The organism is Streptomyces eurocidicus (genome assembly GCF_002891295.1).
In the GTDB taxonomy this organism is placed as follows: domain Bacteria; phylum Actinomycetota; class Actinomycetes; order Streptomycetales; family Streptomycetaceae; genus Streptomyces; species Streptomyces eurocidicus.
Genome location: NZ_LGUI01000006.1, coordinates 115344 through 543919, shown reverse-complemented (window position 1 = coordinate 543919; position 428576 = coordinate 115344). Strand labels below are relative to the sequence as shown.

351 protein-coding genes, 6 pseudogenes and 2 riboswitches (1 of these 359 only partly in view) are annotated in these 428576 nt (G+C 73.4%); of the genes and pseudogenes, 208 read left to right on the top strand and 149 right to left on the bottom strand.

Annotated features, from left to right (window positions below; translation table 11 throughout):
- The first annotated feature begins 376 nt into the window (after nucleotides 1-376).
- From AF335_RS21655 to AF335_RS21645, 3 genes and pseudogenes are all read left to right on the top strand, one after another.
- Nucleotides 377-1778, top strand: a pseudogene (locus tag AF335_RS21655) (MbnB/TglH/ChrH family RiPP precursor modification enzyme).
- Between the two features lie 3 nt (nucleotides 1779-1781).
- A complete protein-coding gene (locus tag AF335_RS21650) occupies nucleotides 1782-2840 on the top strand; it encodes a TIGR04222 domain-containing membrane protein (protein WP_102920073.1) in 1059 nt (352 codons plus the stop codon).
- A 269-nt stretch (nucleotides 2841-3109) separates the two neighbouring features.
- On the top strand, nucleotides 3110-3487 hold the full coding sequence (locus AF335_RS21645; protein ID WP_311775586.1) for a PaaI family thioesterase: 378 nt from the start codon (nucleotides 3110-3112) through the stop codon (nucleotides 3485-3487).
- A gap of 95 nt (nucleotides 3488-3582) precedes the next feature.
- On the opposite strand, the gene AF335_RS21640 is transcribed toward AF335_RS21645, so the two are convergent.
- The 5 genes from AF335_RS21640 to AF335_RS21620 all read right to left on the bottom strand — a co-directional run bounded on the left by AF335_RS21640 (nucleotide 3583) and on the right by AF335_RS21620 (nucleotide 7169).
- Complete coding sequence (locus AF335_RS21640; RefSeq protein ID WP_102920071.1) at nucleotides 3583-4410, bottom strand: AfsR/SARP family transcriptional regulator; 828 nt, start codon at nucleotides 4408-4410, stop codon at nucleotides 3583-3585.
- A gap of 260 nt (nucleotides 4411-4670) precedes the next feature.
- Nucleotides 4671-5675: an RICIN domain-containing protein gene (locus AF335_RS21635; protein ID WP_170127774.1), complete on the bottom strand. Its 1005-nt coding sequence runs from the start codon at nucleotides 5673-5675 to the stop codon at nucleotides 4671-4673.
- A 29-nt stretch (nucleotides 5676-5704) separates the two neighbouring features.
- A complete protein-coding gene (locus AF335_RS21630; RefSeq protein ID WP_102920069.1) occupies nucleotides 5705-6085 on the bottom strand; it encodes a peptidoglycan-binding domain-containing protein in 381 nt (126 codons plus the stop codon).
- 138 nt (nucleotides 6086-6223) lie between these two features.
- Nucleotides 6224-6673, bottom strand: a complete 450-nt coding sequence (locus AF335_RS21625; RefSeq protein ID WP_146045601.1) for a hypothetical protein — start codon at nucleotides 6671-6673, stop codon at nucleotides 6224-6226.
- Nucleotides 6674-6743: 70 nt separating this feature from the next.
- The gene (locus tag AF335_RS21620; RefSeq protein WP_146045600.1) at nucleotides 6744-7169 is read right to left on the bottom strand and encodes a hypothetical protein; all 426 of its coding nucleotides are present in this window, start codon (nucleotides 7167-7169) and stop codon (nucleotides 6744-6746) included.
- Nucleotides 7170-7555: 386 nt separating this feature from the next.
- On the opposite strand from AF335_RS21620, the gene AF335_RS21615 reads away from it, so the two are divergent.
- Entirely contained in the window at nucleotides 7556-8068 is a 513-nt protein-coding gene (locus tag AF335_RS21615; protein ID WP_102920066.1) for a GNAT family N-acetyltransferase, read from the top strand.
- Between the two features lie 317 nt (nucleotides 8069-8385).
- Nucleotides 8386-9048, top strand: coding sequence for a lysophospholipid acyltransferase family protein (locus AF335_RS21610; RefSeq protein ID WP_102920131.1), 663 nt, complete (start codon nucleotides 8386-8388; stop codon nucleotides 9046-9048).
- A 60-nt stretch (nucleotides 9049-9108) separates the two neighbouring features.
- Here AF335_RS21610 and AF335_RS21605 read toward each other — a convergent pair whose 3' ends face one another.
- Nucleotides 9109-9618 carry a hypothetical protein gene (locus AF335_RS21605; RefSeq protein WP_102920065.1) on the bottom strand — a complete coding sequence of 170 codons (510 nt, stop codon included), beginning with the start codon at nucleotides 9616-9618 and terminating at the stop codon, nucleotides 9109-9111.
- Between the two features lie 465 nt (nucleotides 9619-10083).
- Between AF335_RS21605 and AF335_RS21600 the strand changes: the two genes are divergently transcribed.
- From AF335_RS21600 to AF335_RS21590, 3 genes are all read left to right on the top strand, one after another.
- Nucleotides 10084-11298 (top strand): phosphatidylserine decarboxylase, encoded by a 1215-nt coding sequence (locus tag AF335_RS21600; protein ID WP_228773176.1) that lies wholly within the window; start codon nucleotides 10084-10086, stop codon nucleotides 11296-11298.
- Between the two features lie 28 nt (nucleotides 11299-11326).
- Complete coding sequence (locus tag AF335_RS21595) at nucleotides 11327-12730, top strand: S10 family serine carboxypeptidase-like protein (RefSeq protein ID WP_102920064.1); 1404 nt, start codon at nucleotides 11327-11329, stop codon at nucleotides 12728-12730.
- A gap of 288 nt (nucleotides 12731-13018) precedes the next feature.
- Nucleotides 13019-14089, top strand: a complete 1071-nt coding sequence (locus AF335_RS21590; protein ID WP_102920063.1) for an alpha/beta hydrolase — start codon at nucleotides 13019-13021, stop codon at nucleotides 14087-14089.
- A gap of 72 nt (nucleotides 14090-14161) precedes the next feature.
- On the opposite strand, the gene AF335_RS21585 is transcribed toward AF335_RS21590, so the two are convergent.
- The gene (locus tag AF335_RS21585) at nucleotides 14162-14602 is read right to left on the bottom strand and encodes a GNAT family N-acetyltransferase (RefSeq protein ID WP_102920062.1); all 441 of its coding nucleotides are present in this window, start codon (nucleotides 14600-14602) and stop codon (nucleotides 14162-14164) included.
- A 163-nt stretch (nucleotides 14603-14765) separates the two neighbouring features.
- On the opposite strand from AF335_RS21585, the gene AF335_RS21580 reads away from it, so the two are divergent.
- Together AF335_RS21580 and AF335_RS21575 are read left to right on the top strand one after the other, a co-directional pair.
- Nucleotides 14766-15509, top strand: coding sequence for a hypothetical protein (locus AF335_RS21580; RefSeq protein WP_146045599.1), 744 nt, complete (start codon nucleotides 14766-14768; stop codon nucleotides 15507-15509).
- The gene (locus AF335_RS21575) at nucleotides 15506-16801 is read left to right on the top strand and encodes a nucleotidyl transferase AbiEii/AbiGii toxin family protein (RefSeq protein ID WP_102920061.1); all 1296 of its coding nucleotides are present in this window, start codon (nucleotides 15506-15508) and stop codon (nucleotides 16799-16801) included. Before AF335_RS21580 ends, AF335_RS21575 begins: the two co-directional genes overlap by 4 nt.
- 5 nt (nucleotides 16802-16806) lie before the next feature.
- Here the strand turns inward: AF335_RS21575 and AF335_RS21570 are convergent, their stop codons facing one another.
- A complete protein-coding gene (locus AF335_RS21570) occupies nucleotides 16807-18294 on the bottom strand; it encodes a helix-turn-helix domain-containing protein (protein WP_170127773.1) in 1488 nt (495 codons plus the stop codon).
- Nucleotides 18295-18496: 202 nt separating this feature from the next.
- Here AF335_RS21570 and AF335_RS21565 point away from each other — a divergent pair, with 202 nt between their 5' ends.
- The 3 genes from AF335_RS21565 (at nucleotide 18497) to AF335_RS21555 (ending at nucleotide 21527) form a co-directional block, all read left to right on the top strand.
- Nucleotides 18497-19189: an esterase/lipase family protein gene (locus AF335_RS21565; RefSeq protein WP_102920059.1), complete on the top strand. Its 693-nt coding sequence runs from the start codon at nucleotides 18497-18499 to the stop codon at nucleotides 19187-19189.
- A 217-nt stretch (nucleotides 19190-19406) separates the two neighbouring features.
- A complete protein-coding gene (locus AF335_RS21560; protein WP_102920058.1) occupies nucleotides 19407-20093 on the top strand; it encodes a DUF4142 domain-containing protein in 687 nt (228 codons plus the stop codon).
- 6 nt (nucleotides 20094-20099) lie between these two features.
- The gene (locus AF335_RS21555) at nucleotides 20100-21527 is read left to right on the top strand and encodes a DUF1996 domain-containing protein (protein WP_102920057.1); all 1428 of its coding nucleotides are present in this window, start codon (nucleotides 20100-20102) and stop codon (nucleotides 21525-21527) included.
- A 136-nt stretch (nucleotides 21528-21663) separates the two neighbouring features.
- On the opposite strand, the gene AF335_RS21550 is transcribed toward AF335_RS21555, so the two are convergent.
- Nucleotides 21664-22890 (bottom strand): PucR family transcriptional regulator, encoded by a 1227-nt coding sequence (locus tag AF335_RS21550; protein ID WP_228773175.1) that lies wholly within the window; start codon nucleotides 22888-22890, stop codon nucleotides 21664-21666.
- Between the two features lie 737 nt (nucleotides 22891-23627).
- Between AF335_RS21550 and AF335_RS21540 the strand changes: the two genes are divergently transcribed.
- From AF335_RS21540 to AF335_RS21530, 4 genes are all read left to right on the top strand, one after another.
- Complete coding sequence (locus AF335_RS21540; protein WP_184743336.1) at nucleotides 23628-24179, top strand: hypothetical protein; 552 nt, start codon at nucleotides 23628-23630, stop codon at nucleotides 24177-24179.
- Nucleotides 24176-25564 (top strand): NADH-ubiquinone oxidoreductase-F iron-sulfur binding region domain-containing protein, encoded by a 1389-nt coding sequence (locus AF335_RS21535; protein WP_342353972.1) that lies wholly within the window; start codon nucleotides 24176-24178, stop codon nucleotides 25562-25564. Before AF335_RS21540 ends, AF335_RS21535 begins: the two co-directional genes overlap by 4 nt.
- A complete protein-coding gene (locus AF335_RS36445; RefSeq protein ID WP_342353971.1) occupies nucleotides 25459-25689 on the top strand; it encodes a ferredoxin in 231 nt (76 codons plus the stop codon). Before AF335_RS21535 ends, AF335_RS36445 begins: the two co-directional genes overlap by 106 nt.
- Before the next feature lie 182 nt (nucleotides 25690-25871).
- On the top strand, nucleotides 25872-26891 hold the full coding sequence (locus AF335_RS21530; RefSeq protein WP_102920055.1) for an SCO0930 family lipoprotein: 1020 nt from the start codon (nucleotides 25872-25874) through the stop codon (nucleotides 26889-26891).
- Between the two features lie 65 nt (nucleotides 26892-26956).
- On the opposite strand, the gene AF335_RS21525 is transcribed toward AF335_RS21530, so the two are convergent.
- The 3 genes from AF335_RS21525 to AF335_RS21515 all read right to left on the bottom strand — a co-directional run bounded on the left by AF335_RS21525 (nucleotide 26957) and on the right by AF335_RS21515 (nucleotide 29695).
- Nucleotides 26957-27577 (bottom strand): isochorismatase family protein, encoded by a 621-nt coding sequence (locus tag AF335_RS21525; RefSeq protein WP_102920054.1) that lies wholly within the window; start codon nucleotides 27575-27577, stop codon nucleotides 26957-26959.
- A gap of 188 nt (nucleotides 27578-27765) precedes the next feature.
- Nucleotides 27766-28758 carry a GlxA family transcriptional regulator gene (locus AF335_RS21520; protein WP_102920129.1) on the bottom strand — a complete coding sequence of 331 codons (993 nt, stop codon included), beginning with the start codon at nucleotides 28756-28758 and terminating at the stop codon, nucleotides 27766-27768.
- A 160-nt stretch (nucleotides 28759-28918) separates the two neighbouring features.
- Nucleotides 28919-29695: an alpha/beta fold hydrolase gene (locus AF335_RS21515; RefSeq protein ID WP_102920053.1), complete on the bottom strand. Its 777-nt coding sequence runs from the start codon at nucleotides 29693-29695 to the stop codon at nucleotides 28919-28921.
- Nucleotides 29696-29994: 299 nt separating this feature from the next.
- Between AF335_RS21515 and AF335_RS34775 the strand changes: the two genes are divergently transcribed.
- The 3 genes from AF335_RS34775 to AF335_RS21500 all read left to right on the top strand — a co-directional run bounded on the left by AF335_RS34775 (nucleotide 29995) and on the right by AF335_RS21500 (nucleotide 33338).
- Complete coding sequence (locus AF335_RS34775) at nucleotides 29995-30231, top strand: hypothetical protein (protein ID WP_170127772.1); 237 nt, start codon at nucleotides 29995-29997, stop codon at nucleotides 30229-30231.
- A 288-nt stretch (nucleotides 30232-30519) separates the two neighbouring features.
- On the top strand, nucleotides 30520-31323 hold the full coding sequence (locus AF335_RS21505; RefSeq protein ID WP_102920051.1) for a 3-hydroxybutyrate dehydrogenase: 804 nt from the start codon (nucleotides 30520-30522) through the stop codon (nucleotides 31321-31323).
- 80 nt (nucleotides 31324-31403) lie between these two features.
- Nucleotides 31404-33338, top strand: a complete 1935-nt coding sequence (locus tag AF335_RS21500) for a helix-turn-helix domain-containing protein (protein ID WP_102920050.1) — start codon at nucleotides 31404-31406, stop codon at nucleotides 33336-33338.
- Here the strand turns inward: AF335_RS21500 and AF335_RS21495 are convergent.
- Nucleotides 33318-34709: an MFS transporter gene (locus tag AF335_RS21495; RefSeq protein WP_102920049.1), complete on the bottom strand. Its 1392-nt coding sequence runs from the start codon at nucleotides 34707-34709 to the stop codon at nucleotides 33318-33320. The genes AF335_RS21500 and AF335_RS21495 overlap by 21 nt on opposite strands.
- A gap of 389 nt (nucleotides 34710-35098) precedes the next feature.
- Here AF335_RS21495 and AF335_RS21490 point away from each other — a divergent pair, with 389 nt between their 5' ends.
- Nucleotides 35099-35314: a hypothetical protein gene (locus AF335_RS21490; protein ID WP_102920048.1), complete on the top strand. Its 216-nt coding sequence runs from the start codon at nucleotides 35099-35101 to the stop codon at nucleotides 35312-35314.
- A 213-nt stretch (nucleotides 35315-35527) separates the two neighbouring features.
- Here AF335_RS21490 and AF335_RS36690 read toward each other — a convergent pair whose 3' ends face one another.
- Together AF335_RS36690 and AF335_RS34170 are read right to left on the bottom strand one after the other, a co-directional pair.
- Nucleotides 35528-36136 carry a zinc finger domain-containing protein gene (locus AF335_RS36690; RefSeq protein WP_425329125.1) on the bottom strand — a complete coding sequence of 203 codons (609 nt, stop codon included), beginning with the start codon at nucleotides 36134-36136 and terminating at the stop codon, nucleotides 35528-35530.
- Nucleotides 36072-36449: a hypothetical protein gene (locus tag AF335_RS34170; RefSeq protein ID WP_146045596.1), complete on the bottom strand. Its 378-nt coding sequence runs from the start codon at nucleotides 36447-36449 to the stop codon at nucleotides 36072-36074. The genes AF335_RS36690 and AF335_RS34170 overlap by 65 nt, the downstream gene beginning before the upstream one ends.
- Nucleotides 36450-36498: 49 nt before the next feature.
- Between AF335_RS34170 and AF335_RS21485 the strand changes: the two genes are divergently transcribed.
- Complete coding sequence (locus tag AF335_RS21485) at nucleotides 36499-36750, top strand: hypothetical protein (protein WP_102920047.1); 252 nt, start codon at nucleotides 36499-36501, stop codon at nucleotides 36748-36750.
- A gap of 10 nt (nucleotides 36751-36760) precedes the next feature.
- Here the strand turns inward: AF335_RS21485 and AF335_RS21480 are convergent, their stop codons facing one another.
- Together AF335_RS21480 and AF335_RS21475 are read right to left on the bottom strand one after the other, a co-directional pair.
- Entirely contained in the window at nucleotides 36761-37126 is a 366-nt protein-coding gene (locus AF335_RS21480; protein ID WP_102920046.1) for a hypothetical protein, read from the bottom strand.
- A gap of 440 nt (nucleotides 37127-37566) precedes the next feature.
- Nucleotides 37567-38358 carry an NAD-dependent epimerase/dehydratase family protein gene (locus tag AF335_RS21475; RefSeq protein WP_102920045.1) on the bottom strand — a complete coding sequence of 264 codons (792 nt, stop codon included), beginning with the start codon at nucleotides 38356-38358 and terminating at the stop codon, nucleotides 37567-37569.
- A gap of 2 nt (nucleotides 38359-38360) precedes the next feature.
- On the opposite strand from AF335_RS21475, the gene AF335_RS21470 reads away from it, so the two are divergent.
- Nucleotides 38361-38582 (top strand): hypothetical protein, encoded by a 222-nt coding sequence (locus AF335_RS21470; RefSeq protein ID WP_228773174.1) that lies wholly within the window; start codon nucleotides 38361-38363, stop codon nucleotides 38580-38582.
- Between the two features lie 290 nt (nucleotides 38583-38872).
- Here the strand turns inward: AF335_RS21470 and AF335_RS34770 are convergent, their stop codons facing one another.
- Nucleotides 38873-39091, bottom strand: a complete 219-nt coding sequence (locus AF335_RS34770; protein WP_170127751.1) for a hypothetical protein — start codon at nucleotides 39089-39091, stop codon at nucleotides 38873-38875.
- Between the two features lie 468 nt (nucleotides 39092-39559).
- On the opposite strand from AF335_RS34770, the gene AF335_RS21460 reads away from it, so the two are divergent.
- The 3 genes from AF335_RS21460 to AF335_RS21445 all read left to right on the top strand — a co-directional run bounded on the left by AF335_RS21460 (nucleotide 39560) and on the right by AF335_RS21445 (nucleotide 41341).
- Nucleotides 39560-39769, top strand: a complete 210-nt coding sequence (locus AF335_RS21460; protein WP_102920044.1) for a hypothetical protein — start codon at nucleotides 39560-39562, stop codon at nucleotides 39767-39769.
- A 28-nt stretch (nucleotides 39770-39797) separates the two neighbouring features.
- Nucleotides 39798-40070: a hypothetical protein gene (locus tag AF335_RS21455; protein ID WP_102920043.1), complete on the top strand. Its 273-nt coding sequence runs from the start codon at nucleotides 39798-39800 to the stop codon at nucleotides 40068-40070.
- A 341-nt stretch (nucleotides 40071-40411) separates the two neighbouring features.
- A complete protein-coding gene (locus AF335_RS21445) occupies nucleotides 40412-41341 on the top strand; it encodes a transposase (protein ID WP_228773173.1) in 930 nt (309 codons plus the stop codon).
- Here the strand turns inward: AF335_RS21445 and AF335_RS21440 are convergent.
- Nucleotides 41310-42236 carry a sensor histidine kinase gene (locus AF335_RS21440; RefSeq protein ID WP_170127771.1) on the bottom strand — a complete coding sequence of 309 codons (927 nt, stop codon included), beginning with the start codon at nucleotides 42234-42236 and terminating at the stop codon, nucleotides 41310-41312. The genes AF335_RS21445 and AF335_RS21440 overlap by 32 nt on opposite strands.
- Nucleotides 42237-42407: 171 nt before the next feature.
- Here AF335_RS21440 and AF335_RS21435 point away from each other — a divergent pair, with 171 nt between their 5' ends.
- Entirely contained in the window at nucleotides 42408-43250 is an 843-nt protein-coding gene (locus AF335_RS21435) for a COG4705 family protein (protein WP_102920041.1), read from the top strand.
- Here the strand turns inward: AF335_RS21435 and AF335_RS21430 are convergent.
- Genes AF335_RS21430 through AF335_RS21415 form a run of 4 tightly spaced genes read right to left on the bottom strand, consistent with a single transcriptional unit; the run spans nucleotide 43231 to nucleotide 46639 of the window.
- The gene (locus tag AF335_RS21430) at nucleotides 43231-44601 is read right to left on the bottom strand and encodes a sensor histidine kinase (RefSeq protein WP_102920040.1); all 1371 of its coding nucleotides are present in this window, start codon (nucleotides 44599-44601) and stop codon (nucleotides 43231-43233) included. The two genes, AF335_RS21435 and AF335_RS21430, sit on opposite strands and share 20 nt — an antisense overlap.
- The gene (locus AF335_RS21425) at nucleotides 44598-45260 is read right to left on the bottom strand and encodes a response regulator transcription factor (protein WP_102920039.1); all 663 of its coding nucleotides are present in this window, start codon (nucleotides 45258-45260) and stop codon (nucleotides 44598-44600) included. Before AF335_RS21425 ends, AF335_RS21430 begins: the two co-directional genes overlap by 4 nt.
- Nucleotides 45261-45269: 9 nt before the next feature.
- The gene (locus AF335_RS21420; protein WP_102920038.1) at nucleotides 45270-45965 is read right to left on the bottom strand and encodes a phosphatase PAP2 family protein; all 696 of its coding nucleotides are present in this window, start codon (nucleotides 45963-45965) and stop codon (nucleotides 45270-45272) included.
- On the bottom strand, nucleotides 45962-46639 hold the full coding sequence (locus tag AF335_RS21415) for a DedA family protein (protein WP_102920037.1): 678 nt from the start codon (nucleotides 46637-46639) through the stop codon (nucleotides 45962-45964). The genes AF335_RS21420 and AF335_RS21415 overlap by 4 nt, the downstream gene beginning before the upstream one ends.
- Before the next feature lie 116 nt (nucleotides 46640-46755).
- Here AF335_RS21415 and AF335_RS21410 point away from each other — a divergent pair, with 116 nt between their 5' ends.
- The 5 genes from AF335_RS21410 to AF335_RS21385 all read left to right on the top strand — a co-directional run bounded on the left by AF335_RS21410 (nucleotide 46756) and on the right by AF335_RS21385 (nucleotide 51448).
- Nucleotides 46756-47127: a BlaI/MecI/CopY family transcriptional regulator gene (locus AF335_RS21410; RefSeq protein ID WP_102920036.1), complete on the top strand. Its 372-nt coding sequence runs from the start codon at nucleotides 46756-46758 to the stop codon at nucleotides 47125-47127.
- Complete coding sequence (locus AF335_RS21405; protein ID WP_102920035.1) at nucleotides 47124-48056, top strand: M48 family metalloprotease; 933 nt, start codon at nucleotides 47124-47126, stop codon at nucleotides 48054-48056. Before AF335_RS21410 ends, AF335_RS21405 begins: the two co-directional genes overlap by 4 nt.
- Before the next feature lie 159 nt (nucleotides 48057-48215).
- Nucleotides 48216-48836 (top strand): phosphatase PAP2 family protein, encoded by a 621-nt coding sequence (locus AF335_RS21400; RefSeq protein ID WP_102920034.1) that lies wholly within the window; start codon nucleotides 48216-48218, stop codon nucleotides 48834-48836.
- Nucleotides 48837-49394: 558 nt separating this feature from the next.
- Nucleotides 49395-50078, top strand: coding sequence for a response regulator transcription factor (locus AF335_RS21390; protein ID WP_102920032.1), 684 nt, complete (start codon nucleotides 49395-49397; stop codon nucleotides 50076-50078).
- Between the two features lie 2 nt (nucleotides 50079-50080).
- Nucleotides 50081-51448, top strand: a complete 1368-nt coding sequence (locus AF335_RS21385; protein ID WP_102920031.1) for a sensor histidine kinase — start codon at nucleotides 50081-50083, stop codon at nucleotides 51446-51448.
- A gap of 25 nt (nucleotides 51449-51473) precedes the next feature.
- On the opposite strand, the gene AF335_RS21380 is transcribed toward AF335_RS21385, so the two are convergent.
- The 4 genes from AF335_RS21380 to AF335_RS21365 all read right to left on the bottom strand — a co-directional run bounded on the left by AF335_RS21380 (nucleotide 51474) and on the right by AF335_RS21365 (nucleotide 56259).
- Complete coding sequence (locus AF335_RS21380) at nucleotides 51474-54119, bottom strand: FtsX-like permease family protein (RefSeq protein WP_102920030.1); 2646 nt, start codon at nucleotides 54117-54119, stop codon at nucleotides 51474-51476.
- Nucleotides 54120-54221: 102 nt separating this feature from the next.
- Nucleotides 54222-54974, bottom strand: a complete 753-nt coding sequence (locus AF335_RS21375) for an ABC transporter ATP-binding protein (RefSeq protein WP_102920128.1) — start codon at nucleotides 54972-54974, stop codon at nucleotides 54222-54224.
- Nucleotides 54974-55648: an ABC transporter ATP-binding protein gene (locus tag AF335_RS21370; RefSeq protein WP_102920127.1), complete on the bottom strand. Its 675-nt coding sequence runs from the start codon at nucleotides 55646-55648 to the stop codon at nucleotides 54974-54976. The genes AF335_RS21375 and AF335_RS21370 overlap by 1 nt, the downstream gene beginning before the upstream one ends.
- Nucleotides 55648-56259 (bottom strand): hypothetical protein, encoded by a 612-nt coding sequence (locus AF335_RS21365; RefSeq protein ID WP_102920029.1) that lies wholly within the window; start codon nucleotides 56257-56259, stop codon nucleotides 55648-55650. The genes AF335_RS21370 and AF335_RS21365 overlap by 1 nt, the downstream gene beginning before the upstream one ends.
- 705 nt (nucleotides 56260-56964) lie before the next feature.
- Between AF335_RS21365 and AF335_RS21360 the strand changes: the two are divergent.
- Together AF335_RS21360 and AF335_RS21355 are read left to right on the top strand one after the other, a co-directional pair.
- A pseudogene (locus AF335_RS21360) lies at nucleotides 56965-57641 on the top strand (response regulator transcription factor).
- Nucleotides 57642-57645: 4 nt separating this feature from the next.
- Entirely contained in the window at nucleotides 57646-58125 is a 480-nt protein-coding gene (locus tag AF335_RS21355; protein ID WP_102920028.1) for a hypothetical protein, read from the top strand.
- A 64-nt stretch (nucleotides 58126-58189) separates the two neighbouring features.
- Here the strand turns inward: AF335_RS21355 and AF335_RS21350 are convergent, their stop codons facing one another.
- Together AF335_RS21350 and AF335_RS21345 are read right to left on the bottom strand one after the other, a co-directional pair.
- Nucleotides 58190-59824, bottom strand: coding sequence for a phytoene desaturase family protein (locus AF335_RS21350; protein ID WP_102920027.1), 1635 nt, complete (start codon nucleotides 59822-59824; stop codon nucleotides 58190-58192).
- Between the two features lie 100 nt (nucleotides 59825-59924).
- Nucleotides 59925-60824, bottom strand: coding sequence for a sulfatase-like hydrolase/transferase (locus AF335_RS21345; RefSeq protein WP_170127770.1), 900 nt, complete (start codon nucleotides 60822-60824; stop codon nucleotides 59925-59927).
- Nucleotides 60825-61195: 371 nt separating this feature from the next.
- On the opposite strand from AF335_RS21345, the gene AF335_RS21340 reads away from it, so the two are divergent.
- The 3 genes and pseudogenes from AF335_RS21340 to AF335_RS21330 all read left to right on the top strand — a co-directional run bounded on the left by AF335_RS21340 (nucleotide 61196) and on the right by AF335_RS21330 (nucleotide 65283).
- On the top strand, nucleotides 61196-61645 hold the full coding sequence (locus AF335_RS21340; protein WP_102920025.1) for a potassium-transporting ATPase subunit C: 450 nt from the start codon (nucleotides 61196-61198) through the stop codon (nucleotides 61643-61645).
- Nucleotides 61646-61936: 291 nt separating this feature from the next.
- Nucleotides 61937-62368 (top strand): annotated as a pseudogene (locus AF335_RS34165) (Na+/H+ antiporter); the annotation flags it as partial.
- A 365-nt stretch (nucleotides 62369-62733) separates the two neighbouring features.
- Nucleotides 62734-65283 carry an ATP-binding protein gene (locus AF335_RS21330; RefSeq protein WP_102920023.1) on the top strand — a complete coding sequence of 850 codons (2550 nt, stop codon included), beginning with the start codon at nucleotides 62734-62736 and terminating at the stop codon, nucleotides 65281-65283.
- Nucleotides 65284-65446: 163 nt separating this feature from the next.
- Here AF335_RS21330 and AF335_RS21325 read toward each other — a convergent pair whose 3' ends face one another.
- The 3 genes from AF335_RS21325 to AF335_RS21315 are packed head-to-tail and all read right to left on the bottom strand — an operon-like array spanning nucleotide 65447 to nucleotide 68343.
- Nucleotides 65447-66256, bottom strand: a complete 810-nt coding sequence (locus AF335_RS21325) for an SDR family NAD(P)-dependent oxidoreductase (protein WP_102920022.1) — start codon at nucleotides 66254-66256, stop codon at nucleotides 65447-65449.
- Nucleotides 66243-67760, bottom strand: coding sequence for a class I adenylate-forming enzyme family protein (locus AF335_RS21320; RefSeq protein WP_102920021.1), 1518 nt, complete (start codon nucleotides 67758-67760; stop codon nucleotides 66243-66245). The genes AF335_RS21325 and AF335_RS21320 overlap by 14 nt, the downstream gene beginning before the upstream one ends.
- 1 nt (nucleotide 67761) lies before the next feature.
- Nucleotides 67762-68343: a chorismate pyruvate-lyase family protein gene (locus AF335_RS21315; protein WP_102920020.1), complete on the bottom strand. Its 582-nt coding sequence runs from the start codon at nucleotides 68341-68343 to the stop codon at nucleotides 67762-67764.
- Between the two features lie 340 nt (nucleotides 68344-68683).
- On the opposite strand from AF335_RS21315, the gene AF335_RS21310 reads away from it, so the two are divergent.
- Nucleotides 68684-69580 (top strand): methyltransferase domain-containing protein, encoded by an 897-nt coding sequence (locus AF335_RS21310; RefSeq protein WP_102920126.1) that lies wholly within the window; start codon nucleotides 68684-68686, stop codon nucleotides 69578-69580.
- 105 nt (nucleotides 69581-69685) lie between these two features.
- Here AF335_RS21310 and AF335_RS21305 read toward each other — a convergent pair whose 3' ends face one another.
- Entirely contained in the window at nucleotides 69686-70972 is a 1287-nt protein-coding gene (locus AF335_RS21305) for a glycosyltransferase family 4 protein (RefSeq protein WP_102920019.1), read from the bottom strand.
- A gap of 293 nt (nucleotides 70973-71265) precedes the next feature.
- Here AF335_RS21305 and AF335_RS21300 point away from each other — a divergent pair, with 293 nt between their 5' ends.
- Both AF335_RS21300 and AF335_RS21295 read left to right on the top strand, forming a co-directional pair.
- A complete protein-coding gene (locus AF335_RS21300; RefSeq protein WP_102920125.1) occupies nucleotides 71266-71958 on the top strand; it encodes a response regulator transcription factor in 693 nt (230 codons plus the stop codon).
- Nucleotides 71951-73471, top strand: coding sequence for a sensor histidine kinase (locus AF335_RS21295; protein WP_102920018.1), 1521 nt, complete (start codon nucleotides 71951-71953; stop codon nucleotides 73469-73471). Before AF335_RS21300 ends, AF335_RS21295 begins: the two co-directional genes overlap by 8 nt.
- Nucleotides 73472-73544: 73 nt before the next feature.
- Here the strand turns inward: AF335_RS21295 and AF335_RS21290 are convergent, their stop codons facing one another.
- Complete coding sequence (locus AF335_RS21290) at nucleotides 73545-74612, bottom strand: LLM class flavin-dependent oxidoreductase (protein WP_102920017.1); 1068 nt, start codon at nucleotides 74610-74612, stop codon at nucleotides 73545-73547.
- 197 nt (nucleotides 74613-74809) lie between these two features.
- On the opposite strand from AF335_RS21290, the gene AF335_RS34765 reads away from it, so the two are divergent.
- A complete protein-coding gene (locus AF335_RS34765; RefSeq protein WP_170127768.1) occupies nucleotides 74810-74965 on the top strand; it encodes a hypothetical protein in 156 nt (51 codons plus the stop codon).
- A 122-nt stretch (nucleotides 74966-75087) separates the two neighbouring features.
- Here AF335_RS34765 and AF335_RS21285 read toward each other — a convergent pair whose 3' ends face one another.
- Nucleotides 75088-76350 carry an MFS transporter gene (locus tag AF335_RS21285; protein ID WP_102920016.1) on the bottom strand — a complete coding sequence of 421 codons (1263 nt, stop codon included), beginning with the start codon at nucleotides 76348-76350 and terminating at the stop codon, nucleotides 75088-75090.
- Nucleotides 76351-76514: 164 nt separating this feature from the next.
- Here AF335_RS21285 and AF335_RS21280 point away from each other — a divergent pair, with 164 nt between their 5' ends.
- Genes AF335_RS21280 through AF335_RS21255 form a run of 6 tightly spaced genes read left to right on the top strand, consistent with a single transcriptional unit; the run spans nucleotide 76515 to nucleotide 82264 of the window.
- The gene (locus AF335_RS21280; protein WP_102920015.1) at nucleotides 76515-77549 is read left to right on the top strand and encodes an ABC transporter substrate-binding protein; all 1035 of its coding nucleotides are present in this window, start codon (nucleotides 76515-76517) and stop codon (nucleotides 77547-77549) included.
- On the top strand, nucleotides 77539-78657 hold the full coding sequence (locus AF335_RS21275) for a FecCD family ABC transporter permease (RefSeq protein ID WP_102920014.1): 1119 nt from the start codon (nucleotides 77539-77541) through the stop codon (nucleotides 78655-78657). The genes AF335_RS21280 and AF335_RS21275 overlap by 11 nt, the downstream gene beginning before the upstream one ends.
- Nucleotides 78654-79427: an ABC transporter ATP-binding protein gene (locus tag AF335_RS21270; RefSeq protein WP_102920013.1), complete on the top strand. Its 774-nt coding sequence runs from the start codon at nucleotides 78654-78656 to the stop codon at nucleotides 79425-79427. The genes AF335_RS21275 and AF335_RS21270 overlap by 4 nt, the downstream gene beginning before the upstream one ends.
- A gap of 20 nt (nucleotides 79428-79447) precedes the next feature.
- On the top strand, nucleotides 79448-80284 hold the full coding sequence (locus AF335_RS21265; RefSeq protein ID WP_102920012.1) for a Rossmann-like domain-containing protein: 837 nt from the start codon (nucleotides 79448-79450) through the stop codon (nucleotides 80282-80284).
- A complete protein-coding gene (locus AF335_RS21260) occupies nucleotides 80281-81324 on the top strand; it encodes a GHMP family kinase ATP-binding protein (protein WP_102920011.1) in 1044 nt (347 codons plus the stop codon). The genes AF335_RS21265 and AF335_RS21260 overlap by 4 nt, the downstream gene beginning before the upstream one ends.
- Nucleotides 81245-82264: a pyridoxal-phosphate dependent enzyme gene (locus tag AF335_RS21255; RefSeq protein WP_102920010.1), complete on the top strand. Its 1020-nt coding sequence runs from the start codon at nucleotides 81245-81247 to the stop codon at nucleotides 82262-82264. The genes AF335_RS21260 and AF335_RS21255 overlap by 80 nt, the downstream gene beginning before the upstream one ends.
- Before the next feature lie 119 nt (nucleotides 82265-82383).
- Here AF335_RS21255 and AF335_RS21250 read toward each other — a convergent pair whose 3' ends face one another.
- Entirely contained in the window at nucleotides 82384-83049 is a 666-nt protein-coding gene (locus tag AF335_RS21250) for a maltokinase N-terminal cap-like domain-containing protein (protein ID WP_102920009.1), read from the bottom strand.
- 279 nt (nucleotides 83050-83328) lie between these two features.
- Here AF335_RS21250 and AF335_RS21245 point away from each other — a divergent pair, with 279 nt between their 5' ends.
- On the top strand, nucleotides 83329-83781 hold the full coding sequence (locus tag AF335_RS21245) for a hypothetical protein (protein WP_102920008.1): 453 nt from the start codon (nucleotides 83329-83331) through the stop codon (nucleotides 83779-83781).
- A 129-nt stretch (nucleotides 83782-83910) separates the two neighbouring features.
- Here the strand turns inward: AF335_RS21245 and AF335_RS21240 are convergent, their stop codons facing one another.
- The 6 genes from AF335_RS21240 to AF335_RS21215 all read right to left on the bottom strand — a co-directional run bounded on the left by AF335_RS21240 (nucleotide 83911) and on the right by AF335_RS21215 (nucleotide 99646).
- Nucleotides 83911-85167 (bottom strand): protein-glutamine gamma-glutamyltransferase, encoded by a 1257-nt coding sequence (locus tag AF335_RS21240; RefSeq protein ID WP_102920124.1) that lies wholly within the window; start codon nucleotides 85165-85167, stop codon nucleotides 83911-83913.
- A 209-nt stretch (nucleotides 85168-85376) separates the two neighbouring features.
- Complete coding sequence (locus AF335_RS21235) at nucleotides 85377-87434, bottom strand: alkyl/aryl-sulfatase (RefSeq protein WP_102920007.1); 2058 nt, start codon at nucleotides 87432-87434, stop codon at nucleotides 85377-85379.
- 264 nt (nucleotides 87435-87698) lie between these two features.
- Nucleotides 87699-88946 carry a hypothetical protein gene (locus tag AF335_RS21230; RefSeq protein WP_102920006.1) on the bottom strand — a complete coding sequence of 416 codons (1248 nt, stop codon included), beginning with the start codon at nucleotides 88944-88946 and terminating at the stop codon, nucleotides 87699-87701.
- A gap of 41 nt (nucleotides 88947-88987) precedes the next feature.
- Nucleotides 88988-92599 (bottom strand): hypothetical protein, encoded by a 3612-nt coding sequence (locus tag AF335_RS21225; RefSeq protein WP_102920005.1) that lies wholly within the window; start codon nucleotides 92597-92599, stop codon nucleotides 88988-88990.
- Entirely contained in the window at nucleotides 92592-94937 is a 2346-nt protein-coding gene (locus AF335_RS36260) for a hypothetical protein (protein ID WP_102920004.1), read from the bottom strand. The genes AF335_RS21225 and AF335_RS36260 overlap by 8 nt, the downstream gene beginning before the upstream one ends.
- Nucleotides 94934-99646 (bottom strand): DUF6603 domain-containing protein, encoded by a 4713-nt coding sequence (locus AF335_RS21215; protein WP_342353973.1) that lies wholly within the window; start codon nucleotides 99644-99646, stop codon nucleotides 94934-94936. Before AF335_RS21215 ends, AF335_RS36260 begins: the two co-directional genes overlap by 4 nt.
- A gap of 438 nt (nucleotides 99647-100084) precedes the next feature.
- Between AF335_RS21215 and AF335_RS21210 the strand changes: the two genes are divergently transcribed.
- From AF335_RS21210 to AF335_RS21200, 3 genes are all read left to right on the top strand, one after another.
- Nucleotides 100085-100798 carry a hypothetical protein gene (locus AF335_RS21210; RefSeq protein ID WP_102920002.1) on the top strand — a complete coding sequence of 238 codons (714 nt, stop codon included), beginning with the start codon at nucleotides 100085-100087 and terminating at the stop codon, nucleotides 100796-100798.
- A gap of 347 nt (nucleotides 100799-101145) precedes the next feature.
- A complete protein-coding gene (locus tag AF335_RS21205) occupies nucleotides 101146-102579 on the top strand; it encodes a pyridoxal phosphate-dependent decarboxylase family protein (RefSeq protein WP_102920001.1) in 1434 nt (477 codons plus the stop codon).
- A 4-nt stretch (nucleotides 102580-102583) separates the two neighbouring features.
- Entirely contained in the window at nucleotides 102584-105400 is a 2817-nt protein-coding gene (locus AF335_RS21200; RefSeq protein WP_146045593.1) for a pyridoxal-dependent decarboxylase, read from the top strand.
- Between the two features lie 55 nt (nucleotides 105401-105455).
- Here AF335_RS21200 and AF335_RS21195 read toward each other — a convergent pair whose 3' ends face one another.
- From AF335_RS21195 to AF335_RS21185, 3 genes are all read right to left on the bottom strand, one after another.
- The gene (locus tag AF335_RS21195; protein WP_146045592.1) at nucleotides 105456-105866 is read right to left on the bottom strand and encodes a hypothetical protein; all 411 of its coding nucleotides are present in this window, start codon (nucleotides 105864-105866) and stop codon (nucleotides 105456-105458) included.
- A 315-nt stretch (nucleotides 105867-106181) separates the two neighbouring features.
- Nucleotides 106182-107405: a beta-ketoacyl-[acyl-carrier-protein] synthase family protein gene (locus AF335_RS21190; RefSeq protein WP_102919998.1), complete on the bottom strand. Its 1224-nt coding sequence runs from the start codon at nucleotides 107403-107405 to the stop codon at nucleotides 106182-106184.
- Nucleotides 107392-107652, bottom strand: a complete 261-nt coding sequence (locus tag AF335_RS21185; protein ID WP_102919997.1) for an acyl carrier protein — start codon at nucleotides 107650-107652, stop codon at nucleotides 107392-107394. Before AF335_RS21185 ends, AF335_RS21190 begins: the two co-directional genes overlap by 14 nt.
- 567 nt (nucleotides 107653-108219) lie before the next feature.
- On the opposite strand from AF335_RS21185, the gene AF335_RS21180 reads away from it, so the two are divergent.
- Nucleotides 108220-109716 (top strand): condensation domain-containing protein, encoded by a 1497-nt coding sequence (locus tag AF335_RS21180; protein WP_102919996.1) that lies wholly within the window; start codon nucleotides 108220-108222, stop codon nucleotides 109714-109716.
- Nucleotides 109713-111302 (top strand): MFS transporter, encoded by a 1590-nt coding sequence (locus tag AF335_RS21175; RefSeq protein ID WP_102919995.1) that lies wholly within the window; start codon nucleotides 109713-109715, stop codon nucleotides 111300-111302. Before AF335_RS21180 ends, AF335_RS21175 begins: the two co-directional genes overlap by 4 nt.
- 93 nt (nucleotides 111303-111395) lie before the next feature.
- Here AF335_RS21175 and AF335_RS21170 read toward each other — a convergent pair whose 3' ends face one another.
- Nucleotides 111396-111818 carry a cysteine/serine endopeptidase inhibitor gene (locus AF335_RS21170; protein WP_102919994.1) on the bottom strand — a complete coding sequence of 141 codons (423 nt, stop codon included), beginning with the start codon at nucleotides 111816-111818 and terminating at the stop codon, nucleotides 111396-111398.
- Nucleotides 111819-112202: 384 nt separating this feature from the next.
- Between AF335_RS21170 and AF335_RS21165 the strand changes: the two genes are divergently transcribed.
- The 3 genes from AF335_RS21165 to AF335_RS21155 all read left to right on the top strand — a co-directional run bounded on the left by AF335_RS21165 (nucleotide 112203) and on the right by AF335_RS21155 (nucleotide 114809).
- On the top strand, nucleotides 112203-113096 hold the full coding sequence (locus AF335_RS21165; protein ID WP_184743346.1) for a glycoside hydrolase family 19 protein: 894 nt from the start codon (nucleotides 112203-112205) through the stop codon (nucleotides 113094-113096).
- A gap of 85 nt (nucleotides 113097-113181) precedes the next feature.
- Nucleotides 113182-113571 (top strand): hypothetical protein, encoded by a 390-nt coding sequence (locus AF335_RS21160; protein WP_146045591.1) that lies wholly within the window; start codon nucleotides 113182-113184, stop codon nucleotides 113569-113571.
- Nucleotides 113572-113744: 173 nt separating this feature from the next.
- Nucleotides 113745-114809 (top strand): class I SAM-dependent methyltransferase, encoded by a 1065-nt coding sequence (locus AF335_RS21155; protein ID WP_102919992.1) that lies wholly within the window; start codon nucleotides 113745-113747, stop codon nucleotides 114807-114809.
- 47 nt (nucleotides 114810-114856) lie between these two features.
- Here the strand turns inward: AF335_RS21155 and AF335_RS21150 are convergent, their stop codons facing one another.
- The 3 genes from AF335_RS21150 to AF335_RS21140 all read right to left on the bottom strand — a co-directional run bounded on the left by AF335_RS21150 (nucleotide 114857) and on the right by AF335_RS21140 (nucleotide 116814).
- Entirely contained in the window at nucleotides 114857-115729 is an 873-nt protein-coding gene (locus tag AF335_RS21150) for a lysozyme (protein ID WP_102919991.1), read from the bottom strand.
- A gap of 133 nt (nucleotides 115730-115862) precedes the next feature.
- The gene (locus AF335_RS21145) at nucleotides 115863-116303 is read right to left on the bottom strand and encodes a DJ-1/PfpI family protein (protein ID WP_244927114.1); all 441 of its coding nucleotides are present in this window, start codon (nucleotides 116301-116303) and stop codon (nucleotides 115863-115865) included.
- A 109-nt stretch (nucleotides 116304-116412) separates the two neighbouring features.
- Nucleotides 116413-116814, bottom strand: coding sequence for a hypothetical protein (locus tag AF335_RS21140; RefSeq protein WP_102919989.1), 402 nt, complete (start codon nucleotides 116812-116814; stop codon nucleotides 116413-116415).
- 453 nt (nucleotides 116815-117267) lie between these two features.
- Here AF335_RS21140 and AF335_RS21135 point away from each other — a divergent pair, with 453 nt between their 5' ends.
- Nucleotides 117268-118488, top strand: coding sequence for an FAD-dependent monooxygenase (locus AF335_RS21135; RefSeq protein WP_228773188.1), 1221 nt, complete (start codon nucleotides 117268-117270; stop codon nucleotides 118486-118488).
- Between the two features lie 254 nt (nucleotides 118489-118742).
- Nucleotides 118743-119141: a hypothetical protein gene (locus AF335_RS21130; RefSeq protein ID WP_146045590.1), complete on the top strand. Its 399-nt coding sequence runs from the start codon at nucleotides 118743-118745 to the stop codon at nucleotides 119139-119141.
- Between the two features lie 109 nt (nucleotides 119142-119250).
- Here AF335_RS21130 and AF335_RS21125 read toward each other — a convergent pair whose 3' ends face one another.
- Together AF335_RS21125 and AF335_RS21120 are read right to left on the bottom strand one after the other, a co-directional pair.
- Nucleotides 119251-120144, bottom strand: coding sequence for an alpha/beta hydrolase (locus AF335_RS21125; protein ID WP_102919986.1), 894 nt, complete (start codon nucleotides 120142-120144; stop codon nucleotides 119251-119253).
- Nucleotides 120145-120321: 177 nt separating this feature from the next.
- Nucleotides 120322-120615 (bottom strand): annotated as a pseudogene (locus AF335_RS21120) (NAD-dependent epimerase/dehydratase family protein); the annotation flags it as partial.
- A gap of 220 nt (nucleotides 120616-120835) precedes the next feature.
- Between AF335_RS21120 and AF335_RS21115 the strand changes: the two are divergent.
- Together AF335_RS21115 and AF335_RS21110 are read left to right on the top strand one after the other, a co-directional pair.
- A complete protein-coding gene (locus AF335_RS21115; RefSeq protein ID WP_102919985.1) occupies nucleotides 120836-121675 on the top strand; it encodes a maleylpyruvate isomerase N-terminal domain-containing protein in 840 nt (279 codons plus the stop codon).
- Between the two features lie 117 nt (nucleotides 121676-121792).
- Nucleotides 121793-122956 carry an AAA family ATPase gene (locus tag AF335_RS21110; RefSeq protein ID WP_102919984.1) on the top strand — a complete coding sequence of 388 codons (1164 nt, stop codon included), beginning with the start codon at nucleotides 121793-121795 and terminating at the stop codon, nucleotides 122954-122956.
- A gap of 116 nt (nucleotides 122957-123072) precedes the next feature.
- Here AF335_RS21110 and AF335_RS21105 read toward each other — a convergent pair whose 3' ends face one another.
- Nucleotides 123073-124464 (bottom strand): amidase, encoded by a 1392-nt coding sequence (locus tag AF335_RS21105; protein ID WP_102919983.1) that lies wholly within the window; start codon nucleotides 124462-124464, stop codon nucleotides 123073-123075.
- Entirely contained in the window at nucleotides 124451-124675 is a 225-nt protein-coding gene (locus AF335_RS21100; RefSeq protein ID WP_102919982.1) for a hypothetical protein, read from the bottom strand. The genes AF335_RS21105 and AF335_RS21100 overlap by 14 nt, the downstream gene beginning before the upstream one ends.
- Nucleotides 124676-124881: 206 nt before the next feature.
- On the opposite strand from AF335_RS21100, the gene AF335_RS21095 reads away from it, so the two are divergent.
- On the top strand, nucleotides 124882-125802 hold the full coding sequence (locus AF335_RS21095; RefSeq protein WP_102919981.1) for an MBL fold metallo-hydrolase: 921 nt from the start codon (nucleotides 124882-124884) through the stop codon (nucleotides 125800-125802).
- Here the strand turns inward: AF335_RS21095 and AF335_RS21090 are convergent.
- Nucleotides 125792-126349, bottom strand: coding sequence for a TetR/AcrR family transcriptional regulator (locus AF335_RS21090; protein WP_102919980.1), 558 nt, complete (start codon nucleotides 126347-126349; stop codon nucleotides 125792-125794). The genes AF335_RS21095 and AF335_RS21090 overlap by 11 nt on opposite strands.
- A gap of 107 nt (nucleotides 126350-126456) precedes the next feature.
- Nucleotides 126457-127038, bottom strand: a complete 582-nt coding sequence (locus AF335_RS21085; protein WP_170127777.1) for a TetR family transcriptional regulator — start codon at nucleotides 127036-127038, stop codon at nucleotides 126457-126459.
- A gap of 104 nt (nucleotides 127039-127142) precedes the next feature.
- Here AF335_RS21085 and AF335_RS21080 point away from each other — a divergent pair, with 104 nt between their 5' ends.
- Entirely contained in the window at nucleotides 127143-128081 is a 939-nt protein-coding gene (locus AF335_RS21080) for an oxidoreductase (protein ID WP_102919978.1), read from the top strand.
- Entirely contained in the window at nucleotides 128024-128455 is a 432-nt protein-coding gene (locus AF335_RS36435) for a LuxR C-terminal-related transcriptional regulator (protein WP_146045589.1), read from the top strand. The genes AF335_RS21080 and AF335_RS36435 overlap by 58 nt, the downstream gene beginning before the upstream one ends.
- 231 nt (nucleotides 128456-128686) lie before the next feature.
- On the opposite strand, the gene AF335_RS21070 is transcribed toward AF335_RS36435, so the two are convergent.
- Nucleotides 128687-128869, bottom strand: a complete 183-nt coding sequence (locus AF335_RS21070; protein ID WP_102919977.1) for a hypothetical protein — start codon at nucleotides 128867-128869, stop codon at nucleotides 128687-128689.
- 198 nt (nucleotides 128870-129067) lie between these two features.
- Here AF335_RS21070 and AF335_RS21065 point away from each other — a divergent pair, with 198 nt between their 5' ends.
- Nucleotides 129068-131416 (top strand): NACHT domain-containing protein, encoded by a 2349-nt coding sequence (locus AF335_RS21065; RefSeq protein WP_146045588.1) that lies wholly within the window; start codon nucleotides 129068-129070, stop codon nucleotides 131414-131416.
- Nucleotides 131417-131465: 49 nt separating this feature from the next.
- On the opposite strand, the gene AF335_RS21060 is transcribed toward AF335_RS21065, so the two are convergent.
- Nucleotides 131466-132326 carry a hypothetical protein gene (locus AF335_RS21060; protein ID WP_102919975.1) on the bottom strand — a complete coding sequence of 287 codons (861 nt, stop codon included), beginning with the start codon at nucleotides 132324-132326 and terminating at the stop codon, nucleotides 131466-131468.
- Nucleotides 132327-132693: 367 nt separating this feature from the next.
- Here AF335_RS21060 and AF335_RS21055 point away from each other — a divergent pair, with 367 nt between their 5' ends.
- The gene (locus AF335_RS21055) at nucleotides 132694-132972 is read left to right on the top strand and encodes a DUF1540 domain-containing protein (RefSeq protein WP_221505288.1); all 279 of its coding nucleotides are present in this window, start codon (nucleotides 132694-132696) and stop codon (nucleotides 132970-132972) included.
- Nucleotides 132973-133082: 110 nt separating this feature from the next.
- Here AF335_RS21055 and AF335_RS21050 read toward each other — a convergent pair whose 3' ends face one another.
- The gene (locus AF335_RS21050) at nucleotides 133083-133652 is read right to left on the bottom strand and encodes a hypothetical protein (protein ID WP_146045587.1); all 570 of its coding nucleotides are present in this window, start codon (nucleotides 133650-133652) and stop codon (nucleotides 133083-133085) included.
- Between the two features lie 465 nt (nucleotides 133653-134117).
- Here AF335_RS21050 and AF335_RS21045 point away from each other — a divergent pair, with 465 nt between their 5' ends.
- Complete coding sequence (locus AF335_RS21045) at nucleotides 134118-135311, top strand: saccharopine dehydrogenase family protein (RefSeq protein ID WP_102919972.1); 1194 nt, start codon at nucleotides 134118-134120, stop codon at nucleotides 135309-135311.
- 57 nt (nucleotides 135312-135368) lie between these two features.
- Here the strand turns inward: AF335_RS21045 and AF335_RS36815 are convergent, their stop codons facing one another.
- The 3 genes from AF335_RS36815 to AF335_RS34760 form a co-directional block, all read right to left on the bottom strand.
- A complete protein-coding gene (locus AF335_RS36815; protein WP_467343482.1) occupies nucleotides 135369-135443 on the bottom strand; it encodes a hypothetical protein in 75 nt (24 codons plus the stop codon).
- A 157-nt stretch (nucleotides 135444-135600) separates the two neighbouring features.
- Nucleotides 135601-136647: a lytic polysaccharide monooxygenase auxiliary activity family 9 protein gene (locus AF335_RS21040; RefSeq protein ID WP_102919971.1), complete on the bottom strand. Its 1047-nt coding sequence runs from the start codon at nucleotides 136645-136647 to the stop codon at nucleotides 135601-135603.
- 150 nt (nucleotides 136648-136797) lie between these two features.
- The gene (locus AF335_RS34760) at nucleotides 136798-136962 is read right to left on the bottom strand and encodes a hypothetical protein (protein WP_170127767.1); all 165 of its coding nucleotides are present in this window, start codon (nucleotides 136960-136962) and stop codon (nucleotides 136798-136800) included.
- 211 nt (nucleotides 136963-137173) lie between these two features.
- Here AF335_RS34760 and AF335_RS21035 point away from each other — a divergent pair, with 211 nt between their 5' ends.
- From AF335_RS21035 to AF335_RS34160, 6 genes are all read left to right on the top strand, one after another.
- Nucleotides 137174-137491 (top strand): hypothetical protein, encoded by a 318-nt coding sequence (locus AF335_RS21035; RefSeq protein ID WP_146045586.1) that lies wholly within the window; start codon nucleotides 137174-137176, stop codon nucleotides 137489-137491.
- A 105-nt stretch (nucleotides 137492-137596) separates the two neighbouring features.
- Complete coding sequence (locus AF335_RS21030; protein WP_102919969.1) at nucleotides 137597-138145, top strand: nitrobindin family protein; 549 nt, start codon at nucleotides 137597-137599, stop codon at nucleotides 138143-138145.
- Nucleotides 138146-138692: 547 nt separating this feature from the next.
- Nucleotides 138693-139505, top strand: a complete 813-nt coding sequence (locus AF335_RS21025; RefSeq protein ID WP_102919968.1) for an SDR family NAD(P)-dependent oxidoreductase — start codon at nucleotides 138693-138695, stop codon at nucleotides 139503-139505.
- 44 nt (nucleotides 139506-139549) lie between these two features.
- On the top strand, nucleotides 139550-139624 hold the full coding sequence (locus AF335_RS36685) for a 50S ribosomal protein bL37 (RefSeq protein WP_376697808.1): 75 nt from the start codon (nucleotides 139550-139552) through the stop codon (nucleotides 139622-139624).
- Nucleotides 139625-139712: 88 nt separating this feature from the next.
- Complete coding sequence (locus AF335_RS21020; protein WP_244927113.1) at nucleotides 139713-140519, top strand: GNAT family N-acetyltransferase; 807 nt, start codon at nucleotides 139713-139715, stop codon at nucleotides 140517-140519.
- 201 nt (nucleotides 140520-140720) lie between these two features.
- Nucleotides 140721-141074 (top strand): hypothetical protein, encoded by a 354-nt coding sequence (locus AF335_RS34160; protein WP_146045585.1) that lies wholly within the window; start codon nucleotides 140721-140723, stop codon nucleotides 141072-141074.
- A 20-nt stretch (nucleotides 141075-141094) separates the two neighbouring features.
- On the opposite strand, the gene AF335_RS21015 is transcribed toward AF335_RS34160, so the two are convergent.
- The 5 genes from AF335_RS21015 to AF335_RS20995 all read right to left on the bottom strand — a co-directional run bounded on the left by AF335_RS21015 (nucleotide 141095) and on the right by AF335_RS20995 (nucleotide 148825).
- Nucleotides 141095-142195, bottom strand: coding sequence for a substrate-binding domain-containing protein (locus AF335_RS21015; protein ID WP_102920120.1), 1101 nt, complete (start codon nucleotides 142193-142195; stop codon nucleotides 141095-141097).
- A gap of 47 nt (nucleotides 142196-142242) precedes the next feature.
- Complete coding sequence (locus AF335_RS21010) at nucleotides 142243-143283, bottom strand: ABC transporter permease (RefSeq protein WP_102919967.1); 1041 nt, start codon at nucleotides 143281-143283, stop codon at nucleotides 142243-142245.
- A complete protein-coding gene (locus AF335_RS21005; protein ID WP_102919966.1) occupies nucleotides 143280-144794 on the bottom strand; it encodes a sugar ABC transporter ATP-binding protein in 1515 nt (504 codons plus the stop codon). Before AF335_RS21005 ends, AF335_RS21010 begins: the two co-directional genes overlap by 4 nt.
- 37 nt (nucleotides 144795-144831) lie before the next feature.
- Nucleotides 144832-147696, bottom strand: coding sequence for a SpoIIE family protein phosphatase (locus AF335_RS21000; RefSeq protein WP_102919965.1), 2865 nt, complete (start codon nucleotides 147694-147696; stop codon nucleotides 144832-144834).
- Nucleotides 147697-147856: 160 nt separating this feature from the next.
- Entirely contained in the window at nucleotides 147857-148825 is a 969-nt protein-coding gene (locus AF335_RS20995) for a cyclase family protein (protein ID WP_102919964.1), read from the bottom strand.
- Between the two features lie 246 nt (nucleotides 148826-149071).
- Between AF335_RS20995 and AF335_RS20990 the strand changes: the two genes are divergently transcribed.
- Nucleotides 149072-149719 carry a DUF5701 family protein gene (locus tag AF335_RS20990; protein WP_102919963.1) on the top strand — a complete coding sequence of 216 codons (648 nt, stop codon included), beginning with the start codon at nucleotides 149072-149074 and terminating at the stop codon, nucleotides 149717-149719.
- Here AF335_RS20990 and AF335_RS20985 read toward each other — a convergent pair.
- Entirely contained in the window at nucleotides 149713-150069 is a 357-nt protein-coding gene (locus AF335_RS20985) for a DUF805 domain-containing protein (RefSeq protein WP_102919962.1), read from the bottom strand. The two genes, AF335_RS20990 and AF335_RS20985, sit on opposite strands and share 7 nt — an antisense overlap.
- 379 nt (nucleotides 150070-150448) lie before the next feature.
- On the opposite strand from AF335_RS20985, the gene AF335_RS20980 reads away from it, so the two are divergent.
- Nucleotides 150449-151744, top strand: coding sequence for an MFS transporter (locus AF335_RS20980; RefSeq protein WP_102919961.1), 1296 nt, complete (start codon nucleotides 150449-150451; stop codon nucleotides 151742-151744).
- A 293-nt stretch (nucleotides 151745-152037) separates the two neighbouring features.
- The gene (locus tag AF335_RS20975; protein WP_102919960.1) at nucleotides 152038-153072 is read left to right on the top strand and encodes a sulfotransferase; all 1035 of its coding nucleotides are present in this window, start codon (nucleotides 152038-152040) and stop codon (nucleotides 153070-153072) included.
- 141 nt (nucleotides 153073-153213) lie between these two features.
- Here the strand turns inward: AF335_RS20975 and AF335_RS20970 are convergent, their stop codons facing one another.
- Nucleotides 153214-153873, bottom strand: coding sequence for an NADPH-dependent F420 reductase (locus tag AF335_RS20970; RefSeq protein WP_102919959.1), 660 nt, complete (start codon nucleotides 153871-153873; stop codon nucleotides 153214-153216).
- Nucleotides 153874-154358: 485 nt separating this feature from the next.
- Here AF335_RS20970 and AF335_RS20965 point away from each other — a divergent pair, with 485 nt between their 5' ends.
- Nucleotides 154359-154562, top strand: coding sequence for a cold-shock protein (locus tag AF335_RS20965; protein WP_031482971.1), 204 nt, complete (start codon nucleotides 154359-154361; stop codon nucleotides 154560-154562).
- 298 nt (nucleotides 154563-154860) lie between these two features.
- On the opposite strand, the gene AF335_RS20960 is transcribed toward AF335_RS20965, so the two are convergent.
- The gene (locus AF335_RS20960) at nucleotides 154861-155235 is read right to left on the bottom strand and encodes a DUF4345 domain-containing protein (RefSeq protein ID WP_102920119.1); all 375 of its coding nucleotides are present in this window, start codon (nucleotides 155233-155235) and stop codon (nucleotides 154861-154863) included.
- Nucleotides 155236-155357: 122 nt separating this feature from the next.
- Here AF335_RS20960 and AF335_RS20955 point away from each other — a divergent pair, with 122 nt between their 5' ends.
- Nucleotides 155358-156017, top strand: coding sequence for a TetR/AcrR family transcriptional regulator (locus AF335_RS20955; protein ID WP_102919958.1), 660 nt, complete (start codon nucleotides 155358-155360; stop codon nucleotides 156015-156017).
- A gap of 155 nt (nucleotides 156018-156172) precedes the next feature.
- Complete coding sequence (locus AF335_RS20950; RefSeq protein ID WP_102919957.1) at nucleotides 156173-159130, top strand: NACHT domain-containing protein; 2958 nt, start codon at nucleotides 156173-156175, stop codon at nucleotides 159128-159130.
- Nucleotides 159131-159339: 209 nt separating this feature from the next.
- Here AF335_RS20950 and AF335_RS20945 read toward each other — a convergent pair whose 3' ends face one another.
- Entirely contained in the window at nucleotides 159340-160020 is a 681-nt protein-coding gene (locus AF335_RS20945; protein ID WP_228773169.1) for a YoaK family protein, read from the bottom strand.
- 235 nt (nucleotides 160021-160255) lie between these two features.
- Here AF335_RS20945 and AF335_RS20935 point away from each other — a divergent pair, with 235 nt between their 5' ends.
- The 6 genes from AF335_RS20935 to AF335_RS20910 all read left to right on the top strand — a co-directional run bounded on the left by AF335_RS20935 (nucleotide 160256) and on the right by AF335_RS20910 (nucleotide 167404).
- A complete protein-coding gene (locus AF335_RS20935) occupies nucleotides 160256-161149 on the top strand; it encodes a hypothetical protein (protein ID WP_102919954.1) in 894 nt (297 codons plus the stop codon).
- Between the two features lie 477 nt (nucleotides 161150-161626).
- The gene (locus AF335_RS20930) at nucleotides 161627-162442 is read left to right on the top strand and encodes a TRADD-N-associated membrane domain-containing protein (RefSeq protein ID WP_102919953.1); all 816 of its coding nucleotides are present in this window, start codon (nucleotides 161627-161629) and stop codon (nucleotides 162440-162442) included.
- A 170-nt stretch (nucleotides 162443-162612) separates the two neighbouring features.
- Nucleotides 162613-163713: a calcium:cation antiporter gene (locus AF335_RS20925; RefSeq protein WP_102919952.1), complete on the top strand. Its 1101-nt coding sequence runs from the start codon at nucleotides 162613-162615 to the stop codon at nucleotides 163711-163713.
- A gap of 66 nt (nucleotides 163714-163779) precedes the next feature.
- A complete protein-coding gene (locus AF335_RS20920) occupies nucleotides 163780-164151 on the top strand; it encodes an arsenate reductase family protein (RefSeq protein WP_102919951.1) in 372 nt (123 codons plus the stop codon).
- A 478-nt stretch (nucleotides 164152-164629) separates the two neighbouring features.
- The gene (locus tag AF335_RS20915; protein ID WP_102919950.1) at nucleotides 164630-166294 is read left to right on the top strand and encodes an APC family permease; all 1665 of its coding nucleotides are present in this window, start codon (nucleotides 164630-164632) and stop codon (nucleotides 166292-166294) included.
- 315 nt (nucleotides 166295-166609) lie between these two features.
- Complete coding sequence (locus AF335_RS20910) at nucleotides 166610-167404, top strand: maleylpyruvate isomerase family mycothiol-dependent enzyme (RefSeq protein ID WP_102919949.1); 795 nt, start codon at nucleotides 166610-166612, stop codon at nucleotides 167402-167404.
- 22 nt (nucleotides 167405-167426) lie between these two features.
- On the opposite strand, the gene AF335_RS20905 is transcribed toward AF335_RS20910, so the two are convergent.
- From AF335_RS20905 to AF335_RS20885, 5 genes are read right to left on the bottom strand one after another with little or no spacing between them, the layout of a single operon-like run.
- Nucleotides 167427-168758: a hypothetical protein gene (locus tag AF335_RS20905; protein ID WP_102919948.1), complete on the bottom strand. Its 1332-nt coding sequence runs from the start codon at nucleotides 168756-168758 to the stop codon at nucleotides 167427-167429.
- Between the two features lie 28 nt (nucleotides 168759-168786).
- Nucleotides 168787-169896 (bottom strand): GNAT family N-acetyltransferase, encoded by a 1110-nt coding sequence (locus tag AF335_RS20900; protein ID WP_102919947.1) that lies wholly within the window; start codon nucleotides 169894-169896, stop codon nucleotides 168787-168789.
- The gene (locus tag AF335_RS20895) at nucleotides 169893-170675 is read right to left on the bottom strand and encodes a class I SAM-dependent methyltransferase (RefSeq protein ID WP_170127766.1); all 783 of its coding nucleotides are present in this window, start codon (nucleotides 170673-170675) and stop codon (nucleotides 169893-169895) included. The genes AF335_RS20900 and AF335_RS20895 overlap by 4 nt, the downstream gene beginning before the upstream one ends.
- Nucleotides 170676-170725: 50 nt before the next feature.
- A complete protein-coding gene (locus tag AF335_RS20890) occupies nucleotides 170726-171637 on the bottom strand; it encodes an LLM class flavin-dependent oxidoreductase (protein ID WP_102919946.1) in 912 nt (303 codons plus the stop codon).
- Between the two features lie 10 nt (nucleotides 171638-171647).
- Nucleotides 171648-173003: a DUF6002 family protein gene (locus AF335_RS20885; protein ID WP_184743349.1), complete on the bottom strand. Its 1356-nt coding sequence runs from the start codon at nucleotides 173001-173003 to the stop codon at nucleotides 171648-171650.
- 191 nt (nucleotides 173004-173194) lie between these two features.
- On the opposite strand from AF335_RS20885, the gene AF335_RS20880 reads away from it, so the two are divergent.
- Nucleotides 173195-174475: an MFS transporter gene (locus AF335_RS20880; protein WP_211304129.1), complete on the top strand. Its 1281-nt coding sequence runs from the start codon at nucleotides 173195-173197 to the stop codon at nucleotides 174473-174475.
- Nucleotides 174476-174521: 46 nt separating this feature from the next.
- Entirely contained in the window at nucleotides 174522-175067 is a 546-nt protein-coding gene (locus tag AF335_RS20875; protein WP_102919943.1) for a YbaK/EbsC family protein, read from the top strand.
- A 76-nt stretch (nucleotides 175068-175143) separates the two neighbouring features.
- Here AF335_RS20875 and AF335_RS20870 read toward each other — a convergent pair whose 3' ends face one another.
- The gene (locus AF335_RS20870) at nucleotides 175144-176547 is read right to left on the bottom strand and encodes an amino acid permease (RefSeq protein WP_102919942.1); all 1404 of its coding nucleotides are present in this window, start codon (nucleotides 176545-176547) and stop codon (nucleotides 175144-175146) included.
- Between the two features lie 549 nt (nucleotides 176548-177096).
- On the opposite strand from AF335_RS20870, the gene AF335_RS20865 reads away from it, so the two are divergent.
- From AF335_RS20865 to AF335_RS20835, 7 genes are all read left to right on the top strand, one after another.
- Nucleotides 177097-177948 (top strand): SAM-dependent methyltransferase, encoded by an 852-nt coding sequence (locus AF335_RS20865; protein WP_102919941.1) that lies wholly within the window; start codon nucleotides 177097-177099, stop codon nucleotides 177946-177948.
- Nucleotides 177949-178255: 307 nt separating this feature from the next.
- On the top strand, nucleotides 178256-179284 hold the full coding sequence (locus AF335_RS20860) for an SIS domain-containing protein (RefSeq protein ID WP_102919940.1): 1029 nt from the start codon (nucleotides 178256-178258) through the stop codon (nucleotides 179282-179284).
- 135 nt (nucleotides 179285-179419) lie between these two features.
- A complete protein-coding gene (locus AF335_RS20855) occupies nucleotides 179420-180037 on the top strand; it encodes a GNAT family N-acetyltransferase (RefSeq protein WP_170127765.1) in 618 nt (205 codons plus the stop codon).
- 320 nt (nucleotides 180038-180357) lie between these two features.
- Nucleotides 180358-182373, top strand: coding sequence for a M6 family metalloprotease domain-containing protein (locus tag AF335_RS20850; RefSeq protein ID WP_102919938.1), 2016 nt, complete (start codon nucleotides 180358-180360; stop codon nucleotides 182371-182373).
- Nucleotides 182374-182666: 293 nt separating this feature from the next.
- Nucleotides 182667-183416 (top strand): HNH endonuclease family protein, encoded by a 750-nt coding sequence (locus AF335_RS20845; protein WP_228773168.1) that lies wholly within the window; start codon nucleotides 182667-182669, stop codon nucleotides 183414-183416.
- 184 nt (nucleotides 183417-183600) lie between these two features.
- The gene (locus AF335_RS20840; RefSeq protein WP_102919936.1) at nucleotides 183601-184707 is read left to right on the top strand and encodes a PP2C family protein-serine/threonine phosphatase; all 1107 of its coding nucleotides are present in this window, start codon (nucleotides 183601-183603) and stop codon (nucleotides 184705-184707) included.
- 142 nt (nucleotides 184708-184849) lie between these two features.
- Complete coding sequence (locus AF335_RS20835) at nucleotides 184850-185902, top strand: chitinase (RefSeq protein WP_102919935.1); 1053 nt, start codon at nucleotides 184850-184852, stop codon at nucleotides 185900-185902.
- A 148-nt stretch (nucleotides 185903-186050) separates the two neighbouring features.
- Here the strand turns inward: AF335_RS20835 and AF335_RS20830 are convergent, their stop codons facing one another.
- The 5 genes from AF335_RS20830 to AF335_RS33840 form a co-directional block, all read right to left on the bottom strand.
- Nucleotides 186051-187070, bottom strand: a complete 1020-nt coding sequence (locus tag AF335_RS20830) for a protein-L-isoaspartate O-methyltransferase family protein (protein ID WP_102919934.1) — start codon at nucleotides 187068-187070, stop codon at nucleotides 186051-186053.
- A 93-nt stretch (nucleotides 187071-187163) separates the two neighbouring features.
- Entirely contained in the window at nucleotides 187164-187577 is a 414-nt protein-coding gene (locus AF335_RS20825; RefSeq protein ID WP_107503491.1) for a lasso peptide biosynthesis B2 protein, read from the bottom strand.
- A gap of 5 nt (nucleotides 187578-187582) precedes the next feature.
- Complete coding sequence (locus tag AF335_RS20820; RefSeq protein ID WP_102919933.1) at nucleotides 187583-187873, bottom strand: PqqD family peptide modification chaperone; 291 nt, start codon at nucleotides 187871-187873, stop codon at nucleotides 187583-187585.
- Nucleotides 187857-189686, bottom strand: coding sequence for an albusnodin/ikarugamycin family macrolactam cyclase (locus AF335_RS20815; RefSeq protein ID WP_260421973.1), 1830 nt, complete (start codon nucleotides 189684-189686; stop codon nucleotides 187857-187859). The genes AF335_RS20820 and AF335_RS20815 overlap by 17 nt, the downstream gene beginning before the upstream one ends.
- A gap of 98 nt (nucleotides 189687-189784) precedes the next feature.
- On the bottom strand, nucleotides 189785-189913 hold the full coding sequence (locus AF335_RS33840; protein WP_107503490.1) for a lasso RiPP family leader peptide-containing protein: 129 nt from the start codon (nucleotides 189911-189913) through the stop codon (nucleotides 189785-189787).
- Nucleotides 189914-190102: 189 nt separating this feature from the next.
- Here AF335_RS33840 and AF335_RS20810 point away from each other — a divergent pair, with 189 nt between their 5' ends.
- The 3 genes from AF335_RS20810 (at nucleotide 190103) to AF335_RS20800 (ending at nucleotide 193563) form a co-directional block, all read left to right on the top strand.
- The gene (locus AF335_RS20810) at nucleotides 190103-191476 is read left to right on the top strand and encodes an NsdA family TPR-like regulatory protein (RefSeq protein WP_102919931.1); all 1374 of its coding nucleotides are present in this window, start codon (nucleotides 190103-190105) and stop codon (nucleotides 191474-191476) included.
- A gap of 399 nt (nucleotides 191477-191875) precedes the next feature.
- Nucleotides 191876-192817, top strand: coding sequence for a helix-turn-helix domain-containing protein (locus tag AF335_RS20805; protein ID WP_102919930.1), 942 nt, complete (start codon nucleotides 191876-191878; stop codon nucleotides 192815-192817).
- A gap of 38 nt (nucleotides 192818-192855) precedes the next feature.
- Nucleotides 192856-193563, top strand: a complete 708-nt coding sequence (locus AF335_RS20800) for a dioxygenase family protein (RefSeq protein ID WP_102919929.1) — start codon at nucleotides 192856-192858, stop codon at nucleotides 193561-193563.
- Nucleotides 193564-193602: 39 nt separating this feature from the next.
- Here AF335_RS20800 and AF335_RS20795 read toward each other — a convergent pair whose 3' ends face one another.
- Nucleotides 193603-194586: a GntR family transcriptional regulator gene (locus AF335_RS20795; protein ID WP_102919928.1), complete on the bottom strand. Its 984-nt coding sequence runs from the start codon at nucleotides 194584-194586 to the stop codon at nucleotides 193603-193605.
- Between the two features lie 144 nt (nucleotides 194587-194730).
- Here AF335_RS20795 and AF335_RS20790 point away from each other — a divergent pair, with 144 nt between their 5' ends.
- The 10 genes from AF335_RS20790 (at nucleotide 194731) to AF335_RS20745 (ending at nucleotide 207981) form a co-directional block, all read left to right on the top strand.
- Complete coding sequence (locus AF335_RS20790; RefSeq protein ID WP_102920116.1) at nucleotides 194731-195177, top strand: nitroreductase family deazaflavin-dependent oxidoreductase; 447 nt, start codon at nucleotides 194731-194733, stop codon at nucleotides 195175-195177.
- A gap of 134 nt (nucleotides 195178-195311) precedes the next feature.
- Nucleotides 195312-196259, top strand: coding sequence for a MurR/RpiR family transcriptional regulator (locus AF335_RS20785; protein WP_102919927.1), 948 nt, complete (start codon nucleotides 195312-195314; stop codon nucleotides 196257-196259).
- A 336-nt stretch (nucleotides 196260-196595) separates the two neighbouring features.
- The gene (locus AF335_RS20780; protein ID WP_102919926.1) at nucleotides 196596-199865 is read left to right on the top strand and encodes a DUF3376 domain-containing protein; all 3270 of its coding nucleotides are present in this window, start codon (nucleotides 196596-196598) and stop codon (nucleotides 199863-199865) included.
- Nucleotides 199866-200102: 237 nt separating this feature from the next.
- The gene (locus AF335_RS20775; protein ID WP_102919925.1) at nucleotides 200103-200747 is read left to right on the top strand and encodes a DUF4360 domain-containing protein; all 645 of its coding nucleotides are present in this window, start codon (nucleotides 200103-200105) and stop codon (nucleotides 200745-200747) included.
- 301 nt (nucleotides 200748-201048) lie between these two features.
- Nucleotides 201049-201651, top strand: a complete 603-nt coding sequence (locus AF335_RS20770; RefSeq protein ID WP_102920115.1) for a DUF4360 domain-containing protein — start codon at nucleotides 201049-201051, stop codon at nucleotides 201649-201651.
- Between the two features lie 459 nt (nucleotides 201652-202110).
- On the top strand, nucleotides 202111-202863 hold the full coding sequence (uppS, locus tag AF335_RS20765; RefSeq protein WP_102919924.1) for a polyprenyl diphosphate synthase: 753 nt from the start codon (nucleotides 202111-202113) through the stop codon (nucleotides 202861-202863).
- 112 nt (nucleotides 202864-202975) lie between these two features.
- The gene (locus AF335_RS20760) at nucleotides 202976-204025 is read left to right on the top strand and encodes a terpene synthase family protein (protein ID WP_102919923.1); all 1050 of its coding nucleotides are present in this window, start codon (nucleotides 202976-202978) and stop codon (nucleotides 204023-204025) included.
- 101 nt (nucleotides 204026-204126) lie between these two features.
- On the top strand, nucleotides 204127-205182 hold the full coding sequence (locus tag AF335_RS20755) for a Rieske 2Fe-2S domain-containing protein (protein WP_102919922.1): 1056 nt from the start codon (nucleotides 204127-204129) through the stop codon (nucleotides 205180-205182).
- A 62-nt stretch (nucleotides 205183-205244) separates the two neighbouring features.
- Complete coding sequence (argJ, locus tag AF335_RS20750) at nucleotides 205245-206396, top strand: bifunctional glutamate N-acetyltransferase/amino-acid acetyltransferase ArgJ (protein WP_102919921.1); 1152 nt, start codon at nucleotides 205245-205247, stop codon at nucleotides 206394-206396.
- Nucleotides 206397-206613: 217 nt separating this feature from the next.
- The gene (locus AF335_RS20745; protein ID WP_102919920.1) at nucleotides 206614-207981 is read left to right on the top strand and encodes a lysine N(6)-hydroxylase/L-ornithine N(5)-oxygenase family protein; all 1368 of its coding nucleotides are present in this window, start codon (nucleotides 206614-206616) and stop codon (nucleotides 207979-207981) included.
- A gap of 194 nt (nucleotides 207982-208175) precedes the next feature.
- Here AF335_RS20745 and AF335_RS20740 read toward each other — a convergent pair whose 3' ends face one another.
- The 3 genes from AF335_RS20740 to AF335_RS20730 all read right to left on the bottom strand — a co-directional run bounded on the left by AF335_RS20740 (nucleotide 208176) and on the right by AF335_RS20730 (nucleotide 210130).
- Nucleotides 208176-208757 carry a GNAT family N-acetyltransferase gene (locus tag AF335_RS20740; protein ID WP_244927111.1) on the bottom strand — a complete coding sequence of 194 codons (582 nt, stop codon included), beginning with the start codon at nucleotides 208755-208757 and terminating at the stop codon, nucleotides 208176-208178.
- Nucleotides 208758-208857: 100 nt separating this feature from the next.
- Nucleotides 208858-209079: a hypothetical protein gene (locus tag AF335_RS20735; protein WP_102919919.1), complete on the bottom strand. Its 222-nt coding sequence runs from the start codon at nucleotides 209077-209079 to the stop codon at nucleotides 208858-208860.
- A 103-nt stretch (nucleotides 209080-209182) separates the two neighbouring features.
- The gene (locus AF335_RS20730; protein ID WP_102919918.1) at nucleotides 209183-210130 is read right to left on the bottom strand and encodes a methionyl-tRNA formyltransferase; all 948 of its coding nucleotides are present in this window, start codon (nucleotides 210128-210130) and stop codon (nucleotides 209183-209185) included.
- A 278-nt stretch (nucleotides 210131-210408) separates the two neighbouring features.
- Between AF335_RS20730 and AF335_RS20725 the strand changes: the two genes are divergently transcribed.
- The 3 genes from AF335_RS20725 to AF335_RS20715 all read left to right on the top strand — a co-directional run bounded on the left by AF335_RS20725 (nucleotide 210409) and on the right by AF335_RS20715 (nucleotide 226133).
- Nucleotides 210409-211458 carry an iron-siderophore ABC transporter substrate-binding protein gene (locus tag AF335_RS20725; protein ID WP_244927110.1) on the top strand — a complete coding sequence of 350 codons (1050 nt, stop codon included), beginning with the start codon at nucleotides 210409-210411 and terminating at the stop codon, nucleotides 211456-211458.
- Between the two features lie 42 nt (nucleotides 211459-211500).
- Nucleotides 211501-225732: a non-ribosomal peptide synthetase gene (locus tag AF335_RS20720; protein ID WP_102919917.1), complete on the top strand. Its 14232-nt coding sequence runs from the start codon at nucleotides 211501-211503 to the stop codon at nucleotides 225730-225732.
- Nucleotides 225733-225929: 197 nt separating this feature from the next.
- The gene (locus AF335_RS20715) at nucleotides 225930-226133 is read left to right on the top strand and encodes a cold-shock protein (RefSeq protein ID WP_102919916.1); all 204 of its coding nucleotides are present in this window, start codon (nucleotides 225930-225932) and stop codon (nucleotides 226131-226133) included.
- Between the two features lie 285 nt (nucleotides 226134-226418).
- On the opposite strand, the gene AF335_RS20710 is transcribed toward AF335_RS20715, so the two are convergent.
- The gene (locus AF335_RS20710) at nucleotides 226419-228263 is read right to left on the bottom strand and encodes an ABC transporter ATP-binding protein (RefSeq protein WP_376697889.1); all 1845 of its coding nucleotides are present in this window, start codon (nucleotides 228261-228263) and stop codon (nucleotides 226419-226421) included.
- Entirely contained in the window at nucleotides 228260-229957 is a 1698-nt protein-coding gene (locus tag AF335_RS20705; RefSeq protein ID WP_102919914.1) for an ABC transporter ATP-binding protein, read from the bottom strand. The genes AF335_RS20710 and AF335_RS20705 overlap by 4 nt, the downstream gene beginning before the upstream one ends.
- Nucleotides 229958-230166: 209 nt before the next feature.
- Between AF335_RS20705 and AF335_RS20700 the strand changes: the two genes are divergently transcribed.
- The 3 genes from AF335_RS20700 to AF335_RS20690 are packed head-to-tail and all read left to right on the top strand — an operon-like array spanning nucleotide 230167 to nucleotide 232534.
- Nucleotides 230167-231237 (top strand): FecCD family ABC transporter permease, encoded by a 1071-nt coding sequence (locus AF335_RS20700; protein WP_102919913.1) that lies wholly within the window; start codon nucleotides 230167-230169, stop codon nucleotides 231235-231237.
- 44 nt (nucleotides 231238-231281) lie between these two features.
- Nucleotides 231282-232310, top strand: a complete 1029-nt coding sequence (locus AF335_RS20695) for a FecCD family ABC transporter permease (RefSeq protein WP_244927109.1) — start codon at nucleotides 231282-231284, stop codon at nucleotides 232308-232310.
- Nucleotides 232307-232534, top strand: coding sequence for a hypothetical protein (locus tag AF335_RS20690; protein ID WP_102919912.1), 228 nt, complete (start codon nucleotides 232307-232309; stop codon nucleotides 232532-232534). Before AF335_RS20695 ends, AF335_RS20690 begins: the two co-directional genes overlap by 4 nt.
- Before the next feature lie 52 nt (nucleotides 232535-232586).
- Here AF335_RS20690 and AF335_RS20685 read toward each other — a convergent pair whose 3' ends face one another.
- The 4 genes from AF335_RS20685 to AF335_RS20670 all read right to left on the bottom strand — a co-directional run bounded on the left by AF335_RS20685 (nucleotide 232587) and on the right by AF335_RS20670 (nucleotide 236843).
- On the bottom strand, nucleotides 232587-232940 hold the full coding sequence (locus AF335_RS20685) for a VOC family protein (RefSeq protein ID WP_211304128.1): 354 nt from the start codon (nucleotides 232938-232940) through the stop codon (nucleotides 232587-232589).
- A 337-nt stretch (nucleotides 232941-233277) separates the two neighbouring features.
- On the bottom strand, nucleotides 233278-234135 hold the full coding sequence (locus AF335_RS20680) for a GNAT family N-acetyltransferase (RefSeq protein ID WP_102919910.1): 858 nt from the start codon (nucleotides 234133-234135) through the stop codon (nucleotides 233278-233280).
- A 96-nt stretch (nucleotides 234136-234231) separates the two neighbouring features.
- Nucleotides 234232-235683: an amino acid permease gene (locus AF335_RS20675; protein WP_102920111.1), complete on the bottom strand. Its 1452-nt coding sequence runs from the start codon at nucleotides 235681-235683 to the stop codon at nucleotides 234232-234234.
- Nucleotides 235684-235886: 203 nt separating this feature from the next.
- Complete coding sequence (locus AF335_RS20670; RefSeq protein ID WP_184744008.1) at nucleotides 235887-236843, bottom strand: hypothetical protein; 957 nt, start codon at nucleotides 236841-236843, stop codon at nucleotides 235887-235889.
- 380 nt (nucleotides 236844-237223) lie between these two features.
- Here AF335_RS20670 and AF335_RS20665 point away from each other — a divergent pair, with 380 nt between their 5' ends.
- The 11 genes from AF335_RS20665 to AF335_RS20610 all read left to right on the top strand — a co-directional run bounded on the left by AF335_RS20665 (nucleotide 237224) and on the right by AF335_RS20610 (nucleotide 247480).
- Nucleotides 237224-237439, top strand: a complete 216-nt coding sequence (locus tag AF335_RS20665) for a type II toxin-antitoxin system VapB family antitoxin (RefSeq protein ID WP_102919909.1) — start codon at nucleotides 237224-237226, stop codon at nucleotides 237437-237439.
- A gap of 61 nt (nucleotides 237440-237500) precedes the next feature.
- Nucleotides 237501-238472, top strand: a complete 972-nt coding sequence (locus tag AF335_RS20660; protein WP_102920109.1) for an endonuclease/exonuclease/phosphatase family protein — start codon at nucleotides 237501-237503, stop codon at nucleotides 238470-238472.
- A gap of 843 nt (nucleotides 238473-239315) precedes the next feature.
- A complete protein-coding gene (locus AF335_RS20650; RefSeq protein WP_102919907.1) occupies nucleotides 239316-239513 on the top strand; it encodes a hypothetical protein in 198 nt (65 codons plus the stop codon).
- Nucleotides 239514-239728: 215 nt separating this feature from the next.
- Entirely contained in the window at nucleotides 239729-240295 is a 567-nt protein-coding gene (locus AF335_RS20645) for a MauE/DoxX family redox-associated membrane protein (protein ID WP_102919906.1), read from the top strand.
- 77 nt (nucleotides 240296-240372) lie between these two features.
- A complete protein-coding gene (locus AF335_RS20640; protein ID WP_102919905.1) occupies nucleotides 240373-240924 on the top strand; it encodes a TlpA disulfide reductase family protein in 552 nt (183 codons plus the stop codon).
- The gene (locus AF335_RS20635; protein ID WP_102919904.1) at nucleotides 240921-242873 is read left to right on the top strand and encodes an ABC transporter ATP-binding protein; all 1953 of its coding nucleotides are present in this window, start codon (nucleotides 240921-240923) and stop codon (nucleotides 242871-242873) included. Before AF335_RS20640 ends, AF335_RS20635 begins: the two co-directional genes overlap by 4 nt.
- The gene (locus AF335_RS20630; protein WP_211304127.1) at nucleotides 242870-243421 is read left to right on the top strand and encodes a S26 family signal peptidase; all 552 of its coding nucleotides are present in this window, start codon (nucleotides 242870-242872) and stop codon (nucleotides 243419-243421) included. The genes AF335_RS20635 and AF335_RS20630 overlap by 4 nt, the downstream gene beginning before the upstream one ends.
- A gap of 95 nt (nucleotides 243422-243516) precedes the next feature.
- Nucleotides 243517-244278 (top strand): class I SAM-dependent methyltransferase, encoded by a 762-nt coding sequence (locus AF335_RS20625; RefSeq protein WP_102919903.1) that lies wholly within the window; start codon nucleotides 243517-243519, stop codon nucleotides 244276-244278.
- Between the two features lie 124 nt (nucleotides 244279-244402).
- Nucleotides 244403-245215: a hypothetical protein gene (locus AF335_RS20620; protein ID WP_102919902.1), complete on the top strand. Its 813-nt coding sequence runs from the start codon at nucleotides 244403-244405 to the stop codon at nucleotides 245213-245215.
- A gap of 27 nt (nucleotides 245216-245242) precedes the next feature.
- Nucleotides 245243-247078 carry a hypothetical protein gene (locus AF335_RS20615; protein ID WP_146045584.1) on the top strand — a complete coding sequence of 612 codons (1836 nt, stop codon included), beginning with the start codon at nucleotides 245243-245245 and terminating at the stop codon, nucleotides 247076-247078.
- Between the two features lie 6 nt (nucleotides 247079-247084).
- Nucleotides 247085-247480 (top strand): DUF5955 family protein, encoded by a 396-nt coding sequence (locus AF335_RS20610; protein WP_102919900.1) that lies wholly within the window; start codon nucleotides 247085-247087, stop codon nucleotides 247478-247480.
- Between the two features lie 650 nt (nucleotides 247481-248130).
- On the opposite strand, the gene AF335_RS20600 is transcribed toward AF335_RS20610, so the two are convergent.
- Nucleotides 248131-248947, bottom strand: a protein-coding gene (locus tag AF335_RS20600) for an IS5 family transposase (RefSeq protein ID WP_425329124.1) whose coding sequence is annotated in 2 segments (ribosomal slippage) — nucleotides 248131-248602 and nucleotides 248601-248947 — 819 coding nt in all. Because the reading frame shifts where the segments join, the coding sequence is not laid out codon by codon here.
- A 108-nt stretch (nucleotides 248948-249055) separates the two neighbouring features.
- Between AF335_RS20600 and AF335_RS36255 the strand changes: the two genes are divergently transcribed.
- Complete coding sequence (locus tag AF335_RS36255) at nucleotides 249056-249226, top strand: GntR family transcriptional regulator (protein ID WP_102919898.1); 171 nt, start codon at nucleotides 249056-249058, stop codon at nucleotides 249224-249226.
- 320 nt (nucleotides 249227-249546) lie between these two features.
- Here AF335_RS36255 and AF335_RS20590 read toward each other — a convergent pair whose 3' ends face one another.
- Both AF335_RS20590 and AF335_RS34755 read right to left on the bottom strand, forming a co-directional pair.
- On the bottom strand, nucleotides 249547-249762 hold the full coding sequence (locus AF335_RS20590) for a hypothetical protein (RefSeq protein WP_102919897.1): 216 nt from the start codon (nucleotides 249760-249762) through the stop codon (nucleotides 249547-249549).
- 225 nt (nucleotides 249763-249987) lie between these two features.
- Nucleotides 249988-250158 (bottom strand): hypothetical protein, encoded by a 171-nt coding sequence (locus tag AF335_RS34755; RefSeq protein WP_170127762.1) that lies wholly within the window; start codon nucleotides 250156-250158, stop codon nucleotides 249988-249990.
- Between the two features lie 571 nt (nucleotides 250159-250729).
- Here AF335_RS34755 and AF335_RS20580 point away from each other — a divergent pair.
- A complete protein-coding gene (locus tag AF335_RS20580) occupies nucleotides 250730-251662 on the top strand; it encodes a helix-turn-helix domain-containing protein (RefSeq protein WP_244927108.1) in 933 nt (310 codons plus the stop codon).
- Nucleotides 251574-251759 (top strand): DUF397 domain-containing protein, encoded by a 186-nt coding sequence (locus tag AF335_RS20575; protein ID WP_244927107.1) that lies wholly within the window; start codon nucleotides 251574-251576, stop codon nucleotides 251757-251759. The genes AF335_RS20580 and AF335_RS20575 overlap by 89 nt, the downstream gene beginning before the upstream one ends.
- 1104 nt (nucleotides 251760-252863) lie before the next feature.
- Here the strand turns inward: AF335_RS20575 and metE are convergent.
- From metE to aceA, 4 genes are all read right to left on the bottom strand, one after another.
- Nucleotides 252864-255185: a 5-methyltetrahydropteroyltriglutamate--homocysteine S-methyltransferase gene (gene metE, locus AF335_RS20565; protein ID WP_102919894.1), complete on the bottom strand. Its 2322-nt coding sequence runs from the start codon at nucleotides 255183-255185 to the stop codon at nucleotides 252864-252866.
- A 176-nt stretch (nucleotides 255186-255361) separates the two neighbouring features.
- A riboswitch (cobalamin riboswitch) is annotated at nucleotides 255362-255546 on the bottom strand.
- Between the two features lie 177 nt (nucleotides 255547-255723).
- Nucleotides 255724-256593, bottom strand: a complete 870-nt coding sequence (locus AF335_RS20560) for a 3-hydroxybutyryl-CoA dehydrogenase (RefSeq protein WP_102919893.1) — start codon at nucleotides 256591-256593, stop codon at nucleotides 255724-255726.
- Nucleotides 256590-258176, bottom strand: coding sequence for a malate synthase A (gene aceB, locus AF335_RS20555; protein WP_102919892.1), 1587 nt, complete (start codon nucleotides 258174-258176; stop codon nucleotides 256590-256592). The genes AF335_RS20560 and aceB overlap by 4 nt, the downstream gene beginning before the upstream one ends.
- Before the next feature lie 483 nt (nucleotides 258177-258659).
- Nucleotides 258660-259943 (bottom strand): isocitrate lyase, encoded by a 1284-nt coding sequence (aceA, locus tag AF335_RS20550; RefSeq protein WP_102919891.1) that lies wholly within the window; start codon nucleotides 259941-259943, stop codon nucleotides 258660-258662.
- Nucleotides 259944-260186: 243 nt separating this feature from the next.
- Nucleotides 260187-260359: riboswitch (cobalamin riboswitch) on the top strand.
- 202 nt (nucleotides 260360-260561) lie between these two features.
- Here aceA and AF335_RS20545 point away from each other — a divergent pair.
- The 5 genes from AF335_RS20545 to AF335_RS20525 are packed head-to-tail and all read left to right on the top strand — an operon-like array spanning nucleotide 260562 to nucleotide 266026.
- On the top strand, nucleotides 260562-262061 hold the full coding sequence (locus AF335_RS20545) for a CoA-acylating methylmalonate-semialdehyde dehydrogenase (protein ID WP_102919890.1): 1500 nt from the start codon (nucleotides 260562-260564) through the stop codon (nucleotides 262059-262061).
- A complete protein-coding gene (locus AF335_RS20540) occupies nucleotides 262058-263212 on the top strand; it encodes an acyl-CoA dehydrogenase family protein (RefSeq protein WP_102919889.1) in 1155 nt (384 codons plus the stop codon). The genes AF335_RS20545 and AF335_RS20540 overlap by 4 nt, the downstream gene beginning before the upstream one ends.
- On the top strand, nucleotides 263209-264318 hold the full coding sequence (locus tag AF335_RS20535; protein WP_228773532.1) for an enoyl-CoA hydratase/isomerase family protein: 1110 nt from the start codon (nucleotides 263209-263211) through the stop codon (nucleotides 264316-264318). Before AF335_RS20540 ends, AF335_RS20535 begins: the two co-directional genes overlap by 4 nt.
- On the top strand, nucleotides 264315-265256 hold the full coding sequence (mmsB, locus tag AF335_RS20530; protein WP_107503488.1) for a 3-hydroxyisobutyrate dehydrogenase: 942 nt from the start codon (nucleotides 264315-264317) through the stop codon (nucleotides 265254-265256). The genes AF335_RS20535 and mmsB overlap by 4 nt, the downstream gene beginning before the upstream one ends.
- On the top strand, nucleotides 265253-266026 hold the full coding sequence (locus AF335_RS20525; protein ID WP_102919888.1) for an enoyl-CoA hydratase: 774 nt from the start codon (nucleotides 265253-265255) through the stop codon (nucleotides 266024-266026). The genes mmsB and AF335_RS20525 overlap by 4 nt, the downstream gene beginning before the upstream one ends.
- 188 nt (nucleotides 266027-266214) lie before the next feature.
- Here the strand turns inward: AF335_RS20525 and AF335_RS20520 are convergent, their stop codons facing one another.
- A complete protein-coding gene (locus tag AF335_RS20520; protein WP_102919887.1) occupies nucleotides 266215-267651 on the bottom strand; it encodes a short-chain fatty acyl-CoA regulator family protein in 1437 nt (478 codons plus the stop codon).
- Between the two features lie 198 nt (nucleotides 267652-267849).
- Here AF335_RS20520 and AF335_RS20515 point away from each other — a divergent pair, with 198 nt between their 5' ends.
- From AF335_RS20515 to AF335_RS20505, 3 genes are read left to right on the top strand one after another with little or no spacing between them, the layout of a single operon-like run.
- A complete protein-coding gene (locus AF335_RS20515) occupies nucleotides 267850-269364 on the top strand; it encodes an MmgE/PrpD family protein (protein ID WP_102919886.1) in 1515 nt (504 codons plus the stop codon).
- Nucleotides 269364-270269 carry a methylisocitrate lyase gene (prpB, locus tag AF335_RS20510; RefSeq protein WP_102919885.1) on the top strand — a complete coding sequence of 302 codons (906 nt, stop codon included), beginning with the start codon at nucleotides 269364-269366 and terminating at the stop codon, nucleotides 270267-270269. Before AF335_RS20515 ends, prpB begins: the two co-directional genes overlap by 1 nt.
- Nucleotides 270270-270287: 18 nt before the next feature.
- On the top strand, nucleotides 270288-271424 hold the full coding sequence (locus tag AF335_RS20505; RefSeq protein ID WP_102919884.1) for a bifunctional 2-methylcitrate synthase/citrate synthase: 1137 nt from the start codon (nucleotides 270288-270290) through the stop codon (nucleotides 271422-271424).
- A 17-nt stretch (nucleotides 271425-271441) separates the two neighbouring features.
- Here the strand turns inward: AF335_RS20505 and AF335_RS36680 are convergent, their stop codons facing one another.
- From AF335_RS36680 to AF335_RS20490, 4 genes are all read right to left on the bottom strand, one after another.
- On the bottom strand, nucleotides 271442-271555 hold the full coding sequence (locus AF335_RS36680) for an MFS transporter small subunit (RefSeq protein ID WP_425329123.1): 114 nt from the start codon (nucleotides 271553-271555) through the stop codon (nucleotides 271442-271444).
- On the bottom strand, nucleotides 271552-272892 hold the full coding sequence (locus AF335_RS20500) for an OFA family MFS transporter (protein ID WP_102919883.1): 1341 nt from the start codon (nucleotides 272890-272892) through the stop codon (nucleotides 271552-271554). Before AF335_RS20500 ends, AF335_RS36680 begins: the two co-directional genes overlap by 4 nt.
- A gap of 119 nt (nucleotides 272893-273011) precedes the next feature.
- A complete protein-coding gene (locus AF335_RS20495; RefSeq protein ID WP_102919882.1) occupies nucleotides 273012-275261 on the bottom strand; it encodes a HelD family protein in 2250 nt (749 codons plus the stop codon).
- A gap of 186 nt (nucleotides 275262-275447) precedes the next feature.
- Nucleotides 275448-276755, bottom strand: coding sequence for a hypothetical protein (locus tag AF335_RS20490; RefSeq protein WP_102919881.1), 1308 nt, complete (start codon nucleotides 276753-276755; stop codon nucleotides 275448-275450).
- Nucleotides 276756-277289: 534 nt separating this feature from the next.
- On the opposite strand from AF335_RS20490, the gene AF335_RS20485 reads away from it, so the two are divergent.
- From AF335_RS20485 to AF335_RS20460, 6 genes are all read left to right on the top strand, one after another.
- Nucleotides 277290-277973 carry a 4Fe-4S single cluster domain-containing protein gene (locus AF335_RS20485; protein ID WP_244927106.1) on the top strand — a complete coding sequence of 228 codons (684 nt, stop codon included), beginning with the start codon at nucleotides 277290-277292 and terminating at the stop codon, nucleotides 277971-277973.
- Nucleotides 277970-279349, top strand: coding sequence for a coiled-coil domain-containing protein (locus AF335_RS20480; RefSeq protein ID WP_102919879.1), 1380 nt, complete (start codon nucleotides 277970-277972; stop codon nucleotides 279347-279349). Before AF335_RS20485 ends, AF335_RS20480 begins: the two co-directional genes overlap by 4 nt.
- 17 nt (nucleotides 279350-279366) lie before the next feature.
- A complete protein-coding gene (locus tag AF335_RS36250) occupies nucleotides 279367-281928 on the top strand; it encodes an AAA family ATPase (protein ID WP_102919878.1) in 2562 nt (853 codons plus the stop codon).
- A 132-nt stretch (nucleotides 281929-282060) separates the two neighbouring features.
- Nucleotides 282061-283770, top strand: coding sequence for a WD40 repeat domain-containing protein (locus tag AF335_RS34750; protein WP_170127761.1), 1710 nt, complete (start codon nucleotides 282061-282063; stop codon nucleotides 283768-283770).
- Between the two features lie 57 nt (nucleotides 283771-283827).
- A complete protein-coding gene (locus AF335_RS20465; protein WP_102919877.1) occupies nucleotides 283828-284640 on the top strand; it encodes a hypothetical protein in 813 nt (270 codons plus the stop codon).
- A complete protein-coding gene (locus AF335_RS20460) occupies nucleotides 284633-286582 on the top strand; it encodes an Hsp70 family protein (protein ID WP_146045583.1) in 1950 nt (649 codons plus the stop codon). The genes AF335_RS20465 and AF335_RS20460 overlap by 8 nt, the downstream gene beginning before the upstream one ends.
- Before the next feature lie 338 nt (nucleotides 286583-286920).
- Here the strand turns inward: AF335_RS20460 and AF335_RS20455 are convergent, their stop codons facing one another.
- Together AF335_RS20455 and AF335_RS20450 are read right to left on the bottom strand one after the other, a co-directional pair.
- A complete protein-coding gene (locus tag AF335_RS20455; protein ID WP_102919875.1) occupies nucleotides 286921-287778 on the bottom strand; it encodes a coiled-coil domain-containing protein in 858 nt (285 codons plus the stop codon).
- A gap of 422 nt (nucleotides 287779-288200) precedes the next feature.
- Nucleotides 288201-289460, bottom strand: coding sequence for a hypothetical protein (locus AF335_RS20450; RefSeq protein ID WP_102919874.1), 1260 nt, complete (start codon nucleotides 289458-289460; stop codon nucleotides 288201-288203).
- Nucleotides 289461-289591: 131 nt separating this feature from the next.
- Between AF335_RS20450 and AF335_RS20445 the strand changes: the two genes are divergently transcribed.
- From AF335_RS20445 to AF335_RS20430, 4 genes are all read left to right on the top strand, one after another.
- Nucleotides 289592-289915 (top strand): CU044_2847 family protein, encoded by a 324-nt coding sequence (locus tag AF335_RS20445; RefSeq protein WP_102919873.1) that lies wholly within the window; start codon nucleotides 289592-289594, stop codon nucleotides 289913-289915.
- Between the two features lie 6 nt (nucleotides 289916-289921).
- Complete coding sequence (locus AF335_RS20440; protein ID WP_102919872.1) at nucleotides 289922-294454, top strand: serine protease; 4533 nt, start codon at nucleotides 289922-289924, stop codon at nucleotides 294452-294454.
- A 32-nt stretch (nucleotides 294455-294486) separates the two neighbouring features.
- Nucleotides 294487-295341, top strand: a complete 855-nt coding sequence (locus AF335_RS34155; protein WP_146045582.1) for a coiled-coil domain-containing protein — start codon at nucleotides 294487-294489, stop codon at nucleotides 295339-295341.
- A 193-nt stretch (nucleotides 295342-295534) separates the two neighbouring features.
- Nucleotides 295535-297454: an ABC transporter ATP-binding protein gene (locus AF335_RS20430; RefSeq protein WP_228773530.1), complete on the top strand. Its 1920-nt coding sequence runs from the start codon at nucleotides 295535-295537 to the stop codon at nucleotides 297452-297454.
- A gap of 65 nt (nucleotides 297455-297519) precedes the next feature.
- Here the strand turns inward: AF335_RS20430 and AF335_RS20425 are convergent, their stop codons facing one another.
- The 4 genes from AF335_RS20425 to AF335_RS20410 all read right to left on the bottom strand — a co-directional run bounded on the left by AF335_RS20425 (nucleotide 297520) and on the right by AF335_RS20410 (nucleotide 299782).
- Nucleotides 297520-297894, bottom strand: coding sequence for a hypothetical protein (locus tag AF335_RS20425; protein WP_102919870.1), 375 nt, complete (start codon nucleotides 297892-297894; stop codon nucleotides 297520-297522).
- A 151-nt stretch (nucleotides 297895-298045) separates the two neighbouring features.
- Nucleotides 298046-298438 (bottom strand): roadblock/LC7 domain-containing protein, encoded by a 393-nt coding sequence (locus tag AF335_RS20420; protein ID WP_228773529.1) that lies wholly within the window; start codon nucleotides 298436-298438, stop codon nucleotides 298046-298048.
- 91 nt (nucleotides 298439-298529) lie between these two features.
- Nucleotides 298530-299402 (bottom strand): transcriptional regulator, encoded by an 873-nt coding sequence (locus AF335_RS20415; protein ID WP_228773528.1) that lies wholly within the window; start codon nucleotides 299400-299402, stop codon nucleotides 298530-298532.
- Nucleotides 299399-299782, bottom strand: a complete 384-nt coding sequence (locus AF335_RS20410; protein ID WP_102919869.1) for a hypothetical protein — start codon at nucleotides 299780-299782, stop codon at nucleotides 299399-299401. Before AF335_RS20410 ends, AF335_RS20415 begins: the two co-directional genes overlap by 4 nt.
- 352 nt (nucleotides 299783-300134) lie before the next feature.
- On the opposite strand from AF335_RS20410, the gene AF335_RS20405 reads away from it, so the two are divergent.
- Together AF335_RS20405 and AF335_RS20400 are read left to right on the top strand one after the other, a co-directional pair.
- Nucleotides 300135-300854, top strand: coding sequence for an oxygen-binding di-iron domain-containing protein (locus AF335_RS20405; RefSeq protein WP_102919868.1), 720 nt, complete (start codon nucleotides 300135-300137; stop codon nucleotides 300852-300854).
- Nucleotides 300855-300861: 7 nt separating this feature from the next.
- Nucleotides 300862-301827 (top strand): isopenicillin N synthase family dioxygenase, encoded by a 966-nt coding sequence (locus tag AF335_RS20400; protein WP_102919867.1) that lies wholly within the window; start codon nucleotides 300862-300864, stop codon nucleotides 301825-301827.
- Between the two features lie 27 nt (nucleotides 301828-301854).
- Here AF335_RS20400 and AF335_RS20395 read toward each other — a convergent pair whose 3' ends face one another.
- Complete coding sequence (locus AF335_RS20395) at nucleotides 301855-303147, bottom strand: wax ester/triacylglycerol synthase domain-containing protein (protein ID WP_102919866.1); 1293 nt, start codon at nucleotides 303145-303147, stop codon at nucleotides 301855-301857.
- A gap of 241 nt (nucleotides 303148-303388) precedes the next feature.
- Nucleotides 303389-304048, bottom strand: coding sequence for a TetR/AcrR family transcriptional regulator (locus tag AF335_RS20390; RefSeq protein ID WP_102919865.1), 660 nt, complete (start codon nucleotides 304046-304048; stop codon nucleotides 303389-303391).
- 137 nt (nucleotides 304049-304185) lie between these two features.
- On the opposite strand from AF335_RS20390, the gene AF335_RS20385 reads away from it, so the two are divergent.
- The 3 genes from AF335_RS20385 (at nucleotide 304186) to AF335_RS20375 (ending at nucleotide 306962) form a co-directional block, all read left to right on the top strand.
- On the top strand, nucleotides 304186-305643 hold the full coding sequence (locus AF335_RS20385; RefSeq protein ID WP_244927105.1) for an MFS transporter: 1458 nt from the start codon (nucleotides 304186-304188) through the stop codon (nucleotides 305641-305643).
- The gene (locus AF335_RS20380; RefSeq protein ID WP_102919864.1) at nucleotides 305640-306299 is read left to right on the top strand and encodes an NAD(P)H-dependent oxidoreductase; all 660 of its coding nucleotides are present in this window, start codon (nucleotides 305640-305642) and stop codon (nucleotides 306297-306299) included. Before AF335_RS20385 ends, AF335_RS20380 begins: the two co-directional genes overlap by 4 nt.
- A gap of 300 nt (nucleotides 306300-306599) precedes the next feature.
- Nucleotides 306600-306962 carry a DUF6233 domain-containing protein gene (locus tag AF335_RS20375; protein ID WP_102919863.1) on the top strand — a complete coding sequence of 121 codons (363 nt, stop codon included), beginning with the start codon at nucleotides 306600-306602 and terminating at the stop codon, nucleotides 306960-306962.
- A gap of 110 nt (nucleotides 306963-307072) precedes the next feature.
- Here the strand turns inward: AF335_RS20375 and AF335_RS20370 are convergent, their stop codons facing one another.
- On the bottom strand, nucleotides 307073-310963 hold the full coding sequence (locus AF335_RS20370; RefSeq protein WP_102919862.1) for a type I polyketide synthase: 3891 nt from the start codon (nucleotides 310961-310963) through the stop codon (nucleotides 307073-307075).
- Nucleotides 310964-311622: 659 nt separating this feature from the next.
- On the opposite strand from AF335_RS20370, the gene AF335_RS20365 reads away from it, so the two are divergent.
- From AF335_RS20365 to AF335_RS20345, 5 genes are read left to right on the top strand one after another with little or no spacing between them, the layout of a single operon-like run.
- The gene (locus tag AF335_RS20365; protein WP_102919861.1) at nucleotides 311623-312894 is read left to right on the top strand and encodes a phenylacetate--CoA ligase family protein; all 1272 of its coding nucleotides are present in this window, start codon (nucleotides 311623-311625) and stop codon (nucleotides 312892-312894) included.
- Nucleotides 312891-314183: an MFS transporter gene (locus tag AF335_RS20360; RefSeq protein WP_102919860.1), complete on the top strand. Its 1293-nt coding sequence runs from the start codon at nucleotides 312891-312893 to the stop codon at nucleotides 314181-314183. Before AF335_RS20365 ends, AF335_RS20360 begins: the two co-directional genes overlap by 4 nt.
- The gene (locus AF335_RS20355; RefSeq protein ID WP_102919859.1) at nucleotides 314180-315316 is read left to right on the top strand and encodes a GNAT family N-acetyltransferase; all 1137 of its coding nucleotides are present in this window, start codon (nucleotides 314180-314182) and stop codon (nucleotides 315314-315316) included. Before AF335_RS20360 ends, AF335_RS20355 begins: the two co-directional genes overlap by 4 nt.
- On the top strand, nucleotides 315313-316470 hold the full coding sequence (locus tag AF335_RS20350) for a LuxE/PaaK family acyltransferase (protein ID WP_102919858.1): 1158 nt from the start codon (nucleotides 315313-315315) through the stop codon (nucleotides 316468-316470). Before AF335_RS20355 ends, AF335_RS20350 begins: the two co-directional genes overlap by 4 nt.
- Nucleotides 316467-318977 carry an aldehyde dehydrogenase family protein gene (locus AF335_RS20345; RefSeq protein WP_102919857.1) on the top strand — a complete coding sequence of 837 codons (2511 nt, stop codon included), beginning with the start codon at nucleotides 316467-316469 and terminating at the stop codon, nucleotides 318975-318977. Before AF335_RS20350 ends, AF335_RS20345 begins: the two co-directional genes overlap by 4 nt.
- Before the next feature lie 63 nt (nucleotides 318978-319040).
- On the opposite strand, the gene AF335_RS20340 is transcribed toward AF335_RS20345, so the two are convergent.
- Nucleotides 319041-319967 (bottom strand): phosphotriesterase family protein, encoded by a 927-nt coding sequence (locus AF335_RS20340; protein WP_102919856.1) that lies wholly within the window; start codon nucleotides 319965-319967, stop codon nucleotides 319041-319043.
- 98 nt (nucleotides 319968-320065) lie between these two features.
- Here AF335_RS20340 and AF335_RS20335 point away from each other — a divergent pair, with 98 nt between their 5' ends.
- Nucleotides 320066-320668, top strand: a complete 603-nt coding sequence (locus tag AF335_RS20335; RefSeq protein WP_102919855.1) for a CGNR zinc finger domain-containing protein — start codon at nucleotides 320066-320068, stop codon at nucleotides 320666-320668.
- 3 nt (nucleotides 320669-320671) lie between these two features.
- On the opposite strand, the gene AF335_RS20330 is transcribed toward AF335_RS20335, so the two are convergent.
- A complete protein-coding gene (locus tag AF335_RS20330; protein WP_170127760.1) occupies nucleotides 320672-321559 on the bottom strand; it encodes a helix-turn-helix domain-containing protein in 888 nt (295 codons plus the stop codon).
- A 344-nt stretch (nucleotides 321560-321903) separates the two neighbouring features.
- Between AF335_RS20330 and AF335_RS20325 the strand changes: the two genes are divergently transcribed.
- Together AF335_RS20325 and AF335_RS34150 are read left to right on the top strand one after the other, a co-directional pair.
- The gene (locus AF335_RS20325; RefSeq protein ID WP_102919853.1) at nucleotides 321904-322092 is read left to right on the top strand and encodes a hypothetical protein; all 189 of its coding nucleotides are present in this window, start codon (nucleotides 321904-321906) and stop codon (nucleotides 322090-322092) included.
- A complete protein-coding gene (locus AF335_RS34150) occupies nucleotides 322089-322274 on the top strand; it encodes a hypothetical protein (protein ID WP_146045581.1) in 186 nt (61 codons plus the stop codon). Before AF335_RS20325 ends, AF335_RS34150 begins: the two co-directional genes overlap by 4 nt.
- Before the next feature lie 123 nt (nucleotides 322275-322397).
- On the opposite strand, the gene AF335_RS20320 is transcribed toward AF335_RS34150, so the two are convergent.
- Nucleotides 322398-323495, bottom strand: a complete 1098-nt coding sequence (locus AF335_RS20320; protein ID WP_102919852.1) for a DNA polymerase III subunit beta family protein — start codon at nucleotides 323493-323495, stop codon at nucleotides 322398-322400.
- 79 nt (nucleotides 323496-323574) lie between these two features.
- A complete protein-coding gene (locus AF335_RS20315) occupies nucleotides 323575-325845 on the bottom strand; it encodes a terpene synthase family protein (RefSeq protein WP_102919851.1) in 2271 nt (756 codons plus the stop codon).
- Nucleotides 325846-326050: 205 nt separating this feature from the next.
- Here AF335_RS20315 and AF335_RS20310 point away from each other — a divergent pair, with 205 nt between their 5' ends.
- The 4 genes from AF335_RS20310 (at nucleotide 326051) to AF335_RS20295 (ending at nucleotide 329848) form a co-directional block, all read left to right on the top strand.
- The gene (locus tag AF335_RS20310) at nucleotides 326051-326413 is read left to right on the top strand and encodes a DUF937 domain-containing protein (protein WP_102919850.1); all 363 of its coding nucleotides are present in this window, start codon (nucleotides 326051-326053) and stop codon (nucleotides 326411-326413) included.
- Between the two features lie 423 nt (nucleotides 326414-326836).
- Nucleotides 326837-327424 (top strand): hypothetical protein, encoded by a 588-nt coding sequence (locus AF335_RS20305; RefSeq protein ID WP_146045580.1) that lies wholly within the window; start codon nucleotides 326837-326839, stop codon nucleotides 327422-327424.
- The gene (locus AF335_RS20300; RefSeq protein WP_102919848.1) at nucleotides 327421-328704 is read left to right on the top strand and encodes a sensor histidine kinase; all 1284 of its coding nucleotides are present in this window, start codon (nucleotides 327421-327423) and stop codon (nucleotides 328702-328704) included. Before AF335_RS20305 ends, AF335_RS20300 begins: the two co-directional genes overlap by 4 nt.
- Nucleotides 328705-328813: 109 nt before the next feature.
- Nucleotides 328814-329848 carry a hypothetical protein gene (locus AF335_RS20295; protein WP_102919847.1) on the top strand — a complete coding sequence of 345 codons (1035 nt, stop codon included), beginning with the start codon at nucleotides 328814-328816 and terminating at the stop codon, nucleotides 329846-329848.
- Nucleotides 329849-330177: 329 nt separating this feature from the next.
- On the opposite strand, the gene AF335_RS20290 is transcribed toward AF335_RS20295, so the two are convergent.
- A complete protein-coding gene (locus AF335_RS20290; RefSeq protein ID WP_102919846.1) occupies nucleotides 330178-330630 on the bottom strand; it encodes a winged helix-turn-helix transcriptional regulator in 453 nt (150 codons plus the stop codon).
- Between the two features lie 145 nt (nucleotides 330631-330775).
- Here AF335_RS20290 and AF335_RS20285 point away from each other — a divergent pair, with 145 nt between their 5' ends.
- The 3 genes from AF335_RS20285 to AF335_RS20275 all read left to right on the top strand — a co-directional run bounded on the left by AF335_RS20285 (nucleotide 330776) and on the right by AF335_RS20275 (nucleotide 335450).
- Entirely contained in the window at nucleotides 330776-332236 is a 1461-nt protein-coding gene (locus AF335_RS20285; protein ID WP_102919845.1) for an MFS transporter, read from the top strand.
- An 87-nt stretch (nucleotides 332237-332323) separates the two neighbouring features.
- Nucleotides 332324-333772, top strand: coding sequence for an MFS transporter (locus AF335_RS20280; RefSeq protein ID WP_102919844.1), 1449 nt, complete (start codon nucleotides 332324-332326; stop codon nucleotides 333770-333772).
- 22 nt (nucleotides 333773-333794) lie between these two features.
- Nucleotides 333795-335450, top strand: a complete 1656-nt coding sequence (locus tag AF335_RS20275; protein WP_102919843.1) for an alpha/beta hydrolase — start codon at nucleotides 333795-333797, stop codon at nucleotides 335448-335450.
- 17 nt (nucleotides 335451-335467) lie between these two features.
- Here AF335_RS20275 and AF335_RS36810 read toward each other — a convergent pair.
- A pseudogene (locus AF335_RS36810) lies at nucleotides 335468-337947 on the bottom strand (SpoIIE family protein phosphatase).
- A 198-nt stretch (nucleotides 337948-338145) separates the two neighbouring features.
- Nucleotides 338146-338634 carry a glutathione peroxidase gene (locus tag AF335_RS20265; RefSeq protein ID WP_102919842.1) on the bottom strand — a complete coding sequence of 163 codons (489 nt, stop codon included), beginning with the start codon at nucleotides 338632-338634 and terminating at the stop codon, nucleotides 338146-338148.
- 310 nt (nucleotides 338635-338944) lie between these two features.
- Between AF335_RS20265 and AF335_RS20260 the strand changes: the two genes are divergently transcribed.
- Entirely contained in the window at nucleotides 338945-339871 is a 927-nt protein-coding gene (locus tag AF335_RS20260) for an ATP-grasp domain-containing protein (RefSeq protein ID WP_102919841.1), read from the top strand.
- Nucleotides 339868-340701: an ATP-grasp domain-containing protein gene (locus AF335_RS20255; RefSeq protein WP_102919840.1), complete on the top strand. Its 834-nt coding sequence runs from the start codon at nucleotides 339868-339870 to the stop codon at nucleotides 340699-340701. Before AF335_RS20260 ends, AF335_RS20255 begins: the two co-directional genes overlap by 4 nt.
- A gap of 5 nt (nucleotides 340702-340706) precedes the next feature.
- Here AF335_RS20255 and AF335_RS20250 read toward each other — a convergent pair whose 3' ends face one another.
- Nucleotides 340707-341153 carry a nucleoside deaminase gene (locus AF335_RS20250; RefSeq protein ID WP_102919839.1) on the bottom strand — a complete coding sequence of 149 codons (447 nt, stop codon included), beginning with the start codon at nucleotides 341151-341153 and terminating at the stop codon, nucleotides 340707-340709.
- 342 nt (nucleotides 341154-341495) lie between these two features.
- Between AF335_RS20250 and AF335_RS20245 the strand changes: the two genes are divergently transcribed.
- The 6 genes from AF335_RS20245 (at nucleotide 341496) to AF335_RS20220 (ending at nucleotide 349355) form a co-directional block, all read left to right on the top strand.
- Nucleotides 341496-341978, top strand: coding sequence for an NADH-quinone oxidoreductase subunit B family protein (locus AF335_RS20245; RefSeq protein WP_102919838.1), 483 nt, complete (start codon nucleotides 341496-341498; stop codon nucleotides 341976-341978).
- A 22-nt stretch (nucleotides 341979-342000) separates the two neighbouring features.
- Nucleotides 342001-344034, top strand: a complete 2034-nt coding sequence (locus AF335_RS20240) for a proton-conducting transporter transmembrane domain-containing protein (RefSeq protein ID WP_102919837.1) — start codon at nucleotides 342001-342003, stop codon at nucleotides 344032-344034.
- A gap of 106 nt (nucleotides 344035-344140) precedes the next feature.
- Nucleotides 344141-345094, top strand: a complete 954-nt coding sequence (locus tag AF335_RS20235; protein WP_102919836.1) for a respiratory chain complex I subunit 1 family protein — start codon at nucleotides 344141-344143, stop codon at nucleotides 345092-345094.
- Nucleotides 345095-345098: 4 nt separating this feature from the next.
- The gene (locus AF335_RS20230) at nucleotides 345099-345800 is read left to right on the top strand and encodes a hypothetical protein (protein WP_102919835.1); all 702 of its coding nucleotides are present in this window, start codon (nucleotides 345099-345101) and stop codon (nucleotides 345798-345800) included.
- Between the two features lie 238 nt (nucleotides 345801-346038).
- Complete coding sequence (locus tag AF335_RS20225; RefSeq protein WP_244927102.1) at nucleotides 346039-347853, top strand: proton-conducting transporter transmembrane domain-containing protein; 1815 nt, start codon at nucleotides 346039-346041, stop codon at nucleotides 347851-347853.
- A 2-nt stretch (nucleotides 347854-347855) separates the two neighbouring features.
- On the top strand, nucleotides 347856-349355 hold the full coding sequence (locus AF335_RS20220) for a hydrogenase large subunit (protein ID WP_102919834.1): 1500 nt from the start codon (nucleotides 347856-347858) through the stop codon (nucleotides 349353-349355).
- A 24-nt stretch (nucleotides 349356-349379) separates the two neighbouring features.
- On the opposite strand, the gene AF335_RS20215 is transcribed toward AF335_RS20220, so the two are convergent.
- The 4 genes from AF335_RS20215 to AF335_RS20200 all read right to left on the bottom strand — a co-directional run bounded on the left by AF335_RS20215 (nucleotide 349380) and on the right by AF335_RS20200 (nucleotide 351817).
- Nucleotides 349380-349595: a hypothetical protein gene (locus AF335_RS20215; protein ID WP_102919833.1), complete on the bottom strand. Its 216-nt coding sequence runs from the start codon at nucleotides 349593-349595 to the stop codon at nucleotides 349380-349382.
- Nucleotides 349596-349766: 171 nt separating this feature from the next.
- Complete coding sequence (locus tag AF335_RS20210; protein WP_102919832.1) at nucleotides 349767-350216, bottom strand: winged helix-turn-helix transcriptional regulator; 450 nt, start codon at nucleotides 350214-350216, stop codon at nucleotides 349767-349769.
- Nucleotides 350217-350301: 85 nt separating this feature from the next.
- Complete coding sequence (locus AF335_RS20205; RefSeq protein WP_102920100.1) at nucleotides 350302-351111, bottom strand: 3-keto-5-aminohexanoate cleavage protein; 810 nt, start codon at nucleotides 351109-351111, stop codon at nucleotides 350302-350304.
- Nucleotides 351112-351181: 70 nt separating this feature from the next.
- Nucleotides 351182-351817 carry a TetR/AcrR family transcriptional regulator gene (locus tag AF335_RS20200; RefSeq protein ID WP_102919831.1) on the bottom strand — a complete coding sequence of 212 codons (636 nt, stop codon included), beginning with the start codon at nucleotides 351815-351817 and terminating at the stop codon, nucleotides 351182-351184.
- Nucleotides 351818-351991: 174 nt separating this feature from the next.
- Here AF335_RS20200 and AF335_RS20195 point away from each other — a divergent pair, with 174 nt between their 5' ends.
- The 3 genes from AF335_RS20195 to AF335_RS20185 all read left to right on the top strand — a co-directional run bounded on the left by AF335_RS20195 (nucleotide 351992) and on the right by AF335_RS20185 (nucleotide 357943).
- On the top strand, nucleotides 351992-352933 hold the full coding sequence (locus AF335_RS20195) for a serine/threonine dehydratase (RefSeq protein WP_184743675.1): 942 nt from the start codon (nucleotides 351992-351994) through the stop codon (nucleotides 352931-352933).
- A 154-nt stretch (nucleotides 352934-353087) separates the two neighbouring features.
- Nucleotides 353088-356558: a class III lanthionine synthetase LanKC N-terminal domain-containing protein gene (locus AF335_RS35815; RefSeq protein ID WP_244927101.1), complete on the top strand. Its 3471-nt coding sequence runs from the start codon at nucleotides 353088-353090 to the stop codon at nucleotides 356556-356558.
- 158 nt (nucleotides 356559-356716) lie between these two features.
- Nucleotides 356717-357943 carry a lanthionine synthetase C family protein gene (locus tag AF335_RS20185; RefSeq protein WP_102919830.1) on the top strand — a complete coding sequence of 409 codons (1227 nt, stop codon included), beginning with the start codon at nucleotides 356717-356719 and terminating at the stop codon, nucleotides 357941-357943.
- A gap of 34 nt (nucleotides 357944-357977) precedes the next feature.
- On the opposite strand, the gene AF335_RS20180 is transcribed toward AF335_RS20185, so the two are convergent.
- Nucleotides 357978-359471, bottom strand: coding sequence for an FAD-dependent monooxygenase (locus AF335_RS20180; RefSeq protein WP_102920097.1), 1494 nt, complete (start codon nucleotides 359469-359471; stop codon nucleotides 357978-357980).
- 308 nt (nucleotides 359472-359779) lie between these two features.
- Here AF335_RS20180 and AF335_RS20175 point away from each other — a divergent pair, with 308 nt between their 5' ends.
- From AF335_RS20175 to AF335_RS20155, 5 genes are all read left to right on the top strand, one after another.
- Nucleotides 359780-360811 (top strand): DUF1611 domain-containing protein, encoded by a 1032-nt coding sequence (locus AF335_RS20175; protein WP_102919829.1) that lies wholly within the window; start codon nucleotides 359780-359782, stop codon nucleotides 360809-360811.
- Nucleotides 360808-361950 (top strand): hypothetical protein, encoded by a 1143-nt coding sequence (locus tag AF335_RS20170; RefSeq protein WP_102919828.1) that lies wholly within the window; start codon nucleotides 360808-360810, stop codon nucleotides 361948-361950. Before AF335_RS20175 ends, AF335_RS20170 begins: the two co-directional genes overlap by 4 nt.
- Complete coding sequence (locus AF335_RS20165) at nucleotides 361947-363725, top strand: ABC transporter ATP-binding protein (RefSeq protein WP_102919827.1); 1779 nt, start codon at nucleotides 361947-361949, stop codon at nucleotides 363723-363725. The genes AF335_RS20170 and AF335_RS20165 overlap by 4 nt, the downstream gene beginning before the upstream one ends.
- A gap of 91 nt (nucleotides 363726-363816) precedes the next feature.
- Nucleotides 363817-365040 (top strand): cytochrome P450, encoded by a 1224-nt coding sequence (locus tag AF335_RS20160; protein ID WP_102919826.1) that lies wholly within the window; start codon nucleotides 363817-363819, stop codon nucleotides 365038-365040.
- A gap of 191 nt (nucleotides 365041-365231) precedes the next feature.
- A complete protein-coding gene (locus tag AF335_RS20155) occupies nucleotides 365232-366272 on the top strand; it encodes a TolB-like translocation protein (RefSeq protein WP_102919825.1) in 1041 nt (346 codons plus the stop codon).
- A 7-nt stretch (nucleotides 366273-366279) separates the two neighbouring features.
- On the opposite strand, the gene AF335_RS20150 is transcribed toward AF335_RS20155, so the two are convergent.
- Nucleotides 366280-368370: a type 1 glutamine amidotransferase family protein gene (locus tag AF335_RS20150; RefSeq protein WP_244927100.1), complete on the bottom strand. Its 2091-nt coding sequence runs from the start codon at nucleotides 368368-368370 to the stop codon at nucleotides 366280-366282.
- A 358-nt stretch (nucleotides 368371-368728) separates the two neighbouring features.
- Between AF335_RS20150 and AF335_RS20140 the strand changes: the two genes are divergently transcribed.
- Nucleotides 368729-369211 carry a hypothetical protein gene (locus tag AF335_RS20140; RefSeq protein ID WP_102919823.1) on the top strand — a complete coding sequence of 161 codons (483 nt, stop codon included), beginning with the start codon at nucleotides 368729-368731 and terminating at the stop codon, nucleotides 369209-369211.
- Nucleotides 369212-369261: 50 nt separating this feature from the next.
- On the top strand, nucleotides 369262-369888 hold the full coding sequence (locus AF335_RS20135; protein WP_102919822.1) for a 50S ribosomal protein L25/general stress protein Ctc: 627 nt from the start codon (nucleotides 369262-369264) through the stop codon (nucleotides 369886-369888).
- A 47-nt stretch (nucleotides 369889-369935) separates the two neighbouring features.
- Here AF335_RS20135 and AF335_RS20130 read toward each other — a convergent pair whose 3' ends face one another.
- Nucleotides 369936-370715: a VOC family protein gene (locus AF335_RS20130; protein WP_102919821.1), complete on the bottom strand. Its 780-nt coding sequence runs from the start codon at nucleotides 370713-370715 to the stop codon at nucleotides 369936-369938.
- A gap of 240 nt (nucleotides 370716-370955) precedes the next feature.
- Nucleotides 370956-372011: an NAD(P)-dependent alcohol dehydrogenase gene (locus AF335_RS20125; protein ID WP_102919820.1), complete on the bottom strand. Its 1056-nt coding sequence runs from the start codon at nucleotides 372009-372011 to the stop codon at nucleotides 370956-370958.
- Nucleotides 372012-372144: 133 nt separating this feature from the next.
- Here AF335_RS20125 and AF335_RS20120 point away from each other — a divergent pair, with 133 nt between their 5' ends.
- Complete coding sequence (locus AF335_RS20120) at nucleotides 372145-373020, top strand: helix-turn-helix transcriptional regulator (protein ID WP_102919819.1); 876 nt, start codon at nucleotides 372145-372147, stop codon at nucleotides 373018-373020.
- Between the two features lie 17 nt (nucleotides 373021-373037).
- Here the strand turns inward: AF335_RS20120 and AF335_RS20115 are convergent, their stop codons facing one another.
- Nucleotides 373038-373898 carry an SCO6745 family protein gene (locus tag AF335_RS20115; protein ID WP_102919818.1) on the bottom strand — a complete coding sequence of 287 codons (861 nt, stop codon included), beginning with the start codon at nucleotides 373896-373898 and terminating at the stop codon, nucleotides 373038-373040.
- Nucleotides 373899-374092: 194 nt separating this feature from the next.
- On the opposite strand from AF335_RS20115, the gene AF335_RS20110 reads away from it, so the two are divergent.
- Nucleotides 374093-375571, top strand: coding sequence for an aminotransferase-like domain-containing protein (locus AF335_RS20110; protein ID WP_102919817.1), 1479 nt, complete (start codon nucleotides 374093-374095; stop codon nucleotides 375569-375571).
- A gap of 132 nt (nucleotides 375572-375703) precedes the next feature.
- Here AF335_RS20110 and AF335_RS20105 read toward each other — a convergent pair whose 3' ends face one another.
- Together AF335_RS20105 and AF335_RS20100 are read right to left on the bottom strand one after the other, a co-directional pair.
- Nucleotides 375704-377449, bottom strand: coding sequence for a M4 family metallopeptidase (locus AF335_RS20105; RefSeq protein WP_102920095.1), 1746 nt, complete (start codon nucleotides 377447-377449; stop codon nucleotides 375704-375706).
- Between the two features lie 564 nt (nucleotides 377450-378013).
- The gene (locus AF335_RS20100) at nucleotides 378014-378433 is read right to left on the bottom strand and encodes a gamma-glutamylcyclotransferase family protein (protein WP_184743672.1); all 420 of its coding nucleotides are present in this window, start codon (nucleotides 378431-378433) and stop codon (nucleotides 378014-378016) included.
- An 87-nt stretch (nucleotides 378434-378520) separates the two neighbouring features.
- Here AF335_RS20100 and AF335_RS20095 point away from each other — a divergent pair, with 87 nt between their 5' ends.
- From AF335_RS20095 to AF335_RS20085, 3 genes are read left to right on the top strand one after another with little or no spacing between them, the layout of a single operon-like run.
- The gene (locus AF335_RS20095; RefSeq protein WP_102919816.1) at nucleotides 378521-380863 is read left to right on the top strand and encodes an ABC transporter ATP-binding protein/permease; all 2343 of its coding nucleotides are present in this window, start codon (nucleotides 378521-378523) and stop codon (nucleotides 380861-380863) included.
- A 13-nt stretch (nucleotides 380864-380876) separates the two neighbouring features.
- On the top strand, nucleotides 380877-381392 hold the full coding sequence (locus AF335_RS20090) for an SH3 domain-containing protein (protein ID WP_102919815.1): 516 nt from the start codon (nucleotides 380877-380879) through the stop codon (nucleotides 381390-381392).
- Complete coding sequence (locus AF335_RS20085; protein ID WP_102919814.1) at nucleotides 381389-382417, top strand: serine/threonine-protein kinase; 1029 nt, start codon at nucleotides 381389-381391, stop codon at nucleotides 382415-382417. The genes AF335_RS20090 and AF335_RS20085 overlap by 4 nt, the downstream gene beginning before the upstream one ends.
- Before the next feature lie 41 nt (nucleotides 382418-382458).
- Here AF335_RS20085 and AF335_RS20080 read toward each other — a convergent pair whose 3' ends face one another.
- A complete protein-coding gene (locus AF335_RS20080; protein ID WP_244927099.1) occupies nucleotides 382459-383784 on the bottom strand; it encodes a streptophobe family protein in 1326 nt (441 codons plus the stop codon).
- Between the two features lie 680 nt (nucleotides 383785-384464).
- Here AF335_RS20080 and AF335_RS20070 point away from each other — a divergent pair.
- Both AF335_RS20070 and AF335_RS20065 read left to right on the top strand, forming a co-directional pair.
- Nucleotides 384465-385325, top strand: coding sequence for a DUF6777 domain-containing protein (locus AF335_RS20070; RefSeq protein ID WP_146045578.1), 861 nt, complete (start codon nucleotides 384465-384467; stop codon nucleotides 385323-385325).
- A gap of 177 nt (nucleotides 385326-385502) precedes the next feature.
- The gene (locus AF335_RS20065; protein ID WP_244927098.1) at nucleotides 385503-386108 is read left to right on the top strand and encodes a DUF998 domain-containing protein; all 606 of its coding nucleotides are present in this window, start codon (nucleotides 385503-385505) and stop codon (nucleotides 386106-386108) included.
- A 25-nt stretch (nucleotides 386109-386133) separates the two neighbouring features.
- Here AF335_RS20065 and AF335_RS20060 read toward each other — a convergent pair whose 3' ends face one another.
- Entirely contained in the window at nucleotides 386134-386796 is a 663-nt protein-coding gene (locus AF335_RS20060) for an IclR family transcriptional regulator (protein WP_228773525.1), read from the bottom strand.
- A 598-nt stretch (nucleotides 386797-387394) separates the two neighbouring features.
- Here AF335_RS20060 and AF335_RS20055 point away from each other — a divergent pair.
- The 3 genes from AF335_RS20055 to AF335_RS20040 all read left to right on the top strand — a co-directional run bounded on the left by AF335_RS20055 (nucleotide 387395) and on the right by AF335_RS20040 (nucleotide 391451).
- On the top strand, nucleotides 387395-388777 hold the full coding sequence (locus AF335_RS20055) for a family 2B encapsulin nanocompartment shell protein (RefSeq protein ID WP_102919810.1): 1383 nt from the start codon (nucleotides 387395-387397) through the stop codon (nucleotides 388775-388777).
- Nucleotides 388764-390026, top strand: coding sequence for a SufS family cysteine desulfurase (locus AF335_RS20050; protein WP_102919809.1), 1263 nt, complete (start codon nucleotides 388764-388766; stop codon nucleotides 390024-390026). Before AF335_RS20055 ends, AF335_RS20050 begins: the two co-directional genes overlap by 14 nt.
- 324 nt (nucleotides 390027-390350) lie before the next feature.
- Nucleotides 390351-391451, top strand: a complete 1101-nt coding sequence (locus AF335_RS20040; protein WP_170127758.1) for a COG1361 family protein — start codon at nucleotides 390351-390353, stop codon at nucleotides 391449-391451.
- A gap of 130 nt (nucleotides 391452-391581) precedes the next feature.
- Here AF335_RS20040 and AF335_RS20035 read toward each other — a convergent pair whose 3' ends face one another.
- From AF335_RS20035 to AF335_RS20025, 3 genes are all read right to left on the bottom strand, one after another.
- The gene (locus tag AF335_RS20035; RefSeq protein WP_102919808.1) at nucleotides 391582-392517 is read right to left on the bottom strand and encodes an MBL fold metallo-hydrolase; all 936 of its coding nucleotides are present in this window, start codon (nucleotides 392515-392517) and stop codon (nucleotides 391582-391584) included.
- A 385-nt stretch (nucleotides 392518-392902) separates the two neighbouring features.
- Nucleotides 392903-393907: a MerR family transcriptional regulator gene (locus AF335_RS20030; RefSeq protein WP_102919807.1), complete on the bottom strand. Its 1005-nt coding sequence runs from the start codon at nucleotides 393905-393907 to the stop codon at nucleotides 392903-392905.
- Nucleotides 393908-393913: 6 nt separating this feature from the next.
- The gene (locus tag AF335_RS20025; protein ID WP_102920090.1) at nucleotides 393914-394576 is read right to left on the bottom strand and encodes a HEAT repeat domain-containing protein; all 663 of its coding nucleotides are present in this window, start codon (nucleotides 394574-394576) and stop codon (nucleotides 393914-393916) included.
- A 264-nt stretch (nucleotides 394577-394840) separates the two neighbouring features.
- Between AF335_RS20025 and AF335_RS36245 the strand changes: the two genes are divergently transcribed.
- Both AF335_RS36245 and AF335_RS20020 read left to right on the top strand, forming a co-directional pair.
- Entirely contained in the window at nucleotides 394841-394975 is a 135-nt protein-coding gene (locus AF335_RS36245) for a hypothetical protein (protein WP_260423786.1), read from the top strand.
- 66 nt (nucleotides 394976-395041) lie between these two features.
- Nucleotides 395042-396370 (top strand): lanthionine synthetase C family protein, encoded by a 1329-nt coding sequence (locus AF335_RS20020; protein ID WP_102919806.1) that lies wholly within the window; start codon nucleotides 395042-395044, stop codon nucleotides 396368-396370.
- 18 nt (nucleotides 396371-396388) lie between these two features.
- Here AF335_RS20020 and AF335_RS20015 read toward each other — a convergent pair whose 3' ends face one another.
- The gene (locus AF335_RS20015) at nucleotides 396389-397483 is read right to left on the bottom strand and encodes a PP2C family protein-serine/threonine phosphatase (protein WP_102919805.1); all 1095 of its coding nucleotides are present in this window, start codon (nucleotides 397481-397483) and stop codon (nucleotides 396389-396391) included.
- Nucleotides 397484-398078: 595 nt separating this feature from the next.
- Between AF335_RS20015 and AF335_RS20010 the strand changes: the two genes are divergently transcribed.
- On the top strand, nucleotides 398079-399563 hold the full coding sequence (locus AF335_RS20010) for an amino acid permease (protein ID WP_102919804.1): 1485 nt from the start codon (nucleotides 398079-398081) through the stop codon (nucleotides 399561-399563).
- Nucleotides 399564-399641: 78 nt separating this feature from the next.
- Here AF335_RS20010 and AF335_RS20005 read toward each other — a convergent pair whose 3' ends face one another.
- Nucleotides 399642-400601 (bottom strand): 2OG-Fe(II) oxygenase, encoded by a 960-nt coding sequence (locus AF335_RS20005; RefSeq protein WP_102919803.1) that lies wholly within the window; start codon nucleotides 400599-400601, stop codon nucleotides 399642-399644.
- A 263-nt stretch (nucleotides 400602-400864) separates the two neighbouring features.
- On the opposite strand from AF335_RS20005, the gene AF335_RS20000 reads away from it, so the two are divergent.
- Together AF335_RS20000 and AF335_RS19995 are read left to right on the top strand one after the other, a co-directional pair.
- Nucleotides 400865-402181 (top strand): alpha/beta hydrolase, encoded by a 1317-nt coding sequence (locus AF335_RS20000; protein ID WP_211304125.1) that lies wholly within the window; start codon nucleotides 400865-400867, stop codon nucleotides 402179-402181.
- Nucleotides 402178-404703: a bifunctional lysylphosphatidylglycerol flippase/synthetase MprF gene (locus tag AF335_RS19995; RefSeq protein WP_102919802.1), complete on the top strand. Its 2526-nt coding sequence runs from the start codon at nucleotides 402178-402180 to the stop codon at nucleotides 404701-404703. Before AF335_RS20000 ends, AF335_RS19995 begins: the two co-directional genes overlap by 4 nt.
- 74 nt (nucleotides 404704-404777) lie before the next feature.
- Here the strand turns inward: AF335_RS19995 and map are convergent, their stop codons facing one another.
- Nucleotides 404778-405545, bottom strand: a complete 768-nt coding sequence (gene map / locus AF335_RS19990) for a type I methionyl aminopeptidase (RefSeq protein WP_102919801.1) — start codon at nucleotides 405543-405545, stop codon at nucleotides 404778-404780.
- Between the two features lie 89 nt (nucleotides 405546-405634).
- On the opposite strand from map, the gene AF335_RS19985 reads away from it, so the two are divergent.
- Entirely contained in the window at nucleotides 405635-405913 is a 279-nt protein-coding gene (locus AF335_RS19985; RefSeq protein ID WP_102919800.1) for a helix-turn-helix domain-containing protein, read from the top strand.
- A gap of 373 nt (nucleotides 405914-406286) precedes the next feature.
- Here the strand turns inward: AF335_RS19985 and AF335_RS19980 are convergent, their stop codons facing one another.
- Nucleotides 406287-407099 (bottom strand): NAD(P)H-binding protein, encoded by an 813-nt coding sequence (locus AF335_RS19980; RefSeq protein WP_102919799.1) that lies wholly within the window; start codon nucleotides 407097-407099, stop codon nucleotides 406287-406289.
- Between the two features lie 196 nt (nucleotides 407100-407295).
- Between AF335_RS19980 and AF335_RS19975 the strand changes: the two genes are divergently transcribed.
- Nucleotides 407296-407751 (top strand): YidB family protein, encoded by a 456-nt coding sequence (locus AF335_RS19975; RefSeq protein ID WP_280524638.1) that lies wholly within the window; start codon nucleotides 407296-407298, stop codon nucleotides 407749-407751.
- Between the two features lie 214 nt (nucleotides 407752-407965).
- Here AF335_RS19975 and AF335_RS19970 read toward each other — a convergent pair whose 3' ends face one another.
- The 4 genes from AF335_RS19970 to AF335_RS19950 form a co-directional block, all read right to left on the bottom strand.
- Nucleotides 407966-408430: a hypothetical protein gene (locus AF335_RS19970; protein WP_102919797.1), complete on the bottom strand. Its 465-nt coding sequence runs from the start codon at nucleotides 408428-408430 to the stop codon at nucleotides 407966-407968.
- Between the two features lie 29 nt (nucleotides 408431-408459).
- Nucleotides 408460-408795 carry a winged helix-turn-helix transcriptional regulator gene (locus AF335_RS19965; RefSeq protein ID WP_228773534.1) on the bottom strand — a complete coding sequence of 112 codons (336 nt, stop codon included), beginning with the start codon at nucleotides 408793-408795 and terminating at the stop codon, nucleotides 408460-408462.
- 484 nt (nucleotides 408796-409279) lie between these two features.
- Nucleotides 409280-410764, bottom strand: coding sequence for a hypothetical protein (locus tag AF335_RS19960; RefSeq protein ID WP_102919795.1), 1485 nt, complete (start codon nucleotides 410762-410764; stop codon nucleotides 409280-409282).
- 322 nt (nucleotides 410765-411086) lie between these two features.
- A complete protein-coding gene (locus tag AF335_RS19950) occupies nucleotides 411087-412247 on the bottom strand; it encodes a methyltransferase (protein WP_102919793.1) in 1161 nt (386 codons plus the stop codon).
- A gap of 141 nt (nucleotides 412248-412388) precedes the next feature.
- Here AF335_RS19950 and AF335_RS19945 point away from each other — a divergent pair, with 141 nt between their 5' ends.
- From AF335_RS19945 to AF335_RS19930, 4 genes and pseudogenes are all read left to right on the top strand, one after another.
- Nucleotides 412389-413234 carry a hypothetical protein gene (locus AF335_RS19945; RefSeq protein WP_146045577.1) on the top strand — a complete coding sequence of 282 codons (846 nt, stop codon included), beginning with the start codon at nucleotides 412389-412391 and terminating at the stop codon, nucleotides 413232-413234.
- A 560-nt stretch (nucleotides 413235-413794) separates the two neighbouring features.
- A complete protein-coding gene (locus tag AF335_RS19940) occupies nucleotides 413795-414463 on the top strand; it encodes a TMEM175 family protein (protein ID WP_102919791.1) in 669 nt (222 codons plus the stop codon).
- Between the two features lie 603 nt (nucleotides 414464-415066).
- Nucleotides 415067-415381, top strand: a pseudogene (locus AF335_RS19935) (TROVE domain-containing protein); the annotation flags it as partial.
- 246 nt (nucleotides 415382-415627) lie between these two features.
- Nucleotides 415628-415996, top strand: a complete 369-nt coding sequence (locus AF335_RS19930) for a DUF6355 family natural product biosynthesis protein (RefSeq protein WP_102919789.1) — start codon at nucleotides 415628-415630, stop codon at nucleotides 415994-415996.
- Nucleotides 415997-416091: 95 nt separating this feature from the next.
- Here AF335_RS19930 and AF335_RS19925 read toward each other — a convergent pair whose 3' ends face one another.
- On the bottom strand, nucleotides 416092-416565 hold the full coding sequence (locus AF335_RS19925) for a carboxymuconolactone decarboxylase family protein (RefSeq protein ID WP_102919788.1): 474 nt from the start codon (nucleotides 416563-416565) through the stop codon (nucleotides 416092-416094).
- A gap of 204 nt (nucleotides 416566-416769) precedes the next feature.
- Between AF335_RS19925 and AF335_RS19920 the strand changes: the two genes are divergently transcribed.
- Nucleotides 416770-416997 carry a DUF1737 domain-containing protein gene (locus AF335_RS19920; RefSeq protein ID WP_102919787.1) on the top strand — a complete coding sequence of 76 codons (228 nt, stop codon included), beginning with the start codon at nucleotides 416770-416772 and terminating at the stop codon, nucleotides 416995-416997.
- 78 nt (nucleotides 416998-417075) lie between these two features.
- Here AF335_RS19920 and AF335_RS19915 read toward each other — a convergent pair whose 3' ends face one another.
- Complete coding sequence (locus AF335_RS19915; protein WP_228773524.1) at nucleotides 417076-418245, bottom strand: agmatine deiminase family protein; 1170 nt, start codon at nucleotides 418243-418245, stop codon at nucleotides 417076-417078.
- A gap of 218 nt (nucleotides 418246-418463) precedes the next feature.
- Between AF335_RS19915 and AF335_RS19910 the strand changes: the two genes are divergently transcribed.
- Entirely contained in the window at nucleotides 418464-419042 is a 579-nt protein-coding gene (locus AF335_RS19910) for a TetR/AcrR family transcriptional regulator (RefSeq protein WP_102919786.1), read from the top strand.
- 253 nt (nucleotides 419043-419295) lie between these two features.
- Here the strand turns inward: AF335_RS19910 and AF335_RS19905 are convergent, their stop codons facing one another.
- The gene (locus AF335_RS19905) at nucleotides 419296-420810 is read right to left on the bottom strand and encodes a carboxylesterase/lipase family protein (RefSeq protein WP_102919785.1); all 1515 of its coding nucleotides are present in this window, start codon (nucleotides 420808-420810) and stop codon (nucleotides 419296-419298) included.
- Between the two features lie 150 nt (nucleotides 420811-420960).
- The gene (locus AF335_RS19900) at nucleotides 420961-422502 is read right to left on the bottom strand and encodes an AMP-binding protein (RefSeq protein ID WP_102919784.1); all 1542 of its coding nucleotides are present in this window, start codon (nucleotides 422500-422502) and stop codon (nucleotides 420961-420963) included.
- A 416-nt stretch (nucleotides 422503-422918) separates the two neighbouring features.
- Between AF335_RS19900 and AF335_RS19895 the strand changes: the two genes are divergently transcribed.
- Nucleotides 422919-424718 carry a glycosyltransferase family 2 protein gene (locus tag AF335_RS19895; protein WP_102920087.1) on the top strand — a complete coding sequence of 600 codons (1800 nt, stop codon included), beginning with the start codon at nucleotides 422919-422921 and terminating at the stop codon, nucleotides 424716-424718.
- 186 nt (nucleotides 424719-424904) lie between these two features.
- Here AF335_RS19895 and AF335_RS19885 read toward each other — a convergent pair whose 3' ends face one another.
- Complete coding sequence (locus AF335_RS19885) at nucleotides 424905-426074, bottom strand: glycoside hydrolase family 6 protein (RefSeq protein WP_244927097.1); 1170 nt, start codon at nucleotides 426072-426074, stop codon at nucleotides 424905-424907.
- Between the two features lie 319 nt (nucleotides 426075-426393).
- Here AF335_RS19885 and AF335_RS19880 point away from each other — a divergent pair, with 319 nt between their 5' ends.
- Both AF335_RS19880 and AF335_RS19875 read left to right on the top strand, forming a co-directional pair.
- Nucleotides 426394-427401 (top strand): trypsin-like serine peptidase, encoded by a 1008-nt coding sequence (locus tag AF335_RS19880; protein ID WP_102919782.1) that lies wholly within the window; start codon nucleotides 426394-426396, stop codon nucleotides 427399-427401.
- A gap of 207 nt (nucleotides 427402-427608) precedes the next feature.
- On the top strand, nucleotides 427609-428576 hold the 5' portion of the coding sequence (locus tag AF335_RS19875) for a methyltransferase (RefSeq protein WP_102919781.1). It continues 49 nt past the right edge of the window; 968 of the gene's 1017 nt are visible here — the first part of the coding sequence; the start codon lies at nucleotides 427609-427611; the stop codon falls past the right edge of the window.

Sequence of the window (428576 nt, the reverse complement as noted above, 5' to 3'; positions counted from 1 at the left end):
ACCCCCCCCCCCCCCCCCCCCCCGGCGCCGGCCGGGGCGGCCGGGGGGGGGGGGGGGCCCGGGTGGGGGCTGAGGGGGGGGGCGGCGGCGCCCGCCCCCGCCCCCCCCCCCCCGCCGGGGGGGGGGGGGGGGGGGGGGGGGGGGGGGGGGGGGGGGGGCGGCCCGGGGCCCCGCCGCCCGCCGGTCGTTCCCGCTGCCGGGCTCCGGCTCCCGCTTCGGCGCCGGGAGGCCCTCGGACCGACCTCGGGACGGCTCCGGGGAAAGGCTGGCTCGGGAAAACCCTCGGCATGGCCTCACCGCCCATCTCTTTATAGGGTGCCCGGAGGGAATTACCTTCACATTGGTGAGGTAATACATGGGGTACGGGGGGTTGGTCATGAGTGTGCCATTGGGGACGGGTATCGGCTGGCGACCGCAGATCGCCGAGGACATCGCCCGCCTGCCCGGCGTGGACTGGGTCGAGGTCGTCGCGGAGAACATCCGCGCCGACGACCCGCCCGAGGCCCTCCGGCGGCTGCGCGAGCGGGGTACGACCGTCGTCCCGCACGGCGTCTCGCTCGGCCTCGGGGGCGCGGACCGTCCCGACCTGGGTCGGCTCGTCGCGCTCGCGGAACTGGCGGAGGCGCTCGACGCCCCGCTCGTCAGCGAGCACATAGCGTTCGTACGGGCAGGAGGGCCGCGCACCGGGTCGGCGCGGATCGAGGCCGGGCACCTGCTGCCGGTGCCCCGCACCCGGGATGCGCTGGACGTCCTCTGCGCCAACGTCCGCCTGGCACAGGCCGCGCTGCCCGTACCGCTCGCGCTGGAGAACATCGCGGCGCTCATGACCTGGCCCGGCGAGGAGCTCACCGAAGGGCGGTTCCTCACCGAGCTGGTCGAGCGGACAGGGGTGCGGCTGCTCGTCGACGTCGCCAACCTCCACACCAACCACGTCAACCGCGGCGAGGACCCGGCGACCGTGCTGGACGAACTTCCCCTGGAGGCCCTCGCCTACGTGCATGTGGCGGGCGGCTTCGAACGGGACGGCCTGTGGTACGACAGCCACGCCCACCCGGTGACCCGGCCCGTCCTGGACGTCCTGGCCGAGCTGTACGACCGCGTCGCACCGCCCGGCGTCCTGCTGGAACGGGACGACGACTTCCCGGAGGCCGAGGGACTGGCGGCCGAGCTGACCGCCGTACGCGCCGTGACCGGGCGGGCGCGTGCCCGTGTCTGACGTGAGGGAGGCGCCGGGCGGCCCCGGACCGGGCGCCGAGGAGGCCGTGGGGAACGCGAAGGCCCCGGAGAGTACGGAGGCGGCGGCGGAGACCGGAGAGGCCGGAGAGCTGGACGCGGCCCGGAAGCGGCTCGCGCGCGCCCAGCTCGCCCTGCTCTCCACCCTCGTCGCGGGCGGCCCCGCGCCGGACGGTTTCGATCCGGGGCGGCTGGAGGCCCAGCGCCGGGCCCTGCTCGACAAGCGCGCGCACGTCATCGCCAAGGTGGCGCCCGAGTTGCGCGACGCCCTGGGATCCCGCTTCCACGAGCTGTTCCTCGGCTACGCCCGGGGGCGGCAGATGGCCGGCGGCCATCACCGGGACGCGCTCGGCTTCGCCCGTGAACTCCTGCGCACGGGCGCCCTGGAAGCGGATCCGGAGCGGCACCGGCGGCTGGCCGACTGGGTGGCCCGCCGTACCGCCCGTACCTCCCCTTCCCGTTCCACGGGGCGGCCGCCGCTCCACCGCCGCCTCGCCGCGGCCCTTCGTGCCAGGCGCGCCGAGCGCCCGCGGAAAGGCAACTGACTGATGATCGTCATCGCTGTCGTCGTCGCCCTGCTGTGCCTGCTGCTCCCGTCCGCGTGGTTGCTGCGGCTGCGGCGGAGCGCGCGCGGGCCGCTGGGCACGGACGTCGCGGGCAGCCGCCCGGACCTGCTGGGCGTGGCCTATCTGCTCGGTGGCGCACCACAGGTCGTGGACACGGTCGTCCTCCGGATGTACGAGGACCGGCGCATCACGCTGCGGAAGGGCCGGGTCACCGTGGTCCACCCCGCCTCCCACCACGCGATGGAGCGCGCGCTGCTGAAGCGGTGCAGCACCGACTGGAGCAATTCCCTGCGCAACCTGCGCCGGGAGATGCGCAAGGATCCGGCTCTGGAGGAGATCGAGCGCTCGCTGGTGGAGCAGGGGTTCCTCATGACACCGGCGACCCGGCGCGGGTGGCCGCGGGCCGCGCTGGTCCAGAGGGCGGGGCTGGCCGTCGCGGCGGTCGTCACCGCGGTGCTGCTGTTCCGCCCCGACTCCTACCCGCTGCCGTTCGTTTTGCTCGCGCCGGCCGTCCTCGGCGCGGCCGTCGTGGCAGGCCGGTGCAAGCCGCCCAAGTGGGCGATTCCCCGCACCGATCACGGCGAGAACGTCGCACGGCACCTCAGGTACCGGGGGCCGTGGAGCGTCCGGACCCCCGAACTCCACCCGGAGGGCCTCGCGGGGGTGGTCGCGGTGCTGGGGCCGGGAGCCCTGGCGGACGACGAGCTGCGCGCACGGTTCGGGCAGCCGGTGAGTGCGCCGCCCCGGACCCGTTCCACCACGGTCCGCCGACGTCCGGCAGCCTCGTCGTCCACGCGGTCGTACGCGTCCTCCTCCGCTGTCTCCGGGGCTTCCGGGGCTTCCGGTACCACCGCGTCCTCCTCGGGGTCGTCCTCGGGGTCGTCCTCGGCGATCGTCGTGGGTGCCTCTTGCGACACCGGAGGCTCCGGTGACACGAGCGGCTCCGGTGACACGGGGAGCTCCGCAAGCTGTTCGAGCGGCTACAGCGGCTGCTCCTCCGGCAGTTCGTGCTCCAGCTGCGGCAGCAGCAGCTGCTCCTGAGGGAGGGCGCCGGCCGCACGTGACGGCTCCCCTGGCAGGCGGCGGGGACGAGGGACGCGTTCAGGACTTCGTCGAGGTGCTCCCGCCACAGCCGTGGCGGAGCCCTGGTGGTCGCCGCCGGGCGCCGACAGACTGACGTCCGGCAGCGTCCTCGTCCCGAAAGGCGTCCCCTCATGCCCGATTCCGTGTCCGATGCCGTGTCCGGTGCTGTTTCCGGTGCCGCGTCCGGTGCCACGCCCGCGCCCGGCCTCGCCGACCTCCTGGCCGCCATGCCGCTCGCGTCGCATCTGGGGGTGACCCTCGACGAGGCGACACCGGAGGCCACGCGCGGCAGTCTCGCCTGGTCCGCCGAGCTGTGCACCGTCGGAGGCGTCCTGCACGGTGGGGCCCTGATGACCTTGGCCGACGCGGTCGGAGCCGTGTGCGCCTACCTCAACCTGCCGGCGGGAGCGGGCACGTCGACGGTGGAGTCCAAGACCAACTTCCTCCGGGCGGTCCGCTCGGGTGGCGTGCACGCCACCGCCCGGCCGCTGCACGTCGGCGGGACCGTCGTGGTGGTGCAGACCGACTTGCGGGACGACGAGAGCCGGCTCGTGGGGCAGACCACCCAGACCCAGCTCGTCCTCACTCCGAAGGACCGGTCCTGACCGGAGCCGGACGAGGAGGGGGACCCGGGCGGGGCACCGCCCATGGCATCCGGAGCGCCCCGGCCCGCCCCGACCGCCCGTTGCGTCAGCTCACTTCACGAGAGCACCGGGCATCTCGCCCAGGGCGCCGGCGGAGCCGAGGAGGCCGGCGGTGCGCCCGGGCGGTCCAGGGACGGGTCGTGCGCGAGTATCGCCTGTTCCGCGCGCTGGAGCCGCGGCGAGGGCTGAACGCCCAATTCGTCCGCGAGATGGCGCCACATCCGCCGGTAGGTCTCCAGGGCATCGGCCTGTCGGCCGGAGCGATAGAAGGCGATCATCAGTAGTTCGCAATAGCGCTCGTGCAAAGGATGCGCCAGATGCGTCTCGTGCAACTCGGCCAGCACCATGGCGTGGTTGCCATTCTCCAGTTCGGCGGCGAAAAGGAGCTCCAGGGCGCGTAGCCGGTACGCCTCGTAACGTGCGGCTGCCCTTCTGCAGGCCGGGGTCTTCGCGGCATCGCCGAACGCCGGGCCGCGCCACATGGCGAGCGCTTCCCGTAACAGCCGCACCGAATCCCTCGGGGAATTCCTTTCCCCCGCCTCGACGCCATGGATCTTCTTGACGAATTCGGCGGCGTCGAGCTCCCCTTCGCCGAGCGCCAGCCGGTAGCCGGACGGATGGACGGTCAGCCGCGGCTCCGTGCGCTCCGGCTCCAGCGCCCTGAGCCTGCGCCGGAGCCTGCTGATGTGGGCGTACAGGGTGTTGGGCTGGACGTCCCACATCGACTCGCCCCACATCCGCCGCATCAGCGCCTCGCTGGACACGCTTTCCCCCTCACCGACGAGCAAGGTCTGGAGGAGTGTCCGCTGGAGTTCCCCGGAAATCTCGATCTTCTTCCCCGGGACATTTATTTCCAGTGCGCCCAATACGGAGAATATCAGCACAGCGATTCCTGCTCTCTGTGACGATGATAGGGAGGTGCGAGCCGCCCGGCGGCCGATGGCGCAGGAGAGCGTCGGGGCGGTCGGCCCGGCCATCGAGCCACCAGGACGAAGTATATGGGCCGTTGCCGCCAAGCGGACTGCCCCCGTCGCCGAATGCCTGTTCGCAACTCAGGTACTCGTAAGGGAGCGGCGCACCCGGGAGGCAAGTTAATTACCTGCGTTCCCGTCATGCCGCTTCCTTCCCACTCGTCAGAGCAGAATCACATCATTTCCTTCACCACTCGGACCGCTGAGGGAACCATCTGCCACAGCTGGTCCCTGGTACCGGAGTCGGTCCACTGATCCGTCTCCGCGCCCTCCTCCGAGCTCACGGACTTGATGCCGAGGAACTTCGCGCTGTTCACATTGACGAGGGCGTGGAACCCGGTGCCCTGCGGCCGTGCCAGCCAGCCCTGTTCGGGGGTGCCGGCACAGGTCGTCTGGACGCCGAGGGCCCCGTTCTCGGTGCTGGCGCCCTCGATGGACAGACACTTCCCCGTGGACACGTTGGTCAGCGTCACGGCTCCGCTCGCGGTGGCTCCCACCTGCCACTTCTGGTCCAGGGCGGCGCCGGAGCAAGTCAGTTGGACGACCTTCGCGCCGTCGGCCGGGCCGTGCCCCTCGATCCCCAGGCACTTGCCGCTGTTGACGTTGACGAGCGTCGTCTCCCGCACCGGGTCGGACCGCTGGACGAACTCGGCGCCGGGCTGCCGCGCGCAGTCCCACTGCCGCAGCGGTACCCCGTCCTCCAGGGCGGAGCCGGTGACCTCGACGCATTTGCGCGGGGAAGCGGTCGACGGCTGGAGCCAGGCGTTGTCCCCGGCGTCCACCAGGGCGAAGTCGGCCCCCGGCCTGCCCGTACAGTCGCCCTGCCGGACCGCGGCGCCGTTCGCCGGGCTGGAGTTCTCCACCTCCAGGCACTTACCGCTGTAGGCGTTGACGATGTTGACGGTTCCGCCGCCGGCCTCGGAGGCCCGTAGATACCAGAGGGCCCGGGGGCTGCCGACGCAACGCTGCTGCCGCACCGGCTCGCCCACCGCCGCGGAGGCGACCTCCAGGCACTTCCCGCTGTGCGCGGCCAGGATATTGACCTCCTGCTGCGGGGCGGCCCGCGCCGGAGCGCGGTACCCCGGCCCGAGAACGAGCAGCGCCATGGCGGCCAGGAGCACGACGAGCGCGCGCGACCGGACGCCGGGCCGCGACGAGGAGAGCGACGGTGACGGCATGACAGGCCCCCTGCTCGACGGGAGAGGATTCACGGGTGCAGGGCGGTCCATGTGGCGGCGTCGACGACACCGGTGCCGGCGAGGCCGAACTGCCTCTGGAGCGTCTTCACGGACGCCTCGGTGACCTCTTCGAACACGCCGTTCACCGTGACGTTCTGGAAGCGGTACACCTCGTTGAGGATGCACTGGAGATGCCGCACGGCCTCGCCGGCGCCGCCCTTCCGTAACGAGGGGTGGCCGCCCAGGAACATGCACAGGCGCCACTCGGTGACGGTCGTGGCGGTGGGGACGGCGTGGGCCGTTGCGGGGGTGGTGGCCGTGACGGTGACGGCGGCGATCAGGGCGGTGGCCGCCAGGGTCGCTGCCGCGGTGCGGCGGCGGGGCGGTCTTGGCGGGGGTGTCGCTGTCATGGGTCTTCCCTTCCGATGTCGGCTGTCCGCATGCCGAGGGTTTTCCCTGTACCCGGGCCGGCTTTCGCCGTGCCGGGAGCGGCCTTCTCCTCGTGCCGGGCGACGGCGCGGCCCGTCCGGCGCGGCGCCCGCCCCTCCCTACACCCACGGGCAATTGGGCAACCCCGGAGGCGGATGCGCCGGCACTCGCACCACCTCCCCCGGCACCGTCCCCCACCCTTTGACCTTGGGCAGGTCACCGACCTGATCTCCCTGCACGTAGTACCAGACGCTGTTCCCCTTGGTGTCCTTCGGACCGAAGGTGTAGCAGGTGAACCATGACGGGGACAGCTTGAGCCAGCCGGTGATCACGGCGCCGAAGTCCGCCTTGCCGTAGACGTCCGACGGCTCGTTTTCGCAGTACAGCGCCTTGTTGAAGACATTGCCGATGGCGTCCCGCAGGACGATCCCCTCGCGGATCCCGCACGTTCCCGCTGCCGCCGCCGGTGGCGCGGGGCCGAGCAGCGCCGACCCGGACACCAGCGCACCGGCCACAGCCGTGCCCACCCCGCCCCGGAGTGCCCGGGCGGTCGACGAGTGCCGTCTCAAGCGAAGCTCCTCACGGGAATCGTGCACGGGGTGCGGGCGCGCTGCCCACCGGGGGGGGGCGGAGCGCAGGTCAGGAAGGTGCCGGGAGCGAAGAGCCGTCGGTCCAAGGGCACTCGGTCATGCCCGCGACCGGGTGCTTCGGCGCCTTGACGGCGACCGCGGGCAGATAGCCCCACGCCTTCGACCCGGGGCTCGCCAGCACCCGGTCGCCCTGCGTGTAGTACCAGCGGTTGTCACCGAGGTAGTCGCTGCCTTGCTTCCAGCACACGATCCAGGTCGGGGAGAACTCCATGCGCCCGATCACCGAGCTGGTCGAGCGCGACTGGACGCGTACCCACCCGGGCTCCACCTCGCACCAGAAGTCTCCGGTGAAGAGCCGCCCGGTCCAGTCCACATGCGTCTCGCCCGGACGCGCCCGGCACGGCACCGGCTCGGCCGCCGACGCCGACGCCTCCGACGACGAAGGCACGGTCAAGGTCAGGGCGGCAGTGGTCACGGCCACAGGGACCGCGCACCGGCGCAGCCGGCGTCCGAAGCCTCCGGGCAATGCCCTCACTCCCCCTGTCGGAACCGCCGGGCGCGCACATGTGCCCGGGCCGGCACGGGGCCGGCCGGTGCGTCGGAGTATCGGGCCGCTCCCGGCGGCACGTTAAGCGATTTTCGGCCGCGTGCCGCCACGGCGCCCCGATGTGCCGTCGTCCTCCCAGGTCGCCCGCGCCCGGGGAATCTCGTCACGTGAGGAAATGACCGAGTCCCGCGCCCTCCCCCGCCGCCCGCGCCCCGGCATGGCCGGAGACCGGTGTCACGGATTCCGCCCCCTCCCGGTGTGCGGGGACGGCTCGGTGCCGCCGGGCTTGCACCACCGGCCGTGCCGGGATGACGATGCACACCGTGATCCGTCAAGCCAGAAGAGAAGAGATCCCGCGTCTGCGGGACATCGAGCGGGCCGCCGGAAGACTGTTCGCCGACATCGACATGACAGCGGTGGCCGAGGACGAGCCGCCGTCCCCGGAGGTGCTCCGGCAGTACATCGACGCCGATCGCGCCTGGGTCCACACGGACGACCGGGACGTTCCCGTCGGCTACGTCGTCGTCGACCTCGTCGACGGCTGCGCGCACATCGAGCAGATCTCGGTGGACCCCGCGCACGGCCGCCGACGCATCGGCGCGGGCCTCATCGAACACGTCGGCGGCTGGGCCAAGGAGCGGGGCGCCCCGGCGCTCACGCTGACCACCTTCACCGAGGTGGCGTGGAACGGCCCGTACTACGAGCGGTGCGGCTTCCACCCCGTCCCGGACGCCGAGCTCACCCCGGGCCTCCGTGAGATCCGCGAGGCGGAGGCGTCCCACGGCCTGGACCGCTGGCCCCGCGTCTGCATGCGCCGCGCGCTGTAGCCCGTACGGCATCCCGCACGCACCGGGGGCGCCGGATGCGGCCGGTCGTGTGGCCGGGGGTGCGCCTGCGGCGGGCTTTCCCCAGCCCGCCCCTTCCCGGATGTCCTCAAACGCAGGACGGGCTGATCTCAGCCCGCCCGGCGCTTGAGGACACCGCGCGTCAGCGCGGAAAAGGGGGCCCGGGGGCGAAGCCCCCGCCACGTGGCGGAGCCGCACATCGGATGCAGCGGGAAGGGCCGGGGCACAGGAACAGGCCCCCACCCCCGCCCCCCGGTGCGACGATGAAGCCCACCGAACCCGTACCGGAGGACCCGTACATGCTCAGCCGCCTCGCCCGAACCCTCCTCCCCGCCTTCGCCCGGCTGACCGTCACCACCGACCCCGGCGCCGACCTCACCCCCGGCAGCATCATCGCCGCGAACCACAGCTCGCTCGCGGACCCCGCGGTCGTGCTCGCGGCCCTGCACCGGCTCGGCGTCGAACCGGTCGTCCTGGCGGCCGCGGGGCTGTGGCGGATACCGGGGCTCGGGCGGGCCCTGACGCGGGAAGGGTTCGTGCCCGTGCACCGTGGCGGGCCGCAGGCGGTGGCCGCCCTGGGCGGGGCCGAGGCCGCCCTCGCGGCGGGCCGGAGCGTCCTCATCTACGCGGAGGGCGGCATTCCGCCGCGCGCGGACTCCGGTGAGGCCGCGCCCGCCGCCTTCCGCGGCGGAATCTCCCTGCTCGCCCGGCGCACCGGCGCCCCCGTCGTCCCCCTCGGCCAGGCCGGCGCCCGCCGGATCGCCTCCGGACACTGGACCAAACAGCTCGCCGGAGTGGCCACCGCCCCGCTGCGCCGGCCGAACCTGCACGTCCACGTGGGCGCGCCGGTGACGCTGACGGGGGACAGGGGCGCGGCCACCGACCAGGCGCACCGGTCGGTGACTCTCGCCTGGCGGACCGCCGCCCGGCACCTCGGCGCGCCGGCCGCCCTCGCCGCCTGAACGGCCCCGGACGCACGGAAGGCCGCGCGGGATCACCCGCGCGGCCTCCTTGGCGCTCCGTCACGCCGCGAGTTCGTACGTCTCCAGCCGCTTGATCAGACGGCGGAGGATCAGCAGGGGTATGACCCCGAAGACACCGAACGACATGTCGACCAGCTGCCAGTAGAACGGAATTCCCCGGATCGAGCCGCAGATCAGAGCCAGCGGAACGATTCCGGCGCATGCGATCACGCCGAACTCGATGACCCAGATGTTGCGCACGGGGTCCCGGTACGGGCCGTAGAACGCGACCGCGATGACCAGATGCGCGAAGGCCAGCCAGTCCGTGCCGTACAGCACGAACGGATACTTCGCGTCGGTCGCGTCCAGGCCCTCCCGGACCCTGACCACCCAGTCCATCAGCCCCGGCAGGTGCTCGGGGACCGGGGAGGCGTCGGATCCCAGCACCTCCTCCATCCACCGCACTTCGGTGACCAGCGGAAACGCCGTCAGCCCGCTCAGTACGAGGCCGACGATGAAGACGACCAGCCAGATTCGAATACGGCGCTTCAGTGCGCTACGCCCGTCCATGATCGGAGCGTACGCCCGCCCTCTCGGCCTCTCGGCACCGGGCCCGACCAGGGCTGACGCGGCCGGCGCCCGGTCCGGTGGGGGAGTGCGGCCGAGCCGGCGCGCCCATGGTCGGCGCCCGGCCGGAAGACGTCGCTGTCATGGGGCAGATGAGTGTCAGAGAGGCTCTTGATTTTTCTGGTGTGCATGCGGTCCGGTGGCCATTTCGCGTGCTCGCGCCCGACCCCGGAGCGCGACAGATTGGGCTGCGGCGCACGGAGCGGGCCCGCCACAGGCAGGGCTCCGCTCCGCCGTGCGCCGGTTCGGAAACGACGCCGGAACATATGACGGTCCCATTCACTCACTCACCGCACGGCCGGAATTCAACCCCGGCGCACCCACGACGACTTCCTCGTCCCGCGTCGCGCCACCGCGCCCGGCCGAGCGGTGACGGAGCGGTGTCCCCCTACAGGAGGAGACGGAAGAATGACGCGGAACGGCGAACCCTTTTCCAAGGACCTCGGCGAGTTCCTCAAGAAGATCACCATGTGGTACGAAACCGACCACGAGGGCTTCCGGACCATGTACGACGCGGCGGTCGCGAACGTGGTCCCGTACCCGGACGACACCCCGGAGGAAGTGCGCTGCGACTGGAAGAACAAGGACATCCGGTTCCTGTGCGACTTCTTCGAGGAGTGGTACAAGTGGCGGTCGGGTGTCAATGACGGTCTGGACTACATCGAGAAGTTCAGCTGGATCAACTACGAGAACAACTACGGCATGGTGTTCGTGACCTCCGGTCCCGGATACAAGATGACGGCCGACTTCACGAATCTGCAGGGCAAGCAGATGGACGAGAAGGGGCCGCGGGCGAAGAAGCTCATCGAGAAGTGGGTCAAGGAGCTCGGTGAGAAGCGCATGGCCGAGTACAAGAAGGAGGACTGGGAGACCTTCAACGACTTCTTCGTCCGGCAGCTCAAGGAACCCAGGCGGGTCGACGCCGAGGGCGACGACAGTGTGGTGGTGGCCCCCGCCGACTGCGTCATCAACATGATCGTCGACGATCTGGCCGAGGACACACCCATCCCGGTCAAGACGGTGACGATGAACGTCGCCCAGCTGCTCGGCAATTCCAGCTACGCCGAGAGGTTCATCGGCGGTACGGCGGTGTCGTGCATCCTGATGCCCGACAGCTACCACTGGTACCACGCCCCGGTCACGGGCGAGGTCGTGGAGGCGTGCGAGAACCTCCCCGGCGCGTACTACGGGATGCGGGACTTCCCCGGACTGCTCGACAAGGGGAACGTCGGCTACGGCTACGACTACTCGATGTTCGACGAGTTCCGCCGGGGATACCTCGTCATCAGGACCAAGTACCTGGATTCCACCGGAAAACTGGACGGCGAGGGCTACGTCGGACTGGTCCCCGTCGGCCTCAACTCGATCGCCTCCGTGAACTTCCGGAAGAAGTTCAGGGGCCCGATCGAGGAGCCCGTCCCGGTGAAGAAGGGGGACCAGATCGGGAACTTCAAGTACGGCGGGTCACTGAACATCCTGCTGTTCGAGAAGGGCCGGTTCCCCGCGGTGCAGCTCCTCCAGGGACAGCGCATCGGAATCCTGGAGGATCCGCAACGGACGGCGGGGCTGTTCAACCACTCCTATCTGACCAGGTCCCAGCGCCGCCGCCCGCTCGCCCCCTGACCCCGCTGCCGAAACGGATGGGTGGACCATGTCCCACGACGACCTCGTCACCTCGATACCGGCGAACATCCTCAACACCCAGAGCATCGACTTCCACACCAAGGACACCAAGAAGGTGCGCTCCTACTCCGGGTACGCGCACCTCGACAGCACGGAGAACCCGGGGACGCAGAACCACCTCTTCTACTGGTTCTTCGAGAGCCAGACCTGCAACCCCCACGTCGCGGTCGCGGACCAGCAGGAGCTGATCAGCGGCACACCGCTGCTGATCTGGCTCAACGGCGGACCCGGTGCCTCCTCGCTGCTGGGCCTGTTCCTGGAGAACGGGCCGTTGTCCATCGGCGACGACGCCGCCGGGACGGTGTCGGTGACCTCCAACACCTGGAACCAGGAAGCGCACGTCGTCTACTGGGACCAGCCCCTCGGCACCGGATACAGCTGTTCCGACGCCGGGGAACTGGTCAAGGACGAGAAGGCCCTCGCCCGGATGTTCTGGGAGGCCCTCCAGAAGTTCTTCGACAAGCACCCGGAGTACGCGCGCTGTCCGCTGTACGTCTGCGGGGAGAGCTATGCCGGCAAGTACGTGCCGGCGATCGCCCTGGAGATCGACGAGCGGAACCGCCTGCACGAGGGGCAGCACCTCGACCTCCGGGGGATCTCCGTCGGCAACGGCTGGATCAAGCCCGAGCTCTCGCTCCGCGTCCTCATCGACTACGCCTACACGACGGGTTTCCTCGGCATCGGCCAGAAGGAATCCCTGTACGAGGACTACGCCGTCTTCCAGGCCGCCCTCGCCGAGCGGAGGATGAAGAGGGCCACCCGGCTCGGCAACGACCTGGTGGCCAGGGTCCTGGCCTGCGGGGGGAACTTCGACCTCTACGACGTGCGGCGCTGGGACGACCTGCCCATGGGGGCGCTGCGCGCCTACCTGGACGGCGAGGCCGTGAAGCAGGCCCTGCACGTGCCCACCGACGTGCCCTGGCAGTGCGCCGACAACGCCGGCCCGGTGGCCGAGGCGCTGGTCAAGGACAACATGGCGGACGCCTCCGGCCTGTACGCCGAGATCGTCGACAAGGGCTACAAGACCCTGCTGTACACCGGGAACTTCGACACCGCCTGCGGTTACCAGAGCACCGAGGAGATCCTGGACGACCTGATGCGGCGGAAGGGCGCGCAGGAGCACGCGGAGTGGCGGCACGCTCCCCGGCTGATCTGGACGCGGGCGCAGGGGAACCCGAAGGGGTTCGTCCGCCGCCACGGGCGGCTGACGCAGGTCAGCGTGCCGGACTCCGGGCACCAGGTGCCGGCGTTCCAGCCGCAGGTCTGCCGGGAGATGCTCTACAACTGGCTCTTCGACCGCCCCTTCCCGGGCTACGACCCGCAGCAGCAGCTCAAGCCGGCCGACGGCGCCGCGGGATCCAGGAAGAGCTGAGCGCGCGCACGAGGTACGTGGGAACAGGCCGGGCGACCGTCACCGGCTGACGGGTCCGGTCCGTGCGGGGACGCCTCCGCACGGACCGGACCCGTTCGCGTGGGGCACGAGCGGGGCACGCGCGGGCCCCGTCCCGGCCCCGCGCGGGCGTCTCCGGCACCGGCCGAGCAAATATGAGCGTTCCATGACAGAAGGAACTCCCCGCGGCACGCTCCTCTCCCTAGAGGCAGACCGTCCCGCTCAGACCGGCGCGCCCCGCGCCGTTCGGCAACACCCTGGAGTTCCGCCATGTCCCACCCGTCCCGCAGGACCTACCGGGCGCGCCGCGCCGGCCGTACGTCGCGGGCGAGGAAGTGGTCCCTCGCGCTGATCGCCGCGGTGGTCCTGGGCGTGGCCTCCTGGCCGGTCCTGAACTACTTCGACGTCTTCTCCGACAAGGGCGACCCCATCAGCTTCGAGGACGGCAAGGACACCACCGCCCGGCCCGCGAACGCCGGGACGCTCATGCCGACCGGTCCCACGGCCGATCTGCGGGTCGAGACCACGCTGGCCGACGGCACCAAGATCGCCAAGACCACACTGCACGGCGCGAAGTCGGGGTTCACCGGCAAGGTGTGGGTGTGGGCGCCCAAGGAGTACAAGGATCCGAAGTACGCCAAGAGCGGCTTCCCGGTGCTGATCGCGCTCCCCGGCGGCGAGGGGGCCCAGCAGAACTACTGGATGGGCACCGACCTCAAGCTCCAGTCGAGCATCGCCAAGTGGGCCGAGGAGGGCAAGAGCCTGCCCTTCATCGTGGTGATGCCCGCGCTCAACCCGGACAAGAAGTTCTACCGCGACGGCAGTGACATCCCGGGTCACGAGAAGATGGGCACCTGGCTGACGGAGGACGTCCCGGACCTGGTCAAGGCCAACTTCCGCACGATCAAGTCCCGTGACGGCTGGGCCTTCATGGGCTCCTCCTCCGGCGGCTTCGCCGGTATGAAGGCCGTTCTGAAGCACCCCGACAAGTTCAAGGCCGCCATCGCCTCGGGCCCCGACATCGTGCCGGACTCCCCGCTCTGGGCCGGTCACGAGCAGGAGAAGCAGGACAACAACCCCCAGGTCCTGGCCAAGCGGCTGGCCGCCGTCGGCAAGCCGGACGTCTACCTCGCGTTCCAGGTCGGCACCGCCGAACCGGCATCCGTGATGAGCCAGGTCAAGCAGTTCCGCACGCAGTACGGGAAGGGGCCCGTGCACACGATGCTGCACGAGATACCCGGCGGGCAGCACGACGCGCACACCTACGTACCGAACATGGAGCAGGGCGGTCTGATCCAGTGGATCAGCAAGCACATGCAGGGCCCGACGCCCGCGTCCTGACGGCGGTGTCCCGACAGCGGCGGACGGCGGCCGGGCGGGCGAAGGACGCCCCCGCCCGGCCGGCGGCCCGGCTCAGCTCTCGGGCTCGAGGTCCTTGGTGAAGTGGAAGGCCGAGATGGCCATCCGCTCACGCAGGTAGAAGCGGTGGGCGTCGGTGCGGTGGGTGCCGGAGTCCAGGACGAACACACGGGCACCGGCCTCGCGGGCGTGCTCCTGCAGATGGGCGAGCAGCCCGTGCCCGACACCCGTCGAGCGCGTGCCGGAGTCGGTCACCAGGTCGTCCACGTACAGCGAGCGCAGCGTGCTCGTGTTGACGACGACGCGCCAGCCGGCCGCGCCGACGCAGCGGCCGTCGTCGGTGTAAGCGGCCGAGAACCTCAGTCCCTGGGCGTGGCCCTCCCCGTACACGTCGCGGAGGAGGTCCTCGGTGAGGTGGGGGCGGAGCTGGTGGAGAACGGGGAACAGGTCGGATATGAGCCGGGGGTCACCGGGCTCCAAGTCGATGATCTTCACATGGGCACTCTAGGGGGAGCCGGGGCCTTTCCCCATCCCCGATTTCTTCCCGTTACCGTCCACCCTTTCCCACGACCGCTCGCCCCCCGCCCTCGGCCGGGGTCGTGCGGGCCCCGGCGGAAACAAAGCGAACCCGTCCCCGGCGGCCTGCGATCATGTGCCGGTGATACCGAGCACCACCGCACCCCCGCCCGCCCCGGCACCGGCCTTCGCCGGTGACTTCGAGGCCCATCTCACCGTCCGGCCCGCCGCGACCGCCGAGGACGACCGGGCCCTCCAGCGGTACGCGGCGGCCCACGGCATGAAGTTCACCGACATCCTGCTGGACCGGGGCCGCACCCCCAGCCAGCCGATGCTCACGCTGCGCGCCTCCGGCCCGCTGCCCGAGGTGCGGCAGGCGGTGGACGCCGCGGCCCGGAGGCTGGCGGGCGCCGGGTTCGCGGTCGTACGGACGAAGATCGAGGCGGCCCCGTGGGCCGCCGGGGTGCCGGAGACCGACGCCGAGGCGGCGGCCCTCGGGGCGCGCTACTACTTCGAGCACCACCTCAAACTGCTGCTCACCCCGGACACGGACCTCGCGGCCCTGGCCGGTCTCACCGCCGCCCACCGGGCGCACCTGTCGCGCAACGCCCGCCGGGTGCGCGCGGACGGCCGCGTCGAGCGGTTCGTCACCCAGCGCTGCCGTACGGTCGGCCGCCGTACGGCCGGGGCCCGGCTGGCCGCCCTGGTCGCGGCCGTGCGGGCCGGCGGGCACACCCTCGTGTCCGAGGAGCGGGAGTTCGTCGTCCACGACAGCGACGAGACGCTCGACGCGGGCTGGATCGACGAGGACCACGGCACCGGCCGTACCGGCGAGACCTACGGCGCCGGCCGTACCGGCGAGGACGAAGAGGGGACGGGCGCATGACGACGACACCGTGGGAGCGCTTCCAGTACGGGCCGTGGGACGCCGGGGCGATCGTCCCCCGGCTGCCACCGGACGAGGAGACCCGGGCCCGGCGGGACCTGCCCCGGACGCTCCTCCCGGTCCCCGGCGAAGGGGTGGTCCAGCACCCGGTGTACGACCCGGCGGCCAACCACCACGCGATGGGCATGCGGCTGAGCGAGCCCGAGTTCGCCGACCCGGCGACGGGCGGCGCCTGGTACGCCGCCCGGCGCCGCGCCCTCGGCCTCACCCTCGCGGCCGTCGCGGGCTCCGCATGGGCCGAACACCTGGTGCTGCGGGGGAGCGTGCTGCTCAAGGCGTGGTTCGGGGACGCCGCCCGGGAGCCGGGCGACCTGGACTTCGTCGTCGTCCCCGCCACCTGGGAGCTCGGCGACCCCCGCACCGACGCGATGCTGGAAGAGATCGCCCGGGCCGCCGAGGAGCGCTCGCGGGAGGCCGGGAGCCCGGTCCGGATCGACGCGGCTGCCGCGGTGAGCGACGAGATCTGGACGTACGACCGGGTGCCGGGCCGCCGCCTCGTCCTGCCCTGGACGGCCGTCGAGGACGGTGTGCCGCCCGGCACGGTCCAGCTCGACTTCGTCTTCAACGAGGACCTGCCCGCCCCGCCCGAACGGACCGAGGTGCTGCCCGGTGTGGCGATGCCGGCGGCGAGCGCGGGCCTCTCGCTGGTGTGGAAGCTCCTGTGGCTGGTCACCGACATGCACCCCGAGGCCAAGGACCTCTACGACGCCGTGCTGCTCGCGGAGCACGTCCGCGTCCCGTACGCGCTCCTGGAACGGGTGCTGACGGAAGCGGGCGAGACCGCCGACCTCGGCTCCGTCCTCCACCAGGCGACCGAGGCCGACTGGGACGAGTTCGCCAAGGACCATCCGGAGTTCGCCGTGGACGCGGAGAGCCTGCTCACCCGCCTGATCGTCGCCCTCGCCCCGGGCTTCCACCCGGAGGAGGACGGCGTCTACGCACAGTTGGCCGCGGCCTTCGCCCCCACCACGGACGTCCTCCGGGGCGAGCGCGAGGCGGGCGGGACGGAGGCCGTCGAGGAGTGGCTCGCCGTACGCTCGCCGCACTGCCTCAAGGCGCTCGTGGTCGTCCGTGAACTCCTCGGCCGCGAGGAACACACCCTCGACGAGGCCGCGGAGGCGCTCGCGTCCTTCCGTGACACGCGCCCCGGCGGCTGGAGCCACCCCTACCGGAACGGCCGGCGCGGCGACGCCTTCCGGACGGCCGCCCGGCTGGGCGCCGCCTGCGGCTGACCGCCTCAGGCGCCCGGCGGATCGCCGCCGGGCGCCAGGGCGTGCACCAGCTGGACGCGGGAGCGGATGCCGAGCGCCGCGAAGACGTTGCGCAGGTGGTGGTCGACGGTCCGGTGGCTGAGGGTGAGCAGCGCGGCGACCTCCCTGTTGGTGCGGCCCTCGGCGACGTGCCGGGCCACCCTGAGCTGCTGCGGGGTGAGCGAGGCCAGCGCGCGCGGCCGGGTGTCCGGCTCCGCGCGCCCGGCCGCCCGCATCTCGTCCCTGGCCCGTTCCACCCATACGTCCGCACCGCACGCCTCGAAACGGAGCATGGCGCCCCGCAGATGGGCGCAGGCGTCGCCCGGTCGGCGGCGCCGCCGGAGGGACATGCCGGCCAGCAGGCTGGTACGTGCCTGTGCGAACTCGCTGCCCGCGCCCTCCATGAGGGCGAGGGCCCGGTCGAAGGCCGGGTCCGCGCCGCCCGGTGCCGCGAGGAGGGCGCGGCAGCGCAGCGCCGTGGCACGGGCCTGCCGGTCGGCACTCGCCTCCGCCCACTCCTCGAAACAGCGCAGCGTCGCCCGCGCCTGGCGGACGGCCCGCTGCCGGCCCGCCGCCGGCAGGGCGGGGGCGGCCAGGGCGACGGCCTCGACGAAGTACGGGATCACACGCTGCCGCCAGGCGAAATGGTGCACCGAGGACGTGCCGAGGACGAGCGGCCGCAGCCGTTCCACCGCCTCCACCGGCAGATTGCGGGCGAGGTCGAGCAGCCCCGGGCTCCAGGTCGCCAGGACGGCCGGGACCATCAGACCGTGGGCCCGCGCCGTCGCGAGCGCCGCCCGCGCGTGGGACCGGCAGCCGCTCTCGTCCCCGCGGACCGACGCGGCCATCGCGAGGACGCCCCGCAGATGCGCCGCCAGGTCGGGACGGCCGGCGGCGAGCGCGGCGTCCAGGCCCCGCAGGGCGTGCGACTCGGCGCGCGCGTACTGGTCGGCGACGAGCTCGACCAGGGCGAGGTGCGTGAGGAGCCTCGGCACGGCGGCGGGGTGCCGGCCGGCCCGGGCCAGGGCCGAGGTCGCCAGCGCCCGCGCCTGCGGCAGCCTGCCGAGCGCCATCGCGGAGCGGGAGGCGTACAGGAGCGCCCGCGCGTCGTCCTCGGGCGCGGCCCGGCAGCCCGTACGGAGCAGGACGGCCGACAGCGGCCCGTCGCCGCCCATCGCCGCCGCGACACCGCGGTGGTAGTCCCGGATGGGACCCGACACCCCGCCGTGCGCGCCGAGGCGCCGCGCCGCGGTGAGGAACCCCGCCCGGTCGCCCGCCGCCCAGGCCGCCTCGGCGGACCGCAGGAGGGCGAGCGCGTCCAGGGCCGTGGCCCGTCCCGGCAGCCCGGCGCGCCGGGCGTGGCGCGCGGCCGACGCCAGCCGGGCCGTGTGCGTGGGCTGGTCCTCGGCGCGCTCCGCGGCCCGGGTGAGCGCCACGGAGCAGCGGAGGTGCATCCGGCGTGTGGGATCGCGCATTTGTTCCTCCTCGCCCGGACGGGGCGCCGGCCCAGGGATTGCCCACAAGTTACCTGTTGGTAAACCCGCTTGGGGAGTGGGCGGCCCCGCGTGCGACCTACCGCCGGGAACACCCTGGCGATTTCGCCGATTCGCCGGCCGGGTCCACGGCCGCATGCTCCCCGCAGTCGATTTCCCATCCGATCGTCCGACGGAGGCACACATGCGAAGGACCACGAGAGCGCTGGTGGCGACAGCGGCGGTGACGGGCTTCCTGCTGGCCGGACAGGCCGGGCGGCCCGCGACCGCCGGGGCGGCGACGCCCCGCGAGCCCGTCGTGTTCGTCCACGGCTACCTCGGCAGCGGCGCCGTCTGGGAGCCCGCCCGGTCGGCATTCGAGAAGGCCGGGTACGACAAGTCCCGGCTGTTCACGTACTCCTACGACTTCAACGTCTCGAACCGTACGACCGCGCGGGGCCTGGCCGACTTCGTCGACAAAGTGAAGCGCGACACCGGGGCGGAGAAGGTCGACATCGTCAACCACTCCATGGGCGGCATGGTCACCATGTGGTACATCAAGCAACTGGGCGGGGCGGCGAGCGTCGGGCGGGTGGCCTCGCTCGCGGGCGCCCACCACGGCACCAAGGTCTCCGGCCTCTGCACCGTGGTGTCCCCGTCGTGCAAGGAGATGACCCCCGGCTCGGAGTTCCTCACCACCCTCACGGCGGGCGACGAGACCCCCGGGCCCGTCGCCTACCGCACCTGGTACTCGCCCTGCGACGAGATCATCAACCCCTTCACGAGCACCGTGCTCGACGGCGCCGTCAACACCTTCCTGCCCTGCGAGGAGCACCTCGCCTACCTGGTCGACGGCCCGCTGCTGGCTCAGGTCGCCGCGTTCGTCAAGGGGGCCTGACGGCTGAGGGGGACGGCGCCCGTCACGACTCCGCCTCCGGCGGGCGGACCGGTGCCGGGACGGGTGGCGCCGCACGGTAGCAGCGTCCGGCAGGGGGCGGCACCGCTTCGGCCGAGGTTTCCCGGAGGTTTGTCAGAGGCCGCGAACGCTCGTCCGCCCCGCTGTGCCGGGGGCTAGCGTCCGGGGGCATTCCGGCAGGGCGACCGAAGAAGGTGTCATGCGATCCGTTCGTTTCCCCCGTTACGCGCGCTCCCCGGGTCTGCCGCGCCCGTTCTCGCAGCGGGCCCTCGGCACCGGGCTCGTCGTCCTCTCCCTGGCGGCGACGCTCCTGGCGCTGCTGATCCCGGTCCACCTCTTCGGCGGCGCCGGACCCGCCGCGGCCGCCGCCCGTACCACCTGGAGCGACGACGGCGAGGGGACCACGGCGACGCCCTTCGGGCCGCTGACGCCGCTGGACCGGGACTTCGTCCGCAGGGTCCGGCTCGCCGGACTGTGGGAGAAGCCCGCGGGGCGGCTCGCCCAGGAGCGCGGCACCAAGGACGCGGTGCGGATGGCCGGCGAACACCTCGTCGACGGTCACACCGAACTGGACCGGCGCTCCGTCGAGGTGGGCCGGGCCCTGGACGTGACCCTGCCGGAGCGGCCCGGTGCCGACCAGCGGGGCTGGCTCGACCAGCTGAACGCCGCTCGGGGGAGCACCTTCGAGCGGCTGTTCGCCAACCTTGTGCGCACCGCGCACGGGAAGGTGTTCGCGCTGGTGGCGCTCGTCCGCGACCGCACCGCCAACGCCTTGGTCCGGGAGCTGGCGACCCGCGCCAACACGGTCGTCCTCGACCACATCACGGTCCTGGAGAACACCGGACTCGTCGACTTCCCCCACCCAGGCAACGACGAAAAGAAGTGACCCCACATGATGCGACAGGCCCACAAACGCTCGCAGTTGAGGACCCGGGCGGTGGTGGCCGCCGCGGCGCTGCTGCTCGGCGGCGGCGGAACGGCGGTGATCGCCCAGCACGCCTCCGCAGGCGCCTCCCACGGCGGCGGACGGGACGCCGGGCACGGCTCCCATGACGCGGGCGGCGGCTCGGGCGGTGGCTCCGCCGCCGGGGCGAGGACCCTCGCGTGCCCCGACGTCGGCGACCGGCTGCGCGACGTACCGGCACCGGCGCGGACCGAGGTCTCCAGGGGTCTCTCTCAGCTGGACGCCCAAGTGGCCCAGGCTTACGAGCGGATGACGTCACATCAGGGTGGCGAGGACACTGTGCTCGACGAGCTGAAGGCGAAGCGCGCCGAGACCATAGGCCGGATCAACGACTCCCTCACGGCGGACGGCGCGGGCCCGGCCCCCGCCACCGTGGCGGCGGCGTCACTCAGCGGCTGCCGGACCGAACAGGTCAGCACCGCCGCCGCGGACGACTCCTCCCGCGACCTGGCCCCCCGGCTGGGCGCACGGGGCATGCCGGGCGGCCCCTCCCGCGCCGACTTCGCCGACATCAGGACCGCCCCGCTGCGAAACGGACCGCGCGCCCGGCCCGGCGGCTCCACCGGCACCTTCACCTCCGTATGCGGTCGCAACGAGAACGGGCACTTCAACCCCGACAACGTCATCGTCACCCCGGGGGTGCGCAACGGCGCCCACCACATGCACGACTATGTGGGCAACAAATCCACGGACGCCTTCTCCACCGACGCGAGTCTCGCGGCCGCGGGAACGACCTGCGCCAACGGGGACAAGTCCAGCCACTACTGGCCCGTACTGCGCGTCCTGGACGGAAAAGCGGCACCGGACGCGAACGCCCCGGGCGGCGGACACGACGGGAACATGGGAACCGTGCTCCGGCCCGCTTCCGTCACCCTGCAATTCAGGGGCAGTCCGGTCTCGAAGGTGACGGCCATGCCGCGCTTCCTCCGCATCATCACCGGGGACGCCAAGGCGCTGACCAACGGAGTGGCCAACGCCAATGCCTCATGGAGCTGCGAGGGCTTCGAGAACCGGCAGCTCAAGGACAAATACCCGATCTGCCCGAAGGGCGCCGACGTCGTCCGCACCTTCGCCTTCCAGAACTGCTGGGACGGACGGAACACCGACAGCGCCAACCACCGCACCCACGTCGCCTTCGCCCGCCCGGACGGTTCGTGCCCGCGCGGCTTCCGGGCCGTCCCGCAACTGGTGCAGCGCATCACCTACGACGTGCCGGCGGGCGTGCCGTTCGCCGTCGACAGCTTCCCCGAGCAGTTGCACAAGCCGGTCACGGACCACGGCGACTTCATCAACGTGATGTCCGACCGCCTGATGGCGAAGGCGGCGTCCTGCGTCAACGACGGCCGCACCTGCTGACGGAAGACCGCGTCCGCCTCCTGTGACGCCGGTCCCGCGAACCCCGGCCCCGGGTGCTCCCCCCACTCATGCCACCCGGCGCCGGGAAGGCGGCGGCCCCCGACAGCCGGGTCGGGGGCCGCCGTGCCATGTGCCCTCACAGCCCGTTGACGCGGGCCCTTCCGGCCGGTCCCGGCGGATGGACCGCCGCGCCGAGGGCCCGCGCGGTCCCCGGTGCCCGTGACCGCAGCTGCCGGGTACGGGCCAGCAGGCGCCGGCCGCGCAGCGCCAGCTCCAGCTCGAAGCGCGTGTGCGGCTCGCGCATCGCGGGCCCGAAGAGCTTCTCGATCTGCCGGAGCCGGTAGCGCACCGTCTGGGGGTGCACCTTCAGCGTCCGGGCCGCCTCCGGCGCGCCGCCGCTCTCCAGCCAGGCCAGCAGCGTCACCTCCAGCCGCTCGCTCTGCCGCGGCGTCAGGTCGTCCAGCGGGCGCAGCCACCGCGCGGAGAGCGCGCGCGCCAAGGACTCGTCCTGAAGCATCAGCAGGTCGGAGAGGTGGTCATCGACGCACACGACCCGTTCCGCCGGACCGCCCAGGGCCGCGGCGACGGTCAGCAGCCGGCGCGCCCAGCGCAGCGAGGCGGCGGCTTCCGCGACCGGCACCGAGTGGCCGACGGCGGCCGTCCGGCCGCCCAGCGCCGACTCCAGCACCGCGTGCCCCGGCAGCCCCGGGTCCGGGACCAGCAGGCACAGGTCTCCCTCGACGGCGCCGGGCAGGCCGTGACCCAGGGCCGCCGCGAGCGGGGGCGTCAACGGGGGTGCCGGCTGCGGTGCCGGCTGAGCGGCCGGGTGGGACACCGGGTGCGGCACCGGGTGGGACACCGCATGCGGCAGCGGATGCGGGAGCGAGTGGGGCGACGGACGGGACGAAGGATGGGGTGACGGGTGAGGAGGGAACGCCTCGTTGGGGCTGCCGAGGACGACGGCGCGCACCCGGCGGGGGAGCGGCCAGCCGGCCTGGCCCGCCAGCTCGGCCAGGACCTCGCCCGGTATGTGCCGGTCGTCGGCGAGCGCGGCGAACAGGGCCTGCCGGGCCCGCGTGGCGGGCATGGCGGTGACCACCTGCGCGGGTTTTCGCCGCGGCCGGAGGCCCGTCCCCGGCGGTATGCGCTCCGGCCCCGTACCGGGTGCCAGCCCCAGGGTCAGCAGCAGCGCCTGTTCCACGGCGGCCCGTGCCGCCTCCGTGCCGATGCGCCGTGACACCGCCGAGAACGCGGGCGTACCGCGCTCCAGCTCCGCCACCACCGTGGCGGCGACCGCCGGAAGTTCCTTTCTCAGGACCGGGATCCACTCACCGCGCGGCCGTGACCAGATGCGGTTCAGCATTTCGCACATCGTCTACCTCCGGACTTCCGTACCGGGCGGGAGGGCCGGGAAAGCCGTCGGCGGCCTCTCGCCTGAGTGGGCATCATCCGCAGCCGACCACTGCCGTGGGGACAGCCGGGCGTGAATTTGTCACAGCGCGATAAACCTTATGGAGTTCCGGTGAAGTTGGGCGATGCTTCTGCACATTCAGCCGCCGGGCCATGGGTGTCCGGCCGGTCACATCGAGTGAATTCGATGATCGCCCTGCCGTCGGGAAACGCCGATGCGAGGGATTTCCGGATTTCTCAGGAACACGGACGGTCGCCGGAACCCCGGCCGGCCGCCCGTCGGAGACCCAGATGTATAAGTCGCGAACGCAAACACTTCTCTCCCGCCCGCGAACCGGCCACCGGATGCGTACCGGAATCCGTCGCCGGGCCGTGGGGCCGCGGCCGTCGACCGGTCTGTCGGCCGACCCGTCGACCGGTCCGTCGACCGGCCCGTCACCCCGGTCTGCGCCCGGCCCCGCGTCCCGGCCGCCGTCCCGAGCGCCGTTCCCGCCGTCCTTCCGACCGTCCTTCCGGGCGTCTCTCCTGGCATCTTTCGAGGAGTGGCCCGGCACATGGCGCAAGGCGTCGTCCAGGAGGCCGGCCGGGCCCTCGCCCCGGCCGAGGGCCCGGCCGCAGGCGCGGCCCTCCGCGCGTCCCGCCCTCCCGGCGGCGATCCTGCTGTTCCTCGCCGTCGCCGCCCGTTCCGGCGTGGCCGAACGGGCCCGGGAATTCCTCGACTTCGGCGCGGGCGTACTCGCGCTCGTCTCGCTCACCTCCACCGTGCTGTGGGGGCTGGCCGCGACCGACCGACGGCTGCTGGGCTCGGCCCACCGGCTCCTCGCCCAGGGCGTGCACCGCGGACTGGCCGTGGCCGGGCTCGGATTTCTCGCCCTGCACGTGTGGGTGAAGATTGCCGAGGACCGTACCAGTGCGACGGCCGCCGCCGTCCCTTTCGCCGACTCCGGCCACCCCTTGCTCATCGGACTCGGTACGCTCGCCGGTTACCTGTTCGTCGCCGTCGCGGTCACCGGCGCCGTGCGCAGCGCCTTCTCCGGCCTCGGGCGCTCCGGCCGGTGGCGGGCCCTGCACATGGCGGCCTATCCGGCCTGGGGCGCCGCCCTGGTGCACGGACTCCACACGGGCCGGCCCGCCGCCGGCTGGGCGACGGCGGGGTACGCGCTGTGCGTGAGCGGAGTCGGCGCCGCCCTGACCCTGCGATGGCGGTCCCGGCTGCGCGAGGCGCGCGGAGCACGGCGGTGAACCGGGCCGTCCCCACCCTCGCCACCGTAGGACCGCCCCGGCTGCTGGCCGGGCTCGACGAGACGGCGTGGATGGACCTCGGGGCGCACCTGGCCGTGCACGGGCCCGCCCCGGACCTGGGCCCGCACGAACTCGCCGGGCTCGCCGAGGACATCGGCCTGCGCGGCCGGGGCGGCGCGGGCTTCCTCTTCGCCCGCAAACTGCGGGCGGTCGCCGACGCCCAGCGCCACCGGAGCCCCGGCGCGGCCGTCGTCGTCAACGGCAGCGAGGGCGAGCCGGGCTGTCTCAAGGACACCGCGCTGCTGCTCTACGCGCCGCACCTGGTCCTCGACGGCGCCGAGCTCGCGGCCAGGGCCCTCGGCGCGCACCGGGTGGCCGTGGGCGTCACCCGGCCGGACGTCGAACGGTCCGTGGCCCGGGCGATCGCCGAACGCGGCCCGGCTGGAACCGCCGGCCCGGCCGTCGGCGTCACCCTGCTGCCCGAACGCTTCGTCACCGGCGAGAGCAGCGCGCTCGTACGCGGCATCGACGGCGGCCCCGCGCTGCCGTCCGGCCGCCGCGTCCGCACCAGCGAAAGCGGTCTGGGCGGTCTGCCCACACTGCTGTCCAACACCGAGACCTTCGCCCAGCTCGCCCTCGCCGCACGGCTCGGAGCGGCGGGCTACGGCGCGTCCGGGCTGCCCACCGAGCCCGGCACCGTGATGCTGACCGTCGCGGGCACCCACGCCGTGGAGACGCCGACCGGGGTCCCGCTGCCGTACGTCCTGGAGCTCTGCGGCACCGCGCCGGGGCAGGGCGTGCTGATCGGCGGCTACCACGGCGGCTGGCTGCCGCCCGAGGCGGTACGGGCCGCCACCGTCTCCCGCGACTCGCTCGCGGCGGCCGGCGGCGTCCTCGGCGCCGGCGCCGTGCTGCCGCTGCCGGAGACCACCTGCCCGGTCGGCGAGACCGTCCGGGTGACCCGCTGGCTGGCCGGCCAGTCGGCGGGCCAGTGCGGCCCCTGCGCCCTCGGCCTGCCGGCGCTCGCCGACGCGCTCGCCGACGCCGCGGCGGGCGGCGGACAGGCCGCCCTGGACGCCGCGCGCGCCCGGATGTCCGCCGTGGAGCGGCGCGGGGCGTGCGGACACCCCGACGGCAGCACCCGGTTCGTCTCCTCGGCCCTCGAGGTCTTCGGCGAGGAGTTCGCCGCCCATGCCCTGGGTCACGGCTGCGGACGCCGGACCCTCGGCACGCTGCCGCTGCCCGCGGGCGAAGGGCGGCCGGCGCCCGGCCCGCTCCCGTGCGCGGCGTCGGCGCCGCGCGGGCCCCGGCGGAACGACTGCTCGTCGACTGGACCCTGTGCAGGGGGCACGGGCTGTGCGCGGACCTCCTGCCCGGCCTGCTGAGACTGGGCGCGGACGGCTACCCGGAGCGGGCCGTCATGCCCGTACCCGCGCGGATGCGCCAGCGGGCCCTGCGGGCGGTACGGCGCTGCCCGGCCCTGGCCCTGCGCGTCGAGGCCGGCGGCTGAGCGGCGGCGGGGCCGCTCCCGCCCCGGGTTCCCCGCCGCACGTCCCGCAGCGGCCCCCGCCCGCCCCTTCGGTTTCTGTCATCCGGTGACAAATTCCCGGGTCCGTTGAGCGTGTGACGGACCCGTCCCGTAATCCCACGGCAACGGCGGACCACCGCCGGGCCACGAGCAAAGGACAGTCCATGAACAAGCGTCACGTCTCCCTCGCCTCGGCGGCGATCGCGGTCATGCTGCTGACGGCGGCCTGCGAGGGCGGGGGCGGCTCGTCCGCGACGGACGACTACGGCAAGGCACCCGCCGGGAGCAGCTCGAAGATCGACGACGGGTACGGTTCGGGCGGGTCCTCGGCGTCCGGCCCCTCCGCACCCGCCTCCGAGGGGGCGGGGAGCGCCAAGGCCGGGCGGCTCGCCGTGCGCGACGCCCCCGGCATCGGCGCCGTCGTCGCGGACGCCAAGGGCCGGACCCTCTACCGCTTCGACAAGGACACGGCCGGTCCGTCGGCCTCCCGCTGCGACGGCGACTGCGCGAAGGCGTGGCCGCCCGTCCCCGCCGACGACGCGAGCGTCGCCTCCGGCATCGGCGCCGCGCTCGGAGAGGTCGAACGCACCGACGGCACCAAGCAGTTGACCCTCGCGGGCTGGCCCGTCTACCGCTACGCCAAGGACACCTCCGCCGGAGACACCAAGGGCCAGGGGGTCGGCGGGACGTGGAACGCGTTCGCCCCCGACGGCAAGAAGGCGGGCGGGAAGCCGGCGGGCGGACAGGACACCCCGGAACCCGGCGGCGCCTCGTATCCCGCCGGCTCCCCGGCACCCGCCGACGAGACGAAGCCGGCCGCCGAGGGCGTCTCCGTCAACGACGACCGGACCCTCGGCAAGATCCTCGTCGACGGGAAGGGACGTACGCTCTACCGCTTCGACAAGGACAGCGCCTGGCCCATGAAGTTCGCCTGCACCGGCGCCTGCCTGGACACCTGGAAGCCCGCGAAGCCGGTGGAGAAGAGCGCGGTGCGCGGCGTACCGGAGAAGCTGATCACCACCGTGACGCGCCCGGACGGTACGAAGCAACTGGCGATCGACTGCTGGCCGGTCTACTGGTTCACCGGTGACAAGAAGCCCGGAGACGTACAGGGCCAGGGCAAGCAGGGCCTCTGGTTCGCCGTCGACGACCGGGGCGGGAAGGTCACCACCCCGGCGGGCTGAGGCCGGTGGCGCTCCGGGCGGCGGGGCCTTCGGGGGAGACCGGTGACCCCGCCGCCCGGCCGGGCTCAGGCCGGAAGGGCGTCGACCGCGGGCGCGACCGTGCCGAAGAGATCGGTGATCGTCGTCAGCGCGCCGGCCTTGAGGGCGGCGGAGGAGACGACGGTGCCGTCCGGGGCGGCGAGGGAGCGGGTGGCCGTGGCCTCGGCGACGACCGTGGGCCGGTAGCCGAGGTTGAAGGCGCCCTCAGCGGTGAACGTGACGCACATATGGGTCATGAAGCCGGCCAGGACGAGGTCGTCGCCCGCGCCGACGCCGAGCTCCGTCAGCGTCTTGACCAGGTCGGTGTCGTGGAAGGAGTTGGGGAAGCGCTTCACGACGACGGCCTCGCCCGCCACCGGCGCGACCTCGTCGCAGATGCGGCCGATCTCGGCCCGGATGTCGTACGGCGAGCCCTCGCCGCCGTCGTGGAGGATGTGGACGACCGGCGTCCCCGCGGCCCGGGCCCGCGCCAGCAACCGGGCGCCGGCGGCCAGCGCGGCCTCGGCGCCGTCGAGGGCCATCACGCCGGAGCGGTAGGTGTTCTGGAAGTCGATCATGATCAGCGTCGACTCGCTCAGCCGGGCCGGGCGGCTGTCGAGGCCGGAGACGTCGCGGAGGGTGGTGGAGGGCGTGGAGGTGGTGGTCATGAGAGGTTCCTTTCGGATCATAAGTGCAGATAAGGGGTGGTGAAGGGAAGGGCCGACGGCCCGGCCGGTGCCGGCGACCGGGAAGCCGGGCACGGCGAAGCCGCCCCGCCGACCGTTGCCCGTACGGGTGCCGCGTCCGCCGCGGCGGGTGACCGGGGGACGTCCGCGAACCGATCGGACCGGCCGGGTCAGGCGGGCGTCGTCCGGAAGCGCCGGCGGTAGGCGGCGGGCGTGGTCGCGAGCTGCCGCCGGAACGCCCGGTGCAGGGTCTCGACCGAGCCGAGCCCGGCGCCCGCGGCGACCTGGTCGAGCGGCTGGTCGGTGCCCTCCAGCAGACGGCGCGCCGCCTCGACCCGGGCGGCTTCGACATAGGCGGCCGGGCTGGTCCCGGTCTCCTGGGCGAAGATCCGCGCGAAGTGCCGTTCGCTCAGGCACATCCGGCCGGCCAGCGCCCCGGCCGAGAGGTCCTCGCGGAGGTGGTCGGCGATCCACAGGCGCAGCTCGTCGATGTCCCGCCGGGAGGTGGCCGGGCCGGCCAGCGGTACGGAGAACTGGCTCTGCCCGCCCTGCCGCTTGAGGTACATCACCAGCTGCCGGGCGACCGCGAGCGCCACCCCCTCACCGTGGTCCTCGGCCACCAGGGCCAGGGAGAGGTCCAGGCAGGCGCTGATCCCGGCGCCGGTCCAGAGCCTGCCCCGGTCCGCGCGGACGAAGATGGGATCGGGGTCGACCGTGACGGCCGGATGGTCGGCGGCGAGCTGGGCGGCGGTCGACCAGTGCGTGGTCGCCGTCCTCCCGTCCAGCAGGCCGGCCGCCGCCAGCACATGGGCGCCCACGCACACCGAGGCGACCCGGCGGGCGTGCTGCGCGGTGGCCCGTACCCACTCCACGACCTCCGGGTCGACGCGGGCCACCGGGCCGAAGTCGCCCCGGTCGACCGCGCCCGGCACCAGGAGGGTGTCCACCCGCGCGCCGACCTCCGCGAACGACAGGTCGGCGCACAGCCGCACCCCGGCCGAGGTCCGGACCTCGCCGGCCGTCGGCGCGGCGAGCCGGACGTCGTAGCGGGCGCGGCCCCCGGTCTCCCGGTCGGCGAGGGCGAACACCTCGGCCGGGCCGGTGACGTCGAGGAGGTCGACCTCGGGGAAGACCGCGATGACGACACGGTGCGTAGTGGGCATGCGTCCATCGTCGGGGAGGACGGTCACGGCCGCAATGACGGTTTCCTGTCACATCCGGACATGGGGTGGGAGTGCCACGGACAAGGGGCGGACCCGGGCCACGGGAGGCGCGGGCCCGCCTCGTACGCCCCCGCTCGCCGGATCCCTCGCGCCCGTCGCTTCACCGCACCCCGTCGCACACCTCCAGTACCAGCTCGGCGACCGTCTCCGGGGCGCGCAGCATCGGCAGATGGTCGCAGCCGGGCAGCCGGACCAGCCGGCAGTCCGGGATGCGGGCGGCCATCTCCTCGTTGCAGCGGACGACCTCGGGCTGGTCCAGCTCCCCGAGCACCAGGAGGCAGGGCGTGTCGAGCTCGCCGAGCCGGTCGAAGGACGGCGGGTCGGGCACCTGGTGGGGGTAGTTGGAGAACCACGCGGGGACGGCCGCCCGCACCTGCGCGGCGGCTTCGGGGTCGTCGCCCGTGCCCGCCGCGGCCCAGGTGCGCAGCGTCAGGGTCACCAGGCCGTCCACGTCCCCCGCCTCGGCCAGCTTCTCGATCTCGGTCATGAGCTCGGGCGAGGTGAGCCCCGGATAGCCGGTGACGCCGGGACACAGCAGCGCGAGGGCGGCGACCCGCTCGGGCCGGCCGAGCGCGAGGCTCACCGCGGCGACGCCGCCCATGCTGGAGCCGACCAGGGCCGCCCGGCGCACCCCGAAGTGGTCGAGGACCGCGATCAGGTCCTCGACCAGGGAGTACGGGGCCGTGGCCGCCGGGGACCGCCCGTAGCCCCGGACGTCGTAGCGGATCACGCGGTGCCGCCGTGCGAGGCGCGGCACGACCGGGTCCCAGGCGGTGGAGTCACCGATTCCGGGATGGAGCAGGACCAGTGGCGGACCGTCCCCTCCGGAGTCGTCCGCCCATACCTCGCCGCCCTTGACCGCCACCATGAGTTCCATGGCGCCAAGTCTGCTCGCGGCGTCCCTCGGACCACCAGGGCGGCCGCGGGACGCGTCCGGCTCGCGCCGGTTCCCGAGCCCCGGCGGGCGTTGACGCACGCACCAACACCGGCTGTCATCGCCTTGCATTTGAAGGAAAGTCAACGGGATGAATTGTAAACATCAAGTGGGAATCGGTCCTTCACCCGTGGATTCCGGCCGTCACTGAGGCGCATGGGCTCCGGGGTGCGGAAGGGCCCCTAGCCATCGGTCGGACCTCCCGGGAACTTCTCGGGAGCATGTGTCAGGGAGGCATTCCTGTGCGCACCATGAAGGCAATCGCCGCACTCGCCCCGGTCGTCCTGGGCGCGATCCTCGCCGTTCCCGGCGGCGTCCTCGCCGCCGGCCGGGACCACTCAACGGACCAAGCCGCGTCCCGGGCCGGCGCGGCGGCGTTCGGCAACTTCATCCTGCAAACCGGTACGGCGCTCCACGAGACCGACGACACCTTCGCCACCACCACCACCGCCGACTGGGCCAGGACCTCGTGGCGGTGAAGAAGAGCTGGACCGGCACCAACAGCACCGAGGTCCACATCCTCGGCTGACCGCTGACCGCTGACCGCTGACCGCTGACCGCTGACCGCTGACCGCTGACCGCTGACCGCTGACCGCGGCGGCCGGCACACCTCGGCTCTTCCCGCGGCCCTTCCCGGTCTCCCCGCCGCAGGGAGAGCCGCTCGGACCGTACCGGGCGACACATGTCCGTATCCCCCATGCGTCCGGCCCGTCCTATGGGGCGAGGACCCATCGGCCCGCCGCGGTCCGCGCGCCTAGGGTGCGGGCATGACCACCCCGCCACCGCTCACCCCCACGCCCGCCTGCCCCTCCCCGGGCCTCCAGGGCCGTACCGCCCTCGTCACCGGCGCCGCCGGCGGCATCGGCGCGGCCTGCGCCCTCCGGCTCGCCGCCGCCGGAGCCCGCGTCCGGGCCCTGGACCGCGACGCCCCCGGACTCACGGAAGTCGTGGCGCGGGCGGAACGCCTGGCCGGCACCGTCGAACCCGTCGTCCTCGACCTCACCGACCTCGACGCGACCGAACGGGCCGCGACCGGCACCGACATCCTCGTCAACAACGCCGGCATCCAGTGCGTACGCCCCATCGAGGACTTCCCGCCCGACGTCTTCCACACCGTCCTCACCCTCATGCTGGAGGCGCCCTTCCGCCTGCTCAGGGGCGCTCTGCCGCACATGTACGAGCGGGGCTGGGGTCGCGTCGTCAACATCTCCTCCGTGCACGGGCTGCGCGCCTCGCCCTACAAGTCCGCCTACGTCGCGGCGAAGCACGGCCTCGAAGGGCTGTCCAAGACCGCCGCCCTCGAAGGCGCCACCCACGGGGTCACCTCCAACTGCGTGAGCCCGGGGTACGTACGTACGCCCCTGGTCGAGCGGCAGCTCGCGGAGCAGGCGGCCGCCCACTCGCTGCCCGTGGAACGCGTGCTGACCGAGGTCCTGCTGGCCGACTCGGCGCAGAAGCGCCTCATCGAACCGGAAGAGGTCGCGGAGGCCGTCGCCTACCTCTGCGGACCGCACGCCTCCTTCATCACCGGCACCAGCCTCGTCATCGACGGCGGCTGGACCGCGCACTGAGCCGTCCCCTCCCCGCGAGACCCCACGAACTCCCGGGAAAGTATGTGGAACCAGCACCCGGTGACCTGGATCCTGTGCCCATGCCCACACCTCCGCCCGCCCCCGGCGGCCACCCCGACGGCGGCCCCTCCGCCGCCTACCTCGCGCTCCTCGCGCACGGCGCGCCCGCCGAGGCGTACGAGCGTCCCGTGCTGCGCGCCCGCGCCGAGGGCGCCTCGCCGGACCGCCTCGCCGAGGTGGAGCACGCCAAGCTCCTCGCCCTGCGCGTCCGGGCCGAACTGGAGGACCGCAGACGGCGCGAGGCGGAGCTGTCCGCCCTCTTCGCCACCGCGCACGACCTCGCGGGGCTGCGTGACCTGGACGCGGTCCTCCTCGCCATCGTGCGGCGCGCCCGCTCGCTGCTGGGCGCCGACGCCGCGTACCTCACCCTCAACGACCCGGTCGCGGGCGACACCTACATGCGCGTCACCGACGGCTCGGTCTCCGCCCGTTTCCAGCAGCTGCGGCTCGGCATGGGGGAGGGGCTGGGCGGGCTCGTGGCCCAGACGGCCCGCCCGTACGTCACCGAGAGCTACCTCGACGACCTCCGCTTCCAGCACACCGGGACCATCGACTCCGGAGTGCGGGACGAGGGGCTCGTCGCGATCCTCGGCGTCCCGCTGGAGCTCGGCAGCGGCGTCATCGGGGTCCTGTTCGCCGCCGACCGGCGGGCCAGGGTGTTCGACCGGCAGCAGATCGCCCTGCTCGCCTCCTTCGCGGCTCACGCCGCCGTCGCCCTCGACACGGCCAACCTCCTCGCCGAGACGCGCTCCGCCCTCGCCGAGCTGGAGACGGCCAACGCGACCGTCCGCGACCGCAGCGCCACGATCGAACGCGCCGCCGGCATCCACGACAGGCTCACCGAACTCGTCCTGCGGGGCGGGGGCGTCCACGACGTGGCCCGGGCGGTCACCGAGGTCCTCGCCGGGCACGTCGAGTTCCTGGAGACCGAGGACTGCCCGGCCCCGGCCGTGGAACGCTCCCGCGCGGACGGCCGCGCCGTCCGCCACGGCGACGGCTGGATCGCCGCCGTGTCCGCGGGCGACGAACTCCTCGGAGCCCTCCGGCTGCACGGCCAGCCCGGACTCGACCCGGTGGACCGGCGCACCCTCGAACGGGCCGCCATGGTCACCTCGCTGCTGCGGCTCGCCTTCCGCTCGGCGGACGAGGCCGAGCAGCGCGTCCGCGGCGAACTCCTGGACGACCTGATCGACTCCCCCGACCGCGACCCCCGCCTCCTGCGGCAACGCGCCGCCCGCCTGCGCGCCGCGCTCGACACCCCGCACCTCGTCCTCGCCGCCCGCACCGCGGACGAGCACGCCGGCGCCCCGGCCGGCCGCCGGCGCCTGTGGTCCGCCGCCTCCCACCTGGCCGCCACCCGGCACGGCCTGGCCGCGGCGCGCGACGGCGGCACCGTACTGCTGCTGCCCCACGGCCCGTACGACGACGCGACCCGCACGGCACGCCACCTCGCGCAGCGCCTCGGCGCGGCCGTCCACGCCCCCGTCACGGTCGGCGCCGCCGGGCCCGTACCCGCGCCCGACAGCCACCCCGGAGCCGTCGCCGCCGCCTACGCCGAGGCCCGCCGCTGCCTCGACGCCCTGCACCTCCTCGGGCGCGGCGGCGACGGCGCGGCAGCCGACGACTTCGGCTTCCTGGGGCTGCTCCTCACCGGCGGCGCGCACGGTCACGACGGCGCGCGCGTGGGGGAGTTCATCAACCGGACGATAGGCCCGGTCGTCGCCTACGACACCCGGCGCGGCACCGCGCTCGTCCGTACCCTCGACGCCTACTTCGCCGGCGGGATGAGCCCCGCGCGCACCAAGGACGCCCTGCACGTGCACGTCAACACGGTCGCGCAGCGGCTGGACCGGGTGGGCCGCCTGCTGGGCCCGGACTGGCAGACGCCCGCCCGGGCCCTGGAGATCCAGCTGGCGCTACGGCTGCACGGCCTGTCAGCGGCGCTCGGTGACTGACGGCCCGCCGCCGGTACGCGCGGCCGCCCGGTCGGCGGCGCCGTCGGCCGGCTCGCCGAGGTCCCGGTGCCGCGTCTCCCGGGCACAGGCCACGGCGACCAGCGTCAGCACCACGGCGGCCATGACGTACAGGGCGACCGGTGTGCCGCTGCCGTACTCGGCCAGCAGCGCCGTGGCGATCAGCGGGGCCGGGGCGCCGGCGGCCACGGACGCGAACTGCGCCCCGATCGAAGCCCCCGAGTAACGCATCCGGGTGGCGAACATCTCGGAGAAGAACGCGGCCTGTGGTGCGTACATGGCCCCATGGCAGACCAGACCGACCGTCACCGCCACGACCAGCGCCCGGAAGCTCCCGGTGTCCACGAGCGCGAAGAACGGGAACGCCCAGATCCCGACCCCGGCGGCGCCCAGCAGATAGACGGGGCGGCGGCCGACCCGGTCCGACAGCGCGCCCCACGCCGGGATGACGGCGAAGTGCACGGCGGAGCCGATCAGCACGGCGTTGAGCGCGGTCTGCTTGGGGAGGTGCGTCCGTTCGGTCGCGTAGACGAGGATGAAGGCGGTGATCACGTAGTAGCTGATGTTCTCGGCCATCCGGGCGCCCATGGCGACGAGCACGTCGCGCCAGTGGTCACGCAGCACGGCGACGAGCGGTGGCCGCTCGGCGACGCCCTCCTCTTCCTCGCGCGCCTCGGCCCGGGCGAGCGCGGCCTTGAACACGGGTGACTCGTCCACGGACATCCGTATCCACAGCCCCACCATCACCAGCACCCCGGACAACAGGAACGGCACCCGCCACCCCCACGCCTCGAAGGCCCCGTCCGGCAGCGTCCCCGTCAGCACGGACAGCACCCCGGTGGCGAGCAACTGCCCGGCGGGCGCCCCGGTCTGCGGCCATGCGGCCCAGAACCCCCGCCGCCGCGCGTCCCCGTGCTCGGCCACCAGCAACACGGCCCCGCCCCACTCACCCCCGAGCGCGAACCCCTGCACGAGCCGGAGCGCGGTCAGCAGCACGGGCGCCCACATCCCCACGGTGGCGTGGGTGGGCAACATCCCGATGCCACACGTGGCACCTCCCATCATCAGCAGGCTCACCACCAGCAGCTTCTTCCGCCCGAGCCGGTCCCCGAAGTGCCCGAACACCAACGCCCCGACGGGCCGCGCGACAAAACCGACGGCATAGGTCAGGAACGACAGCAAGGTGCCGACGAGCGGATCGGAGCCGGGAAAGAAGAGCTTGTTGAAGACGAGGGCGGCGGCGGAGCCGTAGAGGAAGAAGTCGTACCACTCGATGGTGGTGCCGATGAGGCTCGCGACGACGATTCTGGGGAGGGAGTTGGGAGTTGGAGTGTGTGGGGAGGGGGTGGTCATGTCGTCACTTCCGGGTGGGCGAGGGGCGCGTCATTGCGTCGCCACACCGTAGGAAGGCGCAGGTCGGGGGCCTATGTGGTGAGGAACCACACTTCGGGGGCGGGGTGTGAGGGAAGTGCCCATGAGGGGGTGCTGCGGGTCCTGCGGATCGCTCAACTCGATTTTGGAATTCGGTTCGGAGTAATGTCGCGATTGAGGTGATCTGGCGCTCGGGTGCTGACTCCGGTGCTGACTAAAATCCCACGTCAGCACCCCTGGTCACCCCTCCCGTGCTGACTTGGTGCTGACTACGGAGCGTTGAACTCCGGCATTCGGGTGCGGATCGGGCTGCTGCACGAGTCTGGTGATCGCTCGCCACGGTTGCGTTTGGAGGTCGTCGCACGACGAACGTGTGGGAGGCGAGGTCGCTCTTCCTGCAGTTCACGATCAGGCGCGACAAGCTCGACGAGCGGCTCTTCGGCGTCGGCACCAGGACCTCCGTGCTGAAGGAGGGCGAGGTCGCCATCGGCGAGAACGAGGTCTACGAGGTCGTCTGGGACTTGGGCACGGGCCGTATGGGCGGCCGTCACCGCGTGGTGTGCGTGGGCAAGAAGCAGAACCCGTAGCCGCAGCCGCTCCAGTATCGGACCGGTGACCTCGGGAACGTACCTGTCCTGGTCGTTGGCCCCATGCTCGGTACCACATGGCACAGGTAGGCGGAAGCGTCTTCTGGCGGCGCCGGTGCTCGCGGATGGCGTGCATGTCCTTGACGCGGACGTTCCGCTTAGGTGTTTCACTGTCGCCCTTCGGCCTGCCCATGACCATTGAATGCCCTCGGACTACCTGGCGCCCGTCCCAAGGATCTCCTCGCGCAGGGTCTCCTCTGGCCGGTGACGGTGATGCCGTCGATACGGTTCCACGTCTCGGTGAACGCCTCCGGCAGCTCCACTAGGGGCTCGGGGAAGGCGACCCACACGGGGGAGTCGACACCGGACAGACCGGGGGCGTGCTTGGCCAGGTAGGGCGGGCAAGAGGCGGTCCGGCTTGCCGTTCACGCCATGGATCACCTTCACCGGCCTGTCGGCGGGGGCGGGAATCTCCAGTTCCTCGCGGAGCGCGGGGACGAGGGCGGAGCGCGGGGTGTGGTACTTCGCGGCGGTCTTCCCGCCCCGGGTGCGGCAGGTTCTTCCGGCGGGCGCGTCACAGTTCGGGCGGTTGTGATGTTCTATCGCCAATGCTGCCTGATCGGGTGTGAGATCCGCGTTTCGCACGATGTGCGTCTTTATTCGCAGAGGCGGTGAAGGGTGGGTGTCGTGACGATCGTGCCGGGAATGCTCGGCGGGGCCTCCGGGCGATCGGCACCGCTGCGCTCGCGTCGACTCGTCAAATCGGTTCGCGGGCCAGTCGTCTGAGCGCAACGATCTGGCTGCCCGCGAAAGCAGCGACATCAATCGCGACCGCCACAAGGGTGAGCAGGACGAGTACGCTTGCTGCAACAACAGACACTGCCGCCAGCACACATGCCGCGAGTGCGTTCGCTGCAAGTACGAGGCGCAGACTCCCTGTCAGAGGGCGAAGGCTGAGCCACCACACGACGCCGGCCCACAGCACGACAGCCCCACCGATACTGACGACGACGAGTGCCGGCAACTGGACCGTAGTCGCCGTCAGGGGCGCAGTCGAAGCGATCAGCAGCCCGACGAGCAGGCAATAGAGTGCATCAACGCGGAGGCTCAACAGACCGAGCCGGCTCCCAGACATGCACAGAGGCTAACTCTCGCCCAAGGTGGTCGTACAGCCCCCGAGATCTTTGTCTGCGAACACGTCGTTCACTGGGCAGCGCGATCAGATCGCGGTCGACATCATCCAGGAAGAAGAACCGCTCCAGCTCGGGCCGGGCTCCCCACGGCGACGGTACTGCGCGCGGCCGTGCCTGTGCCGGGACCGGGCGTACCGCGACCGGCGCCCGGCGAAGGCCGCGATGCCCGAGCGTCTGGCGCTCGCCCGCGCCGGCCAACGCCTCGACCAGGCCGTCCTGCCCGCCGGATCCGCTGAAGGGTAGAGCAGGCAGTTCAAGGCTTGAACGAGGCGAAGGGATGGGTCCTGTCATTCCAGGAGGCTCCTGCGGCAAGCTGCCCCGTGGCGGTGCCTGAGCAGTCGGAGTTTGGCCAGAGTTTGACCGTGCGGTTGGTGTGGTTGGTTCCGCCGACGGCGCCGGGGGACATGTCGTAGCAGCGGCCGATCTCGGGGTTGAGCTCGACGTTCCGCGCGCCGTTGATGTCGGTCCAGTCGAAGGAGCAGGTCCCGCCGCCGGGTGGCGGGCACGCCGGCGCCAGAGCGCGGGCCTCCGCCGGAGGTCCCGTCAGAGTGGCGCTGACGGCCGCCAGGGCCGTGGCGCAGGCGAGCGCAAAGCGCAGAGTGGTCGTCTTATGCGACATAGGTCCCCTCAGGTTCGCACGCACACAGGTTCGGTTGCCCGGCTGTCCGAGATTCCCGGATATCACTCTCATAGTCACGGTATTAGTGTGAAGCCGTCTATCACTCACAAGGGCGACATGCGGACCCGGGCGCTTCGTAACGGCTGAAGTCTGAACACTTCCACCCGCCGACGGTCGGGCCGAGGGGTGCCGTTACCGGTCTACAGACGGTGCGCAGCCTCGCGGCGGTCGTACGGGACCGTGGTCCGCCGCAAGGCTCTGAGACGCCCCTGGCCGGATGCTCAGCGGCGGATGCGGATGGTGATCTGAATGCCTCCGACGGCTGCTGATTCCAGGCCCCGACCTCTCCGGTCGGGGCCGCTACCTCGCCGGCCGTTCGTGGCACCAGCGCGCCACATGGGCCTTGGCCTAAGCGGGAGCTCGGAAGCGGCTCGGGCGAATCAAGAGGTCACCACACGGCGGGCTCGCACCACGAAGATCAACGAGCGAGCAGAGCAGTAGGTGGTGGCAGCCGCGAGAACGCCGGACGCTGCCGATCTACACAGAGGCATCGAGGGCCGGGCAGCTACTAGGCATCCGCCCGGCGCCCACGCGACCGCCACCACCACGAGTGGTGAGGATCGCCCGCACGGTCTAACCAGAGGCTTCGCGATGATTTCATCCGTGGTGAGGATGGTGTCGCGCTTTTCGTACCAGCGCAGGGAGTCGCGGATGCCGTCGGCGATGGTGAGCTGCGGCTCCCAGCCCAGCAGGTTCTTGGCCCGGGTGCCGCGGCTGTAGGCGCCGACCGCGTCCCCGGGGCGCCGCGGAGTCTCCACGACCGGCAGGGGCGTCCCCGTGGCCTCAGAGAAGGTGTCCACGAGTTCGCGGACGGCCGTCGCCTTCCTACCGCCCAGGATGATGACCTGGTGATTGTCGGTGCCGTCGGCGGGCAGGACGGTCTCGAAGCGGCGCAGGGCGCGGACGTGGGCGAGGGCGAGGTCCCAGACGTGGACGTAGTCGCGGACACAGGTGCCGTCGGGGGTCGGCCAGTCGGTGCCGGTGATGGTGAACGCCTGGCCGCTGTGGTGAGCGTCGATCATCCGCCCGACCGCGTGCGTGGGCTGGAGGACCTGCAGACCGGTCCGCAGCTGGGGGTCCGCCCCGAGGGGGTTGAAGTAGCGCAGCGACAGCGCCCGCGGGCCACCGGCGTCCCCTCCCTGCGCACGTGGAGCGACCGGCCGGTGCGGCATCCGTGCTCGCTTTCGCCGCGCTCCAAGTGGTGGAGGCGGCGCTGCCGGAGTACCGCAGCAGCGCGCTGGGCCGGCTGGGCCGGACCGAGGAAGCCGAAGCGGAGGCTCGCCGGGCGTACAAGACCGAGCAGGGACGGCGCTGGTTCCAGCACAACCCGCACGGCGCGGACGTCGTCGCCGCCGCGACGAAGGCCGCCGACACGGCGAGGGAGCGCACCGCGTAGTACCTGCTGGCGGCGCGGCTGGAGCAGCTGCGCGAGCAGGCCGCCGCCCGCACCGAGCAGGCCAAGGCCCCGACTATCACGACATTCACCAGGGCCTCACGGGGTAGCGGTCCCGGCCGGCCGGCTCACAAGCCCGGGGCCACAAGTCCCCATTCTCGAGGTACCTATTCGACCTTTCGCGTGATCGACCGCATACGTCACAGTCAAGATCACTCTGGCGCACAAGCTCCCCTGCTGACCGCGCCAGGGCCTTTGGCAAGCCACCTGCGAAGGGTCTTCATGAACCACCGTCAGCGCATAGCCGACACCATCGTCGCCACCATCAGCGCGGCCGCACTCGCCCTCGGGGCCGCCCCCGCCGCCTTCGCCAGCGACACCCCCTCCCCAGCCGAGCGGACCGCGGCCGTGATCGAGAAGGCCACCGGCACCACCGACATCGCCACCGCCCCCACCCCGGGCACCACGATCCCCCAGCGCTCCACCGGGAACGCACAGGCCGGCACCGCCATGGGCGACACCGTATCCATCACACTCCCCGGCACCCAGAACGTCACCGGCACCAAGGCCGGCAAGAACACCACCGTCTACCTCGGCGCGGCCAAGGCCACCGACCTCGCCGTCCAGCCCACCACCGACGGCGGCATCCGCACCCTTGCCGTCCTCAAGGACGCCACCGCCCCCCCCGCGAACAGCGCTACGCCATCGGCCTGCCCGACGGCGCCCGCCTGGTCAAACTGGACAACGGCGCGGTCACCGCCATCGCCGAGAACGGCACGCTCCTCGGCGGTTTCGACACCCCCTGGGCCAAGGACGCCCACGGCAACCCCGTACCCACCAACTACCGGCTGGAGGGCAGCACCCTCATCCAATCGGTACGAACCGCGGACTCCACGGCATTCCCTGTCGTCGCCGACCCCAAGTGGTGGGACAAGACCAAAGAGATCGCGGGCGGCGTCGTCAACGACACCTGGAGTTCCATGAAGTGCGGTGGCGCGCTGGGCGCGGCGGCCATTCCCGGATCGGCCGCCTACAAGGCGATCAAGAACGCAGGCGGCGTCGCAAAGGTCGTGTCCACACTCGCCGGAGTGGACTCGGTGAAGGGCGCACTGGCCGCGCTGGGGTCCGGTGGCACCACGCTGTTCGGGATCAAGTCCGTCAAGAAGGCATGCTTCGACGATCTGAAGTAAGCATCCTGCCGACCGCGGAGACACTGTTGTGAACACCCCGGGCTCCGGCCACCGCAGCGACCGGACACCGCCCTTGCAGGGTGCGGCGATGCTCGCCCTCGGTTACGTCGTCTTCTACGCCCCCCTCGCCTACGCCATCAGCCATCCCATCCGCTTCCACTGGCTGGTGTGGCCCGCGCTCACGGTGGCATGCGTGACGTTCGCCGCATGTCACATGGGCTTCGGCGACCGGCCTTGGTTTGTACGGACGATGACCCTGCTCATCGCCGCGGTCGCGGTCACGGGCGCGATCATGACCTGACACCACGCTGGACCACACGCAGAGCAAGGCAGGCCGTGCCGGGCTCCTCACGGAACCGGCACGGCCTTCTCCGTCCACTCGCCTGGCCGACCTGAGCTCCACCAGTTTGAGCGCCGTCGGTAGCCGGGCGGCTGAAGGGGGCGGTGGTCCTGTGGCCGACGCCGGAGGGCCGGGCGCGCCGTCCAGGCGTACCGGGACTCACGCCGCGCGGAGCAGGCCCGCCATCAGGAGTGGGAGGGCACCTGGCAGGCCCCGCGCAGCGAGTCCGTCCGCCGCCCGGTCGCCGAAGCCTTCGCCTTCCGTCCGCCGCAGCCGTACGAGGACGGTCGTACCGTCCGGTTATGGACGACAGCGGCCTGGATGCGGGCCCGCGCTGCCTGTGGTGCGGTGAGCCGCTCGGTGAGGGCTCCCCACGGCACCCCTACTGCGCGCGGCCGTGCCTGTGCCGGGACCGGGCGTACCGCGACCGGCGCCCGGCGAAGGCCGCGATGCCCGGGCGTCTGGCGCTCGCCCGCGCGAACGCGGCGCGAGCCGTCTTGAGTGGGCGGGTCCGCGCCCGGGCGAAAGCGGGCGACGGGCCGGTGCAGATCGCGAGAATGCACAAACTCACGAAGGCGTCGGCCCTCAAAGCCCGCACCCAGGCTATCAACCAGCTCAAGTCCGTCCTCGTCACTGCTGACCCTGCCTTGCGGGAAGAGCTCGCCGGACTGGGCAATGCCGAACTCTTCCGTACCTGTGCGCGATTCGCCGATATGAGCGGTCACGAGGAGGGCGGCGAGGAGCCGGTGCTGCGGGCGACTCGGATCACGCTGGGTCTGCTGGCCCAGCGGATCGGCCGGCTCTCCGAGCAGATCCGGAATGTGGACGCTCGTCTGACCCGGCTCGTGGAATGTCATGCCCCGCAGCTGCTCGACGTGGTGGGCATCGGTCCGGACACGGCCGTCGCCTTGCTGATCACGGTGGGGGACAATCCGGAACGACTGGACAGTGAGGCGTCCTTCGCCGCGCTGTGCGGGGTCAGCCCTGTCGAGCGTTCCTCGGGACGCCGGCAGTTCCGTCGCCTCAACCGTGGTGGCGACCGGCAGGCGAATGCCGTGCTCCACCGCATCGTGTTCACCCGTCTGCGGGTCGACCCGCGCACCCGGGACTACTACGAGCGCCGGATCAAGGAAGGCAAGACCCGTCGCGAAATCGTCCGCTGCCTCAAGCGCTATGCGGCCCGGGAGGTCTTCCACCTGGTCAGACAGCTACAGCCAGGACCCCGCTCATAGGGGCTGTGATACCGCGTGAGAGGCGAGGAACCCCTGTCGGCTTGCTCCGGCGGGGGTTTCTGCGTTCAAACGTTCTCTTTACAGGCCCCCCGGATCCGAGTTCGGCGCGGACAGTGAGACCGCCCTCGGGGTTGGGGTGGACGTGGCCGCCGGGGTGGTTGTGGCGGACGGCGTTGGCGAGGAGGTTGAGGGCGAGTTGGGCGAGGAGGGCGGGGTCGCCGGTGACGGGCGCCGGGTTCAGTTGGGTGCGTACGTGGATGTCGCGTTCGGTGATCTCCGTGCGCAGGTCGGCGAGGGCCGTGCGGGCGGTGTCGGCGAGGTCGGTGGGGCGGGCGGTGGCCAGGCCGCTTTCGCCGCGGGCCAGGGTGAGGAGGGCGGCGAGGAGGTTCTCGCTGCGGGTGGTGGCGTCGAGCGCGGTGCGCAGGGCGGGTTCCAGGTCGGCGGGGACGCGGCCCTGGGAGAGGGGGATCTCCAGGGCGGTGCGCTGGATGGTGAGGGGGGTGCGCAGTTCGTGGGATGCCTGAGCGGTGAAGCGACGCTGGGCGGTGAAGCTCTGTTCCAGGCGTTCGAGCATGGCGTCGACGGTGTCGCCGAGTCGGCCCACCTCGTCGTGGGGGCCGGTCAGGGCGAGCCGTTCGCCGAGGTGGTTGCCGTTGTTGATGCGGGCGGTGGCCTCGGCGACGTGGCCGAGGCGGCGCAGGGAGCGGCGGCTGAACCACCAGGCGAGCAGGGCGGCCAGGGCGGTGAAGGCGGCCAGCAGGATGAGGGAGTGGGTGAACAGGTCGGTCAGGACGGAGCGTTTGAAGTCGTCGAAACTGTGGGCGGCAGTGGCCTCGGAGCGGACGGTGCCCGGCGGCGGGTGGGCGGAGCCGGTCGGTGCGGGGGAGGGGATCACCGGTGCCGAGGCCGGGTGGGGGGACGATGACGGGGCGGGGCGGATGCGGGATGGTGGCGGAGATCCGTCATGGCGCATGGCCGTCATGTCCCTGTGCTCCGAGGCCGGTGCGTGGGCAGAACCGCGCTGTGGTCAGGATGCGTTCAGGTTGGAGGTGGCACGGTCGGGCCCATGACCCGTGAGATCTCCGAAACCGCCGGGGCACCGGCGACGCGCGTTGTCGCCGCTACGGCCACCGAACCCGGCCTCCGATGGAACAAGGTCCCCGAAGTCACCGTGTACTTCTGGGCGATCAAGGTGTTGTGCACGACGGTCGGCGAGACCGCGGCCGACCTGCTGAACGGCAGGCTCGGCCTGGGCCTGTCCGGCGTGTCGCTGCTGATGGGCGCGCTGCTGGTGGCCGCGCTCGTGGCGCAGGTCCGTGCCCCGGCCTACCGGCCCGCTCTGTACTGGCTCGTCGTTGCCCTCGTCAGCGTCGTCGGCACGCTGATCACCGACAACCTGACCGACAATATGAGCGTGCCGCTCCAGGTCAGTACCGCGGCGTTCGCCACCGCGCTGGTGGGAGTGTTCGCCGTCTGGTACCGCAGCGAGCGGACCCTGTCCATCCATCACGTGGACTCCGTGCGCCGGGAGGCCTTCTACTGGCTGGCGGTCCTGTGCACCTTCGCCCTCGGCACCGCCGCCGGTGATCTGGTCGCCGAGCGCATGGCCCTGGGCTACTGGCTCTCCGCATGCCTGTTCGCCCTGGCCATCGCCGCCGTCGCGGTGGCGCGCCTCACCCGGGGCCTGGACGCCGTATGGAGCTTCTGGATCGTGTACGTCCTGACCCGGCCGCTCGGCGCCTCGGTCGGCGACTACCTCTCCCAGCCGGTCGCCGACGGAGGACTGGGGCTGGGTACGGTCGGAACCAGTGGGCTGTTCCTTGCCGTGATCACAGGGCTGGTGGTGTTCTTGACGGTGACGCGGCGGGATGTGACCGAGCCGGACCGCCTCACGCCGTCGGCAGGCTGACCACGAAGGCCGCGCCCGGCGTGCGCCGGGCCGCATGGCATACGTCACCTCCGGCGGAGCGGGCCAGGCGCCGTGCGAGCGGCAGGCCGAGGCCCGCTCCGCCGTGCCCGTCGCGGGGAGCCGCGCGCCGGCCCGGTTGGAACAGGTGCGCGGCGAAGGAGTCCGGAACGCCCGGGCCGTCGTCGGCGACCTCCACGAGTACGCCGCCGGGGTGGTGCGCGGCGCTGATGAGGACGCGGGAGCGCGCGTAGCGCAGCGCGTTGTCGAGCAGGGGACTGACGATCCGTTCGAGGAGAGCCATGGGCACTCCCACCGTCAGTCCCTCGGGGCAGGCGACGGTCACCTCGGTCCTTCCGTCCTGGTGGAGCCTGTCCACGAGGCCCCGCAGGACGGGCAGGACACCGGCGGTGCCGGGGACGGTCCGGGCGCTGTCGCGCGCATCGTGGAGGAGGGTGTCGCAGATCGTCCGCATGCACTGGGCCGCGTCCGCGAGCCTGGCGTGCGTGGCGCGGGTTTCGGCCGCCGAACGGGGGCGGGTCTGCCACCAGTCCAGCTCGGCGGTGATGCGCGCGAGAGGGGTGCGCAGCTCATGGGACAGTTCCTGGGTGAGCTGCTGTTCATGCCGGAGCACCGCGCGGATGCGGTCCAGCAGCCCGTCCAGGGAAGCACCCAGCCGCGAGAGTTCCAGGGGGCGGGCGGCGACGCCGAAGCGCTCGTCGGAAGCGACGGCACTCCACCGGGTGGCCTGGTCGGTCATGACGTACACCGGATGCAGGGCATGCCCCACCGCGAGACGGGTGAGGACATAGGCGCAGGCGAGGACGGCCGTTCCCAGGGCGAGAGAGGCGATCAGCATGGTGTCGGCCGAGGCGCGGTAGGGGGACAGGTCCAGGGCGGTGACGACGACGGCGCGCGGCACGGCTCCGGGAAGGACGTCTCCGACGGGCCGACCGCACAGGCGTACGGGGCCGTCGCCCTCGAAAGTGGCGCACCGCCCGCTCCCGTGCACGGCGAGCCGTGCCGCGGTTCCGGTGAGACCGCTGTCGTCCGGGGCAGAGGCAGGGTGTTCGAGCAGCCGCGTTCCGGCATAGATCCATACGTTGGTGTCGAGCAGCGCGTCGTCCGCTGTTTCCCGTACCCGCACCGGGCCGCTGCCAGTGTCCACGGTCGTGGCCACCGTGGCGGCACGGGTGCGCAGTTCGTCGTCGGCCTGCCTCGCGAGGTGGTCCCGGACGACGGCGTTGAACGCCAGGATGAGAGCCACCATCACCAAGGACGCCGTCGCGACCGCCACGAGCGAGAGACGGCCGCGCAAGCTGCGGGGCCAGGCGGCCCGGAGGAACGTCATCATGACAACCGGTGCCCGATTCCCCGGGTGGTACGGACCGTCAGATCGCTGCCTGCTTCCCGCAGTTTGCGCCGCAACCGGCTCAGGTACTGGTCCAAGGTGTTGTCGCTGACCTGCGCCCCTTCGGGCCAGCCGGCCCGGACCAGCGCACGTCTGGACACGACGTCCCCGCACGAGGCCATGAACGCGGCCAGCAGCCGGAACTCCGTCGGCGTGAGCGCGACCTCGCAGCCGCGCACGGTGAAGCCGTACCGCACCGGGTCCAGCACCAGGTCTCCCGTGGAGGCCGGCGCCGGCCGGCCCGCGCGCTTGAGCGCTGCCCGCAGCCGGGCCGCGAGCTCCGCGAGATGAAAGGGTTTGGGCAGGTAGTCGTCACCGCCGGCGGCGAATCCGCCGAGACGGTCCGCGAGCCGGTGGTGAGCGGTCAGGAAGACGACCGGTGAGAGGAACCCGTTGGCCCGCATCGCCTGGCACACGTCGCGTCCGTCCGCGTCGGGCAGGCCGACGTCCAGGACCACCGCGTCGATGGAGTCACCGGCCAGGCGCAGGGCGTCGGCGCCGTTCTGCGCGGGCACGGTCGCGAATCCCTCGTCGCGCAGACCGCGCAGCAGCACGTCCCGCAGGGCGTGGTCGTCTTCGACGACCAGGATGACGTGCCGCACGCTCTCTCCTCATGGGCCGGTGGGCCGGACCCGCTCGCACCGGCGGTCGGGATCCTTCACACGCAGGGGAACAGCAGCCGGGGGAAGCCACCGGGCAGCCGCCCAGAGGCACGCCGTGAACCAGGCGAGGGCGAAGAGCCAGCCGCCGACGACATCGCTGAACCAGTGAACTCCGAGGTAGACACGCGTCAGCCCCACCGCGACGCCCCAGCAGCCGATCACGCCGACGATGACACAGCGGCCGCGCGGCGAGCGCAGCATCACCGCGGTGATGAGCAGCGCGGCCGTGAGGGCCGCCGTGGTGGCGTGGCCGGAGGGGAAGGACCACCCCGACGCGTGTGCCACCCGGTCCGGTGCCGGCGGGCGTGAGCGGGCCATCAGATGCAGTACGGCCTGCCGCAGAGCCTGCCCCGCCCCCAGGCAGAGCACACTCGCGGCCGCCGCTAGGAGCCTGTGCCGTGTTGTGCGCCCGGCGACGACACCCGCCAGGGCGGCCAGCAGGTACGGGAGCGCATCCGTGCCGGTGCTGGTCACATCCCGTGCCGAGGTCACCGCCGTGGCCGGGCGGTGCCCGACGGCCCACGAGAGCAGGGAGGCGTCCGCCGGAAGCGGGGTGCCGCCCCGCAGGACGACGGCCGTGGTCAGCAGCGCGAAGCAGACCAGGGCCGTAAGACTGACGAGGCCCGCGCGACCGGGTGCCTTCACCCACCCGCCCCGTTCCTCCGCGCAGCCGCGGCGCGGCGCGACCGGTGGAGCTCGGCCGCGAGCGGAAGCAGCGAGACGGCGACGATCAGCGCGACGATGGGCAGGAGGTAGCGGTCGACGTTCGGGACGGACGACCCCAGCGCGTAGCCGCCCAAGGTCAGGCCCACCGTCCACAGCAGCCCACCGGACACCTGCCAGAGGGTGAAGGAGCGCACGGGCACGCCCAGGGCTCCGGCCACGGGGTTGAGCACCGTGCGGACGACGGGCACGAACCGGGCCAGCACGATCGCCTTCGCGAAGCCGTACCGCTCGAGGAGGACCTCGGCCCGCTGGGCTCCCTCGTGCAGGCGTGCCGAGCGGCTGCGGGCGAGCAGGGCGCCGCCGGCCCTCCGGCCGATGAGGTAGCCGCACTGCGAGCCCGCCAAGGTGCCCGCGACGGCCGCGATCAGCAGGGGCGCCAGTGACAGGTGCACACCCGCGGCCGAGGAACCTGTGCACAGCAGGCCGGCGGTGAACAGCAGGGAGTCGCCGGGCAGGAAGAATCCGACCAGGAGTCCCGTCTCCGCGAACAGGACGATGCCGACCCCGAGGACGCCGAAGGCCGCGAGGAGCGACTGCGCGTCGAGGACATTGACGGCGAGTGGTGAACCCGTCGCGAACAAGAGTCCGGACATCGTCGCGGTCCCCTTTCATAATGGACAAGCGGGCGGCCGGCACGGCACCCCGACTGACTACAAGCATATAGACGGTCTACTGTGTTGTAGACGACGACGGGGTGAGGAACGTTCCCATGGCGAACGCGAAGGACGAGCGCCGGTCGGCGGGCGAGCTGGAGGCCGGTGTCCTGGCCACCCTCTGGGCCGCGGACCGCCCCCTCACACCGGCCGAGGTGCAAGCGGGCCTCGCCCATGACCCGGCCCGCACCACGGTGACCACGACCCTGACCCGCCTGTACGAGAAGGGCATAGTCGACCGCCGGCGGCAAGGGCGTGGCTACGCCTACTTCCCCGTGCAGGACGCCCCCGGGCTGAGGGCCCTGCGCATGCACAGCGAGCTCGACCAGGACGCGGACCGCGAGACGGTTCTCGCCCGGTTCGTCGAAGGGCTCGGCCCCGACGACGAGCGGCTGCTGAGGGGCCTGCTGGAATCAGAGGAGCGATGACCGTCCTGCTGCTGTTCCCTCTGCTGCTCCCCTTCGTCGTGCCGCCGCTGGCGAGGCGTGCGGAGCGGTGCCTCGCCCCTGCCGCCGCGCTGTGGGTTCTGACCCTCGCCGCGGTCGCGCTGGCCGGCGGCTCGCTGACGGCGCTGGGCGCCCTCGTTCTCACGGGCTTGCTCAAGCTGCCCGTTCTCGCGGCCTTCGGTGAGCTGATCCACCCCCTGCGCACGCCGTGGGACGCCGTGGCGGTGCCTTCGGCCGCTGCCTCCGTCGGTCTGCTCGTCGTCGGCGCGTGGACGCTGACCCGTTCCGCCCTCCGGCAGGCCAGGGCGGTGCGCGCGGCGCACGCGGAGGCCGCTCGCCGGCCGGTCGCGGGTGACCTGTGCGTCATCGACTCCCCGTACCCGGACGCCTTCGCCCTTCCCGGACGCCCTGCCCGTGTCGTGGTCACCACCGCGATGATCCGCAGCCTCGGTCCCACCGAACGCGAGGTCCTCTTCGCCCACGAACGCGCCCACAACGCCGGCCGCCACCACTACTTCCTCGCCACGGCCGAGCTGGCCGCGCACTGTCATCCCGCACTGCGCGCCGTTCGCACATCTATTCGGTTCGCTGCTGAGCGGGCGGCGGATGAAGCCGCCGCCGCGGCTGTCGGTGACCGCCGTCTCGCCGCCCGCGCCATCGCCCGCGCGGCGCTGGCCGTCGGCGCCCGCCGTCCCGAGCGACCGGTCGTCGCCCCGGCGGCCACGACCGGCCCCGTCCCGCGCCGCGTCGCCGCCCTCCTCGCCGGCCCCCCGCCCCGGGCGCACCGGGCGGCTCCTTGGATCGCCGCACTCCTCGCCCTGTGTGCCACCGCTGCCGCCGGCGCCTCGGTGACGGGCCTCGTCGCCTTCCACCACGACGTGGAAGTCGCCCAGGGCGAAGCCGCCCACTGATCACCGGCGCCCGCCCGTAGGTGTGGAACCGTCGGGCCGCCGCTATCGTCTACCGGTGTGTAGACGCTCGCCGGGTCTCGCCTCCCGGCGCCCGCCTCGCGCAGCGGCTTCCAGCAGTCCCACGGGACCACACCTCCGCACGACGGGAACCTGTAGACGATGAGTACCGCTTCCGGCCCCGACGGCCTCGACGGGGCCGCGATAGACGGCGGCCTGTACACCGACGTCACCGACTTCGCGCACCGGACGCACTGGCTGAACGGACCAGTGGCCGCCTACACGACGTACGGCATCGCGTTGTTCGGAGCGCTCCTGCTCGCCGGCTGGTGGCTGGCCCGCCGCCGCGACGCCCGCACCATGGCCGCCGCGCTGATCACCCCGGTCGCCGTCGTCATCGCCTACCTGGTCAACGACGGCGTCAAGGCCGTCTTCCAGGAGTCGCGGCCCTGCCGGGCCCTGCCCCACGACTTCCTCATAGAGGCGTGCCCGCCCGCCAACGACTACGCCTTCCCCAGCAACCACACCACCGTCGCCTTCGCCGTGGCGGCCGGACTGCTCCTGGTGAACCGGCGCCTGGCCGCCCTCGCGATGCCGGCGGCGGTACTGATGGCCGCCTCGCGCGTCTACGTCGGCGCCCACTACCCCCACGACGTTCTCGTAGGGGCCGTCGTCGGGATCGGCGTCGGCGTCGCCGTCGTGGCGATCGCGAGTCGCCTGGCCGCCCCGGCCGTCTCCAGGCTGCGCAACGGGCCGGCCCGATCGCTGCTCCTCGCCGTCTGACCACGTGTGCGAGCGGCGGTCACCGAGGCCGGCCCCTCGGTGGTGCGCACCTGGTCCACCTGCTCCCTGAGGATCGGGCAACGACCCGGGCGAGCCGACCGTCGGGCACGTGCTCGCCGCCACGGCCTCGTCCACATCGCGCTGGCTGTCCGCCGGTGCAACCGTCGGGCGTCGTGATCACCATGGGCTGCGGTGACGCCTGCCCCGTCTTCCCCGGAAAGCGCTACCTGGGCTGGAAGCCCCGAGGACCCACCCTCCGTGCCTCCGGCGATCCGGGTATGCAGACCGGGTATGCCGAAAGGAGTCCGCTCGCTGGGCACAAGCGATGCCCGGTGTGCCGTAGCACCGGCTCGGCCGGGCGGGGCTTCTTTGCGCCGTCCGTCCGGTGTCGCCGAAGATCTCGAAGACCTTGGCGGTCAGGGAGTGGACGGTGCCCACCGGCGGGCCCACCAGGGACCGGAACGGTGCCTCGTCCTCCGGGCCCGCGCCACGGCGGCGAGGGGCGTGGGCGCAGCGCGGCCACCACGCTGCTGCCCGTTACCTTGTTAGCGTGATGACGTGGCACGGATTGTGATCGTCGAGGACGACGACGCCATCGGAGGCAGGCTCGCGGCGACGCTGCGCGCCCAGGGTCACGACAGCGAGTGGTGCCCGGACGGTGCTGCGGCGCTGGAGCGGGCCGCCCGAGGGCCCGCCGAGCTGGTGCTGCTGGATCTCGGCCTGCCGGACGCGGACGGGTTCGAGCTGTGCCGGAGTCTGAGGGAGCGTCTGCCGGGGGCAGTGCTCGTGGTGCTGACGGCGCGTACGGGCGAGATGGACGTGATCCAGGCGTTGGAGTCGGGCGCCGACGACTATCTGACCAAGCCGTTCCGGCTGGCCGAGCTGCAGGCGCGGATCGCCGCCCATCTGCGGCGTGCCTCGCCCGGCCGGGACGGCGGCGCGGACCGTATCCGCCACGGCGCCCTGTTGATCGACCGCACCGCGCGGCGCTGCTTCACCCCGGCCGCGGAGGTGGAGCTGCGGCCCAAAGAGTTCGACCTGCTGGTCCGGCTGACCGTGTCCGCCGGCCGGGCGGTGAGCCGGGAGGACCTGATGAGCGACGTGTGGGACGAGAACTGGTTCGGTTCCACCAAGACGCTCGACGTCCATGTGGCCGCGCTGCGCCGCAAGCTGGGTGACCGGGTGCGGATCACGACCCTGCGGCACTTCGGCTACCGGCTCGAACCTCCCGGGGAGCGCTGACCGTGCGCCGCCGTATCCTGCGGGCCGTGATCGTCGCCGTGGTGTGCGCGGTGCTGCTGTTCGCCGTACCCCTGGCGGTGGCCGCACTCCGGCTGTACCGGCAGGACGAGGTACGCGAGCTGCAGCAGCTGGCCGACCGGGTGGCCGTGACCGTGCCGGCGGACGTTCACCATCCACATGATCCGATGGAGCTGCCGCGCGTCGAGGCCGGCACCTGGCTGGGGGTGTACGACGAGGGGGCACGCCTGGTCACCGGCGCGGGGCCCGCGCGCGGGGACGGCCCGGTGCGCGAGGCGCTGGCGGGCCGGGCCTCGTCGCGCCTGCTGGGCGACTGGCTGGTGGCAGCGGTGCCGGTGGGTTCGGGCGAGCGGGTGCGGGCGGTGGTGCGTGCCGGTGCACCGGCCGATGGGCCGTTGCGCAGGGCAGCGCTGACGTGGGCGGGCATGCTCGCGCTGGCGGCGTTGGTGGTGGGCGTGGGTGCCGTGCTGGGGGTCCGGTCCAGCAGACGCCTTGCTCACCCCTTGGAGGCATTGGCCGCGACGGCGGGCCGGCTGGAGAGCGGAGATCTCGCGGCCCGGGCCGCACCGTCGGGCCTTCCGGAGGCCGATGAAGTCGCGGCCGCGCTCAACCGCGCCGCCGCACGCATCGAGGGACTGCTGCGCCGCGAACGGGCCTTCAGTGCGGACGCCTCTCACCAGCTGCGCACCGCGCTGACCCGGGCGCGGCTGGAACTGGAGAGTGCTCTCGCCACGGAGCAGGGGGGTAGGGGCCCGCATACCCCGGGCCCGACGGGCGTGGAAGCACCCGCGGACCCCCGCGACGCGATGCGGGCCGCCCTGGAGGCGCTGGCACGCATGGAGACCACACTGGACGACCTCCTGGCCCTGGCCCGGGACCTGCCGGAGCAGGCACCCCTGGACGTGGCGGGGCTGCTCGCGGATGCCGAGCGGCGCTGGCACGGCGAGCCGGCGGCCGTGGGCCGGCCTTTGCGGGTCGTCGTCGAGGAGCAGCTTCCGGAGGCGGCAGGCTCGGCGCGCGCCGCCCGGCAGATCCTTGACGTGCTGCTCGCCAACGCGCTCGCCCACGGCAGCGGCATGGTGACCGTCACCGCGAGGGAGGCGGCGGGGGTGCTCGCCGTGGACGTGGAGGACGAGGGGCCCGGGCCGCCCGAGGGGGAGGATGTCTTCGCCCGGCGGCGCGGCGCCGGTGGCCCCGCCGACGGCGCCGGGGACGGCGGTCACGGGATCGGGCTGGCGCTCGCCCGCTCCCTGGTGGAGGCGGAGGGCGGGCGGCTCATGCTCTCCCGGAGAGCCCCGCACCCGCGTTTCACCTGGCTGGTCGCCGGTGGAAGGGACGGGCCCGCCCTGTGACAGGTTGTCGCCGGGGCGGGTGCTGTCACAGCTCCCGCAGCTCCGTCAGCGGTGGCCGCTTGGCGTGACGTACCGCTGTCCAGGCCGCCCCGGCCAGCGCCGCCGCGACCGCTGCGGCGAGTGCGCCGAGGTAGGCCCACGGCACGGCGAGGGCCGCCGGGGGCGGGTCGAACACTCCGGACAGGACCTTCACGAGCATGTGGGACAGGGCCCAGCCGAGGAGGACGCCGCCGACGGCGCCCGCCACCGCGACCAGTCCGGCCTCGCTCCACACGAACCCGGACAGCTGCCGTCCCCGGGCGCCCAGCACGGACGCCAGCGCCAGGGTGCGCCGCCGCTCGGTGAGACCGAGGGCGAGCACCAGGCCGCCTGCTGCGGCCCCGATGACCAGGGCGAAACCGAGTTCGACCCGGGTGAGTCCGCTCAGGTCGACGGCGGTAAGGCTGGAGCCGGCCACCGTGCGGGCGGACGGCAGGTCGGTGACGTGGGCGGCGGGGCCGAGCGCGGACCGGACGTGCCGGGCCACTGCCTGCCGGCCGGTGCCTCCGGTGTCGACCAGCAGCGTGCCGATCGCGCCGTTGCCGGTCGTACGGGCCACGTAGGAGGCGTTGGCCACCAGGAAGCTGTCCTTGGGAGCGGTAGGGAACTCCTTGACGACGCCCACGAAGTGGAACGCGACAGGGCGTAGCTGGTGGGTGCGGCTGTCCGGGAGCCGAAGCCGGACCTGGTCACCGGGACGGAGCTGGAAGTCCTTGGCGGTCTCGGCGCTGACGAGGAGCCCGTCCGGCTGGTGCCGCAGGCGGTCCATGAGCTGCCGCGCGGTTCCGCCGGAGAAGTACGCGTCCTGGAGCCGGCCCGCCCCGACGACAGTGGAGGGCCGCACCCCGTACAGGTCCTGCAGGTCGGGCCCGACGTACGCGAAGCGATGCTGCAGCGGTTCTACGCTGCGCACGCCGGGCAGGGCCGCCACCTTGGCCGCGTCGGCCGTGCCCGTGGTGGTGCCGGGGGACTCGGTGACGGTGACGTCGGCGCCGTTGGTGAGGACCGCGTCGACTCCGGCCTGCTGACGGTAGGTGGAGTTGAAGACGGCGGTCGAGGCGGCGAAGGCAACCGCCAGGGCGAGCAGTACCACGGCCCGGAGCACGGTGCCCCGCTGCCGGGACAGGCCGGCCGCGACCGTGCCGGACAGGGGCCCGGTCACCGGCCGCAGCAGCCGGGCCAGCACCGGCCGGCCCCGCCGCAGGACCAGGTCCACCAGCAGCCAGGCCAGCAGTGCCCCGCCCGTCCACAGCAGGGCGGGGCCGGCGAACGCCCAGTAGTTCACCGACAGGGTGGGCGTGCCCTCGGGCGCCAGGATCAAGGCGTAGTTGGTGCGGCTGGTGATACGGAAGACCGCCAGCGACCCGGCCAGCAGCCCGGCCGCCAGGATCCACCGAGCGGCACGTGGCACCTGGCGCCGTTCCACCGTCGCCCGCCCGGCGACAATGGTGGCGGCCTTGATGTCCCGGCGCGCGGGCAGCAGCACGGTGCCGCCGGCGATGACCGCGCCGACGGCGAGTGCGGCCAGCGCCCATCCGATGGTGAAGGTGCCCGTCGTGCCGAAGGCAGTGTGTCCCAGCAGCGCCGCGACGCCCAGTCCGGCCGCGCCGCCGGCGACGGCGACGATCCCGGCCTCCACGGCCGCCAGCGCGAGCAGGCGCCCGGCAGTGGCGCCGCGTGTGCGCAGCAGGGACTGTTCCCTGCGCCTGCGTGTGGCGCCCGCTGCGGCGACCGCCGTGGTCAGCGCCCCGGCCAGCACCGCGCCGGGCACGCCGAGGAAGAGGAACAGCATCTGGGCGTACAGGGCGTCGGAGCGGGCCGCGTCCAGGACCGCGCCGAGGTTGTCGCCGACCACTCCGGTCCCGGCCAGTCGCACCTCCGTGTGGTGAGCACTGCCGGTCGCCGTCGTGTAGGCGGCGGCCGGGTCGTGCGGCAGGGCGTGACTGCGCCGTGCGTGGATCTGGTCGTGGACGAGATCGGGGCGGTTCTCGGCCAGCGGGTCGAAGGCCGTGTGCCAGCGCGCCTGCGGCAGCAGCACGACGTTGTCCGGGGGCGCCGTCGGCTGTGCTTGTGGCGGGGCACCGACCTTCTGGAACAGCGAGTCGGCGTGCCGGAGGTCCGCCACCCCGTCGACACGTACCGTGACCGGCGGCAGCCCGGTCCGCCCGACGGTCACCGTGTCGCCGGGGGCCGCGTGCAGGTTGGCGGCAGTCTGCTGGGCCAGCAGCACACCGTCCGGGCTCCCCGCCAGCACCCGGATCTCGCCCGGGAACGTCGTGCGGTAGTCGGCCGGGAGGCCGAGCACCGCGCCGGGGCCGGTGGTCTGGTGGGTGCGGCCGACGATGGCGCTCAGGCCGCTGGTGTCGGCGTATCCGACGGGAAGCGCCGCCCGCGTGCCCGGAGTCCCCCGCACCGTGGCCAGCACGGAGCGGGCGTCGGCGCCGCTCGCCACCTGCACCTGCCAGTCGGTGACGACCCCGCGCACGGACTGCGCGGTCATCGTCGCCCGGGTGGCACCGAGGAAGCCACCCAGCGCCGCCAGCAGCGCCACCGCCGTGGCCACCCCGGCCGCCACGCCGAGCAGTCGTCCGCCCCGCCGCCGCAGCAGGCCGGCCAGCCAAATCCTGATCATCGCCGTTCTCCTCCTCGGCGTCACCGGAGCGCGGCCCACAGGGGCCTCCGACCGCCTGACGCGGCGGGTGCGCAGCCGGGGCCGATGCCCGCCGGTCCGTGTTCATGGCGCGGCCCGTCCACCCGGATGAGGGTCCGGGCCCGCCTCCGCATCCGGCTGGACCAGGCGGCCGTCCACCATGTACCAGCGCACGTCCAACTCGCGGGCCATCCGCGGATCGTGTGTCGTCACCAGCACCGCCGCTCCCAGCTCCTGGGCCGCGGCCAGGAGCACCGACAGCACCTGACGGCCCGTGGCATGGTCCAGCTGCCCGGTCGGCTCGTCGGCCAGGACGAGGCGGGGCCGACGCGCCAGCACCCGCGCCACGGCGACCCGCTGGGCCTGGCCGGCCGACAGCTCGTCGGGCAGCCGGGGCGCCAGCGCCTGAAGGCCGAGGCTCTCCAGCGCGGCGTACGCCCGGGTGTCCGCCTCGTCCTCCGGTACGCCGTCGATCCGCAGCGGCAGCGCGACGTTCTCGGCGACGGTGAGCGGGGGGAGCAGGCTCGGACCCTGGAAGACGACCCCGATGTGCCGGGCCAGCCCCTCGGCGTGTTCGCCGCCGAGGCCGGGGTGGCTCACCCGACCCGCCGTTGGACGGTCCAGGCCCGCCATCAGATGCAGCAGGGTGGACTTGCCCGAGCCGGACGGGCCGACCACACAGACCCGGGTGCCGGGCCCGACCGCGCAGGTCAGGCCGTGCACGGCGACGACGGCGCCCGGACCCTTGCCGTAGGTGCGGGCCGCGCTCTCGCACCGGACCAGCGGCGTGCCGGTGTCGCCCGCCCGCCTCGGGTTCACGGTGCCCGGGGCGGCCATCACGCCCACCTCCCGTCCCTCAGACGCAGTACCCGGTCCGCGGCCCCCGCCACGGCACGGCTGTGGGTGACCACGACGACCGCGGTCCCGGCGGCAGCGCGCTCGCGCAGCAGCGCCAGCAGCCGCCGTTCGGTTTCCGCGTCCACCTCGCCGGTGGGTTCGTCGGCGAGCAGTACGTCGGGCGCGTTCGCGAGGGCGACGGCCAGGCCCGCCCGGGCGGCCTCCCCTCCGGACAACTGTCCGGGCAAGGCCCCGGCACGCCGGCCGATGCCGACGCGGTCCAGGAGTTCCTGCGGCGCCATGCGGGCCCTGGCCGGCGCCAGCCGCTGCACGAGCGCGACGTTGTCCCGCACGGTGAGGTGATCCAGCAGATTGCCCGTTTGGAACAGCACCCCGATGTGCCGGGCCCGGATGGCTCCCCTCTCGCGTTCGGCACGGTGGCTGAGCCGCTCGCCGACGACCCGCACGGTGCCACCGTCCGGCTCGTCGAGACCGGCCAGGCAGTTCAGCAGCGTGGTCTTGCCCGACCCGGACGGCCCGGTGACGGCCACGGTCTCGCCGCGCCGGACATCCAGCCCGACGCCCTGGAGCGCGAACGTCTCCTCCTCCCCGGCCCGGAAGAACCGGTACAGGGAACGGGCGCTGAGCACGGCCCCGGTCACTGCGGCCGCCATCACGACCACCGGAAGGAGTCCGTGACAGTCCGCCAGGGATCGACATTGTCGGCCCCCACCGCACCGGACAGCGTCACCACAGCCTCACCCTTGTCCGGCTTGTAGAACACATATCGCTGCACGTCGAGGGCGACGCGCTTGCCGGTCACCTGGTCGGGAGGGGAGTCGGCCCGGTATTCGGCCAGTACCGCCTTGCCGCCCGAACGCCGGACATCGGTCACCTTGACCAGCGAGAAGTGGTTACTCGCAGCGCGGATCCCCGGAAGGTCCTTCGTATGTACCGAGTTCACGGTCGGCGCCGCCGTGGCGGGGACGCGCTCGATGCGTACGCTGTCGAACTTGTCGGTGAACACCGTCACCGCCCCCTGGGCGGTCCGGGCCCACCCCTCCGGCACCTTCACCGTGAACCCGCCGCCGGGCGGCGACCACGGCACGAACATCTGTGTGTCAGGAATGTCACCGGGCGGATTCGACTCGGCGGGAGCCGGAGCCGAAGAGGACGGCGCGGGCGTGCCGGACGAGTGCGGTGATGAGGACGAGGAACAGGCCGCGGCCCCGGCCCCGGCAACGAGCATCAGGCCGGCCGTGGCGGCAGCGAACGGACGATGCATGGTCGACACCTCCCAGCGAGGGCGGCGGCCGGTTCACCGCCGCGGTCTTCGCCTTTGTTCTCGACGCTAGAAGCCCTAAGGCCAGGGCCCGCACTGCGCCCGGTTAGCGCCCGGTTAACACGCGGCCCCGTGTGCAGGGATCGCGGGCACATCCGTCGCGCCCGCGGCCCCTGCGCCGCCGGTCACTCCTCCCCGGTGAACCGGCGATCGACCGTGCCGGAGGGATCGGCGTGCCCGCCGGAACCGTCGGAGACCCCGTTTTCCGGAGCCCTCACCCCGGCGTTCCTGCTCCTGCCCCGCCTGACCGGTGTCGGGAGCGGTCTGGTCGCCCTGCTGGACGTTGTCCCGGTCCGGTCCGGTGTTGTCCTCACCCGGATAGGCCGGGTCCGAAGCCCTGGGCGCGGGCATGGTGTGCGTGACGGGCGCGGACGGAGCCGCCGCGTGGGGCATGGCCAGTGCGGCGCCCGTGGCCCCGGCTCCCCCTGGCCAGGAGCGCGATCCTGCGTCGGAGGTGTGTCATGTGCTTCTCCCCTCGATCGAAGGGACGCGCGGTCTGCGTTCCCGGAACGGCTCCAGTTTGTGCCGCAGGTGCTGAGAGAACGCCGAGGACCCGACCGGGCCGTCCTCCCCGCGCTCGGCTCTCAGCCTCCTCTCATGTGACCAGCTCTACGGTGGCGGCGTCGTAAAGTGGCAGGTGAGGCGGCCCTGCGCGTGCTGGTGATCGAGGACGAACGCGGGCTCGCCGCGGCGGTCGCGCGCGGGCTCGGCCAGGAGGGTTTCACCGTCGACGTCGTCCATGACGGCGCGGACGGTCTGTGGAACGCGGTGAACGAGCCGTACGACGCCGTCGTGCTCGACATCCTGCTGCCCGGGCTCTCCGGATACGAAGTGATCAGGCGGCTGCGGGCGGCGCGGGTGTGGACGCCGGTGCTGATGCTGACCGCGAAGGACGGTGAGTACGACGAGGCCGACGCGCTCGATCTGGGAGCCGACGACTATCTGCGCAAGCCGTGCTCGTACATCGTCCTGGTCGCCTGCCTCCGGGCGCTGCTGCGACGCGGCACTCCGGCCGCCCGGCCGTCCTGGCCGCCGGTGACCTCACCCTCGACCCGGCACGCCGCCGGTGTGAGCGTGCCGACCAGGAAATACACCTGACCGCAAGGGAGTTCGCATTGCTGGAGTTCCTGATGCGGCACCGGGACGAGGTGGTCGGCAAGACCGACATCCTCACCCACGTCTGGGACGAGAACTTCGACGGCGACACCAACATCGTCGAGGGCTACGTCGGGTACCTGCGCCGCAAGACCGACGCCCCGTTCGGCCGCCGGACGATCGAGACCGTACGGGGTGCCGGCTACCGGCTGCTCAGCACGGGGGAGTGATCCGATGGGCAGGTCGTTCGCGCGCTGGTGGGCCGGACGCTCGCCGCGCCTGCGCCTGACCGCGGCCGCCGCGCTGGTGATCGCCGCGGGTCTGGCCGGTGTCGCGGTGCTGCTGGTCGCCTGGCTGCACGCCGGCCTCATCCGTCAGCTCGACCAGACGGCCGCCCAGCGCGCCTCGGCCGTCGCCGCCGCACTGACCTCGGGGAAGCCCTCCGGCTCCCTCCCCGGGTCGGAAGATGGGAGCACCCCTATCCAAGCGGTCGACAACCACGGGCGGGTACAGGCGAGTTCGGCGAACCTCGAGGGCGAGCCGCGCCTGTTCTCCTTCCCCGCGAGCGGGTCCGGTGAGCCTCGCGCCCGCAGCGTGCACGGTCTGCCCCTCGGACAGGAAGCGACATGGCGTGCCGTGGCCCTGCCCGCCGGGCCGGGGCGCGGCCCCCTCACCGCGGTGAGGGCGGCAGCCATGCCGGGGTGTGAGGAGTGACGTCAGGAGCCCAATTCGATACTTCTACAGGTCGGGCGGCGCGGGTCAGGGCGGTCCGGCGAGGTCAGCGGCCCAGCACGGCCATGGCCGCGTTGTGGCCGGGGATGCCGCTGACCAGGCCGCCGCGTGCCGCGCCCGAACCACACAGGAGGATGTCGGGGTGGGCGGTCTCCACGCCCCACCGGGCAGCCGCCGAGACCTCGTCACCGTTGTCCGTGCCGTCCCTGTAGGGGAATTCGAGTGTGGAGTGGAAGATGTTGCCGCCCGGCAGCCCCAGTTCCCGCTCGAGGTCCAGGGGGCTCTTGGCCTCGACGCACGGGCGGCCGTCGCTGTCGACCGCCAGACAACCGGCGAGCGGCTCGGCGAGGTGGGAGTCCAACTGTTCCAGCGTGGCCCGGAGCAGTCGCTCCCGGGTGGCGTCGTGATCGGTGGTGAACAACCGGGCCGGCGCGTGGAGCCCGAAAAGGGTGAGGGTGTGGTAGCCCTCGCGGGCCGGTGCGGGGCCGAGGACGGAGGGGTCCGTGAGGGAATGGCAGTAGATCTCCGCGGGCGGGGCGGACGGGATCCGGCCGGTGGACGCCTCCCGGTAGGCGGTCTCCAGCTCCTCGTAACCCTCGCTGATGTGAAAGGTTCCCGAGAAGGCGGTGCGCGGGTCGACGGCGGTGTCGCGCAGCTTCGGCAGGCGCCGCAGCAGCATGTTGACCTTGAGCTGGGAGCCCTCGGCCGGCGGTGGGGGCCGCTCGCCCAGGAGCCGGGCCAGTTCGTGCGGGGAGGCGTTGACCAGGACGTGCCGCGCCGCGAACGTACCCCGTGCGGAAGCCACCTCGGCAGTCCGGCCGTCCGTGGCGATATGTGTCACCTCGCACTCCGTGAGGATGCGCGCGCCGGCGGAGCGGGCCGCGTCGGCGAGGGCGTCGGTCAGCGCTCCCATGCCGCCCACGGGGACGTTCCAGTCGCCCGTGCCGCCGCCGATGACGTGGTACAGGAAGCAGCGGTTCTGGCGCAGCGTGGTGTCCCGGGCGTGGGTGAAGGTGCCCACGAGAGCGTCGGTGAGCACCATGCCGCGCACGAGGTCGTCGTCGAAAGCGGCCTCGACGGTCTCACCGAGGGGTCGCTCGAAAAGGGCTTCCCAGGCGGACCGGTCGTCGATACGGGCGCGGAGTTCGGCGCGGGTGGGAAGCGGTTCGGTGAGGGTGGGGAAGACCCGCTCGGCCACGTGCCGGGTCAGGCCGTGGAACCGCTGCCAGGAGTCGAATTCCTTGTCCGAGCCCGTGAGCCGGGCGAACGACGCGCGAGTACGGGCCTGATCGCGCTCCACCAGAAGCCCGGTGGGACGTCCGGCACGCACGGTGGGGGAGTAGGAGGAGACCGCGCGCCCGCGGACGGCGAAGCGCAGTCCGAGGTCCTTCACGATCTTCCGGGGCAGTAGGCCGACGAGGTAGGCGTAGCGTGAGACCCGGGCGTCGAAGCCGGGGAAGAGGCGTGTGGAGACGGCCGCACCACCGGTTCGGCCGAGGCGTTCCAGGAGGAGCACGCGGCGTCCGGCGCGGGCCAGATAGGCGGCGGCGACCAGACCGTTGTGACCACCGCCGACGATCACCGCGTCGTACGCCCTGACGGCCTGCCCGGCCCGTGGGCGGGCCTCCGTCCGGTGAGCGGCGCCCGGGATCGTCCCGGGCTTGTCCCTCGATGTCGCCATGCCTCTTCGTAGCACGCGTCGATCGGCGCGACCAGACCCCGGCGAAGCGAGTCCGGGCCCTCCGGAGCGCGGGCTCACGGCCGTCTGCGCAGACGGCTCGCTACCTGTTGATGTGCCCGGCCCACAGGGGCACGTGGAGAACTTCGGGTGACGTGTTGCCGTGTCCGACCAAGCGCTGTTCGCCGAACGACTCACCGTGGTCCGCGCACACGACCACAAGAGTGCCGCGGGCCGCACCGGACAGTGCCGTGAACATGGGCCCGAGGTGCCTGTCCACCCACTCCAGGGCCCGCACCTGGAGCTTGTGCACATTTTGCAGACGGTCTTCCTTCCACAGCGCACTGTCCTCGCCAAGCGCTGCTCTCCGGTAAATGTGCCCACCTATCTCGCGCAGGGCGTCCACCGTGTGGTCGTCGAGCGTTCCGGCGCCGGGCGTGCAATACGGAAAGTGGGTCTCGGGGAAGTTCACGAAACCGAAGAACGGTTCGTTGCGCAGGAGCTGTTCCGTGAACTTTCCGAGCCGCTCGGTGGGGAGCGGCCGGCGCGTGGGCAGGTCGGCGTCGATGGCGGTCGTGGGAGCTCCTGCCCGTTCTCCCCGGTAGCGGAAGGAAGGGAAGAGAGCCGGGAGAATGCTGGAGGGAATGGCCGGGTCGAAGAAGGGGACGCCGCCGAGTCCGATGGTGAAGTAGCCCGAACGCACATGGTGTTCGACGATCGTCGGGGTCTCGAACACGGTGTAGGTGCTGCGCTTCCAGGCGCGGCAGTCGTGCGACCACAGCTGCTCGTAGCGGCCGAGAAAATGCTCACCGTTCCGCGGTTTGGGAAGGAACCCGGAGAAGAACGCCCAGTGTGCCGGAAGCGTGAACGTGCCGGCGGTCTCCGCGACGACGAGAGGTCCGAGACGGTCCAGCGCCGGCGTTACGGCCCTGACCGCCGTGTCGACACGGCATGAGTCGATCGTGATGAAGAGCGTGTTCTCCCCGGCCGCCGTCGACGCCACAGCCTCTCCGTCCCTCCAGCAGAACACCGTGAAATGGCCATGCCGAGCATGGAGCCGTTCGGGCGAGGCCGAACGATCCGGCCCGAAGGGTCCCGGCATACCGCTGCTCCGTCAACCCCCTCCGCCGCTCTCGCGTGCGGAAGAGAATGCGAAGGCGGGCCAGCAGGGCAGCCGGGGGGCAAGGGCTACGTGGCCATCACGTACTGACCGGTACGACCATGCCGGCCGATGTCCTCCGCGCAACGCTCGCGAGGCAATCGGCCGAGCGCACGGCCTTGCCTCCGCCTCAATACCCTTTACTCCGACCTGATGGGCCATGAGCGAGGAGCTGACCGAACACTGAGTATGGAAGTGCCCCGGGAGTTGGCAAGGTGGTTGAACAGCTCCGCCCCGACCCCAAGTGGTTCCAACCCCGTCCGTCGGCCGCGGACGCCGGCAAGGGAGCAGGCCCGTACGACCCCACCTACTCCAGCGCATCCAACCTCGGTCCCGACAACCCCGATCTGATCAAGACCGTGGAAGAACGCCGCGCCGCCGTGGCGGCCTTCGACGGCGTCGACCCCGGGACGGTGCCCGCCGACGCCCTGACCGCCAGCGGCTCCGGCCTCGACCCCCACATCTCCCCGGCCTACGCCTACGAGCAGGCCGGACGAGTGGCCAGGGCACGCCACCTGTCCCCGGAACGGGTCCGCGCCCTCGTTTCCAGGCATGTCCGCGGCCGGGACCTCGGCTTCCTGGGGCAGGAACGGGTCAATGTCGTCGAGCTCGATCACGACCTGTCCCTGCTGAAGCCGAGCAGCCTCGACATCGTCCCGAACTGATCGTCGGCGCGCCGCCCGCAGGCCCTGCTGCACGCCGCCACTGACGTTGGTCCAGGGCTCACGGCAGCTCGGGCTCCCGAGCATGTGCACCGACTCGGCCTCTGACGGCAGGAAGCCACCGGACGGGGCCGTCTCACCGGCCATACACGGGTACATGCGGCGGATCCCGCGAACACCCGGCGGAGGCGGCCGCCGGGGACGGAGTGGCGAAGGGCGCGGTGGCCAAGATGATCACCGATGTCGGTACCTACGAGGCGTCCTCGCCGTCTCGGGACTCGCCGTCCTGGGCGTCTCACGACCGGTGTCGTCGCGCTCACTCTCGTCGTTCAAGGCTTCACCCTGGCACCCCTGGTCCGTCGATCCGGCATCGCCCTGGAGCCTGAGCACACCGCACGCGAAGAGGCTCGCGCTCGCGGAAGCCTGGCCCATGCGGCTCTGCTCCACCTCGACAAGCTCATCGATCTCGAGGCGGTCCCCACCGCGGTGGCCGACCAGCTGCGCCGCGACCTGGAGAATCGCCTCGGCGCCGAAGACGGCGCGGGCGCGGGCGAAACCGCAGGTATGCGCTTCGCCGTCGCCGACCACCGGGCCATGCGGCGCGCTCTGATCGGTGTCGAGTCCGAAGAACTGCAACGCCTCTACGAGACCCATGAGATCAGTGACACCACCAGACGCCGCATCCAACGGTCGTTGGACCTGGAAGACCTCGGCCTCGCGGACTGAGGAGTCATCCCAGCGGGGCGGCCCGGTCGGGTTCCGGCATCAGAACAAGGCATCGAATGCCATAAAAGGAGCGTAAAAGTAGTGGGATGACGCGTCAGGATTTCATCAAGAACCCCTGCCGGCCGGGCTGTTCGCGCTTTGCTACGAAGCCCGCGCAGCCCACGCTCATCCGCCAGGGACGGGCGAACTTGTCCTCTCGCTTCCCTACTCGACGGGTGTTCCGCTCATGGCGATCCGCACCCCTCGGCGTCACCTGTGTCCGGACTCCACCACGCCCTCACCACCCTGACAGGACGACATCCCCATGACACCGCCCGGCCGCCCGAGCTCCGGCTCGCGTGCCGCCTCTTGAGAGGGACCGAACCATGGCGCAGCACAGCGCTTCGACCGGTGGTCCGGGCACACGTCCGGGCAGGCTCAAGGTCTTCCTCGGGGCGGCACCCGGGGTCGGCAAGACCTACCGGATGCTCGACGAAGGACGGCGGCGCACGGCCCGGGGCAAGGAAGTGGTGGTGGCCTTCGCCGAGGGCCACCACCGTCCGCGCACCGACGCGCTGCTCGAAGGGCTCGACATCATGCCCCGTACGACACGCACCTACCGGGGCCTGGCCCTCACCGAACTCGATCTCGACGCGGTGCTGACGCGCCGCCCCGAGGTCGTGCTCGTCGACGAGCTCGCGCACACCAACGTCCCCGGTGGCCGCAACGCCAAGCGCTGGCAGGACATCGAGGAACTGCTCGCCGCCGGGATCGATGTGGTCACCACCGTCAACATCCAGCACCTGGAGTCCCTCAACGACGTCGTCGAGAAGATCACGGGAGTCCAGCAGCGCGAGACCGTGCCCGACGAATTCGTGCGCAGGGCTCATGAGATCGAACTGGTCGACATGCCGCCCGAAGGTCTGAGGCGGCGCATGGCACACGGCAACATCTACCCGCCCGAGAAGATCGACGCGGCACTCTCGCACTACTTCCGGATCGGGAACCTCACGGCACTGCGGGAGCTGGCCCTGCTGTGGGTGGCGGGCAGGGTCGACGAGGCCCTGCAGAGCTACCGGTACGAGCACGGGATCGGCGGCGTCTGGGAGACCCGCGAACGCGTCGTGGTCGCCATCACCGGCGGCCCCGAGAGCGAGGCCCTCATCCGCCGTGCCGCCCGCATCGCGGCCCGTTCCTCCGGCGGCGACCTGCTCGCCGTCCACATCGCCCGGAGCGACGGCCTGGTCGACGCCTCACCCGCCGCCCTGGCCAGGCAGCGACAGCTGATGGAGAGTCTCGGCGGCACCTTCCACTCGGTCGTCGGGGACCATGTGCCCACCGCACTGATGGAGTTCGCCCGTGCCGAGAACGCCACCCAGCTGGTCATCGGAACCCGTGTCCGCGGCTGGCTGCTCGGCTCGCTGACCGTCCGCGGCGCGGGCGAGACCATCGTCGAGCTCTCCGGCGACATCGACGTGCACATGGTCACCCACGAGCGCGCCAAGCGGAGGCGCGTGCCGGCCAATCCTCCCAACCGCCTGCCACTCACCCGCCGCGTGGCAGGTCCCGTGGCCGGTCTCGCTCTGCCCGTGCTTCTGACGGTGCTTTTGCGCGGCTTCTCCGGCCGCCTCGGCCTCAACCTCACCAGCGACACCCTGCTCTTCCTGCTGACCGCACTGGGGGTCGCCTGTATCGGCGGCGTCGTCTCCGCGCTGCTCGCCGCGGTGACGGCCTCCCTGTTGATGAATTACTACTTCATCCCACCCACCGACCGGTTCACCATCGACGACGCCGACAACGTCCTCGCGCTGATCGTTTTTGTGACCGTGGCCGTTACCGTCGCCGTTATCGTGGACCGCTCTTTGCGTCTGGGACGCCGCGCCGCCGGCGCGGCCGCGGAGGCAGAGACCCTTTCGTCGCTCGCGAGCAGCATCTTGCGCGGTGACAGGGCCGTGCCCGCGCTGCTGGAACGCACCCGCGAAACGTTCGGAATGGAGAGCGTCGAACTTACCCGCGGCAAGGGTGAAACGGGGCGCAGGGCAATGGCCGACGGAGAGGCGGACACGTCCTACGAGACCAGGATCCCGATCGGTTCGGACAGTGTGCTGGTGTTGCGCGGCCGCCGATTGCCCGCTTCCGAGCACCGGGTGCTCACCGCCTTCGCCGCCCATCTCACCGCCGCCGTCGAGCGCGCCCGGCTGGCCGAGGTCGCGGCCGAGGTCGAACCGGTCAAGGCCGCCGACCGGATGCGCACGGCGCTCCTCGCCGCCGTCAGCCACGACCTCCGCACGCCACTGGCCGGCTGCTGGGCCGCCGTCAGCTCGCTGCGCAGCCGGGACGTCGACTTCTCGCGGGAGGACCGCGACGCGCTCCTCGCCACCGCGGAGGAGTCCCTTGCCAAGCTCAGCCGCCTCGTGGACAACCTGCTCGACATGAGCAGGCTTCAGGCGGGTGCGCTGACCCTCCGCTTGGAGCCCACAGCGCTCGCCGAAGTGCTGCCACTCGCGCTCGACACCTTGCCCGAACCGACGGTACCTGTGATCACCCAGGACCTGGAAAGCACTCCCCAGGTCCTCGCGGACCCGCCGCTGCTGGAACGTGTCATCGCCAACCTCGTGGCCAACGCGGTACGCAACGCGCCTCCCGGGCACCCGGTGACCGTGAGTGCCAGCACCCTGGCCCCGTACGTGGAAGTGCGGGTCATCGACCGTGGCCCGGGGCTTCAACCAGCCGACAAAGAACGTGCGTTCCTTCCCTTCCAACGTCTCGGTGACACCGACAACACCACCGGTCTCGGACTTGGGCTCGCCCTCTCCCGCGGTCTCACCGAAGCCATGGGCGGGACGCTCACTCCCGAGGACACCCCCGGAGGCGGACTCACCATGGTCGTCTCCCTGCCCGCCGCTCCGGCCTCCGCCAGGGATCCGGGTAACTGAGATTCATGCCGGTCCGGTGTCCGGGCTGATTCGGTCGCTGTAGGGCACGGTTCCACCCGCGGGGGTCGCTGTGCCTGCGGCCTTTGCATGGCTCTGCACGGCAGTCGTAGCGACGACGGCTATGGCAGCCCCGTTTCTCCGCTGCGGCACCCCCTGAAGCCGGCTACCGAGACAAGGCGATGTCCTCGACAGTCAGGTAGCGGCCGGACAGGTCTGCCGCTGGACCCGTGGCCAGTTCGAGGACGGCGCTGACCGCTCGGGGGAGTGGAACGCTCCGCCCTGCTTCGATCTGTTCGCGGAGCCAGAGGGCGCGGCGTCGGCGCCAGGGGTCGGTGGAGTCGGTCTCGCCCAGTGCGCTCGTGGTGAGTCCGGTCGTCACGATCCCGGGATGCAGACTGAAGGCCAGGACTCCGTAGGGACGGGATTCGCTGGCGATGTTCTCGATGAACATGATGCCGGCGGCCTTGGCGACGGAGTAGGAGGACAAGGTGGGCCAGCGGCGCCGTCCCGCAGCGCTGCTGATGCTGATGACGCGGCCACCGCCATGACGGGCCATCAGCGGAATCACGGCGTGCACGGTGGCGACGGTGCTCAGCGTGTTGACGCGCACCGCCTCCCACCATTGTTCGACGGGGATCTCCCAGGTGAGGCCGATCGGGCCTTCCACACCGGCGTTGTCGATGAGGACATCGATGCGGCCGAAGTCGGCATAGATCTTCTGCATGGCGGTGGCAGCGGCCGCCATGTCACTGACATCGGCGCACACCGTCGAGGCCGGACCGCCGGGCTGCGCGGGCAGCGCCGCAGCGAGGTGTTCGAGCGCCGAGCGGGTGCGCGCGACAAGAGCCAGCCGGAATCCCCGTTCGGCACAGGCGGCGGCGATGGCCGCACCGAGTCCGCCGGTGGCACCGGTGATCACGGCAACAGGCGGATCACCGGCGACACTCTCATAGGTCCCGTCATCCGACGACATGGGGCGTGTCCTCCCGCTCGGGTGCGCCGTAGCGGCCGCGCAGTGCGGCACGGTCGAGTTTTCCGGTGGCCGAAAGGGGCAGCCGCTCGGCGAAGTCGATGGAGCGGGGCACCTTGTACCGGGCGAGCAGGCCGCGGCAGTGGCTGAGCAGTTCCTCGGCGTCCGGTCGGCTGTGGTGCCGGGGAACGACCACGGCGTGGGGGGCTTCGCCACGCCGGCGGTCGGCACGGGCGATCACGGCGGCGTCCTCGACCCCGGGATGAGTGCGCAGTGCGTCCTCGATCTCGGCGGGCTGCACACTGTACCCGCCGGTCATGATGGTGTCCTTGGACCGTCCGACGACGCGGACGCACTCGTGCGCGTCGCGGACCACCAGATCGCCGGTGCGCAGCCAGCCGTCGTCGTCGGTGACGGAGGCCAGCTGTCCGGAGCTCGTACGGTAGCCGGGGGTGACCTGGGAGCCCCGCACCCACAGTTCGCCGACCGTACCGGCCGGCACGGGGCGTCCGGGGGCCTGGGGGTCGATGACGCGGACTTCCAGGCCCGGCACCGGGATGCCGGCGCTGTCCCGGCAGGAATCAGCGGTGGGGCTCAGCCCCGCGCCGGTGAGTTCGGTCATCCCCCAGCTCTGCAGCAACTCCACGCCGGTGCGCCGGTGCCAGTCGCGGCGCAGATCGGCGGGCGTCTGCTGCCCCGCACTCAGGCAGCGCCGCAAAGCGGCCGGCCGCCACCGCCGACCGGCGGTCTCCAGCAGCCCGCGGTAGACGGTCGGCACCGCCTCGATGACGGTGACGTCGCGAGCGACCAGCTGCTCCAGCCACCAGGCCGGCTCGAAGGCGCGGGAGGAGGTCAGCAGCGTCGCCCCGGCCAGCAGTGTGGAGATCGCCGCGAGATGGCCGTACGTGTGCGCGAGGGGAATGGGGACGGCCACCACATCATCGGGATCGCGGTGCCGGCCGCGCCAGAAGCCGGCCGCGAGGTGGAGTGCCCGTTCCGTCTGGACCACGGGACGGCAGACGCCCGTCGATCCCGATGTATGCATGATCATGCAAGGGGTGTCCGCCCGCGTCTTCGCGGTCCCTGCCGCTCCGCGTGGACCGCGTACGACATGCCTTCCCGGCGCCACCACGATCACGTCCACACACAGCCGTCGCCCGGCGCACAGTTCCTTGATGTCATCCGACCGTTCCGGGCCGGTCAGCAGCGCCCGGGGGCGGACGTGCTCCAGCACGCGGACGATCTCGTGCTCGGTGAGCACGGCGTTCATCGGTGCCACCGCCGTGCCCGCCTTGTGGGCGGCGAGGTACGCGGCGAGCCAGGAACCACCGTTGGGCAGGAGGAGCGCGGCGCAGTCCTCCGGGGTCCGCACCAGTGGGCGGAGCGTGTCAGCCAGCGAGGAGGACCAGGCATCCAACTCGGCGTAGGAGTAGGCCGCGGTCTCGTCGAGGACGGCGACGCGGGCGCCGTCCGCGGCGAGGGCGTTGATCAGAGCGTCACGGAACATCTCAAGCACGCTCCCCGGCTGCCGCCGCCTCGGTCCGCATCCCGGGTGGAACGATCCGAGGACTGAACAGTTCGCGGATATACGTCCACGGCCTGTCGTCGGCGTTCAGGGTGTATGCCTTGAAGGCACAAGGCATGTCCGGGTCCTGAGGCCAGCTTGTCAGGCCGACTCGGCTGATCTGGCGGTTCATCGGCAAGCCCGCCGCGGCGAACGCGAACCCGATGGGGCGCGTACGATCCCGCATCGCCGTATCGATCCGTGCGTCCTGCCCGGCCCGCGCCGTCACGATGTTCACCGACACCACCTCACCGGTACGGCTGACCAACCGGGTACGGCGCACCAGGCACACATCGCCCGTCGCCAGGCGCAGCAGTCCGCGCGCGGTCGCCTCCACATGCTGCCCCGGCGCCATCTCGATGCCGTCCACCTCTGGTGTGAGGGCTGATTGTGTGAGCGCCTGGAGCAGGACGGTGGTCAGACCGTCACTGGCGAGCAGTATGCGGGTGACAGGCGACCGGAACCCCGAGAGGTCACCGGCGGGGAACCCATCGCGGGTGTCTGCAGGAGCAGTTGGGGGGCGCATCGTGTGCTCTCCGGAAAACGTCACTTGCACGGTGGCAGTTCTCCCATCGGAGAGTCGCTATCGGCTCCGTGCGAAGCCCGGTCCAGGAATAACGGCTCGATCCGCGCCCACTGCGCGTCAGTCAACGGCACAGCCAGCCCAACGACTGACTGATCCAAACGAAACTGCCGGATCCGCCGGACCCGGCTTTACGTCGTGATCGAAGGCGTTCGGTACGAGGTCGCGGCCGTAGCCGACAGTCCGGTCAGCGTGCTGTCCCACGCCTGGTGCGCCGGCTGTGTGAGACATCCCTCTCCCGTCGTCGTGGCGCTGGTGGCCCGGGGAGGTTGACCATGTGGTCATGACCTCCTCGCCCCGCCCGCCGCACGTCGTCGGCCGACCGGATCCGACCGGCGGGACTGCCGCGCTCGGTGGCGAGTCCGCTCCCGCCCGCGGGTACCTGCTGGACAACGCGCGCGCCGAGGCCGGTGAGCGATTCGTCTGGCTGGCCGAGCTGTTCGACGGTGTGACGCGCGGGCACTTCGATCGGCTGGGGGTCGGGGCCGGCTCGCGCTGCTGGGAAGTGGGGGCCGGTGGCCCCGGTATCCCGGAGGCGCTCGCGGCGGCCGTCGGTCCGACCGGGCACGTGCTGGCCACGGACATCGACCCGTCGTGGCTGAAGACAGGCGACGGGTACGAGGTGCGCCGGCACGACGTCGCCGCTGATCCGCCCCCGGAGCCGGGGACGTTCGATCTGGTGCACGCCCGGCTCGTGCTGGTCCATGTGCCCGACCGGGCCCGGGCGTTGGCCACGATGGCGGCAGCGCTCCGGCCCGGCGGCCGGCTGCTGATCGAGGACGCCGATACCGCTCTGCAGCCACTGGCCTGCCTGGACGACAGCGGCCCCGCGCAGCGGCGGGCCAACCGGCTGCGTGACGCGGTCCGGGAGCTGCTGGCGCGCCGCGGCGCGGACCTGCGCTACGGCCGGACGCTGCCGCGGGCATTGCGTGAGGCCGGCTTGGTGGATGTCGCCGCGGCGGGCTCTTTCCCGGTCGGCGGGCCGGCCTGCGACCGGCTGGAGGCGGCGACCATCCGGCACGTGCGCGGCGAGCTGCTCGCGGCCGGCCTGGCCGACGACGCCGAGATCGACGCGCACCTGGCCGCCCTCCACGCGGGCGGACTCGACCTGACACTCGCGCCGCTGATCTCGGCCTGGGGACGCCGTCCGGCCGAGCACCCTCCGGCACTCGGTCACTGACCTTGCGGGCGGCCTGGGCGCCGCGTCGCGGCCCGCAAGGTCAGTAGCGGGTCCGTCATGCGCCGGACGTGGCCGTCCGAACCGCCCGCGCCGACGAATGGACCCTCATCCCGCCGACGCTCGGCGCCTCTTCAGCACATCGCGGGCAGTGGAGCGCAGGGCGTGTGCTGTGTCGATCGTGCTGGTACGCGCTCGGTGTGCGATTTCCCCCACGGGACCGAGCGAGCGTCGTCCGGGGCCGAGACGAAGCAGGTCCTGGTAGAGACTCAGGTGACGCTCCGCTATACGCGCCGGGTCGAAGCGGGCCGAGTTCTTCAGGGCCGCCTCGCCCATGCGCTGCCGTAGCTTGTCGTTACCCACCAGTTCGAGTAGCGCGGCCGCGATGTCGCCGGGGTCACCGGGGCGGACGAGGCGTCCGTCGACTCGGTCCTTGATGATTTCGCGCGGTCCGGCGGGACAATCCGTGGAGACGACGGGGAGACCGCAGCGCATCGCCTCGACGATGGTCATGCCGAACGATTCATGGTCAGAGGTGGAAGCGGCGATGGAACCTTTCGCCCACTCCGCTTCCATCGGATTGGCCCTACCCATGAGCCGGACGCTGCGGCTCAGCCCGAGTTCACCGATCAGGGCGGCCAGGTTGTCCTTTTCGTTGCCGGTGGCGTCGCCACCGCCGAAAATTCGCAGCTGCCAGTCCGGGTAGGCGGCGACGACCTCGGAGAAAGCCCGGATGAGCAGGTCGTATCGCTTCACCGGATTGAGCCGTCCTGCCGCCACGACCACCTTGCCGGCGCCGTCGGCCGGTTCGACGCGGGCGGCGGGGACACTGTTCGGTATCGCCTCCACCCTCACCCCCGGCAGGCCGAGCCGCCGGTAGGCGCGCGCGTCGGCCTCGGTGACGGTGGTGAGGGCGTCCAGCAGCTGATAGCGGTGGCGTATCTCGTGCCGCATACGAAAGCCATGGCCCGAAAGGGTCAGGTGCTCCTGCCCCACTCTGATGGCCGAACCGTGCGCTTGGCGGGCGATGTGGACGTTCAGTCCCGGTCGGGTCCCGACGATCACATGGGCATCCAGCCCGGACAGGTACCGGCCGATACGTTCGTCCGTGAGGCTGCTGTACTGCTTGTGCCGCCCGTCGGCGCGGGGGAAGACCCTGGCGGGCCGCGCGTGGCGGGGATCCTCACCGTCGTAGTCCGCGGAGCCCGTGCGCATGTCGACCAGCGGGGTCAGGCGCACCTTGGGGGGTGCGCCCATGACCGGCACGTCACGGTGGCGGAGCACCGAGATGATCTCCACTTCGTTGTGCTCCGCCAGTGCCGCGGCCAGGTTGAACGTCGACCTGATCGTGCCGCCGATGCCGTAGGCGTTGTGGAGCAGGAAGGAAATGCGCATATGGCGGCACGCCTTTCGGTAGTGCAAAGGGTCTTCGATGAAAGGGCGTCGAAATGCGTGTACCTCGCTCGGCTTCAACGGCCCGGCGGAAGGTGCTTCCCCGATGCGGGATACGGGGCACCGATCCGCACTCAGCGGGAGGGACCGGCCGCGCCCTTTCCCGAATACGTTGATCACCTTGATCGGCCGGCCGGACCGCTGGTACATCACTATGCGCAGGTCATCCTTAACCGTTTCTGAAGCCTGCTGTGTGAGCTGCGGGGCGGGCGCCTTCGCGGTGCCATGCTGGCGTGGTGGACATTCTGGTGGTGGAGGACGATCCGGTGATCGCGACCGCTGTGCGGGACGGCTTGGAAGCCGAGGGGTACACCGTCACTCACACGGCGGACGGCTTGTCCGCGGTGGAGCTCGGTGGCACGGGCGGGTTCGCGGCCATCGTCCTGGACGTCATGCTGCCGTCGCTGAACGGATTCGCCGTATGCGCACGGCTCAGAGCGCTGGGTGTCGACACCCCGGTGCTGATGCTGACGGCAATGGACGAAGAGCTCGACGAGGCCCATGGCCTGGACACCGGCGCGGACGACTATCTGACGAAGCCGTTCTCCCTGGTCGTCCTCACCGCGCACCTGCGGGCCCTGATCCGCCGCAGTACCCGTACCGCCGCGGGCTCGGACCAGCAGGACGTGCTGCGCGCCGGTGATCTGTGGCTGGATGCGCAGGGGCGAACCTGCGGGCGTGGCGATGAGCGCATCGAGGTCACCGGCCAGGAGTTCGCGGTACTGGAAGTCCTGATGCGCGAGCCGGGCCGGGTGCTGTCGAAGGAGACCATCCTCGGTGAGGCATGGGACATCGCCTACCGGGGCGGGACGAGCATCGTCGAGGTGTACATCAGCCTCCTGCGCCGCAAGATCGACCACCCGTACGGCACCCGGAGCATCGTGACCGTCCGGGGGCACGGCTACCGCCTGGACGCCTCGCATGCCTGACCCCGCGCTCCGGATTCCCGGCCGGACGCTCCTGTGGTGGATGCGGCTGCCCACCCGGGCCCGTACCGCTTGTGCCGCGGGCGCTGCCGCCCTGGTCCTCGCCGGCGCCGGCGCGTGGTGGCTGCACCACGACGTCTACGCCACACAGATGACCGCTGCCCGCGGCCGCGCGTTGGCACAGTCCCGCGCGGTCTCGGCGGAGTTCGCCCGCATCCAGGCCAGGGACCGGGAAGCCACCAGCGACATCATCGACCTGTGGCCCGTGGTGATCATCGGCCCGAGTGGTCCATTCGAATCCTGGTTCCCCCAGGCGTTCCCCGACGCGGTCAGAACACTCCCGCCCGCGCCCGCGTCGGCGCGACCCGGTTGGGGGACCTTCGTGCCGGTCCACCTCGGCACGCCGGCCTCTTCCTGCCGGCAGAACCCCTCTCGCACCACGTCCGGGCAGCCGGTCACCGACTGCCTCTCCAAAGCCGAGGACCTGGCCGGACAGACCCTGGACATGGCCGTCACCAGCGTCGAGATCCACACCCCCGACGTCCCCAGCCCCTCGGCAGCCCCCGCCGGCCGTTACACCGTCTACGTCGCCGTCACCCGGACCGAGGCGGCCCAAGCGGCCGACGCGCTCATCCCGGCCCTGGCCGGCGCGGTCCCGCTGGCCGCTCTGATCGTCGCCCTCAGCGCCTGGGTGGCGACCACCCGCGCCCTGCGCCCCATCGAAGCCATCCGCACCCGCCTGGCCACCGTCGACCAGCCGGGCGCGGGCACCCGCGTCCCCGTCCCCGCGGCCGAGGACGAGATCACCCGCCTGGCCCGTACCACCAACGACACCCTCGACATCCTCGATGCCCACGCCCACCGGCAACGCCGTTTCATCGCGGATGCCGCCCACGAACTACGCAGCCCCGTCACCGGCCTGCGTGCCACCCTCGAAGTCGCCCTCACCCACCCCCGACGGCCTGGCGCCCTTACCAACGCCCTTCAGGCCGCGACCAGACTGCAGCACCTTGTCGAGGACCTCCTCACCCTCGCCCGCCTCGACAACACCCCCACGCCACCAGCGACCAGGACACGGGTAGACCTCACCGACCTCGTCCGAGAACTCCTCCTCGAAATTCCTCACACCCGACCCGGAGCCACCCCCCACCTCACCCTCCACGCTCCTGACGCCCCCCTCGACGTCCCTGGCGACCGCGACCAGCTACGCCGCCTGCTGCGTAACCTCCTCGACAACGCGGCCCGCCACGCCCGCACCCAGGTCACCGTCACTCTCGACTCCCGGCCTGGATGGGTGGAATGCACGGTGCACAACGACGGCGACCCCATCCCTGAAGCAGACCGTGAACGCATCTTCGAGCGCTTCACCCGCCTCGACGAAGCACGCACCCGCGACACCGGCGGCAGCGGCCTCGGTCTTGCCATCGCCCGGGACATCACTCACCACCACCGAGGAACCCTGACCGCCACGCCGACCGGTCGAGGCGCGGCCTTCCTCCTCCGACTCCCCGGCTAGGCCGTTCTTTCGGCTCAGTGTGCTGACCAGAGGGAGCCGCCTGCGAGGCGTGGAGTCCGGCGAGGTGGACGGCTCAGGTGAGGAGTTTCGCGAGCCGGGCCATCTCGGTGGGTGGGTCGATCACCGGCTGGATGAGGAGTTCGTCGACGCCGGCCTGTTCCAGGGTGGTGATGCGGGTGAGGAGGTCGTCGCGGGTGCCGACCAGGGCCAGGGTGTTCATCAGCGAGGGCAGGACCAGGTCCCGGTCCTGCGGTGCGATGCGTCCGAGGTAGTTGGGGTAGAGCTTGGTGTGCCGGTCCGGCGCGGTGGCGGTGGTGCCGCGCCGGTCGAGGAGCCGCCGCACCGCCTCGCGTTCCTCGGGGCCGAGCTGTTCGGCGAAGGCGGGTGTGTCGGCGGCCGTGTCGGCGGCGAAGGCCAGCAGTGACAGGACGAGGTGGCCCGTCGCGTCCCGGGCCGCGTCGCCGTGGGGGTCCTCGTCCTCGTCGAGCAGGTGGAGCGCGGTGACCACGTAGGAGCCCGTGTGGGAGCCGGGGTCGCGGGGTGTGCCCTGGGCGGCGTGGCGGCGGGTGTCGTGCATCGCGTGCCAGGCGGTGGGGTCCAGCAGTCCGAAGGAGATGAGGCCGGTGCCACGGCGGCCGGCGACGGCGGCGGCCTTCGGTCCGAGCAGCGCGGCCACGACGAACTCGATCGGGTCGGTGGTGTTCACGTGCGCCCCGGCGTGCAGGAACCGGATGTCGCGGACCCGGTCACCTTCGCGGTACTCGGTCGGACGTCCGGCGCACAGGTCCTGCAGTGCGGCGGTGAAGTCCTCCAGCCTGGCCGCCGTGGTCGGCCGCATGCCCAGGGTGCGCCGGGCGGTGTTTCCGGTGCCGACCGCGCAGACGATCCGGCCCGGTGCCAGGGCGTTGAGGCTGGCGAGCCCGCTCGCGGCGGCCGGGGCCGAGCGCAGCGCCGGTGAGGTCACGCCGATGCCGAGCCTGATACGGCTGGTGGCCTTCGCGCACAGGCTCAAGGCGACGAAGGGGTCGCCGTGGACCATCGGGGTGTCGTTGACCCAGAAGCTGTGCAGGCCCAACTCCTCGGCCCGCGCGGCGAGGTCCTCCACACCGGGCTCCGCGGCGACAACGACGCCTGCGCGCATCAAGACCTCCAAGGTGTGAGGGTCGAATCGAACCCGCTCAGCATGGCAGGTCCCGGCGCAGGCCGCTGCGGCCCCGCAGATCACTCTGGCCCGGCCGGGTACCCGGGGCGCCGGCGCCTTCGCGGTGCGTACCGCAGTCCCCGCCGCTGCACGACACCACGGTCTTCCGGCTGGAGGCGGCACTGGCCGACGGGGCCGTGTCGACCACGCTCACCACACAGGTCGGCGTCATCCGCCCGCACCTGAGCCTCGACGACCTCGTCGCGCGCGGCGGCGTCCACCTCCTCGGAACGTCCGAGGACACGCTGAGCCTGACCTGGATACCGATGGGAGGCGGCCGGCTGAGCTCGTAACGGGGTCCGGGACCCGCGGTGGTCCGGTGCTGACTTCGGGCCTCAAGATGAGGAAAACCGCTGGTCCTGGCCCTGGGGAGGGCCCCGGCGGGGCCCTCGCGTGCCCCGCCGTGCCCCCCGCGTCAGTCCGTCGCCGCCGGGGCCGTACGCGCGAAGTGGCGGGCGGTGGGCACCAGCGCCGCCGCGGCCGGTACGAGGAAGCAGGCGGCGGCGCACACGGCGAGGACGGGGGTGACCCCGAACGCGTCGATGGCCGGGGCGATCAGGGCCAGGCCGACCGGCGCCAGGCCGTAGGAGACCAGGAAGTCCAGCGAGGAGACGCGGGCCAGCTTCTCCGGGGCGACCTCGCGCTGGGTGGCCGTGAACCAGGGCACGTTGAACAACTCGATGCCGATCCCGGCGACGGCGTACGCGGCGACGACCACGACCGGGTGCACGGGCAGCACCAGGCTCAGCGGCGCGACGCCGTACGCGGCCAGCCCGGCGAAGGCCGCCCAGCCCTGGGAGCGCGGCCGTAGGCGGGCGATGACCAGGGCCCCGCCGAGCGCGCCCACGGTGTACGCGGTCATGGCCGCGGCCAGCACCCACTCGGTGTCGTAGCGGTCCCGGCTGATCAGGGGCAGGGCGACGCTGGTGGCGGAGTAGCCGAGGGCGATGACGGCGACGAGGGCGGCGAGCCCGGCGAGGAACCAGGGGTGGCGGCGCGCCTCGCGTATCCCCTCGAGGAATTCGGCGCGGAAGCCGGCGCGCGGGGCGGGCTCCGCGGCGGGGTTCGCGGTGGCGTCCCCCCTGCCCGGGACGAGCGCGGCGACCAGCCAGAGCAGGCCGATGCCGAGCAGGAGCGTCGGGACGTCGAGGAAGGCCGCGAGCAGCGCGGTCAGGGCGGGTCCGGTGAGCGTGGCGCTGCGTACCGCCATGGTCATGGCGGCGTTGGCCTGCTGGCGGCGCTCGGGGGCGACGGTCTCGGCGGTGAGCGCCTGGAACGCCGGACGGCAGGCGCCCTGGCCGGCGCCCGCGAGGGCGGCGGCGGCCGCCATCAGCACGAGCGAGCGGCCGAGGCCGGCGGCGAGGAGGGGCGCGGCGACCGCGGCCGCGAGGGCCGACCAGAGGACGACCGCGCGGCGGGAGTGCCGGTCGGCCAGCACACCGCCGACGGCGACGGCGACGAGGAAGCCGGCGGTGCGTGCGGCGAGGACCAGGCCGAGGCCGGCGGCGCCGAGGTCGCGGTGGAGGACGGCGAGTCCGAGGACGAAGGGCAGGGCCCAGGTCGCGAGGCCGGAGGCGGTGGTGCCCGCCCACAGGCGCAGGAACGCGGTGTCGCGGAGGACCGAACGCGGGGGCGGGGCATCGGTCTTGGCCGCGGTCGGCGCGGGTGTGGTCGGCACGGTGTGGTTGCTCCTCGGGGGTGGGGTGGCGGTGCGGCGGACCGCACCCGGATTCATTAATGAAAATGAATACCATTACAGTACCCTTCGAACGCGGCACTCCTGCCCGGTGCACGACAACACCCACGCCTTCCTCCCGCCTCCCCCCCCAGACCGGAGAACCCATGCGCCACCCAGCCCGCCTCGGCATCGCCCTGACCATCGCCCTCGCCACCGCGGGCTGCTCCACGGCAGCCGGCGACGGCTCCAGGACGGACGCCGGGCCCGGCGCCCGGGCCTCCGCCCCGGCGGCCTCCGTCACCAGCTGCGGCCGCCAGGTGTCCGTCGCGGGGCCCCCGAAGCGGGCCGTCGCCCTGGACCAGACCTCGACCGAGACCCTGCTCGAACTCGGGCTCCAGGACCGGATGGCGGGAACGGCCAACCTCAAGACGAAGATCCCCGCCCAGTACGAGGCCGCGTACGCCAAGGTCCCGGTCATCGCCCCGAAGATCGCCACCGGCGAGCAACTGCGCGCCGCCGGACCCGACTTCGTCGTCGCCGGCTCCACGGACCTCTACACCAAGGACCGCGCCGGCACCCGCGAGGAGCTGGCCTCCCTCAAGGTCCCCACCTTCGTCAGCGCCGTCGACTGCCCGCAGCGGAACCCGGCCGGCAAGACCCCCTTCGAGCTGCTCTTCTCCGACTACGAGAACCTGGGCAAGGTCTTCGGCACCGAGCAGCGGGCCCGTAAACTCGCCGCCGACCAGCGCGCGGCGGTCGCCGAGGCCGGGGAGAACGCCGCCAAGGTTCCCCGGGGCGACGACCGGCCCACCGTGGTCTACCTCTACTCCGTCTTCAACGGCATGCCGTACGTGGCGGGCAAGAGCGGCCTGCCCAGCGAGATGAGCCGGATCATCGGCGCGAAGAACGCCTTCGACGACGTGAACGAGGACTGGCCGGAGGTCTCCTGGGAAGAAGTCGCCGAGCGCGACCCCGACTTCATCGTGATAGGCGACCTGTCCGAGCGCGGACGGCCGGGCGACAGCGCCGCCGAGAAGCGCGCCGCGATGACCGGGCACCCGGTGGTGTCCAAGCTCGCGGCGGTCCGTGACAACAAGATCCTTGAGGTGCCGGGCATCGAGCTGGACCCGTCCGTGCGCTCGGTGCACGCCCTGGGACTGCTGGCCAAGGGGATGAAGGACCTCGGCTATGCCCGCTGAGCCGGTAGCCCGGGCGGGGGCGGTGGACCTCCTGCTTCCGGCGGCCCGCGGGCGGGTGGTGACGGAGGGCCCCGCCACCACCCCGCGGTCCGGCCGGTCCGCCGCGACCCGGGCGGTCCTCTTCCTCCTCGCCGCGCTCGCCCTGGCGGGCTCGGTCACGGCGGCCGTACGCATCGGCACCGCCGACGTGGGCTGGACCGACCTCGCCCGCGTCCTCGGCACCCGTCTCGGCCTGGACGTGGAGCCGTTGCCCCCATTGGTGGACTCCCTCATCTGGGACCTCCGGCTGCCGCGCGTGCTGATGGCCGCCCTCGTCGGCGCCTCGCTCGCCGTGTGCGGCACGGTGCTCCAGGCGGTCACCCGCAACGCGCTCGCCGACCCCTACCTGCTCGGCGTCTCCTCGGGCGCCTCCACCGGAGCCGTCGCCGTGATCGTCCTCGGCGTGGGCGCGAGCGCGCTCGGGGTCACCGGCGGCGCGCTCGCCGGGGCGCTGCTCTCCTTCGGGCTGCTGCTGGCGCTGCTGCGGCGCACCGGTCTGGACTCGGCCCGTATCGTCCTCACCGGCGTGGTCGTCGGCCAGCTCTTCACCGCGCTGACCTCGCTCGTCCTGATGGCCTCGGCGGACGCGGACACCACGAGGGCCGTCACCCACTGGCTGCTGGGCTCGATGGCGCCGGCACGCTGGAACACCGTCGTGGTCTGCGCGATCGTCACCCCGCTGGGGCTGCTGGCCGCGTGGCTCCGCTCGAACGCCCTCGACGGGCTCGCGTTCGGCACCGACACCGCCGCGTCCCTCGGGATCGGCGTCCGGCGCACACGGATGCTGCTGCTCGTGGTCACGGCCACACTGACCGCGGTGGCGGTGGCCACCGTCGGCGCCATCGGTTTCGTCGGGCTGATCGTCCCCCACGGCGTGCGGTTCCTCGTCGGGCCGCCGCACCGGGTGCTGCTGCCGTACGCGGCGCTCGCGGGCGCGGTGTTCCTGGTGTGGACGGACGCGCTGGCGCGGATCGCCTTCGCGCCCCGCGAGGTCCCCGTGGGCGTGCTCACCGCGCTGCTCGGCGTGCCGCTCTTCCTCCTCGTCCTGCGCAAGAGAGGTGAACTGTGAGGATCACCGCCGAAGAGCTGAGCTGGTCGGTGGCGGGCACCCCGGTCGTACGCGACGTCAGCGCGGACATCGCCCCCGGCGAGACGGTCGGACTGCTCGGCCCCAACGGCTCGGGCAAGTCCTCGCTGCTGCGCTGCCTGGCCGGCCTGCGGACCCCCGACACGGGCACGGTCCGCTACGACGGCGAGCCCGTACGGGACTGGAGTGCCCGCCGGATCGCCCGCCGTGTCGCCTTCGTCGAACAGGACTCGGGCGCGGACAGCGATCTGCGGGTCGCCGACGTCGTCGGGCTGGGGCGGACCCCGTTCCGGGACCGCTGGCGCGGACCGGACGCCACCGACCGGGCGGTGGTCGCCGCCGCGCTGGAACGCGTCGGACTCACCGCGCTCGCCGACCGCTCCTGGAAGGCCCTGTCGGGCGGCGAACGGCAGCGCGCCCACATCGCCCGCGCGCTGGCCCAGCAGCCGTACGGACTCCTGCTCGACGAGCCCACCAACCACCTCGACGTGAAACACCAGCTGGAACTGATGCGACTGCTGACCGGTACCGGGCAGACGGTCCTGGTCGCGCTGCACGACCTGTCGCTCGCCGCCCGCTACTGCGACCGGCTGCTGCTCCTGCACCACGGCCGCCTGATCGCCTCCGGCACCCCCGCCGCGGTCCTGACCGCCGAGCGGCTCGCCGAGGTCTTCGAGGTGGACGCCGAACTCACCACCGACGCCTTGGGGCACCCCGTGGTCACATACCGCGGACCGCTCGACGCCCCGTAAGCCCTAGGAAAAGGAACCCCATGACCCGGACGACCCCCACCCCGACCGTCGACGCGCTCGTCGAAGCCGTCCTCGCGGGCGAACACGGCCCGCTCCCCTCCGGACTCGTCGCGACCAGCGTGTTCTGGATCCACCACGGCACCCGCCTGGCCGGCGGCGACACCACCTACCTCAACCAGTACGTCCTGGTCCGCCTCGGCGGCTCCTTCGGCGGCTGTGCCTTCGAGGCCGGCGAGATCGACCCGTCGATCTGCCGCGACTCCTCCGGCACCCCGCTCGACGTCCTGCTGCGCGAGGCCCCGCGCCCGCTGCGGATCGCCGCCCTCGACGCCTACCTCTCCGAGACCCGCCCCCACCGCGCGGCCGCCGAGGCGGGCGACGCCGAGCCCGTCACCCTGCCCGCCGGTACCCCGGAGGTCCGTGCGAAGGCCCGCGACGCGGCCATCGCCGGCCTGCTGGACATCGAGGAGGGCGCGAAGGTCGGCCTCATCGGCGTCGTCAACCCGCTGATCGCGGCGATACGCGAGCGCGGCGGCCGGCCGCTGCCCTGCGACCTCAACCTCAAGGCCACCCAGTGGGGCGACCCCGTCACCGACGACATGCACGAGGTGCTGGACCGTGCCGAGGCCGTCGTCGCCACCGGGATGACCCTGAGCAACGGCTCGTTCGACACCATCCTGGAGCGCTGCCGGTCCCGGGACATCCCGCTGATCGTCTACGCGCAGACCGGCAGCGCCGTCGCCCGCGCCTTCCTCGGCTCGGGTGTCACCGCCCTGTCCGCGGAACCCTTCCCCTTCTCCCAGTTCAGCGCCGAGGAGACGGGCCTGTACCGCTACCGCACGGTGGGCGGCGCGTGATTCCCACCGCCCGTACGGCCGTACCCGGTGCCGGTGGGGAGGTCACCGGCACCGGGCACGCCCCCTGCCACCACGGCGAGATCCTCCAGGGCGTCTTCGCCGACGACGAAGGGCGCCGGTGCGCGGGCCTGGTCACCCTGCCGATGGCCGGGCCGGGCAGCGGCGCCGAGTTCGTCCGCCGGCCCGGCACGGCGCCCGAGGCGCTCACCGTCGTACCCGCCGACCGTACGAAGGCCGCGCGCGCCGCGGCCCTCGCGGTGGCGGAGTGCGCGGAGCGGACCGGCCGGCCGCCCTGCGGCGGGGAGTTGCGGCTCACCGGTGACGTACCGGTGGGCCTGGGCATGGGCAGCTCCACCAGCGATGTGATCGCCACCGTGCGCGCGGTCGCGGACTCGTACGGGTTGCGGCCGGCCCCCGGCACGGTCGCCCGGCTGGCCGTGCGCGCGGAGTCGGCCTGCGACCCGCTGATGCTGGACGGCCGCCCGGTGCTGTTCGCCCAGCGGGAGGGCCGGGTCCTGGAGGTCCTCGGCCCCGCCCTGCCGCCGCTGGTCGTGGTGGGCTGCGCCCTCGGCGGGGGCGCGCCCGTGGACACCCTGTCCCTGCCCGTACGCGAACCCGGCGACAGCGACCTACGGGCCTGGGAGCGGATGCGCGCGCGGCTGCGCCGGGCGGTGGCGACCGGCGACGTACGGCTGCTCGGCCAGGTCGCCACCGCCAGCGCCCGCCGCGGCCAGCGAGTGCTCGGCCACCCGGAGTTCGACGCACTGACCGGAATCGCCCGCCGGGTCGGGGCGGCGGGTGTCCAGATCGCGCACAGCGGCGCCGTGGCGGGCGTGCTGTTCGACCCGGCCGCGCCGGGCCTGCGACACCGCGTCCGCGGCTGCCTGCGCGCCCTGGACGCCCACGCCATCCCCGCCACCCGGACCTTCACGACGTTCACCACCACCAAGGAGCTCCCGGATGGATCAGCACATCGCGGAGTCGATCGGCCGCCCGGACCTGATACGTCTCGACGACCGACTCGTCTGCCTGCGCTTTGAGACGATGAAGGTGGTCTCCGCCCTCGCCGCGGTACGCCACCTGCTGGACACCGGGACGGTGCGCCGCGGGGACACCCTGCTGGACAGCTCCAGCGGCATCTACGCGTACGCCCTCGCCCTGGCCTGCCACCGGCACGGCATGCGCTGCCACATCGTCGGCTCGACGACCGTGGACCACACGCTGCGCACCCAGCTCGCCGTATTCGGAGCGACGCTGGAGCAGATGGAACCGTGCAGCGACCTCAAGCTCGACCAGAAGCGGCGCGTCGAGCGGATCCACGAGATTCTCGCCGAACACCCCGAGTACCACTGGATGCGGCAGTACCACGACGACATCCACTACCTCGGCTACCGTGCGATCGCCGACCGGATCCGGGAGGCGACCGGAGCGGACGGGCTGACCGTCGTCGGCGGGGTCGGATCAGGGGCCTCGACAGGGGCCCTGGCCCGCTACCTGCGCGCGACCCAGGGGGGACCGGCGGACGTCGAACTGGCCGGCGTCCAGCCGTACGGCAGCGTCACCTTCGGCGCGGAGCACGTCTCCGATCCGGAGATCATCATCGCCGGGATCGGCAGCTCCATCCCCTTCGGCAACGTCTCGCACGACCTGTACGACACCCTGCACTGGATCTCGTTCGACGCCGCACTGGCCGGAAGCGTCGACCTGCTGCGGCGACACGCGGTCTTCGCGGGCCTGTCGACCGGCGCGGGCTATCTGGCCGCCCGTCATGAACGCGACCGTTCCCCCGAACGAACGGTCCTCTTCATCGCCGCCGACACCGGTCACCGCTACGTCGACACCGTCTACGCCCGCCACCGCGAGGCCATCCCGATCGAGGACCTCGCCCCGCGAGAGGTGCCCGACCAGAGCCGGCTGGCTCTGCCCTGGTCCCGGATGCGCTGGAACCGCGCCCCGGCGGCTCCGGCCATGGCGTCGTGACGTGCTGTCACGAGATGCGTCAGGGCCTTCCGCCGAGGCGGCACGGCCGGCCGTAATTGCCGCTTCTCCGTGAACGCGCAGGCCATCTTCACCAGGCGGTGCGGGTCGTGGCACATGCTTCAGGCCCGGTAGTTCGCTTGCAGGACGGCGAACAGCCCCCGGGCCCGAGTGCCGTCCAGCATGTGCCAGGAACCGGAGACGTGGCCGGTCGCTCCCTGCGGAAGGAACGGCGGCTCGTCTTGGGCGGGCCGCAGGACTCGGTGCAGGCGGAGGGTCGCGCCATGCGGGACGGCCAGCGCGGTACCGTCCTGATCATCGGTAGCAGTGGTGGCGAAGGCCACGGAGGCTGAGCCTTCACCGGTGTAGGAGCAGGTGACTTCCCGGTCGGGGCTGTCGCTGGTGTTCTGGTCCTGGGCCTGGACCCGGCCCTCGAGCAGGGCGAGCAACTGGGTGACCAGCACGGGGTCGTGACAGCCGTCGTAGACCCAGCGACGCCCCAGCACCCCGTGCTCCATGGTGCCGACGAGGGCGTGCTCCGCGCCGTCGAGCGGGGCACCGCGATAGGTGAGCGGCACCAGGTAGGTGGTCGGGTGAGGGCCGGAGGTGTCGGTGACCACGATGAACTCGATCCCCACTTCGCCTTGCGGATCGTCCAGCCGGAAGCCGCCGGACGTGGCCAACTCCGGTTCGCCTGCGCGGCTGTGGTACCACGGGCGGGAGGGGAGCCAGACGGTGAGCAGCTCCAGCTTGTTCGGTTTAAGGGTGGTGTGGTGGATGACGGCCATGCCGAAAGCTCTCTTCCGTTGGGTGAATGCGGCCCTACCTGCAGTTGTTATCACACGGTGGGCCGGGTTGCGGATCGTGGGCGGGTGCGGCGAAATCCGCGACTTGCCCCCGTGTCCTGCCCTGAGGCGCTTTATTCGCCATTGTGATCGATCGATCTCCGCCGTAATGGGCTTGGCGATATACCGACCTTTGCAGCCGGTGAACCTGCCGCGAAGGTGGAGGCCATGTGCCGGTGGGTCCGCCGCCGGTAGCGGAACGTGAGAGAGGACGTGCCACGCATGGCCCCGATTCCGGTCAAGCCCGGCAAGTACAAGATCCACGCTCACATCATCGGACCGACCTCCCTCCTGACGGCCACCGAGTACGCCGTCAAGCACGGCGCTCCTGTCATCACCGACCGCTTCAACCCCCTGCCGATCGAGCAGGAGTGGATCGTCGACGCCGCCGATCACGAGGTCGTCGGGTCGCCCTACGTGATCCACCTCGCCTACCACCCGGCCGCGGGTCTCGTGGTCCCCGAGGACAAGCTCTTCGTGAACAGCGTTCCGCGTGCCGAATGGGCGAAGTTCACGTTCGAGCGGGTCATCGGCGGAGTCAAGATCCTTTCCGACAAGGGTCTCGCCCTGCGCGCCGGACACCGTGGTGCGCAGATCGAGCTCGTGGCGCCCCAGCCGGAGTTCCAGGAGACGTGGACCCTGGAGTACGCGGGTCCGATCCCGTCCGAGGAGTAGTAGAGGGGTAGTAGGGGCGAGGAAGCGGGGCGACCGGTAGCCGTCGTGGCCCGGTCGCCCCGGCGTTCCGCCGGGACGACAGAAGCTGTCGAGCAGGGTCGGGAGCCCCGGCCCTGCTACCCGGTTCCGTCACGGCCAGCCTTGCTCCACCTTGGCGGGGGCGGTGTTCCAGCTCTTGGGTATGAACGTGACCACGTAGGTTCCGCGGTCGAAGTCCGCGTACCCGGCGGACCAGTTCCGGAACTTGCTCTCGTGTACGTGCATGGGGCCCAGGCCGCTGCTGGGCGCGTGATAGTGGTCGCCGTGGGTCCATATGGTTTTATCGGCGTCCGATTCCGCTTGAGCCCCGAACCAGCCGTAGTCGAAGTTGACCCAGCCTTCGCCGGGGCCGGCGGGACTGCGCGGAATGTTTCTGTCGTTCGCCATGTCGACCAGGCCCGTACCCTGGTCGGGGCGGAAGGCGTCCGGGTCGCCGTACTTCCTCTTGTCGGCGGAGCTCCGCCGGTCCTGCCCGCTCCAGAAGTGCTTCGAGTAGATCACTGCCTTCATCTTGGACGGGTCGTAGTTGCCTCCCTCTCTTTCCTTGAAGGACGGTGTGTTTCTCAGCGCCGAGTAGAAGTTCGAGCGGCCGTCCTCGTGGAGCAGGGCGTCACTCTTGTTCGTGAGCTCTGTCTTGAGGTTGCCGAGGTAGGTCCGCTCGTCGTGGGCGTTTTCCAGGGCCTTGTTCATGGTGGCCGCCACATCACGCGCCCGCTGGAAGCCCTTTGCCTCGTCGAAGCTTTCCTTGGCGATGCGGCCCTCGAACTCCGCCCGTGTCTCATCGGGCCGGGGGCTGGTGTTCTTGAGCCTGGTCCTGTATTTGTTCTCGTCGAAGGACGCGAACGCTAATTTGTTCGTCGGGTAGGGCCCCGAATTGACCCAGGTGACGCCGACGCAACCGTAGGACAGCTTTTCTCGCTGCTCTTCGGTCATCTGCTGCTTCTTGCCGTCGCGTTGGCTGTAGACCTGCTGCCACTTGCGTATGTAGTTGTTGACGACCGTAGTGGCCCTGCCTCCGTAGGCCCGGTATGCGTCAGGTGCCCTGTCGAGCGCTTCGGCGGGAGGGGTCTCCCTGTCGTCGACGAAGGCGGGGGCCGGGGAGAACGTGCCGGCGCTCGAAGGGAATTCCTCCGGAGAATCGCCGAGCCGGCCCAGAGTCAGGGCTCTTTCGTTGAGCGCGTTGATGTTCTTGACGTCATCCGCCGTCAGACCGTGCGTCTCGGCGTAGGACCCCTTCTTTTCCCCGTCGCCGCTACCGGCGGCCTGGCTGACCGACGGCATGAATCCAGCGGTGCACATGACCGTACCCACGGTGGCGAACGCGAGAACTCTCCGGCGTTTGTGCATGAAGATCAACAGCTCCCTTGGTGAAAACGCGTGAAATGAGGGCATGCGAGAGCGCGGCGCGAAGGAGGGGTTTACGGTGCGGGCTGCCGCTCAGGGCTTGCCTCGGCCGCGTGGTCCCGGGGCGCCGCACCGGCGGTGGGGAGGCCGCCGCGCCGGGCGGGCCGGTGCCGGTGGCCGGGCGCGGGGCCCGGTCACCGGCACCGTGGCCGTCAGGTGCCGCTGACGCCGGGGGCGACGAGCGGGAACTTCGGGTCCGGGCCGGTCAGGTAGGAGAACACCGTGTCGGCGGCGCTCTGCCGACCGTCCACGATCTCGATCTCCTTGTGCTGGACGGCCTGGTCGAAGTTCTGCGGGAAGTTCGGGCCGGCCAGGATGAGGCGGTTGAGCGCCTCGTGGGAGAGCCTGAGGGTGACGTCCGGGGTGCCCGCGAAGAGGTCCTTGCCCGGTACGTAGACCAGGACGCCGTTGCGCAGGGTCGTGGTGCACGCCTGGTCGGTCGCGCCGGTGATCTGCCACTGGAGAGTGATCGGCGCGAGCTGCTCGGCCCCGGCCCTGGGGCCGTCGACGCTGCGTGCCAGGGCGGCGAAGTACTGCTCCAGAGTGAGGCTGTTGACGAGGTCGCCCGCCTCCTGGTTGGCCCTGGCCTCCACACCGTGGGCCAGCTCGTGGGCACCGGTGAGGTAGAAATCGCGCCAGGTGCCGTTCTCGGCGCCGTAGCCGAGCTGGGTCAGCGCCTGGTACTGGAGCCGCTTGGCCGGCTCGCTCTCGGCGGGATAGCCGAAGATGACGTGGTTGAGGAGTTCGGCGGTCCAGCGGTAGTCACCGCTGTCGTACGCCGCCTGGGCCTTGGCCACCACGTCGGTGACCGTGCCGATCGCGTCCACGTACCGCTTGCCCGCCTCCGACTGCGGGTAGGTCCAGAGATGGGCCGGGTTGCCGTCGAACCAGCCCATGTAGCGCTGGTACACGGCCTTGAGGTCATGGCTGACCGAGCCGTAGTAGCCGCGGGTGTACCAGTGGTCGGCCAGCGACTTGGGCAGCTGGAGTTCCTCGGCGATCTCCAGACCGTTCCTGCCCGCGTTGATCAGGCGCAGCGCCTGGTCGTTGAGGTAGCCGTACACATCGCGCTGGATGCTGAGGTAATCGACGATGCGCCGCTTGCCCTCCTCGCTCGACGCGTCGTTCCACAGCGGCCAGTGGTGGGAGGCGAATTCGACGTCGGTGTGCGCGCCGAAGGTTTGGACGGCCTCGGTGAGGTACTTGGACCAGGCATGGGCGTCGCGCACCTGGGCGCCGCGCAGGGTGATGAGGTTGTGCAGGGTGTGCGTGGCGTTCTCGGCCGCGCACAGGGTGCGGTGTTCGGGGAAGTAGAGGTTCATCTCCGCCGGGGCCTCGGTGCCCGGCGTGAGCTGAATGATCATCCGGACGCCGTCCACGATCTGGCGGTACAGCCCGGGCCGCCAGGGGATCACATCGTCCTTGGACCACTGCGCGCGCGGGACGGGGCCGTTGCCGGCGTCGCCGATGCTGACGGTCGGCGGGATCAGGGTGACCTCGCCGGTGGAGATGGTCAGGCCGAGGCCCGAACCGACCTGCCCGACCGGGCTCTTGTCCAGTTTGGCGGCGTACATGTACTCGGCGCGGCGGCCCATGGCCGGGCCAGCGTAGACGTTCTCGCTGACGGCGTGCTCCAGGAAGCCGTCGGGCGCGATGATCGGGATGTCGGGGACGACGTCGTTCTTCTCGGCGAACAGCCCACGCACCCCGCCGAAGTGGTCGACGTGGCTGTGGGTGTAGATGATGCCGACGATCGGCCGGTCACCGACGTGCTCGCGGTAGAGCTTCAGTGCCCACTGCGCGGTCTCGTAGCAGGCCAGCGGGTCGAGAACGATGATGCCCGAATCGGTCTCGATGATCGTCATATTGGAGAGGTCGTAGCCGCGGACCTGGTAGATGGCGCCGCGCGGGCCGGAGGTGACCTGGAACAGCCCGGCGACGGCGGTGAGCTGCCCCTGGCGCCACAGGCTCGCGTTGACCTCCGCCGGGGGCGTCTCGTCCCCGGCGCGCAGGAAGTCGTAGCCGGCGAAGTCCCAGACCGGCTCGTCCCCCTTGGTGCGGGCCGGGATGAAGGGAACGGGCGGCATGGCTATCTGCCCCCGCGTGGCGTTCTCGAAGTCCTCGGAGCTCGAAGGGATGGTCTCGATCACCTTGCGATTCGCCTCGGCGATGGCCGGTGCCACCTCGACGTGCTCCCACTCGTTCGACATGTCGCAACCTCCGTGGAGCCGTGCGGAGTTCACCGCACGGCCCGGGATCGATTGGAATACTTGCTACGTGTGGTGCACGGGTGACGCTATGCAATTGATGCGACGGGAGCAAGCGGGCGCTACCTCATCAAAAGCCGCCTACCGGGCTTAAGGTGTGAACGGTGATCGCTATCGCGTCAACATGAAAAGACCGAAAGCCTCCGCAAGGCCGGCTCGTACGAGGTCCGGCGCTGCGGGAACACGACGCGGGGGGGCATGACTGCCTCAGGTGGTATGGACCGTCCAGTACGACCGACCGTTACCTGTTTCGCCGTCGTGCACTGTTGCGTAGTCGTCGTCCTTCCCCTTGTACGCCCAGAGGTACCCACCGCTGACGTACCCGTTCTCAAGGTGGATCGAAGTCCCGTCGTGTACGACTGTTTTGCCGTCGACGGAGATGCCCTGCACCCCATCCGTCGTGAACTTGACCTTGCCGCCCCATGAGACGGTGATGTCGCTGTTCGCCTTGAGGATCCCTCCGACGGTGAGGGTTTCGCCCACGGTCGCTGTCTGGTTCACCGAGAGCGTTGCCTTGGCATCGAGGGCTCCGTGCACCGTGAGCCCCTGGAGATCGGCAGAGCCGCTCACGGTGAGAGCCTGCTTCGCGGTGAGGTCCTTGTGCACCGTCAGTTTCTGCTGCGCCGTCAGGTCCTTGCCCACCGTCAGCCCCTCGACCGTGGTGGAGCCGTTGGTTACCGTCACGTCACCGTTCACCGTCAGCCCCGTCAGCTTCGGGTTCTTCACCGTGACCGTGGTTGTGAGGTAATGCGTGGTCTTGAGCTCGCCGGTTTCGTACGAGAGCTGGAAGGTCGTGTCTCGGTCGATCGTCGTGCTGTACGAGTGGTTCTTGCCCACCGGGTGCGAGTCGCCGCCGTGCGAGACCGTGTAGTCGAGGGTCGACGGGCCGGTCCACGTGAGGCGGACCGGGGCGCCGCTCGTTACCTCCAGCGTGTCCGCCGTGAAGTCGGAGACCGCCAGGGCCGGGATCCTCGGCGCCGGGAACTTCGTGATCTCCAGCTTCTTGAAGCGCGGGCTGCTGGGCCACTTGTCCGTGTTCGTGGTGGCGACCTCACGGACTTCGATCCTCGCCGTGCCGGGCAACGGGCTGATCTTGAGGTTCTCCAGGGTGATGACGATGCCGGAGACGTCGACGGCCGAGTCCGCCTTGTTCGGCTTGGCCAGGAAGTGGGCGTAGTCACCCGGCGGCAGGATGGTCTGCGTGCCCGGCTCGATGCGAGCCACCGTCCAGTCCGGGGCCTGACCGTCGCCCGCGTCCTGCGCGACCAGGCTCTGGGCGAGGTCCCCCGCCGGCAGGGAGAAGACGATCTCCCGGCAGTAGACGGTGTCGCCGCCGCCGTTCGAGACCACGAGGTGCAGGGCCGTGGCGGGGTCGTCGGTGCCGGTCGTCGCGTACAGCGGGAACGGCTCGCTGATGATGGCGTAGTCCAGCAGAGTGGGGTCCGGCTCGCTCACGGAGTCGGCTCCTTTCGGGGTCGGGTACGGGTGCTGGGAGGTCACTTGGTGTCGATGCCGCCGGACAGGCGCAGGAAGCCGGTGCGTACGGTCGGGCCGTTCTCGTCCAGCCGGGCCTTCTGGTCGATCTGCACGACCGGCTCGTGGTTCCACCGCGGCGCGGTGTCGGCGCCGGCGGGCGCGTCCGGGACGACCAGCTCGGCCCAGTCCCACGTGCCCTGCGGGGACGTCGGGTGCGGCACGGCGAGGGCGTTGACGAAGGCGGACGACGCGTCACCTACGCCCACGTCCTTGCCCGGGACCTTCCGTATCGTGGTCAGCACCGGGCTGAGCCGCAGCGCCACCCGCATCGCCGCCAGGGCGGTCCGCGTGAAGCGCGACGGGAGCTGAAGCCCCGTCACGGGGAGGATGTCCGTGGTCGCGTGGACGGTGGCGAGCGGGTCGAGCAGCAGCGTGAGGTGCGTCCGGTCCGTCGAGTCCGCCCGCAGCTCCGGCCAGTTGGCGTCGGAGATCGGCGCCACGTAGTCCGTGTGCGGGTGGTCGCCCGGCGTGGCCACCGAATAGAACGTGCCGTAGTCGGCCTCGGAGAAGTAGCCGATCAGACCGTCGCCCTTCTGCCCGGCGTTGCCGAGCCGGACGGGCCACCGGTAGTCGAGGTGGGCCATCTCGGCCGGTGCCGTGTCGCCCTGACGCGTGGCCCACGCCTCCTGCGTCTTCCAGTCCAGCGCGTACTGCCAGCCCCCGTCGGCGACGGGAAGGCCGTCCAGCTCGAAGCCGAGCCGGGCGCGGACCAGCGCGAGCGGGCGCCCGAGCAGCGCGCCGAGCACCTCGTCGCCGTACGGGTTGCCCGGGTCGATGCCTGCGAGCGCGTGGTCGACGGCGGCCAGCAGGTCGGCGAAGGCGTCCGGTCCCTTCGCGGCCAGCTCGCGGGCGAACGCGTAGAGCTGCGGCCGGGTCTCCCGCAGGGCGTCGATCGTGTTCACCCGGGAGTCCGGCAGGGGTCCCCAGGCGACCGCGGTCGTCACGTCGCCGCCCTCGCCCTCGCGGAGTTCGAGGCGCAGCTCGCCGAGCGGCTCACCGGTCGGCGCGTAGCACAGCAGCGAGCGGTCGACGTAGTTGGGCACGATCCACGCGCCCACCGGTGTCGTGTTCGCGGTGAGGTCGACGAGCCGCGCGTCGTCGTGCTCGGCGACGAAGTCGAACCGCAGCCGGGCGGCCTGGAGCAGGCGCGGCGGCAGCTGGACGAACCGCCCCGTGTCCGTGGGCTGGACGAACTTGTCGTGGGTGTGCAGGCTGTCGCCCACCTTGGGGACGAACGTGGGCGCGTCGCCGGGCAGCAGGACGTCGAGGCTCTGGCCGAATTCGTCGACGACGCTCAGCTTGCTCACCGCGAACTGCCCGGCCCGGATCTGGGCGAAGCCGGAGTCCTGCCAGCCCTTGAACGGCTCGGGCAGCATGCCCGGGTCGGGCAGGTGGCGGAAGGCGTCGCCTATGAGCTTGCCGATCTCGCCGGGCGGGCTGACACCGGGCGCGGGGTCGCGCAGGGCGAAGGCGTCGGTGAGCCCGTCCAGGCGCTGCGAGAGCAGGTCCAGGTCCTTGATCTGCGCCGCCGCTGCCGTGAGCGCCTCGGCCACCGCCGGGTCGGGGTGGTCGGCGGCGTGCTGTTCGAGCCCGCCGCCCACCGTGTGCTGCGGCAGGGGTACGAGGAAGCGGCGGCCGGTCACCTCGATGGCGTCGGTGGCGGGGGAGCCGTTCGTCCACTGGTAGGTGCTGCCGTCGAACGTCCAGTTGGGGCTGTTCGGGGTGCCGTAGGGCACCTGCCAGTGCTCGACCCGCCACTGGAACAGCAGCGGCTTCCACGGCTGCCGCCAGGCATCCGGGGCGATGTCGGGCGGGTACTTCCCCGCGTTCTTCGGGTCGAGCACGCACGCGAACTCGATCAACAGGGCCGACGCGACCGACGGCAGCCCGCTGAGCTGGAGCGAGGTGAAGGGGTTCGCCCGCCCGTCGTCGACGATCTGCGAGGGGATGCGGCAGACGAGCTCCCCGTCCCGCGTCAGGGGCTTGTGCGCCGTGTGGCTCTTCGCGCCGGCCAGCACCATCGTCGGGTCGGTGACCTGGTAGAAGGGCGGCAGGGTCTCCTTGCGCAGTTCGTAGCCCTTGGGCAGCGGGCGGCCGTTGACGCAGTCGGTGACGGCCTTCAGCTTCTTCTTCAGGTCGTCCTGCGCGGCGGCCACGCGGGCGGCCAGGCCGTCCGCGTTCGCCGGGTCGATCTCGGCGTACAGCCGCTCGCGGCGGTACTGCGGCGGGATGAGCGGCAGACTGTGCATCCACCACAGCCCGTACAACCGCTGCTGCAACGCGGTGAGCTCGCGCTCCGCCCGGTCGTACGCGCTCTGGTAGCCGTTGAGCTCCGCCAGCCACGCCTCGTGCTCGGGCGCGACGCCGGACCACGTGACCGACTTCGGGTCGCCGGAGACATTGCCCTTGTCGGCGGTGTCGGCCAGCCGCCACACATAGCCGCCCGGCACCTGCTGGAACCAGCCCTTGTGCAGGGCCTGGGCCGTGAGGACGTCGCCGTCGGGCTCGTCGAGGGTGTTCAGCAGGCCCTTGCCGAGGACGTGCAGGAGGGCGGGGTCGGTGGTGTGATCGAGGGCGTTGCCGGAGTTTGCGGGCAGGGCAGCGCGGGCCTTGGCGACCAGTGCGGCATGCGCCTCGTCCGCGCTGCTCCCGACGGCGATCCGGTCACGGACGTCCGTCTTCTCCGGGCGGTCCGAGTCCGGAGCGTCGCCGTCGCGGCTCCACCGCACCTGGAGGGCGCGTCCGCAGTAGGTGGTGCTGTCGGGCGTCCAGGTGCCCGGCAGGTCGGCGACCGTCCAGCCGAGCCCGGCCAGGACGGACGCGACCGTCGCGCCCTCGCCGTCGAGTCGGCGGCGCAGCTCCTCCTGGGCGGGGTCCGAATACCAGCCCACGACCTGGTAGTTCACGACTCCGGAGTCGATGCCGTCCAGCGGGTCGTGCAGCGAGAAGACGTTCTCGTGGTACGGCTGGTAGACGTGGAAGGTCATGATGCCGGGGCCGACCGCGGTGAGGAACAGCTCCTTGCGCGAGGCGTCCGTCGGCTCGCTCCATGTGCCACCGCTGACGCTCTGCTTCCTGCCGATCTGCGTCGTGATGATCGTCGAGCGGTACGGCGTGGTCGCCGGATCCCCGGCGCCGGGCCGCACCGGGTGCATAAAGCGCGAGGTGCCGTCCTCCGGGTCGAGGAAGTCGCTCTCCACCACCCAGCCGGCGGTCAGGTCGTCCCTGCCCTGCACCTGCCGGACGACGAGCCAGCGGTTGGGTACGAGCGGAAATTCCGTACGCCCGCCCTCGGCCCGCGCGGCACCCTGGCGCAGCGCGTCGGGCAGCTCCCAGCGCACGTAGACGCCGTCGTACCGCTTGTACTTCTCGTCGGTCTCATGCTCCTGGGTGGCGTTCCAAGGGTCCTCGTTGGTGAACGGGGCCACCTCGGGGCTGAGGCTGTGGCGCAGCAGGTTGAAGTTGGGGCGCCAGCGCCGGAAGCCCTGGCCGTCGCGCTGACGCAGGTCTTGGTTGACCACCAGGGCGTCCACGTTCACCGGGACGATGAGGGTGTCGTCGCGGTCAGCCATTGGGGTGGTCTCCTGTCGTGAAGGGGGTGTGCGCGGTGGAAGCGGTGGTGAAGGTGCGGCGCTGCGCGGCGTTGATCATCTGGATGGCGAACTCGCTGGGGGTCAGCGGACGGTCCTTGATCTTCAGGGCGTTTCCCAGCCCGTCGGCGAGCTTCTTCACGTTCAGCACGGCATCCGCCGGTGTCCGCAGGTAGTCGCTCAGCTTGTCGGGTGCCACGGGGAACGGATACTGCCGCGGGTCCAGTTCCTTCCCGATGGCGTCCCCCGACAGGGCTCGCAGCCGGATGATGCCGTCGACGATCGGGTCGTCACTGCCGCCTTCCTCCGGCTCGTCGATGCCGAAGTGGACGCCCTGCTGCGGCTCGGCGAGCTCGACCCGGCCCGGCACACCCTCGACCAGGACGAGCAGGACGTCGTCGGCGAGCGCCTCGCGGCGCAGCACCGGCAGAGTCGGTTCACCTTCGGCGGCCTGGGGGTTCGCGTACGGGCGGACTTCCAGCGCGGGCCAGCCGCTGACCAGCTCGGATCGCAGCAGCAGGCCCGTGACCGGGGCGGCCAGGGGCGGCAGCGGGGCCACGCCCGTGGGGCCGAAGACCAGGTCGTCCGAGGTGAGGTCGAAGGTGTGGGCGAGCCCCACGCTCAGGGCGCCGTCGAGCAGCATGGCGGTCCAGTCGGCGTCCACGTAGAAGAAGCGCAGGCTCTCCGCGGGCAGCATCCGGGAGTCGGGCACGAGGTGCGCGAACGGCACGCCCGTCAGGTTCCGCAGGCCGAGCAGCCGGTTCCGGACGAGGACGAGGTCGTCGTCGTCCGGGTCCACCAGAGGTTTGTCGTCCGACGTGAGCCGCGCGCGCAGGGCCGCGTCGGTGCGCAGGCGCTCCGGGCCGAGCCCGGCGGTGGCGGGCAGTTCGGTCGCGGCGGGTACGGGGGTGACGCCGGGGCGCCGCGCGGGAGCGTCGACGGCCTGCCTGGTACGGGCCGGCGTGGTCAGGACCTCGCCGAGGTGGCCGGCGAGGCCGTTCGCCACCAGGTGTTCGACACGGGCCCGGGCTCCGGTGGTCGCCGTCGTACGGCTCTTCTTCTCCGCCGCTCGTTGCACCTTGCCGCGCAGCCGCAGCAGCGCCGCGCCGAACTGGTGGTCGGCGAGGGCGACGCCCCGGCCCGCGGTGAACGCGGTGGCGAGGCTGACGTCGAAGACGCCGTACCGGTCCAGGTGGATCAGCGCCTCCGCCGCGCAGCGGCGCCGTGCGCGGTCGGTCTCCGGCGTGACGTACTGGGCGGTGAACGGTCCCCGGTACCAGCCGAACGTGGAGCGCCCGGACTCGGTGCGGCACGAGACCGGCAGATAGCCCCGGCCGAGCCGGTCGGCGACCTCCTGCTGGTCCTTCCCGGACAGCGGCCGGTCGGGCAGCGGCACACGAAGCAGCAGGTCGGAGCCGTCCGCGCCCTCGGTGTCGACGAAGTGCCCGGTCAGCGCGGCGAATCCGGGGAAGTGGTCGGGGATCGTCTCGAACGCCCACGACCACAGGGAGATCAGGCGTACCGCCTGACCGGGGTCCTTCGCCTCGTCGGCGCCACCGGGCAGGTACGACAGCCAGCCCTCCAGGGACACCAGGTGCGCGACGTAGCGGCCGCCCTTCGCGCTGGGCAGGCGGTTGCCGACCACGACCGCGTAGTCGCCCACCTGGATCAGGTCGTCGCCGGGCGCCATGCGCTGGTGCCGCTCATCGACCCGGCGGACGTGGGTCAGGAAGGGCAGTTCTTCCTGGGTGGGGGCGACGGCGCGGAAGACGGACCTGGGCACCAGGACGGTGCGGCACACCTGCTGCTTGTCGTCGTCGGTGACGGGGTCCGCGTCCCGGTCGAACGGGGGCAGGACGACGCCGCTCTCGGAACCGGTCAGGTCGGCCACCGTCTTCGCGTCCGTCCGCCCGAGGCAGTGCGGGTCGGTGCCGGGCAGCTCGCCCTCGGCGAAGACGAGGAGGGCCAGCCACGGCAGGCGCGTGCCGTCGTGCGCTTTCGCCTCGCGCTCCCACGGCAGAGTGGCCCGGTCGAGCGTGACATGCGGCAGCACGTCGTCGTACAGGCCGCCGGCGCCCGGAGTCGGGTACGCGCCGTGGATCCACTCCGGCTGCACGGTGAAGCGTGGCGCGCGGACCTCCACTTCCTGCGTCGCCGGGGCGTCCAGGTAGTTGTCCGTGTCGACCCGGTCGCCGCCCTTGGTGAGGGTCTGGTGCGCGGTGAGCGTGTACCGCCCCGCGGTGAGCGTGGGCACCAGCGAGTCGACGAACTGCACGTTCAGCGACGGGTCGGGGTCCAGGGCGTACTCGGGATGGCTCATGCCGCACCGCCTTCGGTGATTCGGGTGACGCTGGGGGTTGCCGGGATGCCGGTGACGGTGACGGTCGGCGGGACGGTGACGGCGAGCGCCACCGGGTCGTCCTCAAGGGGGACGGTGACGGGCAGCAGGACCGGCTGGTCCGACGCGACGTCCACGACCCGGACCTGCCGGACCTTCTCCCGGGCGACGTAGAGCCGGTCGCCCTCGGCGGACACCGCGAGCGCGATCGGTCCCGCTCCCACCCACACGGGCTCGGCCGCTTCCCGTGGCAGGTCGCCGCTGGTGTCGAACACGGAGACCGTGCCGGTCACGGCGTTCGCCACGTAGAGCCGCTCGCCGTCGGCGGAGGCGGCCAGGGCGCTGGGGTCCGTACCCGTGCGCAGGGTGGTGGCGATCGACTTGGCGGCGACGTCGATGACGGTCACCGTCGACCTGGCCGGGTTGAGCGCGTAGACCCAGCGGCCCCGCGGGTCCACGGCGAGGCGGGTGGGGGAGGGGCCGGCGGGGAAGTACGCCTGGGCGGTGGGGTTGTCCATGTTGCCGACGTCCACCTTCGCCACGGTGTCGTCCTGCGGTAGCGCGATGTAGACGGTCTTGTCCCACGGCAGGGCGGGGACCACATCGGCCGGTTCGGTGATCGTCACCCGGTCCGATGCCAGCGTGCCGTACGTGTGGCCCGCCACCGGAGCGCCGTTCCGGAACGTGAGGAGCACCATCTGGTCCGGCTGCGCGTAGGTGGCGTAGGCGTGGTCCCAGCCCGCGTCCGGCGAGAACGCCAGGCCCCGTGTGTTCTGCGGCAACCAGGCGGGGGACGCGCCGTTCAGGTCGACGGCCGCGCCGGGCGGGTTGGCCGTGGTGTCGAAGGACTCGACATGCTGCGAGCTCAGGGCGGCGGTGACCAGGCGGGTTCCGTCGGGGCGGACGGAGAGGTACGCCGAGCCCGCGTTCTTCAGCGTGATGGGGTCGTACACCGTCAGGCTCTGCGCGTCGACCGGCGTCACCGAGGCCGCGCCCAGCACGTACAACCGCTCGCTCGCGGTCGGCGTGCCCGGGACCGGGGGCGCGGGCTTCACGTCGACGTCGCCCGCGACCAGTCCGTCCGTGGCGGTGAGCCGCTCGTTGGTGCCGGGGCTCACGTCCAGGTAGTCCATCGCGGCGAAGAGCCGGTCGCGGGACTGGTCGACCAGGGCGCCGGTCCGGCCGGCGGTGACGGCGGCCGTGCTCGCGCGGACCTCCGGTGCCGGTGCGGTCCCGGCGACGAGCCCGACGGTGACCGGCCGCGGGGCCTCGACCCGTACGGGGGCGGACTCCACGGCGGTGACGGCCCGTACGACGCCCGGTCGCGTCAGCGGCAGCTTGCCGTTCGGCGTCCGGTCGTCGTGCGCGATCGTCCCGGCCTTGACGGGGCCGGGTGTGCTGCCCGGCGTGGGCCGCGGCAGCCGCAGGTCGACACCCGTCAGTTGGCCGTCCACGCGCTGCGCGCTGCCCGTGGTCAGCTTGCCGTCGTACTTCCCCCACAGTGCCGCGGGCAGGCTCGCCACGTTCGGTGCGGCGGTCCAGGTGCTCAGGTCCTGCGCGGTGGATCCCTTGGTGAGGGTGACGGTGAGCGTCGAGTCGAGCTGCTCGCCGCCGGCGCGGAGAGGGCGGATGTCGACGTCGGTGCCGTCGATCGTGTGCCGCTCGTCGCCGAGACGGAGCTTGCCGACCGGGACGGCCGTGCGTACCGCGAAGGAGAAGACGCCGGTGCTGACGGTCCACAGCTCCGGCTCGTCCTTGGAGTCCACCGGCGTCAGCCCGTCCATGGGCACCAGCCGGACGGCGTCCTGGGCAGCGGGGAGCTGCTTGACGACATCGCTCCACGGCGCGGCCTTGTCGCCGCTCGCGCTGCCGTCACCGAAGCCGATGGTGAAGGAGATGAACCAGAGGTGGACGGTGACCTCGCCGCCCGTCGGCGGGCCCCAGAGATGGAGGGAAGCGCCGACCTCGACGCTGATCGTCTCGCGCACCAGCCACAGGTCGAGTACGAAGCTGACCCCGATGCTCACGTCGATCTCGGCGTCGAAGTGGAAGGGCGCCCACTCGATGAGGATGTTGGCGTGCGCCGTCAGCCAGGCGTGCAGGTCGCCGGAGCGGAAGTTCACGTCCAGTGCGCCACCGGCCATGACCGCGCCGGGCGTGAGCGCGAAGTACGAGCCGCCGCTGAGGGTCAGCTCCGAGGTGACCGGCCAGTTGAAGCCCAGCCGCGGGACCTGCGGGTAGTGGCCGGGCACCGGGTAGCCCGGGTAGTAGCCGCCCAGGGTGAGGACGAAGTCACCGGCGTGCGCGCCGTCGAACCAGGTGTACAGCGCGAACCCACCGGTCAGCACGCAGTCCTCGGACAGCAGGAACGAGCCGGGGGCGAGCTGCGCGGTCAGCTTCAGCACGCCTTCGCTGGCCCGGTACTTGGCGGACAGCCCCAGCCGTACCTTCGCGTACGCGGGCAGGGACGGCTCCTTGGGGAACCGCGCCTCCGCCGTGCCGAGCACCGCGACGGCGAAGTCGTCGCCGACCTCCAGCACCAGCAGCGCCTGACCGGTGACGAACTCGAAGACCTTGAACTCCAGGCCCGCCGCGAACCACAGCTGCCCGGACGCGGGGCGCACCCAGGCGTCCTGGCCACCCATCAGATTGCCCAGGACCACCAGCGGGTCGGTCTCGGACGAGGACATGTCCGCGAGGAACGGGAAGTCCAGCACCTGGTCGCCCTCGGGCAGCCGCAGGTCGGTGTTGAGGCCGAAGCCGGCCATGATGCCGGTGATCTGCACGGGCGGCGGGCCGCCGAACTCGCCGTTCACCTTGCCGAAGAGGAACAGCGACGGCTGGTCGGGGTGCTGCTTCGTCCGTGCGTACGCGCCCAGCGCGGTCAGGCCGAACTCCTCCGCCGTGACCGACAGGGCCCCTTCGATCAGGGTGCTGTACGTGTCGTCCGGAGGCCGGTTGGCCAGGGCGCCCTTGATCGACAGCGGCGGGCGGGAGTAGCCGACGCTCAGCCCGTCCAGCCGGAACTCCGGCGGTACGGGGTGGGACAGGGGGATCCCGATCCCCAGCCCGTCGACGCCGACAGTGAGTCCGGCCATGCCGAGGGAGGCGTCGAACAGCACCCACACGGTGTCGTCGGCGAATCCCACGCCGACGCGGCCCAGGTGCAGCGGGCCGATGTCGCGCTGGACCTTGAGCCAGGCGACCAGGGGGAGGCCGGTGGGGCCGGCCGCCGTGTTCCCGGTGACGCCCCCGGCGACCGGGGTGCCGTCCTGGGTGATCAGCCGTGGCCGCGCGGGGGCTTCGGCGGCAGCCCTGGTCTTCTCGCCGTCGCCCCGGACGACGACCGAGGTGTTCTCCGAGTGACCCGGCAGCCGGAGGTCGACAGTGAAGGCCGGCCCCTTGCCCAGACCGTCGGCGGGCAGCAGGGGAAGCGCCCCGTCGCTCGCCGCGAGGGCCTTGTTGAGCTCGGTGATCCGGTCGGCCGTCAGCTCGTCGGAGGTGAGCAGTACGCCCAGCCCGCACACGCCGAGGTCCTGGCCTTCGGGTATCTGCCCCTGGAGCAACGGCAGGTCCGAGAGCTTGGCGTCCAGCCCGACGCCGGCGCGCACGACATACGCACGGGTGCCGTCCTTCGGCCGGTCCGAGACGACGACGAGCGAGCCGCCGTTCTCCTCCTTCGCGGCGAGCACGATGGACCTGCGGGCGGACGCGTACCCGACCGTGAGGCCGGAGATGACCAGATCGGTCAGGAACTCCGGCGGTTCCGCCACGCCCAGCAGTCCGGCGAGGTCCGCGAACGACACGCCCTTGGAATCCTCGCAGGTCGCGCTGAACTCGGCGTGCTGGGCGTCCTTGATGTCGAACGTCAGCGTGCGGACGGTGTCGTCACCACCACCCTGGGCGGGGACGCCGAGGACCAGCCGTGCCTCGTACTCTTGGTCGTACGTCCGGCTCCCGCCGGACTTGGCCAGCGCCACCTTGACGTCGAGGCCCGCGGCGAGGCCGCCCAGCGGGAAGTCGGCGTCCACCTCGACGCGGAACCCGGTGGAGTCCTGACCGTGGTCGTAGGCCAGCACGAGGCGCTTGAGGGCGATGCCCGCGAGGACGGGCGGCGGAGCGACGCCGAAGAGCCCGAAGAGCGCCTCGGCGACATGCCATTCCCCGCCGGCCTCGGGCTCCACGACGAACTCGTAGCCGGTCTGCCGCGCCTCGAAGTCGAGGGCGCAGGTGATGAGGAGCGGGTCGCCGCCGGTGGTGAGCTTCGCCTGCGCGGAGAGCCCGTGGACGGCGGCGCCGTCCAGGACGCGGATCTCGTAGGCGAGGATGAGGTCCTGTAACCCGAGGGCGCTGAAGACGGACATCACGGGGTGGCTCTTCAGTGACAGGCCGAACTGGACGCCGGTGACGGTGGCGCCGTCGGGGTCGCCTTCCTCGTCACTGAAGAACCAGAGGGAGAGGTTCGGGGATTCCGTGGCGATGATTCCGGTGACGCAGAGGTTGTCCGGGTCCGGGACGAGCGTGGTGAGAGCGGTCCCCATGGTGAACCAGTCCGAAAGGGCGCCGGGGTTCACCGCGTTCTTGAGGGCGCCCTGGTCGCCCAGGTTGTCGGGGAGCCCGTCGGGGAGCAGCAGCTCCTGAGTGGGGGGTGAAAGGGTCTTCAACCATTCCTTGAGTTCGCCGACGGTCATCGCGGTCACCGCCACAACGCATTCCCTCCTGACCGATGGACCGCGCGGAGCACGGACCGCCGTGAGTGTGTGGACATGGGATTCCGGCGCACGCTAACAGCGGGTTGCCGGGTGACTGCGGTGATCAGGCCAGGTGGCCGGGGAGGAGCTGCGGCGCTTTCGTCGGTTTCCGCGACAGAATCCGGCTGTTGACCGTTTTGTCGGTGCGTAAGGCGTTCGATCATGATCGTTCCCAGAGAATCGATCATGCTCCGGGGGGAGCGGGCTCCGGGCGGGCCGAAAGCGGGCCGGACGGTGGCTTCCGCAGGGTGACGGCATCGCGACGAGGTGTCACCCGATCACGTCCAAAACTGGTCGCTGCCGCCTGGAGCGGAGTCGGCGACAGAGCTGTGACGTGCTAATTTCCCCGCTCCACGGACCGCTGACGGAAGGCCGAGCATGCCGAAGACCAAGCCCAGCAAGCCGGACACGGACGTCAACCTTCGGCATGGCGGCCGCGCCACGGACACCTGCCCGAGGTGTCACTACGTCAGGAACAAGAAGGAAAGCGAAAAGGGAAAGCTGCTCCACGGCATTCCGGAACTGACCGACAGCGCGAAGCTGCGCGGCGTCGTGGGGCAGATCAAGGACAACCTGATGCGGGACAAGAGCCTGGTCGGCGACCCGGCGGCCGTCTTCATGATGGGCGTGCTCGAAGCGAAGATCAACGGGGGCGAGTACTACTTCTATGCCTCCAGCGGACGTACCGCGGAGCCATGGATCAAGCCCAAGCACCTCGACGGGATCACCTACCACCAGGGGAAGTGGACGCTGGCGAACCCCACTCTTCCCATGAACAACAAGGGCTGGCTGACCGTCCGGGGCGAGAAGGTGAACCTGGACGAGGACATACAGGGCGTCACCCGGCCGTGCTCCGCCGTCAAACTCCTGGTCGCACTGGGAGAGAAGCACCTCGACTGGAATTCCGTCGATTACGTGCGCATGAGCGAGATGGTCTACGTCGGCCCCAAGGCGGAGGACGCCCGGTACATGCGGGCGTGGCACGGCCAGGGCGCCACGAACTCCTGGACCGCCGGCTCCTGCGACGCGTGCCAGGCCCGCATCCCGTACCTGATCTGCGACGTCTCTCGCGGCTGGCTGGTGAACCCCTGACCGGTCTCCGGCGGCGGGCCGGCGGGGCCGGGCCCGTCCTCCACCCGGCGGGGGCGCGGTCGGTTGTGGTGATCCGCGCCGGTGTGCCGAGTGGGACTCCCTCGCCATGGCCCGGGAGGAAGGCGGCCTGCGGCCGGGCGCCGGGCCCTGCTCCTGTCCTTCGGCGTCGGCTTCTCCTGCGGGGCCATCGCCGCCGTCCTGTGACGCCGCGTGCCCCCACCGGCGCGCAGGATTCGGTCGCGCACGCCCCGTGTGACCCCTTCGGGTGATTGTCACCGATTGTCGGGATGAGGTTATTTCCTGACGCTACGGTGATCGGGCCGATGGGGCCGGGGTCGGGGGTGGGCATGGAGCTGGGGTACTGGCTCGGGCGGGGAGTCGAAGCCTTCCGGGAATGGGCGGGCACGTACGGCGAGTTCGCGGCGCATACCGCGACGGCCGTCGACGAAGCGGCCTGTGCGGCGGCGTTCGAGGAACTGACCGCCCGGCTGCGCGGCAGTTACCCCTTCTTCCACCCCTGTTACGCGGGGCAGATGCTCAAGCCGCCGCACCCGGTGGCGGTCGCCGGCTACGCGGCCGCCATGCTGGTCAACTCCAACAACCACGCGCTGGACGGCGGTCCGGCGACCTCCGCCATGGAGGAGGAGGTGGTGGAGCAGCTCGCGGGGATGGCCGGGTTCGCGGCCCACCTGGGGCACCTGACCAGCAGCGGCACTCAGGCGAACCTCGAAGCCCTGTTCGTCGCCCGGGAGAGCCGTCCCGGCACGGGGGTGGCCGTCAGCGCCGAGGCGCACTACACACACGCCCGGATGTGCCATCTGCTGGGCGTCCCCGTGTTCACGGTGCCGGTGGACGACCGTGGGCGCATGGACACGGGCGAGCTGGACCGGCTGCTGTCCACCGGGGTCGCCGGGACGGTCGTCGTCACCACGGGCACGACGGCGCTGGGTGCCGTCGATCCGCTGCACCGTATCGTCCCGCTGGCGCGCCGGTACGGGGTGCGCGTCCACGCCGACGCCGCTTACGGCGGCTTCTTCCGGTTGCTGGCCGACGAGAAGGCCGACGGGGAAGGGGCGCCCGTCGCGCCGGAGACCGGCGACGCCCTGCGGGCGCTCGCGCGGTGCGATTCGGTGGCGATCGATCCGCACAAGCACGGTCTGCAGCCGTACGGCTGTGGAGCGGTGCTGTTCGGGGACCCGGACGTCGCCCGGTTCTTCCGGCACGACTCGCCCTACACCTACTTCACCTCCCACCGGCCCCACCTGGGGGAGATCAGCCTCGAATGCTCCCGCTCCGGTGCGGCCGCCGCCGCTCTGTGGCTGACCCTGAAACTGCTGCCGCTCACCCCTGACGGGCTCGGGGCGGTGCTCGCCGCCGGGCGCCGGGCCGCCGTCCGCTGGGCCGAGCTGATCAGCGCCTCTCCGTACCTGGAGCCGTACCAGCCTCCCGAGCTCGACATCGTGACGTACTACCCGGCCGCTCCGGGGAGTCCGCCACCACGCCTGTCCCATGTCGGCGCGGCGAGCAAGGAGGTGCTCCACCGGGGGATGAACGCCAAGGAGGACCCCGTCTTCCTCAGCGTCGCCCGTGTCACCGCCGACGCGTTCACCGCCCGCCGCGCCGATGCCGTCGCGGACGGCGACGACACCCACGTACTGCGCAGCGTGCTGATGAAACCGGAGAGCGAGCCGTATCTGGAGCGCCTGCACCAGCGGGTGGAACAGCTCGCCAAGGCATCGTGGCCCGCTCCTCGGGCGAGTGGCAGTGCGACAGGTGAGTGAGCGAGTGAGCCCCGCCCCGCGGACCGCGGGGGACATCGAGGGCGTCGATGTACGGACCGGTCTGCGGCTCCTGGCCGGACTGGTCGACGAGGTCGTGTGGCTCGACCACTGCCCCGCCGTGAGCGCCTCGTTCGTGCCGGCGCCCGCCTGGCTCCGGCACGAACCGGTCTCCGCCTGGCAGCCCTTGCCGGAACCCCCGCCCGGCCGGCGGCCGGGCCCGCCCGCTCCACGCCGTGTCTGCGTGTCCTTCGCTCCCGAGCACGGGGACAACGCCCGTACCTGGGCCCGTACGCACGGCTGTCGGTTGCTGGCCCCGGACGCCGGCGTCACGGCGTGGGCCGCCGACAAGATCAGCGCCACCCGGCTGTTCGCCGAAGCCGGCGTCCCCGTCCCGCCCTTCCTGGTGATTCCCGCGACGGGCCGCGAGCCGGCGGAGGCGTACTGGAACGGCCGGTGGCCGCGTGCCGTCGCCCAGCGGGCGGCGAACAACCTCATCGGGCGCGGGACCGCCCTCGTCGACGGGGTGCCGGGCCTGCGGGCGTGCCTGGAAGCCTGGCCGGACGAACCCGTCAAGCTCAGCCGTTTCGCTCCCGGGATCTCCCTGACCGTCACCGCGTGCGCCGGGCCCGATCGGACCGTCGTCTCGGCGGTCTCCCACCAGCTCGTCGGGCTGCCCGAGCTGGGCGCCTCCTGGGGCGCGCACTGCGGCAACCAGCTCGTCGGCCCGGACGACCTGCCCGAGGGGCTGCACGGACAGGCCCGAGCGGCCGCGTACCACGTGGGCGAGGTCCTGCGGGGGCGCGGCTTCCGCGGTGTCTTCGGCCTGGACCTGGTGGAGGAGGGCGGCCGGCTGTGCGCGGTCGAGGTCAATCCGCGCTTCCAGACGGTGGTGTCCCTGGTCCAGGCCGCCGAGAGCGCGGCAGGCCTGCTGCCGAGCCTGGGCCTGCACGTCCTGTCCTTCCTCCTGCCCGCCCTGCCCCCTCCGGTGGCCGGACCGCCGCCGCCCGGCCCGCGCCACAGTCAGCTCGTGGTGCATGCCCGTACGGACACCGTGGTGCGCCACCCGCGCCCGACGGGGCGCTACCGCAGGGACGGACACGCGGTGACGGGGCCGCTTCCCGGGCCGCCCGTGGTGTCCCGGCTGGCCGACGACGAGGCCCTGTGGTGGGCCGTCGCCCGCTCCGGGCCGGTCACCGCGGGCCAGGAGCTGGCGCTCGTCCAGTTCCCGCGGCCGGTCGCGGAGCCGCTGCCCCGCCCGCGGCTGCGGCCCGGCGCCTCGGCCTGGATCGGCGCCCTCGCCGTAGGCGCCGAAGACGCCGTAGACGCCGAGGAGGACGACCGGAACACCGAGCGGGAAGACGACCGGCGCGCCGGTGCCGAGCCGCCCCCACTGCGGCTGGACGAGCGGCGGATGCGCGAGGCGGGACACCACGCCGTCGAACTCGTCATCGACCGGATGACCACCCCCGGCTCCCGGCCGCCCTGCCACGCCCCCTCACCCGGCGCTCTCCGGGCCGCCCTCGACGAGCCCCTCCCCGAGCACGGCACCCGTGACCTGCCCGGCCTCCTCGACCAGGTCACCGAGCGGGCACTCGCCGAGGCGACCCGGCTGGACCACCCGCGCTGCTTCGCCTTCGTGCCCTCCACCGGCAACTTCCCGGCCGTCCTCGCCGACGCGCTGGCCTCCGCGTACCTCTCCGTCCCCGGCGCCTGGCTCGTCGGGGCGGGCCCCACCCAGATCGAACTGACCACCCTGCGCTGGCTCAAGGCGTTCCTGGGCCTCCCGGACGGCCATGGCGGACTGTTCGTCAGCGGCGGGTCCATGGCCAACCTCACCTGCCTGGCCGTCGCCCGCGACCACCGGCTCGACGGCCTCCCGCGGCCACCCGCCCGGCTGTACTGCTCCTCCCAGGCCCACCCCTCCGTCGCCCAGGCGGCGCACCTCCTGGGCCTCGCCCGCGAACAGCTCACCGTCCTGCCCCCGGACGCCGACCTGCGCCTGGACACCGCCGCCCTGGCCGAACGCGTCGGCCGCGACCGCCGTGCGGGGCTGCGCCCCTTCGCCGTCGTCGCCACGCTGGGCACCACCGGCACCGGGGCCGTCGACCCGCTCGACCGCGTGGCCGACCTGTGCCAGGAGGAAGACATGTGGCTGCACATCGACGGCGCCCACGGCGCGGCCGTCACCGCCACCCCACGCGGCCGGCACCTGCGGAACGCCCTCGGCCGGGCCGACTCCCTCACCGTCGACCCGCACAAATGGCTGTTCCAGCCCTACGAGATCGGCTGTGTCCTGCTACGGAGGCCCGAACTGCTCCCGGAGACCTTCGGCGTGGCGCGCCACTCCCTGGACCAGGGGTATCTCCGGCCGGCCCATCCGGCCGCCCCGGCGAGCGAGGAGGTCAACCTCTCCGACTACGGTCCGCAGCAGAGCCGCGGTCTGCGCGCCCTGAAGCTCTGGCTCTCCCTGAAGACCTTCGGCGCCGGGGCCTTTCGCCGGGCCATCGAGCGGGGAGCGGACCTCGCCGAGTACGCCGCCGGACTCGTCGAGGCCCACCCCGAGCTGGAGCTGGTCACACCACCCGGCCTCGCCATCCTCACCTTCCGCTACCGGCACCGGGACGCGCCCGCGACATGGGACGCCGGCACGGCGCAGGCGTACATCAGCCGGAGGGTGTGCGCCGACGGCGGCGCCGTCCTCCTCACCACCACGGTGCGCGGAGCCACCGTGCTGCGCATGTGCACTATCAATCCCACCAGCACCCGTGCCGATGTCGCGTACGTGCTGGAGCTGGTCACCCGCTACGGCCGCGACACCTGACACGACGTCTGCCGCGACGGCCGGCCCGGCGCCGCCCCTCAGCACGGCCTCGCGGTCAGAGGATCACCAGCGTCGACGGTCCGGTGATCAGCTCCACTCCGCGCTTCGACGCGCACCTCAGCGGATCGAGCGTGACCTGAAGCCCCGGGGAGGCGACCGTACGTCCCTCGAACCTCCCCTCCACCACCCGGCCCATGACCAGGACGACCGCCTGCCCGGCCACCTGCTGTACGTTCCCCAAGTGGTACACGACCGTCGTCCGCTCCCCGGTGTTCCACGTGACCCGCTCGACGGTGGTCGCGTCGGAGAAGAAACAGCCGTTCCGCCCGCCGCCGTCGATCGAGGACGTCCCCGACCGCAGCGCCGGGTCCGTGGAAAGGCATGTGTACGCACCACTGCCGCCGATCAGCGTCCGCCGCGCCGCCAGTGACAGACCGGGCGAGAACGAAACGGTGTTGCTCCCCACGCAGTTCACGGCAGCGCGCGACTCATGTGCCGACTCATGTGCCGACGCGTCAGGTGCCATGTGCACCAGCGCGGCCAGCGACGCCGCCACCACGCACCCGAGCCTTCTGCCCCACGAGAACCTTCCACCCATGCCTGTCCGACCCCTCCCACAAGACCACCCCGCACCGACGGCGACATCCTCCCGCCCCGGCCCGGGCCATGTCCCGTGGCACGGCACGGAATCCGGCGACCGACGGCAGCACGGTGTCACGCGCGGGCGCGGGGAGCCGCCGACGCGCCCGGCACCACCGCGCCCTGATGGACGGGCCGATGCTCAGGGAGCCGTGAGCAGCAGGACCGCGTTCTGCCCGCCGAAACCGAAGGAGAAGCTCAGGGCGGTGTCCGAGTGGACGGGGCGTGGGTCTCCGGCGACGATGTCGAGCTTGTGATCCGTGTCCTGGTCCTGGAAGTTCGCCACCGGAGGCACCGTCCGGTGGCGGAGCGCGAGGACGGTGTAGGCGGCCTCGATCGCCCCGGCCGCACCGAGGGAATGACCGATGACGCCCTTGGGGGCGGTGACCGGTGGCATGAGGTCCCCGAAGACCCGGGAGAGGGCCGCCGCCTCCAGCGCGTCGTTCCTGGGGGTGGAGGTGCCGTGCGCGTTGATGTGCCCGATGTCCTTCGGCCGGCACCCGGCGTCCTCGAGAGCGGCGGCGATGGCTTGCAGTACGCCCCGGCCCTCGGGGTGCGGGGAGATGGGGTGGTGCGCGTCGGCACTGGCCCCGTAGCCGCGCAGCAGGGCCTGCACCGGTGCCCGGCGGGCCCGCGCGGTGGACAGCCGTTCCAGTACGAGGACGGCGGCGCCCTCGCCGAGGACGAAACCGTCACGCGCCGCGTCGAACGGCCGGCTGGCGAGGTCCGGTCGGTCCCGGCGCCGGGACAGCGCCCGCATCCGCGCGAAGCACGCGGAGGCGATGCGGGTCCGTGCCCCCTCGGCGCCGCCCGTCAGCACGATGTCGCACACGCCCGAGCGCAGCAGGTCCCGCGCGACCCCGATCGCGGTGGCGCCCGAGGCGCATGCCGTGGAGACGGTGAAATTCGGTCCCTGTGCCCCCAGGTCGAGCGCCACCTCCCCCGCCGCCATGTTGGGCAGGCTGCGCGGCAGCGCGAGCGGGGAGACACGCTCCGGCTCTCCCGCGTGGAGGTGCCGGAAGACGGATTCGTACGTACTCATGCTGGTGCTGCCGACGCCCAGCACGACCCCGACCCGCTCCCCTCGCCAGGTGCGCGGCTCGAGGCCGGCGTCGGTGATCGCCTGCCGGGCGGCGACCACGGCGAACTGTGCGAAGGGGTCCAGGCGTTGTGCGAGCCGGCCGAGCTCCGCCTCGGCGTCGAAGTCCACGACCCGGCAGGAGAAGTCGACGGGCAGCCCTGCCAGGAGGGGGTCGGTGGCGGCCGTCGAGCGGCCCCGGCACAAGGTCGCCCAGTTCGCCTCGGTGGTGTGCCCTGCCGGAGTCACCAGGCCCAGCCCGGTGATCGCGACGTCAGGTCGCCTCATCGAACACCTTCGCCGCCTCGCCGAGGGTGGTGGACGGGGTGAGGTCCAGGGCGTCGTCGGGCAGGACGACCCCGAACACCTCCTCGGCCGCCACCATGAGTTCCATCAAGGCCAGTGAGTCGATGTCGAGGCTCTCCAGGGTCGTCGCGGCCGAGAGCCCGTCGGGAGGTACCGGAATTCTCAGGTGGTCGGTCAGCAGGGAGACGAAATTCTCGGGAAGCGCGGACTGGTCCAAGGGACTCGTCATGCCAACAGCTCCTGTTCTCTCACGGGGACGGAGGGAGGCCCTTGCTCGTGTTCATCCGTGCGTACAGGGCACGGGGCCGGTGCGTTCCTGATCCTGTCCGCCGGCCGGGCCGGGCAGCACCGTCGGGCACTCGAAGTGGCGACTGGGCGGGGTGTCCTCGGTGAAGAGGCCGACGACCAGCGCGTCCCGCACGGTCCCGGGCCGGCCCGGCAAGAGCTCGAAACCAGGCTCAGCACACCTGTCGTGCTATCGCTTTGTGTTTCATGCGCAACGCAAGTATGTCGCTGAGGGAACGTCTGTATGCGTCCTGCCGACGGGAGTTGGGGCGCGGGAAGGAGCGGCCGGAGGCGCGGACGCGGTTACGGGAACGCCCGCGCGCCGCCAGGAGGGTCTTGTGGTTGCCGTTCGGGATATGCATGTGCGCGGCCCGGGCGGCAGACCGCGTCCGCCGCCCTTGAGGGGCCGGCCATGTCCCTCGTTCGGGTGGTTACACGCGGATATGTAGACCACACGGCGTAACCCGGAGGGCGACGGGGAGGCTCGTCCGAAGCCCCATGGGAGGTGCCGATGCCCGGTTCCAGAGGTGTGACTCCATACGCTCCCGGCCCGAAGGACGGCCCCGGCGACGAAGGCCGCACAGCGCGCACCGGCCCGCGCGTACTGCCGCTGACCGCGGCGCAACGCAAGATATGGCTCGCCGAGCGGGACGCGTCCGGTGCCCACGAGGCGTACCGGATCAGCCAGTGCGTGCACATACACGGACCGGTCGACACAGGGCTGTTCGAAGCGGCGATGAGACAGGTCCTCGCCGAGGCCGACACGCTGCGCGTGCGCATCGTCGACACCCCGGACGGTCCCGTGCAGGAGATACACCCGGCGGCCGACGGCGCTTGGGCGTGTGTCGATGTCAGCGGTGACCCCGACCCGCACGGCGCGGCGCGTCACTGGATCGCGGCGGACATGGCCGCACCGGTCGACCCGGCACGCGGACCGCTCTTCCGGTGCGCACTGATCGGGCTGCGGGCGGACCACTGGCTGTGCTACCTCAGCGCCCACCACATGGTGGCGGACGGCCTCAGCCTCTTCCTGATCACGCGCCGGTTCACACAGGTGTACACGCTGCTGGCGGCCGGCGAGCCGGTGGGCGCGTCCCCGTTCGGATCGCTGGCGGACCTGGTGAAAGCCGACCTGGACTACCGGTCCTCACCGCAGTACGCCGCCGATGGCGCCTATTGGAAGCGGACGTTCGGCGATCCGCCGGACCCGGCACCGCTGCCCGTCCGCCCGGCCGTCGCAGACGTGCGGGAAGACGACGCGCGGGAGGAGGCGGACAGCGGGTACCTGGCCCAGCAGGCCCTGTGTGTGAGCGGGGAGCGTCCACTCGCATGCCCGGAGACCCTCCACAAGGCGGCCCGCCTCGCCGGGGTCGCGCGGTCACGGTTCGTCTACGCCGCGGCGGCGGTGTACGCGCACCGGCTGACGGAGGCACCGGAGGTGGTGCTCGGCCTGGCCGTCGCCGGCCGCCCGCGGCGCCGGCTCCTGACCACCCCGGGCGTGCTCCACAACATCGTGCCCTTGCGCCTCAGGGTCCGCTCGGGCATGCCGCTGGCCGAACTGCTCACCCAGGTCGACCGCACGATGAACCAGGCGGTGGCCCATCAGCGCTACCCCGGTGAGGATCTGGCCCGTGACCTGGGCCTGCCCGGCAGCATCGCCTCCTGGTTCTCGCTGGTCGTCAACGTCATGCCGGTCGGTCGCCCCCTCAGCATGGCCGGTAGCCCCTGCACCGTTTCCGGCGTCCACCTCGCCGCCGGCCGGCCGGCCCGCCTGAAGCTTCTCGTTCTGGACCGGCGCGACGGCGCCGGGCCACGGCTGGACGTACAGGGCGCCCGCGAGCGGTACTCCCGAGCCGGCCTGATGAGCCATCAACAACAGTTGCTGCTCCTGATCGACGCCATGACCGCCGCCGATCCGGGCCGGTGCGTCGGCTCCTTCGGCCCGCCGGCGGTAGGTGGGCGAACGCGGTCGCCGGAAGCCGGTGCCGGAGACCGGGCGCGGCCGTGACCGCCGGCCACGCCGCCGGAACCGTCCCGGAGGAAAGGGCGACGAGCCCCGGGCGCGGCAACGTCACCCTGGCGGTGGTCTCCACCGCCGCGTTCATGGCCATGCTGGACAACCTGGCCGTCACCAACGCGCTGCCCGGCATGGGGGAGAACCTCGGCCTGGGTATCAGCGGACTCCAGTGGGTCGTGGCGTCGTACACCCTCGTCCTCGCCGCGACCCTGTTGTCCGCGGGGGCGGTCGGAGACCGGCTGGGGCAGCGCTGGGCCTTCCTCTCCGGGCTGCTCGGCTTTATGGCGGGCTCCGCCCTCAGTTCCCTGGCGACCACCCTGGCCGCGATGGTGACCGGGCGCATCGTGCAGGGGCTGGGCGCCGCCGTGCTGCTGCCGGCCGGTACGGCACTGCTGCGCCACACCTACCCCGACGCCTCCGCACGGGCCCGCGCCCTCGGCGTACGGGGTGCGGTCGGTGGGCTCGGGGTGGCGCTGGGCCCGGCGTTCGGCGGTCTGCTGACGCAGGCCCTGGGCTGGCGCAGCGTGATGTGGATCAACTTGCCCATCGGCGCGGTGGCGCTGGTGGCCGCCTGGCGGGTGCTGCCGTGCCCGCCCACCGCACCCGCGCGGTGGGATCCCGCCGGGCAGGCGCTGGCGGTCACCGGGCTCGGCAGCCTTGTGTACGGTCTGATGCAGGGGCCCGTCGACGGCTGGAGCGCACCGGGCACGGCGGCCGCCCTCACGGTGGCGGCCCTGGCGCTGCCCGCCTTCGCGCTCGTGGAGACGCGTGTGCCCCGGCCCCTGCTGGACCCCGGGCTCTTCCGCGACCGGGAGTGCCGTGCCGTCACCTGGTCCTGCTTCTCCTCCAGCGCGGGGCTCTTCGGCGGCATCTTCTTCCTGAGCCTCTTCCTGCAGAACGTCCTGGGCTGGTCGCCCGCCGGGGCCGGGGTGGTGTTCCTGTCGGCCTCGGCGTTCATCGTGCTCGCTTCGCCCGTCGCCGCGGCGCTCACGGTCCGCTTCGGCGTGGGCGTCCCGCTGTCACTGGGCCTGGCGCTCGATGCCCTGGCACTGGCCGGGCTGAGCTGCTTCGGCCGACATGCCTCCTTCGCGGACTACTGGTGGCTGCTGCCCGTCCTCGGCGCCGGAACGGGGCTGCTCTTCGTGCCGGCCACCATCACGCTGGTCGACCGCGCCCCTCCGGCCCATGCCGGCGCGGCCTCGGCGGTGGTCGACACCCTGCGGGAGGTGGGCGGCGTCGTCGGTGTGGCCGCGCTCGGCGCCGTGCTGACCGCACATATGCGTGGCGCTCTCCGTGACCGGGTCGTACGAGCCGGTTTCCCGCGGGACGCGACGGAACACCTGGTACGGAACGCCGTCGCCGACGGCCCGGCGCACCGGCTTCCAGGTGCCGGCGCTTCCCGGATCACCGTCTGGGCCCAGGAGTCCTTCGCCGACGGCCTCCATCTGGCCCTGCGCTGCGGGGCTCTGATCCTGACCGGCACGCTCGTGCTCGTCCTGGTCCTGCTGAGCCGCCGGCATGGATGCCGGACCCGGCGCGAGGTGCCACGAACGACCATCGGCCGACCGGATGGATGAGATGCGGTCGGGCATGCGGGAAGAGGTGCCCTGTGGATCGTGAACCCACGGGGCACAGGGCTGGGCGGTCCCCAGGGTCGGCGTACGAAGGGGTCAGCGCACGAACTTCCAGGTGATGCCGTTGACCACGCCCCGGTCGAGCGGTGCCAGTTTCTGGAAGGCCGGCCGGCCGAGGTCGATGTGGGTGCGGTCGCACGAGAGACACTTGTCCCTGACCGGCACCCTGATGGTCTTGCCGTTGTAGCTGACCTCGATCGATATGCCCTTGCAGAGCGGGTCGTTGTTGGGATTGGCGGACGTCCACCACGAGGGCGAGACCGCGACCAGGTCCTGGGAGTCCGCGTCGATGGGCGTCCCGCAGGCGCCGTATCCCTTGTCGGTGTAATACGTCATCTTTCCGTTCATCGGCTGGCCGATCGGAACGTCGGCGGCCGCCGGTCCCGCGGCGACGGCGATTCCGGTGGCCGCGGCGGCCAGGACGACGGCCATGGAGCGCGCAGCTCTGTTTCCACGCATGGTTTCTCCTCGTTCATGGGGTAATGGCGGGCGGGCGGATACTCCACGGGTCCATGGAGCGCACCCGCCCCGGAAACCGGCGGCACGGAGCCGTCACGGCTCGCCGGTCAGGAAGTCGAAGGACAGCGGCATTTCTTCGGCACGCGTCCGGCTTTCGGTCCATGAGTGCCATGCGGGACGAAGCCGACGCAAGCCCCCTCAGCCACAGTTGTCCGGAATCGGTTGCCAAATGCGCCGGGTTTGGCCGCCCATGGGGTATGTCGTTGACAACTAAGTTGAAGGGTTATTCACTGCGCAAGGACGACGGCCGGGATCTTCCCGCCGGCCCGTCGCGCTTTCAGCGAGCGAGTATCACCTCAGTGTTCCGACCCGACAGGAGCCGCCGTGAGAAGAAATCGCTTCGTCACCCTGCTGCCGGCCGTACTGGCTCTGGTCGGTGCGGCCGTCCTCGTACCGTCCGGCACGGCGACGGCCGCCGGCCCGTGCGACAGCGCGGCCGGCTGGACGGCCGGCACCTGGTATCCGGCGGGCACGGTCGTCCGGTACACGGACGGCAAGTATTACGTCGCCGAGCACGACAATCCCGGCTACGACCCGCTCATCAGCACGTGGTACTGGGACCCGTACACCTGTCAGGGCGGCGGGGACCCGGGGACCGGAAGGTTCCCCGTGACGGAGGCCCAGTTCCAGCAGATGTTCCCGGGCCGGAACCCCTTCTACACGTACAACGGGCTGATCGCGGCGCTGGCCGCGTACCCGGGATTCGCCAACACCGGCAGCGACCAGGTGAAGCGGCAGGAGGCCGCGGCCTTCCTGGCCAATGTCGACCACGAGACCGGTGGCCTGGTCCACATCGTGGAGCAGAACACGGCCAACTATCCCCACTACTGCGACCGGAACCAGCCCTACGGTTGCCCGGCCGGTCAGGCCGCCTATTACGGCCGGGGCCCGCTCCAGCTCAGCTGGAACTTCAATTACAAGGCGGCGGGCGACGCCCTCGGGATCAACCTGCTGAACAATCCTTCGCTCGTCCAGACCGACGCGGCCGTCTCCTGGAAGACCGCCCTGTGGTACTGGAACACCCAGCGCGGCCCCGGCACCATGACGCCGCACGACGCGATGGTCAACGGCCGTGGATTCGGGGAGACCATCCGCAGCATCAACGGCGCCGCGGAGTGCGCCGGCCGCAACCCCGCCCAGGTGCAGAGCCGGGTGAACAGCTACCAGCGATTCGCTCAGATGGTGGGCGCGGCGCCGGGCGGCAACCTCTACTGCTGAGACCCGGAGCCTCCGGGCGTCTTCCCGATTGAGTCTAACTCCCCGTCAGCGGCTAGGCTTTGGCTGTTCTTGGGAAGGGGCGCCGGTGGGCACCAGATTTACTGAAGTGGACGAATCGCGGCAAGGTGAGCCGGGTGTACGGAAGGGAGGTCGAACATTGACGGTGGGAGACCAGTCCGTCACCCAGGCGACATGGGTCAAGGTCGAAGCCTACGACGACCTCGATCCGACCGTGACCGAGGACGTCCATCCGCACACGTTCGCGGTCCCCGGTATGGAAGTGCGGGCCGGGGCCGCGAAGGACGACGAGGACGGCAGCAGCGAATTCGAAACCAGGCTTATCCCATCTGTCCAGTATTACCGGATCGAGCTCGGGCCCGACTCGCTGAACAAGCTTCATGACGCGCTCAAGCCCTTCATCGCGGCCGCGCAGGAATGCGAGCCGCCGAAGGGCCGTAAGTCACGCGCCAAGTAGCCCGTAATGCCCCCTCCCGCGAGGGGGCATTGCCGTATTGCGGACGGCGGGGCCCGCAGCCGCCTGTCACGGCAGGCCGTACGCCTTCCGGTACCCCGGCCGGGAAGCCGGCACACGACTCCGCACCTCGAAGAAGTCACCGCCACCACACGACAGGGAGAACCTGGAACACCATGAACCGGACCCAGCAGGTCGCCCGGCTCCGCGGTGACTACCAGCGCGAACTCGCCCTCGGAACGGAACGCTTCCACGCGCCGAGACGCACCACGTGCCCCTGGTGCGGCTCCTCCCGGCTCCGCACCCGGCTCCGCACCGTCGACCTGCTCCAGCACAAGCCCGGCGCCTTCGTGCTCGACCAGTGCCGCGACTGCGCCCACTCCTTCCAGAACCCCCGGCTCACTCCCGAAGGGCTGGCCTTCTACTACCGGGACTACTACGACGGCCTGGGAGCCGAAAAAGCGGAATGGTTCTTCAAGCTCCAGGGCAACCGCCGGCGGTACCTGGCCAGTGCCCGCGCCCTCCGCCCGTTCGGCACCCCCCGCCGCTGGCTGGACGTCGGCACCGGGCACGGGCACTTCCCCGAGGCGGCCAGGAAGGTCCATACCACCACCGTCTTCGACGGCATCGACATCAGCGAAGGCGTGACGGAGGCCAAGCGCCGCGGCCGGATCGACGAGGCGCACCGCGGCCTCCTCCCCGACCTCGCCCCCGGGCTGGCGGGCAGGTACGACGCGGTGAGCCTGTTCCACTGCCTGGAGCACACCCCCGATCCGCGCGCGGAGCTGACCGCCGCGAAGAGCGTCCTCGCCCCCGGCGGCCACCTGATCATCGAGGTCCCGGACCCCGAGAGCCGGATGAGCGGGCTCCTGGGCCGCTGGTGGCTGCCGTACTTACAGCCCCAGCACCTGCACTTCATCCCGTTCGCCAACCTCCGCCGCGAACTGGAATCCCTCGGCTGCACCGTCGTCGCCGTCGAACGGCACGAACCGCACCACCCGGTCGACCTCGTCGCCGCGGCCGTCCTCATGGTCGGCCACGCGCTGCCGCCCGCCGACGAGCCCTGGCACGCCGGGCCGCCCAGCGGTCTCCAGCGAATGGCCCGCACGGCCCTGTTCGGGGCGTCGCTCCCCCTGCTGGCCGGTGCGTACGGCCTGGACGAGCTGCTCGCGCCCGTCCTCAGCCGCACCGGGTTCTCCAACGCCTACCGGATCGTGGCGCGCAACGGAAGCGCGGCCTGACCCCGGTCGTCGTCCACCGCGCGGCGTGCGGGCGGGACGCGGTCCGGTCAGCCGTAGGCGAGGGACTCCAGCCTGTTGTAGGAGCCGTTGAACCGGTCGTGGTCGCCCACGGTGGGCCCCTTGTCCGTGTGCTGCCAGAAGGTGTAGAAGCCCCAGCCGTTCGGGAGCTCACCGGAGGAGGAGCCGTAGCGCGGCAGCCACAGCGGGTTGTACCTGCCGAATCCGCCGTAGTTGCCGGTGCACTTCTTCCACCACGTGGTCGAGGTGTAGATCACCGCGTCGCGGTCGGTGTGGTCCCGGTAGGCGTCGAGGAAGTCCTCGATCCAGTCGATCATCCGGCCCGTGCTCAGCCCGTAGCAGGTGCTGCCGTACGGGTTGTACTCCATGTCGAGCACGCCCGGCAGCGTCCAGCCGTCGTCCGTCCAGCCACCGCCGTGGCGGACGAAGTAGTCGGCCTGCGCACCGCCGCTGGAACTGCCCGGCAGCGCGAAGTGGTACGCGCCCCGGATCATGCCCGCGTCGTACGAGCCGTTGTACTGCTGGGCGAAGTAGGGGTTGGTGTAGCCGGTGCCCTCGGTCGCCTTGGCGTAGGCGAACCTGACGCCGCTGTTCCGGAGCCTGGACCAGGAGACGTTGCCGTTGTGACTGCTGACGTCCACGCCTGAGACCGAGGAGCCCGCCAGGGCGGCGTCGGGCAGTGAGGGGCCCCTGGCGGCCGGGTCGCGTTCGCCTTCGTGGGCGAGGACGGTCGAGCCCATCCAGTCCCGCTCGGGATGGGCCGGACGGCTGTGGTCCCCGTCTATCGCGGCGGCGGTTCCGGGGAGGGCGACCAGCAGGGTGAGCGCGGTCAGCAGGGAGAGCAGAACGGCCGCCGTGGTGGGGGGATGCGGGCGGGCGGGGCCGTAGTGGTGCTGGGGCATGAGGTGCCTCCGAGGCCATGGTGGGGGTGCCGGCGGAATCCAACGGTCACCGCACGGCACGGGGCCCCACGCTGTACTGCCACGCTCACACCTGGGCCCCGGCAGCGCACGAGGTGGCGGGCAGCCGGATGACCTATGGGGGTGAACCCGTACCGGTACGGAGCCGGTGCGGTGCTTCAGGGGGCGTGACGGCCGGTCGTGGCGACCGAAGCCCACGGTTCCCCCGCGGTCCTCCGGCGCGACGGCCCCACCGGGTACCGCGGACGGCCCCGCCCGTGGTGCGGTACCCGTGACTCCGCCCTAGTGTCGGACCCGGTGCCGCTCTCCCGGCCGTCGCGCTGATTCCGGCGGCGGACAGGAGCTGGGCGCCGGTGCACACAGAGGCGATCGTCAGCCCCGGTCGCACGGCGTCGGTCAGCGCCTTGGGCAGCGCGCCGCGACGGATCTCCTCCTGTACGCCGTCGTGACCGCCGGGTACGAGGAGGACGTCGGCCGACTCCGGTGACCACCCGCGATCCACCACGATCTTCGAGCCGTGGGCGGCCCTGACGGTCCGAGGCCCTTCGAGCGCCACGTATGCCGTGTCGGCGAAGCCCGGGCGCCGGACCCCCGCCAGCCCGAAGACCTCGTACGGGCCCGGACGACGAAGCCCCTCTCCTGCCGACAGGAGAGGGGCGCGAGAGCTACTTCTTCCGGCGCTTGCGGGGCGCGGGCACGGTCGGCGCCTCCGTCTCACGGCCGGCGGCGAAGAAGGGCGCCATCATCTCTTCGTACTGCTTCAGGGATTCGGCGCCCAGGTCGACCTCGAGCCACTTGGGCACCTGGATCTCCTTGAGCTCCGTGACCGGGGAGCCGTCCTCGTCGACCTCGCCCGTCAGGTCCTCCATCTCCTCGGCCACCGTCACGGCGAACTTGACCGTGGTCAGGTTCTCGGTCACCTCGGGGGCGAGGTCGTCGAAGTCGATCCGCTGGACGAAAATCGGCGTCGTCATCGTCTGACCGCCGACCTCGATCGTCTTTACCCCTTCTTCCACGCCGGGCTGGCCCTTGCGGGATTCGTCTACCTCAATGAATTTGGTGCCCATGGACGGCGCCTCTCCTTTTTGCTTGGTGTGTGCGTAAAGTCTAGGGCAGCAAGGGGTGTTGACGCCAATTCAGATATGGGTTCGGCGCGGGGGAAACGAATCGCCTTAAGTCGGTCGCTTTTCTCGATAAGCGTGCGGATGCTCACCCTTTGGTGAAATCGCGCGTCAGTGCAGGGTGCGCCGAAGGGGAGCCGACGAGACGGATCGCAGGTCATCGCCGTGCGCCTGTGCGTCGTCCGGCCACGGGGGAACGACGAAGGCGAGGAGCCAAGCCGCTCCTCGCCACTCTCAACTTATAGCGCACCAGGGGGCTTGCGGCAAGGCCCCGGCCGTGCGGCAGAATCCCCGGCCATGGCCGGAACCCGACACCCGGTGCGACGGTGCGGGGCTGCGCTCCGCCGTACCGCGCGGAGCGGCCGGACGAAATTCAGTCTCGTTTGAATGGGCGTTTTGATGATTGACGTGGTCGTGGTCGGCCCCGTCGGCTTGAGGCCGGAGCGGGTGGACACCGCGCACCCGTACGGCCTCGCCATCCCGCAGGCGGTCACCGAGCGGCTGCTCACCGAGCGCGCCGTCGAGCTCGGCGCCGAGATCCGGCGCGGCGCCGAACTGGTCGGGCTGAGCCAGGACGAGGACGGGGTGACCGCCGAGCCGGCCGACGGCACCCGGCTGCGCTCGCGCTACCTCGTCGGCTGCGACGGCGGCCGCAGCCCGGTGCGCAAACTGCTCGGCGTCGGCTTCGCCGGTGACCCGGCCAGGACCGAGACGCTGCTGGGCGAGGTCGAGGTGACCGTGTCCCCGACGGCCCTGGCCGCCGTGACGGCCGGGATCCGTGAGACCCGCGTACGGTTCGGTGCCATACCCATGGGGGACGGGGTGTACCGCGTCATCGTGCCCGCCGAAGGGGTGTCCGAGGACCGCGCGACCGCGCCGACGCTCGACGAGTTCAAGCGGCGGCTGAGGGAGTTCGCCGGCACCGACTTCGGCGCGCACTCGCCGCGCTGGCTGTCCCGGGTCGGTGACGCCAACCGGCAGGCCGAGCGCTACCGCGTCGGCCGGGTGCTGCTGGCCGGCGACGCGGCGCACATCCACCCGCCGACCGCCGGGCAGGGGCTCGACCTCGGCGTCCAGGACGCGTTCAACCTCGGCTGGAAACTGGCCGCCGAGGTCAACGGCTGGGCGCCCGAAGGGCTGCTGGACAGCTACCACACCGAGCGTCACCCGGAGGGCGCGCGGGTGCTCGCCGGCACCCGCGCGCAGGGCGTGCTGCTCGCCGACGACCCGGGTGCGAAGGCGTTACGGGAGCTGTTCTCGAAGCTGCTGGACTTCGAGGAGGTGAACCGCTACGTGACCGAGATGATCACCGCGGCCGGGGTCCGCTACGACCTCGGCGAGGGCCATGAACTGCTCGGCCGGCGGCTGCGGGACGTACGGCTGAGGCAGGGGCGCCTCTACGAGCGGATGCACGGCGTCCGCGGGCTGTTGCTGGACCGGACCGGCCGGCTCTCGGTGACGGGCTGGGCGGACCGCGTCGACCACGTCGTCGACGGCGGCGAGGAACTGGGCGTACCCGCGGTGCTGCTACGCCCGGACGGCCATGTGGCGTGGGTCGGCGAGGACCAGGACGACCTGCTCGGCCGGATGCGACGGTGGTTCGGCGCCCCCGCCGTCTGAGCACGCGGCCGGGGCCCGGACGGGGAACGCCCCGGCGGTACGGGTGTTCCCCGGCTCCCGGCCGCCTCCCTCGTCCTGTGCGGACGGGGCCCTGTCCGGCGGTCGGTCGTCGTGGTCGCCGGCCGGCGGGCGCCACCCACAAGGGGGGTCTTCCCGCTGAACCCGCCCGCCTCCCGGATGCCGGGGGGAGGCTGGTGCGGTCCGTCCCCGCCCGGCACGCGGTACGGGGAGGCTGGAGCACAGAGGGGTAATCGGTGAAAGCAGTCAGGTGTCTTGTCGCTCCGCTCGCCGCGGCGATGGTGCTGACGACGGGGTACGGCTCCGTCGCGGTGCCCGCCAAGCGCGTCACGCTCACGAACCCCGACAGCGGGAGATCCGTCGAGGCGTCCGTCGGTGACTCCATCGAGGTGCGCCTGACCGGTTACCGCGACGGCGTGCGCGTGTACACGTGGGACGTCCCGCAGCCCAGCGACTCCGCGGTGCTCCGGCGGACGGCGGGCGGCACGACGCCGAGCGGCGGCGCCTCCGCGGTGTTCCACGTGCAGCGCAGCGGTGTCGCGAGGATCAACGTCGTCCGCAAGTGCCACCCCGACCCCGGGCACATCTGCCCCCTGATCATCGTGCCGTGGAAGGCCACGATCGGAGTGAAGTGAGCCGCCGCCCCCGGCGCATCACCGCCGGGGGCACCGGCCGCGCCGGGCTCAGTGGCCGACGAAGGTGAGGCTGGTCGCGTCGCGCTCCATGTCAATCGAGTGCGATCCGTCAGCACCCGGGGGAGCCGTCGACCGGGGCGCCGAGCAGGCGTTCCGTCTCGGTGACGATGATGCCGGGCTCGGTCGTGGGGACCATGTGGTCGGCCCGCGGCGCGGGGACGTGCCGTCCGCGCGGCGACTGCCGTGCCCGGTGGGCGTGGGACGCGTTCACGGACTTCCGGGCTTCCGCGCTCATGCCGGGGGTGGGCAGGGTCGCGGAGATGACCGTGAGGGGGATGTCGCCGAGTGCCGGCGGGTGGTCGAGCAGGGCGCGCAGATCGGCCTCGACGTGGGCCTGTTCCGCGCCCATGGTGCGCACCGCCGCGACGGTGAACGCCTCCGCGCGCATGTCGGCGGCGGCGTCGGCCGGCAGGGCGGCGGTCACCTTGCGGAAGAGGAGGCCGAACAGGCCGAGGCGGGCCAGCAGCAGGGCCGCCCGGTAGCGGACCTTCTCCAGCCTGCGGATGGAGCGGTCGAAGAGCAGGTCGCAGTCCTCGTCCGTGGGGTCGACCAGGACGAGGCCCGCGATCCGCCCGGGCCGGGCCGCCGCGGCGAGGCGGACGACCGGGCCGCCCCAGCTGTGCCCCACCAGCACGAAGGGGCCCGGTCCGAGGTGGTCGAGCAGGTCGTTCAAGTCGTCGGCGAGCCGGGGGAGGCGGCGCCGGCCGGACGGGTCGGGGGCGCTGCGGCCGAGCCCGCTGCGGTCGTAGACCACCGTACGGGCCGAGCCGGACACGGCCTGCTGGACGAGTGCCCAGTACGAGCGGGGGGAGCCCAGACCTCCCTCGAACACCACGGTCGCCCGCGCGCCCCCGGCGGGCCCCGGCCGTTCCATGAAGAACAGCTCGCGACCGTCCCGCGTCCGGGCGGTGCCGGGGGTTCCCTGGCTGTGCTGTCGCTGCATGATGACCGTCCTCAGAAGCGGATCCGGCAGGCCGTTTGACCGAAGTAGACTTAGGGTAGCCTAAGTTTGGCTGGTCGGTGCGGTCGGTCGGACCCGGGCCCGTGACGGTCGCGACGCCGGGCCCGGGAGGGTGGCCCTACCTCCGGGTCCTACCTCCGTGGTGACCGCCAGCTCGCACGCCGCCCGCTCGCGCCACCAGTCCACCGTCGCCGCGATCTGCTCGTCGACGGGGGTGGCCCGTACCGTGAACTCGGCCTCGTAGGCGCCGGAGTCCATGACGAACGGGCGGTCGAACTGGTAGCGGATCTCCTTCAGTTCGCGGATCAGCGGGGAGAAGACCGCCGCCACCGCCAGCGCGGCCGACGGCAGCGCGCGCACCGCGACCGGCCCCGTGCCCGACCGGGCGGCGAGGCGGCCGACCATCTCCCGGGTGGACAGCGCGGGCTCCGTCGGGACGTGCCAGGCCCGACCTGGTGACGACCCGTACCGTATGACCCCGCCCGGCCGGCAGCCGGGCGGTGGCCGCCCCGGCGGGACCGAATCCCACCACCACATAAAGACTCACGCGCGCACACTGGCGCGAGTGCGCGGTGCCCTTGTGACGGGTAGTCGCAGGTCAACGGCGTACGATCGCCGGTCCGGCCGGTCGGCCGCCCGCTTCGGGACACGCCCCCTCGCTACCTTGGTCGCCATGAACCCTTCGAGCCCCGGAAGCGTACGTGACCGTTACGAGCGCCACTGCGCCGAAGTCGTCCACCAGACCGGCCTGTTGAGGCGGCACCTCTCCGGCGCGGACCCGGCGTCGCCCGTGCCCTCCTGCCCGGGCTGGGACCTCGGCCGGCTGCTGCGGCACCTCGGCGCCACCCACCGCTGGGCCGGGACCGTCGTACGGACTCGCGCCACGCGGCCCGTACCCGACACCGAGGTCGACCACCCGCCGGAGCGCCCCGGCGAGGGCGCCGCCGAGCTCGGTGCCTGGCTCGCCGAGGGTGCCGAGCGGCTCGCCGGAGCGCTGCGCACGGCGGGGCCCGACGCTCCGATGTGGACCGCCGGACCGGGCGGGACGTCCGGCTTCTGGGCCCGCCGCATGGCGTACGAGACGGTCGTGCACCGCGCCGACGCGGCCCTGACCGTGGGCGCGGAGTTCACCGTCGGCGCGGAGGTCGCGCTGGACGCGCTCGACGAGTGGATGGAGTTCGGCGTGCTGCCGGAGGCCGTGGACCCGGGGTCCGGGAAGCCCGGACTGCGGGCGCCCGGCCGCGTCCTCCGCTTCCACGCCACGGACGCCCCGGCCCACACGCCGGGGGAGTGGCTGATCGACCTCACCGGAGCCGCCGCGACCTGGCGCCGCACGGCCCGCCCCGCCGGGGCCGGGGCGGACGCCGTGGCGTCCGCGCGCGGCCCGCTGGCCGACCTGCTCCTGTTCGTGTACCGGCGGCCCGTCCCCGCCGGGCGCGTCGAGGTCACCGGCGACGCGCCGCTGCTCGACCGCTGGCGGCGGCGGGCGGGCTTCTGGCTGGAGGCGGATTGAGCCCCGGGCGACCCCGTACCCCGGGCGCGGGCAGTCGGCGGCCTCGCCCGGGGTGCGATGTCAGACCCTCTTGGCAGACTGGCGGGAAGATCCACCGCAAGGTACCGAGAGGCCCGGATGCTCACCACCCTCGCCGTCGAGAACTACCGATCCCTGCGCCACCTGGTCGTTCCGCTCGGCCGGCTCAACGTCGTCACCGGCGCCAACGGCACCGGCAAGTCCAGTCTCTACCGGGCGCTGCGGCTGCTCGCCGACTCGGCCCGGGGCGGCGCCGTCGCGGCGCTGGCCCGCGAGGGCGGGCTGCCCTCGACGCTGTGGGCCGGTGAGCGGAAGGGTTCGGGCCGTGCGGCGCCCGTCGGCCTCCGCCTCGGCTTCGCCGGCGACGAGTTCGGCTACGCGGTCGACTTCGGGCATCCGGTCCCGACCGCCGGTGACTCGGGGGCGCCGTCCATGTTCAACCTCGACCCGGAGATCAAGCGGGAGTGCACCTGGGCCGGGCCCGTGCTCCGGCCGGCCGCCCTGCTCTCCGACCGCTCCGGCCCCGCCGTGCGCACCCGCACCGCGAGCGGCACCTGGCACAGCACCGTGAACAACGTCCGGCCCTACGACAGCATGCTCGGCGAGCTCGCCGACCCGCAGCTCGCCCCCGACCTGCTGCGGCTGCGCGAGCACCTGCGGTCCTGGCGGTTCTACGACCATGTGCGCACCGACGCGCGGGCACCCGCCCGCGGCGCCCGGATCGGCACCCGCACCCCCGTGCTCGCCCACGACGGCGCGGACCTCGCGGCCGCGCTCCAGACGATCCGCGAGATCGGCGACCACGACGCCCTGGACGCGGCCGTGGACGCGGCGTTCCCCGGCAGCAGGGTGGAGATCGTCAGCGAGGGCGGCCGGTTCGAGCTGCGGTTGCGTCAGCAGGGGCTGCTGCGTCCGCTCGGCGCGGCCGAGCTCTCCGACGGCACGCTGCGCTATCTGCTGTGGACGGCGGCGCTGCTCACCCCGCGCCCGCCCGCGCTCCTCGTCCTCAACGAACCGGAGTCCAGCCTCCACCCGGACCTGCTGCTCCCGCTGGCCGAGCTCGTCCTCACCGCGAACCGGGACACCCAGATCGTCGTGGTCACGCACGCGCCGGAGCTGGCCGCCGCCCTCGCCCGCGGGGCCCGGCACCACCGGCTCGACGTCAACTCCATAACGCTGGTCAAGGACGGCTCCGGACAGACCGAGGTGGCGGGCCGCGAGAGCCTTCTGGACGAGCCGCTGTGGTACTGGCCCAAGCGCTGACATGACGGGCGGGCCGGCCCTCTTCGGCGCTCCTCGGCGCTCTTCGCCGGACGGAGGGCCGCCGCGCCGGGGCCGTGACGGCTCCGGCCGGGCCCGGGGCGGTAGGAGGGTGTCCGCTACGCGGCCGGGGCCATGGCGCCCGCGGTGCCGGCCAGCTCGTAGGCGTGCCCCGCGCGCAGCACCGTGGCCTCGCCGAACGGCCGTCCCATGAGCTGCATGCCGATCGGCATCCCCGCCGAGTCCCGGCCGACCGGGACGGTCAGCGCGGGCACACCCGTGATGTCGGCCGGTGCCGACAGCCGTACGTACGCGTCGGAGACGCTCTCCACCTCGCCGTCGGCCCAGGTCACGGTGGGCCGACCGGCCTTCACGGCGGTGAGCGGAGTGGTCGGTGCGGCGATCACGTCGACCGTGTCCAGCATCTCCCGCCACGCCTGCCGCATGAGGGTGCGGGCGCGCTGGGCCCTGATGTAGTCCCCGGCGGACATCAGCTCGCCCGCCTCCAGGAGGACGCGGACGTCCGCCCCGTACAGATCGGGCACCGCGCGCAGCGTCCGCTCGTGATAGGCGGTGGCCTCGGGAACCATCAGGCCCCACTGCGTCGCCTGGACGTAGCGCGCCATCGGGATCTCGACCTCGACGAGGCGGGCGCCGAGCTCCTCCAGCCGCTCGATCGCCCGGCGGACGGCGGCCTCGACCTCGGGGTCCACCCGGTCGAAGTAGTAGTTGCCCGGTACGCCGACCCGAAGCCCCGTCAGATCCGTGCCGGGGGCCGGCCGGTAGTCCACGGCCGGGGCCGCGACGGACGCGGGATCGCGCGGGTCGTGCCCGACCAGGGCGGCCAGCACCAGCGCCGAGTCCTCCACCGTGCGGGTGAGCGGGCCCACGTGGTCCAGCGACCAGGCCAGCGAGGTCACGCCGTACCGGGGCACCAGTCCGTACGTCGGCTTCAGCCCGACGACCCCGTTGAGCGCGGCGGGCACCCGGATCGACCCGCCGGTGTCGGTCCCCAGCGCGAAGGCGGCCGCTCCCGCGGCCACGGCGACGGCCGAACCGCCGCTGGAGCCGCCGGCCACCCGCTCCACGTCCCAGGCGTTGCCCGTCTGCGGGGTGGTCAGGCCGTAGGCGAACTCGTGCGTGTGGGTCTTGCCGACGAACGCGACGCCGGCGGCGGCGAGCCGCGCGGCGACCGTGCTGTCCGTCCGCGCGCGATGGCCCGCCCGTACCCGGGAGCTCGCCGTGGTGGCCATGCCGGCCACGTCGATAAGGTCCTTGAGCCCGGCGGGTATGCCGTGCAGGGGCCCCCGGAGCGCGCCGCGGGCGATCTCGGCCTCGGCCTTTCGCGCGGCCCGTCGCGCGGGGCCCGCCGTCACCGCGGCGAAGGCCCGCAGGCGCGGTTCGACCCGCTCGACGCGCTCCAGCACCGAGTCCACCAGCTCGACCGGTGAGAGACGCCGGGTGCGCACGGCCTCGGCCGCGTCGGCCACGGTCAGTTCATAGGGCCGCATCGTGCTGCTCCCCTCCCGCGCGGTACGCGGCGGACGGCGGTGTGTCGCCGAAGTCCAGCTCGCGCAGGAGCGAGACGACGGAATGGATGTGGCCGGCGGTCGTCGCCACTTCCGTGTGGCGGTCCTCGGCCAGCGGCAGCCCGGATCGCGCGGCCCAGCGGGCGGCTTCGGACGGGGTGAGGTCTGACGGTGTGAGGTCTGCGGCGGACATGTACTGCCCTTCCTTCCGCGTTAAAGCTAACGGCTTGCGTTAGTCCGACGGTAGGGCCTATCGTCGCTTAAAGCAAACCAGTTGCTTTTGGTGTGAAGTCCGGCCTCGCCCGCGTCTCTTCGGACGCGGACGGCGGTCCGGGCGCCGCCCCGCTCCCGTGGCGTTCCGCGTGGGCGACGCCCCCGGCAGACGAAGGAAGTACGCCCATGTGCACGCCGCAGCCCACCGGCCCGGCCCCGGCCGGCCCCGCCCGCTGGACCGTCGGGGACATCACCGTCCACCGCGTCGACGAGATTCCGCTGCCGCCCGCCACCGGCCCGTGGCTGCTGCCGGCCGCCACCGCCGACGTGGTCGGCGGACACGACTGGCTGCGGCCCGACTTCGCCGACCCGGAGGGTGTCCTGCGCATCGACAGCCACAGCTTCGCGCTGGTCGTGGACGGGCTGCGGGTCCTGGTCGACACCGGGGTCGGCAACGGCAAGACGCGGGCGAACCCGGCGTGGCACGGCCTCCGCACCGACTACCTCGCGCGCCTCGCGGACGCCGGGTTCACGCCCGGGAACGTCGATCTGGTGGTGCTCACCCATCTGCACGCGGACCACGTCGGATGGAACACCCGGGAGGTCGACGGCGTGTGGGTGCCCACCTTCCCGAACGCGCGCTACCTCACGGCGAGGGCGGAGTACGACTTCTGGGCCGCGTACGACATGGACGAGGCGCGGCGCGGCATGTTCCTCGACTCCGTCGTCCCGGTCGTGGAGGCGGGCCTGCTCGATCTGGTCGACGTGCCGGAGGAGGGCGTCGACGTGGCCGCCGGCCTGCGGCTGGTGCCCGCGCCGGGCCACACCCCCGGGCAGGTCGCCGTCCAGCTGCGCAGCGCGGGCGCGGTGGCCCTGATCACGGGTGATTCCGTCCACCACCCCGTGCAGCTGGCGCGGCCGGGCATCGGCAGCTGCGTGGACATCGACCCCGCGCGGGCCGAGGCGACCCGCCGCGCGCTGCTCGCCCGGCTCGCCGGTACCGGCGGGCTCGTCCTCGGTACGCACTTCCCGGCGCCGACCGCCGGGCGCGTGGTCGCCGAGGGCGACGGCTACCGGCTCGAACCCGTGCCCGGCGTCAGCGAGTGAGCGCCTCCTCCGCGAGGCGGCGCGCGTAGGCGCCGGTGAGGCCGTCGGGGCGGAACAGGATGCGGTACATCACCGGCGCCACGACGCGGTCGATGACGGTCTCGACGTCCGGCACCTCCTCGCCGCGCCCGGCGGCACGGGCGAGCATGGTGCCCACCTGCTCCGCCGCGTAGGCCGAGCACAGTCCCGCGTTGTCGCCCTCGGGGTCGCCCAGCAGGGCGTCGCGCATATAAGCCCGCCCCGTGGGGGAGGCCATCTCCTCCAGGAACTGCTCGGCCCAGTTCCGCAGATCGTCCAGGAGCCGGCCGTGGTCCTCCGGCGGGGCCTCCGGGCGCAGGTGCTCGACGGCCACGTCCGAGAGCAGTTCCTGCAGGTCACCCCAGCGACGGTAGATCGTCGAGGGGGTGACGCCGGCGCGGGCCGCGACCATGGGAACCGTCAGCTCCGGACGCCCGACCTCGGCCTGGAGCTCGCGTACGGCGGTGTGCACCGCCTGCTGCACCCGGGTGCTGCGGCCACCGGGGCGGACCATCGGTCTACGGCTCATAAGGGCCACCTTAAAGCAAATTTCTTGCGTCATGCCCGGGTGGCCGTCGAGCCGCGGCCCGCCGTGACGCCCGTGGACACGGGGCTCCGGCGCCCGGGCCTCCGGCGTCAGGCCGCGTCGAGCGCCGGGGCGATGACGGTGAAGGCGCGGTCGATCAGCCCGGTGGGGTCCTCGGCCCCGTCGCTGCCGCTCCACCGGTGCAGCACGGCGTCGAAGGCGTTCAGCGCCATGCCGGCGGCCAGCCGCGGATACAGGTCGGAGCCGGGGTCGAGCCCCAGGCGCCCGGCCAGCTCCGCCGCCAGGTCGTCGCGCCACCGCGCCTGGTGCTCCAGGAAGCGTGCGTGCAGGGCGGGGGTGCGCAGGATCAGCCGGACCACCCTGAGTGCCCGTTCGGAGTGGGCGGTGCAGGTGGCGAGGGGGACCCCGACCGCGTACCGCAGCGCCGCGGAGGGGCGCTCCTCCGGGGGGCGGGCCGCCAGCTCCGTGCGGATGTCGACGCCCATGCCGGCCAGGAACTGGACGACGACGTCCTCCTTGGAGGCGAAGTAGCGGAAGAACGTCCGCTTGGACACACCGGCGGCCGTCGCGATCTCGTCGATGGTGACCGCGTCGAACCCCTTCGTCGCCAGGAGTTGCAGCGCTGCTTCGGTCAGCTCGTTCGAGACCAGCTGACGTTTGCGCTCGGCCATGCTCACTTCGGGTCGGGAACTCACCCGACGATGGTAACGCCATGCCTTCCATGGCACCAGGTAGCGTCTTGACACCGAGTGACACGAGCGGCAAGGTGTGCCGCATGACGCAGCGACAGCGATGGACCGCCGAGCAGATCCCCGACCAGACCGACCGGGTGTTCCTCGTGACCGGAGCCAACAGCGGCCTCGGACTGGCGACCGCCCGGGCGCTCGCCCGCCGGGGCGGACACGTGATCCTCGCGGTGCGCGACGAGGAGAAGGGCCGCCGGGCGATCGCCGACATCACCGCCGGACAGCCGGACGCCAGGCTCGAAGCGCGCCACCTCGACCTCTCCGACCTCGACTCCGTCCGGGCCTTCGCCGACCGGCTGTACGTCGACCTGCCCCGGCTGGACGTGCTCGTCAACAACGCCGGTGTGATGGCGCCGCCCCGGTCGCTGAGCGCACAGGGCCACGAGCTGCAGTTCGCCTGCAACCACCTCGGCCACTTCGCGCTCACCGGGCTGCTGCTCGACCTGCTGACCGCCGGGCACGACCCCCGCGTGGTCACGGTGAGCTCGGTCAACCACCGCAAGGCGAGCCTCCGCTTCGACGACCTCGCCGGTGAGCGCGGCTACTCGCCCATGGGCTTCTACAACCAGTCGAAGTTCGCCAACGCCGTCTTCGGGCACGAACTCCACCTGCGGCTGACCCGGGCCGGCAGCCCGGTCCGCAGCCTGCTCGCCCACCCCGGCTACACCGCCACCAACCTCCAGATGAAGGAGACGACCGGCCTGTTGCGGTTCGTCCTCGGCCGGATCGGCAACCCGCTCCTCGCCCAGCTCCCGGCCCGGGGCGCGCTGCCGCAGCTGTACGCGGCGACCGCCCCGGACGCGGCGGGCGGCGGGTTCTACGGACCGGACGGCACGGCCGAACTGCGCGGCGCCCCCACGCGGGTGGCACTCGCCCCCGCCGCGGCCGACCGGGAGACCGGCCGTCGTCTGTGGGAGCTGTCGGAGCGCATGACCGGCGTCCGGTTCGCGCTTCCGGCCCTCGCCTGACCGGGGCCGGCCGCCGGGCTCGGCCCCAGGGGCCGGGACGACCTGTGCGAGGCCCATGCCCTGGTCGCCCGGCTACCGGCGGCGAACCCGGCCGGGGCGGCGAACCCGTCACCGGCCGCCTCGTCCGGGAGGCGCGGCGGGCGCCGGTCGCCGCAGGTGCCCGCCGAGTCCCGCAGCCCCGGACCGGCCGGGCCGCGCTGACCGCGGCGGAACGGCGCGTGGTCGACCTCGCGGTCGAGGGGCACTCCAACGCCGAGACAGACGCGGTGCTCCACCTGGCCCGCCGTACCGTGGAGACCCATCTCGCCAGCGCCTACCGCAAGCTCGCGGCGATCCTGAGCAGAGGTCTCCTCGACGCGACGTCAAGTCGCTGACACGGCGGGCCGTGGTGCCGGACACATGATCCTGGGCGAGCGTCCCGCAGGCCGGCAGCGGACCGGACCGGTCCGGGTGGCGCCCGCGGCCCCGGCCCGGGCCCCGCGGCGGAACGGAACGGGCGGACGGGCGCCCCGTACGCAAAATCCCGGTGATGTGACGGACGAGAACCGGACACCCCCGGCATCATCCCGGTATGAGGCGAAGGCTGCCGGGGCGCTCCCCGAGGGTCACTTCCTGCCCCAGAAGGCACGTACCACCCCCGCCAGCGCGTGGACCACCTCGGACAGCGCCTTCAGGACGTGGGCCCGGTCACGCGCGGCGCTGCCCTTCAGCGCGATGTGGGCGACCAGTACCACCGTGCACGCCACGATCAGCAGGCCCGTCACCACGGGCCAGGCTGTGTCGGCCATGTGCCGACTCCCTTCCGACGAAGCTCGTTCCCCGGCCGGACGGCCGTGGACGGGGCAACCTTCTCCGGGCGCGCGGGGCGTGTCACGGAATCCCGGACCGAGCCGGATCGGAAGTCCGAATTCGCAGGTCACGACGGTATGTCCCGGGTTCGGGGGCGGATTTCCCCGGAGTGCGCGGGGCACCAAGAGGGAGGGAACATGACGGGGGACGACGGAACGGGCACGAGTGCCGGGCGGTTACTCCTGGGGAGGGAACTGCGCAGGCTGCTGCGGGAGTCGGGGGTGGACCAGAAGCAGGCACGCACGAGAGCCAACCTCCTGCTCCCCGAGAAGGCGGCCGAGCTGACCGCGCAGCGGGTCAGCGAACGCTTGTCCGGAGACCCCGGATCCGACTTCTCGCAGCTGTGGGCGCTGGCCGAGGCTCTGCTCATCGAGAGCGGGAAGCTGAGTGCCCCGGGCCGGGACCGGTTGAGGCGGTCCGCGGTCGACAGGGACAGGGCACGCGCCTTCTGGCACGGCCTGTGGGAGCTGGCCCGCACCGAGCCGCCCCTGGCGCCCGACCCCCGGCTGGCCGCCTACCTGCAGGCCGCGGCGCGTTTCGCCCGCAGCCACCCGTACCCGGGCCTCCCCGGTACCCCGCTGCCGCCGCCGCTGCCCGAGGGCTGCGTCGCCCGGCAGGTGCTCCCCCTGCCCCCGCCGGATCGTGAGCCGCACGCGTCGACCGGGTGTGCCGGGGCCGCCGGAGAGCCGCGGCCCGCGACCGACGCCTTCACGTCGGAGAGCCCGGTCACCGTGCTGATCGGCGCCCCCGGAAGCGGCAAGTCCACGCTCCTGCGCGTCCATCTCCTCGACTCGGTGGACGGCGGGCCGGACGGCAGGCGCAAGCGGCCCGGGACCGTCCCGGTCCTGGTGCCCGCCATCGCCCTGACCGGTACCGCCTCCCTGGCCCAGGCGCTGGCCTCGGCCGTCACCGCGCTCCTGGGGCGGTATCTGCCGCCCGGGACCGCCCTCGCCGGGGACTTCTTCGGCCGGCGCCCCCGCCCGAAGGGGACCTGGCTCGTCCTGGTCGACGGCCTCGACGAGGTCGCCGACCGGGAGGCGCGCGCCGGCCTGCTGGACAGACTGGCCGACGAGGCGGCGACCGACGGGACGCCCTACCGGTTCGTGGTCGCCACCCGCCCCCTGCCCGCGGGCGAACTCGACGTCCTGGGCCCGGACACGGCCCGCTTCGAGCTGCTCCTCTTCACCCCGGACGACCTGCGCCGCTACGCCCGCGAACAGTTCCGTGACCTCGATGACCCGGACCGGAGCACCGAGCTCTTCACCGCCTCGGTCGCCGGCACCGGGCTCGGCTCCCTGGTCCGCGGCCCGCTCATGGCCTCCATGCTGTGCGGGCTGTACGCGATCGCCCCCGGCGAGCTCCTCCCCGGGGGGCGCACCGAGGTCTACAGCCGGTTCATCGACCGGATCCACCGACACAACAGCCACAAGCGCATCGCCGAGACCCAGCAGGGGGCCATCGACGCCCTGGAGGAGCCCTTCCAGCACCTCCCGGACAGACTCGCCGTGCGCGCCGCCGCGGAGCGCACGCGGCTCGCTCTCCCCGAGCTCGTCGACTCGCTCGCCCACCGGATGTTCTTCGACGACGCCCCCGCCACCCTCGACGTGTTCGCCGCACACCCGTCGGCGCTCCGGCCCGAGCAGGTGCCCGGGCCGGACTGGCACCGGTTCCTGGGCGACCTGCTGCGTCCCACCGGCCTGTTGTCCGTCCAGGACGGCGAACCGGCCTTCCCGCACCGGACGTTCCTCGAATACCATGCCGCCCGCCACGCGACCCGTGACCCGAAGGCGAGCGCCTGGGCGGTCCGTGGCCTGCTCGACCACGGCTGGTTCAAGCCGCCCGCCATCTGGCCGTTCGGCAAGTGCTGGAGCAGGCCGGCCGGCCGGGCCCTGTCCCGTCCCCCTCTCGGGGAGGAGGAGGCGCGCATGCGCGAACGCGGCGACATGTCCTACGCCGGATTCGTGTTCGACCTCGCGGAGAGCGCCGGAGCCGCCCCGGGGAAGAAGCTCCTCCAGGTCGCCAGGAAGGGCGGCGCCGAAGGCGGTACGTTCATCGCCCTTCAGGCGGCACTGGGCACGCGCATCAGCCCGGAGACCGCGGCGGCCGCGCGCGAGACCCTCGTCCGGGCGGCCCTCGGGCCCCGCCGGATCCCCGGCAGGGAACGGGTCCTCGCCGCCGAGACGCTGGCCGGACTGGGCGACGAACGGGGCCTCGACGCCTTCCGGGCCATGGCGGACGACCCCCGCAGGCTCGACACCCTGGATCCGTGGCACATGCCCCTGACGGACTTCACCAGGGCGGCGCCCCCTTCCCCGTACGAGATGGACGAGACGCGGCGCCGTACCCGCCGGGACACGGTGGCCCGGCTCGACGCCGTGATCCGCGCCGCCGCCCCGGGCGCCGCCACCCGCCTGTACGCGTCCCGCGCGCGATCGTCCTTCGGGCGGTTGCTGGGCGAGGGCGCCGGGACGCGCGCGGGGTCCTGAGGGCCCTCCGGGCCCCGCCGGTCGGCGGGGCCCGGACGGGCGGCGTCGGCTATTCGAGGATCCGCTCGTCGAAGGGGACCGGCACCCACTTGTCCTCGGTGAGGCCGGGGTCGGCGATGTCGTTCGCGTACAGCAGCTTCCACGCGACCCGCCGGTATCCGGCCGAGGGGATGGTCCGGAACGGCAGATCGCCCTTGTCGAGCCACGGCGTCGTGTGCGCCTCGCCGTCCTTCGCCCAGACGATCTCGGGCACCCAGGTGCAGTCGCAGTGCTTCGTGGCCACGGTCAGGTCCACCGCCAGCGTCCTGCCGCCCGTGATCTCCAGGGGGAACGCCGTCTTCCCGGTGGGGACGACCCGGGCGTACGGTCCGCCGCCGTCCAGGTCGGCGCGGGCCGTGACCGTCTCCTCGGCCCCTCCGCACCCCGCCGTCTGCAACCCCAGTACCGTCGCCTCGCCCTGGGCGGGTACGGGAGCGCGCGCGACCACCTTGATCCGTATCTCCCTGACTACCAAAGGCCGGTTCCCCTCGGGCTGGATGTACAGGGTGATCGTGGTCCGGTCGGGGTCCCCGGCGTTGCGGGACGAGACCCGGGAGCTGTCCAGGGCGCGGCCGCGGACCGGCGGTGCCACGAGCTTGCCGGGCGGGGTCTTCACCACGCGGGCGTCCCACGGGCACAGGTACAGGGGCCGCTGGAGGTCGAGGCCCTTGCCGCGGGCGAGGTCCTCGGAGGCGGCGGGGGCCTTCGACTCGACGGCCCGGGGTGACCGCTCCCCCGACACATAGACGGGCGGTGGCCCGTCGTCCCCCTTGACCGCGTCGGCCACCCAGGAGAACCCACCGGTGACGGCCAGCCCGGTCACCGCCCCGGCGACCGCCACCACGACCGGCCCGATGACGACCGTCGCCATGAAACTGCGGTCCCGGAAAGGGAAGTAGCCCCGGCCACGGCGCGGGGCGGGCGGAGGCGGGGTGCCCGGTGGAGGCCCGGGTGGTCCCGGTGGTTCGGGCGGTTCGTCGGGGCGTCCGGGCTCAGGATCAGGTGAGTTGTGCGTCATTTCTCTCCCCCTTGGGCCGCACAGGGTAATGAGAGGGGGAGGGCCGGGGGAGGGGGTGTGCGCCTAGGGAGAACCGTCGTTCCGGAACCGGTCCCGGCATCCGGGTGAAGACGCCCGGTCACCGGTGTCGCCGGCCGGTGCCCGAGGAAGGCGTCGGGGGAACGGGCCGTGCCGGTGGGCGGTCCGGCCTGGACGTGGTGCCGAGGAGAACGCCGTGGAAATGCCGCAGGTGAGCGTGTGTCAGGTGGACGAGTGCGCGTACAACCAGGAGAGTGCCTGCCACGCCCTCGCCATCACCGTGGGCGACTCGACCCACGCCCACTGCGACACGTTCTTCGTGTTCCCGGCCAAGGGCGGTGACTCCTCCGCCGTCGGCCGGGTCGGCGCCTGCAAGATGGCCGGGTGCCTGCACAACACGGGCCTCGAATGCCAGGCTCCCGGCATCACCGTCGCCTCGCTCGGGGCGTCCCCGGACTGTCTGACGTACACGGCCAGGTAGTAGGGGAGCGCCCCGCCCGGCCTCCCCGCGTCCGCGCCCGCCGCGGACGACGACCCCGGTGCCTTCCACCCGAGGGGAGAGGCACCGGGGCCCTGCCCTGCCCCGGGGGTCTAGTGCGTTATCGACCACTTCAGCTGCGCGGGCGCCGCCGGGGGTTCACCGGTGTACTTCGTGGTGTACGCGGAAGACGCCGACGCGGCCTTGGAACCGGAGTAGTCGTCGCCGCCCTTGTCGCCCTTGTCGGCCGCCGCGCCGAGGTACCAGCCGTTCGACTCGTTCTTGACGAGCTTCGTGGCGGCGTCGTAGGACCACTTCAGCTGCGGGGGAGCGGCCGCGGGCTCGCCCGTGTACTTGGTGGTGTACGCGGGGGCCTTGGCGTCGGAGGAGTCGCCGCTGCCGAGGTACCAGCCCTTGGCCTCGTTCTTGATCAGTTTGGTGGCGGGGTCGTAGGACCACTTCAGGTTGCCGGGCGCCGCCGCGGGTTCGCCCGTGTACTTCGAGGTGTGCGCGGGCGCCTTGGCCGAGGTGTCACTGCCGCTGTCGAGGTACCACCCCGCCTCCTCGTTCTTGATCAGTCCTGCTGACGGGGCATCGGCCTGGCCCACTCCGGGGGCCAGGACCACCAGTGTGGTGGCGGCGACGAGGGTCGCGAGCCGCCGGGCGAGCGGGAGCACTGGCATGGTCGTCCTGCCGTTTCTGCGTGGGTTTCGAGGAGGCGAACGGTTCGCCTCGGCACCGCACTGTCCGCAATGAGCATGAACCGGCGCCCGTCGCGCACCCACCGGAACCGTCGCCCACCACCGGATCGTGCATGGGCATACGGCTCGACCGGCGGGGTGGCGGCCGTGCCGCGCGTTCGGAGGCGCCCGGCGCGCGGGTCCGGCGGGCCTTCCCGTACACCACCGCGGAACGGCGCTTCCCCGGCCGCCGCCAGCGCACAGGACCCGAACCGGAACCGCGCCGTGGGAGCGTTCCGGAAGCACGTCATCCAGGGTTCGCCCGGGCGCGATCGCCGTTCTCCGGGTCCTCGGACCGAGGCCGCCGCGCATCCCGCTGTGGCCTCCTCCCTTCTCCCGTGTAACGTCCGGCACGTACGGACCCCGGAAACGCCCCCGTCACTTCGACCCCCAGCAGCCGGAGGCTCCATGAACAGGCAGTCAGGCCCGGAACGCCCCTACGACGTCGTGCTCTTCGGGGCCACGGGGTTCGTCGGGCGGCTCGCCGCGGAGTATCTGCTGGCGCACGCGCCGAAGGGTCTCCGCTGGGCCGTCGCCGGGCGCAGCCGGACGAAACTGGAGGCACTGAGGCGGCGACTGGCCGTGCTGAACCCCGTGCGGGCCGACGAGGTGCCCCTGGTGGTCGCGGACGCGGGCGACCGGGGCGCGATGCGCGCGCTCGCCGGGTCCGCCCATGTCGTCGCGTCGACCGTCGGTCCCTACATCTGGTACGGGGAGAAGCTGGTGGCCGCCTGCGCGGAGGCCGGTACCGACTACACGGACCTCACCGGGGAGCCGGAGTTCGTGGACCTCGCCTACGTACGCCACGACGCGCGGGCCCGTGAGACCGGCGCGCGGCTCGTGCACGCCTGCGGCTTCGACTCGATGCCGCACGACCTCCTCGCGTACTTCACCGTCCAGCAGCTGCCGGAAGGGGTGCCGCTCACCGTCGACGGGTTCGTCCGGGCCTCCGGGCTCGCCTCCGGCGGGACGCTGGCCTCGGCCCTGACGATCATCGCGCGGCAGCGTCAGGCGCGCGAGGCGGCCCGGGAGCGGCGGCGGTACGAGCCGGCGCCGGCCGGGCGCCGGGTCGGGGCACCGCCGCCGGCCCCGCGGTTCAGCAAGGAGACGGGCACGTGGGCGCTGCCGCTGCCCACCCTCGACCCCCAGGTCGTACGCCGCTCGGCCGCCGCGCTGGACCGGTACGGCCCGGACTTCCGCTACCGCCACTACGCGTCCGTGAAGACGCTGCCCATGGCGCTGGCGGCGACGGCGGGCGTGGGCGCGCTGGCGGCCGTCGCCCAGGTGCCGCCCGCCCGGTCCTGGCTGATGAACCGCTACGAACCGGGGCGCGGCCCGGGGCCGGAGCAGCGGGCCCGGGCCTGGTTCCAGGTGCGGGCCGTGGGCGAGGGCGGCGGCCGGCGGGTGTTCACGGAGGTCTCGGGCGGCGACCCGGGCTACGGCGAGACCGCGAAGATGCTGGCCGAGGCGTCGATGTGCCTGGCCCTGGACGATCTGCCCGCCACGTCGGGGCAGGTCACGACGGCCACGGCGATGGGTGACGCGCTGATCGGGCGGCTGCGGGCGGCCGGGATCCCGTTCCGTGTGCGCCACACCCGCTGAGGCGGGGCCTCCCCGGGTGCCGGGACGTGCCGGTGCCCGGGTCTCAGGCCCGGGTGCTCAGCACTGAGGGCGCTTGCCGTGGTTGGCCGCCTTGCGGCGAGCCCTCTTCTTGCGGCGTCGCTTCGAGGACATGTCGGCTCCTCTCCTGCCTCTCCTGGTAATTTTCGTCCAATTTATACCCTTCGGTGGTGATGTGCCTGGAGGCCCGGCCCGCCCGTGCCGTGGGGGCCGGGCCTCCAGAGGGGCGGCGTACGGTCGTACGCCGCCCCCGGCGCGCGTCCGGTGACCGTCAGGCGCGGTCCCGCGCGGCGCGCCGCCGCATGGTCAGGAACAGGGTGGCGGAGCCCGCCGCCAGGACCGCCGCGCCGCCGGCGGTCAGCACCGTCGTGCCGCTGTCGCCGCCGGTCTCGGCGAGGCGCCCGCCCTGGGTGGCCGGGGCGTTGGCGGTGTTCACCGCGTAGTGCGCGCGGTGCGCGTCGCCGCCGTCGGCGGTCTTCCCGGCTTCGGTCCCGCCGGCTTCCGCGGCTCCGTGCCCGGTGCCGCCGCCGTTCGCGGCCGTGCCGTGCCCGCCCGTGCCGTGCCCGCCCGTGCCGGGGCCGTCACCGCCGTGGCCGCCGTGGTCGACCGTCGACCTGCCGGCCTCCGCGGCGATCTGCCGCTCGCTGGGCGCCGAAGCCTTCGTCGCGGGCGCCTGCCCGCCCAGGTCGACGTCCGAACAGGTGTAGAAGGCTTCGGGGCTGTCCGAGCGCTGCCAGATGCTGTAGATCAGGTGACGGCCGGACCGCTTCGGGACGGTGCCGTCGATGACGTAGCTCCCGTCCTTCAGCGTGGGGTTCGTGACCTCGGCGAAGGGCTTCTCCTCCAGGTCCGACCACTTCAGCGGCTTGCTCGGGTCGTAGCCGTCCTTCGTGACGTAGAGCTGGAACGTGCCCCGGTGCGGGGCCGTCGCCCGGTACCGGAAGGTGTGCGCGCCCGAGTCCAGCCGCGTCGCCGGCCAGTCGGTGCGGGCCATGTCCAGCCCCTTGTACTTGTCGCGTCCGGCGCTGCACAGCTTGCCGTCCGGGATGATCTGACGGTGCCGCCCGGCGGCGTCGCCGATGTTCACCTCGTTCCAGTCGTAGAGCGGCTGGGTGCCACCGGCCTCGACCAGCGCCTTGCAGGCGGCCGAGTCCGGGCTCTCCGGGCCCTCCGCGAAGCAGGCGGACACCCGGCTGACGGGGTCCGTCATGGTGCCGTGCGCGGCGGCCGGTCCGGCGGCCAGCGTGGCGAGGGTGAGGGAGGCGAGCGGGGTGAGGGAGAGCAGGGATATCCGTACGGTCCGGCGGAGCGGGTGCATGGGGATCTCCTAGGTGGGTGAGGGACGGCCCCGCACGCACGGCCGTTGTGTGGGAGGTGCCGTGCGTGCGGGGCGACTGTGGGGGGTGTTGCGTGGGGGGCATTATGGGGGAACTGGGGGCGTGGGGGCGAGAGATGACGTGAGAGAGTGTCAGCTCCGGGCCGCGGCGAACGCCTTGGCGAAGGCCGGCTCGTTCCGCGGGATCGAGCCGCGCGTCGCGGAGGCGGAGTTCCGCGCACCGCCCGGGTACGGCTTGTCGCGCGTCGCGGACCACATCGAGAACCCGCCGAGCCCCTTGGACCGGGCGAACCGCACCAGCCGGTCCGCGTCGCCGGCCTCGAAGACCTCCGTGGCGCCTGCTTCGCCTTGCGGCTCACGCGTCGGCGGTGTGCGGAGGAACCCATGGCGTACCTGCCTGTCATGTGTCGGGGGGTGACGCGGCAGCACGCTAGCGGGGACGAATCGGATGAACGGCCCAATGCCGGTACGGGGGCCGGGATTTATGGTCGCCTTAAGAAACACATGGGTGACGGTTAAAGAACCGGCGCCTGCCGGGGAGCGGCGGGCCGACGACCCGCGCGGCACCGGCTCACGCGGAGCGTCGGCCCGCCCCGGTGCCGCCGGTGAGGTGAAGAGCTTTCGGGTCCGGGGCGGACGGGCGGTCTTCGGCCCGGGCGGGAGCACGGCGGCCCTCGTGTCGGCGACGCCGGACGAGGGCCGGCAGATGCGGGTGTGGAAGCAGACCGCCTGGATCCGGGTGGACTTCGTGGCGGGGACGAGGACCAGCTCGGTGTTCGTCACCTGGAACGGGCACCCGCCGCACGTCCGGACGGTGGAGAGCTGACACCGCCCGGCGGCCCGGCGGAACGCGCGCTCCGCCGCCCCGGCGCCGGGGGAGCGACACCCTAGGCTGCCACCTGGAACCGGCACCGACCCAGGAGCGCACATCATGTTCGAGCCCGCCCCGAAGCACCCGTATCCCGACGCCTTCCGGCCGGACGCGGCGCCCGCGCCGCACGCACTGCTCGCACCGGTGCTCGCCCTCCTGGGCACCTGGGAAGGCCGGGGCCGTGGCGAGTACCCCACGCTCGCCGAGGAGTTCACCTACGCGCAGGAGGTCACCTTCAGCCACGACGGGCGCCCCTTCCTGCACTACGAGGCGCGCGCCTGGCTGCTCGACGGGGACGGGGCGCCGCTGCGGCCTTCCGCGCGGGAGAGCGGATGGTGGCGGTTGCAGCCGGAGGGGCGGGTGGAGGCGCTGATCACGCAGCCCACGGGGGTCGCGGAGATCTCGGTCGGGCGGGCCGCCGACGGCACCGTCGATCTCACCACGCACGAGGTCGCCCTCGCCCCCACGGCGAAGAAGGTCGACGCCACCCGCCGCCGGTACACGCTGACCGGCGAGGACACGCTCGACTTCGTACACGACCTCGCGGCGGTCGGACAGCCGCTGCGGCACCACCTCTCGGTACGGCTCCGGCGCACGGACGGGAGCTGAGCGCTCCGCGCAAAGTCCGGTGCGCCGTCTTCGGGTGCGTCGTGGCTGGTCGCGCGGTTCCCCGCGCCCCTTCGGGCGCTGCCGAACCGCACCGGACTTCACCAAGCCCGCTCAGACCGCACCCTCCGTACGGTCAGCCGCCACCCGGGGGCGCGCAGGTGGCTCGCCTCACCGGGCGCCGGCCGTGGCACGGGCACGTCCTGTACGGAGGACTCACCGGTGGAGCCCGTATCAGGGCGACGTAAGGAATGGGGCGCGGCGGTTGAACCCGGGTCCGCCGTCCCTTTGGATAGATGACGTGAACAGCCCTCTGCGCCACGACGACCGGCCGCCTCATACGGCGTGCCGAGTCCTGCGCGCTGTTCCGCCTCCGGCGCCGTAACGCGCCGGAAGTCTTCGCCGCGGCTCCCCGACTCCGGAAGCCGCGGCATCTCCGCACATCCCGTCACCAGCGCTCACTGAGCCGGTGACCGGAGCATTCGTTCATACGACGGTCCCGCCGATCGGCGGTCGCCGTCGCCTTTCCCCTATCCCGGAGTGGATCATTATGTCTTCTGCGCTCTCGCCTGCCGCCCGGACGGTGCTGGTCACCGGTGCCACCTCGGGCATCGGCTGGGAGACCGCGCGGTTGCTCGCGGAGCGCGGTGACGCGGTCATCGTGCACGCGCCGGACCAGGCATCGGGCCAGGACGCGATCGGACGCCTGGTGGCGTCCGGCAGCGATGCCGGGCGGCTGGAGCTCGCCGTCGCGGACTTCTCACGTCTGGACGAGGTGCGCGCCATGGCCGCCCGCGTCGCCGACCAACACCCGGTGCTGGACGTGCTGGTCAACAACGCGGCCGTGGTCGCCCCCGAACGCCGCACCATGACGAACGACGGCAACGAGCTGTCCCTCCAGGTCAACTTCCTGGCCGCCTACCTGCTCACCCACGAGCTCTCCGGCCCGCTCAGCGCCCGCCCCGGCAGCCGCGTCGTCAACGTGTCCTCCGCCATGCACCGCACCGCGTCCATCTCCTGGAACGACCCCCACCGCGCGCGCCGCTACTCCCGCCTCGCCGCCTACGCGCAGTCCCAGCTCGCCCTGACGATCTTCGCGCGGGAGAGCGCCCCGTGGATGTCCGTCAGTGTGCATCCCGGCGTCTGCGACACCGCCCTGCTCCCGCTCTACGCCCACGAGGGCGACTCGGCGGCCGAAGGCGCCGCGCGCGTGGCCCGCCTGTGCGACCCGGCGACCGAGGTGGAGCCGGGTGCCTACTACGACCGCACCGCGCTCTCCCCGGCCGCGCCGGTGGCGCTGGAGGAGCGCACGGTCCGCCGCCTGTGCAAGCTCGCCGACCAGCTGGTCGCCCGGAGCGCCTGACCTTCCGCCCCACCGAACCCCGAATACCGGAAGAGGGACGACCGATGTCGAAGCGCGCCCGCAAGAAGCGAGCCCGGCGCAAGAAGAGCGCCAACCACGGCAAGAAGGCATGCACCTGACGGCCGTACATCTCTGACCGGCGGGCGGTGCGGAACCAGGGGGATGGTTTCGCACCGCCCGCCTCGTACGGGTGGGGAATGGAGTCCTGTGTTCGAGGAGATCGCGCGCCGGAGGATGACGCCCGGCGCGGGGGAGTGGGCGTCGTGGTTCCCGCCGGGCATGCCCGGCCTGGGAGCGATGCCCGACCATATGCGGTTCGCCCGGACCGGGCGATGGTGGGCCGACCGGCCGTCGGAGCCCCGGGCGGCGGCGCTCACCTGCGCGGGGTACACCCTGATGGGCGGCGACCCGCACGCTGTGCCCCCGGAGGCGCTGGCGCCGCTGGCGTACGGCTACTTCGCGGTTCCGGACCGGTTTCTGCCCCTGCTGGGAGAGGCGTTCGAACGGATCGTGCCCTGGGAACGCATGCTCTGGGTGCGCCGCGACAACGTGCCGGCGACCCGGCCGGTGACGGGCATGAAGGTCACCGTCCGACGGATGACGGGCGCGGACGCCGCGGCGGTCCACGGGCTCGGCCCGGAGCTGAGCTGGATCGCGGGCACCTGGGACGGACCGCGCCGGCTCGCCGCGTCGGGCCGCTGCTGGGGCGCCTTCCACGACGGACGGCTGCTCTCCCTGGCCTGCACCTATTTCCGGGGCAGCCTGTACGAGGACATCGCCGTCGCCACCCGTCCCGAGGAACGCGGCCGAGGACTCGCCGCCGCTTGTGTACGCGGGCTGTGCGCGGACATCACCGCCCGGGGCACTCTGCCGACCTGGACGTGCTCGCGCCACAACGAACCCAGCCGCCGGCTCGCGGCCACCGCCGGATTTCGGCTGTACCGCGAGTACGTGCACTACGCGGTGGGTGCCTCGGCGGTGCGTACCGGGCGGCAGGCTGCCGCCCTGGCCTGACCGGCCGGTCGGCTTCCTCCGCCCTCGTGGCGAGCGCACACCGCGCTCGATGCCCGGGCGCAGCTTCCGTGAGAGCCGGTCAGGGATGCGTATGGGACGGCGGCTGACGCGGGTGACCGGGCAAGGGCCCGGCTAGCATCGGGAGTTCGCGGTCATCTGACGGCTGTCGACCACGGTGGCTTTGGACGGGGGAGCGGGAACGTGTCGTTCGAGAAGGAATGGGCTCAGCGTAAAACCGATGCCGGTACGCGACTCGGCAGTGCTTCGGCCGGTTCCGGAGGCGGTGGGGCGGCCGGTCCGGTCGTGCGCACCGGCGACCCGGGTGCCGTCGGGCACGCGGCGCGGCGCGGTCGTTCCCGCCGGGGCCGGGCAGGAGGGTTCCTCGACCACCGTCTGATGGTGCTGGGCGTATGCGTGGCGGTCGGCGGATTCGCCGGCGCTGTCAGGGGATTGGCGGACGGAGCGGACGCGCTGCGGATTCTGGCACCGGCGGGAGCGGCGATCCTCGGGACGGTCCTCGCGGCGGCATGCGTCGTGGGATACGCGAGGCGATGACCGCTCGGCCCCCGCCCTTTTCACGTGCCCCAGATCCTCCGGTACGCCGCCCGGTAGCCCCGTGGGTCCCAGGACGTGACGCTCGCGCTGTTGGCGGACGTGGCGATGTGGACGGGGGCCACGTAACCGCTGGCGGGGGCGCCGGCGAAGGCGCGGTTGAACTCGTCGACGATCTGCCAGCCCTGCTCGGTGAGCGCCTCGGGGACGGTGGCCGTCTGGAACTGGCCGCCGTTGACGCGCTGGAAGGCCGAGGGGTCACCGTCGCCCGCCCCGATGGCGAAGGGCGGGCCCGCGCCCTTCCTGCGGGCGGCGCGCAGGGCGGGGGCGGCGTCGGCGAAGTACACGTCGTTGATGGCGACGGAGTACGTCCAGCCGTCCCCGAAGCGGGCGAGGAGCGCGGAGACCTCCTGCGGCGTCCTGCTGCTGGTGTCGGAGACCGGGATGTTCTCCTCCGCCAGCAGCCGCACGCCGGAGCAGGTGGCGAGCTCCTTCTTGATCAGCTCGGACTTGGTCCGGGCGAACGGGATCGAGGCGTCGGTGAACAGCACCACACCGGCGTGGCCCCGGGAGTGCGTGATGATCCAGTCCGCGCTGATCCGCGCGACGTCGCCGACCCGGGTGGTGATGTTGGTGAAGAGCGCGGGGTCCCGGCCGGGGCCGGGGGTGTCGAGCGCGTGCCAGCCGACGAGCGGGACGTGGTCCGCGTGGGCCTTGGCGACCTGCTGGGACGTCAGGCGAGGGTCGAAGCCGCCGATGACGACGCCCGACGGCCGGAGGGCGAGGGCCTGGCCGAACGCCGCCTGGATCCCGGCGGGAGTGCCCTGGCCGTCGAGCACGCGGACGCTCCAGCCGATGGCCTCGGCGGCCTCCCGCACGCCCGTGGCGGTGCCCGCGACGCCCGGGTTGGTCATGGTCTGCGCGACGTAGACGAGGCTCTTCCCGGGAACCGCCCGGGGGCCCCGGGTGGGGCCGTCCCACGCGGCGTCGGTCCGCTGGGCCCGGTGGACGGCGGCTTCGGCCCCGGCCAGGGCGGTGGGGCAGCCGGGCGGGCCCGTGGCGGGGGGCACGGCGCCGCCGGCCGAGGTACCGCGCGCGCAGCCGGTGAGGCAGACCGCCGCCAGGACGACGGCGGCCCCCAGGGCGGCTCCACGGAATACGGGTACGGGGGTCACGGGGTGACCCCGGGCGGGCCGTGGGGGGTGCGGCGGGGGTCCGTGCGCCGCCGGCGCAGCTGCCGGCGGGCGGCGTACCCGGCCAGGCCGACGGCGACGAGCAGGGTGCCGCCGTTGAACAGCGGGGTGACCCAGAAGGCGGCGCCGAGCTGGCCGATGCCCGCGAGGCCGACGGCGAGGACGGTGACGGCCACGAGGGTGCCCAGGGCGTTGGCGCGGCCGGGCCTGACGGCGGTGGAGCCGAGCAGCGCGCCGACGAAGGCGGGCAGCAGGTAGTCCATGCCGACGCTGGGGTTGCCGATCTGCTGCTGCGAGGCGAGCAGGACCCCGGCGACGCCGACCACCAGACCCGATCCGGTGAAGGCGTGGACGACATGGCGGCGGGAGCGGATGCCCACCAGGTCGGCGGCGCGCCGGTTGGACCCGATGACGTACAGGTACCGGCCCAGCGGCAGCCGTTCCAGGACCACCCACAGGACGGCGGTGAGGGCGAGGACGTAGAACGCGGAGACGGGCAGCCCGAGGAAGCGGGAGTCGTAGAGGGCGGTGAAACCGGCCGGCAGGCCGTGCGGGCCGGGGACGACGCGGGCCCCGCCGGTGAGCCAGCCGGTACAGGCGTACATGACGCTGCCGGTGCCGAGGGTGGCGATGAAGGAGTCGATCCTGGCGAATTCGACGACCAGGCCGTTGACGGCGCCGACGGCCGCCCCGCCGAGGACCACCGCGAGGCAGGCGAGCGGCCAGGGCCACCCTTCGGTGACGACGAGCCGCATCGTCATGACGTGCGCGAGGCCGAGGCCGTAGCCGAGGGACAGGTCGAACTTCCCGGCGGCGACGGGGACGGTCGCGCCGAGCGCCAGGAGCGCGGGGACCGACTGGTTGGACAGGACGGCCGAGATGTTGTCCAGGGTGGGGAAGGTGTCCGGCAGGGCGAGGGAGAAGGCCAGGAACAGCACGGCGGTGAGGGCCAGGAGGCCGTAGGCGCCGACGAGGTGTCCGAGCCGGTGGCCCGTACGCGGGCGGGGCGCGGGGGTCACCGCCCCGGTGTCCCGGTGAGGGCGGTCATGTCCGAGGCGGCGTGGGCCAGCGCGGTGACGGTGAGGGCGTCGCCGCTCAGCTCCGTCGTCACCGTCCCCCGGACGAACACCAGGGCCCGGTGGCTCGCGCCCGCGACCTCCTCGAAGTCCGTGGAGACGAGCAGGACGGCCAGACCGCCGGCCAGTGCCTCCCGGAGCAGGCGGTGGATCGCGGCCTTGGCGCCGACGTCCACCCCGGCGGTCGGCTCCTCCAGGATCAGCAGGCGGCGGCGCAGCCCGAGCCACCGGCCGATCATGACCTTCTGCTGGTTCCCGCCGGACAGCGTGGCGATCGGGACCTCGGTGTCCCGGGGGCGCACCGAGAACCGGTCGATCAGGGCGGCGGCCCGGGCGCGCTCCTGCCCGGGGCCGAGCCAGCGCGTGCCCGGCGGGCCGCCCGCCCGGGGGTTGGCCAGGAAGTTCTCCCGCACGGTCAGCTCCGGTGCGCAGCCCTCCTCCTGACGGTCGCTGGTCACGAAGCCGACGCCCGCCGCGACGGCGTCGGCGACCGTCTCCGGCCGGTACGGGCGGCCGTCGAGCAGCGCGCGTCCGCCGAGGAGCGGCCGGGCCCCGGCGAGGGCGCGGCCGAGCTCCAGGTGGCCGGCGCCGGTGAGGCCCACCGCGCCGAGGACCTCCCCGGCGCGCAGCCGCAGGCCGACCGGGCCCGCGCCGTCGGTCCGTACGCCGTCGAGGGTCAGGACGTCCGGGCCCACGGCGGGCGCGGCGAGCCGGTGCGCGGGTGGTTCCCGGCCCACGATGTCGCGCACCAGCCGGGCGGGGCCGTAGCCGGCGAGCGGGCCGTGGGCGACGAGGCGGCCGTCGCGCAGGACGGCGAAGGCGTCGGCGACCTTGTGCACCTCGTCGAGCCGGTGGGTGACGAAGACGACGGCGTGGCCGCGGTCGCGCAGGGTGTGCAGGACGTCGAAGAGCCGGTCGCAGTCGGCGGCCGGGAGGCTGGCCGTGGGCTCGTCCAGGACGATGAGCCCGGCCCGGGTGCACAGCGCGCGGGCGAGGGCCACCAGGGAGCGCTCGGCCCGGGTGAGGCCGGCGACGGCGGTGTCCGGGTCGAGGTGGGCGGCGACGACGCCGAGGGCCTCGGCGCACCGGTCCCGGGTCCGCCGCCAGGAGACCAGGCCCGCGCGGCGCGGGTACCCGGTGCCCAGGGCGATGTTCTCGGCGACCGTCATCCACCCGACCAGCCCCAGGTCCTGGTGGATGAAGGACATGGCGTGGGAGGCGGCCTCGGTGCCGAGCGGGTGCCCGGCGACGGTCACCTCGCCCTCGTCCGCGTGGTGGACGCCCGCGAGCACCTTGATGAGGGTGGACTTCCCGGCGCCGTTGGGGCCGAGGAGGGCCAGCACGGTGCCGGGGGCGATGTCGAGGTCGACGGAGTCCAGCGCGACGGTGCCGCCGAACCTTTTGCCGAGGCCGCGGATGCGGACGAGAGGCTGTGGGTACCGCACGTTCGTCATGCTACGGCCCCTTTTCTCCCGTGTGCCGGATGGGCCGTCAGATGGCGGGGATGTCGTCGAGGCTCAGCCCGGCCAGGGGCGGCGCGGCCGCACCGGGGCGCCCGCCGGGGACGTCCAGGGCGAACTCGGCCCAGATGACCTTGCCGTCGGCGGTGTAGCGGGTGCCCCAGGACTGGGCGAGCTGGGCGACGAGGAACAGACCGCGGCCGCCCTCGTCGGTGGTGGCCGCGTGGCGCAGGTGCGGGGCGGTGCTGCTGGTGTCGGAGACCTCGCAGGTCAGCGTGCGGTCGTAGAGCAGCCGCACCCCGATGGGGCCGGTGCCGTACCGGATCGCGTTGGTGACCAGCTCGCTGAGGAGCAGCTCGGCGGCGAAGCCGACCTCCTCCAGCCCCCAGTCGGCCAGCCGGCGGGTGACGGAGCCGCGCACGGTCGAGACGAGCGCCGGGTCGGCGGGCAGCTCCCAGGTGGCGATCCGCTGCGGGGACAGGGCGTGGGTGCGGGCGACGAGCAGGGCGATGTCGTCGGCGGGGTGGTCGGGCACCACCGCCCGGACGACCGCCCGGCAGGTCTCCTCGGGCGGGCGGTTGGGGTGGGCCAGGGCCCGGCGCAGCTGCTCCAGGGCCGTGTCGAAGTCGCGGTGGCGGTCCTCGATGAGCCCGTCGGTGTAGAGGACCAGCTGGCTGCCCTCGGCGAGGGGGAACTCGGCCGTCTCGAAGGGGAGGCCGCCCAGCCCCAGGGGCGGGCCGGCGGGCAGGTCGGGGAAGGTGACGGTGCCGTCCGGGCGTACGAGCGCGGGCGGCGGGTGACCGGCCCGGGCCATGGCGCACCGCTGGGAGGTGGGGTCGTAGATGGCGTACAGGCAGGTGGCGCCGATGATGCCGGTGTTGCCGGCGGCGGGGTCGTCGCCGCACTCCTCCCGGTCCAGGCGGCCCACGAGGTTGTCGAGGTGGGTGAGCACCTCGTCCGGAGGGAGGTCCAGCTCGGCGAAGTTCCGCGCGGCGGTGCGCAGCCGGCCCATGGTGGCGGCGGCGTGCAGCCCGTGGCCGACGACGTCCCCGACGACGAGGGCGACGCGGGTGCCGGAGAGCGGGATGACGTCGAACCAGTCGCCGCCGACGCCGGACTCGGCCGGCATGTAGCGGTGCGCCACCTCGACGGCGTTCTGATCGGGGAAGCCGTGCGGCAGCAGGCTGTGCTGGAGGGCGAGGACCATGCTGTGCTCGCGGGTGTACCGGCGGGCGTTGTCGACGCAGATGGCGGCGCGGGTGGTGAGCTCGCGAGCCAGCGAGCGGTCGTCGTCGCCGAAGGGGGCGGGGTCCCGGGCGCGATAGAAGCTCGCTATGCCGAGGACGATGCCCCGGGCGAGGAGCGGGACGGTGATGAGGGAGTGGAGGTCGTGCGCGAGCAGCCGCCGGGCCCGCTCGGGGTCCTGGGAGATCCAGCCCGTGGCGGAGCGCAGGTCGGGCTCCAGCACGGTCTCGCCGCCGGTCAGACAGCGGAGCTGGGGCGTGGCCGGCTTGAGGCCGACCCGCTCGCCCTCGGGGTAGAAGGGGCAGTCCTCACGGATGCCGTGGACGACCGTGCGCCGGAGGTCCTTGCACGGGTCGGTCGGTTCGTCGCCGCGCAGCACCGCTTCGGGCAGGTCGATGGTGACGTAGTCGGCCAGGCGCGGGACGGCCGTCTCGGCGAGCTCCCGGGCGGTCCGGCCCACGTCCAGGGTGGTGCCGATACGGGTGCTGGCCTCGGACAGCAGCTCCAGGCGGCGCCGGGCGGCGACGGCGTACTTCCCCACGCCGGGCTCGCCCACCAGCACCAGGCCGCTGGTCGCGGCGTCGGGCGCGGTGATGGAGGGCGCCGCGGGCGGCGGGGCAGGGACGCCGGGGGCGCCGGGGACGCCGGTGAGGAAGTCCTGCCGGGCCGGGAGCCCGGCGGCCGCGTCGGTTCCGGTGGGCACGGCGAGGGGCTGCCGCAGCGACGGCAGGAGCGCCTCGACGGCGACACCCTCCACCCCGGTGGAGCTCGTGACCGGACGGCTCAGCAGGGTGACCCGCCGCCCACCGGGCAGCGACACCTCGACCGCCGCCCGCTGCGCCGAGGAGATCAGCTCGGTGGCCTTCTCCTTGAGGATCATCTGGTCACGCCAGTCCAGCCCGCTCGCGCCCAGGTCGTCCGGCCGGCCGCCGCCCGTACCGCCGACGGCGACGCCGCTCGCGCCGTCGGCAGGAACACCGGCCGGCGCGCGGCTCCGGACGTCGAGGTACGCGCGCAGCAGGGCGCGCTCCCGGGCCGAGCTCTGCTCCAGCAACCGCCGTTCGATGACCCCGGCCGCCCGGCGGATCACGGCGTCCAGCGCGCCGTCCGCGTCGGTGTACGGGAAGCCGAAGCAGAGCACTCCCTCGATGCGCCCGTTGAGCAGGTCCCGGACGGGGATCGCCGAGCAGGCGTTCGTCTGGGAGCGCTCGGCGAAGTGCTCGGCGCCGTAGATGCCGACCAGGCGCCGCTCGGCGAGGGCCAGGCCGATGCCGTTGGTCCCGCCGTACCGCTCGGCGAAGACGAAGCCCGGGACGCTCTGGATCGGGGCCAGCCGCCGGGCCATGGCGGCGTCGCCGAAACGGCGTTGCAGCACCGCGCCGTGCTCGTCGGCGAGGCAGATGTTCATCTTCCGGCCCGCGAACATGGCCTCCAGCCGGTCCATCACGGGCCCGGCCGCGCGGACGAGGGGCCCTTCCAGGTCGAGTTCCCGGGTGTAGGGGAGCTCGCACCCGTCGGGCGAGAGGCCCAGGGCGCGGCACCGCTGCCACGAGCTGAGAATAGGGCTGCGCACGGCCCCCTCGGCCGATCCGCCGCCGAGGAAGCGCTCCCGGGCGAGCGCGGGGCCGATGTCCTCCGCCACGAGCCCCATCCGGACCACTTCCCTCGTCGGTACGCGCCCCCCTGGCCCGCACGCCGGGGCGGCTGCACGGTTGTTCCATTTTAGAGCTTTGTGGTGATATGCCCTGGATGGTCGCGGAAAGGAGCCGGGGCGGCACCGTCCGTGACGCCCCGGACGCCGGGGCCGGCCGTCACAGGACCGCGACCGGGTTGACGGGCGAACCCGTACCGCCGGGGACGTTCAGCGGGGCGACGACGAGGAGGAACTCGTGGCGGCCCGCCCCGGCGCAGGCGGTGGCGAGCGCTTCGAGATCGAGGTTGTCCAGCAGCGGTACCCCCATCGCGGCGATGGCCAGGGTGTGGACCGGGGAGTGCAGGCCCGCGACCGGCGAGGGGCGTACGTCGCCGTCGCCGTCGCCGCCGAGCAGGGCGACGCCGCGCTCGGCCAGCAGGGGCACGGCGTCCACGTGGAGGCCCGCGCTCGCCGCGCCGAGGTCCCAGGCGCCCAGCTCCCGGCGGCGGCGGAACCGGCCGACCCGCACCAGCACCGCGTCGCCCTCGCCGATCCGCACGCCGAGCGCCTTCTCCGCGGCCACCAGGTCCACGCCGTGCACGGCCTGTCCGGGCTCCAGCCAGGGGCTCCCCAGGACGCCGGGGAGATCGAGCAGCACCCCCCTGGTGGCCAGGGGGCCGAGCGCCGCGACGGAGCCGAAGCGGGCGCCGTCGGCACCCGTGAGCTCCCGTGCCGTACCGCCGCCGTAGAACCGTCCGCGGTAGGCGATGTGGGACAGCGCGTCGAGGTGGCTGACGCCCTTGCCGTGGTAGTCGGCGCCCAGGAAATCCTTGTAGGCGGAGGGTTCCGGGGCCTCCCTGTCGCCCAGGTCGGACATGTAGTGCAGGGCGGGCCCGGGGTTGTCCGGGGCGGGCGCGGTGTCCCACGGCCGCGCCATCGGGACGACGGTCCCGGACCGTACGAGGGCGGTGGCCCGCCGTACGTGGTCCGCCGTCACCCGGTTCCAGGCCCCGCGGTCGGCGGGCTCCCAGTGGCCCCACGCGCGGACCCGCTCGAAGAGCGCGTCGAACTCCCGGCGGGAGACGGCCGGCCCGTTACGGGCGCCGGCGGGCGGAGGGGGCGGCGCGCCGCCGGGGTCGTCGTTCATCCGCCGCTCCGGGCTCCGGGGGGTCTGTCCATGGTGCCGATGATGCGCCGTCGGCGGCCGGCCGGGCGGGAGGAGTGCGGGCGCGTGAGAGGGGCTGCCCGGATGGCGGACGCGCTTCCGGGGCATATGGGGTGTGGACGTAAATTTACGCTCGTGCTACTTTTTCTCGTCGGTCCCGAAGTCTCGTCGGTCCCGGAGGGTACGGAGGGACCGGCCCGCTCCAGCCGTACAGCAGGAAGGCCGCACATGACGGATTTCGACGCCGGTACCGAGTTCGACCGCCAGGTCCGGACGCTGGTCGACCTCGCGTACCCGGCGCTCGCGGGCATGACGGAGGCCGCCTTCCGCGGCCTCCTCGAACCGCTGCGCGAGCCCGTGCTCGCCCGCGCGACGGCCATGGAGCCGCCGGCCGAGGGCCGTGTCCCGTTCCTGATCGTCGTCACCCGGGCGCTCGTGCCCCTCGCGGAGGCGGTGCCGCTCACCAGGCTCGCCGGCAGGAGCAAGCCCGGTGTCATCGAGCGCTTCTACGCGCCCGGCGAACTGGAGAGGTTCGTCCCGCTCCAGGAGCTCGCACTGCCGGACGGCGCCGCGTACGTCGTCTTCGACGTGGAGCGCGGTGAGGAGTTCTGCGGCGCCGTTCCGCTGAACGCCCTGATGACGGTCGCGGAGCGGAACCGCACCCCGCTCACGATCGAGGAGGGTCTCGCCCTCGTCGGCCAGTACCCGGAGGCGCTGGCCAAGAACAAGTGCTTCTCCCTCGCGGGCAGCCGTTCCGGCGACCGGCGCGTCCCCGCCCTCTGGATCAGCAAGGGCGCCCCGAAGCTCGGCTGGTGCTGGGAGGGCAACCCGCACACCTGGCTGGGCATGGCCTCGGCCGGCGCCCGGGGTCAGTGAGCCGGCACCTCCTGCGGAGTCGGGCCGTACGCGTTCGCGTGCGGCTTGCCGGCGCTCGCCCAGAAGATCACCAGGACGATGAAGCCCACGATCGGGATCAGGCTGATCAGCAACCACCAGCCCGACCGGTCGGTGTCGTGCAGCCTGCGGGCGCCGACGGCGAGGCTGGGAAGGAGCACGGCCAGGCTGTACACCGTGCCGAGAAGCGGGTCCGTGCCGAGCACCATGTCGAGAACGGCCAGAACGATGCTGATGACGACGCTGATCAGAGTGAACATCCAGAATTCCGGGCGGCCCGCCCGCCCGCTGAACGTCGCGTATTTCTTGAGCACATCCACATACCAGTGCACCTGCGCCCCCAAGAACCACGGCGGGGCCGGACCTCGTGGACCGGGCCCTCATGGGGAAATTAGGTGACCTGTGAGGGTCGGTCAACCGTTGCCCGGGAACGCTCGGCGGCGCCCGGGCGGTGTCCTGGCCGCCGGTGCGCGCCGGGCCTTCGCACCCGGGCCGACCGGCGCCCACCATGGGTTCCTGACAAACCCTTACCAAGAATTGTCATACGAACTGATCAGTTGTAGTAGCCATGTTCTAGGGTTGCGGACATGACAGGCGAACCACTCCCGGCCGCTCCGGGGCGGCCGCCCCGGGCGGGCCGCGGCACCGGCGGCGCCCGGTAACTCCGCCGCGTCACCGAGGAGATGCCGCCCGAACCCTGGAGACCTTCCCGTGCCCGATGCCGTGCCCGATACGTCCGACGTGGCCGCCCCACCCGACCCCGCCCGGCGGCCCCGCTACCTGGCCGACATCACACCTCTCCGCAGTTCCGTGGACTTCCGCCGGCTGTGGGTCGGGCAGACCGTCTCCTGGATCGGCCAGCAGATGACCGCCCTCGCGGTCTCCCTCCAGGTCTACGCGATCACCGGATCCACCTTCTCCGTGGGGCTGGTGGGACTCTGCTCGCTCGTCCCCCTGGTCGTCTTCGGCCTGTACGGCGGCGCCGTCGCCGACACCGTCGACCGCCGGGCCCTGGGCCTGGTCAGCGCGACGGGCGCGACCCTGCTGTCCGTCGCGCTGGCCACGGCGGCCCTGCTGGACTTCCGCCAGGTGTGGCTGCTCTACACGGTCGTCGCCCTGCAGGCGGTGTGCTTCGCCATGAACAGCCCCGCCCGCAGCTCGATGGTGCCGAGGCTGCTGCCCAAGGAACAGCTGCCCGCGGCCAACGCCCTGTCCTCCCTGACCACCAACCTGGGCCTCATGGGCGGTCCCATGCTGGGCGGCGCGATCGTCGGACTCTGGGGCTACCAGGCCGCCTACCTGATCGACGTGGCCGCGTTCTCGGCCTCCCTTTACGCGATGTGGCGCCTCCCCCCGATGCGCCCCGAGACCGCGGACGGGGGCAAGGCGCCGGGCCGCGCCTCCGTCAGGGGCGGCCTCCGGTTCCTCGCCACCCGGCCCAACCTGCGCGTCACATTCCTCGCCGACCTCGCGGCCATGGTGTTCGCCCAGCCCCGCGCCCTCTTCCCGGCCGTCGCGGGACTCTGGTACGGCGGCGACACCAAGACCGTCGGCCTGCTCGTCGCGGCGCCCGCCGTGGGCGCGGTCCTGGGCGGGCTGTTCTCCGGCTGGCTCGGCCGGATACACCGGCACGGACTCGCCGTCCTCCTCTCCGTCGTCGCCTGGGGCACGGCCATCGCCGTGTTCGGCCTCACCCGCGACCTGTGGCTCGGCCTGCTCTTCCTCGCGGCCGCCGGGTGCGCCGACTCCATATCCGCGGTCTTCCGCACCACCATGCTCCAGTCGGCCACACCCGACGACATGCGCGGCCGCCTCCAGGGCGTCTTCATCGTCGTGGTCGCGGGCGGCCCCCGGCTCGGCGACTTCCTCGCGGGATCGGTCGCCGACCTCGCCTCCCCGGTCTGGGCGGTCTTCGGCGGGGGCGTCGCGTGCGTCGTGACGGTCGCGCTCATCGCGCTGAGGTGGCGCGGTTTCGCACGGTACGACGCGCGGGCGCCGCAGCCGTGAGCGGGCGGGCAGGGCCGGGTCGCCCCCGGCGGGCGTGAGCCTCCTTACGGGTCGTCCCCGGCGGGTGTGAGCCTTCCTACGGGCCGCCCGGGCGGGGCGTACGCGCCCGGCGCGTACGGATGGCCCCGACCCGCCGCTCACCCGGTCCCGAAGCGCCGGGCGGCCCCGATTCCGCGGCCGCCCGGGCGCTCGCCGTTTGCCGTCGGCGCGGAGGGGAAGGCTGGTCCGGCCCGCCCGGGCACCGGGAAGCGGCGCCGCTCAGGCCGCCGCCCCGGCCAGGAAAGGAGCCGGCCGTGCGCACCTTGACCTTCGTCGTCGGTACGGGCCGCAGCGGTTCCACCGCGCTGTCCCGGATCCTCAACGTCCATCCGGACGTGCTCAGCCTCAACGAATACATGGCCTCCGTCGGGGACACCGTGTTCCCCGAAGGCGACCTGACCGGTGCGGAGTTCTGGCGGGCGCTCACCCTGCCCGCACGGTGGTTCGACGCGATGATCCGCAGCGGCGTACCGATGCCGGAGTTCCTCTACCCCCGGAACCCGGGGCGGTACGCGGCCGACACCACCGGCATCCCCGCGCTCTCCCTCATGGTGCTGCCCCACCTCACCGACGACCCGGACGGCCTCCTCGACGAGCTCCGGGAGACGATCGTCCGATGTCCGGAGCGGAGCGCGCCCCGGCACCACCGCGCCCTGATGGACGCGCTGTGCGCGCGGTTCGGACGCGACGCCGTCGTGGAGCGGTCCGGGTACTCGGCGCACTGGGTGCCGAGGCTGCGGGCCGCTTTCCCGGAGGCCCGGTTCGTGCACCTGTTCAGGGACGGGCCGGACTGCGCGCTGTCCATGAGCCGCCACCCCGGCTACCGGATGATCTTCCTCATGCGGCAGATCAAGGAACGGGTGGGCGTCGAGCACTTCACGGACCTCACCGCGGCGCACGCGAAGTCGCTGCCGCCGGACCTCGCGCCACTGCTCGGCGAGCGTTTCGACCCGGCGCTGGTGCGCGACCGGGACCTGCCGCTCCCGGAGTTCGGCACGCTGTGGTCGGAGATCGTCACCGGGGCGACCGGATGTCTCGCCGCCCTGCCCGAGGCGGACCGCACCACCCTCGCCTACGAGGACCTCCTCGACGCGCCCCGCGAGGAGCTGACACGGCTCGCCGCGTTCGTCGGCGTCGAACCGCTGCCGAGCTGGCTGGACAGTGGATGCGAGCTGCTCGACGGCAGTAGGCGCGGCGCCGCGCGACGGCTGCCGGACCACGAACTCGCCGAACTGAGGGAGCGGTGCGCGCCGGGCACGCGCGTCCTGGAGGAAGCGCGGGCGCGGTGACGGAGCCGTCCGGTCAGGGCGGCTCCGGGCCCTTCCCGCGCGCCGCCCCCGGCCTCCGGTGAGCCGCCCCGCGCTTCGCCGCCGCCCGGGCGGGCCGGGACACCGTCCTCGCCGTCCCGCCCGCGCCCGTGACCCCGCCGCCTACGCCCGGAACGTCTGCGGCCGCTCCGGGGACGCCTCGGCGAGTGCCTTGGTGACCCCTTCGACGCCGGCGCGGAGGCCGTAGACCGGGGTGCCGGGCTGCTGGCGCCAGGAGTCGTCGATGCCGCCGGCGTCGACGGTGTCGAAGCCGAGCTCGTCGACCAGCTCGCGGACGGTGCGCTTGGCGGCCTCGTCGTCGCCCGCCACCGGTACGGCGAGCCGCGCCGGGTCGCCCCCGGGCAGCGGCCTGTCGAGGAGGTCCTGGGCGTAGGTGCCGTTGAACACCTTGACGACGGGGTGCCCGAGGTGCTGCTCGGTCCAGCGGCTCTCCGGCAGACCGGCCTCGACGGCGGCGATCAGACCGTCCCGCTCCTTGGGGTAGTAGTTGTTGGTGTCGATCACCGCGACGCCCTCCGCGGCCTCGTCGAACAACCCGGACGGCAGGTCCGGCACGGCCTTGAGGGGGACGGTGACCACGACGACCGAGGCGCCGCGTGCCGCCTCCGCCGCGGTGACGGGCGTGGCGCCGGTCTCCTCGGCGAGCGCGGTGAGGGTGTGCGGGCCACGGGAGTTGGCGACGGAGACGTCGTGCCCCAGTGCCGTGAGCCGCCGGGTGAGGTTGCCGCCGATGTTCCCGGCGCCGATGATGCCGATCTTCATGGGGATCCTTCCGCAGGGGGTGCCTGTGTGTCGTGCCAGCCCACAACCCCGTGGGCGCGGACGCTATTCCGGCCCCTGCGGCTCCCGGCCCCCGGCTCCCGGTCCTCGGGGCCCGCACGGCGATGTCCGGGCTTCCGCACCCCTGGCCTCCGGGCCCGGGGAACGCCGTCGTGCACCGTCCTGAGCCCCTCGCGGAGGAAGCGCCGGGGGATGCAGAAAATCGGTGCGATGTACAGGGGGAATTTTTTTTACGGATCGGCGAGTCGGGGTGAAATTTCTTACCCGCCAGGCGGCCCGTACCGTGCTAGTGTGGATGTCAGTTGCAGTTGTGGTTTCCCAAGGACTTCAAATGCGCTTCCTGGCCCTGAGAGGGCCGGTGAGTGCACTTTTTGTTTTTCCGGTGCTTTTCCGACCGGGGCAATCATCGCGGCGACGCGAGGCGTGCACAGTGTGCGCCTCGGGCACTGCCCCGAAGGAGATATGACATGGCCAGCGGCACCGTGAAGTGGTTCAACGCGGAAAAGGGCTTCGGCTTCATCGAGCAGGAGGGTGGCGGCCCCGACGTCTTCGCCCACTACTCGAACATCGCCACCCAGGGCTTCCGTGAGCTCCAGGAAGGCCAGAAGGTCACCTTCGACGTCACGCAGGGCCAGAAGGGCCCGCAGGCCGAGAACATCGTTCCCGCCTGACGTCCACGGCGTAGCCGGGGCCCGCACCTTGGGTGCGGGCCCCGGCTCGTTTCATTTTCCGGCCCGGCCGGGCCGGGCTTCCTCCGGCGCCGTCCCACGGCCGTGACCCGGCCCGGGCCCGGTGCGGGTTTTCATGCGGCGCCGCGCAAATTTTCCATTTCCGCCATGTGCTGGAAATCCGCCCGTAAACCGGGCGTCGCTTTCTTTTTTCCGCCTCGTTCTCGTCACCCTGTGCGCGCTCACCGCTGCCGGGAATTCCTCCCCCGTGTCCGGCCCGGTGGAGAAGGGTGAGGCGGTGTCAGCGGGTGGCCGCCGGACGTCCGCGTGCCGCTGCCTTCTCGTCGGCTCCCGACAGCCAGAGGTACAACGGCGGCAGGACGAGCTCGGTGGCCGTCAGGAAGAGCTGGAACCCCTGGGGACGGCCGTGGACGGCCAGGGACAGCAGCCGGCCGGCTCCGCCGAGCAGCAGGACGCCCGCGAGCAGGCGCACCGCCGTCGCGGGGACGGGCGACCGCCGGCCCGCCAGGAGCCAGGCGAGACCGTAGCCGAGGAACACCGCCCCGTAGAACCGCTCCCGGCTGTCGACGGTCGCGCCGGCCGAGCCCTCGCCCGGCACCGAGGCGATGCCGAGGGCGAGATGGAAGACGCCGATCCCGACGCAGAGCGTCCCCATGGACAGTACGAGCCACTTGAGGAGCCGGTTCGCGGTCAAGGCCACCACCCCCGCTTGTAGACGTGTGTCTACTAACGGAAGGTAGGACCGCCGCCCGAGACCCGTCAAGTAGCCTGGCGCGCGTGACCGCACGCCGCAGACTCAGCCCCGACGAGCGGCGCGAGGAGCTGCTCGACGCAGGCGCCCGGCTGTTCGCGGCGAAGCCGTACGAAGAAGTGCTCATGGAGGACGTCGCCGAACGGGCGGGCATCTCCCGCGCCTTGCTGTACCGCTACTTCCCGGGCAAGCGCGACCTGTTCGCCGCGATCTACCGGCAGGCCGCCGACCGGCTGCTCGCCCGGACCGCGTTCGACGCCTCCGCCCCGCTGGCCGAGCAGCTGGCCGCCGGGCTCGACACCCACATCGACTACTTCGCCGCCAACAAGCACACGGTGCTCGCCGCCAACCGGGAGCTCGCCGGGGACCAGGTGATCCAGACGATCATCTCCGACGAACTGGCCGTGCTGCGAGGGCGGGTGCTCGACGCCACCGGCCTGGGGGAGGGGCCCGGGGAGCTGGTGTCGGCCGTGCTGATGAGCTGGCTGGTGTTCGTCCGCACCCTGACCGTGGACTGGCTGGCGAACGGGACGTGCTCGCGCGCCGAACTGCGGGACGTCTGCGTCGGAGCCCTGCTGGGCGCGCTGGCGCCGGTGCTCGGACCGGGCGGTGAGCGGGCCCCGGCTCCGGCCGCCGCGCAGGTGGTGGAGCCGGACCCCCGCCCGGCGGGAGCCGCGGGCCGGTGACGGCGGCGCCCGTACGGATACTATTCGGCGATTTGTCAGCCTTACCGCTGTTTCGTGACGGAGTCGCACCGACCGTCGTTGACTGATCGAGCAAGGGTGCGGCGCGCATCGCCCACCCGTTCGGTCGGGCAGGGGTGCGGAAGGCGGTACGGCGGATGAACCGGCGGCAGTGGTGGTGGGCGGGGGCCGTCGCCGCGACGGGGGCGCTGCTCGCCGCCGTGGTGGCCGCGCGCGGCCTCGAACTCGGCAACCAGGCGGCCTCGATCCTCGCCCTGCTGGTCTCCTTGGCGGGGCTCGGCCGGGAGACCGTCCGCGGCGCGGCGGACGAGGAGTCGGTGCACGGCCGCGCCGAGCACCTCGACCGGACCGCCCGCGACCTGGCCGAGGCGGTGGGCGAACAGTGGCGGGCCGAGGCCCGGCTGCGCCGCCTTCAGGACCCGGAACCCCTGCCGGTGCGGTGGACCCCGGCGGAGCCGCACCTCTCGGACCACTGGGCCAATGTCACCGCGGGCGCCGCCGGACCGCCCGACGGACCCTCGGCGCTCGCGGGCCACCTCGGCCACGTGGCCGGTACGTACGCCCTGGTGCCCTCCCGGCGCCTCGTGGTGCTGGGGGAGCCCGGCGCGGGGAAGACGGTCCTGCTCCTCCAGCTCGCCCTCGACCTGCTGGCCGGGCGCGGACCGGACGACCCGGTCCCGGTGATCTTCGGACTCGCCACCTGGGACCCGCGCACCCGGAGCCTGCCCGACTGGCTGGAGGAGCGGCTGATCGCGGGCTACCCGGCCACGGCCGCCCGGGACCCCGCGGGCGTCACCCGGGCCCGCCGGCTGCTCGAACTCGGCAGGGTGCTGCCCCTCCTCGACGGCCTGGACGAACTCCCGGAACCGGTGCGCCCGGAGGCCGTCCACGCCCTCAACCGCGACCTCGGCCGGGGCGATCCGATGGTGCTCACCTGCCGGGCGCGCGACTACGCGGACCTCGTGGCGGCCGCCGACGTGATCACCTCCGCCGCCGTGGTCGAACTGCGCCCGCTGTCCTGGGAGACCGTCGGCGGGTATCTCACCCGCACCGCGCCGCCGCGCCCGGGGTGTACGGCGGAGACCGCGTGGGCGCCCGTCCTGCGCGAGGTGGAGCAGGACCCCAGGGACGCGGTCTGCCGCACGCTGCGCACGGTGCTCGGCAGCCCGCTGATGGCCGGACTGGCACGCACCGTCCACAGCGGCACGCCGAACGACCCCCGGACGCTCCTGGAGCGCCGGTTCGCCGACCCGGCCGTACTGGAGGCGCACCTCCTCGACGGGTTCGTGCCCGCCGCCTACGGCGACCTCCCCGACGCCCCGGAGGCCCACGGCCCGGACGGGGCGATCGCGCGCCTCGCCTTCCTCGCCCACCACATGCAGCGGCGCGGCACCCGCGACCTGGCCTGGTGGGAGCTGCCGCCCGGGACACCGCGCGGCCTCGGCACCCTGACGAGGATCCTGCTGATCCTGCCCGTGGCCCTGTTCGCCTCCTACCTGGTGGCCCCCGACGCCGGCGCCCCGCTGCTCTGGCTGGAGGCGGCCGCCTTCGTCACCGGCATGGGCGGCGCCCACCAGCTGCTCTCCTACGTGACGGCGCCCGGCGCCGCCGGGGACCTCCGGCGGCTGGCGCCACGCGTCCTGGCCTGCCTCGCCACGCTCGCCGGACTCGGTGCCCTCACCGGGGCGTTCCGCCCGCTCGTCCACGAATCGGGGGAGTCCGGCTACTGGGACCCCCGGACGCACCCGACGAACCTCGTCCTGCAACTGGTGCTGCTCGGCGTCGCCAGCGCGGCGCTCGTCCGGGCCATGGACATGTCGCACACCCCGACCGCCCTGTCCCGCGCGTTCCGGGCCTCCCGCCGGACCGCGGCCGCACAGCTGCGGCGGCTGCTGCGGACCGTCCCGGTGGCGCTCGCGGCCGGTCTCGCGGCCGGTCTGGCGACCGGCGCCGTGTTCGGCGCCGCCCAGGCCGCGGTGACGGTCGCCAGGGCCTCGGCGCACCACGGCCTGCCCGCCGGAGGCACCCACCACGTCGCCCCCGACGGCTCCCGCTACACCGAGACACCGGACGGCTGGCGCTACGGGCAGCGCCGGGACGGCGCCCGGTACGTCGAGCTCCCCCGGCCGGTCCGGGGCGCGCTGACGCGCGACGCCGGCGGCCTGCCGCGCCTGTGGGACGGGACGAGGCTCCGGGGCGGCGCCGAGCGCTGGGAGGCGCTGCTGCGCACCAAGGCCGTGGACTGCCCCCGCTCCCCGGCCCCCTGCACCGGGTACGCGGGCCGCATCAGGCTCATGCTCTCCTCGAAGGGGTTCCGCGACGGCCGGGTGACCCGGGCGGCCGGTACGGGCGTGCGGGAGTCCCCGGCGGTCGAGTGGTACCTCGACCTGCCGGCCGTACGGAAGGCGGGCGGGCCCGTGGCGGAGGATCCGGACGCGCCGCCCGGCGAGCTCGCCCCGACGCCCGTGCGCTTCGCCCCGGGCGGTCCCGTCCTGGAGTGGCAGGCACGCGCGCCGCGCCGGGTGCTCGCGGCCCACGCCCTGGACAACTCCATCTCCGGCCAGCTGACGGTCGGTCTGGTCGTGGGGCTGGCGGCCGGCCTCCGCCGGTGGCTGTCCGCGCCGGCCGACGCCACCCGGGCCACCAGCCCGGCGGGGAGCCTGCACGGCGACCGCAGAGCGGCGCTGATCCGCAGCCTCGTCGTCGCGGCGCTGACCGCCGTGTTCCTGATCTGGCACATCTGGCGGTACGGAAGGGTTCAGTCCGGCTATGTGCCGCTGGCGTTCGGCGTCTTCGACCCGGGCGTCGCCTTCGCCATAGCCCTCCCCGCCGGTCCGATCTGCCTCTACGTGACCGCGTGGGGCCGCTCGATGACGGCGCGGGCCTGGCTGGCGGTGACCGGGCGGCTGCCCTGGCGGCTGATGGGCTTCCTGGCCGAGGCACACGCGAGGGGCGTGCTGCGGCAGGTGGGGGCGGTGTACCAGTTCCGGCACGCGCGGCTGCAGGAGCGGCTGGCGGCCGGGGGCGGGGTGCGGGACATCCCGGGGGCGCGGGACGGCAGTGCGGGGGAGCGGCGGCCGAGCGCGGTGGGGTGAGCGCGGGTTTGGCCGGGCGCGGTGGGCCGGGCGCGCTGGGACCGGCGGCGGGGCTCCGGCGTTCCCAGGCTGCCACCGGGCGGACGTGAAGCGGCCGCCCGGGGCCTTTCGGCGGACGGGATCCGGCCCGTCCCGGTGTCCGAGGGCGGCGTGGGCGGCGTGGGCGTCGCGTGGCGGGCCGGGGATCCCGGCGTCCGGCCGTGCCGGCCTCACGTGGCCGCCGCCACGCAGATCAGCAGGGCCACGACCGGTACCAGGGCCGCCCCGGGGCCCGGGCCGAGCTGGAGGAGAGTGCCGCACAGCGCGCCGGTGAGCATCGCCGCGAGGGACACGAGCCGGCGCGTGGTGGCGGGGCCCGGCGGGTCGGCGGCGAGTCCGGTGAGGGTCCTGGTGAGGACCGTGGTGGTGAAGTCCGGGACGGCGAGCCTGAGGACGACGGCGTTCTGCATGCCCATCCCGAGGGCGAGCAGGGCGGTGAGCACCGCCCGCGCGCCGGTCGACCGGTGGCCCGCGACGAGCGCCACGGCCAGCGCGGCCACGGCGAGCACGGCGTGGGCGGCGGTGACGGCCGTGAACAGCCGCCCGGAGTCCGGGACGCGCCGCGCCAGCCGGCCGGTCGTCCACGCCCCGGCCGTGAAGGCGCCGATGGCCAGCAGGGAGGCCCAGGCCGACAGGTTCGCGGCACCGGCCAGGGCGAACCCCAGGAAGACGACGTTCCCCGTCATGTTGGCGACGAAGACGTGGTTCAGGCCGAGATAGCTGACGGCGTCCACGATGCCGGTGACGACCGTCAGCAGGACGAAAGCGGCCGGCAGCGCGCCGTACTGGTTGGTGCCGCCGGGGAAGAGCCTGCCGGAGGCCCGGTGCAGGGTGCCGTGCATGTGGTTCATACCTTCTCTTCGGCGGGTGCCCGGCGCGGCACGAGCCGGACGGAGCGGGCGTATACCACCGGGGCGGGGGAGACGGGGGAGGAGCCGGAGGACGCGTGCCCCGCGACATCGTCCGCATCCGGTCCGTGTCGTGTACCGGGACGGTAACCGGCTGAGGACTTCGCGGAGCCGGCTCCGTACAGGGGGACGACGGCGCCGGTCCGGTCCGGGGCCACCACGACAGGGGGGATCTCACATGTTCCGCAAGCACACCGTGGCGATCGTGACGTCGGCCGCCGCCTGCGCCCTGCTGCTCACCGCCTGCGGCGGTGGCGACGACAAGGACTCCTCGGCGCCGGCCGCCGCGACCTCGGCGGCGGGCGCCGGGCAGTCCGCCGGGCAGGACCTGAACCTCCTCAGCGGCACCGCGAAGAAGAACAACGCCCCCGCCGGGACCGGCGACTGGGCCAACGAGCCCGGGAAGCCCGCGGTGAAGCCCGAGGCGACCCGCTGGGTGCAGCTCTCCGCGGCCAAGGCCGGAGCGCTCGACCCCGTGGTCGTCAACGGCGCGGGCTTCACCCTCTACCGCTTCGACAAGGACACGGCGAACCCGTCGAAGTCCACGTGCAACGGCGAGTGCGCGGTCACCTGGCCGCCGGTCGTCGTCGCGCCCGGCGGCAAGATCTTCCTCGACGGGGTCGACAAGTCGAAGGTCGGCGTGGTCAAGCGGGACGACGGCACCCGCCAGGTCACGGTCGGCGGCTGGCCGGTCTACCGCTTCGCCAAGGACACCCGGCCCGGCGACACCAAGGGGCAGGGCGTCGGGGGCACCTGGTTCGGCGTCACCCCGGACGGCAAGAAGGCCGGCACGGGGTCCGGGGACACCGGCACCGGTTCCCGGCCCGGACCCGCCGCCAGCGTCGTCCTCTTCGACGAGCGGAACTTCGGCGATCCCTCCCAGGGCCTGGCCGGGAAGGGCTGCCAGAACGTCGCGCGCGACGACGTGGCGTCCTCCCTCCAGGCCCGGGGCAGCCTCAAGATCTGGTCCGGGCGCGACTGCACCGGCAAGTCCAAGGTGGTCGACGGAGACGTCGCCGACCTCGCCGCGATCGGCTTCGACAACACCGTCTCCTCCGTCTTCTTCGGCTGACCACCGGCCCCTTGACCACACGGAAGCGGGCCCGCCCGGGTACGAGGTACCCGGGCGGGCCCGCCGCGCGGCGGCCGGTCCGGCCGGTCCTTCGGGCGAGGCGGTGAGGCGCCCGGTACGTCTGACGGCCGGCCCCCGCCCCGGCCGGCTGCCGGCCGCGGACCTGCCCGTCATCGCCCTGCCCGGCACCCGGGACGGGAGCCCCTGGGAGGCGGCCCTAGGAGGCGGTCCGAGGGAACCGGAGGGGCCCCGCCGGAGGGCGTCGCGATCGCGGGATCCGGCCGGACGGACGAGAATGGTGGGACCTACCCTCCTGCACGGCCAGGGGAAGGGAGGGCCGTGATGGGCATGTTCAGGTCGCCGGGACGGCGAAGGGACCTCCCGCCGGCCGGGGCCGCCGAAGACACCGGGACCGGGAACCTCCCGGACGGGTCCGGGGCGGCCGCACCCCCGAAGGACCCGGAGCTGCACGCCTGGGTGTCCGAGCACCTGGAGCTCCTCGACGCACGTCGCGCGGGGCTCAAGGACAGACGCTCCCGCAGGCTCATCGTCGGCGTCGCCCTGGTGGCCGTGGGATGCCTGGCCGCCGTCGGCATGGTCATCCTGTATGTGAAGCTCGACAAGGACACCCGCCCCCTCACCGTTCCGATCGCGCTGTACAGCCTGCTGGTCACGGCGCTGGGCGGCTTCATGCTGTCCGCCGCGGGCGAGGTGACGGTGGACATACAGAACATCGACGACGAGAAGGACCTCGTCGACTTCGAGCACCAGCCCGTGGACCTGTTCGCGTACAAGCTCTTCAGGCTGAACCAGCTACAGGTGAAACGGCATCAGAGCCAGACGCTGTCGCAAGGGCGCATCATCTTCCTGTTCGGCCTGTTCTGCATCCTGTCGGGCTTCGTCATCATCGGGTACAGCCTCAAACAGGTCAGCGGATCCGGCGAGGCCGACACCTCGGCAAAACTGATCACCGGCGGGGTGGGCGCGGTCGCCGGCATCCTGACGAATTTCGTGGCGTACATCTTCCTGCGGATGTTCCAGGAGACCTCGAAGCGGCTGACGGCGCAGCAGGACCGGCTGGTGACCACCCATTACCTCCATTTCGGCAATTATCTCGCCGCCAGAATCTCCAGGGACGACGACCTGCGCAACGAGACCCTGAGCTCCATGGCCAAGTCCCTGGCCGGTTCGTGCAGGAACAGGGAAGGCGCCGGAGCGGAGCCGCCGGGCGGTGACCTGAAGCCGGGCCCCGCCCACCCGGTCGTGTCCGGGCGGCCGGGCGACGTGGGGTGACGGGAGGTCCGGCCCCGTCCGCCGCCCCCGCCTCGGCCGGGCGATGGGGCCGGCTCGTCCGAAAGTACGGTCGTGGAGTCGTCAAGCATGCCGTAGGGCCACCAGGCATGCCGTAGGGCCGTCAAGTGTGCTGAATCGGTCTTCATGGGGCAATCTGCGAAGATCGCCCCATGAACCTTCGGCCCCGCTCGCTGTCCCGGCACTGGCCCACCCTCGCACCGGTCCTGGCGGCCGTCGTGCTCGCCCTGACCTGGGGGCGCGCCCTGCCCACCGGAATGGTGGTGCTGGTCAGCTGCTGTCTGGCCGCCGCGGTGCTGTCCGCCGTGCACCACGCGGAGGTGATCGCGCACCGGGTCGGCGAACCCTTCGGGTCGCTGGTGCTGGCCATCGCGGTGACCATCATCGAAGTGGCCCTCATCGTGACGCTGATGGCCGACGGAGGTGACAAGAGCAGCACACTGGCCCGGGACACGGTCTTCGCCGCGGTGATGATCACCTGTAATGGCATCGTCGGTCTGTCACTGCTGGTGGGAGCGCTCAAGCGCCGGGTCGCGGTGTTCAACGCCGAGGGCACGGGAGCGGCCTTCGGCACGGTGGCCACGCTCGCCGGCCTGAGCCTGGTCCTGCCGACCTTCACCACCAGCACCCCGGGGCCGCGGTTCTCCCCGGCCCAGCTGGTCTTCGCGGCCGTCGCCGCGCTGATCCTCTACGGGCTGTTCGTGGCCACCCAGACCATCCGGCACCGCGACTACTTCCTGCCCGTGACCGCCGAGGGCGAGGTCATCGACACCGACGACCACGCCGACCCGCCCTCGGCCCGCGCCGCGCTGACCAGCCTGGGCCTCCTCGCCGTCGCGCTGATCGCGGTCGTCGGCCTGGCCAAGGGGGTCTCGCCCACCATCGAGTCCGGGGTGGCCGCCGCCGGGCTGCCCGCCTCCGTCGTCGGTGTCGTCATCGCGCTGCTGGTCCTGCTGCCCGAGACGATCGCGGCCGTGCGCGCCGCCCGCCGCGACCGGGTCCAGACCAGCCTCAACCTCGGCCTCGGCTCGGCCATGGCCAGCATCGGCCTGACCATCCCCGCCGTCGCGGTGGCCTCCGTCTGGCTGGAGGGGCCGCTCGTCCTCGGCCTGGGCGCGACCCACATGGTGCTGCTGGCCCTCACCGTCGCCGTCGGCACCCTCACGGTGATCCCGGGGCGCGCCACCCCGCTCCAGGGCGGGGTGCACCTCTCCCTCCTGGCGGCCTATATCGTCCTCGCCGTCAGTCCCTGAGCCGTCGGGCCCTTCGCGCCATCGGTCCTCGGGGAGCCCCGGCGGCTCCGCGATACCGTGTGCGCCATGGAGATCTGGATCAATCCCGCCTGCTCGAAGTGCCGCGGCGCGGTCGGCCTGCTGGACGCGGAGGGTGCCGCGTACACCGTGCGCCGCTACCTGGAGGACGTACCGGACGAGGACGAGATCCGCGCCGTCCTCGGCCGGCTCGGGCTGGAGCCGTGGGACATCACGCGCACCCAGGAGCCGGAGGCCAAGGAACTCGGTCTCAAGGACTGGCCGCGCGACGAACCGGCGCGAGACCGCTGGGTCGCCGCCCTGGCCGCCCACCCCCGGCTGATCCAGCGCCCCCTCATCACCGCGGACGACGGCTCGGCCGTGGTCGGCCGCACGGAGGAGGCGGTGCGCGAGGCCCTGGCCAGGTCCGCGCGCGGCTGACCCGGACCACCCGCCGGCGGTACGGGACGGACGCCGGACCACCCCGTTCGTCCGTACCGCACCGGGCCTCAGGTTCAGCGCGGTACGGAGCGGGCCTGACCGGCGGTAATGGCCTGGTCACGGCCCTAATGGAGCGCCCCGTCGCGTTTGGATCCGCTCCTCGAATTACCGTACGATGACGGCCGTCGCTATTGCGTCCTCGGCGATCTCGTCGCCGACGGACGGGGAAATCGCTGTGCGAATTTCCCCGCCCCGTCACGCAAATCCCGGTGTGTTGCTCCCGGGGGCCCGATGTCGGCAAAGCCGACGGGGCCGGAATTCAGCGCGAGTGGCGGAACTCACTCCGTGCGCACTCGATCCGGAAAATGGCGCCGTCGGTCGGCGCGAGCCAATGCAGCAGGTATGGCAGCCGCACGACCGGAGAGTCGCTCAAGGCTGCCTCCAGATCTTGTCTCCCGGCAGAACGGAAAAGCACGTCGTGGACCTGAGCGCGGCCAATCGAAAGGGCCTGAGCCTCTTCGCCCTGATCATGATCGGGCTGGGGTCGATCTTCGGCTCCGGCTGGCTCTTCGGGGCCGGTCAGGCGGCGCAGGTCGCGGGGCCCGCCGCCCTGGTCGCCTGGGTGATCGGCGCCATCTTCATCGGCATGATCGCCATGTCGTACGCCGAGGTGGGCGCCGCCTATCCGCTGCCGGGGGCCATGGCCAGGTTCGGCTCCCTCTCGCACGGCCCGGTGCTGGGCTTCATCACCGGCTGGGCGGTGTGGATAGCGACCGCCTCGCTGATCCCGATCGAGGCCATCGCGGGCACCCAGTACATGTCCTCGTGGAGCTTCGGCTGGGCCCGCGGGCTGGTCGCCGACGGCAGCCTCTCCGGCACCGGCATCGCGATGGCCCTGTTCCTGACCGTCGCCCTGTGGCTGGCCTGCTACTGGTCGGTCGAGCTGCTGGCACGGGCCAACAACCTGCTGACCCTGGTCAAGTTCGCCATCCCGGTCCTCGCGGTCGCCGCGCTCATCGCCTCCGGCTTCCACACCGAGAACTTCACCTCGCACGGCGGCTTCGCCCCCAACGGCTGGTCCGCCGTCCTCACCGCCGTCAGCGCCTCCGGCGTCGTCTTCGCCTTCAACGGCTTCCAGGCCGTCGTCAACCTCGGCGGCAACGCCAAGAACCCCGGCCGGGCCATCCCCCTCGCCCTCGTCGGCGCCCTCTCCCTCGGCCTGGTGATCTACCTGGCCCTCCAGGTCGCCTTCCTCGGCGCCGTCCCCCCGGAAAAGCTCGCCGAGGCCGGCGGCTGGAGCGGTGTCAACTTCTCCTCGCCCTTCGCCGACCTCGCCAAGCTGCTGATGCTGCACTGGGTCGTCACCATGCTCCAGTTCGGCGCCTTCATCTCGCCCAACGGCGCCAACATCGGCAACGTCGCCTCGGCCGCCTACCTGGCCCAGAACCTCGCCGACACCGGCTTCTTCCCCAAGAAGATCGCCGAGGTGCACCCCCGCTACGGCGTCGCCCGCCCCGCCATGTGGCTCAACCTGGGCTTCTCCGTCCTGCTCCTGCTGACCATCGGCCACAGCTGGGAGGCCCTGGCCAGCGTCGTCTCCGCGGCGATGGTCGTCTCCTACCTCATGGGCCCCATCGCGGTCGGCGTCTTCCGGCAGACCAAGCCCGACCTGCCCCGCCCCTTCCGGCTGCCCGCCGCCAAGGTCCTCTGCCCGCTCATCTTCGCCTTCGCGGCCTGCGCCCTGTACTGGTCGAAGTGGCCCAACACCGGCAAGGTGACCCTGCTGACTCTGCTCTCGGTCCCCATCGCCGCGCTCGTACTGCGCCGCAAGGGCGAGACCGACCTGCGCAGGCAGTTCGCCCCGGCCTGGTGGATGATCGGATTCCTGCTGTGGATGTCCCTGCTGTCGGCCCTCGGCAGCGAGGAGTTCGGCGGCCACGGGGTGCTTCCCGGCGGTGTCGACATCGCGCTGGTCGGGCTGTCGGCCCTGGGCTTCTACTTCTGGGCGGTACGGGCTGGGGTGCGGGCTCATGAGGCGGGGTTGCCGGGGGCTGATCCGCTCGGTGCGGATGCCGACGCCGCGGCCGTGACCCATGCCGACGTCCCTCGTCAGGGCAGCCCTGCGGGGACCACGGTCTCCTAGGGGTCGCCTGCGGCGGGCTTGTTCCCCACCCCGCCCCTTCCCGAACCGGGGCTCCGCCCCGGACCCCGGTCCTCAAACGCCGGACGGGCTGATTTGTTGCCCGGAACGGGCGGAAAATTCAGCCCGTCCGGCGTTTGAGGACACCGCGCGGAGCGCGGAACGGGGGCCCGGGGATCTCCCCGGTTACGGGAAGGGGCGGGTAGGGGAAAGAACCCCCGCCCGCCCACAAGCCGCACGCCCCACTGTGGCAGGCTGCCCCAAGACGCCCGCAGGTCAGGCTGCCGGGCCGGAGCAGCAGGAAGCGCGGCGAAACACATGTCGAACCGATCGGGCCGGGCATCCGCCCCCGCCGTCCACCGAGACGCCGTCGCCGCCGAGACCGCCGCGTTCGTCGCGGCGGTCAAGGATGCCGATCTCGCCACCCCGGTGCCCGGCTGCCCGGGCTGGACGCTCGCCGACCTCGTCCGGCACACCGGCAGTGTGCAGCGCTGGTTCTCCGTGCTCCTGCGCGGGCGCATCCAGGAACCGCCGCGCAGCCGCGACGTGGAGCTGCGGCTCCCGGCGAGCGAGGACGGCTACCCGGACTGGCTGGCGGACAGCGCCGCCGAGGCCGCGAGCGCCTTCGCCGAGCTCGACCCGGACGCCCCGATGTGGGCCTGGGGAGCCGACCAGCACGCCAGGTTCTGGATCCGCCGGATGCTGTTCGAGACCCTGGTCCACCGCACCGACGCGGAGCGCGCCCTCGGCCTCAGCCCCGTGATCGACCGCGACCTGGCCGCCGACGGCGTCGACGAGTTCCTCGTCAACCTGCCCCACGCCGCGTTCTTCGCCCCCAAGGTGGCCGAGCTGCGCGGGGCCGGAGAGACCCTGCGCTTCCGGTGCGCCGACGGCGACGGCGACTGGCTCGTCCGCCTCGGCTCCGACGGCTTCACCGTGGAGACGGGCCCGTACCCGGAGGCCGCGCACCCGGCCGCCGACGTGTCCGTCCAGGGGGCCGCCGCGGATCTGCTGCTGTTCCTGTACGGGCGCCTCGGCCCCGACTCGGACGCCCTCCGGGTGGAGGGGGACGAGGAGCTGCTGATGCGCTGGTCCGCGAACTCCGCGTTCTGAGACGAAGGGGGCGGCACCCCGGTCAGCCCGCGGCCACCAGCACATTGATCAGCGCCCCGTGGCCGTACATGCTGACGATGCCGCTCTCGCCCGACGCGAAATAGCGGACCAGACAGCCCGCCGGCCTGCCCGCGACGACGTACGGGCCGAGGAGCGGGGCGATCGTCGCGGGACGGGTGCCGGACCCCGTCCCGTCGGTCACCTCTGTCGCGCACCGCCCCGCCTCCACGTACTCCTGGGCAATGCTGTCCTCCTCCCGCAACGCCCGCCCCACGGCGCGCTCCCACACCGCGGGGTCGGTGGACGGCCCCAGGAGCACGCCGTCGCCGCACATGCCGACGGCCTTCTTGAGCACGAAGCATGCCCGTCGGCGCAGCAGCAGCTCGCCCAGGTCGTGCTCCCGGCCGCGCCAGCCGACGCGGCGGTCGCGGACCACCCTGGTCCAGGGGAGGTAGCGGCGCACCAGCGCCCGGTCGGCGCCGGTCATCCAGGGCAGCCCCTCCGACACCCACCCGAGAACCTTCTTGTTGGAGATCAGGAAAGCGGTCTGCGGCGCCAGGAAGAGGCACCCGGCGTCGAGCGCCCGGCGTACCGGCGCCAGGTCGATGCCGTGCTCGCGCCATTCGGTGACCGTGAAGTGCCGCAGGCCCAGGGGGAACCGGAAGCCGCCCGTGGGGTCGTACGCCCGGTCCAGCTCCTCCGGTTCGAAGAACTCGGCCCGGAAGCCGTGCCGCCGCAGGTGGTCGACCTCGACGTCGAAGTAGCGGGCGCTGCCCACCCCGGGCAGGTCGCGGACCGTGCCCAGCAGGGCGACGGCCGGGGGCAGCCGCAGCTCCTCGCCGACCGCGGCGAAGAGCCGGCGGCGCGCCCCGAACAGCGAAGGGCCGTCGAAGGGCGGGGCGCCGCCGTACACGCGGCGCCAAGCCCGCGTCATCATGTGCGTGTGGACGGCCCCGCCGACCGCCCCACCGACGTTGAACTCCAGGAACCGCGGACCGTCCGCACCGATCACCGCGTCCGGGCGGGCCATACAGCCGCAGTAACGCTCCTCCAGCCGCGCGTCGACGAACAAGGGGTGCAGCGACTCGTCCACGCCCAGCGCGGCCATCCGGTGCCGCGCCGTGGGCCCGCTCGCCAGCAGGGCCCGGCGGAGGAGGTCCAGCAGCCGCGCGGCCGCGCCGTACAGCTCCGCGGCGCTGCCCGGGGGGACGAGCAGCGGCCGGGCCGACACCAGCCCCTCGTGGAAGCCCAGGTCGCGCATCTCCTCGACGAGGACCTCCCGGACGAGGGCCGGGCCCGGCCGGTCCGGAAGGTACGAGCCGAACCAGGGGTGGTGCCCCGCCGTCGCCGTCATGATCTCTCCCTCAGATCCCTCGGGTCCCTCAGGCCCGTCCCGCCGTGTCCCGCAGGAAGGTGTCCAGCGGTAGGTGCCGGGCGCGGCGTACGCCCGGGCACCGCCACGCCAGTTCGGTACGGGGCGGCCGGTCCGCGTCATGGGGGTACAGGGCCTCCAGGCCGTCGTCGCCGCAGGCGAGCACCGGGTTCGCCACCAGGAGGTCCCGTACCGCCGGGGTGTCCCGCAGGACACGGAGCACTAGCCGTTTGCCGCCGAAGTGGTCGTCCGGCAGCCGGCACTCCGGATGGAACCGCTGCTTGAACTGGAAGATCCCCTTACTGAGGAAGGGCTCGCAGCCGGACAGGTCGACGTGGGAGAAGCCGTGCGCCTCCGCCCACTCCAGCGCGAAGTGCGTCAGCGCCCGTACGGCGCCGTCCGCGTAGTGCCGCTCCGCGCCGCCGAGGACGCCGAGCAGCCGCATCGTCAGGACGCGCGGCCGGGTGAGGGCGCACAGCACCCCGGCCACCCGGGTGCCGTCCTCGACCAGGAAGAAGAGGATCCCCCTCCGGAAGAGGCATTCGTAGGCGAGGCCGGCGGGCAGTCCCCGGGTCGCGTCGCCGTGCCGGCGCCGCATGGTGGGCAGGTGCATCCGCTGGTAGAAGTGGTCGAAGGCGCGCGGATCGGCGCAGGTCTCCCACGTCCACCCCCGGGCGGCGCGCCGGGCGCGGAAGGTCCGGCGCTCGCGCGCGGAGATCCGGGCGCGCAGGGCCTCGGGCCCGTCGCCCACGGGGACGACGAGCCGCACCCGGAACGGCAGCACGAGCGTGGCCGGCCCCGGTGGGGGCACCCGCCGGGCGGGGAGCCCGGACAGCCGGACGTCCACGGGCGCGCCGGGCCGCGTCTCCCGCGTCTCCACGCCCCGCTGCCGGAGGAACGGCAGCACGTGCCGCGAGCCGTCGCCCAGCCCCTCGTAACACAGCCGCACCGGGCTGTGCGGCGGCGAGCAGGCCGTCAGGCGGGCGTGCACGGCGCCGTCCCACCGGACGCGCACGCCCGCCAGCCGGGGAGCCGTGTCCCACGCGTACCGCGCCCGCAGCAGCGCGCGGGACGGCGGCGCCGACCTGGCCGGGACCGGGGGACGCTCCTCGCCCGTCACGCCTTCGCCCCTTCCCCGGGTGCCCGGTGGCGGTAGACGGACACGCACCCCGGGCTGTCGGCGCTCATCGGCGACCCCTTCCAGTCGGCCGCGCGGGCCAGCGGCACCAGCCCCGCCGCCGCGGCCATCAGATCCAGCTCGCCGGGCCACACATAGCGGATGACCGACCGGTACGAGACGGTGTCGCCGTCCGTGACGACCACGGTGCGCCGGTCCATCACCTGGGTCACCGGGTCGCAGTCGACCAGGGAGAAGCGGAACCGGTCCTCCTCGGTGTGGAAGTGCCGGGCGGAGATCCCGGGGGAGACGCCGGCGGGGATCTGGTGGTCGACGACGAGGCGGCCGCCGGGTGCCAGATGGCGGGCGGCGACGGCGAGGCAGGCGGTCTGCCGGGCCTGGTCGGGGAGGCAGAAGAGGCTGTTGAAGACGGAGTAGACGAGAGTGAACCGGCGGCCCAGGTCGCAGTCGGCCATGTCCGCGAGCACGGTGCGCACCAGGTGCCCGCCGGGCTTTCCGCGCAGCCGGCGCAGCATCTCGGGCGAGCTGTCCACCCCGTGGACGCGGACGCCGCGCCGGGCGAGGGGTATGGCGATACGGCCGGTGCCGACGCCCAGTTCGAGGGCCTCGCCGCCGGCTCCGAAGCGCGCCAGCGCCGCCACGGCCGCCGTGCCGTCGCCGAACTCCGGGGGGTACCAGTCGTCGTAGACCTCGCCGAACGTCCGGCCGTAGTCGCCGATGCCGGGTCCGCCCGGGGGCGGGGTCTCCTCGTCCGTCGTCACGCCCGCTCCGCCTCTCCTCGTCCTTCCGCTCCGGTCCTTCCGCCGCGGATTCAGCCGCCCGGGGGCGGCTTCAGCCGCTCGACCTGCGGGATCGCGGCCGCCACGACCTCCTCGAAGGCCGTGACGTCCCCGGCGAACACCCCCGAGGGCCTGGGCCGGTGGAGGACCAGGTCGGTGAAGCCCAGCGCGGCGCACTCCGCCGCGAAGCCGAGCAGCCGGTCCACGGAGTCCGTGAGACCGGGGACCAGCCGGCTGCCGAGCACCATGCGGCCGGCCTCCGCCGGGGCGCGGCCGGCCTGTTCGCAGGCGTCCCCGAACAGGGCGGACTGCCGGGCCAGGAGGGGCAGCACCTCGGCCTCGGGGAGCTCGCCGGGCCCGGCGGCGGTGCCATGGGTCACCCAGCCCTGCCCGTGCCGCGCCGCCAGCCGCATGCCGCGCGGCCCGGTCGCCGCGATGATGAAGGGGAGGCGGGGGCGCTGCACACAGCCGGGGATCGTACGGGCGCCCCGGGCGGTGTAGAAGGGGCCTTCGTGGTCGGTGCGGTCCTGGCCGAGCAGCCGGTCCGTCAGGGCGACGAACTCCTCGAAGCGGGCGGCCCGCCGGGCGGGGGAGAGCGGGGGGCCGCCCAGCGCGCGGGCGTCGGAACCGGCCGCTCCGGCGCCGAGACCCGCGACGGCCCTGCCGCCCGCGATGTGGTCGAGCGTCATGAGCTCCTTGGCCAGCACCGCCGGGTGCCGGAGGTTCGGGGTGGCGACGAGGGGACCCAGCCGGATCCGGGTGGTGACCGCGGCGACCGCGGCCAGCAGTGGTATCGCGCCGAACCACGGTGCGTCGCGCAGCGAGCGCCAGGAGAGGTGGTCGTACGTCCAGGCGTGGTGGAAACCGAGCTCCTCGGCGCGCAGCCAGTGCCGGCGGGCGGCCGGCCAGGGGTGTTCGGGGAGGATCACGATCCCGGTGCGCATCCTCGCCGCCTCATCGCCGGGCGGCCGCGTGGAGCGCGTCCGCGACGTCGGAGACGCTTGTGGCGGTCCGCCGCGCGGTGGGCGGCAGCGGCGCGAAGTCGTCGGCCGTGTAGGAACCGCTGCCGTGCACGACGACCTCGTCGGCCTCCACCAGGCCGCGTTCGACGGCGAGCAGCGTGCCCGTCACCGCCATGACCAGCGACCACTCGCGCAGCCGCGCCGGGTCGGCGGGCAGCGGCACCCCGGCGGGCGCCACCAGGGCGCGGACCTCCGCGTACCGCCCGAGGCACTCGTGCCGGGAGACGACCAGGCCGCCGCCGCCCTGGGCCCGGACGATCTCGCTCATCGCGGGGGCCGTGGCGGGCGACCTGGTGTAGAAGGTGGGGTCGACGGTCTCCGCCGGGTCGTCGGCGACGGAGGGGAAGCGCGGGTTCCGGTCCTGCGTGAAGAGGCCGGTCGCGCCGTCCCGGGCGTACGCGGGGAGCCCTTCCTCCGGGTGCAGGTCGAGCACCATATCGGGGGTGGCGAGGTGCTGGATCAGGAGGTAACCGGGCGCCGGGCGCGCCGCGCCCGGCCTTTCCGCGGCGAGGAGTCCGGTGCCGAAGTGGTGGCCGAGGAGCCCGAAGGCGCTGGACACGGCGTGGGAGTGCCAGCGGACACCGGCGGGCGGCGGCAGGAACTCGTCCTCGAACCAGGCCCGTACGGTGTCCGGGGCGCGGTAGTTGTCGAGGTCGAGGGTGTGCCAGACGCGGACGCCGGTCAGCCGCTCGATCCGGGCCGCGGGCTCCCCGGCGGCCTCGCCCGCCAGGGCCTTGACGGCGGCGCCGGCACCGGCGTGCACCAGCACCGGATTGCGGCGGCGCAGCTCCCGGTCGTCGGAGAGTCCGGACCGCCACACCTTGTGGGCGGACTCCGCGGGGACCACGCAGGCGATGCGCAACTCGTCGCGGGTGACCAGGCCGTGGCCGACGGCGCGCAGGACGGCGTCGCGCAGGGCGGTGGCCTTGTTCGCGGAGGAGGGCGTGAGGAGCATCAGGGGCTCCCCGGTCTCCCGTACGTGGTGCGCGGCGCGGGCCACGATGACCAGCGAGGCCATGGTCTTCGTGGTTCTCGTCCCGGGATTGCGCATCAGGTCCAGCAGGGTGAGCCGCACCCCGTGGTGCTCGCCGAGTCCGGTCGCCGCCAGGCCGGATACGGACAGGAAGTCATGGAACCGGTCGGTCGGGGGAGGCAGCAGGGGGCCGGGGGAGAAGCCCTTCCGGGCGTCGGCGCCGCGGCTCTCCGCCACATGATGGAGAGCCGTCTGGACGCGGTCGTAGTAATGGCTTATCGCATTGTCCAGAACTGTTGGCCCATGTGCTCCCATCGGCCCCTCCCGTACCGCCGAGCCCGGTGGGCGGCTTTCCGGAATGTCCTTGAGCATGTCCGATCACCCATGCTAGACCCCGTAATGTCCCTCTCCGGGGGTTACGGAGAAGCTGGTGAGATGTGGCCGGATAGTGACTCTCTGCCCGAAAAGGCCGGTGTCTCTTCCCGGGGCCGACGCACACTGACGGAGTGAGTCGCTCATCAGGACGGCCCGCACCGCCGTCGCCGCCCTCCGCACCCGTGCCCCCGGCCGCGCCGGCTCCGCTCCGCGACCGGAACTTCCAACTCCTCTCCTGGGCCCGGACGGTGTCCGTCCTCGGCAATGGATTCGCCCGGGTGGCCCTGGCGTTCGCCGTGCTGGAACTGCCCGGCGCCACCCCGGGGAAACTCTCCCTGGTGCTGGCCTGCCAGATGCTTCCCCAACTGCTCTTCGTCCTGGTCGGCGGCGTCATAGCGGACCGAATACCCCGTATACGCCTCATGGTCGTCGCGGAGACCACCGGCGCGCTCGCCTACGCCGGCCTCGCCGTCATGACCCTGACCGGGCACGCGCCGCTCCCCGCCATGGCCCTGCTCGCGGCGACGGCCGGGACCGCCACCGCGCTCTTCTCCCCGGCCATGACCGCCGTGGTCCCGGAGATCGTCGCCCGCGACCGGCTGACGGAGGCCAACGCTCTGCTGCGGATGGGCACGAACGTCGCCATGGTGCTCGGCCTGGCCCTGTCCGGGACCGTCGTCGCCTGGGCGGGCGCGGGCTGGGCGCTGGCCCTCGACGCGCTCTCGTTCCTGGTGAGCGCCGTGCTGATCGCCGCCGTCCGGCCGGTCCGGGCCCACCGCCGGCGCGCCGGCTCCGGGTGGGGCGACCTCCGGGACGGCTGGCGCGAGTTCACCTCCCGGCAGTGGCTGTGGGTCGTGGTGGCCCAGTACGCGTTCGTCGTCGCGGCCGTCAACGCCACGGTGGGCGTCCTGGGCCCGCTGGCGAGCGGCCGGAGCCCCGCCGGGGCGCGCGAGTGGTCCCTCGTCGTCGCCGCGCAGGCGGTGGGCACGCTCGTGGGCGCCGCCATGGCGATCCGGCTCCGCGCGCGGCGCCCCGTCCTGGTCGCCGTGCTGGCCACCTTCCCCGCGGCGTCGCCCATGGTGCTGCTGGGGGCGGGCGCCCCGGTCTGGGCGACCGCCGTGTCGGCGTTCGCCGCGGGCGTCGCGGGCGACGTCTTCGGGGTTCTGTGGGCGACGACGCTGCAACGCGAGGTGCCCGTCGGTGCCCTCTCCCGGGTCAGCGCCTACGACTGGTTCGGCTCCCTGGCGTTCGCCCCGCTCGGCCTGCTGGTGGCCGGTCCGGTCGCCGCGGCCACCGGCCCCCGTACCGCGCTGCTGGGCTGCGCCGGCCTCGTCGTCCTCGCCACCTCGGCGGCCCTGCTGTCCCCGGAGGTGCGCCGTTTCCCGGCCGGGCGCCGGGCGGCGGGGACCTGATCCGCCCCCCGGCGGCCCGGTGGCGCCGGTGCGGTTGGATGGGGCCATGAACACGACGCTCGAGGTCCTTCCCGCCCTGTCCCGGACCGATCTGATGGCCCCTTCCGTCGCCGCCGCGCTCGGCCGCTGGACGGAGGAGGACGCCGCCCGGGTGGAGATCGCCGGCATCGACCCCGCGCTCTCGGACACCGTCGAGTTCTGCGAGGCGTACGGCGTGCCCCTGGCGGACTCCGCCAACTGCGTGGTCGTCGCCGCGAAGCGGGGCGGGGCGACGACCTACGCGGCCTGTGTGGTCCCCGCCACGGGCCGGGCCGACGTCAACGGACTGGTGCGGCGGCACCTCGGCGCCCGGAAGGTGTCGTTCGCGCCCATGGACGCCGTGCTGGCGGACACCGGTATGGAGTACGGCGGCATCACGCCCGTCGGGCTGCCGGAGGGCTGGCCGGTCCTGGTGGACGCCGAGGCCGCCGCGCACCCCGGGCTCGTGGTGGGGTCCGGGATCCGGGGCTCCAAGCTCTGGGTCCCCGGCCCGCTGCTCGCCGGCCTGCCGGGCGCCCGGGTCCTTCCGGGTCTGGGCGTGGCGGTGGCGTAGCACGCCCCGGGTACGCCGAAGGCCGGTCGCCCTCCTCTCCGGGAGGGCGACCGGCCTTCGTGGCGAGTGGCGGGACTCAGCGCTTCGCGGCCGCCCGCTGCTGGACGTACCCGACCAGGGCCAGGGCCAGCGCCAGACCGCCCGTGGAGTACAGCTGGACGCGGGTGTCGGACTCCAGGCCCATCAGGACCAGCGCACCGGCCACCCCGGCCAGCGTCACCCAGGTCAGATACGGGAAGGCCCACATCCGCACCACCAGCTGCCCGGGCGCCTCGCGCTCCATCCGGCGGCGCAGCAGCAGCTGCGAGGCGGCGATGAAGCCCCACACGATCAGCACGACGCCGCCGACCATGTTCAGCAGCCAGGCGAAGACCGTGGTGGGCCACCAGTACGACAGCAGGACGGCGAAGAAGCCGAACGCGGACGACGCCAGCACCGCGCGGCGCGGCACCCCGCCGGAGACCTTGGCCAGGGCCTTCGGCCCCTGGCCGCGCGACACCAGCGAGTAGGCCATGCGCGAGGAGCCGTAGATGTTGGCGTTCATCGCCGACAGCAGCGCGATCAGGACGACCACGTTCATGATCTGGCCACCGGCGGGGACGTTCAGGCGGTCGAGCACGGCGGCGTACGGGCCGCTCTCCGTGACGGACTCGTCGTTCCACGGCAGCAGCGTGACGATCACCAGCATCGAGCCGACGTAGACGACGCCGATCCGCCACATCGTCGTCCGCACGGCCTTGGCCACGCCGTCGACCGGGTTCTCGGACTCGGCGGCCGCGATGGTCACCGTCTCCAGGCCGCCGTACGCGGCGAGGGAGGCCAGCAGCCCGATGAGCAGCCCGTCCATGCCGTTGGGCAGGAAGCCGCCGTCGTGCAGCAGGTGCGCGGCGCCCGGGGAGTCGCTGCCGGGCAGGACGCCCAGGATCGCGAGCAGGCCCAGGACCAGGAAGGCCGCGATGGCGGCGATCTTCAGCGCGGCGAACCAGAACTCGAACTCGCCGAAGTTGGAGACCGCGGCCAGGTTGCTGCCGCAGAAGAACGCCATGAAGATCAGCACCCACATCCAGGACGGGGTGCCCGGCAGCCAGCCCTGCACGATGTGCGCCGCGCCGATCGCCTCGATCGCCACGCCCACCACCAGCAGGGTCCAGAACATCCAGCCGGCGGTGAAGCCCGCCCACCGCCCGATCGCGCGGTCGGCGTGCACCGAGAAGGAGCCCGAGACCGGATTGGCGGCGGACATCTCGCCGAGCATGCGCATCACGAACATCACGAGCAGCCCGGATACGGCGTAGGCCAGCACGATCGACGGACCGGCCGAGGCGATGCCGGCGCCGGAGCCCACAAAGAGGCCCGCGCCGATGACACCGCCGAGGGCGATCATCGAAAGGTGCCGCTGCTTGAGTCCGTTCGACAGCGGGGAACCCTGCTGCGGTGACGTCTCGGTCGGCGGGGGAGGGGACGGGACTGTCCGGCTCATGGTCGTACCTGTCCAATATGCGAGATCGGGGGTTACGAGTATGGGCAAGTGGGCGAAGACCCGACCCGCCTGTCCGATATTCGGACGATCGCCTTACGCAGCGTGATCGTCCCGCGCCAGAGCTCCGGCAGGGCCCGGGCCGGCCGGGATGGCTCGGGGGGCCTGCATGGCGCGAACCTCTCACGCGTCACACCGGCCCCACCAGTGCCGATCACGTCGTTACGGAGCACCGTCTGGCCGGATTTATGCGCTCGATCACGCCGTCCGGCCGGGAGGGGGGACAGAGGGTCACAAGGTCTCCCGGCCCGCTCCGGGGAAGCCGGGCGCCCGTGCGGGGCGGAGGCCCGGAAGATGAGGTCGCCCGGCGCGCTCGGAGGGGAGCCCGGGGGCGGGCGGCGACGCTGTGAGGCGCGCGCCGGACCGTGTGCGCCGGGCCGTGCGCGCCGCTCGGACATTGGCCGGTTCTCCCTGTGATCACCGTCGGCCGGGTGGGCAGGCTGAACCCGGCCGGTACCGGCCGGACGACAGCGACGAGCGAGGTCAGCACCGATGAGCCAGGACACCAGCACCCCGGGCGCGGGCGAGGACGCGACGCGCCGCTACTACGACTCCTCCGACGTCGACGCCTTCTACCGCTCCATCTGGGGCGGCGAGGACATCCACACCGGCATCTACCGGCACCCGGAGGAGCCCGTCGCGGACGCCTCCCGCCGCACGGTCGAACGGCTGGCGGACCGGCTCGCCGACCGGCTGGGCCCCGGCCGCTCCGTACTGGACCTGGGCTCCGGCTACGGCGGGACCGCCCGCTATCTCACGGAGCGTTTCGGCTGCCGGGTCGTCGCGCTCAACCTCAGCGCCGCGCAGAACGAGCGGCACCGCGCCACCAACGCGGAGCGCGGCCTGGACGGTCTCGTCGAGGTCGTCACCGGCTCGTTCCACGACGTCCCTTTCCCAGACGGCCACTTCGACGCCGTCTGTTCCCTGGAAGCCCTCTGCCACAGCGACGACCGGGACAAGGCACTGGGCGAGGCGGTACGGGTCCTCCGGCCCGGGGGCGCGCTGGCCTTCACCGACATCATGGCCGCGGAGGACGTCCCCGCGGAGGAGCTCCGCCCGGCGGTGGCCCGGCTCGGCGTGGAGACGCTGGCGACCCCGTCCTCGTACCACCGCAGGCTCACCGAACTCGCGCTGTCGGAGGTCGGCTTCGAGGACCACAGCGAGCAGCTGCTCACGCATTACACACGGCTGACGGCGGAAACGGGGGTGCGGGAGGGGGAGTTGCGGCGGGTCATCAGCGGCGGGTACGTCGATCATCTGCTGGAGAACCTGCCGGTGTGGGTGGGGATCGTGCGTGGCGGGAAGCTGCGCTGGGGGGTGATGCACGGGCGGCGGCCGGTGTAGCGGCCCGCGGCGCCGGGCCGCTGCGCGGGGCTTTTCCCCACCCCGCCCCTTCCCTCCCCCAGCTACCGCTGGGAGGTGCCCCCATCCGGGGGCTCCGCCCCCGGGCCCCCTTTTCCGCGCTCCGCGGTGTCCTCAATCGCCGGACGGGCTGATTTTCAGCCCGTCCGGGGGCACCTCCCAGCGGTAGCTGGGGGAGATTGAGGACCGGGGTCCGGGGCGGAGCCCCGGTTCGGGAAGGGGCGGGGTGGGGAACAGGCCCGCGCAGCGGCCCGTACCCGTGCCGCGCCTTCGACGATGAGGGGCACCCGTGACCGACACCTCCACCCCGCTCCAGCCGATACCCGAGGACTTCAAGGACGCCGTCGCCTTCGCGCTCGGCCAGTACGACGCCATCCGCGCCTTCGCGGCCGGCGCCGTCGCGGCGGGTGTGTCCGGCGTCTTCCTCGTCGGCTGCGGGGGCGCGCTGGCCGACGCCTGCCCGGCGCACTTCGTGCTGGAGGCCGGGGCGCCGTTCCCGGTCCGGTGCATGACCAGCGCCGAGTTCACCCACCGCAGACCGGCCACCCTGGGCAAGGGCTCGGTCGTCCTGGTCAGTTCGCACACGGGGACCACCAAGGAGTCCCTCGCCGCCGCGGGCCTGGCCCGCGCGGCCGGAGCCCGCGTCGTCGCCGTCACCCGCACCGCCGGCAGCCCGCTCGCCGCGACGGCGCACACGGCGTGGACCTACCGGAGCAACGACACCGTCGTGCCTCCCCGGCAGGTCCTGCTCGGCCAGTTCGCCCACGCGTTCCTCGAAGCGGCCGGCGCGGAGGGGGACCACGCCGCCGTCCGCACCGGGTACGAGGTGCTGCCCGACGCGCTGTACTCGGCGCTGGAGGAGACCGAGGAGTCCAACCACGCCCTCGCCACCGCGCTGGCCGACGAGCCCGTCACCTACGTGCTGGGCTCGGGGCCCAACTACGGCGAGGCGTACGCCTTCGCCATGTGCCACCTGCTGGAGAAGCAGTGGAAGCACGCCGCCGCGTTCCACGCGGGCGAGTTCTTCCACGGCGCCTTCGAGATCGTCACGGCGGAGCAGGCCGTCCTGCTCCTGCTGGGCGAGGACGCGACCCGTCCGGTGGCCGAGCGCGCGCGGGCCTTCCTCGACCGGCACACGAAGAGGCACCACTACATCGACACGGCGGAACTGAGCCTGCCGGGCGTCCCCGGGGCGGCGCGGGCGGCGGTCGGGCCCCTGGCGCTCGCGACGGTGACGACGCGGTTCTCCCAGCACCTGGAAGCCGTGCGGGGGCACGGCCCGGACAAGCGGCGCTATATGTTCCGGATCGACTACTGACGGGCCCTCGCGCGCCGGGCGGCTCCTCCCCGGGGGCCGCCCGGCGGTCCGTACGACTCCCTTGCCCAGGTGGCCCATTCGCCCGTGGAACGACCCGGCACCCCCCTCGCCGACGAAGATCATCCGGGGTGCAGAATGAGCCGTATGGCGATATCCAACACCCCGAAGACGGCGACGCCCGACGACGCCCGGTTCATCGGCGGCACTCTGGCCGGCGCCTTCGGCGACGACCCGATGATGCGCTGGTTCTTCCCCGAGGACTCCACTCGCGAGGCAGGGCTGGGCCGGTACTTCTCGACCCTCTTCACCCGGCAGTACCTCCGGCACGGCGTGTGCGAGCGCACCGACGCGGCGGCCGCCTTCTGGGTGGCGCCGGAGGGCCAGGAGAAGGCCGTTCCCGACGCGGAGACCGTCCAGGAGCTCCAGGAGATCCTCGGCGACCGGGCCGGGCTGTTCCGCGACGCCGTCGAGGCCGCCGCCGAACACGCACCGCAGGAACCCCACTGGTACCTCGCGGTGATCGGCGCCGACCCGGCCGCCCGGGGTCAGGGCCACGGGGCCGCCCTGCTGCGCTCGGGGCTGGCCAAGGCCGACGAAGCGGGCATGCCCGTCTACCTGGAGTCCTCCAAGCCGTCCAATCTCCCCGTCTACGAGCACTTCGGCTTCACCGTGCTCGGCGAGGCGCGGCTGCCCGGCGGCGGGCCCGAGCTGTGGGCCATGCGGCGCGCGCCCCGCCCCGTGGCCGGTGCCTGAGGGTCACCCGAGGGGCCGTTGACGGCCCTTGGGCCCTGAGCGGCGGCGGAAGCCCCGCGCTGTGGCGGACGACGGACGGCTCCTCGGCCGTCCCCGGTCGCCATGGCGCGCACCGCCGCCACGGCCGGCCGGTCGGCGGGGGCGTACCTCGCCGTACCGGGCGTACCTCGCCGTACCGCCCCCCGGATCCGCCGCGCCCCACGAACGTCACGGCTGCACTCTGGCGTCGCGCCTTCCCTCAGCCCTACCTTGGCCACGCTAGGCACACTCGAATAGCTTGTCATGTTCGCATCCGTCGACGTTCAGGCAAGAGGTGAGCCGTGTTCCCGCGCCCCAGACGCGCACGCCGATTACGGCGGTCGAGTATCGTCGCCCTGCTCCTCGGCGTCGTGGCCCTCGCCGCCGCCGGACCCGCGCGGGCGACGCCCGACGCCCCCCGGGTCCGACCGCCCCTCGTCCAGCCGATCGATCCGCAGAACTGGCGCAACCCCGACGACATGACCTGGGCCGAGTACCGCTCGGTGCCGGGAACGGACTGGGCCGACCCCGATCTCAAGCCCACCAAGCGCACGTTCAAGGGCGCCCTGGTGCTCCTGGACTACCCCGACGAGGAGTTCTCGGTCAGCAAACCGGCCGGCACCGCCCGGTTCGGCAACCCGCAGTCGAGCGCCTCCGGCATCCCCCGCGCGCAAGTCCCCAAGTTCTACGAGAACTTCCTCAACAAACCCGGCGCGCTCAACCGGGGACACACCATCAACGAGTACTGGATGGAGGACTCCGGCGGCCGGGTCGGGGTGGACCTGACCGCCTTCGGCGTCTACCGCATGCCGTGGAAGTCCTACCAGTACGGCATCGAGCCCGGTATGAACCCCGGCGCCTGCCCGGTCGGCGACTCCTGCGGCAAGGACATCCGCACCGACGGCAAGCGCGGCTGGGTCGCCGACGTGGGCGCCGACAAGGCGGCCGAGTTCGACTTCGTCTTCTACCTCACCGCGGGCGTGGACGAGTCCTCCGCCTGGCAGGAGTTCGGCCCGATGAAATTCCGGTCCCCGCAGGACGTGCCCGCCGCCTGGGGGCCGCCCTCCGCCATCCCCGGCGGCGGCAACGCGGCGAAGACCCGCTATGTGCCGTGGACGTCCTGGCAGGCCGCCGCCCGCATCTGGCCCAACGCCGCGAACGGCTCGTCCACCCAGGCCGAGAGCTCCGGCATGGCCACCTTCGCCCATGAACTCAGCCACATCCTGGGCATCGGGGACAACTACAACAACCCCTACGGCACCCCGCTGAGCCGCGCCTACACCGGTATCTGGGGCATGCTCTCCCGGGGTTCGTTCAACGGCCCCGGCGGACCGCACACCCGCTGGCAGATCCCCGCCACGGCCGGCGGTTCGATGGGCGCCCAGCACGTCCTCCGGGACAAGCTCAAGCTCGGCATCGTCGACGAGAAGAACGTCCTGCGCCTCGACCGCGACGCCCTCAAGGGCTCCGGGCTCGTCGTCGCCCGTGTCACCGCGCGCTCCGCGCCGCCCGGCGAGCGCGGCCTCACCGGCGTCAACATCACCATGGGCCGCGACCTGTCACCCGCCTGCGACCGTAACACCGACCCCCTCTGTGACGGCGGCGGCTACGACAACTACACCGTCGAGGTCGTCGACCGCATGGGCATGGACTCCTTCACACCCGACAACGGGGTCCTGCTCAGCAAGACCAAGAACGCGGACCGGGCCCCCTTCGTCTGGGTGATCGACGCCCACCCCGAGGACATCGGCATGGTGGACTTCCTGCGCCCCGACGGCGTCCCGCAGAAGATCACCATGGGGGACTACCGGCAGCTCAGCGACGCCCTGCTGCACGCCGGAGCCGACTCCGGCAGCTCGTACGAGTACGTCGACCAGGCCAACCGGCTGCACTTCTACGTCCTCGACGTGCGCCGCGACGCCGCCGGGGTGCTGTCGTACAGCGTCGGCGTCAAGTCCCTGGACGGCACGGGACCGCAGACCCGCGGCCTCGCCCTCGGCCAGGGCAAGGCCAAGGGCCGGCCCGCCGACGGGCGTGCCGTGTGCACCTTCGCGCTCGCCAACACCGGCCGTGCCACCGACGCCGGCCCGTACCTCTCCTCCGACGTGTACCGGCTGTCGGCCACGACCGCCGGACGCGGCTGGTCCGCCTGGCTCCCCAACCGGCTCGCCACCGCCGAGGCCGGCGCCTCCGTGCCCGTCGAGGTCGCGGTGAACGCCAAGGCGGGCGCCGACCGGGACGGCAAGGTCGTCCTCACCGCGCGCTCGGAGAGCGACCCGAAGAAGACCGCCAAGGCCACCTGCTCGCTGCAGAGGTGACCCCAGGGCGCCCCGGCCGGAGCCCCCGGTCGCACGCGGCCACCGTCCTCATGGGCGGTGGCCGCCTGCCGTTCGCGGGCCGGCCGCCCCTCGCCGCTCGCGCGTACGCCGGTGCGCGGGTCCGAAGGGGCGGGATCCCCGGATGCGTCGAGGCGCGGCGGGAAGCCGGTGGTTCCGCCACGAGGCCCGGGCACAGCTCTCCCGGAACGGAGTTATCCCGCGGGCCCCCAGTGGTTCCGCCGCGATTCCGCGTCGGCCTCCGGGCGGACCCGCGCCGAGGAGATGAGGTTCCGTTGCACCCTCGTGCCCATGCCCGCGTCCGCGTCTGTTCCGCTCTCTTCGCCACCCTCCTGCTGACGGCCCTCGCGGGCTGCACCGACGAGGAGGACGAGAAACACCGCTCCGGCACCGACGCCAAACCCGGCACCGCCAAGGCGGCGCTGGCGGAGCTGCCCGTCAAGGCGGCCGCCTCCAAGGACGGCTACGACCGCGCCAAGTCGTTCGGCACGGCCTGGTCCGACAAGACCGACGCCCCCGGTTCGGGCAACAAGTGCGACACCCGGAACGACATCCTGCGCCGGGACCTGAAGGACCCCGTGTTCGACGACGGGAAGAAATGCGTGATCACCTCGGGCACCCTCGCCGACCCCTACACCGGCAAGACGATCTCCTTCCAGCGCGGCGGCGGGGGCGGGTCCGTGGACATCGACCACGCCGTGGCGCTCTCGGCCGCGTGGCAGACCGGGGCGCAGAAGCTCACTCAGGCGAAGCGTGAGGCCCTGGCCAACGACCCCCTCAACCTCATCGCGGCCGACGGCCCCGCCAACCGGGCCAAGGGCGACAAGGACGCCGCCGCCTGGCTCCCCCCGAACAAGTCGTTCGCGTGCCCCTACGTGGCGCGCCAGATCGCGGTGAAGAAGGAGTACAAGCTCTGGGTCACCTCCGACGAAGGCGCCGCCATGCGCAAGGTCCTCGACACCTGCCCCGCCGAGCGTCTCCCGGCCGAGACCAGCCCCGAGGTCACGCTGAAACCCCAGAACTGAAACCCCGGAGCTGAAACCCCGGAGCTGAAACCCCGGAGCTGAAACCCCGGAGACCCCGGAGACCCCGGAACCAAGGCCCCGGGCCGGGACCCGGCCCCCGGCCGGGAAGCCGAAAGCGCGGGGCCGGGCGCGTGTCGGACGCGCCGGAGAGGCACCCGGCGCGCCGGGGAGGTAAGCAGGAGTCATGCGCCTCCAGCTCCGTCCGCCGGGTCTCGGGCAGCCGTGGCGTCACCGCCCCGCGCTGCTCGCCGTACCGTTCGGGCTGGTCGTGGCGATCACGGTGCTCGACCTGCTGACCGGCGAGAACATCCAGCTGGGGCCGCTGCTCGTGGTGGCGCCCGCGCTCGCCGCCATGATCGGCGGCGTCCGGCTCACGGCCCTGGCCGGGGCGCTCGCCGTGGGTGCCCAGATCACCCTCAGCGCACTGCTCGGCGGGGTGACGACGGCCAACCACCAGGCGCAGATCGTGGCGCTCTTCCTGGTCGCCCTCTTCGTCGTGGCCTTCAGGGCCGTCCACGAACGGCACGAGCAGGCCCTGCACAAGGCCCGCTGGGTCGCCGACGTCGCCCAGAAGGTCCTGCTCCGGCCGCTCCCGGACCGGATCGGCGCGCTGCGGATCGCCTCCGTGTACGTCGCGGCCGAGGCGGAGGCGCAGATCGGCGGCGATCTCTACGCGGTGGCGCCCGGGCGGTACGGGACGCGCTTCCTGATCGGGGACGTACGCGGCAAGGGGCTGTCCGCCGTCGGGGACGCCGCGCTGCTGCTGGGCGCCTTCCGCGCGGCCGCCCACCGCAACCCCCCGCTGCCGAGGCTCGTCGCGCACCTGCACAACGCCGTCCACTGGGACACCGTGGAACCCACCGGCGCGCCCGACTACGGGGAGGGCTTCGTGACCGCCGCGATCCTGGAGGTCCCGGCCGACGAACAGCTGCTCAGGCTGATCAGCTGCGGCCACCCGCCGCCACTGCTCCTGCGCGACGGGAAGGTCACGTTCCTGACGGTGGGCGATCCGGCGCTCCCGCTCGGGGTGGGCGGGGAGCGGTCGGAGGAGGACTACGCGCCCGAGCCGTTCTCCTACCGCGGCGGCGACGTGCTCCTGCTCTACACGGACGGCGTCGTCGAGGCGCGTGACTCCCACGGCGCCTTCTACGACCTCGCCGGGAACGTGGCGGCCTGGCACGAGACCGAGCCGGAGCGGCTCGTCCGGCTGATCCACGAGAGCCTGCTCGCCCACGCGGGCGGCTCGCTCGGCGACGACGCCGCGTTCGTCGCCGTCGAACGCCTCGCCTGACCCGCACACCTCCCCAACTTGGTCCAGACCTATTGACGGCGGGTCCGGGCCCTCCGACGATTGCCCCCCGGGTGTCACCGCGCCCCGGTGCGGTCGGGCGCGACCGGAAGGACGCGTGGAGGAAAACGTGAGGCGACACGGCATGTCAGGGAGAACGGCACGACTGCTGGGGGCTGGGCTGGCCCTGGCCTTCCTCACCCAGCTGCCCGCCACCGCGGCGGCGGGCACGCCGGCGGAGGAGACCTGCGCGGTCAAGCCGAAGCCTGCGGGCAAGGTGCTCCAGGGGTACTGGGAGAACTGGGACGGTGCGGCCAACGGCGTCCATCCGCCGTTCGGGTGGGCGCCGATCACCGACGCCCGCTTCGGCGACCACGGCTACAACGTCCTCAACGCGGCCTTCCCGGTGATCCGCTCGGACGGCACCGCCCTGTGGGAGGACGGGATGGACGCCACCGTCAAGGTCGCGACCCCGACCGAGATGTGCCGGGCCAAGGCGGCGGGCGCCACGATCCTCCTGTCCATAGGCGGCGCGGCCGCCGGTATCGACCTGGGCTCCAGCACCGTCGCCGACCGCTTCGTCGAGACCATCGTGCCGATCCTGAAGACGTACAACTTCGACGGCATCGACATCGACATCGAGACCGGCCTCACCGGCGACGGCGACATCACCAAGCCGTCCACCTCGCAGGCCAACCTCATCCGCATCATCGACGGCGTGCTCGCCCGGATGCCCTCGAACTTCGGTCTCACGATGGCCCCCGAGACCGCCTATGTCACCGGCGGCAGCGTGACATACGGCTCGATCTGGGGCGCGTACCTCCCGATCGTGAAGAAGTACGCCGACAACGGCCGTCTGTGGTGGCTCAACATGCAGTACTACAACGGCAACATGTACGGGTGCTCCGGGGACTCGTACTCCGCCGGAACCGTCAAGGGCTTCACCGCGCAGACGGACTGCCTCAACAAGGGCCTCGTCGTCCAGGGCACCACGATCAAGGTCCCCTACGACAAACAGGTCCCGGGCCTCCCGGCGCAACCGGGCGCCGGGGGCGGCTATATGGCCCCGGGTTCGGTGGCCCAGGCGTGGAACACTTACGGCGGCGGCCTCAAGGGGCTGATGACCTGGTCGGCTAACTGGGACGGCTCGAAGGCGTGGAGCTTCGGGAACAACGTGAAGGCTCTGCAGGGCCGCTGAGCCGCAACCCGGCACCGGCCACCATGGGAACTGCTGGTGGCCGGGCCGGTGAGGCCAGAGTGAGGCCGAGGGCAGGACAGACCTCAGCCTGGTCGCCTCGTGTTGAGGCCCCGGGGATGGGGCCGCCCCGAGGGTTGGAGCGGTCAGTTCACCGGGCCAGCCGGAGGTCCCAGCCGGAGACGTCGCCATCCATGTCGGGGATCAGGCTCGCCGTAAAGGTGTCGGGGGTGGGGCGGTCGGCGTCCTCCCACGCTGCGAGCCAGGCCCGCAGGACGGTCAGGGAGGCCGAGTCGGTCGCGTCGGCGGTGATCGTGCCGTCCTGCTGGATCACGGCGGCGGTGTTGCGGGTCGAGTGCCCGAGTCCGATGACGTCGGCTTTGAGCTCGGTCATCGTCAGCCGGGAGCCGGTGGCGGCCAGCCAGACGCGCAGGCTGGACCAGTTGATCTCTTCTCCCTCGTACTGCTCGGTGTGGCCGGGCTCCCGCAGGCGGTCGAGGACCCCACGTGCCCCGGAGTTCTGCCAGTCGTCCTGCTCGCGCCAGGCGATCGACACCCATGAGGTGGCCGGGACGCGGTTCTCCCAGTCGACCCACCGTGCCGGGACCGAGAAGTCGCTGCGAGGAGAGGATCCGGTCTCGATGTAGGAGCCGGGGAAGACCGACTCGACGCGCGGCTGTCCGTCGCTGACGCGGATCACGGCACCGATCGCCAGGTTCGGCACGGCCACGATCGGCAGGGTGGCCACGATCAGTCCGCCGTCCTTGACCTGGTTCACCCATGCCTTCGGCAGCAGCGGCGGCGTACACCAGCCCACCATGCGGTCGTAGGGGGCCCGGCCGGGGTAGCCGGCGGTGCCGTCCACGGCGTAGCAGCGGATGTTGCTGACCCCGCGCTCGGCGTGGATGTGGTTGGCCCACCGCGTCAGGTACGGGTCGATGTCCAGGCTGGTGACCATGCCGGTCGGTCCGACGAGTTCGGCGAGCAGGCCCCCGGAGAGGCCGGAGCCCGTGCCGACCTCGGCGACGTTCATGCCCATGTGGACGTCGAGGGCTTCCAGTTCCCGGTGGATGAAGACGGGGTTTGTCCGGTGGATCGTCGCGCCCCGGGCCTCGTGGTGGGTGTAGTGCTGCTCGGGGACTTTCTCAGCGGCGGCAGCGATAGGGGTCATCGGTTCACTCCTTCGTGGAAGGGTCAGGACGCGTTCCTCAACTGCTCCGAGTGAGTGAGGGACACGCGTCAACGAGGCGCCAAGTTGACGCGCTCAGATGACGAGAGCGGCGTAGTGGTGCCACCCGGCCTCGGTGTATTCGCCAACCGGTCCGCCACCGGGAATTGCTGTCCACGCGTGGTATTCGGTGGGCGGCGGGGAGAATCGCACCCCCAGGCACCAGTCGAGGCGTCGGCCGAGGAGGGCTGCGGCCAGGACCGACCCGAGCGAGATTTCCGCGCATGCGGCCCGGACCGGCCAGAGGCGGCCGGTGTGCCGGACGGTGGCGATCAGGGCCTCTGCTTGGTCGGGTGCTATCGCCCGGCGGCCGGCACGGCGGGCGAGGCGGGCAGCGCGGACGGTGTAGCGGAAGGGCAGGGCCAGGAGCACCAGGGCCAGGGCGAGGCCCAGGGCTGCTGCCAGGCGGTCGCGGAAGGGGCCTGTGCGGACGGTGGAGTAGGACTCCATCGTGGTCACCGCCACCACCCCCACCTGCGGGTCCGGGGCACGAGTTCCCTCGAGATGCCCTGTGTGGTGAGGGCGTCGGCGACGGCGCGGACGTCGGCGGCGGCCTGCTCGGGGCTCAGGCGGTAGAGGGCGCTGTACTGCTCGGAGGCTTGGCCCTGGTCGCCGCTGGCGAGGAGGAACAGCACCGCTGCGGAGGCGGTCGGCGTGAGGTAGGTCCAGCGGCCGGTCCGCTCGTTCAGGATGGCTCCGCCTTCGTCGGTGAGGACGGGGCGGGAGCCTTCACGCAACTGCCACACGGCCGGTCACCTCCCACCAGGCCCCGGCGTGTTCGAGCTGCCGCAGCCATACCTCCGTCACGACCGCAACATGCAGAGCGCCCTGGGCGGTGGCCTGCCCGGCTGCCGCGCGGGCGAGCATTGCCCCCACCGGCCCGTCGGTCACCAGGCCCATGGCACCCAGGCGGGAGGACGGGCCGAGCAGGCGGCGGAGGGCGGGCGCGTGCTGGACGAGCCCGGCATAGGAAAGCGCGTTGAAGCCGCCCTTGGTGGCCCGCTCAAGAACGAAGTCAGGCAGCACGTCGGTGCCCGCGAAGGCTTCGGCCAGCAACGGTTTGTACCGTCCAGGCGTCCCGCGCTGGTCGGCCGGCACGGCCAGGCAGGCCCTGCGGACCTCGTTGTCCAGGTACGGGGCGGCGATCTCGATGCCGTGCTCATCGAGGGCGAGCGTGCGCCAGCCGCTGGTGTCCGCTCCGATCCGGGCGAGGTCCTGGCTGTCCATCCACGCCGCCAGCCGCTCCGGCGGCTCCCTCAGCTCGTCGGCCGCCGTAGTGAGGGCGTCGGCGAGCTGGTGGCGCACGTCGGTGCTCATCCAGTCGGCCGTGGCCAGCAGCGGCGTCCACGCGATCGGACGCCGTACTTGGGGCACCCACTGCCTCGGGGTATCGCGCAGCTCAGCTGCGGCCTGACGCCAGCCGCCCGCCAGCCCGATGCGGGCCGCGGGCCGGGCTCGACCCAGCACCGACCACACGGAGGTCTGCCGCAGCCGCGCGTGCCCCTGTGCGTGCTGCCAGGCTCGCGGGCGCTGCCGTTCCCGCAGTAGATCAGCCAGGTACGACGGGGAGGCGGACAGCAGCCCATCTCCGGCGACGCCCGTCAGGTGCACGCCCGGCGCCGTCTGGAGGGCGATCACGGCGTCCAGGACAGTTCGCTTGACCGCCGCTGAGACCGCGAACGCGTTCGGTGTGTCGGTGAACGGTAGGGCGGACACATCGTCCAGCCCCGCGTAGTAGACCGTGTCCGTGGCACCGGGCACCTTCTGGTGGCGCAGCTGGGGCATCACGGCGGCCGTCCGCTGCGCATAGGCGAGATCGTCGTCCCGCAGCCGTTCATCAGCGAACGTCACCACTGTCACTGGCCGGTGCCGGGCTGCCAAGCAGGCCAACGTGGTGGAGTCCAGGCCCGCGAGGTCCGCGCTCACCGGGCGACCGTCCATGCGGACCGCGACCGCTTCGGCCAGGGCCGCCCGCACGGTCGGCGCCGCCTCGCGCAGGCTCACCGGCTCGTACTCGGCGGGCTCATAGCGAACGGTCCGGGCGCCTTCGGGGGTGATCTGGAGCAGGTGTCCGGTGGGCACCCGGTTCACGGTGCGGAACAGGCTCCGGGAGGCCAGGACGTCGGGCTGGCCGAACGCTAGGTGCGCCGCGAGGGCGACAGGATCGGCCGGTGCCCCGTCCAGCGCCGCGAGGGCCGTGGCGGAGGTCGCCCACCAGGTCCCGGCCGCCTCCCGCCGGTAGTAGACCGGGTGCTGCCCCGACAGATCCCCGATCACCGCCAGCGTCGGGCCGCTGCGGGCCACCACCAGGTAGGAGCCGGGCCACCGTGTCAGCGCCCGCCACTGCTGCGCCCGCACGACGGGTAAGGCTTCCTCCAACTGCCGGTCGCTCGCCCCGCACACCCCGATCACGGCCAGCACAACAGCCCCCACCCCGGCCGTGCGGACCTGGCCTTCGGGCCAACCGGCCGTCCACGTCTCACCCAGCGCAGTCACCGGCCGCCCCGCCTGGGGCTGCCGGCTGGCCGGACCGCCCTCCCATCCCGTGCACCACCGCATCGCGAGCCTCCCGACTCCCTCGTCCTCAAGACCGGACATGACCTGCAAAGGCCCGGGGCCGAATGCGGCGAATACCGCACCCGGCCCCGGCAGGTGGATCAGGTGCCCTGCTTGTACTGGGTGTCGTCGACGGTGTCGAAGTTCTGGTTGCCGAGCGTCACCTCCGCGACAGCTCCGGCGTCCAGGACGACCGGCGCGGTGTAGGCCGGGGACTGGGTGATCTCCATCGTTTCCTCCTTCGTCACTTCGCCGTCCCGTGCACCATCTGATGGGCGCACGGCCAACGGGTTATGCAGCCCTCTCAACGACCCGGAAGGACCGCGCTTGTGGGCGCTCAATCAGTGAACTGCGAGGGCGAGTTGGGGGGTACCGTGTGGGCCTGGCGGAGACGTATATCGCGTATACCGAGGCTAGCCATGACCAAGCGCACGCCGAACATGCAGCTCAAGGCCCTCATCGACGAGAAGAGGCTGCCGTACGAAACCATCGCGCACGTCGTGCGTATCGTCGCGGCGGAATCGGGTGAGGTCTTACGCACCAACCGCTCCACCGTCGAGCACTGGATCTCCGGGGCCCAACCCGCCGGGAATACTCCCCGGTACCTCACCGAAGCCCTCTCCCGGCTGCTGGGCCGCCTGGTGACTGTGGACCACTTGGGTCTTTCCACAGGGCGTGGGGAGGATGACAGCATCGGACTGTCCCTCGGTCCCGACCCGGTCGAGACCCTGACCCTGATCGGGAAGGCAGACGTGAACCGACGACGCTTCCTCGCCTCCTCCGCCTACTCCGTCGCAGCCGCGGCCCTGCCGCTGGGCTACCTCCACGACATCGCCGGCCGGGCCGCCGCCGCCCGCAGCGGCGCCATCGCAGGAAACGCCGAAGTCGCCGCCGTGCGCGACATGGTGCGGGTCTTCACGGACATGGACGAGCTCCACGGCGGGCAGCATGGCCGCTCAGCCCTGGTGCAGTACCTGATGTCCGACGTCGCCACCCTGTGCCGAGGGCGCTTTCGCACCGAAGACGCGCGCCGACAGATGCTCTCCGCCGCCGCATCAGGCGTGCACCTGGCGGGGTGGAAGAGCTATGACGCCGGAGAGCAAGGGCTCGCACAGCGGTACTACTTGCAGTCGTACACGCTCGCCACCGAGTCAGGCATCTCCGGCCACGACGGATTCGTGATGCGGACCATGTCTCAGCAGGGCATGAAGATCCACCGCGCCGAACACTGCCTGGCCTTGGCCGAGACCGGCTTGGACAGAGCCAAAGGCCACGTCGACCTCGCCACCGAGGCCCTCTTCCACATTACTTACGCACACGCCCTGGCCAAGAGTAATCGGCGTCAGCAAGCGGTCCGCTCCGTCGAGCGCGCGCGGGCCTGCCTCGATGCGGTCAAGGGCGATCCCACACCCTTCTGGGCCCTTGCCTGGGGGCCGGTGGAAGCCACAGTCCGCTCCCGTACGGCCAAGGTCTTCGCCACCCTGGGCGACCCTCGTAACGCTGCCCAGCAATACGCCCGCGCAGCTGCCAGTCGGCCGCCGGGCACCTACGCGCGCATCATTGCCCTCGACCTCGTCGCCCAGGCCGAACTCCAAGCCGGCCAAGGTGCCATCGAGGAGGCATGCGCCACCTGGGGCCGGGCCATGGACCACATGGACGGAATCGCCTCCGTCCGCACCCGCAAAGCCGTCAAAAACATGCGCCGCGACCTGACCCGCTTCCGGGCTCGCGGCCTGAGATGCGCAGCCGAGCTCGACGAACGCGGACGCGACTTCCTCATCGCGTACCGCTGAACATCAGGACGTGTTTTTGGGCCTTGAGCGGCCTCTGAGTGAACCTCGCGGCGCCCTGGCGAGTAGGTGCGTGATCTTGGCGTTCTGCAGTACGGCGTCCCAATCTTCATCGAATCAGCTTGTCGAGGTGCGTCGGCCGGGAGCGGTCTCGGCCAGGGGCTCTGTCGGTCTTGAGGAGTAGATGATCCGGTTGGCCGGTCAGGGCGAGATGATGGATCGCCGGACCTGCTGGGCTCGGTGGTGTGGACGCTGTGAGGGCCCGTTCCTGGGGCGGGTACCCCCCCGCCGTCGGCACCCGCGATCGGCTCATACCTTTCTGGCGGTGACCCACGCCCTGCGCTTGAATCCGGGACCACATCGGACGACCGACAACGGACGAAGAGGTGGGGCGTGGCAGGCATGGACACGCGAACACGCGCTGGGGCACCGGCGGCCGACCCGGTGCCGCTGCACCGGCTGGGGGTGCCCCGGCCGTCGGTACCCCCCTTCGCCATGGGGTCCTTCGACGTCTTCGGGCCCGATTCCCGGGCGGGCTACCCGCACCGGCACACCTTCTACGAGATCGTCCATGTGACCGGCGGCTCCGGCGCCCATGTCGTCGACCTCGTCCGCCGGCCGCTCGACCCGCCGCACCTGTGCTTCCTCCTGCCCGGCCAGGTGCACTACTGGGAGCGGGTCTCCGGGCTGCGCGGCGTGGTGATGCTGTTCACCGAGGACTTCCTGCTGTCCCGCCCCGGCGACCGGCAGCTCCTGCGCGCCCTCGGCGAGCGCCCCTGGCTGGACCTGCCACCGGGGCCGGGCGGGGACGACGCCGCGGGGCTCGGCCGGCTGGTCCGGGCGATGGGGCGGGAGTTCGGCGCCAAGGCGGACGGATACGCCTCCGTGCTGGAGGCGTATCTGCACATCCTGCTCGTGCGCGCGCTGCGCCTGCCCGGTGCGACCGCGCCCGGCCCCGGCACGGGACGGGCCGCCGCGGTCTCCCGGGAGTTCGGTCTGCTGCTCACCGCCACCACGGGGGCCGAGGGGTCGGTCGGGGCGTACGCCGCGCGGCTCGGCGTCTCGGTCGGCTATCTGAACGAGGCCGTCAAACAGACCACCGGCCGGACGCCCGGCGAGCTGGTGCGCGCGACGCGGACCCTGGAGGCCAAGCGGCTGCTGACCGGTTCCGCCCTCACCGTCGGCCAGGTGGCCCGCCGGGTGGGCTTCGCGGACCCCGCGTACTTCTGCCGCTTCTTCCGGCGCGAGACCGGGGTCAGCCCCGGGGACTTCCGCCGGACGGCAGGAGGGAATCACCACGTTCACCGAACGGAGTCCATCGATCCGCACGGGCCGCGTCCCTAGGTTCGTCAGCGAGCCAACTCACCCCCAGGAGGCGGATCATGACGGACCAGCACGGTGCCGAAGACGGCATAGCCCGCACCGAAGGCACCGGCGGCATCGAGGGCGTGGCGGCCGCGGCACGGCGGCCGGTCAGCCGGAAGTCCCTGCTCAAGGCGGCGCTCGTCGCGGTGCCGCTGCCCGCGCTGCTCGGCGGCGGGGTGGCCCTCGCGCGGGACCACCGGCCCTCGGACGCGCCGCTGGAACCCACGCCGTTCTGTGACGACGGTGACGACCCGACGCCCCCGCAGATCGAGGGCCCGTACTTCAAGCCGAACTCCCCGGAACGCGCCTCCCTGCTGGAGCCGGGGACCCGCGGCACCCGGCTCACGGTCTCCGGCTTCGTCTTCGGACTCACCTGCCAACCGGTCGCGCACGCCCTGCTGGACTTCTGGCAGGCGGACGACGCGGGCGCGTACGACAACCGGACGTACCGGATGAGAGGGCATCAGTACACGGACGTGCGCGGGGCGTTCACGCTGACGACCGTCGTGCCGGGGCTCTACCCCGGCCGCACCAGGCATCTCCACGTCAAGGTCCAGGCCCCCGGCGGCCGCATCCTCACCACCCAGCTCTACTTCCCGGGCGAGCCCCGCAACAACACCGACCCGCTCTTCGACGCGGCGCTGCTGATGAACGTCCGCCAGGCCGGGTCGGCCAAGCAGGCGACCTTCGACTTCGTCGTCACCCCGGACCGGCGCGGAGGGTAGGGCGCCGGCGGCTCCCGGGGGCCCCACACCCCGGGAGCCCTACGGCCGGGTCCGCCCCGCGCCCTCGACGAGCGCCGTCAGGCCGTCGAGCATCGAGGTGAGGCCGAGCTCGAACATCGCGTCGATGCGCAGGTCGTACCCCTCCTCGCCGAGCGATCCGAGCACCTTGGCGAACGTCGGGAACCGGCCGGAGGCGACGAGCGCGCCGTAGGCGGCGGCCTGGGAGTCCACCCACTGCTCGCCCGTCAGCCCGGTGGCCCCCGCCGCCCGGGCCTCCCGCTCCAGGTGGACGGCGGTGCCCTGGATATAGCTGTAGAGCAGCGTGTTGAGGTCGAGCATGGTCGCCGGGGCGAGGCCGTGGCCGTCGAGGGCGGCGAGCATCCACTCGGAGTAGGCGATCAGCGAGGGGACGGCCAGCGGGCGGGTGAGGGGTCCGATCTGCGCGAGCCAGGGGTGGGCGCGGTGCAGCTCCCAGAGCGTGCGCGCGCCCAGTTCCAGCCGGCTCCGCCGGCCGGCCGGGGCGCCCTGGGGGTACACCGCCTTGGCGAGCACCGCGTCGGCCATGAGGAACACCAGGTCCTCCTTGCTGTTCACATGGCGGTACGGCGACATGGCGGCGACGCCGAGTCTCGCCGCGACCCCGCGCATGGCCAGGGCGGCCAGGCCCTCGGAGTCGGCGAGTTCGACGGCGGCGCGCACGACGCGCTCGCGGGTCAGCTCCCGGTCGTGCGCGGGTGCGGCCTTCTCCGGTGTACGAGCGGGTCCGCCCGGGGCCGTACGCGCGGGGCCGCCGCCCGGCCCGGCGACCACGGTGCCGACCCGTGGCCGGGCCTCGGCGAGTCCCTCCTGCCGCAGGGTGGTCAGGACCTTGGCGGCGGTGGCGAGCGCGACGTTCCACTCCTGGGCGATCCGCCGGGTCGACGGGACGCGGTCGCCGGGGGCGAGTGCACCGTCCGCGATCCGCCGCCGGAGCTCGGCGGCGATGCGCGCGTACGGCGGAACGATTTTTTCGGCGAACGGCATCGCGCTGGACGGCTGACCCGCTCGCCCGGAGCCGCCCGCGTCGAGTGTGGCTGACATATACGTGTGTGATTGCGGTGGCACCGAGGGTAGGTCATGGTCGGGGAGTACCGACGCGCGCTCTCCGACGAGACGAAAGGGACGGACATGCCTCTTGAGGGTGAGTACGAGCCCAGCCCGACGGGGTGGGTGCGGGAGCAGGTCGAGCTGTTCGAGGGATCGGGCGGCACCGAGGGGACCACGATGCGGGGGCTGCCCGTCGTGATCCTCACGACGCGGGGCGCCAGGAGCGGGAAGATCCGCAAGACGCCCCTGATGCGGGTCGAGCACGACGGCGCGTACGCCGTGGTCGCCTCACAGGGCGGTGCGCCCAAGCACCCGGTCTGGTACCACAACCTCGTCGCCGACCCGCGGGCCGAGCTCCAGGACGGTCCGGTGCGGCAGGACATGACGGCCCGGGAGTTGGCCGGCGAGGAGAAGGCGCTGTGGTGGCGGCGCGCGGTCGCGGCCTTCCCGGACTACGCCGACTACCAGGCGAAGACGGAGCGCGAGATCCCCGTCTTCGTCCTGGAGGCCGCCGCCGCGGCCCACTAGCCGGTCCGGCCGCGCGCCGGGCGCCGGGGGAGGGCGCCCGGGGCCCCGTCGCCCGGGTGCCGTTCTCCCGTGGCGGGCGACCCCGGCGCGTTGGGCTATGTTGAGCGGAAATCGGTCGGGAGGGAGGCACGCCGGTGCCATCAGGGCAGCAGGCACGCGCGCAGGCGTCGCAGCAGGCACGTGCGCAGGCGTCCGCGATCACGCCGGGCACACGGTCGCCGGCGGTGGAGCCGCCCGCCGCGGAGAAGGTCCGCGCCCTGTTCGGCGGCCACCGGCTGTCCCCCGCGCAACGCCGCATCGCGCAGTACATCACCGACCACCTCACCGAGGCCGCGTTCCTGTCGATCACGGACCTCGCGGACCGGGTGGGCGTCAGCCAGCCGTCGGTGACCCGGTTCGCGGCCTCCCTGGGGTTCAGCGGGTACCCCGCCCTCCGGGAGGAGCTGCAGCCCATCGCGCTGCGCGCGGTCGCCGGCTCCCCGGGCGCCCGGGAGGAGGCCCGGCGCAACGAACTGCAGGCGGCCGTCGACGCCGAGATCGCCAACCTGGAGCACCTGCGCCGCGTGTTCGCCGACGCCGACCAGGTCCTCGCCCTCGGCCGCGAACTCGCCAGGTCGGTGCCGCTGACGGTGCTGGGCCTGCGGATCTCCGTGTCCCTGGCGGAGTACTTCGCCTACGCGGCCCGGCGGATCCACCCGGACGTACGCCTGGTGTCCCGGGGCGGCAGCGTCGCCTACGACGCGCTGCTCCAGTCCCGGGAGGCGGGCGGCAGCTGGGTGCTCGCCTTCGCGATGCCCCGGCACGCCAAGGAGACCCTGGCCGCGGTGCGGGCCGCGCGCAGCACCGGTCTGCGCGTCGCGCTGATCACGGACCTGACGCTGGGGCCGCTCGTGGAGGAGGCCGATGTGACGCTCACGGCCGGCACCGGATCACGCCTCGTCTTCGACTCGTACGCCGCTCCCGGGATCCTCTCCGCGGCCCTCCTCCAGGCGATGGCCGACGCCGACCCCGAGCGCACCCAGCTCCGGCTGGAGAAGTACGAGCAGGCCGCGGACCAGCACGATTTCTTCCTGGAGCCCTGACCCCGGGCCGGCCGGAGCCCTTGTCCGCCCCGGCGGTCCCGGAGAGTTTTCCCGGCCAAATGCACATGAAATTTTTCATGCACTTGCTTACTTGGCAGTAAATATATTTACTTCGTGGGCACCCCGGGCCCCTGAAGCGGCGGCCGGGGACACGGACGAACATCCAGGGACGACACCTCCTCGTCGGCCCCCGGTGTTCCGTTCGGGCGCTCCGCCCCCTCGGACGCCCCCGGCGGCCCCGGTCTACCCCCTGGGCCGGGACCGCCGGCCACAGCCCGACCCCCTCAAGGGCGGCGAGGAAGTGCGCCGCCGAGCCGCCGCGTACAGGCTGGTCCCATGGATCAGGTCCCCAAGGAGCTGCGGATCGCGGTGGCCATGCGCGGCGGAGTCAGCCTCGCCGTCTGGACGGGCGGTGGCTGCCGCGAGATCGCCGCGCTGCGGAGGGCGGCCCGGGACCGGGCGCGCGGGGCCGACGCGCCGGGGGCCGAGGGATACGGCGCGCTCCTGGACCTCTGCCACTACGACGAGGTGACCGTCGACGTCCTCGCCGGCGCCAGCGCGGGCGGACTCAACGGCGCCCTGCTCGCCTGCCATCTGGCCTACGGCATGGAGTTCGGCGACAACATGCGGCGCCTGTGGCTGCGCCTGGCCGACCTGGAGACCCTGACCCGCAGCCCCGGCACCCCGCGCGTACCGGGCCTCCCGCAGGACGAGGACCCCCCGCCGGACCCCCCTGGTGTCCCGGACTCCCTGCTCCGCGGCGACGAGGTCTTCTACCGGCGGCTCGCCGACAGCCTGCTGACGGAGATCGGCAAACAGCCCCCGGACCGGCCCGGCGGCGGCCCCCTCCGCCTGATCCTCACGGCCACCCGGGTCACACCCCGCCAGGACTGGGTGCGCCCCACCACCGGCCAGCCCCTGGAGGTGGGGCGCGCCCGCGCGTTCTTCCGCTTCCGGCACCGGCCCGGCACCGCCTTCCTCACCGACTTCGGCGGTCCGGTCGGCCCCTGGCCCCCCGAGGACGCCGTACGCCGCCTCGCCTACGCCGCCCGCGCGAGCTCGTCGTTCCCCGGCGCCTTCGAGCCCGCGCGGCCCTTCGTCGGCGCCCCCGGCAGCACGGTGCCGCCGCACGAGCCGGACGTCGTCGACATGAGCTCCGTCAGCAGCGAGGCCGGCTACGGCGAGGCGCCCGACGGCCGCCTCGAACTCGTCGACGGCGGCCTGCTGGACAACATCCCCGTCGCCTGGGCCGTACGGGCCGTCGCCGGCATGCCCGCGAGGGCGCCGGTGGACCGCTGGCTGCTCTACCTGCAACCCGTACCCCCCGTACCCCCCGCGCTCCCGGACACCGAGGAGGCCGGGCCGCGGCGCAGGATGACGAGGCTGCTCCGGCTCGCCCGGCGCTCCGCGGCCATCAAGGCCGGATCCGAGTCCCTCTGGGAGGACGCGACCGACCTGCGCGCCGCCGAGTCGGCCGCCGAACGGCGCCTGGCCCCGGTGGCCGCCCTGCCCGCCGGCGGCTGGGCACAGGAGGCGCTCCGGCGCGGCCGCCTGGCACGGTACCGGTCGCTGGCCGGCCACGCCGAGGCCGACCGGTTCGCCCGCCTCCTGGAGGACCCGGCCGAGGTCACCGGCCCGGACCCGCTGCCGCTGCCCATGGGGCCCGGCCCGTTCGACGGCGGGTCGTCCCCCCGCTGCCTCCAGCGCCTGCGCCAGGCGGCCGACGGGCTCGCGCTCCCCACGGAACCCCGTTCGCTCGCGGACGTACGGGCGTACGGCACCTCGCCGCTGCCCCTGGCCCGCGCCGTACGGCTGCTCTTCGACGGGATCCAGGCGGCGGAGGAGAGCGGGCAGACCGTGTCCCCGGCCGCCCGCGAGCGCCTGTACGCCTGCCGGCTGGCCGTCGCCACGCTGGTCGCCGCCCGGGACCGGCTCGTGCTCCGGCGCTTCCGCGAGTGCGGCGAGGAACCCGTCCGGAGGATCCGCGAGGCCACCGTCTGGCTGGCCGCGGTGCTGGCCGAGGCGGGCACACCGGGCCCCGAGGACGTGGCCGGCTGGCAGGAGTGGCCGGGCCGGCTGGCCGCCGCGGTCGCCGTCGCCAACCCCGCGACCGCCGACCTGGACTCCGACTGGCCCGAGGACCTCTACGCGCCGGTGTGGCGGCGCCTGGCCGCCCTGGGCCGTGAGATCGGGGCGGACGTGCGGCGGCCCGTACCGGGCTTCGGCGGGCTCCAGGGTGCCGCCGGGGGGCCGGCGGCCGTGCTGGACGCCCTGCTCGCCGCCGAGGTGCTCATCGGGCCCCTGCGCCCCGACCCGCTGGGCGAACCCACCCGCATCCGCTTCCACACCGTCTCGGCCGCCAACTCCAGCTGGGCCACCCGGGAGGCGTTCCCCGCCCCCGTGGAGAGCCTGGTCGACGCCAAGCTCAGCGGTAACGAGCTCGGCAACTTCGCCTCCTTCCTGAGCGTCCGCCGGCGGCTCAACGACTGGACCTGGGGGCGGCTCGACACCGCCGCCTCGCTGGTGGACGTCGTCGCGACGGACGAGCGGCTGGAGAAGCTCTACACCGGCCCGGACGACCCGGCCCTCGTCGGCCTGCTCGACGCCCCGGTGGCCCCCGCGCCCACGGGCAGCCCCTGGGATCCGGTGCGCGCCGCCGTCACCGAACGGATCCAGCGGCGGATCCTCGACGAGGAACTCCCGCTGGTCGAAAGGCTCCAGGAGGAGGGGCGCGACGAGCCCCTCACCGGCGCCGACGCCCCCGAGCCGCCGGCGCCGCCGGACGACCGGCCCCTCGACGAGCGGCTGGTCCCCCTCGTCGACGTCGGTGCCGAGCCGATCGGCGAACTCGTCCGCCGGCCCGCGCCGCGCCGTGCCGCACTGCGGCTGGGCCTCGTCGCCTGGCGGGCCCTCCAGCCCTCGGGGGAGCGGCCGCGCACCCGTGCGGCCCGGGGGCTCATGGAGCTCTGCGGGCCGCTGGTGTGCCTGCCGCTCGTCCTGTCCCTCGTCGCCCCGTCCGCGGCGCTCGCGGCGGCCGTGTGCGCCTGGTTCGCCGTCACGGCCGGCACCGGGGTCTGGTTCTCCTTCCCCGCCCACCTCACCGTCCTCGTCGGCGCCTCGCTGGCCGCCACGGGCCTCTGCCTGCACCACCTGGCGAAGGGTCACCGCGCGCTGCTGCCCGGCTTCCTGCTCCCGCTGGGCGCGGGACTCGTGGCGGGCTACGGGTGGCTGGACCACCAGAAGACGGACCTGGGCACTCCGGGCGTCTTCCTCGTCACCGCGCTCGGTTACGGCGGCGCCGTGGCTGCCTCCCTGGTCGCGGGGGTCGGCGTCCGGCGGGTCAGCGTCGTCACCCCGGTGGTGGCCGGCGTGGGAGCGGGCGTCGTGCAGGCCGCCGGGCACCCGCTGCCCGCCTGGGTGGCCTTCGCGGTGCTCTACGGGGTCCTCGCCGTGGGGGCGCTCGCCCTCACCTTCTTCTTCCCGGAGGGCGACCCCGGCGCGCGGGAGCCGAACGAAGTCCCGGACACCGGGGGCCTCTGCCCCGGCCCGGACGTCGCGGCGGCCGCCCCCGGGCCCGAGGATCGCAGGTCGCCCGACCCGGCGTAGAACGGCCGGGGGCGCTCGGACCGGCGGCCGCGCACGGGTGCTCCGCGCACGTCGCGGAACAGGCCGTTCCCGGATATCGGTCGACTGGCCGGATCCCGACGGTGGGCCGCCGTACAACTGCCCGGATCCCGCGCGGTCTTAGGGGTTCCGGGTGGCTTGACTTGACTTGTACATGCCCTATTTTCGTGGTGGCAAGGACAGGCGGAGCGAATCCGCAGAGTCGTGGGAGGGAACCCCATGTTCAGACCGGTGATGATCGGTGGCGCGGCCGTGGCGCTGGTGGTGGCCGCATCGTTCTCACCGTCGGCGGCCGCCGACGGGACGCCTCCGCCGGACAAGGTCGTGATCGACGTGGTGGCGGTCAACGGCTCGGGCTGCCCGGCCGGGACGGCCGCGGTGGCGGTCGCCGGTGACAACACGGCGTTCACCGTGACCTACAGCGACTACCTCGCGCAGGTCGGCGTCGGCTCCCGGCCGACGGACTTCCGGAAGAACTGTCAGCTCGGCCTGAACGTCCACGTCCCGCAGGGGTACACCTACGCGATAGCCAAGGCCGACTACCGGGGCTTCGCCCACCTGGAGAGGGGGGCCACGGGCCTGGAGAAGGCCAGCTACTACTTCCAGGGCATGTCACAGACGACGTCCGTGACGCACCGCTTCAGCGGTCCGGTCAGTGACAACTGGCGTACCACCGACGTGACGGCGGCCGACGCCCTCGTCTACGCCCCGTGCGGCGCCCAGCGCATCCTCAACGTCAACACCGAGCTGCGGGTCAGCGCCGGCACCTCCGATCCCGCCACGACCAACAGCTTCATGGCGATGGACTCCACGGACGGCAGCGTCAACACGCTCTACCACTTCTCCTGGAAGGAGTGCCCCTGACCGGCTGCCCCCAGGGCGCGCACGGCGGGGAACGTCACGCTTGTGCCCGGTGGTCCGCCCCGAGGGCGGACCACCGGGCACCGTGGCATCGGCTCAACCTGTTCTGTACACACCCGGTAACTGATGGTGGCATGAGCACATCAGATGCCCCGACGGGGCGTGATCGGTGGGAGGGATCCCCATGTTCGGACCGGAGTTCGGGCGGGAGCGCGGAGCGGGCCTCAGACCGGCCGGCGGGAAGCCGCGCGGAGCGCTCGCGAGGCCGTTGGCCGCCGGCGGCGCGGTCGCGCTGCTGCTCGTCATGGCGGCGTCACCGGGCGCCGCCGCCACGGACGGAGTGCCTCCACCGGACAAGATCGTGATCGATGTGGTGTCCGTGAACGGCTCGGGCTGTCCCACCGGGACCGCCCATGTGGCCGTCTCGCCGGACAATACGGCCTTTACCGTCTCGTACAGCAACTACATCGCACAGGTGGGCATCGGTTCCAAGCCGACGGACGCCCGGAAGAACTGTCAGCTCAGCCTGAACGTCCATGTCCCCCAAGGCTTCACCTACGCCATAGCCAAGGCCGACTACCGCGGTTTCGCCCACCTGGAGAAGGGGGCCACCGCCCTCCAGCGGGCCACCTACTACTTCCAGGGCATGTCGCAGACGGCCTATATGAACCACCCGTTCACCGGCCCGCTCAACGACGGCTGGCAGACCTCCGACAGCACGGAGATCGACGCGCTGATCTACGCGCCGTGCGGGGCCGCGCGGTACTTCAACATCAACACCGAGCTGCGGGTGGACGCGGGCACCTCCGACCCGGCCAGGACCAACAGCTTCATGGCGATGGACTCCACGGACGGCAGCATCAACACCCTTTACCACTTCGCCTGGAAGCCGTGCCCCGCGACGTAAGCCGGCTCGGCGCGGTGGGCCCACCGTGCCCGGTGGCCACTCCTCGACACCCGGTCGTTGCTCTGGCGTACGGACGGCTGCACCTCAAGAGGGTTGCACCACCGCGCACTTCGTAGAAGCGGGTACGCGTCTAGCGCTGGTTCCGCGCGCCTTCGCGAACGGCGGGCGGCAGGGGAGCATGGCAGGAGGCGCCGCTTGTCCGCCTGCCCTTTTCCCGGGGAACGGCGGGGGTACCGGCGCGCGCCGCGAACGCCCGGGCGTCCGGCCGGCGGCGCGGATCGGTACGTGTCACGGATCAGCAGAGGTACGGAGGGAAATCCCCACGGCCACCGGCCTCGCCGAAGGGCGGCCGGCCGGACCCGAGGCAAGAGCGCGCGTCACAGGAGCAACCCCGGCGCCGGGCAGCACCCGCTCCCGGCGCCAAGGACCTCTTCCGCCGAGCCAGGCCAGGAGTTGCCCATGAGCCTCACCACCGGTAGCGGCGACACCCTTGTGTCTCCCGTGGCGAGCGGTCAGCCCCTACTCCGCCACCTGGCCGTGATACTGGACGGCAACCGGCGCTGGGCCCACGACCGCGGCCTGCCCATCCTCGCCGGGTACCAGCGCGGCGGGCAGCGGGTCCTGGACCTGCTCTCCTGGTGCCGGAACGCCCATGAGATCGAGACCGTCACCCTCTGGCCGCTGTCGATCGAGAACCTCCGGCGGCCGCACGGTGAACTGACCGACCTCCTGTGCGTCATCATGAGCATCGCCGAGCAGATAGCGGCCACCGGCCACTGGCGCATCCGCATCATCGGCGCCCCGGAGGTCCTGCCCGCCCCGCTCGCCGACGGGCTGGTCCGGCTGGCCCACCGGTCGGGGCACCGCTCCGATCCGGTCGTCAACATCGCCGTCGCCTACGGCGGCCGCGACGAGATCACGCGGGCCGTGCGGAACCTCATCCTCGCCCACCGGGAGGCGGGCACCCTGCCCGTCCTGGCCGACGGGATCCGGCCCGAGGAGTTCGACCACTACCTGGACACATCCGGCCAGCCCGACCCCGACCTGGTGATCCGCACCTCGGGGGAGCAGCGGCTGTCCGGCTTCATGCCCTGGCAGACCGTCTACTCGGAGTTCTACTTCTGCCCCGTCCACTGGCCGGAGTTCGACAAGGGCGAGTTCGACAAGGCGCTGGGGCACTACCGCACCCGCCGACGCCGCCTGGGCCTGTAGCCGCCACCGGGACGCGTGTGTCCCGCACCGCACCGCACCGCCCCGTCCTGTCCCGTCCGGCCCGGTGGAAGACCGGCCGAATCCCGGCCGCACGCCGGTGGAAAGGGGAGCGATGCCCAGGCCGTCGCTGTTCTCCGAGTCGTCCGAGAACGACCGGGCCGCCCTCGCCGGTTACCGGGCGCCGCGGTACGCCGCGCCGTTCCCGGTGGTCCTGGGACCCCACCACGCCCACGCGGAGGCGGCCGCCCTGCGCTGGGCCCACGCGTTCGGCCTGGACCGTACGCCCGCGGCCGCCCAGCGGCTCGCCGACATGGGCTGCGGCATGTTCTCCGCCCTGTACTGCCCGCGCGCCGACCGCGACGGCGCGGTGCTCATGGCGCAGTGGATCATCTGGCTGTTCCTGTGGGACGACGTCTTCGACGACGGCCCGCTCGGCCGTGACCCGGCGGCCTTCGAGGCCGCGCTGGCCCAGGTCGACCGCGCCCTGGCCGGACCGCCGGGACGGGCGGTGGCGGAGCCGGCCCTCCCGATCGCCCGTGCGCTCGCCGACCTGTGGGGGACCTTCCACGCCCGCGCCCCCGAGACCGCGCGCCGGCGCTTCCCGGCGTCGGTCCGCGTCTACTTACGGGCCATGGCCGACGAGACGGCCAACCGGGCCGCGGAGCGGATCCCCGACCTCGACTCGTATCTGCGGCTGCGCCGGGTGAACGGCGCGACGCGCTCCAGCATCGACATGATGGAGGGCCTCCAGGGCGCCGAGGTCCCCGACTCCCTGCGGTACGGCCTCTACGGCGAACTCCGCGCCTTCGCCAGTGAGGTGTGGCTCTGGTCCAACGACACCTTCACCGTCCGCAAGGACCTGCACTACCGCAACCCCCACAACCTGGTCCTGGTGCTGCGCGAGGCCCGCGGCCTGTCGCTGGACGACGCCGTCGAGCAGGCCGGGCACATGGTGGAGCAGCGGTTACGGGACTTCGTCCGGGTCGCGGAGCGCCTGCGCGAGCTGGTGGACCTCCCGGCCGACCCGCACTCCCGGGCCAAGGACGCCGTCCTGCGCGGGGTGCGCGTGCTGGAGGAGGCCATCTCCGGCTACTTCCGCTGGCAGGAGAACACGCTGCGGTACCGCCGCACGACGAGCTTCCTCGTACCGGGAAGCACATGAGCGCGTGCGGCGCGTGAGGACGCACAGCACAGGGAACGACGGCCTCCCCGCGTGGAGCGGAGCGGCGCCTCCCGTCCGGCCTTCCCGAGTTGGAGAGTGACATGCGAGTGCGCGCGTACAAACCCCTGCACCGTGCCCGCCCGGCGGACGAGGCGTTCCCGGCGGCCCTTCCGTACCCCACGGGCTGGTTCTGCGTGGGGCTCTCGCGGGAATGGGCGCCGGGCGCCGTCCGCACCCTGCCCTTCATGGGGGCGGACGTCGTCGTCTACCGCACCCGTTCCGGCGCCCTGCGGGCCACCCGGCCGTACTGCCCGCACCTCGGCGCCCACCTGGGCGCCGGGGGCGGCGTCGACGGCGAACTCCTGGTGTGCCCCTTCCACCGGTTCGCCTTCGCGGTGGACGGCACCTGCGCCCGCACGCCCTACGGGGCGCCGCCGAAGGCGTCCCTGGACGTGCTGCCGGCGAAGGAGGCGTACGGCATCGTCTGGGTGTGGCACCACGCCGACGGCGCCCCGCCCGGCTGGGAGCTGCCGGAGCTGCCCGCCCTGGCCCGCCCGCGCGCCTCCTGCGCGGTGGAGCTGGCCGGGCACCCGCAGGACGTGATGGAGAACTTCGTCGACTACGGGCACGTCAAGGAGCTCCACGGCGTGGAGCACCTCGACGTGGTGTCGGCGCCCAAGGACGACGGGCCGTTCTACACCATGACGTTCACGGTCCGCCGCACCCTGCCGCTCTTCTCCTCCTTGCTCCCCTCGGTTCAGGAGGTCGACTTCCGGCTGCTCGGGCTCGGCGCCGCGCTGATCCTCATCGAGGTGCCCCGCTACCGGATCCGCGCGGCCCAGTGGATGCTGCCCACGCCCGTCGCGCCCGGCCGCATCCGGTACCTGCTCGCGGCGAACCTGGTCATGGATCCCGCACCGCGCCTCCCGGCGCCGGTCCGCCGTGCCGCCGAGCGCGCCGGGAGCTCCGGGATGAACCGCTGGACACGGTACGACACCCGGGCCGACCTGGTCGTCTTCCACCACAAGGCGTATGTGCCGCATCCCAGGCTCAACAGCGGCGACGGCCCCATCGGCGCCTACCGGAACTGGGCGCGGCAGTTCTACGCGACCGGGCCGGACCCCATGGGACACGATGTGATCACCATTAAAAGTTAGGTTAGCCTAAGCTAAGCCCTCGTTGGGGGGTGGTGGGACAGCGACATCTCGGGAGCGGCTCCATGAGCGTCACGGCAGCGAAGGGTTTCACGGCGGCGGGCATCGCCGCCGGGATCAAGGAGAGCGGCAACCCCGATCTCGCTCTGGTGGTGAACGAGGGGCCGCGGCGGTCCGCGGCCGGTGTCTTCACCGCCAATCGGGTCAAGGCTGCCCCCGTCCTGTGGTCGGAGCAGGTGGTCAAGGGCGGGGCGGTCTCCGCGGTCGTCCTCAACTCGGGCGGGGCCAACGCCTGTACCGGGCCGCGCGGTTTCCAGGACACCCACGCCACCGCCGAGAAGGCCGCCGAGGTCCTCGGGCACAGCGCGGGGGAGGTCGCGGTGGCCTCCACCGGGCTGATCGGTGTGTACCTGCCGATGGACCGGCTCCTGCCGGGGATCGAGAAGGCCGCGGCCGGACTGTCCCCGCACGGCGGCGAGGAGGCCGCCGTCGCCATCAAGACCACCGACACCGTCCACAAGACCGCCGTGTACGAGGGTGAGGGGTGGACGGTGGGCGGGATGGCGAAGGGCGCGGGCATGCTCGCCCCCGGCCTGGCGACGATGCTGGTGGTCCTGACCACCGACGCCGACCTCGACGCCCCCGACCTCGACGCGGCGTTGCGGGCTTCGGCGCGTACGACGTTCGACAGGATCGACTCCGACGGCTGTATGTCCACCAACGACACCGTGCTCCTGCTGGCCTCCGGCGCCTCGGGGGTCGTGCCGGACGGGGGTGGGTTCGCGGAGGCGGTGCGGGTGGTCTGTGACGATCTGGCACGGCAGTTGATCGGGGACGCGGAGGGTGCCTCCAAGGACATCCGTATCGAGGTGGTCAACGCCGCGACCGAGGACGACGCGGTGGAGGTGGGGCGTTCTTTGGCGCGGAACAATCTGCTGAAGTGCGCGATCCATGGTGAGGACCCGAACTGGGGGCGGGTGCTGTCCGCGATCGGCACGACCTCCGCGGTCTTCGACCCGGACCGGCTCAACGTGGCCATCAACGACGTCTGGGTCTGCCGCGACGGCTCCATCGGCGACGACCGCGAACTCGTCGACATGCGGGGCCGGGAGGTGTGCGTCACCGCCGATCTGGCGGCGGGTCAGGAGGCGGCCGTGATCTGGGCCAACGACCTGACCGCCGAGTACGTGCACGAGAACAGCGCGTACAGCTCCTGACAGCGGGGGCCGCCGGCTCTTGCCGACGCCTCGGCCCGGGGCTTCCGTCCCGGGCCGGTCCGGCATGCCTTCGTGCCGGACCCGGCACGAAGGCTTCCACACCGGGGACTTGACACATCAGCCGATCGGAAAGTTAGGTTAGGCTTACCTAAACATCAACTTCTTGCGCTGCCCAGCGAAGCTCTGTGGGGCCGGGTGGCACAGCGAAAGGACGAGCATGTCGGCACGGCGCGGGGACACCGCACTCACGGGCGGCGGCCCCATCGACGATCTGGTCGGCATAGGCTTCGGCCCCGCCAATCTGGCCCTCGCCATCGCGATCGACGGCCACAACCGCGAGCACCCCGGCAGCCCGCTGCGCGCCGCGTTCGTGGAGCGCCAGGAGCGCTTCGGCTGGCACCGGGGGATGCTGCTCGAAGGTGCCACCATGCAGGTGTCGTTCCTCAAGGACCTGGTCACCATGCGGGACCCCGGCAGCCGGTTCTCCTTCCTCCACTACCTTCAGGAGCGCGGCCGGCTCGCGGACTTCATCAACCAGAAGACCTTCTACCCCACCCGGATCGAGTTCCACGACTACTTCGAGTGGTGCGCCGCACGGTTCGACCGGTCCGTCGGCTACGGGCGCACCGTCGCCGCCGTGCGCCCGGTGACGGGCGACGACGGGACCGTGGAGGCCGTGGACGTCGTCCACCGCGCCGTGGAGGGGCCGTCCGGCGAGACCGTCCGGCGCGCCCGCAACGTCGTGCTCGGCACCGGGCTCACCCCGCGCGTCCCCGACGGCGTCAGCCTGGGTTCCCGCGTCTGGCACAACCGCGATCTGCTGTTCCGCGCACCCGAATTGACGGTCCGTCCGCACCGTCGCTTCGTGGTGGTGGGTGCCGGGCAGTCCGCCGCGGAGACCGCCGAATACCTGCACCGCACCTTCCCCGACTCCGAAGTCTGCGCGGTCTTCTCCCGCTACGGCTACAGCCCCGCCGACGACAGCCCCTTCGCCAACCGCATCTTCGACCCCACCGCCGTAGACCACTTCTACGACGCCCCCGAAGACCTCAAACGAACCCTGCTCACCTACCACGCCAACACCAACTACTCCGTCGTCGACGGCGACCTCATCGAACACCTCTACCGCACCACCTACCAGGAAAAAGTCCACGGCCACCAACGACTGCGCATCCTCAACACCACCCGCCTCACCGCCGTCGAAGACATCCCCGGCGGCGCCCGCGCCGTCATCCGCCCACTGACCGGCGACGAGACCTACACCCTCGACTGCGACGCCGTAGTACTCGCCACCGGCTACCAGCCCACCGACCCCCGCGAACTCTTCGGCGACCTCGCCACCGAATTCCTCACCGACGACAACGACCGCCTCCGCGTAGACCGCGACCACCGGATCATGACCACCGACCGCATCCACGCCGGCATCTACATCCAGGGCGGCACCACCGAACACACCCACGGCATCACCTCCACCCTCCTCTCCACCCTCGCCATACGTTCCGGCGAGATCCGCGACTCGCTTCTCCTGCGCCGCACCGAACAGGACGTCATGGCCGCCGAATTGGCGGCCGTACCACTCGGCTGACCCCAACCGGCCGATCCCGGTCATCACAGTGCGCCACAGCCCTCCCGGTCTTCCACCGGGAGGGCTGTGGCGCCGTGGTGGGTGGAACAAGCGCGAATCGGCCCGGGGCAGGCGCGTCGGATCCCCCCCGCCGCACGGAACACGGAAGCGCCCACCCGGTCATGGACCGGATGGGCGCTCCGAGGCGTCGGCCGTCAGCCGCCGTAGCCGCCCGCCCGCGGCCGGGTCACCGCGCCGGCGGTGAAGGGCGCGGTCAGGGCGCGGGCGAAGACCCGTGAGTTACGGCCGGGGTCCAGGGACACCGCCCAGGCCCGGGGCGCCCGCCCGGCGTCGGCCTCCCGGAAGCCGCTGCGGACGAACGCCTCGCCGCCACCGGTGGTCGCCGCGAACACCTCGCCGACCGACCGCGCGGCGGCCTCCCGCAGCAGCGCGGCCAGCAGCCGCGACCCCACCCCGCGCCGCTGACGGCCCGCGCGTACACAGAAGTTGTGGAGCACCGCCGGCATCCCGACCGGTGTCCGCGCGTCCCCCGGGTAGGTGCGCAGGGCCACACAGCCCTCCAGGACCCCGTCGCCGTCCTCGGCCACGAGGAATTCCCGGGCCGTCCTCGCGTACGACTCGGGCGTCCGCCACAGCAGCGCGCCGGAGCGCATGAACGGCTCCGACAGCGCGTACAGCCCGGCCGCGTCGGTGGCGTCCGCCATCCGTACGGAAGGGGGTGCGAGGGTCGGCTCGCCGGCGGGGGATCCGGCTGTCCGGCAGTGCGCCGCGGCCACGGTGGTCCTTTCCTCGTTCCGGTCGCGAGGGCACGCCGCTCACGCCCGGCGGCGCGGCGGGGCCCCGACCCGGCTGGGTGGGGGTGTCGGAGAGCGCGTCTCAGCAGGGGCCGCCCGGATAGTCGTTCGTCTCGGGCGCGCCCGCCTCGCGCATCCTGCGCAGGACCCCGCGCAGGGCGGGCCCGTCGTCGATGGACTCCGGACAGTTGGTGACGGTGTCGAACACCATGGTCCCGTCGACGGCGTGCCAGATGACCCACCGGTGCGGGGAGTCCGACCACAGGTGCGCGTACCGCCGCACCTCGTCGTCGTGCGTGTTCATGTGCGGCCTTTCCGTTCTCCCGCGCACCGGGCCGCCGCCGGGAGGTGCGCGGAACGGGCGGGCCCGCACCCGCCGTGGCGGAGTGCGGGCCGGTGTCCCGTGCTCAGGGGCGGTCGGTGAGGTAGCCGCCCATCGTGGTGAAGTAGTCGGCGGCGGACAGCTCCTGGCCGTCTTCGGTGCGGACCCGCTCGACGGCCAGCCCGTGGTTGCGGCCGGTCCGGGCGTCGGCGCCCGCGACGATCACCACCGCGTCGCCCTCCCGGTAGAAGACACGGCCGGGCGTACCGCCGTAGCGGCCCTCGGACACCCTCGCGGCCACTATCTCCAGGCGCTTGCCGCGGTGGTGGGTGAAGGCGCTCGGGTACGGCGCCGACTGGGCCCGTACCAGGCGGTCCAGCACCTCGGCGGGCCAGTTCCAGTCGATCCGGATGTCCTCGGTGGAGCGCTTGTGGAAGAAACTGGCCTTGCTGCGGTCCTGCTTGACCCAGTCGGTGCGGCCGGAGGCGATGAGGTCCAGGCCGTCGACGGTGAGGGGGCCGAACAGCTCCAGCGTCTTGTGGAACAGGTCGGTCGTGGTGTCCCTCGGGCCCACCGGGACCGCGCGCTGGAGCACGATGTCGCCCGCGTCGAGGACCTCGTCCATCATGTGCGCGGTGACCCCCACCTCCTTCTCGCCGTTGATGAGCGCCCAGATCAGCGGGGAGAAGCCGGCGTAGGCGGGCAGCAGCGAGTCGTGCACGTTGAGCGTGCCGTGCCGCGGCAGGTTGAAGATGCGCTCCGGGATCCAGGTGCGCCAGTTGGTCGCGACGATGACGTCCGGGTCGGCTTCCTTCAGCCGGGCGAACAGCTCCTCGTCGTCGGGGCGGTTGCGGATCAGGACGGGCACGCCGTGTTCCTCGGCGAGGTCGGCGACGGAGTCGTTCCAGATCTTCTCGTACGCGTGCTCGCTCTTGGGGTGCGTCACGACCAGGGCCACTTCGTGCTCGGAGTCGAGGAGCGCCTGAAGGGTGCGATGCCCCCAGGTCTGATAGCCGAACATGACGACCCGCATGGGGTTCCTCCTTGGAGCGGTGGCTTGATCGCTCGCAAGTAAAGCAAGCCTTGCCTAACCTCGCAACGACGGGGACCTCCCTTCGAGATGACCGCACACCCCCGTCGACAGGGGCTCTCGACTTAGGTTAGGTTTGCCTAAGTTCTCTCGTGTCGACGTCACCGCACGCCTTCCGGGACCTTCCGCGGATCCGTGCGGTCCGCTGCGCCCCCCTGCCCGGCCGCGGTCTCGCTCGACCGGTCCGCCGGCCCTGCCCCTTGAATGTGAAAGGGACCCCTGTGTCCAACGGTTCCCGTCCCCTGCCGAAGAAGCTCCTCGGCAAACTGCCCCCCGTGGCCGTGGCCCTCGCCGCCGCACTGACCCTGACCGCCTGCGGCGGTGGCGACTCCGGGAAGGAGGAGGACTCCGCCGCCAAGGGCGGCTCCTCCGGCGGCGCCTTCCCCGTCACCGTCGAGCACAAGTACGGCAGCACGGAGATCAAGAAGGCGCCGAAGAGGGTCGTCACCCTCGGACTGTCCGACCAGGACGCGGTGCTGGCACTCGGCGTCAAGCCGGTCGGCTCGGTCGACTGGTTCAAGGAGAAGCCGTACGGCAAGTGGCCGTGGGCCAAGGAGCTCTGGGGATCGCAGCCGCCGACGGTCGTGGGCGAACGTGACGAGTACAACATGGAGAAGATCGCCGGCCTTAAGCCGGACCTGGTCGTCGCCCAGTACTCGGGCATGAAGAAGGAGCAGTACGAGACGCTGAAGAAGATGGGCGTCCCGGTGGTCGCCCAGCCGAAGGGCCACGCCGACTACATGGCGCCCTGGCAGGTGTCGACCCGTCAGATCGGCAAGGCCCTGGGCAAGGAGGCCGAGGCCGAGAAGAAGATCGCGGACATCGGCGCGCGCTTCAAGGCCGTCCGCGACAAGCACCCCGAGTTCGCGAAGCAGACCCTCACGGTGGCCGACAGCTTCGAGGCCGGCAAGTACTCCGCGTTCACCAAGGGTGACCCCAAGGCGATCTTCTTCTCCGAGCTCGGCTTCAAGCTCAAGCCCGAGATCGACAAGCTGGCCAAGCCCGGCTGGAACGTCGCCGAACTGAGCGCCGAGAAGCTGGACGTGCTCGACGCCGACCGGCTCGTCTGGGTCACCTCCAGCACCCAGGCCAACGACCGCATCAAGGGCGAGCCGTTCTACAAGAAGCTGAAGGTCTCCGAGGAGAAGCGGGATCTGTTCGTCCCCTACGAGGGCCCCGACGTCGGCGCCGCGTTCTCCTTCAACACCGTGCTCTCCATCCCCTACGCCATCGACGAGATCGTGCCGTTGCTGACGGCCGCCAAGAACTGACGCTCCAGAGCAGACGCAAGACCAGGGAAAGGCAAGACGACCATGTGTGATGCCGAGTCCGCCCGGACGCAGGCGACCGGACTGCCACTGACCGGTGCGCAAACCGGTATCTGGCTGGCCCAGCAGATCGAGCCGGACAGCTCGGCGTACAACATCGCGTTCTACCTGGAACTGCGGGGCGCCGTCGACCTCGACCGGCTGGCCGCCGCCGTGCGGCAGGCGGTCGAGGAGGCCGGGCCCCTGCACGTCCGGGTCGAGGCGGGGCCGGCCGGCCCCCGCCAGTACCCCGGCCGCCTCCCCGTCGAGGTCCGCCACGTCGACCTGCGCGGCGAACCCGACCCCGAGGCCGCCGCCGACGCCTGGGCCGCCGCCGAGCGCGACCGGCCCGCCGACCTCGCCCACGGCCCGCTGTTCGCCCAGGCCCTGCTCCGGCTGGCCGACGACCGGGTCCGCTGGTACCAGCGGTACCACCACCTCGCCACCGACGCGGCCGGAGTCGTCCACCTCACCCGCCGGGCCGGTGCGCTCTACACCCACGGCGCGGACGCGCCGGCACCCCGCTGGGAGCTCGCCCGGCTGGTCGGCGCCGACCGCGACTACCGCGCCTCCGCCCGGTTCGAGGCCGACCGCGACCACTGGAGCGCCCGGCTCGCCGATCGCCCGGAGCCCGTACGCCTCGTCCCGCGCGGCGGCGCGCCCATGACCCGGCGGGTCCGGCGCACCACGGAACTGTCACCGGAGCTCACCGCCCGCGTGCGCGAGGCCGCCGCCGCCCTCGGCGTCCGCGCCTCCCGCCTGCTGGTCGCGGCCGTGGCCGGCTATCTGCACCGGGCCACCGGCGAACGGGACCTCGTCCTCGGCCTGCCGGTCACCGCACGCGCCGACGACGGGACCCGGGACCTGCCCGGCATGGTCTCCAACGTCCTCCCCCTGCGGGTGACGGTCCGCCCGGACACGACCACCGCCGCGCTGGTGGACGCCGTCCGGCACGAGATCGCCGAGACCCTCGCGCACGGCCGCTACCGAGCCGAGGAACTGGCCAGGGACCTGGGCCTGACCGACGGCGTCGCGGAACTCGTCGGCCCCACGGTCAACGTCCTCCCCGCCGCCGAGGACTTCCGCTTCGGCGACCACGAGACCGCCTTCCACCCCGTCTGGCTCGGCCGCATCAGCGACCTGGCCGTCACCTTCGTCGCCCCCGAGCACGGGAACATACGGATCGGCCTCGACGCGGACGCGGCCGTCTGCGAGCAGGGCGAACTGGACGACCACGAGCGCCGTTTCCTGCGCGTCCTCACGGCCATGGCCGACGACACCGACCGCCCCCTGGGCCGCGTCGAGCTGACCGACGACACCGAGCGGACCCGGCTGCTGACCGAGTTCGGCACCGCGCCCCGCGAAGCCCCCGAGCTGACCTGGCCGGCCGCCTTCGAGGAGCGGGCCCGCCGCACCCCGGACGCCGTCGCCCTCGTCTGCGAGGACCGTGAACTCACCTACGCCGCACTCGACGCGGCGGCGGGCCGGCTGGCCCGCCTGCTCACCGCGCGCGGCGTGCGCCCCGAGGACGTCGTCGCCGTCGCCCTGCCCCGCTCGCCCGAGCTGGTGACCGCCCTGCTCGCCGTCATGAAGGCGGGCGCGGCCTATCTGCCGCTCGACGCCGACCACCCCCGCGACCGGATCGCCTACATGCTCGACGACGCCGGCGCCCGGACCGTCGTCACCACCCGCGAACTCGCCGCCGAGCTGCCGGACGGCCCCGTACGCCTGCTGCTCGACGACCCGGCGGTCACCGCCGGACTGGCCGCCTTCGACGGCCCGGCCCCCACTGTGCCGGTCTCCCTCGACCAGGCCGCCTACGTCATCTACACCTCCGGCTCCACCGGCCGCCCCAAGGGCGTCGTCGTCACCCACGACGGCATCGGCAGCCTGATCGTCACCGCCACCGACCGGCTCGGCGTCGACGCCGGAAGCCGCGTCGTCCAGTTCGCCTCGGCCGGCTTCGACGTGACCGTCTGGGACCTGGTCATGTCGCTGTGCGTCGGCGGGACCGTCATCCTCGTCCCCACCGAGCGCCGCGTCGCCGGGCCCGCCCTCACGGACTACATCGCCGCCCACCGGGCCACCCATATGATCCTGCCGCCGTCCCTGGTGTCGGCCCTGCCGCAGGACTGCGACCTCCCCGAGGGCTCCGTCCTCGTCGTCGGCACCGAGGCCGTGCCCGGAGAGCTGATCGCCCGCTGGTCCGACCGGCTGCGCGTCGTCGTCGCCTACGGGCTGACCGAGGCGACCGTCAACTCCACGCTGTGGTCCGCGGAGGCCGGCCGCCCCGGCCCGGTGCCCATCGGCCGGCCCGACCCCAACACCCGTGCCTACGTACTCGACCACGCCCTCCGCCCGGCGGGCGCGGGCGTCGAGGGCGAGCTGTACATCGCCGGACGCGGCCTGGCCCGCGGCTACCTCGGCCGGCCGGGCCTGACCGCCGGCCGGTTCGTCGCCGACCCGTTCGGCGCCCCCGGGGAGCGGATGTACCGCACCGGCGACCGCGTCCGCTGGGGCGCGGACGGTAACCTGGAGTTCCTCGGCCGCGCCGACGGCCAGCTCAAGATCCGCGGCCATCGCATCGAACCCGGCGAGATCGAGAGCGCCTTCATGGCCGCCCCGGGCATCGCCCAGGCCGCCGTCCTCGTCCGGCAGGACCACCGGGGCACCAAGCGCCTCGTCGCCTATCTGGTCGGCGACACCGGCACGGACCCCCGTGCCACGGACACCGCTGTCGCCGCCGCCCGCGCGGAGCTGGCCGGCACGCTGCCGGAGCACATGGTGCCCTCGGCCGTCGTGGTCCTGGCCGGGCCGCTCCCGCTGACGCCCAACGGAAAGCTCGACACCAAGGCCCTGCCCGACCCCGAGTGGACCGCCCTGACCGGCGGCGCCGCCCCGACGACACCGGCCGAGGCCACCTTGGCCGGGCTGTTCGCCGAGGTCCTCGGCCTGCCCTCGGCGGGCGTCCACGACAGCTTCTTCGCCCTCGGCGGCGACAGCATCGTCGCGATCCAGCTGGTCGAACGCGCCCGCGCGGCCGGAATCCCGCTGACCCCCCGCGACGTCTTCCAACACCGCACCGTCGCCGCGCTCGCCGCGGCCGCCGGCACCGACACCGGTACGGGCCACCCGGCCGCCGCCCCCGTCGAACTGGACGACACGGCCCTGCCGGTCTCCCCGCTCCAGGAGGGCTTCTACTTCCACGCCCGCTTCGACGAGCACACCACCGACCTCTACCTGGTGCAGGAACTCCTCGACCTCGCGGGCCCCGTCGACGCCGACCGGCTCCGCCGCGCACTCCAGCACCTCCTCGACCGGCACCCGCTGCTGCGCGCCGGCTTCCGGCAGCTCCCCGGCGGACAGGTCGTCCAGCGGGTGGCCGACGCCGTCACCCTGCCGTGGCGCGAGGCCGAAGCCTCCGGTGACGCGCTGGACGCACTGCTCCGGGACGACCGCGCCGAGCGCTTCGACCTCGCCGCCCCGCCGCTCCTGCGGGCCGCCCTGATCCGCGACGGGGAACGCCACCGGCTCCTGCTGACCCTCCATCACATCGTGGCCGACGGCTGGTCGGTCTCCGTCCTGCTGCGCGAACTCCTCGCCGCCTACCGGGGGGAGGAGCTCCCCGCCCCCTTCGACCCCCGCCCCCACCTGGCCTGGCTCGCCGGCCGTGACCGCGGGACGGCCCGGAGCGCCTGGGCCCTGGCCCTCGCCGGCCTGCCGGGGCCGACCCGGCTCACCGCGCCGGACGCCGACGGGGCCGAGGACGCGCCGGAGCCCCGCCCGGAGCACCTCGACACCAGCGTCCCCGAGGCGCTCACCGCGCGCCTGACCGCCCATGCCCGCGCCCACGGCCTCACCCTGAGCACCGTCGTGCACGGCGCCTGGGGCCTCCTCCTGGGCGGGCTCACCGGCGGTGCCGACGTCGTCTTCGGCAGCACCGTCTCCGGCCGCGCCACCGAGGTCGACGGGCTGGCCTCGGCCGTCGGCCTGTTCATCAACACGGTGCCCACCCGGATGCGGGTACGGCCGGACGACTCCCTCACCGGGGCCCTGCGCCGCCTCCAGGACGAGCACGCCGGACTGCTGGAGCACCACCACCTCGGCCTCGCCGACATCCAGCGCACCGCCGGGGGCGGTGACCTCTTCGACACCCTCGTGGTGTTCGAGAACTACCCCGCCCCGCGGCGGCCCGGCACCGGGGACGGCGACGCCCTGGACATCACCGGCGTCGAGGTCCACGACGCCGTGCACTACCCGCTCGCCCTTGTCGTACGGCCGGGCGACCGCCTCGACCTGAGGTGGAAGCACGACGCCGCCCGGCTCGGCCGGCCGGCCGTCCGGGCGCTCGCCGACCGCTTCCTCGCCCTGCTGGAGACCCTGGTCGCCGAGCCAGAGCTGCCCGTCGCCGGGCTCGACCTGCTGACCGCAGCCGAGCACGACCGCCTCGCCGGAAGCAACGCGACCGCGCGCACCGTGCCGGACACCACGCTCGCCGCCGCGTTCGCCGCGCAGGTGGCGCGCACCCCCGAGGCCACCGCCGTGGTGTACGAGGGCGAGCGGCTGACGTACGCGGAGCTCGACCGGCGCGCCGAGGACCTGGCCCGCCGGCTGCGGGCCCGTGGCGTGGCACCGGAGCAGTTCGTCGCCGTCGCCGTGCCGCGCTCGGCCGGGCTGATGGTCGCGCTCCTCGGCGTCCTCAAGGCGGGCGCCGCCTACCTGCCCGTGGACCTGGACTACCCGGCCGACCGGGTGGCGTTCATGCTCGCCGACTCCGGCGCCCGCGTCGTCGTCACCACCGCCGCGTCCGCCACCCGGCTGCCCGGCGGCGGCGACGGCCCCGACCTCCTCGTCCTCGACCGGGCCGAGGACCTCCTCGACCGGGCCGAGGAGGTCCCCGACACACCCGCCCGGGACGCCGGCCCCGACCACCCCGCCTACCTCATCTACACCTCCGGCTCCACCGGCCGCCCCAAGGGCGTCGTCGTCACCCACCGGGCGATCGTCAACCGGCTCGCCTGGATGCAGGGACAGTACGGACTCGCCGCCGACGACCGGGTCCTGCAGAAGACCCCGTCGAGCTTCGACGTGTCGGTGTGGGAGTTCTTCTGGCCGCTCCTCGAAGGAGCCGCCGTCGTCCTCGCCCGCCCCGACGGCCACCGCGACCCCGACTACCTCGCCGGGCTCATCCACTCCGAACGCGTCACCACCCTGCACTTCGTGCCCTCGATGCTCGCCGCGTTCGTCCAGGCCATGGAGGCCGGCACCGCCCCCGGCGGCTGGGCGGCGAGCCTGCGCCGGGCCTTCTCCAGCGGCGAGGCGCTCACCGGCGCCACCGCCCGCCGCTGGTGGGACCTCACCTCCCGCGCCGGACACGGCCCCGTACCCCTGCACAACCTCTACGGGCCCACCGAGGCCGCCGTGGACGTGACCTGGTTCCCCTACGAGGGCGGCACCGACCGCGACGTCCCCATCGGCCGCCCGGTGTGGAACACCCGGCTGTACGTGCTGGACGCCTTCCTGCGCCCCGTCCCCGACGGGGTGCCCGGCGAACTCCACCTCGCCGGCGTCCAGCTGGCCCGCGGCTACCACGACCGGCCCGGCCTGACCGCCGCCCGGTTCGTCGCCGACCCGTTCGGCGCCCCGGGGGAGCGGATGTACCGCACCGGCGACCTCGTACGCCGCCGCCCCGACGGGACCGTCGAGTACCTCGGCCGCACCGACCGCCAGGTGAAGATCCGCGGCAACCGCGTCGAACTCGGCGAGATCGAGGAGGCCCTGTCCCGGCGGCCCGGCGTCGCCCACGCGGCCGTCACCGTCCGCGACGGCGCGCTCGTCGGCTACGCCGTGCCCGCACCCGGCACCACCCTGGACACCGAGGCTCTGCGCGCGGCACTCGCCGCCGAACTGCCCGCGACCATGCTGCCCGGGGCCCTCGTCCCCCTCGCCGAACTGCCGCTGACCCCCAGCGGCAAGCTCGACCGGAACGCCCTGCCCGCACCCGCCGCCGCCACCGCCGGAACCGGCCGCGCGCCCCGCGACGCGCGCGAACGCGCCCTGTGCGAGATCTTCTCCGACGTCCTCGGACTGCCCGGCACCGGCGTCGACGACGACTTCTTCGTCCTGGGCGGGGACAGCCTCACCTCCATCACCGTCGCCACCCGCGCCCGACAGCAGGGAATAGCCATCAGCCCACGGGACGTCTTCGTCCGCCGCACGCCCGCCGCACTCGCCTCCGGCGCCACCGCCGACCCGGCCCCCGAGCCCGCCACGGGCCCGGCCGCCGGCGGTGAGACGGCCGTGACCGTCGCCGCCGCGGACGCCGGACAGGCCGCCGCCGCGCTCCGGGCCGTCCTGGCACAGCGGTCGGGGGCACCCGTCGACCCCGCCCTCCAGGCACTCCTGGACCAGCTGGTCGCCGCCTCCGCGACACCGGGGGAGACCGCCCCCGAACCTCCGCCCACCGGACTCGTCCTCTCCCCGGAGGAGACCGAGCGCGTGACGGCCGCCGCCGGGCGGCCCGTCGCCGACGTCTGGCCGCTCTCCCCCCTCCAGGAGGGCATGTACTTCGAGGCCACCTACGACGTGGGAACGCTCGACGTCTACCTCTCCCAGGAGGCCCTCGACCTCGACCACCGCCTCGACGCCGACCGCCTCCGCGCCGCCTGCCGCACCCTGCTGGCCCGCAACACCGGCCTGCGCGCCGGGTTCACCAGCGACGGCCTGCCCCGCCCCGTGCAGTTCATCGTCGACGGCGCCGGGATACCCCTGACCGAGGTGGACCTCTCCGCGCTGTCCGACGAGGAGCGCGCCGCCCGGGTCGAGGAGCTGCTGGCCGCCGACCGGCGGCAGCGCTTCGACCTCGCCGCGCCCCCGCTCTGCCGGCTGCTGCTCATCCGCCTCGCCGACGGCAAGGACCGGCTCGTCGTCACCCACCACCTCATCGTGTGGGACGGCTGGTCCGCGTGGCTGTTCCTCGAGGAGCTGTTCACCCTCTACGAACGGGCCGGCGACGGCACCGGCCTCCCGCCGGCCGGCTCCTACCGCGACTACCTGGCCTGGCTGGACCGGCAGGACGCCCCCGCCGCCATGGGGGAGTGGGGCCGGGCCCTCGCGGGCTTCGCCGAACCCACCCTGCTCGCCCCGGCCGGCCGCGACGGCGGACCGGTCATCCCGGTGGACTTCGACGCCTGGCTGCCCCGGGAGAGCGGCGACCGGCTGCGGGCCGCCGCCCGCCGGCACGGACTCACCCTCAACACCGTCCTCAACGCCGCGTGGGGCCTGGTCCTGTCCGCCATGACGGGCCGCCCCGACGTCGCCTTCGGCACCGCCGTGGCGGGCCGCCCCGTCGAGGTACCCGGCGTCGAGGACATCATCGGCATGTTCCTCAACACCGTCCCCGTCCGCATCGCCCTCGACCCGGCCGAGCCCCTGCCCGGCCTCCTGCGCCGGATGCAGTCCGAGCGCGCCGCCGTCATGCCGTACGAGTACGTGGGCCTCGGCGCCCTCCAGCGGGAGGCGGGCCACCGGCGCCTGTTCGATACCCTGTTCGTGCTGCGCTCCGCCGACGGTGAGGACCGGGCCGCCGCCCTCCGCGAGCGGCACGGCATCACCGGCGTCTCCAACGTCGACGGCACGCACTTCCCCCTCACCCTCATCGTCACCCCCGGCGCCCGGCTGAAGGTGACCCTCGCCGCCCGGCCCGACCTGTTCGACGCCGAGGCCGCGACCACGGTCCTCACCCGCTTCACGACCGTCCTGGAACGGCTGGCCGACCAGCTGGACGCCACCGCCGGCACGCCCGTCCCGACCGGCGGCGTCGACCTGCTCCTGCCCGGCGAGCGGACCACGCTCCTCGCGGGCCACGAGGACAGCAGGCGGCCGGTGCCGGACGACACCGTCGCCGACCTCCTCGCCGCCCAGGCGGCCCGCACCCCGGACGAGGTGGCCCTGGTCTTCGGCGCACGCGCCCTGACCTACGCCGAACTGGACGCGGAGATCAACCGCCTGGCCCGGCTGCTGCTGGCCCGCGGCGCCGGACCGGAGAAGGCCGTCGCGCTGGCCCTGCCGCGCTCCGTCGAGACCGTCGTGGCGCTCTTCGCCGTACTGCGCACCGGCGCCGCCTACCTGCCGCTCGACCTCGACCACCCCGCCGACCGGCTGCGCATGACCGTCGAGGACACCGCGCCCCTGTGCCTGCTGACCACGACGGCGGTCGCCCCGACCCTGCGCGGCGAGGCGGGCGCCCCGGCACCGGAGATCCTCCTCGACGACCCGGCCGTCGCCGCCGAACTCGCCGCCCTCCCCGGCGCGGAGGTCACCGACGCCGAACGGCCCGCCTTCGCGCACGGCCTGCCGGACCGGCTGGAGCACCCCGCCTACATCATCTACACCTCCGGCTCCACCGGCCGCCCCAAGGGCGTCGTCACGCCCTACCGCGGCCTGACGAACATGCAGATCAACCACCAGAAGGAGATCTTCGACCCGGCCATCGCCGCCGCCGGCGGACGCCGCCTGCGCATCGCCCACACCGTCTCCTTCGCCTTCGACATGTCCTGGGAGGAGCTGCTCTGGCTCGTCGAGGGACACGAGGTGCACATCTGCGACGAGGAGCTGCGCCGCGACGCCGAGGCCCTCGTCGCCTACTGCGACCGGCACCGCGTCGACGTCGTCAACGTGACCCCCACCTACGCCCAGCTGCTGATCGAGGAGGGCCTGCTGGAGCGGTCCGAGGAGCCGGACGGCCCGCGCCACCGGCCCGCGCTCGTCCTGCTGGGCGGCGAGGCCGTCCCCGACACCGTCTGGACCCGGCTCCGGGACACCGAGGGCACCTACGGCTACAACCTCTACGGACCCACCGAGTACACGATCAACACCCTCGGCGGCTCCACCGCCGACAGCCCCGCGCCGACCGTCGGCAGGCCCATCCGCAACACCCGGGCCCACGTCCTCGACACCATGCTGCGCCCCGTACCGCCCGGCTGCCCCGGCGAGCTGTACATCGCCGGCACCGGTCTCGCCCGCGGCTACCACGACCGGCCCGGCCTGACCGCCGCCCGGTTCGTCGCCGACCCGTTCGGCGCCCCGGGCGAGCGGATGTACCGTACCGGCGACCTCGTACGGCAGCGCCCCGACGGCCTCCTGGACTTCCTCGGCCGCACCGACGACCAGGTCAAGATCCGCGGCTACCGCATCGAGCTGGGCGAGGTCTCCACGGCCCTGGCGACCCACCCCGAGGTCGCGCACGCGGCCGTCGTGGTGACGGACGCGGGCGGCACCAAGCGCCTGACCGGCTATGTGGTGCCGGAGGCCGACGCCGACGCCGGGGACCTCCTCGGACGGCTGCGCGCGCACCTGAAGGCCAAGCTGCCCGACTACATGGTCCCCGCGGCGCTCGTCACCGTCCCGACCCTGCCGCTGACCGTCAACGGCAAGCTCGACGTCAAGGCGCTCCCGGCGCCGGAGCCGACCGGCTCCGGCACCGGCCGGCCCCCGGGCTCGCCCCGCGAGGAGACGCTCTGCGCGCTCTTCGCCGAGGTGCTCGGACTGCCGGACCCCGTCGGCGTCGACGGCGACTTCTTCGAGCTGGGCGGCCACTCCCTGCTGGCCACCCGGCTGATCAGCCGGGCCCGTACCGCCCTGGACGCGGAGCTCACCATCCGGGACCTGTTCGAGGCGCCGACCGTGGCCGAGCTGGTGCGCCGCGCGAGCGGCCCGGACGCGGCGGGCGCCCGGCCGGCGCTGGTCGCCGCCGAGCGGCCGGCGGAGCTGCCGCTCTCCCACGCCCAGCGGCGGCTGTGGGTCGTCCAGCAGATGGAGGGCACCTCGGCCGCGTACCACTTCCCCCTCGTGATGCGGCTGCGCGGCGCGTTCGACCTGCCCGCCTGGCGGGCGGCGCTCGGCGATGTGACGGCACGTCATGAGGCGCTGCGGACCCTGATCACGGAGCACGAGGGACGGGCACTCCAGCGGGTCCTGCCGCCGGAGGAGGCCCACCCGGTGGTGGAGCACGTCCGGGCCGGCCACGAGGAGGCGCCCCGCGTCGTCGCCGACGCCGTCGCCCGGCCGTTCGACCTCGCCGTCGAACCGCCGCTGCGGGCCACCGTCGTCGAGCTCGGCCCCGACGACCACATCGCCGTGCTCCTGCTGCACCACATCACCACCGACGAATGGTCGGACCGCCCGTTCCTGCGCGACCTCGCCACCGCCTACGCCGCCCGCAAGGACGGCACGGCACCCGTGTGGGAGCCGCTGCCCGTCCAGTACGCCGACTACGCCCTGTGGCAGGAGCGGCTGCTCGGCGACCCGGCCGCGCCGGACAGCCCGGCCGCCCGCCAGCTGGAGTTCTGGCGGACCGCCCTGGACGGCGCGCCCGAGGAACTGGAGCTGCCCACCGACCGGCCGCGCCCCTCGCGCCCGAGCTTCGCCGGCGCCGACCACACCGTCACCTTCGACGACGCCTCCTACCGGGGCCTGCGCAAGCTGGCCCGCGAGAGCGGCGCCAGCATGTTCATGGTCGCGCACGCGGCCGTCGCCGCCCTGCTCCACCGCATGGGCGCGGGCACGGACATCCCGCTGGGCTCGCCCATCGCCGGGCGCACCGACGAAGCCCTCGACGACCTCGTCGGCTTCTTCGTCAACACCCTGGTCCTGCGCACCGACCTCACCGGCGACCCGAGCTTCACCGCCCTGCTGGCCCGGACACGGGACACCGACCTCGCCGCGTTCTCCCACGCGGACGTGCCCTTCGAGGCCGTCGTCGAGAAGCTCAACCCCACCCGCTCCCTCGCCCGCAACCCCCTGTTCCAGGTGATGGTCGGCTACCACAACCGGGTGGCCGGCGCCCTGGAACTGCCCGGCCTGGCCATGGAGTACGTGCCCGTCGAGACCCGCACCGCCAAGTTCGACCTGGTCTTCAGCTTCACCGAGGAGACCACCGAGGACGGCGAGGGCGGCACGCTCGGCTGCCGGCTGGAGTACGCCACCGACCTGTACGACCGGGACACCGTGGAGCGTCTCGCCGACCGGCTGCGGCTCCTCGTCGCCGCCGTCGCGGCCGACCCCGGCCGGCCCGTCTCCCAGGTGGACGTCCTCACCGGCGACGAGCGGCGGCTGGTCCTCGAAGGGTTCAACGCCACCGCCCGCGAGGTCGAGGAGGCCACCCTCCCCGCCCTCTTCGCCGCCCGGGCCGCGGAACGCCCCGACGCCGTGGCCGTCGTCGACCGCTCCCGTACGGTCAGCTACGCCCGGCTCGACGCGCGGGCCGAACGCATCGCCGGGCTGCTGGCCGCGCGCGGGATCGGCGCCGAGAGCGTCGTCGGCGTGGCCGTGCCCCGGTCCGCCGACATGGTGGCGACCGTCCTCGCCGTGCTCCGGCTCGGCGCCGCGTTCCTGCCGCTCGACCTCGTCCACCCCGCCGACCGGCTCGGCTACATGGTGGAGGACTCGGGCGCCGCGCTCGTCGTGGGCACCGAACAGGTCGCCGGGAAGATCCCCGACGTGCCCGGCGTCCCCACGCTGCTGCTGGACGCCCCGGACACGGCCGCCGCGCTCGACGGCCCGCCCGGAGCGCCGCCGGCCCCCGTCCCTGTGAGCCTCGACGGAGCCGCCTACGTCATCTACACCTCCGGCTCCACGGGCCGCCCCAAGGGCGTCGTCGTCCCGCACGAGGGCATCTCCAGCCTGGTCGCGACCGCCGTGGACCGGATGGGCCTGGCACATGACAGCAGGGTCCTGCAGTTCGCCTCCATCGGCTTCGACGTCGCCGTCTTCGAACTCGCCATGGCGCTGTGCCACGGCGGCCGGCTCGTCCTCGTCCCCGACGAGGCCCGCGTCGCGGGACCGGCGCTGACCGACTTCCTCGACGAGCAGCGGATCACCCATATGATCCTGCCCCCGTCGCTGGTGTCGGCCCTGCCGCCGGAGTGCCGGCTCCCCGAGGGCTCGACGATCCTGGTCGGCACCGAGACCGTGCCGCCGGACCTCTTCGACCGCTGGGGCGACACGGTCGACCTCATCGCCGCCTACGGCCTGACCGAGGCGACCGTCAACTCCACGCTCTGGCCGGCCCGGCGGGCCGGCGGCCCGGCCGGGAACCGGGTGCCCATCGGCGCCCCCGACCCCAACACGCGCTGCTACGTGCTCGACGCCACCCTGCGCCCGGTCCCGCCCGGCGTGGTCGGCGAACTGTACGTCGCCGGCCGCGGCCTCGCCCGCGGCTACCTCGGCAGGCCCGCCCTGACCTCGGAACGCTTCGTCGCCGACCCGTTCGGCGCGCCCGGCGCCCGGATGTACCGCACCGGCGACCGGGCCCGCTGGCGGGAGGACGGCAACCTCGACTTCTTCGGCCGGGTCGACACCCAGGTCAAGGTCCGGGGCTTCCGCATCGAGCTCGGCGAGATCGAGGCGGCCCTGGCCGCCCACCCGGGGGTCGCCCAGGCCGCCGTGGTGCCGGACCGCAAGGGCGACATCGTCCGGCTGGTCGGCTACGTCGTCCCGGAGGGCGGGGAACCCGACCCGCGGGCCCTGCGCGCGCACGTCGCCGGCATGCTGCCCGAGTACATGGTGCCCGCCCTCGTGGTGATCCTGGACGGTCCGCTGCCGCTGACCCCCAACGGCAAGCTGGACCGCCGGGCCCTGCCCGCGCCCGACTGGTCGGAGCTCACCGGCGACACCCGCCCGGCGACCCCCACCCAGGCCCGGCTCGCGGACCTCTTCGCCGAGGTCCTGGAGCTCACCGACGTCGGCGTGCACGACAACTTCTTCGCCCTGGGCGGCCACTCGATGGCCTCGATGCGGCTGCTCGGCCGGATCCGCTCGGTGTTCGGCACCGACCTCAGCATCCGCGACGTCTTCGACGCGCTGACCGTCGCCGGCCTCGCGGCCAAGCTCGACGAGGCGGGCGCCGGTGCCGGCCGGCCCCGGCTGCGAGCCCTGGACGACCGGGACGGTGCGGCTCCGCCGCCGCTCGCCCCCGCCCAGCGGTGGCGCTGGACCTCGTACCGCCGCCACGCGGGCTTCGACCACGCGCTCGTCCTCCGGTCGCCCGGCGGCCTGGACGCCACCGCGCTCGACGCCGCGCTCGCCGACGTCGTGGAGCGGCACGAGCCGCTGCGCACCGCCTTCACCGAGTGGGACGGCACGGTCCTCCAGGCCCCGGCCGCGCCGACCGCCCTGGACCGGGAGCGGTGCGACGACCTGGAGGCCCGGCTGACCGAACTCGCCGCCGGGACCGCGGACCTGGAGCGGCGGGCGCCCCTGGGCGTCCGGCTGCTCACCGCGCCGGACGGCACCCAGGCGGTCCTGCTGACCATGCACTACCTGGCCGTCGACGAATGGTCCGTCGTCCCGCTGCTCCGTGACCTCGCCACGGCGCACGCGGCCCGCACGGCCGGCCGGGCCCCCGAGTGGGAGCCCCTGCCCGTCACCTACGCGGACTACACGCGCTGGGCGCACGAGGTCCTGGGCGACCCGGCCGACCCGGAGAGCACCGGGGCGCGGCAGCTCGCGTACTGGCGGCGGACCCTGAGCGGCATGCCGGGCGAGCCGGCCCTGCCGGGCGGCCGCGCGCGCGGCGGGCGGGGACACGGCGGCCGCGCCGGTGATGTCGTCGGCTTCGTCCTCGACGAGGAGCTGCACACCCGCGTGGACGAGCTCGCACGCCGGACCGGGACGAGCATGTTCATGGTCCTGCACTCGGCGCTGGCCGCGCTGCTCACCGCCCATGGCGCGGGCACCGACCTGCCGATCGGCACGATGGTCGCCGGCCGCACCGACGAGCTCCTGACCGACCTGGTCGGCTGCTTCTCCAACACGGTCGTCCTGCGCACCGACACCGCGGGCGACCCCTCCTTCACCGAACTCCTCACCCGGGTGCGGGAGACCACGCTCGGCGCCCTGGACCGCCAGGACGTCCCCTTCGACGACGTCGCCCGGGCCACCGGCCTGGCCCCGGCGGGCCCGCAGATCATGGTCATCCACCATGAACAGGCCCACCTGGCCGAACTGGAGGGCGGCCTGGGCTCCCTGGACGCCGTCCCGACGGGCTCCACGGCGGCGGACCTCACGCTCAGCTTCTACGAGCCGAGGGGGGACGGGCCGGTGCACTGCGCGCTGATCTTCGCCACGGACGTACTCGACCGGGAGACGGCGGAGCGGCTGGCGGGGGAGTTGCGGGGGACGCTGGAGCGGGTGGTGTCCGACCCGGAGCGGGCGGTTTCGGAGCTGCGCGTGGGGTAGGAGTGAGCCTTTGAAGCAAGGGCCCCGCCGGTGGGAAGGAGGATTTCCTCCGCCATCGGCGGGGCCCTTTCCGTGCGAGGGCGTTCCCGCGGCACTGCACCGGTCGGGTGAATCCCGCCGCCGGTGCTTCCCCAGCGGGTAGGTCTGTCGCTGTCCCTATCGGGGCACTCGGACACGGACCGGCAGGGAGACACGCTATGGCTCAGGGCGTCGTGAAGGGGTTCAACGCGGAGAAGGGGTACGGATGGATCACGCCCGACGGCGGGGGTCCGGATTTGTTCGTCCACTACAGCGAGATCCAGGGGAAAGGCTTCAGGACTCTCGACGAAGGGCAGCGGGTGGAGTTCCAAATCGGGCAGGGCACGAAGGGGCCGCAGGCGACGGATGTCTACGTCCTGTAGAGCCGAGCCCGCTGGGCCGGGGGTCACTCCGGCGAGGTCCGGGTCCGCCGAGGCGCGCCGGCCCTGTCCGGTGCCCGGGGACACCGCGCGGTAGCGCAACGGGGGTCCGGGGGCCTGCCCCCGCCACGCGGCGGAGCCGCACACCGGATGCCGCGGGAAGGGGCGGGGGAGGGGAGAAGCCCCCGGCAGGGCGTCCCCGCCGCCCGGGCCGCCGCACCCGGGACGCGCGACGCCGAAGGCCCCCGGTGGACAACCGGGGGCCTTCGGCGCGGGGTGGCGGGGGCGTCAGCCCGGCACGACCTCCCGCCGGCTCTCCGACCACGCCCCCCACAGCGCCGCGTACCGCCCGCCCGCCGCCACGAGCTCCTCGTGGGTGCCCGACTCGACCACCCGGCCGCCGTCGAGCACGACGACCCGGTCGGCCGTCGCGGCCTGGGTGAGGCGGTGGGCGACGACCAGGCTCGTACGGCCGGAGAGGGCGCGGGACGCGGCCGTCTCCAGGGTGCGGGCACCGGCGCTGCCGGCGTCCGCGGTCGCCTCGTCGAGGATGGCGACCGGCGGGTCGGCGAGGACGAGGCGGGCGAGGGCGAGGTGCTGGGCCTGGGTCACCGTGAGGCGGTGGCCGCCCTCGCCGACGACCGTGGCCAGGCCGTCCGGGAGTTCCGCCACCCACGACAGGGCGTCGACCTTCTCCAGGGCCGCGCGCAGCTCGTCGTCCGTGGCCTCCGGGCGGGCCAGCCGGAGGTCGTCGGACAACGCCCCGGCGAACACGTGGACCTCCTGGCTGATGAGGGTCACCGCGCCGCGGATGCCGGCGGGCCCCAGGTCCTCGCTGTCGACCCCGCCGAGGACGACGGAGCCGCCGGACGGCCGGTGGATGCCGGCGATCAGCTTGGCGAGGGTGGTCTTGCCGGCACCGCTGGCACCGACCAGGGCGACGCGTTCGCCGTCGCGCACGGTCAGATCGACCTCGTGCAGCACCGGGCGGCCGGTCACGTACGTGTGGCTGAGCCCGGTCACCCGGACCGAGCCGTCGGCGGGCGCGGCGGGCCGGTCCGGCTCCCGCTCGCCGGGGAGGGCCGACACGCCGACCAGGCGGGCCAGGCTCGCCCCGGCGGACTGCGCGTCGTCGATGAGGACGAGCGCGGCGTTGAGCGGGTTGAAGAGGCTGTGGAAGTACAGCGCGGCGGCGGTCGCCGTGCCGATGCTCACGGAGCCGTTGTCGACCAGGAGGAAGCCGGTGACGAGGACCGACGCGAGGCCGAGGAACTCGGCGATGTTGAGCCGGGAGAAGAAGCCCGTCACCAGCCGGTTACCGCGCAGGGCCAGGTCGACGGCCGACTGCGACCGCTCTCCGACCAGGTCGACATGACGGTCGGTCAGCCGGAACGCCCGGACGGTGCGGACGCCGCCGACGCTGTCGAGGAGCTGGTGCTGGAGCGCCCCCGTCGCCACGCGGTGCGCGGCGTAGACGGGGATGGCGCGGCGCATGTACCAGCGCACGGTGAAGTAGTGGACGGGTGCGGCGATCAGGACGACGAGCGCGAACCGCCAGTCCAGCACCGCGAGGCCGACCAGGGTCAGCACGATGGTGAAGACGGAGCGGCTGAACTCGGGCAGGGCCTGACGCACCGTCTGTGCGATGAGGGCCACGTCGCCGGTGACCCGGGAGGTGAGGTCGCCCGAGCCGGCCTTCTCGACGCGTTCGAGCGGCAGCCGCAGCGCCCGCTCGATGAACTGCTCGCGCAGGCTCGCGAGGACGGTCTCGCCGAGCCGGGCGACGAGCGAGCTGCCGATCGCGGTGGCGGCGCCGCGCCCCACGGCGACCGCGACGAGGAGCACCATCGGCAGGGTCAGGGCGTCCGCCCCGCGCCGCTGGACGACCAGGTCGACGATGTGGCCCAGCAGCGGGGCGGTCAGCAGGCCGATGCCCGTACCGGCGAGCAGGACGGTCACCGCCGCCGCTGCCAGGCCCCGGTGGCGCCGCAGCAGCGGGCCGACGACGGCGAGCGTCTCGGCGCCGGTGGCCGTCGGCAGGAGTGCGCGGTCCGGCGTACCGGCTGTGCTCATCGTCCGTCCGTTCTCAGGGGTGGTCTCGTCGGGAGCGGCCGGAGCCGGCGTCGTGGTCATGCGAGCACCACCGAGCGGTACGCCGCGTCGCCGGCCGCGAGTTCGGCGTGCGGGCCGTCGGCGGTCACGGTGCCCCCGTCGAGGACGACGACCCGGTCGGCCGTCGCGAGCAGGGCGGGGCTGGTGGTGACCAGGATCGTGGTGCGGCCGTCGCGGAGTTCGCGGAGGCGGGCGGCGATCCGGGATTCGGTGACCGTGTCCACGGCCGTGGTCGGGTCGTGCACGACCAGGACGGGCGGGTCGGCGGCGAGCGCGCGGGCGAGCGCGACGCGCTGCCGCTGACCGCCGGAGAGGGAGCGCCCGCGCTCGTCGATCAGGGTGTCCACGCCGCCGGGCAGGGTACGGGCGACCTCGTCCGCCGTCGCGGCCGCCAGCGCCGGTCCGGCGCTCGCCGCGTCGCCGTCGCCGCCCGCCAGCACGTTGTCCAGCAGCGTGCCCTCGAACAGGTCGGCGTCGTGGTGGGCGACGAGGATCGCCCGGCGCGTACCGACGGGATCCAGCTCGGCCAGGCCGACGCCGTCCAGCTCGATGGACCCCTCGTCCGGGGTAGCCTCCCTGCCCAGGCAGACCAGCAGGTCGGCCGCGGTGGCGGGGTCCTTCGCGACGACGCCGACGACGCTCCCGGGGCGGATGTCGAGATCGACCCCGCGCAGCGCCCCGTGCCGTACGCCCCGCAACCGCAGCGCCCCGGCGACCGGTTCGGCCGGGGCGGCCGCCCCGGCGGGCACGGCGGGCGGTGCCGCGAGCACCGAGGCGATCCGGTCCGCCGACGCGCGGCCCTGGGCGAACTCGCCGTTGACGTAGGTGAGGAGCTGGAACGGGCCGAGCAGGAACTGGGCCAGGCCCACGGCCGCCACCAGGTCGCCGACGCTGATGTCACCGCTCATCGCCAGGTGCGCGCCGACCAGTCCGATGAGGGCGATGAAGATGCCGGTCAGGGCGAGGATCGCGCCGTCGTGCCAGGCCCGGCTGCCGGCCGCGCGCAGCGCCGCCGCCAGGGAGTCCTGGCTGGTCCGCCGGTAGCGGGCCACCGCGGCCGTCTCGGCGCCGAAGCCCTTGAGCACCCGGAGCCCCGCGACCAGGTCGGTGGCGATGCCGGACGCCTGCGCGGCGTGTTCCTGCTCGGCGCCGCTGCGCCGTTCGAGCGGCCGGCTGATGCGGTGGCCGAGCCACAGCAGCGGCGGGATGCCGAGCAGGACGAGCAGGCCGAGCGGCACCGAGATGCGGAGCAGCGCCACGGCGCTGATCGCCAGTCCGGCGAGCGCCGCCACCCCGTACGGCAGTACGGTCGCGACGCCGCCGACGCGCTTGGCGTCGCTGGTCGCGATCGTGGCCAGCACACCGGGGAGCCGGTCCTTGTCCGCCCCGCCGCGCGGGTCGAGCACCCGGGCGCCGAGGTCGCGGCGGAGCCGGTGGGCGGCCTGTTCCCCGGCCCGTTCCCCCATCCGCGCGCCGACGCGGTAGCAACTGGACAGGACGAGGAAGAGCCCGGCGAGCACCAGCAGCCAGCGCAGCAGGGCCCCGGACGAGCCCGTCGCCACCGCTTGGTCGATCACCAGACCTATGACGACCGGGACCATCGCCTCGCACGCTTGGTGCGCCGTACCCAGGAGCGAGGCCCCGGCCACATGGCGACGTTGGCCCGCGATCGCCCTTCGGAGGACGTCGCCCCCCGTCGGTCCTCCATCGAGCATCGAAAACCTCCACAGACACCAGCAGTAAGTTAGGTAAGGCTATCTTAACTATCATGATCGGGTCGGATTCCGTACGTGGTCCGCTCGCCCCGACCCTCTTCGGGCAACCGGCGTTGACCTGGGCAGAGTTATTCGGTTAGGTTCACCTAAGTTGTCGTGCTGCCGGGTTCTGCCGTCCAGCCGCCGTACCGAGCGCAGGGAGGCCCTTGGTGTCAGTCGAGGCGCCGGACAAACCCGGAACCGGTGTCGGCGGCCTCCCGGCGCCCGCCGGCCGCGGCTCCTCGGCGGGGCCCTGGCGCGGCCTGGGGCTGCTCGTCGCCGCCGCCGCGCTGCTCCTGCTGTCCCTGGCCGGCATCTGGGTCGGCACCCGGGACATCCCCTTCACCGCGACCTGGAGCCTGCTCTGGCACCCCGACGGCTCGAACGCGGCCGTCGTCATCCACGACTACCGGATCCCCCGGACCGCGCTCGGCCTCCTCGTCGGCGTGGCCCTCGGCCTCTCCGGCGCGCTGATGCAGGCGCTGACCCGCAATCCGCTCGCCGACCCCGGTCTGCTCGGGGTGAGCCTGGGCGCCTCGACGGGCGTGGTGGTGGGCATCGCCTTCCTCGGCGTCGGCACGGTCCTCGGCTATGTGTGGTTCGCCTTCCTCGGCGCCGCCCTCGCCTCCGTCGCCGTCCACCTCCTCGGCTCGGCGGGACGCCGCCTGGTGACGCCCGACCGGCTGGTCGTCGCCGGCGCCGCCGTGACCGCGGTGCTCTACGCCTTCAACTCGGCGGTCCTGCTGCTCCATCCGCGCGCCTTCGACGAGTTCCGCTTCTGGACCGTGGGCTCGCTCGCCGGCCGGAAGTACGACGTGGTGTACGTGATCCTGCCCTTCGTCGTCGTCGGCGCCCTGATCGCGCTGGCCCTGGCCCGCCCGCTGAACGCCCTGGCCATGGGCGACCAGGTGGGCCGGGCGCTGGGCGTCCACGTAGGCCGTACCCGGCTGTTCGGCGCCGTCGCCGTGATGCTGCTGTGCGGCGCCGCGACCGCCGCCGCGGGACCGATCGGCTTCGTCGGCCTCGCCGTGCCGCACATCGCCCGCTTCCTGGTGGGCCCCGACCAGCGGTGGGTGCTGGCCTACTCCGCCCTGCTCGCGCCGATCCTGCTGATCGGCGCGGACGTCCTGGGCCGGGTCCTCGGCTCCCCCGGAGAGGTGCAGGTGGGCATCGTCACCGCGTTCCTGGGAGGCCCCTTGTTCCTCGCCCTCTGCCGCCGCCGGAAGCTGGTCATGCTGTGAGCCCCGTACAGGAGGCCGGACGGAAGCCCCGTACGCCCGGCGGCGTGACCGTGCGCAGCCGGGGCGGGCGGGTGTCGCTGCGGATCGAGCTCCGCGCGGTCGTCGTGGCCCTGGCGCTGCTGGCCGCCCTGGTCGTCACCGTGGGCGCCACGCTCACCACCGGCGACTTCGAGCTGTCGATCGGCGAGGCGTTCCAGGCGCTCGTCGGCAAGGGCTCGGGGAGCGCCGACTTCATCGTCAACACCCTGCGCCTGCCACGGCTGCTGACGGCGATGGGCGTCGGCGCCGCCCTGGCGGTCAGCGGCGCGATCCTGCAGAGCCTGTCACGCAACCCGCTCGGCAGCCCGGACGTCATCGGCTTCACCAACGGGTCGGCGACCGGGGCCCTGGTCGTGATCGTCGTGCTCCACGGGAGCATGGCGCAGATCGCCGCGGGCGCGCTGATCGGCGGGCTGGCGACCGCCCTGATCGTCTACCTGCTGGCGTTCACCCGGGGCTCGCAGGGCTTCCGGCTCGTCGTGATCGGCATCGGCGTGAGCGCCATCCTGCTCGCCGCCAACTCCTACCTGATCACCCGGGCGAGCCTCCAGGACGCGCTCGCGGCGCAGACCTGGCTGATCGGCAGCCTCAACAGCCGCACCTGGGACGAGGCGACCATGATCGGCATCGCACTCGCGGTGCTCCTCCCGATCGCCCTCCGGTTCGGCCGCAGGCTGTCCCTGCTGGAGATGGGCGACGACACGGCCGGGGCGCTGGGCGTCGACGCGGCCCGCACCCGGCTGGTACTGCTGGCCGTGAGCGTCGGCCTCGCCGCCGTCGCCACCGCCGCGACGGGCCCGATCTGGTTCGTCGCCCTGGCGGCCCCCCAACTCGCCCGCCGCCTCATCCGCTCCTCCGGCCCCGGCCTCCTCCCGGCGGCCCTCATGGGTGCGGTGCTGCTGGCCGCGAGCGACTTCGCGGTACAACGGCTCTTCTCGCCGGCGCTGCTGCCGGTGGGGACGGCGACGGGGACGGTCGGGGGGCTGTACCTGATCGGGCTGCTGGTCGCGGAGTCACGCAAGTCGCGGGCGTGAGGGGTGACGAGGTGCCCTGCGGGAGCCTTTCCCCAGCCCCCGTCCCTTCTCGTAGGCGGGCCCGTCCGATCGCTGTCGCCGCCGAGTGCTTTGACCAGGTCGTCGACGCGCTGGGCCTGCCCGGCGTCGGCGAGGAGACCCAGCGCTCCCTGAAGGACAAGGCCATCGCGTCACCTCTCAACGAGCGTCACTACTCGCAGAGTTGCGCGATGGCCGCCCCATGACCAGGAGCTATGCCGAGATCGCCGCTGCACCACTCAGCGCGACACCGTCCGCTCAGCTCTTCCGCTCACCCAGGACACAGAATTCGTTGCCCTCCGGGTCGAGGAGGGTCACCCAGTGCTGCTCGTCCTGCACGGTGCCGGCGCGCCGGGCACCGAGGGAGAGCAGCCGGGCGACCTGGGCCTCCTGGTCGTCGGGGCGGAAGTCGGGGTGGAGCCGGTTCTTCGACGTCTTGCCCTCGGGGACAGGCACGAAGAGGAGCCCCGGCATCCGGTCCGGCTCAGGCCGGATCTCGATGATCTCCTCGGATTCGTCGACCACTACCCAGCCGAGAGCCTCGGCCCACCAGCGCCCGAGGGCGACGGGGTCGGCGGAGTCAACGATGATCTGTTCCCATTCGAGTGCCATGGGCATGAGCATAAACAGGGTCGGCCGGCTGCCAGGGCCGGGGGTGACTGCCGTCGACCGCCGGTCCGGTGTGCGGATCGTGTCCCCCGGAGCGGTGTAGTGGCGCGATGTGGTAGCGGCAAGTCGCGAGAAGTGATCGCTGCTGCGATCTGCCGGTAGACCGGTGTCGGGGACTCGTGATCAACCTCGGATGCCGAGGAACGCCTGCTCCGCGCGCACCGGAGTGCCGCACTCGCCGCAGCGGTACAGGGCTGGGGCCGGCTCGACGCGGAAGCCGAAGGACAGCCCCGTCCGGTCACGTACCGGGCGGGGCTCCTCCAGCTCTTTCTCAGAACACCTACCCCAGCTCCAGACTCGTCACCCCGTACCCACGATCCGCCCGAACCTCCCGCACGGGCCCCGTATACATCCGCACCGTATGCGAACTCGCCTTCAACCCCCGCCCCTTCAACAACGCATGTCCCTCCGCATGCGGCTCCGGCACATCGACGCACACCTCCTCGTCCGCGCCCACCGTCGCCGTGAGCGCGTCGAACAGCGCCTCCGCGTCCGAGGGCGTGTCGGCGAAGAGCGGGCCGATGCGCCGGCCGCCGCGCGAGGGGCGGATCACGCCGTAGCCGGTGATCGCGCCGTCGCGTACGGAGACGTAGGCCGTGTGGCCGGGGGCGCCGAGCCAGCGGGTGAGGAAGGCGCGCCGGTCGGCGGGGAAGCACTCCCGGTCGTAGGCGGCGATCCCGTCGGCGTGGGCGGGGGTGACGGGCACGACGCCGGCCGCCACCGGGGCGCCGTTCCGTTCGGGGCGGCCGGTGTAGCGGATGGTGTCATGGGCGGCGACGAAGCCGGAGCGCTCGTACGTGGCCCGCTGCTCGGGCACGGCGTCCAGGCCGACCGTACGGTCCCCGGCGTGCGGGAAGGCCGCGCGCCAGGTGGCCAGGCCCAGTCCCTTGCGCCGGTGTCCGGGGTGGACGAGGTAGTAGCCGAGGAACGCGTAGCTCGGCGAGTAGGTGACGATCGAGAGCGCCGAGACCGGCCGCCCGTCGATGCGGCCGAGGAAGAACCCGGCGGGGTCGGTGGGGTGGAAGCAGGCCGGGTCGCCGGAGCCGGGGTTCCACCCCTCGTCCGCGGCCCACTCCGCCACATGGTGCCAGTCGTCCAGCGAGGCGCGGGTGACGGTGAGCTCGTCGAGGGGGTTCATGATGTTCCGTTCGTCCCTTCACACGGGGTTGCGGGTGCGGTGGGCCGCGCACGGCCGGGGCCGTGCGCGGCGGCCGGTCGGATGTTCAGCCGGCGTTCAGATGAGGTCCATGGCCGCCACCTCGTCGGGGCGGCCGTAGCTCACGGGCCCCTGGAAGCGGTGCCGGGCGCTGGCGAACCACCACACCGTGGCGATGAGCAGGACGACGCCCAGGGCGATCGGCGCGTAGTTGAACGAGGTGGCGGTGATCGGGGATGCCTGGGGCAGCATGAACAGCACGTTGCTGATGAGGATCCAGGTTACGGCGATGCCCGCGACGAGCTTGCCGTAGCGGCCGAGGTTCCAGGGGCCGGGCTGGAAGTCGTCCAGCCGCAGGCGCAGGAAGATGGGCACGCCGTAGGCGAGGAACAGGCCGACGACGTTGACGCTGACGACGGCGGTGAAGGCGGTGTGGGACCACCAGCCGGGCAGGACCAGCACCAGGGGGCAGGCGGCGGCGAGCCAGACGGCCTTGACGGGGGTGCGGGTGCGCGGGGAGACCGAGTGCCACCAGCGGGAGCCGGGCATGGCGCCGTCGCGGGAGAAGGCGAAGATCTGCCGGGTGTTGCTGGTCATGTTGGCCAGGCCGCAGAAGAGCATGGCGCCGATCACGATCAGCAGGAGCAGTTTCGCGGTGCCCGTGCCGAGCGCGTCGACGAGGATCTGTACCGGCGGCGCCGAGGCGCCCGCCTCCTTGGCGTAGTCGCGGATCGCGTAGACGAGGGCGAGCATGAGGATCAGGCCGGTGAACGCGGAGCAGGCGATGGCCCGCATGATGCCCCTGGGGGCGTTGACGGTCGCCTTCACGGTCTCCTCGGACATGTGGAAACTGCCGTCGAATCCGGTGAAGGTCCAGCTGGTGACGAGCAGGCCCAGCATTCCGCCGTAGATGCCGTTGGTGAAGCCGGTGTTGTTGACGAAATGGGTGACGTAGGAGGCCGACTGATGCTGGTCGGGGATCACGGTCAGGGCGGCGACGATCACCACCAGGCCGATCAGCAGCCACCACACGGAAATCCGGTTCACTATGGCGACCAGCTGCACCGTATAGGTGTTGGCCAGTGCCTGGAGGACGAGGATCACCGCCGTGATGCCGACGGCGTGCCGGGGGTCCGGGTGGTAGGAGGGCCATTGCATGGCGACGAACGCCTGGATGAAGGTGGCGGCGGCGTAGTTGGTGGCGGCCGTGCCGCCGACCTGGCCGACGAAGTTCAGCCAGCCCGTGTACCAGGACCAGGCGCCGCGGTGCCGCTTGGCCAGCTTGCCGGCGGAGAAGTAGAGGGCGCCGCTGGTCGGGTAGGCGGAGGCGATCTCGGCCATCGCGGCGCCGACGAAGAGCACCATCACGGAGACGCCGATCCAGCCGAAGACGAGCACGCGCGGGCCGCCGGCGCCCATTCCGAAGCCGAACGAGGAGAAGATGCCGGAGATGATGTTGATGATGGTGAAGGAAATCGCGAAATTGTCGAAGGCCCGGAAGCGGCGGGTCAGTTTTCGCGGGTAGCCCATGGCGTGCAGTGTGGCGTCGTCGTCGAGGACGACGGGGACCGCGGGCGAGTGACGGGCTCTCGTACGGGCGAGAAATCCGGGACCGGGCACAACCGCGACCTTTCCTGAGAGGTGAGCAGAAGCAGGGGACGGGGCAAGAGAACTAAAGGAACAAGAAAAGGGGACAAAAAGCAGAAGCGGGTGGCAGCGAGGGCGTACGTCCGTCAGGCGGCCCCGGGTACCGGAAGGCCGCACATGCGCCGGACCTTGGTGAGTTGCTCCTCGGGGTCGCCGAACATGCTCCAGGGCATTCTGGAGGCGTACGGGCCCATGGCCGTGAGGACGGCCCGCGCCTCGAATTCGCACTGCGCCATGAACAGCGCGTGCGCGAGATAGGCGAGGTCCAGCACGGGGGTGAAGCGGTATTCGGACACATGGGGCAGCCAGTCCCGGTAGACCCCCAGGGCCGTCGCCCGCCAAGGCGGCTGTTCCCAGGTGTGGTTCACCAGCGGGGAGGCAGGGTTGTAGTCCTCGACCAGGGTGACCAGCGGCAGCAGTCGCAGGGGCGAGGAGGACGGTGCCCGCTGGCCGAGGAAGGCGGCGACGTCCCACGCCGCGTTCGCCGAACCGCCGTGGCGGGCGAAGAAGAAGGACAGGAAGCGGTGGTGCGCCTCCCGGTGCCAGGGGTCGAGCCGGAGGATGTGGGCGAACAGCGACCAGGGGCCCGGCGGCGCGGTGAGCAGCCCGCGCGGCGCGGGGTCGCGCGGCCGGTGGATGCGGGCCAGCGTCAGCTTCGCCACCCAGGGGGTGGGGTCCTCGGGCGCCAGCTCGGCGGCCCGGTCGCAGGCCGCGACGGCGATCCGCCCCAGCGGCAGGGCCCGTTGGTCCTCGGTGTCGGCCGCCCGGACGGCGCGGAGCACCGCGACCCGGGCCCAGAGCAGCGCGGCTCCGGCCCCCGGTTCCTCGGCGAGCCAGCGTTCGGCCAGGTCGGAGTCGGCCGCCTCCGAGGCGAGGACGGACGACCGGTGGGCGCGCAGGCCGAAGTCGCCCCGGGTCTCCTCCAGGGCGTCGTGCGCGCTCAGGTAGCGTCCGGCCCGGACGTCGACGCACGCCCGCGCCAGCCGGCGGTCGTCGGCCGCCGGATGCCACACGTACTGCCCCTCGAATAAGTCAGCGGTCATGTTCTCCTGCCGATCCTGCCGACGACTCTGACCCGCCCATGTCGAATTGAGCCGGATTCCCTCCCCAGCACCACGGCGGCAGGCCATACCCTACTGAGCATCAACTCGAAACGGAACTGGCCATCCGAAATACCTGGTTCCGTATCATTTCCCGTACGGGACAAGGAAGACGGGCCCCCTCTCATTCCCGCGTTCGGCACCGCGCGGCGCATTGGTACGGAGTAACCGCGCGGCGCCCGGCCCCAATTCGCGCCCGCCTGCCGGAGCGCCGCCGGGCGGGGGCCGGGGCCCGTCCGGGAGCGGACCGGGTACGGATGCCGGGCTTCCGTACACTTGCTGGAGTCCGGCTCCGACGCAGCCGTCCGGGAAGGGGCCCGCCGATGGCAAAGGCCAAGGTCGCCGAGGTCACCGTCAGTCTCGACGCCGAGCTCGTGGTGGAGGTCATGGCCCTGGCGGGGGTGAGCTCGCCCCAGGACGCCGTCGAGGCGGTCGTGCGCGACTACATCGCCCGTGGTCACCGCACGGAGGCCCGTACCGGCCACCGGGACCTCACCCCGCGCGAGACGGGGAACGAGCCACGGGAACAGCAGGGCTGACACCGGCGACCGATTCCAACCAGGAGCCTCAGGGGGCACTGTGTTCGCATCCGTTCCGCACATGTCACATCTTCCGCTGGGGACTCCCCCTTCGCGCGGGCCGAGCCGGCGCGCCGCGCTGCGCGCGACGGCGGCGACCGTCACCGGCGTCACGGCCGCCGCCGTCGCTCCCGGCCCTCGCGCCGAGGCCGCCGTGCCCGTCGCCGTCTCCCCCGCCACGGAGACCGCCGGGGGCGGGCCCGCCCCGGACGCCTCGCACGCCCTCCGGGTGATGACCTTCAATCTCCGTTACGCCTCGGAGACCGGCCCGCACCCCTGGTCGGAGCGCCGCCCGGTGATGCGCCGCCTGCTGCGCCACGAGCGTCCGCACCTGCTGGGCACCCAGGAGGGCCTGCACGGCCAGCTGCGCGACCTCGCCGAGGACCTCGGCCGGCGTTACGGGTGTGTCGGGCTGGGCCGGGAGGGCGGCAGCCACGGCGAGTTCTGCGCGGTGCTGTACGACACCGAGCGGCTCGTCGCCGAGGAGTACGACCACTTCTGGCTGTCCGGCACCCCGTCCCTGATCGGCTCGTCCACCTGGGGCAACACGGTGGTGCGCATGGCGACGTGGGTCCGCTTCACGGATCTGCGCACGGGGGCGGGCTTCCTCGCCCTCAACACCCACCTCGACCACGCCCATCAGTACGCGCGGGAGCGCTCCGCGGCCCTGATCACCGATCGGCTGGGCCGCCCGGACCCGGCCCTGCCCCGCGTCGTGACGGGCGACTTCAACGTGCCCGCCCACCGCAACCCGGTGTACGACGCCATGCTCGGCCAGGGTGCACTGGCCGACACCTGGGACACCGCGGCCGCGCGCGGTCCGCAGTACGCCACGTTCCACGGCTACGGCCCGCTCGTCCCCGACGGCGACCGCATCGACTGGATCCTCGTCTCCCCGTCGGTGCGCGTGTCCAGAGCGGACATCAACACCTTCTCCGAGCACGGCCGTTTCCCCAGTGACCACCTGCCCGTACAGGCGTTGCTGGAGCTGTGACCGAGGGCGCGCGGGCTCCCCTCGCCCCGCGCGACCGGCGGGCGGGCCCCGCCCGTCGGTCCCGTCCCCGGGCTCCGGGGGCCGGCGGGACCGTACAGAACCGGCCTCCGGCGGCCGGAACGGCCCCGTCCGCCCGGGGCCGCGCCGCTGCCGCCGCGCCCCACGTCACCGCCGTCCCGGCGCCCGTACGGCGCCCGGGGGCCGGTGCGGCGACCGGCCGTCGCCGAGGCGGACGCCAGACCTCCGTGGGCCGATTGTTCGAAAACCGGAGCCGGTGTCCTGGCCCGTGCGTCTACACGGCGCCCGGGAACCGAGGCCGTTCGGCCGTTCCCGGGCCCTGAGGCCCGGTCGGCTCCGCGTCCCTGACGCCCCGTGGGGCCGCGGCGAAGTCCTGAACCGGCTCTGGCGTCCGGCGGCCTTCCGTGGAGCGGACGGCTCCCCGGGTGCGCGGCGCCCCGTGTGACACCCCGGCCGGAAAGCGCCGCCACGGTGCGGCGCGGTAGCGCGGCACGGTGGCGGAGAAGCGCGGCCCGGAGGGCTCTGGCCATGGGTTCACTCTCCCCTTGGCACGGAGGCGGTGGTTCACCTTCCGGAGGGGAACGTGCCGGTCCGGGGGCTGCCGGACGCGGCCGGTCCGCCGGGCCCCCACCGCCGGCCCCGGGGCCACCACCACCGCCGCGCGTACCCGGCAAGGGTCGTTTCCGGTTGCCGGCCCGGCCGCCGCAGCGGCCCGCGCGCTCCCCGCGCACGGCTGGAAACGGCACTTCCCGCCCCGCCGCAAGCTCGTGAGACTCAAGCGTCGTAAGCACAGGACGCCGGCCCGATCAAGAGAGGTGTGTGTCAATGTACGAACGGCTCACGGCACTGGGAAGCCGCCTTCTCGGCAGGTTCGTCCCCGAGATCGACGCGGCCGCGGCGGAGCTCCTGGCCTGCCGCAACTACGGGGCCTGCTGGCAGTGCGAAGGCAAGTGCGGCTACAACGCGCCCTGTTACGCGTGCTGCAACTCGTCCGGCTGCCCGACCATCATCTGTCAGTGCTGACCGGGCACTGACGGACCCGGTACGGTCCCGACCGCCGACCGGGGGCGCCGCCCCCACCGGGCACGGGCACGGCACGGCCCCTCCCGGCTAGCCCCGCGCTCCGGGACCGGCCCCCCGGTCGGCGTACGCGGCCCGCCCTCGGCGGGCCCGCGCGACCGCGACGCTCACCCGCTCCACTCACCCGCCCCGCACCGCGGCGACAGGAGGCGTTCCAGGTGGGATATCTGGCACTCGGGATCCGCTGTCTGATCGGCGCGGTGTTCCTCGCCTCCACCGTCGGCAAGGTGGGCGGGCGGGGGGCGTTCGGCCGCTTCGTCTCCTCGGTGCGCGACCTGCGGCTGGTTCCGGCGCGCTCCGCCCCGCCGGTGGCGCTGTGCGTGGTGGCCGCCGAGTCCGCGGTGTGCCTGCTGCTCGCGGCGCCCGGGCCGGACGCGGTCGCGGTGGCGGGGTTCGCGGTGGCCGGTGCCCTGCTGACGGGGTTCGCGGCCGCCATCGCGCTGTCCGTACGGCGGGGCGTGCGGACGCCCTGCCGGTGTTTCGGCGCGTCGACGAGGCCGCTCGGCCTCAGACACGTCGTCCGGAACCTCGCTCTCACGGCCGCGGCGGGCACCGGTGCGGCCGCCGTACTCGCGTCCGGCGGCGCCCGTCCGGACGCGCCGGGCGGTGTGGTCGTGACGGTCGCCGGCGGCCTGCTCCTGGGCGGGCTGGTGGTGACGCTCGACGACATCCTCGATCTGTTCCGGCCCGTCGGCCCGGCACCGGGCCTCGCCCGCGGCCGGTGATCCGCACGCCCGGGGGCCCCGGGGCCCCCGGGCGCCCTCACGCGCATTCCAGAGGAACCCCAGAGGAGAGGACTCCGATGCCCGTCCTGATCGCGGCGGTGGTACTGGTGGGATCGCTCTGCGCCCTCGACCTGCTGCTCACGCTCGGCGTGGTCAAGCGGTTGCGGGAACACACCGAGCTGCTGTCCAAGGTGTCCGACAACATGCCCGGCAGGCCGCCCGTCATCGGTGTGGGCGAGGAGGTCGGCGAGTTCACCGCCGTCGCCGTCGACGGTGAGGCGCTGACCCGTGAATCGCTGCGCGGGGACACCCTGGTGGCGTTCTTCTCGCCCAACTGCGCGCCCTGCCACGAGATGCTGCCGCAGTTCGTCGCGTACGCGCGGGCCGGGGGCCGCGGCCGGGAGCGGGTGCTGGCCGTGGTGGTCGGCGCCCCCGAACTGGCCACGGAGCAGGTCGAGGGCCTCCGCCCGGTGGCGCGGGTCGTCGTCGAGGGCAGCGACACCGCCCTGACCACCGCGTTCCGGATCAAGGGCTTCCCGACGGTGCTCAAGGTCACCCGGGACGGCCGCGGCCGTGTCGTGGTCGCGGGGAACCGGGTGGACCTGGAACTGCCCACCGTGGCGGCATGAGCGAGCCGGGCCCGGGCGGGCCGGGACCCGGCGGACCCGCCGGCCGGGTCGCGGACGAGGCCGACCGGGAGCCCGCGGGCCCCGCGGGCCCCGCCGCCGTGCTGCGCCGTACCGCCGCGGCCGGCGCCCTGGTGGCCCGCGCGGCGCCCGGCCCGCTCGCCCTGCACCTGCTGCTCACCCTGGCGGTCGGCGCGCTCCCCGTGACCACCGCCTGGCTGACCAAGCTGCTGCTGGACGCCCTGAGCGCGGACGCGCCCCGGGGACGGCTGGTCGCCCTGGGCGCGGGGCTCGCCGCGTCGGGCGTGGTCCTCGGCGTGGTGCCCCAGATCGGCCAGTACCTGCGCGCGGAGCTCGACCGGAGGGTGGGGCTGCTCGCGGAGGACCGGCTGTACACGGCGGTGGAGGGGTTCGCCGGCCTGGGCCGGTTCGAGAACCCCCGGTTCCTCGACCGGCTGCGGCTCGCGCAGGGCGCCGGGGGCGGCAGCCCCAACCAGGCCGTCGACGGGGCCGTCGGCATCGTCCGGGCCGTGCTCACGATCGGGGGCTTCCTCGGTTCGCTGGCCGTGCTCAGCCCGTTGATGACCGGCCTGGTGCTGGCGGCCGCCGTACCCACCCTGCTGTCCGAGGTCGCGATGGCCCGGCGCAAGGCACGGACCCTCTGGGAGGTCGGGCCGGTCGAGCGTAGACAGATGTTCTACGGCGAGCTGCTGTCCAGTGTGGAGGCGGCCAAGGAGATCCGGCTCTTCGGCACCGGCGCCTTCCTGCGCGGCCGGATGCTGGCGGACCGGCGGACGGCCGACGCCGCGAAACGGGCGGTGGACCGGCGGGAGGCCCTGGTCCAGTCGGGTCTCGGGCTGCTGGCCGCGGGCGTGTCGGGCGGCGGGCTGCTGTGGGCCGTGGGCGCCGCGCACGCCGGGACCCTGTCGCCCGGCGACGTCGTCATGTTCGTGGCCGCCGTGACCGGGGTGCAGGGCGCCCTGGCCGGGCTGGCGGGCGAGGTGGCCCGCGCCCACCGGGCGCTGCTGATGTTCGACCACTATCTGGCGGTGGAGCGGGCGGGCCCCGATCTGCCCGTGCCCGTACGGCCCGTGGCGCTGCCGCCCCTGGCCCGCGGCATCGAGCTGCGCGACGTCTGGTTCCGGTACTCGCCCGGGCACCCCTGGGTGCTGCGGGGCGCCAGCCTCCGGCTCCGGCACGGCGAGGCGCTGGCGCTGGTCGGGCTGAACGGCGCGGGCAAGTCCACGCTGGTCAAGCTGGTCTGCCGGTTCTACGACCCGGACCGGGGGGCGATCCTCTGGGACGGCGTGGACATCCGCACCGTCGACGTGACGGAGCTGCGGCGGCGGATCGGCGCGGTGTTCCAGGACTACATGCACTACGACATGACGGCGGCGGAGAACATCGCGCTCGGCGATCTGACGGCCCTCGGCGACCGCCCGCGGATCCGGGCGGCGGCCGAGCGCGCCGGGATCCACCCCAAGCTGGCCGGCCTGCCCCACGGGTACGACACGCTGCTGTCGCGGAGGTTCTTCATGGAGTCCGACAAGGACGACCCGGAGACCGGCGTCGTGCTCTCCGGCGGCCAGCGGCAGCGGCTCGCGCTCGCCCGCGCGTTCCTCCGGGACCAGGGGGACCTGATGATCCTCGACGAGCCCTCGGCCGGCCTCGACGCCGAGGCGGAGCACGAGGTCCACACGGCGCTGCGGCGGCATCGCGGCGAGCGGACGAGCCTGCTCATCTCGCACCGGCTCGGGGCGGTGCGGGACGCCGACGTCATCGCCGTACTGGAGGACGGGCGCGTCGTGGAGCAGGGCCCGCACGGCGAACTGATCAGGTCCGGCGGGCGGTACGCGCGGCTGTTCGCCCTGCAGGCGGCGGGATACCGCGCGGAGCCCGCGTTCACCGGGGAGTCCCCTCGGGGGCATCCGGCGGCCGGAGGCGCCCGGTGACGGCGGCGGTCGCCTGGTGGACGGCGCTGGGCTGCGCGGCCGTCGTCGCTGCCGTCCTGGGGCTGGTCGCCCTGGTCTCCCTGGCACGCGGTCTGGTCGTGGTCACCGTGCGCGGGGCGAGCATGGCGCCGGCCTTCCGGGACGGCGACAGGGTCCTGGTACGACGCGGCCCGCGCCCGTCGGTGGGCCAGGTGGTGGTGGCGGAGCGGCCGGCCGGCGGTGGCGCGTGGGCCGGGCCGCCGGTGCGGTCCGCGGCCGGCGCCGCCGAGGTCCGCGACCGGCAGTGGCTCATCAAGCGGGTGGCCGCGGTGGCCGGTGACCCGGTGCCGCGCGACCGGGTCCGGTCCCTGGCCGGGGTGCCCGAGGAGCGGGTGCCGGCGGACCGGCTCGTCCTGCTCGGGGACAATCGGAAGGTCAGCTTCGATTCCGCGGACGTGGGGTACTTCCCGGCCGACCGGGTGCTGGGCACGGTGCTGCGCCGGTTCTCCGGCGGCGCCCGCGAACGGCCCACCGGGGCACGGCGGGCGAAGTCACCCCGGCGGACCTGAGATCTCGGGGCCCGACGGCCCCGAACCCTGCGGCCCGGAGGCTGCGGGGAGAAAATACCTTTGCGTTTCTCCCGCTCCACCACAATGATCCAGATATGTCACGCACCTTCGATGAACTCGTCGCCGAGGCGGAATCCGTTTCGGTGGACGGCTGGGACTTCTCCTGGCTGACGGGCCGGGCCACCGAGCAACGGCCCTCCTGGGGCTATCAGCGCACGATGGGCGAGCACCTGGCCCGCGCCTCGGCCGCCCTCGACATCCAGACCGGCGGCGGGGAGGTCCTCGCGGGAGCGGCGAAGCTGCCCCCGCTGATGGTGGCCACGGAGTCCTGGCCGCCCAACGTCGCCAAGGCGACGGCGCTGCTGCACCCGCTGGGCGCGGTCGTGGTGGCCGACCCCGACGAGCCGCCGCTGCCGTTCGCCGACGGGGCCTTCGACCTGGTGACCAGCCGTCACCCGGCGACGGTGTGGTGGGCGGAGATCGCCCGCGTCCTGCGGCCCGGCGGCACCTATCTGGCCCAGCACGTCGGCCCGGCCAGCGTCTTCGAGCTCGTCGAGTACTTCCTCGGGCCGCAGCCCGAGGAGGTGCGCCGCAAGCGCCACCCCGACGACGAGTGCCAGGACGCCGAGGCCGCCGGCCTCACCATCGCCGACCTGCGGTTCGAGCGGCTGCGGACGGAGTTCTCCGACATCGGCGCGGTGATCTACTTCCTGCGGAAGGTGATCTGGATGGTCCCGGGCTTCACCGTGGACGCCTACCGCGACCGGCTCCGGGAACTGCACGAGCTGATCGAGCGCGAGGGGCCGTTCGTCGCGCACTCGACCCGCTTCCTTATCGAGGCCCGCAAGCCCGCCTGACCGTGGCCCGGGCCCTCGGGTGAGCCGGTTCCGGGAAACGAGAACATCAACTTCCCTTCCTCCCCCAGGAGTTGACAACGCACACCGGAAGGATGACAGTGCGCTGGAAGCGACGGGGGACGAGATGGCCGAGGACGACGGCGACGCGCCGATACGCTGGGACGCCGGAGCACGCGGGGGCGCCGGGGGCTGGGTGACCGCGGCCGGGGACACCGCGCGGGCCGGGCCGCCGGGCGGGGCCGGGCCGGGGAACGGCGGCGGGTACTCCGTACCGCCGAGGGTGGTCCTGATCGCGGTCGGCGGCGCCGTGCTCCTCGCGGCGGCCGCCGTGCTCGTCGTCAGGCTCTTCTTCTCCGGCTCCACCGACCACCCCGGGCAGGCCGACGCGGCGCCCGGCGGATACGCGTCGGCCTCTTCCCCCGCCCGCTCGGCACCGGCCCCGCCCACGGGCGGACAGCCGCAGGCGCCGGCTTCGGCCGGCACAGCCGGCGCACAGGCCGCCGCGCTCGACGCGCTGCTGACGAGAAGCGCGGCGGACCGCGAGAAGGTCACCGCCGCCGTGAACGCCGTCGACTCCTGCGCCTCCCGCGCGTCCGTCGCCTCGGCGGCGGAGGCCCTGAACGCCGCGTCGGTCCGCCGGGACGGCCTGGTCACCGACCTGTCCCGGACCGCCCTGGACGCCCTCCCGGACGCGGGGTCCGCTGCGGCTGACCTGCGCGCGGCCTGGCGGCACTCGGCGGACGCCGACCGCGCGTTCGCCGTCTGGGCCGCGGACGCCGTCGGCTGTTCGCCCGGCGAGGTCCCGCACGGAAGCGTCTTCGCACGCGCCTCGGAAAGCAGCGAGCTCGCCACCGCGGCCAAGAAGGAGTTCCTGCGGAAGTGGGCGCCCATCGCCACGCGGTACGGGCTGCCCGCGCGTGACGACACCCGGATCTGATGACCCGACGGAAGGGCCCGCGCCACGATGACCCGACCTCCCGGCCCGCAGCCGCCCCGCCCCGTGCCGCGCGACCCGGGCAGCGCGCTGTGGCAGCTGGTCAAGGCACAGGCCGGCGGCAGACCCGGGGACGCCACCGCCCTGCTGCGCGGGGCCGCCCACACCGACCGCGCCTTCCGCGACAAGGTGATCGCGGAACTGGCGGAGCACCCGTACCGGGTGCCGCCGCCGTCCTACGGTGTGGACCTCGTGGCGGTGCTCAAGGAGTGCCTCTTCGCACGGCGCCGGGCGGCGCGGCGCGGGGCGCTCATGCTCGTCCTCCCCTTGCCGCTGCTCGCGGTCGACGCGGCCGGGGCGCTGATGCCGCTGCTGCTGGTCCTGATCACGCGGTTCTGGCTGTTCGTGGCCCGCGTGGTGACGGGCGCGCTGGAGCGGGGCGCCGCCCGGACGGGGAGCGAGCGCGCCGTGCGGGGCGGCCGGGTGCTCACCGGCGTCCTGTGGCTGCTCGTCGTCGTGTTCCTGGCCTCCAGGGTCCTGGGTGGCCTCGGCGGTCTGGTGGCGGACGGCACGGGCCGGCATCTGCTGACCGCTCTGCTCGTCCTCGCGGGCTGGACGGTGGTGGCGGCCGTGGACCTGTACCGCCGGACGTGTCTGCTGCACCTCCTCGCCACGGGCCGGGCGCCGGCCCGCCCCGACGGGCACGGCCGTACCGCGGCGCGCTTCCGGCAGCTGGCGCGGCAGCAGGCCGATCCCGACGTCATCTACAGCGACTACGCGCCGTTCGTGGGCGCCGGCATCGAGATGGACTCCTGGTCGTTCGCGATCGAGCTGCTCCCCGACACCGACCGCGCGGACCGTCCGTCGCCGGGCGAGCGGCTGGAGAAGCGGCCGCCCGAGCCGCCCGCCGAGCTGACCGTCCCGGCCGTACACGCGCGGATCCGGGCGGAACTCCTCCGGCTGGGCGAGGCCGGCAGGTATCCCGGCGACCGGCTGCACGGCATCCATGTGGACGACTACGTGATGAAGAGCGGCCGGCGACTGGGCCCGGCCGCCGACTGGAGCGGTACGGGCCCGGGCACCGCGTTCCACCGGATGGCCCCGTTCGCCCGGCGCGCCGCCGCCGTCGAGCTCGGTCTCGCGCCGGGCGCCCCGGTGCCCGCGACGTGGTGGCCGGACAGCCTGGACGTCGCCGCCGAGGAACGGCTGCGGCACTACCTGGCGGCCCGGGTGGGCAGTTGGGAGGACGAGGTGGTGCTCACCGTCTTCAGCCGGGTGCAGTTGCAGGGCGGTCTGTTGTTCCTGGAGTCCCGCGCGTTCCTGCTGCCGCCGATCGCCAGGACGTACCACGCCCTCGACGACGTGATGCCGCCCGCCGACCTGGCGGACTGGGCGGCCCTCGTACGGCAGGCGCTGGGCTCGGCCGTCGTCCTGGCCGGCGAGGCCCCGCGCGACCTCGTGCGCGGCCCCCGGACCTCCGCGCTCACCACGCGCAACGAGGACTGGTACACACGGATGTGCCGGACCGACCGCGTGGTGGACCACGGCCCCCGGTACTCGGTGCGGGAGCTGGCCGCGGAGCCCCACTACCAGCAGCTGTTCCAGGAGATGGACGTCGCCCGGTTCCTCACCGGCATCAGCACCCGTACGGTGACGGCGGTGCGCGGCTGTCTCCGCGACGCGGGTTACCGCACCTCGGAGTACGACTCGCGCGCCAATGTCGTCTTCGACAATTCGGTGCACGTCAACGGCACCGTACACGGCAACGTCCAGACGGGCGACCGGGCACGGGCGAGCTACCGGACGGTCACACCGCCGCGGCCGCACATGGGCCCCGGCTCCGGGCCGTCCTCACCAGGGAGTTGAGAAACGGTGTCCACACCGCACGGCGGCGACCGCCGCGTCCATGTCTCCGGCGACGTCACGGGCAACATCCAGACCGGCGACCACGCCAGGGCCCGGTTCATCCAGCACGGAGCCCCGCCCGGCGGAGCCGAGGAGCCGCCGGAGGTCCGGCGGTTGCGCCAGGCGGTGGCGGACCTGCGGGAGCGCCTGGACGCCCTTTCCCCCGGCGAACTGCCCGCCCCGGCCGCCGAGGTGGCGGCGGGGGCGCTGGACGAGGTGGACGACGCGCTGCCCGCCGACGGGGAGCCGGCGCTGGGGCGGGTGCGACGCGCGGTGTTCGCGGTGTCGGGAGCGCTGGCGTCGGTCGCCGCCCTGACGGAGGCGGTGAGGTCACTGCGGGACGCGGCGGCACCCTGGTTCTGACGGGTCGGTGCGCATGGGGTGCCCTGCGGGGCTTTTCCCCTACCCGCCCCTTCCCCAATGCTCATGAGTAGGTTTTCTGAGAAAGAGCTGAAGGGGCCCCGTCCGGTATGTGGCCGGACGGGGCTACGGTCTCGCCGTCACAGCGGCAGCAGCGCACGACGCGGATGGCGGCGGGGTCGGTGGCGGTCATGCGAGGACCGCCGATCCGTCGGCGTCGCGCCGGACCCGGACCGTGCGGAGCCCGGTGCCGGGTCGATGTACAGAGCGTCCGGGTAGTCCCACCCGCCCGGGCCGGACTCACCTCTCGCCGCCGAGGGCTGCTCGGGGGCGGCTCATCCTTCGGCTTCCGCGTCCAACCGTTCCCAGCCCTGCGCCGCCGCTGAGAGAGCGGCATTTCGGTGTGCCCGCCGGGCTCGTTCGGCTGCGTCCCGCTGTCGGCGCTGGTCTTCTTCGTGCGCGAGGACGTGCGGGCGGATGAGGAGGCCGGTTGCCCAGAGGTGGGCGAAGTCGTCGACGACGGCGGATTCGGGGTCGGGCTGTGGGGCGGGGAGGTCCGGTGCGGGCGGGGTGTGGGTGTGGCAGAGGTAGGTGGCGCTGTGCCGGCCGGGGGTCGGGAAGATCAGGGCCCGTAACCACGCGGCTTAGAGGCGCTAACAAAGGCGTTTAACGTGACGGTGGGTGATGAGGCAGGTGGCGAGGCCGAGGAATGCCTCGTGGATGTCATCGCGCCGCTCCCACCGGATCCGCAGGCGGCGAAAGCCGTGCAGCCAGGCGATCGTCCGTTCCACCACCCACCTGAAGGTGCCCAGGCCGGAGCCGTGTTCCCTGCCCCGTTCGGCGATGACCGGGCGGATGCCTCGTTGCCAGAGCAGGCGCCGGTACTTGTCGTGGTCGTAGCCGCGGTCCGCGAGCAGGGCATCCGGCCGCCGGCGGGGGCGGCCGACCGTACCGGCCACGGCGGGGACCTTGTCGAGCAGGGGCAGAAGCTGCGTGACATCGTTACGGTTCCCACCGGTCAGCGACACCGCGAGTGGGATGCCCTGTCCGTCGGTCAGGACGTGGTGCTTGCTGCCCGGCCGCCCACGGTCGACCGGGCTGGGCCCGCTTTTGGGCCCGCCGGGCCGCCCTCACATGGGAGGAGTCGATCACCGCCCGCGACCAGTCCAGCTTGCCCTTCGACCGCAGCTTCCTCAGCAGCACCACATGCAACTGGTCCCAGACGCCGGCGTCGTTCCACGCGGCCAGCCGCCGCCAGCACGTCATACCTGAGCCGAAGCCCAACTCCTGCGGCAGATACTCCCACTGAATGCCCGTATGCAGCACGAACAGGATCCCGCACAACGCCTGCCGATCCGGCACCCTCGGCCGGCCCTCCACCAGCTTCGGCCCCGGCCCGGGCAGCAACGGCTCCACCAGCGACCACAGCTCATCCGACACGATCCACGGCCGCGACTGACGTTTCCCCACGGCCAGACCAACGAGCAGACAAGCCCACAGTCACACGATCAACAGCTTTTGTTAGAGCCAGTAAGTGGGCGATACGATCGCGCATAGTCGCTCAGCTCCTGAGTAGCCGTGTCGGCTAGCCCCGGCGGACCGTTGCTGGTGGAGCTGTACGGGGTTGCACGCAACACTGTGCGGTCAGCCCTGTCTGTGCTCCGGGAAAGCGGTCTCGTCTACACCGTGCCAGCCCGTGGCACGTACGTTTGCGAGCCTACCGACGATGGCACAGCGCCCCCGGAGTAGCGCTTACGATCTTCCGTGGCTCCTCGTCCAGTGCCGTTGGGCGCCCGATCGGGGCGTGCGGCGGCAAGGGGAAGGGGTGGGGGTCAACTCAGGCCGGAGCCCCGCCCGTCCGCCTCGGGGGAAGCGCACGAGCGAGGCGGCAGAGACCAGGGGCATTTACTGTCTGTCACTCCCACGAGTGCTGGCAGCTCATGCAGCGGAACGTCTTCCCATCTTCGGTCATCACGAGTGGACTACCGCAGTTCGGGCAGCTCGTGTTTCCCAGGACGGGAAGCCATCGGAGCGTTCTGCGTAATCGGTGCATGTTCCCTCCGGTTCGTTTACATGTACTCGTCGGGTTCGCCTCCGTGCTGGTCCATCGGCCAGGCGACACGGCATTCCAGGCACGTCAGCCGCCACTCGAACTGTTCGGTTCGCGGGTTCTTGGCGTGCGTGGTGATGACGGTGATGCCTTTGCATTTGACACACCGCACGGGAGGGTTCTGCGCCCCACCGGACCGGTAGGCGTCGGGACCAACGAAGTCGCCGTTACTCATGTCACCCACTGTGTCAGGCGGACAGTGGCCATTGGCTCCAACTCGACAACAAAGTCGAGCACTTGACGCCATCGCGTCACCCGCCCGGCCGCCCACAGCCACGAAAGCGACCGGACGGGGGTTTGAGGGGTTACGCGGTGATGGGCTCTCCGAGCGTGAGCAGCGGGTGCTGGTGGTGCAGCCCGACCGGCCGGTGCCGTGGCCAGTGGTCGACCGGGCGGGGGCTCAGGTGCGGTGCGCCCTCTCGAAGTGGCGCACGATCTTGTGCCGGATCTCGGACTCCCTCACGCTGCCGCCGGCCGCCTGTGCCTGGCGTAGAGCGACGACCAGGTAGCGGCAGGCGGTGCAGCGCGGGGTCTCCGGCAAGGTGTCCGGTGACGGTGACGTGATGCGCATGTGCCTCCGTTCCGGGGTGGGTGTGTCGCCAGGGGTTCACGAGCGGGTGATGCGGGTGCGCTGCCCGACAATGGGCGTACAGCCCCTCCGCGTGCCAACGGACGGCCCGCTTATCACCCCGCTCCTGCGCCGCCGTGATGTTCGCGACGTGGGCGGAGCACTCGGCGCACACCCTGTTGCCGTCGGGTGTGGCGAGCGGGCCCCGGGACAGCGGCATGGACACCGTCATCCACCCACCTCCGGGAGTCGGAGCGTCAGCCGCTCTTCCGCGGTAACGGCGCGAAGCTCGGACGAGTCCGCCCACCACTGCCGACCGCCCCACAACCCCTTGATCAAGTAGCGTCCACGGTCCCTCTTCTGGACCACTGCCTCCACGTCGCCGCGTGTGTCGACCACCGTTGCGCCGATCCGGTACCCGTCGCCCTGATGCTTCATCTGTTCGAGCCCTCCGCGTGTCCCGCTCATGTGGAGCGGGCAACTCCCGTGTAGACCAAACAGAGTTGCGTTCGCATGCAGCGCTGAACAGTGCTTTTGTGTTTCCAACCACCAATGGAAAGTTGAGGAGTTGCCCATGCCAGAAGAAGAGGCGCAAGACGGCCCGGAGTTCTATGGAGAGGAGGTACGGCACGCTCGCCGGCACGCGGAAGCCACGCAACAGGATCTAGCGGACGCAACGGGGTACAAGGTGCCTTACGTGTCCAAAGTTGAACACGGACACACCTTGGGATCTGAACGCTTCGCCGAAGGCTGTGATCAGTTCTTCAAGACTTCTGGGTATTTCCTCCGGCTGCATCATCGGATCAGTGACAGCGGCCATCCCGAATGGTTCGTGCCTTACGTCAAGCTAGAGCGCCACGCCCGCGCCATTGAGGACTACTCAAACACGTTCATCAAAGGCATGCTGCAAACCTCCTCCTACGCCGAAGCCGTCTTTCGAACGGCATACCCTCGCGAGACCGACAGACAGATCAAGGCTCGTGTGGAATCACGACTCGCCCGGCATAGCGTGATAGAGCGCGATGCACCCCCGGCCCTCTGGCTGATCCTTCACGAAGCCACGCTACGTATGATCGTCGGCAGTCCAGAGACGATGGAGGAACAGCTTGAGTACCTGCTAGCGGAGGCGGAACGCCCCACCGTCACCATCCAGGTCTTCCCAAACGGCACCACGCCAGCCGCCCACTTGCCTTTCGTGCTGCTGACGCCAACAGACGCCGGACCAACAGTCTTGTACGAGGAAATCCGACACCACGCGCGGGTGGACGACTCACCATCGGCGGTTTCGGAAGCCCAGTACGTCTACAACCGATTGCGTGCTGACGCGTTGGCCCCCAAGCAGTCAACAGCGCTGATTCGTACCATCCTTAAGGAGATCACCCATGACCACCACCCACGATCGCCCCACATTGACATGGGTGAAGTCCAGCTACAGCGGCGGGACCGGCGGGGATTGCGTCGAGTGGGCCCCCGCGTCCGCAGCTACCGGCGCCGTGCCCGCCCGTGACAGCAAGCGCCCGGCGGGGCCAGTGCTCGTGGTGCCGGCGGCGGCTTGGTTGGCGTTCGTCGGTGCGATACGGGGCGGCGGGCTCCCCGTCAACTGACGCCTACTCGCTACCAACGCAAAAGGGCCCCGTACTCGCCACCCATGGAAGGGAAGGCGAGTACGGGGTGGTGGTGTGTTCAGCCAGCAAGCACGTTGGTCAGTCGGGCGGCGGCCTTCCCGCCGAACAGGGCGAGGCCGCAATAGAAGTCGATGCGGGTGCGATAGACCGGCTTGTCATGGGACTCGCCGAGATCGGTGGCCTGTACACCGCCGTTGGTCAGCCCGGACCTCCGGCATCGGTCCTCGTGGACCCGAAGCGCACTGCGTAGATGTCACCAGTCTGCTTTCCCCCAGTACCCGTGGTGAGGGATAGTACGTCGGATCCGTCCAGCTTCTGGCCGGGGTCCAGGAGCGGCACACCCTTTTGTGACACTGCGTGCACAACGGGCGCAGACGCTGCCACGCGTCCGGCTCAGCGACACCCTGAGCCACCAACTCACCTCGGCTCACCGGGAAGTGGTCAGCGACCACCGCCGTGCGCCCGCGCAACAGACACCATGGGTGGGCATACAGGTACCGCCGACGGACACGCTGCCACCTGGTCCCGTAACCCCGTTCCACCGACGTGCCACGCTGCTGCTCAGCCTCACGCTGGTGCCGCTCACAACGCCCGCCGACCCGGGTCAGCTCAGGGCACCCGGGGGTCGAGCACGGGGGGCGGGGGCTGCGGGGCATGGGGGGATCACTCCAAGAGCGGAGACTGTGGAGATGGGTATGCTTCCGTAGTGCACCTGCCGTCGCCAGCAGATCAACCGCCGGAAGTAGCCCAAGGACTGGACGGGCGAGGGCTCTCGTGTGAGAGGTCGTCACCCGTCTTGAGCTGATGCCACCCCGCAGGGGCCGTACCCTGTCCGCGCTCGCAGCATCCGCCGCCCCGGAGCAGCTCAGGGCGCGAGGGGGTGGCGAGACGGGCGAAGGGTACCTCGATCAGGTGACACATGATCAGGTGGCATTCGCCACCCCTTCGCCAGTTCCGCCACCACTTCGCCACCCGAATGCGGGTGGTGCCCGCCCGTCCTGCCCATTGAGGACCGGGGTCCGGGGCGGAGCCCCGGGTCGGGAAGGGGTGGGGCCGGGGGAAAGCCCGCGTGGCACCCCCGACTCAGGACGTCGTCGGCAGCCCGTCGCGGACCTCGCGTGCCGCCGTCACCAAGTGCTCCAACGACTCCCGCACCTCCGGCCACCCCCGTGTCTTCAGGCCGCAGTCCGGGTTGACCCACAGCCGCTCGGCCGGGATGGCCTCCAGGCCCTTGCGGAGCAGGGCGGCCGCTTCCGCCGTGTCCGGGACGCGGGGGGAGTGGATGTCGTAGACGCCCGGCCCGACCTCGCGCGGGTAGCCGGCCGTGGCGAGTTCGCCGGCGACCTGCATATGGGAGCGGGCGGCCTCCAGGCTGATGACGTCGGCGTCGAGGTCGTCGATGGCCCGGAGGATGTCGCCGAACTCCGCGTAGCACATATGGGTATGGATCTGAACGTCCGGGGCGGCACCGCCGGTGCTCAGCCGGAACGCCTCCGTGGCCCAGGCCAGATAGGCGGCGTGGCCCGCCGCGCGCAGCGGCAGCGTCTCGCGCAGGGCGGGCTCGTCGACCTGGATCACCGCGCTTCCCGCGGTGGCCAGGTCGTCCACCTCGTCCCGCAGAGCGAGCGCGACCTGGCGGGCGGTCTCGCCCAGCGGCTGGTCGTCGCGGACGAAGGACCAGGCGAGCATGGTGACGGGCCCGGTCAGCATGCCCTTCACCGGCCGGTCGGTCAGCGACTGGGCGAAGGACGTCCAGCGCAGGGTCATCGGCTCCGGTCGGGAGATGTCCCCGGCCAGGATCGGCGGCCGGACGTAGCGGGTGCCGTACGACTGGACCCAGCCGTGCCGGGTGGCGAGGTAGCCGGTGAGCTGTTCGGCGAAGTACTGCACCATGTCGTTGCGTTCGGGCTCACCGTGCACCAGGACGTCGATCCCGGTCTTCTCCTGGAAGGAGATCACCTCCCGGATCTCGGCCTCGATGCGCCGCTCGTACGTGGCCGTGTCGATCCGGCCGGCCCGCAGCCCGGCGCGGGCCGCGCGCAGTTCGCCGGTCTGCGGGAAGGAGCCGATCGTGGTCGTGGGCAGCAGCGGCAGCCCGAGGCGGGCGCGCTGGGCGGCGGCCCGGTCGGGGTACGGCAGGGAGCGCCGGGCGTCGGCGTCGGTCACCGCGGCGGTGCGGGCACGCACCGCCGGGTCGTGGGTGAGCGCGGAACCGGCCCGGGACGCCAGGTCGGCGCGGTTGGCGGCGAGTTCCGCCGCGATGGCGCCGGTGCCCTTGGTCAGCCCCCGGGCCAGGGTGACGAGCTCCGCGGTCTTCTGCCGGGCGAAGGCCAGCCACCGGGCGATCCGGGGGTCGATGTCGCGCTCGGCGGTGGCGTCCAGGGGGACGTGCAGCAGGGAGCAGGAGGCCGCGACGTCCACCCGGTCCGCGAGGCCGAGGAGCGTGGCGAGGGTCTTGAGCGACGCCGTCAGGTCGTTGATCCAGACGTTGCGGCCGTCGACGACGCCCGCGACGAGCCGCTTGCCGGGCAGGCCGCCGGCCGCGGCGAGGTCGTCGAGGTTGGCGGCGGCCGGGCCGGTGAAGTCGAGGGCGAGCCCGTCGACGGGCGCCTTGGCCAGCACGGGCAGGGCCGCGCCGAGCCGGTCGAAGTAGGAGGCGACCAGGAGCCTGGGCCGGTCGGTGAGCGCGCCCAGCTCACGGTAGGCCCGCGCGGTGGCGTTGAGTTCGGCCGGGGTGCGGTCCTGGACCAGCGCGGGCTCGTCCAGCTGGACCCACTCCGCGCCGGCGGCCCGCAGGTCGGCGAGCACCTCGGCGTAGACCGGGAGCAGCCGGTCCAGGAGGGTCAGCGGGTCGAAGCCGGCCGTGACGCCCGGCGCGGGCTTGGCCAGCAGGAGGTAGGTGACCGGTCCTACGAGGACGGGGCGCGCGGTCAGGCCGAGGGCCGCGGCCTCCGCGAACTCGGCGACCTGCCGGGTGGAGTCGGCCGTGAAGACGGTGTCCGGGCCGAGCTCGGGGACGAGGTAGTGGTAGTTGGTGTCGAACCACTTGGTCATCTCCAGCGGCGCCACGTCCTGGGTGCCGCGGGCCATCGCGAAGTAGCCGTCCAGGGCGTCCGCCTCGACGGCGGCGCGGTGCCGGGCGGGGATCGCGCCGACCATGACGCTGGTGTCCAGGACGTGGTCGTAGTACGAGAAGTCGCCGGTCGGCACCTCGTCGACACCGGCCTCGGCGAGCCGGCGCCAGGCGGCGGCGCGCAACTCGGCCGCCGTCCTGCGGAGTTCGCCGGCGTCGACACGGCCCTTCCAATAGCCTTCGACGGCCTTCTTCAGTTCCCGGTTCTGGCCCTGGCGGGGGTAGCCGTACACGGTGGCCCGTGCTGCCGCGGCTGCGGACTTGCTGGTCACGGAACTCTCCTTCGCGAGCTTCTTCCGATACGACCCCGGGACGGGTCGAGGGCGCGAAGGGTCGGCGAACCGGGCGGGACCACGGCGTGGATTCGCCGTACGGGACCGCCTGATATGTGCGCCGACCCGCCCTCGAGGTCACCGGGATCTCCGCGCGCGTCCGTGCGCGCGGGCAGTGGCAGGTCTTCGGACTCGCGGGCACGTCTCGTGGGACACGAGGCTCCTACTGGCCGTCGCTTCCCGGTCCTTGCCGGACCAGTGCTGATGACGGCGGTCGTTCCCGCTCACCGCTGCGGGGCAGTCCCGGATTCCCACCGGGTTCCCTCTTGCGACGCGCCTGCCTGGCGAGCAGGGCGAACCAGCTGCACCGTCAGCCTAGGCGCTGGGCCCCGCCCCTGACAGCCCCGTCCGACCGCCGGATGGTGATCTGGGACACGTGGCACGGTGGGGAACCGGTGCCGGTGCCGTGGAAGGCGGCGGCGGCCGCCGACTCGGCGCCGCCGCCTCCCGGCGGTGACCTGAGGCCCCTCAGCCCCGGTCAGTCTCTGTCGTACCGGTGGAACCCCCGGCCCGACTTCCGTCCGAGCAGCCCGGCCTCGACCATCCGCCGGAGCAGCGGCGGCGGTGCGTAGAGGGGCTCCTTGAACTCGTCGTAGAGGGACTGGGCGATGGCGGCGACGGTGTCGAGGCCGATGAGGTCGGCCAGTCTGAGCGGCCCCATCGGGTGCGCGCAGCCCAGCTCCATGCCCTCGTCGACGTCCGTCGCGGACGCGAAGCCGGATTCGGCCATCCGTACGGCCGCGAGGAGGTAGGGGATGAGCAGCGCGTTGACGACGAACCCGGCACGGTCCCGGGACCGGATCGCCGTCTTGCCCAGGGCCGTGGTCGCGAACTCCTCGGCGAGGGCCGTGGCCTCGGCGCTCGTGTGCAGCGAGGTGACGACCTCCACCAGCGGCATCACGGGGACCGGGTTGAAGAAGTGCAGGCCCAGCACCCGGTCGGCGCGGCGGGTCGCCATGCCGAGCCGCATCACGGGGATCGAGGAGGCGTTGGAGGCGAGCACCGCCGCCGGATCCTCGACGATCTTGTCGAGGGCGCCGAAGACCCGGGTCTTGGTCTCCAGGTCCTCGACGACGGCCTCCACGACGAGCTGACGGTCGGCCAGGCCGTCGAGGTCGTCGGTGAGGACCAGCCGGGCCAGCGCGTCCTCGGCGGCGGCGCGGTCGGTCCTGCCGCGCTCGACGGCCCGTTCCAGAGACCGGGTGACGCGTGCGCGCGCCCGCCGGGCGGCGGCGCCGTCGGTCTCACAGAGCACGGTGTCGAGGCCGGCCCGCGCGCACACCTCGGCGATCCCGGCGCCCATCCGGCCGCCGCCGACCACCCCGACCCTGCCGAAGCGCGCGCTCATGAGCGCACCGCCGGGCGGCGTACCAGGTGGCGGGTGTAGGCGTCGGTGGTGAAGAAGCCGGGCAGTTCCCCGGACAGGGCCGTACGGACGAACACGTCGCGGGCCGGTCCGGCCGGCGCCCGCGGGTCCTCGGCCGCCAGTGCCGCGGTCTCCTCGTCGAGGACCGAGAGCACCTCCGTACGGTCGATCACGCCGTGCCGCAGCCACTGCCAGATCCGGCAGCGGGCGATCTCGGCGGTGGCGGCGTCCTCCATCAGCCCGTACAGGACGACCGTGCCGCTGCCGCGCAGCCAGGCGTCGAAGTAGCGCAGCGCCACGGCGATGTCGGCGCGGACGCCGGACGGGGTGGGCGGGCCGCCGGTGCGGTGCACGGCGAGCAGGTCGGCCGCCGTCACCTCCACGTCGGCGCGGGTCCGCTCGATCTGGTGCGGACGCCTCGCGAGCACGGAGCCGAAGACCTCGCGGCAGACGGGTACCAGCCCGGGGTGGGCCACCCCGGAGCCGTCGAAGCCGTCCTCCGCCTCGCGCTCCTTGTCCAGTCTGACGGTCGCCAGCGCGGCCTCGTCCGCCCCCGCGCCCCGGCCGGGGACCTGGGCGGCCGTCCCGCCGATGGCGTGCGCGCCGCGCCGGTGGCAGGTGCGGACCAGCAGCTCGGTACAGGCCCGCAGGAAGGGCGCGGTCATGGTGACGCGTGCCCGGTCGGGGAGGACGAAGTCGGGGCGGTGGGCGAAGTTCTTGACGACGCTGAAGAGGTAGTTCAGACGTCCGGCGGTCAGCCCCGCACTGTGCTCGCGCAGCTCGTAGAGGATCTCCTCCATCTCGAACGCCGCCGTGACCGTCTCGATCCGGACCGTGGCCCGGACGGTGCCGCGCGGGATGCCGAGGAGCCCCTGGGCGAGCAGGAAGACGTCGTTCCAGAGGCGGGCCTCCAGATGGTTCTCCAGCTCGGGGAGGTAGAAGTACGGCCCGGAGCCCGCGGCGATCCGCCGCCGCGCGCAGTGGAAGAAGTACAGGCCGAAGTCGACGAGGGAGGCGGCGACCGGGCGTCCGTCGATCAGCAGGTGCTTCTCGGTCAGGTGCCAGCCGCGGGGGCGTACGACGAGGGTGGCGAGGTCCTCGCCGAGCCGGTGCTCCGTGCCGTCGGGGGCGGTGAAGCCGATCCGCCGCCGGACGGCGTCCAGCAGGTTCAGCTGGCCGCCGATGACGTTCTCCCAGGTGGGGGAGGTGGCGTCCGCGAAGTCCGCGATCCATACCCGGGCACCGGAGTTGAGGGCGTCGACCGTCGTCCGCCGCTCGGGCGGTCCGGTGATCTCCACCCGCCGGTCGGTGAGTCCCGGCGCGGGCGGCGCCACCCGCCAGCCGGGATCCGCCCGGATCCCGGCGGTCGCCGGAACGAAGTCGAGCGTGCCGCCCATGGCGAGGAGCGCGGCCCGGTGCCGCCGCTCGGCGAGCAGCTCGGCGCGGCGGCCCGCGAAGGCGGCGTCGAGGGCGGCGAGGAAGTCGAGGGCGGCGGGGGTGAGGATCTCCTCGAAGCGGGGGCCTGGGGCGGCCAGCACCTGGACGCGATGGATGGCTGTGGTCATGGTGTCTCCTGGGGGCGGTGCGGTTCGTCGAACGGGATGCGGCCCCGGACCCCGCCCCTTGAGCTCCCCGGACGCCGCGGACGGGCCGGACAGGGCGGACAGGGTGGACAAGGCGGCCAGGCCCGACCGGGCGCCCCGCTCGTCGGGATGCCCTGCCCGGGCGGTCCGGGGCTTCTCGGCGGGGGTGTCCTGCTCGGGTCGCCCGGGGCGGGATCCCGGCCTTTCGGGGAAGGCCGGCCCGTGCGCGATCCAGCCCGTCCGGCGTTTGAGGACACCGCGCGGAAGGGGCCACGGGGCCGAGGCCCCGCCACACGGCGGAAGGGACGGATCCGGCGGAGGGAAGGCCACCCGCCGGTGGTGTCCGGCGTATAAGCCGGCTCGGCGAAGTCCGGTACGGTTCGGCAGCGCCCCGAAGGGGCGCGGGGAACTGCGCGGCGGCCACAACGCACCCGCGGATGACTCGCCGGAGTTCCAGCGGAGCGCTCAGTGGAACTGCTCCTCCTCCGTGGAGCCGCGCAGCGCCACCGTCTCCGCCGCCGGGTTCAGCGCCGTCGACACCAGGTCGAAGTACCCCGTACCCACCTCCCGCTGGTGCCGTACGGCCGTGAACCCCTGCTCCCGCGCCGCGAACTCGCGCTCCTGGAGGTCGACGTACGCGGTCATGCCGTGCTCCGCGTAGCCGCGCGCCAGGTCGAACATCGCGTGGTTGAGGGAGTGGAAGCCGGCCAGGGTGATGAACTGGAAGCGGTAGCCCATCGCGCCCAGCTCGCGCTGGAACTTGGCGATCTGGTCGTCGTCGAGCGCGGCGCGCCAGTTGAAGGACGGCGAGCAGTTGTAGGCGAGCATCTTTCCGGGGTGCTCGGCGTGGAGGGCCTCCGCGAACTCGCGGGCCTGCGCCAGGTCCGGGGTGCCGGTCTCCACCCAGATGAGGTCGGCGTACGGGGCGTACGCGAGGCCGCGGGCGATGACCGGGGCCATGCCGTTCTCGACTCGGTAGAAGCCTTCGGCGGTGCGCTCGCCGGTGCAGAAGCGGGCGTCGCGTTCGTCGACGTCGCTGGTCAGGAGGCTGGCCGCGAGCGCGTCGGTGCGGGCCACGAGCACGGTGGGCACATCGGCGATGTCGGCGGCGAGGCGGGCGGCGTTGAGGGTGCGGATGTGCTGCGCGGTGGGGATCAGGACCTTGCCGCCGAGGTGGCCGCACTTCTTCTCGGAGGCGAGCTGGTCCTCGTAGTGGATGCCGGCCGCGCCGGCGGCGATCATCGCCTTGGTGAGCTCGAAGACGTTGAGCGGCCCGCCGAAGCCGGCCTCGGCGTCGGCGACGATCGGCGCCAGCCAGTCGACGGCGTCCCCGGTGCCCTCGGAGGTGGCTATCTGGTCGGCGCGCAGCAGGGCGTTGTTGATCCGGCGGACCACGGTGGGCACCGAGTTGACCGGATAGAGGCTCTGGTCGGGGTAGGTGTGCCCGGCCTGGTTGGCGTCGGCGGCGACCTGCCAGCCGGAGAGGTAGATCGCCTGGAGTCCGGCCCTGACCATCTGCACGGCCTGGCCGCCGGTCAGCGCGCCGAGCGCGTGCACGTAGTCGCGCTCGTGCAGCTGCCGCCACAGCCGCTCGGCGCCGCGCCGGGCGAGGGTGTGCTCCTCGCGGACGCTGCCGGCGAGCCGGACGACGTCCTCGGCGCCGTACGTCCGCTCGACGCCCGCCCAGCGGGGGTCGGTCGTCCACCGCTGTACGAGTTCCTCGGCCGTCGTCTTCCCTGACTGCGTCATGCCGTCTCCCGGTTCCGCGTGTGAGGACTCTGCGCGGCGCCGACACTGCGGGCCGCACAACGACTCTGACAGCGGCACTGAGTGCCAACAACCGTGGATCCTTGCCAAGTTCTGCGAAACTTCGCCGCCCGTTCCGCCAATGTTGCGAAGAGCTCGCCGGGAACCTTCGCGAAGGTCCCGCCGGGGGCGGCGACGGGTCGGGACGGGCAGGGCCCTGGACTTAGTAGGACGTCCAACTATATGTTCGTGTCCAGAGCCCGCGGTGCAGGGAAGCCGGTGTGATTCCGGCACGGTCCCGCCACTGTGACCGGGGAGTGCGTCGCCGTACACACGCCACTGACGAGCGAGATGTCGGGAAGGCGGGCGGCGCGCGATGATCCGGGAGTCAGGATACCGGCCGTGGGTGTTCGTGTTGTCGTCCACGAGGATGGAGTTGACACGCATGGCACCCGTACGTTCCCACGGCCCATGTGATCCGGACCGGCGAGCGGCCGCGCCCGCTCCCTGACGGTCCGCGATTCCCCGCGTCCCGCGGATCCGTACGGCCCCCGGCGCGCCCGCGCCCTTCGCCGTACCGGCCCGGCCATCCCCGGACACCCCTGACGAGAGCAGGCTCCCATGGTCCGTGAACTGACTCATTTCATCGGCGGAAAGCACGTTTCCGGCGCCTCCGGCATCCACGGCGACGTGTACGACCCCAACACCGGCGAGGTCCGGGCGCGTGTCCCGCTCGCCGGGCGGGCCGAGACCGAGGCGGCGATCGCCGACGCCGTGGAGGCGCAGCGCGAGTGGGGCGAGTGGAACCCGCAGCGCCGGGCCCGCGTCCTGCTGAGGTTCCTCCAGCTCGCCGAGGCCGAGAAGGACTCCCTGGCCCGGCTGCTCTCCGCCGAGCACGGCAAGACCGTCCCCGACGCGCTCGGCGACCTCCAGCGCGGTCTGGAGGTCGTGGAGTTCGCCGCCGGGATCCCGCACCTGCTGAAGGGGGAGTTCACCGACAACGCGGGGAGCGGCATCGACGTCCACTCGCTGCGCCGGCCCATCGGCGTCGTCGCCGGCATCACCCCCTTCAACTTCCCCGCGATGATCCCGCTGTGGCAGGCCGCGCCCGCGATCGCCTGCGGGAACGCCTTTGTCCTCAAGCCCTCCGAGCGCGACCCGTCCGTACCGCTGCGACTGGCCGAACTCTTCCTGGAGGCAGGGCTTCCGCCCGGTGTGCTCAATGTCGTCAACGGCGGCAAGGAGGCGGTCGACACCCTGCTGGAGGACCCCCGGGTCGGCGCCGTCGGATTCGTCGGCTCCACTCCGATCGCGGCGCACATCTACGCCACCGCCGCCGCCCACGGCAAGCGCGCCCAGTGCTTCGGCGGTGCGAAGAACCACATGATCGTGATGCCGGACGCCGACCTCGACCAGGCGGTGGACGCGCTGATCGGCGCGGGCTACGGCTCGGCCGGCGAGCGCTGCATGGCCGTCTCGGTGGCCGTGCCGGTCGGCGAGGAGACCGCCGACGCCCTGGTCGCGAAGCTCAAGGAGCGCATCGGCACCCTGCGCATCGGCCGCTCCGACGACCCGGACGCCGACTTCGGCCCGCTGGTGAGCCGCGACGCCCTCGACCGGGTGCGCCGCTATGTCGACATCGGCACCACGGAGGGCGCCGAACCGGTCGTGGACGGACGCGGCTTCGTCCTCCCCGGCCACGAGAACGGCTTCTTCGCCGGCGCCACCCTCTTCGACCACGTCACCACCGGTATGCGGATCTACCGGGAGGAGATCTTCGGCCCGGTGCTCTGCGTCGTCCGCGCCGCCGACTACGAGGAGGCCCTGCGGCTGCCCTCCGAGCACCCGTACGGCAACGGCGTCGCCCTCTTCACCCGGGACGGTGACACCGCCCGCGACTTCACCCGGCGCGTCGACACCGGCATGGTCGGCGTCAACGTCCCCATCCCGGTGCCCGTCGCCTACCACACCTTCGGTGGCTGGAAGCGGTCCGGCTTCGGCGACCTCAACCAGCACGGTCCCGACGCGATCCGCTTCTGCACCCGAACCAAGACCGTCACCTCGCGCTGGCCCTCCGGGGTCAAGGAGGGCGCGAGCTTCACCATCCCGACGATGGGATGACGGCCGTGACCACCCTGCTCACCGACGACCAGACCGCGCTCGTCGACACGACCCTGGACTTCGCCCGGGAACACCTCGCCCCGCACGCCGTGGCCTGGGACCAGGAGAAGCACTTCCCCCTCGACGTCCTGCGCAAGGGCGCCGGGCTCGGCCTCGGCGGCCTCTACGTACGGGAGGAGGCGGGCGGCTCCGGGCTGACCCGCTCCGACGGCGTCCTCGTCCTCGCCGCGCTCGCCACCGGCTGCCCCTCCCTCGCCGGCTACTTCTCCATCCACAACATGGTCGCCTGGATGATCGACCGCTACGGCGACGCCGCCCAGCGCGCCCGCTGGCTGCCCGGCCTGTGTGCGATGGAGTCCCTGGGCAGTTACTGCCTCACCGAGCCGGGCGCCGGCTCCGACGCCGCCGCCCTGCGCACCCGCGCCGAGCGCGACGGCGACCACTACGTCCTCACCGGCGTCAAGCAGTTCATCTCCGGCGCCGGCGCCTCCCGGGTCTACCTCGTCATGGCCCGCACCGGCGGCGACGGGCCCGGCGGGATCTCCGCCTTCGTCGTCGAACGGGACGACCCCGGCCTGTCCTTCGGCGCGAACGAGAAGAAGATGGGCTGGAACGCCCAGCCTACCCGCCAGGTGCTCCTCGACGGGGTCCGGATCCCCGCCGACCGCCGCCTCGGCGCCGAAGGCGACGGCTTCCGGATCGCCATGAGCGGCCTCAACGGCGGCCGGCTCGGCATCGCCGCCTGCTCCCTCGGCGGCGCCCAGAGCGCCCTCCAGCGCAGTCTCGCCCACCTCGCCGACCGGGAGGCGTTCGGCGCCCCGCTGCTCGACGCGCAGGCGCTCCGCTTCCGGCTCGCCGACATGGCCACCGAACTGGCTGCCGCCCGCGCGCTCGTCGGCCAGGCCGCGACGGCCCTGGATCGGGACGACCCCCAGGCGCCCCAGCTGTGCGCCATGGCCAAGCACTTCGCCACCGACACCGGCTACTCCGTCGCGGACCGCGCCCTCCAACTCCACGGAGGCTACGGCTACCTCAGCGAATACGGTATCGAGAAGATCGTCCGGGACCTCCGGGTCCATCAGATCCTGGAAGGAACCAACGAGATCATGCGCCTGATCGTGGCCCGCGGCCTGACCGGAGCCGGCCGATGACCCCGACCACCCCGATGACCCCGACCACCCCGGCCACCGGGGACGCCCCCGTCCTGATACGCACCGAAGGCCGCGCCGGTTACCTCACCCTCAACCGTCCCAAGGCCCTCAACGCCCTCAGCCACGACATGGTGCGCCGCATCGACGAGGCCCTCACCACCTGGGAGCACGACCCCGCGATCGAGGCCGTGGTCATCAGCGGCGCGGGCGAACGCGGCCTGTGCGCCGGCGGCGACATCCGCTCCATCCACGCGGACGCGCGGGACGGCGACGGCACGGCCACGGCGGCCTTCTGGTACGACGAATACCGCCTCAACGCCCGTATCGCCCGCTACCCCAAGCCCTACGTCGCCGCCATGGACGGCATCGTGATGGGCGGGGGAGTGGGCGTCTCGGCCCACGGCAGCGTCCGGATCGTCACCGAGCGCTCCAAGGTCGCCATGCCCGAGACCGGCATCGGCTTCGTCCCGGACGTCGGCGGCACCTATCTGCTCGCCCTCGCACCCGGCGAACTCGGCACCCACCTCGGCCTCACCGGGGCGCCGGTCGGCGCCCGGGACGCCCTGCTGTGCGGGCTGGCCGACCACTTCGTACCCTCGGACGAGCTCCCCGCCCTCCTCGCCGCCCTCGCCGGGGAGGCCGTTTCCGACGTCCTCGCCCGCCACGTCCGCGAGGCGCCCGAAGGCGAGCTCGCCGGGCACCGGGAGTGGATCGACCACTGCTACGCGGCCGACACCGTCGAGGAGATCGTCGAACGGCTCCTCGACCACGGCGCGACCGCCGCGAAGGAGGCCGCCGGGACGCTCCTCGCCAAGTCCCCCACCTCGCTCAAGGTCACCCTGGCCGCCCTGCGCCGGGCCCGCGACCTCGGCCCGCTGGAGCGCGTCCTGGAGCAGGAGTACCGCGTCTCCTGCGCGGCCCTCTCCTCGCCCGACCTCGTCGAGGGCATCCGTGCCCAGGTCGTCGACAAGGACCGTGACCCGAAGTGGTCGCCCGCCACCCTCGCCGGGGTCACGGACGCGGACGTGGCCCGCTTCTTCGCACCCCTCGGAGCACGGGAACTCTCCCTCGCCGCCGACGGCTCCGGACCGGAGGTGCCCTGGTGAGCCGGGCCCCGGACACCCGCGCCGTCGGCTTCGTCGGGCTCGGGAACATGGGCGGCCCGATGGCCGCCAACCTTGTCACGGCCGGCCACCGCGTCACCGGGTACGACCTTTCGGCCGCCTCCCTCGCGGCCGCCGCCCGTACCGGGGTCGAGCCCGCCGCCTCGGCGGCCGCCACCGCCGCCGGGGCCGACGTCGTGATCACCATGCTGCCCGCCGGGCGCCACGTCCTCGCCCTCTACCGGGACGAGGGCCTGCTCGCGGCGGCCCGGCCCGGCACCCTCTTCGTCGACTGCTCCACCATCGACGTCGCCGACGCCCGCACCGCGCACGAGGCCGCCGCCGCGGCCGGTCACCAGGCCCTGGACGCACCCGTCTCCGGCGGGGTGACGGGCGCCGAGGCCGGCACCCTGACCTTCATGGCGGGCGGCGGCGAGGCCGAGTTCGCCCGGGCCGCGCCGCTGCTGTCCGCGATGGGCGCGAAGGCGGTGCACTGCGGGGCGCCGGGCGCCGGACAGGCCGCGAAGATCTGCAACAACATGATCCTCGGCATCTCGATGATCGCCGTCAGCGAGGCGTTCGTCCTCGGCGAGAGCCTCGGCCTGTCCCACCAGGCCCTGTACGACGTGGCCGCCACCTCCTCCGGGCAGTGCTGGGCCCTCTCCGTCAACTGCCCCGTCCCCGGCCCGGTCCCGGGCAGCCCCGCCGGCCGCGACTACCGGCCCGGCTTCGCGGCCCCGCTGATGGCCAAGGACCTCGGGCTCGCCGCCGCGGCCGCCCGCGCCGGCGGCGTCGACGCGGAACTCGGCCTGCGGGCCGCCGGGATATACGCCGAGTTCGCCGGGGGCGACGGCGCCGCGCAGGACTTCTCCGGCATCGTCCGGGCCATCAGAGCGCGGTCGGCACCGACCGCCGAGCAGAACGGAACGAGCACCTCATGACGTACGGGACCATCCTCGTCGAACGTAAGGACCGCACCGCTCTTGTCACCCTCAACCGCCCCGAGGCCCTCAACGCCCTCAACCTCCAGGTCATGAATGAGGTCGTCGCGGCGACGGAGGAGCTCGACCGGGACCCGGACATCGGCTGTATCGTCCTCACCGGCTCGGAGCGGGCCTTCGCGGCCGGCGCCGACATCAAGGAGATGCGCCCGCGGAGCTACATGGACATGTACCTCAGTGACTGGTTCACCGCCTGGGACCGGCTGGGCGCGCTCCGCACCCCGACCGTCGCCGCCGTCTCCGGCTACGCGCTGGGCGGCGGCTGCGAACTCGCCATGCTCTGCGACATCCTGCTGGCCTCCGACACCGCCGTCTTCGGCCAGCCGGAGATCAAGCTCGGCGTCATCCCGGGCATCGGCGGCTCCCAGCGGCTCACCCGCGCCGTCGGCAAGGCCAAGGCGATGGAGCTCTGCCTGACCGGCCGCACGATGGACGCCGCCGAGGCCGAGCGGGCCGGGCTCGTCTCCCGCGTCGTCCCGGCCGCCGACCTGCTCGCGGAGGCCCTCTCGGTCGCCGGGACCGTGGCCGGGATGTCGGCGCCGGTCGCCATGATGGCGAAGGAGGCGGTGAACCGGTCCTTCGAGACGACCCTGGCGGAGGGCGTGCGGTTCGAGAGGCGGCTGTTCCACGCGGTGTTCGCCGTCGAGGACCAGAAGGAGGGCATGACGGCGTTCGCCGAGAAGCGGGTGCCGGTGTTCGGCCACCGGTAGGCGGCTTGCCCGGAGGGGCTCCGCCCCGGACCCCGGGCCTCGCTCTCCCCCGGCCACTGCCGGGCGTGCCCCCGAGAGGGGCCCGGGCGGGCTGATTTCAGCCCGTCCGGCGATTGAGGACACCGCGCGGCAGCGCGGAAAGGGGCCCTGCCGAGCCCCGTACGGACTCCCCGGCCCCCGGACGGCCCTCAGCCCTCCCCGAGCACCGGATACGGCACCCGCGCCCGCCGGTCCGGGTCGATCGCCAGCCGGCCGCCCGCCGGAGGCCGGGCCCGCTGGGCGCAGTCGCGCCGTTCGCAGATGCGGCACCCCAGCCCGATCGGGGTGGCCGCGCGGGGGTCGCCCAGGGCGACCCCCGCCGCGTAGACCAGCCGGTGCGCGTGGCGCAGCTCGCACCCCAGGGCCACCGCGAACTCCGCGCGCGGCGCGTGGTGGCCGAAGCCGCCGCGCGTCACCGTGCGCGCGATCCAGAAATAGCGCGTCCCGTCGGGCATCTCCGCGACCTGGGTGAGGATCCGGCCCGGCGCGGAGAACGCCTCGTACACCGTCCACAGCGGGCAGGTGCCGCCGAGCCGGGAGAAGTGGAAGGCGGTCGCCGACTGCCGCTTGGAGATGTTGCCCGCCCGGTCCACCCGCAGGAACGAGAACGGCACCCCGCGCCGGCCCGTCCGCTGGAGCGTGCTGAGCCGGTGGCAGACGGACTCGAAGCCGACCCCGAACCGGGCCTGGAGCAGCTCCACGTCGTAACCCAGCTCCTCGGCCGCCGCGTGGAACGCCGTGTACGGCATGAGCAGCGCGCCCGCGAAGTAGTCGGCGAGACCGATCCGGGCGAGCGCCAGCGACTCCGGGGAGGACGGCGCCGCGTTCCCGGCGAGCGCGTCGAGCAGCGGGCCGTGCTCCAGCAGGGCCAGCTGCGTGGCGAGCTGGAACGCCCGCTGGCCGTCGCTGAGCCACGGTGACAGGAACACCAGGCCGGCGTCCGCGTCGAAGCGCCGGGCGTCGACCGCCCCGCCGCGCCGGGCCGGGGCGGCCCGGACGACTCGCACGCCGTGCCGGCCGGCCAGGTGCGCGGTGAGCGCGTCGGCCGAGCGGCCGGGCCGCAGCCCCAGTTCGCCGGCGGTGCGCTCGGCGGCGCTGTCGAGGGCGCCGAAGTGGTTGTGGTGCTCGTAGAAGAAGTCCCGCACCTCGTCGTGCGGTTCGGCCGGGGGCAGGACACGGGTGTCACCGGGCGAGGCGAGCGCGGCGGCCCGCTCGGCGGCGTCCCGGTAGCGGCGGTGCAGGGCGACCAGGGCGCGGGCCACCTCCGGGTGGTCCCGGGCCACCTCGGCGATCTCCTCGGCGGGCGGTGGTGCCCCGCACGCCTCGTCGCCGAGCGCGGCCCGCAGATCGGTGGTGAGCCGCTCCTCGTCCGCCTGGGAGAAGAACTCCGCGTCGACGCCCAGCACCTCGGCGATCCGCAGCAGCACCGAGGCCGTGAGCGGCCGCTGGCTCTGCTCGATCTGGTTCAGATAGCTGGTCGAGATGCCCAGCGCGCGGGCCAGCTCCACCTGGTTCATCCCCCGCTCGCGGCGCAGCCTGCGCAGCTTCGCGTGGGCGTAGATCTTCCGGCCGGCCGAACGCGTCATGCCCGAGCCCTCCCGTCCGCCCGCTCCGACGGCGGACCCCCTCTTGCGAAAGTAGCATCCGCACCTTTCGCAACATTCGCCGATCCGCAGCCACCGGCTGTACGGAATCCGCAGGTTGGAGCCGTCGCGGCGGGCGCCGGCCAGGGGGCAGGCTCGGTCCCGTACCCCCGTACGGCACCGCACGCTTCGAGGAGCCCCGTGATCGACCATCAGGTACGTGTCCACCCCAGCGCGGCCCGGCTGCCCCGGGAGGAACAGCTCGCCTGGAAACTGGCCGCCGTCGCCACCGGCACCGCCGAGGCCCCCGACGCGGAGGCCGCCGAGATGGCCGGGAACCGCGTCGTCGACAACGCCGCCGTCGCCGTCGCCGCCCTGCGCCGCCGCCCGGTCGCCGTCGCCCGCGCCCAGTCCCTGCCGCACACCGCCACGCCCGGCGCCTCGGTGTTCGGCGCACCGCCCGGAACACGGGTCTCTCCGGAATGGGCGGCGTGGGCCAACGGCACGGCCGTCCGCGAACTGGACTTCCACGACACCTTCCTGGCCGCCGACTACTCCCACCCCGGCGACAACATCCCGCCGCTGCTGGCCGTCGCCCAGCACACCGGCCGCGACGGCGCCGACCTGCTGCGCGGCATCGTCGCCGCGTACGAGGTCCACGTCGCCCTCGTGAAGGGCATCTGCCTGCACGAACACCGCGTCGACCACGTGGCCCACCTCGGCGCGGCCACGGCCTGCGGCCTCGGCGCGCTGCTCCGGCTGCCGACCGCGACCGTGTACCAGGCGGTGCAGCAGGCCGTGCACACCACCACCGCCACCCGGCAGTCCCGCAAGGGCGAGATCTCCAGCTGGAAGGCGTTCGCGCCCGCCTTCGCCGGCAAGGCCGCCGTCGAGGCCGTGGACCGGGCCATGCGCGGCGAAGGCTCCCCGTCGCCGGTGTACGAGGGCGAGGACGGCTTCCTCGCGTGGATGCTGGACGGCCCCGACGCCTCGTACACCGTCACGCTCCCGGAGCCCGGCGAACCGCGCCGCGCCATCCTCGACACCTACACCAAGGAGCACTCCGCCGAGTACCAGGCGCAGGCGGTCATCGACCTGGCCCGCCGGCTGCGGGAGCGGACCGGGCCGCCGGACCGGGTGCGGTCCGTCGTGCTGCACACCAGCCACCACACCCACCATGTGATCGGCTCCGGCGCCGACGACCCCCAGAAGTACGACCCCACGGCGTCCCGCGAGACCCTGGACCACTCCGTGCCGTACATCCTCGCCGTGGCCCTGGAGGACGGCGGCTGGCACCACGAGCGCAGCTACGCACCCGAGCGCGCCCGCGCCGCCGGGACCACCGGGCTGTGGCAGAGGATCTCCACGGTCGAGGACCCGGAGTGGACCCGCCGCTACCACGACCCCGACCCGGCGCGCCGCGCCTTCGGCGGCCGGGCCGTGGTCACCCTGGAAGATGGCACGGTGATCGAGGACGAGCTCGCCGTCGCCGACGCCCACCCCGCCGGGGCCCGGCCCTTCGACCGGGACGGCTACGCACGGAAGTTCCGCACCCTGGCCGACGGCGTCGTCACCCGGCGGGCGCAGGACGACTTCCTGGCCGCGGCGGGGCGGCTGGCCGGGCTGGACACCGCCGGGCTGGACGCGCTCTTCCCCGCCGTCGACACCGGCGCGCTCGCCGACTCCGACGCGACGCTCCCGAAGGGCCTGTTCTGATGCTGCACACCCGCACCACCCCCGCCCGGCGCCGCCGCGACCTGCGCGAGAAGCTCGCCTCCGGCCGGCTGCTGCGCGTCCCCGGCGCGGTCGACCCGCTCTCCGCCCGCCTCGTCCAGGAGACCGGCTTCGACGCCGTCTACCTCTCCGGCGCCGGGCTCTCCGCCTCCCTCGGCCTGCCCGACATCGGGCTGACCACCGCCACCGAGCTCGCGGCCCGCGTCCAGCAGCTCAGCCGGGCCACCGATCTGCCCGTCCTCGTCGACGCCGACACCGGCTTCGGCGGGCCGCTGAACGCCGCCCGCACGGTGGCGCTCCTGGAGGACGCCGGAGCCGCCGGCCTCCACCTGGAAGACCAGGAGAACCCCAAGCGCTGCGGCCACCTCGACGGCAAGCGCGTCGTGCCGCGCGAGGAGATGACCCGCCGGATCCGGGCCGCCGCCGACGCCCGCCGCGACCCGGACCTCCTGCTGATGGCCCGCACCGACGCCCGGGCCGTCGAGGGGCTCGCCGCCGCGATCGACCGGGCCAAGGCGTACGTGGACGCGGGCGCCGACGCCGTCTTCCCCGAAGCGCTCGCCGACGAGGCCGAGTTCGCGGCCTTCCGCGCCGCCGTGGACGTACCGCTCCTCGCCAACATGACCGAGTTCGGCAAGGGCCCGCTCCTGGACACGGCCACCCTGGAGAACCTCGGCTACGACATCGCCCTCTACCCGGTGACACTGCTGCGCCTCGCCATGGGCGCGATCGAGGACGGCCTGCGCGTCCTCGCCGACCGGGGCACCCAGGAGTCCCTGCTGCCCCGGATGCAGACGCGCTCCCGCCTTTACGAGCTCCTCGGCTACGAGGAGTACGCGGCCTTCGACTCCGCCGTCTCCGGCTTCACCCTCCCGCCCGGCGCCTGACCCACAGAAGGGCACACCATGTCCGTCACCCCGTCCGGCATCCACCGGGGACTGGCCGGTGTCGTCGTCGACACCACCGCCATCTCCACCGTGATCCAGCGGACCAACTCGCTGACCTACCGCGGCTACGCCGTGCAGGAGCTCGCCGCCCACCGGTCGTTCGAGGAGGTCGCGTACCTCCTGTGGCACGGCGAGCTGCCCGGCCCGGAGCAGCTGGCCGACTTCCGCGCCCGCGAGCGGGCCCTGCGCCCGCTGGGCCGGGGCACCGCCGAGCTGCTGACCCGGCTGCCCGGGACCTGCCACCCCATGGACGTGCTGCGCACCGCCGTGAGCCTCCTCGGCGCCGAGGACCCCACCGAGGACGACGGCAGCCCGGCCGCGAACCGCGCCAAGTCGCTCACGCTGCTGGCCAAGCTGCCCGTCGTGGTGGCCGCCGACCACCGGCGCCGGCGCGGCCTCCCGCCGGTCCAGCCCGACCCCTCGCTCGGCCTCGCCGAGAACTTCTTCCACATGTGCTTCGGCGAGGTGCCGGACCGCGAGATCGTCCGCTGCTTCGAGGTCTCGCTCATCCTGTACGCCGAGCACAGCTTCAACGCCTCGACCTTCACCGCCCGGGTCGTCACCTCCACCCTCTCCGACCTCTACAGCGCCGTCACCGCGGCCGTCGGCGCGCTCAAGGGCCCCCTGCACGGCGGCGCCAACGAGGCCGTGATGCGGATGCTCGGGGAGATCGGCGACCCGGAGCGGGTCGAGGAGTGGCTGGACGGGGCCCTGGCCGCCCAGCGCAGGATCATGGGCTTCGGCCACCGGGTCTACCGGGACGGCGACTCCCGGGTGCCGCTCATGCAGGCGGCCACCGACCGGCTCGTGGCGCACACCGGCGGCCCCGAGGCGGCCCGGCTGGCCGCGCTGCACTCGGCCCTGCGCGACGCCGTGCTCCGGCGCAAGGGCATCCACCCCAACCTCGACTACCCGGCCGGTCTCGCCTATCACCTGATGGGCTTCGACATCCCCGCGTTCACCCCCATCTTCGTGATGAGCCGCATCACCGGCTGGACCGCCCACATCACCGAACAGCTCGACCACAACGCCCTGATCCGCCCCCTCGGCGCGTACGACGGGCCGGACCAGCGGCCGGTGCCGGCGGTGCTGTGACCGGTGGGCGGGGGCGCTCAGCCGGTGAACAACTGCCGCAGCCTGAGCGTGAGTTCGTACACGCCGTAGGCGAACGGCGCCCCCACCCACAGCCAGCAGAACACGAGCAGTGCCTTGCGCGAGCCCGTCACGGGGCCGCTCCCTTCTCCGGCACGGCGGCCGGCTCCTCCTCCGGCGGCGGTTCGTGGTGGCGGGGATGCACGGGGCGCACCAGCTCGTTCGCGACGAAGCCCACCGTCAGCAGCCCGATCATGATGAAGAACGACGTGGTGTAGAGGTCGGCGCCGGTCCGGCCCGCGGACTTCCCGGCGTCGGCGACCGCGTTGACGATCAGCGGCCCGAGGATCCCGGCGGTCGACCACGCGGTCAGCAGCCGCCCGTGGACCGCGCCCACCTGGTACGTGCCGAAGAGGTCCTTGAGGTAGGCGGGGACGGTGGCGAAGCCGCCGCCGTAGAAGGAGAGGATGACGGCCGCGCAGGTGATGAACACGGCCTTGGAACCGTCGCCGACCAGGGCGATCACCAGATACATCAGGGCGCCCGCGCCGAGGTAGAGGCGGTAGACGTTCTTCCGGCCGGCGAGGTCGGAGACGGAGGACCAGACGATCCGGCCGAGCATGTTGGCGAGCGAGAGCAGGCCGACGAAACCCGCCGCCGCGGCGGCCCCGACGGGGGCGGAGGTACCGGCGAAGAAGTCGGTGATCATCGGCGCGGCCTTCTCCAGGATGCCGATGCCCGCCGTGACATTGGTGCAGAGGACCACCCACAGGCACCAGAACTGCGGGGTGCGCAGGGCGCGGTGGGCGGACACCCGGACGGTGGCGGCGGCCGGGCGGGGTGCGTCCGGTGGCGGTGCGTCGGGCGGCACCCGGACCAGCAGGACGCCGAGCGTCATGAACACCGCGTACGCGACCCCCATCACGAGGAACGTCCGCGCGATGCCCGGCGTGCCCCGGCCGAACGCGTCCAGCAGCTCGGCCGACCAGGGCGACGCGATGAGGGCGCCGCCGCCGAAGCCCATGATGGCGATGCCGGTCGCCATGCCCGGCCGGTCCGGGAACCACCTGATCAGGGTGGACACCGGTGAGATGTACCCGATGCCCAGGCCGACGCCCCCGATGAAGCCGTACCCGAGCACGACGAGCCAGTACTGACGCGTCGCCGCCCCGAGCGCGGCCACCAGGAACCCGGACGAGAAGCAGACCGCCGACACGGCCATCGCCCACCGCGGCCCGTTCCGCTCCACCAGCGTGCCGCCGAACGCGGCCGAGAGCCCCAGCATCACGATCGCCACCTGGAACGGCAGCGCCGACGCCGTGCCCGACAGGCCCAGCGACGACTCCAGCGGCGGCTTGAACACACTCCAGGCGTACGCCTGGCCGATGGCGAGATGAACGGACAGCGCGGCGGGCGGGACGAGCCAGCGGCTCCATCCGGGCGGCGCGACGATTCGGGAGCGCGCGAGCATGGGGGGAACGTACAGCCATCGGCGGGGCCCGGCGGGGCTTTTCCCCTACCCGGCCCCTCCCGGGCGCCCCGCGGCCGCCGGGCGGACCGGCGGCCGGGGCGAGGAGTCCCGGCCCCGGCCTAGCCCAGGGCCACGCCGCCCCCGCCCGCCGGCACGCCCGCGCACCCTTCCAGGCCCGGCGGCAGCGCCCCCGTGTGCACCATGCCCAGGCGTTGCGTGGCCCGGGTCAGCGCGACGTAGAGGTCGCTCAGGCCGAACTCCGCCGGTTCCACCACGATCACCGTGTCGAACTCCAGGCCCTTCGCCTGCCGGGGGTCGAGCAGCACCACCGGGCTGGTCAGATCGGGGACCGGGCCGGTGGAGGCGGTGGGGAGGGCGGGCACGAGCGCCGGGTGGTGGGCGCGGGGAGCGATCACCGCGAGGCGGCCCTCCGCGTGGAGTTCGCGCGCCACCGCGGCGGCGACCGCGCCGGGCAGGTCGCCGGTGCGCTCCGCCCAGGGCAGCGCGTCCGTCTCGCGCACCGAGCGGGGCGGGGCGAAGGACGGGTCCGCCGACCGCAGCACCCCCGCCGCGAGCTCCATGATCCGGGCCGGCGTGCGGTAGTTGACGCCGAGCCGGACATGCTCCCAGCGGTCGCCGACGTACGGCTGGAGGACCGGGGCCCACGCGCCGCAGCCGCCCGGCTCGGAGGTCTGCGCCGGGTCGCCGACCAGCGTCATCGACCGCGTCGGGCAGCGGCGCATCAGCAGCCGCCACGCCATCGCGGACAGCTCCTGCGCCTCGTCGACGATGATGTGCCCGAAGGCCCAGGTGCGGTCGGCGGCGGCGCGCTCGGCGGCGGTGCGGTGGTCGGCCTCCTCGTGCCGGTCGGCGAGCCGCTCGGCGTCGACCAGGTCGTGCGCGCCCAGCACCTCCGAGTCCTCGTCCTCCTTGTCGTCGAACTCCTGGGTGCGGGAGCCGTAGGAGAGGTCCAGCACGCCCTGCGCGTACCGGATCCGCTCCTGCCGCTCGGCCTCCGCCTTGGCGCGGGCCGCCGAGTCGTCCTCGCCGAGCAACTCGGCCGCCTCGTCCAGCAGCGGCACGTCGGCGGGCGTCCACGCGCCGCCCGTGCGGCGGATCGCGTCCGCGTCGGCCTCCGGGAGGTGCACGGGGTCGGCGAGGAAGCCGGCGACCAGCTCGTGCGGTGTGAGGGCGGGCCACAGCTCCTCGACGGCGGCGTGCACTTCACGGCTGACCGCGATCGCCTTGCCGAGCTGGGCCACGTCGTCGGGTCCGAGGAAGTTCGGCCCGCCGTACGGGTCCGCGCCCAGCCTGTCGGCCAGTTGGGCGGTGAGGGCGTCGATGACGTGGAAGGCGAAGTAGGGGCGCGCGAGGTTGTGCGGGAGCCCGGTGCCCCGGGCCCGGCGGCGGGCCTCGGCCGCGGTCTCCGCGTCCAGCAGCAGCTCGCCGTCCTCGTGGGGGATGACGCGCGCGGGCTCCGGGAGGGTCTGCCGGTCCTCGACGGAGCGGGCCAGGGCCGTGGCCATGGCGAGGCCGCCCTTGACCGCCGCGGCCGCCGGGGTGTCGGTCCCCGTGGCCGTCACCCCGGGGAACAGCTCCCCGGGCGTGGCGAGCAGGACGCCCGTCTCGCCCAGCGAGGGCAGCACCTCGCCGATGTAGCCGAGGAACGCGGGGTTGGGCCCGACGATCAGCACGGCCCGCCGGGCCAGCTGCTCCCGGTGCGCGTAGAGCAGATACGCGGCCCGGTGCAGGGCGACGACGGTCTTCCCGGTGCCGGGGCCGCCCTCCACCACGAGCACCCCCCGGTGCGGGGCGCGGATGATCCGGTCCTGCTCGGCCTGGATGGTCTGCACGATGTCGTGCATCCGGCCGGTACGGGCCGAGTCCAGGGCGGCGAGCAGCACGGCGTCCGCGTCGGCGCCCTCGTGCCCGGTGCGGTCGGTGTCGGTGAGGTCCAGGATCTCGTCGTGCAGGGTGGTGACCCGCCGGCCCTCGGTGCCGATGTGCCGCCGGCGGCGCAGCCCCATGGGGGTGTGCCCGGTGGCGAGGTAGAAGGGGCGCGCGACCTCGGCCCGCCAGTCCAGGACCAGCGGGGTGCGGTCGGCGTCGTCACGCCGGATGCCGATGCGGCCGATGTGGTGGTCGGCGCCGTCCCGGAAGACCAGCCGGCCGAAGCAGAGCCCGTTCTCCCCGGCGTCGAAGGCGGCGAGCAGCCCGGACTGCTCGGCCACCAGCACATCGCGCTCCAGCCGGGCCTGGAAGGTGGTGCCGCCCGGCGCGAGGGCGGCCTTCATCGCCGCCTCCGCCCCCGTGCGCAGTTCGGCGAGGCGCTCGTGGAGCAGATCGATGAATTCCTGCTCCTGCCGCATTTCCCTGTTTGACAATTCGACTCCCGCCCGGATATGATGGCCTCATAAAGCTTCCCCATGGCTTGCGTTGACGTAAGACATGGAAATATCCAATGTACACAATGCAATGCCCCGGCCGTCAATACGGTCCGGGGTTTCTTTGTTTTCCGGGGGCGCCCGGGACGCGCCGCCCGGCCGCCGCTCCGCTCAGGGCGCGTCCCCGATCCACTTCACGCCCAGCCCCGTCAGACCGCGCGGCAGATCGGTGTAGCCGCGCCGCAGCGGGAAGTCGTCCCGCAGCACGCACGGCCCCTCCGCGGTCAGGGCCGCGAGCAGCAGCGCCGCACTGCCCCGGGAGTCCGCGCAACCGCCCAGGTCACCACCGCGCAGGGCGGCCCTGCTGTTCGGCCGGATGTCGGCGAGGGCCACCGCGCGCCCGTACCGCTCGGCCGTCCGCAGCCGCACCCCGTCCAGCCCGAGCGGCGCCAGATTGCCGACGTAGTCGAACCGCCGTACGGGCACGTCGCCGCCGACCGTGCTCCCGCCGCGCGAGCGCATCGCCAGCAGCAGCGAGGCGAAGGCCACCCAGTCGCCGCTGAACCCCGGCTCGGCGCCCGCCCGCACCCGGGCCGGGCGCAGCGCCCCCGCCGCCGGGAACCCCGCCGTCAGGCTGTGCGACCGCTCGGTGACCCGGGCACCGACGTCCCGGAGGAACTCCACGAAGCGGGGGATCCGCAGCGGCCCCGAGCCGGTCACCGTCACCTCGCCCCGGGTGAGGAGGCCCGCCGTCAGATAGGTGACCGCGTGCGCCCGGTCGGGCGCGATCGCCCAGCCGACCCGCGCGTACCCGCCCGCCCCGGCGATCTCCACCCCGGGCGGATCGCCCTCGACGCGCGCCCCCATGGCGCGCAGGCACGCCAGCTGCTCCCCGCAGGAAGGCTCCACGGAGGCGCCGAGCACGGTGCTGCGCCCGGGCGTCGCGGCCGCGGCGGCGAGCGCGAGGACGGTCCCCGCCACCGTGGGGCGTTCGAACACCACCCGGGCCGGCACCCGGCGGGGCCAGGAGAGGACCGTCGTGGTGCCCGCGAACCGGGTCCGCACCCCGAACCGGGCGAGCATCGCGAGGTGGCGGTCGGCCGGGCGCGCCCCGATCCAGCAGCCCTGCGGCGCCCCCTCCACGACCACCTCCGCCGCCCGGACGAGCAGGGCGGGCAGCAGGCAGAAGAGATTGCGGGAGCGCTCCGCCAGGCCCGCCGAGACGATCACCCGGTCCCGGCGCACCGGCCCGGAGAACGTCAGCTCGCGGACCGCGCGGTCGTACCGCACATGGGAGAAGACCAGGGCCAGCGCGGCCCGCAGCGCCCGCGCGTCCACATGGTCGGGCACCTCGGTCAGCCTGCCCCGGTCGCACAGTGCCGCGCACGCCAGCGAGTGGGCGAACGCGCGCCTCCCGCCGTCGAGCCGCACCGTGCCGTGCAGCGGTGCCCCGTCGTGCTCCACCCGAATGCCCGCCATCGCTCACCGGCTCCGCGTCCGCAGCTGTGCGGCCCGGCCGCCGGCCGGGCCGTTCTGGTCTCACCTTGGGCGCCTTGGGGACACGAGGTGATCCAAGTGAAGCACGCGGAAACAATTGGGTTCAAGAGGCAATTACCGCCATCTGAACTGCTGATGTGATGAGCGTTCCGCAAGTGCTGTGAGGAATAGGCAATCCCGATTCCGCCGGAGCCGATTCGCCTCTCGTGCGTGATATCGGAGCGGCGGCCGTAAATCCCTTGCCCGGCAGGGCCGGTGCCCTTCCGGCGCCCTCCGGGCGAGGATCTTCCGGAGGCGTACGGGGCCGGCTTCGCTCCCTTATTCCCCCGGGGGTCCGGAGAGGGACGGCGACAGGCGTGAAAGGGCTGCCGGGGGCGTGCGGAATTCCGCTCCGCGCCCCTTGACCGCCCCCCTGGCCAGGTGGATTCTGAGGAGCCCGAAAACGCTCGTCGAACGAGCCGGGGCTCATGTACGGGGGACTCAGTGGACAGGGTACGAGAAAAGGTCGACTCCGCTGTGCGACGACGGCGCGCGCCCGAGCGTAGCCCCGCGGTGGAGAACCCGGCCGGAACGCTCAACGTCGCGGCGACCTGGGTCGGCACCACCGACCTCGGGCCCGGGTGGCGGTCCGCCGTCTGGGTCCAGGGCTGCCCCCTCAGCTGCCCCGGCTGCATGTCCCCGGACTGGATCCCCGCCGTGCCGGCCCGTGCGGTCACCCCCGCCGCACTGTGCGCGGAACTCCTCGCCGACCCGGCCGTCGACGGCCTCACCTTCTCCGGCGGCGAACCCATGGAACAGGCCGGCGGGCTGGCGGAGGTGGCGCGCCTCGCCCGGCGGGCGCGCCCCGGCCTCTCCGTCGTCTGCTTCACCGGCCACCGGCTGGAGCGGCTCCGGGCGCACCCGCCGACACCGGGCGTGCCCCGGCTGCTGGCCGAGGTGGACGTCCTCGTCGACGGCCCGTACGTGCGGCGCCGCGACGACGGCCGGGGGCTGCGCGGCAGCGCCAACCAGCGGGTGCACCACCTCACCGGCCTGCTCTCCGACGGCGGGTACGGCTTCGAGGACCGGCACCGCACCGCCGAGATCGCCGTCGGCGGCCGCGAGGCGTTCCTGATCGGCGTCCCGCCCCCGGACCTCCTCACCGTCTTCGACGCGGCCGTCGACCGGTCCGGCCGGTCCACGGCCTGGGGCGCGCCGTGAGCGGCAGGAAACGCATCCAGGTCGACGAGTCCGAGTGGTTCCGGCTGCGCCGCCAGGCGGCCCGGCTCAAGGACGTCCAGCGCGGTCTGCCCGGCATGCTGGACGACGTCCGCCGGCAGACACACGCCGACCTCGAGCGGGTGTTCGGCGTCGTGGAGGACCGGCAGCGCACCGTCGAACAGGCCGTCCAGGGCCTGAGCGAGCGGGCCCGCGGGCTGGAGACCGGGACCCAGGAGCGGCTGCGCGCGCAGGCCCGGCGCATGGCCGAGGACCTCCGGGCCACCGCCGGCGAGCTGCGCCGGGAGACCGCAGAGCACCTCGCGGAACAGGAACACCGGCTCCAGGAGGAGATAGCCGCCGAGCGCCGGCAGCGCCGCCGGGACGTGGAACGGCTGGCCGGGGAGGTCGGCGAACTCGTCCGGGACCGCGAGCGCGCGGCGGCCCTCGCCCGCGAGGCGGTGTCCGACGCCCGCACCATGCACCGGATCGTCCACACCGCCTTCCCGGTGGACGCGCGGCCCCACGCCCACCGCCTGGAGAGCCTGGCCGGGCAGCTGGACAGGGCCCTGGACACCCTCGGCCGGGGCAGTGCCCAGGCCGCGCACGCCACCGCCGACAGCGCCTACCGGGAGCTGGGCGACCTCCTCCAGGAACTGGAGCGGCAGGACCGGGAGCGGCGCCACCACCGGGTCCGCGCGGGCGAACTCCTCCGCCACGTACAGCACCTGATCAAGGCGAACGCCGTCCGGGAGGTCCACGGGGCCGAGGGCGAGGAACTGACCGACGCCGTGCTCGACGTCGAGTACTGGTCCGGCGGCGAGCTGTCCCGGCTCCGCGCGGAGACCGCCCGGCTCCAGGAGCGGATCGGCGACGAGGAACGCCCCCCGGACACCGGCGAGCTCCGCGACATCCTGGAACACCGCGCCCCCGACCTCGAGAAGAGGCTCGCGGAGACCGTCGAACGGGCCGGGCGGCGCCAGCTCGAATCCCAGCTGCGGGTCAATCTCGCCGACTCCGTCGCCGGCACGCTGGAGGAGCTCACCGGCTACGAGCTGACGGACGGCACGTACTCCGGCGACGACCAGCGGGAGGCGTTCTTCGCCAAGCTCGTCCACCGGAACGGCAACGAGATCGTCATCGAGGTCGCCCCGGCCGGCACCGGCGGCGGCACCTCCGTCCTGCGCGTCCTGTCGTACGACCGGGACACCGCCGCCAGGGACGAACTGACCGCCCGGGGCCAGGAGGTGACGCGCGGGCTGCGGGCCCGTGGCATCGCCGCCTCCGACCCCGAGGCCGAGGACGGCGAACCCGACCCGGCCTACCGCGACTTCGACGGCCTCCGGCGGGCGCTGCCCCGCGCCGCCACCGACACCTGAGCCCGGGGAGACCCGCCATGGCACCACCCCGGCCGTCCCCGTACGGCCCCTCGGCCGAGCGGCTGGCGGATCTGACGCTGCCCGCCGGAGACCCTCTGTTCATCCTGTACGGACCCGGCCTCGGCGACGTCTTCGTCGGCCACGACCACCGGCGCCGGGGCGCCGAGGAACTGCTGTGGACCCTGCTGCGCGACGCCGGGTTCGCACGCGTCGTCTTCAGCACCCTCTCCCGGCCGCTCTACTTCAGGGACCCGGTCTCCCGGGACCTGTCCCGGCCGCGCCGGCGCCGCCCCGTACCGGCCGGCCGGATGCGCCCCGAGCTCCGGGGCCCCCTGGGCGGGCGGATCCTGCGTGCCCAGGACCCCGGCGGCACGGGCGCCGGCGAGGACCCGAGGACCACCGCGCCCGCCACGCTCACCGACGAGCACGGGGTCATGATGCTCGACCACTTCATGCGCCGCACCGACCACAGGACGGCGGTGGTCCTCGGCCAGGCGGAGGAGTCGCTGCGCCACGGCCGCGCCGCCCGCCGGCTCGCCGGAGCCCTCGCGGGCTGGGCCGAGCAGGGCGACGACCGCAACCTCTGCGTCCTGCTCTTCCGCAGGCACAGCCTCCAGGAGGTGGCCCGCTTCGTCGCCGACCTGCGCAGCCTGCCCCGGCTGGAGAGCTATCTGTACGACCAGACGCAGCGCCCCACCGGGCGGAGCACGGCCCGCGTGGGCCATCCGCACGCGGCCGAGCTGGAGCGCCTGGTGCACCTGCTGCGCGTCCGGGAGGGACTGCGCGTCGAGCGCTGGCACGAACTCCCGGCCCTGGTCAGGGCCATGGCCGCGATGCCCGTGACCGCCGCGGGCTGGCAGTCGAGGCTCCGCGAGCTGACGCGGCGCCCGCCCGGAACCGCGCTGAGCCTCGCCGAGCTGCGCCGCCGGGAGTGGATCGGCGGCGGGCGCGAGGACACCCGCGACGTGTCCGAGCGCCTGGCCGCGATGGTGGGGCTCGGGCCCGTGAAGGAACACCTGGAACGGCTGCGGTGGACCGTCGCGGCGGACGCCGGACTGCGGGCCCTGGGACACCGGCGGAACGCCGAACCGGCCTCCCCGCACCTGGTCTTCACCGGCAACCCCGGCACGGGCAAGACCACGGTCGCCCGCCTGGTCGGCGAGATCTACCGGGACCAGGGCGTCCTCCGCCGCGGCCACGTGATCGAGGTCGAAGTTCCCGATCTGGTCGCGGGATTCGTGGGCCAGACGGCCATCAGGACCAACGAGGCCGTCGACAAAGCCCTGGACGGCGTCCTCTTCGTCGACGAGGCGTACCGGCTGAGCGACCAGGAGCACGGCTACGGCCAGCAGGCCATCGACGCCCTGCTGAGCCGCATGGAGAACGACCGCGGCCGGTTCGTCCTGATCGCCGCCGGCTACCCCGCCCGGATGGAGGAGTTCCTGGCCTCCAACCCCGGGCTGCGCAGCCGCTTCCCCGCCGCCAACGTCATCCACTTCCCCGACTACGGGCCGGCCGAGCTGCACGCCATCCTCCTCGGCCGGCTCGGTGCCCTCGGCCTGCGCTGGATCCCGGAACTGGCGGAGGAGCTCCGGGACGTCACCGAGCGCCTGCACACCACGCGCGGCGCCGACTTCGGCAACGGCCGGGCCATGCGCGACCTCGCCGACGAGATGAAGTCCCGCTGGGCCCTGCGGGTGCGGGCCCGGGTCGGCGAACCCCTGACGCCCGAGGACGTGCCCGACCGCTGCCGCGCCCGTGCGCGGTGCCCGGCGGCCACGGCCGAGGAGGCCCTCGCCGAGCTCGACGGACTCGTCGGCCTCGCCCCCGTCAAAGAGCTGATCCGCGACCTCGTGGACCGGCTCCGGCTCCGGCGGCTGCGGGGCGGCGGCGGCTTCCCGCCGCCCCACATGCTCTTCGTCGGCCCGCCCGGCACGGGCAAGACCACGGTCGCCCGGCTGACGGGCCGCGTCCTGCACGCGCTCGGCCTGCTCGCCCGCGGCCATCTGGTCGAGGTCACCCGGGCCGAACTCGTGGCCGGTTACGAGGGCCGGACCGCGGCCAGGACGCAGCGGGCCGTACGGTCGGCGCTCGACGGCGTCCTCTTCGTCGACGAGGCGTACAGCCTCTCCCGGGGCCGCCACGGCGGGGACTTCGGGACCGAGGCCCTCGACACCCTGACCAGGGAGATGGACGAGCACCGCGACCGCCTCGTCGTCGTGGCCGCCGGCTACCCGGACGAGATGGACGGCTTCCTCGCCCGCAACCCGGGGCTGCGCTCCCGGTTCACCGAACGCGTGACCTTCCCCGCGTACACCGGCCCGGAGCTGGTGGAGATCCTCCGCCGCGCGGCCGCGCGACAGGGCTACGGACTGCCCGGCCCCGCCGCCGACCGGGCCCTGCGCCGACTGGAGCGCGAACGGGCCGCGCACCCCGCCGACTTCGGCAACGGCAGGGCCGTACGCGCCCTGCTGGAACGCATGGAGGCACGCCTCGCCCGCCGCCTCGGGAGCGCCGCGGCGGCCCCCGGCGCCCCACTCGCCTTCGCCCCGGAGGACGTTCCCGATGCCGACGGCTGACCGGGCGGCGGCCCCGTACGACGCGCCCGCCCGAGAGGGCGCCGGGCCGGCCGCGGGAGCCCCGCCGACGCGGCCGCCGGGCGCCGTCCACCGCCCCGGCGAGCCCGACGGCGCCGGTACGGGCTGCCCCGTGTGCGGTGCCGCCGCGCCGGAGGACGCCGGCCCGCGGAGTGCCCCGGCTGCCGGTGGCCGCTCCGCGCGGGCCCGGTACTCGGCCCGCTCACCCCGGAGCTCCTGCGCGCCTTCGACGACCGGCTCGCCACCGCCCGGCGGCGGTACGACCTCACCGCCGCCGCCCGCGCGGCCGGCCACCCGGGGCACGGCGACGACGCGCTGTACGCCCGCCTCCAGCGGCACGTCAGGAACGGGCCGCCGCGCCCCGGCGAGGCGGCGGAGGCGCTGCGCGGCCCCTGGCCGCAGGAGCCGCCGGCCCGGCCCCTCCGCGAGGTGGCCGGGACCCACGCCCGGGGGGCCGCCGAGACCCTGGCCCTGGAGATCGCGGCCGACGGCCTCACCGCCGTCGTCCTCGCCCGCGCCGACGACGGCGACCTGTACGAGCGGGCGGAGACCGCCTCCTGGCCCTGGACGGCCCTGCTGCCCACCCTGCCCGCGGACCCGGATGCCGCGCGCTTCCTGCTCGCCGGCGGCATAGGCGACCGGCTCCCCCGGGACCCCGACACCACCCGCACGCTCGAACAGTCCCTGACCGGCCTGCTGCGCCCCGGTGCGGTCCTGCCCGACGCGCCGTACTCCGGAGCGGCCCTGCCCGACCCGTCGTACCCCGGTGCGCCGCCGCCCGGCCCGCCGGGACCCGGCGTGGCGCCGGCCGTCCTGGCGTGCGGGCTGCCCGGCTGGCCCGTACCCGAGAGCGTCCTCGCGGCGCTCCGCCGCCGGCACCCGGACGCCGTGGCCGTACGGATCCCCACCGGCCCCGCCCGTCCCCCGCGCCAAGTGCTGCGCCACGCGCCCGGACTCTCCGCCCTCGCCTGCGGACCCGGCCCGGACCCGGGGACCGCCCACCTCGCCCTGGGCCGCCCCGACGGCTCGGCCGAGGTGCGGACCCCGGGCGCCGCCGAACCGCTCGCCGAGCGCGACCTGCACACCGGCCGCGTCACCGCCCTGGACCTCGCCCCGGACCTCAGGGGCCTGGTGACGGGCGGCAGCGACGGCGCCGTGCGGCTCTGGTCGTACGGCGGGTCCGGGCGGTCCCGCACCCTCGCCTGGCACGAGGGCTGGGTCAACGCCGTCCGGTACCGCGGGGGAGCCGTGTTCAGCCTCGGCGACGACGGCCTGCTGCGCCGCTCGGACCCCTCCCGCCCGCTGGGCGCCCCCGACGGCGCCGGCTACCCGCTGAAGGTCGGCTGGTCGGCCGCCACCGCCCTCGAAGTCACCTCGGACGGGCGGATCCTGGCCGTCGGCGGCGCCGCCGGGGTGGGGCTGTGGGACGCCCTCTCCGGCCACCGTCTGGGCCGCCTGACCACCGGGTCCTCCGTCACCGGGCTCGCCCTGGACGCGGCGGACCGGCTCCTCGCCGTCGGCTGCGCCGACGGCCGTGTCCACGTCCACGACCTGCGCCGCCGCACCGGGGCCGACGAACTCCCCGGGCACACCGGCGCGGTACGGCACCTGACGTTCGGCCCGCACGGCCTGCTGGCCGCCTGCGGCGAGTCGGGCGCGATCCGCGCCTGGCCCGCCGGCCGGGCGCGGCAGGGGTCGTGCGGCACACCCGTCGGCCTCCACGCCGCCGCCGTGCGCGGGCTGGCCGTCACCCCCGCCGGCCACCTGCTGAGCGCCTCCGCCGACGGGCTCGTACGGGCCTGGCCGTCCCCGGAACCCCTCTGACGACCCGACGACGCACACCCGCACACGACCACACCGGCACCGACAAGGGAGGGCGCCGTGAGCCGAGACACCCTGGCGACGGCATTCAAACGCCAGCGGCCGCAGCTGGACATACGCCTGGAGGACCACGCCACGACCGAGACCGCCATCGCCGCCCTGCGCGCCGCCCTGGAGCGCCTCGACCCGGCCTCGGCGGCGGCGCCCGGCGAGGACCGGGAGACCACGCCGAACTCGCGGCGCCAGCTCGCCGCCGCCGTGGACCTCCTGCGCGCCGTGTCCCTGGGCACCCTCGCCGCCGTCCGCGCGCCCGCCGCCCCGCCACAGCGGCCCCCTCGCCCCTCGTCCCCCCTCGCACCGCTGCTGCGCCTCCTCCCGCTCGGCCTCGACGAGGACCACCGCCACGAGCCTCCCCGGCCTCCCCGGCCGACCGTGCACACCCCCACCCTCCTCGACCAGCTCCAGGCCGCCGCGGAGGCCGCCGACCGGCTGCTCGCGGAGGCCGAGCCGCCCGCCCCCGAACGCGTACCGCTGCGCTGGTCGGAGGACCGCGACGTGCTCAACCTGCTGCGCGACCTGCTGTCCGCGCACGCCGAGCGGGACGGCGAGCTGGCCCTCCGGCACATCGACCGGCTCCGCAAGGACCTCGTGCTCCGGCACGACATCGCGGTCGTCGACTTCGACGGGACCAACGACGCCCTGTTCTCCTTCGTCATGCACCCGGACCCCGGGGAAGGGGAGTTCGTGACGTCCCGGCCCGCCCTGGTGGCGGCGGACGGCCGGGTGCTGCGCCCGGGGGAGGTGCGGGGGCCCGCCAGGACACAGTCCCCCGCCGGGGGGAACGAGCGAGGAACGGAACGGGAAGATGACTGACAGCTCGGGAACCGTGATCGTCGGGTTCGACCTCGGCCACGGAGAGACCGCCCTCGCCAAGGCTTACGCGGACAAGGACGCGGTGCCCACTGTCATGGACCTCGGCGCGACCGGCGGCGGCAGGCAGCACGTCACCATGGTCGCCGAACACCCCACGCGGGGCGTACTGGTCGGCCGGGCGGCCATGGACAACGGGGCCACCGGCCTCCAGCTGGCCTTCAAATCGCCCGAGCTCGACCGCGAGGAGGTGCGCCGGCCCACGACCCTCTTCGTACGGAAGGTCGCCGAGGACGCCGTCGAGCGGGACCAGGACCTGAAGGGCACCCGGCCGGTGCGGTGGTTCTTCGGGGCGCCCTCCGGCTGGGACAGGGAGCTGCGCGGGGAGTACGCGGCACTGCTGCGGGCGGCGGGACTGCCGCGGGTGGACGTGGTCCCCGAGTCGAGGGCCGCCCTGCTCTACGCCCGTGAATCGGGCGAGCTGGAGGTCGACCCGGGGCGGCTCTCCGGCGCGGTGCTGGTCGTGGACCTGGGGTCGTCGACCACCGACTTCACCGCCGTCGTGGGCCGCCGCACGGGCCCGCCCCTCGACACCGGGCTCCCGCTGGGCGCCGGGCTGATCGACCGGACGATCCTGGAACAGCAGCTCGACCGCAATCCGCAGGGCGCGGAGCTGAGGGAGTTCCTGCAGGAGGAGCGCTCCGTACGGCTCGTCCTCGAATTGATGTGCAGGGAGGTGAAGGAGACCTTCTTCCGCACGGACCGCGGCAAGTTCGCCGCCGACCCGGAGGCGACGGTCGGCACCGTCCACCCGGTCAGGACACGCGGCGGAGTGCTCTACTTCCACATCGAGCTGACGGCCGGGGACATGGCCGCGGTGCTGGACGCCCCGCAGCCCACCCTCGGCGGCCGCTCCTGGCGGCAGGCGTACCGGGACGCCCTCGACGGCGCGGCGGCCGGGCTCCCCGGACCGCCGGACGCCGTACTGCTCACCGGCGGCGCCTCCCGGATGCACTTCGTCCGGGAACAGGCCCGCGAGGTCTTCGGCGCGGACCGGGTCTTCCTGGGCACGGAGCCGGACGTGGCCATCGCCCGGGGGCTCGCCCTGGCGGGCCGGATGAGCATCCGGGCGGCGGGATTCCGCGCGGACATCCGCGGGCTCCTGGACAGCGACCGCGTCGGGTCCCTGGTCGCGGACCGGCTGCCGCGGCTCGCCGAGCGGCTGGGCGAGGCGGTCGCCGACGGGATGACGGAACGGCACGTGATCCCGGCCTTCAGGCGCTGGCGGGCCGGGCGGATCACCACGCTGGACGAGATGGCCGCCGGGATCTCCCGGTCGCTGCACGCCGAACTCACCGACCCGGGCAACACCCGGCTCCAGGAGGCGATCGCCACCTGGCAGAACGCCCTGCGCCCGGACCTGGAGGAGCTGACCCGGCCCATCTGCCGGCGCCGGCACCTCGAACCGTCGGTCATGGCGCTGCCCACCGTGCGGGTGAGCGAGGGGAAGCTGGACGTCCCCGTCGACGCGGCGGCCGCCACCGAGGTGCTGGACAACATCGCCTCGGTCGTCAACGTGGTGGTCGCGGGGATCGTCGCGACGACGCTCTTCGGCGCCGGCACCGCCATCATCGCCGCGACCGGGCCGTTCGCCGTGATCGTGGCCTTCGCCCTGGTATGGGCGGGCCTCAGCGAGGGCAAGGAGAGGGCGCTCGCCAAGGCGAAGGAGGCGAACATCCCACCGATGGCGCGCAAGGTCGGCGGCGAGGCCAGGATGGTCGCGAAGCTCCAGCGGGAGGCCGGCGCCCAGGAGGCGGCACTGGCCCGCGCGTTCGGCGAGCAGTTCCTGGAGGACGGCGGGCAGCGGCTCGCCCAGGAGATCACGAAGGGCATCGCCGAGGACCTGGAGGCCCTGGCGGACGAGGCGGAACTGCTCGTGCGCTGACCGGGGCGACGGGGCGCGCTGCCTGGAGGGTCAGCGTGTCGTGGTCGTGGGCGGCTCTTCGCCGCCCCGGGCGGGGGTTGTTCGGTCGGGGGCCTGGGCTTTCTTCTCCGGGCGGGGCGGAGTCGTGGGTGTGTTGACCGGGGTTCCCGGGCGATCCGCCCGGGTTCACTGTCGCCCTGGGCGGGGGTTGTCCGCGTCGGCCGCGTTCACTGGCGCGGGGACCATCTCACCGTCGCCCCGGGCGGGGGTTGTTCGGTCGGGGACCTGGGCTTTCTCCTCCGGGCGGGGCGGAGTCGCGCGTGTGCTGACCAGGTCTCCCGGGCGCCCGGCCCGGGAGCTCATCGTGCCGCCGCCCCGGGCGGCTCTTCGTCGCCCCAGGCGAGGACCGTCCGGCCGGGCACCGGGGCCGCCTCCTCCTCGTCCAGCGCCCGCCGCAGCGCCTCCTCCACGTCCCGCAGCCGCTCCTCGACCCCGTCGAGGAGCGCGCGGGCCCGCTCCGGCGCCGTGCCGTCGCCGTACGGGCCGTGCCAGGACTCCGGCAGCGACGCCAGCGCGTCGGCCAGCCGGCGGTCGGCCCGGGTGCGGGCGGACAGGGCGGACGCGCGCTCCCGGCGCAGGACGTCCACCTCCGCCAGACGGGCGGACACCGCGGCCAGCCGGTCCTCCGACCCCGCCAGCCGGCCCTCCTCGAAGGCGAGTTCCGCCTGCGCGGCCGCGGCGTCCTCCAGCGCCGTACGGGCCCGGGGCGCGAGCAGGGCCAGCTGGTCCCGGGTGAGCCTCAGCAGTTCCACGCCGTCCCGGGCCACCGCATCCTCGACGCCGTCGGCGCGGGACCGCAGCCGGGCCAGCCGTTCCCCGACGGCGGCGCGCTGGCCGGAGAGCGCGTCCAGGGCCTCGACCAGCCGCTCCAGGCGGCGGAGTTCGGCCACGCGCTCCCGCAGGTCCGCGTACTCCGCCAGCCGGCCGCGCAGCTCCTCCTCGGCCTCCGCGAGGCCGTCGAAGTCCGCGCGGGCGGCGGCGGTCCGCCGCTTCACCTCGCCCAGTTCGCGCTCCCTGTCCCGCAGATACGCCTCGGCGGTCGGCCCCGGCCGGGCCCGCGCCAGCAGCCGTACGGCCGCCCGTGACACGCCCTCGGCCTCGGTCAGGGCGTCGTCGAGGAGGAAGACCGCTTCGAGACACCGCGCGGACGGGCCCACGGGGGCCGGTTCCCCGAGGGGCTCCGCCGACGGCCGGGCCACGGCGAGGGGCGGCGTGCGCCTCGCGGGCCCGGCCGGCTCCCCGGCGCCCTCGGGCGCTTCCCCGGCCCGCCCCCGGCGAGGGGCGACGCGCCCGGCCCCGGCTTCCCCGCCCCGGTCGCCTCCCCGGCTTCCGGGGGCAGGCGCGGCGGGTCCTGCCCCCGCCCCGGGGACCCCGCCGGGTCCCCGCCGTCTTCCCCCGCCCCTCGCGGCGCCTCGTCCGGCAGCCGTCCCATGACCCCCGCCGACCAGACCAGCGCCCAGCGCAGGGCGTGCAGCGCCGCGAGGCCGTCGTCGTCCCGGGCCAGCGCCGCCGCGAGCCCCGCCTTCGCTTCCTCCGCCCGATCCGGCACGGTTCTCCCTCCCTCGCCGTCGTGCGCGACTCACACCCCGTCCGGTGCGCCCAAGGGGACGAGCGCCGCCTCGCCCCCGCCCACCGGGCGGAGGACCAGCACCCCGAACCCGCGTCGGGCCGGATGGAGCCCGACGTGGTAACTCCCGGCGGGCGGCGCGGCGCAGGGCGGGGCGAGCGCGCGGCGGGCCCCGTGCCCGTACTCCTGGACCTCGACGAGGAGCCGGAACCCCTCGGTCGGCGGGATCTCGACGACCACCGGGGAACCGTCGTCCAGCACTGTCAGGGGCGGCGGCCCACCGGCCTCCGTGAGCGGGATCCGGCGGGCCACCAGCCGGCCCCGCCGGATCTCATGGACCGGCAGGCCGAGGGTGTGCGGCGCCGGTCCGGGCGCCCGGACGGCCCCTTCGGCGATCAGCAGCGCCCCGGCCGCCGCCGCGCCGGGCGCCGGGACGTCGACGTACGGCGCGGCCGGGACCCATGGGGCCGGCAGGGACCGGATCACGGAGTGCCGGGCGAGCGGGTGCGCGGCCAGCGGGCCGGTGACGACGACCCGGTCCGGAGCGCCGGGGCGGCCGGGACACCGTGCCAGCAGGGCGGCACCGGCGGCCCGTACGGCGTCCGCTACGGGGCCGAAGGCGTCGATCGCCTCCCCGGCCGTCACGGCCCGCCGGGCGGGAGGACCGCAGGCCGGGTGCAGCGGGGCGTCCCGGTAGCGCGGGTGGACCAGGGCCCGCGCCAGCAGGAGTTCGGCCCTGCGCGCGCGGTCGGCGCCCGCACTCCCGTGGGCGAGCGCGTGGGCGGCCGGACCGCCTTCGCGCGGCACCCCGGACGTGCCGGCCGTCGCCGAGTCGACGTGCTCGACGACGGCGCCCGGAGCCCCGGGCGCACCGGAGACGCGGCAGAGCGTGACGCCGGCCCCCTCCGGCCCGATGTCGCAGACCAGCCGGTCGGCCACGCCGTCCACGGGAGTCGCCGCGGCCGCGCCGGCCAGGACGGCGACGGACGCGGGCACGAATCCGGGCGCGGATCCGGACAAGGGCACACCCGCGGCGGACAGTTCGGTGAAGAGCGCCTCCCGCCGCGCACCGCCGCTCTCCGCGCACCATTCCTCCGGAACGGAGACCACGGCGCCGGTCGCCCGGATTCCCGCCGCCCCTTCCGCCCGCGCCCTCGCCACGTACGCGCGGACGACGGCCGCCAGCGCATAGGGGGCGCATTCCAAAAAACGCGCGCCGTCCATACCGCGTATCGCGACCGTTCCCGTCCCGACGTCCATTCCCAGGAACACGGGCCCAGGTTAACCCGGACCCTTGACTTCCGTAAGTTTCCCGGGAGATGACGGCACACCCGGCGGAATTCCGGGCGGGCGGCCCTAGAATCGATCCCGTTCCGTTCGACGGGGGAAACGAGGGAACGGCGATGAGCGATCTCGTGCGCTTCGAGGCACCGGACGGCTCCTCCATGATCGTCGAGATCGAGGAGAACACACCCGGCCTGGAGAACGTCGCCCGTGACGACGACGGACTGCTGACCGCGGGCAGGCGCCTGGACCAGATCCTCTCCGGCAGCAGGCCCGCGATCGAGGCGCTGCTCGGACTGCTGCGCCAACTGGCCCCCGACGAGTACGACATCGAATTCGGCATCAAGCTCAACGCCGAGGCGGGCGTCGTGGTGGCCAAGTCCGCGACGGAGGGCCACTTCGGCGTCAGGCTCGGCTGGCGGCGCGCCTCCGGCACCGGGTGACCGGCCGTGGTGCGGTGGGAACGGCTGCCCTGGGTCGTGGGCGTCCGGCGCACCCGCGACGGTGCCCCGAACGGTGTGGGCGTGCTGGTCACCGACCGGCACGTGCTCACCTGCGCCCATGTCCTCGTGCCCCAGGGCCGGCCGGAACCCCCTGACCGGCCGGTCCACGTCCGCTTCCAGCACGCCGCCGCGGAGGACCCCGTCCCCGCCGTCGTGGCCGAGGGCGGCTGGCACCCCCAGGACAGCCGGAACTGGACGGGAGACGTGGCCGTCCTCGAACTGCGCGGCCCCCTGCCGCCCGAGGCCCGCCCCGCGCCCCTGGTGTCCACCGAGGGCGGCATCTGGGACCACGCGTTCCACGCCTACGGATATCCCGAAGGCACCCATAAATGGGGCGGGGTGTCGACGGACGGACGGTGCGTCGGCCCCGCCGAGACGGAATGGATACAGCTCCAGGCCGGCTCCGCGCTGGGCCAGGAAATCGCGCCCGGATTCTCCGGTTCACCGGTATGGGACATGACGCTCGAAGGCGTCATCGGCATCGTCGTCACACGGGACAGGCCCGGTGAGAAACGGGACCCGAGGACCGGTTACGCGATCCCGGTCGAAACGCTCGCCCGCTACTGGCCGCCCCTCGCCGGACTGATCCGCCGGCCGCCTGCCGTCGAACGCCGGGAGCGGGCGGCGGAGAAGGACCGGCAGGACCTCCTGGAAAGCCTGCTGGAACTGCCGCTGCGCGCCGACGGACAGCTCCCGAAGGTCGGTGAGATCCGTTTCTACGACATCGGCGTCACCCCCTCCAAGGACCTCGACCGCGACCCCGACCCGCCGTACGCACCCCGGCGCCGCGAGGACGCCGAGCTGGACCACGCGCTGGACTCGGCCCCCTTCGTCCTGGTCACCGGTGACTCCAAGGTGGGCAAGTCCCGCACCCTGATCGAGCGGCTGCGTCGCCGCCGCCCCGAACCACGGCTCGTGGTGCCCCACCGCGCCCCGGGCGCCCCCGGCGCACTGGCCCGGCTGCGGCTGCCGACCGGCGGGGACCGGGCCGTGCTCTGGCTGGACGACCTCGACGACTACCTCCGGCCCGGCGGGGTCGACCTCAAGGTCCTGGACGCCTTCGCCCGGCTCGACCCGCCCGTGACGGTGGTCGCCACCCTCACCTCCGAGCGGCTCACCCGCGTCCTCTCGGCGACGGACGAGGTCAGCCGTACGGCCCGTACCGTCCTCGGCCGGGCCACCCGGATCCAGCTGCCCCGGCTCTTCCACGACGAGGACCTGCCGGAGGCCGCCCGCCTCTACGAGGGCGAGGACTTCACCGACCGCGGCATCGGCGAGCGCATGGTCGCCGCCCCCCTCCTGGAGGAGACCTACAACGGCGGCCGGGAGGGCTGCCCCGAGGGCTGGGCGGTCGTGCGCGCCGCCGTCGACTGGCAGCGCATGGGCTGCGGCGCGCCCCTCACCGGGACCACGCTCCGCGAACTCGCCGCCGGCTACCGCGCCGGCGTCCCGCCGTACCGGGTCCTGACGGACGAGGCGTTCCGGACGGGCCTCGACTGGGCGATGCGACCGGTCGCCGGGAGCATCACCCTCCTGGGCCAGTTCCCGGGCGCCACGGAGCCCTCCTACCGGGCGTTCGCCTATCTGCCCGGCTATCTGGACCACCGGCCCGTCCCCGAGCCCACCGCCGTCCCCGGGCACGCCTGGCGGCACGCCGTGGCCACCGTCCCGGCGGACGGCCTGCTCGGCGTCGCCTTCGCCGCGTTCACCCGCGAACAGGGCGACTTCGCGGTCCTCGCCCTGGAGCGCGCCCACGGCACCGGCGACGGCGACGTCGTGGCGTGGGCGGCGCTCCTGCTGGGCGAGGTCGCGCTGAACGCGCAGGACGTCGAACGGGCCCAGACGCTGCTGGAGGAGGCCGCCGGATCCGGCCGCGCCGACGTCGTCCCGCTCGCCCAGGTCGACCTCGCCGCCGTACTGAACCTCCTCGGCCGGTGCGAGGAGGCGTGCGGCCGGCTGGAGCTGGCCCTCGCCTCCCACCACCCCCAGGCGGTACCGCTGGCCCAGGCCGGGCTCGGCGGCCTGCTCATCGCGCAGGGCGAACCGGAGCGCGCCCGCGGGCTGCTGGAGAGCGCCCTGGCCTCCGGGGACCCGCAGAGCGTGCCCCTGGCCGAGGCCAGCCTCGGCGGACTGCTGCTCCGGCGGGGCGAGCTGTCCGCACCGCGCGCGACCGCCAAGGGCAAGCCGGGAACGGCCCCCGAGGACGCGCCCCCGCCGCTGTTCCGCCCGTCCGACCCGGCACCGCCCCGGACGGGCGCCGCCGCCCCACGGCCCCGCGGCGAACCGCCCGGACCGATCACCCTGCCCCGGGCGGTCCGCGACTCGGCGCTCGCGCAGGCCGTGCCGCTGGCGCAGGTCAACCTCAGCGCGCTGCTCCTCGACCGGGGCGAGCTGGACCGCGCCCGTACGCTGCTGGAGTCGGCACTGGCCTCCGGGAACCCCATGGTCCTGCCCCTGGCCCAGGACGGGCTCGGCCGGCTCCTCGCCCAGCAGGGGGAGTTCGAGCAGGCGCGCCCCCTGGTCGAGGCCGCGGCCGCCTCCCCGATCGCCTTCGCCGCGCAGAACGCCCAGATCACCGCCGGCTGGATGCTGTGGGTCCAGGGCGACAAGGAGCGGGGCCGGGCGGCCCTGGAACGGGTCGCCGACCACAGCGACCTGGCGCAGTCCCTGCGCGCCCGGCACCAGCTGGCCCTGCTCCTCGCGACGGACGGCGACCGCGAGGGCGCCGCCGCCGAGCTCCGGCGGGTGGCCGGCTCCGGACACGAGAGCTGGGCGCCCCTCGCCCGAGTGGACCTGGGGGCCGTCCGAATGGCGGACGGCGACCACGAGGGCGCGGTGGCCCTGCTCACCGAGGTCGCCCGGTCCGGTCACCCCGAACAGTCCGCGCGCGCCGCCGACCTGCTCGGCGACGCCCTCACGGCGCTGGGGGAGTGGACCGGGGCGGAGGGCGCGTACCGCCGGGCGATCGGCTCGGAGCACCCCGTGTGGGCCCCGGTCGCCCGGCTGGACCTGGCCATGATGTTCGTGGCGTGCGGTGACGAGCGGGCGCGCGGGGCCCTCCGGGAGATCGCGTGCTCGGCCGAGGCCGACCACGCCCCGCACGCGGCGGACCTGCTCGGCGACCTCCTGGCCCGCCAGGGCGACCACGCCGGTGCGGAGGACGCGTACGGCAAGGCCGTCGACTCCGGGCACCCGCACTGGTCACGGGTGGCCCGGATCGACCTCGCGCTGATGCTGATGGACGGCGAGGACCCCGAGCGGATCGCCGAGGCCGAGGCCCTGCTCGTCACGGAGGTGGCGGCGGAGTCCTTCCTCTCGCCCCTCGCCCGCTGCTTCCTCGGCCAGCTCCGCGTGCACCAGGGACGTCCGGCGGCGGGCCGCGAACTGCTGGAGTCGGCCGCCGCCTCGGACTCGCCGGAGGCCGTCGACATCGCCCGGCTCCAGCTGGGGAAGATGGCGGCCGACGCCCCCGGCGCGGACGGGGCGGAGGCCCTCTTCGAGGCGGTCCTCGCCTCCGGCAGCGCGGTCGCCGGGGACCTGGCCCCCTTGGCCAAGGCACATCTGGGGGCGGTACGGCTGAGCCGGGGGGACACGGGAGCGGCGCTGGAGCTGTTCGACGAGCCGCTGACCCCCGAGGAGGCCGACGACCTGCCGGCCGTCCTCCTGGGCTGCGGCATGGAACTCCTGGACGCCGGCGAGATCTGGGCCGCCGAGCAGTACCTCGGCGGCGCCCTCGCCATGGACGACGCGGAGGTCACGCCCCGGGCGCGGGCCGGCCTCGGCGTGGCGAGGCTCGCCCGCCGCGAGTTCGCGCGGGCCGCGGCGCTGCTGGAGCGAGCCCTGCGGGAGGCCCTGGCGGCCGGGGACCCGTCGGCGGAGCACCTGGTGCGGCGCTACCTCGGCAGCGCGCTCGCCAGGCTGGAGAGGTACGAGGAGGCGAAGGCGATCCTGGTGCCGCTCGCACGTTCCACGGACCGGGAGGACCGGCCGCGGGCACTGCTGCTCCTGGGCCGCCTCGCGGAGCTCGACGGCGCGGCGGCCGAGGCGCGCTCGTGGTTCGGGCAGGCCGCGGAGACGGACGACGCGGCGGTGGCGGCCGAGGCACGCGAGGCCCTGGGCGAGGTTCCGGTGACGCCGGCGCCGGAGGCCCGTACCCCATCGGTCGTCGAGCCGTCGCTGTCTCCCGAGGTCCGTACCCCACCGGTCGTCGGGCCGTCGCCGCCTCCGGTGCCGTCCCAGGGGCCCGGTCTGCCCGCCGCCCTGCTCGTACTGCTGGCCCAAGTGGCCTACGGCGAGGGGCAGCCGGGCGAGGCACGCCACTGGCTGGAGCGGGCCGGGCGGGCGGCGCGCGCGGCGGGCCACGCGCCGGACCCGGCCGTGGGGGCGCTCCTGGAGGAGCTGACGGAGGCGTCGGATCGCCCCTTCACGCCCTCGCCCGGTCGCATCACGGGCCGGGAGCACGGGGAGGAAGCTTCCTGACACGGCCATGGTCACGTCAGGAAGGGGACGGGATGTTCGGTGGCGGGAAGAGGGACGACGAGGCGTTGCGGGACGGCATCGCCCTGCTGCACAAGGAATTGAGGCTCAAGACCCACGAGGCGCTCCAGCATCACCGTGACACCCTGGGCGCGGAACTAAAGCGGTTACAGGACCTGGTCGGCCAGGTGCGTGCCGAGGTGTCGGCCGCGCACCGCGACCTCGTGGAGCTGGCGGTGAAGACGGAGGCGGCCCACGACCTGATGCGCCGCCTGGAGGAGGCGCGGGAGGCGAGGGAAGCGCACCACGTACCGCCGCCGCCCGAGCCACAGCCGCTTGCCGGGCGGGCTGAGCGTACGGGGGCGCCGCCGGGGGCGGCGTGGGAGGCCGAGGAGGCCCAAGAGGGTGGGGCAGGCGGGCCGGGTGGGGAAGCCGGTGGGACCGGCCACGTCGGCCTGCTGCGCGCCGCCGCCGGAGTCAGTGCCGCGACCCTCGTCTGCCACCGCGACACCTGGGCCTTCCTCGTCGAACAGGCGGGACAGGAACCCCACTTCAGGGTTCCCGGCAGGGTGCGGGCGGGAGAAGGGGCGGACGAGGGCATGGTGGAGGTGTCCGTCTCGGGCCCGAGCCTGATCGCCGCCGTCACGGTGCTGGCGCGCATCAGGGACGACTCCGGCGACCCCGGCAGCCGGGCGCTCGCCTGGCAGTTGTACGAGCGCATCGCCGCGGAGCTGGGCAACGCGGGGCCGTGCCCGGGCCCGGGTGCCGTCGCGGAGCCCGGTCCCCGGCCGGACGCCGGGCCGGCGGCGGGGGCGGCCGCACCGGGGACCGGACCGAACGACCCCTGGCCGGAGGTCATCCGCATCGTCATCGACGACCGTCCCCACTGACCCCACGGGCCCCGGCGGCTACGGCGGTTTCTTCGGCCCACCCCCTCCACCCGAATGGTCCCTCCTCCCTCCGCTCAACACGGAGGACCCACGTTTGAGTGGATTGCTGCTTTTCATACCCGGCCCCGGCGGGCCGTACGGCATCGTGCAACCGCTCGTGCCGCCGCTCGCCGCAACCACCGGGAGGGACAACTTGGCCGCCGATGCCGCCGACGCCAGCGGGACGCCCGCGGAGGAATTACGGTTCCGTTCCCCCACCCTGGCGGTGCTCGAGAAGACCCCGCTGACCGCCCGGTCGATGGGCCGGCGCCTGCCCCAACTCGTCCGCAAGGCACTGGCCCTGGCCTGGCGCGTGGACCGGCGCGCCGTGGTCGCGCTGCTGAGCTGTCAGGTCCTCTCCGGGGTCTTCGAGGCGTTCGGGCTGCTGGCCACCACCCGTACCATCACGGCGCTGATCACCTCGGGCCACATCCGGGACCGGCTCGTGGAGGCGCTGCCCTCCCTCGTGGTGCTCGCCGCCGCGGCCGGGACCCGCGCCCTGCTCGGCATCGCCGTGCAGAACATCTCCAGCCGGCTGGCCCCGCGCATCTCGCGCGAGGCGGAGATGCAGATGCTCGACGCGGCGATCAACGCCGAGCTCGCCGCCTACGACCACCCGGGCTTCAACGACAAGCGCGAGGCCGCCGACCGGGGCGCGGACGTGGCCCAGGACCTGCTCACCGAGTCGCAGGACCTCATCGCCTGCATCGCCTCCCTGGTCGCCGCGGCCGGTGTGGTGACGCTCCTGCACCCGGCGCTGCTGCCGCTGCTGGTGCTGGCCACCCTCCCGCAGGGCATCGCGAGCGTGAAGGGCGCCCGCGTCCACTACCTCACCTCACGGGCGCTGAGCGGCGACCGCCGGGTGCTCAGCCACCTGCGCTGGTACGCGACCGACAAGCAGTTCGCCGACCAGCTGCGCTCCGGCACGATGGCCGCGTTCCTGCTCGGCCGCTACCGCGCGATCGGCGACCGCATCGACAGCGCGACCGACAAGGCCGTGCACCAGGGCGCGCGGTACGCCCTGCTGGGCTCGCTCGCCGGCGGGGTGGCCTCCGGGCTCGTATGGGTGGCGCTGGCGCTGCTGCTCGGCTCCGGGCACATGTCGGTCGCGTCGGCCGGCACGGCGGTGTTCGCGCTGCGGACGGTCGGTTCGTCACTGCGCGGCATGGTCGGCTACGGCACCCGGCTGTTCCGCACCGGGCTGTACCTCGACGACTGGGCGGAGTTCATCGAGGAGGCCGGCGGCCACCGGATGCGGCGTGGCGCCGAGGTGCCCGCGAGCCCGCTGGCCGTCCGGGCCGAGGGGCTCACCTACTGCTATCCCGGCGCGGACCGCCCGGCCCTGGAGAAGGTCGGCCTGGAGGTGCGGCGCGGCGAAGTGCTGGCCCTGGTGGGGGAGAACGGCTCGGGCAAGACCACGCTCAGCAAGCTCCTCGCGGGCCTCTACCTGCCCACCGAGGGCACCGTCACCTGGGACGACGCGGACATCCAGGGCTTCGAGCCGCAGGGGCTGTGGCGGCGCACCGCCGTGGTGCCGCAGGACTACGCGCGCTGGCCCATGTCCGCCCGCGAGAACATCACCCTCGGCCAGCAGCAGGACGGCGGTGACGACGCCGTCCTGCTGGCCGCCGGGCACGCGGGCGCGGACGAGGTCGTCCACGGCCTCCGCAGCGGGCTGGACACCCTGCTGGCCCGCGAGTGGTTCGGCGGCGTGGACCTCTCCGGAGGGCAGTGGCAGCGGGTCGCCATCGCCCGGGCCTTCTACCGGCGGGCCGGTCTCCTCGTGATGGACGAGCCCACCAGCGCCCTCGACGCCCGCGCCGAGCACCGCATCTTCACCGGGCTGCGCGAGGTCGCCCGGGACCGGGCGGTCGTCCTGGTCACCCACCGGCTGGCGAACGTCGCGGTCGCGGACCGCATCGTCGTCCTCGACCACGGCCGGGTCATCCAGCAGGGCACCTTCGGCGAACTGGTCGCCGCCGAAGGGCTCTTCAGAGAGCTGTGGGAGCTCCAGAACGACCGGGGCGTACCGGCCCGGCCCGTGGCCGGGACGCCCCACCGCGGCGGGCCCTGAGCCCGTCCTCGACGGGCGGGGTGGCGTACGCCCGCCCGTCAGCCGTCGTCACTTGCCCACGGCCCTCAGACCTCCAGTTCCGCCTCGACCCGCTTGAGCTGGTGGCGCGCCATCGCCAGGTTGGCCCGCTTGCCGTCCAGGACGAGGTAGAGGAAGAGCCCCTTGCCGCCGCGGCCGGCCAGCAGCCGGATCAGGTGGTACTGCGACCCGAGGGTGATGAGGATGTCCTCGATGCTGTCCTGGATGTTGAGCATCTCCATCGCCCGCAGCTTGGCCCGCACCACATCGGTGTTGGCGGCCGCCGCGACGTTCAGGTCGAGCGTCTGGGATCCGCCGAGGGTGCCGAGCGCCATGCCGCTGCCGTAGTCGACGAGGGCCGCTCCGAGGGCACCCTCGATCGAGGTCATCGCGTCCTGGAGGGCGGATTCGGTGTTCGCCATGGGAATCCCGCTTTCGTAGAGAGGTGAGTCGTAGAGAGGTGAGTCGTGAAGAGGTGATTTGTGCAAGGGGTGGTTCGTGCAAGAGGTGAGGAGAAAAGGAAGAGGAGGAAGGAAGCCGGGAAGGGCCGCGGCCCGGGCGCCGTACGTCGTGTCAGGTCTCGCGCCGGCGTTCCAGGGCGCTCTCCACGAGTTCCGCGACCCGCGCCCCGGACCTGCGGGCCTCCAGGTTCAGCCGCCCGACGTTGGCGTCCGCCGACGCCAGGAGCGTCAGGACGCAGGAGGCGCCCGCCGCGTACGTGGCCACGTATCCGCTCTCGCCGCGTACGAGCAGTTCGCGGAAGTCCCCGTGGCCCACGGCGTCGGTCAGCCGGGAGCCGACGCCCAGGGCGGCCGCCGTCAGGGCCGCCACCCCGTCGGGCTCCATGTCGGTGACATGGTGGGCGATCACCAGACCGTCGGTGCTCGCCACCAGCGCCCCGGTCAGATGCGGGACGCGTACGCGTAACCCCTGGAGCTCGGTGAGCACTTCGGGCACGGCCGTCATCGGCTGTCTCCTTCCGGTGAACTGTCTCAAGGCGCGTCTCATCATGGGATCGGGGGGACCTGACGGGAGTTCCGCCGGCGGCAGGGCACGGTCACAGCGCCTCCAAGGCGTCGCGGATCCTGAAGAGCAGGGAGAGCTCCGGGGCACCCGCACCGCCACCAGTGCCGTGCCGCTCCGCCACGGGCTCCGTGCCGGTCTCCGCGGGGCCCGCCGGATCCGGGTCGCGGGGCGAGGGGCAGGGGGCGGCCGGGGTGCGGATCAGCCCCTGCGCCGCCAGGCGCCGTACGTCCAGGAGCGTGGCGAAGGCGGACCGCCCGAGCAGCCGGGCGATCTGAACCGGGGTGCGCCTGCCGTCCGCGGCCTCCAGTACGGCCCGGCGGCCGCGGCCCGGGGCGGCGCCCGGCCCCGGCCACCCGGTCGCGTCCGGTACGGGCACGACGGGCGCCGCGTCGACGGCCGGGCAGGGCCAGGCCCGTTCCAGCAGCTCGCGGCGGCGGCGGACCTCCCGCTGGACGGCGGCCACCGGGACCGGACGCACCGGGCCGAGCCAGTGCCGTGCCTCGCGCAGGAACCGTTCCGGCGGCCTCCGGTCCGCCTCCAGCGGGCAGAGGACGAAGTAGGCCGCGTCGAACAGGGCGCTGAGGTGGCACAGTTCGAGCTCGCCGCGGCTCAGCCGGCCGTGCTCGACGAGGAAGCCCCCGGCCCGGTACCCGGGACCGCCCCGGGAGACGGCCTCCTCCCAGCTCTCCGGTGACAGCCGGCCGCCGGCCGTGAGCCGCCGGCCCACGTCGGGGGCGGCCGGGCTCTCCGCGTGTACCACCGCGCCGTCGGCCAGATAGAGCGCGCCGACGGGGCCGTGCAGCGCGCCGGTGGCCCGCTCGTCCGCCAGCCGGCCGAGGGCGGTGGCCCCGGCCGGGAGCGCGGGGGACCGGGACGGGAGCGTCGTGCCGCCGCGCGCCGTCATGACAGGACCAGCTCGGTGGTGAGCCCCTGGAGCCGGAAGCGGGCCATGGCGAGATTGGCCTCGGCGCGGTCGAGCCAGAGATAGAGGAAGACGCTGCTGTCGAAGGAGGTCTCCACGAAGCGGATCAGGTGGTAGCTGCCGCGCGCGGTGACGACGATGTCCTCCACCGGCCCGGTGTCCTCCGTCGCGCGGGTGAACGCGCTGTTCTCGAAGGCGAGCCGGGCCAGTTCGGCGGCCTCCGCCGCCGCGGTCTCATGGTCGCGGTCCGGCCCGTCGCCCGCCGCGCCCAGGGTCAGACCACTGGTCCAGTCCACCAGGCTCGCTCCCCGGACCCCGGGGATCGCCATGGCCTCGGATAAGCACGCGTCTATACCGGACACTCGGACCTCTCCAGCCCCACGACGACGCGTGCCGCCATGGCTGCTCATGACTGTTGCGGACATCTGCTGCGGACACGAGCCACCCGTGGCGGCTACCAACGGCGTGTCGGCTGCGACGGAAGGTAATCGAAAACGGAACCCGCCGAGGCGGTTTTTGGCAAATTCATTCGGCATAGGAAGGCGTGTGGGACCATGCGCCGCCCGGCTCCCTGCCCGCCCGGGCGGCCGGTAGCCCGTCGGAGGGAAATCGGCCGGGGAAGGCCCTGGATCCGGGTCCTCCGGTGCGCCGGTCCGCGCGTACCCCGTGCCGTCCGCCCCAGACTGGGCGCCACGGAAGAAGGGTTGGTGCCCCATGGAGACGACGGTCACGGAGATCGCGCCGGACGTCTACCGGCTGTCCACGTACGTCAGCGACGCGGACTTCCTGTTCAACCAGTTCCTCATCGACGCCGAGGAGCCGCTGCTCTTCCACTGCGGGCTGCGCGCCCTGTTCCCGCTGGTGTCCGACGCGGTCGCCCGGGTGACCCCGGTCGCGGGCCTCCGGTGGATCACCTTCGGGCACGTCGAGGCCGACGAGTGCGGCGCGATGAACTCCTGGCTGGCCGCCGCGCCGCGCGCCCGGGTCGCGCACGGTGCGATGGGCTGCCTGGTGTCCGTCGACGACATGGCCGACCGGCCGCCGCGGCCGCTCGACGACGGCGAGGTGCTCGACCTCGGCGGGAAGCGGGTGCGCTACCTCGCGACGCCGCACGTACCGCACGGCTGGGACGCCGGGCTGCTGTTCGAGGAGACCACGGGCACCCTGCTGTGCGGTGACCTCTTCACCCGGATCGGCGACGCCCCCGCGCTCACCGAGACGGAGATCGTCGGCCCGGCCCTCGCCGCCGAGGACGTCTTCGGCGCCTCCTGCCTCACGGCCGGCACGGCCCCCACCATGCGCCGGCTCGCCGGCCTCGCGCCGGCCGCCCTCGGCCTGATGCACGGCCCGGCCTACACCGGCGACTGCCCGGGGGCACTGCGGGACCTGGCCGACGCCTACGAGGTACGGTTCACCGCATCGCAGCGGAAGTGAGGCCGGCATGAGCGGTGTCCGGATTCCCGTGATCGACCTCGGGCCCTGGCGGTCCGGGGACCCGGCGGTGCGCGAGCGCCTCGCGGCGGAGGTCGACGAGGCGCTGAAGGCGGCGGGCTTCCTGCTCGTCACCGGCCACGGGATCGGCCCCTCGCTGCGGACGGCGGTCCGGGACGCCGCCCGCGCGTTCTTCCGGCTGCCCGCCGACGTCAAACGGCCGTACGCGGTCGCGGTCGGCGGCCGGGGCTGGCTCGGGCCCGGGGCGGAGGCCAACGCCTACGCCGAGGGCGCCGAGAGCCCGCCCGACCTCAAGGAGTCCTGGTCCTGCGCCGCCGAGGAGCCCACCGGGGACGCCGCCGTGGACGCCGAGTGGTTCCGGCCCAACGTCTGGCCCGCCGAAGTGCCCGGGATGGAGCCGCTGGTGACGGAGTACCTCGCCCGTGCGCGCGCCCTCGCCGACGAGCTGCTCGTCCTCCTCGCCACCGCCCTCGGCCTGCCCCCGGACCTCTTCACCCGTCATACGTCCCATCCCACCTGGGGGTTCAACCTCAACTGGTACCCCGGCACCGAGGTCGTGGGAGCCCCGCTGCCCGGCCAGTTCCGCATCGGGCCGCACACCGACTTCGGCACGGTCACCCTGCTCGACCGGCAGCGGGGCAAGGGCGGCCTCCAGATCCACACGGACGAGGGCGGCTGGCAGGACGCCCCCTACGATCCGGACGCCCTCACCGTGAACATCGGTGATCTGATGGCCCGCTGGACCGGCGACCGCTGGCGCTCCGGCCGGCACCGGGTGCTGCCGCCGCCGGCCGACGAGCCCACCGAGGAGCTGATTTCTCTGGTGTACTTCTACGAGTGCGACCCCGGCACGCGGGTCGTCCCGCTCCCGGCCCCGGTGGGACGCGTCGCGCACGAGCCGGTCGACTCCCACGCGTACCTGCGGGAGAAGCTCCGCGCCATCAGCGTCGGCTGACCGCCGCAGGGAACCGCCCGGGGGCGCTCAGCCGCCGGCCGCGCCCCTCGCGTGGCACTGCACGGCCCGCTGCCAGCGGAGGTGCAGGGCGTCCAGGCCGGGCAGCGCGCGGTCCGCCATGAAGCAGGCCGTGGACGTTCCCCGGTAGGTGAGCATGAGGACGCCCAGGGGGTTGCCCTCGGGCAGGCAGCCCACGGGTGTCACCGAGAGCACCGGGTCCCCGCCGAGCCGGAGGGCGTGCCGGACGACGAGCCCCGAGACGCCGACCGCCGCGTGGGCCGGGTCCGTGGCGTAGGCCCGTGTCATGCGGCGCAGTGCCCAGGAGGGGAGCCGGGGCCCGGCGGCGGCGCGGCGCAGGGCCTCGCGGTGCCGGCGTGACCGCAGCGGCGCGGTCTCCCTGATGGCGCTCTCCAGACGGGCCGTCAGGGGGACGTCGCCACCCGGGAGCGTGACCCGGACCATCGCCGTCCGGTTCCCCGGCGCGCTCGCCTCCTCCGGGCGGCGGATGTTGGCCGGCATGGTCAGGGCGAGCTCCGGTGAACGGTGCGCGGGCGGCCAGTGCTCCGCCGACCAGCCCTGCACGGTGTGGGCCACGGTGGCGAGGTACGCGTCGTTCGAGCTCCCCCCGCTCGTACGGGCGACCGTGCGCAGGGAGGCGGCCGGGACCCGGGCCCAGCGGAAGGTGCGGCGCGGGGACAGCGGGTGCCGGGCCGAGGCCCACACCTCCGTCCGGCGGGTCGCGCGCACCGTGGCCGCCAGGGCGCGGAGCCGGTCGCGCGGCGTCGGGGCCGGGGCGTCGCGCAGCCCGGGGAAGACCGCCGACGACCGGTCGTCCGGCACTCCGTGCGGGGTGAAGAGGGTCTCCAGCGTGTGCAGCATGCCGGCGCCGTCCTGCACGGTGTGGTGCACGAGGTAGAGCACGGCGTACGTCCCCGGGGCGTGGCCGTGGAGCAGCCAGATCCGCCACGGTGGTACGCCCTCGGGCAGCGGTTCGCGCAGGAGCCGCTGGACGGCGAGGTCCAGTCGCCCGGGGCCGGGCGGCAGCGGGTGGTCGACGACGTGGATGGCCGGATCGGGATACCGGGCCGGCTCCCAGTGGGTACCCGCGCCGGTCAGGAAATGGGTCAGCGCCGGAAGTCCGGCCAGGCGCCCGAGTATGTGGTCGCGCAGGTGTTCGCGGTGCGGCGGGGTGCCGAGCAGCTGGAGCAGGGCCCCTATGCGCAGCCTGGAGTCGGGGTGGTGCACGGGGAAGGCGTGCATGGCCCGGTCGGTGAGGGAGGGGGCGGCGAGCCGGGACGGGGGCGCGGACGGAACGGTCATCGGTGGTCCGGGGCGGGCGCCGGGCCGGTTTCGCGCGGCCGTTCGACCGCCTCGGGGACATGGTGCGCGCGGGGGAGTGACATGCCCGGACGGTAGTGCTCCGCGCACGCCGCAGACAGATCGTTTCCGGCCGGTACGGGCGATTCCGCGGTGCGGCGGACGTGCGGGACCGGCCCGGCGCCGGGCGCCCTTCGACGGCGGTCGTGCCGTACGGGCGCGCCGCCCGTACCCCCGCCGACGGTCAGTCGGCGCGGCCCTCGGCGTGACGGCACCGCCACTCGTCCGTGGCCACGCCCCCCAGCACCACCCGGACGACCTCCTCGGCCAGCGTCGCGGTGACCGGAAGGTGCCCGAACAGGACCCGGTAGTAGGTGGTGGAGGCCAGCATGTCGAGGAGCAGGTCGATATCGGCGTCGGGCCGGATGTCGCCCCGCTCGATGCCGCGCCGCAGCGCCTCGGCGGTCGAGGCCCGGCGGGTGTGGAAGAACTTCTCCAGGAACGCGCTCTCCAGGTCCGGGGTGTCGGCCAGATCGGCGATCAGCGCGGGCAGCACCCGCCGGCCCAGGGGATTGCCGAACGAGTGGCTGAGCGTGGCGATCCCGGCGATGAGGTCGCAGTGCGTGCAGCCGGTGTCGGGGGTCGGCGTGGTGCCCACGGTGGCGACGAGCGCGTCCACGACGAGGTGCTGCCGGGAGCGCCAGCGGCGGCGCAGGGCGGGCTTGCTGGTGCCGGCCCGCGCGGCCACCGCCTCCATCGTGAGGCTGCCGTAGCCCGACTCGCCCAGGAGTTCCATGACCGCGGCGGGCACCGCCGCGTCGATGCGCCCGTCCCGGGGCCTGCCGCTGCGCTGCGGGCCGGTTTCGCGAGGTCCGGCCAGGGCGCCGTTCGGGGTGTTCACCATGCGCCCAGTATAGGTAAGCTGAAATCTGTTCCGTTCCGGAACGGAACGAAAATCTTCCGAGGTGGGAACCCTGAGAGGGAACACCGAGGGAACCCCCGGGCCGAACGCCCGCAGAGCGCTGTCTTCAGGAGGTCGTCGTGGAGCAGGACGTCAATCAGGTCGCGGAGGCACGGCCCGCCGCGGGGGCGGCCGCCGACCCGCCCACGGGGACGGAGGGCGTCTTCTCCGGGGCCTACCGGGCCCTGACCGTCGGAGTGATCCTCTCCGTGGGCATGGTCGCCTTCGAATCGCTCGGGGTGGCCACCGTGCTGCCCGACATCGCCCGGCGCCTGGACGGCCTCGGCGCCTACGGCTGGGGCCTGTCCGCCCTGATGCTCGCCAACATCATCGGCACCGTGCTCGCCGGCCGCTCCGCCGACCGGCACGGCCCCGGCCGCGCCATGGCCGTCGGCGCGGCCGTCTTCGCGGTGGGCTGCGCCGTGGCCGGCGCGGCCGCCTCCTGGCCGCTCTTCCTGCTCGGCCGGGCCCTGCAGGGCCTCGGCGTCGGCGCGGTGATGAGCATGGCCTACACCGTCATCGGCCTCGCCTACCCCGAACGCCTGCGGGCGCGGATGTTCGCCCTGCTCTCCTCCGCCTGGACCGTTCCCTCGCTCATCGGCCCGGTCATCGCCGGCACCCTCGCCGAACACGCCGGCTGGCGCGGGGTGTTCCTGCTCATGCTGCCGCTGATCGCCGTCGCCGCCGCGCTCACCCTGCCCGTCCTGCGCCGCCTGGGACGCACCCGGGCGACGGCGCCCGCCGCGCCCGCCGGCCCCTGGTGGAAGAGCCCGCTCGCCGCCGGCGTCCTCCTCACCGCCGGCACCGCCCTGCTCCTCCAGGCGCTCCTGCTGAAGAACCTCGCGCTGCTGATCCCGCTCGCCGTCCTCGGCGTGGCCGTCGCCGTGCCGTCGCTGCGCCGGGTCACCCCGGCCGGCACCCTCGGCCTCCGCGCGGGCGTCGGCGCCGGCATCGGCATCAGGTTCCTGCTGTGCGCCGTGTACTTCGGCAGCGAGGCGTTCCTCCCGCTCGGCCTTCAGGAACTGCGCGACGTGAGCCCCGCCATGGCCGGCCTCGGCCTCTCCGCCGGCGCCATCACCTGGGTGCTCGGCTCCGCCTACCAGGCGAGGACCGACGGCCGCGGCCGCGGCTGCGGCCGGACCGGCAGCGTCACCCTCGGCTTCGCCGTCCTCCTCGCCGGAGTGGTGATCATGGCCCTGGCCGTCCTCGTCACCGCGATCCCCGCGCTGATCGCCGTGGCCGGCTGGGCGGTCGGCGGCATCGGCATGGGCATCGCCTTCAACGCCGCGACCACCGACACCCTGGAGCAGACCCCCGCCGGACAGCAGGGCCTCGTCAGCGGCTCCCTCCAGCTCGCCCAGACCCTCGCCACCGGCCTGATCGCCGGCCTCGGCGGCGCGGCCATCGCCATGGCGCACCACCACGGCTCGACGACCGAGGCCGCCCTCGTGTGCACCTTCGCCCTCACCGCCGCGCTGGCCCTCGCCGGCGTCCTCCTCTCACGGCGGCTGCGCCCGGCCCCGGCCTCGGCGCGATGACGGCCGGGAACACCGGGGCGGGCCCGGGGCGCGTACCGGAACAGGACGGGATACCCGCCGTGGACGACGTGCTGCTCCTCGGACTGAGCGCACCGGCCGAGGACGACCCCTTCGGCGCCCCGCTGCTCCGGGCCCTCTCCGTGCCCGGCCCCTCGGGCCTGCGGCTGGTCGTCAGCGCCACACCGCCCGTACTGGCGTGGGCCGGCGCCGCCGCCGGCGCCTCGCACCCCGTGGCCCGCGCGCTGCGGCGGATGGCCTCGCTCGCCGACGGGCTGGTGATCACCGCGCCCGAGTCGGACGCCGCGCTGCCCGGTTCGCTGCGCACCCTGCTCGACTGGCTGAGCTGGCCGGCCGACAGCTCACCGCTGGCCGGCAAACCGGTGGCCGTCATGACCACCACTCGTGACGTCCGCACGACCACCGCCCCGTACTGCGAGGTGGAACGCATGCTCTTCACCGCGGGCGCCAGGGTGGTGGGGCCGCGCACGGTGGTCGGACGGGCGGACCGGACACTCTGTGAGACGGCGGACGGGCGGGTGTCCATCGACGACCCGGCGGCTGCGGTGCGGTCGCTGTTCCACCTGCACCGGACGGCCGCGGAGGTGCGCCGCGACGCGGGGGCGCCTCCGGCGGGGGACCGGTCGTGGCCGCTCTGAACGGGGCGGGCGGGGGTGCCGGGCCGGCGAGCGGGGCGAAGGGCCGGTTCCCGGCATCGCGGGGCGGGCGCGGAACGGCTCCCCGTGGCTGAGGGAGAGTCGTCAACTCCGCCGGGAGAACCGGGCGATGGCCCTCTTTCGGGGGAACTCTCCGACCACCGGGAACCGGCCCGGGGGGCCCGTGCGTCGGGCGGACTCCCGGTGTCCCTGCGGGCCCGCCGGCCAAGGGCATATGCCGGGTCGGGGCAAGCCGCGCGACCCCGCCCCACCGGCTTCGCGCCGCTGCTACCGTCCCGCGACATGGAGCAGCTCTTCAGCCACGACGAACTCGCCCTCATCACGGCGGCAGCGGAGGAAGCGGGCATGGCTCCGCGCGACTGGGTCCGCGGCGCCGTCCTCCAATACCTCACGGAGGACCTCTACGAGGACGAACCGGTCACCGCCGGCGCCCCGTACCGGCCGGATCTGGAGCACGCCCGCTGGCCCATGACCGAACACTGCCGGTCGGGCCGCCCGCTGCTCGAGGTGCACCACGCGGGGTGCTGGGTGCCGAAGGGCGGCGAGAGGACGATGACGACGGCACAGGCGCGGCAGGCGCTGCTGGCGGGGGAAGCGGGGGCGTGCGACGCGTGCCTGCCGGAACGGTTCCTTACGCCGGCGTAGCGATGATCCGCGGGCTGCCTTTCGCCGGACGGGCTGAAAATCAGCCCGTCCGGCGATTGAGGACATTCGGGAAGGGGCGGGCAGGGGGAAAGCCCACCCGACCCCCTACCTCACGCCGCCACCTCCTCCCGCACCAGCAGCGACACCACGTACCCCGCCAGCCCCGACGCCGTCGGATAGTTCCACAGCACCGTCACCGGCAACCGCACCCCCATCCGCTTCTCCAGCCGCGCGCAGACCCGCATCGACATCACGGAGTCGAGCCCGAGGTCCGTGAGCGGCCGCTCCGGGTCGAGTTCGTCGACGGGCATCTTCATCTCGCGGGCCAGTCGTGCCAGGATCTCCGCGCCGACGCGGGCCGCCAGCACGTCCTCGGGCATGCTCCGCCACTCGGCCGGATCGTCGGCACGGTCCTCGCCCCCGGCGGCCGTCTCCGCCGGGGCCCCGGTCGCCGGTACGTCCTCGGCGGTCTCCGCCGACCCGTTCGCGCGCAGGGCCCCGAACCGGGTCCCCGGCAGCCACGCCAGCAGCCGCCCCGCCTCGTCGCTGATGGTGATGTCCACGGTGTCCGTGGCCCGGTCGACGAGGCGGATGTCGACGATGCCCGTCTCGGGGGCCTCGCCCACCACCCGCACCTCACGGATCTGCGCGGGCATCCGGACCATGGGCGGGCCGCCGTAGATGACCGGGACGATGCCGAGCGCGGCGTCCAGCAGCGGCGCCCAGGTCACCTGGTCGCCCGGCACGGCCGGGGCGTGCACCCGGGCGCGGATGACGCCGTCGGCGGTGAGCAACTCCTCGACCGTCCACGGCCAGGCGATGCCCTCCACGCCGATCGCGTCCAGCCGGCCGATCACGACCGACGGGTCCGCGGGCGTGAGGCCCCGGGGCGCCGGTACGGAGACCAGCTCGGCGGGGAACGGCGCGGCGTTCTCCGCCATCGTCGAGGAGGTGGTGTGCGTCAGCCAGTTGCCCGGGCCCCGGGCCGGGTCCGAGGCGGCCGCCGGCCGGGTGCTCAGCCGGAGCGTCAGGCCCTCCTGGACGACCTGGACCTCGCGCGGGCTCGCGAGCGCGATCGGGAACTTCAGGGACACGTCGAACAGCGCCTTGGAGCCGCCCTGTCCGGGCGCCGCCTCCAGGAACGTGTGGATGATCGAGGAGGCGGGGACGATCGACGCGCCGTGCAGGGCGTGGCCGCCGGGGAAGGGGCGGCTCGCGTCGTCGAGGTGGGTGTGCCACAGCCGCAGCCGCCCCTCCGAGGCGACGTCGACGGGCCGGCCGAGCAGGGTGTGCCCGGTGACGTCGTGCTGGTGGGCGAGGACGGCGCCGGCGGGCAGCACCGCGTCACGCCAGTAGCGGCGGTGCTGCCAGGCGAGGGGCGGCAGCTCGGCGGGGAACGGCGCGGCGGCGTGGTGCCGGGACCAGTCGATGTCGGCGCCGTGGCTGTGCAGCGCCCCCAGGCCGAGCAGCAGCGTGCGCAGTTCGGGCCGCTCGCGGCGCAGGGTGTGCCCGACGTGCGCGCCCGTGACGCCGAGGTGGTCCAGGGTCTCGGTGACGGAGTGGGTGACCACCGGGTGCGGGGAGACCTCCAGGAACCGCCGGTGCCCGTCCTCGACGGCGGCGGTCACCGCCTGGGCGAGGCGTACGGGGTTGCGCAGGTTGGCCGCCCAGTAGTCGGCGCCGTGCCCGGTCCGGGCCCGGGGGTCGTCCAGGGCCGTGCTGTACAGGGGTACTTCGGGGGTACGGGGCGTGAGGCCGGTCAGTGCCTCGCGCAGGGCCCCGGTGAGCGGGTCCATGTGCGGGCTGTGGAAGGCGATGTCGGAGTTGACGGAGCGTACGGGCACGCCTTCCGCGGCCCAGTCGCGGACGAGCGCGGCGACGGCGCCGGCGTCCCCGGACACCACGGAGGTGGCCGGTGAGGAGGCGATCGCCGCGCAGACCGCGCCGTCGTCCGCGAGCCGGGCGGCCGCCTCCTCGAAGGGCAGCCCGACCATGGCCATGGCGCCCTTGCCGGCCACCTGGCGCAGCAGCGTGGAGCGGCGGGCGCTGAGCCGGGCGCCGTCCTCCAGGCCGAGGGCCCCGGTGACCACGGCGGCGGCGATCTCGCCGACGGAGTGCCCGATGACGGCGGAGGGCCGGTGCCCGAGGGCGCGCCAGACCTCGGCGAGGCCCACCTGCACCGCGAAGATCATGGACTGGGCACGGTCCGTCGACGCGAAGTCCCCGGAGACGATGGCCTGCCGGGGCGAGATCCCCAGCTCGCTGCGGAAGACGGGCTCCAGGCGGTCGATGACGGCCCCGAACTCGGGCCGGGTGGCGAGGAGTTCGGACGCCATGCCGGCCCATTGGGAGCCGTGCCCGGAGAAGATCCATACGGTGCCGTGGTCCGCCCCGGGCCGTACGGCGCCCTCCGCCACGCCGGCCGCCTCCAGGTCCTCGGTCCCGTCCTCGGCGAGCGCGCGCAGGGCCGTCACCAGTTCGGCGCGGCCGCGGGCGACCACGGTGGCGCGGTAGTCGAGGTGGCTGCGGCGCAGGGCCAGGGTGTGGCCGACCGAGCAGAGCGGGGTGTCGGGGTGGCGCTCCAGCCAGTCGGCGAGCCGGCGCGCGTACCGGGTGACGCCCGGCCGGGAGCGGTAGGACAGCGGGAAGACCTCGGGCACGGCCGGGTGCGGTTCCTCGGGGCCGTGAGCTCTGGCGGTCTCCGTCGTGGGGGCCTCCTCCAGGACGACGTGGCCGATGGTCCCGCCGTAGCCGTATCCGGAGACGCCCGCGCGGCGCGGGGTGTCGCCCTTGGGCCAGACCTGGTGCTCGGTGACCAGCCGGAGGCCCCAGTCCTTCCAGGGGATGTCCGGGCTGGGCTCGCTGGTGAGGACCGTCGCGGCCATCTCCGCGTGCCGCAGCATCAGGGTGGCCTTGATGATGCCCGCGACGCCCGAGGCCGGTTCGGCGTGGCCGATGTTGGATTTCACGGAGCCTATCCAGCAGGGCTTGTCGGCGGGGCGGCCGGCGCCGAAGACGGCGTGCAGGCCGGACGCCTCGACGGGGTCGCCGAGCCGGGTGCCGGTGCCGTGCGCCTCGATGTAGCCGGCGGTCGCCGGGTCCAGGCCCGCGACCTGCCAGGCCAGCCGCAGCAGATCGCGCTGGGCGTCGGGGTTCGGGGCCATGATGCCGCTGGTGCGGCCGTCCTGGGCCACGGCGGTGCCCTTGATCACGGCGAGTACGCGGTCGCCGTCGCGGCGCGCGTCCGACAGCCGCTTGAGGACCAGCACGCCACAGCCCTCGGCCCGGCCGTACCCGTCGCCCTCGGCGTCGAAGGGCTTGCTGCGGCCGTCAGGGGAGAGGGCGCCCGCCGCCTCCAGGGTCAGGGTGTAGGCGGGGGAGAGGATGATGTTCACCCCGCCCGCCAGGGCGAGGGAGGTCTCGCCGGTGAGCAGGCTCTGGCAGGCCAGGTGCACGGCCACCAGCGAGGCGGAGCAGGCGGAGTCGAGGACGAAGCTCGGGCCGTGCAGGTCCAGGACGTGCGAGACGCGGTTGGCGATCCCGGTCAGCTGGGCGCCGATGCCGGTCCACGGCTCGATGCGGGGCAGGTCCTCCAGCAGCCGCCGGCCGTAGTCGTCCGAGCAGGTGCCGATGTAGACCCCGGCGTCGGAGCCGGCCACCGAGCGGGGGGCCATTCCGGCGTGCTCCAGCGCCTCCCAGGCGACCTCCAGGACCAGCCGCTGCTGGGGGTCCATCAGCTCGACCTCGCGCGGTGTGATGCCGAAGAACTCGGCGTCGAAGCCGTCGACGTCGCCGAGGAAATTCCCCGGCCGGTCGGCCAGTCGCAGGGCCTCGGAGAACTCCGGGCTGATCTTCGTGTACGGGCGCCACCGGTCCTCCGGCGTCGATTCGACCGACACCTTGCCACCGGACAGGAAGTCCCAGAACGCCTCGGGCGAGTCGATACCGCCCGGGAACCGGCACCCGATGCCGACGAGGGCCACTGATTCTTTATTCTGCATGCCTGTCAATTCCGTTCGTCTCGTAAGGGATTCGTACCTGACGGAAGACGCGGGACGGGGAGTGCACGACGGAGCGGGCGCCGGGGAGTGCGTACGCGATTGCGGCGCGTCGGTGAACCGTGGGGGTGGCGCCACAAGGCGTCCGGCAACTTCCGCCGGGAAAGTGTTCGTTGCGGGCGGAGCGGGTGATTGCCACGTTCACACACTGTTCGGCCGCGGTCCAAGCGGGTCCCGGGAAATTGTCAACTCGGGGACGGTCGCGGTGGCTGCCGGACCGCCCGGAGCGGGGCCCGCGGATGGCGTCCCGTCCCGGATCCCGTACCCCCACATCAGGCCAATCCGCAGGCCGGAGGCGCGGCCGGGCGACGGGTGCGGCGACGGCGCCCCGGCGCTCGGGGCCGGCTCCCGCGGGCGCCCGCACGGGTCCCGCGGCCACTCCGGCATATCACCGCTGTTTCCGGCCATTCCCCGTCCGGCGGGCCGGCGCCGATTTGGCGGTATGTTCGACGTGTTCCATGATGGGTGATCGTGCGTCAGTTGCGACGCCCAAGTGACACGAGCCCACTGCACTCGGCTCATTGAGTATTCAACAGGTCATGGCGAGTGCCGACCCCCTCGCCGGGCCGGAACACCCTCTTCCCGTATCTAGGCAAGGCATAATGCCCGTCCATCAGCTTTCGGACCTCATACGTTTCGCCCGAGAGAACTCGCCGTTCTACGCGAATCTCTACGCCACCCTGACACCCGATGTGGACTGTCTCACAGACCTTCCCGTGGTGGACCAGGAAGAATTCTGGGCGGCCAACACCCTGCACGACAACCGGGTGCTGACCGGACCGCTCACCGAGGCCGCCGTCTACAAGACGGGCGGCACCACCGGCGCCCCGAAGTTCTCCTGCTACACCCGCGAGGAATGGCGCGAGTTCGTCACCGCCTTCGGCGCCGGACTCGTCGACGCGGGCCTGAAGCCCGGCCACCGGGTCGCCGACCTGTTCTACGCGGGCGAGCTGTACGCCAGCTTCCTGTTCGTCCTGGACTCCCTGGCCCAGGCCCCCGTGGACAACGTCCGCCTGCCCATCGGCGGCGGCGCCCCGCTGGAGTCCACGGTCCCCACCCTGGAGGACTTCGCCGCCCAGGTCGTCGCCGGCACCCCGACCACCCTGTGCCGCCTCGCCGAGCACCTGGTCGCCCAGGACCGGCGGCTGCCCGCCGTGGAACTGCTGTTCTTCGGCGGCGAGGCGCTCTTCCCCGACCAGCGACGGCTGCTGGCCCGGGCCTTCCCCAACGCCGAAGCGCGCTCCCTGGGCTACGCCAGCGTCGACGCCGGACTGCTCGGCCGCCCGGTCCCCGGCCCCGACGCCCGGGTGCACCGCGCCTTCACCCCGCACTCGATCGTCGAGATCCTCGACGAGACGACCGGCGAGCCGATCACCGAGCCCGGCCGCCCCGGCCGGGTCGTGGTGACCATGCTGTTCCGCACCCTGATGCCGATCATCCGCTACCCCGCGGGCGATCGCGCCGAGTGGACCGGCACCGAGGCCGGCCACTTCCGCATCCTCGGCCGCGCCGAGGAAGGCGTCCGCGTCGGCCCCGTCTCGCTCTACTCGCAGGACGCGCAGGCCGCCGTGGAGGAGGCCGACACCGCGGGCCGCGTCATGGGCACCCAGCTCGTGGTCCGCCGCTGGGACGGCAAGGACGGACTCGTCCTCCGCCTCGCCGTCGCCCCCGGCGACGACGACCCCGCCGGCCTGGACGTCCTCGCCAAGGAGATCGTCGAGGGCCTTCACACGGCCCGGCCGCTCTACCCCGACAGTATGGCCGCCGGCTACGTACACCCGCTGGAGGTGGAGTGGGTGCGCCACCGCGACCTCGTCGTCAACCCCCGCTCCGGCAAGCTCGTCCGCGTGCTCGACGAGAGGCCGACGGCATGACCGCGCCCACCACGGACCGCACGCTGCCGCTGGTCCTGCGCAACCGCGCCTTCGGCACCGTATGGCTCGGCCAGGTCCTCACCCAGGCCGCCGTGCGCATGTTCCAGGTCGGCATCTCCTGGTGGCTGGTGGCCTACGCCGTCAGCGGCGGCAGCGGCCTCGCCTCCGGCCTCTTCATGGCCGTCAGCACCCTGCCCGCCGTGGCCCTGGCCCCCGTCGTGGCCCGCGCCGTCGCCCGCCTCGCCCACCGCTCGCTGCTGCGCGGCGCGGCCGGCTGCGCGGGCGCCGCCGCCACGGCCCTGGCGGTCTGGGCCTGCGCGAGCGACCTGCCGATCGCCGCCGCCTACGCCGCCACCCTCGCCCTGGCCACCTGCCAGGCGTTCTTCGACCCCTGCCTGACCACCTCGGTGCCCGAGCTCGTCGACGACGAGGACATCGAGGCCGCGACCGGCTTCGAGCTGTCCACCCAGTCGCTGGCGAGCCTCGGCGGAGCCCTCCTCGGCGCCCTGATCGTCGACCGCGCCGGAGTGGCCGGCCTCGCGGTCGGCTGCGCGGCCGCCTACGTCACGGCCGCCGCGCTGCTCGCGACCGTACGCTTCCGCGCCCCGGAGCAGGGCCCGGGCGACGGCGACGGCGCCGCCCCCGCGCCGCGGACACTGCGTCAGGTCCTGTCCGGACTGCCCTTCGTCCGGAAGATCCTGATCAGCTTCACCGCCGCCAACCTCTTCACCACCGCCGTCTTCGTCGTCATCCCGCTCTACACCAAGTCCGTGCTGGACGGCGGTGGCGGCACCGTCGCCCTGCTGGAGGCGTCCCTCGGCGCGGGCACCCTGATCGGCTCCTTCACCGGCGCCCGCGTGCCCGGCCGGCCCACCGTCGTCGGCGCCTTCGCCCTCGCCGCGATGGCCGTCGCGCTCGGCCTGCCCGGCCTCGTCGGCGAGCGGCCCGTCATCGCCGGCTGCCTGGCCGTCGCCGGCTGGTGCGTCGGCGTCATCGGCGTCCGCTTCGTGGCCCTCTTCCAGCGCCTGGTGCCCGCCGCCGACAAGCCCGCCTTCTTCGCCGTGATGCAGGCCGTGCTCGGCGCGACCTTCCCCGTCGCCTCCCTGCTGTTCGGCCTGCTGGGCGACCATCTGCCCGTACAGACCCTCTGCCTGATCCAGGCCGCCGGACTCGTCCCCGCCGCCCTCGCGCTCTTCCTCCTGCGCGAGAACGCGCCGGAGCCCGAGGCCGTGCCCGGGTCCGAGGCCGCGCCCGCCCTCGCCGCCGACACCGCGGGAGGCGCGCGATGACCGTCACCGTCGAGCGCGCCACCACCGCCGACATCGCCGACCTGCGCCAGCTCTACTACGCCGTCTACGGGCCGCACTACCCCACGGCGCTGGGCACCGACCCCGCCGAGATGTCCCGCCTCATCCAGGACCCGGACACCCTCTGGCTCGTCGCCCGCGGCGGCCCGGGGGACGCCCTGGCCGGCTCCGCCGCCATCCACAGCGAGCCCGGCAGCCGCCTCGGCCGCCTCGAAGGGCTCGCCGTCCACCCGGACCAGCGCGGCTCGGGCCTCGCCGGAGCGCTCACCGAGGCCCTGTGCGCCCGGATGTTCGCCACCGGCCGGCTCGACTCGGTCTACGCCACCGTACGCACCGTCAGCGCCGGCCCCCAGCGGGTCGTCTCCCGCCACGGCTTCCGGCCGCTCGGCATCCTGCCCAACGCCGTGGACCTCAACTGCCGTGAGAGCCTCGCACTCTACGCGCGTCACGCCGAGGGCGTCCTGGACCGCCGCGTCGCCGTGCCCGAGGTGCCCGCCTCCCTGGCCCCGCTGCTGCGCACCGTCGAGGACAGCCTGGGCATCAGCTACGCCGGGACCCGCACCACCGCTCCGCGGCCCGCGCCCCCCGGCCCCACGACGGCCCGGCTGGAGATGATCGAGGCACCGGCGTTCGTCCGCCGCCGCTTCCAGGAGCGCTTCCCCGACGCCGACCGCTGGTTCTACCCCCTGCACACCCCCAACATCCTGCTGACGCCCGACGACGGCGGCTTCGAGGTGTACGCCTACCTCAACCGCGTCGGCGGCTACTGCGCCCTGGTCACCGCCCACCCCGACCCGGCGGTCGCCGCCGGCTGGCTGGAGCCGGTCACCCGGACCCTCACCCGGGCCGGCGCGGGCTATGTCGAGGCGCTCGTCCCCCTCGACCACCACGGCGCCCTCTCCGCCTTCGCCGCCCAGGGATTCATCGCCGGCGCCCTCTACCCGGCCATGCGCCGCGACGGCGACGGCTTCCACGACTACGTCGTGATGTCCCGGACCACCGAACACATCGACTTCCACGGCGTGGTCGTCGACGCACCCCTCCAGCCCTTCCTCGATTCGTATGTGTCGGCCTGGGCGTCGACGTACCTGCCCTCACGTGAGGTTGCCTCATGACCCCCTCGAACCCCCATCTCGCCCCCGTCGACGTCCCCGACGCGACGGCGCTCGCCCGGGTGCAGCAGCTGTGCGACCTGACCGAGCCCTACGCCTCCGGCCCCGCCGAGGAGGAGCTGTTCGCCGCCGCCATGGCGGAGACCAACGCCTGGCACCGCGACCGGTCCCCCTTCTTCCGCGGCCTTTACGACGGCGACCGGCCCGAGACCCCGTACGGCGCCCCCCTGATCCACGCGAACTTCTTCAAGCGCCACGAAGTGCTGTCCATCCCCATGGATGACGTCGACCTGCACCTGACGTCCTCCGGCACCACCGGGCAGAAGTCGCAGATGTTCTTCGACACGTGGACGATCCGCTCCGCGCAGCGCATGGTCGCCCGGATCTTCGACCACAACGGCTGGATCACCCCCGACCAGGAGGTCAACTACCTCCTGTACAGCTACGAGCCCGCCCGCGACCTCAAGCTGGGCACCTCGTTCACCGACAACTACCTGTGCGACTTCGCCCCCGCGCGGCAGGTCGAGTACGCCCTCCGCAACACCGGCAACGGCCATGAGTTCGACCCCTTCGGCTCCATCGCCGCGCTGCGCCGCTTCGCCGAGGACGACGTGCCCGTCCGCATCCTCGGCTTCCCCGCCTTCCTCTGGTTCACCCTGGAGCGGATGAGCGCTATGGGCCTGCCGCCCCTGCGGCTGCCCGAGGGCTCCCTGATCATCCTCGGCGGCGGCTGGAAGGGCCACACCGACCGGCAGATCGGCAAGCACGAGCTGTACGAGCGCGTCACCGAGCAGCTGGGCGTCCCCTCCGAGCGGATCCGCGACACCTTCGGCTCCGTCGAGCACTGCATCCCCTACATCGAGTGCGCGCACCACAACCTCCACGCGCCCGTCTGGTCCCGTGTGTTCATCCGCAGCACACGGACCCTCGAACCCCTCCCGTACGGCGAGAAGGGCTATCTGCACCTGGTGTCGCCGTACATCACCTCCGTACCGGCCCAGAGCGTCGTCATGGGCGACCTCGCCTCCCTCCACCCGGGCGAGGAGTGCGGCTGTGAGCTGACCACCCCGTGGTTCACCGTCCACGGCCGCGCCGGGGTCAGCCGCAACCGCAGCTGTGCCGTGGCCGCCGCCGAACTGATGAAGGGAATGTCATGACCGGGACCGACCGCTCGACGCACCACCACTACTGGCAGGGCGCCTTCATCGGTGACGACGAGGCCGACCGCCGCCTCGCCACGCTGCCCGCCGCCGTCGAGGCCGCGCTCGCCGCACCGCTGGACACCGAGACCGTCCTGGCCGCCTGCGACGCCCTCGCCACCGCCCTGCGCGACACCGACGGCGCCGTCCGGGCGCGGCTCGCCCCGCACCTGCCCGCCGACGAGGAAGGCGACGTCCTCGCCGAGCTCGCCGCCTTCCTGGAGCGCGGCGCGCTCACCCGCAAGCTCCGCCGCGAGCTGGGCGGCACCGCACCCGAGCGGCTGACCCGGCCCGACGCCAAGGAGACCGTCTACGAGGCGTGGGCGCCCGTCGGCCTCGTCGCCCACATAGCCCCCGGCAACGCCGCCACCGTCGCCCCCCTCAGCCTGATCGAGGGCCTGCTCGCCGGCAACGTCAACATCCTCAAGACCAGCAGCGCGGACACCCTCCTCGCCCAGCACCTGCTCGCCGAGCTCGCCGCCCTCGACCCCACCGGGGCCGTCGCCGAGCGAGTGATCGTGCTGCGCTTCCCCTCCTCCCGGCAGGACTGGCTGCGGCGGATGTGCGCCCCGGCCGACGCCGTCGCGGTGTGGGGCGGCGAGGCCGCCGTCGAGGGCGTCGCCGCCCACGTCCCGGCCGGCTGCCGCCTGGTGGAGTGGGGCCACAAGATCTCCTTCGCCTACCTCACCCGCGACGCCTGGGCGGACGAGGCGACCCTGACCGCCCTGGCCCAGGACGTCTGCCTCTTCGAACAGCAGGCGTGCTCCAGCCCCCAGGTCGTCTACCTCGACACCGAGGACACCGAGGAGCTCCACGCCTTCGCCGACCGCCTGGCGCGGGCGCTCGCCGCGTGCCCGCCGCCGGCCGACGAGGAGCTCGACCCGGCCGAGTACGCCGAGCTCACCACCACCGAGCACCTCGCCCGCCTGGAGGAGCACCTCGGCCTCACCAAGGTGCTCGCCGCCCCCGACGGCACCTGGCGCGTCATGGCCGACGTCCGCCCGGCGCTCACGGCCTCTCCCCTGCACCGCAGCGTCTGGGTCAAGCCGCTGCCCCGTAAGAACCTCATCGCCACCCTGCGTCCCATGCGCCGCTACCTCCAGACCGCGGGCCTCGCGGGCGGCCGCGCGGACGTCGCCGAGCTCGCCACCACGGTGCTGGCCGCCGGCGCCACCCGCGTCACCCCCGTGGGCGCCATGACCGCCGGCTACTCCGGCGAACCGCACGACGGCGTCTACGCCCTCCAGCGCTACAGCCGCCGCGTCGCCGTCCAGGCCGACGAGCGCTTCGCCACCACCGCCTGCCTCGACGACCTGGCCCGCCCGGCCGCCTTCCCGCGCCCCTCCGGGCCCCTGCTGGACAAGGCCGCCGTCCAGGAGCTCAACGACGGCGTCGACCGGCGCGACGCCGAGCTGTACTTCCGCAGCGGCGGCAGCACCGGCACCCCCGCCCTGTCGCTCTTCAGCTACGACGACTACGACACCCAGATGCGCGCCGCCGCCCGCGGCCTGCTCGCCGCCGGCTACGACCCGGCCCGCGACCGCACCGCCAACCTCTTCTACTGCGGCGGCATGTACGGCGGGTTCATCAGCTTCTTCTCCATCCTGGAGCGGCTGGGCGGCACCCAGATGCCGATGGCCGCCGGCCCCGACCACCGGGCCACCGCGGAGATGCTCGTCGCCTACGAGGTCGACACGCTCTTCGGCATGCCGTCCTACCTGTGGCAGCTGCTGCACGAGCAGGCGGACCTGCTCCGCGCCTACGGCGGCATCCGCAAGATCTTCTACGGCGGCGAGCACTTCACGGAGGAACAGCGCCGCACCCTCACCGAGAAGTTCGGCGTCGAGGTCGTCCACTCCATCACCTACGGCAGCACCGACCTCGGACCGCTCGGCTACCAGTGCACCGAGAGCGGCGGCAGCGTCCACCACCTGCACGCCGACCTGCACACCCTGGAGATCCTCGACGTCGACGCCGACCGGCCCGTGGCGCCGGGGGAGACCGGCAGGCTGGTGTTCACCACGCACGCCCGGCGCGGCCAGAACCTCGGCCGCTACGTCATCGGCGACCTCGGCCGCGAACTGCCCGGCCGCTGCCCCTGCGGCAGCCACGCCCCGCGCTTCGAACTGCTGGGCAGGCTCGGCGACGTGATGCGGGTGGCGACGTACTTCCTCAACCACCGCCGGTTCACGGCCATCGCGCAGGAACGCCTGGGCTACAGCGGCGAGCTCCAGATCCTGCTCACCGGCAGCGGCCACCGCGAAGCCCTCACCGTCCGCGTCGAGCGCACGCTCGCCGTGGGCACGGAGGAGGCGCGGGACGCCTTCCTGGCGGAGTACCCGGAGCTGCGGTCGGCGGTGGAGGAGCGGCTGCTCGACCTCACCGTGGAGACGGTGGACGGCGCCGACCTGGAGCGCACGGCGACGAGCGGGAAGCTGCGGTCGGTGGTGGACGGCCGGGGGTAGGCGGGGCCGCCGGGGCGCGCGGCCGGTCGCGCGCCCCGGGCGGTGCCCGTGGCCCGGTGGCGCTCAGCGCCAGCGCGCCGCGAAGGCACGGGCCGGGTTGGCGACGAACACCTGCTCGGTGAACTCCCCGCCCAGCCCGGCCTCCAGCGCCGGCCGCAGGCCGGTCAGCAGATACGGCATCCCCGGGCCCCCGCCGCCGACCGCGCGGGCGGCCGCCGTGGTCGTGTCGCCGCCGAGCAGGATCCGGTCGCCGTGCCCGGCCTCCGCGAGCGCGGCCAGGGAGTCGAAGAGCCGCCAGTCGGTGGGGTGATGGGCCCGGGAGGGGCCGTCGAAGGCGAGGTACGCGCCCGACCGCGCCGCCGCCAGCTGCGCCCGTACGTCGGCGGACCGGCCCAGGTGCCCGAGGATCACCCGGTCCGGCGGCACCTCGCCCGCGCCGCAGAGTACGTCCAGCACCGCCGCGGCGCCCGTGCCCAGTTCGAGGTGGACGGCCACGGGCGCGCCGGTGGCGTGATGGGCCTCGGCGGCCGCGGCCATCACCCACCGGGCGTGGGCGTCGAGACCGTGGAACCCCCCGGCGACCTTGATCAGACCCGCTCGGACCGGGGCGGTGGTGAGGTCCCCGACGAAGAGCTCCGCGAGCCGGCCCCGTACCCGGCCGAGCGACTCCGGGGTGTAGTGCGCCGCTTGGTGCAGCCCGGTGGCCGCGACGAGGTGTATGCCCGTGGCCCGGGCCAGGGCGGCGAGCTCCGCGCGCCGGCGCCCCATTCCGCGCGGAGTCCACTGCGCCACCGCGCGGCCGCCCGCCTCCCGGAAGGCGCGCAGCTCGGAGGCGGCGGCGACCGGGTCGGCCAGCTCCTGGCCGGGCAGCAGCGGGGTGCGGAGGAAGAGGTGGTCGTGGGCGTCGCAGACGCCCAGCTCGCCGGGCGGGAGATCGCCGAGCACCGTACGGACCAGCGGCCCGGCCGGGGGCGCTTCCTGTGGGTTCATGCCGTTCCCTCTCGTTCGTCCCCCGGGAAGGGGCACCAGGTGTAACGCTTCACCCGTTACAGCCTCACTGTAACGGGTGAAGCGTTACGCTGGTCGCCATGACGGACGACGACGCGCAGCAGGCATTCCGCTTCGACTGCGGAGCCACCTGGCTCAACCTCCTCGCCACCCGTGGCCAGGCGTTCGGGGCCCGGCCCGTGGAGCGCGCCGCCACCCCCGAACGGCTGGGGGAGTGGCTGGAGCGCAGCGAACTCCCCCCCGTCCGCCCGCCCGACGGGACCGATCTCCGGCGGGCCCACGAACTGCGGGAGACCCTGCGCCCGCTCGCCCTGGCCACCGTCGCCCAGGAGCCGCCGCCCGCCGCCGCCCTCGCCACGCTCGCCCGCTTCCTCGACGGCGCCCCCGACCCCGTCCGCCTCGTGCCCGGCGACCGCCTCCGCCGCGAACCCCCGGCCACCACGGACGCCGCCCTGGCCCGCATCGCCCGCCAGGCCGTCGACCACCTCACGGGCCCGGACCGGCACACCCTGGCCGTCTGCCCGGAGCACGACTGCCGGGGCGTGTTCGCGAACCCCACGGGGCGGCGACGGTGGTGCCCGTCGCCGGCCTGCGCGAGCCGGGGGCGGGTCCGGGCGCTGCGGGAGAGGCGGCGGGCGGGTGACGCGGAGTGCCCCGCCGACGGATCCGGCGCGGCCCGGTGAAGCTCACACGGGCTTGTCGGCGCGGCCGCCGTCCACCTCGGCGAGGTAAGCGCCCAGAGGCCGGAGACCGGCCCACAGCTGATCGAAGTACGCGGCGAAGTAGGACATGAACGTGGGATCCTCGACGCTGAAGCCGTTCAGCCTCTGACGTGACCCCCCGGAGAACGCCAGGAACACCACGCTGTCGTCGATCAGCGCCATGTTCAGCCCGTCGGCTGCCGCGGTCCACCGCAACACGTTGGCCTCGTAGTTGAGGATGTGCTTGCTGTCCTGGTGATGCTGACGGGCCCAGGAGAGCATGTCACGGTCGGGAAGGCCGTCGCGTTCGGGGATGCCGATGATGCGCCGTACGCTCCGTTCGTCGTCGCTGTCCTCGCCGGCCCAGTCCAGGATGGTCCTGAAGTATTCGGCGGATGCCCGCGTCGTGTACTGCGTGGGCGGGTATCGGCGCGTGTACGTGACCCGGATCTCCGAGCGGGCTCGGCGGGCGTGTGCGGCGGCCGCTTCGTAGAACTCCCGGTTGTCCCGGTACCAATACGCGGCCAGCAGGGCATCCCCCTCGGCCTCCGGCCCGGCGGCGAGCGGCAGTGGCGTGACCGGGGAGCGGAGGCCCTTGGAGCCCTCCTCGATCTGCCTGTCCGCCCGCAGCCACCGGTCCCGCCACCTCGACGGATCCTCGCCGCATGCCTCCACGAAGGCCGCGGTGTGCTCCCAGTGCGGGAACCGCCGGCCGTTGAGGATCGCCGAGACGGTGCTGCGCCCGCAGCCCATTCTCCGGGCGAGTGCCTCCTCGGTCGGCTTCTTGAAGGTCCGCCGCCGGAGTTCGCGTAACTCGGCGGCGAAGGTGAGTTGATGCTCCGGCGGCTCTGACGTATTCCGCTGGTCAGGCATGGTCTCCACCCCCGTGGACGACGCGGAACGACACTGATGGTCCGTCATTGTCCGTCAGTGCTACAGAACTTCGCCAGTGCTCGTGGAGTGTCCCTCCTTCGTCCGGGGTGTTCTACGTGTGTCTTCCAGCCGTTGTCCCCGTGAAGTTCCGGCCGCAGACTCTGGGCAGCGGCCGTCGCCGGCCGCACTGCCGGTCGAGGGAAAGGAGCCCCTCCCATGTGACCTGCCGAACCGCTGCACCACAGACCCGCGCCGTGCGGCATCACGGCAAAAGCCGAGGCCGCCCCCTGATGCTTCTGGGCGGAAGCAGGGAGCGGCCTTCTGCTCGAACACAAGGAGACCTCGTGCTCGTCAACCTCAGGATAGACCTGCCGTGTAGGAGCGTGGCCTTCGTGGCCACGCTGGTGCTGGGCATCGTGCTGGTGATGTCCCGCTCGGCCCAGGAGGCCGCTTTCCAGGAGGGAACGTGGCTGCTGCCGGCGGCAGCCTCCCTCCTGACCGCCGCACGGCCCCGTGAAAGGGGCCGGCGATGACATCTCGCGAACTCGTGGCGACATGCCCGCGGTGCGGGGAGAACGCCTCGCGCTTGAGCTACACCGAGCTCGTCCACAGCTGCAACGACGACCTGAAGGTCGCCGAGTGGACGGAGTGCGGAGGGTGCCACCGCTGGCTCGCCTTCCGCGTCGGGCGCGACGAGGAGGCGCGTCCCGGGTAGCCGGTGCGATCCGCGACCACATCCACAGCACCATGGCCTGGTGGCTCGTCGTAGGGGCGGGGGTGGGGGCGGGCGGGCGGGGCCGGGGAAGAAGCCCCGCGCGCCCGGCCCTGCCCCGCCGCCTCAGCCGTTCACCACCGGCACAGGCGCCACCGGCATGACCAACGTCGTGAAACTCCCCTGATCCGCGGACCGGACGATCACCGGCGTCGCCACCGTCGCCACCTCCAGCAGCACATCCGGCCCCACACTCGTCTCCAGCGCCGGCACCAGCACGGCCGGATCGAAGGACAGCCGCGGCGGCGGCGTGTCCTGGCAGATCACCGGCAGCGTCCGCGAGCCGCCGGAGCCGTCCCCGTCGGGCAAGGACAGCGTGACCTCGTCCCGCCCCCAGTCCAACGTCACGGCGGCCACGTCACCGAAGCTCTCGACCGCCTCGCGCAACACCGTACGGCCCACGACCACCCGGTGCGCGGGCGGCGCCATCGCGTCCAGCACCCCGCGATACATGGGGAAGTGGCCCTCCGTCGTCCGCAGTTCCCGTACCTCCCCGGTCCCGGAACGGGCGCGGGCCCCCTCCGGGCCGGACTCCAGTGTCACCTCGACCGCCCGCGCCGCCCACTGCCCGAGCGCGACCAGCTCGGCGGCCGGCACCAGCACGCTGCCCGGCTTCCCCGCCGTCTCCAGCGGCCGCAGCACCCGCACCGACAGGCGGAAGCGGTCGGTGGCCACCAGCCGCACCTCGCCCGCGTCGACCTCGACGAGGACGCAGGCCAGCTCCGGGTACTCCGGGTCGGTGGCGGCCGCCGACACCACCTGTCGTACGGCGCCGGCCAGCTCGGCACCCCCGAGCCGCGCTCGCCAGCCGCCCCCGGCCGCCGTCCCGTCCCACCGGCGCAGCACCGCCGTGATCGCGGCGCGCGCGGCCTCCGACTGCTCCCGCACCGTGCCGAGGTGCTGTTCCAGCAGCTCCCGGCCCGCCTCTTCGGGCCCGTCGAGCACCATGGAGATCCCGGCCAGCGACAGCCCCGTCCCTCGGAGCCGTCGCAGCAGCCGCGCGCGGTCCTCCTGGGCCGGGCTGTAGAAGCGGTAGCCGGTGGCGGCGTCGACCCGCGCGGGGCGCAGGATCCGGCAGTCGTCGTAGAAGCGGAGGGCGGAGGGTGCGAGGCCGACGCGGCGGGCGAAGGCGCTGATGCCGAGCAGTTCGGTGGTGTCGTTCATGTCCGCGATTCTGGACGTTCAGCCGGCTTGAAGGTCAAACGGCGGACCCGGCCGCCGCCCGGGTCCGCCGTATCGACGCTCAGACTCCCGCGCGCACCCCGCCCGCCGTGCGCAGGAGCTCCGCGAGCCGCGTGGCGGACGTTCCGAGCCCTCCCGGTGCCCCCACCGGCAGGGCGGGCGAGGAGTGTCGCAGCAGGTCCTCCTCGCGGTAGCGGCGGCACCCGTCGTGCCAGTTGAGGATTCCGGACATCCAGTTCTTGAGGTCCTCCGCGTACCCGTTCAGGGTCTTCCGCGCGGCGTCGTCGACCCCGAAGTCCTCGTAGAAGGCCGGCAACTGCACGCCCACGATGTGCTGGAATTCCCGCATCCGGGAATTCAGCAGGTCGGCGACGATCCCGAGGGCCTCGGTGACCCCGCAGTCGAAGAAGTTCCGCACCACTACGACCGAGTTGTGGAACTCGCCCTCGAACTCGACCTCTTTCTGGTACGAGAAGACGTCGTTCATCAGGCAGGCGTAGTCCATGGCCGCGTTCTCCATGGCCACGACCGGTCGCGCCGCGTAGATCTCGGGTGGCACGGTGTTCCCGTGACCGATCCGCGAGAGGCTCTTGGTGAGGTCCGAACCGAAGGTCTGGCGCCGCATCTCGATGTAGTCGACCGGGTCGGGGACGCGGTTCTGTTTATGGTTGGAGAGCTCCCACAGCCAGCTCTCCAGCATGGCCTCGACCCCGGCGCGGAACGCGCGGCGCTCGGTCACGTCCATGCCCGCGGCCGTACGGGGCCAGAGGTCGGCGAGGCCGCGTTCCAAGGGGCCGAGCGCCGGGGGCGTGGGGGAGAGGTCCAGCGGCATCAGGGCCAGCAGCCGCCGGTGACTCGCCCACGCGGTGTCCATGCCGGGCATGCGCCCGAAGAGCGCCGGATAGTAGTCGTCCGCGTACGTTCCCCAGGTGAGCCAGTCCGTCGTCAGCTCCAGCTGTTCGGGGGCCGCGTCCGGGTGGATACCGGCGGAGCACAGCGGCAGGTCGTAGTCCTTCAGCTCGCTCTCGTCCCAGAGACCGGAGCCGGGGACGCCCGGGACGGCGTCGAGGATGCCCGTGCGACGGCTCCATTCGAGGTTGTGGCGGCGGTTCGCCTCCAGGTGCGGGCTCAGCCGCAGCGGGTAGGGCATCACGAAGTCCGGGTGCGGCAGCGGGCCGACGCGCTGGAAGGGCACATGGGAATAGCGCCGCAGCCGGCCGGGGACCGAGTCCACCAGCGAGTCCACCAGGCGCGCCGCCGAGGTGCCGAGACCCGACGGCCCGCTCAGAACGTTCTCCGCCGCCGAAGCGGCGCCCGGGGCGTTCGCGGCGTCCGTCGCCGAGGCGCCGTTCATATAACGGCTGGAGCGCATGTGCCATTCGTGCCCACCGGACTGCCAGTCCTGGAGGCCCTTCACATAAGCGAGGACGTCGGCGGTGGCCGCGAGCCCCAGGCCGTGCTCCCGCAACAGCGGCCCCACCTCGGTGAGCGCCGTGTGCTCGAACTGCTGGAGCCGGGAGGTCAGCAACTCGTTGACGGAGTCGGCCGCCTGCTGGGTGTCGCAGTCGAGGAACTTCTCCAGCACCAGGACGGCGTTGGCGAGCTCACCCTCGCTCTCGGTCTCGCGCTGGTACGAGAAGAGGTCGTTCCGCAGGTGCACCGCGTCCGAGAACGTGTCCTTCAGGACCCGCATCGGCCGCGTCGCCGCGATCGCCGCGGGCACCTCGGCGCCCACCGCGTGCTCGACGAGATTCGCCGACCAGGGGGCGCCGCCCACCTTGCGGCGCATCTCGATGTACTCGACGGGGTTGGAGATCCGGCCCTCGTTGATGTTGGCGAGCTCCCACAGCGACTCCTCCAGGAGGTGCCGGGTGCTCTCCTTGAACCGCCGCCGCCAGCCCTCCGACATCACCGGGACCGTACGGGCCCACAGATCCGCCAGGCCCGCCTCCACCTGATTGGTGGCCTCCGGGAACCCGTCCTCCGGGCGGACCGGCATGAAGTCCGGCAACCGGTCGAGATACGCCTTGGCGCCGACGGTGTCGCCGGTGCGCTTGAAGACGTCCAGGAAATGGTCGTCGAAGAAGAACACCCAGACGTACCAGTCGGTCACCAGGGCGAGCTCCGCGGCGGAGGCTTCGGGGTGGGTGTAGGCGCACAGCAGCGCGTAGTCATGGGAGTCGAAATCCGTCTCGTCCCAGATGCCCGATCCCTCGACCATCTGCATCTCGCGGGCCCACGCCTTCGAATGCGCGCGGGCACTCTCCAGATGGGGGTTCAGGCGCGCCGGGTACGGCATGTAGAAGCGGGGGAGCTCGAAGGGCTGCGACATGGATGACCACGCTAGGACGCGCGGGCGGCGCGCATAGATCGTGAAGTCGTACTTCCGCTCGATGTGGTGAAAGCACCGGCCGCCCGGCTTAAGGATCTTGCGGGCCGTCTGCCAGGCACGGCGCCGTCGAAGCCCCGGTTCCGAGGGGTGACCAGGGAATCACCTTGAGTACCGAGACCCGGCGGCCGGGGCTAGGGTCGTGCGCATGGGTGATGAAGAGCTGCGCAAGGACGTACTCGACGAACTCGGCGAGGACCGCATCCAGGAGCTCGCGGGCGAGCTCGGCACCGACAGCGACGGTGCCAAAAAGGTCGTGGAGGCCACCGTCGACGCCCTGCCCGAGGAGCTCACCGGCGCGGCGGCCACCCCGGCTGGAGCCGTGGGCTTCGGTGGCCTGGGAGCCGGTCTCGGCGGCGGGCTGCTGTCCGGTGTGCTCGGCAAGGTCACGGGCCCGGTGGCCAAGGCGGTGGCGAAGAAGACGGGCCTGCCGGAGGCGTCGGTGGCCAAGGCGCTGGAGCTGCTGCTGCCGGTGGTGATGACGGCGATCGCGAAGCGGAGGCGGCGGTAGGCGGACGGGCTGAATATCAGCCCGTCCGGCGTTTGAGGCCACTGCGCGGAGCGCGGAAAGGGGGGCTGGGGGCGAAGCCCCCGGTTCCGGGAAGGGGCGGGTAGGGGAAAGCCCCGCAGGGAACGGACCCCCCGCAGGGAACGGACGGCCGCCCCCGGTTCCCCCGGTCCCGGCAGCCCACCCCCACCACTCGCTTAACATCGTCGTGTACGCCGCCCTCAGGGCCGCCCCGCGCGCGCCCACCCACCCGGCCACGACATTGGACCATCGCAGTGCCCCGACCCGCCCGCCCGGCCGACCCGCCGCACCCGCCGCCACCCCGCCCGGGCACTGGCCGTGGCCGCGCTGCTTGTGGCGACGGGGGCCGCGGCGACCGCGTGCACGAGCGTCGGGGAGCCGGTCAGCGCCGGTACGACCGCCCCCGTGGCCGCCCCCTCCCGGCTGTGGCCCGACCGGCCCCCCGCCCCCACGCCCACAGGCGAACAGCACGAGGACGACAGCGCCACCAACGTCCCCGGCTTCCCCGCCGTCCCCTCCGGTGACATCCACAAGGTGAACCCGTACAGCGTGATCAAGGCCGAGGTCGCCGCGCACCGGAAGGACGTCACAGGCGCCGACGGCCTCGACGAGGGAACCGCCGCCAAGCTCACCACCTGCGACGGCCGGGCACCGGACTGCCCCCTGCGCCCACCCGTCTACCGGGACCTCACCGGCGACGGCCACGATGAACTGATCATGGGCATCGAGATGGCCGACCACCTCGTCGGACTGCGCTGCTACACCGTGACCGGCGGCCGCCTCACCCGCGTCATGGCCACCGTCGTCCAGCCCACGTCCATCGAGATCGCCGGCCGCGACCTGATCGTCTGGGAGCCCGCGGGCACCCCGCACTACGCCGTCCGCTCGGTGTACGCGTGGGACGCGCACCGCCGCTACATGGAGTTCAAGAGCGACGAGATCCGCCGCGTCGGCCCGGCCCCGTCGCCCCGCACCACGGAGCGCCACCGATGACCGCCCGCCCCCGCCGCGTCTCCCGATTCGGCTCGCTGTACGGGAAGTTCACCCTCTTCCTCGCGGTGATGTGCTGCGTCGTCGCCGCCGTGCTCGGCATCCTGGTGCACGTCATCGTCACCCGGCAGACCGTGCACCAGGCGCGCACCGAGGCCCTCTCCCGCCTCGACGCCGCGGCCCGCGCCTACGCCGCGGGCGAGCCGAACCGCCACCAGTCCGCCCTGAACCCGCCGGAGCTTCCCGAGAAGCTGCGGACGATGGCGCTCGGCGGCAAGCGCGGCACGGCGCTCGGCGACGACCACGGCATCGCCACCATGTGGGCGGCGGGCCCGGCCGACGGCGGGGTGCTCGCGGCCCGGCTCGACTACCGGCACAGCGCCGGCACCATCGAGGGCCTCGACCGCGCCATCGTCGGCTCCTCCGCCCTGGCGATCGGCGGCACGCTGCTCGTCGGCGTCTTCGCCGTCTCCCGCGTCACCCGGCGCCTGCACCGCACCGCCGACGTGGCCCGCCGTATCACCGCGGGCGACCTCGACGCCCGCGTCGCCGACCCGCGCACCACCGACCCGGCGAAGGCGCAGGACGAGGTGGCCGCGGTCGCCGAGGCCCTCGACGCGATGGCGGGCACCCTCCAGGCCAGGCTGCAGAGCGAACAGCGCTTCACCGCCGACGTGGCCCACGAACTCCGCACCCCGCTCGCCGGCCTCCAGGCGTCCGCCGACCTCCTGCCGCCCGGCCGCCCCACGGAGCTGGTCCGGGACCGCGTACAGGCCCTGCGCCGGCTCACCGAGGACCTCCTGGAGATCTCCCGCCTGGACTCCCTCACCGAGCGACCGGACCTCGACGCGCACCGGCTGGGGCAGCTGGCCGAGCGTGCCGTACGCGCCTCCGGGCTGGAGGCGGAGGTACGGATCGTCCGCGACGCGTGCGTGGTCACCGACCGGCGCCGCCTGGAACGGGTCCTGAGCAACCTCCTGGCCAACGCCCACCGCCACGGCCGCCCACCCGTCATCCTCACCGTGGACGGCCCGACCATCACGGTCCGCGACCACGGCCCCGGCTACCCCTGCTACCTCCTGGAACACGGCCCCCAACGCTTCCGCACAGAACCCACCTCGGGAGGGGGCAAGGGCCATGGCCTGGGCCTGACGATCGCGATCGGCCAGGCGAGGACGATCGACGCGGAACTCACGTTCGCGAACGCGACTGATGGGGGCGCGGTCACGACGCTGGTGCTGCCGGAAGACACTGACGAGGCGATGGAGGCGGCGGAGGGCTAGAAGGGGTCGGGCCTGTCCCCGTGTGTACGCCGCGTGTGCGCCGATCAGGTTCTCATTTCATTCCCGCTCCCTACACTCGATCGGAGGGGCTCGTGTGGGGGGAGCGGGTATGGCCATGGACCTCGCGATCGGGCTCGCCGCCCTCGCCGCCCGTACGGTCGTCGTCCAGCTGATCCAGGGCCAGTCCATGAGCGACGCCGCCTGGGCCGGTGTGGCCGGTCAAGTGGTGGACGTCATCGCCGGGAGCGCGGCACGCCAGGATTCCGGCCTCCAGCGGATTCAGGAGCGCATGGCCGCCGGGCGCCGGTACGTCCGGGATTTCCCCGACAGTTGGCGGAGCGGGAAGGACCGGGAGCACCTCACCCGGGACGCCCGCCGGGAGTTCGTCCATGCCTACGGCATCGCCGAGCAGATGGGGTCGCCGGTGCGGCAGGCCCTGGCCGACGTGGCGATCGCGGGGTGCTGGCTGTGGGTGCCCTCGTTGCGGGACGTACGGAAGACGGTGGGAGCGGCCCGGCAGGTGCTGGAGGACGAAATTCTGTACGGTTCGTCGCTGCCCACCACGTCGTACAGGGACGTGATCCGGCTCTGCAAAGCCTATGGCGAAGAGCCGGCCATCACTGCGGATCCCCTCATTCCCCGGTGGACCCGGCCTCCGGCCCCCGGCGCGCGACTCGCCGTCCGCGCGAAGTACGGCCACTGGGTCTCGTGCGCGAGAGTCGACGTCCGTGCCGAGTCGCTCCCGGCCGGCGGCGCGGTGTCGGGGACAAGGACTGCGAGCGGTCTGATGATCCCGGACTCGCGCGCGTCGGCGACGCTCGGAAAGAGAATCCGGGTCCACATCCGAAACCGGCGACCCGACTGGCTCACGGTCTTCGCGAGCCACCTTGCCGTCTACGCGGAGCTCCCCGACGCGGCCAACACCCTCCCCGAGGGAGACCGGGTCAGACCCTACGAAAGCACCACCCTCGACCTGTACCGGCAACCCTTCGCCGCCGTCGGCGGCGCCGAGACGCTGTCAGTACCCAGCGCGCCGAGGTTCGGATTCGTACTGCCCTCGATAAGGCCGACCAGGCCGGCCGCGCCCCGGACGACGGCTCGCCAATCCCCCTCCGACTGGCTCCGAGAACTATTCGGCAGGTGAGCCCTCCACCGACAACTCGGCGCTCATCAACCTGCATCAGTGCGTCTATGCCAACAGCGGCGACTACGTACGAGGGGTGGGACACCCCGCATGCGCGGGGACCACACGACTGCGGCGACCGCCGAGGGACCACCCCCGCATGCGCGGGGACCAGAGGAGATGACCTGCGACTCTATCTGGCAGGACGCGGCTTTTTACTCACTACACCAGATTCCGTCATCGCGGTCATTTTGGCAGCTTCCAGAGGGTGCGCTCTGTCGCTGAGCAGGCTACCGCCTCAACAGGTGTAGCTGTTCGGATCCTCCCCCAGGCGGGCGGCCTGACCCCCGCTACATGCCGACCGCACCCGCACCCGCACCCGCCGCCGCCCCGTCATACGCCGCCCGCGCCGCCGCGATCTCCCCCTGGTGGGCCTCGGTCCAGGTCACCAGGGACTGGATCGTGTCGTGGAGCGTCGCTCCCAGTGGTGTCAGGGCGTAGTCCACCCGTGGTGGTACGACCGGGTGCACCGTGCGGCGTACCAGGCCGTCGCGTTCCAGGTGGCGCAGGGTCACCGTCAGCATGCGCTGGCTGATGCCGTCGACCTCGCGGCGTAGTTCCGTGAAGCGCAGGCTTCGTTGCTCCAGCAAGGCGATCACGAGCAGTGACCACTTGTCCGCGACCCGGTCGAGGATCTGCCTGACCTCGCAGCCCTCCCTGACGTCCCACTGGCGGGCGTCGTAGTCGTGCTCGAGGGCGGTATCCGCGCAGTGCGTCGGTGACTTCGAAGTGCCTTCTTCCATGGTCGTCCAGGGTGCCCCAGGATGGCTCTGGTTACAAGACGGAACCGGCCGGCGGATCCGTAACCACCCAGCGTATGGGCCGTGTCGAGGCCCGTCCGCTGCCCTTTCGGCGCTCCCTTCCTAAAACCTTCCCCAGAGGCACTCCATGTCTTCCGTCCCCACCCCGCACCCCCGGCTCCTCCTCCTCGTCCTCAGTGGTGCCGTCTTCCTCGAAGGCATCGACATCGCCATGCTCAACGTGGCCCTCCCCTCCATACGGGCCGATCTCGGCCTCTCCACCGGTCAGTTGCAGTGGGTGATGAGCGCCTACGTGCTCGGCTACGGCGGCTTTATGCTGCTGGGCGGGCGTGCCGCCGATCTCTTCGGGCGGCGTCGGATGTTCCTCCTCCCGCTCGCCGTGTTCGTGTTCTTCTCCGGCCTCGGCGGCTTCGCGACCGAGGGGTGGATGCTCATCGCCGCCCGGCTCGTGACCGGGGTCGCCGCGGCCTTCATGACACCCGCCGGGCTGTCCGTCATCACCACGAGCTTCGCCGAGGGCCCCCGGCGCGACAAGGCGCTCCTCGTCTACTCCGGTACCGCCGCCGGTGGTTTCTCCATCGGTCTGGTCGTCGGCGGGCTGCTGACCGCGCTGCACTGGCGGTGGGTGTTCTTCGCCCCCGTCGTCCTCGCCCTGCTCATCCTTCTCACCGCCGTCGCCGTCGTCCCCAAGGACGTTCGTCCCGGCCGCACCGCCCGGCGGCTCGACGTGGCCGGCGCGCTCAGCCTGACGGCGGCGATCCTGCTGCTGGTGACCACGGTCGAGCGCGCCGCCCATGTGTCCGCCGCCCGGACGCTCGGCAGCGCCCTCGCCGGTCTCGCGCTGCTCTGCCTGTTCGTCCTGATCGAGCGCAGGTCGGCGGCGCCCCTGGTGCGCCTCGGGATCCTGCGTACTCCCTCGCTCGTGCGTGCCAACTTCGTCGGGCTGCTGTTCTCCGGGAGCTTCTTCGGCTTCCAGTTCGTCGCCGTGCTCTACCTCCAGGAACTGCGCGGCTGGTCCACGCTCCAGACGAGCCTCGCCCTGCTCGCGATCGGCGCGGACGCGGTGCTCTCGCCCACCCTCACGCCCCGGCTCGTCGGCCGCTTCGGCAACGCCCGGGTCATCTTCGGCGGACTGCTGCTGACCGCCCTCGCCTACGCGCTGTTCCTGCCGGTCGGCGCCGACTGGTCGTACGCCGCGATGTTCCCGACCATGATCCTGCTGGGGCTGGCCTTCTCGCTGGTCTACGGGCCGCTCGTCATCGTCGCCACGGACGGGATCGACGAGGAGGAGCAGGGGCTCGCCGGCGGTCTGCTGTACACCTCCTTCCAGTTCGGTGCCGCGCTCGGGCTGTCCGCCGTCACGGTCGCGCAGGCCGGGTTCCAGGGGGAGGGCGACGCGCCCGCCGACCGGCTGCTCGCCGGTTACCACGCCGCCCTGCTCGTCCCGCTGGGCGCCGCCGCCCTCGCCGTGATCGTCGGCGGGTTCGGGCTGCGGTCCCGGCGCCGTTCCCGGACGGTCGCCGTACAGGCTGCCGCCCTCTCGAACGAAAACACAGTCGAGAAAACAACGAGCGTCACCCACCCGTGACTCCCGCCGCTCCCCGAGAACCCCGGCGCCCCCCGGTGTAGCCTCGCCGTGTCCGCAGCCCATGTGAGGACGGAGACCGCCCGCCCCATGTCACCGCTTCCCCGACGGCACCCGACCTGGCCCGCAGCCCTGGTGGAGGAGCGGGCCAGACCGGATCGGATACGGCGGAGCGAGGGCGGCTGGAAGCTGGCCGTCGGTACGGTCTGCTTCGGCGCCTTCATGGGGCAGCTGGACGCCAGCATCGTCACCCTGACGTACGGCAGCCTGCGCACCGAGTTCCACGCCACGCTGGCCGCCGTCGAATGGGTCTCGCTCGCCTATCTGCTCACCCTCGTCGCCCTGCTGGTGCCCGTGGGACGGCTCTCCGACGCCCACGGGCGCAAGCTCTGCTACCTCTACGGCTTCCTCGTCTTCACCGCCGCCTCCGCCGCCTGCGGCCTCGCCACCTCGCTCGTCGCCCTGGTCGGCTGGCGAGTGGCACAGGCCGTCGGCGCCGCGATGCTCCAGGCCAACAGCGTCGCCCTGGTCACCACCAGCGCGCCCCGCGGCCGCCTGCGCGCCGCGCTCGGTGTGCAGGCCGCCGCGCAGGCCCTCGGCCTCGCCCTCGGTCCCACCCTCGGCGGTGTCATCGTGGCCTCGCTCGGCTGGCGCTGGGTCTTCGCCATCAACGTCCCCGTAGGGATCGTCGCCCTGGTCGCGGGCCAGTACCTGCTGCCGAGGACCCGGGTGCGCACCCGGGTCGCCGGCCTGGACCCGGCCGGGCCTCTCCTCCTCGCCGTCGCCACGACCGGCTTTCTGCTGGGCCTGTCCGCCCTGTCCGGCCTGGGTACGCCCACCTGGGTGACCGTCGCACTCTTCGCCGTCGCGGTGGCCGCCGGCTGGGGGTTCGTACGGCGGCAGCGGCACGCCGCGAACCCCCTGGTCGACCCGGCGCCGCTGCGGGAGCCTGCCGTGGCCACCGGCCTCGTGGGAGCCCTCGGCGACTACCTGGTCCTCTTCGGCCCCCTGGTCCTCGTCCCCCTCGTGCTCACCGACGCCGGGGCCTCCGAGCTGCACGCCGGCCTCGTGCTCACGGCGCTGCCCGCCGGGTTCGCCCTGGCCGCCACCTGCGCCGAGCGGGTGCTCCCGGCGCGCTTCCCGGACCGGGCGCGCTGCGCCCTCGGCGCGGGCGCGGCGGCCTGCGCCCTGGCCGCGATGCTCGCCCTGCCGCTGCGGGCCCCGGCCCTGGTGCCGCTGCTGCTCCTGCTGGGGCTGGGCCTGGGCACCTACACTCCCGCCAACAACGCCCTGATCATGCGGGCCTTCCCGGCGCGCTCGGCCGGCACCGGCGGCGGCCTGGTCAACATGGTCCGGGGGCTGGGCACCGCCCTCGGCATCGCGCTCGTCACCCTGACGCTCCACCACTCGGGCACCGGCGGCCCCCGCCTGACGATCGCGGCGCTGCTGTGCGTCGCCCTCCTCGTCCTGGTCACCGCCCGCCCGCCGCTGCGCCGCGCGCCGTCACCCGGACGCCCTCCCCGGAAAGCCGGGCGCTGAACGGCGAACTACCGTCCGCGACATGACGCCCGTACACCGCCGGCCCCGGATCCCGTCCCTCCCGTCCTTCCCGTCCTTCCCGTCCTTCCCGCCCTTCTTGTCCTTCGCCCCCGCCGCGCGCCTGCCCCGCGTCGTCACGGTCTCCCTGCCGCTGGCCGCCGCGACCGTGCTGGCCCACGGCCTCACCGGCTGCGCCGGGCCCGACAAGGCGGCCGGCGCGCCGGACACCGGCTCGTACTACGAGCAGAGCGTCTCCTGGAAGCCGTGCGCCCAGGAGCGCGACCGGGACGTCGACCGGGAGACCGACAAGGCCGACACCCGGGCCGAATGCGGCTGGCTCAAGGTTCCGTACACCTACGCCGACCCCCGCAAGGGCGAACTGCGGCTCGCGGTCATGCGCTACCGCGCCCCGGACCAGGACCACCGGGCCGGCTCCCTCGTACTGAACTTCGGCGGCCCGGGGGAGTCCGGCCTCAAACAGCTCACGGCCTACGGCCCCGACGGTTTCAGCAAGGCCGGAACCCGCTACGACCTGGTCACCTTCGACCCGCGCGGGGTCGGCGCCAGTTCCCCGGTGCGCTGCGACGAGGGGCGCGACCCGCGCCGCACCGGTGCGGACGGCACCAGCCGCGCGGGCATGGCCGACTACCTCGCCGCCCAGGAGAAGGCCCTCAAGCACTGCCGGACCGAGCCCGGCAGCGCCCTGCCGTACATCGGGACCGTCAACACCGCCCGTGACCTGGACGTGCTGCGCGCCGCGCTGGACGAGGACCGGCTCCACTACCTGGGCTACTCCTACGGGAGCCGGCTCGGCGCGGTCTACGCCCACCACTTCCCCGGCAAGGTCGGGCGGATGGTCATGGACGGCGTCGACGAACCGGCCCCCGACATGAAGGAGACGACGCTCGCCCAGACGGCCGCCTACCACAAGGCGCTGCGCCACGCCGTCGACACCTGCACTCGCAAGGGCGACGAGGACTGTGTGCTGGGGTCCGACACCGACGAGGCCATGGAGGACATCGAGGAGGCGTTCGACGACCTCGACGACGAGCCGCGCGACTGGCCCGACGGCCGGCGGCTCGACCGTGACACCGCCGTCGCCGAGACCATGGGGCTGCTGCGCTCCCGGGCCGGTCTGCCCGAGGTGCCGAACCTGCTGGCCGCCCTCGTCCACCACGTGCGTCCCGGCGAGTCCGCCACGATGGCCCGCGCGGCCGCCGAGCGCGCCGATGGCAAGGGGACCGACGGCAGGTACGACAACTCCGACGACGCGCTGACCGCCATCAACTGCGCCGACACCGCCGGCCGGTACCGCACCGAGGAGGTCCTGGACGCCTTCGACGACTACGTACGGGCCTCGCCGGTGTTCGGTCCGTCCATGGCCTCGGGCATGGCCCTGTGCACCGGCTGGCCGGGGGCCGGGGACGACGCGGCCCGTGACGTCGGCGCTCCCGGCGCCCCGAAGATCCTCATGCACACGAGCGAGTACGACCCGGCCACGCCGGTCGGCTGGCTGCCCCGGATGGCCCGGGCGGTCGGCCCGGCCGCGGTCACCATGACGGACCCGGGCGGCGGGCACAGCGTCTACGGCTCCCCGGACGCCGCCTGCGTCAACGAGCGCATCGACGGGTTCCTGCTGGACGGCACCCTGCCGAAGGACGGCACCCGCTGCACCTGACGGGAGGCACCGGCCGGTCAGCCCATGGGCTCCGGGGCGGCGGGCAGCACCTGCTCGGCCCAGATCGTCTTGCCGTCGGCGGTGAACCGGGTGCCCCAGCGCTCGGTGAGCTGGGCGACCAGCAGCAGGCCCCGGCCCCCTTCGTCGAACACCCGGGCCCGCCGCATCCGCGGCGAGGTGCTGCTGGCGTCCGACACCTCGCAGATCAGCGCGGCGGCGTCGCGGATCAGCCGCAGCCGGATGGGCGCGTACCCGTACCGGACGGCGTTGGTGACCAGCTCGCTGACGACCAGTTCGGTGGTGAAGGACAGCTCCTCCAGCCCCCACGCGGCCAGCTGCTCCGAGGCCCGCTTGCGGGCGTCGGCGACGGAGGCCCGGTCGGAGGGCAGCTCCCAGCTGCGGACGTGCGCGGGGCCCAGGGAACGGGTGCGGGCGAGCAGCAGCGCGATGTCGTCGGCGGGCCGCTCCGCGCGGTCGGGCAGCAGGGCGGCGAGCACGGCGTCGCAGGTGGTCTCCAGCGGCCCGGCCGGCCCGGACAGGGTGCCGCGCAGGGTCTCCAGGCCGGCGCCGATGTCGTGGTCACGGCCTTCGACGAGCCCGTCGGTGTAGAGGGCCAGCAGGCTGCCCTCCGGCAGTTCGAGCTCGGCGGACTCGAAGGGCAGCCCGCCCAGGCCGAGCGGGGGGCCGCTGGGGATGTCCAGATAGCGGGCGGTGCCGTCGGGGGTGACCAGCAGGGGCGCCGGGTGGCCCGCGCGGGCCATGACACAGCGCCGGGACACCGGGTCGTACACCACGTACAGGCAGGTCGCGCCCGTCTCCCGGACGGCGTGCGCGCCGGGTCCCGCGGCCTCCACCGCCTGGTCCTGTGCCAGCTGGATCACCAGGTCGTCCAGATGGGTGAGGAGCTCGTCGGGCGGCAGGTCGAGGTCGGCGAGGGTGCGCAGGGCGGCGCGCAGCCGCCCCATGACGGCGGACGCCTGGAGGCCGTGGCCCACCACGTCGCCGACGACGAGCGCGACCCGGGCCCCGGACAGCGGGATCACGTCGAACCAGTCGCCCCCGATGCCCGCCTGGGACCCGGCGGGGAGATACCGGGAGGTGACCTCGACCGCGCCCTGCTCGGGCAGCCGGCTGGGCAGCAGGTTGCGCTGGAGGGTGAGCGCCACCTCGCGCTCCAGGGCGTACCGCCGGGCGTTGTCGAGGCAGGTGCCGGCCCGGGCGGCGACCTCCTCGGCGAGGAGTACGTCGTCGGCGTCGAAGCCGGCGTCGGCGGACTCGGCGGGGTCGAAGGCGCCCACCGCGTCGGGGCCCCGGTGGAGGAGGAACGTGACCACCCCGAGCACGGTGCCGCGCGCGCTCAGCGGGACGGCGAGGACGGACCAGACGCCCCGGGCCAGGACGTCGTCGGGGAACGCGGGGGTGCCGGTCAGCCAGGCGCGCAGCGCCGGGTCGTCGGTGTGGCGCAGGCAGGGCAGGCCGGAGGCCAGGGCCCGGGCCGGCGGCGAGTGCGGCGGGTAGGTGTGGGCCGTGCCCGGGCCGGCCGCGCCCGTCACGGGGCGCCGGAGGCGCGGCGGGCGGCCGAGCGGCGCAGCGTGGCTGCGCCCGGGTCGCCGTCCCGCCGGGGTTCGTCGCCCGGGGCGACGGACTCCAGCAGGTCGACGGCGGCGAAGTCGGCGAAACCGCCGGTGGTGACCTCCGTAAGCTCCTCGGCGGTGCGGGTCACGTCCAAGGTGGTGCCGATGCGCGCCCCCGCGTCGTTGACCAGTGCCAGCCGCTCGCGGGCCCAGTACTGCTCGGTGCGGTCGAGGGCGGCGAGGGACACTCCCCGCACCGTGCCGGCGGCGTCCTTCAGGGGGGTGAAGAAGGAGGCCCAGGCGCGTTCGCGGGATTCGCCGGGCGCCCGGAAATAGGCGTCGGTGCGCACGGGCTCGCCCGTGCGGAGAACCTCGTCCATCATCCGGCCGAATTCCTCGAACGGCGGGCCGGGGTGGATCTCCGCGAGGCGCAGCCCGAGAATCTCCCTCTCCGGGCGGCCGGAGATGCGCACCATTTCGTCGTTCGCGCCCGCCAGGCGATTCTCGTGGTCGTAGACGGAGGCCGCGATGGGGGACTGGGTGTAGGCCCATTCCCGGAGCGGGTCCGCCGGTTCCGCCCGGGGGTCGCGGCCGTCCGGCGAGGGGGCCAGGAGCAGCCACAGCACGGTGTCCGGGCCGCTCCGGCACGGGCAGGCCCGCACGGGGATCCGTACGGTGTCACCGCCCCGGTGCCGTGCCCGGACGATGCCGCTCCACTCCTGGTGGCGCAGCAGGGCGGTACGGGCCGGGCCGGGCAGCGGGGCGGCCAGCAGCCCGGCGGCGGGGCGTCCGACGATCTCGTCGGGGGACCAGCCGAGCCACTGCCGGGCGGCGGGGCTCCAGAGCGTGACCGCGCCTGCCGCGTCCACGGCGGCGACCGGGACCGCCGCCGGACGGGAAGGGGTGTCGGCATACGCGTCCATCGGCGCTCATCTCGGCTCTCGGTGCGCGGCGCGGCGGGCCGTCCGCCGTCGTCTCCGGTCTGTCTCCTTCACGCCCCTTCATTATCTTTCCCACCGTTTTGCCCGCCCACGCGTCGGACGGCCGATCCGGTGCGGCGAGGGCATCTCGCGGAGCGCATAACCGCTGGTCACACGCTCCGCGAGGCGGTTCGTGCCGGGTCAGGCGGAGAGCTGTGCCTCGATCGCCCGGACGACCTCGTCCGCCTCGGGCTCCACCCGCGGACGGAACCGGCCCACGACCTCGCCCTGCGGGGAGAGCAGGAACTTCTCGAAGTTCCACTGGACGTCGCCGGCCTCGCCCGCCGCGTCCTGGGTCCGCGTCAGCTCGGTGTACAGGGGGTGGCGGCCCTCGCCGTTGACGTCCGTCTTCTCGAACAGCGGGAAGCTGACACCGTAGGTGGCCGAGCAGAAGGTCGCGATCTCCTCGGCGGAGCCCGGCTCCTGGCCCGCGAACTGGTTGCTGGGGAAGCCGAGCACGCTGAAGCCGCGCGCGGCGTAGCGCTGCTGGAGCCGCTCCAGGCCCTCGTACTGCGGGGTGAGCCCGCACTTGGACGCCACGTTCACCACCAGCAGCGCCTTGCCGCGGTGGTCGGCCAGGGAGGCGGGCTCGCCGGAGAGGGTGCGCAGCGGAATGTCGTACAGACTCATGGGGAACTCCTCGGGCGGAAAACGGATGACATGTGCTCATGATGCGTGTGCCCACTCGTCAACCGTCCCGGTGGGCTCGCTCTTCCCGCGCGTTTCCCGGTGGCTCACCCTCGTGAATGAGCCGTACCGCAGATCCTCTGACACCGGCACCAGTCGGTCGGATCCGGAGAAATTCCAACGGCTTGCGATCGAGTTGCTACGGAATTGAGACAGTCGTGGGCGATCCGGGTCCGGCGCCCATGACATCCTGAGCCGTCACAGTTCTGCCGGACGGGATCGGCGGACGTCCGGGGATTACGAGGATGCACCAATGAGAATCTGCTTCCTGGTGGAGGAGCAGTACCGGCGCGACGGTATGCCGGTGGACGTCATCCGCCAACTCTCCGCCTGGGGTCACCGGGTGGACGTGCTCAGGCCCGGCGGCTCGCTCCTGAAGCTGTCGGAGACCGTGCGGGCGGGCGACCACGACGCGTGGGTGCTCAAGACGGTGTCCGGCGGACCCGGCCTCACCCTCCTGGAGGGTGCCGCGAACGTCGGCCTGACCACGGTCAACGACGCCCGGTCGATCCGGGGGGTGCGCGACAAGGCACTGGCCGCGGTCATCGCCGAACACCACGGCCTGCCGGTGCCCGTCACCTACGCCGCGGCCCGGCCCGAGGAGTTCGCCGAGGTCCCCGCCGCCGCGTACCCACTGGTGGTCAAACCCGCCGACGGCAGCTCCGGGCGGGCCGTCCGGCTGGTGCCGTCCCCGGACCGGCTGCCCACCGCCGACGAGGAGGGCATGGGCGGCATGCTGATCGCCCAGCCGTACGTGCCCAACTCGGGCGTCGACCTCAAGGTGTACTGCGTCGACGGCGAGCTGTACGCGACCGAGCGGTGCTCACCGCTGCACCCCGGCCAGCCGGTCCGCGAGCGCCAGGTGCCGCTCACCGCCGAGGTCGCGGCCATCGCCACCGAGGTCGGCGCCGTCTTCGGCCTCGACCTGTACGGACTGGACATCGTCCTCGGCCCGGACGGCCCCGTGCTCGTGGACGTCAACGACTTCCCGAGCTTCCGTCAGGTGCCCGACGCCGTGGCCCGGGTGGCCTGGGCGATCCTGCGGCTGGCCGACGCCGGCCCGAACCGCGCCGGAGCCGCCGCGACGACCGCGACGGCCGGCGGGCCCGGCCCGGCCCCCTTCGTGCCGGAGCGGACGACCGCCCCGGTCGCCGGCGGTGCCGCGCGGGGCGCCGCATGAGGATCAGCCTGCTGACGCCGGCTCCGGACCACCCGCTGCTGGCCGCCGCCACCGCCCTGCTGACCCCCCGCCACCAGGTGGAGTGGCAGGACCCCAACGACCCCGGGACACCCGATCCGGCGCTCGCGCCCGAGGGCCTCGCCGACGTCTATCTGCTCAAGACCCGCACCCCGCGGGCCCTCGCCCACGCCCGGCGGCTGGAGGAGCTCGGCGCGCCCGTGCTGAACTCCGCCGCCGCCACCGAGCTCGTCCAGGACCGCACGGCCATGGCGGAGACCGCCCTGCGGGCCGGTCTCCCCTTCGTCGCGACCGACACCGCGCCCACGCTCGCGCACCTCCTGGCCCAGGGGGCCCCGGCGTACCCCGTGGTCGTCAAGAGCCGCCACAGCCGCCGGCACGACCTGGTGGCCCGTGCCGACGACGCCGCCGCGCTGCGGGCGCTGGCCGCCCGCTGGGCCGACGAGCCGGTGGTCGTCCAGCCGTTCTCCGCCAACAGCGGCTGGGACCACAAGCTCTGGGTCGTCGGTGACCGGGTCTTCGCCGGCCTCCGCCGCTCCGAGCTGGCCACCCCCGTACCCGGCGGGACCCGGCCGCTCACCGCCGCCGAGCTGCCCCCGTCCTGGCTGGCCGCGGTGCGGAGCGTCGGCGAGGTCTTCGCCCTGGACGTGTACGGCGTCGACCTCCTGGAGGTGGCGGGCCGCCCGCTGATCGTCGACATCAACGCCTTCCCCGGCATCCGGGGCCGGGAAGGCGCCCCCGAGGCGCTGGCCGGCCTGGCCCTGCGCGCGGCGGCCGGCGCCCACGCCCCGCGGGTGCCGGTCACGGTCTGAGCCGCTCAGCCGCCGATGTCCTCCCGCCACAGCGCGGGATGGTCGCGGACGAAGCCGCGCATCAGCTCCGCGCACTCCTCGTCGTCGAGGACCAGCAGATGGACACCGGCGTCCGCCAGCCACGCGTGGGCGCCGGGGAACGTCGTGGCCTCGCCGATCACCACGTGCCCGATGCCGAACTGACGGATCAGCCCGGCGCAGTACCAGCACGGCGACAGCGTCGTCACCATGACCGTGCCGGCGTAGTCCGGCCGCCGCCCGGCCGCCCGGAACGCGGCGGTCTCGGCATGGGTGGCCGGGTCGCCGTCCTGCACCCGCCTGTTGCGCCCGGCGCCGAGCAGCCGCCCGTCCAGCGCGAACAGGGCCGCGCCGATCGGGATCCCCCCTTCGGCGAGCCCGGTACGGGCCTGCCCCAGAGCGACCCGCAGCATCTCTCGTGGATCGATCGTCATGGGGAGATGCTGCCCGCTCCCGGGCTGTCCCGCGCGCCGGACACCGGACCGGACGCCGCGCCGGGGAGCCGCCCGCGCGCTTCGGAGCGCCTCGACCGCTCGCAGGGACGGCCGTACGCGGCACCTGAATTCGACCCAGCAGCCACACAAGTCCGCGATGTCACGCTAAAGGGATCTTCGCGTAACCCGTCGCCCCGGCGGCCCGTTCACCACGCAGACCAGTCCTCAACGACAGGGCTGCACCGACCGGCGGCCGTCTCCCGGCGCGATGCCGCGCTGTGACGGCGGGAGACGGCCGCCGCACCTTCGTGAGGCCGTACGAAGCCGGGCGGAGGAGACCGCATGAGCCTGCTGCGCAAGATCCGTGACACCGGCCGGGTGGCGGAGGACGCCCCACCGCGCCCCGCCGGGAGCGGCTCGCGCGCCGCCGCCGCGCTCGGCGGCTCCGTCCAGGTCCGGTGCGTGGACGCCGGCTCGTGCAACGGCTGCGAGATCGAGATCGCCGCCGCCTTCGGCCCCGTCCACGACGCCGAACGCTACGGCGCGCGGCTCGTCGCCTCGCCGCGCCACGCGGACGTCGCCCTCGTCACCGGGCCGGTGACCCGGAACATGGCCGAGCCGCTGCGCCGCACGGTGGCCGCCATGCCCCGCCCCCGCCTGGTGATGGCGGTCGGCGACTGCGCCATGAACTGCGGCGAGTTCGCCGGGGCGTACGGCGTCGAGGGCGCCGTCGCCGACGTCGTGGCCGTCGACGTGCAGGTCGCGGGGTGCCCGCCGCAGCCCGAGAAGATCGTGGCGGCGCTGCGCGCGGTGACCGGCCGGTGAGGCCCGCGACCGGGACCGGCACATGAACCCCGCCGGGACCGCCGTGGCCCTCGCCGCCGGGCTCGCCGCCGCCGGAGCGGCGGCCGGGGCCCTGCTGCCCGGCCGGGCCCGGGTACCGGCCGTCGGCCTGTGCACGGCGGGCCTCGGCACGGCGGGCCTGGCGGCGGGCACGGCGGCGCTGGACGGCGTCCGCTGGTCCGCCCGGCTCCCCGGGCTGCTGCCCCTGGCCGGGGCGCACCTCGCCGTGGACGCCCTCTCCGGGCTGTTCATGGCGGTGGCCGGCGCCGTGGTGCTGGCCGTCGCCGTCTACGGCATCGGCTACGCCGCCGGGCGCGGCCCGTACGGCGTCGCCTCGCGCGGGGTCCAGTCGGCCCTGCCGGTCTTCGCCCTCACCCTCGTGCTGGTCCCCGCCGCGGCCTCCGTCTCCACCTTCCTCCTGCTGTGGGAGGCGATGGCCCTCACCTCGCTCGTCCTCGTCCTCGCCGAACAGCGCGGGCGGCCCGCCGTCCGCGAGGCCGGGGTCTGGTACGCCGTCATGACCCAGCTCGGCCTGGTCCTGCTGCTCGCCGGGCTGGCGCTCTTCGCCGCCGGGGCCGGCGGCGAGACCTTCACCGCGCTGCGCGCCGGCGCCCCCGCGCTGTCGCCCGCCGCCCGCGGCACCGTCTTCGTGCTCGTGGCCGCGGCCTTCGCGTCCAAGGCCGGCATGGTGCCCCTGCACCCCTGGCTGCCGCGCGCCCACCCCGAGGCCCCCAGCAACGTCTCGGCGCTGATGAGCGCCGCCATGGTCAACCTCGGGGCCTACGGCATCGTCCGCGTCGCCTTCGACCTGCTGGGGGGCGGGCCGCGCTGGGGCTGGCTGCTCGTCCTCGGCACCGGCGCCCTGTCCGCCGTGCACGGCATCCTCCAGGCCGCCATGGCCTCGGACCTCAAACGGCTGCTCGCCCACTCCACCTCCGAGAACCTCGGCCTGGTCCTCGTCGGCGTCGGCGCGGCCGGCCTCTTCGCCTCCGCCGGACACCCCCTCCCCGCCGCCCTCGCCCTCGCGGCGGCGTTCCTGCACGTGGTCAACCACGCCGTGTTCAAGGCCCTGCTGTTCTGCGCCGCCGGCTCCGTGGCCCGCGCCACCGGCCTGCGCGACCTCGACCGGATGGGCGGCCTGCGGGCCCGGATGCCCGCCACCGCCGGCTTCTTCGCCGTCGCCGCCCTGGGCGCCGTCGCCCTGCCGCCCGGCAACGGCTTCATCAGCGAGTGGCTGCTGCTCCAGTCCCTCATCGAGGGCCTCACCGTGCCCGGTGTGTCCACCGCCGTCGTGCTGCCCCTCGCCGTCGCCGTGATCGCCCTCTCCGCGGGGCTGTCCGCCGCCGTGTTCGTCAAGGCGCTCGGCGTCGGCTTCTTCGCCCGGCCGCGCAGCGAGCGCGCCGCCGCGGCCGGGGAGAGCCCGCCCGGCATGCTCCTCGGCATGGGCCTGCTCGGCCTCGGCTGCACGGGCCTGGCCCTGGTGCCCGGCATGCTGGGCGACGGACTGTCACGGGCGGTGGCCGTGGCCGCGCCCGGCGGCGGACCGCCCCTCACGGGCGACAGCCTCGAACTCCGGCTCGAACACCTCGCCACCTCCCTCTCCCCGCTGTGGGCCGCGGCCGCCCTCGCCGCCGGGCTCCTCGCGGCCCTCGCCCTCGTCCGTGTCACCGCGCGCCGCGGCCGGCGCTCCCACGTCAAGCTGTGGGACTGCGGGGGCGGCGCCCCCACGGCCCGGATGTCGTACACCGCGACGTCCTTCGCCGAGCCGCTCCAGCGCGTCTTCGACGACGTCCTCGCCCCCGAGCAGGGCGTCGACGTCACGCCCGTGCGCGCGTCGACCTACCTCGTCGAACGGGTGAGCTTCCGGCGGAGCGTCCCCGACCGGATCGAACGCCGCCTCTACCAGCCCCTGATCGGCGCCGTGGACCGGCTCGGCGAGGCCGCGCGCCGACTGGCCCCCGGCAGCGCGCACCGCTATCTGGGCTACGGCTTCTGCGGCCTCGTCGCCCTCCTGCTGACCCTGGCGGCGAGCCGGTGAGCGGGCACCGCGGACGCCGGACGCGACCCGTACGGCCCGGGCGACCGGCCCGGCCGACGCGACCAGCGCGACCCGTGCGACCAGTACGAGAGGACACCGGAACACCGTGAACGGCATCGGCACCGCGGCCGTGGCCGCCCAGGTCACCCTGGTCGTCGTCGGCGCCCCCCTGCTCACCGGAGTGATGCGCAAGGTGCGCGCCCGGCTGGAGGGCCGGGCCGGCGCCGCCGTCACCCAGCCCTGGCGCGACCTGCGCAAACTGCTCCGCAAGGAGGCCATCACCCCCCTCGGCACCGGCCCGGCCTTCCGCGCCGCGCCCCCGCTGCTCGTGGCCACCACGGCCGTCGTCGCCGCGCTCGTCCCGCTGGTCTCGACCACCACACCGGTCAGCCGCCGGGCCGACCTCATCCTGGTGGTGGCCCTCCTCGGCCTCGGTACCGTGGCCGTCGCGCTCGCCGGACTGGACACCGGGACGGCCTTCGGCGGCATGGGCGCCTCCCGGCAGATGACCGTCGCCGCCCTCGTCGAACCGACCATCCTCCTCGCGGTGTTCGCCCTGTCGATGCCGACCGGGTCCACCAACCTGTCCGCCATCGTCACCGGCGGCCTCCACGACCCGGTGCGCCTCGCCTCCCCGGCGGGCCTGCTCGCCACCGCCGCCCTGGCCGTGGCCGTCCTCGCCGAGACCGGGCGGCTGCCCGTCGACAACCCCGCCACCCACCTGGAACTGACCATGGTCCACGAAGCGACGGCCCTGGAGTTCGCCGGCCCCGACCTCGCGCTCGTCGAACTCGGCACCCAGATGCGACTGACCGTGCTCCTGGGACTGCTGGCCTCGCTGTCCGCGCCCTGGGGCATCGCCACCACCACGACCCCCCTGGCCCTCGCCCTCGCCCTGGCCGTGCTCACCGCCAAGGTCGCCCTGCTGGGCGCCGCCCTCGCGGCGGCCGAGGTGTTCTGGGCCAAGCTCCGGCTGTTCCGCGTCCCCGAGCTGCTCGCCGGATCCTTCCTGCTCGCCGTGCTCGCGGTCACCGCCTCGTACTTCCTCACAGGAGAGTGAGGCCATGAACGACAGCGTCTTCACCCAGCTCCTCGACCTGGCGTGCGGCGCGTTCCTCCTCGCCGCCGTGGCGGTCCTGTGGCTGCGCCAACTGACCTCGATCGTCCGGGCCTTCGCGTTCCAGGGCGTGGCCCTGGCCGCCGTCGCCGCCCTGCTCGGCCTGCGCGAGGGCCGCGGGGAACTCCTCGCCGTCGCCGCCGGCGTCGGACTGCTGCGCGCCGGGGCCCTGCCGCACCTGATGCGCCGCGTCCTCGCCGCGAGCCGCCCCGGAGACGGCGGCGGCCGTTACGAGGAGGACGTCAGCGAGGCGCGCGAGACCCGGCCCCTCGTCAACGTCGCGGCCTCCCTGCTGAGCGCCGCGCTCCTCACCTTCCTCGCCTACGCCGTCGCCCGGCCGCTCGTCGCCCTCGACCCGACCCCCGCCACCCGGGCCCTGCCGGTCGCCCTCGCCGTCGTCCTGATCGGCTTCTTCACCCTGGTCACCCGGCGCCGCGCCCTGGCCCAGGTGGTCGGCTTCCTGCTCCTGGACAACGGCATCACCGCCACGGCGTTCCTGGCCGCCTCCGGGGTGCCGCTGATCGTCGAACTCGGCGTCTCCTTCGACGTCCTGCTCGCCGTCCTCGTCCTGCAGATCCTCACCACCCGGATGCGGGCCGCCTTCGGCGGTACCGGCATCGACGACCTGCGGGAGCTCCGCGACCGATGACGCACGCCACCACCGCACTCCTGCTGACCGCCCCCGTCGCGGTCCCCCTGGCGACCTGCGCCGCCCACGCCGCGGCGGGCCTGCGGCCACGCGCCGCCCGCCGCCCCGGCACCCGGGCTTCCCGCCCGCCGACGCCCCGGGCGGCCCGGAACCCGCCGCCGTGGCGGGCCGTGCGGCGGGCGGGGGAGGGGCACTGCTCACGGCCGGGCCGGGCGGCGGACCGGAAGGCGGAGAGCCCGTGGACGACGGCTCCGGGTCCGGCGGAGGAGCCCCTGACGCGGGCGGCCGGAAGGGCCCCCTCCGGACCGGCGGCGCGGGCGGGCTCCCGGGCGCGCGGGCCGGGAGCGGTGCAGGCGGCGATCCGGCCCACGTCGACGGCGAGGCCGTCCAGGCCGCCCGTGACGCCGTCCACGTCGATGTCCCTGACGCCGCTCACGCCGTCCAGGCCGCCCCTGAAGCCGACCGTGCCGCGACCCCCGACCGTGGCGTACGAACCGACCGTGCCGTACGAACCGACCGCGCCCCCGGCCACCCGCCCGTACCCCCACCCGCCCGCACGGCGACGAGCGCGCCCGCCCCGGCCGGTGGCGACCCGGGGCGACCCACCGCCCCCCACAGCTACGGCACGGAGGACTCCGTCCCCCGTCTCCCGTCCCTCGTCCCCTGGCTCGGCCTCGTCTCCCCGCTCGCGATCCTGACCTGCGGGGCCGTCCTCGCCACGGAACTGCCCGGAGCGGCACCCCTGACCGCCTGCGGGCCGCTGCTGCGGGCGGACGCCCTGACGGCGTGGATACTGCTCGTCGTCGGCGCCGTCGCCACCGTGGCCTGCGCGGCCACCCCCGCCCATCTCGCCCACGAACGCCCCGACCCGGCCGCCGCCCGCCGCTACCACCTCCTCGTCCACGCCTTCCTCGCCGCCATGAGCGTGGCCGTCCTCGCCGCCGACCTGGGCGTTCTGTGGGTGGCCGTCGAGGCGACCACCCTCGTCACCGCGTTCCTCGTCGGCCATCGCCGCACCCGCGCCTCCGTGGAGGCGGCGTGGAAGTACACGGTCATCTGCTCCGCCGGGATCGCCCTCGCCCTCCTCGGCACCGTGCTGATCTACTACGCCGCCCGCCAGGCGGGCGTCCCCGAGGCGGCCGCCCTGGACTGGACGACCCTCGCCGCCCGCGCCGACCGCCTCGATCCCGATGTCACCCGGCTCGCGGTGGGCCTCGTCGTCCTCGGCTTCGGCGCCAAGGCCGGTCTCGCCCCGCTGCACGCCTGGCTGCCCGACGCCCACAGCCAGGCGCCCGCCCCCGTGTCCGCCCTGATGTCCGGCGTCCTGCTGTCCGTCGCCTTCGCCGGCCTCCTGCGCTACAAGACGATCGCGGACGCGGCGCTCGGCCCGGGCTACACGCGCGGCCTGCTGACCGGGTGCGCCCTGCTCACCCTCGCCGTCGCGGCGGCGCTGCTGCTCGGCCAGCGCGACTACAAACGGATGCTCGCCTATTCGAGCATGGAGCACATGAGCCTGATCGCCCTCGGCGCCGCCGTGGGCACCCCGCTCGCCCTCTCCGCCGCCCTGCTCCACATGGCCGGCCACGGGCTGGCCAAGGCCGTGGCGTTCTGCGCCTCCGGCCACGTCCAGCGGCTGCTGGGCACCACCCGCATCGGCCGGGTGCGGGGCCTGCTCGCCCGCGCGCCGGCGCTGGGCACCGTCTTCGGCCTCGCCGTCGTCGCCCTGCTGGGCCTGCCGCCGTTCAGCCTCTTCGCCTCCGAACTGGGCATCGTCCGGGCCGCCTTCGCCGCCGGCACGGGCGGCTACGCCGTCGCCGCCCTGGTCCTGGCGCTCCTGGCCTTCGCCGCGCTGGCCGCCCGCACGGCCCGGATGCTGCTCGGACCGCCGCCGTCGCCGCCCTCCGGGGACCGGGCCGAGGCGCCCGTACGACTCGGCCCGGCCGCCGTCCTGCCGCCGGTCTGCGGCCTGCTCGCCTGCGCGCTGCTCGGCGTCACCGCGGGACCGCTCACCCGGCTGCTCACCGCCGCCGGTGACCTCCTGGGAGGCCGCTGACCATGCGGACCCGGACCGTCCATGACCTCGACCCCGACGAACTGCCCGGCAGGGCGGCCGACCTGCTCACCGCCGGCCACCGGCTCGCACTCGTCGCCGCCCACCACGACGGCGGCCCGGCCCCGGCCGGCCGCGCCGTCCGGGTGGTCTACCTCTTCGTCTCCGGGCCGCCCGACACCCGCACCGAACTGCACGTACGCCTGGACGCGAAGGCCCCCGAGATCCCCTCGCTCGCCCACCTCTCCTTCCCCGCGGGCCGGTTCGAACGCGAGATGCGCGATCTGCACGGCATCGTCCCCCTCGACCACCCGCTGCCCCACCGCCTCGTCCGGCACTTCCACTGGCCGCGCGGCTGGTACCCGATGCACCCCGACGCCGGACCGCCACCGCCCTTCGCCGAACCCGAGGGCCCGTACCCCTTCCCGGAGGTCGAGGGCGAGGGCGTCTACGAGATCCCCGTCGGCCCGGTGCACGCCGGGCTCATCGAGCCCGGGCACTTCCGCTTCTCCGTCGTCGGCGAGACGATCATCAAGCTCAAGGCGCGGCTGTGGTTCGTCCACAAGGGCGTCGAGAAGCTCTTCGAGGGCCGCACCCCCGAACAGGGCCTGCCGCTGGCCGAGCGCGTCAGCGGCGACACCACCGTCGGCCACGCCCTCGCCTACTGCCTGGCCGTCGAGGAGGCCACCGGCACCCCCGTGCCCGAGGAGGCCCGCCGGGCCCGCGCGCTGCTCCTCGAACTCGAGCGCCTCCACAACCACGTGGCCGATCTCGGCGCCCTCTGCAACGACGTCGGCCACGGCATCCTCCACGCGCGGGCCCAGCACGTCCGCGAACAGCTGCTGCGCCTCAACCACGAGGTCACCGGGCACCGGCTGCTGCGCGGCGGCGTCCTCCTCGGCGGGGCGGAGCTGCGCGAGGCGCCCGGTCCGGCCCGGATGCGCGCGCTCGGCGGGGAGATCCGCGACCTCGTCACCCTCGCCCTCGGCCACACGACCGTCCGCGACCGCTTCACCGGGACGGCCAGGCTCGGCCCGGCGGCCGCCCGCGACCTGGGCTGCCTCGGCTATGTGGCGCGCGCCAGCGGGCTGGCCTCCGACGCCCGTGCCGGGCACCCCTTCCACGACCTCGGCGACGCCCTCACGGTGCCCGTCCACACCGCCGGGGACGTACTGGCCCGCTTTCTCGTACGGGCGGAGGAGGCCGATGTCTCGCTCGGCCTGATCGACCGGCTCGCGGACGGGCTCGCGCCCGGCCGGACCGTCGTGGACCTGCTGCCCGGCTACGCCCCCACGGCGGGCGCTGGCATCGTGGAGGGGTGGCGCGGCACCCTCACCACGCGGGTGGAGCTGGGCGTCGACGGGCGCTTGACCCGGGTGAAGGTGGCCGACCCCTCGTTCTTCAACTGGCCCGCCCTGCCGGTGGCGCTGGCGGATACGATCGTGCCCGACTTCCCGCTGACCAACAAGAGCTTCAACCTCTCCTACGCGGGCAACGACCTCTGAACGGCCGCTCCGGGCGCGGGCGGGCTACGAGGGGGCGGGTTCCTCGCCGCCGGGGTCCTCCGGGGCGTCGGGCTCCGGGGCGTCGGGTTCCACGCCGTGCCGCCGCGCCGTCCGCAGGGCGTCGTCCAGTTCGTCCGCCGCCACGGCCGTGCCGTAGGCGTCACCTTCCGCGCGGGCCAGGGCCAGCGCGGCCCGCGCGTCACGTACCCGCTGTCGCATCGCCTCGGCGAACACGCTCACGACAGCCCCCGGATGACCTGGCGCACGGAATGCCTCAAGTCTAGGGGAGAACGGACGGGCCGGCGCCGGTTCGGGCGGCGCTCTTCGGCCGTGTCGGCCACCGGCCGGCGGGCCTGGAGCGGCCGTGGCGACGGCTGGTGACGAAGTGTCGCGCGAGGCGGGGAAGGGGCCTCAGGCCGCGCCCTCGACCGTCCAGCCCGGGACCTGGAAGCGGGGCGTGATGGACGCGCCGTCGATCTCCTCGCCGCAGCACCGGCAGACGACGGCGGGGTCGAGGTCGGAGCCGCAGGAGTGCTCGAAGACGGTCGGCGCCAGCTCCGCGAGGTGACGGTCGCCCCAGCGCATCAGCATGAGGAGGACGGGCCGCAGGTCGTACCCGGAGGGCGTCGGGCAGTACTCGAAGCGCGCCGGGCGTTCGTTGTACGGCACCTTCTCCAGCACGCCCGCCTCGACCAGGCGGCGCAGCCGGGAGGCGAGGATGTCGCGGGGGGCTCCGGTGTTCCGCGCGATGGCGTCGAAGCGCCGGACGCCGAAGAAGACTTCGCGCAGCACCAGCAGGGAGTACTTCTCGCCGACCACGCCGAGCGCGTCGGCGATCGAACAGGGGCGCGATGTCGTCATGGGCCCCATCGTAAGGCAGCCCGTTTTGCATCCCCAAGCCTTGGGGACAAGGTGAATCCAGGATTCCAACCCCTGTGCGGCGTGGTCACACGCCGCACGTCCGGCCGGCGTCCCGGGTGAAGCGCGCGACGCGCGGCGCGGACCACGCCGGCGGCCGGGAGGCCCGCGCGTAGGGCCTGTTCGCGCCGGGAACGGCGAGCGCGGCCCGGACGAGCGCCGCGTTGTCCGCGGCGGGGCGGCCGTCCGGCGTGTGCGTCACATCCTCCATGCCGACGCGCCGCGCGAGCCCGAGCGCCGTCGCCCTGCGCAGCACGGGCCAGGCGCCGCCGTCCTCGCCGTGCAGCAGTACGGGCGCTCCGAGGCCCGGACGGAGCGCGCGCAGCAGGGCGGTGGCGGACGCGAGGGCCGCCAGCGGCTCGGTGTCGGCGACCTCGGCGCGGACGCGCAGGACCCGGCAGGCGAAGGGCGAGGCCCGGAAGCGGTCCACGGCGTCGGTGCCGGAGCGGATGACGGCCTCGATGCCGACGCCCCGCTCCCACAGGGCGCGGGCCACCAGATCGGCGCCGTCCGCGTGCCAGTCGACCGAGGCGTGATCCGGCAGGACCCGCCAGGCGCGCACCAGCTCGGCCCGCCGCCGCGCGTCGGGCGCGGCCGGGGCGGAGGTGGTGACGCCGACCGGCACGCCGGGCGCGGCCGCCCGTACGGCCAGCAGCGCCTCGGCGACGGCGACGGGGTCGAGGGCGCCGGCGCCGTCGGGCGACCGGGGGTGCAGATGGACGTCCTCCGCGCCGGCGGCCACCGCGGCGCGCGCCGCGGTGGCGAGCTCGGCGGCCGTGCCGGGGAGGGCCGGGTGGTCGACCCGGTTTCGGGAGCCGTTCAGGCAAACCTGCAACATGATGATCATGGTGGCAGGTGGGACTGACAACCGCCGACCGGTGGCCCCGGCGCCCCCTCGGCGGCCGTGGCTACGGCCGGGCCGCCCGGATGAGCTGCCGCAGCGCGCCGTAGTAGACCTCGTGGTCCGTCATCGCGGGGAGGATGACGTCCATGTGGCCGGTCAGGACGGGGAACCGCTCGGGGTCCAGCGCGGCGAGCGCGGAGCGCGTGGTGACGACGGTGGCCTTGGGGTCCCTGTGGTCGACGAAGCTCGCGCTGCCCAGGGTGAGCAGATACATCCGCCGGTAGGTGCGGAACGCGTCCTCCGGCGTCATGCCCGCGGCGAGGTTGTCGGCGAGCGCGGGCTCGACCAGCCGGGCGAGCAGCTGCGGGCCGAGCCACGGCCGGGCGCCGCGCAGGGCGACGAGCCCCGGGTGGGCGGTCAGCAGCTCGTAGAGGCCGCCGAAGCGGGCCTCCGTGGCCTCGGCCCAGTCGGTGCCCGGCGCGATCTCCGGCAGCTCGGTGGCGAGGTGGTCCGTGCACAGGTCGAGCAGTCCGCCCAGATCCGTGCAGCGGCGGTGGATCGTGGCGTGGGAGACGTCCAGCCGCTCCGCGAGGGCGCGGAAGCTCAGGGCCCCCGGCCCCTCCTCGTCGATGACGGAGAGGGCGGTGCGGGCGATGGCCTCGGGGGTGGCGCGGTCGAGGGAAGCGGAGTGCCTGGGCATGTGGTACAGCGTATCGTACGGTGTTGATACGCTGTATCGTACGGCGTATCGGCACTGTCCGTGCCGTGTGCGACCCCGGTCCGTGGCCGGCTCGTGTCCGTTCCACGGGCGCGGGACCTGCCGTGTCCCCCGGTGGGCGTGCCCCGCTTCCGTGCTCCGAGAAGGGTTTCCGCCGTGCTGACGTACGACGACATCGAGCGAGCGGCCGACCGGGTGGCCGGTCATGTCCGCCCGGTCTCCGTAGTTCCCGCCGACGGGCCCGGCCGGGTACGGCTCGCCCTGGAGTTCACGCAGCACACGGGGTCCTTCAAGGCGCGCGGCGCGCACAACTTCCTCGCCGCCCACCGCGAGGCGGGCGCCCGGCCGGCGGCGGGCGTCACCATCGCCTCGGGCGGGAACGCCGGGCTGGCCTGCGCCTGGGCCGCCCGGCGGCACGGCGTTCCGGCGACCGTCTTCCTCCCGGCGACCGCCCCGCGCGTCAAGGCCGACCGGCTGCGCGGCTACGGCGCGGACGTACGGCTCGTCGGCGCCGAGTACGCGGAAGCGCTCGCGGCCTGCGAGGAGTTCGCGGCCGCCACCGGCGCGCTGGCCGGCCACGCCTACGACCACCCGCTGATCGCCGCGGGCGCCGGCACTCTCGTGGACGAGATCCGCCGGGCGGTGCCCGGCCTCGACACCGTGGTCGTGTCGGTGGGCGGCGGCGGGCTGTTCGCCGGCGTCGCCACGGCCGCCCGGCGGCACGGCGTACGGACCGTGGCGGTCGAGCCCGAGAACTGCCGGGCGCTCCACGCCGCCCTGGAGGCGGGCCGCGTCGTCGACGTGGCGGTGGACTCCGTGGCCGCCGACTCCCTCGGCGCCCGCCGGGTCTCCCCGATGGCGCTCGCCGCCGCCCGGCACGACGACGTCACCTCCGTCCTGGTGCCGGACGCCGAGATCGTCCGGGTCCGCCGGGCGCTGTGGGACGACCGCCGGCTCGCCGTCGAACACGCCGCGGCCACCGCCCTGGCGGCGCTCACCTTCCCGGAATGCGGCTACGCGCCCGAGGCGGGGGAGAGGGTCGCCGTGGTGCTCTGCGGAGCCAATACCGACCCCGGCGACCTCGTGGACCGGACGTAAGGACTCGCCGGGGCGCCGGGCCGCCCCGGCGTCAACGCGCGCCGGAGAGAGGTGTGTTCCACCCGGGGGAGACGAGGCCGCCCGCGCACCGTGCGGCGACGGCTGTCCGACACCCGCCCTCCCCTCCGGCGCGCGGCGGTGCCATGCTGCTTCCGTGGCAACGAGCTATCGGTCGATCACCGAGCGGTGTGTCGACGGTGAGGACCCGCCCTGGACGCTCCGTTCCGGTGCCACTTGGTGTTTCCTCACCCCGCCGCACCACGCACGCCGGCCGCAGGGCTGGAAGCTCCACCTCTCCGCGACCACCGGATCCGCGCCACATGTGCTGGAGCGCGCGGTTCCGGTACTCGTGGCCCACGCCTGCGCGTTCAAGTTCGCGGGCACGCCCCGGATCCTCGCCGAGCTCACCTCCGTACGCGCCCCGCGCGCCCAGTCGGGCAAGTTCCTCACCGTCTACCCCGCCGACGACGACCAGCTGCGCGAGCTCGCCGCCACCCTCCACCGCGCCACCCTCGGCCTCACCGGCCCCGCCATCCTCTCCGACAGGCGCTACCGGCCGGGCAGCCTCGTCCACTACCGCTACGGCTGCTTCGCCCGGCCGCGCGAACTCGACGACGAGGGCTTCTACGCGGGACGCCTCAGATCCCCCGACGGAACCCTCGTCCCCGACGAGCGCAACCCCTGGTTCTCGCCGCCCTCCTGGGCCCCGCCTCCCTTCGCCCCGCCCGTGCGCGCCGCCTCCTCCCGGCGCCGCGGCGACCCCGTGCTCCTCGCCGGCCGCTACCTCGTCCGCGAGGCGGTACGGCACTCCAACCGCGGCGGCGTCTACTGGGCCCACGACCGGCTGACCGGAACCGACGTCCTGCTCAAGGAGGCGCGCCCGCACATCGGCACCGGCCGGGGCGGCGGTGACGCCCGGGACGCGCTGCGCCACGAGGCGGACGTCCTGACCCGGCTCGCACCACTCGGCGTCGCCCCGGCCCTCCACGAGGTGTTCGAGGCGGCCGGGCACGTCTTCCTGGCGGAGGACCTGATCGACGGCGCGCCCCTGCACGAATGGGCCGCCGAGCGGGCGGCGCGTCACGGGGGCCGGCTGCCGGTGTCCCCGGCGTGGCGGCTGGCCCGCGACCTCACCCGCCTCCTCGGTGAGGTGCACACGGCGGGTTACGTGGTGCGCGATTTCAAACCGAGCAACGTGATGATGACGCCGGACGACGTGCCCGTACTCGTCGACCTGGAGTGCGCGGTCCGCCCCGGCGGCCGGGCGTACGCGGCGGGCACGCCGGGGTTCACGGCGCCGGAACACCTGGCGGGGCCGGTCGGTGGTGCCGCCGCGTCCGAGGGCCTCGACGGCCCCGGCCGCGACAGCGGGGACCCACCGCCCGCGCCCGGCCCGGAAGCGGACTGCTTCAGCCTCGGGGCCACCCTCCTCCACGTCACCTCCGGCATCAACCCGGTGCTCGCCGCGGACACGCCGCCGGCCCGGCCGGCCGGCGACCGGCTCGCGGCGCTCGTCGAGGCCGCGGCCCCGGACTGCCGGGCCCTGCACGCGCTCGCGCCGCTCGTCCTCGGCCTCACGGCGGGGGGCCCGGCCCGCTGGCCGCTGGAGAAGGCCGCGGCCTTCCTACGGGCCGAACCGGGCGTAGGGACCGAACCGGTCGTACCGACTGCTGCCGAGCGCCCGGGGCCCGCTGTCGTACGGTCGGAGCCGGCCGCGCCGACAGCCGCCGAGCCCCGGCCGCCCGTTGCGCCAACTGCTCCTGAGCTTCCGGAACCCGCTGTCTTACGGTCGCCCGAGCTGGTCGTATCGGCTACCCCCGAGCCCCGGCCGCCCGTTGCGTCAACTGCCCCCGAGCCTCCGGAACCCGCCGCTGTACGGCCGGAGCCGGCCGCGCCGACAGCCGCCGAGCCCCGGCCGCCCGTTGCGTCAACTGCTCCTGAGTTCCCGGAACCTGCTGTCGTACGGTCGCTGGAGCCGGTCGTACCGGCTGCCGCCGAGCCCCGGCCGCCCGTTGCGTCAACTGCCCCCGAGCCTCCGGAACCCGCCGCTGTACGGTCGGAGCCTGTCGCGCCGGCTGCCGCCGAGCCCCGGCCGCCCGTTGCGCCGACCGCTCCTGAGTTCCCGGAACCCGCCGTCGTACGGTCGCCCGAGCCCGTCGTGCCGGCCGTCTCCCGGCCCCCGGAACCCGTCGGCCCGCGGACCGGGGGCGCCGTACCGGCCGCCGTCGGGACCCCGTGCCCCACCGTGACACCTACCCGTGACGTTCCCCGCACCACCACTCCCGCTGTCACCTTCACCCCCACCCGGGTCCACCGTCTCCTCCACGACGGCCTCGCCCACCTCGCCGCGACTCTCACCCCTTCCGGCGAGTACCTGTGGCCGCCGCCCCGCTCCCTCCCGTACGGCGACCCCTGCAACGTCCAGCTGGGCGCCGCCGGTGTGCTGGCCGTGCTCGACCGGGCGGTCCGCTCCGGCGCGTACCCCGGTACCGGGGCCGTGTTACGGACCGCCGCCCACTGGCTCGACGAACGGCTCACCCTGCCCAGCCGGATCCTGCCCGGTCTCTACTTCGGCCGCTCCGGCGCGGTCTGGGCGCTCCACGACGCCGCCCGTACCCTCGGCGACCGCGCGCTGGCCGGGCGCGCCCGTGAGTACGCCCTGCGCATCCCCCTCGACTGGCACGCCCCCGACGTCTGCCACGGCCTCGCCGGTGCCGGTCTCGCCCAGCTCCGCCTGTGGCGGACCACGGGCGACCCGCGCTTCGCCGACCGCGCGTCGGAGTGCGCGGACCGGCTGCTGGGCCTCACCGCCCGGCCCGGCGCCCGCGGCGTGGACTGGCCGCTCGGCCCCGCCCACCGCGCCGAGCTCGCGGGCTCCGCCTCCTACGGCTTCGGCCATGGCGTCGCCGGGCACGCGGCGTTCCTGCTCGCCGTGGGCCGCGACCTCGGCCGGCCCGAGCTCGTCGACATCGCCGCCGCCGGGGGCCACGCCCTGTGCGCGGTGGCCGAACGGGACGGCGACGCCGCGCGCTGGCCCAAGGGGCCGGGCCGGACCGAGCGCATGGGCCTCGACTTCTGGTGCCACGGCGCCTCCGGCATCGGCACCCTCCTGGTCCGGCTGTGGCGGGCGACCGGTGAGACGGCCTTCCGCGAGTACGCCGAACGCGCCGCCGTCGCCGTGCACCGGGACCGCTGGCGGCTCGGTCCCGGCACCTGTCACGGCGTCGCGGGCAACGCCCACCTGCTGCTCGACCTCGCCGACGCGACGGGCCGGGAGCGCTACCGCGCGTGGGCGGCCGAGGCCGCCGACTGCCTCTACCTCCGGGCGGCCCGGCGCGACGGCCGGCTGCTGGTGCCGGACGAGACCCTCCGCGAGGTGCACGCGAGCTACCACGTGGGGCTCGCCGGCGTCCTCGACTTCCTCCTGCGTCTCGCCCACGGCGGCGACCGGCCCTGGCTGCTCGACACCGCCGGGCGGGGCACCACCGCCGCGCTCGCGCGGACGGCGACCCCGACCACCCCGACCACCCCGGAGGGAGGTGAGAGAGATGGAGACAGAGGTTCTGGAGCTGCAGGAACTGCCGGAGACGGACGAACGGACGCTGGAACCGGTGATGTGCTGTGACACCGACTGGACGAGCGGTCAGTGCACTGACATCGGACCGCGTTGCCAGGAGTCCTGACGCCGTCGGTCCGACGCTGTCAGGAGGTTCCGTACGGTCGCCGTGACCGGGCCGTACGGAACCTCCGCCCGTTCCCCACGCCCCCGCAGGAGACCCCGCGTTGCCCGACAGCACCCCGCCTCGGACGGCCGTCCTCCGGGACCGCGCGGCCGCCGACGCCCTCGAACTCGTCTCCGGCCTCGTGGGCCGGCCGCGCCGGGTGCCCGCCCGCGTCCACCCCGACCTCGCCGACGGCGGCCCGGGGCTCGTCCTGGCCTTCCGGCAACTGGACCGCTGCCTGCCGGGGGAGGGCTGGGGCGCCATGGCCGAGGGGTACCTCGCGGCCTCGGTCGAGGGCGCCGCGCGCCTCGGCGGACCCACCGCCGCGCCGGGGCTGTTCGGCGGGCTCGCCGGCCTCGCGTTCGCCGCCTGGTCGCTGTCGCCCGCCGCCCCGCCCCGCACCGCGGCGCACGAGCGCGTCGTGGAACAGGCGTCGCTACGGGCCCGCGCGCTCGCCGCGACCCCGCACGGCCCGCCGCCCCGGGCCTTCGACGTCATCGCCGGGGCGACCGGCACCGGCGCGTACCTGCTGTGCCGGTACGACGAACCGGCCGCCCGCGCGGCCCTGCGCGACGTGCTCACCGCCCTCGTCGCGCTGAGCGGCGCCGACCGGGCCGGTACGCCCCACTGGTTCACCCCACCGGAAGCCATCAACGACCCCGACCGGCGGGCGCGTTTCCCGCACGGTGCCCTCGACTGCGGCGTGGCCCACGGCATCGCCGGCCCGCTCTCCCTGCTGTCCCTGGCCCTCGGCGGCGGCGTCACCGTCCCCGGCCAGCGCGCGGCGGTCGTCCGGCTGGCGGGATGGCTCGCCGCCCGCCGGACCGACGACGCCCAGGGCCCCGACTGGCCCGCTCTGGTCCCGCTCCCGCCACCCGGCGGCCCCACGCCCGTATGTCCGCCGGCCGCGCGCGCCTCGTGGTGCCGAGGGGCCCCCGGGATCGCCCGCGCCCTGTGGCTCGCGGGCACGGCACTCGACGACGCGCCCCTCCGGGCTCTCGCCGTCCGCGCGCTGAAGGCCGTCCACCGGCGCCCGCCCCCGGACGGCACGGGCCTCTGCCACGGCCTGGCCGGGCTCCTCCAGATCACGGTGCGTTTCGCCCAGGACACCGGGGACCCGGAGCTCACCGGCGCGGTGGCCGCGCTCGTCGCCGCGTCGGCCGCCCGGCTGAAGGCCGCGGCCGACGGCCCCGGTTTCCTCGACGGGGCGGCGGGCACGGTCCTGGCCCTCCTGTCGGCCGCGACGCGGGTACCGCCGGACTGGGACCGGGCGTTGCTGCTCTCCTAGCCGCCGGGTCCCGCACACCGGGCTTCGGCCGGCGTCAGGAGAGCCCCAGCCGTCCCAGGTAGTCGATGACCCCGGCCGCGCTGTCCCCCGCCCACCCCACGTACCCGTCCGGCCGCACCAGGAACAGCCCCCGGGCCGCGTACGCGCGGCTCACGCCGCCGGACTCCACCGGCACCCGGTGCGTCACCACCAGGGGCGACGCGACCAGGGGCAGCTCCACCGGGCCGAACGCCAGCAGTGTGAAGTGCGGACCGCGGAAGAGGTCGAACAGGCGGCCCTCGCCGCAGGGGCCGTCGGGCGCGCGGTCGCCCGCCTGGAGCGCGTCCCCGGGCAGGCCCCGCCGGGTCTCGACGGCGAGGACGCCGCCCCGGTAGCCCATCGCCAGCTGGCGGGTGGCGGCGCCGCGCCGCCGGGCCGGGATGCGGTCCGTGAGCCGGGCGGTGCGGTGCAGCCGGGTGCCGACGGCGAGGGCCTCGGCCGCGACCGGCCGCCGCTCCCGCTCGTAGGTGTCGAGGAGGGCGGGGTCGGCGCCGTGCCGCAGGACGAGGCCGAGCTTCCAGCCGAGGTTGTACGCGTCCTGTACACCGGTGTTGAGGCCCTGGCCGCCGACCGGCGAGTGGACGTGCGCGGCGTCGCCCGCGAGGAAGGCGCGGCCGGAGCGGTAGGAGTCGGCGAGCGCGGCCTCGACCCGGAAGTGGGAGGCCCACAGGACCTCGCGCACGTCGTGGGCGGCGAGGTGCGTCCGCTCGGCGATCAGCCGGCGCACCCCCTCCTCGGAGATGTCGGGGCGGGCGTCCTCGTCCTCGAAGTGGGCCTGGAGCTGGAAGGAGTCGGTGCAGGCGAGCGGGCACAGCGCGAGGCCGCCGCCTTTCGGCTCGGGCCATACGTGCCAGCGGTCCCGGTCGAGGCCGTCGACCCGGACGTCGGCGACGATCGCGGGGCGGACGTCGACCGTCTCCCCGCTCCGGCCGATGCCCAGGGCGGCCCGCACGCTGCTGCGGCCGCCGTCCGCGCCGACCACGTACGCGGCGCGCACGGTCAGCTCCCGGCCCTCCGGGCCGTGGGCGAGCCGGACCTCGACGCCGTCGTCCCACTGGGCCAGCCCGGTGAGGGCCGCCCCGAAGACGACGTCCCCGCCGAGCCGCCGCAGCCGGGCGTGCAGGATCTCCTGAGTGCGCCACTGCGGGACGGCCCACACCTCGGGGTAGGGGATCTCCGGCGTGGGGGCGTAGCGCTGGAACATGTCCCAGTCGCCGCGCGGCTCGCCGTTCTCCCAGCGGCGCATGGTGGGGTGCGGCCCGCCGACGGCCCGTACGGTCTCGATGACGCCGAGGTCGTCGAACACCTCCTGGGTGCGCGGCTGGATGCCCTTGCCCCGCGAGCCGGGGAACAGCCTGCTCCCCCGCTCGACGAGCAGGGCGCGCACGCCGCGCCGGGCCAGGTCGCAGGCGAGGGTCAGGCCGGTCGGGCCCGCCCCGGCGACGACCACCTCGAAGCCGCTGCCGTCCGTTCCGTAGCCGACGTCCATGTCCAGGCCCCCGCCCTGTTCGCCGTGCAACCCGCGATCTCCGGTTGGGCGGAGTGTGGCGCACCCGCACGTCGCGCAACAGCTCATCACCCGTAACCCATCCGATGGGGGACACGGGGCCCGTCACGGGCCGCGGCCGCGGGGGATCCTCCCGTACCGGCTCCGTACGTCCCACCTAACGGAATCATCCATTCCATGAGTTGGCCAAGGCCCGGTGTGCCGGATTGCCGAGGTGCCACGGGACGCTGACCATGAGGGCGCGGGTGACGCTGCGTCAGCAGGGATGCGCACGCCCGCTGGGAGAGCTGATGAGGGATCTGTCCACGGCGAAGTGGAGCCATGTCACCCGGGGCGTCACCGAGCCGGGCCGGTGCCGGCTCGGCGGGCTCGCCACGCCGCCCGGGCCGGGTGACCTGGTGGTGGCCTCCGTGAGCCGGGTGGGAGGCCGGGGCAGGCTGGAGGACGCGTACGGCAGACGGGTCCGGCTGCACGCCGGCGATCTGGTGGTGGGCGCCTGCGGAAACCGCTACGCGACGGACTCGTACGAGGGCTACCACCGGCCGGGCCCCCGGGCGCACCTGCTGACCTCCGGGGGCGTCGTCGGCACCGCCGTCTCCTGGCACACCGGCTGCGCGGCGCCGACCGAGCTGGCGATCCTGGGCGCGCTGACCGGCGAGGACGACCGGCCGCTGTCCCTCGACCGGTTCGCCCGCCCCGCCCCTCCGCCGCCGGCCGGTCCGGTCCGGGCGCTGGCGGTCGTCGGCTCCTCGATGAACGCCGGCAAGACCACCACCGCGGCCGGCCTGCTGACCGGCTGGGCCCGCGCGGGACTGGTGCCGGGCGCCGCGAAGGTCACCGGGACCGGCAGCGGCAAGGACCGCTGGGCCTATCTGGACGCGGGGGCCCGGCACGTCACCGACTTCCTGGACTTCGGGATGCCGTCGACCTTCGGCTATCCCGTGGCACGGCTCCTCGCCACGATGACGGCCATGCGGGACGCGCTGGTCCACGACGGCGCCGACGCGGTCGTACTGGAACTCGCCGACGGGCTGCTCCAGGAGGAGACCCGCACGCTCACGGCCGCGCTGCCGGAGGTCTGCGACGGCGTGGTGCTCGCGGTGGGCGACGCGCTGGCCGCACGCGCGGGCGTCGACCTGCTGGCCGCGCTCGGGGTGCGGGTGCTGGCCGTGAGCGGGCTGGTGACGGCGAGTCCGCTGGCGGTGCGGGAGGCCGCGGCGGTCACCGGACTGCCGGTGCTGTCACCCGCCCGGCTGGCCGACGGGGCCGCGGTGGAACTGCTCGCCGGCCCCCTCGCCACGGCCGCGGCGGGGGGCAGGTGATCCGGGTCGGGGCCTACCGCGAGGACGGCACCCCCGGCCCGGGGACCCTCGCCGAGGTGGAGCTGGACGCGGAGGTGACCGGGCCCGCCGAGCTGTGGTCCCCGGAGGTGACCGTGCGCGACGAACGCGGTGGCGCGCTCTTCGACGACTCCGGCGGTACGTCCCTGGCCGTCGAACCGGCGGCGGGCGGCGGCCCGCTGGCGGCGGCCGGAGCCGAGCGGCGGGCGCGCGCCTTCGGCGTCGGCAACACCGCCTACCGGGCACAGCGGCTCCTGCGGTCGGCCGCCCGGCTGCTGGGCCGGCCGCTGCCGCACCTGACCGTACGGATCGGGGCGCACGACACGCCCGCCCGCTGGGGCGGCGGGCACTACCGGCTGCCCGGCGGGGCGGACCCGGCCGAGCCGTACCGGATCTCCTGGGCCGGCGAGGTCCACCTCGGCGGCGGCAGCGCCTACCTCCCGGGACCGTCCGGCGGCCCGTACTTCCACGCTCCGGCGCACAACGCGGCGATCGTCTGCCACGAGGTGGGACACCACATCTGCCGTCACACCGCGGACTTCAAGGTCAACCGGCTGCGGCCGCCGGACGGGCAGCACAGCGGGAAGAACGCGCTGGACGAGGGCACCGCCGACTTCCTGACGGCGATCACGCTGGGCACCCCGGACATCTACGGCTGGCACCGCGGCCACGTACCCGCGTGGGACCAGCGCCGGCGCGGCCTCGACCGGCGCTGGACCATGGCCTATCTGCGGCCCGGCCGGGGCGGGCAGGCGCACGCCAACGGCACCGTCTGGGCGTCGGCCCTGTGGTCGGCGCACCGGGCCGTGCTGGAGGGCGGCGGTGACGGCGACCGGTTCGTCGCCATGCTGCTGCGCGGGCTGGTGCGCCTCGGCTCCGGTACGGGCGCGGAGGCGGCCGGGCAGGTCACGGCCGCCGCCCTGGCCGAGGAGCGGAAGCGGCGTAACCAGTTCGCCTCGCTGCTGAGGGAGATGGTGGCGGCGGATCCCCCGCTCGCCCCGGTGGTGCTGGCGGCCATGGCCCGGCACGGCGTTCATCCGGACGGGAGCAACCGGGCGCTGCGGGAACGGGTCAGGGCCGGTGCCCTGCCCGGGGCCGCGGCGGCGGCCCTGGCCGGATGAGCGAGGGGCGCCGGGGCCGGCAGGTGGCACGGCTCTTCCGCGGCTTCGGCACCCCTTACCGGCCCCGGCTCCTGCTCGGCGTCGGGCTGCGGATCTGCGAGATGGCCACGGACCTGGTGACGCCCTGGCCGATCGCGGCCGTCGTCGACCGGGTGCTGGGCGGCAGCGGCTCGGCCAATCCGCTGGGCGCCGCGCTGGACGCCTTCGGCCCCGAGCGGAGCACCATGCTCGCCACGGCCGCCGGCGCGGTGATCCTGCTGGCCCTGGTGTCGGCCGCCTTCGACTACGCCGGTGACCGGGTGATGGGCGCGGTGGGCGAGCGGATGAGCGTGGCGATCCGCCGCGAGACGTTCGGCCACCTGCAACGGCTGCCGCTGATCTACCACGACGGACAGGCCGTGGGCGAGTCCACGAGCCGGGTGATCACCGACTGCGGCCGGATCAAGGACAGTCTGGTCGCCTTCTTCTCGGTGCTGTTCCCCGGACTGCTCTCGGTCGCCGGGTACGCGGCGGCGCTGCTCTTCCTGGACTGGCGGTTCGGGCTGATCGGCGTCGGCTGCGTACCGCTCATCCTCCTCGTCGGGGTCCGCAACCGGCGGCGCGGGCGCCGGGCCGCGCGGCGCCGCCGGGAGGCGGAGGGGCAGCTGACCGGGCTCGTCGCCGAGGCCCTCCAGGGGATCCGGACGATCCATGTCTTCGGCCGCCAGGAGCTGCACGACCGGCACTTCGCCACGGGCAGCGACGGTGTGCTGCGCGCGGGCCTGGAGGCCGCGGACGTGCAGGCCCGCCGGGTGCCGCTGCTGGAGTCGGCCACGGCGGTCGGCACGGCCGCGCTGCTGTGGGTGGGCGGCACGGGCGTGCTGCGCGGCTGGTGGAGCGTCGGCCATCTCGTCGTCGCCCTCAGCTATCTGACGGGGATGGTGGCCCCGCTGCGCGCGCTGTCCAAGCTCGCCGGCACCTTCGCGCAGGGCCAGGCGTCGGCGGAGCGGATCGCGACGATCCTCGACGAGCCGTGCCCGCTGCGCACGCCCGCGGCCGAGCCGTCCGCCGGGCTGCCGGACCGTGCGGCGGGCCGCATCGACTTCACCGGGGTCGCGATGGAGTATGGGGAGCGGCCCGCGCTGCGCCGGCTCGACCTGACCGTCGGGCGCGGCGAACGGGTGGCGCTGACCGGGCCCAACGGGGCCGGCAAGTCCACGGCGCTCGCGCTGATCGCGGGGCTGTACCGGCCCACGCGCGGCGCGGTGCGCATCGACGGCACGACGACCGCCGAACTGCCCGACCGGTGGCTGCGCCGGCAGGTGACGGCGGTGCTCCAGGACACCTTCCTCTTCGCCGGCACCCTGGCCGACAACATCCGTTACGCCCGCCCGGACGCGAGCCCGGCCGAGGTCCGGGCGGCGGCCGAGGCGGCGCTGGTCACCGACTTCGCGGACCTGCTGCCGGACGGTCTGGACACCCGGCTCGGCGACTGCGGCACGGGCCTCTCCGGCGGCCAGCGCCAGCGGGTGGGCATCGCCCGCGCACTGCTCGCGGACGCGCCGATCGTGCTGCTGGACGAGCCGACGTCGGGGCTCGACCCGGAGACGGAGCGGTGCGTCGTGGCCGCGCTGGGCCGGCTGGTCGCGGGCCGGACGGTGGTCATGACGACCCATCGGCCGGCGCTGCTGGGCATAGCGACACGGGTGGTACGGATGTCGGCGGGTGAGCTGAGCGAGGCGGCGGATACGGGGGTGGTGAAGGCCGTCGGCGCCGCTTCGACGGACCGTAGGTAGCGATGTGTAATCACTCGGACACTGTGGGTAGGCTTGCGGGGCGCCGCGCCGCTGACGACCCGCCCTGCTCACTCGTTCGAGGAGGATCGCCGTGTCACCCGACCGGACCGTCGCACCACCGCCTGAGATCTTCACCCCGGCCTTCTTCCAGGACGCCCACCCCGTTCTCGACGCCCTGCGGGACCGGGCGCCCGCCACCCTGGTCACCGGGGTGAGCGGCAGCCGCCTGTGGCTCGTCCCGCGCTACGAGGCGGCGCGTGCGCTGCTGGCCTCGCCCGACGTCCGCAAGGACGAGTGGAAGCGGCCCGACCGCCGGGAGCGACATACCGCGCGCCCGGAACGGCGGCGCGAGACGAGCCCCCGCATCCGGGCCCATATGATCGGCGCCGATCCGCCGGACGCCCAGCGCCTGCGCCACAGCACCCAGCAGGCGCTCAGCAGGGGCCCGGTGGAGGCGATGCGCCGCCGCGTCGAGGTCTTCGCCGACGACACGCTCGGCGCCCTCCGCGGCTCCGATCCCGTGGAGTTCCGCGCGCGGATCGCCTACCCCTTCGCCATCGCCGTGATCGGCGAGCTGCTCGGCCTGCGCGACGACGAACAGGCGGCGTTCCCGGCCTGGTTCGAGCCCCTCATGTGCGGCCGGAGCTCACCGGGCGACCAGAAGTCGTCCCAGTTCATCGCCGACTTCGGCGAGCGGCTGATGGAGCGGGGCCGCGCCCAGCCGGTCCGGGGCCTGCTGTCCACGCTGGGATCGAGGCGAGCGGGCCGCCGCGCCCTGAGCCGCCACGAACTCGCCTCGGCCGCGTTCCTCCTCCTCATCGCGGGCGTGGAGACGGCCAACGCCCTCACCAACGGGGTGTACGCCCTCCTCCGCCACCCCGATCAGTACGCCGCCCTGCTCGCGGACCGCGGCCTGCTGCGCGGCGCGGTCGAGGAATGCCTGCGCTACGAGGGCCCGTTCCGGGCGGTCGGCCCGCGCCACACCGCCGAGCCCGTGGCCCTGGGCGAGGGCCTGACCATCCCCGCAGGCGAGTTCCTGCTGATCGCCGTGGGCGCCGCCAACCGCGACCCGCGCCGCTTCCCCGACCCGCACCGCTTCGACATCACCCGCACCGACCACCAGCACCTGGCCATGGGCCACGGCACCCACCGCTGCATCGGCTCGCTGCTCGCGTACGCGCAGATGGAGGTCCTCTTCGGCCGGCTGCTGGACCGTTTCCCCCGGATGCGGCTGGCGGTGCCGGCGGAGAAAGTGCGGCGGCAGCAGAGCATGACGATGAACTGGCTGGAGGAGCTGCCGGTTCTGCTGCGCTGAGTGTGCGAACCGGTTCACGAGCGGTCGTGGGGACCGGACGGAAGGGCCGGGAAGAGTGCCGTGCGGCCGCTCCATGGGACACGTCCACGGGCGCGCGACGCCGCGACCCGTGGACGGCGGTGTCACACCGAGGCCGGCCGTATCGTCGGACACCCGAGCGGTACGCCCGCGTCACCCCCTATCGTCGGGGCGTGCGCAGTCGACAGCTCGTCCTCGCCGTCACCCTGGCCGCCCTCCTCCTCACCGCGTGCGGTTCGTCCCGGGAGTCCGGTCCCGAGCCGCCCGGCCCCACCGGCATCCGTGCCGACGGTGCCCGGCTCGTCTACCGGGGGCAGGGGAAGGCCAGCGCGCAGAATCCCGCGTTCTCGCCCGACGGGCGGCGGATGCTGTTCACCCTCTTCCACGACGGCTACAACGAGGGTGCCGCGGCCCTCCGCGTGGTTCCGCTCGACGAGCGCGCGGCCTCCGGGCGCTCCGCCGGCACCTTGCTCGACGAGTCGGACCGGGCCGCGGTGAACCTCCCGGGCGCCAGCTGGCACCCCTCCGCCGGGGTCACCTTCGCCTCGGACCGGGCCGGGCGCGACGAGGTGTGGGTGCTGCCGCCGGGCGCCGGGAAACCCGTACGGGTCACCGAACACCGGGGTGAGTCGGGCTACCTGGAGCCGAGTTTCTCGCCCGACGGGCAGTGGATCGTCTTCCAGGAGAGCCTGGAGGAGGAGACCGGGAGCGAGCGGCGCCGGCCGTCGCGGGCCGCGCTCGGCTCCCTGTGGAAGGTGCGGCGCGACGGCAGCGGGGCGACGCGGCTGCTGGACGGGCCCGCCACCGGGACGGACAACCGGCAGCCCAACTGGTCGCCGAAGGGGGACCGGCTGGTCTTCCAGCGGCGGGAGCGGAACAGCGACGCGTGGGCGCTGTACGTGATGAACGCGGACGGCACCGGCCTGCGCAGGCTCACCGACGGCCCCGGCGAGCACACCGACCCCAGCTGGTCGCCCGACGGCAGGTCGGTGGTCTTCTCCTCCACCGCCGGGGGCCTGGACGTGCCGCAGATCTTTGTGATCCCCGCGGCCGGCGGGGCCCCGGTCAGGGTGACCCGGAGCCCCGGCGGCTACGACGGCGCGCCCAGCTGGTCGCCGGACGGCCGGTGGATCGCCTTCGAGACCCACCCGGGGGACGAGGACCGGCCGACCTCGCTGTGGCGGATCCCCGCCCCCGGGGCGGTCACCCGGTGAGGGCCGCTCAGCCGGTGGTGACGGTCAGCAGGGAGTACTGCGCCACCGTCAGATCGACCGTGGCCGTGGAGCCGGTGACCCGCCAGGCGACCGGCTGCGGGGCGGGCGAGGGCGTGTCCGGCGTGCTGACGGTGGCGGACAGCACCCGCTTGCCCGCCGGGACCGCGACCGCGACCGTACAGGCGGCCGGGGTGGTGCGGAAGGCGGTCGGCGTGTCCTGGCAGTGGGTGAAGTTGACCAGCTGGACGACGGTGTCGTCGCCGAGCGTGCTCACCTCCAGATGGATCCTGGGGTCGCCGGTCAGCGTCACCGCGGGGGTGACGGCCGCCCGGACCGGCGCGAGGAGCAGATCGGCGCTCGGCTGGTCCGTCGAGGCCAGATAGCTCTTGCCGATCAGGTTCCTGACGTAGTGACAGGTGCCCGCGCCGAAACGATTCTCCTTGGTGGCGGGCAGCGGGTCCGCCTTGCGGAAGCCGAGCACGTCGGCCAGCGCGTACTCACCGCGGGCGGAGCCGAACTGGTCGAGGCCCGTGGGCGCCGGGCCGGTGATCACGACCGTGCCCCCGCCGGAGACGAAGCCGCGCAGCACCTCGGCCTCCTGGTCCGACACCGCCTGGAGGTTGGGCAGCATCAGCACCCGGAAGCGGGTCAGGTCGTCGGCGGTGAGCCCGGGACTGGTCACGGTGGAGAACGGGACGTGCGCGTACACCATCGCCTTCACCGTGCCGCGGAACTCGCCGAGCCACTCCTTGGTGGTGCAGCTCTCCTCCGCGCTGCCCGTGCTCCACCAGTCGCCGGACTTGATCCCGGCCGGTGCCTTGGCGTTGGCGTACATGCCGCTGCCGATCGAATGGCTGACGAAGTCCCGCGACGCCGAGGAGTGGTAGACGCCGACCTGGGCCGCCGGGGCGGCGTTGTACAGCTTCTCCTGGTTGGCGGCGACGAAGGCGTACATCCGGGTGCGCATCGCCTTGTCGGTCGACGCGGCCTTGAACGGGCTCTTGACCTCGTACGGATTGCAGCCCGCCGCCAGCAGCTCGGCCATCACCAGCGCCGCGTCGTCGGCCTTCCAGCCGTAGGAGAACGCCCACGCCGGCTTGGTCCCGCTGGCCGCCCGCGCGTATTTGTACATCGAGATCAGGCAGGTCCAGTCGGTGGCCGTGGCGTGGCGCATCCCGTCGTAGTTGCCGAGGATGTCCACCTCCCAGACATGGCTCACGCCCTCGGCCTTGCGGAGGTACGCCCCGTCGAGGCCGACCGAGGTGGCGTACTGGTAGTCCATGCTGACCGTCTCGACGAAGGTCACCAGGTCCGGGTTGACCGACCGGCCGGCGGCGGCGATGTCGAGCTGCCACTGGTTGAGGTTGCGGTGCCGCCACTCGACGTAGCGCCGGAAGGGCAGGCTGCTGAAGTCGTCCTTGGCGGGCAGCGCGAGCCCGGTGTCGGCCCGGAAGGCGTCGGCCGCCCAGGTGGAGCCGTCGCACCAGCTCAGCGCCCCGTCGAAGTAGATCGGCACATCCGGCCACACGGCGTCCAGACCGGTCCGCGCGAGCGCCTTGATCCGGCCCAGGTAGAAGTCCCGCCAGGGGGAGTTGGGGCTGACCCAGCAGCTCTCGTCACCCGGGTCCACCCAGACCACCAGGCTGCCGTAGAAGACGTTCGGCCTGCCGTCCAGGGAACGCTGCACCCAGGACTTCCCGTCGCCGTCCTTGTAGAACGACTTGCCCTTCTCGCCGCCGATGGTGATCACTTCGAGCGACGGGTAGTACATCACCACCCGGATGCCGGCGGCGTGCGCCAGCTCCACAAAGCTCTTGATCTTCCCCAGGTGCGTGGTGAAATCCGCCTCCGTCACCCAGTTCGACAGGATCGTGTCGACCTCGATCACATTGACGTTCTGGGCTTTGAGCGCCGTGATGACCGGCTTCATGTCGAGCTGGGGATCGGCGTCCTCGTCGAACGTGCCGTCGGCCAGCCGGGCGAAGCGGCTCCACTCCGGGAAGGCCGCCCGGGCGTCCGGCGTCGCCGCCCAGGCCGGGCTCTCCAGCAGGTGGTACGGGCCCGGGATCCGCGGCGCCAGCTGGGCCCCCAGCGCCACGCCACCGGCTCCCAGGCCCGCCCGTAAGAGCCCTCGACGACTGAATCTTCGCATTCCGCTCATGGACTTCCCCTCGTCCTCGCGACGGTGTCTGCACGGTGCCCGCAAAGTCTGCCCGATCCGGATCGTTCCGGCGGGCGAACGCGTATACGGCGGGACGCCCTCCGCCTGCCGCCCCGGCCGCCCTCCGGCGGGGGACAGGGGCGCCCTCCGGCCGGGGGACGACGACGTCCTCCGGCCGATCCCCGTCCCCGGGGATGTTCCGACGGGCCCGGCCACCGCACCCTGGAACCTGTCACCGCGCACCGCGGTGACAGGACCGGAACCGGACGGAAACCCAAGACCTCGGGAGCGAGTTGTGGCGAAGCACACCGAACCGGCCGTCGGCCGGCTCTGGACCGTGAACATCACCACCGACCGGGACCCGGAGCGGCGGACCATGACGCTCCGGTGCTCCGTGCCCGGATGCCGGCCCGATCCCGTACCCCTGCCCACGCCCACCGCGGCCCGCACGGCCGCGGCGGGCCACCTCGCCGCCCACGGCCACGCGGCCGGGCCCCCGCCGCCCGGCAGCGGCTGCCGTTGCGGGAAGGAGGGCTGCGCCTGGCACGCGTGGACCGTCCCGGGCTGCCGGGGCGAGGCCGTCGGGCAGGTGATCCTCCACACCGGCGCGGGGCGGCTGTGGCGGCTCGCCGAGCTCTGCGGACACTGCGCCGCGTCGATACCCGACGCCCGCGAGCTGCGCCCGCTCAACACCGGCGGGGCCACCGGTGCGCACCTTCGGGGCGGTTGTTGGGCCGGATGGAGCAGCGGCGGCGCAGACCGTCCGCAGGCTGGATAAACTCCCGGCGCCCTTACAGACAGCTACATCTGGACACGAGGAGTGCCGTCATGGCCGAGGTAAAGCTGACCGCCGAGCCGCGCACCGAATTCGGCAAGGGCTATGCCCGTCGCATCCGCCGCGCCAACAAGGTCCCGGCCGTCATCTACGGCCACGGCGCGGACCCCAAGCATGTCGCCCTCGACGGGCACGCGCTGATGATGGCGCTCAAGACCCCGAACGTGCTGATCAAGCTGGACATCGAGGGCAAGGGCGAGCTCGTCATCCCCAAGGCGGTCCAGCGGGAGGCGCTCCGCGGCTTCCTCGTCCACGTCGACTTCCTGGCGGTGAAGAAGGGCGAGAAGGTCACGGTCGAAGTGCCGATCCTCACCGAGGGCGAGCTGGCGCCCGGCGGCAACCTGCTGGAGCACATCCTCAACGCCCTGCCGGTGGAGGCCGAGGCCACCCACATCCCGGAGGGGTTCACCGTGTCCGTCGAGGGGCTGGAGGCCGGGCACACCATCCGGGCCGGGGACATCGAGCTGCCGCGCGGCAGCACCCTGGCCGTCGACGAGGACGCCGCCGTCCTCCAGGTGGTGGCCGCGCAGGCCGAGGAGCCCACGGAGGAGGAGGCCGAGGAGGAGGGCGAGCCGGCGGTGGCCGAGGCCGAGGCGCCGGAGGCCCCCGAGGAGGGCTGAGCCCCGGGTGCGCGGCCTCTCACGGGGGCCGCGCACCCGGCCCGGCGTCAGGCCGCCGGCGGCTCGGGCTTGATGACGGCGAAGGGGGCGCCGAACGGGTCGGCGATCCAGGCGATCCGGCCGGCCTGCGGCACGTCCGCGGCGGGCACCAGCACCGTGCCGCCGTGTTCCTGCGCGGTGGCGACGGTCGCGTCGGCGTCCTCCACGGTGAAGTACGGCACCCAGCGCGACTCGTCGTCGCCCTGGAGCGGGACGACGCCGCCGAACGCCGCCTCCTGGGCGTCGCCCTCCGCCGTGGTCAGCACCCGGTAGGTCATCCCGGGGATCTCCATCTCCTGGCTCCGCCACGCGAACAGCGAGCGGTAGAAGGCGAACGCGGCCTCGGGGTCCGCGGTGTGCAGCTCCGCCCAGCACAGGCTGTGGGTCTCCGAGGCCCGCTCCAGCCCCTGGACCGCCGCGGGCTGCCAGACGGCGAACTCGGCACCGCCCGGGTCGGTGAGACAGGCCATCCGCCCGGCGTCCATCACATCGAACGGGGCCACCCGGACCCTGCCGCCGCCCTGCTCCACGGCCTTGGCCGTGGCATCGGCGTCGGGCGTCCGGAAATACACCGTCCAGGCCGGGCTCGCGCCCTCCTCGGTGAGCGGGCCGAGCCCCGCCACGGTCCGGCCGTCCAGCTGGAAGAAGCCGTAACCGCCCGCGTCCGGCCCGGCGGACTGAAGGTCCCAGCCGAACACCGCGCCGTAGAACCCCGCGGACGCCGCGGTGTCGGGGCTGCCGAGGTCGAGCCAGTTGGGCGCGCCGGTCACGAAGTCTGTGGTGAGCATGGTGGAGTGCTCCTTCGACGGTCCTCGCCGGGGCCGACCCCGCAGGCGCGGCGGGCGGTGTCCCGGGCCGGGTCCCAGTCTGGCACCGGCCACCGGCGATCGCGCGGGGCCCGCCCGCGGCACGCCCCCCGCGCGTGGAGTCGCGCAAGAGCGGCCGGGAGCGGGCCCGAGCCTTCCCCGGCGTCACCGGTGCGGGACGCCGGGGAAGGCCGCGAAGAGAAGAAGAGACGCCGGAACGGCTCAGATCGTCGCCGTGTCGATGACGAAGCGGTACCGCACGTCGCTGGCCAGCACCCGCTCGTACGCCTCGTTGATCTGGTCGGCGCGGATCAGCTCGATATCGGCGCCGAGGCCGTGCTTCCCGCAGAAGTCCAGCATCTCCTGGGTCTCCGGGATGCCGCCGATCATCGAGCCGGCGAACGACTTGCGCTGGGTGATCAGGGCGAAGGGGGAGATCGGCAGCGGCTTCTCCGGGGCGCCGACCTGGACCAGGGTGCCGCCGGTCCTCAGCAGGCCGAGGTAGGCGTCCAGGTCGACATCGGCGGAGACGGTGTTGACGATCAGGTCGAAGGTGCCGGCCAGGGCCTCGAAGGTGGCCGGGTCGGACGTCGCGTGGAAGTGGGCCGCGCCCAGCCGCAGGCCGTCGTCCTTCTTGCGCAGCGACTGGCTGAGCACGGTCACCTCGGCGCCCATGGCGTGCGCGATCTTCACTCCCATGTGGCCGAGGCCACCGAGGCCGACAATGGCGACCTTCTTGCCCGGGCCCGCCTTCCAGTGGGCGAGCGGGGAGTACAGCGTGATGCCCGCGCACAGCAGCGGGGCCGCCGCGTCCAGCGGGATGCTGTCGGGTATGCGCAGGGCGTAGTTCTCGTCGACCACGATGTGGGTGGAGTAACCACCGTAGGTGACCTGACCGTCGCGGCCGGTGGCCCCGTAGGTGCCGACCATGCCGAGCTCGCCGGTGCAGTACTGCTGGAGGCCGGCCAGGCAGTTCTCGCAGGTGCGGCAGGAGTCGACGAAGCAGCCGACGCCGACGCGGTCGCCGACCGCGTACCGGGTCACGCCGGAGCCGACCGCGGCCACCACACCCGCGATCTCATGGCCCGGGACGATCGGGAAGTTGCCGTCGTCGCCCCACTCGCCGCGCACGGTGTGCAGGTCGGAGTGGCAGATGCCCGCGTACTTGATCTCGATGAGGATGTCGTGCTCGCCCGGCGCACGGCGCGGAACGGTGATCCGCTCCAGCGGGGCCTTCGGGGACGGCGCGGCGTAGGCGGGGACAGTGGTGTGGTTCATGGGGCCAAGGATGCGGCCGTCCGGCGAGGCTAGCCAGGACCCGGCCGAGCCTAGTCTCGGTGTGCCTGCTCCTGCCGTGACTATCCCTGACAGTGCCACCCTGGCCTGCGGGAACGCCCCGCATACTGGGGCCATGGACCAGCGCACCGAACTGAGCGAGTTCCTCCGCTCCCGCCGAGCCCGCCTCAGCCCCGAGGACGTCGGCCTGACGCCGCACGGCGGCCGGCGGCGGGTACCCGGGCTGCGCCGGGAGGAGCTGGCGCAGCTGGCCGGGGTCAGCGTCACCTACTACACGCGCCTGGAGCAGGGCAGGGGGCAGAACGTCTCGGCCGGGGTGCTCGACGCCATCGCGGGCGCCCTCCGGCTGAACCGGGCCGAGCGGGACCACCTCACGCACCTGTCCCGTCCGGTCACCCGGTCCCGCCGGGCCCCCAGCCGCCCGCAGCGCGTCCGGCCGGCCGTGCAGCACCTCATCGACGCCATGGACAGCGTCCCGGCCTACGTCCTCGGGCGGCGGCTCGACATCATCGGCTGGAACCGCATGGCGTGCGCGCTCCTCGGCGACCTCGCCGCCGTGCCCGCCCCGCAGCGCAACATGGCCTGGCAGATCTTCCTCGACCCCGGCTCCCGCGACCTGTACGTGGAATGGGAGCGCAAGGCGGCCGACATCGTCGCCCTGCTGCGCCTGGAGGCCGGCTGTTACCCCGACGACCCCGGGCTGTGCGCGCTGGTGGGGGAGCTGTCCGTCAAGAGCGAGGAGTTCCGGGGCCTGTGGGCCGCCCACGACGTGCGGGACAAGTGCTTCGGGGTCAAGCGGCTGCACCACCCCGTCGTGGGGGAGCTGACCCTCTCGTGCGAATCCCTGGTGCTGCCCGCCGACTCCGGCCAGCAGCTGATCACCTATCACGCCGAGCCCGGCTCCCCGTCCGCCGAGTCCCTGCGGCTGCTGGCCAGCTGGACCCTGGACCCGGCGGCACGCCCGCAGCCGTCGCCGCAGCCCGGTACGTAGGCCCCGCTGCCGCCCGGTCAGGGCCGGGGCACCCCCACCGGGTTGGGCACCGGGACGACACCGGTGTCGACGAGGTGCCGGCTGAGCGGCACGGCCAGCCGGATCGCCTCCTCGACACCGGACGCGCCGAGCGCCGCCACCGGGTCGGCGGCGAGCCGGTCGGTGGCCTCCTCCAGCTGCCGCCGCAGCACCCCGCCCGCCCGGGTCAGCCGCTCGTCGCGGTCCAGCAGGCCGCGCGCCCGCAGCCTGCGCCGACTGGCCTCCCAGTCCGCCTCCGTCCACCCCCGGTGGGCCTCGAAGAGCGCCCGGGGCACGGCGCCGGTGGCCACGTGCGTGAGGGTGGCGTCCAGCCCGCGCAGCCCGGCGTGGACGGCGGCCAGGACGTGCCCGTCACCCCGGTGCTCGCGCAGCACGGTCGCGGCCAGCCACGCCCGCACCGCGACGGGGGCCGGCGGGCGTACCAGGGACCAGCCGGCGGCCAGCGGCCTGCCGTCGAAGTGACAGGCCGCCGCCGCGTGTTCGAGGAGCTCCGTGAGGGCGGCCAGCCGGTCGCCGGAGCCCGGCGGCAGCGTACGTTCCAGGGCCGCCCCCACCGCGTCGAGACGAGCGCGCAGCACGGCGTCCGGCGTCGCGCGGTCCCAGGCGCCGGGCAGTGCCCGCGCCACCATGTCCGGCGCGAAGCCGTAGAGGACGGCGGTCGCGGGCACGGCGCCGAGCGGTCCCAGCGGGGCGACGCGCCCGGTGAAGTACCCCGTCCACCAGCCCCGCAGGCCCAGCGCGCGGGCGGCGTCGGCGGGCTCGGGCGTGAAGTAGACCACGGAGTGCAGGGGTTCGACCGCTTCCCAGAAGCGTCTGGCCAGCGTGGGGCTCGGGTCCATGAGGTCCTCCCGGTGGGGTGCCGGGGCGGGCCCCGGGCGGTGGAGGAGTCCCCGGCCCCGCTCCCCCGTTCCGGGGCCGGGGACTCCTTGCCCGTCTCGGTGGTGAGGCGGAGGGGCCGTAGCAGGCTCTCCTCCGGTCGGGCGTCGCCAGCATCGCTCTTGCCATCGCGCGGGGACAGTGCCAATTTCGGTGAATGGACCAGAGGGAGCGGGACGTCGGCTGGTGGGTGCGCGTGGTGCTGGACGGCTGGTGTGACCGGCCGGGACCGCGCTACCGGCGCATCGCCGCGGCGCTCACCGACGCGGTGGAGCGCCGTCTGATCACCGCCGGTGACCGGCTGCCCGCCGAACGCCCGCTGGCCGACGCCCTCGCGGTGAGCCGGGGCACGGTCGTGCGCGGCTACGAGGAACTGGCGGCGGCCGGTCTCGTGGGACGGCTCCAGGGCTCCGGCACGTACGTACGCTCCCCGAGGCCCCGCGAGGAACCGGGCCGGGTGCGGGAGGACCCCGCCGCCGCGCTGTTGCGCCGTCGGCTGGCCGGTGCCGGCGAGGCGATCGACCTTTCGCTGTCCGTACCGGCGGACACTTCCCACCTGCCCTCCGTGACCGGGGTCGACCTTCTCGCCGACGCCCGCGACCACGGCCTGCACCCCGAGGGCACGCTCCGGCTGCGCACGGCCCTCGCCGCCCATCTCACCGACCGGCTCCGGCTGCCCACCACGGCCGGGCAGTTGATCGTGACGTCGGGGACGCGGCAGGCGCTGCGGCTGGTCGCCGAGGCGGTCGCGGGGCCCGGTCGTACGGTCGTGACCGGGTGCCCCACCTCGGCGGACCTGCTCGCGGCGCTCTCCGGCCGGGGCGCGAGGCCGCTCACGGTGGCCGCCGACCGGTGGGGCCTCGACGCCCAGGCCGTTCTCCGTGCGGCCGCCCGGTCGCCCGCCCCGGTCGTCTACGCGGAGACCGCGGCCCTGCCGGCGGCCCGGCGCGAGACGCTGCTGCACACGGCTCGCCGTACCGGCGCGCTCCTCGTGGAGGACCTCGCGCGGGCGGGTCTCGTCCTCGGCCCGGACCCCGTGCCCGCCCCGCCCCTGGCGGCGGCCGACGACGGCGTCGTCGCCGTCGGTTCGCTGTCCCGGATGTTGTGGGCGGGACTGCGCGTCGGCTGGATCCGCGCCCCGGCTCCGCTCCACGAACGGCTGCTGCGGCTGCGCTCCGTCCACGACCGCGCGCCGGGGGTCCCCGCGCAGACGCTCGCCACCCATCTGCTGCGGGTGGTCGACGAACCCTGGTCCGAGGCCCGGCGGGCGGTCCTGCGCGGCCGCAGCGAGCTGCTGCTCGGGCTCCTCGCCCGGCATCTGCCGGCCTGGCGGCCCGAGCCGCCCGCCGCCGGTCTCTCGCTGTGGGTCACGGTGCCGGTGGCCGACAGCGAGACCTACGCGCATCTGGCGGCCCGCTACGGCGTCATCGTCGCCCCCGGGGCGGCCCACTGCGTCGACGGGCGCCACCACGCGGGCGTCCGCCTGTCGTTCGCCGAGCCGCCGCACCGGCTGGAGGCCGCCGTCGACCGCCTCGCCGCCGCGTGGGAACACCACACGCGTGACCTCGCCGCCACCCCCGTGCCGGCCCCGCGGCCGCCTCGGCCCGCCCGGGGATCCGGCCCGTCCGGCGGTTGAGGACCGGGTCCGCGGCCCGGCCCCGCACCGTGCGCCGGAGGCGGGGGAAAGGGCGGGGAAGAGCGAAAGGAAAGCCCCCGGGGCACCGCCGATGTGGTGCCCCGGGGGGACGTCGGTGAGCCGCTGCCCGGGTCAGCGCTTGACCGACTCCTTGGGGGTGTTCCCGGCCGTGACGTTGACCGCGGCCCAGGCCCGGTCGACCGCCGCGTACTCGGTGCCGTTCGCGCCGTACATGTCCGCGGCCGCCTGGAGGGTGGCCGTGCGGGCCTCGTGGAAGTCCGTCGTCGAGACCATGTAGCGGGTCAGGGCGCGGTAGAAGATCTGCTCGGCCTTCTCCCGGCCGATGCCGCTGACGGCCTTGCCGTCGTACGTGGGGGAGTCGTACTCCACGCCGCCGACGGTCTTCTTGCCGCTGCCCTCGGCCAGTAGGTAGAAGGCGTGGGAGGAGACGCCCGAGCCCGCGTGCACCTCGCGGTCGAAGGAGTCGGCGTCCCAGTAGTCGACGGTGCCTTCAAGGACGTCCATGGAGGGCTTGTCCATGCGGCGCAGGAACTTCTGCTCCAGGCCGAGCTTCTCGCCGAGCAGGTAGTTCGGCGGGTTGCCGGCGTTGTTGGTGCGGAACTCGACGCCGGTGCCGAAGATGTCGGCGAGCGACTCGTTGAGCGAGCCGGCCTCGCCGAACTGGTTCTGCCGGGCGTCGACCCGGGTCGGCTGGAAGTCGGCCGTCGCCTCGATCACGCCGTGGCTCAGCTCGTGACCGGTGACGTCCAGGGCGACCAGCGGCTGCTTGAACGTTTCTCCATCGCCGTCGCCGTAGAGCATGCAGGAGCAGTCGGGGGACCAGAAGGCGTTGCCGACCTTGTCGCCGAAGTGCACCAGGGCGTGCGGGCCGGCGCCGTCGTTCTTGATGCCGTCGCGCCCGAAGGTGCTCTTGTAGTAGTCGAAGGTGCTGGTGATGCCGTACTGCGCGTCCACGGCGGCGGTGGCGGAGTCGGAGGTCGTGCCGTTGCCCCAGCGGTTGTCGCCGTCGGTGAGCGCCTTCCCCTCGGAGAAGTAGTTGAGCTCCTTGCCACCGGCGTCACGGGTCTCCCCGCCGCCGCGGCTGGGGTCCTTCAGTACGAAGGAGTCCTTGGCGGTCTGCGTGGTGACGAGGGGGACGTTCCCGGCGAAGAACGAGGCGCCGGTGCCGTCGGCCCGGGCCGGGAAGCCCGCGTCCGGCTGCACCTTGCGCGGCGGCGCGGCCTTGGGGCCGGTGCTGGGGGTGGCCTGCTTGCCCTGGCTGCGCAGCTTGTTCCGGAGCTTGGGGGAGATGAAGGCGTCGGTCAGCGGGGTGTCGCTGAGCACCGTGCCGGAGGTGGCGTCCACGACCACGGAGTGGAGGCCGCCGGTCTCCTGCGTACGGCTGTCGGTGACGGTCACCCGGTAGGCCAGGACGGACTTGCCGCCCCGGACGTCGACGACCAGCTCCGTCTTGGCGGCGGAGCCCTTGGCGGCCCCGGCGGCCTTGGCCGCGGCCTGCGGCGCCGTCAGCTTGGGGGTGACCGAGGAGAGGGAGACCTTGTGCTGGATCGCGCGGGTGACGCCCAGGTAGTTCTGCTTGGCGTCGAGGTGGACGACGAGGTCGCCGCCGACGACGGGGACGCCGCGGTAGACGCGGGTGAAGCGGACGTGCCGCTTGCCCTCCGGGTCGACGAGGGTGTCCTTCACCTTGAGGGTGTCGTCCTTGCCGACCCCGGTCTCGGCGGCGTGCGAGAGGGCGGCGGCGCCGGCGGCCTTGATGAGCGAGGCGTTGGCGGCGGTGCGCGAGGCGGATATGGAGGAGGCGCGGGCGGCCTCCCTGACCTCGTCGGGCGTGGCCGCGAAGGCGGTGCCCGCCATGGTCGCGGCGGTCACCACGGCGACGGCGGCGGTGACTATTCGTCTGTGGTTCGTGGGGGATATACGCACTGTTCAGCGCCCTTGTCGTGAGGGCGGTACGGGACGTGCCCGCCGCCTGCATGCGCGCGGCGCCGTCTCCGGCGTACCGCGGGAACCTGTGGTCCCGCGGAGGACTCTGCCCGAATTGGCATGCCCACGAAAAGTGGAAATTTCACAATGTCCGTACAGTTGATCAACTGTTTACATTGAACGAACGGACGGTGAGGGGGCGGTGACGTGCCGTCGACTCGCAGGTGAAGACGGGTCAACTCGCGGGGAGGTTGACGTCTCGTGGGAACTGCTCACGATGTGAGACGGGGACGGTGGTTTTCCCTAGGTGCGCCTGCGGCGGGCTATTTCCCCACCCCGCCCCTTCCCGAATGTCCTCAATCGCCGGACGGGCTGAAATCAGCCCGTCCGGCGATTGAGGACACCGCGCGGAGCGCGGAAAAGGGGGCCCGGGGGCGGAGCCCCCGGTTACGGGAAGGGGCGGGGTGGGGACAAGGCCCCGCGCAGCGGCAACCGTCACACCGGCCAGCGGCCGCCCTGGATCCGGGTCCCCACCGCCCGCAACCGCCGCGCCACCTCGTCCCCCGCCAGGTACACCCAGGCGCGCACCGTCCCGCCGCCCGCGGGCAGCACCGGGCGTTCGACGCGCACGTAATGCCGCCCCGCCCCGCCGGGCAGACTCCCCTCCAGCCGGTCCAGCGCGGCCAGCACCCCGTCGTGCTGGTCCGCCGCCAGGAACACCAGGTCCCCGAAGACCTCCCCCGTCGCGTCCGGCACCGCGTACGGATACCCCGGCCCCTCGAAGAGCACCGCCCCCCGCATCCGGGCCGGTTCCTCCGCGACCGTCCGCCCCCGGAGGAAGGCCGAGTGGTTCCGCTGCCCGGGACGCAACGTCCCGTAGACGAACACCGGCAGCCGCTCGCGCTCCGCGCTCACCAGGGGTCTCCCTCCACCGGCCCGGCGCACCCCGAGGTCACGGTCGCCGGAAGGCGGGGGCGCGCTGCCCGCCGTAAAATACCGGGTATGGGAGAGCGGCAGGTCGCGCCCTCCGCCCCCGAACTCGTCGTCGAGGCCGACGGCGGCTCGCGCACGATGAGTCCGGGCCGGAGCTATCAGGTGGGGCGCGATCCCCTGAGCGACATCGTGCTGCGGGACGCACGCGTCTCGTGGCACCACGCGATCCTGCGCCCCGTGGGCGACCACTGGACGGTCGAGGACACCGGCAGCACCAACGGCACCTGGGCCGAGGGCCGCCGGGTGAGCGCCGTGGACGTCGGCCCCGGCAGCGTCCTCCGCTTCGGCAACCCCGCCGACGGCCCCGCCGCCGTCCTCAAGGGACCGCCCCCGCCCCCGGCGCGCCGTCCCTCGTCCGTGTCGCTCCCCGCCGCCACCGGCACCTTCCGGCAGCCCACCTCCGTACGCCCGCTGCCCTCCCGCACGGTCCACATCGGCCGCGGCGCCGAGAACGACCTCACCGTCGACGACCTCGTCGTCTCCCGCCGCCACGCCGAGCTGCACGCCCTGCCCGCCGGCGGTTACGAGATCGTCGACCTCGGCAGCCACAACGGCACCTACCTCAACGGCGGTCTTGTGCACCGCGCGCCGGTGCGCCCCGGCGACATCGTCGGCATCGGGCACTCCGCCTTCTGCCTCGTCGGCGACCAGCTCCAGGAGTACGTCGACACCGGCGAGGTCTCCCTCGACGTCCAGGACCTCACCGTCCAGGTCGGCAAGGACCGCAAGACCCTCCTCGACGACGTCTCCTTCCCCGTCGGCGCCAAGTGCCTCCTCGCCGTCGTCGGACCCAGCGGCGCCGGCAAGTCCACGCTCCTCAACGCCCTCACCGGGCTGCGCCCCGCCGACCGCGGCACCGTGCTCTACGACGGCCGCGACCTCTACCACGACTACGCCGAGCTCCGCGCGCGCATCGGCCTCGTACCGCAGGACGACATCCTGCACACCCAGCTCAGCGTGCGCCGCGCCCTCGGCTACGCGGCCGAGCTCCGCTTCCCCGGCGACACCGCCAAGGCCGAACGCCGGGCCCGGGTCGACGAGGTGATCGGCGAACTCGGTCTCCAGCAGCGCGTCGACCAGCCCATCCACAGCCTCTCCGGCGGCCAGCGCAAGCGCGTCAGCGTGGCCCTCGAACTGCTCACGAAGCCCTCCCTGCTCTTCCTCGACGAGCCCACCTCGGGCCTCGACCCGGGCATGGACCGGTCCGTGATGACCATGCTGCGCAAGCTCGCCGACGACGGCCGCACCGTCATCGTCGTCACCCACAGCGTCCTCAGCCTCGACCTGTGCGACCGGCTGCTGGTCCTCGCCCCCGGCGGCCGCACCGCCTACTACGGCCCGCCGGAGGAGACCCTCCCGTTCTTCGGGCAGCCCCGCTGGCCCGAGGCGTTCGAGGCGTTCGAGAACGACAAGGACCGGGACTGGGCGGGCCTCTACCGCGCCTCGCCGCAGTACCGCCAGTACGTCGGCGCCGCCACCGAACAGCCCCACCTCGGCGGGGTCCCCGCGCCCGTGCCCGCCCCCGCTCCGCTCAAGGCCCAGAGCTGGGGCGCCCAGTTGCGCACCCTGGTGCGCCGTTACACCGCCGCGCTGACGGCCGACCGCACCTTCCTCGCCATCATGATCGCCCTGCCGTTCGTGATGGGCGCCATGGCGCGGGCGCTCGCGGGCAGCCGGCTCAATACCGAGAACGCGATGAACGTCCTGCTGATCCTGTGCGTCGGCGGCGTCCTGACCGGCGCCGCCAACGCCGTCCGCGAACTGGTCAAGGAACGCGCCATCTACCGCCGTGAACGGGCCGTCGGCCTGTCCCGGTCCGCCTATCTGATGTCGAAGGTCGTCGTCCTGGGCCTGGTCACCGTCTGCCAGGCAGTCGTCCTGACCCTCGTCGCCCTCTTCGGCGTCCGTACCTCCGCACCCGGGGGCAAGGGCGTCCTCATGCCACCGCTCGTGGAGATCGCCCTCGCCGTCGCGCTGCTGTCCTTCACCGCCATGATGCTCGGCCTGCTGGTGTCGGCGCTGGTGAGCAAGGAGGAGGTCACCATGCCGCTGCTGGTGCTCCTCGCCATCGTCCAGGTCGTCTTCTGCGGCGCGTTCCTCAAGCTGGCCGGTGTGGCCGTCCTGGGCCAGCTCTCCTGGCTCGTGCCGTCGCGCTGGGCGCTGGGCGCGATGGGCGGCACGCTCGACGTGGAGCGCCTCGTCCCGGGCAAGCTGACCACCGATCCGCTCTTCGGTCACAGCGCGGGCGTCTGGCTGCTCGACATGGCGATGATGGTGGTCCTGTCGGCCCTCTTCGGCCTGATCGTCGTGCGGCTGCTGCGCCGCCAGGAGCCCGCGGTCATGCGGAAGTGAGGGGCGGCCGCGCATGGACCCGATGACCACCGCCGACGGCTTCCGGCCCACCCACGTGGTGCCGCCGGACGGCCTGCCCACCTGGTCGGCCCCCGACGGGGCGACGCCCACCGAACCGCTGGACCCGCTGCTGCCGGTCCGGCTCCTGGACCGGCGGGGCGACTGGGGCCGGGTGCTGTGCGCCAACGGCTGGGCGGCCTGGGTGGACGGCCGGCTCCTCGTACCGCTCCCGCAGGGCCCGCCCGCCGCGGGCGCTCCGCTCGCCCGGACCGACGACGCCCGCGATCTCCTCGCCAGGATCGAGGACACGCTCGGCCGCTACCGGCGCGCGGCGGACGAGGTGGCGGCCGGGCGGATGGACGGCGAGACGTTCCGCCGGACCACCAACGGCCTGCGCGTGGGCGTGGTGGTCGACGGCGGGTCCGTCTGGGTCTACGACGCCGAACGGGACGGCTGGCTCTACTGCGACGGCACGGCGGCGACACCGTTCGCGGAGCCCGCCGCACCGTCCGGGAGCGAGGACCGATGACGGGCGACGAGCCGCTCCGGCCCGGCGTCCCGGTGGAACGGCCCTCCGAACTGACCGGCCGCCGGATCGGCACGTACCGGGTGGAGAGCGAGATCGGCCAGGGCGGCATGGCCGTCGTCTACCGCGCCCGCGACACGCGCCTGGAACGCACCGTCGCGCTCAAACTGCTGGCGCCCGAACTGGCGCGCAACGACACCTTCCGCAAGCGCTTCGCTCATGAGTCCCAGGCGGCCGCGGCCATCGACCACCCGCACATCGTCCCCGTCTACGACGCCGGCGAGGCCGACGGCCTGCTCTACATCGCCATGCGCTACGTCGACGGCCAGGACCTCCGCGCGCTGCTCGACCGCAGCGGGCCGCTGTCCCCCGCCGTCACCTGCCGCATCGCCGTCCAGGTCGCCTCGGCCCTCGACGCCGCCCATGCCCACGACCTCGTGCACCGGGACGTCAAACCGGGCAACATCCTCGTCGCCGAGGGCACCGACAGCGACCATCCCGAGCACGTCTACCTCACCGACTTCGGCCTGACGAAGAAGTCGCTGTCCCTGACCGGCTACACCCGGGTGGGCCAGTTCGTCGGGACCCTCGACTACGTCGCGCCCGAGCAGATCTCCGGCAAGCCCGTGGACGGCCGCTGCGACGTCTACAGCCTCGCCTGCGTGGTCTACGAGATGCTGTCGGGGGCGCCGCCGTTCCGGCGCGACGACGACATGATCCTGCTCCGGGCGCACCTGTACGAACCTCCGCCCCGGGCCTCCGACCACGTTCCCGGGCTGCCGCCCGCGGCCGACGAGGTCCTCGCCACGGCCCTGGCGAAGTCCCCCGACGACCGCTACGACGGCTGCCTCCAGTTCGTGACGGCGCTCCGCCGCGCGGTGGGGGGCGCGGCGGCCCCGGGCCCCGGGGCGGGACACGAGCCGACACGGGTGGTGCGGGGGCTCGCGGACCTGCCCCCGGTGGGCGCGGTGCCGCCGCCGGGGCCGCCGCGATGGGCGGCGGCGGTGTTTCCCGGACCGCGGCGGTAGGGGCGGAGCCGGGCCGGACGAGGGCGGAGGCCGGCCGGGCGCTACTGTCCGGCCGGCCTCTCCCCGACCACCTCCGCCACCTCCGCCACGTCCCCCCGCCGCCGTACCCGCCGGGCGAGCACGTCGCCCAGGAACCCCGCGATCAGCCCCCAGAGCAGGCCGAAGCCCAGCAGGGGGAGCCACCGCGGGCGCAGGGACACCTCGCCGCCGAAGGCGCCCAGGTCGCCGATGCCCAGCAGGGAGAGTCCGAAGCGGGCCGTGATCCCGGTCAGGGCGGCGACCACCAGGAGGGTGACGGCGAGGGCCACGGCCAGTTGCACGGCGTGCTGCCAGCGCCGGGTGCGCGGGGACGAGCGGGCGGCCACGAGGAAACCGGCCGCCAGCAGGGCCAGGGCGGCGACGACCACCAGCAGCCAGGCGCGGCCGTCCTGCTGGGTGAGGGAGGAGAGGTTCACGGCGCCCCTGCCGTCGCGCTCCCGCAGTACCGCCGCGAGGGCCTTGGGCACGGGCAGGCCGATGTCGGGCGCCCGGCCGTCCCAGGTGCCGCCGAGGCCGACGCCGAAGGCGAGCCAGACGAGGTTGGGCAGCCCCAGCAGCAGGACCGCGGCGGTCTCCGCCGGATGGCCGCGCACGAGGAGCACGACCACCCCGGCGACCAGGCCGAGCGCCGCATAGGCCAGCAGGACGGCCAGCATCGCGAACGCGGCCGGGCGGACCGGCTCCTGGAAGCGCAGCAGCCGGGACGGCAGCGGGGTCTTGCGGGACACGGCGACGGCCACCGCAAGCAGCACCAGCAGCCACATCAGCCCCAGGCCGAGGGTCGGTCCCACCGCGGCCCGGAACCCCACTTCCGGAGTCACGCCCAGGGCGTCGCCGAGGTCTCCCAGATCGCCCAGGTCCCCGACCTGTGTGCCGCCCAGGTCGATGCGGAACGTGTGCCGGGCGGCGAGGCAGATCAGCAGGAGCGCGACCAGCCAGAGTGCGGCCGTCCGGGCGACCCGGCCGAGCAGTTCGCGGCCGCTCGCCACCGCCCGGTGCCGCAGCGGCCGCAGGAACACCACGGCCGTCACGACCGCGCCGGCCAGGGTCACCGACAGCGGTACGACGTCCAGCCCCGCCGCCGTACTCCCCAGGAACCCGGCGCCGCCGGACAGTTCGACGGAACCGCCCACCGCGGCGACCACGGTCGCCGCGACGACCGAGGGGAACCCGCCGCCGGGCAGACCGGTCGCGCCGGCCGCCCACAGGCCGAGCGCCGCGGTCACGAACATGGCGGCCACCCCCGCGGCCACCGCCGCGAACGCGTCCCACCAGGCGCGCAGGGCGTGCCGGGGCGGCTCCGGCGCGGTACTCGGTGGCTGACTCACGCTGCCTCCGTCACTCGTCGGTCGGTCGTCCGTGTTCCGTCCGCTCCCGTCGGACACCCGTTCGTCCGCGGTGTCCGCAGCCCGCCCCGTCCGCTCGGGCCGGGGCGGCTCCTCCGCCGGGCGCGGAAGGGCCCGGAGCTTCAACGTAAGCCTCCGGGCGGCGGCCCACCCGTCGGGCGGGCCGCCGCCCGCTTGCGGCACCCGAGGGTCTGCGGCACACAATGACCGGTGGGGGCGACGAACCAGGTGAAAAGCAGACGGAAGAGGGAAAACGCTTAACGCGCGGACACCACGCGCGAATGCCGCCAACGCAGGAGAGGGCCGTGTCGTCCGAACCACCGTCAGAGCCGTCAGAGCCGTCAGAGAACCGCCCCACCGGCCCGCCACGGGGTCCCTTGTCCGAGCAGGGCTCCGGGGCCGGCGCCGCCCGCCCGCCCGAGCCGACCCGGACGGACCGGCCCTCCGACCAGGACACCGTGCCAGGGGCTCCTGTGACCCCGGGAACCCCGAGCGGCCCAGGCGGTCCTGGTGGTCCTGGTGGTCCCGGCGGTCCTGGTGGTCCCAGTGGTCCCGGAGGTCCTGGCAGCCACGGCGCCTCCGGGCCCGCCCCCGGACGCGACGGCGGGGGAGGTTCCCCCTGGTGGCGGTCCGCGCCCAAGGTCGCCCTCGTCACCGGCGTCGTGGTCGCCGCCGCGGCCCTCGCGGTCTTCTTCCTCCGCTCGGACGGCGGATCGGGCGAGGTGTTCCTGCAGCCGGCCGCCGCCGACGGGAACGACCCCTTCACCTCCTCGACCGCGAAGGGCTCCGCCGCGGCGGCGGCCCCGGCCACCGCGCCCAGCGACACGGGCGGCACCCGCAGCATCGAGGGCTCCACGCCCGGCCTCTACGGCGGCACCCAGTCCCTGGCCAGCTGCGACGTGGAGCGGCAGATCCGCTACCTGACCGACGACCAGGCCAAGGGCCGCGCCTTCGCGAGCGCGGCGGAGATCACCCCCGACCGGATCCCGTCCTACCTGCGCGGTCTGACGTCCGTACAGCTGCGCGCCGACACCCGGGTCACCAACCACGGTTACAAGAACGGTTCCGCCACCGGCTATCAGGCCGTCCTCCAGGCCGGCACGGCCGTCCTGGTCGACGGCCACGGGCTGCCGAGGGTCCGCTGCGCCTGCGGCAACCCGCTGGGCCCGCCGGTCGCCGCCAAGGGGACCCCGAAGGCCAAGGGGCAGTCGTGGAGCGGCTACCGCGCCGCCGACGTGGTGGTGGTCTCGCGGGCCTCCACGGCCCTCGAATCCATGGTCCTCTACGACCCTCAGACGGGACAGTGGTTCGAACGGCCGGTGGGCACCGAGGGCGAGGAGGACAGCCCGGTCTCGCGTCCCAGCGGCGGCATGACGTCCGCCGCGCCGGAGTCCTCCAGCGCGTCCCCGCCGTCGTACCCGCCCTCCAAGCAACCGGTCTCCCCGCCCGCGCAGCCGCCCTCCGAGGCCCCGGGCCCGGCCTACGGGCCGCCGCCGGCCGCGCCCGGACGGGGAGCCCCCTGATGCCCCCCGCCGTACGGAGCCCGGCCCGCGGGTGCCGTCGCGCGCGGCGGGCCTGAGGCACCCTCCGATGGCCGAACCGTCCGCCGTCACCGGCCGCGCGCGGGCCACCGCCCGGGCGCGGCCGGGCCCGGCGGCCCCACCGCCCGCGCCGGGTGGTGGGCGCTGATCGCGGCGGCGGTGCTCTACAACGCGTGGGTGCTGGAGGCGGTCCTGCCCACGGGCCTGGACCCCCGCCACTCCTACGTCAGCGAGCTCTACGCGGCCGACCAGCCCTTCCACGGCCTCTTCGGCGGCATCGAGATCGTCACCGCGCTGCTCGTCGCGGCCGGCGCCCTGTCCCTGCCGGCGCGACGGTACCCGGCCGCCGGCCGCCGGGCCGGCGCCGGCAGATGGGCGCTGGTGGCGTTCGCCGCCTCGTCCGTGGCCGACGTGATCGTGCCGATGCGCTGCGCGCCGTCGGTCAACCACGCCTGCGAGGCCGTCAACCCCTGGCACACCGCGACCAGCGCCCTGGCGCACGCCGCGCTGTTCGGGTCCATGGCCCTGCTCGTCGCCGCCGCGTTCCGCAGCCCCGGCAGACCGCCGCTGCGCCGCTGGGGACCGTGGGTGCTGGGCGCCGCGCTGCTGACCGCGCTGGCCACGGTCGGCCCGCTGTTCGCCAGACCGGGCTGGCACGGCGTCCCGCAACGCGCCCACCTGGTGCTCGTGGGGGTGTGGCTGGTCCTGCTGACGACGGCCCACCGCCCGGAGCCGGACCCCGGCGCCCGGCCGGGCGGTCCGTGAGCCGCCGCGGGGCGACGGCCGGAGCTCAACGTGAGGGCGTCAGGGCGGAATCCGTGGCGAGGGCGTCCGCCGCCGCGCGCAGCAGCTCCTCGTACCGCCCGTTCCCCCCGGCCGAGGGGTCCAGCGCCGGGCGCGGGCCGACGAGGGCGAGCGCCGCCGCGTACGGGACGGGGCCGGGGCAGTCGACGGCGACGGCCAGCGAGCCGGTGCCGGCGTCCGCCTCGGGGGTGTAGACGCACCGCCCGTCGTGCGGACCCGCCAGGGCGCGCGCCAGGGCGCAGCCGGCGGGGCGCGTCTCGCCCGTCAGCAGGTGCTGCGGGCTGTTGTCCGGCCGGAAGACGTGGTGGACGATCCGCACGCCGTCGGGGTGGGCGACGGCCAGCAGGACGCTCAGGCCGCTGTGCGCGGCCAGCCGGTCCGCCCAGTTCATCGCGGAGGAACGCAGGAGGTTCACGTCCGGTGGCGCCGCCGAGGGGACCAGCGGCCCGGCCGGGCGCAGGACGTCCGTGCCCGGATCCTGCCGTACGAGGCCCTCGGCCCGCAGGCCGTCGACGAGTGCGCAGGCGGTACGGGCGGGCAGGTGAAGGGTGCTGGCGAGGCGGCGTGCGGTCACCCCGTCGTCCGGGTGCTGGGCCAGCAGTCGCAGCGCCGCGGCGGTGCCGCCGGCGAGGGCTCGGGACCGGTTCATGGACGCTCCTTTCGAGGCAGCTCACCGTCCACCGTAAGCAGCCCCGGGGCCGGTCCGCCGTCCACCGACCGGGGGAGCGGCCGGGGGAACCGGGTGTCCACCGGTGCGGCCCGGGCGGGTGCGGAGGCGCGGTCCGGTGGGCGTGGGCGTGGGCGCGAGGTGCCCGGCCCGGTGCCGGCCCGTGGGCGGCCCCGGGCCGGAGGCCGGGATGACGGGACACGGGCCCAGGATGTGCCGCCGGGCCCCGCGTGGCGCGGCGGCGAGCCGCACGCGCCCCGGGCGTCACTCGCCTGCCCGAAGGAATCCGGGGTTCCTGGGGCCGCTTCCGGTCGTTCGCACGCGGGTGGATCCTCTTTCAGTCGGCCGGGCCGCGGCAGGGGGTGTCCGGCGGCGCGGATCATCGGACCTGCTCAGGGGACCGGCGCCGGCGGCGGTTCGGCGCACTATCAACTTTGCTTATATGCAAGGGGATTACTTTAGGACCGTTGCAAAAATACGTCGTCTTGTGATCGAGCAGATCGCACCAAGACGATCACCCTCGATCGGCGCGTGACCGTCCGCGATCCGGGCGCACGCCACTTCTTCGAGGAGGACCCCCATGAACGACAGGCTGAGTCTCGGCCCGGACGCCGCACGGCAACTCGCGACCACCACCAAGACCACCCCGCAGATGCGCGGCATCACCCCGCGCTACCTGCTGCGCGCCCTGCCCTGGGTGGACGTCGAGTCCGGCGTCTTCCGGGTCAACCGGCGCCGTACGTTCATCCTCGGCGACGACCGCATCAGCAGCTACCAGGACGGCGACGCCCACCACATCGTCCCCGAGGACCTGCGCGAGGTGCCGTACCTCCGCGAGGCCGACGCGGACCTGCTGCGCGAACTGGCCGGCTCCTTCACCGAGGTCACCTTCGACGCCGGTCAGCAGCTGGTCCAGGAGGGCGACACGGCCGACCGGCTGTGGGTGCTCGTGCGGGGCCGCGCCGAGAAGCGGGTCACCGGGCGCTACGGCGAGGACGCCGTCGCCGAGGTCATCGGCGACGGCCAGTTCTTCGACCTCGACGCCTGGACCCGCGGCGCGCCCCTGCCGTACCGCGTGGCCGCCCTGACCCCCGGCGTCGCCCTCTGCGCCGACCGCGCGGCCCTCGCCCGCCTGGCCGACCGCGACGAGACGCTGCGCACGGCCCTGGAGGCGTACGCCACCGCCGACCGGCCCGCCCCGGGCTCCGAGGTACCGGTCGACCTCGCCTCCGGCCACGTCGGCGAGCCCGACCTCCCGGGCACCTACGTCGACTACGAGGACGCGCCGCGCGAGTACCACATGAGCCTCGCCCAGACCGTGCTGCGCGTGCACTCCCGCGTCGCGGACCTCTACAACGAGCCCATCGACCAGACCCGGGCCCAGGCCAACCTCACCGTCCAGGCGCTCCGCGAGCGCCAGGAGTCGATGATGCTCAACCACCCGGAGTTCGGCCTCTTCCACAACGTCGCCCCCGGCCAGCGCATCCAGACCCGCACCGGCGCGCCGACGCCCGACGACCTCGACGAGCTCCTCGCCAAGGTCTGGAAGCAGCCGTGCTTCTTCGTCGCCCACCCCAAGGCCATCGCCGCCTTCGGCCGCGAATGTACCCGGCGGGGGGTGCCCCCGGTCATGGACTCCCGGTACGGCAGCCCGCTGATCACCTGGCGCGGTGTGCCGCTGCTCCCGTCCGACAAGGTCCGGATATCCGGACCCGAGGGCGCCGGCACCACCGAGATCCTGCTGATGCGGGTCGGCGAGGCCGATCAGGGCGTCGTCGGCCTGCGGCCCGCGCAGGTCCCGGACGAGGTCGAGCCCGGCCTCGCCATGCGCAACATGGGCATGGACCAGAAGGGCATCACCTCGTACCTGATGACCGCCTACTTCAACGCCGCGGTCCTGGTCGAGGACGCCGTCGCCGTGCTCCAGAACGTCGAGGTGTCCAAGTACCATGACTACTCCTGACGTCAGGGAGCGCCGGCCCGCGCGCGGCGCCGGCTTCGACCCCGAGCGGGCCCGCCGCGACGTCCCGATCCTGCACCGCACCGTCAACGGCCACCCGCTCGCCTGGCTCGACAACGGCGCCACCACCCAGAAGCCGCGTCAGGTGATCGAGGCGCTGGCCGGCTACTACAGCCACTCCAACTCCAACATCCACCGCGGGGCGCACACCCTGGCCCGCGAGGCGACCGAGCTCTACGAAGGCGGCCGCGCCACGGTCGCCGACTTCCTCGGCGCCTCCTCGCCGGAGGACGTCGTCTTCACCCGGGGCACCACCGAGGCGATCAACCTGGTCGCCCGGACGTGGGGGAGCCGCAACCTCGGCCCGGGGGACGAGATCCTCGTCTCCTCCCTGGAACACCACTCCAACATCGTCCCCTGGCAGCTGATCGCCAAGGAACGGCGGGCCCGGGTCGTGCCCATCCCGCTGCTGGCCGACGGCGCCATCGACCAGGACGCCTTCGCGGACCTGCTCTCCTGCCGCACCCAGCTGGTCGCCGTCAGCCACGCCTCGAACGTCCTGGGCACCGTACCGCCCGTACGGGAGATGACGGCCCTGGCCCACCGCTACGGCGCCAAGGTCCTCGTCGACGGCGCCCAGGCGGTCGCCCACTTCCCCGTGGACGTCCAGGAGCTCGACGTCGACTTCTACGCCGTCTCGGGGCACAAGCTCTACGCCCCCACCGGCATCGGCGCGCTCTACGGGAAGCCGGAGGCGCTGGCCGGCATGCCGCCGTGGCAGGGCGGCGGCAACATGATCGACCAGGTGTCCTTCGAACGCACCACGTATGCCGCCGTCCCGCACCTCTTCGAGGCCGGCACCGGGCACATCTCCGGCCCCGTCGGCATGAAGGCCGCCATCGACTGGCTGACCTCCTTCGGCCACGAGGCCGTCGCCGCCTACGAGACCGAACTCCTCGGCTACGCGCAGCGGGCGCTGGCCGGCATCGACGGCCTGGAGGTGCTGGGCACCGCCCCCGACAAGATCGCCGTGCTGACGTTCACGCTCGCGGGCCACGACCCCATGGAGATCGCCGACTGGCTGGACCAGGACGGCATCGCCATCCGCGCCGGCCACCACTGCGCCCAGCCGTCGCTGCGCCACTACGGCTGCACCAGCGCGGCGCGGGCCTCCCTCGCGCTCTACAACACCCGTGAGGAGGTGGACCGCCTGGTGGCCTCCCTGCGAGCCCTCCGGGCGAGCGGCGGCTGACCCGGACCGACCACGGGCCCGTCCGCCCCGGCACCGCGCCGGGGCGGACGGGCCCGCCGCGCCGAGGGGGACGGAGTCCCACGTATTCGTGGACCTGACGGCCCGCCACGAGCGCACAACCGCCACAGGCGCCCGACCGGCAGTGGCAGGATGAGCGCGAGCAGTTCCGGCGGCCGCCGGCCGGGCCGCCGGGAGGCAACCCGTGGGGCCTTCAGGGGATTTCGCGGTACTCCCGGTGGTGCGGGGCACCCTCGGCCGTGTAGGACAATCTCGTACACCAGATGCGTACGCGTGTGCGGACAACCCGAAAGCAGGGGGCGGTAAATGACTCAGAGAGTGGCACAGCGGCGGTCGACGGGCGTGCGGAGCGCCGCTGTGGGGTCGGTGCTGGCGCTGGCGGCCGGACTGGCGTTCGTCGCCGGGAGCGCGGGGCCGGCCGCCGCCATACCGGCCGCCGCGGCCGTGCGGGCGACCGAGGGCTGCGAGGGCGGCGGCAGCGCCCGCGACGCGGCGAAGGCCGCGTCCGTGTCGGCCGCCACGGCGGCGGCCGACGCCGCCCGCCCCCGGTCCACCGCGGTCGGCACCGCCGCCGAGCGGATCTCCTACAGCCTGCCCGCGCAGGCCCCCATCGGCCTGTGGACCGAGTCCTCCGTCACCCTGCGGACCCCCGTCGCCAAGGGCGGCACCGTGCGTCTCGACGTCGGCAGCCGGGGCTTCAGCACCGACTCCCTCGCCGTCCAGCGCTACGCCCCCGAGAGCCACCGCTGGGTCGACCTGACGCCCGCCACGAGCGGCTCCGGCAGCCCGCAGCAGGCGGTCTTCGCCTTCCCGCTCACCACCTCCGCGAGCGCGGCGAAGCCGCACACCGTGGCACTGCGGTTCATGGACCTCGACCGGCCCGGCACCTTCACCGTGACCGCCTCCGTCACCGACGGCAAGGGCCACACGTACCGCGCCCCCGCCCGTACGGCCACCACGACCCGGCCGGACGCCTCCGTCAGCGGCTGGGGCGCCGGGACCACGCTCACCCGCGGCGGCCCCGCCGGCGAGTTCACCCTCACCGTCAAGAACACCACCGACCGCGCCTACCCGCGGCCGTACGCCTCCTACTTCGCCTACGGCGCCGGCACCGGCCACGCCCTGACCCCCAAGGACATCGACCTCCAGCAGTACCGCCCCGGCCACGGCTGGGAGCGCGTGCGGCTGGTGGCCGGCGGCTGTGACCCGGGCATGAGCGCCACCCTGCGCCCGGCCGTGAACGGCCCGCTCGCCCCCGGCGCCACCGCCACCTACCGGATGCGGGTCGCCGTCGCGGCCTCCGCGCCCCGGGACGTCACCGCCGCGGACGCGGGCGTGACGGCGGGCAACGGCGACCTGTCCTACTTCTCCCGCAACCTGCCCTTCGCGATCAAGGGAGGGAAGTGAGCCGCACCCGGGTGAACCGGGCGCGGCGGGCGGACGCCTGAGGGACCGTTCCCCGGGGAACCGTCACCCGGCTCCGCGCCACCCGAGCGGGTGGCCCGGCGGAACGACCGCCGGGCCACCCGCTCGCGCGTCAGCCGAGCCCGCCCCCTTCCCGGTCGAAGGCCGCCCAGCGCTCCACGGCGAACCGGTTCCCCTCCCGCCGCACCTCGGCCGCGCCGTGCCCCGCCAGGTGCGCCGGGAACACCAGGGCGCGGGTGTCCGCGGCCTCCGCCAGGATGCGGCGGCGGGAGCGGGTCGCCTGCTCCGGGTCCTCGCTCACGCAGGGCTCGCAGTCCGGCTCGGCGAACTGGAGCGGGCTGTGCACCAGGTCGCCGATGAACAGCGCCCGGTCCGCACCCGAGGCCAGCCGCACCACCGCGGTGCCGGGCGTATGCCCCGGGGCCGGCTCCAGGACGAGGTTCCCGTCGATGCGGTAGCCGTCCTCCCAGAGCACCGTGCGCCCCTCCCGGTGCACCGGCGCCAGGCTGTCCTGGAACATGCCGCCGCCGGCCTTCGCCACCGTCATGTCGCCGATGGTGCCGCGCTGGACGTGACCGTTGGCCGGGTTCCAGTAGTCGAAGTCGGCCCTGGAGACGAGGTAGGTGGCGTGGGGGAAGGTCGGCACCCACTCGCCGTCGACCAGCCGGGTGTTCCAGCCGACGTGGTCGAAGTGCGCGTGGGTGTTGACGACGACGTCCACGTCCTCCGGGCGGACGCCGGCCGCGGCCAGCCGGTCCAGGTAGCCCGTCCGCAGCCGGGACCAGACGGGCATGTCCGGACGGTCCTTGTCGTCGCCGACGCCGGTGTCGATCAGGACCGTCCGGCCCTCGCTGCGCAGCACCCACGTCTGCACATTGGTCACGAGGGAATCCGTCTCCGGAGCCCAGAAGTCCGGTGCGAGCCAGGATTTGTTGTCCTGCCACATCTCCGGTGTGCTGGAGGGAAAGACGGCGGTGGTGGTGGCGACCGGCGCGTGCCATTCCACGACCCGGGATATCTCGACATCGCCCAGAGTGATCGTCTGCATGGGCAAGACGCTAGGCAACGGCGGCGATACGGCCAATAGTCAGAAGTGCCCTGTCTTCGCGTCAGCGCCGCACCGGAGCCGAACCATGGCCGAAACCCCGGAATTGATCCGTAAACGATCCGGGAAAGACGCGGGGAACGGTCCGGAACCGGTACCGGGGCGCCCCCGGCACCCGGCCCGGAACCGTCACGCCCGTCGCCGTACGCGCACTCGGCACATGGACGTACCCGGCGATGCGCTCGCCGCCCCGGATCACGGCAGCCGGTACGTGCCGTCGAGGGGGGATTGCTGAACAATCAGGCAAGGGGTGAAGGCCCCCTGACGGGCGATCGGGAAAGGCGCCGCCGCACCCCGTGCGATGCCCGGCCGGCCTCCCGCCGGGGCGTCAGCGCGCCGCGCGCAGCTTGAGGATGTACGTCGCGGTGAGCGCGACGGCACGGTCCTCGTCGTGCGACAGATCCGCGAGGGCCCGTGCCGCCACGGCCCCCGGGACGTCCGCGAGCGCCTGTGCCAGCCGCCGGCGTGCGGACGGTCCGGTGCCGCCGTCGGCGAGGCGGCCGGCGAGCCCGGTGGCGATCCGGTCCGCCGACGCGGGGTCACCCGCCAGCGCGCCGAGCGCGTCGGCCGCGTCGGCGTCGTTCACCTCCTCGACGACCATGTCGACGAGCGCCGGGACCGCGTCGGCCACCCCACGCGCCCCGAGCGCCAGGGCCGCGCACCCGCGGACCGCGGTGTCGGAGTCGGTGAGGGCGTTCCGCAGCAGTGCGGTCGCCCCGTCGCCCGGAATCCCGGCGAGGGCCCGGACGGCACGCTTCCGCACCTCGGCCACCGGTGCGCCCAGGCCCTCGGCGAGCAGCGCCGGTCCGCCGTCGCCCGATCGCGCCAGCGCCCAGCGCAGGGCTCCGGCGACGTTCGGGTCCGTCTCGCTCAACGCGGCCTCGACCAGGGCCTCCACCGGCACCGGCTCCTCCGCGACCGAGGCCAGGGCCGCGCGCTGGCGCGTCCCCGCGCTCTTCGACCCCAGCGCCCGGAGAAGCGCGGCGGCCTGGAGGACGTCCTCCCAGCCCGCGGGCTCCGCCGCACCGATCCGGCGGAGTCGCGTGAGCAGCGCGGTCTCGGCCGCGATGCGTTCCCGCGTCCGGCGGACGAGGTCGCCGACGAGTTCCGCGGGAGCGAAGCCGGGATCGTCCAGCGCGCTCCCGACCTCACGCAGCGACAGCCCCAGGGACCGCAGGCTCTCGATGTGGAAGACACGCCGGACGTCCTCGCCGGAGTACTCGCGATAGCCGCCCTCGGTACGCCCCGTCGGCCGGACCAGGCCGAGCGATTCGTAATGCCTGAGCATGCGGGCGCTGACCCCGGACCGCCGTGCCACCTCACCGATCAACACCGCCTGTCACCCCTCCCGGCCGGTCGTGCCCAGGGCCATGATCCGCTTCGCCTCCTCGATCGCGCACTCGAATCCGGCGTCCGGGTCGCGCGCCAGCCGCTCGGTGGCGATCGCGTGCTGACGCACGTGAGGGTCGGGATCCCCCGTCGCGGCGCGCAGAGCCGGCGTCATCGCCGCACCCAGTGCGATCAGCGCCCGGCTGAGGCTCAGCCGCGTCTCCCGCCCGCCGCGCCCGAGCAGTGTCGCCAGCACTCCGGCCAGCCCGGCTTCCCCGCCCTCGGGTACGAGCACGACCGCTGCCCGCCAGGCGCTCCGCGCCACCTCGTCGTCGGCGTCGGTCAGCAGCTCCCGTGTGAGCGCCGGCCACGCCCGCCGGTCCCCGAACTTGGACAGCGTGTGCAACGCCCGGCTCCGCGCCCGCGCCCGCTCCGAACGGAGTTCACCGAGGAGCTTCGGGACAACCGTCGACGACGAGTGGCGGGTGAGCGCCCACGTGAGCATTTCCCGCACATGGAATTCGGGCTCGGTCGCGCATCGTTCGATGAGCTTGTCGACGAACCGGGGGTCGGGGGCCGAGCCGATCGCCAGCGCCGCCCGCAGCCGCGCCGACGGGCTGCCGTTCTCCAGCCCCTGGAGGGCTCGGGTCGTATGCGTGTCCTGTGCCGACATGGTCGTCGGGATCACCTCCTCGGCCACAGTGAAGACCTTGCCACCGTGTCAAGGTCAAGCCGGACCGGGGCCGGGCGGGCCCGGTCCGCGTGGCAGGCGGCGCCGGGCCTCCTCGGTGTCCGTCTCCGGTTCCGCTCCGATGAACGATCGCCGGAAGGGGTTGATCCGCTGTTGATCGAAGGTTCAACGGCTCTCCCTAGGGTTCCGTCCGTACCGGCCCGGACATTCCGATCGCCGCGCCGGGGACCGACCGAGGAGTTCTTCGTGGAGAGCCTGTTCGACCTGGACGTGGAGGGGATCGCGATGCCGGATCCCGACGGGACCGGCGTGCCGGAGGCGCCCGTCCCCGCCCACCCCGCCGTCGGCCTCCTCTGCGACCCCGGCCCGGCGGAGAGCTGAGGCCGCGTCACCCCGCCCGGCGCGCACGCCCGTACGCGCCCTCCGACGACCGGGAGCAGCACACGGATGATCCAACGACGAAGAGCGGCCGCCCTCTCCGCGGACCTCGCGGGGCGGCTCCGCGACCCCCGGCAGGTCCGGGAGTGGCTGCCGCAGCACGAGCGCCCGGCACGGGCCCTCACCCTGAGCGACGGCGCGCCGGGCATCGCGCTGCTGCACCTGGAGCACGGCAGCGGCGACGACCGGGCGCTGCGCACCGCGCACCGCTGGCTGAGCGACGCCGTCGGCCTCGCCCACGCCGCCCCGGAGTACGTCGCGCAGGCGGCGCCGGGGCTCTACCGGGGCGTGCCCGCCCTGTCGTTCGCCATGACGCGGGCCGCCGTGGTCGCGGGCCGCCCCCTCCGGGCCGCCGAGCGCCTCGCCGGTCACGTCCGCGCGTACGCCCGCGCGCTCGTGGCCCGGGAGCGGCGGCGGCGCCCGCAGGACGGCGAGTGCGTGAGCGCGGGCACCTATGACGTCATCTCGGGCCTGACCGGCCTCGGCGCCCACCTCCTCGACGGGCGGGGGCGGGGCTGCGACACCCTCGCCGAGGTGCTGACCGCGCTCACGGCGCTCACCGAGCCCCTGCGGGTCGACGGGCGCGCCCTGCCGGGCTGGTGGACCGGCCCGGGCGGCGCGGCCGAGGGGGAGCCCGTGTCCGGTCCGTGCGCCGGGCACGCCCGTGCGGGACTGGCGCACGGCGCCCCCGGGCCGCTGGCCCTGCTCGCCCTGGCCTGGGAGGCCGGTGCGACCGTTCCCGGCCACGAGCGGGCCGTGCGGGTGCTCGCCGAGTGGCTGATGGGTATCCGGCAGCACGGCGCCGAGGGGAGCTGGTGGCCGCGCACCCTCGTCCTCGGCCCCGGCGGGGCGGCCGTCCCCCGGGAGACCGGGCCGGGCCGGCCCTCCTGGTGCCACGGCACCGTGGGCATCGCCCGCGCCCTGTTCCTGGCCGGACGGGCGCTGGACGTCCCCGAGTGGCGCGAGGGCGCCGTCGACGCCTGGCGGACGGCCCTCGCGAGCGCGCGGCGCACCCACGACGGCCCCGTGGGCGCCCGGCTGACCGACGCGGGGCTGTGCCACGGGTGGAGCGGTGTGCTCCAGGCGACGTGGCGCATGGCCGACGACACCGGGGACGCCGCCCTGCGCGCCGAGCTGCCCTGGCTGGCCGAGCGGGTCCTGGACCTCGCCGACATCGACGACCACTTCGGCCTGCTGCCGCCCCTCGCGCACGGCGAGCACACCAGCGACCCGGCCGGCTTCCTCACCGGCGCGGCGGGCGTGGCCCTCGCCCTGCACACCTTCGCCACCGACACCGCGCCCGTCACCCGGTGGGACCGTGCGCTCCTGCTGGCCTGACGGGCCGCGCCCGGGCTCCTACGCCTCCCGGCGGACGGCCAGAAGCGCCGCGTCGTCGGACAGCGCCCCGCCCGCGTAGGCCACCAGATCCGCCACCACGCGGTCGAGCAGCGCCCCGGGGGCGGTCTCCGGCATCCCCGCGAGCCGCTCGGCCAGCGGGTAGAAGACGCCGGCCGTGTCGCGGGCCTCCGTGACCCCGTCGGTGTACAGGAGCAGGAGGTCGCCCCGCTCGAAGGCGAACGTCCGGTGGTGATAGACGTCACCGACGAGCTCCAGCAGGGCCAGCGGCGGCTGCGGTACGGGCGTCTCGACCTCCGTCACCCGGCCGTCGCGCAGGAGCAGCGGGGGCAGGTGCCCGCAGTTCACCATCTCGGCCGGGCCGCCGTCCCCCGGGACCCCGATCAGGACGGCGGTCACGAACTCCTCGCGCGGCCGGCGCCGCCGCATGGCGGCGTCGAGCCGGCCGGCCACCGTGGTCAGGTCGGCCTCGACGTAGGCGGCCTCCCGGAAGGTGCCGAGCACGGCGGCCGCGGTGGCGATGGCGTCCAGGCCCTTGCCCCGTACGTCGCCGACGAGCAGCCGGGTGCCGTACGGGGTGGCCAGAGCCTCGTACAGGTCCCCGCCGACCCGGGCGTCCGCCGCCGCGGCCATGTACCGCACGGCGGTCCGCAGCCCGCCGACCAGCTCCGGCGGCGGGCGCAGCAGGGTGTCCTGTGCCGCCTCCGCCACGGAGCGCGACCGGACCAGCTCCCGCTCCCGGGTCGCGACCAGGACGACGTTGGCGGTGCTGACGCAGGTGACGCCGAGCACCGCGAGGCCGGAGGTCAGGTGGACGGCCAGGGGGACTCCGCTGTCGGAGAACGCGAGCAGCGGGACGATCAGCAGGGTGGCGGCCAGCCCGGTCACCAGGGGTACCCGGGCGCGCCGGGTGCCGATGCTGGCGAGCACCGGGGCGGTGGCGAGGACGGGGGAGAGGGTGAAGTCGGGGTTGGTCGCGAGGTCCGAGCCGACGGCGAGGGCCAGCAGCGCGTAGCCGGCGGTGACGAGCCGGCGCGCGCGGCGGGGGAGGCGGGGCGTGCTGGGCGGCCCGGGCCGGCCTGGCGGGTGCTTCATGATTGCCGTCCACCATAGGGAGCGCGGCCCCGTGACGGACGGCGACAGGGCCGTCCGGTATTCGATGTAAGTGACATCTATGTATTCGATGTCGGGAACACCTATATAGGTGCATGCGGAATCGACGTAGCTCCCTCCCCGGAAAAAGCCCCACTGAAACACTTACCGGCGGTTCGCTAGCGTGAGTGCCCGGTGATGTCAATATTCCGTTAACTCTTGACGGGTTCCTTGCGAGCCTCTCACTATTCACCGCATGGACTTGTCCGACAGACGGCGGAGCACCGCGGCGCATGAGCGTCGGGGAAACGGTGTCCGCCCCTGCCGTGGGGCGCTGGTGCGCCACGGCAGGTCTGTCAGCCGTACGGGAGGCGCGGTCCCCCAGCCGCGCTTAAGCGGTGAAGGGTCCGGCCGGTAGTTCCCGGTCCCCTGTGCCACGGCGGCGCGACCTCTACGAGGCGTGCCGTGGCACCGGGGCGTCCCGTCGGTCCACCAGTCCACACTTCCCGAACCCACCCGTCGGCCGGCGTCGCCAGCCGGATCCGTCCACCGGGCGGGATCGGTCCTGCTCCCCCCTCCAGCGAAGGCGAACACATAGATGAGTGACCGCACCCTCACTGCGGCCGACACTGAGCCCGGCGTCACCGCCCCGGCCACGGCGTCCCCACACGTCGACGCCGGCGACGCCGGTTACAGCAAGGACCTCAAGTCCCGCCACGTCAACATGATCGCCATCGGCGGGGCGATCGGCACCGGCCTCTTCCTCGGCGCCGGTGGCCGCCTCGCGAACGCGGGCCCCTCCCTCTTCATCGCCTACGCGGTGTGCGGAGTGTTCGCCTTCTTCGTCGTCCGGGCTCTCGGTGAGCTCGTGCTCTACCGCCCGTCCTCCGGTGCGTTCGTCTCCTACGCGCGAGAGTTCATGGGGGAGAAGGGCGCCTTCACCGCCGGCTGGCTCTACTTCCTGAACTGGGCCACCACCGGCATCGCCGACATCACGGCCGTCGCCACGTACACCCACTACTGGGGCATGTTCAGCGACATCCCGCAGTGGGTGCTCGCCCTGATAGCCCTCGCCGTCGTCCTCACCGTGAACCTCATCTCGGTGAAGTACTTCGGTGAGATGGAGTTCTGGTTCGCGATCATCAAGGTCGGCGCGCTCGTCCTCTTCATGTGCATCGGCATCTTCCTGCTGGTCACCCAGCACGACGTCGGCGGCAGCACCCCGGGTCTGTCGAACATCATGGACAACGGCGGCGTCTTCCCCTCCGGCGTGATGCCGATGCTGCTCGTCATCCAGGGCGTCGTCTTCGCCTACGCCTCGGTCGAGCTGTGCGGCGTCGCCGCGGGTGAGACCAAGAACCCCGAGAAGATCATGCCGAAGGCGATCAACTCGATCATGTGGCGTGTCGGCCTCTTCTACGTCGGCTCGGTGATCCTGCTCGCGCTGCTGCTGCCGTACAACGCCTTCACCGGCGACGAGAGCCCCTTCGTCACCGTCCTGGGCAAGATCGGCGTCCCCTACGCGGCCGGCGTGATGAACCTCGTCGTCCTCACCGCGGCGCTCTCCAGCCTCAACTCCGGCCTCTACTCCACCGGCCGCATCCTGCGCTCGATGGCCATGTCGGGCTCGGCGCCGAAGTTCACCGGCCTGATGAACAAGGGCCAGGTGCCCTACGGCGGCATCCTGCTCACCGCCTTCTTCTGTGTGCTGGGCGTCGGTCTCAACTTCGTCGTCCCCGCGGACGCCTTCGAGATCGTGCTGAACTTCGCCGCCATCGGCATCATCGGCACCTGGGGCATGATCATGCTCTGCTCGCTCCTCTTCTGGAAGCGCGCCAAGGAGGGCAAGCTCTCCCGTCCCTCCTACCAGCTGCCCTGGGCCCCGTACACCCAGATCATCACCCTGGTCTTCCTGGCCTCGGTGCTGGGCCTGATGGCCGCCGAGCCCGGCGCCGGCCGCACCACCGTGCTGTGCCTGCCGCTGATCGTGGCGGCCCTGGTCGGCGGCTGGTTCGTCGTCCGCGGCAAGGTCGCGCGGATCAAGCGCGAGACCGAGCTGGAGCGCGCCGGGGCCGGGCTGTAGCCTCCCCCTCCCGCTGAAGAGCCGGCCGTCCCCCACGGGGCGGCCGGCTCCTCGCGTTTCTCGGGCCGGCCCGCCCCGCTACCCGAGGTCGTCCCAGGTGACCACCGGGCTCCCGGCCCGCAGGCTGAAGTCCACGGCGGGGTTGCGCACCGGCCACTTCAGCCGCAGCCAGTGCGGCACCGTCGCCGCGATCCCGTCGTCACCCGCCAGATGCCAGAAGGTATTGGAGTCCTGCCGGGCGAAATAGGGACAGAAGAGGGAGATCACCAGCACCACCCGCCGCCCCTTCGTCACCGGCGTGACCGCGTGGAAGATACGGCTCCCGTGCAGGAACAGGGTCGCCCCGCGTTCCCCGCACGCCGCCTCGCGGATCCGGGGGTCCCCCGCCGACGCCGCCGGGAACTCGTCCGTACGCCCCTGGAAATAGGTGAAACGGCCGCCCTCGTAGTCCTCGTAGCCGTTCAGCTGGATCGTGAAGACGTAGTCCATGCCGTCGCGGTGCCACCGCACGATCTCACGGCCGCCCTGCCCGCTGCCGTAGTTGATCTGCGCGGTGGGGATCCGCAGCGGATGCGGGATCAGCGGCACCCCGACCAGCCGGGAGCACGTCACCAGGAACGCCCGGTCGCGGATCATGTTGTTGACGAACGGCGACAGCAGGTCCGCGCCGCGCAGTCGCCGGGTCGCGATGAACCGGCTGTTCCCCGCCGCCCCCTCCAGGGCGTCGCACACCTCCGTCAGCCGGCCCAGCCCCTCCTGGGTCAGGAGCCGCAGGGGGCCGACGACGGCGGTGTCGTCCGGCCGCCCCCGCCAGGTGCTGAGCTCGCCGTTCCCGTAACCGAACTCCCGCAGCGTGACGCGCGGTCCGGCGGCCGCCTCGTCGACGAACTCGCTCCGCCACCGCGGCTCCGCGGGCAGCGTCGCGCCCCGCCGGGGCGTACGCGCCCGCAGGGCGTGCGAGAACTGCTGGAATCCGGTCGGGGTTCTCGGGAGGTCGAGCGCGCTCGCCGCGCCGCTCCGCTCCGAGGCCGTGGGCATGGGGCATCTCCAATCGGGGAGAACGCATTCCGTCGAACGCCGAGTATCAAAACGCCGCCCCAGGGCCGTCACAAGGCCCGAACCCGCCAGCGTCCCCCCTCGCACGGCGGCGCCCGGGTTGCCGCAGATCACCGGATAAGTAGCGTTATTTCCGAACGGGTAGATGGTGCGTTCAAGTCCACCCGGCTCCACGCACGGGGCCGTAGCTCAAGGCAGAGCGACCCGTTCACCCCCTATCTCCCCACACGGACGTGGTGCGACGGATGCGGATGGCGGCGGGCCCGCTGGACTGGTCCCTGGTGAGCGGATGGATCCCGGTCGCCCTGCTGGTCGTGGGCCTGTGCGCGCTGGCCGTGCTGCTCCTCTCCCGCCGCCGCACCTGGTGGACCCGCTGGGCCCCGCTCGCCGTGCTGCTCGCCGCCGTCCTCACCTGGCTGCTGCGCACCGCCGTGGACGACTGGTGGCAGCCCTTCCCCGACCCGCTGCCGACCGATGTGGTGATCTGGGCGGGCGTCGCCGTCCTCGGCGTCTGCCTCGCCACCTTCCGGATCCCGCTCCTCCGCCCCCGGTACTGGGCGGGGGCCGTGCTCGCCGCCGTCCTCACCGTCCTCCTCGGCGCCTCGGAGATCAACAAGCACTTCGACCAGTACCCCACCGCACGTACCGCCCTGAACTCCTGGCTGACCAAGACCACCAGCCTCACCGACGCCACCGGACGCACCGAACCGGCCCTGTCCGTACCGCCCGGCAAGACCGTCGCCGATGTCTGGCACCCCCCGGCCGGCCTCCCCGAGAACGGCACCCTCTCCAAGTCGGACATCCCCGGCACCCGCTCCGGCTTCCACGCCCGCGGCGCCTTCGTCTACCTCCCGCCCGCCTACCGCGCCACCCCGCGCCCGCTCCTCCCCGTCCTCGTCCTCATGGCCGGCCAGCCGGGCTCCCCCGACGACTGGATCAACTCCGGCCGGCTCCTCGACATGATGAACGCCTTCGCCGCCGGCCACCGCGGCCTCGCCCCCGTGGTCGTCGTCGTCGACCCGCTCGGCTCCCAGTTCGCCAACACCCTCTGCATGGACTCCCGGCTGGGCGACGTCCAGACCTACCTCGCCACCGACGTCCCCGACTGGATCCGCGGCCACCTCCAGGTCGCCACCGCCCGCACCTCCTGGGCGATCTCCGGCATCTCCTTCGGCGGCACCTGCTCCATCCAGCTCGGCGTCAACGCCCCCCAGGTCTACGGCGTCGTCAACGACATCTCCGGCCAGGAGGCGCCCACCCTCGGCAGCAGACAGAAGACCGTCGACAAGGCGTTCGGCGGCGACACCGCCGCCTTCGAGAAGACCAACCCCCTCGACGTACTCGCCCGGCGGCGCTTCCCCGACACCTCGGCCGCCTTCGTCGCCGGCAGCGACGACGGCACATACCGGCCGCAGCAGCGGAAGGTCTACGACGCGGCGGTCAAGGCCGGCATGCGGGCCGAGTGGGTGCTGCTCCCCGGCGGCCACAGCTGGCAGGTCTGGCGCCCCGGCCTGGAGACGCAACTGCCCTGGATCGCCCGGCGGACGGGACTGATCCGATGACCGCCGCCACCGCGCCGCCCCCCGAGGCCCCCACCCGGGGCGACGGCACCCGCGGCTGGCGCGTCACCCTCGACAGGCTCCTCGCCCCCGTCCGGCACGCCCCCTTCACCCTCGCCTTCCTCGCGGTGCTGTGGATCGTCGGAGCCGTCACCGGCAGCCTCGGCTCCGGCCCCCACCGGCACCGCATGGAGGCCGTCGCCGTCGGCGTCCCCGCGCTCGCCGAGGGCCGCTGGTGGACACCCGCCAGCTCCCTCCTCTGGTGCCCCGGCCTCGGCGGCTACATCGGCTCCACCCTGATCGTGCTCCTCCTCGTCACCCCCGCCGAGCGCCGCCTGGGCGTGGCACGCACCGCCGCCGTCCTGCTCGGCGGCCAGATCCTCGGCACGCTCCTCGGCGTCGGCGTCGTCAAGCTCGGCGCCCTGACGGGGGAGTGGTGGCTGGAGGAGCTCGCGGACTACCGCGCCGTGTCCCCGAGCGTCGGGGCGCTCGCCGTCGGCGGGGTCCTCAGCTACCGTCTCACCGCCCTGTGGCGCCGCCGCACCCGCCTCGGCATCGTCGCGTTCGCCCTGGTCATGGCCCTCTACGTGGGACACCTCCAAGGCGTGCTGCGACTCGGCGGCGCCGTCGTCGGCCTCGTCGCCGGGGCCGTGATGTACCACCGGTCCGGGCCCTGGCGGCTGCGCCACTCCTCCCACACCGAGGCCCGCGTCCTGGTCGCGCTCGTCGTGGCCGCCGCGGCCATCGGACCCATGGTGGCCATCCTCTACCGCGACTCCTACGGCCCCCTCAACTCCTTCCAGCTCTACGTCTCGGTCCAGCCCACCGACCAGGAGGTCGCCGACGCCTGCGCGGCCTCCGCGGAGGACTGCCACCTCACCCACGCCCTGCGGAACTTCTACGACTCCCCGGCCACCGTCATGGCCGTACTCGTCCCCGCCCTGCTGCTCGTCCTCGCGGAGGGGCTGCGCCGCGGGCTCCGCCTCGCCTGGGCCCTGGCGATCCTGGTCCACCTCGCCTGGATCGCGCTGTTCTCGTACTGGCTGAACGACTTCCTCAGTCACCCCGCGGGCTGGGCCGAGCCCACCGAACGCTCCACCTACGCCCAGGCGTTCGCGGAGCAGATGCTGCTGCCCGTCCTCGTCGTGGTCCTCCTGATCGTCACCCGCGCCCGCTTCGACCTGCGGCTGCCGCGCCCGACGATCCGCCGGCTCGCGGCCGTCACCGGTGGCGCGCTTCTGGTGGCCTGCGTCGCGTACGTCGGCATCGGCTACGCCGTCCGCGACCAGTACGACCCCGAAGCCACCTTCCTCCTGCTGCTGTCCGGGCTGCCCTCCGAGTTCCTCCCGCCCACCCTCGTCGGCGCCTTCTGCGACTGGCCCGTGCCGGTCGGCGGCACCGCGCAGGCCCTCTTCCAGTACTGCGGCCTCCTCTTCTGGCTCGTCACCCTGATCGCCCTGCTCTTCACCTTCCGGCGCCCCCGGCTGCACACCGACGCGGACGCGGCCGTACGGGCCCGGCGGCTCCTCATCGAGCAGGGCGGCTCGACGCTGTCGTACCTCACCACCTGGGACGGCAACTACTACTGGTTCGACGACCGCGGCCGCGCCGCCGTCGCCTACCGGGTGGTCGCGACCGTCGCCCTCACCACGGGCGAGCCCTTCGGCGCCCCCGACGCCCGCGCCGCCGCCGTCGCGGGCTTCTCCCGGCACTGCGACGAACGCGGCTGGACCCCCTGCTTCTACAGCGTCGGCGAGGAGACCCGCGAGGCGTCCGAACGGCTCGGCTGGCGCTCGGTGCAGGTCGCCGAGGACACCGTCGTCCCGCTGCCCGACCTCGCCTTCACCGGCAAGAAGTGGCAGGACGTCCGCACCGCGCTCAACAAGGCCAAGAAGGAGGGCATCACCGCCGAGTGGTGGTCCTACCCCGACGCCCCCGTCGCCCTCACCGACCAGGTCCGCTCCATCTCCGAGGAGTGGGTCGCCGACAAGGGCCTCCCGGAGATGGGCTTCACCCTCGGCGGCCTCGACGAGCTCGACGACCCCTCGGTGCGCTGCCTCCTCGCCGTCGACGCCGACCGCACCGTGCACGGCATCACCAGCTGGATGCCGGTGTACGGACACGGCAAACCGGTCGGCTGGACCCTGGACTTCATGCGCCGCCGGATGAGCGGCTTCCGTGGCTCGATGGAGTTCCTCATCGCCTCCGCGGCCCTGGGCTTCCAGGAGGAGGGCGCCCGCTTCCTCAGCCTCTCCGGCGCCCCCCTGGCCCGCAAGGCCACGGAGGAGCCGCCGGCGGCGCTCCAGCGCATCCTCGACCTCGGCGGCAGGGTCCTGGAACCGGTCTACGGCTTCCGCTCCCTGCTGGCCTTCAAGGCGAAGTTCCAGCCGGAGTACCGCCCGATGTACATGACCTATCCGGACCCGGCGGCGCTGCCCGCGATCACCCGGGCGATCGGCAAGGCGTACCTGCCGCACATGACGGCGGGGCAGGGGGTGCGCTTGATGAGGCAGTTCTCGTCGTAGCGGGCGGGCGGGCCCCGGCACCGCGCCCGGTGGAAGCCGGATGTCCCCTTTCCGGTGGCGGTCCCGCCCCGCGATCAGAGGGCGGTGAGGACGCGCGGCCCGGACTCCGTGATCGCGACCGTGTGCTCGAAGTGCGCCGCCCGGCTGCCGTCCGTGGTGCGCAGTGTCCAGCCGTCGGGGTCGGTGCGGTAGCCGTCCCGGCCGCCCGCCATCAGCATCGGTTCTATCGCCAGCACCAGGCCGTGCCGCAGCGGCATCCCCCGGCGGGGTCGGCCGCGGTTGGGGACCGGCGGGTCCTCGTGCATCTGACGGCCGATGCCGTGGCCGCCGAAATCGGCGGGCGTCCCGCAGCGGGCCGCGCGGACGACGCCGCCGATGGCGTGGGAGATGTCCCCCAGCCGGTTGCCCACGACGGCCGCGGCGATCCCCGCGGCCAGCGCCTCGCGCGTGGCCTCCATCAACTCGGTGTCCCCGGGGCGCGGCGCGCCGACGCCGAAGGTGAGGGCCGCGTCGCCGGTCCAGCCGTCGAGCCGGGCTCCGCAGTCCACGCTGACCAGGTCGCCGTCGCGCAGCCGGTAGCCGTCGGGCACGCCGTGGACGATCGCGTCGTTGACCGACGCGCAGATCACCGCGGGGAACGGGGCGGGCGCGAACGAGGGGTGGTAGCCGAGGAACGGCGAGGTCGCGCCGGCCTCGTCCAGTACGGCGCGCGCCGCCTCGTCCAGCTCCCGCAGGCTCACCCCCACGCCCGCCGCCTCGCGCGCGGCGGCCAGCGCGCGGGCCACGACGCGGCCCGCCTCGCGCATGGCGTCCAGCTCGGCATCGGACTTGATCTCCACCATGGTCTGTCGCTCCCGTCTCATGGGCCCGCCCCGGCGAGTCGAGCCAATTCTTATACCGGTATAGTTATCACGGTATTAGTATCACGGTCATGGTGAGGAATCCTTTGACCCCCTGGGAGCGCCGTCGCGGCGAGACCTTCGGCATGCTGCTCCGCCGGGCCCGCGGCGACCGGAGCATGGTGGAGATCGCGGCGGCGGCCGGGCTGTCCGCCGAGACGCTCCGCAAGATCGAGACGGGCCGTGCGCCGACCCCGGCCTTCTTCACGGTGGCGGCCCTGGCCACCGTGCTCGGCCTGTCCATGGACGACCTGGCCGCGGCCTCGGCCGAGGCCGCCGGGGCCGAGCCGGAACTCGCGGAGGCCGGCTGAGGGAGGCACCCCGGGAGCCGCGTCGCGGTCCCGGCCGGGGCGCTCCACCGGCTGCCGGCCGGGTGCCGGAAAGCGGTGAAGCGGAAGGCGTGACCGTGCGGCACCCGGGTGAGCCCGAAAGCGTGAACGGCACCTTCTGGCGAAACGGTTTCTCCCTGTCGCGTGCGCCTCGGCGCGCACGCGTGCCCCGAACCGACCGGTGGTTCACTCCCGATGGGTATTGACCCGCACCGGAGTTGCTCACCAGGCCCTGGCGTCCCGTCGGCGGGGAGCCCTCCGTCGCGGGGCCGGGGCTTCGGGAAGCGGCACCGGCTTCCCGAAGCCCCTCTCCGGGTGCGTCGTAGCTGCGAATCCACCGGGCGGGAAGCGGTCGTCACGCCCAGACGCCCTCCGCCGCCGTCGTCTTCACATAGTCCCGGAAGGAACGTGGCTCCCGGCCGAGGGCCTGCCGCACGCCGTCGCTCAGGAAGTCGTCGGCGCCCCTGCTGATGCCGTCGAGGAAGCCCGCGACGGCTTCGGCGTCCTCCTGGGGGACGCCCGCCCCGGTGAGGCTCGCGACATAGGCGGCCACCGGCACGTGCCGGTGCCGGACGTCGCGGCCCGCGGCCTCGCCGATCAGCGCCAGCGCCTCGGCGAACGACAGCGTCTCCGGCCCCGACAGCTCGTAGGTCCGCCCGTGGTGACCGTCGGCGGTGAGCGCCGCCACCGCGACGTCGGCGATGTCCTCGGCGTCGACGAACGGCTCGCGGCCGTCGCCCGCGGGCGTCGCCACCTCGCCCGCCAGGACCTCCGGCAGGAAGAAGTCCGCCGCCGCGAAGTTCTGCGCGAACCAGCAGGGGCGCAGGACCGTCCACTCCAGTCCCGACTCGCGGACCGCCGCTTCGGTGGGCGGCACCCTGTCCTCGTCGATGCCGCGCACCGACAGCTGGACGAGCCGCCGGACCCCCGCCTCCTCGGCGGCGGTCACGAAGGCCGCCCGCTCGGGGAGGCCGAGCGTCTCGGTCGGGACGAGGTAGACGGCCTCCGCGCCGGCGAGGGCGGGGCCCCAGGTGGTGCGGTCGGCCCAGTCGAAGCGGGTGGCGCCCGAGCGCGAGGCGGCCCGGACGGAGTGGCCGAGGGAGCGGAGGCGGGGGACGACGCGGCTGCCGGTCTTGCCGGAGGCGCCGAGTACGAGGATCTCTGTCATGACGGTCAGTCAACCGGTGGGCGGGACGTGACTCCATGGGCGAGAGGACGGGGCGCATAGGAGATCGTCCGGACCGTCCCGCCGCCGTCCCGCGCGGGCCGCGCCGGAGGCCCGGTACGTGTCCGGGTGAACATGCCACGGCCGCCGGTCCGGGCGGGCCCGCCCGGGGTAGGCGTGTGGGGGAGTCACCGGCCGGGTGACGGCGGCGGCGCGTACGCCGCGGCGCCCCGGCCCGCTTCCAGGAAAGGCAGGAGACATGGCGGACAACGACCTGGGAAGTCTGCTGGGCGGACTGCTCGGCGGCGGGGGCAAGGGCGGGGGCGCGAACATCCTCGGCGCCCTCCTCGGCACGCTCGGCAGCGACGGAGGCGGGAACCCCCTCGCGGGCCTCCTGAACCAGCTCCGCGACGGCGGTCTCGGCGAGAAGGCCGACTCCTGGGTGGGTACGGGGCAGAACGCGTCCCTCAGCGGCCCGGAGGTCGCGCAGGCCCTGCCCACCCAGACGCTGGACCACATCGCCCAGCAGGCCGGCCTCTCGCCCGAACAGGCCGCCGACGAGATCGCGGGCGTCCTCCCCGAGGCGGTCGACAAGCTCACCCCGCAGGGCGAGGTGCCGCAGGGGTCCCTGGAGGACCTCCTCGGCCGGGGCTGAGCGCTCCGCTCACAGTCCGGTGCGCCGTCTGCGGGTGCGTCGTGGCCGGTCGCGCGGTTCCCCGCGCCCCTTCGGGCGCTGCCGAACCGCACCGGACTTCGCCAAGCCCGCTCAGCCGCACCCCGGCGCCCGGCCACCCGGCCGTGCGCCCCGCACACCGTGGCGTACGCCCCGGCTGTACGCCGCGGTGTGCGGCCCGGTCGTCGAGTGCGTGTCAGTCCCACCAGTTGAACAGCGCGTCCCCCGCGCGCTCCGGCTGGTGGTAACCGATCTCCGCCAGCTCCGTGGAGGCCAGTGCCGTGACGTCGGCCCGCGTCATCGGCGTGGCCAGCTCGTCCGCCTCCAGGAGGCGGAAGCCCGCGGTGCGGAAGGGATCCGACCACACCGGGACCGGGGCGAAACCCGGCACGGGGTCGCCGGGCGGAACGGGCCCTTCGGTGAAGGCGATCAGCGGGAGATGGGCGTGGCACAGGACGGTCAGCCGGCGCCCGTGCTCCTCGGTGACCGTGGCGGAGTGGAACGTCCGGCGCGTGGCGGGCGCCACCTCGCTCAGCCGCCCGCCGGCCTCCCGCGCCGCCGCGAAGCACACGGCGCGGAAGAGCGTGGGCTCGACCCGGGTCAGGGCCCGGCCGCGCGCGTCCCGGAAGCCCGTCGAGCCCCGCTCCAGACGGAACACCATGCTCCTCCGTATCAGGCGGCCGTGCCGGGTCAGCCGCGCCGGCCCGTGGCGGACGCGTCGTGGGCCGCACGGGCGGCGGCGACGGCCGTGCCGTGGCGCTCCGCCCAGTCCACGAGCCCGCTCAGCGTCACATGGAGCTCGTCGGCCAGCGGGGTAAGGCTGTACTCCACCCGGGGCGGCACCGTGGGATAGACCGTGCGGTCGAGCAGGCCGTCCCGCTCCAGCCTGCGCAGATTGAGGGTGAGGACCCGTCGGCTGATGCCCGTGACCACCCGCTCCAGCTCGGTGAACCGGACCGGGCCCCGCCCCGCGGCCACCAGGATCCCGATGCTCCACTTTCCCGCGACATGGTCGAGGACCTCCATGACCGGGCACGCCTCGGTCCCCGGCCGCCCGGACAGCTCGACGGCGGCGTGCGCCACGACGGTGCCCCCTCGCCCCTCCGCTCTCATCCGCCCAGGACCCTCGGCGCACCCGCCGCGGTGCCGCCCCGCACCCCTGCAGGACTCACGCGCCCGGCGCGCCTCCCTGCCCGCACCGGGGAGCACGAAGCCACCACGACACCTCGCCCACCGAACATCTCCCACCCCTCCGCACGGCCCCGAGCGCGCCGACCGGCGCGCCCCGCTGCTTTCTACCCGCGAGGAACGTGCGAGCCGCCCCGTCGTAGCAGGCACCCGCAGCACATCCGTCCCGGCCGCGCCAAGGCACGCACACCCCAGCGCGCGGCCGGGAAACGCACCACCCGCCTGCCGGGGGAGCGCTCCCGAAGAGGTGTCAGGAAAGCGCGAAGCCGTACGGTGCGGCGTCGTCATGACGCCGTACCGTACGGCTCCCGGACCCGGTCCGTCAGCGGCGACGGGCCCCCGTGGACACCGCGCCGGCGCCCTCCGCGATCTTCCACTCGCGGTGCAGGGCGCCCAGCGGTACGGGCTTCTCGAAGATCGGCGTGTTGAAGATCTTCAGCTGGACCTGGAGGGCCCCGCTCAGATCCAGGCCGCCGAACGCCTTCCACTTGCCCGCCGCCGAGGCGCTGCCGTCCATGGCGGCGGACGCCTCGCCCTCGGCCTCGGCCCGCAGGTACGGCGCGACGTCGGCGGTGACGCCGACCGTGCCGTACAGACCGAGGCTGGCCTCGGTGCCGAGGGTCGCCTTCACCTTGCCCGCCGCGCTCACGGTCGCCCGCGGCGAGGTGGCCGTGATGTCGGAGGTGTTGACCGGGGTCCACCCCTTGGCATGGGTGTAGTCGCCGCCGACGCGGAACCCGCCCTTGAGGTCCTGCTTGATGTCGACGTTGACGTGGCCGTCCGCGTCGACCTGGAGGTAGCAGGTCAGACCGACGTTCACGACCACCGGCACCGCGCCCACCTGGATGACGGGCGTGGCCTTGAGCTTGGCGAACGGCATCCGCAGCGGCTTGGCGTCCGTGGTCGCGGCGGCCTGGCCCTTGAGCTCCCAGCCCGAGGTCCAGTCACCCGCCAGCGCCAGGGAGGCGGAACCGGGCGAGAGGCCCGAACCGCCCCGGCCGTCGTACGAGAAGTCGACCTCGGGAGCCAGCTGGACGAAGCCCGACGCGGACGCCGCGGCCGAGACCGGGGCGCCCTTCGCCGTGGCGATCGAGGTGCCGACGTCGATCCGGAGGCTGCCCAGGGGCACCTTCCCGCCCTTGGGCCCGAAGCGGACGTCGCCGGTCTTCGCCCAGGACACCTTCGTGCCCTGGACGAGCGGTTCGACCGTGACGGCCGAGGGGTCGACGGGCACCTTGCCGTCGGCCTTGGCGTCACCGAGCAGCGCCCCCAGGGTGGCCGGGGTCGTGTTGACCTCGGTGCCCTTGTCGGTGCTGCCCAGCACCTGGGTGACCTTGGCCAGGACGCCGTCGGGGGCGCCGGGCGTGGGCGCGCTGGCGATGATGTCGCCGACGGCCACGGAGGAGTTCCGGCCGGGCCCCCCGGCGGACGCCGACGGGGAGGCCGGGCCGGCCGGGGCCGACGGTGCCGCCGGATGGGCGGCGGAGGGCTTCCGCGCGGGCTTCGCCGCACCGGAGATGACGGCGCGTCCGCTCTTCCGGTCGTACGAGGCGACCTTGAGGGAGGACTTCTCCGCCTGCCGGCCGCCGCCGGAGGGATGGGCCACGGCGCTGGGCGTGCCGGACCCCTCGGGTATCGCCGCCTTGACGGCGAGCTGCCGCTCCGCGGCCGGGGGCGGTGTGGTGGCGGCCGGTTCCGCACCCCCGCCGGAGGCGGTGGTGGCGGGTCCGGCGGCGGAGCAGCCGACGACGAGGAGGGACGCGGCGGTCAGAGCGGGTAAAGCGATGGTTCTGCTGGGAATGCGCACCTTGGATCCTCGAGAGCGTGAGGTGGGGGCGGGGCGAGGGGGACTGGTCCGTACCTTCGGCCCGCGTCAACACGGCATACGGCATCGGACGGGCAAGTGATTACCCGCCGGTAACGATCTGCATGATCATGCCATGCGGAGGCGCGTCGTCCATTCGATTCACCGACGCCGAAACCATGATCTGGATCACTTCCGCGCCCGGCCGGGAATACGTGTACGGCGCACGGCCCCGGAGTCGTACCGGGACCGTGCGCCGCACGGAGAACACCGCCGACCGCCCCACGGGCGACGGCTCATGACGGGCACGCGGGCCGGAGCGCGCTCAGTGCTTGACGGCCCGCAGGACGACGAACTTCGGGTCGCTCGCCACGACCTCGGAGCGGCCGAAGAGCCGCCGCAGCCGCACGTGGTAGCCGAGGTGCCGGTTCCCGACCACCCACAGCTCGCCACCCGGGCGCAGCGCCTCGCGGGCGCCCTCGAACATGCGCCAGGCCGTCGCGTCGGTCGTCGCCTGATGGGTGTGGAACGGCGGGTTGTTGAGGACCAGGTCCACCGAGCCGGCCGGCACGCCGGACAGACCGTCGCCCACCCGGAACTCCGCCGGGGCGGCCGTCCCGGCGTTCGCCCGGAAGGTGGCCTCCGCGGACGCCACGGCCTGGTAGGACTCGTCGACGAACACCACCTCGGCCTCGGGGTTGGCCAGCGCCGCCGCCGTGCCCACCACGCCGTTGCCGCAGCCCAGGTCCACGACCCGCTCGGGGCCCCGGCGCACCGGAAGGTGCTGGAGGAGGAAGCGGGTGCCGATGTCCAGCCGCTCGGCGCAGAAGATGCCCGCGTGGTTGGTGACGGTCCGGCCGGAGACCACCCCGACGCCGTCGGGCAGCGCGTAGCTGTGCGGCCAGGGGTTGGCGCCCCGGCCGGACGTGACCTCCGGGTCAGGCGCGCAGAAGATGAGGCGCGACTTCTTCACCGCCAGCGACGTCCGCGTCGGCCCCAGGATCCGCTCGAAGAGCGTGAGCGTCGAGGTGTGGATCTCGGTGACCCGCCCGGTGCCGACCACGACCGTCCCCGCGTGCACGCGCGGCGCCAGCCGGTGCAACTGGTCCTCCAGGAGCGCCAGGCTCTTGGGCACCCGGACCAGCAGCACGTCGATACGGTCCGGCGGGGTGTCCCGCGTGGACAGCAGCCGCACCGCGCCGGCGGCGACGCCGTTGCGCGCCAGGTTCGCCCGGGTCGCCTCCTGGCCGAGGTAGGAGTCCGTGATCTGCGTCGGGCCGTACGCCGCGAGAGCGGTGGTCAGGGCACCCCACCGGTCGCCCACGACGACCACGGTGCCCGAGAGGTCCACGGGATCGGCGTCGATACCCCCGAGGTGGCGCAGAAGGTATTCGTCGGCCGAGTCCCAGGCGCGGAGCCGGTCGCGGGGATCCTCGGGGAAACGGGTCAGTTCGTACTCACCCTGTGGCGTCGTGAAACGATTCATCGTGCCCTCAGGCTAGCCAGTCCACGGCACCCCGGCCAAACCCGGCGGCCCGGCCGCGCGCGGCGCTCGGCACTCTCCGCCATGGGTAGAGTGTCGCCCCGCCGAAATAACGTCGTCGCAGGTGAGACCGGGGGAAGAGGCATGGGGATAGTCAATCGGGCAAGAACTCTGGGCGATTCGGTGAGCGCGGCGGTGACCGTCGGTAAGGACGCCGTGGCCGCCGGCCGGGGCGTGGTCGCCCGGGGCGTCGACGCCGGCCGCGCCGGCACCACGGCCTCCGGCGACTGGGTGCTCTCCGTGCTCCGCTCGCTGCCCGCGCCCGCCGCGCCCACACCGGTGGAGTGGGAGTTCTCGCTGGGCGCCCTGATCTGCCGGCACCCCCGGGTGCCCGCCGTCACCGCCAAGGTGCTCCGCCGCCTCGACGGCATCGGCGCCCTGCGCTTCGGCCCCGACTCGGTCGGCTTCGAGGGCGAGGACATCCCCTGGTCGAAGGTGGTCCACCTTCAGCTGCACGACGCCTTCAGCGCCATGACGACCGACGTCCTCGACGCCGAGATCGACCGTATCCGGGACGTCCTCCCGATGCTGCCCGGCCGCAAATGGGTCGTCACCAAGGTGGTCGAGGGCCTGGCCGCGGTCATGCTCGCCGCGCTGGAACAGGCCGCCGAACAGCGGATGGACTCCGTCGACATCGCCTGCGAGATCACCTACCGCGGCACGCTCGGAGTGAAGAAGACCATCCGGGCCAACGTCTTCACCACCGCGCTGCTCGCCCAGCAGCGCGAGGTGACGGAGAGCCTGCTGGCCACCGCGCGCGCCAACGGCGTACCGGTGCTGCCGGCCGAGGCGCCGGCCGCGGGCACCCCGGCCGCCGAGCGGGTACGGGCCCTGCGCGCACGCACGGACGCGGTGGCGGCCGAACTCCGCGCCGAGCCCGGCGCGGACTCGCCGGACGCCCCGCCGCGGCTCGCGCCGCCGCGCCTCTGATCAGGGCGGCGCGTACACCGCGCGGAGGAGCCCGGCGCGCGGGTTCTCCGTGCGGTGTACGCGGGATGCCGGGCCCCGGAACCCCGCTCAGGGTGCCCCGCGGACCCGGCCCCGCTCCCGCCGGAGCATGGGTACACCAGGTCGTCGCGGGCGTCCTCGGCGTCCTCGGGCCGGAACGGACGGAGTGTCAGCCGGGCGGTGGTGAGGGGGAAGCCGATGCGCACCATCGGGCGACTGTACCCGGGCCGCTCCGCCGGTCACCCGTCGGCTGCCCGGCCCGCAGGCCGACGGGTGCCGAAGCGCGACATCCGTCCCAAGGCGGAGTTTCCTGTCATCAGGACCGCCGGAAAAGGTAGGCTGGACCGGGCACCGGACCGCGCCGCCTCGGATGCCAACGCGTCACGTGTGCACGCGAGTTCTCCTTCCGGGGGGCTCCGGAAGGCCGCTTTACCCCCACCTGTCGCCGACCCCTCACGCCAGGGTCATCCTCGGCCTGCTTTCCCCCCGCGACCGGTAACTCCCCAAGACCACATGCGCAGCCCTGACGTAAAGGGGTTTGGATGAGCGGGCGTGCCCGGCCGCAGCCGGGGTTCTCACCCGAGAGGCTGGCCTTCTTCACGGACGCGATCTTCGCGATCGCGATGACGCTGCTGGCTGTCGAGCTGGAGCGCCCGGACGACAAGGAGTCGGCGTCGGTCCGTACGCTGGGGAGCTTCCTGGTGGACGAGCGGGGCTCCTACGTGGCGTTCGCGCTGGCGTTCATCCTTCTCTGGTCCGTGTGGCGTCGCCACCACAACCTGATGGACCGGATCGGCCGGCTGTCGAAGACCTTCACGGCCTGGCACGCGCCGTTCCTGCTGCTGGTCGCGTTCCTTCCCTTCCCGACAGCGCTCATCGGCGCGTCGATCGGCAATCCGCTGGCGCAGACCCTGTTCGCCTCCACGATGGCGGCCATGGTCTTCTGCGAGGCCGTCCTCAAGGAGATCGCGGGCGGCACCGGTCCGGCCGCCGGCGACCCCGCGGAAACCCGCCGGCACGCCGGTGACTCCTGGGCGGTCGGCCTCTGGTTCGTCCTCAGCGCCGGCGTCGCCTGGGTTTTTCCCTACGCCTACGTCCTGTGGCTCCTCGCCCCGCCGGTCGCCACGTACGGCGGAGCGCTGATCTCCCGCCTGCGCACCGTTCCCGCAGGTCACCCGGACCCGCACGACGGGGACACGCCACGGACCTGAGTTGCCCGCCCGGGATCGCGCAGGAAAGGGCCCGCACCGTCTTCGTCCTCGTGCACGGGGCCTGGCACAGCTCCGCGCACCGCCCTGCTGCGATGAGCACACGGGGACCGGGGGGGCATCGGGCCGGGGCATCGTCCGGCGCGAAAACCCTTGGCGTCCCCGACGCCCGTACTCCTGGAGTGAGTGCCGTCCAGGTGCGAAGACGGGACCTACTTCGACTCCTCATCGGGAGGCCGTGGGTTCGAATCCCGCCGTCGGCACGCAGGCCGGTGTAGCTCAGGGGCCAGAGCGCCTTGTCGGTTCCGTCGCCCCGATCTCTGGACACATACGCTTCACGCACCTCCCGGTGCGCGGGCCGCGGCTACTTCGTTGCGTTCGAATCCCATGCCGTGGCCGCTCTGAACTCGGGAGGCGCGGCGCCGGGGCGTCCGGTGCGCAGGTGACGGTTACTTCCGGGAACAGCCGGCCGCGGGTTCGAATCCCGTCCCAGCCATGGGCTGGTGTAGCTCAGTCAGGAAGAGCGGCTGTCTTGTACCGTCGCCGGCCTTGTGATCTCGGACGCCCTTGTGCCGTGCTTACCCGGATGAATTCGGGGGAATTCACATGGCACGCTTCAACATCCGTGCCCCCAAGCCGGCCGGGCCCGTCTCGCCCGTGACCACGGCCGGGCCGCGCACTCGCACGCACCTCGGCGGCAAGGGGCACGCGCGGGACGACCGTTCCGAGCTGTTCCTGCTCGCGGTCGCCGACTTCGTGTCCCAGCAGACGCATCACGAGAGCGGCACCAGTCGTGACGACCGGTTCGTCACGCTCGTACGCAAGCTCGCCGTCGAGGACCCGTCCTGGACCGCCGGCCTCCTCGCGTGGCTGCGCGGCGACGGCCGGATGCGCACCGCCTCCCTCGTCGGCGCCGCCGACCGGCACACCTTCGGCGGCCTCACCGACGCGGCGTTCCGCATGGTGCCGCTCCTCGAGAGCGGCCGGGACGCCCACTGGCCCTGGGAGGACTGAGCGCAGGTGCCGGCGACCCGGCCGCAGCGGGGTGGTGCGGACCGCCGGGTGCGGGCCGCCGGCCGCGCGGAACCCCGAAGACGATCCTTCGTCCGAGGGGTTTAGCCTGCCGGCGCTTTCCCGTACCGAGCGGTACCCGATAGCCGTAGCCGTATGACTTTCTTTCTGAGGGCAAGACACTGCGCGGTAGCCGCCGTCACAGCGGCGCTGGCCATCGGCGGCCTGGCATCGGCACCGGCCTCCGCCCGTACGACAGCGGCCGTGACGTTCTCCGAGGCCGGTGAGAAGGCTTACGCCGCGGGTTGCGGCTGGAACGAGAGCAGGGGCGGCGAACGGGCCTACTACGAGCACTGCGCCACCAACACCAACGTGTGGATCCAGGTCAAGCGGTTCCCCCGGTCCAACTACCACCGCTGCGCCGGACCCGGCCGCACCAACCTGGACGCCGACGCCACCGGCGCCTGGTACGACAGCAACTACCGTGGCGGGCTCTGCTCCCACCCGGGGGACACCGGACCCTGACCGAGCCGCCGCCCGCCACGGTCGGGGCGACGGGCCGCTCGTCCCCGCGCCTGGGGCGGACGGCCCGGCCGTCCGCCCCAGGCGGCATCCGCCGGTTATCCGAACTGGCCGGGCTGGTAGTCGCCGGCGGGCATCTGGAGCATGACGTTCCCGCGGTTGAAGGCGTTGATGACGGTGATGACACCCACCAGGGCGCCGAGCTGGTCCTCGTCGTAGTGCTTGGCGGCGTTCGCCCAGACCTCGTCCGGGACACCGCCCGCCGCGTCGGCGATGCGCGTCGCCTCCTCCGTCAGTTCCAGCGCCGCGCGCTCGGCATCGGTGAACACCGTGGCCTCCCGCCAGGCCGCCACCAGGTTGAGGCGCTCCGGGGACTCCCCGGCGTGCACGGCGTCCTTGAAGTGCATGTCGGTGCAGAAGCCGCAGCCGTTGATCTGGCTGGCGCGGAGCTTCACCAGCTCCTGCGTCGAGGCCGGCAAGGCCGAACCCTCGAGCACCTTGCCCGCGGCGATGATGTGCTTGAAGACCTTGCCCAGGACCGGGTTGGTGAAGGGGTTCAGACGTGCTTCCATGATGCGCTCCGTTGCCGTTGTGCGGTTTCACACCTATGACGAGGCAGCCCGGCGAACTGTGACATGAACGCCCTGCGACGTACGTCACTCCCGCCGTGCCGCGACAGTGGGCCCCCGCCCTGGTCAACGACCCTGGGAGCGATCGGCTTCGGCCGTGCCGCCCCCCTGCCGCAGCGGGCGCGCGCATCTGGGATCCTCCTGCTCATGCACACACCACCAGACGGACTGCCTGTCTACAGGGTCCTCACCGGACCGGACGACGCCGGCTTCTGCCGGCGTGTGAGTGAAGCGATCGGCCTCGGCTACGAGCTGCACGGGGGCCCCGCCGTCACCTTCAACGGAGAGAGCGTCATCGTCGCCCAGGCACTCGTCTGGCCATCACGGCCGAAGGAGCCGGTGAGCGGCCGCGGTGCCGATCGGCCCCTGACGTGAGGAGGGCCGCACCGGCTGGATGAGTGGCGACGCGCACCGGGAAGCGTGCTCCTGCCCCATGGGCAGGAGCACGCTCGCTCAGTGGGCGGGGGGTTCGCCGGGCTGGTCGTGGGTCGAGCAGTGGATGCCGCCGCCACCGGCGGCGATGGTGTCGATGCCCACCGGCACGACGTCACGGCCGGGGAAGTGTTCCTTGAGGATCCCGCGTGCCCGGTCGTCGGCGCGCTTGTCGCCGAACCGCGGCATGAAGACGGCGTCGTTCGCCACGTAGAAGTTGGCGTACGTGGACACGAAGTCGTCTCCGGTGCCGGTGATCCGGTCGGGGTCGGGCTGGGGCAGGTCGATGATCTCCAGGCGCTTACCGCGGGCGTCGGTGGCCTCGGTGAGGACGGACCTGGCCTGGTCGGCGGAGCGTGACCAGACGTCGGCGGGGGCGCCGGGGAACGCCTTGTCCAGCAGCACCACACCGGGTGCGGTGAACCGTACGAGGCTGTCGACGTGCGCGTCGGTGATGTCCTGGCCGCGCACTCCGGCGAGCCAGATCACCTTCTTGACGCCCAGGGCCTGCTTGAGCTCCGCCTCGATCGTCTCCCGGCTCTTGCCGGGGTTGCGGTTGTCGTTGACGACCGAGCTCTCGGTGACCAGCAGGGTGCCCTGGCCGTCGGTCTCGAAGGAGCCGCCCTCGGCGACGAGCGGGGCCGTGTCACGCGGGATCTTGTACTTCGGCAGCAGGGAGCGCCCGACCGCGGCGTCACTGTCGTGCTTCTTCTGCTTGTTGCCCCAGCCGTTGAAATTGAAGTCGACGCCCACGGTCCTGCCGGACTCCTCGACGAAGACGGGGACGGTGTCGCGGGCCCACAGGTCGTCCACCGGGAGCGGGATCACTTCGACCTGGGAGCCGCAGGCCCGCTGGGCGGCGTCCTGCTGGTCGGGCCGGGCGAGCAGCACGACGTGCTCGTACTCGGCGACGGCCCGGGCCACCCGTGCGATGTCCTCACGCACGTAGCGCAGGTCCAGGCTCCAGACCCGCCGCAGGGCCGGCCAGGACATGAAGGTACGCGCGTGGCTCTCCCACTCGGCCGGGAACCGGCGGTCGGCACCCGGCCGGGAGGCCGGGCGTGCGGAAGCGGCGGGACCGGACTGCGGCGGGTCCTGCGACCGGCAGGCCGCCAGCGCCCCGGAGGCGAGCGCGCCGGCACCGGCGAAGGCGCGCAGGGCGGTACGGCGGGACAGGAAGTGGGGGGACAAGGCGACTCCAGTGCCAGGACGAACAGTGAAAGTTCCGTGTCGCGCGGCCGCTCGGGCGCGGCTCGCGCAGGGCGACAGACCCGTTACCGAGAGCGGCGGAGGTGGCACTCGCCGGCGCTCCGGGATTTCCTGACTGAAATTTCAGTCAGGAAGGGAAAGTAGCATAAGGTGCAGGCAGTGGCATGGCCTGTAAGCCCAAAACCCCCGGAAGTGAGTGCATGTCCCGTCGTCGTACCGTCATCCTGGAGGCCGCCGCCCGGGTCGTCGCCCAGCGCGGCATCAGGGGCCTGCGCGTGGAGGAGCTCGCCGAGGAAGCCGGCGTGTCGACCTCGCTGATCTACTACCACTTCCAGGACCGGGCCGGCCTGCTGTCGCACACGCTGGAGTTCATCAGCACCCGCGCCGAGCAGTACACCGACCCCGCCACGGACCCGGACACCGACCCCCGCGGCCATCTCGAGGAGATGCTGCTGCTGGAACTGCAGGACACCCCGGTCGTCGTCGAGAACAGCACCGCCTGGGGCGAGCTCCGCGCCACCGCCGTCTTCCAGCCCGAATTCCGCGACCAACTGCGTACCGCCACCGCACGCTGGACCGACTACGCGGCCGACCTCATCGACCGCGCCCAGCGGGGTGACGGCGTTCCGCCCGAGGTGTCCGCGGAGGACGCGGCCGAGCGCCTCACCACCCTCGTCGAGGGCCTCAGCAAACGCTGGCTCAGCGGCACCCTCCCCCTGGACCGCGCCCGGGAACTCCTGCGCGGCGCCATCACCGCGGAACTCGGACCGCGCCCCTGAGCCGGCCGCGGCCCCTTGGCCGGTCGGCACCGGCGGCCCGGTCCGCTCCGCGGCGGCCGATGGGCCGGGTGGCGGCTACGGCCGATCCGTAGGGCGCGGTCCCTTGACGCGGTGGCCGCCCGTCGAAGGGCTCGGGGCGACCGGGCCGTGATCACCGCGGTCGCGCGGAGGAGGGCGCGCAGGGTCGGCGCGTGCGGCGGGCGCGGCCCGAGGGCCTGGGCGCGCCGCGCCTCGGCGCGCGGATCGAATCCGCCTAGCGGTGCGGCCGCGCGAGGTCGAACGGCTCGATCCCGTGGCCGTCCCAGATCCGCCGTGACGCCTCCTCGGGGTACGGGGCGGTGCTCGCGGCCGGACCGAGCAGCCGGGTGGGGCGCCGCCCGGGCTCGTAGGCCGGCCAGCCGGGATCGCCGCCGTACGCGAACGCCGCCCAGGCGCGGCGGAGGCCGTCCGCGAACGCGACGGTCCCCGCGGACGGCGCGCCCTCACCCAGCAGCCCCCGCCCGGCGGGGCTGCCGAACGTACCGAACAACAGCGCCACGTCGAGGCTGTGGCACGAGCCCAGGGCACCGCCCAGCGCGGGCGACTGCCCGCACAGTTCGGCGAGGTAGGCCGTGCCACCCGCGGTGGAGTGCGCCTCGGCCAGCCGGAGACTCGGCATCCGGAAGAGGGCGTCCGCGCACACCGTCTCGAACAGGGCACCGGCGGAGGCGCCCGGGAAGCTCTCCCGGTAGGCGTCCTCACCGCCCGGGCCGGGGGCGAAGGCCCGCAGCGTCGCGGTGGCCTCCTCCTCGGTGACGGCGCCGAGCCGTCCGGTCATGACCATGAACAGCCGGAACTCGTCCCGCGCGTGGCAGACCAGCAGCTCCACGTCCGCTGCCCGCCCGTCGCGCACGGCGCGCCAGGGCACGTCGGGCACGAGGTCGTCGTCGACCACCGGCGCGAAGAGTGCCGCGCCCCGTGCGGCCCGGCCCCAGCGGCCCACGTGCTCGTCCAGCTCCATGGTGAGCGCGCCCGCCGCGTCGGCCAGCCGCTGCGGTGCGACGGCCGATAGGCTCTCCACGGTGGGCTTCGCGTCGACCCGGCCGGCCAGGACGGCGGCGATGTCGGCGGCGAGCGCGGGGGTGAAGTACAGGCCCGGCACCGACTGGGCGATCGCCCGGCGGAAGAGGCCCCGGGCCGGCGGGGCGGCCAGCAGCGAGGCGATCGACCCCGCGCCGGCCGACTGGCCGCACACGGTGACCCGGTCCGGGTCGCCCCCGAACCCGGAGATGTTCTCCCGCACCCAGCGCAGGGCCGCGATCTGGTCCAGCAGGCCGCGGTTGGCCGGGGCGTCCTCGAGCGCGGCGAACCCCTCCGCGCCCACCCGGTAGTTGAGGGTGACGACGACGAGACCGGCCTGCCGGGCGAGGAGCGCCGCGTCGTACAGCGGGTCGGCGGCGGACCCGGCGGCGTAGGCACCGCCGTGGATCCACACCAGGACCGGCAGCCCCGCGGCACCCGGGTCGGGCGACCAGACGTTGACCGTCAGCCAGTTCTCTCCCGTGAGCGAGCCCACCGGAGCGGGCCCGGACTGCGGGACGGGCGGCCCGAAGGCCGTGGCGTCCCGCACCCCGGCCCAGGTCAGGGGCGGCCGGGGCGCGGCGAACCGCAGGGTGCCCACCGGGGGGCGGGCGAAGGGCACGCCGCGGAACACCGCGAGCCCCTCGCCCTCCCGAAGTCCCGCCACCGTGCCGGCGGTGGTACGGACCTGCACACCGGTGCCGGTCATGGGCCGCTCCTTCACGCTGTCCAGGGTGTCGCGCCGTCCGGGTCCGGCACGACAGCGAACACGATCGACGGCGCCCGGCACAACACGACCTACCGGAGGTGCGGCACTTCGGCGTGCGACACGCCGTGACCGCCGGTGCCGGCGACCCGGTCAGGCGGCGGCCGGCTCCGACTCCACCTGGCGGCGGAGCAGCTTCTTGTCCGGCTTGCCCGCGTCGGTGAGCGGCAGCATGCCGACGAAGAGGACGCGCTCGGGTTCGTACATCGGGCCCCGCGCCGCGCGGACCATGTCGCGCAACGCCTGCTGGTCGAGGTCGCCGCCGGGCTCCCGGACGACGGCGGCGTGCACCCGCTCCATCCGGTTCGCGTCCGGGACGCCGAAGACGGCGGTCTGGCGCACCTGCGGGTGGGAGTTGAGGAGGTCCTCCAGCTCCGTCGTGTACACGTGTCCGCCGACCACGACGATCATGTCCTTGAGCCGGTCGACGATGGTGAGGTAGCCCTCCTCGTCCAGATAGCCGACGTCACCCGTGTGCAGCCAGCCGTCGCGCAGCACCTCGGCGGTCAGTTCGGGCTGCTTCCAGTACCCCTGCATGATGCCCGAGGAGCGTACGCATATCTCGCCGTGCTCGCCGCGCGGCAGGTCGTCGCCGGCCTCGTCGCGGATGGCGATCTCGACGCCGTCCAGCGCCTTGCCGGCGGACCGCAGCAGCTCGGGGCGGTCGGGGTCGTGGTCCTCGGCGGAGAGCCGGCTGATGCCGCCGGCCTCGTTCTGCCCGTAGAACTGGTTGAGCACCGGGCCGAAGCGCCGCAGGGCGTCGGCGATCCGGGCGGGGGACGACTGGCAGCCGCCGTACCAGATGTGGGTGAGGCTGGAGGTGTCCGTGCCGACCGAGTCCGGGTGGTCCACCAGCTGGTACAGCAGGGGCGGCAGCATAAACGTGTGGGTGATGCGGTCGCGCTCGATCGTGGCCAGCACCATGGCGGCGTCGAAGTCCTCGAGGAGCCGCACGCTGCCGCCGGAGCGCAGTGCGTGGTCGGCCATCGTGCCGCCCGCGTGGGCGAGGGTGGTGCACAGCAGATAGCGGACCGGGCCCGCCCAGCCCGGAATGGCGTCGTCCTGCGCCGGCACCTGCCCGAAGGAGGTGCAGATCGCCTTGGGATGGCCGGTGGTGCCGCCGGTGTGGCGGATGGTGCAGATGTCCTCGGGGCGGGCCAGGCCGGGGAAGGGCTCGGCGGACTCCTCGGCGGCCAGGTCCAGCAGGCTCCTGCCGATGTCCGACGGGCCGAGGGTGAGCACGTGCGCGACGGGCGCCCGGCCGGTGATCTCGGCGGCCCGCGCGGCGTACGCGGTGTCGACGACGAGCACCTGGGTCTCGACATCGCGGACGATGGTGGTCTGCACCTCGGCCGACAGCTTGTTGTACAGGTGGTTGACCGGGCAGCCGATGAGATTGGCGGCGTAGCGCGCGGCGATGGTCTCCGGCAGGTTCCCGCTGAGCAGGGTGACGACCTGACCCCGTCGGACGCCCTGGGCGAGCAGCGCCCGCGCCATCCGGTAGACGAGGCCCCGGAGTTCGCCCGCGGAGAAGCGGCGGTCCTTGTGCAGCACGGCGGTTCGGCCGGGCTCGGCTCCCAGGACATCGAGATTCCGCTCCACATGTGTGCGGAATTGCCGCGTTGCGACGGTCATGCGTATTTCCTTTCAGGGGGCATCAGTTGACTAAGGCAACCAATTCTCATGATAGTCGTCCATGATCGCGGGCTCAAAGTGAGCGAGCGCCCCTTCTAGGAGTCCCCCGGCTGAAACGTCGAAATCAGGCCAACGACCCGGGAGTCATGGCGATATCGGCAGTGCGGCGGGTCCGGGTGCCCCTGTGCGCTATGTGGGTGGTTATGGGGGTGTGTCGAGTGTGATGGTCAGATGAGTCATGGGCGGATTGTTAGGTTTTTGCTACTGATCTGATAGTTCGTCCAATCGTGAGTGGGGTGGGGGAGTGGGTGGTGGTTGCGGTGGGTGGTGTGCGGGTGTCGGGGCATCGCGCGGTGAGCGGTGAGGGCGGATCGGATCCGGGCGGTGGTGTGCCCGGCCCGGCGGGCGAGGTCTCGATGCCCGGTTCCGACGGCGCGGGGCCGGCGGGGAGCGGGGGCGGCTACGACTACGAGCGGTACAGCCGGCTGGCGGGGCCGCTGGAGGAGCCCCCGGCCGGTGTGTACCGGGTGGGCTACCGGCGGTTGATGGGGCGTCGGGGGGCCGCCACCGCGGATGCCGGCGAGGTCCTGCGCGCGGAGGCCGGGGCTGTCTGGCGTGTGGGGTTGTTGGTGGGGTTGGCGCCGTTGGTTTCGGTGGGTTTGTTGGTGTGGTTGTTGTGGCCGGTGCATTGGGTGGTGCGGGGTGGGTGGTGGGGGTGTGTGGATGGGTTGATGTTGGTGTCGGTGGGGTTGGTTGAGGTGTTTCGGGTGGTGAATGTGGTGTCGGTGGCGCATGCGTCGTGGGTGGCGTGTGATCCGGTGCCGGTGGTGGCGCAGCCGGGGGGTCGGGTGGCTTTTTGTACGAGTTTTGTGCCGGGGAAGGAGCCGTTGGGGATGGTGGCGGCGACGTTGGAGGGGGCGGTGGGGGTGCGGTATGAGGGGGTGGTGGATGTGTGGTTGCTGGATGAGGGTGATGATCCGGGGGCGCGGGCGTTGTGTGCGCGGTTGGGGGTGCGGCATTTTTCGCGGAAGGGGGTGGCGCGGTGGAATCGGGTGTCGGGTCGTTTTCGGGCGCGGACGAAGCATGGTAATTACAATGCGTGGTTGGATGCGCATGGTGATGGTTATGATTTTTTGGCGTGTGTGGATACGGATCATGTGCCGTTGCCGTGTTTTTTGGAGCGGATGTTGGGGTATTTTCGGGATCCGGATGTGGGTTTTGTGGTGGGGCCGCAGGTGTATGGGAATTATGTGTCGCGGGTGACGAAGGGGGCGGAGAGTCAGCAGTTTTTGTTTCATGCGTTGGTGCAGCGGGCGGGGAATCGGTATGGGGCGCCGATGTTTGTGGGGACGTCTAATTGTGTGCGGGTGAGTGTGTTGCGGCAGATTGGTGGGTTTTTTGATTCGATTACGGAGGATATGGCGACGGGGTTGGAGGTGCATTGTCGGCGGAATCCGTTGACGGGTGGTCGGTGGCGTTCGGTGTATACGCCGGATGTGTTGGCGGTGGGGGAGGGGCCGTCGTCGTGGACGGATTTCTTTTCGCAGCAGTTGCGGTGGTCGCGGGGGACGTTTGAGACGTTGTTGTGTCAGTTTGGTCGGGTGGTGTGGTCGTTGTCGCCGGGGAGGTTGTGGAATTATTTGTTGTTGGTGGCGTTTTATCCGGTTGCGGGTTTGACGTGGGTGTTGGGTGGGGTGTCGTGTGTGTTGTTTTTGGGGTGTGGTGCGGCGGGGGTGAGTGTGCCGTCGGAGGTGTGGTTGATGTTGTATGGGGATGCGGCGGCGTTGCAGGTGGCGTTGTATGTGGTGAATCGTCGTCATAATGTGAGTCCGCATGAGCCGGTGGGTTCGTCGGGGGTGGCGGGGATGGTGATGTCGGCGGTGTCGGCGCCGTTGTATGCGCGGGCGTTGGGGCAGGCGTTGTTGCGTCGTCGGTCGGGTTTTGTGGTGACGCCGAAGGGGGATTCGGCGTCGCCGGATTGTGTGGGGACGTTTCGGACGCATTTGGGGTGGGCGGGTGTGTTCGGGTTGTGTTTGGTGGCGTCGGTGGTGTGGGGGCATGCGTATCCGGCGATGCGGGTGTGGGCGGTGCTGGCGTTGGTGACGGCGGTGGGGCCGGTGGGGATTTGGGGGGCGGGGTTGGTGCGGCGGCGGTGGGTAGCCGGTGGGTTGGTGGGGGATGGGGTGCCGTTTTTCGGGCAGCGGCGGCCGGGGTAGGAGGGCCGGGGTAGGGCGTCGGGGTGGGGGGTGCCGCTGCGCGGGGCTTTTCCCCAGCCCCGCCCCTTCCCGATACCGGGGCTCCGCCCCGGACCCCGGTCCTCAATCGCCGGACGGGCTGAAATCAGCCCGTCCGGCGTTTGAGGACATTCGGGAAGGGGCGGGTAGGGGAAAACACCCGCCCCCCTACTTCGTCCCCGCCGCCCCCGACGGCGTCGTGTTCGCGAGCCCGAGCGCGTAGTCGGCCCACCAGCGGCCGGCCGGTGGGGCGCCTCGGCAGGCGCCGTCGGACTCCCCCGGCCGCTTGATCCAGAGGAACGCGTCGATGAGCGGGTTCCCCGTGGACGTCGTGGGCGGTGTGCCCAGCGCCCGCCCCGGAGGGTTGCACCAGGGCTCTCCCTGGACCGGGTCCGGCCCCTTCCCGTCGTCGGCACCGCCCGGCGGGCCGTTCAGCCCCGCGGGGGCACCGATCGGCTCCGCCCCCGCCCCCGCCCCCGCCGGTTTCGCCGGGTCCGGGGAGCCCCCGCCGCTCATCAGCGGACCGTTCCCGTTCCGGCTGGTGTCGACGACGTAATGGGCGCCGCCCAGCAACGCGGACAGTTCGTCACCGTAGGCGCTGGTCACCGAGTTGGTGTGGAAGTTGGAGACGTTGAGCGCGAACCCGTCCGCCTGCGCGACGCCCGCCCTGTTCAGCGCTTCCGCGAGGCGCTTGCGGTCCGAGATCCAGCCGGGGTTGCCCGCGTCGAGGTAGACCGCGGTCCCCGGCTGTTCCTTGAAGATCCGTACGGCCTCGGCCAGCAGTGCCAGCCGCTGCTTGGCCGCCGCCTCGGGGACGCACCCGGAGGCCCACTGGGCGAGCGCGTCGGGTTCGAGGACGACCCACGCCTGACGCGAGCCGATGCCCTCGGCCGCGCGTGAGACCCATCGGCGGTAGTGCGCCGCGTCGGGGGCGCCACCGGAGGAGTACTGGCCGCAGTCGCGCTGCGGGATGTTGTAGGCGACGAGGACGGGGATGCGGCCCGCGCGCTCCGCGCGGCGGGTGATCTGCTCGGCCTGCGACTTGGGGTCGCGGTCGGTGAGCCACACCGCCGTCGACCGGTCGGAGATGCGCTGCAGCGAGGCCGCGTCCTCCTCCCGGCCCCGCTCCTGCCAGATCCGCTCCTGCCAGACGGCGGGTCCCGCGGGCTCCACCCAGAAGGGGGCCGTGGCGTCGTGGTCGTCGTCCGGCGAGGTGCGGGCCTCGGCGGGGCCCGGCAGGCACACCGCCCCGGCGCACACCAGCGGGACGGCCCCGCGCCGGAGCAGCGTACGGGTACGCCCCGTGGCGCTCCGTCGGATACCGGGTCTCTTCCTCACGTGAGCCCCCTGACTTTCCCTGGAGTTCGCTTCGGCTCGGGCCCTGTCCCTTTCAGGCTGTCAGGTGTCGGACCGTCAGAACCTGTTGTGCTACGCCGAACGGGAGGCGGTCCGTCGATGAGCGATGGATCGCGATCGCCGCGCGCGGAGGACGGCATCCGGCCATGCTTTGATGCGTGCCTGACAATTCGGCCGTCCCGTGGGACCCTCCCTCACGCACCCTCGTATCCGCACCGCTCGTCTGCCCGGACCGCGCCCGCCGCGGTCCGGCCCCCCACCGCCGCGCGACACCCGCGCGGCCCGGGCAGAAGGAGTACGCGTGAGACGTTCCCTCCGCACCGCCACCGGTGTCCTCCTGGCCGCCGGTGCCACCCTCGCCGCGGGGATCCAGCCGATCACAGCCGCCGCCGCCCCGGCCGCCCCGGCCGGCCGCGCCGCCGCGCACACCGCCGCGGCCTCGGCCGCCGAGCACCAGAAGGTCCGCGACTTCTGGACACCGGAACGGATGCGTTCGGCCACCCCGCTCGACCTCCTCCCGGGCACCGCGCCCGGCGCCCGCGGAACCCCGCGCGCTCAGGGGCCCCTGTCGACCGTCGGGCCCACCGCCCCGGCCGCCGCCCCGCGCGCGGACACCAGGGCGAACCCGCAGCCGGGCGGGGCCTGGACCGGCGGAGGCGCCGTCGTCAAGACCTCCGGCCGGGTGTTCTTCACGATGGGGAGCCGCACCGCCTCCTGCTCCGGCGACGCCGTCACCAGCCAGAACGGCAGCACCGTGATCACCGCCGGGCACTGCGTCAAGTACCAGGGCGCCTGGCACACCAACTGGACCTTCGTCCCCGCCTATCACGACGGACAGGCCCCCTACGGGACGTGGAGCGCGGCCAAGACCGCCTCCACGCCGCAGTGGGTGGCCAGTGAGGACATCAACTACGACGTGGGCACCGCCGTCGTCGCCCCGCTCGACGGCAAGCGGCTCGCGGACGTCGTCGGCGCCCAGGGCCTGCAGTTCAACGGCGCCTACAACCAGGAGATGTACGCCTTCGGCTTCCCGGCCGCCGCGCCGTACGACGGCAAGCAGCTCAGCTACTGCAGCGGGAAGACCGCCAAGGACTTCCTCTTCAGCAAGGACCACGGCCTGGCCTGCAACATGACGGGCGGTTCGAGCGGCGGCCCCTGGTTCGCCTCCTTCGACGAGGCCACCGGCTCCGGCCTCCAGGCATCGGTGAACAGCTTCGGCTACACCTTCCTGCCGAACCGGATGTTCGGCCCGTTCTTCGGCGACGAGGTCAAGAGCCTCTACGAGCAGTCGGCGGCGCAGAAGGTCTAGCCGCCCCGCACGAGACGACCGGCCGGACACCCGGGACGCCCCGGACCGGCCGGTCGGTCATGCCTGCCCAGGCGCTCCGGAGCCTTCCGAAGTCCCCCGGAGCGCTTCGCGGACCGGCCGGCGGGCCGACACGCTCTGGCGGCCCCGCACCCCTTCGGGCCAAGGTTGTCGGCGACCAGCGAACGCAAGGGCAACAGGAGGCTCCGAATGAACACCCCTCAGCCGGACAGCTCCCTCGTCACACAGCTCAGCGAGCAAGCCCTGGCCTACCTCCACTCCGCCGCGCTGCGCACGGCGGCCCGCACCGGGGTCGCCGACCACCTCACCGGCGGCCCGCGCACCCCCGAACAGCTCGCCGGCCCGCTCGGCGTCAGCGCCCCCCACCTGCGCCGCGTCCTGCGCCTCCTGGCCACCCGCGGCATCTTCCGCGAGGACGCCGACGGCGCCTTCCGGCTGACCCCCGCGGCCGAACTCCTGCGCTCCGACGCCCCCTCCTCCATGAGGCAGGGCGTCATCATGCTCACGGAGGAGTTCTTCTGGACCCCCGCCGGGCGCCTGGAGGACACCGTGCGCGCGGGGCGCACCACCTTCGAGGAGCTCTACGGAGCCCCCTACTTCGACCACCTCGCCCGTACCCCCGACGCCGCCGAGACCTTCCACACGGGCATGGCCAGCGTCTCCGAGGGAGACGACGCCGCGACCTGCGCCGCCTACGACTTCCCCGGGACCGGCACCGTCGTCGACGTCGGCGGCGGCCGCGGCGGCCTGCTGCGCCGCGTCCTCCTGGGCAACCCCGGCCTCACCGGCATCCTCTACGACCGCGCCGACGTCCTGCGCGACCACAGCCTCGACATACCCGAACTGGCCGGGCGCTGGAGCACCGAACCCGGCGACTTCTTCTCCTCCGTGCCGGCCGGCGCCGACATCTACCTGCTCAAGCGCATCCTCCACGACTGGACCGACGCGGAGTGCCTGGCCATCCTGCGCGGCTGCCGCGCCGCCATGAAGGAAGGGGGCACGCTCCTGGTCGTCGACACCGTCGTCGCTCCCGGCAACGAGCCCTCCTACGCCAAGGTCCTCGACCTCCTGATGATGGCCTCGCTCAACGGCCGGGAGCGTGGGGAGGAGGACTTCCGGAAGCTGTTCGCGGAGGCCGGGCTGGAACTGACCGGCAT

Coding starts and splice junctions, on each gene's coding strand:
- AF335_RS20625 (WP_102919903.1), top strand. CDS start 243,517: ATGTCACGCACCTTCGATGAACTCGTCGCCGAGGCGGAATCCGTTTCG.
- AF335_RS20355 (WP_102919859.1), top strand. CDS start 314,180: ATGACCGTCACCGTCGAGCGCGCCACCACCGCCGACATCGCCGACCTG.
- AF335_RS20085 (WP_102919814.1), top strand. CDS start 381,389: ATGACGGGCGACGAGCCGCTCCGGCCCGGCGTCCCGGTGGAACGGCCC.
- AF335_RS20255 (WP_102919840.1), top strand. CDS start 339,868: ATGAGGATCAGCCTGCTGACGCCGGCTCCGGACCACCCGCTGCTGGCC.
- AF335_RS21520 (WP_102920129.1), bottom strand. CDS start 28,758: ATGCCCACTACGCACCGTGTCGTCATCGCGGTCTTCCCCGAGGTCGAC.
- AF335_RS20805 (WP_102919930.1), top strand. CDS start 191,876: ATGGACACGCGAACACGCGCTGGGGCACCGGCGGCCGACCCGGTGCCG.
- AF335_RS19985 (WP_102919800.1), top strand. CDS start 405,635: ATGGTGAGGAATCCTTTGACCCCCTGGGAGCGCCGTCGCGGCGAGACC.
- AF335_RS21445 (WP_228773173.1), top strand. CDS start 40,412: ATGGACGACAGCGGCCTGGATGCGGGCCCGCGCTGCCTGTGGTGCGGT.
- AF335_RS19965 (WP_228773534.1), bottom strand. CDS start 408,795: ATGGAGGTCCTCGACCATGTCGCGGGAAAGTGGAGCATCGGGATCCTG.
- AF335_RS20390 (WP_102919865.1), bottom strand. CDS start 304,048: ATGGTGAACACCCCGAACGGCGCCCTGGCCGGACCTCGCGAAACCGGC.
- AF335_RS21645 (WP_311775586.1), top strand. CDS start 3,110: ATGCCGCTCGCGTCGCATCTGGGGGTGACCCTCGACGAGGCGACACCG.
- AF335_RS21315 (WP_102920020.1), bottom strand. CDS start 68,343: ATGCGCCCCCCAACTGCTCCTGCAGACACCCGCGATGGGTTCCCCGCC.
- AF335_RS21245 (WP_102920008.1), top strand. CDS start 83,329: ATGGCCCCGATTCCGGTCAAGCCCGGCAAGTACAAGATCCACGCTCAC.
- AF335_RS20615 (WP_146045584.1), top strand. CDS start 245,243: ATGACCCGACCTCCCGGCCCGCAGCCGCCCCGCCCCGTGCCGCGCGAC.
- AF335_RS20995 (WP_102919964.1), bottom strand. CDS start 148,825: ATGAACGACGACCCCGGCGGCGCGCCGCCCCCTCCGCCCGCCGGCGCC.
- AF335_RS19940 (WP_102919791.1), top strand. CDS start 413,795: ATGAGCGGGCGTGCCCGGCCGCAGCCGGGGTTCTCACCCGAGAGGCTG.
- AF335_RS21210 (WP_102920002.1), top strand. CDS start 100,085: ATGCCGAAGACCAAGCCCAGCAAGCCGGACACGGACGTCAACCTTCGG.
- AF335_RS19970 (WP_102919797.1), bottom strand. CDS start 408,430: ATGGTGTTCCGTCTGGAGCGGGGCTCGACGGGCTTCCGGGACGCGCGC.
- AF335_RS21565 (WP_102920059.1), top strand. CDS start 18,497: ATGCGAAGGACCACGAGAGCGCTGGTGGCGACAGCGGCGGTGACGGGC.
- AF335_RS20320 (WP_102919852.1), bottom strand. CDS start 323,495: ATGAACGACACCACCGAACTGCTCGGCATCAGCGCCTTCGCCCGCCGC.
- AF335_RS21320 (WP_102920021.1), bottom strand. CDS start 67,760: ATGTTCCGTGACGCTCTGATCAACGCCCTCGCCGCGGACGGCGCCCGC.
- prpB (WP_102919885.1), top strand. CDS start 269,364: ATGCTGCACACCCGCACCACCCCCGCCCGGCGCCGCCGCGACCTGCGC.
- AF335_RS21600 (WP_228773176.1), top strand. CDS start 10,084: ATGACGCGGAACGGCGAACCCTTTTCCAAGGACCTCGGCGAGTTCCTC.
- AF335_RS20415 (WP_228773528.1), bottom strand. CDS start 299,402: ATGACGGCGCGCGGCGGCACGACGCTCCCGTCCCGGTCCCCCGCGCTC.
- AF335_RS36260 (WP_102920004.1), bottom strand. CDS start 94,937: ATGAGCCATCCCGAGTACGCCCTGGACCCCGACCCGTCGCTGAACGTG.
- AF335_RS21325 (WP_102920022.1), bottom strand. CDS start 66,256: ATGTCGTCGGATGACGGGACCTATGAGAGTGTCGCCGGTGATCCGCCT.
- AF335_RS20520 (WP_102919887.1), bottom strand. CDS start 267,651: ATGACGCGTTCGGCCGGCCGGAAGATCTACGCCCACGCGAAGCTGCGC.
- AF335_RS21410 (WP_102920036.1), top strand. CDS start 46,756: ATGGCGAACGCGAAGGACGAGCGCCGGTCGGCGGGCGAGCTGGAGGCC.
- AF335_RS21030 (WP_102919969.1), top strand. CDS start 137,597: ATGTTCGAGCCCGCCCCGAAGCACCCGTATCCCGACGCCTTCCGGCCG.
- AF335_RS34155 (WP_146045582.1), top strand. CDS start 294,487: ATGTTCGGTGGCGGGAAGAGGGACGACGAGGCGTTGCGGGACGGCATC.
- AF335_RS21280 (WP_102920015.1), top strand. CDS start 76,515: ATGCGCCACCCAGCCCGCCTCGGCATCGCCCTGACCATCGCCCTCGCC.
- AF335_RS20540 (WP_102919889.1), top strand. CDS start 262,058: ATGACGGCCGTGACCACCCTGCTCACCGACGACCAGACCGCGCTCGTC.
- AF335_RS20345 (WP_102919857.1), top strand. CDS start 316,467: ATGACCGGGACCGACCGCTCGACGCACCACCACTACTGGCAGGGCGCC.
- AF335_RS20680 (WP_102919910.1), bottom strand. CDS start 234,135: ATGAACCCCCTCGACGAGCTCACCGTCACCCGCGCCTCGCTGGACGAC.
- AF335_RS21560 (WP_102920058.1), top strand. CDS start 19,407: ATGCGATCCGTTCGTTTCCCCCGTTACGCGCGCTCCCCGGGTCTGCCG.
- AF335_RS20290 (WP_102919846.1), bottom strand. CDS start 330,630: ATGGAAGAAGGCACTTCGAAGTCACCGACGCACTGCGCGGATACCGCC.
- AF335_RS21265 (WP_102920012.1), top strand. CDS start 79,448: ATGACCCGGACGACCCCCACCCCGACCGTCGACGCGCTCGTCGAAGCC.
- AF335_RS21290 (WP_102920017.1), bottom strand. CDS start 74,612: ATGCGCGCAGGCGTCGTTGTCGCCGCGGAGCCCGGTGTGGAGGACCTC.
- AF335_RS21475 (WP_102920045.1), bottom strand. CDS start 38,358: ATGCCGCACCGGCCGGTCGCTCCACGTGCGCAGGGAGGGGACGCCGGT.
- AF335_RS21040 (WP_102919971.1), bottom strand. CDS start 136,647: ATGCACCCGCTCCGCCGGACCGTACGGATATCCCTGCTCTCCCTCACC.
- AF335_RS20590 (WP_102919897.1), bottom strand. CDS start 249,762: ATGAGTAACGGCGACTTCGTTGGTCCCGACGCCTACCGGTCCGGTGGG.
- aceB (WP_102919892.1), bottom strand. CDS start 258,176: ATGACCACAGCCATCCATCGCGTCCAGGTGCTGGCCGCCCCAGGCCCC.
- AF335_RS20870 (WP_102919942.1), bottom strand. CDS start 176,547: ATGAGCCGGACAGTCCCGTCCCCTCCCCCGCCGACCGAGACGTCACCG.
- AF335_RS21105 (WP_102919983.1), bottom strand. CDS start 124,464: ATGCGGCCCTATGAACTGACCGTGGCCGACGCGGCCGAGGCCGTGCGC.
- AF335_RS20445 (WP_102919873.1), top strand. CDS start 289,592: ATGAGCGATCTCGTGCGCTTCGAGGCACCGGACGGCTCCTCCATGATC.
- AF335_RS20950 (WP_102919957.1), top strand. CDS start 156,173: ATGAACCGGCGGCAGTGGTGGTGGGCGGGGGCCGTCGCCGCGACGGGG.
- AF335_RS21355 (WP_102920028.1), top strand. CDS start 57,646: ATGGGCAGGTCGTTCGCGCGCTGGTGGGCCGGACGCTCGCCGCGCCTG.
- AF335_RS21555 (WP_102920057.1), top strand. CDS start 20,100: ATGATGCGACAGGCCCACAAACGCTCGCAGTTGAGGACCCGGGCGGTG.
- uppS (WP_102919924.1), top strand. CDS start 202,111: ATGAGCCTCACCACCGGTAGCGGCGACACCCTTGTGTCTCCCGTGGCG.
- AF335_RS20855 (WP_170127765.1), top strand. CDS start 179,420: ATGAGCCGTATGGCGATATCCAACACCCCGAAGACGGCGACGCCCGAC.
- AF335_RS20120 (WP_102919819.1), top strand. CDS start 372,145: ATGGACCAGCGCACCGAACTGAGCGAGTTCCTCCGCTCCCGCCGAGCC.
- AF335_RS20015 (WP_102919805.1), bottom strand. CDS start 397,483: ATGAAGCACCCGCCAGGCCGGCCCGGGCCGCCCAGCACGCCCCGCCTC.
- AF335_RS20640 (WP_102919905.1), top strand. CDS start 240,373: ATGCCCGTCCTGATCGCGGCGGTGGTACTGGTGGGATCGCTCTGCGCC.
- AF335_RS21415 (WP_102920037.1), bottom strand. CDS start 46,639: ATGTCCGGACTCTTGTTCGCGACGGGTTCACCACTCGCCGTCAATGTC.
- AF335_RS21590 (WP_102920063.1), top strand. CDS start 13,019: ATGTCCCACCCGTCCCGCAGGACCTACCGGGCGCGCCGCGCCGGCCGT.
- AF335_RS34170 (WP_146045596.1), bottom strand. CDS start 36,449: ATGTCTGGGAGCCGGCTCGGTCTGTTGAGCCTCCGCGTTGATGCACTC.
- AF335_RS19930 (WP_102919789.1), top strand. CDS start 415,628: ATGACTTTCTTTCTGAGGGCAAGACACTGCGCGGTAGCCGCCGTCACA.
- AF335_RS20505 (WP_102919884.1), top strand. CDS start 270,288: ATGTCCGTCACCCCGTCCGGCATCCACCGGGGACTGGCCGGTGTCGTC.
- AF335_RS33840 (WP_107503490.1), bottom strand. CDS start 189,913: ATGGAGATCACCCAGTCCCCGGCCTACACCGCGCCGGTCGTCCTGGAC.
- AF335_RS20020 (WP_102919806.1), top strand. CDS start 395,042: ATGATCCAACGACGAAGAGCGGCCGCCCTCTCCGCGGACCTCGCGGGG.
- AF335_RS34770 (WP_170127751.1), bottom strand. CDS start 39,091: ATGGCGGTGCCGGCCTGTGCGTTCCCGGTGGAGCGCTGGGGGATCGTG.
- AF335_RS19905 (WP_102919785.1), bottom strand. CDS start 420,810: ATGACCGGCACCGGTGTGCAGGTCCGTACCACCGCCGGCACGGTGGCG.
- AF335_RS20205 (WP_102920100.1), bottom strand. CDS start 351,111: ATGTTGCAGGTTTGCCTGAACGGCTCCCGAAACCGGGTCGACCACCCG.
- AF335_RS20490 (WP_102919881.1), bottom strand. CDS start 276,755: ATGGCGGGCATTCGGGTGGAGCACGACGGGGCACCGCTGCACGGCACG.
- AF335_RS20755 (WP_102919922.1), top strand. CDS start 204,127: ATGCGAGTGCGCGCGTACAAACCCCTGCACCGTGCCCGCCCGGCGGAC.
- AF335_RS20005 (WP_102919803.1), bottom strand. CDS start 400,601: ATGCCCACGGCCTCGGAGCGGAGCGGCGCGGCGAGCGCGCTCGACCTC.
- AF335_RS20400 (WP_102919867.1), top strand. CDS start 300,862: ATGAGCGGTGTCCGGATTCCCGTGATCGACCTCGGGCCCTGGCGGTCC.
- AF335_RS20635 (WP_102919904.1), top strand. CDS start 240,921: ATGAGCGAGCCGGGCCCGGGCGGGCCGGGACCCGGCGGACCCGCCGGC.
- AF335_RS20790 (WP_102920116.1), top strand. CDS start 194,731: ATGCCTCTTGAGGGTGAGTACGAGCCCAGCCCGACGGGGTGGGTGCGG.
- AF335_RS21480 (WP_102920046.1), bottom strand. CDS start 37,126: ATGTCGCATAAGACGACCACTCTGCGCTTTGCGCTCGCCTGCGCCACG.
- AF335_RS20460 (WP_146045583.1), top strand. CDS start 284,633: ATGACTGACAGCTCGGGAACCGTGATCGTCGGGTTCGACCTCGGCCAC.
- AF335_RS20580 (WP_244927108.1), top strand. CDS start 250,730: ATGCCAGAAGAAGAGGCGCAAGACGGCCCGGAGTTCTATGGAGAGGAG.
- AF335_RS21350 (WP_102920027.1), bottom strand. CDS start 59,824: ATGGCGACATCGAGGGACAAGCCCGGGACGATCCCGGGCGCCGCTCAC.
- AF335_RS20055 (WP_102919810.1), top strand. CDS start 387,395: ATGAACGACAGGCTGAGTCTCGGCCCGGACGCCGCACGGCAACTCGCG.
- AF335_RS21550 (WP_228773175.1), bottom strand. CDS start 22,890: ATGCTGAACCGCATCTGGTCACGGCCGCGCGGTGAGTGGATCCCGGTC.
- AF335_RS20060 (WP_228773525.1), bottom strand. CDS start 386,796: ATGAACCGGTCCCGAGCCCTCGCCGGCGGCACCGCCGCGGCGCTGCGA.
- AF335_RS21650 (WP_102920073.1), top strand. CDS start 1,782: ATGATCGTCATCGCTGTCGTCGTCGCCCTGCTGTGCCTGCTGCTCCCG.
- AF335_RS21635 (WP_170127774.1), bottom strand. CDS start 5,675: ATGCCGTCACCGTCGCTCTCCTCGTCGCGGCCCGGCGTCCGGTCGCGC.
- AF335_RS20040 (WP_170127758.1), top strand. CDS start 390,351: ATGACTCAGAGAGTGGCACAGCGGCGGTCGACGGGCGTGCGGAGCGCC.
- AF335_RS20315 (WP_102919851.1), bottom strand. CDS start 325,845: ATGTCGCAGCCCTTCGAGCTCCCCCGCTTCTACATGCCGTACCCGGCG.
- AF335_RS21310 (WP_102920126.1), top strand. CDS start 68,684: ATGACCTCCTCGCCCCGCCCGCCGCACGTCGTCGGCCGACCGGATCCG.
- AF335_RS20925 (WP_102919952.1), top strand. CDS start 162,613: ATGAACCTTCGGCCCCGCTCGCTGTCCCGGCACTGGCCCACCCTCGCA.
- aceA (WP_102919891.1), bottom strand. CDS start 259,943: ATGACGCAGTCAGGGAAGACGACGGCCGAGGAACTCGTACAGCGGTGG.
- AF335_RS20375 (WP_102919863.1), top strand. CDS start 306,600: ATGGAGCAGCTCTTCAGCCACGACGAACTCGCCCTCATCACGGCGGCA.
- AF335_RS21430 (WP_102920040.1), bottom strand. CDS start 44,601: ATGATGACGTTCCTCCGGGCCGCCTGGCCCCGCAGCTTGCGCGGCCGT.
- AF335_RS20240 (WP_102919837.1), top strand. CDS start 342,001: ATGAACCCCGCCGGGACCGCCGTGGCCCTCGCCGCCGGGCTCGCCGCC.
- AF335_RS20180 (WP_102920097.1), bottom strand. CDS start 359,471: ATGGACGTCGGCTACGGAACGGACGGCAGCGGCTTCGAGGTGGTCGTC.
- AF335_RS21575 (WP_102920061.1), top strand. CDS start 15,506: ATGACGACGACACCGTGGGAGCGCTTCCAGTACGGGCCGTGGGACGCC.
- AF335_RS21375 (WP_102920128.1), bottom strand. CDS start 54,974: ATGGCCGCCCCGGGCACCGTGAACCCGAGGCGGGCGGGCGACACCGGC.
- AF335_RS21405 (WP_102920035.1), top strand. CDS start 47,124: ATGACCGTCCTGCTGCTGTTCCCTCTGCTGCTCCCCTTCGTCGTGCCG.
- AF335_RS21170 (WP_102919994.1), bottom strand. CDS start 111,818: ATGCGTGGAAACAGAGCTGCGCGCTCCATGGCCGTCGTCCTGGCCGCC.
- AF335_RS21370 (WP_102920127.1), bottom strand. CDS start 55,648: ATGGCGGCCGCAGTGACCGGGGCCGTGCTCAGCGCCCGTTCCCTGTAC.
- AF335_RS20560 (WP_102919893.1), bottom strand. CDS start 256,593: ATGAGCGCGCGCTTCGGCAGGGTCGGGGTGGTCGGCGGCGGCCGGATG.
- AF335_RS21090 (WP_102919980.1), bottom strand. CDS start 126,349: ATGAGCCGTAGACCGATGGTCCGCCCCGGTGGCCGCAGCACCCGGGTG.
- AF335_RS21460 (WP_102920044.1), top strand. CDS start 39,560: ATGAAGTGCGGTGGCGCGCTGGGCGCGGCGGCCATTCCCGGATCGGCC.
- AF335_RS20945 (WP_228773169.1), bottom strand. CDS start 160,020: ATGAACCACATGCACGGCACCCTGCACCGGGCCTCCGGCAGGCTCTTC.
- AF335_RS21050 (WP_146045587.1), bottom strand. CDS start 133,652: ATGCCAGTGCTCCCGCTCGCCCGGCGGCTCGCGACCCTCGTCGCCGCC.
- AF335_RS20175 (WP_102919829.1), top strand. CDS start 359,780: ATGAGGGATCTGTCCACGGCGAAGTGGAGCCATGTCACCCGGGGCGTC.
- AF335_RS20275 (WP_102919843.1), top strand. CDS start 333,795: ATGACGCCCGTACACCGCCGGCCCCGGATCCCGTCCCTCCCGTCCTTC.
- AF335_RS20990 (WP_102919963.1), top strand. CDS start 149,072: ATGACGGATTTCGACGCCGGTACCGAGTTCGACCGCCAGGTCCGGACG.
- AF335_RS21610 (WP_102920131.1), top strand. CDS start 8,386: ATGCTCAGCCGCCTCGCCCGAACCCTCCTCCCCGCCTTCGCCCGGCTG.
- AF335_RS20910 (WP_102919949.1), top strand. CDS start 166,610: ATGTCGAACCGATCGGGCCGGGCATCCGCCCCCGCCGTCCACCGAGAC.
- AF335_RS20000 (WP_211304125.1), top strand. CDS start 400,865: ATGCGGATGGCGGCGGGCCCGCTGGACTGGTCCCTGGTGAGCGGATGG.
- AF335_RS19980 (WP_102919799.1), bottom strand. CDS start 407,099: ATGACAGAGATCCTCGTACTCGGCGCCTCCGGCAAGACCGGCAGCCGC.
- AF335_RS20650 (WP_102919907.1), top strand. CDS start 239,316: ATGTACGAACGGCTCACGGCACTGGGAAGCCGCCTTCTCGGCAGGTTC.
- AF335_RS20960 (WP_102920119.1), bottom strand. CDS start 155,235: ATGGGGACGCTCTGCGTCGGGATCGGCGTCTTCCATCTCGCCCTCGGC.
- AF335_RS20035 (WP_102919808.1), bottom strand. CDS start 392,517: ATGCAGACGATCACTCTGGGCGATGTCGAGATATCCCGGGTCGTGGAA.
- AF335_RS21595 (WP_102920064.1), top strand. CDS start 11,327: ATGTCCCACGACGACCTCGTCACCTCGATACCGGCGAACATCCTCAAC.
- AF335_RS21205 (WP_102920001.1), top strand. CDS start 101,146: ATGGAGCTGGGGTACTGGCTCGGGCGGGGAGTCGAAGCCTTCCGGGAA.
- AF335_RS20705 (WP_102919914.1), bottom strand. CDS start 229,957: ATGCTCGATGGAGGACCGACGGGGGGCGACGTCCTCCGAAGGGCGATC.
- AF335_RS21365 (WP_102920029.1), bottom strand. CDS start 56,259: ATGCATCGTCCGTTCGCTGCCGCCACGGCCGGCCTGATGCTCGTTGCC.
- AF335_RS20350 (WP_102919858.1), top strand. CDS start 315,313: ATGACCCCCTCGAACCCCCATCTCGCCCCCGTCGACGTCCCCGACGCG.
- AF335_RS20500 (WP_102919883.1), bottom strand. CDS start 272,892: ATGCTCGCGCGCTCCCGAATCGTCGCGCCGCCCGGATGGAGCCGCTGG.
- AF335_RS20200 (WP_102919831.1), bottom strand. CDS start 351,817: ATGCCCAGGCACTCCGCTTCCCTCGACCGCGCCACCCCCGAGGCCATC.
- AF335_RS20105 (WP_102920095.1), bottom strand. CDS start 377,449: ATGGCGGGCACCGCCTTCGCGGCCACGCCCGACGAGGTCAGGGAGGCC.
- AF335_RS20360 (WP_102919860.1), top strand. CDS start 312,891: ATGACCGCGCCCACCACGGACCGCACGCTGCCGCTGGTCCTGCGCAAC.
- AF335_RS21240 (WP_102920124.1), bottom strand. CDS start 85,167: ATGCACAAACGCCGGAGAGTTCTCGCGTTCGCCACCGTGGGTACGGTC.
- AF335_RS20420 (WP_228773529.1), bottom strand. CDS start 298,438: ATGACGGCCGTGCCCGAAGTGCTCACCGAGCTCCAGGGGTTACGCGTA.
- AF335_RS20720 (WP_102919917.1), top strand. CDS start 211,501: ATGTGTGATGCCGAGTCCGCCCGGACGCAGGCGACCGGACTGCCACTG.
- AF335_RS20670 (WP_184744008.1), bottom strand. CDS start 236,843: ATGACCGCTGACTTATTCGAGGGGCAGTACGTGTGGCATCCGGCGGCC.
- AF335_RS20285 (WP_102919845.1), top strand. CDS start 330,776: ATGTCTTCCGTCCCCACCCCGCACCCCCGGCTCCTCCTCCTCGTCCTC.
- AF335_RS19900 (WP_102919784.1), bottom strand. CDS start 422,502: ATGACCGTCGCAACGCGGCAATTCCGCACACATGTGGAGCGGAATCTC.
- AF335_RS21505 (WP_102920051.1), top strand. CDS start 30,520: ATGACCACCCCGCCACCGCTCACCCCCACGCCCGCCTGCCCCTCCCCG.
- AF335_RS20525 (WP_102919888.1), top strand. CDS start 265,253: ATGACGTACGGGACCATCCTCGTCGAACGTAAGGACCGCACCGCTCTT.
- AF335_RS21525 (WP_102920054.1), bottom strand. CDS start 27,577: ATGACCACCACCTCCACGCCCTCCACCACCCTCCGCGACGTCTCCGGC.
- AF335_RS19995 (WP_102919802.1), top strand. CDS start 402,178: ATGACCGCCGCCACCGCGCCGCCCCCCGAGGCCCCCACCCGGGGCGAC.
- AF335_RS20340 (WP_102919856.1), bottom strand. CDS start 319,967: ATGAACCCACAGGAAGCGCCCCCGGCCGGGCCGCTGGTCCGTACGGTG.
- AF335_RS20300 (WP_102919848.1), top strand. CDS start 327,421: ATGACCGCCCGCCCCCGCCGCGTCTCCCGATTCGGCTCGCTGTACGGG.
- AF335_RS20760 (WP_102919923.1), top strand. CDS start 202,976: ATGCCCAGGCCGTCGCTGTTCTCCGAGTCGTCCGAGAACGACCGGGCC.
- AF335_RS21630 (WP_102920069.1), bottom strand. CDS start 6,085: ATGACAGCGACACCCCCGCCAAGACCGCCCCGCCGCCGCACCGCGGCA.
- AF335_RS20920 (WP_102919951.1), top strand. CDS start 163,780: ATGGAGATCTGGATCAATCCCGCCTGCTCGAAGTGCCGCGGCGCGGTC.
- AF335_RS19910 (WP_102919786.1), top strand. CDS start 418,464: ATGTCCCGTCGTCGTACCGTCATCCTGGAGGCCGCCGCCCGGGTCGTC.
- AF335_RS21235 (WP_102920007.1), bottom strand. CDS start 87,434: ATGTCGAACGAGTGGGAGCACGTCGAGGTGGCACCGGCCATCGCCGAG.
- AF335_RS21615 (WP_102920066.1), top strand. CDS start 7,556: ATGCACACCGTGATCCGTCAAGCCAGAAGAGAAGAGATCCCGCGTCTG.
- AF335_RS20935 (WP_102919954.1), top strand. CDS start 160,256: ATGTTCCGCAAGCACACCGTGGCGATCGTGACGTCGGCCGCCGCCTGC.
- AF335_RS20875 (WP_102919943.1), top strand. CDS start 174,522: ATGAACACGACGCTCGAGGTCCTTCCCGCCCTGTCCCGGACCGATCTG.
- AF335_RS20905 (WP_102919948.1), bottom strand. CDS start 168,758: ATGACGGCGACGGCGGGGCACCACCCCTGGTTCGGCTCGTACCTTCCG.
- AF335_RS20780 (WP_102919926.1), top strand. CDS start 196,596: ATGGATCAGGTCCCCAAGGAGCTGCGGATCGCGGTGGCCATGCGCGGC.
- AF335_RS20335 (WP_102919855.1), top strand. CDS start 320,066: ATGACGGACGACGACGCGCAGCAGGCATTCCGCTTCGACTGCGGAGCC.
- AF335_RS21025 (WP_102919968.1), top strand. CDS start 138,693: ATGTCTTCTGCGCTCTCGCCTGCCGCCCGGACGGTGCTGGTCACCGGT.
- AF335_RS19920 (WP_102919787.1), top strand. CDS start 416,770: ATGCACACACCACCAGACGGACTGCCTGTCTACAGGGTCCTCACCGGA.
- map (WP_102919801.1), bottom strand. CDS start 405,545: ATGGTGGAGATCAAGTCCGATGCCGAGCTGGACGCCATGCGCGAGGCG.
- AF335_RS21135 (WP_228773188.1), top strand. CDS start 117,268: ATGATTGACGTGGTCGTGGTCGGCCCCGTCGGCTTGAGGCCGGAGCGG.
- AF335_RS21380 (WP_102920030.1), bottom strand. CDS start 54,119: ATGATCAGGATTTGGCTGGCCGGCCTGCTGCGGCGGCGGGGCGGACGA.
- AF335_RS20495 (WP_102919882.1), bottom strand. CDS start 275,261: ATGCGGCAGGAGCAGGAATTCATCGATCTGCTCCACGAGCGCCTCGCC.
- AF335_RS20885 (WP_184743349.1), bottom strand. CDS start 173,003: ATGGGAGCACATGGGCCAACAGTTCTGGACAATGCGATAAGCCATTAC.
- AF335_RS21400 (WP_102920034.1), top strand. CDS start 48,216: ATGAGTACCGCTTCCGGCCCCGACGGCCTCGACGGGGCCGCGATAGAC.
- AF335_RS20260 (WP_102919841.1), top strand. CDS start 338,945: ATGAGAATCTGCTTCCTGGTGGAGGAGCAGTACCGGCGCGACGGTATG.
- AF335_RS34150 (WP_146045581.1), top strand. CDS start 322,089: ATGACATCTCGCGAACTCGTGGCGACATGCCCGCGGTGCGGGGAGAAC.
- AF335_RS21155 (WP_102919992.1), top strand. CDS start 113,745: ATGAACCGGACCCAGCAGGTCGCCCGGCTCCGCGGTGACTACCAGCGC.
- AF335_RS19895 (WP_102920087.1), top strand. CDS start 422,919: ATGCCCGGTTCCGACGGCGCGGGGCCGGCGGGGAGCGGGGGCGGCTAC.
- AF335_RS20265 (WP_102919842.1), bottom strand. CDS start 338,634: ATGAGTCTGTACGACATTCCGCTGCGCACCCTCTCCGGCGAGCCCGCC.
- AF335_RS20770 (WP_102920115.1), top strand. CDS start 201,049: ATGGCGGCGTCACCGGGCGCCGCCGCCACGGACGGAGTGCCTCCACCG.
- AF335_RS20800 (WP_102919929.1), top strand. CDS start 192,856: ATGACGGACCAGCACGGTGCCGAAGACGGCATAGCCCGCACCGAAGGC.
- AF335_RS20365 (WP_102919861.1), top strand. CDS start 311,623: ATGCCCGTCCATCAGCTTTCGGACCTCATACGTTTCGCCCGAGAGAAC.
- AF335_RS20330 (WP_170127760.1), bottom strand. CDS start 321,559: ATGCCTGACCAGCGGAATACGTCAGAGCCGCCGGAGCATCAACTCACC.
- AF335_RS20535 (WP_228773532.1), top strand. CDS start 263,209: ATGACCCCGACCACCCCGATGACCCCGACCACCCCGGCCACCGGGGAC.
- AF335_RS20890 (WP_102919946.1), bottom strand. CDS start 171,637: ATGCGCACCGGGATCGTGATCCTCCCCGAACACCCCTGGCCGGCCGCC.
- AF335_RS20250 (WP_102919839.1), bottom strand. CDS start 341,153: ATGACGATCGATCCACGAGAGATGCTGCGGGTCGCTCTGGGGCAGGCC.
- AF335_RS20050 (WP_102919809.1), top strand. CDS start 388,764: ATGACTACTCCTGACGTCAGGGAGCGCCGGCCCGCGCGCGGCGCCGGC.
- AF335_RS20775 (WP_102919925.1), top strand. CDS start 200,103: ATGTTCAGACCGGTGATGATCGGTGGCGCGGCCGTGGCGCTGGTGGTG.
- AF335_RS20735 (WP_102919919.1), bottom strand. CDS start 209,079: ATGAACACGCACGACGACGAGGTGCGGCGGTACGCGCACCTGTGGTCG.
- AF335_RS21085 (WP_170127777.1), bottom strand. CDS start 127,038: ATGGCCGAGCGCAAACGTCAGCTGGTCTCGAACGAGCTGACCGAAGCA.
- AF335_RS20230 (WP_102919835.1), top strand. CDS start 345,099: ATGAACGACAGCGTCTTCACCCAGCTCCTCGACCTGGCGTGCGGCGCG.
- AF335_RS21225 (WP_102920005.1), bottom strand. CDS start 92,599: ATGGCTGACCGCGACGACACCCTCATCGTCCCGGTGAACGTGGACGCC.
- AF335_RS20675 (WP_102920111.1), bottom strand. CDS start 235,683: ATGGGCTACCCGCGAAAACTGACCCGCCGCTTCCGGGCCTTCGACAAT.
- AF335_RS20660 (WP_102920109.1), top strand. CDS start 237,501: ATGTCACATCTTCCGCTGGGGACTCCCCCTTCGCGCGGGCCGAGCCGG.
- AF335_RS20165 (WP_102919827.1), top strand. CDS start 361,947: ATGAGCGAGGGGCGCCGGGGCCGGCAGGTGGCACGGCTCTTCCGCGGC.
- AF335_RS20795 (WP_102919928.1), bottom strand. CDS start 194,586: ATGCCGTTCGCCGAAAAAATCGTTCCGCCGTACGCGCGCATCGCCGCC.
- AF335_RS20295 (WP_102919847.1), top strand. CDS start 328,814: ATGGCCATGGACCTCGCGATCGGGCTCGCCGCCCTCGCCGCCCGTACG.
- AF335_RS21190 (WP_102919998.1), bottom strand. CDS start 107,405: ATGAGGCGACCTGACGTCGCGATCACCGGGCTGGGCCTGGTGACTCCG.
- AF335_RS34755 (WP_170127762.1), bottom strand. CDS start 250,158: ATGCGCATCACGTCACCGTCACCGGACACCTTGCCGGAGACCCCGCGC.
- AF335_RS20310 (WP_102919850.1), top strand. CDS start 326,051: ATGGGTGATGAAGAGCTGCGCAAGGACGTACTCGACGAACTCGGCGAG.
- AF335_RS21330 (WP_102920023.1), top strand. CDS start 62,734: ATGGCGCAGCACAGCGCTTCGACCGGTGGTCCGGGCACACGTCCGGGC.
- AF335_RS20370 (WP_102919862.1), bottom strand. CDS start 310,963: ATGCAGAATAAAGAATCAGTGGCCCTCGTCGGCATCGGGTGCCGGTTC.
- AF335_RS20135 (WP_102919822.1), top strand. CDS start 369,262: ATGGCCGAGGTAAAGCTGACCGCCGAGCCGCGCACCGAATTCGGCAAG.
- AF335_RS20110 (WP_102919817.1), top strand. CDS start 374,093: ATGGACCAGAGGGAGCGGGACGTCGGCTGGTGGGTGCGCGTGGTGCTG.
- AF335_RS20545 (WP_102919890.1), top strand. CDS start 260,562: ATGGTCCGTGAACTGACTCATTTCATCGGCGGAAAGCACGTTTCCGGC.
- AF335_RS20815 (WP_260421973.1), bottom strand. CDS start 189,686: ATGCGGTGGTGCACGGGATGGGAGGGCGGTCCGGCCAGCCGGCAGCCC.
- AF335_RS21255 (WP_102920010.1), top strand. CDS start 81,245: ATGGATCAGCACATCGCGGAGTCGATCGGCCGCCCGGACCTGATACGT.
- AF335_RS20710 (WP_376697889.1), bottom strand. CDS start 228,263: ATGACCACGACGCCGGCTCCGGCCGCTCCCGACGAGACCACCCCTGAG.
- AF335_RS21095 (WP_102919981.1), top strand. CDS start 124,882: ATGTGCACGCCGCAGCCCACCGGCCCGGCCCCGGCCGGCCCCGCCCGC.
- AF335_RS19925 (WP_102919788.1), bottom strand. CDS start 416,565: ATGGAAGCACGTCTGAACCCCTTCACCAACCCGGTCCTGGGCAAGGTC.
- AF335_RS21295 (WP_102920018.1), top strand. CDS start 71,951: ATGCCTGACCCCGCGCTCCGGATTCCCGGCCGGACGCTCCTGTGGTGG.
- AF335_RS20745 (WP_102919920.1), top strand. CDS start 206,614: ATGTCGGCACGGCGCGGGGACACCGCACTCACGGGCGGCGGCCCCATC.
- AF335_RS20810 (WP_102919931.1), top strand. CDS start 190,103: ATGACCAAGCGCACGCCGAACATGCAGCTCAAGGCCCTCATCGACGAG.
- AF335_RS20245 (WP_102919838.1), top strand. CDS start 341,496: ATGAGCCTGCTGCGCAAGATCCGTGACACCGGCCGGGTGGCGGAGGAC.
- AF335_RS20220 (WP_102919834.1), top strand. CDS start 347,856: ATGCGGACCCGGACCGTCCATGACCTCGACCCCGACGAACTGCCCGGC.
- AF335_RS21435 (WP_102920041.1), top strand. CDS start 42,408: ATGACCCGTGAGATCTCCGAAACCGCCGGGGCACCGGCGACGCGCGTT.
- AF335_RS20830 (WP_102919934.1), bottom strand. CDS start 187,070: ATGACCCCTATCGCTGCCGCCGCTGAGAAAGTCCCCGAGCAGCACTAC.
- AF335_RS21140 (WP_102919989.1), bottom strand. CDS start 116,814: ATGGGCACCAAATTCATTGAGGTAGACGAATCCCGCAAGGGCCAGCCC.
- AF335_RS20865 (WP_102919941.1), top strand. CDS start 177,097: ATGAGCCAGGACACCAGCACCCCGGGCGCGGGCGAGGACGCGACGCGC.
- AF335_RS20970 (WP_102919959.1), bottom strand. CDS start 153,873: ATGAAGATCGGCATCATCGGCGCCGGGAACATCGGCGGCAACCTCACC.
- AF335_RS21115 (WP_102919985.1), top strand. CDS start 120,836: ATGAACCCTTCGAGCCCCGGAAGCGTACGTGACCGTTACGAGCGCCAC.
- AF335_RS19945 (WP_146045577.1), top strand. CDS start 412,389: ATGGGGATAGTCAATCGGGCAAGAACTCTGGGCGATTCGGTGAGCGCG.
- AF335_RS21125 (WP_102919986.1), bottom strand. CDS start 120,144: ATGCAGCGACAGCACAGCCAGGGAACCCCCGGCACCGCCCGGACGCGG.
- AF335_RS21080 (WP_102919978.1), top strand. CDS start 127,143: ATGACGCAGCGACAGCGATGGACCGCCGAGCAGATCCCCGACCAGACC.
- AF335_RS20380 (WP_102919864.1), top strand. CDS start 305,640: ATGACGGCCGGGAACACCGGGGCGGGCCCGGGGCGCGTACCGGAACAG.
- AF335_RS21060 (WP_102919975.1), bottom strand. CDS start 132,326: ATGGCGACGGTCGTCATCGGGCCGGTCGTGGTGGCGGTCGCCGGGGCG.
- AF335_RS21495 (WP_102920049.1), bottom strand. CDS start 34,709: ATGACCACCCCCTCCCCACACACTCCAACTCCCAACTCCCTCCCCAGA.
- AF335_RS20405 (WP_102919868.1), top strand. CDS start 300,135: ATGGAGACGACGGTCACGGAGATCGCGCCGGACGTCTACCGGCTGTCC.
- AF335_RS20425 (WP_102919870.1), bottom strand. CDS start 297,894: ATGGCGAACACCGAATCCGCCCTCCAGGACGCGATGACCTCGATCGAG.
- AF335_RS21065 (WP_146045588.1), top strand. CDS start 129,068: ATGACGGGGGACGACGGAACGGGCACGAGTGCCGGGCGGTTACTCCTG.
- AF335_RS20025 (WP_102920090.1), bottom strand. CDS start 394,576: ATGTCGGCACAGGACACGCATACGACCCGAGCCCTCCAGGGGCTGGAG.
- AF335_RS21055 (WP_221505288.1), top strand. CDS start 132,694: ATGCCGCAGGTGAGCGTGTGTCAGGTGGACGAGTGCGCGTACAACCAG.
- AF335_RS20835 (WP_102919935.1), top strand. CDS start 184,850: ATGTCAGGGAGAACGGCACGACTGCTGGGGGCTGGGCTGGCCCTGGCC.
- AF335_RS20115 (WP_102919818.1), bottom strand. CDS start 373,898: ATGGACCCGAGCCCCACGCTGGCCAGACGCTTCTGGGAAGCGGTCGAA.
- AF335_RS20395 (WP_102919866.1), bottom strand. CDS start 303,147: ATGACCGTTCCGTCCGCGCCCCCGTCCCGGCTCGCCGCCCCCTCCCTC.
- AF335_RS20715 (WP_102919916.1), top strand. CDS start 225,930: ATGGCTCAGGGCGTCGTGAAGGGGTTCAACGCGGAGAAGGGGTACGGA.
- AF335_RS21180 (WP_102919996.1), top strand. CDS start 108,220: ATGCCCGGTTCCAGAGGTGTGACTCCATACGCTCCCGGCCCGAAGGAC.
- AF335_RS20010 (WP_102919804.1), top strand. CDS start 398,079: ATGAGTGACCGCACCCTCACTGCGGCCGACACTGAGCCCGGCGTCACC.
- AF335_RS20825 (WP_107503491.1), bottom strand. CDS start 187,577: ATGGAGTCCTACTCCACCGTCCGCACAGGCCCCTTCCGCGACCGCCTG.
- AF335_RS20730 (WP_102919918.1), bottom strand. CDS start 210,130: ATGCGGGTCGTCATGTTCGGCTATCAGACCTGGGGGCATCGCACCCTT.
- AF335_RS21110 (WP_102919984.1), top strand. CDS start 121,793: ATGCTCACCACCCTCGCCGTCGAGAACTACCGATCCCTGCGCCACCTG.
- AF335_RS20090 (WP_102919815.1), top strand. CDS start 380,877: ATGGACCCGATGACCACCGCCGACGGCTTCCGGCCCACCCACGTGGTG.
- AF335_RS20685 (WP_211304128.1), bottom strand. CDS start 232,940: ATGGCACTCGAATGGGAACAGATCATCGTTGACTCCGCCGACCCCGTC.
- AF335_RS21530 (WP_102920055.1), top strand. CDS start 25,872: ATGAACAAGCGTCACGTCTCCCTCGCCTCGGCGGCGATCGCGGTCATG.
- AF335_RS21100 (WP_102919982.1), bottom strand. CDS start 124,675: ATGTCCGCCGCAGACCTCACACCGTCAGACCTCACCCCGTCCGAAGCC.
- AF335_RS20210 (WP_102919832.1), bottom strand. CDS start 350,216: ATGACGACATCGCGCCCCTGTTCGATCGCCGACGCGCTCGGCGTGGTC.
- AF335_RS21605 (WP_102920065.1), bottom strand. CDS start 9,618: ATGGACGGGCGTAGCGCACTGAAGCGCCGTATTCGAATCTGGCTGGTC.
- AF335_RS21515 (WP_102920053.1), bottom strand. CDS start 29,695: ATGGAACTCATGGTGGCGGTCAAGGGCGGCGAGGTATGGGCGGACGAC.
- AF335_RS20965 (WP_031482971.1), top strand. CDS start 154,359: ATGGCCAGCGGCACCGTGAAGTGGTTCAACGCGGAAAAGGGCTTCGGC.
- AF335_RS19950 (WP_102919793.1), bottom strand. CDS start 412,247: ATGAATCGTTTCACGACGCCACAGGGTGAGTACGAACTGACCCGTTTC.
- AF335_RS20280 (WP_102919844.1), top strand. CDS start 332,324: ATGTCACCGCTTCCCCGACGGCACCCGACCTGGCCCGCAGCCCTGGTG.
- AF335_RS20840 (WP_102919936.1), top strand. CDS start 183,601: ATGCGCCTCCAGCTCCGTCCGCCGGGTCTCGGGCAGCCGTGGCGTCAC.
- AF335_RS20125 (WP_102919820.1), bottom strand. CDS start 372,011: ATGAACCACACCACTGTCCCCGCCTACGCCGCGCCGTCCCCGAAGGCC.
- AF335_RS21185 (WP_102919997.1), bottom strand. CDS start 107,652: ATGACGAGTCCCTTGGACCAGTCCGCGCTTCCCGAGAATTTCGTCTCC.
- AF335_RS21305 (WP_102920019.1), bottom strand. CDS start 70,972: ATGCGCATTTCCTTCCTGCTCCACAACGCCTACGGCATCGGCGGCACG.
- AF335_RS21070 (WP_102919977.1), bottom strand. CDS start 128,869: ATGGCCGACACAGCCTGGCCCGTGGTGACGGGCCTGCTGATCGTGGCG.
- AF335_RS21150 (WP_102919991.1), bottom strand. CDS start 115,729: ATGCCCCAGCACCACTACGGCCCCGCCCGCCCGCATCCCCCCACCACG.
- AF335_RS21000 (WP_102919965.1), bottom strand. CDS start 147,696: ATGGGGCTCGTGGCGGAGGACATCGGCCCCGCGCTCGCCCGGGAGCGC.
- AF335_RS36690 (WP_425329125.1), bottom strand. CDS start 36,136: ATGTCGCTGCTTTCGCGGGCAGCCAGATCGTTGCGCTCAGACGACTGG.
- AF335_RS20665 (WP_102919909.1), top strand. CDS start 237,224: ATGGCAAAGGCCAAGGTCGCCGAGGTCACCGTCAGTCTCGACGCCGAG.
- AF335_RS21045 (WP_102919972.1), top strand. CDS start 134,118: ATGAACAGGCAGTCAGGCCCGGAACGCCCCTACGACGTCGTGCTCTTC.
- AF335_RS21570 (WP_170127773.1), bottom strand. CDS start 18,294: ATGCGCGATCCCACACGCCGGATGCACCTCCGCTGCTCCGTGGCGCTC.
- AF335_RS21215 (WP_342353973.1), bottom strand. CDS start 99,646: ATGACCGTCGGCGAACTCAAGGAATGGTTGAAGACCCTTTCACCCCCC.
- AF335_RS21005 (WP_102919966.1), bottom strand. CDS start 144,794: ATGACGAACGTGCGGTACCCACAGCCTCTCGTCCGCATCCGCGGCCTC.
- AF335_RS20095 (WP_102919816.1), top strand. CDS start 378,521: ATGGGAGAGCGGCAGGTCGCGCCCTCCGCCCCCGAACTCGTCGTCGAG.
- AF335_RS36250 (WP_102919878.1), top strand. CDS start 279,367: ATGGCACCACCCCGGCCGTCCCCGTACGGCCCCTCGGCCGAGCGGCTG.
- AF335_RS20130 (WP_102919821.1), bottom strand. CDS start 370,715: ATGCTCACCACAGACTTCGTGACCGGCGCGCCCAACTGGCTCGACCTC.
- AF335_RS21275 (WP_102920014.1), top strand. CDS start 77,539: ATGCCCGCTGAGCCGGTAGCCCGGGCGGGGGCGGTGGACCTCCTGCTT.
- AF335_RS21500 (WP_102920050.1), top strand. CDS start 31,404: ATGCCCACACCTCCGCCCGCCCCCGGCGGCCACCCCGACGGCGGCCCC.
- AF335_RS20620 (WP_102919902.1), top strand. CDS start 244,403: ATGGCCGAGGACGACGGCGACGCGCCGATACGCTGGGACGCCGGAGCA.
- argJ (WP_102919921.1), top strand. CDS start 205,245: ATGAGCGTCACGGCAGCGAAGGGTTTCACGGCGGCGGGCATCGCCGCC.
- AF335_RS21250 (WP_102920009.1), bottom strand. CDS start 83,049: ATGGCCGTCATCCACCACACCACCCTTAAACCGAACAAGCTGGAGCTG.